The organism is Stenotrophomonas maltophilia, from assembly GCF_001676385.1.
GTDB lineage: Bacteria > Pseudomonadota > Gammaproteobacteria > Xanthomonadales > Xanthomonadaceae > Stenotrophomonas > Stenotrophomonas maltophilia_J.
Genome location: NZ_LYVJ01000001.1, coordinates 164777 through 487761, shown reverse-complemented (window position 1 = coordinate 487761; position 322985 = coordinate 164777). Strand labels below are relative to the sequence as shown.

Here is a 322985-nt window from a genome sequence, read left to right as displayed (position 1 = left end):
GCCCCACACCGCACTTCCAACCTCCGGCCCCGTGCAAGGCCCGGCGCCATCGGTCTGCTCAGCCGCCCTCGGCCTTGCGCACGAATTCCTCGAACAACGCCAGCGTCTGCTCGCTCACATGGTGCTCGATGCCCTCGGCGTCGCGTCGCGCCGTGTCCGGATCCACGCCCAGCGCCAGCAGGAAGCGCTCCACGGTCTGGTGGCGCTGGCGGCTGGCCTGGGCCAGTGCCTCGCCTTCCGGCGTCAGGAAAACGCCACGGTACGGCCGCTGGATTACCCAGCCGTCACGGGCCAGCCGCCGCAACATCTTCGCCACGGTCGGCTGGGCCACGCCCAGGCGGGTGGCGATGTCGACCTGCCGGGCCTCACCGCCGTCGGCCAACAGGTCCGAGATCAACTCGACGTAGTCCTCCACCAGCTCCATCCGGTGTGCCTCGCGCACCTGCCGGAAGCTCTCGACCTGGCGCTCGGCCTCGATCAAGGGGGTGCTCTTCAGCAATGTCGAATCGTCGGTCTTGCCCACGCCTGCGCCTGCCCTTCCGATGTGATCGGTGTTGAACCTGAATTCTGGACCAGTCACACGACAAAGACGATTGTTTCACATTGCTAATGACTATAGCAGTGGCTATATTGGAGTCCATGAACAGCCTGGCGCCCCACGACCCTTCGGCTTCCACTCCGGCCAGCCTGGGCGTGCTCAACGCTTCGGTGGCAGTGCCCGACAAGGGCCACTGGTGGTTCCGCCTGCTGGCCTTCCTCGGCCCCGGCTACCTGATCTCGGTCGGTTACATGGACCCCGGCAACTGGGCCACCGATCTCGCCGGCGGCTCGCGCTTCGGTTACCTGCTGCTGTCGGTCATCCTCATCTCGAACCTGATGGCCGTCATCCTGCAGGCGCTGTCGGCGCGGCTCGGCATTGCCACCGGAATGGACCTGGCCCAGGCCTGCCGCGCACGCTACCCGAAACCGGTGAACCTGGGGTTGTGGGCGCTGTGCGAGGCGGCGATCATCGCCTGCGACCTGGCCGAAGTCATCGGCACCGCCATCGCACTGAAGCTGCTGTTCGACCTGCCGCTGCTGTGGGGCGCCGTGATCACCGCGCTGGATACGCTGCTGGTGCTGCTGTTGATGAACCGTGGCTTCCGTGCACTGGAAGCGTTCGTGATCGCGCTGCTGCTGGTGATCTTCGCCTGCTTCCTGGTGCAGATCGCGATGGCCGCACCGCCGTTGATGGCGGTGCTGGGTGGGTTCATTCCGCGGGCGCAGGTGGTGACCGATCCGCATGCCCTGTATCTCGCCATCGGCATCCTCGGCGCCACGGTCATGCCGCATAACCTGTACCTGCATTCGTCCATCGTGCAGACCCGCGCCTACCCACGCACGGACGACGGCCGGCGCGCTGCGCTGCGCTGGGCGGTCACCGACAGCACCCTCGCGCTGACCCTTGCATTGTTCATCAACGCAAGCATCCTGATCCTGGCGGCGGCCGTGTTCCATGCCAATGGCCGTTTCGATGTCGAAGACATCGAGCAGGCGCACCAGCTGCTCGCGCCGATGCTGGGCGTGGGTGCTGCGGCGACCCTGTTCGCCGTGGCGCTGCTGGCGTCCGGCCTGAACTCGACCGTGACGGCGACACTGGCCGGACAGATCGTGATGGAAGGCTTCCTCCGCCTGCGACTGCCGCCGTGGCTGCGGCGGTTGCTGACGCGGGCACTGGCCATCATCCCGGTGGTCGTGGTGATCGTGATATTCGGTGATCAGGGCGCGGTGAAACTGCTGGTGCTGAGCCAGGTGGTGCTGTCGATGCAGCTGCCGTTCGCGATCATCCCATTGGTGCGGATCGTGACCGACAAGGTGACGATGGGCGCACTGGTCGCACCGCGCTGGCTGGGTGCCATCGCGTGGTTGATCGCATTGATGATCGTGGCATTGAACGTGAAGCTGCTGGTGGATACCTTCAGCGGCGCCTGACGCCAATTGCCGGGGGCGGTCCTGCCCCGGTAGATCCACGCCATGCGTGGATGCTCTTGTTGAGTCGAGCCATGCTCGACTCATCGCGCACCGCGCGAACGACAGCCGAGCATGGCTCGGCTCTACAAATGCAATGCGATCGCCGCCTCGATCTGCTGCGGCGACTGGAACCCAGCCAGGCGCGTGCGTTCGTCGCCGTTGCGGAACAGCGCGAGCGTCGGTGTCTGGCGCAGTCCCATTTCCCTGAAGAACGCCTCGCCCAGCACTTCCAGCTGGACCCGCAGCAGCGTCGTGCCCTGCCCTGCGCTGCCCATGGCAACGCGATGCAACGACATCTCCAGCATCCGGCAACCGGGGCACCGGTCCTTGTGAAAATCCACCAGCACCCGCGGGTGCTCGGCCAGCAGCCGCTGGAACTGCTCAGGCGAGGTGGTGTCGATGATCTGCATCGGTACTGCTCCAGTAGTGGGCCAGGACCGCATCGGTCCAAGCGCTGATCGCCTCGGCATGACGTTCGCCATGCGGCATCTGCTCGATCTCCAGCGGCGGGTAGTCACTGCGGAAATAGCGGATCAACCGGTGCACGGCGCCGCAGTAATACTCCTGCCCCCATTGCGTCTCGCCGGTCCCGAACACTGCCAGCTGCCGTGGCCGTTCGCCACGCTCGGCGATGCCGGCCACCCACGCCTTCATCTCCGCCGGCGTGCGCCCGGCGTTGTCCGTCCAGCAGCCCAGCAGCACCAGATCGGCCTCGTCGGCAGCCAGCGGCGACGCCTGCCGCAGCTCGTCGGCCTCGTGCCAGTGCACGGCATGCCCGGCGGCGCGGCAGCGCTCGGCAATCTGGCGGGCCAGCTCGCGCGTGTTGCCGCTCAGCGAGGCCACCACCACCAGGATACTGAGCGCGGCGCCCGGCTCAGAGGTCGTCGAAGCCGTTGTCGACGTTGGTCTTCTTGTAACTTGCATTGCGCATCTCGAAGAAGTCGGTCTTGGTTTCGGTGAAGTTGTCGGCGTAAGCCTTGATCCACGGCATCACGTTGTCGGTGGTGTCGCTGTACAGCCGCTCGATACCGAGCATGCCGGCCATCTTGTTGGCGCGGTACTTCACGTAGCGCACCATCTCGTCCACGTCGATGCCATCGATGCCATCCAGGACTTCCGACGACCACTGCGTCTCCAGCTCGATGGCATGCTCGAAGGCGCCGTGCACATAGGCGGTCAGCTCGTTGGTCTGCAGCTCCGGGTTTTCGCCGACGATGGCGCGGATCACCTCGCTGATGAACTTGGTGTGGGCCAGCTCGTCGCGGTTGATGAAGCTGATGATCTTGCCGGTGCCGGTCATGCGGTTCTGCCGCACCAGGTTGTAGAAATAGGCGAAGCCGGAATAGAAGTTGATGCCTTCCAGGATCGAAGACTGGACCAGCGACTTCAGCAGGGTCTCCGCAGTCTTCTCGCGCATGAAATCGTCATACGCACCCATGATCGGCGCGTTGCGCCTGATGATGGTCGGATGGGTGCGGGCCAGTTCGAACACGCGGTTCTGGTTCGGCAGGTCGGTGATCGAGGCCAGCACGTAGCTGTAGCTCTCGTTGTGGATCACTTCCTGCTGGCCGATGATCGCCGCATTGGCATGCGCAGCCGGGTCGGTAATGTACTCGGCCACGTTGTAGATGAAGCGGGTCTGCGGCGAGTCGAGCGTGGCCAGCAGGCCGATGATCGAATCGTAGGCGTTCTTCTCGCGCCCGGACAATTCCCCGTACTGGCGGGCGTCTGCCTTCATGTCCACTTCATCGGGAATCCAGAAGTTGGTCGACAGTTCCTTGTAGGCCCGGTAGAACGACGGGTACGGGATGTCGTTCCAATTGAGGATGCCGCTGGTGCGCCCGTTGATGATGCCGGTGCTGCGGTTCGGGTGGCGTGGTTCGAGGATCTTGATGCGGTCCAGGGGAGTTGCCATGGTGTTCTGCCTTCGTCGTGCGTGCGTTGCGTTTGTAGAGCCGAGCCCACGCTCGGCTGCTCTTGGTGTACGAGCCGAGCATGGGCTCGGCTCTACGGGAGCCGCAGCGGTCAGCTGGAGCACCACTCGCATTCGCTGATGTCGATGTCGTTGGAGCGCACGTAGTAGGTGGTCTTCAGCCCTTCGCGCCAGGCCGCCAGATGCAGCTCCAGCAGCGTGCTGGCGCGGATCGTGCTGGGCACGTACAGGTTGAAGCTGATCGACTGGTCGACATGCCGCTGGCGGCGCGCGTTCTGGCGCACGCTGGCGAACTGGTCGACCTTGTAGGCGCCCTTTTCGTAGTACGGCCAGGTTTCCAGCGACAGGCCCGGCGCAGCCACCGGCCGCCGGAAGTCCTTCTTCTCCTCGTAATAGAACGCGCTGTAGATCGGGTCGATGGAGGCGCTGGACCCGGCAATCTGCGCGGTGCTCATGTTCGGCGCCACGGCCAGCAGCCAGCCGTTGCGCAGGCCGTGCGTGGCGACCTCGCGCGCCAGGTTGTCCCACGCGGCGCCGCCGTAGTGGCGGTCACGGAAGTAACGCCCACTGTGCCAGTCGCTGCCGGCGAACATCGGGTAGCTGCCCTTCTCCTTCGCCAGTTGCGCGCTGGCCTGGATGGTCAGGAAATTGATGCGCTCATACAGTCGGTCGGCCAGTTGCTCGGCATCCGGCGATTCCCACTGGATCGCCTGCTGCGCCAGCAGGTGGTGCCAGCCGAACGTGCCCAGGCCGATGGCGCGGTACTTGCGGTTGGTGATCGTCGCCTGTGGCACCGGCAGCGCGTTGAGGTCGATCACATTGTCGAGCATGCGTACCTGGATCGGGATCAGCCGCTCCAGCACGTCGGTGGCCAGCAGGTCATCCGGCGCACTGATCGCGCGGCCGAGGTTGATCGAGGACAGGTTGCAGACCACGAAGTCGCCCGCGCGGCGCGTGGTGACGATCTGGTCGCCGCTGACGATCTCCTGGATCATCCGCGTTGGACTCATGTTCTGCAGGATCTCGGTGCACAGGTTGCTGGAATAGACCATGCCCGCGTGCTTGTTCGGGTTCTTCCGGTTGACCTCGTCGCGGTAGAACAGGAACGGGTTGCCGGTCTCCAGCTGGCTGAGCATGATCCGCTTGAACAGATCGATGGCCTTCACCGTACGGCGGCTGATGCGCTCATCGGCCACCAGCTCGGCGTAGCGGTCGCGGAAGCTGCCCGAGCCACGCTGCTCATCGTAGAAGTCCTGCAGGTACCAGCCCTTGGCCTGCTTCACCTCGTGCGGGTCGAACAGGTACCAGTCGGCGCGGCGCTCCACCGCTTCCATGAACAGGTCGGGCACGCACACCGAGGTGAACACATCGTGCGCGCGCAGGCGCTGATCGCCATTGTTGAGCCGCAGATCGAGGAACGCTTCGATGTCGCGGTGCCAGATGTCGAGGTACACCGCCACCGCGCCCTTGCGCTGGCCAAGCTGGTCAACCGATACCGCCGTGTTGTTGAGCTGCTTGATCCACGGCACCACGCCGCCGGAGGAATTGGGTACACCGCGGATCGGCGCACCGCTGCTGCGCACATAGCCCAGGTAGGCGCCGACGCCACCACCATGCTTGGACACACGGGCGATGTCGGTATTGGAGTCATAGATGCCCCGCAGGCTGTCGTCCACCGTATCGATGAAGCAGCTTGACAGTTGGCCGCCGACCTTGCCGGCATTGGCCAGGGTCGGCGTAGCCACGGTCATGTACAGGTTGGACAGTGCCCAGTACGCCTCGCCGACCAGCTGCATGCGCCGCTCGCGGGGGGATTCTTCCTGCATGAGGTACAGCGCGATGGTCAGCCAGCGCTCCTGCGGCAGTTCATAGACCTCGCGGCTGCGGTCGCTGGCCAGGTAGCGCGTGGCCAGCAGGTACAGGCCGTTGTAGGCGAACAATCGATCACGCTCGGGATCGATCATCTCGCCGGCCTGCTGCAGTTCTTCCTTCGAATAGCAGCGCAGGATGTCGTTGCTGTAGATGCCGCGGTCGGCCAGGCTTTCCTGCAGGCCCACGTAGGAACCGTACTTCAGGCCGGCATCGTAGAAGCGGTTGCGGCTGGCACGCTTGTACAGGCGGCGCAGGTAGATGCGCGCGGCGAACTGTTCCCACTCCGGCGCGACCAGATCCACCCGCGACTCCGCTTCGCGGATCAGCAGATCGACCAGGTCGTCGGCGCTGAGGCTGGGCTTGCGCTCGACCATCGCCTGTATCACGCGGCGGTAGTCGCTCACGTCCAACTGCGGGAACTCGGCATGCACGGCGTCGATGCTGCGCTGCAGGCGCTCTGCATCGAACGGCAGGCGACGGTTGCCCGCCTCCTTGGTGATCCACGTTGGCACGCGCTCGCCGCCAGCGCGCAAAGCGCCGCCGGCGCCGGCCGGATCGGCCGCGCGATGGGTATTGTCGGTCATGGTCCTGCATCTCCAGGCTCGCACGCACAGCGGCGTCGATGCCGTGGCGGCCCTGCACGCGATACCGGCGCACGGGGCGGTCGGGTGGGATGCCAAAGCGCGGGAACACCAGGTCGTCGGCGATGGCCTGCGCCTGCGGCCGGTATCCGGGCCGTGGGGGCGATCTGGGTCCGCACGATGGCGGCCGCGTCGACACGGCAAGCCTTCAGGGGCGGGCCGCGGGACGTTTGCTGCATGTCCGGCGGCGGCGGCTGACCGGGAGTGACGGCCACAACATAGTGGGGATATCCAGCATCGTCAACACAAGATGCGGTAATCACGACATACCGCGACGATCCGTCGCAGGATGCCGTGTTGCACCTGCGGCGCCTTGTCGACACCGTGCACGCCCCCAGCTCGGTACAACATCAAATTCTTCGGAACATCACTCATGCGCGCTGCCCAGTACCCTTCCTTCGGCGATCCGGCCGACGTCCTTGCCATTGCCGACGCTGCCCTGCCCGAGCCCGGCCCCGGTGAGGTCCGCATCCGCACCGTGCTGGCCTCGATCCACAACCACGACCTGCTGACCGTACGCGGCCTGTATGGCTACAAGCCGCCCCTGCCGGCGATTGGCGGCAGCGAAGCATTGGGCGTGGTCGATGCACTCGGCGACGGCGTCGACGGCCTGCGGATCGGCCAGCGGGTTGCCGCTGCCTCGGTGCACGGCACCTGGGCCGAAGCGTTCATCGCACCGGCCCGCATGGTGATCCCGATGCCGGACGCGATCCCGGACGAAACCGCCGCGCAGCTGATCGCGATGCCACTGAGCGCGCTGATGCTGCTGGAGTTCCTCCAGGTCAAGCCAGGCCAGTGGATCGTGCAGAACACGGCCAATGGCGCGGTCGGCAAATCGCTGGCGATGCTGGCGAAGGCGCGTGGCGTGCGCGTGGCCAACCTGGTGCGCAACGCCGCGGCGGTGGCGCAGTTGCAGTCCCTGGGCATCGATCACGTGTTCGACACCTCGGTGGAGGGCTGGAAGGACCGCGTGCGTGCAGCCACCGGTGAAGCGCAGGCCGCGGCGGCAGTGGATTCCATCGGCGGCGAGGCCAGCGCCGACCTGGTCGACCTGCTCGGCCACCACGGCACCCTGGTCTCGTTCGGCGTGATGAGCGGCGAACCTCTGCGCATTCCCGCCGGCGGCCTGATCTACAAGGAAGCCACGGTGAAGGGCTTCTGGGGCAGCAAGGTCAGCCAGGCCATGGCGGTGGAGGACAAGCGTCGGCTGGTCGGCGAACTGTTGAAACGTGCCGCTGCCGGTGAGCTGACCCTGCCGGTCGAGCAGATCTTCGCACTGGACGACGTCGCGCAGGCGGTGAAGGCCGGTGCGGGCTCCGGCCGCAACGGCAAGGTGCTGCTGCGTCCGTGATGGGCCGCTGTAGCCTTCTGTAGAGCCGAAGGCAGCGGCAGGAGCCACTGCCCATGCGACCACCCGTAGGGTGCCGGCCAGGACGGCCGGCACAGCCACGCCCGGCTGTTCTCCCGGCATCAGGGCGCCGGGCGTGGGCCCGGCTCTACAGGGGTGTGCCGCCCCATCGTCCGTACCCACCGAAGCGTTCGTGCATCAACGGCTCAGGTGCAGGAACTGCAGGTGCCGCTCGTACTGGCTGATGATGTCGTTGATGATCTGCTTGCGGCTGTAACCCACCAGGTCATAGTCCTGGCTGCCTTCGAACAGATGCACCTCGGCACGGTAGTAGCGCTGGTTGCGCAGCTGCTGCGCGGCGAACGACGGGGTCAGGTAGCCGCTGAGGATCACCCGGTACAGGAAGTCCTGCTGCTCGCCGTGATTGACCGTCAGCTCCATGTCGCCCGCCTCGAAGCGCGTGGCCACATCCCAGCCCTGCCCGCGCAGCTGCTCGGCCACCGCCTCCATCGCCGGCTTCACCGTGTCGTCCATGAAGCGGTAGACCTGGTCGCGTACCGGGAAGTGCATGGCCTGGCTCAGGCGCTGGCGCCAGCCCTGGTGGTGGCGGTCGTCGCCGATCAACGGCGATGGCCGGTACTGCAGCGCGCGCTTGCGATGCGATTCGTCACTGAAGGCGCGGGTCAGGCCCCACATCATCAGTAGCAGGATCGCCGAGAACGGCAGCGATGCCAGCACCACGGCCGATTTGAGTGCATCGATGCTGCCGGCCAGCAACAGGCCTGCGGTCAGCACCGCGATCACCGTGCCCCAGAACACGCGCAGCCAGCGCGGGCCATCGTCCTCGGGCGATCCGCCATGCGATGACAGCGTGGACAACACCACCGCCCCCGAATCAGCAGAGGTCACGAAGAAAATGAAACTGACCAGCACGGTTACCGCGATCACCGTGCGGCTCCAGGGGTAGCTGTCCAGCAGTGCGTACAGCACCGTCGGTGGATCATCCACCGCCAGTTGCGCCAGCTGCTGCTGGCCATGGTGCAGCACCTGGTCCAGCGCACTGTTGCCGAAGATCGAAAGCCACGCCAGGGTGAAACCCAGCGGGATCAGCAGCACGCCGAACACGAATTCGCGGATGGTGCGGCCACGCGAGATGCGCGCGATGAACAGGCCGACGAACGGCGCCCAGCCGATCCACCAGGCCCAGTAGAACACCGTCCAGCCGCCCAGCCATTCCGGCCGGCCACCATAGGCGTACACGTCGAAACTCTTGCCGACGACCCCGCCCAGGTAATCGCCCAGGTTCTGCATCAGCGTGCTGAACAGGTACTGGGTGGGCCCGGCGAACAGCATGAACAGCACAAGCGCGATCGCCAGCAGCATGTTGATGTTGGCCATCCAGCGCACGCCCTTCTCCACCCCGGAGACGGCCACCGCCACCGCTGCCCCCATCATGCTGGCCACCAGGATGATCTGCACCAGGTTGGAGTGCGGGACATCGAACAGGTGCGACAGGCCTGCATTGAGGTGCAGCACGCCGAAACCCATGTCGGCACCGATGCCGAACACGGTGGCGACGATGCCGAGCGCGTCGACGGTGTAGCCGATCGGGCCGTTGATGCGCTTGCCGATCAACGGATACAGCGCCGAGCGCAGCGCCAGTGGCAGGCTGTGCCGGTAGGCGAAGTAGGCCATCGCCATCGCTGCCAGCGCGAACACGCCCCAGCCATGCAGGCCCCAGTGCAGGAACAGCAGCTGCATGGCCTGGCGCGCGCCGGCCTCGCCCGCTGCCGGGTCGCCCTGCGGCGGCTGCAGGTAATGGGTCAGCGGTTCGGAAACACAGAAGAAGAACAGGGTGATGCTGATGCCGGCAGCGAACAGCATGCCAGCCCACGAGAGGTAGCTGAACTCCGGCTCGTCATGGTCGGCACCAAGCTTGATGCCACCGTACTTGGACAGTGCCACGCCGACCACGAACACCAGGTACAGGGTCATTGCCAGCAGGTAGTACCAGCCGACGTTGAGTGCGGCCCAGTCCTGGGCCTTGAGCAGAAGGCGGCCCGCACCGAGCGGGAACAGGCTGACGAACAGCGCGAACGCCACGACAACGATCGCCGCGAAGGCGAACACAGGCCGAAGGGTGCGCACCGGGGATTGTTGCGGCTCCAGTACATCCATGGGGCGGCGTTCTCCGGTAGATCAAAGGGTTAGCCGATCAATTCTGGCTGAACCGCAGTGGACGGAGCATGAAGTTGTGGCGTGCGGTCGCGAGTCATGGCCACGATTCCGTGTTATCACGCGCGCGCCGCGGCACGCGCGACCGGCAACGCGGCACGGAGCGCAGGCGATGGGGTCATGCGCAACACGGCCCGATCACGACATCGCATGCACCGCGCACAGCTTGTTGCCATCCGGGTCCCGCAGATAGGCCAGGAACAGCTGGCGGCCGCCCATCTGGCGAATGCCGGCCGGGTCTTCGACGGCCGTTCCGCCGTGGGCCACGCCCGCATCCTGCCAGCGACGCACGGCGTCGGCGCTTTCAAAGGTGAAGCCAATGGTGCCGCCGTTGGCATGGCACGCCGGTTGGCCGTCGATCGGCGCGGTGACACCGAACATTCGTCCATCCTTGAAATACATCAGCCGGCCCTTCTCGTCGAATACGCCCGGACGTGCCCCCATTGCGGTGAACAGGGCGTCGTAGAAGCGACGTGCGGCGTCCATGTCATTCGTCCCAACGGTGATGTGGCTGAACATGCGGGCACTCCCTGCGGAAAGCCGCAGTGTCAACCAGCGCGGCTCGCTTCGCAATCCAGGCAGGCAGTTGCGGCGACCGCCGCGAGGGCCGTCACTTCGCAGTGCTGAGCAGCAGGACCGCCGCGGTGACCAGCGCGATGCCGACCCAGCCGATCAGGCGCAGGCGGTTGCCGAACAGCAGGCGACCGCAGGTGGCGGTACCGATGACCCCGATCGCCCCCCACAGCGCGTAGGCGGTTGCCAGGTCCATGTAACGCACCGCCTGTCCCAGCAGGGCGAAGGCGATCCAGACCAGGATGATCGCAGCGACGCCCCAGCGCCAGCGGCGGAAGCCTTCCGACCTGGCCACCATCATGTTGGCGGCCACGTCGATCAGCGCAGAACAGATCACGAAAAACAGAGCCAGGGTATTCATCAGTGCGCCTCCCCCAGAGTGACGCAGACGATGCCGACCACCGCCAGCACCAGGCCGGCCAGCTGCTGCAGCGACAGGCTTTCGCCAAACACGGTGAGGCCGACCACGGTCAGCAGGGTCAGCCCGAGGCCTTCCCACACCGCGTAGGCCACGCCCACGGCGATGCGACGCACCGACTGCGCCAGGAAAAAGTAGGACAGCGCGAGCGCGCCGGCCATGATCAGATAGCCGGTCCAGCCGCCATCGCGGGCGGCGTGTGCCATGAACGAGGTGCCGACCACCTCGGCGACGATCGCCGCGGTCAGGCAGGCCCAGGCGACCAGCGCGCCGCGGGCAGGGACAGTACGGGACATGTGAAACTCCTTGCGCGGCGGGGATCGCACACCGCCACCAGTGGATCCACACCATGCGTGGATGATCTCGGACGCCCGCAGACAAGGGCGACGGCGGCCAGTATCATCGCCTTTTACGGTGGTAGCAAAATGGATTCCATCGACAGGAGCGATGGATAAATGCCCTACTCCCCTGAATCCCTGCAGGCCTTCGTAGAAGCCGCAGCGCTGGGCTCGTTCTCGGCGGCGGCGCGGCGCCTGCGCAAAACCCAGTCAACGGTCAGCACCGCCATCGCCCACCTGGAAGCCGATCTGGGCGTGAGCCTGTTCGACCGTAGCGGGCGCTACCCGCAGCTGACGGAGGCGGGAAGGCAGGTACTGGGCCACGCGCAGGAGATCCTCGCTGCCGATGCGCGCCTGCAGCAGTTGAGCGTGCGCCTGGCCGCGCCGGTCGAGCCGCGCCTGACCGTGGTGTTCTCCGATGTCTATCAGCTCGATCCGGAGCAGCGGATCCTGCAGCGCTTCGCCGAAGCATTCCCGGACATCGAACTGGAATGGCTGGACGCGGAAGGCGACGACGTGCTCGAACTGGTCGCCAGCGGCCGTGCCACGCTGGGCCTGCTGCCCCGGCAGGAGCGCTATCCCGACGCACTGGTCGCACGGCCGCTGGCCCATTACAGCGAGCTGTCGGTGTATGTCGCCCGCGAGCATCCGCTGGCTACCGCTGGCCGCCATGCCGCTGCGCAGCTGGCGCGGCATCGGCAGGTGCGCTTGAGCGCGCAGGTCGACCAGGCGCGCGTGGTCACTGGCCTGGCCTGGACCGCCACCGACTACCTGATGGTGATGGAGATGGCCGAGGACGGGATCGGCTGGGCCGAGCTGCCACGGGCGCTGGTGCAGCGCTATGACCGCGGACGGCTGGAGGAGCTGGTGTTGCCCGGGTGGCCGCGGCGCATCCATAGCGACCTGCTGTGGCGCCGCGATACGCTCCCGGGACCAGCGGCCCTGTGGTGGGCCGACGCGCTTGGATGACGGCCGTCCTGCAGCCGAGCCCACGCCCGGCTGCAGTTCCCGGTAGCCCTCGCACATCCCAGCCGAGCATGGGCTCGGCCCGACACGTCAACGATGGGCGAGCGCGTAGTCCAGCGCCGCGCACACTGCCGCCACCTGCGCGTCGTTGCACTGCTGCGGCGTGGCCCGCGGGCTGTCCGGGTAGACCTCGGTGGTGGTGGTGTACTTCGCGCCGGTAATGCCGGCACAGAGGCCCAGCTTCACCAGTGGGTATTCGATCACGCCATGGGCCACCACCGGCGAACCGATGATCTCGCCCTTGTCGTCGGCCGGCGCAATATGGGTGACTTTCTCTACCGCGGCGATGACCGCCTGCTGGAACGCCGACTGCGGGTTCTCGCTATCGTCCACCAAATAGAAGCCATCCGGAATCAGGCCCGGTTCGAACGGCTTTCCGTCACGTGCGGCCAGCGCCGGGCGGAACTCGCTCTCGTCACTGTCAGTGGTTTCGTGCAGGTCGATGTGCAGGACGAACTGGCCCTTGAACGGTGCAATCAGTTCGATCAGCGCGGTCGACTCGCGGGCCGGGCCATCGGCGCGGAAATTGCGGTTCGGGTCGATCGCATCGTAGTTCCAGCGGTTGATGCGCTCGAAACCCCAGGGATTCACGCACGGTGCCACCAGCAGGTTGGCCTTGCCGGCATAGTCGGCGGCGCGCTTTTCAAGGAACTCCAGCGCGCCCATCACGCCACTGGTCTCATAGCCGTGCACGCCGCCGGTGACCAGGGCGGCCGGCAGCTCCGGGTTCCAGTCACGGCTGCGCAGCGCAAACAGGGTGTAGGTTTCGCCGGCGTAGTCGAGCTGGCCATAGGCCACCTTGTCCAGGCGCGAGGCCAGCGCCTCGATGCGCGGCAGCACCTCCTCGTCGTAGCGGCGCAGGCGCTGCTGGCGGCCGCGCCACGCCTCCCGTTCCGCCGCTCCCCACGGCTGGCCAGGGGTTCCGACGGGGTAGAAGGCAGCTTGGGACATGGCGGATCTCAGCGAGTCAGGAAGCAATCCAGCACTTTACCACTGGGCCGTCGGCATGAACGGAGGGCGCATTCCAATGGCGAATGGAATCAGCAATAATTCTCATTTACCACCCTCCACGACGTACGCCGATGCCCTTCCACGCCCTGCAAGCGGCCCGCCTGCCGCTGCCCACCGCCCTCGCCCTGTGCCTGCTCCCGGCAGCTGGCGCCTTCGCCCAGGACGGCGCCACCACGCTGGACAGCATCCAGGTCTCCGGCAGCTGGCTGGGCACTGGCCTGCATGACAGTGTCCACCGCTTCGCCGGCGCACGCACGGTGGTCGACCGGCCGCGCATCGAGGCCAGCGGAGCCGCCAGCATCGGCGACGCCATGCGCCGCATCCCGGGCGTGCAGGTCACCGACAACTCCGGCACCGCCGGCAGTTCGATCTCGCTCAACATCGGCGTGCGCGGCCTGACCGGGCGCTACTCGCCGCGCTCGACCGTGCTGCTGGACGGCGTGCCGCTGGCGGTGGCGCCGTATGGCCAGCCGCAGCTGTCGTTCGCGCCGACCAGCCTGTCCAACATCGAGTCGATCGACGTGGTGCGCGGCGGCGGCGCCGTGCGCTACGGGCCGCAGAACGTGGGCGGCATCATCAACTTCAGCACCCGCGCCATTCCCACCGAAGCCGGCCTGCACGGCGAGGCCGGCGTGCGCTACACCGCCTACGATCATGGCGGCGGTGACAGCACCCAGTACAACGCCTTCCTCGGCGGCACCGGCGACAATGGCCTGGGCGCAGCCCTGCTGTACTCCGGCCAGGACGGCCGCGGCTGGCGCCAGGGCAGCGATGATCGCTTCAACGACCTTGCGCTGAAGTTCGCCTACGCCATCGACGAACGGCAGGAGCTGCGCGCCAAGCTGTCCTATTACGATGTGCGCTCGCTGACGCCGGGCGGCCTGACCCGTGCGCAATACGGGACCGATCCGTTCCAGAACACCCGCCCCACCGATTTCTGGAAGGGCCATCGCACCGGCATCGACCTGGGCTACACCCACACGCTGTCGGACAACAGCGAGTTCGAGGTGCTGGCGTATTACAACGAAAGCAGCCGCGCCAGCTCGCTGATCAATGCCGCCAACACCCAGCTGACCGTGCAGCCGCGCGATTACCGCGTGCTTGGCATCGAGCCGCGCTACACCCGGCGCCTGCACTGGGGTGCCAGCGTGCACGACATCACCGCCGGCTACCGCTTCCTTCGCGAGCGCGGCAACGACCGCAGCTATACCGTCGCCCGGCGTACCGGCGCGGCCAGCGCCACCAACCGCTTCGACAATGCCACCGACGCGCATGCGTTCTACATCGACGACCGCATTGCCATCGGCCAATGGCGGATCACCCCGGGCGTGCGCATGGAATGGATCGACATGGACCGCCGCCAGGCCGGCGGCGCCGCGACCTTCAGCGGCCGCAATGACAAGGCCCTGCCCTCGCTCAACATCGCCTACCTGCTGACGCCGCGGCTGACGATGTTCGGCAACTACACCACCTCGTTCGGGCCGGTGCAGAACATCCAGTTGAATTCGCAGACCGCCAGCAACCCGCTGAACCCGGAAGTGGCAAAGACCGCCGAACTGGGCGCGCGCTGGCAGGACGGCGCACTGCGTGCGGAAGTGACCGTGTTCAGGATGCGCTTCGACAACCAGATCCTGCAGGTGCCGGGCATCACCCCGCCGACCTTCCAGAACATCGGTGCCACCGACCACAAGGGCGTGGAGAGCGCGCTGGAGTACCACTTCGCCGACGACGGCGCGCTGGCCGGGCTGGAGCTGTACGCCAGCTACACCTGGACCAAGGCGATCCAGCAGTCCGGGGCCAACCGCGGCCTGGAGGTGCCGTTCTACTCGCGCGACACCGACAGCATCGGCGCCCGCTATGCACTGGCCGGCTGGACCTTCAACGTGTCCAGCACGCACCAGAGCGGCCAGTTCTCCGACGCCGCCAACACCTGGGAAGAAACCGCCGACGCGCGTGTGGGCCGCGTGCCCGGCGTGCGCCTGTGGAACGCGCAGGTGGCCTGGACGGTCCCGGGGCTGGGCGACAGCGAGATCGCGCTGGGCGTGAACAACCTGGCCGACAAGCGCTGGTACACGCGCAACGTGGACGGCAACGCCGGTCGCATGGTGGCCGCGCCGCGTACCTTCTACGTGCAGGGCCGCTACCGCTTCTGAAGCGGAACCGCCCGATGCAGTGACGGTGGCGATCACAGCGGCGGCGTATCATGCCGCCACCATGTCTCTGCCCGTTTCGCCACCGCGCCTGCATCTGGCCTTCCAGGGCCTGCGCCTGCGGCTGCGTGGCAGCGACCTGTGGTTCATCGCACTGGCCCTGCTGGTAGGGCTGATCGCCGGCTACCTGACCCTGCTGCAGTCCGGCATCGCACGCTGGCTGCAGAGCTCCCTGTACGGGCTGGATGAAGGCATGCGCCTCAGCTCCCTGCCCTCGCTGACCTGGACTGCGCTGCTGGTGCTGCCGTTGGGTGGCCTGCTGGTCGGGCTGGTCAGCCTGGCCGCGAGCCGGCTCAAGCGGCCCCTGCTCGATGCAGTGGAAGCCAATGCCCTGCATGGCGGCCGCATGTCGATGCGCGACAACCTGATCGTGTTGACCCAGACCCTGTTGTCCAACGGCTGCGGCGCTTCGGTCGGGCTGGAAGCCTCGTATACGCAGATGGGCGCCGGCAGCGGCTCGCAGTTGGGCCGGGTGATGCGCCTGCGCCGCAACGACGTGCGCATCCTGGTCGGTGCCGGTGCCGCGGGCGCCATTGCCGCCGCCTTCGGCGCACCATTGGCCGGGGCGTTCTACGCCTTCGAGATCGTCATCGGCGCCTACACTCCCGCCGCACTGGCACCCGTGGCGGTGGCGGCGCTGGCAGGTGCGTTCGTCGCCGACCAGGCCGGCATCGAGGCCTACCTGCTGCCCGCCGCCTCGACCATCGACGTGCGCGCCGCCGACTACGCCATCTACGGCCTGCTCGGCTGCTGCTGCGCAATGGTCGGTATCGTCATCATGCGCCTGATCGCCTCGATCGAAGGCACCGTCAAGCGCAGCCCGCTGCCGCTGTGGGGCCGTCCGGTCGTGGGTGGCCTGTTACTGATCCCGCTGGCCATGGCAAGCCCACAGGTGCTGTCGTCAGGCCACGGCGCGCTGCATCTGGACCTGACCACGCATCTGCCGCTGATCTGGATCGGCGGCCTGCTGACCCTGAAATGCCTGGCCTCGGGCATCTCGCTGGGCTTCGGCTTCCGCGGCGGCCTGTTCTTTGCCTCGCTGTTCATGGGCACCCTGGTCGGCGCGCTGTTCGCGGGCCTGCTCGGCATGGCCACTGGCGTGCCCGTGGTCGACGCCACCTCTGCGGCGCTGGCCGGCATGGCCGCATTGGCCGCTGCCGTGGTCGGTGCGCCAATGACCATGGCCATGCTGGTGCTGGAGGGCACCCACGATTTCCTGCTGACCAGCGTGGTGATGAGTGCAGTGCTGGTGTCCAGCACGCTGGTGCGGCAGTGGTTCGGCTATTCGTTCTCGACCTGGCGCATGCACCTGCGTGGCGAAACCATCAGGAGCGCGCGCGACGTCGGCTGGGTGCACAACCTCAATGCCGGCCGGATGATGCGCAAAGGGGTTTCCACGGCTCCCGCCGACCTCGACGCCGCCGCCTTCCGCCAGCGCTTCCCGTTGGGCTCGGGCAGCCGCGTGATCCTGATCGACAGCGAAGGCCACTACGCGGGCATCGTGCAGATCCCACGCGTGTACGGCGATGGCGTGAAGCCGGAGACCGCGATCGGTGAGCTTGCCGAGAACCGTGACATCTCGCTGGCCCCAGCCGCGGACGTGGTCAGCGTGATGCAATGCTTCGACCAGGCCCAGGCCGACGAACTGGCCGTGGTTGCTGCCGGCGGCCAGGTGCTGGGCGTGGTCTCCGAAGCCTTCGTGCGCAAGCGCTACGCCGAGGAGCTGGACAAGCGGCAACGCGAGATGATGGGCGAACGCGTCGAGGACATCGACTGACCCCACGAAAAGGGGACGGAGGGGATTAAGTCGTTTCCGGCGCAGTCAGGGCAATAACGACTTAATCCCCTCCGTCCCCTTTTTTCTTCTACAGCGCCTCGCCGGCGTCGGCCAGGCGCGATTCAATCAGGGCATACCACTGCTGCAGCACGTCGATCAGCATGTCCAGCTCGGCGTCGGCACGCTGCGCGCGCCCACTGCGAAGGCACGCCTGGGCTTCCTGCAACTGGACCAGGAAGCCGGCCACCGTGTCGGCCTGCAGGATCAGCCCCGGCAGGCGCCGCCCTGGAATGCGCACCACGGCGTGGTTGCCGAGCTGGCCATACACACTCAGCGTGGTTTCCGTCTTCATCGAAGGAGGCACGAATTGGGCATTCATTGCATACACCGTATGGAAACCTGAGCCGCCGGCAGGTGTGGGCGACGGGGGAGACGTTGCCACGTCCTGCCGGCGGTCAGGGGGGACTCGGGAAACCGGGCACCTCCGCGGGAACCTCAGCGCGGCTGTGCCACGCCGCTGATCTGCACGCGGCGGTTCGGCGCCAGGCAGGCAATCAGCTCAGCGCGGTTGCGCTGCCCGCACTGCACGACCGGTTCGGCGGCGCCACGCCCTTCGGCGCTGATGCTGGCCGCCGGCACCCCGCCCTGCACCAGCGCGTCGCGCACGGCTTCGGCGCGGCGCTGTGACAGCGCCTGGTTGTAGCGGGCGCTGCCGATGCGGTCGGTGTGACCGGTGACGCGGATCGACTGCACCCGGCTGGCCTCACGGACCTGTGCGAGGACGCCCTGCACCGCCTGCTGGCCTTCTGCACTGAGAACCGCGCTGTCGAACCCGAACAACGCATCGGCGGACAATCGCAGCGGCTGCTCCGGCAACGGCGCCGGCGCCGGTGGGGCCGGTGGCTGCGGCGGCTCGACCACGGCGGCGCATGACGCCGGTTTCCAGTAGCCGCCCTGGGCGATGCCCTTGTTGTCGAAGTGCACCTGGAACTGGCAGGTGAAGTACTCCGCACCCTGCGCGGTGCGGAAATTGAACAGGTAGTTCCACTCGCGCACGCCCCACATGCCTTCGTTGAAATGTGGCGTACCGAGCAGGGCGTACAACTGGCGCTTGCTCATGCCCGGCGCGAAGCGGCGCAGGTCGGCGACGTCGGGATAGACGCCCTCCTCGAGTGAAGCCCTGGATACCTCGGGGAAGTGCACGGCGGTGGCGTCTGCAGGACCCTCCGTAGCCGGCGCGTGGCTGCGGCAACCCGCCAGCAGGCCCAACCCCATGGCCAGGCCCAGCACGGCGGCGAGCTGGCCGCCGGGGGCGATGCGATCTTGTTTCATGTTGTTTCCCCTGTTGACGTGTGCACGCCGCCGGAGCGCGTGTGCGGCCCGGCAGCTGCGATCATCACCACTGGATACCGGCGCCGACGGCGACGCCCGCCTCGCCCCGGCTGTTGGTGGATCCACTGAACTTGTAGATCCAGCGGCCGCCCTCGGACACACCGGAGATGCCAACCGCCACGCCCGACTCACCGTTGTAGCTGCCGGCTGCGATCGACGCCATGCTGCGGCCGGCTTCGCTGGGCTGCGGCAGGGCCGCGGTCGCCATCGCCGAAGCGATACCCGCCGAGGCACGGTTGTCGGTCTTGCGCAGGTCGCGTTCGAAGCCCCCCATCCGCTCATCGGTGTAGGCCTTGGACCAGTCCAGGGTCTGCGCCATGCCCGACTTCAGCTGGTCGACGTTGACTGCATCGGTGCCGGCGGTGCCGGCCGCGACGTTGCGCACGGTAGTCGGGCCGCTGCTGGTGCTGCCCAGGGTCACGCTGTTGTAGTTGGTGGCACCGTTCACCGTGGTGTCGTAGCGGATCGTGCCCTGCTGCGACGCCTGCAACTGGCGCACGTTGACCGCGTCCGTTGCCTGGGTGCCATCGGCCACATTGACCACCTGGCGCTCGGCACCGCTGGCGCCGACCGACACGGTGTTGGCACGGTTCGCCACCGAACCTGCACCGAGTGCCACCGAGTTGTCGGCCTGGGCCTGCGAGCCGTTGCCCAGTGCGGTGGCGTTGGCGCCGGCCGCGGTCGAACCTGCGCCGCCGGCCGCCGAGTTGGCACCGGTGGCCGCCGGATCGGCCAGGTTGTTGGTGTTGTTGGCGCGGAAGCTGCCGGCCACGTTGGTGATGTTCTGGATCTTCTGGTCGGTGTAGGCCTTGGACTGGTCGATGGCGTAGTTCACGCCGTTCTTCAGCTGGCCGACATTGGTCGCATCGTGGTCGTCGGAACCGTCGGCAACATGGGTGATCTTGCGCTCGCCGCCGGTGCTGCCCACCGAGACTTCACCGGCCGAGTTGCTGGCACCGGCCTGCCCATAGGCCCCGGTATAGCCGCTCTGTGCACCGACGCTGGCCACCGAGCCCGCGCCCAGGGCGACGCTGTTGCCGGCACTGGCATCGGCGCCGTTGCCGACCGCCACGCTGCCTGCCCCTGCTGCACTGGCCTGCGGTCCTACCGCGACGGCCTCGGCACCGGCCGCTGTCGCCGCCGCCGCCGTCGAGTTCACCGCCAGGTAGGCGCTGCCGCTGCTTCCGCTGTTGGTGATGCGCTGGTTGAGAACCTTCAATGAACCATCCACCGCACTGAAGGCGGCGGTGACCGTGTCGTAGTCGCTGCTGCTGACGCCACCGGATGCGGTGAAGCTCGAAATGCTGAAGGCCGGTGCGGTCCACGCGTTGGTGCCTCCGTTGAACGCCGTGCTGCCTCCGAAGTAGCTGGCAATGGTGCTGTTGGTGGTGAACAGCTGATCGCCGGTGATCGCATCCGCACTGCCGGCCAGGATGCTGCCCGCGGCGACATTGGTCAGCTTGACCGCGGCGCTGCCGGTGCCGCTGAGCGACACCGAATCGATCACGTTGCCGCTGCCATCGACGTCGTACTTCACAGCGAGCCTGTCGATCTCGCCGGTCTGGCCGGCAACATTGGCCAGCGAGGTACTCACCGCATCAAACGCGGTGCCGACGTCGTCGTAGCTGCCCTGGCTGATGCTGCTGTTGGCTGCAACGTTGTTGAGGGTATAGGTGGGCGCGGTCAGCACGCCGCTGGCATCGACCGCCGCTCCTCCCCCAAGATGGGTAGCCACGGCCTGGTTGGCAGCGAACAGCTGGGCTCCGTTGATGGCTTCGCTGCTGCTGGCGCTGACCTGGCCGGGCGCAAGGTTGCGCAGCGTGGTGGCGGTACCGGGCTGTCCCAGCGTGGCGCTGGCGTAGTTGACGCTGCCATCAGCGTTGAGATCGTAGCGCAGCGCTCCCTGCTCAGATGCCTGCAGCTGGCCCAGGTTGACCGCGTCGGTGACTGCGGTGCCGGCCGCGACGTTGGTGACCTGGCGCTCGGCACCGGCCGCACCGACCGATACGCTGCTGGCACGGTCGGCCAGGCTGCCGGCACCCACCGCGATGCTGTTGTCCGCCGTGGCCCGGGCATTGGTGCCGATCGAGATGGCGTCGGCACCGCTGGCCAGCGCTTCGATACCCGTCGAGTTCACCCGCAGGTACCGGGTGCCACCGTTGCGGATATCGGTGATCTGCGTGTTGAGATTGACCAGCGAACCATCGACCGCAGCGAAGGCATCGGTGGCGTTCTCGTACATGCCTTGAGTAATGGCGCCGCCGGTGGAAATCGTGCTGATCTCGAACAGGGGAGCCGTGAATGCGCCGCTGGCCGGATCGAACGCTGCGCGCCCCCCGAAGAAGCTGGCGATGGCCGCATTGGTCGCCGCCAGCTGGCCGCCGTTGACGGCTTCCAGGCTTCCGGTAGCAACCGCGCCGGGAGCCAGGTTGCCGATCGTCGTGGTGCCGGTCCCCGCGCCCAGGGTGACGCGGCGGTAGTCCGGATTGCCTGCACCATCAAGATCGTAGGTCACCGCCGCCGCGGCCACGTTGTCGATCTGGCTGATCGCACCCTTCAGCTGGGCGACGTTGACCGCGTCGGTGTTGGCGCTGCCGGCGGCAAGATTGGTGATCTGCCGCTCTCCCCCCCCTGCGGTGCCCACCGACACTTCACCCGCCGAAATCTGTGGCGTGGTCAGGCCATAGGCGCTGTAGCTGGCCTGGGCACCCCGCAGCGCAGCCGAACGATAGCCCAGCGCGACCGAATTGGCCTGGTTGGACGTTGCCTCGGCACCGAGCAGGGTCTGCCCGTTGGCGGTGCCCACGGCACTGTCGCCGACGATCACCGAATGACCCATGCGCGCCGCATAGTCGGCGGTCGGCACACCGGTCGGGTTGGTCGGATCGTTGACGCCGTCACCCGGGAAGGCCACGTTGGCATCGACCTTCGGCAGTTCATGGCGCGCATTGGCACCGATCACCACTTCCTTCGAGCCATTGGCGAACGCGCCGTCGCCCATCAGCACCTGGTAGTCCTGCGCGGCATTGACCGCCCAGCACGAGATATCCGCCAGCGCGATGTCCAGGCACTTGGCCGCCCACTCCGGCGAGTCCTTCGGCAGCAGCAGGCCGAGCAGGCCGCCGGGGTTGCCGTTGTTGATGTTGTAGATATAGCTGTCGGAGGTCACGCCACCGATCAGGGTCAGGTGCGAGCTGCCACCGGTAACGGCGCCCCCCAGGCCATTGAGGGTGCTGCCGACCGGGGACAGATTGACCACTGGCAGGCCGAGTACGTTGACGGTCGAATAGGTCTGCATGACGTTGGCGGTGCTGAGCCTGAGATTGCCGTTGCTCAGGTAGCCGTCGCCGCCGAACAGGGAGTTGGCGGTCGGGCCGATCAGCTGGCCGACGTCACCGACAAGGCCGCCAGTGCCGATGATCAGGCCCGCATTGGGATCGGCCGGCGCGGGCGCCTTCGGGCTGGTCGGGGGAATCGCGGAAGGCTGGGTGAGGCCAAGCCCGCCCAGCGTCCCGCCGACCAGGCCCCCCACGGCGCTGCCAAGGTTTCCGACGGTGCCGTTGAGGTTGCCATTGAGCAGGTTGCCCACGGCGCTGCCGACGTTACCGAGCGTATCGCCAAGCAGGCCGCCCAGGCCGCCCGCGCCACCGCCGATCGAACCGTTGAGCGCACGCCCGACGGTGCTGGCGACCGCGCCGACCTTACCGTCCACCGCATCACCAATCGCGCCGACCGTTCCATCAAGTGCGCCCTCCACTGCTCCGTCCACGGCAGCGGTCGTGCCATCGAGCGTGCTACCCACCACGCCACCGACGGTGCCGACTGCGCCGTTCAAGGTACCACCCACGGCACTGCCGGCCGTACCAGCGACCCCTTGCAGCAGGCTTGCCGCGGCTCCGCCTGCGGAGCCGGCGAGGCCGTCGATGCCCAGCGCGCTCTGCTGCGCGGCTACGGTTGCCTGAGCGGCCAGCTTCAGGTTGCGGTCGGCCACCACCTCCTGGCCGTCCGGTGCCTGCACGCGCACATTGCCCGCAACGCCAGCGTCAAAGGCGGCAGTGATCGCACGATCATGTGTCTCACCCGGCAGTTCCTCCTTGGCGGGCAGCGCAACCGCCGCCGTCGCCCGGGCCTGCCCCCGTCCCTGGATGCCCTGCCCGGCCACCTTCAGTCGAGCCTCGGCCGTCCCGTCAACCCGGGTCTGCAGCCCGGGCACGGACGCAGCAGGCGTGCCCGCCGCGCCGGCCACTGCCCTCGCACTGGCATCGACCGACGCCACCTGGCGGCCCGCCACATCGACACCCGCCTTGACGCGCACATCCGCGGCCACACCGCGCGGCAACGTCGCCGTCGGCGCACGTTGTGCCGCCAGCAACGCGTGCGCCTGGGCAGCCTGGCTGGCCGGGCCGCCGGCGCCACCCTCGACGCTGGCGCGGACCTCGGCCGCCACGGCCGGTGCGGCCACCTGCCGGGGGGCCGCACCCACGGCCAACTTGACCTGCACGGCAGCCGGCAGTACATCGCGAGCGGCCGGCAGCGAGGCCGTGTTCAACTGCAGGCCGACGCGCGCATCGGCATTGATCGCAGGGCTGCTCTGCGCCTGGCGCGCAGCAGTGGCCAATGCGACCTCGGCGTCGATCTTTACCGGCATTGGCTGCGTGTACTTCGCAGCCAGTGCCTGCAGATCGCGCAACGATTGATTGGATTCGGATGCGCCTGCGTGGCCACTGGCCAACGCACACAGCAGGCCCAGCGCGAGGCCTGTCGGCATCAGCGGGATGCTGCGCGGGTCGCGGGCAGCACGGCCGCCGCTGTCACCCGTGGCCAGTTCCGAGGCCACAACCAGAGCGTTGAGCTGGCGATTCCATACACGCCGGTAGATGCGGTTCATGGGTACTTCCCCCGTAGGCAAACAGCTGGGTTGTCGGTGGACGTGCCGTTAGGCAGGTGACTGACATTCCAGCGGATGCAGCGGAGGTGGCGCACTTCATTCCGGCACGGCAATCGCGCATTCCGGCAAATCCACGATCGGAATCGGCAACCGCCTATGCGGAAGCGGCAACGCTATCGGCAAGCGGATATGCAATTCCGGCAGAAATCGCGAGCAAACCCTTGCAGGGCCTTGATCAGGCCTGCTGGCCGATCTGCGCCGGTGCGCGCATCAGCGTGTCGCGCGGCAGCTCGCCAAACACCTTGCGGTAGTTGTCGGCGAAGCGCGACAGGTCCCACAGGCCACAACTGAGCGCGATGGCCTTGACCGAACGGCGGCTGGAATCGGCCATCGACAGGCTGCGGCAGGCCGCGCACAGGCGCAGCATCGACAGGTAACGATTCGGTGACGTGCCGAACAGATCTTCGAAGGCATAGCGCAGGCCGCGCTCGCTGACGCCTGCGGCATCGCAGATCTCATTCATGTAGATATTGCGGCGAAGGTTGAGCCGCATGAAATTCTCTGCACGCTGCGCGATCAGATAGTGCGTCCGGCGCGCCCGGCTGCAGCCAGGGCGATCGGCAGCACCTGCACCCAGCAGCGCCTGTACGTGCTCGTGCAGCATGCGTTCGGTTTCTTCCGGCAGCAGGCTGGCGCCCTGGTCCAGCTGCAGATGAAGCTGCTGGTAATGCCGCGCCAGCGGAGCGGTTTCGCTGGCCAGATGGAACAACGAAAGCGCCTGCCCCGCAGGCGGCGTACTGCGCAGGCTCAGCTCGGCCAGCTTGCGCTGTACCCGCACGGCCGGCACCAGCATCAAGGTCAGGTGCGTCCCCGGGCTCAGGGTGAACTCACTGATGCCCTCGGGCATCACGGTCAACGCCATCCCCGGCGTGAGCGGCACGCCATGGCACCAGCTGAGGGATTCGTCAGTGGCGTGCAGGTAGCCCAGCATCGCCCAATCTGGCGGCAGCATGAAGCGGCCACGGCAGTGGAAGCCACAGCTGATGCTGCAGAACAGTGCCTCCTCGTGCACGCGCGAAGCGAAGGCCGCCCGCGGCCCGTTGCCATCGAGCAGAAGCAGTTCGACATCGCATACGCGAAGCACGCCGCTCAACGTCGCCAGGTCGATTGACCGCAGGCCGCTGTCGTCGCTGTCTCCCACTCCACCATCAACCATGACAGTGTCTTCCCCCGTTGATCCATCGTGCGACGCAGCCCCACTGCCTGACCGGGCGCGCATCATTCCAGGAAACTTTTCCGCTGCTACGCCAGGCGTGTTGCCGCCAGCACTTCCGCGCTGACGCAACAGCTTGAATGCGAGTATGCCCGATATTATCCGATGGTGAACCCGCCGTCGTACTGCTGCAGCCAATGGACCGGAATCCATCGCACTGCGCGCACTGGCGTGCATTCTCCGCATGAAACAACACGGGCCAATCACATTTTCTGCACGTCGATGAATCGTTTTGCAGCGAAATGGATTTCGGTCACAGAATTCATTACTGACTTTAAGCTTCAGAATCTTTCTGCCGAATTTGCATATAGGTTCCGGTTGCAGTCGACGGCCATTCAGGCAAAGTCGACTGCACGGTGACTGGCCATGCGGAGTGGCTTCACCCAGGGGACAACATCAGCGTGCACGCATCGCACCACGCCTCGGCCGCTGGTTGCATGCCGCGTGGCAGCCGCCATGCGGTTGTCCGACCTGGGAACAGTCACCCTGTTTGAGCGCAGCGGTCACGATCCGCTGTGCCTCCCCCGCCAGGATGGGCGGGGGTCCACGGACGATCCCGGCGGAGCCGGGCCACCGCCCAACGCAGGTGTCCTGTTGCAGACAGGTAGAGGGAGACAACCGTCATGAACGCATCGATCCGCAATTTCCTGAAGGAAGAGGACGGCGTGACCGCGCTCGAGTATGGGCTGCTGGCCGCCGTGATCGCCGGTGTCCTGATCGTCGTGGGCAGAACGCAGATCACCCAGTTCTTCACCACGCTGTTCACGCGGCTGCAGGCGATCGCGGCGGACGCGACAACCTGATCGACGCACGCCAGCGCGGATCCGGCCGCTCGTCGCACCCGCGACGAGGGCGCGGTTCCCCGCAGGGAACTGCGTGATGCTGGCGATGGGAGAGACGGAGAAGGCAATGACACTGCTGGGACTGCTGGCCATCGGCATCAGCCTGCGGATCGCGATCAGCGATCTGTACGCCCGCCGGGTACCCAACGCCTGGCTCCTGTCTGCATGCACGATCGCCAGCGTGCTGATCCTCGTTGGCCAGTTCAGCACGCCACACCTGCCGTGGCTGCCGCATGCTGCAGGGGCGGTGATCGGTCTCCTCGCGCTGCTGCCCTTCTACGCGGTGCGCTGGATGGGCGCAGGCGACGTCAAGTTCTTCGCTACGCTGGGCCTGATGCTGGGATGGCACGCCCTGCTTCCGGTCTGGGTAACGGCGAGCCTGGCCGCCGGCGTGCATGCCGTGCTGGTACTGGCCGCGCGCCGGCTGGGCCTGGTGCTCCCCATCGTGCTGCAGATGCAAGTCGCCCGGGCCAGCGAGCAGTGGCACTCACATCCTGCATTGCGCGGGATGCACGACGCCCGGCAAGGACGCCACGGCATTCCCTATGCGGCCTATCTGGCCCTGTCGGCGATCGGCTGGGTCCTTTTCCGCAGCTACGGAGGCGCGCAATGACGACCCGCAGCCGGCACCTCCAACGCGGCGCCGCCAGTATCGAGTTTGCGCTGATGCTGATGCTCGGCCTGCTCCCGCTGTTGTTGTTCACCTTCTCCGGCGTGATGATCATGGCTGCACAACAGACGCTTGCGACCGCGTCCGCCGAAGGCGCGCGCGCATCGCTGCGCTACGGCAGCATCGCCGAGCGCCGCACGGCCGCCTGCACCGCGGCGCGCACCTCGATGCAATGGCTGCTGCGGTTTTCCCGGCAGGACGTGAACTGCAGCAGCGGTGGCAGCGACGCCATCGTGGTCACTGCACCTGCACCCTGCGCGGGCCTGGCCAGCGCGCAATGCATGACCGTGACGGTCAGCTACGACTACGCAAGCCACCCGTTCCTGCCTGGTACCGCCACCCTTTACGGGTGGGTTATGCAGGCGCCCATCCGCAGCGTCGCGGTCGCCCAGCTCGACCTCGGCAGCGGCTCCTGACGATCACCGCACCGGAGACGGACCCATGCTCAAGCTGACCCGCATCGCTGCCGTTGCCCTGATCGGCCTGGCCCTGTTGCTGGCAGTGGCGGCGCTGTTGATCGGGCGCAGCACGCCCACCGCGCCCGCCAGCATCGTCCCGGCCACCACGGCGGAGCCACAGGCGATCACGATTGTCGAAGCCGTCGCTCGCCTTCCTGCCGGTGAGCCCATTACCGCCGACGGTGTACGCCTGGCGCAGCGCACTGCGCCGGTGACCGGCGCCGCCACCAGCATCGCTGCCGTGGTGGGCAAGGTTCCGTTGCAGGACATCGGCGAAGGCAGCCCGATCAGCACCTCCGCGCTGGCGCAGGGCTTCTCGCTGCAGCTGCGGGCCGGCGAGCGCGCACTGGCGGTGCCGGTGGATGAACTGGTGGGCGCGGGCAATCGCATCCTTCCCGGCGATTTCGTTGATGTTTTCCTCAACCTCCGCAGCGCCCCGCCCGGCACCGCCGGTGCCGCCGACACCGCGCAGGCACGGCTGCTGCTGTCGCGGCTGCGCGTGCTCAGCTACGGGCAGCAGGACATCAACCCGGCCACCGCCGATGCCGCCCCGCGCAATGACGACAGCGCCGGCAACGATCCCCGCGCTGCCGACATCACTGGCAGCGGCAGCCGCAGCAGCCCGGGCGGTGAGGCCAATCCGCCCGCCCGCAGCGCGGTGCTGGCGGTGCCCGTGGCCGATGCCAACCGCCTGCTGCTGGGTGCACAGCAAGGCAAGCTGTTCCTTGCCCTGCGCAACCCGGCGGATACCGGCCTGCCCGACCTGGCGCTGTTCCCGCAGGCGCGTGGCGTGATCGATCCGCTGCGCGGGCTTGATGCCGAACAACAGCTGGCGCTGCAGCGCCCGGAGAACCACGCCTTCGCCGGCATCGATGGCGACGCGCTGGCCGGCCGCAGCAGCGCCGCGCAGGCACACCGCCCGCAGGATGTGCCGGCGCGTTCGGCGGCACCGCGTCGCAACGCAGCGCGCGGCTCCGCGATCGAGATCATCCGCGGCGACAACGCCGCCCCCCGTGGTTCCCTCTGACCCGTACCGAGTGCCTCCATGATCGAACGTCGCCAGTGTCCACGCCCCTCCCTCCGCCAGCGCGGGCTGGCCCTGTTGCTGGTGCTGCTGGCGCCGGCAACGAGCGTGGCCGCCGATGACCTGGTACTGCAGGCCCGTGAGCAGCGCCCGTGGAGCCTGCCGGCCGGCCTTGAGCGGGTCGCCATCGCCGACCCCGGCGTCGCCGACATCGTGATGCTGCGCGGCCAGCGCCAGGCCCTGCTCGTCGGCAAGTCACCCGGTACCACCACGCTGCTGCTCTGGCACCGGGGGCAAGCCGAGCCGCAGCGCATGCAGGTACGGGTGCAGAGCGCGGTGCAGGGCGCGGCCGGTACCGGCGCCAGCGGCCTGGCGTTCACCCAGCAGGACGGCCAGGGGCTGCTGCAGGGCCGCACCGACAGCATGCTCTCGCACATGCAGGAACAGAAGACTGCGGCGATGGCGTTGGGGACCGACGGCCAGCTCGCCGATGCATCGGTGATCAGCAGTGGCGGCATCGTGCAGGTTGAAGTCAAGGTGGTCGAATTCAACAAGACGGCCCTGAAGCAGATCGGCATCAGCTTCCAGAACCGCAACGGCAGCTTCGCTTATGGATTCGCCCGCCCGGGCGGGCAGCTGCCCGGCAACAGTGGCGTGCTGCCGGGTGAGGGCGGCTCGGGGAACGGGTCCGACTCGCCGATCTCCTCGGCATTCCGCCTGGTGTTTGGTTCCACCAAGCACATGTGGAACGCCGATGTCGACCTGCTGCAGAGCAACGGCATGGCCCGTGTTCTCGCCGAACCGACCCTGGTCGCACTGTCAGGGCAAAGCGCCAGCTTCCTGGCGGGCGGCGAGCTGCCCATCCTGGAACCGCAGGGCCTGGGCACTACCACCATCACCTACAAGCCGTTCGGCATCGGCCTGACCGTGACCCCGACCGTGCTGGCGCCCGACCGCATCGCGCTGAAAGTGGCGCCGGAAGCCAGTGACCTGGACTACACCAACGCGATCGCCCTCAATGGCGTGCAGATCCCCTCGATCACAACGCGCCGCGCGGACACGACGGTCGAGCTCGGCGACGGCGAGAGCTTCGTGATCGGCGGCCTGGTCAGTTCCAACATCGTGTCCAACGTCAACAAGATCCCACTGCTGGGGGACCTGCCGATCATCGGCTCGTTCTTCCGCAATCTGGACTACAAGCGGCAGGACAAGGAACTGGTGATCATCGTGACCCCGAGGCTGGTGCAGCCGTTGGCACGCAATACCGAACTGCCCCTGCCCGGCGACCGCGAGGCCAGGCCGCGCCTGCCCGAATGGGGCGCGTGGCTGCTGGGGCCGATCGGCCAGGACCCGGTACCTGGCTTCTCCCGCTGACTCCATGAGACCTGCGATACCACGCCCATGCTCCACGCCACTGCCCAGCCATCGCATCCGCAGGGACCGGCCATGAACCTGGTCCTGTTCGGCATGGATCGCGAACTGCTGCCCCGGCTCGCGGCCCGGCTCCCACCGAGCGCGATCCTGCACTGGCAGGACAGCGCGTCACCGACCTCTGCGCAGGACCTGCAGCGCGGGCCGCAGAGCCTGGTGCTGCTCGACTTCCGCCCCGAACACGCCGCCGCCTCGCGCGTGCTGGCACAGCAGTTGCAGCAGTCCCAGCCGGAACTCACGCTGGTCGCGGTCGGCGCGACCAGCGCCGGCCAGGTCGAAGGCGTGGTGATTGCCCTGCACGCGGGCCTTCGCGACGTACTGGACTTGGACAGCGACAACGCAGGCATCGAGGCCGCGCTGCGCCGGGCCCTCTCGCCGCGACCGGCCGCCAGCGTGCAACCCGCGCACAAGGCACGCCTGATCGTCCTGCTGGGCGTGCGCGCCGGGGTCGGAACCAGCACCCTGGCCGCGCACCTGTCCGTGCTGGCGCAGCAGACCCGCGCCCTGGCCCAGGGCGAAGCCCTGCAACAGGATGGCCTGTTGATGGAAATGGCGCAGCCCACCGGCGACCTGGCGCTGTATCTCAACCTGGACAGCCGGTTCCACTACGAAGATGCACTGCGCAACGCCAGCCGCATCGACGCCACGCTCGCCCGCACCGCCATGGCGCGCCACGATTCGGGAATGGTGCTGCTGGACCGCGCCAGTGGCAGCGACGCGGTACCGCCGTCGGACCCTGCGGCGCTGCTGCAACGCCTTCGCAGCGTGTTCGCAAGCGTTCTGTGCGATGCAGGTGGTTGCCCGCTGCGGCAGCTTCCCCCGTTGCTGCTGGACCAGGCCGATGAGATCTGGCTGGTCACCGATGCTTCGATCGCCACCCTGGTGTCGCTCGACCAGGCGCTGAAGCATCTGGCCGGCCAGCGTGACCGCGACAAGCGCCTGCAGCTGGTGATCAACCGCTACGATGACAGCAGCGGCCTGGGGCCCGATCAGATCGCGCGGCGCTTCGAAGTACCGTTGCTCGCCACGATACCCGAGCGCCCACGCGTGCGCCTGGCCGCCAGCCAGGGCCATCTGCTGCTGCAGGATGCGCCACGGGACCCCTACCTGCGTGCCCTCGCCCCGCTCGTCCCGCGCCTGGATCCGGCCGCCTGCCCGGTCCAGCCGCGGGGGCTGCGGGAAAGACTCTCCCTTGCCATGGGTGGATCGCAATGGAAGACAAGGTGACCCCGTTCCCGCATGCCGTTGCCCGGCCGGTCCTGCCCGACAGCACGCCCCCCCACCTGCCGTTCGCCCAGACCGAGCAGTACCAGAAAGTACTGTCGGCCGCACATGAGCACCTGCTCAACAGCATCGAGGACGAGCGCATCGACATCGACTCCTGGGCGCCGGACACCATCGCCCGCTGGGTCGAGGTGCAGACCGTAGGCTTCATCCAGGAATGGCGCATTCCCATCAACGAGGAAGAAATGCAGGTTGTCGCCGAAGGCCTGGTCAAGGAACTGACCGGCTTCGGGCCTCTCGACGACCTGCTGCATGACCCGTCCATCGAAGACATCCTGATCAACGGCTTCAAGGACGTGCATGTCTCGCAGGGCGGGCAACTCAAGCGCGCCACCCAGCGCTTCACCGATGACACCCATCTACTGCGCATCCTGCGCCGCATCCTGGCGCCGCTGGGCCGCCGGCTGGACGACTCCAATCCGATGGTCGACGCGCGCCTGCCCAACGGCGGCCGCCTCAACGCCATCATCTCGCCACTGGCGGTCGACGGCCCGATGGTCTCCATCCGCAAGTTCCGCAAGGATCCGTTCACGCCTGACGAGCTGCTGGCCAAGGGCACCTTCGATGCCCCGATGCAGGCGCTGTTGAAGGCCATGGTGCTGGGGCGCTGCAACATCCTGGTCTCCGGCGGCACCAGCTCGGGCAAGACGTCACTGCTGAACGCGCTGGCCAGTTACGTGCCTCCCAACGAGCGCGTGATCACGGTGGAAGATACCGCCGAACTCTCGCTCAACCATCCGCACGTGGTCCGCCTGGAAAGCCGCATCGGCGGCGCCGAGGGCCAAGGCGCGGTCAGCATCCGCGACCTGGTACGCAACAGCCTGCGCATGCGCCCCGACCGCATCGTGGTCGGCGAAGTCCGCGGCGCGGAGGTGCTGGAAATGCTGCAGGCGATGAACACCGGCCATGACGGTTCGATGGCCACCATCCACGCCAACTCGCCGCGTGACTGCCTGTACCGCATCGAGATGCTGGCGGGCTTCGCAGGCTTCCAGGGCAGTGAGGACAGCCTGCGCCGGCAGATCGCCAGCGCGATCGACTTCATCGTGCAGATTTCGCGGTTGGGCAGTGGCCGCCGGGTGCTGGTCTCGATCACCGAGATCACCGGGGTCAGCGACAACCTGATCACCACGCAGGAGATGTTCCGCCACGAGGTGCAGATCGACGCCAGCGGCAAGGAGGTTGATCGCTGGATCGGGCTGGGCTTCCATCCGCATTCGCACAAGCTGGAGCCATTCCGGCAGCAGCTGCGCGAATCGCTCTATGGGGACTTCTGAGCATGGGCACCGGCCTGCTGCTGGGCGTGTTGAGTGCGGTATCGGTGCTGCTGGCACTGGCCCTCTGGTTGTGGGGCACTGCCAGCAGCCGCGAGCAGCGCCAGGCCTCGATGCAGCACGCCGAACAGCGGTTGGCCCGCGGCGGTGCCGACCCGGCCGCCCCCAACGTGGCAGCGGCCAGTGAGCCGGCCAGGCCCGCCAGCAATACGCGCCGCCCGTTACCCTGGAATGGCCTGCTGCAGCGGGCCGGCCTGCAGCCGGGCTGGAGGCTGCCCCTCCTGTTGCTGATGCCGGGCGTGGTGCTTTCGGTGGTGGCGATGCTGAGGCTGGGCACCGCGTGGATGTTGCCACTGACGCTGCTGCTGTACCTGCTCGGCTGCTGGCTGTGGCTGATGCGCCGCACGACCAGGCTGCGGGCGCAGCTGCTGCACCAGATGCCCGATTTCCTCGACAACCTGGTGCGCCTGACGGCACTGGGCAACAGCCTGCAGGCCGCATTCCAGGTGTCGTCGCAGCAGACCAGCGCACCGCTGCGCAACCTGCTCGACACCACGGTGCGCTACGCGCGCGGTGGCATGGAACTGGACCGCGCGCTGGGCCTGGCGGCGCAACCGTACCGGATGGACGTGCTGAAGGTCCTGGCAGTGGTGATCGGGGTCAGCGTACGCATCGGCGGCCGCTCCGACCAGATCCTGCAGCGCATGGGCGATTTCATGCGCGATCTGGAGCAGGCCCAGCAGGAGCTCGCCGCGACCACGGCGGAGACGCGCATGTCGGCCTGGGTTCTGGGCCTGTTGCCGCCAGCCAGTGCGGTACTGATGGCCATCAGCAGTCCCGACTTCTTCCAGCCCGTACTGCACGATCCGCTCGGCCACAGGATCCTGCTGATCGCCCTGAGCCTGGAACTCTGCGGCGGCTTGCTGCTCTACCGGCTGGCGCGGTCGCTATGAACGGCAAGGTTGCTGGAGGAAACCGATGAGCGCAGGCGCCTGGCTGGCCCTTTCATTGCTGGTGCTGGCGGCCGGCATCGCCCTGCTCGGAATCGCCGGCTGGGTGCGCAGTGATCGCGAACAGCGCACGGCTGCCACACTCAGCAGCGCCCTGCAGCCACGCGACCAGGCGCGGGAGGCCGAACCCGCCCGCCACGACTCGCTCGGTTGGCTGGAGCGCTTCGGGCGGGCTCTCAGCGGCGGCCGCCTGGAGGCCGCCCTGCTCGCCAATGAGGACCGCCTGCTGCTCGACCTGGCCGGCTGGAACACGCGGCGGGGGACCGCCATCTATCTCGGCCTGCGCCTGCTGCTGGCGGCCGTGGTGCTTGCACTGGCACTGGCCTTCAGTGACGCCACCGGCCTGGCGCGGATCATGGTCGTGATCGCCGCGCTCGCCGCCGGGCTGCTGTTGCCCAAGTTCGTATTGACCTCGTGGGTGAAGCGCCGCCGCCGTGCAGTCGAAAACGAGTTGCCGCTGCTGATCGACCTGCTGCGCCTGCTGCAGGGCGTGGGGTTCAGCATGGACCAGAGCCTGCAGACGCTGGGCGACAGGCTGCGCGACGCGCTGCCCGTGCTGGGTGCGGAGTTGCATGAAGCCAATGTGGCCTATACGCATGGCCGCACCCGCGCGCAGTCACTGCGCCGCTTGAGTGACGTCTATGCCGATGACGATCTGAGCAGCCTGATGCAGTTGATCCTGCAGGTACATGCGCATGGCGGCGCCGTGCAGGAGCCGTTGCGGCAGTTCAGCGTCCGCCTGCGCGAGCAGCGCCGCAATGCGCTGAAGGAAAAGGTCGGCAAGCTCTCAGTGAAGATGACCGTGGTGATGATGCTGACCCTGTTGCCAGCGCTGATGCTGGTCCTTGCCGGTCCGGCGCTGGTCGCGCTGGCCACCACCCTGTCCAAGATGGGATCTCCCTGATGCCGGCCCTGCGCACCTGCTGCCTGCTGCTTGTCCTCGCCGCCGCCACCGGCGGCTGCGCCTCGAACGCGCCGAAGTACCTGCACGCGCCCAGCCTGGCGGCGCCCGAGCCTGCACCGCAGGACAGCCGCAACGCGTACCTGGAACTGATCGGGCGCATGCAGCAGCAAGGTGCGTGGTACGCCTCGCTGGCGCACGTCGACGCGTTCCGCCAGCGCTATGGTGACCGGCCGGCGCTGCGCCTGCTGCAGGCCGATGCGTTGCGCGAGACCGGCCAGGCCGATGCGGCCATCGCCCTCTACCGCGGACTGTCCAGTGGTGCGGAAGCGGCCGCGGCTGCGCATGGGCTCGGCCTGATCGCTGCGCGTCGCGATGACGATGCCGGCAGCGAACAGGCACTGGCACGGGCAACCCAACTGCAACCCTTGAACACCGACTACCTCGGAGACCTGGGTTACGCGCGCCTGCGTGCGGGCCGGTTCGAGCAGGCGCGTGAACCCCTGGCCAAGGCACTGGAACTGTCGCCCGGCAACGCCAAGGCGACCGCGAACCTCGCGCTGTGGGCGGTGCTGCGCGGTGATACCGCCACCGCCGAGCGCCTGATCCAGCAGGCCGGCCTCAGCGAGGACAGCCAGCGAAGCATCCAGCACCAGGCCGAGCAGATCCGTGCGCGCCTGCGGCAGCGACAGGCCACGGCAGCCGACACTGCGCGCGCCGCCGGCCACACCGCCGGTGGCGAAGGCGGCGCAGCCCGGCTGGCTGCGGAGCCACGCCGCGACAGCCACGATGAACGCGATCCGCAGCGCCTGCCTCTCTCGATGCTGGAGCGCTTCAGCCCCCTCAGCCAACCGAATGGAAACACGCCATGAACGGGATGCCCCTGATGCCGCGCCTGCTGACCCTGCTGATCTGCATGCTGGGCGCTGCTGCCGTGCATGCGCAGCAGCCCCCCCTGACCGGGCAGATGCTCGGTGGCGTGCCCAGCACTGCGCAGGATTCACCGGCGTTGCGATCCGGGGCTCTGCCAGCGGTGGAAACGCCTGCGGCAACGCGCGTGGATCCTGCCGTCCCGCCGCAGGTACCCGGCGCCACGGCCGCAGGCGCGGTGCGCACTACGTCCGCCCACGACCAGGTCGGCCAGACCACGCGCAGCCTGCTCCGCCTGCAGGCCTCGGGCCAGCACGCCGGGCCCCGCCTGCCGATCCTCGGTGACCAGGCCACGCTCAGCTATGCGCGTTACCTGAAGAGTTTCGAGCACGACATTCCGGACTTCTTTGAAACCGATGTCGGCAAATCCAAGGGATCATCCTCAACCGGACGCTGAGGCAGGCCATGAAGCGCGCGCGCCAGTACAGTATCCGCCGCCCGCGCGGCGGCATGTCGGTCACCCTGATGCTGGTCATGCTGGCGCTGCTGGCCATGCTCGGCCTGGTCGAAATCGGTTACCTGTTCTGGGCCAAGCGTGATGCGCAGAAGGTTGCCGACCTCGCGGCGCTGGCGGGCGCACAGCGGCTGGAGCTGTGTACGTCTGACAACAGCGACAACAGCGCCGCGCGGCAGAGCGCACTGGCCCAGAACCGGTTCGCCGGCACGCTGCAGATCCGCTGCGGCAACTGGAGCCCCACGCGTGCCACGCCGAACCGCTTCATTACCACCGTCGACGCCGGCACGCCACGCAACGCCGTGCAGGTCATCGCCGAACGCAGCGTCGTTCCGTTCTTCGGACAGAACCCGAGCCTGCCCACGGTGTCCGTGCAGGCAGTCGCGCGCCGTGCGGAACCCTCCGCTGTGTTCGCAGTGGGTTCGCAACTGCTGCGGACCCGGGGCGATTCCCTGCTGCTGTCGACGCTGCGGCTGGTCGGCCTGGATGTCAGCGAAGCGACCGTGCTGTCGTACGACGGCCTGGCCCAGGCCAACATCACGCCATCAGGCCTGTTGAAGGCACTGAACATCCCGGTTACCGCCAACCTCAGCGTGGCGGACTTCAATCGCCTGTTGTCGGTCAACAAGGTCTCGCTGGCACAACTGGTCGACGCCACCGCGACCGTTGTCGGACGCGACACTACTGCCGGCCTGCAGCTGCGCGCCCTGTCCGACCTGGTTGCGACCCGGCTGGACATCACCCGACTCAACATCGCGCTCGGCAGCGAATCCGGTGGAGGAGGCCTGTTCGCCGAGGTCGTCTCTGCGGACGGCACCATCGGCAGCGCGCTGGAATCGAAGATCAGCGTGCTCAACCTGATCAGCACTGCGATCTCCATCGCCAACGACGGCAACGGCATCGCCGTCGAGGGGCTCAACCTGCTTGGCATTGATGTGCAGGCCGGCGTGGTCGAACCGCCATCGATCGCCATCGGCGGCGTCGGTTCACGTGCGTACAACGCACAGGTCCGGCTCAGGGTGGACGTGGACAGCGACAGGCTGTTCGCGCTGGGCCCGCTGCTGAACCTGCTGGATACACGCCTGCACCTGCCGTTGCACGTCGACGTTGCCAATGCAATGGGCACGCTGAGCAGCATCCAGTGCGGCGCCAGCCCGCCTACGGCCACCATCCGGGTGGACTCCTCGGTGCTGCGTGCCTGCATCGGAGACGTCGCTCCCGACCAGCGCTTTTCCAAACACAATGTGTGCGACGACACGCTGCAGAACGAGCAGTTGTTGAAGTTGCTGGGCAGGCCGTTGATCACCGACAGGATCACGCTGCCTGCCTTGGCCGATTCGCAGGACCTCACATTGGCCGCCGGCGAGAGCGGCTCGACGCAGATCAATCCGTTGGCGCTGGGCAACGCCGTCTCCAACCTGGTCAATGAACTGCTGCGGGTGTTGTCAGGCATGCTCAGCACACCGCAACAGGGCATGAGCAGCAACGAGACCGCCAAGGCCCTGGCCGACCGCTACCTGCAGGCGGCGTTCCCCAGTGGCGGACGCTACAACGTGGACCAGGTCATTCCGCTGCTGCGCGACGGCGATCCGGCGCGGAACCTGGCCCCCTTGGGCAACTGGACCGTGAAGAACGGCGTACCCAAGCCCTGCCTGCTGGGCCTGACCACCTGCTGGGAGGACGGCTCGGTATGGACGGGCTACCGGACCACCGTAACCGGCCAGGGCCTGGGCCTGCTCGACGGGCTGCTGGGTTCCCTGGTCGGCGGCCTGCTGATCAACCGCTGCGACAGCCTGCTCGGCAACCTGATCGACTACAACGGCTGCGTGCGCAACAATCTGGCCTCTTACATCCAGACGGCCCCGGCTGGATTCCTGGACAGCGCCGGTGGGGCTGGCGTCACCAGTCCCGGCAACAGCGTGCCCTGCAGTGGCCTGCTGTGCACCGTTCTGGCCCCGGTGCTGCCCGCCCTCAAGTCGATCCTCAACAGCGTGGGCACGCTGCTGACCAACCTGCTGGCCAGCGTGCTGGGGTTGGAACTGGGCCGTACCGACGTCAATGTGCAGTCGATCCAATGCAGCGCCGCCCAACTGGTGTACTGAGCCGTGACGGACGCCCTTGGCCGCGCGCGTGCCCATGCTAGACTCCTGGCGGGGAACTACCTTCATTTCAACCACACTTCATCCGTGGATGGTCTAGACATGCGAGAAACTTCAGGGGGCGCGGTCTTGGTCCGGCGCGCGCGCGGCGCGGCAGTGCTGGCCGTGGTCATGATGCTGGGGGCACCGCCGGCGATGGCAGCACGTGGTGATCGCGAGGCCGCCACGGCGCCGGCCGCGACGGCCGCGCCAGTGGTGCGCAACACCGTCGAAGAGTTGAAGCAGTTGATGGATGCGCGCCAGCTGACCGAGCTGCGCACCACCTACAACGGCAACTACGGCGCAAGCCTGCTGTTCAACGCCAATACCCTGACCTACTACGTCGCCCTCTTCCAGGACAAGAACTTCTGGCGGGTGATCAGGACCGACGCGGTCGACAATGCCGAGCGTGTCTATCGCACCTTCGCACAGCAGTCCGAGCAGCTGGCCCAGGTCTACATCGACACTACCCGCCTGGAAGCCGGCAAGCGCTACACCGAACGCCTGGTGGCCTATAACGAGGAACGCCTGCGCGCCCTGCAGCAGGAGATGGAACAGCAGCAGGCGCAGTCGGCGCAGGTCAGTGCCGCCCTGCAGCAGGCCCAGCAGCAGGCCGTCAGCCTCAGCACCGACGTGCAGAGCACCAACAGCCAGCTGGATGCCCTGCAGCGCCGTATCCAGATCCTGCAGGCCGAACAGGGCAACCCCGAGCTGAGCCTGCCCAAGCCGGACGGCGTGCCCGCACCAGCTACGGCCAGCGACGGTCCCTGAGCGGGCGCGTCCGGCATCCACCCCGCAACGGCGCCGCTTGGCGCCGTTGTGGTTTCCGGCCTCCCCCGATGGGCTTCAGCGGCAGGCGTCGTGCACCAGGTCGTCCAACTGGCGGCGCTGCACGAAGTCCAGTCGCCTCGCCTTCGCCAACACCCTGCCACGTTGCCGCCGTGCCCCATCACAGGCGGCGGGGTCGGCGCTGATGGTTATCAGCGCCCCCTGCGCACGCGCCGGCCTCCTTCGCGTGCGCGGCGCGGCGTGCGCCCGGCTGTCCGCGTCGATGGCCGCACCTCCCGCCGACGGCCGCGCCCGCGGCACTTCCCAGCGCCACTCTGCCCGGCCTTGGCACGGTGTCTGCTGGTAGACCGGGTGCGGCCCGTCCACGCACTTGTAGACGTTGGTCTGCGCCTGCACGGCCGACGCCAGCAGCAGGGCCAGCAGCGCGCTCCATCGTCCTTTTGGCATCCTGAGCCTCGTTTGCCAAGGGAATGCCACCATCGTCGGCAGACTCGCCACTTCGCGCCAGAGCGATAGGCGTCACCCCCGGCATCAATCCGGCACAGCCGTGCAAGCTGCCCGGCCGCCACTGCGCTCTACTGCCGGAGGCAGCGGCGACCTGCCCTGCCTTTCCTCCCTTCCGCCAAGGAACCTGCAATGAGCAACTATGTCACCGTCAACGACGGCGCCCGCATCTTCTACAAGGATTGGGGCACCGGCCAGCCGATCGTGTTCGCCCACGGTTGGCCGCTGTCGTCCGACGCCTGGGATCCGCAGATGCTGTTCATGGGCCAGAACGGCTACCGTGTGGTCGCCCACGACCGCCGCAGCCATGGCCGCTCCAGCCAGACCTGGGACGGCAACAACATGGATACCTACGCCGATGACCTGGCGGCCGTGATCGAGGCGCTGGACCTGAAGGACGCGATTCTGGTCGGCCACTCCACCGGTGGTGGCGAAGTGGCCCACTACATCGGCCGCCACGGCAGCAAGCGCGTGGCCAAGGTGGTGCTGGTCGGCGCCGTGCCGCCGCTGATGCTGAAGACCGCCAGCAACCCGGCCGGCACTCCGCTGGAGGTCTTCGACGGTATCCGCAAGGGCACCGGCGGCGACCGCTCGCAGTTCTTCAAGGACCTGACCACGCCGTTCTTCGGCGCCAACCGCGACGGTAACAACGTCACCCAGGGCATGCGTGATGCGTTCTGGCTGCAGGGCATGCTCGGTGGCGTCAAGGGACAGTACGACTGCGTGCATGAGTTCTCGGAAGTGGATTACACCGAGGACCTGAAGAAGATCGACGTGCCGGCACTGGTCGTGCACGGTGATGACGACCAGATCGTGCCGTTCGACGCCTCGGCCAAGCTGTCCTCGCAGATCATCAAGAATGCCGAGCTGAAGGTATATGCCGGTGCACCGCACGGCCTGACCCTCACCCACGCCGAGCAGTTCAACGCTGACCTGTTGGCGTTCGCACGTAAGTGACGCACCGCGGCGGCGCCGCCTGGCGCCGCCGCACAGAAAAGGGGACGGAGGGGATTAAGTCGTTTGTGCACAAACGACTTAATCCCCTCCGTCCCCTTTTTTCGTCAGATGTCGCTGTGGTGGTGTGGCACGCCGGCCGGCAGCGGATCGTGGCCGCCCACGAAGTGACGCACCACCGGTGCGCGCTCGCCCCTGTGCAGGCGGCGCAACGCTTCCTGGATTGCCTTGTCGTCGGCGGTGATGCGCTCATGCTGGCGCAGGTGCTCCAGCCACGACGGGGTCACGAAATACTCCAGATGGACTCCCGGTGTCGCCACGTCCTCGACCACGCCCCAGACCACCGCGCCATCGCGGCGACGGATCGTGCCCAGCGCGCGCATCTGCGCCTGGAACCCAGCGCGATCGGCGTCAGCGATGCGGTACTCGATCGTGACCAGCACCGGCCCGCGGTCATTCGATACCGGTACCGACAGTTCCGGTGCCGGCCAGTGCCCGGCCGGACGCAGGTTCAGATCCTCGGTGCCAGCGATGCGCACGCGCCATACCAGCAGCCCTCCAATCACCGCGCCTGCCGCAGCCACCAGCAAGGCCAGCTCAGGCGACGTGCGCTGTGCAAGCGCGCCCCAGCTGAGCCCGCCCGCCGCCATGCCGCCGGAAAACACCATGATGTACAGCGCCAGTGCCCGCGCACGCACCCACGCTGGCACCGCGGTCTGCGCAGCGATCTGCAGCGACGACAGCACCGTGATCCAGGCGAAGCCATTGACCAGCATGACCGCTGGGAGCACGTACCAGCTGCGGGTCAGCGCCAGCCCGACCAGGCTCATCGCCAGTGACAACGTCGCCAGCAGCACAAGCAGATCGCGATCCAGCTGTGCGCGCAGCTTCGGCAACAGCAACGCGCCGCCCACTGCACCGATGCCGATGCAGCCGAGCAGCATGCCGTACTGCCCGGCCCCGCCGTGCATCTGCCCACGCACCACCACCGGCAGCAAGGCGTTCATCGCCGCGGCGAAGAAGAAAAAGCCGACCGACTTGATCAATACCGCCTGCAGGCGTCCGGCGCGGCTGGCGTAACGCAGCCCCGCCTTCAGCCCGGCGCCGAAGCCCTCCGGTGGCAGGCTGGACTGCTTCGGGTCGCGCTTCCAGCCCCACACCACGGACAGCATCGCGGCGAAGGTGATCGCGTTGAAACCGAAAGCCCATACCGCACCGAGCTGGGCGACGATCACACCACCGATGGCTGGACCGATCGAGCGCGCAATGTTGATGCCGATCGAGTTCAGCGCCACCGCCGAGGCCAGCATCGGCTGCGGCACCAGCTCGGACACGATCGCGGCCTGCGCCGGCATCGCCATCGCCGCACCGCAGCCCATGCAGAAGGTGAGCAGCACCAGCAGCTGCGGCGTCAGCTGGCCCATCGCGGTCAGTGCTGCCATCGCGGCCGCGACCAGCAACATCCAGCCCTGCGTTGCCAGCAGGTATCTTCGGCGATCGACGATGTCGGCCAGCGTGCCGGCGGCCAGTGCCAACAGCACGATCGGCACCGTGGTAGCCGACTGCACCAGCGCCACCATCAGCGGCGAGCCGGTGCGCTCGGCCATCACCCACGCAGCGGCCACGTCATTGACCCAGGTACCGATGTTGCTGGCCAGGATCGCCAGCCAGATCGAGCGGAACATCCGGATCTTCAAAGGGGACCAGGCACCTGCGGCCTGTGCGGGGGGTCGCGACGCGGTTGCGTTCACCATTGCCATGCTCCAACGATCGAGGCGAACAGCGTGTCCTGGCCACCGGCCTGCTTCAGCGCAGGACCGGCGTCGACCCAGGCCAGCTGCAGCTGCCATTGCCAGTGTTCGCTGGCCTGCCAGCGGGTTTCGGATTTGTATTGGTTGCCGATGCGGCGCGCACCGCCGGTGCTGCCCGGCAGCGCCACCAGCGGCGCCGGCGTGGTGTAGACCGCATCGGCGCGACGATGCTTCCAGGCCATCTGTACGCCCAGTTCCGTAGTCACTGCGTGGTGCAGGCGCAGGGCCAGCGTCGGCTGCAGGTCCATCAGATTGGCCGGGGCCAGCAAGCTGGCCTCGCTGAAATAGGCCGACTTCGGAAACAGCGCATTGAAGGTGCCCAAGCGAGCATCGCGTCGGTTGCTGTCGCCACTGGCGATGTCGGCCTTCAGCCCGAGCCGCGGTTGCAGCCGCAGGTCGGTCCAGCGCCACCCCGTATCGGTGGCCAGCGTCCAGGCACGGATATCGAGCGCACCGGCGGTCGTTCGCAGTTCACCACCCTGCGCCACCAGCTCGGTGTTCCAGTCCAGTGCACCGGACTGGCCGAACCAGCGCGCGCCCGCAGTCCGCCGCCGCTCGGTGCCGGAACCGGACGCGAAGCGCGCGCCCTCCCGGCGGTAGTCCAGCAGGTACAGATCCCATTGCCCCGGACCGCGACCATGCGCGGTGGTCGCGTACGCGCCCCACAGGTGGGAACCGCTTTCACCGCGATCATCGAAGGCGCCCGGCCGGTTCTGTACCGGCCGCAGTGCCATCAGGTCAAGCGTGCCCAGGCGTCCCTTCCAGCCCGCACGCGCACCGTCAAACGCCAGGCGGATGTTCGGTCCATCACGCACCGACAACAGCCGCGAGCTGCCATAACCGGCTTCCTGCCGGCCCAGCTGCAGATGGAAACCGCCGCGCTGCCAGCGCCAGTACGCCTGCTGCACGTCCAGCGCGCTGCGATCGGTCCTGCCCGGGCCACCGGATTTGCCATTCTCGCCATGCAGCCCCAGCTGCAGCCTTGCCTGCCAGGCCTCTTCCACATAGGTGGCCGAAGCCAGTGCACGCAGCAGGCCGTAGCCATCTTCGCTGCCGCCGATGCCGAACCGGGCCGGGTCGTAGTACAGGCCACGCAAGCGCAGCGAGGCATCCCACTGCAGTTGGCCGTCTCCCACCTCACTGCAGTGCCCACCCTCGCAGGCCAGCGCGAGCGAGGGTACGGCCAGCAACGCCAGGCTCAGAAGGCGAAGCACGAGCACCCCATCGCACCCCAGAATGCGGTCAGGTCATCGGTGGGTGCCGCGTGCTGCGCAGCATGGCCGTGTGCGCCGTGCGTGCGGCAGGCCACGCCGTGGTGGTGATGCCGGGCGGCCGCCAGCCCGGTCGCGGCACCCCCCACGTGGTAGCCGCCAAACCGGTTGACCGGGGACCAGTCGGGCATGGCCGGCGGCAGCTGCGGCGCCAGCCCGGCATAGTCATCGTCGGCATGCACGATACGGCCACCGACCACGGTCAACACGCTGGTGATGTCGGCGATCTGCGCGTCATCGACACGGAAGAAGTCGGCCGAGAGCAGAATGAAATCGGCCAGCTGGCCTGCCTTCAGCGTGCCCTTCGCCGCTTCGTCTCCGGAGAACCAGGCACTGCCCTGGGTCCACAGTCGCAGCGCCTGCTCGCGTTCGAGCAGGTTCTCATCGCCATACAGGGCCAGACCGCCCACGGTGCGCCCGGTCACCAGCCAGGACAGCGCCACCCACGGGTTGTAGCTGGCAACGCGGGTAGCATCGGTACCGGCCCCCACCGGCACGCCCTCGGCCAGCATCCGCTTCACTGGCGGCGTGTGCCGCGCGGCCTGCACACCGTAGCGTTCGACGAAGGCCTCACCCTGATAGGCCATGCGGTGCTGCACGGCGATGCCACCGCCCAGCGCGCGGATGCGCTCGATGTTGCGCGGGGTGATGGTCTCGGCGTGGTCGATGAACCAGTGCAGGCCATCGAACGGCACCTCGCGGTTGACCTGTTCGTAGACATCGAGGATGCGGCTGATGCTCTCGTCATAGGTGGCGTGGATGCGGAACGGCCAACGCTTCTCGACCAGCAGCTTCACCACGTCGTGCAGCTCCGGTTCCAGCCCCGGCGGCAGTTCCGGACGCGGTTCGTTGAACAGTTCGAAGTCGGCCGCCGAGAACACCAGCATTTCCCCGGCACCATTGTGGCGCAGCAGGTCGTCGCCCTGGCGCGGCTGCAGGATCTCGCTCCAGCCACGGAAGTCGTCGACCTCCTTGCCCTTGTTCTGGGTGAACAGGTTGTAGGCGATGCGCACCGTCAGCTGGTCGTCGCGATGCAGCTGCTCGATCACCTGGTAGTCCTCGGGGTAGTTCTGGAAGCCACCACCGGCGTCGATCACCGAGGTGATGCCGAGCCGGTTCAGTTCACGCATGAAGTGGCGCGTCGAGTTGGCCTGGTATTCGATCGGCAGGCGCGGGCCCTTGGCCAGCGTGGCGTACAGGATCAGTGCGTTGGGCTTGGCCAGCAGCAGCCCGGTCGGGTTGCCCAGCGAATCGCGCACGATCTGCCCGCCCGGTGGATCCGGTGTGTCCTTGCTGTAGCCGCAGGCGCGCAGCGCGGCGCGGTTGAGCAGCGCGCGGTCATACAGGTGCAGCAGGAACACCGGCGTATCCGGCGCGATGTCGTTGAGTTCCTGCAGGGTCGGCAGCCGCTTCTCATTGAACTGTGCGGCGGTGAAGCCGCCCACCACGCGTACCCATTGCGGCGCAGGGGTGCGGTCAACCTGGGCCTTGAGCATCGCCATCGCATCGGCCAGCGAGCGCAGGCCATCCCAACGCAGCTCCAGGTTGTAGTTCAGGCCTCCCCGGATCAGGTGGGTGTGGCTGTCGTTGAGGCCAGGCAGCAGCCGTCGCCCCTGCGCGTCGATCAGGGTCGCTTCATTGCCCCAGCCCCGCATGATCTCCTCGTCGCTGCCGACGGCAACGATGCGCCCCTCCTGCACGGCCAGCGCCTGTGCATGCGGCTGCTGCGGGTCGAGGGTGGTGATGCGGGCGTTGCGGATGACAAGCGTACGCATGCGGCGCTCCTTGGAAGGGGAATCGAGTGCGGCACCGGCGCGGCCGGCCAGGCCGAGCGCAACGGCGGCGCTTCCGGCCAGCACGACATTGCGGCGGCCGTGGTCGAGGGAATCGTGGGTCATGCAAGGTCTCCCGGAAGGGGGGGGCCGTCCAGCGCCCAGGCGCCGGGCCCGGCCAGCGCGAGGGCCAGCAGTACCGCGGTCCACATCAACGGGTACTCGCCGCCACCGCGCATCCAGAACCAGCCCTTGGGCAGGGCCAACAGGACGGTGAAGCCGATGAAGCACGCCGCCGCAACTGCGGCGACGCGGGTCTGCCAGCCCAGCAGCACGGCCAGCCCGGACAACACCTGCAGCAGGGCCAGCAGCAACGGCAACGGCGCCGCCGCTGGCAGGCCGAAGCCGCGCAACTCGGTGGCGAAGCCGGCCAGGCCCGGGCCGCCGAACCAGCCGAACAGCTTGCCCAGCGCGTGCGGTAGCAGGAACCCGCCCGCCGCGACGCGCAGCAACAGCAGGGCCAGGTCGAGGCCATGGCCGGCCAGCATGCTCAGTGCCCGCCTTCCTGCGCGCCGAACATGCTCTTCGCATACTGGATGCCGATGCCATAGCCACCGGCGTGGTCGCGGGCGATACCGGTGGTCAGGTCGTAGGTTCCGCCACGCGCCCAGTCCCGCTGCAGTTCAAGCAGGTACTGCACGCTGGTCATCGGCACCGCGCCGGCCTGCACCATGCGGGTGATCGCGCGTTCGTGGGCTTCCTCGCTGACATCGCCACAGGCGTCGGTGATCACGTAGACCTCGAAGCCCTGCGCCAGTGCCGACAGCGCCGGACCGACGATGCAGACGCTGGTCCACAGGCCCGCAAGAACCAAGCGACGCTTGCCGATGCGGTTGATCTCATCGATCACCGGTTGGTCTTCCCAGGTGTTCATCGAGGTGCGATCGAACACCTTCTGGCCGGGGAAGATCGCTGGCAGTTCCGGGAACATTGGCCCGGAGAATGATTTCTCGGCCACCGTGGTCAGCAGCACCGGGACATTGAAGCCCTTGGCACCCTTGCCGATCAGCGAGACGTTGTTGCGCAGCGCGGAGATGTCGATCGTGTGGGTGGCAAACGCCATCTGCGACTGGAAGTCGATCAGCACCAGGGCGTGGTCGGTCGGCGACAGCAGGGCCGGGGCGGGAGTGGCGGTGGCAGGATTCATGGATGGACTCCGTTGGAAGCGTGATCGAGGGGAAGCAACAAGGCGGCATCGCCGGCGCGGTATTGGCCGGGGCTGCAGCCGGTCTCCGCACGGAAGCTGCGGACAAAATGGCTCTGGTCGAAGAACCCCAGCTGCTGGGCCAGGGAGGACATCGGCAGCCGCGCACCGGGCAGCAGCTGGCAGGCACGCTCGATGCGGCGGCGGCGCACGTAGCGCAGCGGACTTGCGCCGGTGCCGGTGCGGAACAGCCGCACCAGATGGAAGCGGCTCACACAGGCCGCCTCCGCCAGGTCGGTTACGCGCAGCGGCTGCGACAGGTGCTCATCCACGTAGCGCAAGGCGCGCTGCAGGGCCGCTGCCTGGCGCGGGGCAAGCGGCGTGGCGGGCGAAGCTGGCAGGGAATCGATGGCCATGGGAGACGCCGCAGGTGGGGCGTCCCATGGTGCGGGGGCCTTGCCTGATGCCCTACCCCCGTCCGTCGAGCCCGGCACCTACCCGAATGGGGGAGGCCGACGGCCGAGCACGCGCCGGCCAAACAGCCGCGCATCCAGTGAATACGCCCCCGGGCCCAATACCAGCAGCGCCAACGGCAACACGACAAGCGGCCAGGGCTCGGCCAGCACATGCAGGCCGGCCATGGCCAACGGTACCGCCAGCGGCGTGAACGCGCCCAGCGCCAGCAATGCCACTGCCAGCACGCACAGCGCCAGCAGCCAGCCCTCGACGGGCCCGTGTGCGGTGCACAGTGCTGCAGCCACGCACAGCCGCAGCCACAGCAGGCCAGCACCGGGGCCGCGGTCTGGAAACATCAGGAACAGGCGCTGCATGGCCGGGCTCCGCAGGAGGTGCTCCGGTGATAGCCAACACCGCCGCCGCTCGCCTACCCCGTTCGGGTCACCCCGGCCTGCCCCGCACCTGCCAGAATGACCGCCATGCTTGGTCGCCCCCACCCCGTGCTGCGTCGCCTGCCGGCGCTGCTGACGCTCCTGTTGCTGCTGACCGCCCTGCCCGCCTTTGCCGTGCAGCACCCGGTGATGGCCAGCGGACTGCAGGGGTACGAGCACACCGCATGGCGCGTTGGCCAGGGTGCGCCCGGCGATATCTGGGACATCCTGCAGGACCGTGATGGCCTGCTGTGGCTGGCGACCGGTTCCGGCCTCTACCGCTTCGACGGCCGCCGCTTCGAGCGGCAAGCCCCCCCTCCAGGCAGCAGCTTCCCTTCCACCAACATGGTGACCCTCGCGCTGGACCGCGATGATGCGCTGTGGATTGGCTACTTCCAGGCCGGCATCAGCCAGTTTGCGGGCGGACGGTTGCACAATCACGGGCGCGCGCAGGGCGTCCCGGTCGGCGTGGTACCGCGCTTCAGCCAGGATCGCGACGGACGCCTGTGGGCCGCGGTCAATGGCGGCCTGCGCTGGTTCGATGGCCGGCACTGGCAGCCGCCGCCGGCCAGTGCCGGCCTGCCTGAGCACCGTGTGCAATGGGTGCAGCATGACAGCCACGGCAGGTTCTGGGTGCTGGCTGGCCTGAAGATCTGGATGCGCGCCCCCGGCGCGGTCCGCTTCGAGGACACGGGCATCGCGGTCTCGCAGATGGCGACACTGGCCGAAGACCCGCAGGGCGAGCTATGGCTGGCCGACCGCGTCCGTGGCACCTCGCCGCTGGCCAACGCCAAAGGCCTTCTGGGCGCCAGCGAACGTGAGGCACGACGATTGCCCGACCTGGTGGCCTCGCGCCTGCAGTTCACCCCCGACGGGGCGCTGTGGGCGACGATGAGCCCGCACGGCGGGGTTGCCCGGGTAACCTTCGTGGACGGCCGGGCAGTCCGCATGGAGCGCTTCGATTCGCCGCATGGCCTGACGGCCACTTCGGCGGTTCCGATCATTGCCGACCGCGAAGGCAATCTCTGGGTGGGTACCAATCTTGGCCTCAACCGCTTCCGCGCGCGCAGCGTGCACACCCTGGTGGCCGGGCCCAGCGATCCGTACCGCTCGCTTGTACGTGCCAGCGACGGGCGGGTCTACGGCTATGGTGAAGACCTCAAGCCCTACGACCTGCGCCGACCGCTGCTGGGCGCCAGCGCCGCCCATCTGCAGGCTGCGGCCCGCCAGGCACCCACGCCCATCTGGCAGTTCGACTGGGTGAACCTTGCGCGCACGACCGGAGGACGCACCACGTTGCTGCCCTTGCCGGCACCGTTCACCGGCCAGCCGCTGCACGCCTTGTTGTTTCCCGATGACGGGCAAGCCTGGGTCTGCAGCGGCGAGCGCGGCGTACTGCACTACCGGCACGGGCAATGGCAGCGAGAAGCCCGCCTGCCCGAACAGGCCTGTTCCTCGCTGGCACTGGATGGAGAGGGTCAGCTGCTGCTGGGCTACGCCGATGGGCGCGTACGCCGCATGCGCGCGGCCTCCGTCGACACCTACGGCGCCACGCAGGGACTGGCGGTCGGCCCGATCACAGCGCTGCTGCAGCACCAGGACCTGTTGCTGGTGGCTGGCGAAGCCGGGCTGGCGGCCCGGCTGGGCCAGGGCCGGTTTGTTCCGGTGCGGACCGACATGGCCGGGGTCCTCGAAGGCATCACCGGCATGGTGGCCGATGCACACGGGCATCTGTGGCTCAACGGCAGCCGTGGCCTGGTGCGACTGGACAGTACCCTGCTGCGCCGTGCGCTGCGCGGCGGGCTCCAGGTGACGCCGCGGCTCTTCGATGCCGTCGATGGCATGCCCGGCATTGCCCTGCAGAGCGGCCCGATTCCCACCGCGGTGCTCGCCGCCGATGGACTGCTGTGGCTCGCCACCAATCAGGGCCTGGCCTGGCTGGACACCACGCGGGCCCACATCAATACCATGGCACCCAGCGTGCGCATCGGCGAGGTCCTGTATGGCAATGCGCACGAGCCGCTGCGTGAGGGCCTTCGCCTGCCCGCCGGCACCAGCCAGCTGCAGATCGACTATGTGGCCCTGTCATTGGCCCGTCCTGAGCGCAACCGGTACCGGTACCGCCTGTCCGGCGTCGACGATGGCTGGCAGGACGCGGGCAGCAGCACGCGCGCGTATTACACCAACCTCACGCCTGGGAATTACCGCTTCGAGGTGGAGGCGGCCAACGAAGACGGCATCTGGAGCCCCGCGCCGGCCAGCCGGAATTTCCGCATCGATCCCACCTTCGTCCAGACTGTATGGTTCAAGCTGTTGTGCGCGGTCGCGGTTCTGGCCTTGCTGGCGATGGCCGTGCGGATCCGCAGTGGCCAGCTGGCCGCCCTGTTCCGCGCACGCCTGCAGGAGCGCCATGGCGAACGCGAACGTATCGCCCGCGACCTGCACGACACCCTGCTGCAAGGCAGCCAGGGCCTGATCCTGCACCTGCACGCCATCAGCCAGTCCGCGCAGACCCCGGAGCCGGTGCGCGGCCAGCTGGAAGCGGCAATGCAGCTGGCCGAGCGCAATCTGGCCGAGGGCCGCGAACGGGTCAATGCCCTGCGTGACGGGGCGTTCGCCGGCCGCGACCTGGCCTCGGCACTGGCCGACGTGCACGCGGAGTACGCCGGGCACGGGACCAATCCGTTGCGCCTGACAGTGGAGGGCACCGCGCCGCCACTGCAGTCCGACGCAGCCGAAGAGGTCTTCCTGATCGGCCGCGAGGCCATCCGCAACGCGCTGCGCCATGCCGACGCCAGCGCGATCGAAGTGGAGCTCTCCTACGGCGCTCGCTGTTTCCTGCTGCACGTGCGCGACGATGGCATCGGCATCGCTGGCGAGGATGCCGGCCATGGCCATTGGGGAATGCAGGGAATGCGTGAGCGCGCGCAGCGACTCGGCGCAGGGCTGCAGCTTTGGACCCGCCCTGGCCTGGGCACCGAAGTCGCGCTGGCGGTGCCCGCGCGGCGGCTGTATCTTCGTCGCCCGCCGCGCTGGCGCTGGCCCTGGAGCAAAGCGAACCATGACTGAGTCTCCCTCTCCGATCGGCGTACTGGTGGTCGACGACCATCCGCTGCTGCGCGATGGATTGGCCGCACTGCTCGGCGCCCAGCCCGACCTGCGCCTGCTGGGTGAAGCGGCCGATGGCGAGGAAGCCATCGCCTGCTACCAGCAGCTGCAACCGGACGTGGTCCTGATGGACCTGCAGATGCCACGCCTGGACGGCGTGGAAGCCATCGTGCGGATACGCACCCTGGATCCGCGCGCGCGCATCATCGTGCTGACCACCTACCGCGGTGACGTCCGCGCCGTGCGGGCGCTGCAGGCCGGTGCCAGTGCCTACCTGCTGAAGGACATGCTGCGCCACGAACTGGTCGACACCATCCGCATGGTTGCCGGCGGGCGGCGCGCACCGATTCCCCCAGCAGTGGCCGCAAGCATCGCCGCGCACGTGGTGGAGGATCGCCTGTCGCGCCGCGAAACCGAGGTACTGCGGCATGTCGCCAGCGGCATGTCCAACAAGCGCATCGGCGAGCACATGCAGATTTCCGAGCAGACAGTGAAGGCGCACATGAAGAGCCTGATGGACAAGCTCGGCGTCGGCGACCGCACGCATGCGGTGACCCAGGCGCTGCGGCGCGGCATCATCAGCCTGGACGACAGCGGTCACGATTAGGGGTTGTCCGGCAGGGCTGCGCCCTGCACCTGCTACGGGCTGGAGCAACAGCAACAGCAACAGCAACAGCAACAGCAACAACTGAAGCAGAAGCGGTTTCCTGTGGGTAGGCGGGGTGGGTCCGGTTGCGGGGGTCGCTGCAAGTCCCCCTCCGGGGCCCGGCCCAGCCGCTGGCGGCTGGGCGTTCGGGCGCTTGCGAAGCAGTGCTTCGCAAGCAAAGCGCCCTCACCCATGTAAGCTCGGTCGCCGCATCCATGCGGCTCACGCCCCCGCAACCGGACCCACCCCGCCTTCGACAGATCTCTGCGAGCTGTCGGGCATGGCTTTCTGTAGAGCCAGGCCATGCTCGGCTCAAATCGTTCCGATTTCGAGATATTCGATTTCGATGGAGATTCGTCTACGCAAGGCGCGGATCTACCAGATCGCGAGAATCTGTCAGAGGTGGGGCGGTGTCGGAGTGCGGGGTGTCAGCCGCATGGGCCCGAGGCATGCCTCGGGCGGGTTGGGCAGGACGCCCAACCCCGGTCTTGCCGTGTGCGCAGGACTGCGCACACGTGCAAGCGGCTGCCAAGCCTACAAGGACGTACTTGCGGCGTCCCCGCACTCCGACATCGCCCCACCACCCCACGGAATCCACGCTGTTGATGTTGATGTGGCTCCGGCTTCCAGCAGGTGCAGGGCTGCAAGCCCTGCCGAACACCACCCCTACCTCAACCGCAGCAGCAGACTGCTTGCCGCACACACCACCGCCAGCCAGGCCACGCCGTGCCATCCCCACTGCGCCAGTGCGAGGCTGCCCAGCGCACCACCGGCTGCCATGCCGATGAACATGCCGGTGAACAGCAGTGCATTGAGGCGGCTGCGTGCCGGGGGCACCAGGCCATAGACCAGCGTCTGGTGCGCCACCAGTGCCGATTGGAAACCGAAGTCGAACAGCAGCGCGCTGGCCACCAGCAGCGGCAGCAGTGCGGCCGCCGGCAACCAGCTGTCGGCCAGCAGCAACGCGAAACCCGCCAACGCTACCGTGATGGCCAAGCGCGCCACGGCATGGCTGCCGAGCCGGTCAGCGAATCGCCCGGCAAACGGTGCGGCCAACGCCCCTGCCGCACCGGCGATACCGAACGCGCCCGCGGCTGCACTGCCCAGGCCAAGGCGGGCATGCAGCATCAGCGCCAGGGTTGACCAGAACGCACTGAAGCCCACCGCCAACAACGACTGGCTGGCGACTGCACGGCGCAACTGTGGCTGCTCGCGCCACAATGCCAGCAGTGAGGCCAGCAGCGCCGGGTAGCGCAGCGTGCTGGTCGGCGCGAAGCGGGGCAGCGCCCGCGCCAGGACAGCGCCCATCACCGCCACCGAAACCGCAGCCAGCCCGAACTGGCTGCGCCAGCCCCACGCCTCGGCGACCACGCCACTGACCACGCGTGACAACAGGATGCCCAGCAGCAGGCCGGTCATCACCCGGCCAACGATCTGGCCGCGCTGTGCGTCGGGCGCCAGGACCGCAGCGGCGGGCACGATGTCCTGTGCCAGCGTGGCCATCAGCCCGACCAGCAGGCTGGCCACCAGCAGCCCGGGCAGCTGCCCTGCCATCGCTGCGCCACCCAGCGCCAGTGCCAGCAGCACGGACTTCACCAGGATCAGGCTGCGCCGGTCAAAGCGATCACCCAACGGCGCCAGCAACAGGATACCCAGTGCGTATCCCAGCTGGGTCAGCGTCGGGACCAGGCCGATGCCGCGCTCACTGGCGGAGAGGTCCTGGGCGATCAGGCCCAGCATGGGTTGGCTGTAGTACAGCGAAGCCACGGAGAAACCTGCTCCGGCCGCCATGGTCAGGACCAGCGGGGTGGACGGTGCGGCCGCCGTTGTGGCGGGCATCGGTAGCGAGGGAGTCGGCATGGGAAATTCCGGCGGGAGGACGTGGATGTATCGTGCCCGTATTCGCCACTCGTCTGTAGTAGGATCCATGGCATACCTTTCATACGCCATACGCATGAGTGAGCTTGCCACCGGCGCCGATCGCCTGGATCTGCTGCGTACATTCCTGCGCATCGTCGACGCGGGCAGCCTGTCCGCTGCGGCGGCGCAGCTGGGCACCACCCAGCCCACGGTCAGCCGGCGCCTGCAGGCGCTGGAGCGGCAACTCGGCCTGCGCCTCCTGCAGCGTTCAACCCATGACCTGCAGCTGACCGAGGATGGCGTGCGATGCCAGCGCCATGCGCAGCGCGTGATCGATGAATGGGAGTCGCTGCAGGCCGAGCTCCACGGTGAACCGGAAACCCTGCGCGGCCGCCTGCGGGTGATGGTGCCGCATGCCTTCGGCCAGGCGCAGCTGTTGCCGACCATGCTGGCGTTCCTGGAGCAGCATCCCCGATTGAGCCTGGAATGGATCCTCGAGGACCGCCGGCCGGATTTCATCGCCGAAGGCATTGATTGCGCGGTACGGGTGGGCCCGGTGGACGAACCGCGCATGGTCGCGCTGCCGCTGGCCGAAGTGCCGCGCATCGTGGTGGCGGCACCTTCGCTGGTGGACGCCGCCACCGTGGACACGCCGGAGCAGGCGCAGTCGCTGCCCTGGATTTCGCTGCTCACCTACTATCGCGAGCGCCTGCTGCTGCATGACGCGCAGGGCCGGGCGCACACGCTGTCCATCAGCCCCCGCCTGCTCAGCGACAATCTGTTTGTCGTGCAGCAGGCGGCCCGCGCGGGACTGGGAGCGGCCGTGGTTTCGGCGTGGCTGGTAGCGGAGGATCTTGCCGATGGACGGTTGGTGCAGCTGCTGCCCGGCTGGCAGGCGCCGCCGCTGCCGGTACACGTGGTATTCCCCGCTGCGCGCCAGCAACCTCCCCGGCTGCGCGCCTTCATCGATGCAATGAAGGCGGCGCTGCCGCAGCTGCATGGCATGCGGCCGGCGCCGCGTTGAAATCCTGAAGGGGCCAGAGCCCGTCCCTGCGCCAGGGATCCGACCCATCAGGCAATCATTCCGCTTTCGCAGCCTCGGCATTCCACGCTGCAACCTTGGCTTTGGTCTCGGCCAGCATCCTGTCCAGCGCTCCGCGGTCATAGACGTTGCCACGCAGGATCACGCTGTCGATCCTTTCAGTGGCAGCAATGTCCTGCAGTGGATTGGCCGTCAGCAGCACCAGGTCGGCGGCCTTGCCGGCAGCCACCCCGCCATAGCGGTCCATCTGCCCGAACCAGGCGGGGCCGGAACGGGTCGCCGTCGACAGCGCCTGCGGAGCGGTCAGGCCTTCCTTCACGAACAGCTGCAATTCCTGGTGCAGGGCGATGCCCGGGAAGTTGAACGAATTGAGGAAGCCTGCATCGGTGCCGGCGATGATCGTCACTCCGGCTTCCTGCAGCATCGGCAGCACCGACGCTACCTGGTGGTACTGCGCATGGCGCGCCTCGATCTGTGCCGGCGTGGCCTTGGCCGCGCGGTCCACGCGCCACTGGTAGGTCGCGCGCAGGCCCGGGCCGATGTAGGCCAGGTAGGGGTCGTTGGCATGGTCATCCTGGTCGAGGAAATCGAGGATGCGGCCACCGTTGAGGGTGGGGGTCACGAACACACCGCGCCTGGCAAAATCGCGGTAGGCCCGCATCGCGGTCTCGCGGTCGAAGCTCGCATCGAGCCGACGGTTGGCTTCGGCGCGGTCGATGCGCCCGGCACCGAAGTCGGCGGCGATCTGCGCTTCGTCCCTGCTGCCGGCCTTGAATGCGTAGTCCAAGTGCTCGATCGAGGCCAGGCCGGCATCGACCGCCTGCTCCACCGTCAGCGCCATCGGGATGTGGCCCGAGGCCTTGAAGCCGGCCTTGCGCGCGGCACCGGCCGAGTACAGGAACAGATCCGGCGTCAGCGTGCTGTCGGTGATCTTCACGAAGTCGACCTTGTCGTGCCGCAGGCGGGCGATCGCCTTGTCGGCGTCGGCCTCGCTGCCCACTTCGATGGTGCCCTTCCAGACCGGCTTGATGCCTTCGATCTTCGCGCCGGAACTGAGCAGGCGCGGACCGAACAAGGTGCCCTTGGCAATTTCGCCGCGCCACTGCAGCACCTGCCCGGGCAGGTCGCCGGAACAATCACGCACGGTGGTGATGCCGTGCGCGATGTACAGCGGCAGCAACGCCTTGTTCTCTTCGATCAGCGCCGGGCCACCGCCGAAGTGCACATGCATGTCCCACAGGCCCGGGATCAGGTACTTGCCCTTGGCGTCGATCTGGCGTGAGGCGTTCCACTGGCTGCGCAGCTGCGCATCCGGACCTACGGCGACGATGTCCTCGCCAAGGATCACCACGCTCTGCCCAGCCAGGGTGCTGGCATGCTCGACATCGACCACGGTGGCATTGCGGATCAGCAGGTCGGCGCGCTCAGCGGCAGACGCCGACAGCGGCGCCACCGCAAGGAAAACGGCAAGGGACAACGGACAGGAACGGAACATGGGCAGCATCCTGGTGGGCACGGCCAGCGTGCGGGTCGAAGGGGTCGGAATTCAGCGCGTCGCGCCGTACTGGCGCAACAGGGTTTCAATATCGGCATAGCCGCGCTGGCGCGCGTGGGCCAGCGGCGTCACGCCATCGCCGTCGGCCAGCTCGGGATCGGCACCGGCCTCCAGCAGCAGCTGCACGACCTGCACGTGGCGCGTGCCACCATCACCGAGCAGGATCGCTTCCAGCAGCGCGGTCCAGTGCAGGCGGTTGACATGGTCCACCGCCACGCCGGCGCGCAGCAGCGTGCGCACCGTGGCGACGTGGCCGCGCTCGGCGGCCGGAATCAGTGCGGTGCCGCCGTAGCGGTTGGTACTGCGCAGGTCAGCACCGTGGGCCAGGGTCAAGGCCAGGATATCGTCCAGCCCACGGGCGCCGGCATACAGGTAGGCGCTGTCCTGCAAGGCGTCCCTGGCGTTGACGTCGGCCCCAGCTTCGATCAGCACACGTGCGGCGTCCACATGGTTGCCATGGGTGGCCAGCAGCAGCGCCGTACGGCCCTGGCCATCGCGTGACTCCAGGTTGGCACCCTCTTCAATGGCTTGGCGCACGCCACCGGCGCTGCCGCGGCTGGCAGCGTCGCGCAGGCGGGCATCGGCCTCAGCCCTGGCCGTGCCGGCGCAGGCAGGAGTGACCATCGCCAGCAGGCACAGCAGCAGTGCGCGCGCGAACGGCGCAGGTCCGCCGGGGGAACGATGGACGCGCATGATGGTGTTTCCTCCTGTCCACCGCATGGAACGACATGGGACGGTTGCAACAGCCGGACATTGCCGGCCCCTGCCCTGCATGGTAGAAGTCGCCCGGAGTATCCAGAAGTGAAATGTTTGAATGCCAGAAAGTGCCAAATCGAATAGAACCCTGTTCGAACTGGACCTGCTGCGGGCCCTGGTGATGGTGGCCGACTGCGGCAGCTTCACCACCGCCGCCACGCGCCTGCATTCGACGCAGTCCACGGTCAGCCAGAAGGTCCGCCGACTGGAGGAACTGGCCGGGCATCGCCTGCTCGAGCGCGGCCACCGCGACGTGCACCCTACCGACGCCGGCCACACCCTGCTCGGTTACGCACGGCGGATGCTCGACCTCAACGAGGAAGTGGCGCAGGCTCTGGCGGGCGCCACGGTGGAGACCGCCGTCCGCATCGGCGTACCCGAGGACTTCGTCAACGCGCAGACCACCCGCATGCTGGCAGCCTTCAGCCGCCGCCATCCACAGGTGAAGCTAGAGATCAGCAGCGGGCTCAGCCGCGACCTGGCAAGCGGCTTCGACCACGGTGAACTGGACCTGGTGCTGGTCAAGCAGCGGCGCAACAGCCGCCAGGCGGTACGTTGCCGGCGCGAGCCGATGCACTGGATCGACAGCCTGCGCAGCCGTTGCCTGCAACAGGATCCGCTGCCGCTGGTCACCTTCCCGCCACGCGGGTTGTACCGGGACGAGATGATCCACGCAGTAGAAGCGCTGGGCCTGCGCTGGCGCATCGCATTCACCAGTTCATCGTTGAGTGGCATCCAGGGCGCAGTGGCCGACGGCATCGGCATCAGCCTGCTGCCGCGCCGCGCGGTTACCCGCGGACACCGCGTCATCGATGGCGAACGCGACCTGCCGGTGATCGACAACTACGAGATCGGCCTGCTGCATCGGGCCGACGCGGACGATGCGGTGCGCGCGCTGGCCAGCGAACTGTGGCGGCAGGTACAGCGCGAAGCGGATTGACCGATCACGCGCAGCCGATCCATGCCCTGCCTGCATCGATTCCGTACCCCGCGCGCTCCACGCCCGGCGCAACGACACCGTCCGCACCGCTGAACGGGTACCATAGGCGCCTGTCTCCGCTGTGATGCCGCATGGGCCCGTCCGACCGCCACGATCGTCTCCGCCGCTGGCAGGCCGCGTCGTTGTTGGCCGCCGCCCCGATCGCCAGCCTCTCCGCCTCCGATGCAGCGGCCAGCGCGCCGCTGCAATCACCGCCGGGGCAGCAGCGGGTCGCCCCGGGGGTGCTGGTGGAACGCCTGCACCAGCGCGTGCTGGCCGGGCAAAGCGCCACCGCCACCCTGGAACACTGGTGTGCCGAGCATGGCCTGGCCGAGCAGGCGCGGGTGCGGGCGGTACGCGTGCACGGCCAGGACAAGTCGGCACCGGCCGACGTGTTGCAGGCCCTTGGCGCAACCACCAGCAGCGACCTGCGCTATCGCCGCGTGCAACTGGTCTGTGGCAGGCGTGTGTTGTCCGAGGCCGACAACTGGTACCTGCCCGGCCACCTCAGCCCGGCCATGAACCAGGTGCTGGACAGCACCGACGAGCCGTTCGGCCGCGTGGTCGGCCCGCTCGGCTTCCAGCGCCAGACCCTGGCCGACCAGGCCTTCTGGCCGCCGCGCGGTGAGGGCGACCATGGCGTGATCCTGGAAGTGCGCGCCCTGCTGCGCGACCGCCAGCAGCAGCCTTTCAGCTATGTCATCGAGTCGTACCTGCAGCAGTCGCTGCCCTAGGCGGCCGGCGCGCACCATCGCAGCGGATATCGACACGGCAGAAGGCCCGGCATTGCCGGGCCTTCTGTTTGCCAGCCGGGTCAGCGGAACCGGTAATCCAGCTGCACCCAGTACTGGCGGCCATACGGGTCGTAGTTGCCGACCGGGTAGAACGGCCAGCCGCCACCGTTCCTGTCCGCCGGCGGGCGGCTGTCACGCAGGTTGTTGACGATCACGCCCACCGACAGGTTCTCGCCGAACTGGCGGAACACGCTGGCGTTGTAGGTCATGTAGGGTGCGATGCGACCACTGCCGTCGGTCTTGGGTAACGAACCGAAGCGGTTGCCATACAGCGTGGTGGTCCAGTCGCCCTGGTTCCAGGTGACGCTGCCGTTGGCCTTGCTGCGCCACTGGTAGTCGTCCAGCGAGTTGCGGATATCCCGCTCCGGATCATCGGAGAACTGCTTGTAGGTATGCTCCAGCACCACGGTGTAGGCCAGGCGCGTGCTGAAGCGGCCGTAGCGGCCCGCATCGAAGCGCCAGTTGCCCTTCAGGTCCAGGCCACGCACCGACTCGGAGGCCGCGTTGATCGGATTGATCAGCACGCGGGTCACCTGGTCCGGCTGCACGGTGGCATTGGACGGGTTGCGGATCACCCGCGACAGCGCGTCCTGGCACAGCGGCGAACCGATATCGCGCGCTTCGCCGCCCAGCGTGCGGCCCAGGCGGCAATCGGCCTCGTCGCGCAGGATGCGGCTGGTGTCGAGGCTGGTCACCTCGTTGTCGATGCGGATGTCGTAGTAGTCGGCACTGAAGTCCAGCCCGGCCAGCGGCGACCAGACCACGCCGAAGCCATACGACTTTGCGGTTTCCGGCTGCAACTGCGCGTTGGCGCGGTTGCTGTAGTCGATCGACAGGCCGTTGTAGTCGCAGTTGTCATACGACTGGCCTGCAGTACGGCAGCGCCAGTAGTCGGTCATGCCTGGGTTGTAGCCGCGGGTCTCGGTGGCGAACACGTAGTTCATGTCCGGCGCACGGAAGCTGGTTGCGGCAGAGCCACGGATCAACAGGCTCTCGATCGGTCGGAACTCGACGCCAACGCTCCAGGTCGCCTTGCCGATATGCTCGCCGCCGGCACGGTACTGGTCGTAGCGGCCGGCCAGCGTGGCGGTCAGCGATTGCAGCACCGGCAGCTGCAGCTCCACGCCGGCCGCATAGCGGTCACGATCGCCGCCGGCACCGATACCGGCGCTGGTATTCCAGAACTCGCCAGTACCCAGTCGCGGATCCGGGCGGTTGCGGTAGCCCTGGCTGCCGGCCTCGATCACCGCCGCCAGCGCCGCATCACCGCCTGGAAGCGCGAACAGGCGACCGTTGACGCTGGCGCTGAACGTCTGCAGCCACGCCGCGTTGCGGCTTTCCTGGTAGCCGGACAGGCGGCCGTACTCCTCCGGCGTCAGCGGCTGGAACAGGCGCGACGGGTCAGGCGCATGTACCGCCACGCCATTGCGGACGCCCAGCTGCGGGCCCAGCAGGTATTCATTGATGCCGGCCAGCAGCACCGGGCGGCGCGTGCGGTTCTCATAGCGCGAACGGCTGTAGACGGCTTCATAGTCCCAGCCACTGTCGCCGAGCTGCCCGCGTGCGCCCACGTTGAACGACCACGAATTCTCCAGGAAGCGGTTGGCATTGCGCGGCAGGCCACCGATTTCTTCCGGCGCGAAGCGGCGGTACCAGCTTTCGAGGTTTCCGGTGGCCTGGTTGTAGAAATAGTTGCGCGACGACGTCCAGCTCGGGGCGCGGGTGTTGTTGTAGATGCGTGCGCTGCCCACGGCCAGGTCGGCGAACAGGTCGGTGGACTCGTTGACGTGGAAGGTCAGCAGGCCATAGCCATTGAGGTTGCGCTTCTGGGTCTGCACGGTCCAGTAGCTGGCTGCGGCCTCGTTGCTGCCGCAGTACCAGCCCTGGCGCGGGTTGTTGGCGCGGAACACGCTGCCGCCATAGATGCCCGACGCTGCGTCACAGCCGTTGACGCCCGGATCGATGTTGCGGCCGGTGGCGGCATTGCGACGGTAGGCGATCGCGGTCGCCTGTGGCGCCTTGCCGGCCGGATCATCGTCCAGTGAATCCATGAAGTCGCGCTGGCGGGCGTGGATCGCTTTGCGCACGTCGAATTCGAAGCCGAACAGCGCATCCCATCGCTCACCGGAACTGCCCCCCACCACCTGCACGCGCTGGTTGTCACCGCCGCCCCGCTGGGTGCCGCCGGCGCGCACGTTCACGTCCACACCTTCAAAGCGGTCCTTGAGGATGATGTTGACCACGCCGGCAATGGCGTCCGAACCGTACACCGCCGACGCACCGGCCGCCAGCACCTCGATGCGCTCGATCAGCGCGCTCGGAATATTGGCCAGGTTGACCACGTTCACCGAGCCTTCGTAAGCCAGCGGGTAGTCGGACTGGCGGCGGCCGTTGACCAGCACCAGCGTGCGGTTCGGGCCCAGGCCGCGCAGGTTGATGGTGTTGGCGGCCGGGGTGAAGGTGTTGCCGAAGTCCTCGCCCTGCACGTTGCCGGCGTTCTCGGTCAGCGCGCTCAGGGCATCGAAGGCATTGCGGTAACCCTGCGCATCGATCTGTTCGCGGCTGATCACCGTCACCGGCGATGGCCCTTCAACGCTGGCGCGCGGAATGCGCGAGCCGGTGACCTTCACTTCCTGCAGCGTGGTGGGCGCGCTTTCCTGCGCGAAGGCCGGCAGCGAGGCCAGCATCAGGGACGACAGCGGAGCGCCAGCGGACGCGGGCGCAGCGCCTTGTGGGAGGCGGACATGGGCTTCCTGGGGGAGTGGCGGGTGGTACGGGGCGAGCGGCCTGTATGGCGTATAACGATCCCGTAACGAAAGTGTCCTGAATGGGTGGTTTCAACAGAAATGACCAGCCCTGATGGGCTTATGCCTGAACCGAATCAGACCTGCCGCGGCGGTCCGCTGCTTTTTGCAATCATTTGAATGGCAAGGCCGCCCCGCTACCCCCATGGTGGCAGGAATGATGACCGTTGCCTCCCCTTGCCCCCTTCCCCCACTGCGCCCGGTACTGCGCCGCCATCTACTGCAGCTGCAGGCTGCGCCGATCACGCTGCGCCCGTTCCAGCGCGCCGACCTGCCGCGCTGGCGCCAGTTCGACGATCGCCGCCAGCGCGGTCGACGAAACGTCGCAGGCATCGATGAGGAAGCCCGCTTCCTGGCCTGCATGCATCGCTCACGACTGGAGCAGGACAACGACCAACTGCTGCTGGGTGTGTTCGATGATGCGCAGGGCATGGTACTGGACCAGCTGCACATCCGACTGCATTCGCTGCACTCGCGGTGCGCCGAGCTGTTCTCGTCGCAGCACTGGCATGCGCACACCGCCGCCACGTTGCAGGTACTCTGCCCGTTCCTGTTCGAGGACGTCGGCCTGCACCGCTTGTTCACCCTGTTGCCGCCGGATTGCACCAGCCCTTTCGCGTCCGCCCTGCGCACCAGCGGATTCAGGGCCGAAGGAGTATTGCGCGACCACCACCTGGACTGCACCGGCTGGCACGACCGCCAGCTGCTGGCCCTGACCGCACCCACCTGGCGCATGCACCAGGTGCCAGCCGGCTAGCGCACCCGTTCCAGCGCGTGATCGCTGCCGGTCAACACCGAACAGGCATGGTCCTGCAGTTCCTCGGCACTGGCGTCGTTGCCGCTGGCAGCATCCACGCGGGTCGCCAGCAGGAGGAAGCCCGGGCCACCCGGCACCTGCTCGCGGCCCGCCACCAGCAGGCTCCACTGCCCCACGTCATCGACGCCGCTGAGGTCGTAGGCAAGCATATTGAGCGGATTCGCGGTCAGCTCCGCACCCCGCAGCAAGCGGGCCTGGTACTGATGGCCGCGCAACGGCACCGGCAGCGGTGCCCATCGGGTACCCAGCGCGCCGGCATGGGCATCCAGTGCCTGCAACACGTCGGCACGCAGGCAATCGACGTGGATATGCAACTGATGCTGCGAGCGGCCATGGGGCGAATTCAGTGCCAGGCTGGCGACGTTGCGTGGCAGCGGTTGGCCCAGCGCCTGTTCGGTATGGCTGCGGGCCCGCCAGGCGGCCGCAAAGTAGTTCGGTGCACCCCGCAGGTACAGGCCGCGGCTCTCGATGCCGCTGACCTTGTCCAGTGGCATCAGCAGGAACTGGTAATCGCCATGCGCATCCTTGACCAGGACATCGCGACGGTCGGCCGCCGCCTCCACCTGCAGGCAGGCGCCGCGCGGGCCCTCGGCACTGCGGCAATCACGCTCGATCAACCGCCACAGCGCGTCGGAACGGGGCAGCGGCGCAGGCACACTGGCGCAAGCCGACAACAGCAGCAGGGATGGCAGCAGGAACGGGCGCAGGGACACGGCAGCGACTCACGGAACGGGCACGGCAGACAGCGCCGCGCTGCATTCTAGCCAGTGCGGCGCTGCAATCAGTAGGTGCCGAACGGCACTTCAACCACTACGGGGGCTGCGCCCTCGCCCATCTGCAGGGTGTAGCGGTCCAGCGCACCATCGTCATCGGCGTGGGGCTGGCGCTGGAAGTGCAGCGGATAACGGTTGTCGGCCATGCGAATGGCGCTGCCGTCCGCCTCCAGCGTGGCTCCCTCCGGGATCAGCAGCCCACCGAGGTCACTGTAGGCACCAGGCACGTCGGCAAAGCGGTAGTCGGCCAGCTCGTCCACCCGCTGCATCGCATAGACATGCGGCAGGTAGGGGCGCGCAGGGCTGCTGCCATTGCTCAGGTCGTTCACCCAGGCCTGTGGCAGGTGGTAGTGTCCGCGCAGTGCGGCCACGCCCAGTGAAGGACTGGCCACCTGCAGGCAGCACACCGTGCGCTTGCCTTCACGATCGAGGATGGCGAAACGATCGCCACGGGTCGCCGCCTGCGGCAACATGGCGAACGCCAGATCGCGCTGCGCTGGCTCGTAACCTGCTTCCGTCTGCAGGTTGCGCCAGGCACCGAACACCAGGGGCTCGGCAGGCAGGGGCCCGGGCCCGGGTTCTGCCGCCGGGGCGGCAACCACCACGCCCAGCAGGGACAGCGCCAGTGCCTTCATCGTCCTGCCCTTGCCGCGGATACTGCCAGCCGTCATAACCTGTCCAACTTCTGCACCGGAACGGCCCGGCTTGCCCGCTGGCGGTACCAGCCATCCCTCCCACTATGCAACGGCCACGCTGTGCCGGCAATGACCGCAATGCTGACGCCTTTCGCATGACGGGTGCTATCGTTCCTGCCATCTTCCCTGCGCAGGAGCGCTCGCATGTCCGCTTTCCGTCTGTCCCTGCTGTTGCCTGCCTCGATCCTGCTGCTGTCGGCCTGCGTCAGCACGCCTGGCCCGCAGGTGAAGGGTGATGGCCGCTGCGACGCCAGCCAGCTGGGCTGGGCGATCGGCCAACCGGCCAATGAAGCCAACATCCGCCGGTTGTCCAGCGAAAGCGGCGCCGGCCTGGTCAACCCGATCGGCCCCAACACCATCACCACCCGCGACATCCGCCAGGATCGACTGCGCGTGTTCGTGGACAAGGACAACATCATCACGTCCACCCGCTGCGAATAATTCCTGTGGAGCCGAGCCCACGCTCGGCTGCTCTTGCGTGACAGCCGAGCGTGGGCTCGGCTCCACAGCTCAGGGCCCGGTATAGCCCGCGCAATCCGGCAGCGCCTGGTCCGGGTGGAATGCTCCCTCGCTGAATCGGAACAAGCGCGTATAACTGCACGCCGGGTCCTGCTCGGTGCGCAGGTCCTTCTTCTTCAATGGCCCCTTGGCCAGCGAATCCTCCGACCGCGAGACGCCCGCCGGGAAGCGGGTGGCCACCGTCTGGTAGCGCAGCACAGGCATGCCATGGGCCGCCGCGTCGAGGGACAGTTTTGCCGAGAACCCGTACTCATCGTGGCAGGCACCCGCGCGCTGCCTGGTGTCCTGCTCGCTGAAGCAGGCCCGGATCATTGCGTTGCCCAGCCATGGCAGGGTGAGCACGTCGTCGTCCACCTGGATGTCGTCCTGCAGATGGCGCACGCGCGCCAGCTGCAGCGTGGATGCATCGGCGCCGCCGCCGGAATACATGCTGCTGGACGTTACGATGCCACCCACCAGCACGTTCTGGCGGGCGCGCTGCTGCGGATCCGTCACCGCCTCGTCGCTTCCTACGCCGGGGGCCAGCCGCACGATCCATGGCCACAGCGTCAGCTCGCTTTCCCGCGGCACATCGATGGCGACATGGTAGGTCTGCGGCTCCCCTTCGGCAGCCACCCTTTCGGAGACCTCCAGCCCGGCCGGCCGTTCCCCGTCTGCAGTCGCCGGCTGCACGCGCGCGCACCAGGCCTGATCCCGCGTGCAGTAGTACATTCCTGACGCCCCTGTCTCGCTGGTCCGAAGCACCTGCCCCAGCGGCTCCATCACGTTGCCCGCAGCATCTCGCTGCTGCGGCAGGATCGAGGTCTGGGCCAGCGCAAGCAACGGGGTGGCCAGCAATGCGGCAGACAGCGTGGCGCGGGTAACGATGGTGGGCATGGGCGGCTCCTGCGTACGGGATTCCGATGGTAACCGCTGTCCGGGTGGCGTCGAGCCCTGCTCGATGTCGCCTTTGTAGAGTCGAGCCATGCTCGACTGCTGTCTGTCGGGACGAGCAGCCGAGCATAGGCTCGGCTCTACATCATCCACGGTCGCAGCCACCCCATCCTTTCGCCTTCGAAGTCTGGCCGACGCCAGGATTGAATGTATTGGTGGGGTCCAGCCGCCGATAGAACCCGGCCAGTGCCGGCTTGGCCGGATACAGGTGGCCCACGTTGTGCTCAGCGGGGTACTCGGCACCGCGCTGGTCCAGCAGCGCCCACATCGCGTGCTCGATTGCCATCGGGTCCTCCCCCTTGCGCGCGATGTAGTCCTGGTGGAACACGTGGCACAGGAAGTGGCCGTAGTACAGCTTGTGCAACAGGCGGCCATCGATGTCGGCCGGCAGCTGCTCGAACCAGTCGGCATCGTCGCGGCGCAGTGCGATGTCCAGCGCCACGATGTCCTGCACCCGGTCGCGATGCACTTCGCGATAGCGCACCGCGGCGCCGGCCACGGCGAAGCGATGCAGGAAGGCCTTGCGCCCCTCCTCCGGCGTGCAGTGGAAATAGCCGCCTTCGTGCTCGGCGAAGAACGCACGCAGCCACGCTTCTGTCGCCTCGGCATCCTGCGCCGAGACCTTCAGCAACAGGTGATGCTCATAACGCTGGCGGAACTCGCCCATGCGCTTGGGCAGGTGCGAGGGCAGCAGGCCGGTCAGCACCTGCATCGTCCGGTCGGTCACCCCACGCAGGCCCAGTCGTTCGAACCAGCCATCGACGCGGCTCTTCAGTGCGAACGCGGCGGGTACGCGTGCGGTGCCCAGGCGGTCGATCAGCAGGAAACTGTCCTTGCCGTAGCGCTCGCCGATGTCATAGGCATCGCGGTGGATGTATTCGCCGGCAATCGGCAGGCGCTCGAATCCGGTCAGCAGCTGCCGCCGGATCGCAGTGAGGCTGGCGGTGCGGTTGCTGCCGATGTAGAAGACTTCGGCGGCCTCTTTCTCGAAGGTATCCAGGCGCACCGCGAACACCGCCAGCTTGCCGGCCGAACCGGCCGCCTCGAAGTGGCGGCTGGGGTCGGCATTGAAGCGCGCCGGGCTACCGGCATCGACCTTGCGCACGTCCTCGGCGTAGCGTGGATCGGACGCGGCGCGGCCGTCGCCATCACCTACGTCGGCAACACTGTAGTCGCCAGCCTGCAGGCGCTGCAGGATCTGCTCGGGCGTATCACCCAGCGCGATGCCCAGATGGTTGACCAGCTGCAGCTGGCCCCGCGCATCGACCTGCGCATACAGGGCCAGCTCGGTATAGGCCGGGCCTCGGCGCACCAGCGCGCCACCGGAGTTGTTGCAGATGCCGCCCAGTACCGAGGCGCCGATGCAGGACGAGCCGATCACCGAATGCGGTTCACGGCCGAGCGGTGCCAGCGTCTGCTCCAGGCGGTCCAGGGTTGCACCGGGCAGGCACAGCACCTGGCGACCTTCATTCAACAGCTGGATGCCGGCCAGGCGCAGCGTGCTGACCAGCACGATCGGCCGGTCGTAGTCGTCGCCGTCCGGCGTCGAGCCGCCGGTCAGGCCGGTATTGGCCGCCTGCAGGATGATGGCCGTCCCCCCCTGCACCGCCGCTTGCAGCACGCGCCACAGTTCCAGCAGCGTGCCCGGGCGCACGACCGCCAGCACCGGGCCATCGCCAAAGCGGTAGCCGCGGCGGAAGCGGCGGGTGGCCTTGTCACCGGTCAGCACGTGGCGCCTGCCAACTGCATCGCGCAACTGCGCCAGCACCGCATCGTGGTCGCTCATGGCAGGCTGACCAGCGAATCGCGGCCGATGGCGGCGATGCAGCGTGCACCGGTCAGCGTCATCGCCACGCGCATTTCCCGGGCGATCAGGTCCAGCAGGTTGGCCACGCCCGCCTCGCCCTGCGCGGCCAGCGCGTAGACGAAGGCACGGCCCAGCAGCACGGTGTCGGCACCCAGCGCCAGCATGCGCACCACGTCCAGGCCGGTGCGGATGCCGGAATCGGCGAGGATCTTCAGGTCACCCTGCACCGCATCGGCAATCGCCGGCAATGCACGTGCGGTGGACAGCACGCCGTCCAGCTGGCGGCCACCGTGGTTGGAGACGACGATGCCATCGGCGCCGAACTTGACCGCATCGCGTGCGTCATCCGGATCAAGGATGCCCTTGATCACCATCGGACCCTTCCAGAACTCACGGATCCACTCCAGGTCCTTCCACGAAATCGAGGGATCGAAATTGCTGCCCAGCCAGCCGATGTAGTCCTCCAGCCCGGTCGGGTTGCCGCGGTAGGTGGAGATGTTGCCCAGGTCGTGCGGGCGCCCGAACAGGCCGACGTCCCACGCCCAGTGCGGGTGGGTGATGGCCTGGCCGATACGGCGCAGCGAGGCGTTCGGGCCACTCATGCCGGAGTGTGCATCGCGGTAGCGCGCGCCCGGTACCGGCATGTCCACGGTGAACACCAAGGTGGTCACACCTGCGGCCTGCGCCCGCTCCAGCGCGTTGCGCATGAAACCCCTGTCGCGCAGCACGTACAGCTGGAACCACATCGGCCGCTGGATCGCCGGTGCCACTTCCTCGATCGGGCAGACCGAAACGGTGGACAGGGTGAACGGGATGCCGCGGCTGTCGGCCGCGCGCGCCGCCTGCACTTCACCGCGCCGGGCGTACATGCCGGTCAGGCCGACCGGTGCCAGCGCCACCGGCATCGACAGTTTTTCGCCGAACAACTCGGTTTCCAGGCTCAGGTCGGACATGTTGCGCAGGATGCGCTGGCGCAGCGCGATGTCGGACAGATCGGAAACGTTGCGCTTCAGCGTGTGCTCGGCATACGCGCCGCCATCGATGTAGTGGAACAGGAACGGCGGCAGCCGGCGTTGCGCTGCAGCACGATAATCGGTGGAGGCGGAGATGATCATGGGGTCAACCGTGGGGGGAAGGCAGACGGGAGGCCCGCGCACGCCGGGCCTCGTTGTCATCGAGGGTGCGCAGCGTGGTGTGCACGAACTCGAGGTGGGCATGCGCGGCGGCGCGCGCGCGTTCGGGGTCGCCGGCCAGCACCGCATCCATCATCTCGCGGTGCTGGTCGGAGAGCGGCGAGAAGGTCCTCCCCGAGGTATAGAGCTTTTCGCGGCTTTGCGAGATGTTGGTCTGCAGCAGCTCGAACAGTCCACGCATCACCTGCAGCAGCACCAGGTTGTGCGAGGCCTCGGCGATGGACAGGTGGAAGGCCGCGTCGGCCTCCGCCTCGCCGGTGGGGTCATCCTTGCCGTGCGCATCCATCATGGTCTGGAAGGCCTGCGCGATGCGGGTGCGATCCTCGTCGGTGGCACGCAGCGCCGCATGCCAGGCGGTGGCACCTTCCAGCGCGTGGCGGATCTCCAGCACGTCGAAGCGGTATTCCGGATCGCCCTGGAACAGCGGCAGGTACGGCGCCAGCGGTTCGTCCAGCGCCTGCCGCGCACGTGCTGCGGGTTCGGCCACGTAGGTGCCGCCACCGACGCGTGCGGTCAGCAGGCCCTGGCTGGCCAGCTGCGCGATGGCCTCGCGCAACGCCGTGCGCGAGACTCCCAGCTGCACCGCCAGGGTGCGCTCGGCCGGCAGCCGGTCGCCCGGCCGCAGCCGCTGTTCCTGCACCAGGCCCCGCAGCTGCGCGGCCACCTTGTCCGAAATACGTTGCGTGCTCATGGCGCCATTGTGGCCCGAAGCACCCAGCGCGTGGTCGACCAACCGTGCATGGCTCAGGGAATCATCCAGGTCAGCCAGTAGGCCTGGGCCAGGGTGATCAGGCCGACCATCGTGGTGAAGACCAGGCTGTGCTTGACCGTGAAACGGAACAGGTCCGATTCCTTGCCGGCCAGGCCAACCGCAGCGCAGGCAATGGCGATCGACTGCGGCGAGATCATCTTGCCGGTGACACCGCCGGTGGTGTTGGCCGCCACCAGCAGCACGTCGGACACACCGATCTGCTGTGCGGTGGTGGCCTGCAACGCCGAGAACAGCGCATTGGACGAGGTATCCGAGCCGGTCAGGAACACACCCAGCCAGCCCAGGGACGGCGAGAAGAACGGGAATGCATCACCAGTGTGCGCCAATGCCAGCGCCAGCGTCGCCGACAGGCCCGAGTAGTTGGCGATGAAGGCAAAGGCGAGCACCATGCCGATCGAGTAGATCGGCACGCGCAGCTCGCGCACAGTCTCGCCGAAGGTCTGCAGCGCCGAACGGGCCGGCATGCGCAGCGCGATGATCGCGATCACCGCCGCGAGGATGATCGAGGTGCCGGTGGCCGAAAACCCGTCGAACTTGTAGATCGCCTCGTAGCTGAGCGGCGCGTCCACGATCGGCGGCATCTTCTGCACCCTCTGGTCCAGGCCGGGCACCGGGATCTTCAATACCCAGCTTTCCAACGGGCCGCCCGCCGCGAACAGCGACTTGAACGGCTTGATGCTCCACAGCGTGACCATCGCGGTGAGGATCAGGAACGGCGACCATGCCTTGGCGATCTGGCCAGCGCTGTAGCGCGGCGCCTCCAGTGCCTGTGCGGCCACCTCGGCGCTTGTTGCGGTATCGAAGCGGAAGATCCGCGCCGGCTTCCAGCGGCGCAGGAACAGGGTCAGGCACACCAGCGACGCCAGCGACGCAGTGATGTCCGGCAGTTCCGGGCCAATGAAGTTGGAAGTGAGGTACTGCGCGATGGCGAACGAGCCGCCCGCAACCAGCACCGCCGGCCAGGTTTCCTTGATGCCGCGCCAGCCATCCATGATCGCCATGATCCAGAACAGCACGATGAGAGTAAGGAACGGCAGCTGGCGGCCGGCCATCTGGCCAATCTCGAACGCATCCAGGCCGGTGACCTGCCCGGCCACGATGATCGGAATACCCATTGCGCCGAACGCCACCGGCGCGGTGTTGACGATCAGGCACAGGCCGGCGGCATACAGCGGCTTGAAGCCCAGCCCGACCAGCAGTGCCGCAGTGATCGCCACCGGCGCACCGAAGCCGGCCGCGCCTTCCAGGAAGGCACCGAAGGCGAAGCCAACCATCAGCATCTGCAGGCGCTGGTCCTCGGTCACCGACAGGATCGAGGCTCGGATGATGTCGAACTGCCCGGTCTTGACAGAAACCTTGTAGAGGAACACCGCGCCGATGATGATCCAGGCGATCGGCCACAGGCCGTAGACGAAGCCGAAACCGGCCGCGCCCAGCGCCTGGCTCAACGGCATGCGGTAGAACAACAGGGCCACGCCAAGCGCGATGGCCACGGTGATCGTGCCGGCGATCCAGCCCTTCATGCGCAGCACGGCCAGGGCAATGAAGAAGAAGGCGATCGGCAGCAGCGCGATCAGGCTCGACAACCACAGGTTGCCGGCGGGGTCGTACACGTGTTGCCAGGGCTGCATGAGGACTCTCGACTGGGGCGGGATTGCTCCACCGCAGGCGGTGGGTCGCCATGGTCATCGACTATTGGTCGTACCAATAACCCATTCGATCAGACCACTTGGAACGGATTTAACCGCCACTCCGACGATGCGCCTATTAGACCATAGAGTTATACACAGTATTGGTACTACCACTTCACGGGTTGTATCCCCCCTTCGGGGATCTGACCGTTCCTGCCACCCCAGGGCGGATCCCGAACAGGCTCCGCCCCCCCCCCTCAACGCCTCAGATCTTCTTCTCCAATCGCCGCATCACCGCCAGCACCAGCACGCACAGCACGCTCACGCCGATGGCGATCACGTACTTGCTGATCCCCACCGCAATCCCGATGGCCGCCGCCATGATCAGCGAGCTGGCCGTGGTCAGGCCGCTGACCTGGTCCTCGCGCGACCCACGCAGGATCGTGCCGGCGGCGACGAATCCAACGCAGGCCACCACCGCCTCGATCAGGCGTACCGGGTCGACCTGCAGCAGGTCGCGATAGCGCTCCTGCTGGAAATGCTCGGCCACCGAATCACCGAGGCCTACGATCAGCGCGGCGGCGCCGGCGATCAGCATGTGCGTGCGCAGGCCGGCCGCGTGCTTGCCCATTTCGCGCTCGATGCCGAGCACGCCACCGAACAGCATGGCTGCGGCCACGCGCAGCAGGATCGAGACATCCTGGTTGAGTTCCATCGACCGGCTCCGGGTTTTCCCCGAGCGTCGCGCGGTGCCCGTGGCACAACGGTGAAGGCGGCACCACACCACTTTCACCCGTTCACCCGGTGACGCGGGCGGCGCCCGGTAATCGTCCGCGTGACTGCGCCGGGCGATGAAACCTGAACCATGATTGATATATGCAGGGCCGGCGGAAATGCGTGCAGAACGGATGCGTATGCAGTGGCGAACGATCAAGTTGGCCCTGCGGGTACATCGGTTTGGCCCGTTCCGGGTCAGAAGTGGAGGAATCGAAGCGACAATGGGAAACACATCAGGTTCCTGCCCGGAAAGAACCCGCCCGGTCCTGATGCTGCCCGCCCCGCCGTGCCGCGGGCCGATCCGGCCCGCGCATCGTGCATGGGTGGCGGCGCCACATCCCTCCCCTGCACGTGCCCAGCGATGTCCCGATATTTCACTTTTGCTGATTACCGCCGTTTCGGCGAACGCCATGGCTATGACTACCGCGTCGAGGAAGGCGAGCTGCACGAAGACCAGTGGGCCGGCCGCGGTGAAGTCCATGAGCAGTCATTCCGCGGTGGGCTGGGACTGATCGCATCGGACGTGCATAACCGATTCACCTACACGGCCACGGCGGTCCATGGCGCCGGCCTCACCATCCGCCTGATGCTGCAGGGCCAGGTCGACGTCCAGCTTCCTCGCCGCAGGGGCTTCACGCTGCGGGCCGGGACGGGCATGACCACCGGCCATCATGAGCCGGTGTCGATGGCCGGCCGTCATCCGGGCGGCAGCCATCTGCGTGGGGTCAGCCTGATTGCGCCGGCCGATCTCGACGTCGATCTGCTGCGCCTGCCGGCATTGCAGCTGGCATTGAAGCCCGCGCTGCAATGCCGGCAATGGGCCATTCCCCGCGCCATGCTGCCAGCACTGGGCCAACTGTTCGACAGTCCCTGGCAGGAAGGCATCGATGCCCTGTGGCGCGAGGGTGTCGCATTGCAGCTGCTGGCTACTGGCCTGCAGGCCAACGGCATCAAGGTCGACCCTGGCCGCGCGCTGCGCGCCGGTCAGCGCATGCGCCTGGAGCGCGTGCGCGCCTACCTCCAGGACGAGCCCGGCCACGACCATAGCCTGGTCGAGCTGGCCCAGCTGGCGTGCATGAGCCCCAGTTCGCTGCGCCGTCACTTTGCCCAGCAGTACAACTGCTCCGTCTTCGACTATCTGCATGAGCAGCGCATGATGCGCGCCGAGCGCGGACTGCGCGAAGAGGGCTGGACCGTCGAGCAGGCCGCGGCTGCCTGTGGCTACCGCCACCCCAGCAACTTCGCCGCCGCGTTCCGCAAGCGCTTCGGCCTGGTCCCCAGCCGCTGGCGCACCGGTCCATCCAAGGTGGGGTGAGGATCCCTGCTCCGGTGGGTGTCGACCCTGGTCGACACGCTTCGGCACCCTTGCGGATGCCGGCCAGCGGCCGGCACTACCGCACCCGCCAGGCATCGCGCGCGCCCAGGCGGCGCCGGGCCAGGCCCGGCGTCACCCTGCGGGCCTCAATACACCGGCAGATCGATATAGCTGGCCTGCGCCGCGCTGTGCCAGACCCGCTGCGTGGCCTTCTGGTAATCGCCCGGCTTGGCCAGGTAGATGTTCGGCACGTAGGTCTGCGGGTTGCGGTCGTACAGCGGGAACAGGCTGGACTGCACCTGCACCATCACCCGGTGGCCCTTCTGGAAGGTGTGGTTGGCGTTGGGCAGGTCGAAGCGGTACGGCAGCACCTGGTTCGCCGCCAGCGGCTTGGGATCGCTGAAGCTCTCGCGGTAACGGCCACGGAAGATCGCCAGCGATACCGGCAGCTCATAGCCGCCCATCTCCGGCGTCGACGCCTCCTGGTCCGGGTACACGTCGATCAGCTTCACCACCCAGTCGCTGTCGGTGCCACTGGTCGAGGCCTGCAGGTGCACCACCGGCGCGCCGCCGATGCGCAGCGGCGCGGCCAGCGGTTCGGTGATGAAGGTCAGCACGTCCGGGCGGCCATCGACGAAGCGCTGGTCCTTGACCAGCCAGGTGGTCCACATGTCACGGTCGCCGAAACGCATCGGGCGCGGCACGAATGGCACCGGCTTGGCCGGGTCGGACACGTACTCCTCGAAGTCCCCCTCGCCTGCCGCCGGTGCCTGGAATGCCAGCTTGCCGCCGGCACGCAGATACAGCGGCCTGCTGCTGGCGCTACAGCCCTTGTCGCAGCTGCGGGGCCAGCGCTGCAGCCGGTCCCAGTGGTTCTCGCCGGTGTTGTAGACCAGCACCGGCGGGGTATCAGCCTTTGGCGCACCCTCCACCAGGTACTGGTCGAAGAACGGCTTGAGCACGTCACGGCGGAACTGCAGCGCGGTATCGCCATCGAACTTCAGCGCGCCCAGTTCACTGCCGCTGTAGTTCACCTGGCTGTGCCGCCAGGGCCCCATCACCAGGTAGTTGCGGTCGTTGCCGCTGTCGCGCCCTTCCATCGCCTGGTAGGCATGGTTGGCACCCCACATGTCCTCCTGGTCCCACAGGCCCTGCAGCCACATGGTCGGCACCTTCAACGGTGTTTTCGCCATCACCGCGTCCAGCGCCTGGCCCTGCCAGAAGCCGTCATAGGCCGGATGCTCGACCAGCTTCTTCCACCAGGTCAGCTGGTCCACGCCGGTGAAACGCGCGTAGTCGCCGGCCGACCCGATGCGCAGGAACGTGCTGTAGTCGTCGTAGCCGAGACTGGGCAGCGGCGTACCCTTGCCACGCTTCTCGGTCTGCATCGCGAAATAGTTGAAGTTGACCTGGCGGAACGCACCGTAGTTGAGCCAGTCGTCGCCCATCCAGCCATCGACCATCGGGCTCTGTGGTGCCGCCACTTTCAGCGCAGGGTGCGGATCGGTCAGCGCCATTACCACGGTGAAGCCCTCGTACGACGAGCCGAGCATGCCGACCTTGCCATTGCTCTCCGGCACGTTCTTCATCAGCCAGTCGATGGTGTCCCAGGCGTCGGTCGAGTGATCCACCCTGGTGCTGTTCAATGGCCCGCGCAAGGGCCGGGTCATCACGTAATCACCCTCGGAGCCGTACTTGCCACGGATGTCCTGGAACACGCGGATGTAACCGCCGTCGACGAACACCTCGTCGCCCTGCGGCAGCAGGTCGCGCATGCGCGGCGAATCACTGCGGCTGGCGCGGCCAGCGGCATCGTAGGGGGTGCGGGTCAGCAGGATCGGCGCATTGCGGGCGCCCTTGGGCACCACGATCACCGTATACAGCTTGGTGCCATCACGCATCGGCACCATCACCACGCGCTTGTCGTAGTCACGGCCGACATCGGGGGCAACGAAGGGCTTGCCGCTGATGTCCGGGGTCATCGGCGGGGTTTCGGCGGCCAGCACGGTGCTGGACAGGCAAAGGGCGATGGCTACAGCAACGGCACGCACACGCATGGACAACCCCTCCCGGCAGGAAAGCCCCAAGCCTACTCCTGCCCCGTGCCGTGAAGTGTGGGCGGGCTTTGCATTCTGCGGTGGATACAGGCAGTACTGATGGCACATGTGCGGCCGATGCGGGGGCAGTGCGTCCTGTAGAGCCGAGCCCACGCTCGGCTCAGGCCGCCGCGACCTCCCCGACGAGCAGCCGAGCGTGGGCTCGGCTCCACAACATCAGGTTGCCAGCACTTCATGCAACGCCAACCAACGCCAGCGTTCCTGATCCTGGCGCAACACCGCCAGCGATTCCCGCCACGCGGGTTCGCCACCATCGATCGAATGCCCTTCGCGATAGCGCAGCACCGCCAGCGGTAACGGTGCCTCCACCGCCTGCACGGCTTCGATGGAAATCTGCAGCCCTGGACGTGCGCCATGGCCGCCCACGAACAGCCCCTGCACGGCCTTCCGGTCCAATCGGCGTCCGGCAATACCGACCATGCTGAAGTCCACGCAGAAATGCGCCATCAGATCATCCAGCGCGTCGATGCCGACGTCGGCGCGGAACCAGGCCTGCAGCTTGTCGTGCAGATGGTGGATTTCATGTTCTGCAGTGGTGTCCATCAGGCATTCTCGGATTGCGGAAAGAAAAGCGGTTGCGGCCGCCGCAGCAATGCCAACGGCAACAGGTTCAGTGCAATGATCGATTTCCTGCGCGGATGGTTGGCAGCGCACCTGTAGAGCCGAGCCCATGCTCGGCCGCTCGCCGATGAGGCCTTGACCGTTCATGGACCGCGCGTGGGCCCGGCGCTACAGAAAGCACCGCAGACAAACACGGCCCCTTGCAGGGCCGCGTCTTCAAGCATCGATAACCTGCTGGATCAGCGCAGCACCTGCTCCATCAGCTGCACGTCCACCGTCTGCAGCGGTTCGGCGGCATTGCGCGACAGCTGCACCTGGTAGGTGCCGCCGTCGATCTTCCACTGGCGCGCCTGTGCATCGTAGTGGGCCAGGGTCTTCGGCTCGGCTTCGATGCGGATGCGGCGCTGTTCGCCCGGCTGCAGGTTCACCTTGTCATAGCCGATCAGGCGGATCGGCGTGGTGCTGCCGGCCGGCAGCTTCAGGTACAGCTGGGCCACGTCGGCGCCAGCGCGCTTGCCGGTGTTGCGGATGTCGACGCTGGCGACCAGGCGCGAGCCTTCCACGCTCACCTTCAGATTTTCATAGGTGAACGAGGTGTAGGACAGGCCGTGGCCGAAGGCGAAGGTCGGGGTCAGACCCTTGGCCGCCATCCACTTGTAGCCGACATTGGCACCTTCGATATCGAAATCGAACACATCACCGAACGGCTTGGCCGGCTTGAAGCCGAGGCCGTCGATGTGCGGGCGCGGCAGCTGCGATTCGTCCGTCACCCAGGTCACCGGCAGGCGGCCCGACGGATTGACCTGGCCGGTCAGCAGCGCGGCGATGCCTTCGCCACCGCGGATACCGGGGTACCAGGCCTGCAGCATCGCCGGCACCTGCGCCAGCCACGGCGTGCGCACCGGGCCGTTGGTTTCCAGCACCAGCACGGTCTTCGGGTTGGCCTTGGCCACCGCCGAAATCAGCGCGTCCTGGTTGCCCGGCAGCTGCATGTCCGGCAGGTCCACCGATTCGGCGGCCCACTGCGTGGCGAACACGATGGCCACATCCGCCTGTGCGGCGGCCTTGGCCGCGGCAGCGGCGTTGCTGCCGTCCACATACTCGATGGTTGCATCCGGACGCGCGGCACGCAGCGATTCCAGCGGCGAGGATGGATGGAAGATCACCGGGCCCGGCCAGGTGGTCGGCATCACGCCCGGCACTGCGTTGGTGCCCTTGGCGGTCACGCCCACCATCGATGAACCGCCACCACCGATCACGCCCTTGTCGGCATGGCCGCCGATGATGACGATGCGCTTCAGGCTGTCGGCCAGCGGCAACAGGTTGCCTTCATTGCGCAGCAGCACGCTGCCCTCTTCCACCGTGCGCTGGGCCACGGCGAAGCCGGCCTCGGCATCGACCTTCTGGTGCTGCGGCGGATTGTCGAAGTTGCCATGCAGGAACATCGTGCGCAGGATGCGCGCGACCATGTCGTTCAGGCGCGCCTGCGGCACCACGCCGCCGTGCACGGCCAGGCGCAGCGGTTCGTCGAAGAACACCGCCGCATCGAACACTTCACCAGCCGACTGCTGGTCCAGGCCGGCCAGCGCCGCCTTCGAGCCACTGTGCACGCCGCCCCAGTCGGACATCACGAAACCGGGGAACTTCCATTCCTGCTTCAGCACCTGGTTCATCAGGTAGCCGTTCTCGCAGCCGTAGGTGCCGTTGATCTTGTTGTACGAGCACATCGCCACGCCCGGGCGGCCGGCTTCCAGCGCGATCTCGAACGCCAGCAGGTCCGACTCGTGCATGGCCTGCTCGCCGATGCGCACGTCGTGGAAGTTGCGGCGGGTCTCCATGTCGTTCAGCGCGAAGTGCTTCATCGAGGAGATCACGTGCTGGCTCTGCACGCCCTGGATCAGCGCGCCGACCATCGAACCGGCCAGCAGCGGATCTTCACCGGCGTACTCGAAATTGCGGCCATTGCGCGGGTCGCGCTGCAGGTTGACGCTGCCCGACAGCAGGATGTTGAAGCGCTGCTGCCAGGCTTCGCGGCCCATGGTCGCGCCACCGGCGAAGGCGACTTCGCGGTTCCAGCTGGAGGCGGTGGACGGGCCCGACGGCATCGCGGTGGCGAAGTCGCCCGGGCGGATGCCGCCCGGATTGGTCACGCCCACGCCAGCATCGGCCGACTGCTGCGACGGAATGCCCAGGCGCGGTACGCCCGGCACGAAACCGGCCGAACCGACCGCGCCTTCCGGCAGCGGGCCACCGTCCTTGCCCAGCCCGAAGTAGCTGTGCAGCATCTGGAACTTCTCGTCCTCGGTCATCGCCTTCAGCAGCAGCGCGGCACGCGCATCGGCATTGAGGGTGGTGTCCATCCACGGCCGTTCGCCGCCCTTGTCGGCGGCATAGGCCAGGGTCAGCAGCGAGGCACGCAGGCCGCTGCCTTCCACCTTGAACGGTGTGCTGCTGGCCGCCTGGAAACCGTCGCTGGAATAGCGGGCATCGGCCTCCAGCGCGATGCGCGCCGGATCGAAACCGGCGGCCCTGGCCGTATCGGCAGCGACCGTGCCGAGCAGTACCGCCGGTGCGCCCAGCCGCGAACGGGTGACCAGCGCCGGCAACTGCGCGGCACCGGCGCCAGCATCGGTATAGACCGCCACGGTGTGGCGGCCATCGTCCAGGCGCAGGTAGTTCAGGCCCGGCTGGTCCGGGCCGGACTCGGCCGCAATCGGCAGCCGGGTCAGCACGGCCTGGCCCCGCTGGGTCTGGCCATCGTCCTTGCCCGCAGCGATGAAGCGGTACTCGTAGCCCAGGCCATCGGCCAGCACCTGCAGCGGATCGACCTGGCCGATGCCGCGCTCTACCTGGCGCACGCTCACCGCGTCCACCTGCAGGGTCTTCAACTGGGCGGCCAGGGCCGGCATCTCCCCGGCATTGGGCGCCTGTTCCAGGGTCAGCACGGTGAACGCCGCAGGGTCGGCCCAGGCCGGGGCGGCCAGGGCGGCAGACAGGGCCAGGGACAGTACGAGCGGCTTTGTAAACGTTTTCATCGGCAGGCGTAATTCCGTTGCCAAGGCAATCGGTCCAGGGAAAAGTGCCGCCGAAGGGTGCAGCGTCATGCCGCGCAGGGGGTTGCCAGGCAACATCCCGCAGGCCGAAGGACGGGCCGGTCTGCGCGCGGGACCCTCCTCCCGGCGTGACAACCTGCCTGCCCGGGCCGCGCAGGGCGACCCATCATGTGAAGATTGTGCGAGGGCGTTCACGCCTGTCAACAGGACCTAAGTCACAGGGGCCACCGGGCCGCTGGCCATGAGCCCATCACCGGCCGTCATCAGCGTGCGGCACCAAGCTGCCGATAATGGACATCCCTGGTTACGAACCGAACCCATGACCGTACATCGCGACTTCAATCACCTCTGGCGTGATCGCAACGACACCTCCCGCCAGCGCGCGCCACGCGTACTGATCCGCGTGTTCGTGGCACCGGGTGAACTGGAGCGCAGCGTGGCGTTCTACGAGCAGTTGCAGGGCGTGGTGGCCGATGCGGGTTTCCCGTTCCCGGAAGCGGGGCTGCGCCTGGCCATGGTCGGTGCGTTCCTGTTGATCGAAGGCAGCGCGGCGGCGCTGGCGCCGTTCACCTCGACCACCGGCACGCTGCTGGTCGACGATGTTCGGCCCTATCACGACAAACTGGTCGCCGCCGGCGCCGAGATCATCTTCCCGTTGCAGGTGGTACCGACCGGGGCGGCGTTCAACGCGGTGCATCCCGATGGCACCGTGGTCGAGTACGTGCATCACCGGCCCGATCCGCACGGACGCTGAGGGCGCGTGGCCGGGCGGCGCCCGGCACCCGCCGTAGTGCCGGCCGCTGGCCGGCAACCTCAGCAGCAAAGGCGGCTATCCGTGGGGTGGCGGGTCTGTAGTGCCGAGCCATGCTCGGCTCAGATCTCATAGATATCGAAATATTCGATTCCGATGGAGATTCATCGCATGGGGTCAGATCCGTTTTCCTGCTGAGAATGGATCTGACCCCAGATTCATTTCGGTCCACGCAGGGTGTGGATCTACAATCCCGTGATGTTCTCCCCCGCCTTGCCCTGGAATGGCACGCTGCTGCTGGATACACACGTGGCCGTGCTGCAGGGCCACGCCGGTGGCAGTGCTGCGCATGCGCACTACGCCCATCAACTGCTGCTGAGCGCGGGGGCGCCCTGGCAGGTCGAGATCAACGGCGTGGCGCAGCAGGTCCAGCGGCTGTGGCTGCCATCCTTCCAGCAGCACGCGATCCTGTCGGCGCCGGAGGCGGGCTGCACGCTTTTCCTGGAACCTGCACATGCCGACCTCGAACAGATCCAGCGCCACCTGCCGGTGCTTCCGGGCACTGCTGCGGAACTGCTTGATTGGTTGCCACGCTTGAGCCGTCCGCAGCCGTTGGATCGCCGCGTGCAGGCGGCACTGGCCCGTATCGCCCAGCACCTGCCCGGCCCGGTGCCGGCCGCCGATATCGCCGAAGCCGCGCACCTGTCGACCAGCCAGCTGCATCGGCGATTCCAGTCCGATCTGGCCGTAACGTTACGCGGCTGGGTACTGTGGCAGCGGCTGCGCAGCGCGCTCACGCATCATCTGCATGGACACAACCTGACCGACAGCGCGCACGCCGCCGGCTTTGCCGATCTGGCCCACCTGTCACGCAGCCTGCGCCGCATGTTCGGCATCAGTGCCGCACAGCTGCAGGGCCTGCGGTTGCATGCGGCCTGACACGGCCGATCATCCGCGCCTGCGCAGGCCTTCCGGCAGATCCGGCACCTCACCGTGGGGCAGCTCGCGGAACGGCGCCAGCAGTTGCCCGGGATAATCGCGTGGATAGTCCGGCTGGCTGCCGATGCCAAGATCGCGTTGCCGTAGCCGGTAGCCCGGCGCATCGAAAGCAGTGCCCAGCAGATGATCCCAGACGGTCAGGAACAGACCGAAGTTGACGTCGCCAGCGGTGCCGTAGCGCATGTGGTGGAAACGGTGCAGCGGCGCCCATGCCATTACCCGGCCGAGCACGCCGGGACGCATGTCCACGTTGGAATGCTGCAGCAGCAACTGGATGGCAATGGCGAACGCCAGCACCGCCGCGACCGGCATCGGCAGGCCCAGCACCAGCAGCGGCAGCACGCCCCCCACTGCTTCGGCGGCCTGGTGCAGCGGATGCTTCATCAGGCCATTGAAGCCATACATGCGGGTCACGCTGTGATGCACCGCATGCAGGCGCCACAGCCAGCCGATGCGATGGCTGGCGTAGTGCACCAGGGTGATGCCGAGGTCGGCGCAGACAATGGCCAGCAGCACCTGCAGCGCGAACGGCCATTGCGTTGGCCACACCTGCCACGGGATGACTGCAGCCAGCAGTGGTACCGCCGCGATCGACAGCAGGTTCAGGCCCTCATTGACCAGTGCATGCAGGGTGTCGCGCACGCTGTCGCCCTGGTTGTGGTTGAACGCTGGATCGTACGGCCATGCGCGCTCGGCGGCGAACGAGACCGCGATCGCGACCGCCAGCAGGGCCAGCAGCCATAACGGGTCACCGTGGTGATGACCGACCCAGGCGATGGCGGTGATGACGAAAACCAGCAGGAACAGCGGCGCATACAGGCGGAGCATCCAATGCTTCATGGGCACGACCCGGGAGTGAGGGGCCTGCATGCTGCCGCGCGGCGCCGGTCACGGGCTTGAACAAACGGCGCAATCAGGCGCGCGGGGCGCTGCGGGAAGTGCAGCGGCCGCTTCGGGTGGATGCGGGCCAAGGCCCGCGCCTTCTCCCTTCCCTGCCCATTGCATGGCCTCTTCAGCAACCTGAAACCTTCCCCCATCCATTAATTAGTAATTTTACTCACAACAGGGGTAGCATGCAGGTCTCAGCCCCTGATACCCGCCTGTCGATACTCGCTCCATGCCCGCAGTTTCCGCCCGCTGCTACGCCCCACCTCTCCGATGCCTTGCCAGGGAGGGCGGCTGATGGGCGCGGTCGTCGCTCTCGACCGGCTGCTGGACGGTCGCCAGCTGTGGCGTGGCCCGGCCCGCCAAGGGCCCGCCAGCGACCATCTGGCCAGCGGCCACCCGGCGCTGGACGCGCGCCTGCCCGGCGGCGGTTGGCCGGCCAGCGGACTGTGCGAAATCCTGCAGGCAGCACCCGGCGTGGGCGAGCTGGCCCTGGTCTGGCCGGTGCTTGCGAAGCTGAGCCAGCGCGAACGACCGATCGTGCTGATTGCTCCGCCCTACCGCCCGCATGCTCCGGCCTGGGCCGCGGCCGGGCTGGACCTGGCGCGGTTGCAGATCATCCAGGCCACGCCGAAACAGGCGCTGTGGGCCGCCGAACAATGCCTGCGTTCCGCTGCCTGCGCAGCGGTGCTGTGCTGGCCACACCAGGCTGACGACCGTGCCCTGCGCCGCCTGCAGGTGGCCGCCGACAGCGGCCAGTGCCTGGGTTTTGTGTTCCGCCAGGCGCGCGCGGCACGCAACCCCTCCCCGGCCAGCCTGCGCCTGCAGCTCGACCCTGGCCAGGTGCGGGTGTTGAAGTGCCGCGGTGGCCTGCCACCGGCACAGCCGCTGCCGTTGGCCATTGCCCACTGAGGCCGCGCCATGCACTGGGCCTGCCTGTTGTTGCCACAGCTGGCGCTGGACAGCGTGCTGCGCCTGCAGCCGGATCCGCAGCGCCCACTGGTGCTGCTGCAAGGGCCGGCACAGCGCCGCGTGCTGCGCGCGGTCAGCCCGGCCGCGCGTGCGATGGGACTGCACCCCGGCATGCTGCTGTCAGCCGCACAGGTGCGGGTGCAGGACCTGCAACTGCACGACTACGACCCCGGCATGGAACAGCACACCCGCCAGCTGCTGGCCAGCTGGGCCTACGGCTACAGCTCGCAGGTCAGCCTCGATTTCCCGCATGCGCTGGTACTGGAGATCGGTGCCAGCCGTGCCTTGTTCGGCTGCTGGCTGACCATCCAGCAGCGCCTGCGCGGTGAGCTGCATGAACTCGGCTTCCGCCACCGCCTGGTGGCCGCGCCCACGCCACACGCTGCGCGCGTGCTGGCCAACGTGCACGACGGCCTCGGCATCGATGCGCAGCAGCTGCCGGCGGCACTGGCGCAGCTGCCCCTGCCACGCTGCGGCCTGCCCAGCGATGTGGTCACCGTGCTTGACCGTTCCGGCCTGCGCACGCTGGGCGCGGTACTCGACCTGCCGCGCGACAGCCTGGCCCGGCGCTTCGCGCCCGAGGTACTGCAGCAGCTGGACGCTCTGCGTGGCCTGCCCACCACGCCCCTGCGCTACTACCAGCCACCGGACCGCTTCGATGCCCGCATCGAATTCGAATACGAGATCGAATCCAGCCAGGCCCTGCTGTTCCCGCTGCGCCGCCTGCTGCTGGACCTGGCCGCATTCCTGTGTTCGCGCGATGGCGGCGTGCAGCGCTTCGACCTGCATTTCGAGCACGACCTGCTGCCGGCCAGCGTGCTGACCATCGGCCTGCTGGCACCCGAGCGTGATCCCGCACTGCTGTTCGAAATCGCGCGCAACCGCATGGAGGCCTTCGCGCTGCCGGCCGGCAGCCGCGCACTGCGCCTGCAGGCCGAACAGTTGCCGCCCTTCGTGCCTGCCGCACGCGACCTGTTCGATACCCGGCCGGCGCAGGCCATGCCGTGGAGCCAACTGCGCGAGCGCTTGCGCGCGCGGCTCGGCGATAGCGCCGTGCAGCCGCTGGCGGTACAGGCCGATCATCGCCCCGAGCGCGCCAGTGGCCCCCCGCCGGCGGCCAGGCCACCGGCCCGGTGGCCGCTGCGTCCCGGCTGGCTGCTGGATACCCCGCAACCGTTGCGTGACCCGCGCCTGCGCATCATCGCCGGGCCGGAGCGCATCGAATCGGGCTGGTGGGACCAGGCTGATGCGCGCCGCGACTACTACGTGGTGGAAACCGCACACGGCCAGCGCGGCTGGGCGTTCCGCACACGCAACGACCCGCATGCGCCGTGGATGCTGCACGGCTGGTTCGGCTGAGCCACCATGCACAGCGAACTGCCCGGCTACGCCGAACTGCACTGCCTGTCGGCCTTCAGTTTCCAGCGTGGCGCCTCGATCGCCGAAGAACTGTTCGCACGCGCCGCCGGCCAGGGCTACCGCGCGCTGGCGATCACCGATGAGTGCTCGCTGGCCGGCATCGTGCGCGCCTGGCAGGCAGCGAAGACACATGGCGTGGCACTGATCGTCGGCGCCGAATTCCAGGTCGAGGACGGGCCGAAGCTGGTCCTGCTGTGCACTGACCAGGCCGCCTACTCCGGGCTGTGCCAGTTGATCACCACCTGCCGGCGACGGGCGGCCAAGGGCGGGTACCGCTGCCTGCGCGACGATCTGCTCGGCCTGCCCGACGGCCTGTTGTGCCTGTGGCTGGACCGGCACCCGGCCGCCACCGATCTGGAACTGCTGCGTGCAAGCTTCAATGATCGCCTGTGGCTGGCGGTGGAACTGCACCACGAGCACGACGACGCGCGCCGCCTGCAGCAGCTGCAGGCTTTCGCTGAACGCCATCGGCTATCGCTGGTCGCCAGTGGTGACGTGCACATGCACGTGCGCCGTCGCCGCGCCCTGCAGGACACATTGACCGCGATCCGCCACCGCTGCAGCGTGGCCGAAGCCGGCTGGCGCCTGTTCCCCAACGGCGAGCGCCACCTGCGCCCGCGCACTGCACTGGCGCAGCTGTATCCGCCCGAGCTGCTGGCCGAGACCGTGCGCATCGCAGAACGCTGCCACTTCACCCTGGACCAGTTGAAGTACACCTACCCGCGTGAACTGGTGCCGGAGGGGCATGACCCGGACAGCTGGCTGCGCGAGCTGGTCGAAGAAAAGATTCCCTGGCGTTGGCCAGAAGGCATCAAGGACGCACAGCGCACGCAGATCGAACATGAGCTGGCGTTGATCCGGAAGAAAAACTACGCCTCCTACTTCCTTACCGTGCATGACATCGTGCGCTTCGCCCGCAGCCGGGGCATTCTCTGCCAGGGCCGCGGCTCGGCGGCCAATTCGACGGTGTGCTTCGTGCTGGGCGTGACCGAGATCGATCCTGCGCGCAGCAATCTGTTGTTTGAACGCTTCATCTCCGCCGAGCGCAATGAGCCGCCGGACATCGACATCGACTTCGAGCACGAGCGCCGCGAGGAGGTGCTGCAGTACGTATTCAACCGCTATGGACGCGAACGCGCCGCACTGACCGCGGTGGCGATCAGCTACCGTGGCCGCAGCGCGATCCGTGACGTGGCCCGTGCGCTCGGCCTGCCGATGGACCAGGTCAACGAACTGGGCGCGGCGATGGACCACTGGGGCGGCAGCATCCCGATGCCGGAAACCCTGCGCGAGCGCGGCTTCGACCCGGACACGCCGCTGATGCGGCGGCTGCTGTCACTGACCAATGAGCTGATCGACTTCCCGCGCCACCTGTCGCAGCACCCGGGTGGTTTCGTCATCTCCGAGCATCCGCTGTCGACCCTGGTACCGGTGGAGAACGCGGCGATGGCCGATCGCACCGTCATCCAGTGGGACAAGGACGACCTCGATGCCACCGGGCTGATGAAGGTCGACTGCCTGGCCCTTGGCATGCTCACCGCCATCCGCAAATGCCTGGCGATGTTGAAGCAGCACGGCCTGCACGAAGGACGCATGGATGCGATCCCGCCCAAGGATGCAAAGACCTTCGACATGATCTGCGCCGCCGATACCATCGGCGTGTTCCAGATCGAATCGCGCGCGCAGATGGCGATGCTGCCACGCATGCAGCCGCGCACGTTCTACGATCTGGTGATCGAAGTGGCAATCGTGCGCCCCGGTCCGATCCAGGGTGACATGGTGCACCCCTACCTGGAGCGGCGGCGGATCCTGCGCGAACAAGGCCCTGAGGCACTGAACGACCCGGACAATCCGCTCTACCCTCCGCAGCTGGAACGCGTGTTCGCCCGCACGCTGGGGGTCCCACTGTTCCAGGAACAGGTGATGCAACTGGCGGTCGAAGCAGCCGGTTACACGCCTGGCCAGGCCGATGCCCTGCGCCGCTCGATGGCCGCATGGAAGCGCCGTGGCGGGCTGGAACCGCACCGCGAAAAGCTGCTGGCCGGCATGCTGAAGAACGGCTTCAGTCGCGAATACGGCGAGCACCTGTTCGAGCAGATCAAGGGCTTCGGCGATTACGGCTTCCCGGAAAGCCACGCTGCCAGCTTCGCCCTGCTGACCTATAACAGCTGCTGGCTGAAATGCCACCACCCGGCCGCATTCACCGCCAGCCTCATCAACAGCCAGCCGCTGGGTTTCTACAGCCCCGACCAGCTGCTGCAGGATGCGCGCCGGCATGGCATCCGCGTGCTGCCGGTGGACGTGCGCCACAGCGACTGGGACTGCACGCTGGATTTCAGCAAGGGCGCGGCCGCGATCCGGCTCGGCCTGCGCCTGGTCGACGGCTGCAATGAAGCGGCCGTGCAGGCCATCATGCGCGAACGTGCGCGGTGCCCGTTCGAGGATGTCGGCGACCTGTGCCAGCGCACCGCCCTGGACCGCCGCCAGCAGGGCCTGCTGGCCGATGCCGGCGCGCTGCGTGGGCTCAGCGGCCATCGCCATCGGGCACGCTGGGACATCTCCGGCGTGGAGAACAGGCTGCCGCTGTTCGACCAGGCCCGCCCCACCGCCGAGGCCCGCGTACCGCTGCCCCTGCCCAGCGCCTGGGAAGACATGCAGGCCGATTACCGCAGCACCGGCACTACCCTCGGCCGCCATCCGATCTCGTTCCTGCGTGCGCAGCTGCGCAGCCGCGGCTGCCTGGATGCCATGCAGCTGGCGGGCCATGGCCATGGCCGCCGCGTGCGTATCGCCGGCCTGGTACGCATGCGCCAGCGCCCGCAGACCGCCAGCGGCGTTACCTTCCTCACCCTTGAAGACGAGACCGGCATGGTCAACGCCGTGGTCTGGCGGCACCTGGCCGATCGCCAGCATCGGGTACTGATCGATACCCAGCTGATGCAGATCGACGGCCGTCTGGAACGCGTCGATGGCGTGCAGCATGTCATCGTGCAACGCATGCATTGCCTGGATGAACTGCTGCAGGGACTGCGCAGCCACAGTCGCGACTTCCATTGACGGTACACACATAGGCCAACCACGGGTGGCCCTCGGCGTCGATTCCCGCCCCCTCAGCCACGGTGGCGCGATGCTCACCTCCTGGCAGGGCAAGCCGGAGCTGCTGTTCGTCGATGACAGCGGCCAGTCCTGCTACGTGCGCCCCCAGCGCCAACACCGCGCTCCCGCTTTTGCAGAGTTGAGCCATGCTCGGCTGCTGCTGGATAAAGCAGCCGAGCATGGCTCGGCTCTACACACCGCACACCGCCGCCAGGTCATCGGCCAGCTGCCGCAGCTGCGCCGGGCCCAACGCCGCGCAGGTGATGCGCAGGCCATGCCCCGGCGCCGCCACCGCGAACACTTCGCCCGCGCGCACATGCCATCCGCGCGCAGCCAGCGCCAGCACCTGCGCATGGCTGTCGGCCGCCAATGGCAACCACAGGTTCAATCCTTCCATCGGCCACGGTGTCGGCACCCCACGCGCACGCAGCAGTTCCTGCAGCGACTGCAGCCGTTGCTGGTAACGCTCGCCGGCCGAGACGATCCTGGCCCGCTGTGTTCCCGACTCAAGCACCGATGCCGCCGCATCCTGCAACAGGTGACTGACCCAACCGGTGCCGGGCGCCAACCGCAGCCGCAAACGCATCGCAGTCGCTTCATCGCAGGCCAGCCAGGCCAGCCGCAGGTCCGGGCCCAACGGCTTGGACAGCGAGCGCAGCAGCGCCCAGCGCCGGCCATCCGGCGGCAGCACCGAGTGGTAGGCCCGCTGCGAGAGCAGCGCGTAGTGATCGTCGATCAGCACTGCTACCTGCGGGTAGGCCGCCAGCAGCTGGCGCAACGCCCGTGCCCGCTTCGCATCCAGGCTGGCCCCGGTCGGGTTGTGAGCACGCGGGGTCAGCAGTACCACGCGTGCGCCGGCCTCCAGTGCCTGCCGCAGCGATTCCACCTGCATGCCGTGCGCATCCACCGCCACCGGCAACGGCGCGTGGCCCACCGCGTTGAGCACGTTGAGGCTGCCAAGGAAGCACGGATCCTCGACTGCGATGCGATCACCCGGCAGCAGCCACGCTGCCAGCAGGCGTTCGATGCCATCGACCGCGCCATGGGTCAGCTCCAGCGCATACCCCTCGGGGCAGTCCGCATCCAGCGAGGCCCGCGCCAGTGCCTGCAAGCGCGGATCGACCGTGCCCACGCCATACAGGCGTGGCGCAGCCGGCGCCAGGCGCAGGCTCGGCAGCAGGCGCGCATCCGGGTTGCCACCGGCCAGGTCATGCAGCGCCAGCCCCGGCGCGCTGCCCTCGCGCGCCAGCGTCGGCGGCTGGCCACGCACCACCGTGCCGCGACGGCCCGCCGTGCTGGCCAGGCCCGCAGCATCCAGCCGCTTGTAGGCCGCAGCCACGGTGTTGCGGTTCACCCCCAACTGCCCGGCCAGCTCACGTACCGGCGGCAGCACGCTGCCGGCCGGCAGGCGGCCCTTGCCGATGCCATCACGGATGCTGTCGAAGATCGACTCAGCGCTGTGCCCAGTGATTTTCATTTTGTCCTATGCCAAACTATATCTTGTCCTGTGCCAGTGTATCCCACCTGGCCGCCCTGCATTGGAGGTACCCGCATGCCCCTTGCCGCTGCCGACTGGCCCGTCGCCGAGTCCGTTGAACAGATCGCCGCCAACCTGGCCACGGTGCGCCAACGCATCGCCAGCGCCTGTGCCCGTGTTGGCCGCGACCCGGCCAGCGTGCGCCTGCTGCCGGTCAGCAAGACCGTCGATGACGCCCGCATTCGCATGGCGGTAGCCGCCGGCTGCCACGAGCTCGGCGAGAACAAGGTGCAGGAAGCGCAACGCAAAGCCGAAGCGATGGCCGACCTGGGCGTGCACTGGTCGGTGATCGGCCACCTGCAGACCAACAAGGCCCGCTACGTGGCGCGCTTCGCCAGCGAATTCCAGGCGCTGGACAGCCTGCGCGTAGCCGAAGCCCTGCAGCAGCGGCTGGAGGTGGAAGCGCGCACGCTGGATGTATTCGTGCAGGTCAACACCTCGGCCGAAGCCAGCAAGTACGGGCTGGAGCCGGATGCCGTCGAGTCCTTCATGCAGCAGCTGCCGGCATTCGACCGCCTGCGCGTGCAGGGCCTGATGACCCTGGCCCTCTTCACCCCCGAGGTCGAGCGCGTGCGTGCCTGCTTCGTGCGCCTGCGTGAGCTGCGTGACCAGTTGCGGCGCACCGCGCCTGCCGGCATCGATCTGTCACAGCTTTCGATGGGCATGTCCGGTGACTTCGAAGTGGCTATCGAGGAAGGCGCCACCGTCATCCGCGTCGGCCAGGCCATCTTCGGTGCCCGTGCGACCCCGGACAGCTTCTACTGGCCGCGCAGCGGAGCACCGGCATGAAGCACGCAGTCATCCTGCAGCACGTCGCCTTCGAAGACCTGGGCACCCTGCAACCCCTCCTGCTTGCGCAGGGCTGGCGGCTGCAGGTGCTGCACGCCGGTATCGATGCGCTCGATCCGGCCGTGGATGCAGGCCTGCTCGTGGTTCTGGGAGGCCCCATCAGCGTCAACGATGCTGCCCACTATCCCTTCCTCGGCGACAGCCTTCGCCTGCTGCAACACCGGCTTCAGCAGCAGCGGCCCACCCTGGGCATCTGCCTCGGCGCGCAGCTGATGGCCTGCGCACTCGGCGCCAGCGTCACTGCCATGGGTGGCAAGGAGATCGGCTTTGCACCGCTGCTGCTGACCGATGATGGCCAGCGCTCGCCGCTGCAGGCACTGCAGGGGATTCCGGTGCTGCATTGGCACGGCGAGGCCTTCGAGCTTCCGGCCGGTGCATGCCGCCTGGCCAGCACCCCGGCGTGCCGCCACCAGGCCTTTGCGATCGGCCATCACGCACTGGGCCTGCAGTGCCACCCGGAACTGGACGCCCACCAGTTCGAGCGCTGGCTGATCGGCCATACTCTGGAACTGGCCCTGGCCGGCATTGATCCGAACGACCTGCGCGCGCAGGCCCGCCGCTATGGTGCTCCGCTCGCTGCGGCCGCCACGGCCATGTTCGACCACTGGCTGCAGGCCCTGCCGGAGGCACAGCGATGAACTATCGGTTGCAGATCCATCGTCACGGCGCATATTGGGGCCACTTCGACTGCAGCGGTCCCGACGCCCTGCAGCGCATGGAGAGCATCGCTGCGCAGCTGCCTGGCCACCAGGGCTTCCAGCTGCAACGGCAGAAGGGCGTTGGCGAAGAGCGCATCCTTTCCAGCGACGCCGGCGGCCTGCGCGTGCTCGCCACGCAGATCCAGTACCGCGATCTCTGACCGCGGCCCGCCAGGCTCCGGCTGCTGCCGATCAGGCCTTCAGCACCTCCACATTGTACGAAACCGCATCTCCCTCGTGCTCGATGATGAGCCCATGCACGTCCGACTCGAAACCCGGGAAGCGAGCGTTCTGCGCGCGGGCGATACGCAGCGACTGGATGATCGGCTCGTCGCTGTCTCCGAAGCGCTCGCCCGGCATGATGGTCGGGATGCCCGGCGGATACGGCACCAGCATGGTGGCGGCGATGCGGCCGCTGAGCTGCTCGATGTCGACCCGCTCGATCTCGCCCTTCACCAGATGGTTGTATGCATCGGCCGGCGTCATCACCGGCGTCGGCAGATCCACATACATCTCACGCATCACCTTGGCGACCCCGAACTCCCGGTTGAACGCATGCAGCGCGTCACACAGGTCACGCAGGCCCCATCCCGCATAGGCCAGTGGGTAGTCCGCCGCCAGCGTCGGCAGCGCCTGGCTCAACGGTGCGTTGCGATCGTACAGTTCCTTGAAGGCCATCAACTCCGTGACCAGCGTGCTCCACTTGCCCTTGGTGATGCCCATCGAGAACAGGAACAGCACTGAATAGAGGTTGGTCTTCTCCACCGTGATGCCGCGGCCCCACAGGAACTTGCTCAGCACAGCCGCCGGGATGCCCAGCGTGCCCATGCTGCCGTCCATCGACAGCCCCGGCGTCAGCAGGGTCACCTTGATCGGATCGATCAACACATAGTCATCGACCAGGTTCTCGAAGCCATGCCAGTGGGCGTCCGGCTGCAGGTACCATTCTTCGCGCTTGGCCACCAGCGGCGCCGGCGTATCTCCCTTGTCCAGGCTGCGCTCGACCTGGGTCGGCTGCCATACGCTGAACCACCAGTCGTCACGCCCGAGGTCATCGCGAACATGCAGCATCGCACGACGGAAGGCGATCGCCTCGTCATGCATTTCCTGCACCAGCGAGCGCCCGGCATCACCCTCCATCATCTTCGACGCCACGTCGCAGGCCGCGATCACCCCGTAATGCGGGCTGGTCGAGGTATGCATCATGAACGACTCGTTGAAGCGCTCGGCATCCAGGTTGCGTTGCGCCGAATTGCGCACATGAATCATCGAAGCCTGCGAGAATGCAGCCAGAAGCTTGTGGGTGGAATGCGTGGTGAAGATGATCGCGTCCTGTTCGCGCGGCTTGCCCTTGGCCATGCCGTAGTGGTTCTCGTAGAACGGATGGAACGCGGCGTAGGCATACCAGGCTTCGTCGAAGTGCAGGAAATCGACCGCACTGCCGATCTCGCCGGCGATCTTCTCGGCGTTGTAGCACAGGCCGTCATAGGTCGAATTGGTGACCACTGCCATGCGCGGCTTGGAACCGGCCTTGTAGGCGTGGTTGGCCAGCGGATTGGCGGCAATGCGCTGCTGCAGCGATTCCGGCGTGAACTGATCCAGGCTGATCGGGCCGATGATGCCGTGCGCGTTGCGGCTGGGGGTGAAGTACACCGGCACCGCGCCGGTCATGATCAGCGCGTGCAGCAGCGACTTGTGGCAGTTGCGGTCGACGAACACCACATCGCCGCGGGCCACCGTGCCATGCCAGACGATCTTGTTGGCGGTGGAGGTGCCATTGGTGACGAAGAAGGTGTGGTCGGCACCGAAGTTGCGCGCCGCCTCGTTCTCGGCGTCCTTGATGGGCCCGGTATGGTCGAGCAGCGAGCCCAGTTCCGGCACCGAGATCGACAGGTCGCTGCGCAGGGTGTTCTCGCCATAGAACTGGTGGAACGCACGGCCAACCGGCGACTTGGTGAATGCCACGCCGCCGGCGTGGCCAGGCGTGTGCCAGGAATAATTGGACTCTGCGGCGTGGTGGATCAGCGCCTTGAAGAACGGCGGCAGCAGGTTCTTCATGTAGTCTTCGGCCGCGCGCATCACCTGCCGCGAAATGAAGCTCTTGGTGTCTTCGAACAGGAAGATGAATCCGTGGATGTACTTGAGCAGCTTGCTCGGCACCTTCTCGATGGTACGGCGCTCGCCATACAGGAACACCGGCAGGTTGGCCCGGCGTGCGCTCTGCTCGCGCAGGAAAGCGGTCAGCCGCTGGAACTCGCCATCGACCTCCTCGGTTCCGTCAATGGAGATCAACACCGCCGAGGCCGCCACATAGGTCCTGGCGCCGGCACGGGCGTCGTCCAGGTTCAGGCCGCACAGCACGCGCTGCCCGTTGCTGCGCAGCTCTTCCACCAGCGCACGGATCAGGATGCCGCCGATACGCGGCGACTCGTAGTCGTTGTCAATGACGATGACCGGATAGTCCAGGGACTTGAAGTACACGTTGTTTCTCCTTGTCTGGATCAGGAACGCTGGGCACCGGTGCCGATGGCCGACGCCTCACGGGCGCGCTGCCGCTGCTGGCGGCGCTCCTCGCTGAAGAAGGGATAGAACACGGTGATGAACAGCACGAACAGGAAGGCGTACTGCACGATGGTTCCCGACGAGCCGTAGATCGCCCACAGGCAGTACACGACGGTCAGGCTGGTCAGGGTCCAGAACGCACCGGTGTGGAGCATGGTGTGGGAACGCTCGACCACGAAGTAGCAGGCCACGCACGAGTAGATGTAGGGCAGCAGGGTCAGCACCACGGCCGCCGAGGTGATCACATCGAACTGCGCCGACGCGGTTTCCGAGGTGGAGGTGACCAGCACCGCCAGGGTCATCAGCACGGCCACGATCAGCACGCCCTTGACCGGCACGTCATCCTTGTTGGTCTTGCTGAAGATGCTCGGGAACAGGCCATCATCGGAGGCGGCCTTGGCGCTCTGCGCGGTCAGCAGGATCCAGCCACCGAGCGAGCCGGCGGCACCGATGAAGGCACACAGGCTGACCAGCGCACCGCCCCAGCCACCAACGGCCTTGGCTGCAGCCAGCGCGAACGGCGCGTCGGAAACCTGCAGCTCCGCGTTCGGTACCATGCCCATGATCACCGAGGAGCTGGCAATGTAGGCGATGGCGGCCAGGAACACCCCCGCCAGCGTGGCGCGGGCCACGTTCTTCTCCGGGTTTTCCACCACGCCAGCAGTCACCGAGGCCGATTCGACACCGATGAAGGCCCATAGGGTCAGTGCCGCGGCGCTGGAGATCGCGCCGAAGTTCGACTCGCCGGACACGTTGTAGGCGCCCTTGAAGATGTCGGCATCGAAGAAGAACCATCCGAAGATGGCGATGCCCAGGATCGGCACCAGCGCGAAGCTGGTGGTGACTGTCTGCACGCGGCTGACGAAGGCCGGGCCGATCACATTGGCGAAGCTCAGTGCCCACACCAGTACCAGCACCGCGATGCAACGCACCAGCGGCTCGGACAGGATCGGGAAGAAGTAGCTGAAGTAGCCCACCGCCGCAATCGGAATGGCAACGTTGCCGATCCAGTTCGCGAACCAGTAGATGGTGTTGGTCTGGAAGCCCATGTAGGGCCCGAACCAGTCCCGCGCGTAGGCGTAGGGGCCGCCCGCCTTCGGCGCCAGCTTGCCCAGCTTGGCGAATACGAAGGCCAGCAACAGTGCGCCCGCAGTGGTGACCAGCCATCCCCAGATCGAAGCGGTGCCGATCTTGGCCAGGCTCGAGGGCAGCAGGAACACTCCGGAGCCCATCATGTTGCCGGCGACGAGGAAGGTGGCTCCGACCACCCCGATTTTCTTTGCTTCTGCCATGGCACTCTCCTGTACTGGCACGAGCCCGGCACAGCCGGACGTGGAATGGCTTGCGCTGGCGAACCACCGCTGGCGCTATTTGATGAAGTTGTATTGCAGGCTGCCCTGTACCCGGACCGTGTCGCCGCGCGCTCCACCCTGCTGTTCGAGGCGGCCGTACAGCAGTTCCATGCCCATCGTCCACGAGGGCGCCGGGCTCCAGATCAAGTTGAACACGCCGTATCGGCTCTGCCGGAAGGCGTCAGCCGCCAGTGCGGCATTACGTTCAAGGGTCAGCTGGCCGAAGATCAGGTTCGAGCGCCACAGCCCGGACCAGTAATGGGTGTAACCGACGAAACCACCGTGCAGATCCAACGCATCGAGGCGCCCGTCGGCGCCAACCACCGCGTCCAGCCCGGAGCCGGTCAGGTCGGCGGTATAGCGGCTGAGGCCGCGCCCCCCCAGTGCACCGAACAGCAGCAGGTCGCGCTCGCCCACCGACGCCGAGCCACTGAGCTGCAGCCCGCCGGCCATGCGCCGGTCGCGCTCGTCCTCGCCGTCGTAGGCCAGGCTGCGCGCCACCGCACCCAGCTGCAGATGGCCCCAGTCGCGCTCCATGCGCGCGGTCAACGTCACATCGGGGAAGCGGTTCGCCGCCGCCCGCGTATCACTGGCGCCGGCAAGCTCGGTGTCGGGGTCTTCAGCGGCAAGCGTCAGCGTATTGCCTTTGCCGATCGTGAAGCTGTGGTGGATGCCGGCCACCAGCAGGTAACCGGCCCCACCCGGCCCAGCGAAATCCAGGGTATCGGGCAGGCTGTCCGGATCCATGAAACTGGAATAGCCATAACCGGCGTAAGTGTTGCCGAGCTGGCCGTAGGCATGACGCAGGCGGAATTCGTACCCGTCACTGCTGCCGAAGAAGTCGTTCTCTAGGTAGAAGCGCAGGTTGCCATGCGAGGTCGGGCGCCGCGCCTCGAAGCTGAAGCGGGTCTGCTTGGCATGGATATTGAAGTTGGACACGTCGCGATGGCTGCCGCCCACCGGAATCGACGAGGGAATGAACTGGTCCTCGTCACCGGCCGCGCGCGAGTCGGCGATCGCATCGAGCTTGGCATAGCCGCCAATGCGGATCACCGTGTCGGTGCCGGGAATGGCGAAGAAACCCTTCAGGTCGGGATCGGTCGGCCCCGCCGCATTGTCGGGACGCGACGCCGCCGTGGAAGGATCAGCCACGGATTCGCGCTGCGGCAGCACCGGCTGCGCCACGCCGGGCACCTGGGTGGGATGCAGCAGATCGGTTGGGCCGGTGACCGTTGGCATCGATGCGGGGGCCTGAGTGACTGCGGCAGCCGCCGCACCCTCACGCTGCTCGAGGCGTTCAAGGCGCTGCTGCATGCCCTCCAGCGCCTGGCGCATGGCGGCAATCTCGCGGCGCAGGGCCTGCGCATCCTCCTGGCCACTCTGCTGCGCATACGCTGGCGTGATCGCGATGGCGATCAGGCTGGCCAGACTCAGTACCGCCAAGCGCATTGCGTCCTCCCTGGCCAAACACTCGCAGCGCCCCTGCGGAACGCGCGCACGCGCCGCCCAGGTCCCACGCCGCCGTTGCTGGAAATGCCGGTACTGCGTCGATGCCCCGCTGGAGCCTGCATGCCGCAGGCAACGGGATGATGACACTGCCCTGCCCGCTTCGATGCCCATTGCATCAGGGCCGAGCGGCCAAGGCGGTGGCAACCGCCGCAGTCTGGGTAACAAGCAGGAAGTGAGATTGTCGTGAATGGCTGCGCCGGCCGCAGCCGATCACGACATGGCGAGCCCAGCACCGATGGCCGTTTGACGCTGTATTCCATGCGTCACAGGCTAATCCGCCTGTCGTTTTTGGCCTTGATCGGGATCAATGCGCGGTGCTTGATGTCAGTCACTATTCAGACGTGACGATGAACAAGTGCTGCGCAGGCCACAGCATCGCATCGGCGGCAGGAAGCAACAGGCCCGCATGCTGCCATGCGGGCCTGTTGCTCCACTGTCACGCCTGGGCAGGGATCAGCGCGGGCCCAGTACCGTCTGCAGGTCGGCGCCCTGCGGTAGACCGGCGCGACGCTGCACCTGGCCCTGTGCGTCCTGGAACAGGATGCCTGGCGTGCCCTGGAAACCCATCTCGATCATCAACACCTGGTTGGCATCGAGCTTGCCGGCGATCTCGCGGCTGATGCTCGGCAGCGCCTTGATGCCGCCCCGATCGAACTCATGTTCGTTCTGCAGCAGCGCCGCACTGGGATCGCGTGCGGCGAGAATGGCCGCCGCCTTGGCCGGGCTGTCCTCACGGATCACACCAACCATGATGTGACGCAGCTGCACCTTGCCGGCATCGACCCACGGACGGGCCGCTTCCCAGAACTTGTGGCAGTACGGGCAGTTGGCATCACTGAAGGTGTATACGACGCGCGGCGCATCGGCCCTGCCATCACGCACCCAGGCGCTGGCCTCCAGCTTGCTCCACATCTTGGCCGACATCGGCGCGGCCACCAGCTTTTCGACTGCTTCAGCGGCCACGTCGTTGCCCTCGGCGTCGAACAGGCTGCCAACCAGCACGTGCTTGCCATCAGCAGTGACATAGGCCGCCGCCGGTTGCTGGCCACCGACCACACCGGCGAAGCCACGCAGGCCACCGGGGGCGTCGAACTCGGCGACAACCTCGAAGCCGTGCTTTTCGATGCCCTTCAACACCGCAGGACGGTCGCCCTTGGCAGTGGACGCGGCAGCAGTGGCCGCCGGCGCCGCAGCCGCCTTGCCCGGCGGTGTCTGTGCCTGGCTGCAGGCGGCCAGTGCCAGCATGACCGGCAGCAACAGCACCGCAGGGGCGGTGCGCAGGGAAGTCGACAACATGGGAACTCCGTAGTGAGATGCCCGCGCAGGCTACCGCAGCTGGCGCAGTTTGTGTTCAAGACCGGCTGCGGTCAGTTCGCCCAGGTGCAGCTCGCGCAGGCGTCCTTCCGCATCGAAGAAGAGCGTCGAGGGGTAGGCCTGCACGCCCAGTGTCGTTGATGCGACAGCGTCGACGTCCAGCAACATGTTGCCGGGCATCAGCCGCTCGCGCGCAAGGAAGCGCTGGATCTCCTCCTTCGTTTCGCCCTGGTTGAGGAACACGACCTGCACATCCGGATGGGCCCGCTGCGCGGCTGCCAGGACCGGCATTTCACGGCGGCACGGCCCGCACCAGGTGGCCCACAGGTTCAAGACCAACGGCCGGCCGCGAAACGCCTGCAGCGTCACCCTGTCCCCTTGTAGATCGGCCACCTGCAGCGTCGGCAACGGCATCTGCCGTTCCTGCCATGCCGACAGCCACAGACTGCCGCCTGCCCATGAGAGGATGCCGGTCAGGGCGCCTGCCAGAACCGGGGCGCGCATGGCACGCGAATGGCGCAACCGCCACAGCCCCCATGCCATGCCTGCAACCAACACCACCCCGAGGTAATAGCCCCCATCCGCAATCTGCAGAATGCTCCATGGGGCGTCGCGATACAGCGCAATGTTCCACGCGACAAAGCTGATGCGCCCACACAGCAGCCCGACCAGCAGCATGTCCAGAACCCTGCCTGCCGGCGAAGGCAATGGCGCACCGTCCGTGCTGCGGGGCCACACCCGGGCAACCGTCATGGCCAGCAACACACATGCAAGAATCAACACCACCGGCATAGGCACCGGTCCAATGCTCGACATCAGCCCACCTGCTCATCATCCACGGGCTGCATGGTCAAAGCGTCACGTCCGGGTTGCAAGCCCGGCGAAAGGCGGGCTTCAAGCTGCGCTCCGCCCCAGCTGCATCGCTGGCGGTGACTGCAGCCCTCGCAGGCTACCCGCAACCGACGGCATCAGTGGGCGTTCACGGCGCTTGTTGCTGACATGACGGCGATAGTTGGCCGGTGTCATGCCGACGATGCGGAGAAACAGGCGTCGGAATGCGCTCTGGTCGGCATAGCCGACGCCCCAGGCCACCTCGTCGATGCCCGCCCCTTGTTGCAGCAGGGTCTGCGCCTTGGCGATGCGCAATCGCTGGCAGTACTCGATCGGCCGCAGACCGGTTGCCTTGAGAAAGCGCCGCTGTAATGTGCGGGGCTCCAGCCCTGAGATCTCACAGATCGCTGCGAGGGTGGCCCCCCGCGCAGCGGTGGTATGCAACCAGCGCTGCGCCTTCAGAACGTCTCGATCACCATGCGCGAAGTTGGCGCTGAAGCGCTCCAGATCCTGCTGGATGGTTGCCGGCACGGTGATTGCCAGCTGCTGCGCGACAGCGCTGGCGACACCTTGGCCGTGCAGCCTGTACAACAGGCGCAGGCCCAGGAAACGCCAGGCCTGCGCTCCCCCCACCGTCAGCAGGTCGCCATCATCAACCAGCGACCGTTCGCTCGGTACCCAGCTCGCCGCTTGAGCCTGCAGGCCAGGATGACGCGCCAGGTCCGGCCCGCTGACGGTGCGTCCGGCGAGCAGCCCGGCGCGTGCCAGCACGCTGACCCCATCACCGGCGGCCGCCAGCAGGCTGCCACCGTCATAATGCGCCCGCAGCCAATCCAGCAGGACCTCGTCGGCCCGCAGGCAGGCGCCGGCACTGATCTGGCCAGGTACAGCGATCACCGCCGGAATGGCGGCGTCAAGCATCTCGGCACCGGCAATACGATGTACGCCGGTCTGGCTGGCCGGCACGATCCAGCGGGTCACCAGGACCCGCTTGAAGGGCCGACGCTGCTGCTGGGCCAGGCGATTGGCGACATGGGCCATCTCGGCCAGCACCGAGGCGGCCGACGGGTCACCTCCGGGGTACTCGACCACCGCGACCTCGACGAATCCTTCGTTCCTGAATCCTTCCACAGACACCTCCACGGTTCGTTGCGGGCCACCGAATGGCCGGTTCAGGCGAAGGGTAGGAACAGCTGCAACGGCGCGGCTATGAAGAAAGTTGCAAAGTACGCTGAATAGGCAGCCTCCAAATCAGGCCTGCCGCCGACGTGCCTTCGCCACACCGGCGAGCACGACCTCCCCGCGCGCGGCGTTCCGTTGCCTGTCGATCACTCAACGGAGGATGGAACCGCAGTGCATGCATGCCGTGCTTTCGCGTCCTGCCGGCACCTCCGGCCCCGGCGTGGGCCCCATCCGATCCAGGTCCCGGGCGGCACGGGTGGACGGCAGCTTGTCCTTGCGGGCAGCCCGCAGTGCGCACCCGCTACGCATGAAGAAAAGTGCAACAAATGCTTGCCAACCCTCTGAGCCGAGGCTATTATTTCGCTCCTCAGCGACGTGGGGCCATAGCTCAGCTGGGAGAGCGCCTGCATGGCATGCAGGAGGTCAGCGGTTCGATCCCGCTTGGCTCCACCAATCTTTCGGCATTAGGCCGTCGAAAGGTCACAATAAATTTTGAGTGCGTCCCCATCGTCTAGAGGCCTAGGACATCACCCTTTCACGGTGGCGACCGGGGTTCGAATCCCCGTGGGGACGCCACTCATCACGAACAATGAGGACCCGGCCGATAACCGGGTCTTTTTTGTTCACCGCCCACCGGCGTTCTGGATGTGGCGTTGCGGCTCCCTGCCCTTGCGGCTTCGGTTGAACCGGAACGAAAAAAGCCTCGAAAAGGCTTCCACAAAGGTGAACACGCAGGTATGATAGGCGGCTCGGTAACACGGGGCCATAGCTCAGCTGGGAGAGCGCCTGCATGGCATGCAGGAGGTCAGCGGTTCGATCCCGCTTGGCTCCACCACTTTCGACATTAGGCCGTCGAAGGTTCTACAACCTGAAGTTTTCGTGCGTCCCCATCGTCTAGAGGCCTAGGACATCACCCTTTCACGGTGGCGACCGGGGTTCGAATCCCCGTGGGGACGCCAGTTTCAAACGGACTCTGCTCCCAGCAGATATCCGACGTTTCGTGGGGCCATAGCTCAGCTGGGAGAGCGCCTGCATGGCATGCAGGAGGTCAGCGGTTCGATCCCGCTTGGCTCCACCACTTTCGACATTAGGCCGTCGGAAGTTCTACAACCTGGAGTTTTCGTGCGTCCCCATCGTCTAGAGGCCTAGGACATCACCCTTTCACGGTGGCGACCGGGGTTCGAATCCCCGTGGGGACGCCAATTCTTGAAACCCCGGCTTCGGCCGGGGTTTTTCTTTGCCCACGGCATCCTGCCGGCGATCTCCCGGACGGCATCGGTGGATCACCTCCTCAGAACCGTCGATACATCCCGATCGACGCGGGTGCGGTCGGCGCGAACCCGAACTGTGCATACAGCCGGTGCGCCTCACCGTCAGCCAGCAGGCTGACATAGGCCGACGGCGGCAGATGAGCCTGCATCCACCCGCTCAGGCGGCGCATTACCTCCTTGCCCAGGCCCTGCCCCTGCAGCCGTGGCAGCACGGCAATATCGCAGACCTGCAGATGGCAGCCGCCATCACCGATGATCCGGCCCATCGCCACCAGTTCATGGCCCTGGTACGCACATACACCAAACAGGGTATTGGGCAGCGCGCGCGTCGCCGCCTCATGGCTCTTGGCGCTGAGGCCGGCCAGTACACGCAGCCGGCAGTAGTCCTCGACTGTTGGAACAGCGTCGTGGAACTGGCAGGAAGCGGAATCGTTCATGCTGTACCTCCGGGTGACTCGGGCTATCCTGCCGCATCCCCGTCGCAGCCGCTGCGATCCATGCCCGCAGGACGCCCATGTGCTACTCCGCCCTGATTCGTGCCGACTATGCCAAGCTGGTGCGCGAGTTCGGCGCGATCCTCTCGCTGGAAGAATTCGCCGAACTGTACGCGCACGATCCCGGCAAGAAGCGACCGAAGACACCGAAGGCCATGGACGACGGCTTTGCCGGAGCGCGTACCGGGCAGGGTCGCGACATCGTTGCGAAGATCCAGCAGTGGCATGCGCAGGAGCGCCAGGAACTGGAGGAAGAACTGCAACGCCAACGCGAGCGGCGCGATATCGCCCATGCCACCTTGGCCACCCGCCCGACGCAGAAGGCGCGCAACGCGCTGCGCGTAGCCTGCAATCGCATCCAGCGTGCGCAGGCGCGGCTCGAGGACCTGCATCGGGTACAGCTCCTACCGCGGGACAGCCGCATTTTCCCCGGCACCTATGCACCGGTGATGGTGAGCGAAAACGGCAGCCGCGTCATCAAGCCGATGCGCTACCAGTGCCGGCTGCCGGACAAGCCGGCGCGCAACGATGTGCTCTACCCCGGCACCTACAACGCCCGTCGCGACAGCCTCGAAGGTTATTGGCGCGGGGCTTTCGGCCTGCGCCATGGCGTGGTGGTGGTCCAGGCGTTCTACGAACACGTGCCACGCCCCGCCGTCATCAACGGCGCGCCCGATGCCGCCGGGAAGGCACGGGACGCAGTGCTGGAATTCCGCCCCGATCCTCCGCGCGACCTGCTGCTGGCCTGCCTGTGGGCAGAGTGGGATGGGCCTGAGGGCCGCCTGCTGTCGTTTGCCACCATCACCGATGCACCCGCCCGCGATGTGGCCGCCGCCGGGCATGATCGCAGCGTCGTGCCCATCCGCCGGGAACACCTCGACGCCTGGCTCAACCCCGATCCGCATGACCTGGCCCGGCAGTACCGCATCCTTGATGACCGCGAGGAGATCCGCTACCTCCATGCGGAAGTGGCTTGAGCCGACGGCCCGTCACGCCTTTACGACGGAACGGCCCGCGGCCAGTCCAAGTGCCCGGACCAGGTCTGCGGACAGGTAGGGCTTGACCAGCAGCACACCGGCGCGCATCGAATCGGGCAACTGCTCGGCCTGCATGCCGGTGGCCAGCACGAACGGCACGCCACGCGCCGCCAATGCTGCAGCCACCGCTTCGCTGGTTTCATTGCGGGCGAGCCGGTAGTCAAGCAGGGCAACGTCCGGGGAGGCCTCCTCCAGCAGGCATAGCGCCTCAGCCACGCCAGCCGCCAATCCGACCACCAGCGCGCCGGCCTGTACCAGCTGCATCTGCAGCAGGGCCGCACTCATCTCGTCGTTCTCGACCACCAGCACCCGCAGGCCCTGCAACACGGTCATCCGCTACCACTCCTGGAGGCATTCACGCCTCCGCAGTTAGCCACCGCATGGCCGAAGCCGACAGACGCCGTCCTGATCGCCTCTCCCCTCTATGAAAGGCCCGCCAACCTCGGTTACACTCGCGCACTGCCTGCCGGTGTGGCGGAATGGTATACGCAGCTGACTCAAAATCAGCCGGGGGCAACCCCATGAAGGTTCGAGTCCTTTCACCGGCACCATCGCATCAAAGGCCAGGTTCAAACCCTGGCCTTTGTCGTTCCAGGCCCCGCTCCGACCCATCATTCCGCATCTTTCCGGCCTGCCCGCCACAGCATGATGCTGGCGCCGCCGATGCAGGACAGCGTGAACCCCAACAGGACAACGGCACTGCCCTGCAGGACCGGTAGCAAAGCCTGCGCGTGCAGGTCGTCGCGCACCTCTTCCAGGCGCAGGCAGGCGGCCAGCGCCAGGCACCAGCCGACCAGGGCCGGGGCAAAGGCACGTGCCGCGATTGGATTCCAGGTATTCACGGGGATCACCAGTACGGGCGAGTGGAGGTGCGCGCAGTATCCGAACACCGCCTCTCACAGGCTGAGATCAACTCTCGGTGATGTCCGGATCGTCGCCGGGCAGTTCACCCGCCTCCCCCTGCACCTGCACGTTGTTGCGCCCCATCGCCTTGGCGCGATAGCACTGGGCATCGGCTGCGGCCACGGCCTGGTCCACGCTCATGCCGCCCAGCAGCTGCGCGATGCCGATGCTGGCGCCCACCCGCAAGCGGTCCTGGTCCCACGGAATGGACAGCGCGGTCAGGGTCTGCAGCAGCTCACCTCCGATGCGCGCCGCGCGTCGCGGCGTGCATCCGGACAGGATCACCGCGAACTCATCCCCGCCGAGCCGGGCTACCACGTCCGAATCACGTACACCGTGGCGCAGCACGCTGGCCACCGCCCACAGCACCGCGTCGCCGGCCAGGTGGCCCCAGGTATCGTTCACCGGCTTGAAGCGATCGAGGTCGATGTACATCAGCGAGGCCGCCTGGCCAGTGCGCTCGACGCGGGTGATCGCCTGCTGCAGATGCACCTCGAAACCGCGGCGATTGCTCAGTTCGGTCAACGGGTCGATCTCGGCCAGATGGCGCGCTTCACGCTGGCGGGCACGTTGCTGGGTATCGTCGCGCAGCACCCACACCGCACCCCGTACGTGACCCTCGTCATCGCGCAGCCAGGCCCGGGTCAGGTCGACGGGCACGGTGGCAGTGCCCAGCCGCAGCAGCAGGTCGGCATGGAGATCCACCGCATTGCTTTCCGGGTCCAGCAGCACGGTCACATCCAGCACGGAGCCGGGCGCGTACTCGGTGGTCAGCGCCAGCACGTCCTGCACCCTGTGCCCGGCAAGTGACAACGCGCCATCACCCGCCAGGGTGCGTACGGCGGCGGCATTGGCGTAGTCGATCCGGCCATCAAGGCTCACGCTGAGGACCAGGTCGGTCACCGCATCCAGGGTGACGCGGCTGCGCTGCTCGCTTTCGAACAGGCGTTGCTCGCTGCTGCGCTGGGCGGTGATGTCCTGGATCTGCGACACGAAATGCAGCGGCTCGCCCCGCTCGTTGCGCACCAGCGACACCGACAGCCGTGCCCAGATGATGCGCCCATCGCGGTCCAGATAACGCTTTTCCAGATGGTAGTGGCTGCAGCGGCCGGCCAGCAGGTCCTGCACCAGGGCCAGGTCGGCCTGCAGGTCATCGGGATGGGTCAGCCGCTGGAAATCGACCTGCAGCAGCTCTTCACGCGAATAGCCGAGAATCCGGCACAGCGCATCGTTGACATCCAGCCAGCGTCCTTCCAGCGACACCGTGCCATGCCGAGGGCGGCCGAAGTGAAGGCACCGGCGAACTTCTCCGCCGACAACCGTGCCTCGGCGCGGGCCTGCAGGATCTCGGTGATGTCGATGGCCATGCCGACGTAGCCGATGCGCGCACCGTCGGCACCATCCATGCGGCTGATCGACAGGCGCACCTGGCGCGGTTGCCCGTCCTTGCGCAGCAGCGTCCACTGCCGTGAATAGGTCTGGCCGTCGGCGCGCGCACTGAGCGCCTCGAACACTCCGGGCACATTGCCATCGGCGTCGGCCTGCGGCTGCAGCCAGGCCTGGAGTTCGCCCGGATGGTGGAAGGCATCGAGCCGGCGCTGGCCGACCACCTCTTCCGCGCTGTAATCCAGCAGCCGTTGTGCCCCCGTGTTGAACAGGGTGATGGTGCCGTCGGTATCGGTGGCGATGACCGCCACTTCATCGGACGCATCCACCACCGCCTGCAGGCGTTGCCGGGTTTCGGCCGCATCCTGGCGCGCCTGCTGCAGCTCGGTGACGTCTGCGTGCGCGCCGGCCATCCACAACGGTTTGCCCTGCTCGTCCCATTCGAATACGCGACCACGATCCTGGATCCAGATCCACTGGCCGTCCTTGTGGCGCATGCGCAGCAGGCAGGCGTAGTTGTCGCTGCGCCCTTCGAAGTGATCTTCCAGAGCGGCATCGGACAGCGCGATGTCATCGGGATGGACCAGCATGATGAAGGTCTTCTGGCAGACCGGTTGCAGTTCTTCCAGACGGTAGCCGACGATCTCGGCCCAGCGTGCGTTGACCCGCATTTCGCCGGTCTGCACGTTCCATTCCCAGGTGCCGGCGGCGGTGCCGTCAATGATCATCGCCAGCCGGCGCCGCTCTTCGGCCAGCGCCTGCAGGCGCCGCTCAAGCACCCCGTCGCCCTGGGTTCCCCGGCTTGCCATCAATTCGTCCCCAGGCCCACGCAGGCACGCGCCCGCCGCAACGATACGCTGCAGTCCCCAGCGAAGACGGCGGGTCGTGCTGGCGTCATGGCCCTCCCCAGCGACAGCGGGAAGGCCGGACGCCCCCCCTGCAGCGCAAGTGTGCGCAATCACGGGGAAAACCGACAAGTCCCCCGTCCCGGATCGACCGGGTCGGGAGACACGGTCCTCAGCTGCGCTTGGCGCGGGCGAAGGCCTCGGCCAGGGCATTGGCGGCCGGTGGTGCCGGCTGCCCGGAGCGGCCATGGCCCTGTCCGCGGCCCGGTCCACGGTTCTGGCCGCCCGCATCGCGGCGCGGCCCCTGCCCCTGGCTCCGCTCATCGCGCTGGCCCGGGCGGCTGGTTGCCTGCCCGGGCGCATCGTCCAGGCGCCGGGTCAGAGCGATGCGCCTGCGCGGCACATCCACCTCCAGCACCTTCACCTTGACGATGTCGCCGGCCTTGACCACGTCCCGCGGGTCCTTGACGAACGTGTCGGACAGCGCCGAGATGTGGATCAGGCCGTCCTGGTGCACACCGATATCGACGAAGGCACCAAACGCCGCCACGTTGCTGACCACGCCTTCCAGCACCATGCCCTCGCGCAGGTCCTTGATGTCCTCCACGCCCTCGGCGAAACGTGCGGCCCGGAATTCCGGGCGTGGGTCACGACCGGGCTTCTCCAGCTCCTTGAGGATGTCGCGCACGGTCGGCACGCCAAAGGTGGCGTCCGTGAACTGCTCGGCCTTGAGTCCTCGCAGGAAGCTGCCGTCGCCGATCAGCGCCTTGATCGGGCGCTGGGTCGCTGCGACGATGCGCTCGACGACGGGGTAGGCTTCCGGGTGCACCGCCGAGGCATCCAGCGGTTCGTCGCCATCGGCGATGCGCAGGAAGCCGGCGCACTGCTCGAAGGTCTTCTCGCCCAGGCGCGGCACCTTCAGCAGGTCCCTGCGGCGCCTGAACGGGCCGTTGCCGTCACGATGGCGGACGATGTTCTCGGCTACGGTGGCCGACAGGCCGGACACCCGCGACAGCAGCGCGGCCGAGGCGGTATTCACGTACACGCCGACCGCGTTCACGCAGTCCTCGACGCGGGCATCCAGCGCTCGCGCCAGACGGTACTGGTCGACGTCATGCTGGTACTGGCCGACGCCGATCGCCTTCGGTTCGATCTTGACCAGCTCGGCCAGCGGATCCTGCAGGCGACGGGCGATGGACACCGCACCACGCAGCGACACGTCCAGGTCCGGAAACTCCCTGGCCGCGGACTCGGAGGCCGAATACACCGAAGCGCCGGCCTCGCTGACCACCACCTTCTGCAGCCTGGGATTGGCGGCGGCCTTGATCGCCTCGCCGGCCAGCTTGTCGGTCTCGCGGCTTGCGGTGCCGTTGCCGATCGCGATCAGGTCCACGTTGTGCTTCGCACACAGGTGCTTGATTGTCTGCAATGACTGTTCCCACTGGCGCTTGGGCTCGTGGGGATAGATGGTGTCGGTGGCGACCAGCTTGCCTGTCGCATCGACCACCGCGATCTTGCAGCCGGTGCGGATGCCCGGGTCAAGTCCCAGCACGGTCTTCGGGCCAGCTGGCGCTGCCAGCAACAGGTCCTTCAGATTGTCACCGAACACGGCGATGGCTTCGGCTTCAGCCTTCTCGCGGGCCTGGTTGAACAGGTCCAGCAGCAGATGGGTGTGCAGCCTGGCGCGCCAGGTCAGGCGGCAGGCGTCCAACAGCCAGCGGTCGGCGGCACGGCCCTGGTCGGCGATGCCGGCGTTGCGCGCCACGCGTCCTTCGGCGTACTGATGGCCAGCCTCGGCATCGCTGCCCGGGTCCAGCTCCAGGAACAGGATCTCCTCGCGGCGGGCGCGGAACAGCGCCAGCAGCCGGTGCGACGGGATCTTCGCCAGCGCCTCGGCATGCTCGAAATAGTCACGATACTTGGCGCCTTCGGTTTCCTTGCCCTCGATCACGCGGGCGCGGATCACACCGGTCTCCCCCAACCACGTGCGTAGTTCACCAACCAGCGCGGCATCTTCACCCCAGCGCTCCATCAGGATTGCGCGTGCGCCTTCCAGCGCAGCCTTGGTGTCGGCCACGCCCTTTTCGGCATCGACGAAGCCGGCAGCAAAAGCCTGCGGGTCCCGCGTCGGGTCCGCCAGCAGGCCGTCGGCCAACGGTTCCAGGCCGGCCTCGCGGGCGATCTGCGCACGGGTGCGGCGCTTGGGCTTGTAGGGCAGGTACAGGTCTTCCAGCCGGCTCTTGGTATCGGCCGCGAGAATGTCCTTGCGCAGTTCGTCGCTCAGCTTGCCCTGTTCGCCGATGCTGGCCAGCACGGCGGCCCGGCGTTCTTCCAGTTCGCGCAGGTAGGTCAGGCGCACTTCCAGGTTGCGCAGCTGGGTATCGTCCAGGCCACCGGTCACTTCCTTGCGGTAGCGCGCGATGAACGGAACGCTGGCGCCCTCATCGAGCAGGCCGATGGCGGCGCGCACCTGGGCGGACTGGGCACCGATCTCGTCGGCGATGGTCTGGGCGATCTGCTGGGCGAGCGCGCTCTGTGCGTTCTTGGCGTCGTGCATTGCGTCAGGTCTGTGCCGCGTTACGGGAAGTCGCCATTCTGGCAATCCACGACGGAGCGGGACAAGGCATTGACAGGACGCGGGATTCAGCGGCGAGGTCGGATTGAACGCCGGCATCCTGGCGGAGAGAGGGCTCGGACTGGCCCGGGCTGGGATGCCGGCGCGGGCGCGTGATGGTGGGCGCGCCCTGCCGCGTGTTGCGAGGGTCAGCGGTAGTGGCGGGCGGCGCGCTGCATGACGATGTCGTCACGCATGCCTTCCAGGGCCATCAGGCGGACCTTGCCGACACCCTGCAGTTCCATGAACCGCTCCGTGTAGAACTCCGGCCCCAGCGCGGTGTCGGCGCGGGATTTGCTGAAGCCGTAGGGCACCACGCCCTTCTCGCCATCCTTGCTACCACCGACATAAAGAACGATTGCCATGTGATGTATTCCTCCAAATTGCTACTGCGTACTGCGCTCGATGAGCCATGTTGCCAACTCATCGAGGGAGAGCTTAGCGCGTTGTACCTGACTGGAACGTCACGGAGGCTAATGAAGATCGGTTGCATGCAGATGACGGCGGGATCGCAGCAGATTGCTTACGGATCTTTAACTTCCAGCTAACGAATCCGTGGCGATTCCCGCCAACGGCGCAGCCCCTCGTGGGTGGTTTGGTTGGTCGCGGAAAGCCGGTTTGCTGTGGGCTGGCCGGGTGGGGCTGGCGGGGACGAAGAAAAAAGAAAATCAAAAGCAAAAGCGGCTTGGCCGGCCTCTTTTGTAGAGCCGAGCCCACGCTCGGCTGCTTTCAGGCAAGTCCCTGAAGGCGAGCGCAGGCTCGGCTCTACACGAGCAAGCGCAGCGCGCGACCCGCTTCTGCTGTTCTATTTCTTCTCCGTGGCGGACGCGCACGGAAACTGTCAGGGGCCGGGCGGGGTGGGTTCGCGGGACCGTTGGCGCCATGGATGGCGCCATCGAGCCCCCATGGACGGGTTTACGGCGTGTCCCGCGAACCCATCCTGCCCGGCCCAATCGCATGAAACGCATTCCGCGACCAAGCCACGAGGGGCTGCGCCGTTGGCGGGAAACTACGGCCACCAGCCATGCCCGAACCGGGCGAAATGATCGGCTGCCCGCTCGAACGGATTGCGCGCACTCACCCCGCCGCACAGCAGGTACACCGGCAGGTACAGTGGCCCCAGCACCATGTACTGGTACACGTGCGCGCGTTCGTGGTCGTCCAGCCGGATCAGTGGTTCTACGCCCCACCCGGCCTGGTGCGCATAGGTGCGGCAGGAGATGCCCAGGTCATGGCCGGTGTGCAGGATCACATTGCCCAACGTGACCGCCCCGCCCGGCCCCCATGGCCAGTGATCGAAGACGACCGCGCAGTCGCGCCCGCTCCAGCGCAGCCTTGCCCCGCCCAGCATGCCGGCCAGCCCGCCAAGCAGGCCGAGCAGCGAGTTGGGCAGGGTCCACGCCGCGCCCAGCACCTGCAGCGCGCGCAACCAGAGTGGCCAGGGCCGGGAGGCGGTATTCAATCGGCCTCGTTTGGAATCAGCAGCCACAGGATGAGATAGACCAGGATGCCGGGAAAGGCGGCCGAGGCCAGTGAAAGCAGCACGTAGACCACCCGTAGCAGCGTGGCATTCCAGCCAAAGCGATGGGCGATGCCCCCCATCACACCGGCAATCATGCGGTCGTTCAATGAGCGCGACAGCGTCCTGGGCGTGGTGTTCATGGCGGCGCCTCCTCGGGAATCGGAAAGAGCAGTCGAGCGTGGCTCGACTCTACACCCCGCCCATGTCTACGGCGTGCGTTGGCGAAGTGCCTGCAGGCGAGCAGCGAACCACACCGCCGCGCTCTGTTCAGGCTGCCCCGGGCACTGGATGCGGTAGGGCCTGCCGCTCATGCTGCTCTGGCTGGCGGCGCGTTCGATGAACTGCTCGGCGTTGTCGACCATGCCCTTCTTCAGCAGGTAATCGTACTTGCGCTGCAGATGCGCGCGCGCATCACTGCCGTCGTACCAGCTGCCGTTGCGCTGGAAGCGGCACTGGGAACCGTCCAGGCTGGAAATCAGCTGGGCGATTTCCCGGCGCGCATCGGCGCCAGGCGCGGCCTGGGCCGCGGGCACTGCCAGCAGCAGCGCAGCAAGGATCCTTGCAACCCATTGCGACATCGTGATCCTCCCGTCCGTCATGCGTCCCGCGCTTTCAGCCAGCCGTCGATGGTGGCCGGCACTTCGCGCTGCGCGCGGCCGGACACGTAAATGCCGATGTGCCCCCCCCTGAAACTGGACTCGGTGTAGTCGGCCGTGCCCAAGCGCCCGCGCATCGCGCGCGAGGCGTCCGGTGGTACCAGATGGTCCTGCTCGGCGTAGATGTTCAGCACCGGCAACGTCACTTGTGACAGATCAACTGCCTCCTCGCCGATCCGTACCGTGCCCTTCATCAGGCCATTGCCTTGGTAGAACTGCTTGATGAAGTCACGGAACGCCTCGCCCGCCAGGTCCGGTGAGTCGAAGATCCACTTCTCCATGCGCAGGAAATCCTCCAGCGCGGCCTTGTCATCGAGGATGTCGAGCAGGCCCACGTACTTCTGCACGTTCAGGCGGAACGGCTTGAGCATCAGGTAACTGGCATTCATCAGATCGGCCGGGATGTTGCCCAGCGTGTCGACCAGCAGGTCCACGTCCACCTGCCGCGCCCAGTGCGAGAGCATGTTGTCCGGCGTCTGGAAATCGACCGGGGTGACCATGGTGATCAGCTTGCCCAGCTTCTGCCGACGCAGCGCGGCGTAGCACAGTGCGAACACGCCACCCTGGCAGATGCCGAGCAGGTCGACCGCCCCACCGCTGCGCTGGCGGAGCGCGTCCACCGCGCCATCGATGTAGCGCAGCAGGTAGTCCTCCAGGGTCTGGAAGCGCTCGGAGCGATCCGGGTAGCCCCAGTCCAGCACGTACACGTCCTGGCCCAGCGCCAGCAGCTTCTGCACCAGCGAGCGGTCGGCCTGCAGATCCACCATGTAGGGCCGGTTCACCAATGCATAGACGATCAGCAGCGGCGTGCGCCGGGTCGGCGCCTGTTCGCCGACAAACCGGTACAGCACCACCTTGCCGTCGCGCCAGACTTCTTCGCGCGCGGTCACGCCGTAATCCACGTCTTCCACCTGCGGCAGCAGCTTCAGCCCTTCCATCAGCTTGCGCTGCATGGACAGGGTTTCCTGCATCAGGTCATCGGCGTTGAAGCCCAGCGGTCCTTTCATCGGTCGCGTGCCCGTGCGGGGGGGCGGGCACCACTCTTCTTCGCAGGCGCCTTCTTCGCGGCCGTCTTCTTCACAGGCGCGGCCTTGCGCGCGGCCGGCTTGACCTTCGCCGGCGCTGGTTGCGCCACCGGGTCGACCGCGGCGGTACCGGCCAATACCGCCACCTGCGCCTGCAGGCGGCGCAGGCCGCGTTCCAGTTCGGCAATGCGGCGGTGCGCGGCATCCATCTCGGTGCGCGTCGGCAAGCCGATGCGCTCGCTCATCTGCTCCACCTCACGCTGCAGGCCCGCCCTCAGGCGCATCTGCGCATTGCCCAGCGCGGCATACACCTGCTGGAACGGCTCGGACAGGGCGACCTTGGCATAGGCCTCCTCGGCCACTTCAATCCACAGGTCGAACATTGCCCGGGCGCTGGTCAGCTGGCTGCCGGGCTGCTCATGCTCGGCCAGGCGCTGCTCGAACAACGCAAAGGCCTCGTCCAGCGCCTGCTTGATCTGATCGACGTAGGCGCGTGAGTGCTGCTGGTACTCCTCCTGCATGCGCAGCAGGGCCTGCCAGCGCGCCTGGTGCTCGCGGCCGGGGCCGAACGCCGGGCTCTGCAGCCACGGGCCGGCCTGCAGCTGGAACTGCTGCAGCCACGCGGCGAATTCGGGTACGGCGGCCCCGGCGTGGGTGCTGCCACGGGCGCCCTGCAGCATCCACTGCAGCATGCCATCACCCTGCCCCTGCACCGCTTCGCGCCAGGCCTGCGCCACTTCGGCGCTGCTGGCGTCGCGGCCGGCGAAGCGCGCAGCGACCTCCTGCATGGTGCCGTACCAGCTGCCTGCCTGCTCCCGGAAGCGACGCATCGCCTCATCCGGTGCGCCCTGGCCCTGTTCCGGCAGCAGCTGGCCCCACCAGTCGAACAGGCGCTGCCAGCCACCAGGATCATCACCCGCCGGTGCGCCCGGCGCAGCAGCGTGGCGCAGGGCATCGCCCCAGGCGCCGAAATACTGCCGGGCCAGGGTCTCGAAATCGCTGCTGCCGGCGTCGTGGGCCGAGCTGGTCATCGCAGGCCTCCACAGGACTGGCTCATGGCTTGGGAATCCGCAGGGTCTTGCTGATCATCAGCGACCCGGACAGGGCAAACAACAGCACCATCGGGTGCAGCTGCCACGGCCCTATCTGCCATTGGCCAAACCAGATGTTGCGGCCGATCGCATCGGTACCCGCCGCGATCGCCAGCACGATCACCAGCGCCAGGCTGGTCGGAATCGGCGTTCCTTCGAAGTACTTCACCTTGCCTTCGTCGCCGGCCAGCGCCTCGGCGGTGACGTTGTAGCGGGCCAGCCGGCTGACGCCGCAGCAGACGAAGTAGCTCAGGACCAGCCAGTCCCAGCCGCCCTGCATGCCGCAGGCATACGCCAGCGCCGCCGGGGCCACGCCGAAGGAGATCACGTCGGACAGCGAGTCCAGTTCGCGCCCCAGCGTGGAACTGGACCTGCGCCAGCGCGCGATGCGCCCGTCGAGGGCATCGAAGATGAAGGCCAGCGGGATCAGTGCCATGCCGAACAGCAGATAGCCCCGCTCTCCGTCCTGCAGGAAGCGCATTGCGGCGAAGACCGCTCCGGTGCCGCAGAACGCATTGGCCAGGGTGAACCAGTCGGCCAGCTGGAATTCGCGCAGCATCGAGAAGTGACGTTTCATGGTGTCTCACGGGGCATCAAGGTGGACAGGTTACCGCGACCGCCACTACCGGCAACAGCTCCGCCCGGGCGGCCTTCACTCCTCCATCACCTCCCCTCACCGGCGGCGAATTTTTCGCCACCCATCTTGACAACCTAGGGGGGTGGCGCCTGTCGGCGCTTATCCACAAAGTTGCCCACGCGTAATCCACACCCCCTGTGGACAACCAGATCTCACCGACTGCGACGATGGACATTTCCTCATCACCAGGACGCGGGTTTTTCCTACTTCCCAAGACCCTGATCTGGCGCTATGGTCACCGGCGGCCCCGCCGTCGTTCGCATCTTGCGCAGCGGTCCTCCGCCTCAAAGGCGGCTGTAGGACCAGCGCTGCATGCGGCCGTCCCTGTACGGCATCACGCCATGGAAGGGGCGGGGGTCGGCGTCGAACACCAGTGGCAGGAAGTGGCGGTCGCCCTCCCACATCGGCAGCGTATCGAGCTTGTCCAGGTCGACCCACGCCAGCGTCCCTTCGTGGTTGCCACCGTGTGGCGTACCCTCGAAGCTGTCGATGACGAACACGAAGCCGAGCCAGTCCTCGCCATGCTTGCCGAAGCCCGGCCAGCTGATGGTGCCGCGCAGGCGCATGCCGGTACAGTCGATGCCGGCTTCCTCGGCGATCTCGCGCCGCATGCTGGCGGCCACGTCTTCGTCCGCCTCGATCTTGCCGCCCAGGCCGTTGTACTTGCCCAGGTGATGGTCACCGGGGCGGGTGTTGCGGTGGATCATCAGCACCTGGCGACGATCGGGCGAAAGCACGTAGCCCAGGGTGGCGACGATCGGGGTGTACGGCATGGGGAGCATCCAGCGGCAGGTCAGCCCCGGATTATGGCCGATCAGCGCACCAGCGACAGGCGCCGTTCGGCGCGCGCGCGGCTCCCCTCGGCATCGCGGCGCAGGGTCGCCACGCCGTGGCCGCGCTCGGCCAGGTACTCCAGCCACTTGCCGAGGAAGGTGTTCATCCGCATCCGGTGGCTGATCAGCTCCGCCGGCGGCGGGTACAGGCCCATGGTGTCCTGCCAGCGCCGGCCGACGTAGCAGTGCGTCGTCTCGGCCTGGCGCGCATCGCGGTACAGGCGCACATACGCGGAGGGATCCGGCTCGCCGGTGACCGGGTCGGCCAGGTCATAGGTCAGGCGCAGTTCCACCGTATAGCGATGGCATTCGATCACGTCCAGGCGCACGTCCAGGCCATCGCCGACCGAAGAGACGTAGCTGCCGGCGACCAGTTCCGCCGGGGCGAACAGGCGCACCAGGTGGCAGTAGTTCTCCGCGTACAGGCCCATGAGCCAGCTCAGCCGGCTCAGGCGGGGAATGCGTTCGGCGCGGGGCGAGGCGTGGGCCATGGGTCGATCCTACACGTTGGCCCTGCAACGTGGGGGCGCCTTGAGCCGCAGCCAACCCGCCTGCAACGATCCTTCCTGCAGAGCCGAGCCCATGCTCGGCTGCTGTCCGGGGAGAACCCGGCGGCCCCGCCGAGCGTGGGCTGGGCTCTATGAGGCGCAGGGCGGCGCGGCGCCGGAAAGCATCAATACAACTCGCGACGCAACCCCAGCGTCGCCAGCACCTTGCTGGAGATCTCCTCGATCGAGGTATGGGTGGTACTCAGGGTCGGGATGCGCTCCATGCGGAACATGGTTTCGGCCGCAGCCACCTCGCGCCTGCAGGTATCCAGGTTGGCGTAGCGCGAATTCGGGCGGCGCTCCTGGCGGATCTGCTGCAGGCGGTCCGGGTCGATGGTCAGGCCAAACAGCTTCCGCCGGTAGTTGCGCAGGCGCGGTGGCAGGCGATCGCTTTCGAGATCTTCGTCGGTCAGCGGGTAGTTGGCCGCGCGCACTCCGTAATGCAGGGCCAGATAGATGCAGGTCGGCGTCTTGCCGGCGCGCGACACCGCCACCAGGATCACGTCGGCATCGTCGTAGTTCACCGCGATGCCGTCGTCATGCGTCAGCGCGAAGTTCATCGCATTGATGCGGCGGTGGTAGGTGTCGAAATCGACCATGCCATGGGCCTGGCCGACCCGGGCCAGGCGCGGACTGGCCAGTTCGCGTTCGAGGGGCTCGATGAACGGCGCGAACACATCCAGCATCAGCGCCCCGCTGTCGGCCAGGATCAGGCTCAGGCTCTGGTCCACGCACGAGTTCACAACGATCGGCCGGACCTGGTAGCGCTCCCCTGCCGCCTGGATCCGCGCGCAGGCTTCACGCGCCTTTTCGGGGTCGTCGACGAACGACATCCGGTCGGTAATGAAGCTGAACCCGGAGAACTGGGTCAGCAGGCTATGCCCAATGGTTTCAGCGGTGATACCGGTTCCATCGGAAACATAGAACACCGGACGGATGGTCGACATGCGCGCTTTTACCCCCTACGAAGCCTAAAAGGGCCGCCAGCACAAGCTTGTGCCGACGGTGCTCTGCCCGGCATCATATCGGCTTCTTCCTACGGACGCGGCCATTACAGCCCGCCTCGGGCGATGGCCAAACGGAGCATCGCGCTTGAACGAGAACATCCTGTGGTTGCACGAACTGCGTCTGGCCGACCTGGCCCGCGTGGGCGGCAAGAATTCGTCCCTGGGCGAGATGATCGGCAACCTAGCCGGTCTGGGCGTGTCGGTACCGGGTGGTTATGCCACCACCGCTGAAGCCTTCAAGGACTTCATCGCGCACAACGACCTGTCCAAGCGCATCTTCGACCGGCTGGCAACGCTGGACGTCGAGGACGTCAACGCGCTGACCGCGGCCGGCAAGGAAATCCGCGGCTGGGTCATCGATGCTCCACTGCAGCCGCAGCTGGACCAGGACATCCGCAGCGCCTACGCCAGGCTGAGTGCCGACAACGGCGGCGGCGACGTGGCCGTGGCCGTGCGCTCTTCGGCCACCGCCGAGGATCTGCCGGATGCCTCCTTCGCCGGCCAGCAGGAAACCTTCCTCAACGTCACCGGTGCCGACGACGTCGTGCACAAGGTCAAGGAAGTGTTTGCGTCGCTGTACAACGACCGCGCCATCGCCTACCGCGTGCACCACGGCTTCAAGCATGAGGACGTGTTCCTGTCCGCCGGCGTGCAGCTGATGGTGCGCTCCGGCGTGGGCTCCTCCGGCGTGCTGTTCACCCTGGACACCGAGTCCGGCTTCCGCGACGTGGTGTTCGTCACCTCCTCGTTCGGCCTGGGCGAAATGGTGGTACAGGGTGCGGTCAACCCGGACGAGTACTACGTCTACAAGCCCACCCTGCAGGCCGGCAAGCCGGCGATCCTGCGCCGCTCGCTCGGCAGCAAGGCGATCCGCATGGTGTATTCGGATGTTCCCGGCGAGCGCGTGAAGATCGAGGACACCCCGGCCGAACTGCGCAGAACCTTCTCGATCAGCGATGAGGACGTGCAGGAACTGGCCAAGCAGGCACTGGTCATCGAGAAGCACTACGGCCGCCCGATGGACATCGAATGGGCCAAGGACGGTGTCAGCGGCAAGCTGTTCATCGTGCAGGCACGCCCGGAGACGGTGAAGTCGCGCAGCCACGCCACCCAGATCGAACGTTTCGCGCTGACCGAACAGGGCGGCAAGGTGCTGGCCGAGGGCCGCGCCGTCGGCGCCAAGATCGGTTCGGGCGTGGCCCGCGTGGTGAAGACGCTGGACGACATGAACCGCGTGCAGCCGGGCGATGTGCTGATCGCCGACATGACCGACCCGGACTGGGAACCGGTGATGAAGCGCGCTTCGGCGATCGTCACCAACCGTGGTGGCCGCACCTGCCACGCCGCGATCATCGCGCGCGAGCTGGGCGTGCCAGCCGTGGTCGGTTCCGGCAATGCCACCCAGGTCATCGAGGATGGCCAGCTGGTCACCGTCAGCTGCGCTGAAGGCGATACCGGCTTCATCTACGAAGGCAAGCTCGGCTTCGAGCGCACCACCACCGACCTGGGCAACATGCCGCCGGCGCCGCTGAAGATCATGATGAACGTGGCCAACCCGGAACGTGCCTTCGACTTCGGCCAGCTGCCCAATGCGGGCATCGGCCTGGCCCGCCTGGAAATGATCATCGCCAGCCACATCGGCATCCACCCGAACGCGCTGCTGGAATACGACCGCCAGGACGCGGCAACCAAGAAGAAGATCGACGAGAAGATCGCCGGCTACGGTGACCCGGTCAGCTTCTACGTGGATCGCCTGGCCGAAGGCATCGCCACCCTCACCGCCTCGGTCGCGCCGAACCCGGTGATCGTGCGCCTGTCGGACTTCAAGTCCAACGAGTACGCCAACCTGATCGGCGGCAGCAATTACGAACCGCACGAAGAGAACCCGATGATCGGCTTCCGCGGCGCCAGCCGTTACGTTGATCCGAGCTTCTCGGCTGCCTTCGCGCTGGAGTGCAGGGCCGTACTGCGCGTGCGCAACGAGATGGGCCTGGACAACCTGTGGGTCATGATTCCGTTCGTGCGTACCCTTGAAGAGGGCCGCAAGGTGGTCGAGGTGCTGGCCCAGAACGGCCTGAAGCAGGGCGAGAACGGCCTGAAGATCATCATGATGTGCGAGGTGCCCTCCAATGCACTGCTCGCCGATGAGTTCCTGGAGATCTTCGATGGCTTCTCGATCGGCTCCAACGACCTGACCCAGCTCAGCCTGGGCCTGGACCGCGATTCGTCGATCGTCGCCCACCTGTTCGACGAACGTAACCCGGCGGTGAAGAAGCTGCTGTCGATGGCGATCAAGTCGGCACGCGCCAAGGGCAAGTACGTCGGCATCTGCGGCCAGGGCCCGTCCGATCATCCGGATCTGGCCGAGTGGCTGATGCAGGAAGGCATCGAGTCGGTGTCGCTGAACCCGGATACCGTGGTCGATACCTGGCTGCGCCTGGCCAAGCTGAAGGCCAACGGCTGATGCCGTGAAGGCCGCAGGCTGACGTCGTGTTCATCGGCGTCGGCCCATACTGGTGCTGCACGCAAGCCCCGCCTCTGCGGGGCTTCGTGTTTATGGCGTCCGTGCACGCCATGCGCGCTTCGCGCCCTTCCCATGGAAGCAAAGGAAATCCCACATGATTGCCGCAACAGCACCCACCCCTGCCGCGACCCCCTGGTTCCACTCGCTCGACTGGGAGCGCCTGCTGGAAACCTATGGGGTCCCGTTGCTGGCCGCGATCGTGGTGCTGCTGGTGGGCCTGTGGGTGGCACGACGCCTGTCCAATGCAATGCCGCGCGCGACAGCGCGCATGGGCGTGGATCCGATGCTGGGCAGCTTCCTGCGCAACGTGGTCTACGCGACCTCTCTGGTGATCGTAGCGCTGTTGGCCATCGACACGCTGGGGGTGAAGATCACACCGCTGCTGGCCGTGCTCGGCACCGCCGGCCTCGCCGTCGGCCTGGCACTGAAGGATTCGCTGTCCAACATCGCCTCCGGCGTGATGCTGGTGACGCTGCGACCGTTCCGCGTGGGCGATGTGGTCACCGTGGCCGGGCAGACCGGCACCGTCCGCGAAGTGCGCATCTTCCAGACCGTGCTTACCGGTGCCGACAACCAGCACACCACCATTCCGAACACGCTGATCACCGCCGCACCGATCGTCAACCTCACCGCCGAGCCGACGCGCCGCGTCGAACTGGTGATCGGCATCGGCTACGAAGACAACATCCAGCTGGCGCGTGATACCGCACTGGCACTGATGAAGGCCGATCCGCGCGTGCTGCAGGCGCCCGCCCCGGATGTCGTCGTCTATGAGCTGGGAGCACATGCGATCAACCTCGGCATCCGCTGCTACGTGAAGTCGGCCGACTGGTTCGGCACCAAGGTCACGCTGCTGGAACAGCTGAAGCTGGGCTATGACAAGGCCGGCATCAACATTCCGTATCCGCAGCAGGACATGCATCTGTACCTGCACGGCAAGGATGGCGGTGTGGTCGAGGCCGATGCGCTGGTGCGCGACAAGCCGTGATCCATGCCGGTAGTGTCGACCAACGGTCGGCACCCACCCATCGGCGATACGACATTGAAATGCCGGCCCGCGGCCGGCGCTACCCCCTCGCCCACTGGTAGTGCCGGCCGCTGGCCGGCAGCGCCCAGGATCAGGCCGCGACGCGCTCTTCCAGCGTCGGGTAATCGGTAAAACCGGCCGCGCCGCCACCGAAGAACGTGGCGCGATCCGGCGGGGCCAGCTCCACCCCGAGGCGCAACCGCTCCGGCAGATCCGGGTTGGCGATGAACGGGCGACCGAAGCCGATCAGGTCGGCCCAGCCTTCAGCCAGTGCCTGCTCGGCACGTTCGGCGGTGTACTTGCCGGCATAAATCAGCGTACCCGGGTAGACCATGCGCAGCGCCTCCTTGAACGCCACCGGCATCAACGGTGCATCATCCCAGTCGGCCTCGGCGATGTGCAGGTAACCGACGCCGAGCTCACCCAACAGGTGTGCTGCGGCCAGATAGGTCGCCTGCGGCGTATCGTCCACCGCGCCCTGCAACGTGGTCAGTGGCGCCAGGCGCACGCCGACGCGATCACCACCGGCCACCGCAACCACCGCCTGCACCACCTCGCGCAGGAACCGCAGGCGGTTCTGCAACGCGCCGCCATAGCCGTCGGTGCGCTGGTTGGCCTGCGAGTCGATGAACTGGTTGATCAGGTAGCCATTGGCACCGTGCAACTCCACGCCATCGAAGCCTGCGTCCAGCGCGTTGCGTGCCGCCTGCGCGTAGTCGGCGACGATGCCCGGAATCTCGTCTTCGCGCAGCGCGCGCGGCATCGAATGCTGGATCATTTCGCCCACACCCGCTTCCGGGCCTGCACCCGTCGGGTCGACAAATACCTTCACGCCTTCGGCCAGCAACGCCGACGACGACACCGGTGCGGCGCCACCGGGCTGCAGGGCCACGTGCGAGACCCGGCCCACGTGCCACAGCTGGGCGTAGATGCGACCGCCAGCGGCGTGCACGGCATCGGTCACCCGGCGCCACCCCTGCACCTGTTCCGGGCTGTGGATGCCCGGGGTCCAGGCATAACCCTGGCCCTGCGGGCTGATCTGGGTACCTTCGCTGACGATCAGGCCGGCGCCGGCACGCTGCGCGTAGTACGTGGCCATCTCGGCGGTCGGTACGTTGCCGGCCGCCGCACGCGAGCGGGTCATCGGTGGCATCACGATGCGGTTGGGCAACGTCATCGCGCCCAGGCGGTGGGGAGTGAACAGCATGGCGGCAACCTCTAGCAGGGGACTGCCCGCAAGGATGGGGATGCCGGCGGCCACGCAACAGGCACGCACTGGCAAAACAGTTGTTCCCCTGGGGCAAGGATGGGCTCGCCAGGGGTCTAGCGCGGGGTCAGGTCCCTTTGCACGGCAAAGGACCTGAACCCGACGCCGGTCAAAGCGTGGGCTCGATCAGCACGCCACCATGTGCCACGCGGTCATAGCAGGTGCGCACCACATCTTCCCCATACTTCAACTCCAGCCGGCGCACGATGAAGTGGCCGCGTGCCATGTCCTGGTAGTAGTCGGTGAACATGGTATTCAGTGTTGCACCGGCCGCGGCACCAACGATCGGCACCGCCTGCGCGGCGAACTTCTCGGTGACCACCACGCCGAAGCGCGCGGCTACCTTCTCAACGACCTTCGCCAGCAGCTTGCCGGCTTCCTTCGGGGCGACGCCCAGGGTCAGGTCGCGACCGGTCACCACGCGCCCGGCCAGCTCGGCCGACAGGTGCCGCATGACGTCAGTGCTGAAGCCACGGGCCAGGTAATAGCCGGTCTCGCTGGCGTCATCGCGGGGCGAGTTGCCGCCCAGCGCGAACACCTCCAGGCAGGCCTGGCGCGTACTGAACTCGGACAGGTCGAAGCCCTCGCTGCGGGCCACGTCCGCCACCGCGCGCATCATGATGGTGGTCGACACCGGCAGCTCGATGAAGAGTGCTGCGAACCCGAAGGCGCCTCCGACCGCTCCAGACGTCGCGGCGGCCACCTTGTGCCAGCGCGTCGATGCGCCCTTGCCAGGGGTGTTGTCCATGCTCCACAGCGCCGCCTGCGCGGACTTGGACAGTGCCGCCTGCACAGCACCATGGATGCGATTGGAGACCGAGCTGGGCAGCGCCTTCACCGCGAACTCCAGCGGTGTGCCGACCAGGTTGGCCATGCGCGCGGTCAGCGTGGGGGCTTCCAGCAGGGCCACCGCCCGTTGCAGGTCGGACCAGTCGCGGGCGTCGTGGGCGATGTCGCGGGGAAGCAGGATCGGCTCGTTCATGGCGCCGATCTTAGCGCCGGGAAGTTGAACGGTTCGTCGCGGGGCACGACAGAGGGGTCAGAGCCCTTTCGGCTGGAAAGGGATCCAACCCCGGCGCCTTGCCGGCCAGCGGCCGGCACAACCGATCAAGGTGTCGAAAGACCCGAGAGCGCCCCCATGAACTGGCGGTAGTGGCGCAGTTCGGCGATCGAGTCGTGCACATCGCTCAGCGCGGTGTGGTTGCTGTTCTTGCCGACGCCGGCGGCCACGGCCGGGGCCCAGCGCTTGGCCAACTCCTTCACCGTGGACACGTCCAGGTTGCGGTAGTGGAAGTATTTCTCCAGGCGCGGCATCTGGCGGTGCAGGAAGCGGCGGTCCTGGCAGATCGAATTGCCGCACATCGGCGAGAGGCCGGCCGGGATCCACTGCGCCAGGAAGTTCACCGTCTGCGCTTCGGCCTGGCCCAGCGTGGTGGTGCTGTCCACCACACGCTGCCACAGCCCCGAACGACGGTGCTGGTTGCGGTTCCACTCATCCATCGCTTCCAGCGTTTCCAGCGGATGATGGATGGCGAATTCCGGTCCTTCAGCCAGCACATTGAGCTGGGCATCGGTAACCACGGTGGCGATCTCGATGATCGAATCGTTGTCGGTATCCAACCCGGTCATCTCCAGGTCGATCCAGATCAGTCGCTCGTTGGCCGCGCCGGTGTCCGCCATTGTGTCGCCTCGTTGCTGGGCAGGCGCGCGGCCTACCGGTGAAGGAAAGGGGCGCCCATCATACCCTTTCGCCCCTCAGCCCTCGCCGGCGTGGTCTTCCAGCAGCAGCGGCGGTTTGCCGCGCTTGGCGCGGAAATAATTGGTCAGGCGCATGCTGGCTTCCTTGGCCAGCACGCCGCCATGGATCTCCACCCGGTGGTTGTGGCGGGCATCGCCCAGCAGGTCGAATACGCTGCCGCAGGCGCCGGTCTTGGGGTCGCTGGCGCCATAAACCAGACGGGCGACGCGTGCATGCACGATCGCCATCGCGCACATCGCGCACGGCTCCAGGGTCACATACAGCGTGCTGCCGAGCAGCCGGTGATTGGCCAGCTGCTTGCCACCGGCGCGCATGGCTACGATCTCGGCATGCGCGCTGGGATCGTGCGAAGCGATGTTGAGGTTCCAGCCCTCGCCCAGCAGCTGGCCATCCGCGCCCACCAGCACGGCACCCACTGGAATTTCATCGAACTCGCGCTGCGCACGCTCGGCCAAGGCCAGCGCATGGCGCATCCAGTGTTCATCGGCGTCGTGCACCGGCACGCCCAGGGCATCGGTCATGGCGGTTCTCGCGTGTCTGCAGGGCCAGGATGGCCGCCGGGGCCGCATTGTACGCCTGCCGACGTGCAGGCGGCGCCGGTACCGGTGGCGCCATTACGCGCGACCGGCGGTTCAAGCAGCGAGCGCGCTGAGGCTCAGGCGGCTGGCCTCATACTGTGCTCTTTCCGCAAGCACCTTGGTGAACCCATGACCACCCTTCGCCCCTCGCGTGCCGACGACGGCGCCGCCCTCATCGACGTCTGGCGCCGCGCCGTCGACGCCACCCACGACTTTCTGAGCGCCGAAGACCACCAGGCCATCGATGCCGAAGTGGTGGGTTTCCTGCCGCAGGCGCCGATGACGGTTGCGGTCGACGCACAGGACCGGCCTGTGGGTTTCATGCTGATCGACGGCGCGCACTTGGAGGCGTTGTTCATCGATCCGGAGGTACGCGGCACCGGTATCGGCCGGCAACTGCTGCAGCACGCACTCGCCCTGCATCCGCAGCTGAGCACCGACGTCAACGCACAGAACACGCAGGCCGTTGGCTTCTACCTGCGCATGGGCTTCGGCGAAACCGGCCGCTCACCGCTGGATTCGCAGGGGCGTCCGTATCCGCTGATCCATCTCCGGTACGATGGCTGACGTCGGCCCCGGCTGCAGGAATCAATCCGCAGGCGGGGCGTTTGCCTCGAATGCCTCCGAGTACCGCACTTCGCCCCGAGCCATCGGCGGTCTCAGGCACAGCGCCTGGAAGTACTCTGGTGGGACACCGGGCAGGACCAGGTCCGGCTCGGCACGAAACCCGAATCGAGCGTAATACGTGGGCTCGCCGAGCAGCACGCAGCCGCTTGCCCCGCGCTGTTGCAGGGTTTCCAATGCTGCACGCACCAACGCCGCACCGATGCCCTGCCCCTGCCATGCGGGCCGTACCGAGATCGGGCCCAGGCCATACCAACCGGTGCTGCCATCGGAAATCGCCACCGGAGATACGGCCACGTGGCCAAGCAGCAGGCCGTCGTCCTCGGCCACCAGCGAAACCTGCAGTTCGCCGCGCGCGCGCAGGGCATCGACGATGAACTGCTCGGTGCGGCTGCTATGACCTGCGGTGGCGAAGGCCGCGACGGTCAGCGCATGGATGCCGGCGATATCGGCGGGGGTTTCAGCGCGGATAATGGAGTTCACCAGGCACCTCGATCAATGCGATGGGCCCGGACAGCCGGCCCGCGGGAATGGGAAGAGTCGACAGGACACGCATCAGCGATTGTCCAGCTGCGGGCGCACCGCGACCAGGCCGGCACGGTTGATCCGATAGGGCCGGCCTTCATGCGAACTGATCAGCCGCTTGTTCTTCAACCTGTTGAAGACGGCCAGCGTGCAATCGCTCAGCATCAATCCTTCACGGTTGAAACATTCGACGCTGCGGACGCGGCCTGAGCCATCACGGGTGAAGGCAATGCAGCCACCTTGGGCGAGGACGTGCAGCGTCCTCTGCTCCGCTCGGGAGATATTCATTGAATGGGATCCTGCGTAATCGGAAATGCGGACGACACGGGCTGCCAACGGCACCCGGCCGGGAAAACACGCATTCGATAACCCAACCCGGCAGACACACGGGAAGGGTTATCCGATGACGACAATCTCCAACATGAAAAACCACACCCGGCAGGCGCCTGCGTGCTGCAGGCACGCGCACGTTACCCAGCAACCTGCCGCCGGTCAACCTCGACGCGACCACAATTGGGCAGTAACTTGATTTTTTCTGCAGGAGGCAACGATGGACTGGGTAGCACAGGCGCGCACATTGGCAAGCGAAGCCCATGCCGGGCAACAGGACAAGGCCGGGCATCCCTACATCGAGCACGTCGCGCGCGTGGCTGCGGCAATCGATGACGATGACCTGGCCAAGGCGGCGGCCTGGCTGCACGATGTCGTGGAGGATTGTCCGCAGTATGCCCCCCGGCTGGCGCCCTTTCCGGCGCCGATCCGCGAGATCGTCGCCCTGCTCGACCGGCACGGTGCGCCCGATGCCCACCACTACTACGAACGCATCCGCCAGCATCCACGGGCGCTGAAGGTGAAACTGGCCGACATCGCCGACAACGCCCATCCCCGCCGGCTGCTGCAGCTTGCACCGGCGATGGCCGAGCGCCTGCGTGGCAAGTACGCGGGGGCGCTGGCCGCCCTCGGCGCGCGCGGCGCGTCCACCGTCGCCAGCGACCCGGGGCCCGCGCAGCTGCTGCGGCTGATGGACGCGTCACGCACGCTGGGGCTGCTGGTGGAGGACGAAATGGCAGCCAGCGCGGCGGCGAGCGATCCACGCCCACGCCTGGCCGCACTGCTCAAAGTGCGTGACGTCGTTCTCGCCGAGCTGGAAGCGCAGATGACGCCGGAGGCGTTCGCCATCTGGAGCGACATGTACGTGCGGGCCTGACCTAGCGCCGGTGGCGGCCGTCACCATGGGCCGAACGCTGAGTCTTGGCAGCAGGCGCTGACCGTTGCTGCAGTGCAGCAGTACAATGCGGGGCTTCCCGCCCGCATCGCGCCCCCGCATGAGCCCCAACTCTTCCCTGGCTGCGCGGCTGACGCCTCGTCAGCGCACCCTGATCATCCTCGCCCTGTCACTGGGTGGCTTTGCCATCGGCACCAGCGAGTTCGCCAGCATGGGCCTGATGCTGGAAATCAGCCGCGGCCTGTCGATCAGTGAGACCCAGGTGGGCCACCTGATCAGTGCCTACGCCATCGGCGTGGTGGTCGGCGCGCCGATCCTGGCCTTCGTCGGCGCCAGCTTCCCCCGCCGCAGCTTGCTGCTGGCGCTGATGGGCTTCTATGCGATCGGCAACCTGGCCAGCGCGCTGGCCCCCAATTACGGCACCATGCTGGTGGCCCGTTTCGTGGCCGGCCTGCCGCATGGCGCCTACTTCGGCGTGGCGATGCTGGTGGCCGCCGCAATCAGTCCCGCCGGGCAGCGTGGCCAGGCGATGTCACGGGTGCTGTTGGGCCTGTCGATCGCGATCCTGGCCGGCAATCCGCTGACCACCTGGCTGGGCCAGCAGCTGAGCTGGCGAACGGCCTTTGCACTTGTCAGCGTGCTGGCCATCGCCACCGTGGCGATGATCGCGCGCTTCCTGCTGCCGGATCCCGAAGAGGTGCGCACCTCGCCGATGCGCGAACTGCGCGCCTTCAACACCACGCAGGTGTGGTTGGCGCTGGCGATTGGAGCGATCGGCTTTGCGGGCATGTTCTGCGTGTTCACCTACCTGGCCCCCACCCTGGTACAGGTGACCGGTGTGGCCGAATCATGGATGCCGCTGGCAGTGGGTGTATTCGGCATGGGTGCCATCATCGGCAACATCGCCGGCGGCTGGCTGGTGGACAGGTTCCACTTCAAGGCTGCGGCCGTGGTGCTGCTGTGGTCGGTCGTGATGCTGTTGCTGTATCCGCTCGCGGCGCGATCGGTGTGGACCATTGGTCCGATGATCATCGCCGTCGGCACCATGGGCGCGCTGGCGGCAGTACTGCAGACCCGTCTGATGGACGTCGCCGGCGAAGCCCAGACGCTGGCCGCCGCTTCCAATCACGCCGCCTTCAACACGGCCAACGCACTGGGCCCATGGCTGGGTGGCATGGCGATCGGCGCCGGGTTCAGCCCGGCCAGCACAGGCTACGTCGGGGCGGCCACGGCCATCGGCGGATTGCTGCTGTGGTATGTCGCAGTGATGGCGGACAGGAACCGCAGGAGCGCCGTCGCCAGCCATTGTTGAACGTTGCTCGCGCCCGCGGGACGCGATGGGGAACCGCGCCGTCGTACCCATGGCGGGTGCGATGCCGGCCCGCCGAAAGTTCGGAACAACTGGAAGGACCGGCCCGGGGAACAGGCCACGCCTCATCGCAAATGCTAATATTTCTCATTTGCAGACGCGCCAACCCTCTCTCCCATGACCGCCTTCCCACCCCTGCGCCGCGCCCTGTGCCTGGCGCTCACCGTCGCCCTGCCCGCCCTCACCCAGGCCTCCACGCCCGTGTCGGTGCCGCCGACAGAACTGGACCGGGTCCAAGTGCGCGGCCGCGCGCAGGCGCTTTACCGGGTGGACGATGCCGCCGTCGGCACGCGCACCGATACCCCTCTGGAGCAGGTGCCCCAGTCCATCCAGGTAGTGCCGCGTGAACTGATCGACGACCAGGCCGCGCGCCAGGTCACCGACCTGTACCGCAGCATCAGCGGTATCAGCTACTTCAGCTATGCCGGCGTGACCCTGCGCGGGTTCCGCCAGGAAAACGTGTTGTACGACGGCCTGCGCGGCGACCCCTATGCAGGCTTCTCGGTGCCACAACTTTTCAACATCGAGCGCGTGGAAGTGCTGAAGGGCCCGGCCGGTGCGCTGTATGGCGGGGGTGATGCCGGCGGTGTCATCAACTATGTCACCCGCAAGCCCAAAGCCACGGCGGAGCGCCGCGTCGAAGTGCAGATGGGCAACAACGACTTCCGCGCCGGTTCAATGGAAGCCACCGGCTCGCTGGGTGCGTCGGCCAACGTGCGCTACCGCGCCGGCCTGTATGCCGATGCCGAGCAGGGCGTGCGTTGGAACGCCGACAGTGAAAGCGTGATCGGCGATGCTTCGCTCGCTTTTGATGTCGGCGCGAGCGGCGAGCTGGTGCTTCAGTTCACCGACATCACCCAGAACCTTGGCGGCAACCGCTTGCGCGGCGTGCCGGTGAACGACGCGGGCACCTTCCTGACCGACCGCCGCTGGAACCACAACGAGGCCAGCGACTTCCTCGACATGCGAGCCAGGGTGGCGCTGGCGCAGTATCACTTCGCACCACGCGACAACCTGGACGTGGACCTCGCCGCCCGCTGGTTCAGCAACAGCGAGCACCAGATGTACCACGAGCCGATGGGCCTGATCGACCGCGATCGCGATGGCGTGGCCGAATGGATGACCCGCCAACTGCGCAACCAGATCCGTGACAACGAGGCATTCGCCGCCAACAGCAACGCGGTGTGGCGGATCGATACCGGCCGGATCGGGCACAAGGTGCTGTTCGGCGCGGATACATACCGGCTGGATGCGGATTTCACCGCGCAGACCGCCAACAGCGCCGACCTGGCCCGGGGCGCCGGCCCGGTGCGCGGGATCGATCTGTTCGATCCGGTTTATGGTGCCAGCACATGGCACGACTACAACCTGCCCGCCCTCCCCTGGCGCAGCACCTCCACCCGCAGCACGCGCCATGGCATCTATCTGCAGGACGAACTGGCGCTGGGTCCACGCTGGCACGTGCTGGCGGGGCTGCGCTGGGACGGTTTCAAGGACGACGACCGCATCACCGGCAGCCACGTGGATGGCCACGACCTGAGCTGGCGGCTGGGCAGCACCTTCACCGTACGCGAGGGCCTGAACGTATACGCCAACGTGGCCAGCGGCTTCGTGCCACAGAGTGCCTCCAACCAGAACCCCGCGGCCGGTGGACCATTCGCTGCCGAGCGCAGCCGGCAGTGGGAAGTCGGCCTGAAATCGCTGCTGGCCGACCGGGTGACCTTGAACATGGCGGCCTACCGTATCGACCGCAGCAACATCGTGCAGGCCACCGGCGAGGTGGTTGCCGGGGTGAACCAGCTGGCCGCGCTGGGCCTGGTTCGCAGCACCGGCATGGAGCTGGACCTGCTGGCCGACGTGACCGATCGTTGGGTCGTCAGCCTGGCCTACGCCTACAACGACGCACGGGTGAAGGACGCCGGGCCGAACGGCATCACCAACGCGTCCGGCGACCGCTTCGCCAATGCACCACAGAACGCGCTGGGACTATGGACGCGCTATGACCTGCCCGCGATCAACTCGGCCATCGGCTTCGGTGCGGACTACGTGGGCGAGCGCATCAGCCTGGATGGCCAGGCAGTGAAGCCCTATGCCGTGTTCGACATGAGCTGGAAGACCACGTGGAGGCAGTGGCAGTTCCAGGCCAACGTCAAGAACCTGTTCGACAGAATCTACGCCGCCAGCGGATTCATCGAACGCAATGGGCATTTCCCGGGCGAGCCGCGCCGGGTCTATGTGCAGGCGGCGTGCAGCTTCTGAGCGCAAGCCGGGCAGCCTGCCGAAACAGCATCCGGCCCGTCGACAACCAGGGAGGTCCCGGCTCACCACTTCCCACCCGACGTGCAGGCAGGAGCATCTTCACTTCCCAGCGGTGGAGCCCCGCACCACGCACCGTCCGGTCATCACCAGTCTGCGCACGGGGAGCTCGGGCGTGCGCAGGCGTTCGAGCAACAGCGACATCGCGGCCCGCCCCATCTCCTCGACCGGCTGCTCGACCACGGTGATACCCGGCTCGACCAGCTCGGTCCAGCGCTCATTGTCGAAGCCCGCCAGGGCCAGCTGTCCAGGAATCGACAGTCCCGCGCTGCGGGCCGCTTTCAGTGACCCCATCAGCAGCAGGCTGTTGCTGGTGACCAGCGCTTCGGGTCGCGAGGGGCTGGCAAGCCACTGCCCGGCCATGGCGATGGCAGCCTCGGCCGTAGGTTCCACCTCCCGGTAGTCCGGCTCCAGCCCGTGCGTGCGCATTGCGGCGAGGTAGCCGTCGCGACGCTCGGCCGCCGTGGTGCTGGTGCTGCCGAACAGGCCGCCGATGCGGCGATAGCCGCGTTCGGCCAGATGATCGACCAGCCCCGCCATCGCTGCCGGGTTGTCGAGTACCACGCTGTCGATCGTTCCGCCGTGCGCGGCGCGGTCGACCAGCACGGTCGGATAGCCCAGCGCCAGCCGTTCCAGGCGGCCGACCGTGGTCCGGGTCGGGGCGAAGATCAGCCCGCTGATCCGCTCCTCCTGCATCAGTTGCAGGTACAGCGCCTCGCGCTCGGGATCCTCGTCGGTGTTGCAGAGGGTGACGCGCAGGCCCTCGCGATAGGCAACCTCCTCCACCGCGCGGATCAGCGCGGTGAAGAACGGATTGCGGATGTCCGCCACGATCAACCCGATGATGCCGGTGTGCCGGGAACGCAGGCGCCGCGCCTGCAGATTGGGGCGATAGCCGGTCTGGCGGATAGCCGCTTCGACCCGGCTACGTACCTCCCCGCTGACCGGGCCGCCGCCGAGCACGCGCGACACCGTGGATTTGGAGACGCCAGCCACCCGCGCGACGTCGTTGATGCTGATGCTCATTGAAAACGTTCCCGGAAAATCATGCCATCTCAGGCCGCGAGGCCTTCAGGCACCATGCTAACCCCAAAGTATTAAGGAATTTTTGTGCACTGCACATTGAAAATCGGACTGGGAACGTTCCCAATACATCGCCGCATACCTTCCGCCTGGAGCCCGCCTTGTCGTCCCTGCCCTCCCCTGCCCCCGTCAGCCGGGAACTGATCCGCCTCGACGCACGGGCGCGCGACAAGGCTGATGCCATCGCCCAGGCCGCACAGATGCTGGTCGCCGCTGGCTGCGTCGCGCCCGGGTACGAGGCCAGCATGAGCCGCCGCGAACAGTTGGCGAACACCTTCCTGGGCCATGGCGTGGCCATCCCGCACGGGCTCGGCGAAGACCGCCATCTGGTGCTGCGCGACGGCATCGCGGTGCTGCAGCTGCCCGAAGGCGTGGAATGGAATCCCGGCCAGGTCACCCGGCTGGTGGTCGGCATCGCCGCCCAGTCCGATACCCACATCACCCTGCTGCGCCACCTGACCCGGTTGATCCAGGATGACGCCACGCTGCAGCGCCTGTTCACGACCACCGACGCGAGCGAGATCGTCAACGCATTGGCCGGCGATGTTGCGATCATGGCCACCGATGCCCCGGCAGCCGACCTCGCCGAGCAGTTCGACTGGACCATCGCCTATCCCAACGGCCTGCATGCGCGCCCAGCCACGCGCTGGGCCGAGACCGCACGCAGCTTTGCAGCCCGCGCCCAGGTGCGTGCAGGCCACCAGGCCGCCGATGCCAAGAGCCTTGTGGCCCTGCTGCAGCTTGGACTGCGCCATGGCGATGCGGTCAGCGTGTCCGCCGAAGGCGTCGATGCAGCGGCCCTGCTGGTCGCGCTGCGCAGCGTCATGGACGGATTGATCGCACAGGAAAAGGCCGATGCCGAGCGCGCAGCGCAGCGCAAGGCCGCGCCGGTCGCAGGCTGGAACCCGCCCGAAGCGCAGGCCGCGATCGCCGGCATCGGTGCCAGCCCCGGGCTTGCGATTGGGCCCGTGCACGTGCTCGCCAGCGCACAGGCCGAGGTTGCTGACCGCCCCACGCCGCTCGGCGAAGGTGGCGCGCGCCTGCAGGACGCGCTCGCCCGTACCCGCCAACAGCTGGCGGCCCTGCAGGACGATACCCAACGCCGGCTCGGTGCCTCCGACGCGGCGATCTTCAGGGCGCAGGCCGCGCTGCTCGACGACACCGACCTGATCACCCGCACCTGCCAGCTGATGGTCGAAGGCCATGGCGTCGCGTGGTCATGGCATCAGGCCATCGAGCAGATCGCCTCCGGCCTGGCGGCGCTGGGCAACCCGGTGCTGGCCGGCCGTGCCGCCGATCTGCGCGACGTCGGCCGGCGCGTGCTGGCGCTGCTCGATCCATCCGCAGCCGGCGGTGGCCTGGCCGACCTGCCCGCCCAGCCATGCATCCTGCTTGCAGCGGATCTGTCACCGTCGGATACCGCCAACCTCGACACCGCCCGCGTGCTCGGCCTTGCCACCGCCCAGGGCGGGCCGACCTCGCACACCGCCATCCTCTCGCGCACGCTCGGGTTGCCGGCGCTGGTCGCCGGTGGCGCGGAACTGCTGGCGATCAGCACGGGACGCGAGGCGATCATCGACGGCAGCACCGGGCGGCTCTATCTGTCTCCATCGGACGCCGATCTCGCCTCGGCACGCGCCTGGATCGCCGAACAGCAGCAGATCCGCGAGCGCGAAGCCGCGCAGCGCGCGCAACCGGCACGGACCACCGATGGCCACCGCATCGACATCGGCGCCAACGTCAATCTGCCCGAGCAGGTCCCGTTGGCACTGGAACAGGGGGCGGAAGGCGTCGGCCTGATGCGCACCGAGTTCCTGTTCCTCGAGCGCGGCAGTACTCCGAGCGAGGATGAGCAGTACGCCACCTACCTGGCGATGGCCAGGGCGCTCGACGGCCGCCCGCTCATCGTGCGCGCACTCGACATAGGTGGCGACAAGCAGGTCGCCCACCTGGAACTGCCGCGCGAGGAAAATCCGTTCCTCGGGGTGCGCGGCGCGCGCCTGCTGCTACGTCGCCCCGACCTGCTGGACCCGCAGCTGCGTGCGCTGTATCGCGCAGCGAAGGACGGTGCGCGCCTGTCGATCATGTTCCCGATGATCACCTCGGTACAGGAACTGATCGCGCTGCGTGCCATCTGCGATCGGCTGCGTGCCCAACTCGATGCGCCGGAGGTGCCGGTCGGCATCATGATCGAAGTGCCGGCTGCCGCCGCCCAGAGCGACATGCTGGCGCGCCATGCCGATTTCTTCTCGATCGGCACCAACGACCTGACCCAGTATGTGCTGGCGATCGATCGCCAGAACCCGGAGCTCGCCGCCGAGGCCGACAGCCTGCACCCGGCAGTGCTGCGCGCGATCCGCGCCACCGTCGATGGCGCACGCAGGCACGGGCGCTGGGTCGGCGTCTGCGGCGGCCTGGCCGGCGATCCATTCGGTGCGGCGTTGCTCGCCGGCCTCGGCGTGGATGAGCTGTCGATGACCCCGAACGATGTTCCAGCGGTGAAGGCACGCCTGCGCAGTACGGCCCTGGCCGACCTCCAGAAGCTGGCCAGCACGGCGCTGGACTGCGAAACCGCCGGGCAGGTGCGCGCCCTCGACGGAACCCACGCATGAACACCCGGGCCGTCACCATCACCCTGAACCCGGCGATCGACCAGACCATACGGCTGGCCCGGCTGCAGCCCGGCCATGTGCATCGCGCCCACAGTGCCCGCGATGACGCGGGCGGCAAGGGCATCAATGTGGCCGCATGCCTGGCCGACTGGGGCGTGCCCACCGCTGTACTGGGCGTGCTCGGCGAAGGCAACGACGATGTATTCCGAGCGCTGTTCTCGGCCCGTGGCATTGCCGATGGCTGCCTGCGCGTGCCGGGCCGGACCCGCACCAACGTCAAGCTGGTCGAAGAGCACAGCGGCGAGACCACCGACATCAACCTGCCCGGACTGCCGCTCGGCCGCGCCGAACTGGACGCCATCGCCGGGCAACTGGCCGCCCTGCTCGCACCCGGCCTGCCGGTGGTGCTGTCCGGCAGCCTGCCGACCGGTCTGCCAGCCGAGGCCTGGGCGCAGCTGCAGGCGCAGGCCGCAGCCGCCGGCGCGCGTGTATTGCTCGACACCAGCGGCGATGCACTTGTCGCCGCGCTGAACGGTATAGCGGACGCACTGCCTTACGCAGTGAAGCCCAACCGCCACGAACTGGAGGCCTGGACCGGCACGCCGCTACCTGATCGCGATGCCCTGCAGGCCGCCGGCCACGCGCTGATCGGGCGCGGGGTTGCGCTGGTGGTCATTTCGCTGGGCACCGACGGTGCGCTGTTCATCGACCGCAGCGGCACGCTGCTGGCGCGACCGGCGAGGCTGGCACAAGGCAGCACGGTGGGGGCCGGCGACGCCATGGTCGCCGGCATTGCCGCCGCGCTGCTGGAGCCCACGTTCGATCTGGCCTGCTGTGCACGGCTGGCGACGGCGTTCTCGATGAGCCGGCTGGAAAGCGGCGACGCGCGCCGGCTGGACCCGGCGCAGGTGCGCGCGTGGACCGATGACGTACTGATCGAACGGTTGGACTGAAACAACCACAGGGGCCGCGACAGCTCCCCTGCAAGGCAGAGCCCAGAGAATTCCAGGAGTTCCCATGCAAGCTTCCACCGTAGTCATCGCTGCCGGCGAACGCAGCATCGAGGCGGTTCTCGCCGCCGAAGCGCTGCGCCGCGCCGCCCGCCAACGCGGGCTCGAGCTGATGATCGAGATCCGCAGCGATCAGGGCGTAACCGGCGCATTGACCGCCGCGCAGGCTGCCACCGCAACGCACCTGCTGCTGGTCGGCGACGGCGAGGCCGACATCGCCCGCTTCGGCCACGCCGGGATCGCGCGCGCCAGCCTCGGCGAAGTGCTGGACGACCCGTTCGCTGCACTGGCACCGCTTGCCGCTCCGATGACAGCCACCAGCGCTGGCGCAGGCGCCGGCAGGCACATCGTAGCCGTCACCTCCTGCCCGACCGGCATCGCCCATACCTTCATGGCGGCCGAAGGCCTGCAGCAGGCGGCCAAGGCGCTGGGCCATGCGATCCGGGTCGAAACCCAGGGTTCGGTCGGGGCGCAGGACGCATTGAGCGACGAGGAGATCGCGGCCGCGGAGCTGGTACTGATCGCGGCCGACCGCGAAGTCGATCTGTCGCGCTTCGCTGGCAAACGGTTGTTCAAGAGCGGCACCAAGCCGGCGATCAACGACGGCCAGAATCTGATCCGCAAGGCGCTGGCCGAGGCCAGCGTCCACGCCGCTACATCGGTTTCCGGTGGCACATCCGAAAAGACCAGGGCCACCGGCCCGTACAAGCACCTGATGACCGGCGTGTCGTTCATGCTGCCGTTCGTGACTGCCGGTGGACTGCTGATCGCACTGGCGTTCGCGTTCGGCGGCATCTACGCCTTCGATGACGCCCACAAGGGCACACTCGCCTGGTCGCTGTTCCAGATCGGCGCCAAGGCCGGCTTCATGCTGATGGTGCCGGCGCTGGCCGGCTACATCGCCTACTCCATCGCCGACCGCCCCGGCATCGCACCGGGCATGATCGGTGGGCTGGTTGCGGTCAACATGGGCGCAGGCTTCATCGGCGGCATCCTGGCGGGCTTCATCGCCGGCTACGGCGTGCATTGGATCAATCGTGCACTGCGCCTGCCGCGCAGCCTGGAAGGCCTCAAGCCGGTGCTGATCCTGCCGGTGCTGGGCACGCTGCTGGTCGGCCTGCTGATGATGTACGTGATTGGCGCGCCCGTCGCCGAACTGCTGGCCTGGCTGACCGACTGGCTACGGGGCATGCAGGGCGGCAGCGCGATCCTGCTCGGCCTGCTGCTGGGTGGCATGATGGCCGTGGACATGGGCGGGCCGGTCAACAAGGCCTCCTATGCGTTCTCCACCGCATTGATTTCCAGCCAGGTGTATACCCCGATGGCGGCGACGATGATCGGCGGAATGACGCCGCCGCTGGGCATCGCACTGGCAACATGGTTGTTCAGCAACCGCTTCACCGCCGAGGAGCGCGGCACTGCCGGCGCCGCCGGCGTGCTCGGCCTCAGCTTCGTCACCGAAGGTGCGATCCCCTACGCCGCTCGCGATCCGCTGCGCACGATCCCGGCCTTGGTGCTCGGGTCTGCGGTAGCCGGCGCGATCGCGATGGCGGCCGGCGTCGAGTTGAAGGTCCCGCACGGTGGCGTATTCGTGCTGCCGATCCCGAACGCGGTCACCCACCTCGGCGTCTATCTGCTGGCACTGCTCGCCGGCGTCGCGGTCACCGCGATCGCGCTGCGCATCCTCAAGAAGCCGGTCGCAGCGCCGGCCTGACCCTGGTTCTCCCCGCCATTCCACCGTTCCTGCGCACGCAGGCCGCAGCGGCGCATGCCCTGCAGAAGGAGCTCCGTCCATGATTTCCCCTTCCCATTGCCACCCCCTGCTGGCCGCTGTCCTGCTGGCCGCTCCCGCGCTGGCCCTGGCCGAAGACGCGAGCGGAGTCTTCACTCCCAAGCTTGCCTACACCGGCGAAGCGGCCGCCACCCTCGATGGTGGCAAGGACAGTGGTACGGCCTATGCCGGCCAGTTGATGTTCGGCGCCGACGTGGACCTGGATGCCGCGTTCGGATGGCGGGGCGCGACGATCAAGGCCTACGGCATCAACCGCCATGGCACCAACCTCGCCGGCAGCAGTACCGGCAACAGTACCTCGGTGCAGGAAATCTACGGCGGCCAGGGCACGCGCCTGGCCAACCTGACCCTCGAACAGAGGCTGCTCGACGACCGCCTGGTCCTGGAAGCCGGGCGCAGCGTTGCCAACATCCACTTCCTCGGATCCGAGCTGTGCCAGTACTTCCAGGGCAATTCGGCCTGCGGCAATCCGACCTACGTGTTCCGCACCAGCAATTTCACCTGGTGGCCGGTGTCGAGCTGGATGGCCGATGCCACCGCCTGGGTGACGCGCGACGTCTACGTGCACGTCGGTGCCTACCAGGTCGATCCCAGCCAGGCCGAGGACGGCCAGCACGGCCTGAAATGGAGCACGAACCAGGCCACCGGCTGGATCGTGCCCTACGCGATCGGTTGGCGCAGCCCCGCTTCGGCGCGACTGAAAGGCAAGTACGAACTCGGCGGCTGGCAGGACAACTCGACCTACCGCGATCCGCTGCGCGACGCCAACGGCATGCCGGCGCTGCTCAGCGGCCAGGATCCTGCGACCCTCCACGGTCGCTCAGGCGCGTTCGCCCGCTTCGAGCAGCAGCTCACCGGTGATGGCAGCGGCCGCGGCCTGACCCTTTTTGGCGCCGCGCTCAAGGGTACTTCCGGCCGGTTGATCGAGGATCACTTCCTGCAGGCCGGCCTGGTACAGAAGGGCGTGTTCGCCAGCCGACCACAGGACAACATCGCCTTCGTCGTGACCCAGCAGAAGTACAGCAGCATCGCCCTGGAGAACCTGCGCCTTGCCCGCGCTGCGGCCGGCGGCAGCGGCACGCCGCACGGGAGCCAGGTGATGATGGAGCTGAGTTATGGCATCCAGCTCACCCCGCAGCTTCGGGTCGCACCGAACCTGCACTACATCGTGCATCCGGACCAGTTCAACGAACCTGCGCGCCTGCGCGACCTGCCGAATGCACTGATCGCGGGCATGCGGATCGACTGGAGCCTGTAGGAGGTCGCCATGCCGCTGGGCCGGGCGTGTTGCCTGCACGTCCTTGAGCCTGGACGCACCGGCGCCGGCGGACAAGAAGCACTGCCCGCTGCAGCGCTGGCACTTGAAGCGTCGAGTCCTTGAGGGCGGCCAGGAACGCATCCGGTACCTTACCGAGGGTGATCGTCCCGATGGCCGGCACAGAGGCTGGCCGCACCGGGTTCACCGGATGCGAAGCTCCGAAGCCGACGCTCGCCAGGCAAGCATTGAGCAGGCCAGCATCTGTCTTGCCCAGCTTGTCCATGCGTTGATCCTTCAACCGTGCGAAGAGCCGAACGCAGCCCGCCCCAAGCACGACTGCACGCACGTGTGCCTGGGCGAGGTCTTTGGTCTTGAGAGTCCGTTTGATGAGCCGGCAATCGAGCACGGCCAGAAGATTGACAGGGACACGCTGGACGAACGACCAGCGGCCAGTAGACGACCGGCTCGAATGATGAGGGATGCGCATGCCCGGTGTTTCCTCTGCATGCTTGCTGCTTTCCAACCCGCACAAACCGATGATTTTGGTTAAAAAATCAAAGCGTTAGGCACGATTGGCGGAGAGAGTGGGATTCGAACCCACGGAAGGTTTGACCCTTCGCCGGTTTTCAAGACCGGTGCCTTAAACCGCTCGGCCATCTCTCCGTGTCGGCCCGGCACTGCTGGCCGGGCATGCATTCTCGCACGGCCGGGCGATTTGCCCAAGACCGTTGTCGCTGCCGGGCCCGGCCCGGCGCTACCGTTGCAGCCTCAACCCGCATCGACCGCCAACGCACCCAGTGCGCTGGCCTTGATGCGCTCCTTGGCCTTTTCACAGGCACCACCGCAATCCAGGCGCGAGGCCTCCAGCTGCGGCGGCAGGTGCTCGGCCAGGAAGTCGATGAACACCCGCACCGCCGGCAACAGGCCGCGGCGCGAGGCGAACACCGCATGGCATACGCCCTGCGGCAGCGACCAGTCCGGCAGCACCACTTCCAGCTCGCCATTGCGTACCGCATCGGCGCACACCGTTTCCGGCAGCATCGTGATGCCGAAGCCGTCCTTCACCATGCTTTGCAGCAGCGGGAAGTCGAAACCGGCCACGCGCGGCTGCAGGTCCACCCGCCGTACCTCGCCTTCCGGGCCATGCAGCTCCCAGCGCTGGCGCGCTTCGTCCTCGCTGATGCTGAGGGTGACGTGCTGGGTCAGTTCTTCCGGCTCCTTCGGACGACCGGCGCGGTCCAGGTACTTCGGGCTGGCCACCAGCAGTTCCTGCACCTGGCCGAAGCTGCGCATCACCAGGCTGCCGTCGTCGTCGAGGCGCGAACGCACGCGCAGCGCCACGTCGTAGCCTTCGTTGATGATGTCCACGCGGCGGTTGCTGATGTTCAACTGCAGCCGCACCTTCGGGTACTGCTCAAGGAACTTGGGCAGCAGCTTGGGCAGCTGCATCTGCGCCAGCGAGACCGGCACGCTGGCGCGTACCACGCCACGCGGCTCGGCGCTGAGGCGGTCCACCACCTCACGCGCGGCCTGCGCTTCGGCCAGCATGGTCTGCGCATGGCGGTGCACGCTGTTGCCCACATCGGTGACGGCAAAGCGCCGCGTCGAGCGCTGCAGCAGGCGCACGCCGAGGTCGGTTTCCAGCTGGCTGATGCGGCGGCTCAGGCGCGACTTGGGAATCCCCAAGGCGCGCTCGGCGGCGGCGAAGCCGCCGTGGTCGACCACCATCGCGAAGTAGTACAGATCATTCAGGTCATGCATGCCCGAGTTCCATATCTAGAACAATACGTGGCATTCAATCACCTTTATCCCGCCTTTGCAACAACCTATCGTTCTCTCCGTCGACGGGACCTACCCGCCCTTTTCCCCAGAACATAGGTGACTGCCATGAAGCTTCTGCATCTCGACGCCAGCGTGCTTGGCGACAATTCCGTGTCCCGCCAGCTGTCGGCTGCCGTGGTCGCCCGCTTTACGGACCAGATCGCCGGCCTGCAGGTCGATTATCGCGATCTTGACGCGAATCCGGTACCGCACCTGCGCAGCAGTTCGCTGGCCAGGACCGACGCCGCCGAGGCGACCGATGCCGAACAGGTGATGCAACAGTTCCTGGAGGCCGACATCGTGGTCATCGGCGCGCCGATGTACAACTTCAGCATCCCCTCCACCCTCAAGGCCTGGATCGATCGCGTGGCAGTGGCCGGGCGCACCTTCAAGTACACCGAGAACGGCCCGGTGGGCCTGGCCGGTGGCAAGCGGGTGATCGTCGCCAGCAGCCGCGGCGGCATCTACACCGATTCGCCGGCCGACTTCCAGGAGCCGTTCCTGCGCCAGGTGTTCGCTTTCATGGGCATCAATGACATCGAGTTCGTGCGTGCCGAGGGCATCGCTTACTCGCCGCAGCACCGCGAAGACGCCATTGCCGGCGCGCTGGCGGCACTGCCGTCGCACGAAGCCGCAGAGGCGGTCGCCGCGTAACCCGTTCCAACGTCCGGCGCTCCTCTCTCCTCGTCTGGGCGCCGAACGCGGGCCGGGATCCCCTCCCCCTCCCGGCCCACCCTGGCGGCCCCGCTTCGCGGGGCCGTTTTCTGTTGACCGGCGCCTGTCCCCGGCATGGCCCGGCGGAAGCAGTACAGTGGGTCATGGATTACATCGTGACCACCGCACACCGCAGCGACTTCCCGCACCCGATCACCCTGCACCGTGGCCAGGCGCTGGTGGTGGGTCAACGTTATGAAGGCCCGGAGGGCTGGGGCGACTGGTTCCTGTGCGAGGCCGAAGGCCAGCAGCCCGGATTCGTGCCGGCACCGGTGATCGGCCACGATGCGCAGGGTGGCGCGTTTGCCACGGAGGATTACTGCGCGCGGGAGCTGGATGTGGATCCCGGGCAGGCTCTACGCGGGCTGCGCACGCTCAATGGCTGGGCGTGGTGCATGCCGGAAACCGGCGGATCGGGATGGGTGCCGCTGGAGAAGCTGCGGGCAGCAGAAACCCAGTAGCGCCCGAGCCTACGCTCGGGCGGCGGCGCGGAGCGCCGATAAACAATGCGGCCCGCGATGGGCAGGAGCAGCCGAGCATAGGCTCGGCTCTACAGGACACTGAGCGCCGGTTGTCAGGCGATGGTTTCCAGGCCGCCCATGTACGGGCGCAGCACCTCCGGCACGGTAATGCTGCCGTCGGCATTCTGGTAGTTCTCCATCACCGCGATCATGGCGCGGCCGACCGCCACACCCGAGCCGTTCAGCGTATGCGCCAGCTCCGGCTTGCCGGTGGCCGGGTTGCGCCAGCGCGCCTGCATGCGGCGGGCCTGGAAGTCACCGCAGTTCGAGCACGAGGAGATCTCGCGGTAGGTCTCCTGCGACGGCAGCCAGACCTCCAGGTCATAGGTTTTCACCGCCGAGAAGCCCATGTCACCGGTACACAGCAGCACCTTGCGATACGGCAGGCCCAGCTTTTCCAGCACCACCTCGGCGCAGCGGGTCATGCGCTGGTGCTCGGCATCGCTGTCTTCCGGGCGGCAGATCGAGACCAGCTCGACCTTCTCGAACTGATGCTGGCGGATCATGCCGCGCACGTCACGTCCGCCGCTGCCGGCCTCCGAACGGAAGCACAGCGAGTGGGCGGTCATGCGCACCGGCAGGCGGTCAGCATCGAGGATCTCGTCGCGGGCGATGTTGGTCAGCGAGATTTCCGAGGTCGAAATCAGGTAGCGCTTCTGCTCACCCAGCTGGGTGATGAACATGTCTTCTTCGAACTTGGGCAACTGGCCGGTGCCGTACAGGCTGTCCGCGTTGACGATCACCGGCACGTTGGTTTCCTGGTACTCGTGCTCACCGCTGTGCAGGTCGAGCATGAACTGGGCCAAGGCGCGGTGCAGGCGAGCCAGCGGACCGCGCAGCACGGTGAAGCGCGAGCCGGACAGCTTGGCCGCGGTCTCGCCATCAAGCCACTTGTTGCGGGCGCCCAGTTCGACGTGGTCCAGCACCTTGAAATCGAACTGGCGCGGCGTGCCCCAGCGCGACTGCTCGACGTTGTCGTTCTCATCGACGCCGGCCGGCACATCGTCGGCCGGAAGGTTCGGGATGCCCATCGAGATCGCTTCGATCCTCTCGCGCAGCGCGTCCAGCGCCACTTCCGAAGTCTTCAGCTCGTCAGCGAAGGCCGCGACCTCGGCCATGATGGCCGTGACGTCCTCGCCCTTGGCCTTGGCCTGGCCGATGGCCTTGGAACGGCTGTTGCGCAGGCTCTGCAGCTCCTGGGTCCGCACCTGGATGCGCTTGCGATCCGCCTCCAGGGACTCCAGGGCAGACACGTCGAGCTCATAGCCGCGGCTGGTGCGCAGGCGTTCGGCGAGGTCGGCGGGCTGGTGGCGGAGCAGGGCTGGATCAAGCATGGCAGGCGTCGTGGTGGGTATCAGGGATGGGATTATCGCTTGTTATACGGATTTCTGCCGCCCGGTTCATTCCCGCCATGGCAGAATCGGGTCACCCCGTACTGGTCCGGTCCATGTCTGCACCCCGCTCGTCGTCCGCCAAGTCGTTCACCGTGCATATCCCGCGCAACGCCCTGAAGATCGCCGGCATCGCCTTCGGCGTGGGCGTGCTGCTGTTCGTGCTGGTCTGGTGGACCGGCCGCGACAAGGCCTTCTTCCGCGCCGACCCGGCCGCGCAGACCCCGCAGGCGACCGCCGAGGTGGAGCCGTTGCCGGAGCCTCTGGCCGCTGCGGCCGGGTCCAGCGACATGCCGGACGCCAAGCCGGTACCGGTGGAGGAGGAAACGCCGAAGCTGGTGGAAACCGCCCCGCCGCACTCCGCGCGGGTGAATCCGGCACGGTGGTAGTGCGCGTGGAGGTGGATGCCACGGGCTACCCGAACAACGCCACGCTGGTCCAGCGCAGTGGATCCCGCGCCCTTGACCGCGCCGCGATGGAGGCGGTGCGCCGCTGGCGCTTCACACCGGCACAGAACAATGGCCAGCCCGTTCCGGGCAGCATTGAAGTTCCGTTCGACTTCAAGGCGCAGTAACTGAACGTATCCCGGCAGGCAAACTGAACCCTGCCACAGGCGTTGACGCAACGCTGACACTTCCGGCGCGTGGCGCAGGCAACACTCGGCACGTCGTCCATTGACGGAAGGAGTTTGCGATGACCGCCACCGCCCACCATGACCTTCATTCGCCACATCTGCAGCAGGACTCCCGCGAGCCGCACACGCCCGCGTCGCCCTGGATGTGGATCGCGCTGATCGTCGCGATGTTTGCCGCTGCGCTGCTGTGGCTGCGCCACTCCAACCCGGAGGACGTGGCGCCGGCGCCGATGGGCGAACGCCTGCTGCCGGCGCCCGAGCAGGCACCGCTGGCGGATGCGGCAGCGCCGGCGGCGCGCCCGACCGCGCCGGCGTCCGGCCAGCACAGGGCAGCGCCCGTGGTGCGCAATCGCGAAGCACGCCCGCTGTCCAGCAACCGCATGCCCACCTATCCCGCCGCCGCACTGCGCAGCGGCGTGCAGGGCAGCGTGATTGCCAACCTGAATGTCGACACCCGCGGCAACGTGACCCATGCAGCGATCGTTTCGCGCAGTGGCGAGCGCAGCCGCGATCTGGACCGTGCCGTGCTCAGCACCGTACAGGACTGGAAATTCCAGCCGGCAATGCATGAGGGCCGCGCCGTAGCAAGCCTGGTGCGGGTCCCGGTGGATTTCCGTACCGCGCAGCGTTGATCACGGACGAGGGGTTCGTGATGTTTCGGCGGAGGCTTCGGCCTCCGCCCTTTTATGCGGAGAAACGTGCCGACCAAGGCCGGCACCTACCGGAGAACGCGATCCGCCGGGCAGCGCCCGGCGGACGCGGGGCCGTCAGGCCAAGTTGAACCCGGCGCTGCGGGCCAGACCATCGAAGTCCGGGAACGATGTGGCAACGTTGGCGACGTCGTTGATGCGTACTTCGCCGTCACTGATCTGGCCGGCAATGGCGAACGCCATGGCAATGCGGTGATCGCCATGGCTTTCGATGGTGCCGCTGCCCAGGCGAGCACCGCCGTGCAGGGTGGCGCCGTCTGCGGTTTCGTCCACCTGCATGCCCAGCGCACGCAGGCCGGTGGCCATCGCAGCGAGACGGTCGGATTCCTTCACCCGCAGCTCGGCAGCACCGCTGACCACGGTCTGGCCTTCGGCGGCCGCAGCGGCCACGAACAGCGCCGGGAACTCGTCGATCATGTCCGGCACCAGGGCTTCGGGAATGCGTGCCCCCTTCAACGGGGCGTAGCGCACCACCAGATCGGCCACCGGTTCACCGCCCTGCTCGGCCGGATTTTCTTCGGTGATGTCCGCGCCCATCAGGCGCAGTGCGTGCAGCAGGCCGGTGCGACGCGGATTCAGGCCAACCTGCTTCAGGCGCAGCTCGGAACCGGGAATGATGCTGGCGGCAACCAGGTAGAACGCGGCCGAGGAGAAGTCCGCCGGCACCACGATGTCGGTCGCGCGCAGGCGCTGCCCACCGCGCAGGCGGGCCTTGCCCGGCGAGAACTCGATGTCCACGCCGAACGCCGACAACATGCGCTCTGTGTAGTCGCGGGTCGGATGGGGTTCGGTCACGCAGGTTTCGCCCTGCGCATACAGCCCGGCCAGCAGCACCGCCGACTTGACCTGCGCGCTGGCTACCGGCGAGGCGAAGTCGATGCCGTGCAGCGACTGGCCACCATGCACCCGCAACGGTGGCGTGCCATCGTCCTGGGTGTCGATCTTCGCGCCCATCTGCGACAGCGGGCCGGTGACCCGGCGCATCGGGCGGCCGGACAGCGATTCATCGCCGATCAGCGTGCAGTCGAACGCCTGCCCTGCCAACAGGCCCGCCAGCAGGCGCATGCCGGTACCGGCATTGCCGCAGTCCAGCGGTGCATCCGGCGCTTTCAGGCCGTCGATGCCGACGCCGTGCACGACGCGCTGCGAAGGGCTGGGCGTTTCAATGCGCACGCCGAGCTGGCTGAAGATGCGCGCGGTGGCCCGGGTGTCCTCGCCTTCCAGGAAGCCTTCGATATGCGAAGTGCCATCGGCGAGCGCGGCGAACATCACCGACCGGTGCGAGACCGACTTGTCGCCGGGAATGGTCAGGCTGCCCTGCAGCGGCTGGCCCTTGCGGGCGATCCAGTGTTGCGCGTTGCTCATCGTTCGATCATTCCGTAAACGCCGGCAGCGCCGGCGGTGCATCCAGGGAGTGGTGGCCGCGGCCACCGCGGCGACGATCAGGGCACGGCCACCGGGTAGGAGCCCAGCACCTTGATCTGCGCCGAATGCGCTTCCAGCTCGGCGAGCGCCGCCTGCATCGGCGCATCGTCGATGTGGCCGGCCAGGTCGATGAAGAAGCCGTATTCCCACTTGCCGTGGTGCGACGGCCGCGATTCGATGCGGTTCATGCTGATGCCGTGGCGGGCGAACGGGCTGAGCACGTCGAACAGCGCACCGGGCTTGTCATGGATGAACACCAGCACCGACGTGCGGTCGTGGCCGGAGGTCGGGAAGATGTTGCGGCCCACCACCAGGAAGCGCGTGGTGTTGTCGGCATCGTTCTGGATCGGCTTGGTAACCACCTTTTTCAGGCCATACACATGGCCGGCGCTCTCGCCGCCGATGGCCGCCGCGTCATCGGCATTGCGTGCACGACGCGCGCCCTCGGCATTGCTCGACACCGGAATCTTCTCGGCCTTCGGCAGGTTGGCGCGCAGCCACGCCGAGGTCTGCATGAACGACTGCGGGTGTGCGTAGATCCGCTCGATGTCCTCGATGCGGCCGCTGCGCGACATCAGGTACTGCTGCACGCGCAGTTCCACTTCGCCGCAGATCTTCAGGTTGGAGGTCAGGAACATGTCCAGGGTGATCTGGATGGTGCCCTGCCCCGAGTTTTCCACCGGCACCACGCCGAAATCGGCGTTGCCCGCTTCCACTTCCTGGAACACTTCCTCGATGCTGGCCATTGGCAGGCCCAGCGCCGAGCGGCCGAAGTGCTTGAGCACGGCCTGCTGGCTGAAGGTGCCTTCCGGGCCGAGATAGCCGATCTTCAATGGCTCCTGCTGGGCCAGGCAGGCCGACATGATCTCGCGGTAGACGTGCACCAGCAACTCATCGCTGAGCGGGCCCTCGTTGCGGTCCACCACCATGCGCAGCACCTGCGCCTCGCGCTCGGGGCGGTAATAGTCGACGGCAGCGGCGAGCTTGCCCTTGGCCTTGCCGACCTGGTGGGCGAAGCGCGCGCGCTCGGCAATCAGGCTCTGGATGTCACGGTCGATCTGGTCGATCTTCGCGCGCACATCGGCCAGCGCCAGCGGCGCCAGGGTGGGCGCCGGGGTCGACGCGGCCTTGGACGTGCTCTTGCCCTTTGCCTTGGCGGGCGCGCTGTCCTTGGCCGGATCGGCCTTCTTCGGCGCCTTCTTGCTGGATTTGCTGCTTGCCATCGGAATTCCCTGTTGCGGGGCGCGCACCCTGCGGTGCGCACCGTTCATTGCTCAACCGTGCCGCTGCTGGAAGTCGGCCATGAAGGCGACCAGCGCCTCGGCCCCGGCCAGCGGCATGGCGTTGTACAGCGAGGCCCGGATGCCCCCGACCACCTTGTGGCCCTTCAGCGCCAGCAGGCCGGCGGCCCTGGCTTCGGCGACGAAGCGCGCATCAAGATCGGCATCGGGCAGGAAGAACGGAATGTTCATCCGCGAACGCGCCGCGTGCGCGACTTCGTTGCGGTAGAAGCCGCCGGAACCATCGATGGCGCCGTACACCAGTGCGGCCTTGGCCGCATTGCGCCTGGCAAATTCGGCCACGCCACCTTCGGCCAGCATCCACTTGAACACCAGGCCGGCCAGGTACCAGTTCCAGGTCGGCGGCGTGTTGAGCATCGAATCGCGGGCGGCATGCGAGCGGTAATCGAAGATGTCCGCTCGCGGCTGGCCGCTGCGCTCGAGCAGGTCGCGGCGGATGATCATCACCGCGATGCCGACCGGGCCCAGGTTCTTCTGCGCACCGGCATAGATCACGCCATAGCGGCGCACGTCCAGTGGCTCGCTGGCGATGGACGAGCTGAAATCGGCGACCAGCGGGACGTTGCCGGTGTCAGGTACATCACGGAACTCGACGCCGTGGATGGTCTCGTTGGCGGTGATGTGCACGTAGGCGGCATCAGCTGAGAGCCGCCAATCGGCGCGCGGCGGCAGCGTGCGGTAACCATCGGCCTCGCTGCTGGCGGCGATGTTGACGTCCACGTAGACACCGGCCTGCTTGACCGCCGTCTTGCCCCAGTGGCCAGTGACCACGTAGTCGGCACGCTGGCCCGGGGCGGCGAAGTTGAGCGGGATCAGCGCCTGCTGGGTGGTGGCGCCACCGGACAGGAACAGCACCGCATAGTCGTCGGGGATGTCGAGCAGGCGACGCAGGTCGGCTTCGGCTTCGGCGGCCACGGACATGAATTCCGCGCCGCGATGGCTCATTTCCACGATCGAGGCGCCGGACCCGTGCCAGTCCAGCATTTCCGCCTGCGCCTGGCGCAGGACCGATTCCGGCAAGGTTGCAGGGCCGGCACTGAAGTTGAACGCGCGCGTCATGTCACACCTGTGGGGCAAGACCCCTAGTATGCCGCAGTGCACCAGCCTTGCGGCTTTGTCGCGCAAGGGAAATTTGGTTTCATTGGAATCCATCGACCGCCGGCATGGCCCTGGTAGTCGCCGACCTTGGTCGGCATACGCCGTCAGGCGTCATGCCCACCGAAGGAACGTGCCGCCCAAGGTCGGCACCTTCCGGGGCGGATCCAGCGGAATCAGGTCAGCGCGCGCCGAACCAGAGCAGCAGGCTGAGCAGGGCGGCCAACAGCAGGGCACTCGCCAGCAACCATGGCCAGCGCCGGACCCTGCGTGGCGCGCTCGGCAGTACCGGCGCCTGCTCGGCGTCCTGGCCGGTTTCGTCTTCGGTCGGCTGCGACCGACGGCGCGGATCATGGGGCACCTCCAGCACGAAACGGTGCTGGCCATCGAAAACCACCTGGTCGCCAGCCTGCAGCCAGCAGTGGCGCACGGCCACGCCGTTGACCCGGGTACCATCGGCACTGCCCAGGTCACGCAGCAGTACCCGTTCACCGTGCACTTCCACGCGGGCGTGCTGTTCGGCGAATGCCGGATCGTCGATGGCAATGTCGGCCTCGCTGCTGCGGCCGATCAGACGGGGCCGCGACAGGGTGAAACTGCGGCCATGGTGCAGGCCGCCGACGCCGCGCAGCAGGCGCTGCTGCTCATCGGTGCCGTCGTCCTTGATGGGTGCAGGCGCCTGCAGCAGGCTCTCGACTTCGCCCTGCAGGACCATCTCCACGCCATCGACGTAGACCGCATCGCCCGCACGCAGCAGGGCCATGCGCCGCACGGGTCGACCATTCACGTGGATGCCACGGATGCCGTTGCCGGCCTGCAGCCAGAGGCCACGATCATCCATGCAGAACTGGGCCAGCAGCAGGGCGCCATTGCCGACATCCCCGAGCCGTACGCTGCCGTTGGCCTGGCGCACGATGCGCTGCACCCCGGGCCGCAGCGGCTGGTCGGGCTGTTGTTGTTGGCTGAAGTGAACAAGCAGGTTCTGCACGCGGCGCAGCCTAGCAGGTTGGCCGCCAACGAAGAAGAACCCTCGATGAGCGCTTGGCGCGAAGGCCTTCGATGCGCACAATGCTCGCCCTCGTTGTTCATCCCCGCCCGTGCCAGGAGCCTGCATGTCCACCATCGATGTCCGCCACGCCCACGCCCTGCCCGACGCGCAGGCGCGCGCCGCGATCGAACAGGTCGCCGCCAAGTTGTCCGAGCGCTTCGGCCTGGCGTCTTCTTGGACCGCTGACGTGCTGAACTTCTCCGGCAGCGGCGTGGATGGCGCAATCGAACTGCAGCCGGGTGCGGTGCGGGTCACCGCCAAGCTGGGTTTCCTGCTGTCGGCGATGAAGGGCATGGTTGAAGGTGAGATCCAGCGCGTGCTGAAGGAAAAGCTGGGCTGAACCCCGGGCCCCACCGTCACGACGGTGCAACGCCATCGCGCGCTACTCTCGGGGCAGGCCCAACTGCCATGGGAAGTGCGATGAACCGCTACGACAATGACGACCGCCGCGACGACGAGCCCTCTTTCGGTGACCAGGCCGAGCGCTTTTCGCGCAAGCTGAGTGATTCGGCACAGCAGGTCTGGCTGGCTGGCCTGGGCGCGCTCGGCCGGGCCCAGGCCGAAGGCAGCCGCTTCTTCGACGGCCTGGTGAAGGAAGGCGAAGCCTGGGAAGCCCGCCGCCGCGAACGCAGCGCCGAACAGGGCCCCGGCTGGCGCGACAATGTGGAATCGTCGCTGGATGAAGCCCGCGAAAAGGCCTCCGGCACCTGGAACAAGGTCGAGAGAGCCTTCGACGACCAGGTGCAGGGGGTGCTCAAGCGCCTGCATGTGCCCACCGCCGACGAAGTGACTGCGCTGGAAGCCCGCATTGACGCGCTGCAGGCGCGCCTGGCCAGGCTGGAGCATCGTGCAGCCTCGGGCACCGACGCGCCGGCCCCGGGCAGCCACCAGTCGCCGGACAGCCTGCCCTGAGCGATCGATGTTGCAATGCAATAAATTTTGATTGACAATCGCGAGCAACCCGCCAATCGCTTCGGCTGCCGTTTGTTCCCTCCCCTCACGGCTTCAGGATTGGCGGGTTTTTCGTGCCCGGCGTGCGTCGATCTGCGCGCTGCATCACGCTTCCTGTCAGGAACATCCTGACCCGGTCGGGCACTGCGACCTTTACACTGTCGTCTTCCGCTTTCGCCCCTTCCGCCCTACTCCTGCATGCTTCCCTGGATCCTGGCCCTGTTGTCGGCCCTGCTTACCTGTTCCCTGGCCGTTCTCTATCTGTGGTGGATCAAGCGGCGGCAGAAGGAGATGCAACTGGGCCTGCAGGCCCTGGCCGGCATGCACTGGCGCGAATTCTCGGTGCTGATCAAGCGGATGTTGCGCGAACAGCGCGGCCTGCGGGAGTTGAACGACCCCGCGGAAGAATCCCGCGAGCCGAGCAGTGACTTCCTGCTCAGTGATGGCCCCAATACGTGGCTGGTTTCGTGCAAGCACGGCCTGGCCTACCGCATCGGCACTGCAGCGGTGAACGAACTGGGCGCGGCTGCCCGCCTGGCCGGCGCCCGCGGGGGCGTGCTGCTGACCGAAGGCCGGATCGAACGCGATGGCCGCACTGCCGCTGAAAAGCAGGCCGTGGAAGTCCTCGACGGACCGCGCCTGTGGCCGCTGCTGCAGCCCTACCTGCCGGGCGACATCGAAACCCGCGTGCGCACGGGTGCCCGTCATGAGGCGCTGCGCCGCATCGCCATCGCCGCCCTGGGATCGGCGACGCTGGGCCTGCTGGTGGGGCTGGGCCTGCAGGGCCTGCATGTGGAGGAGGCGCTGTCCGACGCACCGGTACCGGCGACAGCCGCGCCCGTTGCACAGGCGCCGGCTGCACGACCGACGCCCGGACCAGCCCCTGCCGCCACGCCACCGGCCCCGGCGCCCGCGCGCGGAACGCCCGCACTCGATCCGCGCAGCAACCCCGATCCGGATACGGCCGCACTGGAGCGCTTCCAGTCCGACCTGGCCCGGGCACTGGCCGGCAAGCCTGGCATCGCCAGCGGCGTCTGGCTGACCCGGCAGACGCTGGCGATCAACCGCACCGGTGAACTGGAGGCCGTGTGGCCGCTGGTCTGCGAGGAAGTGCTGCGCTACCCCGCCCTGCGCAACGTACGCATCCAGCTCAACGCCCGCCCCGGCATGGATGAGCCGGTGCGCTGGCGGCAGTGCGCCACGTATTGATGAGGCAGCATCCACGCATGGCGTGGCCCCTTCTGGTAGAGCCACGCCATGCGTGGATGCCGCTGTAGAGTCGAGCCACGCTCGGCTCATCGCGCATCGCGCGAACGGCAGCCGAGCATGGGCTCGGCTCTACATGGCCCTGCTCAGGCCAATCGCGCGAACCCCTTGGTAGATCCACGCCATGCGTGGATGGAGCCCCTACCGCGCCCCGGGCGCGAACCGCGCGACCAGGTCCCAGGCGTCGCCAAGGAACACCTGGCGCACGCGGGTGATGGGCTGTTCGCCGCGCCAGGTCAGTCGCTCGATCACCAGGCAGGCGGTGCCGGGCTTCACGTCCAGCAGGCTGGCGGTCGCAGTGTCCGCGCCCCAGGCGCTGATGCGGTGCTGGGCGCGGGTCCACGACACGTTCTGCAGCAGCCAGCTGCCCGGCGCGGTGGTGCTGAAATCGACCTCCAGCACCTCCGGCACGCCAGCAGGACTGATCAGGCGATGCTCCAGCGCCAGCGGGCGGCCGTCGGCCAGATGCAGGCAGCGCATGGCCAGCAGCTGCTGCTGGCCTGCCAACGCCACTTCGCCGGCATTGCCGCCGTCAGCCAGGCGCAGCTCCCGCTTCAGCAGGCGATAGGCGTACTGGTGACCGCGCGAGGCGACCTCCAGCGCGATGTCGGGGATCTCCAGCGCCACCTGCTCCAGGTGCGGCGGCTGCCGCGCCACGAACGAACCGGCGCGACGGCGGCGCTCGATCATGCCGCTCTCGGCCAGCGCCGTCAGCACCTTGTTCACCGTCATCCGCGAGCAGCCATACTGCTCCATCAGCTCGTGTTCGTACGGTATGCGGAAGCCCGGCGCCCACTCTCCGCTGAGGATGCGGCTTTCCAGATCGCTGCGGATGCGCTGGTTGAGCGTGGCGGACTTGCTGGCCTTCACGTGATCGGTCTCGGTGGCGGGAGGCGATCAGCCCAGCACGCCTTTCAGGGCGGCGGCGAAGGCGGTGGTGATCGCCTCGCGCTGCAGGTGGCGGCCTTCGGCCACGCATTGGCGGCCATGTCGCCAGACCGATCGCAGCGCGCCATTACGTGCGGCGAACACCCAGCTGTCAAGCCATGCGTCGTCCTGCCGCGCCTGCAGCGCAGGGTGCGCGGCATCCAGCTCGACCAGATCGGCACTGGCGCCGACCTGCAGGCCGGCGGCCACGCCCAGGGCCTGTGCGCCACCCTGCAGGGCACCTTCAAACAGGAAGCGGCCGGTGCTGCGGGTGGCGTCCGGCGCCAGTACATTGCGCCCGCGCAGGGCCAGGCGCTGTCCGTATTCGAGCAGGCGCAGCTCTTCGGCCGCATCGATCAGCACATTTGAATCGGAGCCGACACCGAAGCGTCCACCCTCGCGTGCGAACGCCTGCATCGGGAACAGGCCGTCGCCCAGGTTGGCTTCGGTGATCGGGCACAGGCCGGCCACGGCCTGGCTGGCCACGATGGCCGCGCGCTCGTCATCGGTGATGTGGGTGGCATGTACCAGGCACCAGCGCGCGTCCACCGGCGCATGGCTGTACAACCACTGCACCGGGCGCTGGCCGCTCCAGGCCAGGCAGGCCTCGACTTCGCGCACCTGCTCGGCGATATGGATGTGCACCGGGCCGTCGGCAAGTGGCAGCAATGCACTCAATTCCTCGCCGGTGACCGCACGCAGGCTGTGTGGTGCGATGCCGAGCACCGCGTCGGGCAGCGCGGCCAACGCCGGCTTCGCTGCGTCCAGCAGCTGCGCGAAGCCGTCCACGTCGTGGATCAGGCGGCGCTGCGCAGGATTCGGCGGCGCGCCCCCAAAATCGGCATGTGCATAGAACACCGGCAGCAGGGTCAGGCCGATGCCGGTCTGGTCGGCCGCGGCCGCGATGCGCGCACTCATTTCGGCACGGTTGGCATACGCATGGCCGTCCGCGTCGTGATGCAGGTAATGGAATTCGCCGACGCGGGTGAAGCCGCTTTCCAGCATTTCCATGTAGGCCTGGGCGGCGATGGCCTGCACCGCGTCCGGGCGCAGATGGGCCAGGAAGCGATACATCAGCTCGCGCCAGCTCCAGAAGCTGTCACCGTCGCCGCCGCCGATCTCGGTCAGGCCGGCCATGCCGCGCTGGAAGGCGTGGCTGTGCAGGTTGGGCAGGCCCGGCACCAGGATGCCTACCCGGGTATCGCCGTACTGGGTGCCCTGCCCCGTGCTGATCGCCGAGATGCGGCCGTCCTGCACCTGCAGGCGGACATCACGGGCCCACCCGTCGGCCAGCAGGGCGTGGGCGGCATGGAAACAGTGCGGGGAACGCGAATCGGACATGGCTGGACAACCCGAAATGGACGCCTATATTGTATAGACATATAAGCACAGCCGCGTTGTGGATGCCATGCACGTCGATACCCTCTGGTCCAACGTCCACCTGATCACCCTCGAAGGCGAAGGGCTGGGCGTCATCCGCGATGGCGTGCTGGCCTGCGCCGACGGCCGCATCGTGCATGTCGGCATTGCCGGCAGCGACGCACACCTGCGGCCGACCACCCGCATCGACGGTGAAGGTCGCTGGATCTCGCCCGGCCTGATCGACTGCCACACCCACCTGGTCTACGCCGGCAACCGCGCCAACGAATTCGAACAGCGCCTGCAGGGCGTCAGCTATGCCGAAATCGCCCGCGCCGGCGGCGGCATCGTCTCCACCGTGCGTGCCACCCGTGCTGCCACCCCGGAACAGCTGGCCAGCGAAAGCAGGCCGCGCCTGCTGGCGATGCGTGCCGAAGGCGTGACCACGATCGAGATCAAGTCCGGCTACGGCCTGACCCTGCAGGACGAGCGCAAGCAGTTGCAGGTGGCACGTGCATTGGGCGAGGAATGCCGGGTCAACGTGGTGACCACTTTCCTTGGCGCGCACGCGATTCCGCCAGGCCGCGAAGCGCAGGAATACACCGATGAGGTGTGCAAGGTGATGATTCCGGCCATCGCCGCCGAAGGCCTGGCCGAAGCGGTGGACGTATTCTGCGAGAACATCGCTTTCTCGCCGGCGCAGGCGCGGCAGGTCTTCGAAGCAGCGCATGCCAATGGGCTGGCAGTGAAGATCCACGCCGAGCAGCTGAGCAACCAGCACGGCGCCGAACTGGCCGCCGGCTTCGGCGCACTGTCGGCCGACCACATCGAACACCTGGATGATGCAGGCATCACCGCGATGGCCGCCGCCGGCACCGTCGCGGTACTGCTGCCCGGTGCCTTCTATTTCACCCGCGATACCACCCTGCCGCCGATCGCCGCGCTGCGTGCGGCCGGCGTGCCGCTGGCGCTGGCCACAGACAGCAACCCCGGCACTTCGCCGCTGACCAGCCCGTTGCTGGCGATGAACATGGGCGCCACCCTGTTCCGCCTGACCGTGGACGAGTGCATCGCCGGCTTCACCCGTGAAGCGGCGCGCGCACTGGGCCATGGCGGGCGCATCGGCCGCCTGGCCGCGGGCATGGATTGCGACCTGGCGATCTGGGACATCGACGCACCCGCCGACCTGGTCTACCGCATTGGATTCAACCCGCTGCACGCGCGCGTGGTGCGCGGGCAGCCCGACCTGCCTGCCTCCTGGAGCAACACATGAGCAACACCCTGGTTCTTCGCCCCGGCCATGTCACTCTCGCCCAGTGGCGGCAGGTCTATCGCGGTACGCCGCTGGCACTGGATCCGGCCGCGTTGCCGGTGGTGCGCGCCAGTGCCGCAGCCGTCGCGGCAATCGTCGCCAAGGGCGCGCCGGTGTATGGCATCAATACCGGCTTCGGCAAGCTGGCCAGCGTGCGCATCGAGCGTGAGGACCTGGCCACCCTGCAACAGAACATCGTCCTTTCGCACGCCGCCGGCGTGGGCGAGCCGATGCCGGCCAGCGTGGTGCGCCTGATGATGGCACTCAAGCTGGTCAGTCTCGCCCAGGGGGCTTCAGGCATCCGCGAGGAAACGCTGCTTTTGCTCGAAGCGATGCTGGCCAAGGGCGTGCTGCCGGTAGTGCCCGCGCAGGGCTCGGTAGGTGCCTCGGGTGACCTGGCACCGCTCTCGCACCTGGCCAGCGTGATGCTGGGCGTGGGCGAAGCCTTCATCGGCGATGAGCGCCTGCCGGCCGCAGAGGCACTCGCACGTGCCGGCCTGCAGCCGATCGAACTGGGCGCGAAGGAAGGCCTGGCCCTGCTCAACGGCACCCAGTTCTCCACTGCCTATGCGCTGGCGGGCCTGTTCGAGATCGAGACCGTGTTCCAGGCCGCGCTGGTCACCGGCGCACTGTCGGTGGAAGCGGCCAAGGGCTCCGATACGCCGTTCGACCCCCGCATCCATGCCATCCGCGGCCAGCGCGGGCAGATCGCCACCGCCGCCACGTTGCGCGCGCTGATGCAGGGCTCGGACATCCGTGAATCGCACCGCGACAACGATGTGCGCGTGCAGGACCCGTACTGCCTGCGCTGCCAGCCGCAGGTGATGGGCGCGGCGCTGGACATCCTGCGCCAGGCCGCTACCACGCTGGAAATCGAGGCCAATGGCGTGTCCGACAATCCGCTGGTATTCACCGATACCGGCGAAGCACTGTCCGGCGGCAATTTCCACGCCGAGCCGGTGGCCTTCGCCGCCGACATGCTGGCGATGGCGGTGTGCGAGATCGGCTCGATCAGCGAGCGCCGCCTGGCGATGCTGGTCGACCCGGCGCTGTCCGGCCTGCCGGCGTTCCTGACCCCGCGCCCGGGCCTGAATTCCGGCTTCATGATTCCGCAGGTGACCGCGGCTGCGCTGGTCTCGGAAAACAAGCAGCGCGCCTACCCGGCCAGCGTTGATTCGATCCCGACCTCGGCCAACCAGGAAGACCACGTGTCGATGGCCGCGCACGGCGCACGCCGGCTGATGCAGATGGCCGAGAACGCCGCCAATGTGATCGGCATCGAGCTGCTGGCCGCCGCGCAGGGCTGCGACTTCCACGCCCCGCTGCGCTCCAGCGCCGCCTTGGAAAGCGTGCGCGCCACGCTGCGTGCGCAGGTGCCGACGCTGGAAGAAGACCGCTATTTCCATCCGGACATGGTGACCGCCACGAACCTGGTGCGCAGCGGCGCGCTGGCACAGGGTTTGTCCGATCTGTTGCCGACTGTGGAACCGCAGGCATGACGATCCTTCCCGAATGGCTGACGGTGCACGAGGGTGATGCCCCGCTCATCGTCAGCTTCCCGCATACCGGCAGCGAGCTGCCGCACGACCTGATCGGCGACTACCACTCGCCATGGCTGGCCCGTCGCGACGCCGACTGGTGGGTGCACGAGCTGTACGACTTCGTGCGCGGCATGGGCGCGACCACGGTGCGCTCGGCGATCTCGCGTTCGGTGATCGATCTCAACCGTGATCCCAGTGGCGTGTCGCTGTACCCGGGCCAGAACACCACCGGCCTGTGCCCGCTGACCACGTTCGACAACCAGCCGCTGTACCACGCCGGGCGCGAACCGGACGACGCGGAGATCGCGCGTCGCCGCGACACGTATTTCCTGCCCTACCACGATGCCTTGGCTGCGCAGATCGCGCGTCTGCGTGCGCGCCATGGCACCGTGGTGGTGTACGACGCACACTCGATCCGCTCGCATATCCCGCACCTGTTCGAGGGTGAACTGCCGCAGTTCAACCTTGGCACCGCCGGTCCATCCGGTGCGCCGGACACCTCCTGCGACAACGCGCTGAGCGATGTGGTGGAGAACCTGCTCGCGCTCAGTGGCATGAGCCAAGTGCGCAACGGCCGCTTCAAGGGCGGCTGGATCACCCGCCACTACAGCAACATTGCTGGCGGCGTACACAGCCTGCAGATGGAGCTGGCCTGCCGCGGCTACATGCACGAACCCCTGCCCGACCAGGTGGACGAGCACAGCTGGCCCACCCCGCTCGACCCCGGCCACGCCGCACCGCTGCGCCACACCCTGGCGCAGGTACTCAACGCCTGCCTTGAATTTGCTACGAACCGGAGCGCCGCATGACCCGCAACGACCCGTCCCGCACCCTCGCCGCGCCGACCGGCACCACGCTCAACGCCAAGAGCTGGCTGACCGAAGCGCCGCTGCGCATGCTGATGAACAACCTGCACCCGGACGTGGCCGAGCGCCCCCAGGAACTGGTGGTGTACGGCGGCATCGGCCGCGCCGCGCGCGACTGGGAGAGCTTCGATGCCATCGTCGAAACGCTCAAGCGCCTGGACGATGACCAGACCCTGCTGGTGCAGTCGGGCAAGCCGGTGGGCGTGTTCCGCACCCATGCCGATGCACCGCGCGTGCTGATCGCCAACTCCAACCTGGTGCCGCGCTGGGCCAACTGGGACCACTTCAACGAGCTGGACAGGAAGGGCCTGGCCATGTACGGCCAGATGACCGCCGGCAGCTGGATCTACATCGGCGCTCAGGGCATCGTGCAGGGTACCTACGAGACCTTCGTGGAAATGGGCCGCCAGCATTTCGGTGGCGACCTGACCGGCAAGTGGCTGTTCACCGGCGGCCTCGGCGGCATGGGTGGCGCACAGCCGCTGGCCGCAGTGATGGCCGGCGCCTCCTGCCTCGCCGTCGAATGCCGCAAGAGCAGCATCGACATGCGCCTGCGCACCGGTTACCTGGATACCTGGACCGACAACCTCGACGAAGCACTGCGCCTGATCGACGAATCCTGCAAGGCCGGTACCCCGAAGTCGGTGGGCCTGCTCGGCAACGTGGCCGATGTGCTGGCCGAACTGCTCAAGCGCGGCGTGAAGCCCGACCTGCTGACCGACCAGACCTCGGCGCACGACCCGGTGAACGGCTACCTGCCGCAGGGCTGGACGGTCGAACAGTGGGACGAGAAGCGGGTTTCTGCCCCCAAGGAAGTGGAGAAGGCCGCGCGTGCCTCGATGGCCAACCACATCCGCGCCATGCTCGGCTTCCACGCGCTGGGCGTACCGACCGTGGACTACGGCAACAACCTGCGGCAGATGGCACTGGAGGAAGGCGTGGCCAATGCCTTCGACTTCCCGGGCTTCGTGCCGGCGTACATCCGTCCGCTGTTCTGCCGTGGCATCGGCCCGTTCCGCTGGGCGGCACTGAGCGGCGACCCGGAAGACATCGCCAGGACTGACGCCAAGGTGAAGGAACTGATTCCGGACAATCCGCACCTGCACCGCTGGCTGGACATGGCCGCCGAGAAGATCAAGTTCCAGGGCCTGCCGGCACGCATCTGCTGGGTGGGCCTGGGTGATCGTGATCGACTCGGCCTGGCGTTCAACGAGATGGTCGCCAACGGCGAACTGAAGGCGCCGGTGGTGATCGGCCGTGACCACCTGGACAGTGGCAGCGTCGCTTCGCCGAACCGCGAAACCGAAGCGATGGCCGATGGTTCCGATGCGGTTTCCGACTGGCCGCTGCTGAACGCCCTGCTCAACACTGCCAGCGGCGCAACCTGGGTGTCGCTGCACCATGGCGGTGGCGTCGGCATGGGCTTTTCGCAACACGCCGGCATGGTGATCGTCTGTGACGGCACAGAGGCGGCGGCGAAGCGCATCGGTCGCGTGCTGTGGAACGACCCGGCCACCGGCGTGATGCGCCATGCAGACGCGGGCTATGAAATCGCGATCGACTGCGCGAAGGAGAAGGGGCTGGATCTGCCGGGGATTCTTGGCTGATAGGGGGTTGCCGGCCAGCGGCCGGCACCACCGTAGGGCACCGGTAGCCGAGCCAAGCTCGGCTCTGTGCTTCGGGATGCACGACGCCTGATCCGAACGCAGCCGAGCATCGGCTCGGCTCTACAGGGACGCTGCGGACCGCCCCATACGCCCTGGATGGGTGACGCGGCGTCGCCAACCTGTTAACTTGCGCGCCAATTTATTGGTTTACAGCGTTTCCACATGTCGCTCCCGCCGTACCGCTCTGCCCCGTCGCTGCTGTCCGTGGCGGTTTCCCTCGGCCTCGCTTCCACTGCCACTGCCGCACCGCAGGCCACCACCCTCGACGCCGTGCAGGTCACCGCAGCCGATGCCAGCGCGCAGGCGCGCGAGACGCTGAAGCGCGTACCCGGCGCCAGCAACGTCATCGACGTGGCCAAGGCCGACAGCCGACTGTCCACCAGTGCGGATGTGCTGGCCTACCAGCCGGGCATCAGCGCGCAGTCGCCGGGCAACGAAGGCACCAAGATCTCGATCCGTGGCTCGGGCATCAACCGGGGCCCGGGCGCGCATGCCTCAGGCATTGCGGTGTCGATCGACGGCCTGCCGCTGACCGGCCCGGGCGGCACGCCCTACGAGCTGCTGGAACCGCTGTGGTTGTCGCGCGTGGAAGTCCTGCGCGGCGCCAACGGCTTCGAGCGCGGCGCGCTCGCGCTGGGTGGGGCCATCGACTACGCCAGCCGCAGCGGCCGTGATTCGGCCGGCGTGCAGCTGCACTACGAAGCCGGCAGCCGCGGCTACCAGAAGCGCGGCATCAGCTGGGGCGGCGTCAGTGGTGATGTCGACTACTTCCTGGCCTACACCGATACCGAATTCGACGGCTATCAGCGCCATGCGCGCGGCGACGGCAAGGGCGCGATGGCCAACATCGGCTGGCAAATCACGCCCGACCTGCAGACGCGTTTCTTCGTGCGCTATCGCGAGACCAATCATGAAACGCCCGGTCGCCTGACCCGCGATCAGATCCGCAACGATCCGCGTGCGGCCAATCCAGCCAACCTGGCCATCGATGCGCGCCGCCCGCAGCCGGGCAGCACCTGGCTGGGCAATGTCACCACGCTGCACATCGATGACGATTCCTCGTTGCAGGCCGGGCTGGTCTATCACAAGTACCCGATGGACCTGAACGAGAGCCTGTACCGCCAGCAGCTGGACTACGCCAACCTCAACGCCACGCTGGACTATCGCCGCCGCCACCGGCTGTTCGGCCTGGACAGCGAAACCACGGTCGGCCTGCGCGTCACCCACGATCTGGACGCCGATGTGCGCGAATCGCTGCGCTTTGCCAGCAACGGCTATGCCGCCGGTACGCGCACGCGTGACTTCCGCCACCACGGCACCGACGGCACGCTGCACGTCGGCAATACCCTCACCTTCAATGACCGCCTGCGCATGCAGACCGGGCTGGCACTGATCAATACCCGCCGCGATGTGCAGGTGACCTGGCCGAGCAGCGGCGGCCGGCTGCGCGACCACGACTGGGACTACGCGCCGCGACTGGGTTTCACCTGGCAGCACAGCGCGCAGACGCAGTGGTTCGGTAACCTCAGCCGCTCGGTTGAGGCGCCGCATCCGTGGTCGATGATCTGGGGCTCGAACCAGTATTTCGGGCCGGGCAATGGACCGTCCACCGGCCGACAGCGAGCGCCGGTACCCATGCAGAACCAGACTGCCACCACGCTGGAACTGGGCGCGCGCGGCGACGCGGCGCTGGGTCGCTGGGAACTGACCGGCTACTACGCACACGTGAACCACGAACTGCTGAGCGTCGAACTGCAACCGGTGCCGAACCTGTTCATCGCCGAGAACAACGCCAGCCCCACGGTTCACCGCGGCGTCGAAGCCGGGTTGGACAGCACGCTGTGGCAGGCTGCCCCGGGCCGCCTGTCGCTACGCCAAGCCTACACCTTCGGCGATTTCCGCTACCGCCACGACGCGCGTTTCGGCAGCAACCGCCTGCCCGGCCTGCCGCGCCACGCCTACCAGGCCGAGCTGCGCTTCGATCATGCATCCGGCCTGTACGCCACGCTCAATACCGAATACGCCTCACGCATTGCCGTGGACTATGCCAACAGCTACTGGGCTGACAGCCACGTGATCTTCGGCAGCCGCATCGGCTTCGACGCACCCGATGGCCGCTGGCAGGCCTGGGCCGAGGTGCGCAACCTCGGCAACCGCCATTACGCCGCCACCGTTACGCCGGGCTACGACGATGCGGGGAAAGACATTGCCCGCTCGACGCCGGGCGAAGGCCGGGGCATCTACGCGGGCGTGCGCTGGCGCTTCGATTGAGGACTGCTCATCCACCCCGCTTGTTGCTCAGCGGGGCCCGGCCTCTCCCCTGCGCCACAACGGCCAGGCAACTCCCATCAGGACCAGCGCCACGATCCATTTCGGCGAGGTGCCCAGCAGGATGTCCAGCCAGTGCGTGCCGAGCCCGCTGGCATCGGCGCGTCGCGGGTTGTAGCCGAGATAGATGATGCTGCCGGCCCACCACAGCAGCGCTATTCCGGCGATGCATGTCAGCAGTGCCGAACTGCGGCAGGTCCAGCGCAGGGAAGACGTCCCCCATTCACGTGACATCGCGAACAGCACGCCGATCAGGCCGAATGTGATCATTGCAACCAATCCGATATCAACCTTGGGACCGATGCGCTCGTAGGCGCAATCACACTCGTCCTGACCATTTCCATCACTGGCAGCGGCCAGGGCCGCCTGCTCCCGGGGCAGCGCCGCGTGGGCCATTCCCCATGCAGGCAACAGCCATGCCACCACGCAGAGCATCAGTGCGAACGCACGACACATCCGCACGCGACGCGAACTTACAGCGCAATCCATACGCAACTCCTCCTTTGCGGGCAATGTGAAATGCCCTTGATTCTGATGCAACGCCTGCCCCAGCTACTCCACCAACAACGCAACCTTGCTGTATGACGTCATCCGTTGGCCATAAAGACCCGCAAGGTCCGCGCCCGTCCTGACCGGCACGAAATGCGAGCGATCAATTGCGACAAAATTCGCTCCCGTTCGGCGATTCTGCCGTGGCACGCCCACTTCCACCGCCTTGAGCGCACTGATCCACAGCCACTCGTCCCCGTTCTTGATTGCATACCAGACCGGCATCCGGAAGATGCGCTCGAATGCCACCGCCCGCTTGACCTCGTCGTCCAGCGGCAGGGTGTAGGACAAGCTCCCGTTCCATTGCTTGGGCGTGAGATTCTTCGCATCCACCGCAATCAGCCCCAGCGCATCGAACAACAGCAGGAAGTCCGGACGCTTCACCTCTCCCGCAAACAGCTGCGAGAAGGTCTCCGGCTGCTGGCACACCGCCACGAATGAAAGCAGCTCGCGCGAGAACCACTCCGCCAGCGCGCGTTCCCCTTCGCGGCCGGCCTTCCATCGCTGCTCCAATGCGAGCCAGTCCGCCTCCGGTGAACCCCCTGCCGGCATGGCCCGGTCCAGGCCCTGGAGCGTTGAAGCATCGGCGTCGACCGGGAAATCCTCCGACATGTCCTCGCTTCCGCCGGACTCATCCTGGAAGTACCAGGCCTGCAGGTCGTCCATCGGCCGGCCGTGATAGACCGTTGTACCGATGCGGTACTGCGCGATGTGTTCGTACGCCACTTCCTGCACGAGTTCGCGCATTTCCGGCGCAATGCCTTGCGCGATCTTCAACTCGCATACATTGAACTTGGAATCGTAGAAGGCTGCGGAGACCGCGTTCCTCAAGCCCCGATCACGCAATGCGCCGACGAATCGGGACAGTTCTTCGATCTCTCGCCGGTCGCCATAGCGACTGCTCACGTGGGGATATTCGGGAACGTCTTCCATGCCTGTCCTCTCTCCGATCCATGCAGTGCCACCCTCCACGCCGCGAGCTGCACCGGGCTCGGGACGGAACGCCATCAGCGATGGCAGGAGGCCTGATACTGCATGCAGACATCCATGCCGGGCACGCGCGGGTGTAGCTGGCCGGATTCTACCGCAACGAAGCATGGCGTCCAGGCGGCCCAGGGCCGCCTGCCAGGCCGCATCCCGCGCTCCATGCCTCATCCACGCAGGGGCAGCGACTGTCTCAGCTGCGGTCGACGATCCGCACGATGCGGTCACCGGCGAAGAGGAATTCGCTACTGCCCTGCAGTTCCAGCGCAGCGCCGGCACGTGGCCCTCCCGGGACATCCTGCGCGAACACACCGCGCCAGCCGATCGTCGCCTGCGCGCGGTCCCCGTCGAATTCCAGGGTGAGCAGGCGCTGCTCGCGCTCCCGGAAAAGCGCAGCCGATTACCAGGCCAGTTCTCCGAAGGCATCCACGCCCTCGGTGACGCTGGTCAGCTGGCCACCACTGTGGTTCTCGAAGTGCACGTCGTGCGACAGCACCGCGAGCATGCCGTCGATGTCGAAGCGGTTGTAAGCCAGCAGGTAGTCCAGGATCAGCTGGCGGCGTTGCGGTTCATCCATGGTGGCGTCCAGTCGAGGCCCATCGCCAGTCTCGCGCGCCGGTAGCGGCCGATCAAGGCGGCGCCGCAGCCTTCAGCAGTTGCGCAGCCACCCGGTCGAACGGGGCGATGTCCTGCAGTGCGCGGCTCATCGCCACCGCGCCCTCCACGCTGGCAATCACCAGGCTCGCCAGCTCGCCCGCAGCTGCCGATGCATGTCCTTCCGCAACGAAAGCCGTTGTGAGGCGCTCCTGCCAGCGTGCGAACACTTCGGCGGCAGCTTCCCGCGGTTGGCTGGATGCCGCCTCCACCGGATCCTCCACCGCAGCGGCGAGTACCGGGCAACCCGCCCGGAAACCGGAGCCCAGCAGGCGCCCGCGCCACATGGCGAGGAACTGCTGCAGGCCCTGCACGGCTCCGCCCTCCAGCAGTTCGACCAGCACGGCATCGACCTTGTCGCCGGCCATATGGGTAGCGCGTGCCAGCAGTTCCTGCTTGCCACCGGGAAAGTGATGGTAGGTCGAGCCCAGCGGAGCCGCAGCCAGCTTGGTCACTTCACGGATGCTGGTGGCGTTGACGCCCACGCGCGCCAGCATCTGTGCTGCAGCCTCGATCACGCGCTGGGGGGCATCGGACGGTCGCGGGCTCACGGCGGGCTCCTTGCTAAGACAGTCGTCATAGACTAGCGTACCAGCGATCTATAACAGTCGTCATATCCATGAACCTCTGGTTCCGCCTGCTCCATCTGCTGCTGTGCAGCCTGTTCCGGCCCCGGCTCGAGGCCCCGTTCGGAGTTTCCCGCCTGCAGTTCCGGGTGCTGCCCAACGACCTGGACAGCAACCTGCACATGACCAATGGCCGTTACTGGAACATCTTCGACCTCGGCCGGCTGGACCTGATCCTGCGCATGGGCCTGGGCCGGGTGGCCCTGCGTGAGAAATGGGCACCGATCGTCGGCGCCGGCACCATCCGGTTCCGCCGCGAACTGAAGCCATTCCAGCGCTTCACCCTGGAAACGCGCCTGGTGGGTTGGGTCGGCACGCGCGGCATCATGGAGCAGCGCGTGCTGATCGGTGCCGAGCAGAAGATCGCCACCCGCGCGCTGCTGGTTACCGGCATCTATGACCGGCGTGCGCGCCAGTTCGTGGGCATGCCGAAGATGATGGAATCGATCGGCGTTGCCGCCACGCCCTCACCGCCGCTCGGTGCGGCCGCCGAAGCACTGCTCGCGGCCGATGCCGCGCTGAAGCAGGATGACGCGTGAGCCTCAGGGTGCCGCCGCCTGTGTCGGCCCCTGTCCACGCGATACCACCTGGGTGCGCGTCCCCACGTGCAGCACATACTCGAATGACTGCTGCATGCGGCTGTAAGCACCGCCATCAGGCACGCCGTAGTTGGCCCCCACGCTGAGGGTATGCCGGCCTGGCGCCAACGGCTTGAGCATCACCCAGTACCCATCGGCGGCAGCCAGCCGAGAGTGCGCGTCGTCCGCATCGATGCGGAAGCAGCCATCGCTCTTGACCCGATGCCTGCGCATGTCGCCCAGCGGCTGGCCGTCCAGCAGCACCACTGCACTGGCCAGGTAATCGTTGTTGACCGCCGCCCTTGCCTGCAGCTCCTCACAGGACACAGGCGTGTCCACCTGGAAATGAATCATGTTGATGACCGGCAGCAACAGGAACTTGCCGGCAGGAACGACGCATTCGCGACGTGGCTGGAAGCGGCCATTGGTGCCGGCGAGGTTCCAGACCGGGCCGTCCTGTCCCAGATCGCACAGGCGGCCGTCCGGATCGAGATAGGGTGCAACGCCCTGGCTGTCGGCCCAACGCCACCATCGGGCAGTCCATTCGGCCAACGACACCCCCCCGACCGGTTCACGTGTCAGCGGTGACGGTGCCACGCTGTCCGCACTGAAAGCCGGCACCGTGGCCAGCAGCAGTGCCATCGCTGCGCCCCACCGGCGCAGCCCCCCTTCCATTCCCTTCCGCATCATCAGCCCTGTCGTCCCTGGCGGCCACGCTGCATGGCCGGCTACCGCGACACTGTACCGTGGCGGCCCGCATCCTGGACATGCTCCTGCCCACGCAGTCGGCTCGCAGCGACGCGCCCGCCTGCCGTGGCTACTCCGCGATCAACGCGCGCCTGACCGCCGCCTCCGCCAGTGGCGCCATCACCGCATAGCCCTTCGCCGTGGGATGCACGCCGTCCTCGGCCAGCTGCGGATCCAGGCCACCGGCCGCGTTGGCCATCGGCGTGTAGTAGTCCAGATAGACCAGCTGCTTCGCATCGGCATAGCGCTTCAATGCGGTGTTCAATGCACGCACCTTTGGCGCAGGCGCGATCCCCGGCATCCATGGGTACTCGCTGACCGGCAGCACGGAGGCCAGCACCACGCGGATGCCATGTGCACGCGCGAGATCCACCATCGCGTGCAGGTTGTCTTCGATCATCGCCTGCGTGGACGGACCGGTGTTGCCGGCAATGTCGTTGGTACCGGCCAGGATCACCACCACCTGTGGCTCCAGTGCCAGCACGTCCTGCGGGAAACGCACCAGCATCTGCGCCGTGGTCTGGCCACTGATGCCGCGGTTGAGCCAGCCCTTGCCAGGGAAGAACGTGTCACTGCCTTCCCTGCCCCAGCCTTCGGTGATCGAATCACCGAAGAACACCACGCGCGGCTGGCCCGGCACGACGGCAGGCAGTCGCGTGTTGGCCTCGCGATAACGTTGCAGTTCCGGCCAGTCCGCCAAGCGCTGCTGCATGAAACGCACTTCGTCCGGATGCAGTTGATCGACCGGTCTGCGCAGCAACGGATTGATCGCGGGCGTATCGGCCGCTGCGGCTTCGGCGGCCAGCGTGATACCCATGAAGACTGCTGCCAGGCTGGCGGGCAAGGAACGCATGTGATCTCTCCCTGGAATGTCCGGGCCAGTCTAGCCTGCCACCCCGCCCTTATCGTGCTGCCGACCGCGCCGCCACGCCGGTCACCTTCGCCGGCATCCACATGCCTGGCGTCCAGCCGCTGGCGGCCAGGATCGCCTTCGGATTGTCCTGCTGGATCAGCGCACGCACCGCCTCGCGCTTGTCGCTGGCCTGCAGGTAATACGCCTTGGCGATGCGATAACCCACCCAGTAACCCAGGTCATAGGGCTCCTGCGAGCCCGGCGTGTAGTTGTACAACCACGGTGACAGATCGGTGCTGTCCACATCCAGTGCGAATGCACTTTCGATATGTACTTCCCGGCCGCGGGTCCACCCTGCGTGGCGCCCATTGCCGACGTTGCCGGAGATCAGTTCGGCGATGAACTCGGCGATGCCTTCGGCCAGCGAAACACGCAGGACAGTCGCGCGAGGATCACCAGGCTCGAAGTCGGTCACACCGGTCTGCTGGATGTGCACGTACTCATGCGCGATCACGTGCACGAAGCGGTCCTGCACGTTCGGATTCATGAAGTCGGCCGCGCACAACGCCTCCAGGCCGATGACCACGCCACTCCTGGAGGTCAGGCCGACCGGCCGGCCACGGCCCACCGCAATGGTCACCGGCGGAAACGTGGCCTGCGGATAAATCGCCTGCAGGTTGCCGAACACCTGCGCCAGGCGTTGCTTCACCGCCGGCAGTTCCGCCAGGCAGCTGCGGCCGTGCACATACAACTCGGGCTGGCTGGCGGTGGCGTCGGCGATGCGTTCGGCGGTAACCCGGCGCGCCTTCGCCAGATCGGCCAGGCCTGCACTGCCTTCGGCCAGGTAGCCGGCCAGCTGTGCGACGCTGGGCCTGCCGCCGCTGCTGTCGTAGAGCGCGTAGAAACGGCTGGCATCGATGGTGGAGACCTGCGGCGCCGGCGGTGTGCCGGCCGAAACCACTGCGGCTGCTCCAGCACAGGCCAGGGCCAACAGGCCGCGAAGGATCATGGACATCGCTCCATCCTTGCTGGAGGGCATGCGAAAGCGCGCAATCTATCACTCGGCCCGCCCCGCCGCAGCACGCGGATGCGGCCACTGCGGCGCTGTGCCAGACTCGCTTCGGCACCTGGCATCGATGATGGAGCACCGCACGATGATGATCGTTCCCGCGTACTGGGCCGAAGCCCGCCTGCAGGCCCGTTTCCGTGGCCGGCCGGTGGTCGTGCGCCGCTTCGGCTGGTCCGACGAGGGCCCTGCCCAGGCCCAGGAACACGCCGACCGGCGCGCCAACGAGGCCCTCAACGCCATCCTTGCCGGGCAGTCTCTGCCGCGCCGCGAAATCCGCAGCAACTACGGTGTGGAAGGCGTGCCGATCCGCGAACAGATCGTGCAGCGCGACGGCGATGTCATCATCACCCGCAACAGCTATGGTGCGCTGTGCCTCAACAGCCCCGATGTGCTGTTCGCCGACATCGACCATGCACAGCCACCGGCCGGATGCGTGATACCGGCCATCGCTGCCGCGGTAGTGCTGCTTGCCGGCGCGATCACCGGAACCCTGCTCTGGCATTGGCTGGTGGGCCTGTTACTGGGCGTGGCAGCGGTGCTGCTGCTCAACGCTGCCTTGGTGATGCGGCGCAAGCACCGCTTGGCTGCCGCCGGCGGTGCCGAGGGGCTGGCGCTGCGGCGCGTGGAAGCCTTCAGCGAACAGCACGCCGACTGGCATCTGCGCGCCTACCGCACGCCGGCCGGGCTGCGGGTGCTGGCCATGCATGCCACCTTCTCGCCCGGGGACGAGCAGCTGCAGGCGTTCTTCAAGGCGCTGGGGACCGACGCGCTGTACGCACGCATGTGCCGGTTGCAGCATTGCTTCCGTGCACGGCTGACGCCGAAACCGTGGCGCGTGGGCCTGCGTTACCGGATCCGCCCGCCAGTGGCGGCATGGTCAGCCGAGCAGGCCAGCAACCCGGACCGCCTGGCCTGGATTGCCGAGTACGAAAAGAAGAGCGCCGGCTTTGCGGCTTGTGCCTATCTGCGCAGCTTTGGCGATACGTCCCGGGTGCATGCCAGGGCCGAGCATGTGCGCGAACTGCATGACCGGATGTCGCACGCACAGGATCGCCTGCCGCTGGCGTGAGGGCAGGTGCTCGGCCAGCCCTCCTCGAATGACTGCCCAGCCAGCTGATACCCGCACCATGGCCTGCTGGCATCCGGCTTCGGGCAAGCCCTCCAGTGACGCCGCAGCGCCCTGCACCAGACCCGCCTGCGCGCTTGCCGGATGCAGCGGCGCTGGCCTTGGCAACGATAGCCGGGCGAAGGCTCAGCCCTGCGGGATCAGGCTGCAGAAGGGCCGCCCTGCGGCGGCCCTTCCGATGCTCACTTTGCGTTCTTCACGTAGGTATCGAACCAGTCAAGCATTTCCGCCACCAGCTGCTCGTTCGATTCCAGCGCGGTGTACCAGTGCGGCTCGTTCGGCAGCATCACCAAGCGGGTGATGCCGCCGTTGCCGCGGATCGCCTGGTACAGCTTGCGCGACTGGAACGGCTCGGTGCCCGGGTTGGCGTCGTCCTCGCCGTGGACCAGCAGCAGCGGCAGCTTGATCTTGTCGGCGTAGAAGAACGGCGACGCCTTCAGGTAGACATCCTGGGCCTGCCACACCGAGCGACGCTCGTTCTGGAAGCCGAACGGAGTGAACGTCTTGTTGTACGAACCGCTCGTCGCCACGCCAGCCTTGAACAGCTTGGTGTGCGCGATCAGGTTGGCGGTCATCAGGCCGCCGTGGCTGTGGCCGGTCACGCCGATGCGGTTGCGATCGACCACGCCCATGTCCACGGCCTTGTCCACCGCCGCCTTGGCGTCGGCTTCCAGCTGCTCCAGGTAGGTGTCGTAGGCGTTCTTCGGGTCACCCACGATCGGGAACGAGGCATTGTCGATGATCGCGTAGCCGGCCAGCAGCATCAGGCGATACGGCTGCAGACGGGTGAAGGTCTGCTGCGAACCGGATACCTGCCCCGCCTGCGCGGCGTTGGCGAAGTCGGCCGGATAGGCGTACAGGATCGCCGGCACGCGCTGGCCTTCCTTGTAGCCCGGCGGCGTGTACAGGGTGAACGACAGGTCCACGCCGTCGGCGCGCTTGTAGGTCACCAGCTGCTTCTTGATCTGGCGCACTTCCGGGGTCGGGTCGATCAGTTTGGTCAGCGCGGTGGCGGTGGACGCGAACTGTGCCTCACCGGTCTTCGCATCGGCCACCGCCTCACCCTGCTGGCGGATGAAGGCGTTCGGCGGATCGATCACCGACTGGTGCCAGGTCAGATAGCGGCCCGGCGTGTTGCTGAAACCGAGGAACTGTTCGTAGGCATCGGCGCTGCTGCGGAACAGGCGCTCGCTCTTCAGCGTACCCAGGTCGAGGCGGTCCAGGAACGGACGGTCGCCCTGCGGCGAGGCGCCACGGCCGCTCAGGAACACATGGTTGCCCTCCTGGCGCACGACCTGCGCGCCGTTCGGCAGGCGGGTGAATACCAGGTTGCCGGGGTTGGCGTACAGCTCATCGCTGGACATGTCCCACAGCAGGCGGCCTTCCTTCTTCGGCTGGTCCACATCGACGATGCGGGTCTGCATCCAATGGCGGTTCTCGTCGTTCTCGTACTGGAAGGCCACGGCCGGATCGGCGGTCCACGCGAAGCCTTCGAAGCGCTGTGCAGTACGGGTAATTTCGGTCGGCTTGCCGTTGAACGGGGCCTTCAGCATCAGCACGCGATCGCGATGCGGCACGTTGACCTTCCAGTCGCCCTTGTCCAGCGCTTCGGCATAGACCAGGGTGGCCGGATCGGTGGCACGCCAGTCGAAACCGCGCGGGCCCTCCGGCACGCCGTGCACCGGCACGCGGTCGGCCAGCGGCAGGCTGGCAATCGGCGTGCTGCGGCCATTACCGACGTCCAGCACCGCAACGTCGTTGGCGAAACGCTGGTAGGTCACGGCATGGGAATACGGCGGCTTGATCGACTCGGTCAGCACGTGCACGCCATCGGGCGCGGCACTGACTTCGTTGAACAGTGCCGGTTGCCCGACCGGGCGCACGCTGCCGGCGGCGGTATCGACCACGGCCAGCTGCGAGGCACCGTAGTAAGCGAACAGCTTTTCGTCATGCACGCTGGTCAGCGTATCGCGCGCCTCATAGGTGCTGCTCTCGCCGCTGCTGCCCAGCGACTCCTGCGCATCCGGGCCGGTCGGCACGCCACCGTCGGATGGGGCCGGGCCCTGGTTGGCCGGGACCAGCTTCACCAGCAGGTTCCGGCTGCCGCCCAGCCACTGCACGGTGTAGCCGAAGATCGGGTTCAGCTGGACGTTCGGCACCTGCTTCACCTGGCCGGTAGCGGCGTCGCCGACCCACAGCTGCACGCTGGTATCGACCGCGTTCTGGAACGCGAAGTGGCTGCCATCGGCCGACCACAACGCGCCGCCCGCGCAGCCCTGCGGCAGGTCGACCTGGGTCTGCTTGCCACTGCCGATCTCGACCAGGGTGAAGTCGGCCACGCAGGCCGGAATGCCGTAGCCGCCGGGGGTGTCATGGCGGCTGCGGTTCTTCGGCTCCAGGCGAACGCCGGCCAGCTTCAGGTAGGGCTGGGCAACACGGGTGATCGACGGGTAGGTCTGCGCGGTAGTCAGCAGCAGGCGCTGCCCCCCCGGTGCCACGTTCGGCGCTGGCGGCGGCGGTGCCTTCAGCACCTTCAGCAGGTGCTCCGGCGGCTTCGCGTAGTCGGCAAGCGCCGGGCCAGCGGCCAGCAGGCCGACGGTGGCAACGGCAACGGCCGCCGCCAGAGAGGTTCGACGGATCAGCATCCTTATCCCCTGGGTGTGAATGGATACCCGGAATCGGGCATGGACCCGAATCTAGCACCGCAGGGGTTGTCGTGAATGGGCCGGAAGGGCTAGTGACCGGATGGGGCAAAGTGGCAGCCCGGCAGCCGCTCCAGCTTTTCCAGGCATGGCCTGGCACTACTGCTGCGCGTGCAGGTCCCAGGTGGCCAGGTAGTCCGGGTCGACCACGATCATGCCGCTGCTGCGCATGCAGTATTCCCCCGGTTCGGCGGGGAGGTACTGGTCGAGCATCGGCGGCAGGTAGCGCTCATGGCCGTCGTTCTCATCAGCCAGCACCACGCCTTCGTCGGCACTGATGCGCAGCACGGTGCCGGCGTACTGCTCCAGCCCCTGCACCTGGCCGTCGCCGCCATAGCGGGTGACACCGACCAGCACGACCTTGCCGATCATTTCTTCGGCCTTGGCGTCGTCCAGGGGTGGCAGCATGGGAGTGAATTCGTCGCTCATCGGTGCACCTCCGTAGCCTGCAGGACATCGTGGATGAGGTTTCCGCTTCGCAGTGCGCGCATCGCTGGCAGCGGGCACATGCCCCGCATGAAGCACCCACGTGGGGAGTGCCAGCACGCCATGAACCTGAAGGTTCGTGAAGACCGATGCTGCCACCGCAGGCGGAACGGACAGGTGAAGGCCGGGATTCCACCCTCACGGATCCACGGGCTCCGCCTGCGCCCACGCTAGAATGCGCGCATGCGCACCGTACATGCCCTCCGCTATATCACGCCCTTGCGGGAAGGTGGCTCCCTGCCCGCTGTTGTCGAGACCGACGACGATGGCATGGCCGTGCTGAAATTCCGTGGCGCCGGCCAGGGCCCGAAAGCGCTGATCGCCGAGCTGATCGCCGGCGAAATGGCACGCACGCTGGGCCTGCCGATTCCGGAGATCCTGTTCGTCGAGCTGGACCGCGAGTTCGCCCGCACCGAACCAGACCCTGAGATCCAGGAACTGATCCGTGCCAGCGAAGGCTTGAACCTGGGGCTGGACTACCTGCCCGGCGCGATCAACTACGACCCGGCCGCGATGCCTGTGGATGCCGACCTGGCCTCGCGCATCGTCTGGTTCGATGCGTTCACCAGCAACGTCGACCGCACCACGCGCAACCCCAACCTGATGGTGTGGCACCGCAAGCTGTACCTGATCGACCACGGCGCGGCGATGTACTTCCACCACGACTGGGCCAACGCAGGTGATGCCTGCGAGAAGCCGTTCGTGCTGATCCGCGACCATGTGCTGCTGCCGTTCGCCCGCCGCATCGCCGAGGTGGATGCCGAGCTGGCAGCACGCCTGACCGATGCCGAGATCGAGCGCATCGTTGGCCTGGTACCGGACAGCTGGCTGGTCCATGAGCCGGCCTTTGACAGCCCGCAGGCCTATCGCCAGGGCTACATCAACTATCTCAAGCACCGATTGAAGGTACGTGCGGTGTTCGTGCAGGAGGCGATCCGTGCCCACGCTGCACACGTATGACTATGCGGTCATCCGCGTGGTACCGCGGGTGGAACGCGAGGAATTCATCAACGTCGGGGTGATTGTCTCCTGCCCTGGCGCGCGCCATCTGGAGGCGGCGATCGAAATCGATCCGGATCGCCTGCGCGCCTTCGCGCCGGCGCTGGACCAGGAGGCGCTGCAGCCATGGCTGGATGCGATCGTGGCGATCTGCCGCGGCGACGCCAGCGCCGGGCCGATCGCGCAGCTGCCGGCCCGCGCCCGCTTCCACTTCCTCACCGCCAGGCGCAGTTCGATCGTGCAGGTGTCGAGTACCCATGTCGGTCGCACCACCGATCCGGCCAGCGTGGTGGAACACCTGATGTCGAAGATGGTGCGGGTGCCTGCGCAATAAGGGCGAACGGTACCCGATCGGCACTCCCCCGCCGGCCCTATCCGCCCTCACCTGCAGCCTCCAGGTCGCTCAGGGTCCAGCGGCACCATCCGTACGGGTGTTCGCCCAGTTGCGCAGCCAGGCCGGCCCGGACGGGATTTGCCAGGATGTGGCGCGCATGGCGTCGCAACGACGCGTCACAGCCAATTACGTCGTCGTGATGGCCGGGCTGCCAGAGCCCCCCTGCCCGGCCGCGCTGGCGATTGATGAGAAAGCTGCTGCGCGCTTTGAAGCGATGCACGCAGTAGCCTGGCGAATGGCCACGTAGCTGGGCCATCCAATGAATGTGATCCGGCATGACGACCCAGGCAAGTGAGGTGGTCAGGCCTTCCCGGTCCATCGATCCGAGGAGCTGCATCGCGACGCCGGCGTTGGCGGGGGAATCAAAGATGCGATGGCCGTTCCGGCACATCATCGTGATGGCATGGACATTGCCGATGATGGGATGACGGCCGACGGCAGGCTGGACGCTGGGCATGGAACCGAGAATGCCCATCAGGGCCGGAATCCGGCATCGGTATGCCGCCCATGCCGGAATCAGGAATTGCCTTGATGCAGCCGTCGATCGGATCGGGTCGACGCGCAGGTCGACCCGGCGGGCCCTGCACCACCTTGCTGCGCCGCCCTACTTCGGCAGCGCATACGCCATCACGTAATCGCCCTTCGGTGTCTCCATGAAATGGTGGCCGCCGGCCATGATCACCACGTACTGGCGCCCCCCCTGTTCGTAGACCATCGGATTGGCCTGGCCGCCCGCAGGCAGCTTGGCATGCCACAGTTCCTTGCCGGTCTTCAGGTCGATGGCACGCAGCAGGTCATCGGTGGCGGCGGCGATGAAGATCAGTCCGCTGGCGGTGACCACCGAGCCGCCGTTGTTCGGCGTACCAATCTCGATCGGCAACCCGGAGCGGATGCCGAACGGGCCATTGCCGCGCGCGCTGCCGAAAGGACGATCCCACAGCAACTTGCCGGTGCGCAGGTCGATGGCGCGGATGCCGCCATAGGGAGGCTGCTTGCACAGCAGGCCGGTGAACGGCAGGCGCCAGCCGGCGTTGACGTCGATGGCGTACGGCGTGCCGACCTGCGGGTCGCCGGCACCCTCGGCCCCCCCCTTGTCGGCGCGCACCTGTTCGCGGGGCACCCAGCCCTTGCGGTCCGCCTCGGCACGTGGCACCAGCCGGTTGTAGTTGGGCATGTCGTTGTAGTTGGCCACGATCACGCCGCGGCGCGTGTCGATCGACACGCTGCCCCAGTCCGACCCCCCGTTGTAGCCGGGGTATTCAATGGAATGACGATCGCTGGTGGGCGGTGTATAGAAACCCTCATAGCTGGCGTTGCGGAACTGGATGCGGCAGACCAGCTGATCGATCGGGGTGATGCCCCACATGTCACGCTCGGTCAGGTCGTTGTCGCGGCGCAGCGTGTGGTAGCGCGAGAACAGCTGGGTGGCCGAGCGCTGTTCCGGCTCCACGCCGCCCTGCGGCACCCTGCGCTCTTCAGCCGGTGTCAGCAGCTGCCCGCTGCGGCGGTCCAGGATGTAGATGTCCCCCTGCTTGCTGGGCAGCAGGATGGCGGGCACCTTGCCCGAGGCGGTGGGGAAATCGATCAGGCTGGCCTGTGAACCCAGGTCGTAGTCCCATACGTCCTTGCGGACGGCCTGGAAATGCCAGGCGGGCTTGCCGGTGGTCACGTCGATCGCCACCAGCGAGGTCGAGTACCGGTTCTGGTTCTCGCTGCGCGAACCGCTCCAGTAGTCGCCGGCGGAATTGCCCATCGGCAGGTAGACCAGGCCCAGTTCCTCGTCGCCGGTGGCGGTGGTCCACATGTTCGGCGTGCCCCGCGTGTATTCCTTGCCGGGCGGTGGCAGTCCGGTCAGTTCCGGCTGGTCCATGTCCCAGGCCCAACGCAGCTTGCCCGCGACGGCATCGTAAGCCTGGATCACGCCAGAGGGTGCATCGCGACGCTGGCCATCCAGCACCTGGTGGCCGGTGACAATGACGCCACGCACGATCGCCGGCGGCGAGGTGATCGAGACATAGCCCGGCGGCACCTCGCCCATGCCCAGGGTGATATCGACCTGGCCGTTGTTGCCGAAGTTGGCGCAGGGGCGACCGCTATCCGCGTCCACCGCGATGATGCGGCCATCCAGCGTCCCTTCAATGATGCGCGCGCTGCAGGCAGGACGGCTCCCGGGCGTGCCCCGTGGCGGTATCGGCTGCGGCGCTGACGGCAGGGCGAGATCGGCCGCGATGTCGGCGAGGGAGGCATCGCCGGCCGGGGTCGTGCGGGGCTGCTCGTAATACGCCACCCCGCGGCAGGCCGCCGTGTAGGGGATGGATTCATCCCTGACCTTCGGATCAAAGCGCCACAGTTCCCTGCCGGTTCCTGCGTCAAGCGCGATCAACTGATTGCGGGCAGTGCACAGATACAGCCGGTCCCCGACCTTGAGCGGCGTGGTTTCCGCACCCCAGCGCTTGTTCGGCAGGTCGCCGGTACGGAACTGCCACGCCAGCTCCAGCGTGGCGACGTTGTCCGGAGTGATCTGCTGCAGCGGCGAGAACCGTGTGGCGGCATTGTTCCGGCCCCAGGCCGCCCAGTCGCCCTCTGCTGGGTGATCGGCCGGTTGTAGCCCGGTGGTATCGCGGGTCGGCTCGAGCCCGGCACTGACTGCGGCCTCCGGGAACGCCTGGTCGCCCTGTACCTCGCCATGCGGGGCGAATGCCAGCGCGAAGGCCGCTATGAATACCAGCATCAACACCGCGGCCACACTGCGCGACAACCGCTTCGGGACCGGGGCCTGCAAGGTCGGCGCCAGCAACGCCAGCACGATGCCCAGTGCGGTCACCAGGCCCAGGCGCGGTACCCAACGCCAGTAGTCGCTGCCCGACTCCCACCATGTCCAGAGCAGCGTGCCCACGAAGAGCAGCGCGTAGATCACGGCACCGCTCCGCAGGTTGCGCCACAGCAGCACGCCACTGGCGAGCAGCGCCAGGCCGGCAATGGCGTAGTACCACGATCCGCCCAGGGCAATCAGCCATGCCCCCAGCCCGCCAATGACAAGGCCCAGCGCAAGCAGCAACAGCGCGAGCAGCGTGACCAGTACATGGCGGCGCAGCGGCAGCGAAGCGGACTGCGGCGTGGTGGACATCGGTGCTCTCCGGTCGGGTGATAACGGCCGTTATCCCACCGCTACCGTGAAGCGGGCGCGTATTTTGCCGACCGGTGCGGCGTCCAGCGGATGAGCATGCGGCCCGGATACGACGACGCCGGCACATGGCCGGCGTCGCCCGACATCCCGACAGAGCGGCGGGATCACTCCTGCGCGGCGTCCTCGCTGCTGGCAGCGTCCGGTGTGCCGCCGGTCGTGGCCGGGGCAGCGGCAGCCACGTCGTCCTCGTCCTCGTCGATCGAGGCATCCATGCGTTCCACCGCCTGCAGCTTCTCGTCCTTGGACAGGCGGATCAGGGTCACGCCCTGGGTATTGCGGCCAACGCGGCTGATTTCCGAGCCACGGGTACGCACCAGGGTGCCGCCATCGGAGATCAGCAGGACCTCGTCGTTGGAACCCATCAGCACCGCAGCGACCAGCTTGCCGTTGCGCTCGGTGGTCTGGATGCCGATCACGCCCTGCGTGCCACGGCCCTTGCGCGGGTAGTCCGGCAGCGGCGTGCGCTTGCCGTAGCCATTCTCGGTGGCGGTGAGGATGTACTGCACACTGGCATCGTCGGCACCGTCGATCACTGCATCGCCAGGGCTCGCGGCCTCCTCGGCACCGTTGTCGTCCTCGTTCTCGTCCTCGCTGCCACCGGCACTTTCGGCCACGATCAGGCTGACTACTTCCTCGCCAGGCGGCATCTTGATGCCCCGCACGCCGGTAGCGGTACGGCCCATCGAGCGGACCTTGTCCTCGCCGAAACGCACGGTCTTGCCGTTGGAGGCGAACAGCAGGATGTCACGCTCGCCGTCGGTCAGGCCGACGCCGACCAGGGCATCGCCCTCGTCGAGGTTGATCGCGATCTTGCCGCGGGCCAGACGGAAGGCGAACTCGCCCAGCGGGGTCTTCTTGACCGTACCGTTCTTCGTGGCGAAGAACACGAACTGGCCATCGGCGTACTCACGCACAGGCAGCACGGCCTGCACGCGTTCGCCCGGTTCCAGCGGGATCCAGTTGATGATCGGACGGCCGCGGGCATTGGAACCGGCTTCGGGCAGCTGGTAGACCGGCAGCCAGAACACCTTGCCGGAACTGGTGAAGGTCAGCAGCGTGTCGTGCGTGTTGACCAGCCACAGCTGCTCGATGAAATCCTCTTCCTTGGTCGCCGCCGCACTGCGGCCACGGCCACCGCGGCGCTGCGCGCGGTACGCGCTGACCGGCTGGCGCTTGACGTAGCCGGCGTGCGACAGGGTGACCACCACGTCTTCCGGCGCGATCAGGTCGAGAATGTCCAGGTCTTCTTCGCTGTGGCGGATTTCGGTGCGGCGCTCGTCACCGTACTCGGCCTTGACGTTGACCAGCTCTTCGCGGATCACCTGCAGCAGGCGGTCGGGATCTTCCAGGATGTGGATCAGCCCGGCGATCACTTCCAGCAGCTGCTTGTACTCGTCGGTCAGGCGGTCCTGCTCCAGCCCGGTCAGGCGGTGCAGGCGCATTTCCAGGATCTGGGTGGCCTGGATCTCGGTCAGCTGGTAGCCGCCCTCGATCAGGCCCACGCCCTTGGGCAGGTCTTCCGGACGCGAGGCTTCGGCACCGGCCGCACCCAGCATCGCACCGACCAGGCCGGGCTCCCACACGCGTGCCAGCATGCGCTCGCGCGCTTCATTCGGGTTCGGCGAGGTCTTGATCAGTTCGATCATCTCGTCGATGTTGGCCAGCGCCACGGTCAGGCCTTCCAGCACGTGGGCACGGGCACGCGCCTTGCGCAGCTCGAACACGGTGCGGCGGGTGACCACTTCGCGGCGGTGGCGGACGAACGCCTCCAGCATCTGCTTGAGGTTCATCAACTGCGGGCGGCCATCGACCAGCGCCACCATGTTGATGCCGAACACCGATTCCATCTGCGTCTGCTGGTACAGGTTGTTCAGCACAACCTCGGCAGATTCACCGCGCTTGATCTCGATGTAGATGCGCATGCCGTCCTTGTCGGACTCATCGCGCAGCTCACTGATGCCTTCGATCTTCTTTTCCTTTACCAGCTCGGCGATCTTCTCGATCAGACGCGCCTTGTTCACCTGGTAGGGAATTTCAGTGACGATGATCGACTCGCGGCCGTTGTCGGCCACTTCGATATCCGCCTTGGCGCGGATGCGCACGCGGCCACGGCCGGTGCGGTAGCCGGCGACGATGCCGGCGGTGCCGTTGATGATGCCAGCGGTCGGGAAATCCGGGCCCGGGATGTATTCCATCAGGCCGTCGACGTCGATCTCCGGGTTGTCGATCAGCGCGATGCAGGCGTTGATCGATTCGCTCAGGTTGTGCGGCGGGATGTTGGTCGCCATGCCCACCGCGATGCCGGCCGAACCGTTGACCAGCAGGTTCGGGAACCGGGTCGGCATGACCGTCGGCTCCAGTTCCTTTTCATCGTAGTTGGGCTGGAAATCGACGGTTTCCTTGTCGATGTCCGCCATCAGCTCATGCGCCAGGCGCGACATGCGCGCTTCGGTATATCGCATCGCCGCAGCGGAGTCGCCGTCGATCGAACCGAAGTTACCCTGGCCGTCGACCAGCATGTAGCGCAGCGAGAACGGCTGTGCCAGGCGCACCAGCGTGTCGTAGACCGACTGATCGCCATGCGGGTGGTACTTACCGATGACGTCACCGACGATACGCGCCGACTTGAAGTAGGGCTTGTTGCTGTGCGCGTTGAGTTCGTTCATCGCGTACAGCACGCGGCGATGCACCGGCTTGAGGCCATCGCGCGCATCCGGGAGCGCGCGGCCCACGATTACGCTCATGGCGTAATCGAGGTAACTCTTGCGCATCTCGTCTTCCAGGTTGACCTGGATGATTTCCTTGGCGGTTTCTGCCATTCGGGTTCCGTTGTCTGGTAGCGGTCCAGTCCGGCGCAGCCCTCTGCGGGAGGGGGTCGTGCCGGAACCTCGATTCAACCTGTGGATACTACCACAACAGGCCGTTTTCCGCCTCCCTTTACGGGGATTTTACCGGCACAAATCAGGAACTTAGGGGCCCCACCGCTCCTGTATAAGCGAGCCCGCGCTCGGCTCGGCCGGCAATCCGCCGCAGCCGAGCATCGGCTCGGTTCTACAGACGGCAGCCGAGCATGGGCTCGGCTCTACCGACGTCCGCCGCCCTGCCCGCCTCAGGCGCCGAAGGCAGCGCGCATGTTCCCGGCAGTCGGATTCAGGATCACCCCGCGTTCGGTCACGATGGCGTCGATCAGCTCACCGGGGGTGACATCGAACACCGGGTTCCAGGCAGCGATGCCCTCGGCCACGGTGCGGGTGCCGCCCACGCCGTACAGTTCGCCCGGATCGCGCTGCTCGATCTCGATCTGGCTGCCGTCCACGGTCTCCATGTCCACGGTGGACGCCGGGGCCACGACCATGAATTTCACCCCGTGGTGGCGGGCGGCGATGGCCAGCTGGTAAGTGCCGATCTTGTTCGCGGTATCGCCGTTGGCGCAGATGCGGTCGGCGCCGACGATCACCCACTGGACCGCGCCGGTCTTCATCAGGTGCGACGCGGCCGAATCAGCAATCAGAGTGGCGTCGATGCCGTCCTGCTGCAGCTCCCACACGGTCAGGCGCGCGCCCTGCAGCCAAGGCCGGGTCTCGCCTGCGAACACACGGGCGATGCGGTGCTGGGCCATGCCCGCGCGGATCACACCGAGCGCGGTACCAAAGCCAGCAGTGGCCAGCGAGCCGGTGTTGCAGTGGGTCAGCACGCCGCTGCCGGCCTCGATCAGGCCGGCGCCCAGCGCACCCATGTGACGGTTTGCTGCGAGGTCTTCCTCGGCGATGGCCTGCGCCTCCGCTTCCAGCAGTGCCTTCCAGTCGGCGCCGGCCGCGTTCAGGCACCGGCGCATGCGTGCCAGTGCCCAGGCCAGGTTGACTGCCGTCGGGCGCGACGCGTTCAGGCGTTGCAGCGCCGGCTCCAGCTGCTGCAGCGCATGGGCTCCGTCAGCAGCCTGTACGCCACGCGCCGCCAGCACCACGCCCCAGGCGGCGGCAATGCCGATCGCCGGCGCGCCACGCACGGTCAGCGCATGGATGGCCGCAGCGACGTCGTCACTGTCATGGCAGGCCACGTGTTCGACCACGAACGGCAGCTTGCGCTGGTCCAGCAACTGCAGGGCGTCACCGGTCCACAGGATCGGGCGGATGTGGTCGTAACGGGCGTAGTCGATGTCAGAGGCAGTGTTCATGGACCCATTGTAGGGCCACGCTCCGCGTGGTTGGAGCCTGCCCGGGCTCAATTCACCGAGAATTCGGCGCGGCAGCCCCCGTCCACCCAGACCCCGTTGCGGTTCCAGCCCCAGGTGCGGCCCTCCTCGCACGGTGTATTGGACAGCTGTTCGGTCACCGCAGCGCCAACCGAGATGCTGGCACCGCAGAAGCGGCGCTTCTTCGACTTCGATTCGCAGGTCAGGCGGCGGGGTACATCGACGAATCGGCCTTCGTCGTCGGCCACTTCGAAGTCACCCTGGCAACCTCGGCTGGTCCAGATCTCATTGCGCTTGTAGCCCCAGCCCTGGCCTTCCCGGCACGGCAGCACCGACAACTGGCGCAGCAGGCGCACCGGCGCCCCGTCCAGACGCACCGGGCAGCTCTGCGGGCGCCCGTTGGACTCGCAGCGCACCACCCGGCGCACCAGGCGCTTGCCCTCATGCGCCGGCGCAGCTCCGTCCGCGCGGCGCGCGCGGAACTCGGCGCGGCACCCGAGGGTGACCCACACGCCACTGCGATCGGTCCCCCACTCGCTGCCACGGATGCAGCTGTTGCTTGACAGCTGGCGGACCAGGTCGATGCCATGGCTGACATCGATATCGCAATGCACCCAGCCCATGTCGCGCGACTCGCAGGTCACCACTTCGCCGTCATAGCCCGCCTGCCCGGCCGACGCCGGAGACGGCCAGCCACTCCACAGCGCGATGGAGCAGACCGGTGCCGCAACGACCGCAAACCACTTGACCAATGCCTTCCCCGACAGGAGTGGACCAATGCCGATGCGAGTGTCCCGCATCTGCGGTGATGAGAGCATCATCCTGCTTGCCGAAGCAAGCGAGGAAAGCTGGCAATCCGTTCAGCCTTCGATGTCCACTTGGCCGCGAAGATCAGGCACGGGCGAAGTCATAGGCCAGCACATCGGCGATGCGCGGCGTGCGGTTCATCGCCATCAGCAGGCGATCGACACCGACCGCCACGCCGGCACAGGCCGGCATCGACGGCAACGCCGCCAGCAGCGCTTCGTCCAGCGCAGGTTGCACCTGGCCCCGCTCGTGGCGGCGCTGCAGGTCACGCCGGAAGCGCATTCGCTGCTCCTGCGCGTCGTTCAGTTCGTGATAGCCGTTGGCCAGTTCCACCGCGCCCAGGTAAAGCTCGAAACGCTCGGCCAGGGGCGGTGTGCCGGGACGAATGCGGGCCAGCGCCGCCTGGCTGGCGGGCCAGTCGTGGACCACGGTCATGACCGTGTCATCGAAGTGTGGCTGGATGCGATGGGTCATCAACAGGTCCAGCCAATCATCGCGGGTCAGCCCGACCGGATCGATGCCCACATCGCCCAGCGCGGTACGCAACGCCGCCTCGTCGGCGTCGAACGGGTCCACGCCCACATGCTGCTGGTACAGCTCGCGGTAGCTCAGCACGCGCAGCGTCGCGCTGCGCCCGACCAGGCCCAGCGCCTGGCCGACCAGCTCGGCTGTCTCCTGTACCAGCCGATGGTGATCCCAACCGACGCGGTACCACTCCAGCATGGTGAATTCCGGGTTGTGGCGGCCGCCCGCCTCGCCATTACGGAACACGCGGCCCAGTTCATAGCAGTCGCCCACACCGGCGGCGAGCAGGCGCTTGAGCGGATACTCCGGCGAGGTCCGCAACCAGCGGCGGCGGCCACCGGCATCCACATGGCCGGTGAAATCAGTATGGAAACTGTCGATGTTCGGCTCGGTATTGCCCGCCACCGAGAGGATCGGTGTTTCCACTTCCAGCACATCGCGCTCGGCGAAGAAGCGCCGCACCAGGGCGTTGAGCGCAGCACGCTGCTGCAGCGCGCGCAGCAGGGCCTCGCTCACAGGATGCCCTCCGGGCGCGGATGGTCCAGCGGCAGGGTCAGCAGGTCGCGGGTGTCGTCGATGTAGCCGCTGGCCAGGTACAAGCGCCGGGCCAGTTCGTTGTGGTGATTCACTTCCAGGCGCAGGCGGCTGACACCCCGCCCGCGAGCGCGCTGCTCGCAGATGGCCAATGCCTGTTTGCCACGGCCACGCCCGCGTGCGCGGTAGCCCAGGTAGAGCTCGTCCAGCAGCATGAAGTGACCGCCCTGCTCCAGGCTGAAGCCCATCGTGATGACCGCGTAGCCCACCACTTCGCCGGCCTCGTCCAGCCACAGCAGGACTTCGCCATTACGCGGATCGGCCAGCAGCGCGTCCACCCCGCGGCGCACGCGCGCATCATCGAAGTCGATCCTGTCTTCGGCATAGAACTCGCGCATCAGCGAGATCAACAGCGTCTCATCGGCACGGGTGGCCAGGCGGAAATCCAGCGGGGCAGTCTGCATCGGTCGTCCTTCGAGTTTCATGCCGGGTGCCCGGGCACCCGGCGAGGTCATCATTCGTGTTCGGCAAGATAGGCCAGCAGGCGATCCTCGTCCCACACCGGCACACCCAGCGATTGCGCCTTGTCCAGCTTGGACCCGGCCTCGGTGCCCGCAACCACGAAGCTGGTCTTCTTCGATACGCTGCCCGAGACCTTCGCACCCAGTGCCTCCAGGCGTTCCTTGGCCACATCGCGGGTGAGCTGGGCCAAGGTCCCGGTCAGCACCACGGTCTGCCCGTCCAGCGGGCCGGCCACGATCTCGGCCAGCGCCGGCGCCCTGGCCAGGATCTGCTGCATTGCCTCCTCGGCCGCCAGCAGCATCGCGCCGTGGCCGTCGACCTCCAGCCACTCGGCCAGGCCGCGCGCGGTGTCATCCGGCAGTCCGGCGTTGACGAACTGGCCGTGCTCGGCGTCGAGCACGGCCTGCGCGCCGGGAAGCGCGGCTACCAGCTTTTCCGCGCGCAGGCGGGTGATGCCGGGGATCTCGGACTCGACCAGCAGCTGCGCCAGGTCCAGGCCTTCGCGCAGCTTGGCGCTGGGCGCATGCACATCGCTGATGCGCACCTGGCCAACCTGCAGCAGGTCATCAATGGCCTGCTGGTTGCCCTGCTGCTCGAAGAAATGGCCGAGCGAGCGGGCCACTTCGCCGCCGATATCCGGCACCCTCTTGAACAATGGCCACGGCAGGTGGCGGATCAGCTCCAGGTCACCAAACCACTGCGCCAGCGCCTTGGCGGTGCTCTCGCCGACATGTTCGATGCCGAGCGCGAACAGCAGGCGCTCGAGCGTGGCAGCACGGCTGGCATCGATTGCCGCGATCAGGTTGTCGGCCCACTTGGTGGCGATCTTCTTCGTGTTCCAGTCGAAGCTGGCCGGTTGCGCCAGCGCCTGCGCGCGCCAGGCCGGATCGTCGCCGTCCAGCCTGAGCACCGCAGTGAGCACCGCACCACTGCCCTCGGCGGGCAGGTGCGGCTTCAGCGCACTGGCCAGTGCCGAGGGATCCTCGGCATCCAGCACCAGTTTCAGGTGCAGCAGCTGGTCACGACGGAGGCGATACAGGTCGGCCACGCCCCTGACGATGCCGGCATCGACCAGGGTCTCGATGTACTTGTCGCCAAGGCCATCGATATCCATCGCGCGACGCGAAGCGAAATGGGCAATGGCTTCCTTGCGCTGCGCCGGGCAGGACAGCTCGCCTGAGCAGCGCCACGCTGCGGCGCCTTCCTCGCGCACGATCTCCGAGCCACACACCGGGCAGCGCGTCGGCATCTGCCAGGGCGTGGTGCCCTGCGGGCGGCGGTCGGGGATGACGCTGACCACTTCCGGGATCACGTCACCGGCACGACGCACGATCACGCTGTCGCCAACGCGCACGTCCAGGCGCGCGATCTGATCGGCGTTGTGCAGGGTGGCGTTGGAGACGATCACGCCGGCAACGGCCACCGGCGCCAGCCGCGCGACCGGCGTGGCCGCACCGGTTCGGCCGATCTGGATCTCGATCGCCTCCACCGTGGTGCTCTGTTCCTGCGCGGGGAACTTGTGGGCGATGGCCCAGCGCGGCGCGCGCGAGACGAAGCCCATCGCCTGCTGGCCAGCTCGGTCGTCCAACTTGTAGACCACGCCATCGATGTCGAACGGCAGGCTGTCGCGGCGCTGGCCGATCTCGCGGTAATAGCCGAGCAGGCCGTCGGTGCCTTCCACCACCGTGCACAACTCGCTGACCGGGAAGCCCCAGGCATGCAGCTGGCGCAGCGTGCCGGAGTGGGTATCGGGCAGCTCGCCGTTCCGTACCTCACCGGTGCCGTAGGCGAAGAAACTCAGCCTGCGCTGTGCGCTGAGCTTCGGGTCGAGCTGGCGCAGCGATCCGGCCGCGGCGTTGCGCGGGTTGGCCAGGACCTTGCCGCCGTGCAATCGCGCGCGTTCGTTGTAAGCCTCGAAGTCGGCGCGGGCCATGTAGACCTCGCCGCGCACTTCCAGCACATCCGGCCAGCCCCTGCCGTGCAGCTGCCTGGGGATATCGCCGATCTCGCGCAGGTTGGCGGTCACGTCCTCACCGGTGCTCCCATCGCCGCGGGTCGCGCCCAGCACGAATTGCCCGTTCTCGTAGCGCAGGCTGATGGCCAGGCCATCCATCTTCGGCTCAGCCGAAAATCGCAGGCGGCGACGGCCCAGGCGCTCGTCGATGCGGCGCACGAAATCGGCGACCTCCTCGTCGCTGAAGGCATTGGACAGCGACAGCATGGGCGCCGCATGGCGCACCTCGGCGAAGCGGCCGGAAGGGCGTGCTCCAACCTGGCGGGTCGGGCTGTCGGCACTGGCCAGTTCCGGATGTTCGCGTTCCAGCGCTTCCAGTTCGCGCACCATCCGGTCGTAGTCGACGTCGGGGATCTCCGGCGCATCCAGCTCATGGTAGGCGCGGTTGGCCTGGGCGATCTGCCGGCGGAGGTCTTCGGCGCGTTCGGCGGGGCTGGGGCTCATCGGGATCCGGTGGTTCTGGAATGGCCGGGGATTCTACCGTGCCCGGGCGTCAGGCCCTGTAACGCCCCCGCCTTTGTAGGGTCGAGCCATGCCCGACGAGCACTCCCCCGCTCCGGCCGGTGCCAACCTTGGTTGGCACACCTCCAGCCGGGCATGGCTCGACGCTACAAGAAGCAGCTTGCCGCCCACCCCTCACCGGCGCTAGCGTGCGACGGCTCCCATCGGAATCCTGCCCATGACCCTGCCTGCCTCCCGTCGACGCTTCCTGCAACTGGCCGGTGCCAGCCTCGCCGTCGCCGGCAGCGGCCTGCCGCAGCGTGGCCAGGCCCAACCCGCGATAGCCGCCGCCCCCATCGCTCACGACGGTGCCGTGCTGCTGAACTTCAACGAGTGCCCGTATGGCCCCTCTCCCGCAGCCCAGCAGGCCGCACGCGACAGCATCGCCGGTTGCGGCCGCTACCGCTTCGCGCTGGCCGGCCAGGTGCGCGACGCCTTCGTCGAGCAGGCGCGCATTCCCGCCGATCACGTGCGCCTCTATCCGGGTTCCAGCGAACCGCTGAACCGCGCCGCCGTGCTGTGGACCGGCCCGCAGGCAGGGCTGGTGGTGGCCGATCCGACCTTCGAAACGTTGGGCGAGGTCGCGGCCGCGCACGGTGCACATGTGCAGAAGGTGCCGCTGCGCGATGACGGCGCGCACGACCTGCGCGCAATGGTCGCCGCCGCGCATGCACGCCCGACCGGGCTGCTCTATGTCTGCAACCCGAACAATCCCACCGGCTCGATCAGCCCACCGGATGAGCTCGCCTGGCTGCTGGCCCACAAGCCCGCGTCCACCCGCGTGCTGGTCGACGAGGCCTACCTGCAATACAGCGAGCAGCCGAGCCTGATCGCACAGGTGGCGCAGCACGATGACCTGATCGTGCTGCGCACGTTCTCCAAGCTGTACGGCATGGCTGGCCTGCGCCTGGGCGTAGCGGCGGCCCATCCCGACCGCCTGCGCGAGCTGGCCAGCCTCGGTGACAATCCGCTACCGGTGCCTGCGCTTGCGGCGGCACTGGCCAGCCTGCGCGACCCACAGCTGATTCCGCAACGGCGCCTGCAGAACGCCAGGGTGCGCCAGGCCACCATCGCGTGGCTCGGCAAGCGCGGTTTCACCTGCCTGCCTTCGGAGGCGAACTGCTTCGTGGTCGATGTCCAGCGCGACGGCCGTGCATTTGCCAGCGCGATGGCGGAGAGCGGCGTAGTGGTCGGCCGCAGCTGGCCGATCTGGCCACAGCGCGTGCGCGTGACCGTGGGCACCGAAGAAGAGATGGCGGCATTCCGCCACGCGTTCGCCAAGGTGGCCGGCGTACCGGCGTAGACCGCACCTGGGTGGGGGCCGACCTGGCCCTCTGTAGAGTCGAGCCATGCTCGACCAGGGCCTTCCCTGCGAACCTGATCGCATTCAAGCGATACCCAGACGACTCGGAGAAGTCAAAGCGAAGGCATGCCCAGTCCAGGTCTTCTGGGCAGCGAGGCTGCTACGGCCACGCGGTGCGGAGTGACGAATCACTCAGGATCCAAGCGCTCTACATTGCCGCGAATCCCGTTCGCGCAGGGAGCGCAGCCCGATCGGGCGATTACCCGTTTGCGTGGTGCCGATGTCTTGATCGGGCACCATGGGACATGAGTCGAGCATGGCTCGACTCTACGGCCAGGGGCTTACCAGCGCGGCGTCTTGGTCAGCGGCGGGGCCTGGTGCTGGCGATCGTAGGCGCGCAGCTCGTCACGGATGTGCGCGATGCGCTGGCGGCCCAGGGCATTGCGGCTGTCGTCCAGCACCACGCCGTCAAGCAGCTCGGCCATGCGCTGCACGGTCGGCAGCATCTTTTCCCAGGCATCGAGCGCCGTCAGCGGCGCCGGCAGGGTCAGGAAGAAGGCAATGGCCGGGGTCTCCATGGCGCGGATGTTGGCCATGTCGAAGCTGCCCGGTTTCATGATGCTGGCCATCGAAAAGATCGGGCCGCGTTCCGGGTGGCCTTCCACCAGGCGGTGGAACACGTTCATGTGGCCGAACACCAGGCCGGTCTTCTCCGCCGCCACCACAATGTCCTCGCCGCGCAGCTGCTCGCCGGCCCGGGCGGCCACGAACAGCGAGACGATCTTGTCAAAATCCTGGGTAACGCGCCTGCCAAGGTCGCTGGCGGCTCCCGGGTCGGTGTCGGCCAGGCCGAGTTCGGCCTGCTGGCCTTCCCCGCCCATTCCCGGTTCAACGCGGCCATCCGCGACCGCGGTGGCACCGTCCTCGCCCAGCACCGGCTCGCGGCGCTCGCCAGCACCCGGTTCCGCGCCTTCCACGCGGCGCCCCTGGGGCTTCTTCTTCGGACGGCCAAACAGGAAGATCGCGGCGATCAACAGCAGGCCGGCGGCCAGGATGCCGATGCGCAACAGTGCCGTGTCGGACATTCGATAGGTTCTCCGGCTGGTTCATTCAGGTAACTAGGATGGCACGTCAGGCCGCGCCCGCCAATCGCGCGGCTTCTTCCAGGTCCACACTGACCAGGCGGCTGACCCCCGGCTCGCGCATGGTCACGCCCGACAACTGGTGCGCGGCCTCCATCGTCGCCTTGTTGTGGCTGACGAACAGGAACTGCACCTTCTCGCTCATTTCCTTGACCATGTTGGCCAGGCGCCCGACGTTGGCTTCATCCAGCGGCGCGTCCACCTCGTCCAGCAGGCAGAATGGCGCGGGGTTCAGCTGGAAGATGGCGAACACCAGCGCCACTGCGGTCATCGCCTTCTCGCCGCCGGACAGCAACGAAATGCTGGACACGCGCTTGCCCGGCGGGCGCGCCATGATGGTCACGCCGGTGTCGAGCAGGTCTTCGCCGGTCAGTTCCAGGTAGGCGTGGCCACCACCGAACAGGCGCGGGTACAGCGCCTGCACACCGGCGTTGACGCGATCGAAAGTATCCTTGAAGCGGCCGCGGGTCTCGCGGTCGATCTTGCGGATCGCGTCTTCCAGGGTCTCCAGCGCGGTGGTCAGGTCCGCATGCTGGGAATCCAGGTAGTCCGAACGTTGCGAGGCCTCGCCGTACTCATGGATGGCCGCAAGGTTGACCGGCTCCAGCCGGCGCATGCGTGCGTCGATCTGGTGCACGGCCTGCTCCCAGTCGCCCAGGCGGGCGTCCTCGGGTAGTGCGTTGAGCACGTCCTGCAGCACGAAGCCGGCCTTCTCCACCGCCGCCTGCAGGGTGTCGGCGCTGAGCACCAGCGCCTGCTGGTCCAGCTTGCGCTGGGAAATGCGCTCGCGCTGGGCCAGCGCCTGCTCATCGCGCTGGTGGCGGGTCTGTTCGTAATTGCGCAGCTCGGCATCGATGCCATCCAGCAGCGTGCGCGCCTCGGCCAACACGCGGTCAGCGCGCACGCGCTCTTCCAGCGCATTCTGGTGTTCGGCCTGCAGCGCGTCGATCGGCGAATCACCTTCGTCCAGCTGCGAATGCAGTTCGCCCAGTCGCGAATCCAACTGCCCGCGCTGGGTACCCATGCGCTCCAGCGCCTGGCTCAGCGACGCCACCTGTGCCCGCTGGGACTCCAGGGTCAGGGCCAGCGAATGCGAACGCTCGCGCACTGCACGTGCAGCGTCACGTGCCAGGTCGCGTGCCTCGGTCAGCCGGCGCCGCTCGTCTTCCAGCCGCTGCCGGGTCGACTCCAGGTCGCCCATGCTGCTGACCGCATTCTCCAGCCGCGAACGGGCCTCGCGCGCCTGTTCCTGGTTGGCCTCCAGCACTTCCTGCAACTGCTTCAGCTCGCCTTCGATGCGATCGATGCGGGTGCGTGCGGCTTCGACCTTGCCCTGCTGGCCCTGCAGCTGCCCCGCCAGCTCGGAGACCGCGCGATGGGCCTGGTACAGCGCACGCTGCGCATCCTCGCGTTGCTGCTCGGCCGCCTGCAACTGCTCGCGGTAACCGGACAGCTGCTCTTCCAGCTCGGCTTCGCGGTCCTGCAACTGCTCGATCTGCGCGCGTAGCTCGTTGATCTCGCGTTCGCGCAGGAGCGCGCCCTGCTGGGCCGCACCGGAGCGCGATACGCGCAGCCAGCCCTGGCCGAGGCGTTCGCCGGCCTGGGTGATGATCGAATCCCCTTCCGGCAGGCTGGCCTGCAGCGCTTTCGCCTCGGACAGGTCGCGGGCACCGTGCAGTTGGGCCAGCAGGCGGCGGATCGCCACCGGGCCCCGCACGCGTGCGGCCAGCGAAGTCGGCGCGACGTTCAATTCGGCATCATGGTTGGCGACCAGCGCAATGTGGCCATCGCCGAGCTCGCCCAACGCGTCGACGAGACGGGCGGGGTCATCGACCAGCACGCCTTCGATCAGCTGGCCGAGCGCGCTTTCCACCGCGTTTTCCCAGCCTGCATCGACATCCAGTCGTTCGCCGACACGCGCCGCTGAATCCAGCCCGCGGGCCTTGAGCCAGGCGACGGCTGCGCCCTGCTCCTGGCCCAGCGCGGCCTGCTGCAGGGCTTCCAGCGAGGCCAGGCGGCCGCGCAGGGCATTGGCCTGCTTGCGCAGCTCGGCCAGCTCGTTCTGGCCGTTGCGCTGTTGTTCCTGCACTGCGGCCACGCCCTGCTTGCGCTGCTCGACGTCCTCACTCAGTTCGTCCAGCGCGGCCTTCTGCGTGTCGTGCTGCAGGTGCAGCTGCTCGAACGCTTCTTCCAGCGCATCCACGTCGAGCCCGGCGCGCTCGGCCACCAGGGCTTCGCGACGCCGGTCGGCATCGAGAATCTGCTTGTCCAGGTAGTCCACGCGGGTGCGTTCGACATCGCCGGCCCGCGACGCTTCCGAGCTCTGCGAGGCGTGCTGTTCCCAGCGCTGCTGCCAGTCGGCCAGGTGCGCTTCGGCCTCGCGCAGGCTTTCCTGCTTGATCTCGTTCTCTTCCTGCAGCGCTTCCAGCTGCGGAGTCGCCGCGTCCACCGCCTCGCGCAGCACCCTCAACCTGGCCTCGTCGCCGCTGATGTGCTGGCCCAGTTCGGCCAGTGCCTGCCGGGTCTCGTCGCGAGCCTTGTGCAGGCGTTGCGACAGCTCCCGCTGGTGCTGGATCTGCTGTTCCAGCCGCGCCAGCGTGCTGCCGACCTGGTAGACCGCTGCCTGCGCGGTGTTGAGCGCATCGGCGGCCTCCTCGCGACGCACGCGCGAGGTCTCGATGCGGGCTTCGGCATCACGCTGGTCGGCGATCAGCTGCTGCAGTTTGGTCTCTTCCTGCGACAGCCCTTCGCGCAGCTTCGACAGGCGCCCGTCCAGGCCACGGAATTCCAGCGCCTTCCATTCGGCATCCTTGACCCGGCGTTCCTCCTGCAGCGCCTGGTACTGCTCGGCCTGCTTGGCCTGCCGCTTGAGGTGCTCCAGCTGCTTACTGATTTCGTCGCGCAGGTCGCCCAGCCGATCCAGGTTCTCGCGGGTGTGGCGGATGCGGGTTTCGGTTTCCTTGCGCCGTTCCTTGTACTTGGAGATGCCGGCCGCCTCTTCCAGGTACACGCGCAGGTCTTCCGGGCGCGCCTCGATGATCTGGCTGATCATGCCCTGCTCGATGATCGAGTAGCTGCGTGGGCCCAGGCCTGTGCCGAGGAACAGGTCGGTGATGTCACGGCGGCGGCACTTGGTGCCGTTGAGGTAGTAGTTGCTCGTGCCGTCGCGGCTGACCGTGCGCTTGACCGAGATCTCGTTGAACGAGGCGTACTCGCCCGAGATGGTGTGGTCGGAGTTGTCGAAGATCAGTTCGACGGTGGCCTGGGAAACGGGCTTGCGCGCGTTGGAGCCGGAAAAGATCACGTCGGTCAGCGAGTCACCGCGCAGGCGGCTGGCCGAGCTTTCGCCCATCACCCAGCGCACGGCGTCGATGATGTTCGACTTGCCGCAGCCATTGGGCCCCACCACGCCGGTCATGTTGGTCGGCAGGTGCAGGGTGGTCGGATCGACGAACGACTTGAAGCCGGACAGCTTGATCGTGGAAAGACGCATAGGGGTTCCGGACTGGGGCCGGCGAGCGGCCTGCTTTCCCTCCAAGTCATTGATCCTGTTGGGATCACTGACTGTGGAACAGGTGTGACGCCCTGAGTATACCGATGTCGCCGTGTTCTACGAATGGGCGTGGAACAGTGCCGGACCCGCAGGGTCGGCGGGCCGTCGAGCCTGGCTCGGCACCACGGGGCGGACGACGCCCCAAACAAAACGGGCACCCTTGCGGGCGCCCGTTCTGCGGTGATGCCAGGCCTTGCGGCGCGGGATCAGGCTTCGGCGACGACGACGACCTTGACGGTGGTCTCGACGTCGGCGTGCAGGTGGACCAGCACGTCGTACTCGCCGATGTTGCGGAAAGCGCCTTCGCCCAGGATCACTTCGCTCTTTTCCAGCGGCAGGCCGGCGGCAGTGAAGGCCTCGGCGATGTCGCGCGGGCCGACCGAGCCGTACAGCTTGCCTTCGGTCGAAGCATTGGCGGCGATGGTGACGCTGGCACCTTCCAGCTTGGCCTTGCGGCCTTCAGCCTCGGCGTGGATGGCCTGGGCCTTGGCTTCGTACTCGGCGCGCTTGGCTTCGAACTCGGCCTTGTTGCTCTCGGTGGCCGGCACGGCCTTGCCCTGCGGCACGAGGAAGTTGCGGCCGTAGCCCGGCTTGACGTCAACCAGGTCGCCCAGGTTGCCGAGATTGGTGACCTTCTGCAGGAGGATCAGCTGCATGGTATTGCTCCAGATGAGTTATTCGTTAGCGAGGCAGTGCCCCGCAACAAAGGCTGTCCGAATAGCTGGCACAGCGGGGGCGGCCCCAGGCCGCCCCGCCGGCATCAGACGTCGTGGTTGTCGGTGTACGGGATCAGGGCCAGGAAACGGGCGCGCTTGATGGCGGTCGCCAGCTGGCGCTGGTACTTAGACTTGGTACCGGTGACCCGGCTCGGCACGATCTTGCCGTTCTCGGTCAGGTACTGGCGCAGGGTGTTGAGATCCTTGTAGTCGATCTCCTTCACACCTTCAGCCGTGAACTTGCAGAACTTGCGGCGACGGAAGAACTTGGACATGGGAAGGCTCCTTAGGCGGCGGAAGCGGCGTCGTCGCCGGCTTCGTTGTCAGCGGTGGTGGTGGACTCGCCTTCCTCGTCGTCACGACGACGGCGCTCACCGCGCTCCGGCTTGTCACCCTTCTCGTCCTTGCTCTTCATGATCAGCGACTGCTCGGTGTCAGCCTCGTCACGCTTGATGACCAGGTTGCGCAGCACGGCGTCGTTGAAGCGGAAGCTCTCGGTCAGTTCGTTCAGAACGGCCTGGTCGGCTTCGATGTTCATCAGCACGTAGTGGGCCTTCACCAGGTTCTGGATCGGGTACGCCAGCTGGCGGCGGCCCCAGTCTTCCAGACGGTGGATGGTGCCGTTGCCGTTCTCGACCAGCGACTTGTAGCGCTCGATCATGGCCGGGACCTGCTCGCTCTGGTCCGGGTGGACCATGAACACGATTTCGTAATGACGACTCATGTTTTTTCTACCTTTCGGATGTGGCCTTGCGGCCGGACAGCCCCCCGCCGTTGAGACCGCGGTGGGGCAAGGGTTCCCGCCAGGAAGGCAGGAAGCCGCGCATTATGGCCCAGATGGGGCGGCAGGGCAACCGGCCCGCCAGATCGCCGTGGGCGAACCCGGGACCGATGACGTCCGGCCATGCCCGGCCTGACGGCCAAGATCGGCACCGACCGGACGGGTCGGGGGCCGGCTGGCGCTCAGGCCTTGTCGGCGTCGGTGGTGAAGCTCTCGCCACAGCCGCACTCGGCGGTGGCGTTCGGGTTGCTGAACGTGAAGGTCTCGCTCAGGCCGTGCTTGCCGAAGTCGATCACCGTGCCATCCACCAGCGCCAGGCTCTTGGCGTCGACGTAGATCTTCACGCCATCCTGCTCGAACACGGTGTCGCCCTCGCGTTCGTCGCGGGCCAGGTCGGTCACATGGCCCCAGCCGGAGCAGCCGGTCCTGGTCACGCCGAAACGCAGGCCCAGTGCGCCGGGGGTCTGGGCAACGAAGCGCTGCACGCGCTCGAAGGCAACGGGGGTCAGGCTGACAGCCATGGGACTACTCCAGAAGTACGGGGACATTATAAGGAGCCGGGACGGCGAAAAATGCCTCGCAAGCGGAACACTGCAACCGGTAAACTCCCGTGTTCACAGATCGAGTCGATCAGCAGAGGATTCAAGTCATGACGGTGGTCAGCGTTGAACATGCGCTTGCCGGGAAGATCCCGGAAGGCGGCGAAGTCACGGTACGCGGATGGGTGCGCACGGTGCGCGGTTCAGCGAATCTGGCCTTCGTCAATGTGAGCGACGGCTCCTGTTTCGCGCCGATCCAGGTCGTGGCCAGCGATACCCTGGCCAACTTCGACGAGATCAGGCGGCTGACCAGCGGCTGTTCGGTCATCGCTACCGGCAGCCTGGTGAAGTCGCAGGGCAAGGGCCAGTCGTTCGAGATCCAGGCCCACGCCCTGGAAGTGGTCGGCTGGGTCGAAGACCCGCTGACCTACCCGATCCAGCCCAAGCCGATGTCGCCGGAATTCCTGCGCGAAGTGGCGCACCTGCGCCCGCGCACCAACCTGTTCGGCGCGGTCACCCGCATCCGCAACTGCCTGGCCCAGGCCGTGCACCGTTTCTTCCACGAGAACGGCTTCAACTGGATCAGCACGCCGATCATCACCACTTCCGACGCCGAAGGCGCCGGCCAGATGTTCCGCGTGTCCACCCTGGACATGGTGAACCTGCCGCGCGATGAGAAGGGCGCGATCGATTTCAGCCGCGACTTCTTCGGCAAGGAGACCTTCCTGACCGTGTCCGGCCAGCTGAACGTGGAGGCCTACTGCCTGGCACTGAGCAAGGTCTACACCTTCGGCCCGACCTTCCGCGCCGAGAACAGCCATACCACCCGCCACCTGGCCGAATTCTGGATGATCGAGCCGGAAATCGCCTTTGCCGACCTGGCCGAGGACGCGCGCCTGGCCGAAGAGTTCCTGAAATACCTGTTCCGCGCGGTGCTGAACGAGCGCGGCGACGACCTGGCCTTCATCGCCGAGCGCGTGGACAAGAACGCGATCACCAAGCTCGAAGACTTCATCAATGCGCCGTTCGAGCGCATCGACTACACCGAGGCGGTCAGCCTGCTGCAGAAGTCCGGCAGGAAGTTCGACTTCCCGGTCGAGTGGGGCCTGGACCTGCAGACCGAGCACGAGCGCTGGCTGACCGAGGAGCATGTCGGCCGCCCGGTGGTGGTGACCAACTATCCGGAACACATCAAGGCCTTCTACATGCGCCTGAACGACGATGGCAGGACCGTCGCCGCGATGGACGTGCTGGCCCCGGGTATCGGCGAGATCATCGGCGGCAGCCAGCGCGAAGAGCGCCTGGATGTGCTGGACGCACGCATGGCCCAGTTCGGCCTGGACCGCGAACACTATGGCTGGTACCGCGATTTCCGCCGCTACGGCTCGGTGCCGCACGCCGGCTTCGGCCTGGGCTTCGAGCGCCTGGTGGTGTACGTCTGCGGCCTGTCCAACATCCGCGATGCGATCCCCTACCCGCGCGCTCCGGGCAGCGCGGACTTCTAAGCCGCCCACGACCACGGAGGTACGGCACCCATGACCCTGTTCTTCGCCCTCTGCTTCGTCGGCGTCGCGGTGGCCGGGTTCAGTGCCTTCGTCATCTTCTGGCCGCTGACCCTGGTACACGTGCGCGACCGCCATCCGGCGCTCGCCGCGCGCTTCGGCAGTGGCGCCTTCCTCAAGCCCGATGCCCTGGCCTGGCTGCTGCGCCGCGACTATCGCCAGCAGCCGGACCGCTCGCTGTCCGGGCTGGCGACGCCGGCCTGGGTATCGCTGCTGACCCTGCTGGCCGGACTGGGCATGGCTGCCCTGCTCTGGCTGGCCTCGCTCTGGTGACCTCCATGAATGACAGTACCGCCCCGCGTGACAGCTGGTGGCTGGCCAGCCTCGGCAATACCCTGATCTGGGCACGCCTGCGCGTGCGCCCGGCCGGCACCGCCGAAGTGCTCGACAGCGATGGCAACACCCTCAGCTACGACAGCGAGGACACCGCCCGTGCGCAGCTGTTCGACGCGGAATTCGTCGAGTTCGACGGCCTGGACGAGGAAGATGCCCTGGTGCGCGGCTTCAGCCTGCAAGAAGTGCAGCCGCCGCAGGCCGGCAGCGATGAGGGGCTGCGCGGCCGCATGGTGCAGTCGCTGGGCGGACGCGCCTGAGCCTGCAGCAATGTTCACTCCACGCGCCTTCGCCGAAACCGACCTGCGCTGGCTGGACCGCCTGCTTGCACGCGACCCGTTTGTCACCGTGCTTACCACCGGCAGCGATGGCCTGCCGGAGTTGACCCGGGTGCCGGTGCTGTATCAGCGTGACGGCGAACGCATCGAGTTGCTTGGCCACTGGGCCCGCGCCAACCCCCAGGCACATCACAGTGGCGCGGCCAAGGTGCTGGTCGATGGGCCGCATGGCTACATTTCGGCCAGCTGGTATCCCGACAAGGAGCCCGCCGCACGGGTCCCCACCTGGAACTACGCCACGGCCGAACTGCGCGGCCAGCTGCAGCGGATCGACGACACCGATGCACTGGCCAGGCTGGTCGGCGCGCTCAGCGACCATTTCGAGGCGAGCGTCGGCCAGGCCTGGCAGTTCGATGCCGGGCGCGCCGAGCATGGCAGGAAGCTGCACGCCATTGTCGGCTTCCACTTCAAGGTCGAGCACGTACAGCTGAAGCTGAAGCTGGGCCAGAATCATCCTGGCGCCAACCAGTTGGCAGCGATCGCCGCGCTGGACGCACTGGCCACCCCGCCGTCACTGGAACTGGCGCAGTGGATGCGCTGGCAGCACGACGAGGCTGCGGCCGGCAGCTGAGACCCATCCGATTTCCCGCGACGACGCGGCCGCTACGGCCGCGCCTTGCTCCCACCCACCGTCAGGGACATGCAATGAAAGACATCCATAAGCTGCTGCAGAACAACCGCGAATGGGCGGACCGGATCGGAAAGGAAGATCCGGACTTCTTCCACCAGTTGGCCAAGCAGCAGCACCCCGAATACCTGTGGATCGGCTGTTCCGACTCGCGCGTCCCGGCCAACCAGATCATCGGCATGGCACCGGGCGAAGTATTCGTGCACCGCAATGTGGCCAACGTGGTCGCACACAGCGACCTGAACTGCCTGAGCGTGGTGCAGTACGCGGTGGATCAGCTGAAGGTGAAGCACATCCTGATCGTTGGCCATTACGGCTGCGGCGGCGTGCACGCCTGCCTGCACAATACCCGCGTCGGGCTGGCCGACAACTGGCTCCGCCATGTCGGTGATGTGATGCAGAAGCACACGGCCATCCTCGACGCGATCGAGACCGATGAGCTGAAGCACGCCCGCCTGTGCGAGCTGAACGTGATCGAGCAGGTCGCCAACCTGTGCCGCTCCACCATCGTGCAGGACGCCTGGGCCCGCGGCCAGAAGCTGATGGTGCACGGCTGGGTCTACAGCCTGAAGGACGGCCGCGTGCGCGAGATGGGCATCGATGTCGGCTCGCAGGAGGAGCTGCAGCCGGCCTACGAAAGGGCCCTGTCCCATGTCCCGCGCAAGGGCAAGCGCGACTGAATTCCCCCGGAAGGCCACCATGCTCGCTTCACCGATCAACCTGCACGCCTGGATCGAAGAGAACCGCCACCTGCTGAAGCCGCCGGTGGGCAACAAGATGATCGACAACGGCGACTTCATCGTGATGGTGGTCGGCGGGCCGAACTCGCGCACCGACTATCACTACGATGAAGGACCGGAGTGGTTCTACCAGCTCGAAGGCGAGATGGTGCTGAAGGTGCAGGAGGACGGTGCGGTACGTGACATCCCGATCCGCGCCGGCGAGATCTTCCTGCTGCCGGGCAAGGTGCCGCACTCGCCGCGGCGCCCTCCCGGCGGTATCGGCCTGGTGGTGGAGCGCAAACGCCTGCCACATGAATTGGATGGCGTGATCTGGCACTGCGAGCGCTGCAACCACAAGCTGTACGAAGAGTTCTTCGCGCTGCAGAACATCGAAACCGACCTGCCCAAGGTGTTCGCGCACTACCACGCCAGCCTGGAACTGCGCACCTGCAGACAGTGCGGGCACGTGGATCCGCTGCCGGCGCCGGCGGCGGCTGGCTGACCATCCCCCCCTTGTAGAGCCGAGCCCGTGCTCGGCTGTGGACCCGCGTAGCCGAGCATGGGCTCGGCTCTACAGGTTCGGCGGCATCCATCCCACCACCGGCTACGCCGGGCCAAGCGCTACACTGGCAGCCCCGTTGCAGCCTGTTGCCCACCCATGTCCGACCTGCTCAGCCGCACCCACGCCATCGCCCTGGACGCCGCCGATCCGCTGCGCCCGCTGCGCAGCGAATTCCTGATTCCGCGCCACGGCGGCGGCGAACAGACCTACTTCGTTGGCAACTCGCTGGGCCTGCAGCCGCGCGGCGCGCAGGCAGCCGTGCAGGAAGTGATGAAGCAGTGGGGCGAACTGGCGGTGGAAGGCCATTTCACCGGCCCGACGCAGTGGCTGTCGTACCACCGCCTGGTAAGCGCACAACTGGCCCGCGTGGTCGGCGCGCTGCCCAGCGAAGTGGTGGCGATGAACACGCTGAGCGTGAACCTGCACCTGATGATGGTCAGCTTTTACCGGCCGAGCACGCAGCGCCCGGTGATCCTGATGGAAGCCGGCGCATTCCCGACCGACCGCCACGCGGTGGAGGCACAGATCCGCTTCCATGGCTTCGACCCGGCCGAGTGCCTGGTGGAAGTGCAACCGGACGAAGCCAACGGCACGATCTCGCTGGGCGCGATCGAGCGCGCCATCGCCGAACACGGCCCGCGCCTGGCGCTGGTGCTGTGGCCAGGCGTGCAGTACCGCACCGGCCAGGCCTTCGACCTCGATGCGATCACCCGCGCCGCCCGCCTGCAGGGCGCCCGGATCGGTTTCGACCTGGCGCACTCGGTCGGCAACCTGCCGCTGCGCCTGCATGACGTGGCGCCCGATTTCGCCGTGTGGTGCCATTACAAGTATCTCAACAGCGGCCCGGGCGCAGTCGCCGGCGCGTTCGTGCACGAACGCCACCACCGCGACACCACCCTGCCGCGATTTGCCGGCTGGTGGGGCCACGAGGAGGCCACCCGCTTCCAGATGGCACCGCAGTTCACCCCGGCCATCGGTGCCGAAGGCTGGCAGCTGAGCAATCCGCCGATCCTCGGGTTGGCGCCGCTGCGTGCTTCGCTGGAGCTGTTCGAGCGCGCCGGCATGGACGCACTGCGCAGCAAGTCGCTGGCGCTGACCGGCATGCTCGAGGCACTGGTGAACGCGCGCCTGTCCCGGGTGCTGGACATCATCACCCCGGCCGACCCGCAGCGTCGTGGCTGCCAGCTGTCGCTGCGCGTGATCGGCGGCCGCGAACGTGGCCGTGCATTGTTCGAGCACCTGCGCGGCATCGGCGTGCTCGGCGACTGGCGCGAACCCGACGTGATCCGCATCTCGCCCACTCCGCTCTACAACCGCTACCTGGACGTGCACCACTTCGTCGAGGAAGTGGAAGCCTGGGCCGGCCTTTGAGCCGGCCCCTCCCCTGCTGCTGGACAGTTCGTTGATCGCACATGCCTCCCGCTCGCTGAGCATTATCGGTGCCGGCCTCGCCGGCTCCCTGCTGGCCATCCTGCTGTCACGCCGGGGCTGGCGCATTACCCTGTATGAGCGGCGCGGGGATCCGCGCATCGCCGACTACGAAAGCGGCCGCTCGATCAACCTGGCGCTGGCCGAGCGCGGGCGCAACGCACTGCGCCAGGCTGGCGTGGAAGAGGAGGTGATGGCGCGCGCGGTGATGATGCGCGGGCGCATGGTGCATCCGCGCGAAGGCGAACCGCAGCTGCAGCGCTACGGCCGCGACGACAGCGAAGTGATCTGGTCGATCCATCGCAGGGACCTGAACACGACGCTGCTGCAGCTGGCCGAGCAGGCCGGCGCCACCGTGCACTTCCATCGCCGCCTGCATACCGTCGATTTCGATGCCGGCCATGCACGATTCATCGACGATCGCGACGACAGCCCTCACGACATCCACTTCGACACGCTGATCGGCGCCGACGGTGCAGGTTCGGCACTGCGTGCGGCGATGAACCGGCGCGCACCGCTGGGCGAGGACATCACCTTCCTGGACCACTCCTACAAGGAACTGGAAATTCCCCCGGCAGCCGATGGCAGCTTCCGCATCGAGCGCAATGCACTGCATATCTGGCCCCGCGGCCACTACATGTGCATCGCCCTGCCCAACCACGAAGGCACCTTCACGGTTACCGTGTTTCTGCCCAACCAGGGTGATCCCAGCTTTGCCACGGTCAACACCGGTTTCCAGGCCGAGGCGCTGTTCGCGCGCGAGTTCGCCGATGCTTTGCCGCTGATCCCGAACCTGCGCGCGGACTGGGAACAGCATCCGCCGGGCCTGCTCGGCACGCTCAGCCTGGAGCGCTGGCACCAGCAGGGCCGCGCCGTGCTGATCGGCGACGCTGCGCATGCGATGGTGCCATTCCACGGACAGGGCATGAACTGCGCCTTCGAGGACTGCGTTGCGCTGGCCCGCCACCTGATGGAAGCAGACGACCTGGAAGGCGCTTTCGCTGCCTTCGAGGCCGAACGCAAGCCCAACGCCCGTGCGATCCAGCAGATGGCACTGGAGAACTACCTGGAAATGCGTGACCGCGTCGCCGACCCCGCCTTCCTGCTGCAGCGCGAGCTCGAGCAGCAGCTCCAGCGCCGTTGGCCGACCCGTTTCGTGCCGCACTACACGATGGTCACGTTCCTGCACACACCGTATGCCGAGGCACTGCGCCGCACCGAGCTCCAGCGCGACATGCTGGTGGCCGCCACCGCCGGCCACGATTCACTGGACCACATCGACTGGGCCGCGCTGGAAGCACAGATCCATGCGCAGCTGCCGGTCCTGGAGGGTGCGCACTGATGGCCGACAGCTTCCTGTTCTATGACCTGGAGACCTTCGGCCAGGACCCGCGGCGGACGCGCATATCGCAATATGCCGCGATCCGGACCGACGCGGACCTCAACGTGATCGACACTCCGGCCAGCTTCTTCGTGCGGCCCGCCGACGACCTGTTGCCCTCGCCGATGGCCACCCTGGTCACCGGCATCACCCCGCAACAGGCCCTGGCCGAAGGCATCAGCGAGGCCGAAGCGTTCGACCGCATCAACGAGCAGATGTCGCGTCCCGGCACGTGCGCGCTCGGTTACAACACGCTGCGATTCGATGATGAGTTCGTCCGCTACGGCCTGTTCCGCAATTTCCATGATCCCTACGAGCGCGAATGGCGCAATGGCAATTCGCGCTGGGACCTGCTGGACATGCTGCGGCTGATGCGCGCGATGCGCCCGGACGGCATCCAGTGGCCACTGCGCGAAGACGGCGCCACCTCGTTCAAGCTCGAGCACCTGGCCGAGGCCAACCACGTGCGCGAGGGCGACGCGCACGAAGCGCTGTCCGACGTGCGCGCCACCCTCGGCATGGCGCGGCTGTTCAAGCAGTCGCAGCCGCGGCTGTGGGAGTACGCGCTGAAACTGCGCGACAAGCGCTTCGTCGGCAGCCTGCTGGACGTCACCGCCCTGAAGCCGGTCCTGCATGTCTCCATGCGCTACCCGGCCAGTCGCCTGTGTGCCGCGCCAGTGCTGCCGCTGGCCGTGCACCCGACCATCAGCAACCGGGTGATCGTGTTCGACCTGGACGGTGATATCGACGATCTGCTGGGCCTTCCGCCGGAGGTGATCGCGCAACGCCTGTACATGCGCGCCAGCGAACTGCCCGAAGGCGTGGCGCGGGTGCCGCTGAAGGAAGTGCACCTGAACAAGGTGCCGGCACTGGTCGCCTGGAACCACCTGCGCGCCGATGACCACGAGCGCCTCGGCCTGGACGTGGCGGCCATCGAGGCCAAAGTCGAACGCCTGCGCGGTTTCGCCCCGCAGCTGGCCGAGAAGGCACGCCAGGTCTACAACCAGCCCCGCGCCACCACCGTAGCCGACGTCGATGCCTCGCTGTACGACGGCTTCCTCGGCAACGGCGACAAACCGCTGCTGGCCCTCGCACGCACCACTGCGCCGGAGCAGCTGGCCGCGCTGGAGGGTCGCTTCCGCGACCCGCGCCTGCCGGAGCTGCTGTTCCGTTACCGCGCGCGCAATCATCCCGACAGCCTCGCACCGGCTGAACGCCAGCGCTGGCAGGAATACCGCCGCCAGCGCCTGCTCGGCGAGAGTGGTCTGGGCGAACTCAACCTGCCCCAGTACCAGCAACAGCTCGATGCACTGGCCGCCGAAGCGCCCGACGACACGCGGCGCCAGGCCCTGCTGCAATCGCTGCGCGACTGGGGCCAGTACCTGCAGGAGACACTGTGAGCACCTACTTCTCGGACGCCAGTTTCAAGTTCCTGCGCAGCCTCGCGCGGCACAACGAAAAGGCCTGGTTCAACGACCACCGCCAGCAGTACGAAGACCACGTACGGCAGCCGTTCCTGCGCCTGCTGGGCGACCTGCAACCGGCCCTGGCCGAGGTCAGCGAACACTTCCGCGCCGATACGCGCGGCGTCGGCGGCTCGCTGTTCCGCATCCATCGCGACGCGCGCTTCTCCAACGACAAATCGCCGTACAAGACCTGGCAGGGCGCGCGCCTGTTCCATGAGCGCCGCCGCGAAGTGGCCGCGCCCTCGTTCTACGTGCACCTGCAGCCCGGCGAAAGCTTTGTCGGCGCTGGCCTGTGGCATCCGGAACCGGAAACCCAGCGCCGCGTGCGCCACTTCATCCTCGACAACCCGGGCAGCTGGAAGGCCGCCGCCCATGGGCCGGCCCTGCGCAGGCGCTTCGACTTCGAGGAGAGCGAGAAACTGGTACGCCCGCCGCGCGGCTTCCCGGCCGACTTCGAGTTCATCGACGACCTCAAGCATCGCAACTGGGTGATGTGGCGGTCGCTGGACGACGCCACCATGACCGGCCCGCGCCTGCTGTCCACGCTGGGCAAGGATCTGGCCACGCTCGGCCCCTTCGTCGACTACCTGTGCGCGGCCCTGGACCTGGAGTTCTGATGCCGCAGGATCTCCCGCTGGCCCGCCAACGGCGTGTGCTGGGGCGTACAGGCCTGGCGGTATCGCCCGTCGGCCTGGGCTGTTCCGGCTTCTGGGGACACCGCCGCTTCTCCGAGCAGGCGGCGGCGGATGTGGTCGAGCACGCATTGGCACAGGGCGTGAACCTGCTCGACACCGGCCACAATTATTCCGGCTTTCACGCCGAACCGCGCCTGGGCCGCATCCTGCGCCCGTTGCTGAAGCAGTATCCGCGCGACTCGCTGGTCATTTCCAGCAAGGGCGGCACGCTGACCGGCCGGGCCGGCATCAGTGGCGCCGAACAGCGCAACTTCTCGCCCGCGGCCATCACCGCCAGCTGCGAGGCCTCGCTGCGCAACCTCGGCCTGGACCACCTGGACATCTACCAGCTGCATGGCGCCAGCGAACACGACATCAACGACGAGCTGCTGGCCGCGCTGCAGCGCCTGCGCGAGCGTGGGTTGATCCGGCACACCGGCATCAACACCCACTCGGCCTCGACCCTGCGCTGGATGATCGCTCATCCGGACGCCTTCGATGTGGTGCTGCTGGACTACAACGCCCTGCAGCAGGACCGCGAACCGCTGATCGACCGGTTACAGGCGGTGGGCATCGGCGTGCTGGCCGGCACCGTGCTGGCGCAGGGCCACCTGCTGCCCGCGCGTCCGCGCCCGCCACGGCTGGCCGACGCCTGGTACCTGGCGCGCGCCTGGCTCAAGCCCAGCAGCCGCCAGCTGATGCTCAGCGCCCGCCGCATGCGCCGCGCCGTGGCCGCGATCCGCAGCCAGCGCCCGGCCCAGACCGCCTTCGCCTATGTCCTGGGCCATCCCGGCGTGGCCAGCGGCATCCTCGGCACTACCCGCACCCGCAGCCTGGACGAGGTGCTGGCGACCCGCCTGGAGGCGCTGGCCCCGGCCGAACGACAGCAGCTGGTGGATGCCTTCGGTGATGGTCATGGCTCGCCCAGTCAGTGAGTCTTCACCCGGCACCGCCGCCGTTGCGGCAGTCTGTCCGGCATGAAGAAGCTCACTGCACTGCTTGTGCTGCTGGTCCTGGCCTTGGCGGCCTGGTGGTTCGGCGGCCCGTACCTGACCGTCAATGGCCTGTCCAAGGCCATCGAGCAGCGCGACACCGCCCGCCTGGAGCGCTACGTCGATTTCCCGCGCGTGCGCAGCAGCCTGCGCGCGCAGCTCAATGACTACCTGGTGCGCCAGACCGGGCCGGACGTGGCGGCCAGCCCATTCGGCGCCCTGCTCTACGGGCTGGGTGATCAGCTCGGCGGCGCCGCAGTGGAAACCATGGTGACCCCGACCGGGATCGGCGCGATGCTGCAGGGCCACGTGCTGTGGAAGCGCGGTCGCAACGAGTTGCAGGGCGGCGATGCCTTCGGCCCGACCGAACCGGCTAGGCCCCTGAAGCAGGCCGAACACCATTTCGAGTCATTCGACCGCTTCGTGGTCGATGTCGATCGCGGCCCCGGCCAGCCACCGTTGAAGGTGGTGCTGGAACCACAGGGCCTGCGCTGGAAGGTCGTGGACCTGCAGCTGGGGATGTCGGGCAACCCTTGATCGGACCCGTGGCCTGACGGCAGCGCCAACCAACGGTTGGCACCTACCGGTCGAATCCGCCTTATCCCTCGTTGGCGACGCCGTGCGGCACGTGGCCGGCCGCCACATGCTCGCGGGCGCTGTCGATGTTGTGCTGCGAATCGTCGAAGAAGATGTCGGCGCCAAAGGCCTGAAGGAACGGCCCCTTGTGGCGGCCACCGAGGAACAGCGCCTCATCCAGGCGCACGCCCCACTCGCGCAGGGTGCGGATCACCCGTTCATGCGCGGGCGCGGAGCGGGCGGTGACCAGCGCCGTCCTGATCGGCGCGCTTTCGCCGGCCGGGAATACCTCCTGCAGCGTGTGCAGCGCCGACAGGAATCCGCGGAATGGACCGCCGCTGAGCGGCTCACGGGCACGCTCGCGCTCATGGCGACCAAATGCCTCCACGCCCTGTTCGCGCGAGATGCGCTCGCTTTCGTCGCCGAAGATCACCGCGTCGCCATCAAACGCAATGCGCAGCTGACCGGCTGGACGGCCGGTATCGATCTGATCGGCCGCCGCGGCGGCGGTCTCGCCCGAGGGTTTGGGCAGGATGGTGGCTGCTGCAATGCCATGACGCAGCGCACTGCGCACCGATTCGGGGTTGGCCGACAGGAACAGGTCGGTACCGAACGGCTTCACGTAAGGCCAGGTGGGCTCGCCGGCGGTAAAGGTGGCACGGATGATACCCAGCCCGTAGTGCTGGATCGAGTTGAAGATGCGCAGGCCGGTATCAGCCGAATTGCGCGACAGCAGGATCACCTCGACCCGCGGATTCTCCGGGCTGGCGCCCTGGTTCAGGGCCAGCAGCTTGCGCACCACCGGGAAGGCCACGCCGGGGCCGAGGATGTCATCCTCATGCTGGCGCTGGTATTCCGCGTAGGCCGCCACGCCATCGCTCTCGAACAGCGCGTGGCTTTCCTCGAGGTCGAACAGCGCGCGCGAGGTCACCGCGACCGTCAGCAAGCGGGGGGAGTTGTCGCCCATCGGTGGAGTCCTTCAAGCGATCGGCAGGGCCGGCAGCCTATTGTCCTCAAAAAACGAACTGTTCGCTCAGGATCCGGTCTTCCAGGTTGTGCTCCGGATCGAACAGCAACGTCACCCGGCGGTCCTGCGACTCGCGGATGGTCACCTCGACCACGTCCCGGGTCTCGTGCGAATCAGCGGTGACGCTGACCGGGCGCTTGTACGGATCGAGCACGCGGAAGCGCACTTCGGTATCGGCCTTGAGGATGGCACCGCGCCAACGGCGCGGGCGATACGGGGCCAACGGGGTCAGCGCGATGGTATGCGACCCCAGCGGCAACACCGGGCCGTGCGCGGAATAGTTGTAGGCGGTGCTGCCGGCCGGCGTGGCCACCAGCACGCCGTCCCCGATCAGTTCGGCCACGCGCTCCTGGCCATTGAGGTCGATGCCGATATGGGCCGCCTGGCGGGTCTGCCGCAGCAGCGAGACGTCGTTGTAGGCGAGCGACCCGGTGCTGGTGCCCGATTCGGTCAGCGCCAGCATTTCCAGCGGGCGCAGGTTGGCCGGCTCGGCGCGGGCAATACGCGCATGCACGTCGTCGTCGCCACGGTACTGGTTCATCAGGAAGCCGACCGTCCCCAGCTTCATGCCGAATACCGGCTTGCCCAGGTGCCCGTGACGGTGCAGGGTCTGCAGCATGAAGCCATCGCCCCCCAGCGGGCACAGCACGTCGGCCTGCTCGGGCGTGTGATCGCCATAGCGCGAGACCATGGCCGCGCGGGCCATCTGCGCGGGCTCTGCGGTGCTGGCCAGGAAAGCGATGCGGGGGGTGTCGCTCATCGGTGGATCCGGGGGGAAGGCATGAGGGAGAGCATAACCGAGCGCCGGGGGTTGGACCGCGCGGGGCGGATGACCGGCATATCCGCCGGCACACGCCGTAAACTCATCCTGGGGGCTCGATCGCGCCATCCATGGCGCTCACGGTCCCGGCGGACATGCCGATCATCCACCTGGCAGGTTCACTGCCGGCGTCGGGGCAGGTGGTCGCAAAAGGCCAAAGGCAAAAACAGAACGGCCCCGCTTTCGCGGGGCCGCTCCGGTTCATGCATGCCAGGCATGGCCCCGGCACTATTTCACTTACGCGCCGTGGGCAGCGAGCTGGCCCAGGCGCTGGACCGCGACCGAAACGGTCGGGTAGTCCAGCGTCTTCTGCTCGGCCAGTTCGGCCAGCATCGCCAGGGTGAAGCGCAGGCTGTTGTCGTCGCGGCCCATCCATGCGGCCACCTTGGCTTCGGCACTGCCTCCCTTGGTGGCCAGCACCTGGCCGGCCAGGTTGCGGTGGTTGGCCGCCAGCTCATCACGCAGCACGCCACGTGCCACCGCATGCCAGCGGCCATTGACCTCCAGCGCGTCGACCTGCTCGAACAGCCACGGCAGCTGCAGGGCGTCGCCCAGGCGGAAGTGGACCTTGGAAACGTCCACCGGCTTCAGCTTCCGGGTGCGCGCCAGTTCGATGATGTCGAACGCCGGCTCCAGGAAGTGCAGCTCGGCCAGCTGCTGCGCCAGGGCGGACGGCAGGCCCTTTTCCTTCCATTCGGCCACCAGGGCTTCGTAGGTCGGACGCTGCGAATTCGGCAGCACGCCGGAAGCAACGCGGATGTCGTTGAACGGCCCCTGGTAGCGGTTGACCGCTTCGGTGATGCCGGGCATCGCGCCGGGGCGCGACAGCAGCCAGCGCACGAACGAGCGCTGCAGCTTCCAGATCACTTCAAGCGCGTCGATCTGCACCGACTCCGGCACCTTGCCGTCGAGGGCGTCGATCTGCGCCCACAGCGCGCGTGCATCCAGCGTTTCGCGGCTGATGGTGTACGCCTTGGCGACCTCGGCGATGGAACGGCCGGTGTCTTCCTGCATGCGCATCAGGAAGGTGGCGCCCATGCGGTTGATGGTCTGGTTGGTCACGGCCGTGGCGATGATCTCGCGCTTCAGGCGGTGGCGCTCCATCGCGTCGGCGTACTTCTTCTGCAGCGGGGTCGGGAAGTAGCGCTGCAGTTCCTTGGACAGGTACGGATCTTCCGGGATGTCCGAATCCAGCAGCTGGTTGAACGCCACCAGCTTGGAGTAGGACAGCAGCACCGACAGCTCCGGACGGGTCAGGCCCTGGCCGCGCGCCTTGCGCTGGGACAGCTCGGCGTCAGACGGCAGGAACTCGATCTGGCGATCCAGCAGGCCCTGCTGCTCCAGGGTACGGATGAAATGCTGCTTGGAGCCCAGGCGCTTGACCGCCATCCGTTCCATCAGGCTCAGCGCCTGGTTCTGGCGGTAGTTGTCGTTGAGCACCAGCTCGGCGACTTCATCAGTCATCGAGGCCAGCAGCTTGTTGCGCTGCTCGACGGTCAGCTTCTTGGCCCGCACCACGTCGTTGAGCAGGATCTTGATGTTGACTTCATGGTCGGAGGTGTCGACACCGGCCGAGTTGTCGATGAAGTCGGTGTTGAGCAGCACGCCGGCCTGGGCGGCCTCGATGCGGCCCAGCTGGGTCATGCCCAGGTTGCCACCCTCGCCCACCACCTTGCAGCGCAGCTCGCCACCATTCACGCGCAGCGCGTTGTTGGCGCGGTCGCCGACATCGCTGTGCTGCTCGCTGGCGGCCTTGACGTAGGTACCGATGCCGCCGTTCCACAGCAGGTCCACCGGTGCCTTCAGGATCGCGCTCATCAGGTCGTTCGGCGACAGTGCCTTGACGTTCTCGTCCAGGCCCAGCGCTTCACGCACCTGCGGGGTGATCTCGATCGACTTCAGGCTGCGCGGGTACACGCCACCGCCCTTGCTGATCAGCTTGCTGTCGTAGTCCGCCCAGCTCGAGCGCGGCAGGGTGAACAGCCGCTCGCGTTCGACGAACGACGTGGCGGCATCCGGGTTCGGGTCCAGGAAGATGTGGCGGTGGTCGAACGCAGCGACCAGTCGGATGTGGCGCGACAGCAGCATGCCGTTGCCGAACACGTCGCCGGACATGTCGCCGACGCCGACCGCAGTGAAGTCCTGGCTCTGGCTGTCACGGCCCAGCGCACGGAAGTGCCGCTTGACCGACTCCCACGCACCACGCGCGGTGATGCCCATGCCCTTGTGGTCGTAACCGACCGAGCCACCGGAGGCGAACGCATCGCCCATCCAGAAGCCGTGCGCGATGGCCAGGCCGTTGGCGATGTCGGAGAAGGTCGCGGTGCCCTTGTCGGCCGCCACCACCAGGTACGGATCGTCCATGTCGTGGCGCACGACATCCACCGGCGGCACGATCTTGTTGTTGACGATGTTGTCGGTGATGTCCAGCAGGCCCTGGATGAACAGCTTGTAGCAGGCCACGCCGTTGGCGAAGATCGCGTCGCGGTCGCCGTTCACCGGCGGGGTCTTGGCGAAGAAGCCACCCTTTGCGCCGACCGGCACGATGACCGTGTTCTTGACCATCTGCGCCTTGACCAGGCCCAGCACTTCGGTTCGGAAGTCTTCACGGCGGTCCGACCAGCGCAGGCCACCACGAGCGACCGCGCCGAAGCGCAGGTGGGTACCTTCCACGCGCGGGCCGTAGACGAAGATTTCGCGGTACGGGCGCGGCTTCGGCAGGTCCGGCACCCGCGCCGAATCGAACTTGAAGCTGATGACATGGCCGTGCTGGCCATTGGCATCGGTCTGGTAGTAGCTGGTACGCAGGGTCGCATCGATCACGCCCATGAAGGAACGCAGGATGCGGTCCTCGTCCAGGCTCGATACGCGGTCCATCAGCTTCAGCAGCGCATCGCGCGCGGCCTGCATCTGCGCATCGCGGTCACCCTTGCGGGCATCAACCACGGTCTTGAGCACCTTCAGGGTGGCGTCGTCGCCAGCCGCCAGCACATCGAAGTGGGCCTTCAGCTGGGCCTGGCCGGCGGCGATGTCGTCCTTGCTCTCGTGGCCGGTGGCCGGATCGAAGCGGGCTTCGAACAGCTCCACCAGCAGGCGGGCCAGCAGCGGGTAGCGGGCAAACGTGCCCTCCACGTAGGCCTGCGAGAACGGCACGCCGGTCTGCAGCAGGTACTTGCAGTAGCCGCGCAGCATGGCGACCTGGCGCCAGTGCAGGCCGGCGGCCAGCACCAGCCGGTTGAAGCCGTCGTTCTCGGCATCGCCGTGCCAGACGCGGGCAAAGGTCTCGCCGAAGGCTTCATCGACGCTGGTCGCATCGATCGCACCGGCGGTCGACTCGACCTCGAAGTCCTGCACGTAGACCGGGGCGTTGTCGACCGACAGGCGGTACGGACGCTCGGCGATCACGCGCAGGCCCATGTTTTCCATCATCGGCAGCGCATCCGACAGTGGAATGTCGTCCAGCTGGCGGTAGAGCTTCAGGCGCAGGCCATCGCCGCCCTCGCGCGGGACCGCCTGCAGGCTCAGGCGCAGGTCATCCGGGCCGGTCAGGGCATCAAGCTGGCTGACATCGTTGGCGGCAACCGCGGTGCTGTTGTCTTCGATGTAGCCGGCCGGAAGCGCCTTGCCGATGCGGGCGGCGATGCGCAGGCCTTCGGTCTCGCCGTGGCGGGCCACCAGCGCTTCGCGCAGGTCGTCCTGCCAGTTGCGCAGCACCTGGGCCAGCTTCTGCTCCAGTTCGGCGGTATCGACGTCGAGCATTTCGCCCGGCTTCGGGCGCACGATCAGGTGCACCTGGGCCAGCGGCGATTCGCCCAGCACCACCGAGCTGTCGACGTACTCGCCATGCAGCGCGTCCTTCAGCATCGCTTCGATGCGCAGGCGAACGTCGGTGTTGAAGCGTTCGCGCGGCAGGTAGACCAGTGCGGAGATGAAACGGCTGTACTTGTCGCGGCGCAGGAACAGGCGGCTGCGCACGCGTTCCTGCAGGCCCAGCACGCCCATCGCGGTGCGGAACAGCTCGTCCTCGCTGGACTGGAACAGCTCTTCGCGCGGCAGGGTTTCCAGGATGTGGCGCAGGGCCTTGCCACTGTGGCTGGCCGGCGCCAGGCCGGACTGCTTCATTACATATTCATGGCGCTGGCGCACCAGCGGGATTTCCCACGGGCGGCGGTTGTACGCGCTGGAGGTGAACAGGCCGAGGAAGCGCTGTTCGCCGATGATCCTGCCCTTGGCGTCGAACGCCAGCACGCCGATGTAGTCCATGTAGCCGGCGCGGTGCACGCGCGAACGTGCGTTGGTCTTGGTCAGGATCAGCGCATCCTTCAGCCCGGACGTGGCGTTCAGGCCCTGCGCGGCCAGGGTCTTGACCGGACGGGCGGCGGACTTGTCCTTGCCGCGCATCAGGCCCAGGCCGGTGTCGTTCAGGGGCGCCAGCACTTCTTCCTTGCCCTGCTTCTCGACGCGGTATTCGCGGTAGCCGAAGAAGGTGAAATGGTTGTCGGCGGCCCAGCGCAGGAATTCCTGCGCTTCCCTGCGCGAGGCATCGTCGACCGGCAGCTGGCGGCTGCCCAGGTCGTCGGCCAGCGCCAGCGCCTTGTCCTTCATCGGCTGCCAGTCGCGCACGATCGCACGCACTTCCTCCAGCGCCCTGCCGATCGCCTGCTCGATGGCGGCCATGGCTTCGGCCGGCTGGCGGTCGATCTCCAGCAGCATCACGGACTCGGCATCACCCTCGCCGACCTTGACCAGCTTGCCAGCCTTGTCACGGGTGAAGCGCAGCACCGGGTGACCCAGCACGTGGACGCCCACGCCCTGTTCGGCCAGGGACATGGTGACGGTATCGACGAGGAACGGCATGTCGTCGTTGACGATCTGCAGCACGGTGTGCGGCGATTCCCAACCGTTGGCCTTCGCGGTCGGATTGAACACGCGGACGTTGGCCTTGCCGGCCTTGCGGGCACGGGCGAATTCCAGCGTCTCAGCCGCGAGAGCGGCCCACTCTTCAGCGCTGTGGTGCGGGAACTCGTCCGACTCCATGCGCTTGTAGAAGTCAGTGGCGAACGCCACTGCTTCGGCCTGTGCGGCCGCGGGGTAACGCTTGCGCAAGGCCGTGTACACCGGCTCCAGGGAGAAACCAGCGGTCACTGCGACCTCCGCTTCTGCTGGTTTGGTCTTGTTTTTCACGGTCTTGGCTGCGGTTTTTTGCGGTTTCATGGCAGAGCGATGCGCTTGCTCAGTTGGGAAAATGAAATTGTAGCCCTACCGCACGAAAAGGCCTTGCTGCAGGACGGAATATGCAGATCCGGGTTTGCTGCGGTTTAGACGCCTATTCAGTTCGGGCCGGTACGGTCCCGGCGCCTGCCGCAACGCTGCCGACAGGATCGGCAAAGCGTGTTACGGAAAGACACACGCGGCGACGCCGGTTCCATTCCACAATCCTGAACTGGACGGTATAGTCCACCGCGTGAACCCGGCCTACCTCCCCGTCGCCCTCGACGCACGCGATGAGCGTGTGTTCGATGCCGTGCGCGAACTGCTGGCCCGGCAGGGCATGCAGATGAGCATGGACGCCGTGGCCCAGCAGGCTGGCTGCTCCAAGCAGACCCTGTATTCGCGCTACGGCAGCAAGCAGGAACTGCTGCGGCGGGTGATGCAGCGCCACGTCGGCCACGCCACCGGTGCCATGCTGCGTGCACTCCGCGGTGACGACCTGCGTGCCAGCCTGCTCCAGTTCGCCGTGGACTTCCTGGAGCATTTCAATCAACCGCACGTGGGCCAGGCCTGCCGCATGATCGCCGCCGAAGCGGCACAGTTCCCGGAAGAGGCCCGTACGCTGTACCGGCATGGTGCCGGCGCGCTGACGCTTCATCTTGCTGAATGGATTGAAACCGTTTGCATGCGCGGCCAGCTCAGGCATGACGACCCGCACTTCATGGCCGAGCTGCTGCTGAGCATGATCGCCGGTCAGGATTTCGACAAACAGCGTTTCCATACCCCCCATCGTGATGACGCGCTCTTGCGTCGACGCTGGGCAGAGTTCTCCGTCGACAGCTTCCTGCGCGCCTTCGCGCCACCGCCGTCGCCGGCCCCGTCTACAAACCAACCCCGGAGTTCCTCCTGATGACCGCCCCACTCCGCACCCTTGCCTTGACGTGCGCCGTTGCTGTCGCGCTGGCTGCCTGCAAGAAGCCGGAACAGCAGATGCCCCCGCCGCCGGAGGTGGGCGTGATCGAGGCCAAGCCGCAGACGCTGCCCCTGCAGCGCGAGCTGGTTGGCCGCCTGTCGCCCTACCGCAGCGCCGACGTGCGTGCGCGCGTGCCGGGCGTGCTGCTCAAGCGGGTCTACCAGGAAGGCTCCCAGGTCAAGCAGGGCCAGGCCCTGTTCCTGATCGACCCGGCGCCACTGCGCGCCTCGCTCAACGCCTCCGAAGCGCAGCTGGCCTCGGCCCGCGCGACCTACGCCAACGCCAAGGTCGCCGCCGACCGTGCGCGTTCGCTGGCCCCGCAGCAGTTCGTCTCCCGGTCCGACCTGGACAATGCCGAATCGGCCGAACGCACCGCGCTGGCTGCGGTCAAGCAGGCCGAAGCGGCGGTGACTTCCTCGCGGATCAACCTGGGCTACACCGAAGTGACCGCCCCCATCAGCGGCGTGGCCAACAAGCAGCAGGTCACCGAGGGGGCACTGGTGGGCCAGGGCGATGTGACCCTGCTGACCACGGTCGACCAGCTCGACCCGCTGTATGTGAACTTCTCGCTGAGCGTGGACGAGCTGACCCAGCTGCGCGCGCAGCAGGCCCGGGGCGCGCTGGCGCTGTCCGGCGATGGCAAGGCCACGGTGGCAGTGAAGCTGGCCGATGGCAGCACCTACAGCGAGCCCGGCACGCTGGACTTCTCCTCGACCACGGTCGACCCGGCCACCGGCGCGGTGTCGCTGCGCGCGCTGCTGCCGAACCCGCAGCAGATCCTGCTGCCGGGCGCCTTCGTGAGCTTCCAGGCCAACCTGGGCGAGCGCAACAATGCCTACCTGGTGCCGCAGCAGGCCCTGCTGCGCGACACCACCGGCGGCTACGTGATGGTGGTCGGCGCCGACGGCAAGGTCGTGCGCAAGAACGTGAAAACCGATGGCGCGCAGAACGGCAACTGGCTGGTCAGCGACGGCCTGGCTGCCGGTGACAAGGTGATCGTGGCTGGCGTGCAGAAGGTCAAGGAAGGTGCACCGGCGGTGGCCAAGCCATGGACGCCGGGCCAGGACGCCAGCGGCAAGCCGGCCGCAGGCGGTGCCGCCCCGGCTGCGGGCAAGGCACCGGCCGACGCCGCCAAGCCCGCGCAGGCCGATGCGGCCAAGCCGGCCGCCACCGATTCGAACAAGCAGTAACGGGAACCTTCCGTCATGCCTAAATTTTTCATCGAACATCCAGTCTTCGCCTGGGTGGTTGCGATCCTGATCTCGCTCAGCGGCGTGATCGCGATCCTCAACCTGGGCGTGGAGTCCTACCCCAACATCGCTCCGCCGCAGGTGACTGTCTCGGCCACCTACCCGGGCGCCAGTGCAGACACCACCGAGAAGTCGGTCACCCAGGTGATCGAGCAGCAGCTGACCGGTATCGATCACCTGCTGTACTTCAGCTCCTCGTCGTCCTCCAACGGCCGCGCGCAGATCACGCTGACCTTCGAGACCGGCACCGATCCGGACATCGCCCAGGTGCAGGTGCAGAACAAGGTCTCGCTGGCCACGCCACGCCTGCCTTCGGAGGTGACCCAGCAGGGCGTGGTGGTGGCCAAGGCCAACGCCGGCTTCCTGATGGTGGTGGCATTGCAGTCCGACACGCCGGCCATCACCCGTGACGCGCTGAACGACATCGTCGGATCGCGCGTGCTCGACCAGGTGTCGCGCATCCCCGGCGTCGGCAGCACCCAGCAGTTCGGTTCCGAGTACGCCATGAACATCTGGCTCAACCCGGAGAAAATGCAGGGTTATGGCCTGTCGGCCAGCCAGGTATTGGCGGCGGTGCGCGCGCAGAACGTGCAGTTCGCCGCCGGTGCGCTGGGCTCGGACCCGTCGCCGGAAGGCCAGCACTTCACCGCCACGGTCTCGGCCGAAGGCCGCTTCAGCTCGCCGCAGGAGTTCGAGAACATCATCCTGCGCGCCAACGCTGACGGCTCGCGGGTGCTGCTGAAGGACATCGCCCGCGTTGCCTTCGGTGCCAACAACTACGGTTTCGACACCCAGTACAACGGCAAGCCGACCGGTGCCTTCGCCATCCAGCTGCTGCCGGGCGCCAACGCCCTGAACGTGGCCGAGGCGGTGCGCGCCAAGATGGACGAACTGCAGCCGAGCTTCCCGGCCGGCGTAACCTGGTTCTCGCCGTACGACAGCACCACCTTCGTCAAGATCTCGATCCAGGAAGTGGTCAAGACCCTGTTCGAAGCCGTGTTGCTGGTGTTCCTGGTGATGCTGATCTTCCTGCAGAACTTCCGCGCCACCCTGATCCCGACCCTGGTCATCCCGGTCGCCCTGCTCGGCACCTTCCTGGGCATGTGGATGATCGGCTTCACGATCAACCAGCTGACCCTGTTCGCGATGGTGCTGGCGATCGGCATCGTGGTCGACGACGCGATCGTGGTGATCGAGAACGTCGAACGCATCATGAGCGAGGAAGGCCTGGCGCCGAAGCCGGCCACGCAGAAGGCGATGACCCAGATCACCGGCGCGGTGGTGGCGATCACGGTCGTGCTGGCGGCGGTGTTCATCCCGTCCGCCCTGCAGGGCGGTGCCGCCGGTGAGATCTACAAGCAGTTCGCGCTGACCATCGCCATCTCGATGGCGTTCTCGGCGTTCCTGGCCCTGGGCTTCACTCCGGCGCTGTGCGCGACCTTCCTCAAGCCGACGCACAACGACAACCCGAACATCATCTACCGCACCTTCAACAAGTACTACGACAAGATCAGCCACACCTATGTGGGCCACATCGGCGCCGCCGTGCGCCATGCTCCGCGCTGGATGATCCTGTTCGTGGTGCTGACCGCGCTGTGCGGGTTCCTGTTCACCCGCATGCCGGGCAGCTTCCTGCCCGAGGAAGACCAAGGCTATGCGCTGGCCATCGTGCAGCTGCCGCCGGGCTCGACCAAGGGCCAGACCAACCAGGTGTTCGCGCAGATGCGCGGCATCCTGGAGAAGCAGGATGGCTACGAAGGCATGCTGCAGGTGGCCGGCTTCAGCTTCGTCGGCTCCGGCGAAAACGTGGGCATGGGCTTCATCCGCCTGAAGCCGTGGGAGGAACGCAAGTTCACCGCGCCGGAGTTCATCCAGAACATGAACGGCGCGTTCTACGGGATCAAGGAAGCGCAGATCTTCGTGGTCAACCTGCCCACCGTGCAGGGCCTCGGCCAGTTCGGCGGCTTCGACATGTGGCTGCAGGACCGCAGCGGTGCCGGCTACGAACAGCTGACCCAGGCGCGCAACATCCTGCTCGGCCAGGCCGCGCAGAAGCCGGAAGCACTGGTCGGCGTGCGACCGAACGGCCTGGAGAACGCCCCGCAGCTGCAGCTGCACGTCGACCGCGTGCAGGCGCAGTCGATGGGCATGTCGGTGTCGGACGTGTACAGCACCATCCAGCTGATGCTGGCTCCGGTGTACGTCAACGACTTCTTCTACGAAGGCCGCATCAAGCGCGTGACCATGCAGGCCGATGGTCCGTACCGCACCGGCCAGGAGTCGCTGAAGAGCTTCTACAGTCCTTCCAGCCTGACCCAGAACGCCGATGGCACCAACGCGATGATCCCGCTCGATACGGTGGTCAAGTCCGAATGGGTGTCGGCACCACCGTCGCTGAGCCGCTACAACGGTTACTCGGCGATCAACATCGTCGGCTCGCAGGCGCCCGGCACCAGCTCGGGTGAAGCGATGCAGACCATGGAGAGCATTGTCAACGACGACCTGCCAGCCGGCTTCGGCTACGACTGGTCCGGCATGTCCTACCAGGAAATCCTGGCCGGCAACGCCGCGACGCTGCTGCTGGTGCTGTCCATCGTGGTGGTGTTCCTGTGCCTGGCCGCGCTGTATGAAAGCTGGTCGATCCCGGTGGCGGTGCTGCTGGTCGTGCCACTGGGCGTGCTCGGCGCACTCGGCCTGTCGATGCTGCGCGGCCTGCCCAACGATCTGTTCTTCAAGATCGGCCTGATCACCGTGATCGGCCTGGCGGCGAAGAATGCGATCCTGATCGTCGAGTTCGCGGTGGAGCAACGGGCAACGGGCAAGACGCTGCGCGACGCCACCATCGAAGCGGCGCGCCTGCGCTTCCGCCCGATCCTGATGACCTCCTTTGCGTTCATCATGGGCGTGATCCCGATGGCGATCTCCACCGGCGCCGGCGCCAATTCCCGTCACGCGATCGGTACCGGCGTGATCGGCGGCATGCTGTTTGCCACCCTGCTCGGCCTGCTGATGATCCCGGTGTTCTTCGTGGTCGTGCGCCGCATGCTCGGTGACAAGCTCGATGAACCCTCCAGGGAGTTCCTGGAACGCCAGCACGACGCTGAAGCCGCACACCGCCCGGATCGTTGATCCAGCGGCAAGCTGATACGAGAAAGGCCCCGGAGCAATCCGGGGCCTTTTTTTCTGCTTCCCGTAGAGCCGAGCCATGCCCGGCTGCTTCTGCCGGAGCCGAGCGTGGGCCAGGCTCTCCAGGCGGCGGGAAACGCCTCAGCGCAGCAGCGCGACCGCCACGCATACCGCCAGCAGAGCCAGCGCAGCCCACTGCATCGGCACGAAGAAGAAATGATGGGGCGCGACTTCGCCCTTCTGCCGCGGTGCGCGGTTGAGCCACAGGCCCAGCAGCACGTTCACCGCTGCGCCGATGCCTGCACCCAACAGCACTTGTTGAAGCGGGATGTTGCCCTTGGGCCCGTCATGCGGGAAGAAGTAAGCCAGCAGCAGGATCGCTGCAATCGGCGTTACCAGTGTCAGGATTCCCCAACCGCGATAGATCATCCTGCCTGTCCTGAAGAATTGCCCATCACATTAGAACATGAACGCAAAGAGCTCGCCGCGTTCACTCGGCACTGCAGGCCGTTGCGGATTATGAGCGCAGGTCTGGAAGCATCCGCATGGCGCACTGCAGCCCAAGCCCGCGTCAATTGCGACAGAAATCTGCGTATCAGAACAGAGACGTCCGCGATGGGATCGAGATCGCTGTTTCATTGAGCCCAGCCCGGTATCCAGAGCATTCCTTCAACGGACTGATCGAGGAGATTTCATGTTGCATCTTTCGAATGCGCGTCTACTCGCCGCCTGCGTGTTCCTGCCACTCGGCCTCGGCCTTCACGCAACAGCGCATGCCGGCGGCGTCGTACCCTGCAACAACTGCGCCAGTCCACGCTCGGCAGCCCTCCAATCAGGAACGGGATTGACCGTGGTGGTCGACCTGGAGCAAAAGAGGCTCAATGGCTTTGAAGTAGAGTACGACCGTGAACTGCGGAGACACCGCGCAGTCCCCGTAGCGGTCCCGGCCGAAGTGACCGCGACGTTCAATCGCATTCTCGCACTCCCACAGGCCGGCATCGGGTCAGGAACGCAGTTCGTGCCACAGTCATTCGGCCGTGGGACTGTTGTTCCGGTCCATCCTGATGACCCGCAGATGGCCAATGGCATCACCTTCCCAGCCGAACTGAAAGGGCTCAATGCCTATGATGTCGTGCAGTCGGCCACCTACCGCACCCAACTGGAACTCGGTATAGGACGCGCCTTCAGCGGCGCCAACACGTCGCAACCCGCATGGAATTCCCTGGCCACGACGATCTCTTCTGCTGTGCTGAGCTGGGTTAGCAAACTGTTTGGCGTGGACACCGTTACTTATGTGATTACCTGGCGTGATGGCTCGCGAACCAGGCTGGTGATCTCTCCAGACTCGGTCGACAGGGCAAAGTACGTTGCGGGCGAGAGCGTCGACGCAGCAGGAAACCGGATACCGGACGGCGCTGCGTCAAACAGCGATACGGGCCAAGGCTATTCGGGCTCGTATCATTTCAGCAACGACGGGGACTATCAGAGCTGGGTGGATACCGCACATCTGTATGGCGTAAGAATCGAGATCAATCCCGGATCGGCCCCGACAGGTCCCATCTGCAGGTGGGATGGCCGACAACTTCATTGCCAGGTGCCCCGCTAACGCACTCCAGGCCTGGTCAGCACCGTGCCATCCACGTATGGCACGCCCGAGCACGGCCGCGCCGCTGTCACAGCGGCGCGGCCGTTAGGGCTCAACGCAGGCCGGTCTCGTTGCGGGCGATCACCAGGCGCTGGATTTCCGACGTACCCTCGTAGATCTCGGTGATCTTGGCATCGCGGAAGTAGCGCTCCAGCGGCATTTCCTTGGAATACCCCATGCCGCCATGGATCTGCACGGCCTGGTGGGTGATCCACATCGCCGCTTCCGAAGCGGTCAGCTTGGCGATCGCCGCTTCATTGCTGAAGCGCTTGCCCTGCCCCTTCACCCATGCCGCTCGCAGGGTCAGCAGCAACGCTGCATCCAGCTTGCACTTCATGTCAGCGATCTTGGCCTGGGTCATCTGGAAGGTACCGATGGCCGCGCCGAATGCCTTGCGCTCCTTGACGTATTCAATCGTCGCTTCATAGGCGGCACGGGCGATGCCGATCGCCTGCGAGGCAATGCCGATGCGGCCGGCATCAAGCACGCTCATGGCGATCTTGAAGCCCTCGCCTTCCTGGCCCAGCACGTCTTCGGGCTGGACCACGTAGTCGTTGAACTCGATCTCGCAGGTGGCCGAGGCACGGATACCCAGCTTCGGCTCGGTCTTGCCGCGGCCGAAGCCCGGCTTGTCGGTGTCGATAAGGAACGCGGTGATGCCGCGCGCGCCCTTGTCCGGCTCGCTCATTGCGAACAGCACGATGTACTTCGCCACCGGGCCCGAGGTGATCCAGCTCTTCTTGCCACTGATGACAAAAGTGCCATCGGCCTGCTTCACTGCGCGGCAGCGCATGGCCGTAGCGTCCGACCCGGACTGCGGCTCGGTCAGCGCGAACGCGCCGATCGCCTCGCCCTCGGCGATGGCACGCACGTACTTCTGCTTCTGCTGCTCGCTGCCGTGGGTCAGGATACCGTTACAGAACAACGAGTTGTTGACCGACATGATGGTCGAATGGGCCGCATCAGCGGCGGCGACCTCCACCATCGCCAGCACGTACGCGACCGGATCCATGCCCGCGCCGCCGTACTCGGTCGGCACCTCGATACCCATCAGGCCGTTCTCGCCCAGCAGGCGGATGTTGTCCAGCGGGAACTCGCCGGTGCGGTCATGGTGCTCCGCGCTCGGGGCGATCTTCTCCTGCGCGATGCGCCGCGCCACGTCCTGCAGCATCAACTGCTCTTCGGTAAAGCTGAAATCCACAACACCCCTCCCGGGTACACAAGATGACAGGGGGCGCGCACAGCGCGCCCAGGTGCCTCGATTGTACCGGGGCCCGGGAGCTTCCGTACGCCAGCGACTTGACCGCGGCCCGCATCTTCAGCCAATATATCTCTATATCGCGATAGGTAGATATCTATGGATCTGGAAGACTGGTCAACCCGCCTGAAGGTGTTTGCCGATGCCACCCGCGTGCGCCTGCTGGCGCTGCTGGAGCAGGAGGAACTGACCGTGGCCGAATTGTCGGCGATCACCCGGCTGGCGCAGCCGCGCGTGTCGACCCACCTGGCACGCCTGAAGGAAGCCGGCCTGGTCCGCGACCGCCGTGCCGGCGTATCGGCCTACTACCGCTTCGACGAGGCCCAGCTGGACCCGGCGCAGCGCGCATTGTGGCATGCCTTGAGCAATGGAAGCGACGACCCGCTGCTGCGGCAGGACGCTGAGCGGGTGGCCGCAGTGCTGGCCCACCGCGCCGCCGACCAGAACTGGGCCGACAGCGTGGCCGGTGACATGGAGCGCCATTATTCGCCGGGCCGCACCTGGGAAGCCCTGGCGCGCACCGCGCTGCCGCTGCTTGAGACCGGCGACGTGCTCGACATCGCCTCCGGTGATGGCGTACTGGCTGAACTGGTTGCACCGCATGCCAAGCGCTACGTCTGCATCGACACCAGCGCCCGCGTGGTTGCCGCTGCCAGCGAGCGCCTGCGGCGGCTGCCCAATGTAGAAGTGCGCGAGGGAGACATGCATGCCCTGCCGTTCAAGGACCGCAGCTTCGACCTGGTGGTGCTGATGCACGCGCTCACCTATGCGAGCAAGCCGGCGCAGGCGGTAACCGAAGCCGCGCGCGTGCTGCGGCCGGGTGGACGCCTGCTGCTGTGCAGCCTGGCCCGCCATGAGCACAAGGCCGCGGTGGAGGCTTATGGCCACGTCAACCTTGGCTTCAGCGACAAGGAACTGCGCAGGTTCGTCGACAAGGCCGGCCTGCAGGTGTCCAGCCTGGAGACGGTCACCCGCGAGAAGCGCCCGCCGCACTTCGAAGTGATCTCGCTGATCGCCAACAAGCCCTGAAACCGAGACCGTCCATGCCCGACCTGCCGTGGTTGCATCCTGATCGTGCCAACGCCCTGCTCGACGCCCTGCGCAGGCGGATCCTGATCATCGATGGTGCGATGGGTACCATGATCCAGCGCCATGGCCTGCAGGAAGAGGATTACCGCGGCGAGCGTTTCGCTGGAGGCTATGACCATGCGCATGGCCCCGGCTGCAACCATGCCACGGCGGAAGGTCACGACCTGAAGGGGAACAACGATCTGTTGCTGCTGACCCGGCCGAGGATCATCGCCGACATTCACACCGCCTACCTGGAGGCCGGCGCGGATCTGATCGAGACCAACACCTTCAACGCCACCTCGGTCAGCCAGGCCGACTACCATCTTGAACACCTGGTCTACGAGTTGAACAAGGCTGGCGCGGCGGTCGCACGCGCCTGCTGCGACGCGGCGACGGCAGCCTCGCCGGGCAAGCCGCGTTTCGTGATCGGTGTGATCGGCCCGACCAGCCGCACCGCCTCGATCAGCCCGGATGTAAACGATCCCGGCTTCCGCAACACCAGCTTCGACGAGCTCCGCGACACCTATCGCGAGGCCATCGAGGGACTGATCGACGGCGGCGCAGACACCATCATGGTCGAAACCATCTTCGACACGCTCAACGCGAAGGCCGCGCTGTATGCGCTGGAAGAGGCGTTCGATGCGCGCGGCGCACGGCTGCCGGTGATGATCTCCGGCACCATCACCGATGCCTCCGGGCGCACCCTGTCTGGCCAGACCGCCGAGGCTTTCCACGCCTCGCTGGCACACGCGCGCCCGCTGTCGATCGGGTTGAACTGCGCCCTGGGCGCCGATGCGATGCGCCCGCACGTGGAGACGCTGTCCCGGGTTGCTGACTGCTACGTCAGCGCCCATCCCAACGCCGGCCTGCCCAACGCCTTCGGCGAATACGATGAAACGCCCGAGGACATGGCCGCCACGCTGCGCGGGTTTGCCGAGGATGGCCTGCTGAACCTGGTCGGCGGCTGCTGCGGCTCCACGCCCGAGCACATCCGCGCCATCGCCCAGGCCGTGGCAGGGCTGCCACCGCGGGCCCTGCCAGGCACGCAGGAGCAAGCCGCATGAATGTTGCTGCTACCACCCCGCACTGCCCGCCCTGCTGTTGAGCCACCGCCTGCCATGACACCCGCCCGCCCCACCCGCCTGTCCGGCCTGGAACCTCTGGTCATTACGCCCGACCTGCTGTTCGTCAACGTCGGCGAGCGCACCAATGTCACGGGAAGCGCGCAGTTCCGGAAGCTGATCAAGGAAGGCCGCTACGAAGAAGCGGTGGACGTCGCGCGCCAGCAGGTGGCCAACGGCGCACAGATCCTCGACGTCAACATGGACGAGGGCCTGATCGATTCGGAAGCGGCGATGACCCGCTACCTCAACCTGATCATGTCCGAGCCGGACATCGCCCGCATCCCGGTGATGGTCGACTCGTCCAAGTGGAGCGTGATCGAGGCCGGCCTGAAGTGCCTGCAAGGCAAGAGCGTGGTCAATTCGATCTCGCTGAAGGAAGGCGAGGCATTGTTCCGCGAGCATGCGCGCAAGGTGCTGCGCTATGGCGCCGCCGCCGTGGTGATGGCCTTCGACGAAGCAGGCCAGGCCGACACCTGCGCGCGAAAGGTCGAAATCTGCACCCGTGCCTACCGCATCCTGGTCGAGGAGATCGGCTTCCCGCCGCAGGACATCATCTTCGACCCCAACATCTTCGCCGTCGCCACCGGTATCGAAGAGCATGACAACTACGCGGTGGATTTCATCGAGGCCACCCGCATCATCAGGCAGACGCTGCCGCATTGCCACGTCTCCGGCGGCGTCTCCAACGTATCGTTCTCGTTCCGCGGCAATGAAACCGTGCGCCAGGCGATCCACTCGGTGTTCCTGTACCACGCCATCGCCGCCGGCATGGACATGGGCATCGTCAACGCCGGCGCCATGCCGATCTACGACGACCTGGAACCGGAGCTGCGCGAGCGCGTCGAGGACGTGATCCTCAACCGCCGCCGCGATGCAACCGAGCGCCTGCTGGAAATCGCTGAACGCTACAAGGGAAAGAAGGGCGCGGCGAAGACCGAGGACCTGGCCTGGCGCGAAAAGCCGGTCGAACAGCGCCTGGCGCACGCGCTGGTGCATGGACTGGACGCCTGGGTCGAGGAAGACACCGAGCTGGCCCGGCAAGCCTCCAGCCGCCCGCTGGACGTGATCGAAGGCCCGCTGATGGATGGCATGAACATCGTCGGCGACCTGTTCGGCGCCGGCAAGATGTTCCTGCCGCAGGTGGTGAAGTCCGCGCGGGTAATGAAGAAAGCGGTGGCCTATCTGCTGCCCTTCATCGAAGCTGAGAAGGCACGCAGCGGCGATACCGCCAAGAGCAATGGCCGTATCGTCATGGCCACGGTGAAGGGTGATGTGCATGACATCGGCAAGAACATCGTCGGCGTGGTCCTGGCGTGCAACAACTTCGAGGTGATCGATCTGGGCGTGATGGTGCCGGCACAGAAGATCCTCGATGCCGCACGCGAGCACAACGCCGACCTGATCGGCCTGTCCGGCCTGATCACCCCATCACTGGAGGAAATGAGCCACGTTGCCCGCGAAATGCAGCGCCAGGGCTTCGACCTGCCCTTGCTGATCGGCGGCGCCACCACTTCGCGCGCGCATACCGCGCTGAAGATCGACCCGTATTACCACGCGCCGACGGTCTGGGTGAAGGACGCTTCGCGTGCAGTCGGCGTGGCCCAGTCGCTGATTTCCCGTGACCTGCGCGAGGCATTCGTCGCCGCCAACGAAGCCGACTATGCCGAGATACGTGCGCGCCACCGCAACCGCGGCGACGCCAAGCGCCTGGTCACGCTGGAGCACGCCCGCGCGCAGCGTTTCCAGGGTGGATGGGACAGTTACACGCCACCGGTACCGAACCAGCCGGGCCTGCACGTATTCGGTGACTACCCGCTGGCCGAACTGGTCGACTACATCGACTGGACGCCGTTCTTCCAGGCCTGGGAGCTGGCCGGCAGGTTCCCGGCCATCCTCACCGACGAGATCGTCGGCACCCAGGCCAGCGAACTGTACCGCGACGCGCGTGCGATGCTCGAGCGCATCGTCGGCGAGAAATGGTTGACCGCCAAGGCGGTGTTCGGCCTGTGGCCGGCCAACAGCATCGGCGATGACGTGCTTGTGCAGCACCCGCAGGGCGAGGCCACCCTGCACTTCCTGCGCCAGCAGGTAGACAAGCCGGCCGAACGCCCGGACTTCTGCCTGGCCGATTTCATCGCACCGGCCGGCAGCGGCAAGCAGGACTGGATCGGCGCGTTCGCGGTCACCGCCGGCATCGGCATCGATGCGCACGTAGCGCGTTTCGAGGCAGCACATGACGACTACAACGCGATCCTGCTGAAGGCCTTGGCCGATCGCTTCGCCGAAGCGCTGGCCGAACGCCTGCACCAGCGCGTTCGCACCGAGTTCTGGGGTTACGACCACGCCGAGACGCTGGACAACGAGGCCCTGATCGACGAGCGGTACCGCGGCATCCGCCCGGCTCCCGGTTACCCGGCCTGCCCCGAACACAGCGAAAAGCGCCGCCTGTTCGACCTGCTGAAGGCCGAAGCGAATGCCGGCATGGAGCTGACCGAGAGCTTCGCGATGCTGCCCACCGCCGCCGTGTCGGGTTACTACTTCAGCCACCCGCAGAGCCAATACTTCGTGGTTGGCCGTCTCAGCCGCGAGCAGGTCAGCGACTACGCCCGCCGCAAGGGCGTTGACCGCGCCCAGGCCGAGCGCTGGCTGGCCTCCAACCTCGACTACGACCCTGAATGACACAAAAGGGGACGGAGGGGATTAAGTCGTTTGTGCCTCTAACGACTTAATCCCCTCCGTCCCCTTTTTTTGCCTCATCATTCCGCAATGACCGTTCCCGTTGCCCGCCTCTCCAGCTTCTATCTGTTCTATTACGCGGCGCTCGGCGCGTTCACTCCATACTGGAGCCTGTTCCTGACCGCGCGCGGCATGAGCGTGACCGCGATCAGCGTGATGATGGGCCTGTGGTACGCCACCCGGGTGGTCGCGCCCAGCACCTGGACCGCATTGGCCGCCGCCTCGCCGCGGCCGATCCGCCTGCTGCGCGCCGGATGCGTGCTGACCCTGATCAGCTTTGCCGCCTTCCTGCTTCCATTGCCACAGCCGTGGATGTACCCGGCGATGGTGGTGTTCTGCTTTTTCTACAACGCGGTGATGCCGCAGTTCGAATCGATCACGCTTACCCACCTGGGCAACGACAGCCATCGCTATGGACTGATCCGGGTCTGGGGTTCGCTCGGCTTCATCGCCGTCGTCCTCCTGTTCGGCTGGTTGATCGAGGGCAACGGAACCGCCAGCCGCGCCGGGCGGCTGCCATGGATGATGCTGCCGCTGTTCGCCCTGATGGTGGCGTCGGCCTTCGGCAACCACTACGCACGCGACATCGGCAAGGCCGGCGGTGATGGGCGCGGATTCTGGCAGATCGTGCGGCGGCCGGCCGTGCTGGCGTTCTTCCTGGCCGCGTTCATGGAGCAGCTCTCATTCGGCCCCTACTACACGTTCTTCTCGGTCTACATGGACCACCACGGCTACCGGACCTCCACGCTCGGCCTGTTGTGGACCGTCGGCGTGGTATTCGAGGTCGGCGTATTCTTCACCATCGGCCGCTTCTTCCGCCGCTATGACGCCAGTTGGATGCTGCTGATCGCGCTGGTCAGCTCCTGCCTGCGCTGGGCCTTCACCGCCCTGTTCCCGCAGAATCTGCCGGTGATGCTGGTGGCGCAGAGCGCGCATGCGCTGGGCTTCGCGGCGTTCTTCGCGGCGGCGATGCAGATGCTGGCCACCTATTTCCCTGGCCGACTCAATGGCCACGGCCAGGGCCTGCTGTACGGCTTTTCGTCCGGTGTCGGCGGCGTGCTGGGCGCGCTCATCGCCGGCCAGCTGTGGAAGATCGATGGCGGGCGCACCGCGTTCCTGGCCGGCAGCGGCTTCGCCCTGGTCGGCGCACTGCTGTGCTTCTTCGCCCTCAGCCTGCCGCTGATCCGCGCCCGTCACGGCGCCAACGGCAGGCGATAACGAAAACGCCGGGCAATGCCCGGCGTTCCGATCATGCTGCAGTCCTGGTTACCAGACCAGGTCGTCCGGCACCTGGTACTGCGGGTCAGCATAGGGATCTTCCTCGGCCGGGGCATCCGGATCGACCTTCAACGCCACCGATGCCGGAAACACGGCTTCGGCCTGCGCCAGTACTTCGGCCGTCACCAGCAGGTAGCGGCCATTGAGCTGGACCACGCCCAGTTCACCCGCATTGAGCGAGGTCAGCTGTTCGGCGGTCACGTAGATGCGCTTGATCTTGCCGCCGTACGGGAAGTGACGGGCAATATCGGCCGCCTCGGCATTCAGGCTCTTGTCCTTCAGCAGTTCTTCCAGCTTGGCCTTGGCCTCGCGGCGCACCCGCGCTTCTTCCTGCTTCAGGCGCTCGGCCTCGATGCGCTCTTCCTTCTCGCGCTGCGCGCGGATCGCATAGGCCTTGGCCAGGTCCATTTCTTCGGCGCTGCGCGGCTTGCGCGGGCCCTGCTGGCCCGGGCCACGCGGCTGTCCCGGCTTGCCCGGGCCGCCGTGGCCATGCCCGCGACGGTCGCCGGGCTTGTGCTCGCCCTTGCCAGCGCCCTGCGGCTTCCCATTGCCATTGCCGCCCTTGCCCTGCGGGCGGCCATCGCGGCGGGGGCCATCATTCTTGCGCTCGGGCTTGGGCGCGGGCTTGAAGCCCAGGCCCAGCAACTGGTCGCGGAGGGTATCGCTCATAGAGATCGGATCAGTAGTGCGGCGGCGGTGGTTCGCTCGCCGGATCGGAAGAATTCAGTGCATTGCGGACCTTGCCCAGGTCTTCCAGCAGCACGCGCAGCACGTCGGCGTTGCGCGTGCCCTGCATGCGGGCATCGGCCAGCGCATCGCTCAGTTCGGCCAGCGCCTGTTCCTGGAAGGAGACACGCATTTCCAGCTCGACCAGGCGCGCTTCCAGCGCCTGCTCGCGTTCGGTCGGCAGATCAGACATGCAGCGAGCGCCCCCGGCCAATACCGTAGTAGGCCAGCCCGGCGGCTTCCACGTCGGCCGGCTCGTACAGGTTGCGGCCGTCGAATACCACCGCATCCTTCAACTGCTCGCGCAGCTTCTGGAAATCGGGGCTGCGGAACTGCTTCCACTCGGTCACCACGACCAGCGCGTCGGCTCCCTGCAGTGCTTCATCGGCACTGCCGCAGAACTCCAGGTCGTCGCGCTCGCCGAAAATGCGCTGCGATTCGTGCATCGCCTCCGGGTCGTAGGCGCGCACCTTCGCGCCGCCCTCCCAGAGCTGCGCCAGCAGGCGCCGGCTGGAGGCCTCACGCATGTCGTCGGTGTTCGGCTTGAAGGCCAGGCCCCACACGGCGAAGGTCTTGCCGCGCACGCCTTCGTCCTCACCCTTGTCGTAATGACGCTGGATGAGGGTGAACAGATGGCCCTTCTGGGCGTCATTGACCGCTTCCACCGCGTTCAACAGCTTCGGCTCCAGGCCATGCTGCTGGGCAGTGCGGGCCAATGCCTGCACATCCTTGGGGAAGCACGAGCCACCATAGCCGGCGCCCGGGTAGATGAAGTGCCAGCCGATGCGGGGGTCCGAACCGATGCCCTGGCGGACCTGTTCGACGTCGGCCCCCACCCGTTCGGCGATATTGGCGATTTCGTTCATGAACGAAATCTTGGTCGCCAGCATCGCGTTCGCGGCGTACTTGGTCAGCTCGGCCGAGCGTACGTCCATCTCCACCACACGGTCGTGGTTGCGGTTGAACGGTGCATACAGGCGACGCATCACCGCCACCGACTCCCCGCTGGTCGCACCGATGATGATGCGATCCGGCCTCATGCAGTCGGCCACCGCGTCGCCTTCCTTCAGGAATTCCGGATTGGACACCACATCGAAGGCGATATCCACGCGACGCGCGGCCAGTTCTTCAGCAATGGCGGCACGCACCCTGTCGGCAGTGCCGACCGGCACCGTCGACTTGTTGACCACCACGGTCGGCACGGTCATGTGCCGGCCGATGGTGCGGGCCACGGCCAGCACGTACTGCAGGTCGGCGCTGCCATCCTCGTCCGGCGGCGTGCCGACGGCGATGAACACCACCTGGCCATGCGCGATCGCGGCGGCGGCATCGGTGGTGAACGCCAGCCGCGATGCGGCATGGTTGGCCTTCACCATCGGCTCCAGGCCCGGCTCGTAGATCGGGATGATGCCCTGGTTGAGGCCATCGACCTTGGCCTGGTCGATATCGACGCAGACCACCTGATGACCGACATCGGCCAGGCAGGTACCGGTCACCAGACCCACGTAACCGGTACCGAAAATCGCAACGCGCATGTCCGTGCAGGCTCCGTGGTTGCTTACGGCAGGACGCCCAGCAGCTCGACGTCGAACGTCAAGGTCGCGTTCGGGCCGATCGGGCCGCCCGGAGTGCCGTTCTCGCCATAGGCGAGCTCGCCCGGGATCCAGAAGCGGTACTTCGAACCGACCGGCATCAGCGCAACGCCTTCGGTCCAGCCCTTGATCACCTGATCGAGGCCGAACTCAGCCGGCTGGCGGCCGTAGGAACTGTCGAACACGGTGCCGTTGAGCAGCTTGCCTTCGTAGTTCACGCGCACCTTGCTGGTCGGCAGCGGACGCTCGCCGCTGCCCGGGCGGATCACCTGGTACTGCAGGCCCGATGCGGTGGTCACCACGCCCGGCTGGGTCTTGTTCTTGGCCAGGAACGCATTGCCTTCCTCGCGGTTGGTCTGCGCGGCGGCGGCCGCCTTGGCCTGCATTTCAGCCTGCTTGGCGCCCATGAAGGACTGGATGGTGGCGGTCGCGTCGGCTTCCGTCATCTTCGGCTGGCCCTTGCTCAGACCGGTGCTGATGGCGTCAAACAGTGAGGCGACGTCGATGTCGTCCTTCAGCTGCGCCAGCGACGGACCCACCGAATAGGAACCGATCATCTGCGACACTTTCACGCGGTCGACCTTCGGCGGCTGCGAGCCCGGTGCCATGCCCGGCACCTGCTGGCCGCTGCGGGCCATCACGACCTGGCGCAGGGCGGCGTCGGTGGCCTTCGCCTGCTCTTGGGTGATCTGCGGCTGCAGGCCTTCGAAGGAACGCTCCACGGCGGTGCGCAGGGCGGCCACATCAATTTCATCGGCGATCGGGGTGAACGACTTGGCCACGTCCAGGCCGATCGCGTAGCCGAGCTTCTGCTTGGGGGAATTCAAGGTTGCGGTCTCCTTGGCGGCTGCAGGGGCAGCCGGTTGTTGCGACAGAGCGACACCCGAAGTGCCCATTGCCAGAATCAGAACCGACGCCGCGGCGCCGCGCATTCCCATCTTCATTCGCTGCATTCCTGGAAGTGTCTGGGCGCCGACGTCGGCGCGAAAAAAGACATTGTCGCACGCATGCCGTCGATGTCGAGGCATCCGCGCCGGATCTCAATGCGTGGCAGGTGCGGCCAGCGCCCTGTCGATGGCAGCGATCAACTGCGGATCGTCCGGCGTCACCTTGCTGGCGAACTGGGCGATGACCCTGCCGTCGCGGCCGATCAGGTACTTGTGGAAGTTCCAGCCCGGCGCCACGCCGGTGGCTGCGGTCAACCGCTGATACAGCGGGGTGGCTTCGGCGCCGACCACGTGCACCTTCTCGAACATCGGGAACCTGACACCATAAGTGAGCGTGCAGAACTCCTGGATCTGCTTCTCATCGCCCGGTTCCTGCCCCTTGAAATCGTTGGACGGGAAGCCGAGCACGGTAAGACCCTGCCTGGCATAGCGCCGCTGCAGCGCCTCCAGGCCTTCGCACTGCGGGGTAAAGCCGCACTTGCTGGCAGTATTGACCACCAGCAGCACCTGGCCCCGATAACGCTGCTGCAGGTTGACCCGCTGCTTGCCAGCCAAGGGGCGGTAGTCCAGGTCGAGCAGGTCGGTGGCCCACGCCTGGGTGGCGCATGCCAGGCCGGCCACCAGCAGGGCCAGCAGGGACAGGCCGCGCAGGCGGCTCGGGATGACAGTGGGCAGGGGCATCGGCAGCAGTCCGCAGTCGCCATTCACAGGGCCCGCCCAGGTTCGGCGGGGTATCGGTCGAACTATAGCACCGGGCCCTTGCTCGACCCCATTGCGGCAGGCGCTGGCGGCTTTGCATGGCGTGGCGCCTGCCTGCGCCGGCCGCAGCAATGGGGCAGTGATGACATAGCATGGCCAATACTGAACGGAGCGCATGCCGGGATTCGCCGGAATGAAGATTTATTTTTCTTTTAAATCAACCTGATATCGGAGTATTTCAACGATTTGACCACCCCTGCCATCAGTTGGGGCCGGCAAGGGGTTGCACGGAAGCGTGCCGGTGTTATAGTTGAATACAACACCAGTCACCTGAGGCAGGGGGAAGCCATGAATACCCGGATCCGTCGCAACCTGACCGCACCCGCTGCCGTCGCTGTTTCGGCCCTGCTGGTGCTGGCCTGGTTGGCCGCGCCAACCGACCCCGCCCCGGCCTCCTCTGATGGTGCACAGGACGCGGATATCCCGCCGGCAGGGACTGCCTCCCCCTCCCCCCCGCGTCGGCTGCACAGCTCCCTGTCCATGCCGTATTTCTCGTTCGCCCAGCCGCTGACCCCACGGAGCTGAACATGAGCGACATCCAGTGGAGCGATGGCGCTCCCATCTACCGTCAGTTGAAGGAGCGCGTGATCGCCATGATGCTCGACGGAATCCTCAAGCCGGGCGATGCCCTGCCTTCGGTGCGCCAGGTGGCCGCCGACTACCAACTCAACCCCATCACCGTTTCGCGCGCCTACCAGGAACTGGCCGACGAAGGCCTGGTCGAGAAGCGCCGCGGGCTGGGCATGTTCATGACCGAGCAGGCGGCCACGCAGCTGCGCAGCAGCGAGCGCGACCGCTTCCTCAATGAAGAATGGCCGGCGGTCCTCGAGCGCATCCAGCGCCTGGGCCTGAGCCTCGACGAATTGCTGCCCCAGGGGAAAGTCTGATGAATAGCACTGCAAGTGAGTCGGTCATCACCGCCCGAGGCCTGCGCAAGGCCTACAAGACCACCGTCGCCCTCGACAACGCCAGCTTCAGCATTCCCAGCGGGCGCATCGTCGGCCTGATCGGTCCCAATGGTGCCGGCAAGACCACCGCACTGAAGGCCATCCTCGGCCTGACCGCGGTGGAAGGAGAACTGAGCGTGCTCGGCCGTGACCCGCGGCAGCATCGCGACGACCTGATGAATGACATCTGCTTCATCGCCGATGTCGCGGTGCTGCCGCGCTGGCTGAAGGTGCGCGAGGCGATCGACTTCGTCGCCGGCGTTCACCCGCGCTTCGATCGCGCCCGCTGCGAGCGCTTCCTGGCCAACACCAAGCTGCAGCCGAAGCAGCGCGTGCGCGAACTGTCCAAGGGCATGATCGTGCAGTTGCACCTGGCGCTGGTGATGGCCATCGATGCACGCATCCTGGTGCTGGACGAGCCGACCCTGGGCCTGGACATCCTGTACCGCAAGGAGTTCTACCAGCGCCTGCTGGAAGACTATTTCGACGAGCAGAAGACCATCATCGTCACCACCCACCAGGTGGAGGAGATCGAGCACATTCTCAGCGACGTGATGTTCATCCGCGATGGCCGCATCGTGCTCGACGCGGAAATGGACGACGTCGGCCAGCGTTACACCGAACTGCTGGTCAATTCAGACCAACTGGACACCGCGCGCGCCCTCAAGCCGATCGATGAGCGCAGCCTGGCGTTCGGCAAGACCGTAATGCTGTTCGACGGCGTACCGCGCACCCAGCTTTCCACCCTGGGCGAGACCCGCAGCCCGGGCCTGGCCGACCTGTTCGTCGCCATCATGAAGGGGACCTACGCATGAATGCCGCCAACCACCCCGTCAGCCCGTTGGGTACCCTGCGCTGGCTGCTCAAGCGCGAGTACTGGGAGAACCGCGGCGGCTTCCTGTATGCGCCGCTGATCGCCGGCCTGATCTCGCTGGTGATGAGCACCATCGGCATCGCCTTCGGCCTGTTCGCACTGCATCGTGCGGCGCGCGACGGCGGCCTGCATATCGATGGCGAGGACGTCAACATCAATGGCCTGGACCTGGCCCTGCTGACCCGCGACATCAGCGCCCAGGACCTGGCCGATCTGGGCAACGGCCTGGACCTGACCCTGGTGCTGAGTTCGGCGTGGCCGTTCCTGGTGCTGGCGTTCGTGGTGTTCTTCTACTGCCTGGGCGCGCTGTACGACGACCGTCGTGACCGCAGCATCCTGTTCTGGAAGTCACTGCCGCTGTCGGACGCGCAGACGGTCCTGTCCAAGCTGATCAGCGCCGTGGTCGTGGCCCCGCTGATCGCGGTGGTTGCCGGCATCATCACCATGTTCGGCTTCATGCTGGTCATCAGCATCGTTGCGCTGAGCCATGGAGGCAGCCCGATGACCCTGATCTGGGGGCCCGCCAGCCCGCTGACCCTGGCCGCCGGTCACCTCGCCTGGATCCCGGTCTATGCGCTGTGGGCCCTGCCCACGGCCGGCTGGCTGCTGCTGTGCTCGGCGTGGGCCCGGTCCAAGCCGTTCCTGTGGGCGGTGATGCTGCCACTGTTCGCCGGCGTCATCGTCAGCACCACCAAGGTCATGCCGCTGATCGGCCTGAGCACGGGCTGGTTCTGGCAGAACATCGTCGGTCGCCTGCTGCTGGGCGCGGTACCGGGCATGGACCTGCTGTACCGCCTCGGGGACAACGAAGGCTCGCGCCGCGACCTTGAATCGGTGGTCAGCCTGATGTCCCCGGCCTCGCAGCTGAAGTCGCTGGCGATGCCGGAACTGTGGATCGGTGCGGCCGCCGGCGCAGTGTTCATCTTCATCGCCATCCGCCTGCGCAAGCGCGCCGGCGAGATCTGATCTCCTCACAACCCGGAGGCATCATCCATGCGTTCCCTGCTCGCCTGTACCGCGTTGTTGCTGTTGCCGCTGTCGGCGCTGGCCGCCGATGCACCGAACTGCAGGTTCACCGCTGCACGCACCCTGAAGCTGGATGTTGCCGGTGCCAGGGCGGTGGTGCTTGAAGTCAACCAGCACGACCTGAAGGTCGTCGCCAGGGCCGGAGGCGGCCAGCTCGAGGGGCGCGCCTGTGCCTCGAGCCAGGAGTGGCTGCAACAGCTGGTGCTCGACCAGCGCAAGGTGGGCGACAAGCTGATCGTGAGCCTGCGCCGCGAGGGCCGCGACAGCGGGATCAGCCTGGGCAACAGCTACGCCTGGCTGGATATCCATGGCAGCGTGCCGGACAACCTGCCACTGCAACTCAAGGTCGGCTCCGGCGATGCCAGCGTGGACAACGCGCAGTCGCTGAGTGTCGACGTCGGTTCCGGTGACGCGGTGGCCCGTGGTACCCGTGGCGGCATCCACGCTGCCGTGGGCTCGGGCGATCTCACCATCGACGGCGGCGCCTCGCTCAACCTGCTGTCGCTGGGCTCCGGCGACGTCACCGCTCGCAACATCGCTGGCGATGCCATCACCGGCACGGTCGGCTCGGGTGACCTGACGATCACCGATGTGCGGGGCAACGCGCGGCTGGACACGGTCGGCTCGGGCGACATCGAGTTCAGGCAGGTGCAGGGCGATGTTGACGTAGGCGTGGTCGGCTCCGGTGGCGTCGACCTGTCCGCAATCGGCGGCAACGTGCATGTGCGCAGCCACGGCTCGGGCGACATCGATGTCGACGGCGTGCGCGGCAACCTGACCGTCGACCGCAGCGGCAGTGGCGATGTCAGCCATCGCAATGTAAGCGGCAAGGTCACCTTGCCGCGCAGCAAGTAGACCAAGTAAACCTTGACCAGACACGACCAGGGGACCCTCATGAACGTTTCGCGCCTGCTGCCTGCAGCCCTGCTGTGCCTGCCGCTGATCGCCTGCGGTGGCACTTCGCCCTCCTCCGGCGGTACCGCCGGCAAGAGCGTCGCGGAGGCCACCAGCAGCGTTGGCCAGACCGTCAAGGAAGCCATAGACGATGCCCGCAAGGACATCACCCAGGGCAACATCAAGATCTCTGCCGACAACCAGCCACGTGCGGAGATCACGCCGGACGGCCATCTGCTGATCGGCGGCAAGGACGTCCCGACCGATGAGGCCCAGCGCCGCAGGCTGCTGGAATACCGCGGCCATGTCGTCGCCATCGCGTTGGATGGCATGGATGTCGGCCTGGCCGGAGCCAAGCTGGGCGTCAACGCCGCCGGTGAAGCACTGAAGGGCATCTTCAGCGGTGACAGCGAAGGCATCGAGAAGCGCATCGACGCCGAGGCCGGGAAGATCGAGGCCCAGGCCAAGCGCATCTGCGACCGGATGCCGGCGATGCTGGCCAGCCAGCAGGCACTGGCACGCGAGCTGCCGGCGTTCAGGCCCTACGCCTCGATGGACCAGAGTGATGTCGACGACTGCGGCAAGGACACCGTGGTCCAGCGCTAGGCCCGCGACACATCAGCGCACCCGGCCGGCGGCGGCGTCCCGCTGCCCGCCGGCCCGCTCCGCAGGGGCTTACAATGGCCGTCCCGGAAGCTCGTACCGAACGCCATGAAGAAGTTGTTCCTGCTGCTCGCCGCCCTGCTCTGCCTCGGCCTGGCCGGCTGTGACAAGGATTACCGCAACCACCGCGCCGAGCGCGGCAAGCCCAAGATTTCCGTCAGCGAAGGCATGGTCACCGTGCGCCGTCCGCCGGCACCGAACATCATCATTCTCGGCGATGGCACGATGAAAGTGGACGAGATCCAGATCCCGCTGGACGAGGGGCAGAAGCAGATGCTGCAGACCCTGTTCGGCAAGCTGCAGGTGCTGCGCCAGAACACCCTGGTGGCCGCGCCGGCCGATCCCAACATGCAGCCGGTGAAGATCCAGCCGCCGGAAGGCATGGACGTCATCCCTGCGGATCTGGTCCAGCGCATTCCCGAGTTCAAGGACTACACTGATACCTTCGGCAACATCGTCGCCGACCGTCGCTGAAAAAGACGCCGCCCCAAGGGCGGCGTTTCTGCTTTCCGTAGAGTCGAGCCATGCTCGACTCCGCAACAACAGTCGAGCATGGCTCGACTCCACAACCGGCAGATCAACCGCCGCCGCCACCTCCGCCCGCCTGGATACCACCGGCGGTCAGCGCCGCCGGGTCCAGCAGGCGGCGCAGTTCGGCCCCGTCCAGGCCGCTGTCCTCCAGCGCCACGTCCAGCACCGGGCGCTGCTCCTTGTAGGCGCGCTTGGCGATCGCCGCCGCCCGCTCATAACCGATGATCGGGTTCAGTGCGGTGACCAGGATCGGGTTGCGCGCCAGCGCTTCGGCCACGCGGTCCTCGCGTACCTTCAGCCCGGCGATGGCGCTGTCGGCCAGCAGCCGGGATACATTGGCGATCAGACCGATGCCATCGAGCAGGTTCACCGCGATCAGCGGCAGGGTGACGTTGAGCTGGAAATTACCGGTCTGCCCGGCCACGGTGATCGCAGTGTGGTGGCCAATCACCTGCGCGCAGGCCATCACCGTGGCTTCCGGAATCACTGGATTGACCTTGCCCGGCATGATCGAGCTGCCCGGCTGCAGCGCTGGCAGCTCGATCTCGCCCAGCCCGGCCAGCGGACCGGCATTCATCCAGCGCAGGTCGTTGGCGATCTTGATCAGCGCCACCGCCAGTGCGTTGAGCTGGCCGGACAGCTCGACCGCGTCATCCTGTGCGGCCAGGCCTTCGAACTTGTTCTCCGCGCTGTCGAACTTGACGCCGGTCTGCTGCTTCAGCGCCTTGGCGACCTGTGCGCCGAAACGCGGATCGGCGTTGATGCCGGTACCGATCGCGGTGCCGCCCAGGGGCAGCCTGCGCACGCGCTTGAGGCTGTCTTCGATGCGTTCCTGCGCCGAGGCCAGCTGTGCCGACCACGCGCCGAACTCCTGCTCGAACGTCAGCGGCATCGCGTCCATCAGGTGGGTACGCCCGGTCTTGACCACCTTGCGCAGGCTGCGCCCCTTCCTGTCGATGGTCTTGCGCAGGTGTGCGAGCGCTGGCAGCAGCTGCTCATGCGCGGCCAGTACCGCCGACACGCGCAGCGCGGTCGGGATCACGTCGTTGGAGCTCTGCCCCTGGTTGACGTGGTCATTGGGATGCACCGCCGTCGTGCCTGCCTTGCCAGCACGGTTGGCCAGCGTCGCGATGACCTCATTGGCATTCATGTTCGACGACGTGCCCGAACCGGTCTGGTAGATGTCGATCGGGAAATGCGCGTCCCAGTTGCCGGCAGCGACTTCGGCCGCTGCGGCCTGGATCGCCTTGGCCACCGCCTTGGGCAGATGCCCCAGCTCGGCATTGACGCCGGCGGCAGCCCCCTTGACCAGGCCCAGGGCCCGGATGAAGCCGCGCGGCATGCGCAGGCCCGACACCGGGAAATTCTGCACGGCGCGCTGGGTCTGTGCGCCCCACAGGGCATCGGCAGGCACCTGCAGTTCGCCCATGCTGTCATGTTCGATCCGGAATCCCGGGGCGGCACCCTTGCTTGCAGCTTTGCTCATTGCATCAACTCCGCACTACTTCAGTTGGGGAAAGGGAAGCGGCGGCTGGCAGGGCGTCGCTTCCCGGGCTGGCGGCTGCGCCAACGATACTCCCTTGCCCGCAGCGCGGGATGACGAGGACGGGCCAGATCGTTCCACTCGCAGGGCCGTGTTGTAGAGCCGAGCCCATGCTCGGCTGCCCGCGCGGCGCCGGATTCTCCGAAGCAGCCGAGCGTGGGCTCGGCGCTACAGGGCACGCCTGCCCCGCACGTCGTAGAATATGGCCCCCGCCGCTCGCCCTGCCTCGCCGACATGTCCGATTCCGCCCTGCTCGCCCTGTCCCCGCTCGATGGCCGCTATGCCGGCAAGGTCGATGCCCTGCGCCCGATCTTTTCCGAGTACGGCCTGATCAAGGCCCGCGTGACGGTCGAGGTGGAATGGCTGCTGGCGCTGGCCGCCGAGCCCGGCATCGCCGAGCTGGCCCCGTTCTCCGAGGCCGCCATCGCCCGCCTGCGCGCGCTGGCCACCCGTTTCAGCCCATCCCAGGCCGCGCGCGTGAAGGAGATCGAGCGCACCACCAACCATGACGTCAAGGCGGTGGAGTACTTCATCAAGGAACAGCTGAAGGACGATGCCGAGCTGGCCCCGGCGCTGGAGTTCGTGCATTTCGCCTGCACCAGTGAGGACATCAACAACCTCAGCTACGGCCTGATGCTGGAGCAGGCCCGCCGCGAAGTGCTGCTGCCGAGCCTGGACGGCATCGCCGCCACCCTGCGCAGCCTGGCCCACGCCCAAGCCGCACAGCCGATGCTGTCGCGCACCCACGGCCAGACCGCCTCGCCAACCACCCTGGGCAAGGAGCTGGCCAACGTGGTCGCCCGCCTGGAACGCCAGCGCAGGCAGATCGCCGCGGTCGAGCTGACCGGCAAGATCAACGGCGCGGTGGGCAACTACAACGCCCACGTGGCCAGCTACCCCGACGTGGACTGGCCGGCCTTCGCCGAGCGCTTCGTGACCGGCCTGGGCCTGGTGTTCAACCCGTACACCACGCAGATCGAGCCGCACGACAACATCGCCGAGATCGGCGATGCCGCGCGCCGCGCCAACATCATCCTGATCGACCTGGCCCGCGACATCTGGGGCTACATCTCGCTGGGCTACTTCAAGCAGCGCCTGAAGGAAGGCGAAGTCGGCTCGTCGACGATGCCGCACAAGGTCAACCCGATCGATTTCGAGAATGCGGAAGGCAACTTCGGCATCGCCAACGCCCTGTTCGAGCACTTCAGCGCGAAGCTGCCGATCAGCCGCTGGCAGCGTGACCTGACCGATTCCACCGTGCTGCGTGCACTGGGCACCGCGTTCGGCCACAGCCAGGTGGCGCTGGATTCGCTGGCCAAGGGCCTGGGCAAGCTGGAAGTGAACCCGCAGCGCCTGGACGCTGATCTGGACGCGGCCTGGGAAGTGCTGGCCGAGGCCGTGCAGACGGTGATGCGTCGCCACGGCCTGCCGAACCCGTACGAGCAGCTGAAAGCGCTGACCCGTGGCCAGGGCATCACCGCCGGGTCGATGCGCGCGTTCGTGGAGGGACTGGAGCTGCCTGCGGATGCGAAGCAGCGCCTGCTGGAGATGACCCCGGGCAGCTACACCGGCCTGGCCGAGTCGCTGGCGAAGAAGATTTAAGGGGTTTGCTTGCGGCGGCGGCCGCGGGCGCTGCCTGCGGCAGGCAACGGCAACGGCAACATCAACGTCAAGAGCGGCTCTGGGTTATCGCCTCGCTTGGCGGGGCGGGTTGGGTTCGCGGGGGACGACGTGAACCCGTCCCTGGGGGCTTGGCCGCGGCATCCATGCCGCGGACACCCCCGCGAACCCAACCCGCCCCACCTCTGACAGTTTCCCGGTGACGGATCGACGAGCATTGGGTTGTCGGGGCGGAATTTGAAAGAGGGACGCGGCTTCGCCGCGTCCCTCTTTGTTTGAGGGTCTTTTGTAGAGCCGAGCCCGTGCTCGGCTGCTTTTGGGCGTGGGCAACAGCAAGCCGAGCGTGGGCTCGGCTCTACACAAGCAAGCGCAGCGCGCGACCCGCTGTTGCCTTTGCTTTTTTCTTCCATTCCGTGGCGGGCCGCGCAGGAAACTGTCAGGGGCCGGGCGGGTGGGCTGCGCGGGGGTGTCCGCCGCATGGATGCGGCGGCCAAGCTTACAGGGACGTACTTGCAGCGTCCCCCGCGCAGCCCACCCGCCCGGCCAAACCCGGCTTTTGCTTTCAGCGACCAACCCAAACCCCGCCACGAGGGGCTCCGCCGTTGGCCGGAACCCCGCGACAAACCACCGCACGTGCGCAATCCCAACGAACGGCGGACAATGGAGACCTTGGCGGCCCGCCGTGCCGTCCCTCCCGCTTTCCGCTGCAAGGATTCCCCCATGGCCGCCCGCAAGTCCTCCGCCCCGCTGATCGAAGTCACCGCCCGCCCCGGCCAGCCGCTTGGCATGGCGCCGGCTGCCTTCCTGCGCGACTTCTGGCAGAAGCGCCCGCTGCTGATCCGCAATGCCTTCCCCGATTTCCAGACCCCGGTGCAGCCGGAAGACCTGGCTGGGCTGGCCTGCGAAGAAGGCGTGCTGGCACGCCTGATCGAGCACGACAAGGCCCAGGATCGCTGGCGCGTGCGCACCGGCCCGTTCCAGGAAGACCTGTTCCCCGCCCTGCCGGACCACGACTGGACCCTGCTGGTGCAGGACGTGGACAAGTGGGACCCGGACGTGCGCGCCCTGATCGAGCATTTCCGCTTCCTGCCGCGCTGGCGCATGGATGACGTGATGATCAGCTTCGCCGCCACCGGCGGCTCGGTCGGCGCCCATGTCGACCAGTACGACGTGTTCCTGCTTCAGGCCCACGGCCACCGCCGCTGGCAGATCGATGCCAGCGAATCGATCAAGGGCAGGCAGCCGCCGCTGGGCTTCCGTCCGGACGTGGAGCTGAAGCTGCTGAAGGTATTCAAGCCGACCCATGACTGGGTGCTGGCACCGGGCGACATGCTGTACCTGCCGCCGAACGTGCCGCACCACGGCGTGGCCGAAGACCCCTGCCTGACCTTCTCGTTCGGCATGCGTGCACCGTCGTCGGCCGAGCTGATCAGCGACTACCTCGACACGCTGATTGCCGACGCCGACGAGAACATCCGCTACCGGGATCCCGACCTGAAAGTGCCGGCCGACCCGAATGAAATCGACACCGTAGCGATGTCGCGGGTGATCACCGCGCTCAATGCCATCCGCATGAACGACCCGGACGCGCTGGGCGACTGGTTCGGCCGCTTCATCACCACCTACCGTGCCGCCGGCGAAGTAATGGCCCATCAGGCCGCACCGCCCGCGGAGGAAGTGCTCGAAGCGCTGGCCGCGGGCCTACTGCTGCAGCGCCACCCGTGGGCACGACTGGCCTGGCGCCGGGCCAAGCGTGGCGCCCGCCTGTATGTCAGCGGCCAGGACTTCGCGCTGCCGGTGAAGGACGCGCAGCGCCTGGCCGGTGCCGAGCAGCTCGATGCCGCCGCCTATCGCGGCCTGTCCGACAAGGGGCGCGCGGTAGTCCAGCAGCTGCTGGTCGGTGGCGTGTTCCAGCTGATCGAGCCCAGCGAACTGTATGACGCCGGAGACGAGGACGAAGGCGAGGACACCGGGGTGCTCGGGGAGGTCGTCGAAGGCCGCGACCGCGTGGAGGCGATCGATGCCGACGCGGTGTCCGACGATGTCCACACCGTGACCGTGCACGACGACGGTATCGAGGTCATCGTCAACTTCGAAGACGACGAGGAAGACGACAGCAACACAGGCCGTGCCTGAGCCCCCGCCATGATCCGGATCCAGCAGGTCAGCCACGCCGACGCCCACGTCGCCATCCACGAGGTGCGGCAGCGGGTGTTCGTGCAGGAACAGGGCATCGCCGCCGAGCTGGAACGCGATGCGCTGGACCCGGTCAGCACCCACGTGCTGGCGCTGGATGCCGACGGCCAACCGGTCGGCACCGGCCGGCTGGCTCCGGACGGTCGCATTGGCCGCATGGCGGTGCTGGCCAGCCATCGCAGCCAGGGGGTCGGCGAGGCCCTGCTGGAGGCACTGGTCGAGGCCGGGCGCCGCCTCGGCCTGGCCGAACTGCACCTGCACGCCCAGCTGCCGGCCCGCGATTTCTACGCCCGCCAGGGCTTCCTGCCCGAGGGCGAGGTGTTCGAGGAGGCCGGCATCGGTCACCAGCAGATGCGCCGCCGGCTGGGCGCTGCCAGCGCCATCGACCGCCGCGTCGAGGCCGTGTCCATCACCACCGCCATCATCCACCGCGCCCGTCGCCAGCTGTGGCTGCACAGCCGCCAGCTGGACCCGGGCCTGCTCGATGCCGCCCCGGTCCAGGCCGCCCTGCGCCGTTTCGCGACGGCCCGCCACGACAAGCAGCTGCGGGTGATCGTGCACGACCCGGCCGCCATCGCCTCCTCCGGTGCCCCCCTGCTGGCGCTGGCGCAGCGCCTGCCCAGCGTCATCCAGTTCCGCGAGGTCACCGACCCGGTTGACCGTGCGCTGGCGTCGGCCTGCCTGCTCAACGATGCAGGCGACTTCTACTTTCGTCTGATCGGGCACCGCCTCGACGGCGAGGCCGGCATCGCGCTACCGGCACGTTCACAGCCGTTCGCGCAGCAATTGCAGCGTCTGTGGGAACGTTCACGCGACTGTACCGAGCTGCGCGCGCTCGGCATCTGATCCGGCACAACCGATCCAACCTGTCTGGAAGCGGCACCGGGGGTCCGCAGATGCCCGTGGTGGTGCCCCTTCCTGTCCGGATGGGGGTACAATTTGGCCGTTTGAACGCGCCTGCGCAGGGCTATTCATCTTCCTGCCGGGTCCTTCTTGAGCCATACCCCACAAAGCGAATCAACACCCTCCATCGTGGACAATCTACTGAAGCAGTTTGCGCAATCTTCGCAGCTCGCCGGCGGCAACGCCTCCTATGTCGAGGACCTGTACGAGCAGTACCTCGTCTCCCCGGACAGTGTCGATCCCAAATGGAAGACCTACTTCGATGGCTTCAAGGGCCGCGAAGCAGGTGACATTCCGCACTCGGCCGTCATCTCCCACATCGCGGACGCGGCCAAGGAAGCGCTGAAGGCCGGCACCGGCGAAGGTGCAGGCGACGAGCGCGAGCGCAATGTCGGTCGCTTGATCACCGCCTACCGCTCGCGCGGCCACCTGGATGCGCGCCTGGACCCGCTGGGGCTGGCCAAGCCGGTCAACACTCCGGACCTCGGACTGCCGTTCCACAACCTGTCCGATGCCGACCTCAACAGCGAGTTCAGCACCGGCGGCGTCGGTGGCCAGCCGCGTATGAAGCTGCGCGAGCTGCTGGCCCGCCTCAAGGCGACCTACACCGGCTCGATCGGTGCGGAGTTCATGCACATCTCCGAGGTCGAACAGCGCCAGTGGATCTACAGGAAGCTGGAGGCCGCCGGCGGCAACTACCAGCTGGACGCTGACACCCAACGCCGCACCCTCGAGCGCCTGACCGCAGCCGAAGGCCTGGAGCGCTACCTGCACACCAAGTATGTCGGCCAGAAGCGCTTCTCGCTGGAAGGCGGCGACTCGCTGATCCCGATGATGGACACCATCATCCGCAGCGCTGGCAAGGACGGCGTCAAGGACGTGGTGATCGGCATGGCCCACCGCGGCCGCCTGAACGTCCTGGTCAACACCCTGGGCAAGAACCCGCGCAAGCTGTTCGACGAGTTCGAAGGCAAGTTCGAGCACGACGACCATGCGTCGGCCGGCGATGTGAAGTACCACATGGGCTTCTCCGCCGACGTCGCCACCGAGGGCGGCCCGGTGCACCTGGCACTGGCATTCAACCCGTCGCACCTGGAAATCGCCGACCCGGTGGTGGCCGGCTCGGTGCGTTCGCGCCAGGAGCGCCGCAAGGACACCGCGCGCAGGCAGGTCATGCCGATCCTGATCCACGGCGACGCCGCCTTCTCCGGCCAGGGCGTGGTCATGGAGCTGTTCCAGATGTCGCAGGCCCGCGGCTTCGCCGTCGGTGGCACGGTGCACATCGTGGTCAACAACCAGGTCGGCTTCACCACCTCCAATCCGCTGGATACGCGCTCCACGCGCTACGCCACCGACGTGGCGAAGATGATCGCCGCCCCGGTGCTGCACGTGAACGGCGATGATCCGGAAGCCGTGGTGTTCGCCGCGCAGCTGGCCTTCGAGTTCCGCCAGAAGTTCGCCAAGGACGTGGTCATCGACCTGATGTGCTACCGCCGTTGGGGCCACAACGAGGCCGACGAGCCGGCAATCACCCAGCCGCTGATGTACCAGGTGATCCGCAAGCACCCGACCACCCGCGAGATGTACGCCGAGCAGCTGGAAAAGGCGGGCGTGATCGCCGCCGGCGCCGGCAAGGCGATGGTCGATGCCTACCGCGAGAAGCTGGACGCCGGCGAAGTGACCACCGAGCTGGCCAAGGTCGAGAAGACCCCGCCGACCAGCCCGCTGTTCGTTGATTGGCCGAAGCTGCTGGAAGGCAAGCTGTCCGATCCGGTCTCGACCAAGGTCGAGAAGAACAAGCTGGTCGAGCTGGCCAGGCTGATCAACACCATCCCGGACGAAGTGCAGCTGCACTCGCGCGTGGCCAAGGTCTACGACGACCGCCGCAAGATGGCCGCCGGCGAGATTCCGGGCGACTGGGGCTTTGCCGAGAACCTGGCCTACGCCACCCTGCTGGACGAAGGCCATGCGCTGCGCCTGGTCGGCCAGGACGTCGGCCGCGGCACGTTCACGCACCGCCACGCGATCCTGCACGACCAGAAGACCGACGACTACTACATGCCGCTGCGGCAGCTGGTTGATTCGCCGGAGAAGGCCACCGTCATCGATTCGCTGCTGAGCGAAGAAGCGGTGATGGCCTACGAGTACGGCTTCTCCACCACCGATCCGAACACCCTGTGCATCTGGGAAGGCCAGTTCGGCGACTTCGCCAACGGCGCCCAGGTGGTGATCGACCAGTTCATCGCCGCCGGTGAAGCCAAGTGGGGCCGCATTTCCGGTCTGACCCTGCTGCTGCCGCATGGCTATGAAGGGCAAGGCCCGGAACACAGCTCGGCGCGCCTGGAGCGCTTCCTGCAGCTGTGCGCGCTGGAGAACATGCTGGTGGTCGTGCCGTCGACCCCGGCCCAGGCCTTCCACATGCTGCGTCGCCAGCTGCACATGACCACCCGCAAGCCGCTGGTAGTGATGTCGCCGAAGTCGCTGCTGCGCCACAAGCTGGCGGTGTCGACCCTGGACGAGCTGGCCAACGGCGAGTTCCAGCACCTGATCGGCGACGCCAATGCCGACGCCCAGAAGGTCAAGCGCGTGGTGCTGTGCTCGGGCAAGGTCTACTACGACCTGCTGGAAGACCAGACCAAGCGTGGCCAGGACGACGTGGCGATCATCCGCGTGGAGCAGCTGTATCCGTTCCCGCGTGCGCTGCTGGCTGCCGAACTGAAGAAGTACGGCAAGGCCACCGACGTGGTGTGGACGCAGGAAGAACCGCAGAACCAGGGCGCGTGGTACCAGATCCGCCACCACCTGCAGTTCTGCCTGGCCGATGGCCAGAGTCTGCACTACGCCGGCCGTGCGCGCTCGGCGTCCCCGGCCGCCGGTCACATGGCTGACCACGTCCGCGAACAGCAGCAGCTGATCGCCGATGCACTGGTCAACCCGTTCAACGACCAGGTCGCTGAATAACTTTCCTCCCCTATTTAGAAGACAAACCAGGAAGCTCCCGCATGGCCACCGAAGTCAAAGCCCCGGTACTGCCCGAATCCGTCGCCGACGGCACCATCGCCACCTGGCACAAGAAGGTGGGCGACGCCGTCAAGCGCGACGAAAACCTGCTTGACCTGGAAACCGACAAGGTCGTTCTGGAAGTGCCGTCGCCGGTCGATGGCGTGATCAAGGAAATCAAGTTCAAGGAAGGCGACACCGTCACCTCCAGCCAGGTCGTGGCGATCATCGAGGAAGGCGCAGTCGCTGCGGCCCCGGCTCCGGCGGCGGAAGCCGCTCCGGCAGCGGCCGCTGCCCCTGCCGCTGCCGCTCCGGCTGCAGCCGCGGCTCCGGCCCCGGCTGCCAAGTCGGCCGCCGACGCGCTGCCGCCGGGCGCCCGTTTCACCGCCATCACCGAAGGCGTGAACCCGGCCGACGTCGACGGCACCGGCCGTCGCGGCGCGGTGACCAAGGAAGACATCGTCAACTTCGCCCGCAACGGCGGCGCCGGCAAGGCCGGCGGTGCACGTCCGGAAGAGCGCGTGCCGATGACCCGCATCCGCAAGCGCATCGCCGAGCGCCTGATGGAGTCGAAGAACTCCACCGCGATGCTGACCACCTTCAACGAAGTGAACCTGTCCAAGGTCTCGGCGGCACGCAAGGAACTGCAGGACGAGTTCCAGAAGGCCCACGGCATCAAGCTCGGCTTCATGAGCTTCTTCGTCAAGGCCGCCGCCAACGCACTGCAGCGCTTCCCGCTGGTCAACGCCTCGATCGATGGCGATGACATCATCTACCACGGCTACTCGGACATCTCGATCGCCGTCTCGACCGAGAAGGGCCTGGTCACGCCGGTGCTGCGCAACGTCGAGCGCATGTCTTTCGCCGACATCGAGAAGGGCATCGCCGAGTACGCCAAGAAGGCACGTGACGGCAAGCTGAGCCTGGAAGAGCTGCAGGGCGGTACCTTCACCGTGACCAACGGCGGCACCTTCGGTTCGCTGCTGTCGACCCCGATCGTCAACCCGCCGCAGAGCGCCATCCTGGGCATGCATGCCATCAAGGAGCGCCCGATCGCCGAGAACGGCCAGGTCGTGATCGCGCCGATGATGTACCTGGCGCTGTCGTATGACCATCGCATCATCGACGGCAAGGATTCGGTGCAGTTCCTGGTGGACATCAAGAACCAGCTGGAAAATCCCGGCCGCATGCTGTTCGGCCTGTAACAGACCTCCCGCCCCTCCGCGCCTGCGCGGAGGGGTTCTGGTAATGCAACAAGGAATAATTCAATGGCTGAACAATTCGACGTCGTCGTCATCGGTGCCGGCCCGGCCGGTTACCACGCGGCCATCCGCGCCGCACAGCTGGGCCTGAAGACGGCCTGCATCGACGCAGCGCTGGGCAAGGACGGCAAGCCGGCACTGGGTGGCACCTGCCTGCGCGTGGGCTGCATCCCGTCCAAGGCGCTGCTGGATTCCTCGCGCCAGTACTGGAACATGGGCCACATCTTTGGCGAGCACGGCATCAGCTTCAAGGATGCCAAGATCGACGTCGAGGCGATGATTGGCCGCAAGGACAAGATCGTCAAGCAGTTCACCGGCGGCATCGCCATGCTGTTCAAGGCCAACAAGGTTGCCACCTACTACGGCTTCGGCCAGCTGCAGCCGGGCAACGTGGTCAAGGTGAAGCAGCACGACGGTTCGGAAGTCGAGCTGAAGGGCACCAATGTCATCATCGCGGCCGGTTCGGATTCGATCGAGCTGCCATTCGCCAAGTTCGACGGCGAGACCATCGTCGACAACGTCGGCGGCCTGGACTTCACCGAAGTGCCGAACCGCCTGGCCGTGATCGGCGCCGGCGTGATCGGCCTGGAGCTGGGCAGTGTGTGGAAGCGCCTGGGCGCTGACGTCACCATCCTCGAAGCCATGCCGGAATTCCTGGCCGCTGCCGACGCCGAAGTGGCCAAGACCGCCGCCAAGGAGTTCAAGAAGCAGGGCCTGGACATCAAGCTCAACGCCAAGGTCTCCAAGACCGAGGTCACCGGCAAGGGCAAGAAGAAGGAAGTCATCGTCACCTACACCGACGCTGAAGGCGAAAAGACCCTGACCGTGGACAAGCTGCTGGTGGCCGTGGGCCGTCGCGCGGCGACCAAGGGACTGCTGGCCGAAGGCACCGGCGTGAAGGTGAACGACCGCGGCCAGATCGAAGTCGATGCGCACTGCCACACCGGCGTCAACGGCGTGTGGGCGGTCGGCGACTGCGTGCGCGGCCCGATGCTGGCGCACAAGGGCTTCGAGGAAGGCATCGCGGTAGCAGAGCTGATCGCCGGCCTGCCGGGCCACGTCAACTTCGACACCATTCCGTGGGTCATCTACACCGAGCCGGAACTGGCCTGGGTCGGCAAGACCGAAGCCCAGCTGAAGGCCGAAGGCATTCCGTACAAGGCCGGCAGCTTCCCGTTCGCCGCCAACGGCCGTGCCGTGGCGATGATCGAACCGGCGGGCTTCGTGAAGATCCTGGCCCACGCCGAGACCGATCGCATCCTCGGCATGCATCTGGTCGGCGCCAACGTCTCCGAGCTGGTGCACGAAGGTGTGCTGACCATGGAGTTCAGCGGCTCCGCTGATGACCTCGCCCGCATCTGCCACGCCCATCCGTCACTTTCGGAAGTGATCCACGACGCGGCAATGGCGGTCAGCAAGCGCGCCATCCACAAGGCGAACTGATCGTTCGCTGGTAGTGCCGGCCGCTGGCCGGCATGGCTGGATACAGAAAACCCCGCCTCGGCGGGGTTTTTTGATGCCTATTCCGTGTGGAGCCGAACCAACGCTCGGCTGTCCGGTTGGCGGCCCTGGAACGTAGAGCCGAGCATTGGCTCGGCTCTACACCTTTCCAGCTGGCTTCTTCGGTGGATCCTCACAGACCCTGTGCTGCACAACCGTATCGCCGACCTTCCATTCCTTCGCGACCCTGCAGCGTTCCTTGGCTTTTGGCACGGAGACCGCCGCAGCATTCGCCTCGTCAGCCGCAGCGGTCTGCTGGCGCTCCAGCCACACCGAGGGTGGTGCCGGGGGTGCGGCCAGCACCGGGCCCGACAACAGGACCAGGCCGGCCAACAGCACCGCCCTCATGCCGCCAGCGGTCCGCCGCCAAGCAACCGCGCCGGCAGCATGAACAGCGCGCGCAGGAAGGCGAACAGCGCCGAGAAGGTGACGCCGACCAGGCGGAACGGCAGGCTCAGCAGCCACACGAACGGCCAGGCGATCAGGGCGAGGACGGCCAGCGGCCAGCACAGCACGAACAGCAGGCACCACACACCGAGCGCGAACAGGGTCTTCATCACGGTCTCCTTGTGGCGGCACCTTGCCGCCTGCGGACACCTTGGCGCCCTGCCCTTGCCGCGCGCAAACGGTCTGCGACGAAACCCGGCTGGGGGCGATGAAACCGATCCGGCGCCGGTGCAACGCCGAGCCCACGCTCGGCTGCGCTTCGTGGCGACCGCATGGAACCCGCGCTGCGCGCGGACGTTGGCCGCGGCTCCTGCCGCTGCCTTGGGCTCTGCAGCGCCTGATGGAGGTTGCCGGCCAGCGGCCGGCACTACCGTTACTCGAACGAACCGACCGAATCGTGGGCCAGATTGTCGAAACGGGTGTACTCGCCAAAGAACTTCAGCTTGCACGAACCGGTCGGGCCACCACGGTGCTTGCCGATGATGATCTCGGCCAGGCCCTTGTCCGGCGAGTTTTCCTTGTTGTAGTAGTCGTCGCGGTAGATGAACACGATCATGTCCGCGTCCTGCTCGATTGCGCCCGACTCGCGCAGATCGGCCATCACCGGGCGCTTGTCGGTGCGCGTTTCCAGCGAGCGGTTGAGCTGCGACAACGCGATCACCGGGACATTCAGTTCCTTGGCCAGGCCCTTCAGCGAACGCGATATCTCCGAGATTTCGGTCGCGCGGTTCTCGCTGTTGCCCGGCACGCTCATCAGCTGCAGGTAGTCGATCACGATCAGGCCAAGATCATGCTCGCGCTTCAGGCGACGGCACTTGGAGCGCAGCACCTCCGGCGACACGCCCGGGGTGTCGTCGATGAAGATCTTGGTTTCCTTCAGCATCTTGATCGCGCTGGTGACGCGGCTCCAGTCCTCGTCTTCCAGCTGGCCGGTCCGCAGGCGCTGCGCATTGATACGGCCATTGGAGGAAATCAGGCGCATGGCCAGCTGCGATGCCGACATTTCCATCGAGAACACTGCCACGCCCTTCTTCGACTTGATCGCCGCGTACTCGGCGATGTTCAGCGCGAAGGTGGTCTTGCCCATGGCCGGGCGCGCAGCCAGGATGATCAGATCGGTCGGCTGCAGGCCGGCGGTCATCGCATCGAAATCGCTGTAGCCGGTCGGCAGGCCGGTGATGTTGCCGCCGTTCTCGAAGCGGTTGCGCAGCTCCTCGAACGCGTCCTTCAGCGCACCAGGCATGGCCACGAAGTCGGTGCGGCCACGCGCGCCCTGCTCGGCGATGGCGAAAACGCTCTTTTCCGCAGCAGCCAGCAGTTCGCTGCTGTCGCGGCCCTCGGGCTGGAAACCGTCGTTGACGATGTCCGTGCCGACCTGGATCAGCTGCCGCAATACCGCCTTGTCCCGCACGATCTCGGCGTAGGCGGCAATGTTGGCCGCCGATGGCGTGGTGCTGGCCAGCTCGATCAGGTAGGCACCGTCACCGACCAGTTCCAGCTTGCCCTGCGATTCGAACCACTCGCCCAGGGTCACTGCATCGAACGGGCGATCGCGCTCGGACAACTCGCGGATCGCGCGATAGATCATCTGGTGGTCGCGGCGATAGAAGTCGCTCTCGGTCAACTGATCGTTGACCCGGTCGAATGCCTCCGGTGCCAGCATCAGGCCCCCCAGCACCGCCTGCTCGGCCTCCACCGAATGCGGCGGCACCCGCAACTGGTCGATGCGCGACTCGTCACGATCACGATCGAAGCCATCACCGCGCTCTCTGCGGTTGGAACGGAAGCCGGGACGAGCGGACATGCTGCGGTATTTCCTGCGAAAGTGGGCCGGACCAGTGTAGGCATGCACCGACCCCGGCGACCATGGACAAGCCTGTGGATAAGCCGTGGAGAAACGGGGGATATCCGCCGGCGCCTGGCCAGACTGGCGTGGGGGCGTCGCAATGCATGCGACGGGCGCCATTGCAGCACCCGAGCAGATCATTATTGCAGATCAGGCGGCCAGTTCGGATCCGGTGCAGCACACGCGTACTGATGCGCTCAGCGGGAAGTGGGGTCGGAGCCCGCGGCTGCGCGCCAGGATCCGACCCCGGGCGTGGTCAGGGTCGGATCCCTCTGCGACGCAGAGGGCCCTGACCCCGCAGGCGTCAATCGCCCTTGGCGTGCGCCGCGATCAACGCCAGGAACCGGTCCACGTAGCCCTGCAGGAACTTCTGCGTTCCTTCGTTATGGATCGTCCCGTCTGCGTCGATCAGGCCGTCCTTGAAATGGATGAACGCCTCGGGCTGGCCGAGCACGTGCATGTCCAGGAACGCCAGGCTGTTGCGCAGATGCTGCTGGGCCACGGCGGTGCCGATCTGGCCGATCGAGGCGCCGGTCACCGCCGCTGGCTTGCCGGCAAACGCACTGTCACCGTAGGGACGCGAGCCGATATCGATGGCGTTCTTGAGCACGCCCGGCACCGAGCGGTTGTATTCGGGAGTCACGAACAGGACAGCATCGGCCGCGCGCACCTGGTCCTTCAGCCGGGTGCCCTGGGCGGGATAGTGGCCGTCGAAGTCCTGGTCATACAACGGCAGATCGCCGATCTGCACGTACTGGAAGCGTGCGCGATCACCGGCGATCTTCTCCAGCGCATGGGCCAGCTTGCGGTTGCACGAGTCCTTGCGCAGGCTGCCGACGAACACGGCGATGGTGGGGACGGACATCGGGGCATGCTCCTCAGGATTGGGACGCCCAGCCTAGCCGCCGGGACCGTGCCGCGCGGTGAAGATCAGCTGCCCCTGACACCCGCACGCACCTGCCGCCAATGCGCCTGCCAGGCCTGGAACATCAGGACGTTCCAGAGGTGCGTATGCCATTTGCGCTGCCCGCCGAGGAACTGCTGCCACAACGGTTGCACCGCCGTCGCCGACAGCACGTCCTCGCGCTGCAGCCGCGCCGGCTGCAGCAGGTCCTCGGCCCAGGGCCGCAGATCGCCCTTCAACCAGTCACTGACCGGTGCGCCGAAGCCGCGCTTGGGGCGATGCACCATCGACGGCGGTGCGTAACGGCCCAGCACACGCTTGAGCAGGACTTTGCTGGTCGATTCACTGCGCTTGAAGTCCAGCGGCAGCGACCAGGCGAACTCGGCCACCCGCCAGTCCAGCAGTGGCGCGCGCGCCTCGAGGCTGACCGCCATCGAGGTGCGATCGACCTTGCACAGCAGGTCATCGGGCAGGTAGGTCACGTAATCGGCCAGCATCATCGCGTCGGCCGGGGTACCGGCACCGTGCAGCGGGTCGGCCAGGTCGTAGAAGCTGCCGGCCAACCGTGCGCCCGGTACCGCCGCCGCCGGGTCGCGCCAGCGCGAGATGCGGTTGCGGTACACATCGCCGATGCCACGCGCACCGGCTTCAGCCAGCAGCGCGGCCAGGCCGCCGGTCCGCGAGGCCTCGCCCTGCCGCTGCGAACGCGCGCCCATCCAGCGCCGCAGCGGCCCCGGCACACGGCCCAGCATCTGCCAGTTGCGCAGCGCACGCACATAGCGGGTGTAGCCGAAGAACAGCTCGTCCCCCCCATCACCGGACAGAGCCACGGTCACGCCCTGCCGTGCCAGCCGCGCAACCAGCGCGGTCGGCACCTGCGAGGCATCGGCGAACGGCTCATCGAACATCGCCGGCAGCTGCGGCACCACCGCCAGCGCATCGGCGCCGCTGACGTAGAGTTCGGTGTGGTCACAGCCCAGGTGCTCGGCCAGCTCCCGGGCCAGCGGGGCCTCGTCGTGCCCGGAACCGGTGAAACCGATGCTGAAGCTGTGCACCGGCTGCGCGCTCTGTGCCTGCATCAATGCCGCGACCAGCGAGGAATCGGTGCCACCCGACAGGAACACGCCGACCGGAACGTCGGCCACCATGCGCAGCGCGACCGCGTCGCGGAGCAGCCCGTCCAGCTGTTCTTCGGCCTCCTCGATGCGCCCCCGGAACGGCGCGGCCAGCGCCGCCTGCATGCGCGCGCGCGCGTCCCAGTATGGCCGCTGCGCCTGCTCCGGGCGATGTGCGGGCGCACCGGCAGCGACGGCCGCCGCATCCAGGCGCAGCACCCGGCCCGGCATCAGCTTGTAGCAGCGCTGGTGGATGCTGTGCGGCGCCGGGATGTAATCCAGCCGCAGCAGCAAGGTGAGCGCATCGCGGTCGATGTCGTTGTCGAACGCCGGGTGCTGCCAGAGCGCCTTCAGTTCCGAACCGAACACCAGCGTGTCACCGGCCCAGCCGTAGTACAGCGGCTTCTTGCCGACGCGGTCGCGGGCCAGCCACAGGCAACGCTCCTGGCGGTCCCACAGCGCGATGGCGAACATGCCGTTGCAGCGCTGCAGGGTGTCTTCCACGCCCCATTGCAGGATCGCCGCCAGCAGTACTTCGGTGTCGGAATGGCCGCGGAAGGCATGCCCCAGCGGCTCCAGTTCCTCGCGCAGGGCGGCGAAGTTGTAGACCTCGCCGTTGTAGGCCAACACATAACGGCCCCCGGCCGAAGCCATCGGCTGGTGTCCCAGCGGAGACAGGTCGAGGATGCTCAGGCGGCGATGTGCCAGCGCGATGCCGGCTTCGGCATCAACCCAGCTGCCGCCATCATCGGGCCCGCGGTGGTGCAGCGCCTGGCCCATGGCCAGGGCCTGCGCCTGCAGCGCCTCGGCCGACGCCAGCGGCGCCGGCAACAACATTCCCGCCAATCCACACATGCATCAGGGTTCCTGCGCCAGGTCGAGGGCGGCGCCAATCACCGCATTGTCGCTTGGAAGCCCGAACATTGCTGCCCCCGCCAGCGGCGTGTAGGTGTCGGCACCACAGACCCGGCGCAACGGCAGATGGCCGAACCCGGCCTCGACCAGCGCAGTGACCACGCCCTCGCCCACCCCGCCACTGGCTCGGCCCTCGTCCAGCACCAGCACACGCTGCGCGCTGGCCGCCTGCGCGGTGATGAAGCCGGCGTCCAGTGGCACCAGCCAGCGCAGGTCGACCACCCGCACCTGCCAGCCCAGCCGCTGCTCGATGCTCCTCGCCGCGCGCAGCGCCATCGGCACGCCGTTGCCATAGGTATAGACCACCAGGTCCCCGGCATCCGGTGCATAGACGCGGCCTTCGCCCGGTACCAGCGCCTGGCCCTGTGCGGGATAGTCGAACAGCCACTGGCCGTCACCCGCTTCGTGCAGGTCCTTGCTCATGTACAGCGCAATCGGTTCCAGGAACACCGCCACGCGCCCATCCACCTGTGCCAGTGCCGCCAGCGTGCGCAGCATCATCACCGCGTCGTCGCCGCGCGAGGGGCAGCCGACCACCAGTCCAGGGATGTCGCGCAGCGCGGTGATCGAGTTATCGTTGTGGAAATGGCCTCCGAAGCCCTTCTGGTAGCCCAGCCCGGCTACCCGCACCAGCATCGGGTTGCGGTACTGGTCGTTGGAGAAGAACTGCAGCGAGCAGGCTTCGCCACGCAGCTGGTCGATGGCGTTGTGCAGGTAGGCCAGGTACTGGATTTCCGGAATCGGCAGCATGCCCAGGTTGGCCAGGCCCTGCGCCATGCCCAGGATCATGGTTTCATCCAGCAGCGTGTTGAACACCCGGCGGGGGCCGAAGCGGCGCAGCAGGTCCCTGGTGACGGTGTAGACGCCGCCCTTCTGTGCCACGTCCTCGCCGAACAGCAGGCTCTGCGGATACTTCGCCAGCAGTTCCTGCAGGCCATGGTTGATCTGGATCGCGAGGTGGCGCGGCGCCTGCCGTTCCGGCAGGGCCTCCGCACCGCCATACAGCGCCTCGCGCGCATCGGCAGGCACCTCTCGCCGCGCTTCGGCCTGCACCGCAGCCGGCGTATAGGGCGCAAGGGGCGCCATCACCTCCTGCAGCGACTGTAGCTTCGGCCGCTCTTCGGCATCGGCGGCAGCCGCCATGCAACGCGCGCGCATCGTCTCGTAGGCCGCCTCGATCGCTGCCGCATCCATCCAGCCCGATTCCATCGCGATCTGCGCTGAGCGCAGCAGGGGATCCTGCGCCTCGGCCGCACACAGCTCGGGCAACGGGCGCCATTCCACTTCGAAGTCGGTGCCGGCGTGGCCCATCAGGCGCGTGGTGCGCAGGTGCAGGAAGGTCGGCCGCCGCGTACGCCGGCAATGCTCCACTGCGGCCTGGACCTGGGCATGCCCTGCGGCCAGGTCCAGGCCATCGGCGTAGAAGTAGTCCAGCCCCGGCTGGCGGCCGAAACGCCCGGCGATCCAGCCGTCCGGCGTCTTCACCGAAATGCCCAGACCGTTGTCTTCGCAAACGAACAGGATCGGTGCCGGCAACTTCTGGTAGGCCGACCACATCGCTGTGTTGAACGCGGTCTGCGCCGTGGCATGGTTGGCCGAGGCATCGCCGAACGAACACAACACGATGCTGTCGGCCGGAATGGGAAGCGCGTGGCCCAGCCGCTTGCCACTCTCGATGGCCAGCGCCGTACCCAGCGCTTTCGGCAGATGCGAGGCGATGGTCGAGGTCTGCGGCAGCACCCATAGCGGCTTGCTTCCCCAGACCTTGTGGCGGCCCCCGCTGGCTGGATCATCGGCACTGGCGGCGAATGAAAGCGCGGCATCGCGCAGCGGGTCGATCCCCGGCACCTGGCGCGAGCGCTCCGCCATGAAGGCACCGGAGCGATAGTGCAGGAACGCCGGGTCGGTATGCCGGCAGGCCCGCGCCAGCAGCGCGTTGCCCTCATGGCCGGACGAACCGATGGTGTAGAAGACCTTGTTCTGCACGCGCAGCACGCGCGCCATCAGGTCCAGCTGGCGGCTGGCCAGCTGCGAATCGAACAGTTCACCGAAGGCCGCAGCAGTGAGCGTGCTGCCCGGCAGGATCGGTGCATCCGCGGCGGGACGGGCGCGCGCGGTACCCCGCCAGCCTCGCACCGCCTCGAGGAAATTGGCGTCGCACACCTCGGCGCGGTTGAGCGCGCGCATGCGCATGGGAATCGGATCCGGGACCACAGCAAACATCGAACACCCTCCGTGTCGTTGTTGCATTCCGCCGGGCGCGGCCCGGCGCTACCCTGTGCGCATCACGCGGCGTCGAAACGCGCCCGCACCTCGGTGGTCACCGCCGGCATCGGTACGAACCGCGGTTGCGCACGCACCCGCTGCAACCAGGCACGCACTTCCGGGAACGGTTCCAGGCTGATGCCGCCCTCGTCCGCCACGTCGGTGTAGGCAAACAATGCGATGTCGGCGATGCCGTATCCGCTGCCGGTGAACCACTGGGCCTGGCGCAGGTGCTGCTCCATCACCGCCAGCGCCGTCGCAGCCCGCTCCTGCAGGCGCGGCAGCTCCGCCCGGCGCGGCGAATCCGCCGCGGTCCAGCCACGGATGAAGCGTGCCACGGCCACGCACGGCTCATGCGTGTACTGTTCGAAGAACATCCAGCTCAGCGCCTGCGCGCGCTCCCAGCCGTCGCTGGGCAGGTACGGGGTACCTTCGGCGAGCCAGAACAGGATCGCATTGGATTCGGTCAGCACGCGGCCATCGTCACGGACGATCAGCGGCACCTTGGCATTGGGATTGAGCGCCAGGAACTCCGGCGTGTGGGTCTGTCCATGGGCACTGTCCACTTCCACCCAGCGATAACGGCTGCCAAGCTGCTCAAGCAGCAGGCGAACCTTGTGGCAGTTGCCCGACACCGACATGCCGTGCACCGTCAACGGGACGCGCGCTTCCACCATTGCCTGCTCCATCAATTCCGGCCGGCGGCCAGGTCCGTGCAGTCTGGCAAGCGCGCAGTCGAATGCCAAGCGCGGATGCAGCATGACGGGCATGGTGTAGAGCCGAGCCCATGCTCGGCTGCTGTTCGCCAAATGCAGCCGAGCATGGGCTCGGCTCTACAACAGCGAACGGCGCTTCCGCCACTGCTCGCGCGACTGGCCCCAGATCTGCATCGGCTTGCCGCTGTAAGGGGGCGGCAACTCGCCCATCCGCAGCAGCGTGCTGCCAAGCTTGCGCGCGACCGCCCGCGAATTCTCATTGTCTTCGGCGATGGTATGGATCACTTCGTCCCACCCCAGTGTGTCAAAGGCCCAGTCCATCGCCGCGACCGCGGCCTCCGGTGCATAGCCCCTGCCCCAGCTTGCACTGCGGATACCCCAGCCAACCTCGGTACCCGGCCAGTCCTGTGGCTGCCAGGGCCCCATCCGCCCGACCCATTCGCCGCTGGACTTCTCGATCACGCTGAACATCGAAAAGCCGAACAGCTGCCAGGCCCCAGCCAGGCTGCAGAATCCACGCCAGGCCACCGAGGGCGCCTGCACGCCGCCCAGCGTCCGCATCGTAGTTTCGTCCGTGCAGAACGCCAGGTAGGGCTCATAGTCCCCGCGTTGCATCGGACGCAGGATCAGACGCTCGGTTTCCAGCCGCAGGTCGAAGATGCTCATGCCAGCTCCATGTCACGGGAAGGGACCATGATGAGGGATGCGCGCCTCCGGAGAGAAACCATTGCCGCCCGCAGACGCGAACGGGCCGGCAACTGCCGGCCCGTTCCGTACTGTGCGGTTCGCAGCGCTTACTGCCGTGTCGCCGCGGTGTCGGCAGCGGCGGCGGTCTGCGTGACGAGCTGGCCATCCACCACCGGCAGGCGGTCGCTGGCTGGCTTGTTGTCCATGCGCACGGTCTTCTCCGCACCATCGTAACGGTAGGTCACGTTGTAACCCCTGACGACGTCATTGGTGCCCATGGCGATGCGGCTGCCCGGCTTGCTGGCCATGCGCATCGTGCCGGTGGTGCCGTCCTCGTTGCGGTAGGTCACGTTATAACCGGTGACACGGCTCGACTCGGAGGTCGCGGTCTCGGTATGGCATTGACGCTCGGTACGATTGACCACGCGGCCACCGACGTGGCGCTTGTCGATCTGGTTGCCGATGAAGCCACCGGCCACCGCGCCGGCCGCCGTGGCGGCCTTCTTGCCATTGCCGCCACCGACCTGGTTGCCGAGCAGGCCACCGACCACCGCGCCAACCACGGTGCCGCCGACGTTGCCATCACGCTCCGGCAGGCGTTCCTGGACCGTCACGTCCTCGCAGACCTCGTGCGGGGTCTGGGTGGTCGAGGTCTCGCGCACCGCATCGGTGCCGATCACGGTGGCATAGGCCTTCTGCTTCTCGGTGATCGGCTCGACCTTCAGCACGTCGGCGTACTCCAGGCCACGCGGCGCGGTCGGGTCGAGCCCGTCGCCGCGCGCACCATCATCACCGGCGCCGTCGACCAGGCGCGATTCACCGTTGGGGGTTCCGGCGCTGATCGAATCGGGCGACGCGTCGCCGCTCTTCATGAACGCGGCGGTGGCGATGCCACCGACCAGCAGCGCGCCCGCTGCGACCAGGACAGTTGTAGTTGTGCTTTTCATGACCTGCTCCTTGCGGACCATCCGCAACGTTCTCGGGCCAGATTGCAGCATGCGCTGCCTGAACGGAATCTCCACATTTCCTGCTCATTCCTGTAACCCATTCAGCATCGGGAAATGCTGGGCCCGTGGTAGCGTTTGCATATTCCCGAGGAGGACTCCGCCATGGCCAACCCGATGCTGCTTCCGGTACTGCAATGGGCACGCCGGCTGCGCTACCCCACCCTGTTCAAGCTCACCGCCGGCCTGTTCGCACTGACCCTGTTCGTACCGGACCCGATTCCGTTCATCGATGAACTGGTGCTGGGCTTCGGCACCTTGCTGCTGGCCAGCTGGAAGAGCCGCAATGCCGCCACATCGCCGCCGCTGGAGCAGCGTTGAACGTGCTGGTCGACAGCCACTGCCATCTGGACGCGGGCGAGTTCGACAGCGACCGTGCTGCCGTGGTCGAACGCGCACGGGCGGTCGGGGTGGCGCTGCAGGTGGTACCGGCGGTCACCGCCGCCAGCTGGCCGAAGCTGCGCGAGGTCTGCCGGCAGGCACCGGGGTTGCACCCGGCGTACGGCCTGCACCCGATGTTCCTGCGCGAGCACCGGTCCACGCACCTGCCACTGCTTCGCGAGTGGATCGAGCGCGAGCGCCCCTGCGCGGTCGGCGAGTGCGGGCTGGATTTCTTCGTCGAAGGGCTGGATGCCGAAGCCCAGCAGGCGTACTTCATTGGCCAGCTGGAGCTGGCCCGTGAATTCGACCTGCCGGTCATCGTGCATGCGCGGCGCGCCGTGGATGCGGTGATCACCGCCATCCGCCGCATCAGTGGCCTGCGCGGCGTCGTGCACAGCTTCTCCGGCAGCCCGGAACAGGCTGCGCAGCTGCACAAGCAGGGCTTCCTGCTTGGCATCGGCGGCCCGTTGACCTACCCGCGCGCGCAGCGCCTGCAGCGTCTGGTCCGCAGCATGCCGCTGGAACAGCTGCTGCTGGAGACCGACGCCCCGGACCAGCCCGACGCCGGTATCCGAGGCCAGCGCAACGAACCATCGCGGCTGGCCGCCATCGCCCGCCATGTGGCTGCGCTGCGCGCGATGGAGCCGGACGCCGTGGCCCAAGCCACCACGGAGAACGCACGCCGCCTGTTCGCGCTGCCGGCCCCGTGAGCGCAAGTGCCGACCTTGGTCGGCAGGATCCATCAGGCCTCGCTGGCCTCGACCACTTCGGCTCCCGCCTTCTTCGGCTGCAGCAGCATTTCCAGCGCCTTGCCCGCCGCCGCAAAGGCGAATGCGCCGGTAATGTGGGTTGCGGCGCCCAGGCCCGCGCCGCAGTCCAGCTTCAGCGCCGCATCAGCGCCCAGATCCGGCCGGATGCCGCAGACGCTGCCATCGGCCTGCGGGTACTTCACGTTCTCCAGCGAGTACACGGCCGGGACACCGAAATAGCGCTTGGCGTTCTTCGGGAAATTGAACTCGCTGCGCAGCTTCTTGCGGATCAGCGCCAGCATGGCATCGTGTTCGGTGCGCGAAACGTCGCGGATGCGGACCAGCGTCGGATCCGTGCGGCCGCCCGCAGCGCCCACGGTCAGCAGCGGCAGCTTGCGCCGGCGGCACCAGGCGATTGTCTCGACCTTGACCCGGAAGCTGTCGCAGGCGTCGACGACCAGATCGAATCCGCGGTCGAGCAGTTCGGCCATGTTCGATACAGTCAGGAATGCCGGCACCGCGTCGACCTCGATGCCCGGATTGATCGCACGGCAGCGCTCGGCCATGGCCTCCGCCTTGTTGCGGCCGTAGTTGCCTTCCATCGCCGGCAGCTGCCGGTTGGTGTTGGATACGCAGATGTCATCGGCATCGATCAGGGTCAGGTGACCGACCGCCGAACGCGCCAGCGCCTCCACCACCCACGAGCCGACGCCGCCCATGCCTACCACTGCCACCCGGCTGCCCTGCAGGCGCTCGAGCGCGCCGACGCCATACAGCCGTTCGATGCCGGCGAAGCGTTGTTTGACCTGTTCGTTCATTGGCCTATTTTAGCCTGCGGGCACCGGCCCCTACAGTGCGCCGGCATCGAACCCATCGTTGCACGCCCGGAGAGCCGCAATGAATGCCAGCCCGCGCCACCGCCTGTCGACGGCCCATCGCTACCTGTTCGTGCTGTGCCTGGGCCTGTTGATCGGCCTGGTCGCTACAGTGATGGTGGGCCGCGCCCTGCAGGCCCGTCGCGATCCGTTTCCGGGCAGCCTGATGCAGGTCATGCAGCGCCAGTCGCAGCTGCTGCAGCAGGCCCGGCAGCAGAACCGCTGCAGCCTCGCTGACAGCGTGCCGCGGCTGCAGGCACTGCGCCTGCTGTCGAACGACCTGGACCTGGCCTTTCCCGGGTTGAAGGACAGCGCGCGGTTCCAGCAGCATGCCAGCCAGCTGCGCGGCCACCTCAACGCCGCGCTGGCCACGCCGCCCAGTGACTGCAGCGCCCTGGCACAGGTGGCGGAAACACTGCAGGCCGACTGCCGCGCCTGCCACCAGGACTTCCGCTGAGCTGCATTCATCCTGCAGCCGGGCTACGCACGCGCGGTTGGCACCTTGTTCACGATCAAAAGGGGACGATTCGTCCACCCTGCTGCATGACGCAGTACCCCTAAACGCACCCGCCTTCACGGCCAGGAGACGCCCCATGAAGATCCAGCTGATTGCCGCCAGCGCTATCGCCACCCTCGCCCTGGCAGGCTGTGCCACCTCGCCCGGTTACGGTGGCGGTGGCTACAACAATGGCTACAACAGCGGCGGCTATGGCAATGACGGCGGATACAACCAGGGCCGCTGCGCCGACTGTGGCATCGTCACCCGCATCAGCGTCGTGCCGTCGGGCCGCACTGCCCCCAGCGCCACCGGCGCGATCCTCGGTGGCATCGTCGGCGCCGTGGCGGGCCACGAAATCTCCGACCACACCGGCGGCAGCCGTGGCAACAAGAACATCGCCGCCGCCGCGGGTGCGGTCGGTGGCGCCCTGGCTGGCAACCAGATCCAGAAGAACGTGACCAGCGATACCTATGACATCAGCGTTCGCATGGACGATGGCCGCACCATCGTGGTCAACCAGCGCGATCTCGGCGGCATCCGCGAGAACACCTACGTGCGTGTCGTCAATGGCAAGGTGATCCTGCGCTGACCTGCCGCCGACCGGCCGCAGGAAAAGAAGAAGGCCCGCATGCGCGGGCCTTCTTCATGTGACGACAGCAGCGCGATCAGACCGGCTGCACGGCGTCGGCCTGCAGGCCCTTCTGGCCCTGCACGACGGTGAAGGTGACCTTCTGGCCTTCCTTCAGGCTCTTGAAGCCCTGGGTCTGGATGGCACGGAAGTGCACGAACACGTCTTCGCCGTTCTCACGGCTGATGAAGCCAAACCCCTTTGCGTCGTTGAACCACTTGACGGTACCGCTCTCGCGATCAGACATCTCACTAACTCCCTGGTGACTCTCTCTTGTTGTTGGAAACGCCTGTTGGGCGGCTGACAAGCAAGGGGGAAGCGAGGTGCATCGATGCAGCGGATCGGGAAGATCTTGCTTCATCAGGCCACGATCCACGGTGACCTTGCCAAGCTCAGCGACTGCAACTTAACCCGCCAAAAACGAAAAAGCAACTGGCAAAATCCTTCACTGTCAACCCCCAAAAATGCAACCATACGGATCAGCATGGGCCTCTCATTCATCTTGTATCTGCTAGCGGTCATTTTTGTCCTCATCGGAATCGCCGGCATCTTCCTCCCGGCGTTGCCCGGCATCCCGCTGGTGTTCGTTGGGCTGCTGCTGGCAGCATGGGCCGATGGCTTCGCCCATATCGGCTGGCCGACCCTGGTGGCACTGGGCGGACTGACCCTGCTCTCGCTGGTGGTCGACATCCTGGCCACCGTGGTCGGCGCGCAGCGGGTCGGAGCCAGCCGCAAGGCGCTGTGGGGGACGTTTGCCGGCAGCATCGCCGGCCTGTTCTTCATGCCCATCGGCCTGTTCGCCGGGCCACTGCTTGGCGCCCTGGCCGGCGAATACTGGCATACGCGCGAGCTCGGCCGTTCAACCAGAGTGGGCTTCGCTACCTGGCTGGGCATCCTGCTCGGGCTGGCGCTGAAGCTGGCGCTGGTGATCGCGATGCTGGGCCTGTTCGCGTTCGCCTGGTTCTTCTGAGCCACGGCGCCTTCACGCCGCACGCACGCTATGGCCGTGCATAAACCGTGGGGCTGGCCGCGATCCGGTACAGCCGCCACACTGTGCTATTCCCGTATTCATCGAAGGGCCTGCTGCAATGACCCTCCCCATGCCGTTTCCCCGTTTGGCGCCGCTGGCGCTTGCCCTGGCCAGCGCCCCCCTGGCCGCGCAGGAGTTCGCGCCCAGCGCCGACACCTCACCCGCTGCGTGCGCGGCGATCACCACCGATGCCGCCCGCCTGGCCTGCTATGACCGCCTGTTCGGGCGCACGCCGGAGGCCACCGCGGCTGCCGATGCCGCCGCCGAAGCGGCTGCGCAGGCGCGCCGCGACGAACGTGAGAGCGCACGCTTGAGCCAGGGCGAGGAAAAGCTGCGCGAACGCGTCAGCGACCTGTTCCGCCCGGCGGCGCCGGACAGCGCGCTGGCCAACGCCGGCCGCGGCTCGCTGCTGGACAGCCGCTGGGAGCTGGCCGAGGACTCCAAGCTGGGCCCGTTCCAGCTGCGCGCGTACAAGCCGGTGTACCTGCTGCCCGCGTTCTGGACCAGCGACCGCAACGCCATGCCGCACTCGCCGAACCCGGCCAACACCGTGACTACCCCGCAGGTGCTGGACAGTGCCGAGCTGAAGTTCCAGATCAGCTTCAAGACCAAGATCGCCGAGAACCTGTTCGGCGACAACGGCGACATCTGGGCCGGTTATACCCAGAGTTCGCGCTGGCAGGCCTACAACAGCGAGGATTCGCGCCCGTTCCGCGAAACCAATTACGAACCGGAAGTGATGATGGTGTTCCGCAACGGCTATTCGATCGCTGGCTGGCGCGGACGCATGACCGGCATCAGCCTCAACCACCAGTCCAATGGCCGCGCCGACCCACTGTCGCGCAGCTGGAACCGGGTGATGCTCAACATCGGCCTGGACCGCGAGAACTGGGCACTGGTCCTGCGCCCGTGGTACCGCATTCCGGAAACCCGCAGCGATGACAACAACCCGGACATCGAGGATTACATGGGCCGTGGCGACGCGACCCTGACCTGGAACCGCAATGGCCATGAGGTCTCGCTGATGGCGCGTCACTCGCTGCGCACGGGCAGCCGCTCGCACGGTGCGCTGCAGCTGGATTACGGCTTCCCTATCAGCAACCTGCTGCGCGGCCACGTGCAGGTCTTCGATGGCTATGGCGAGAGCCTGATCGATTACAACCACAAGGCCACCTACGTCGGCGTGGGCGTATCGCTGCTGGAGTGGTTCTGATGGAGGTGACGATCTGGCACAACCCTGCCTGCAGCAATTCGCGCGGTGCGCTGCAGCTGATCCGCGACGCGGGCATCGAGCCGGTGGTGATCGACTATCTGGGCAATCCTCCGGACGTGGCAACGCTGCGCCAGGTGCTGGCCGAGTCGGGATTGAGCGCGCAGGACCTGGTGCGCAGCAAGGAAGCGCAGTTCGCCGAACTGGGCCTGGATGGCGCCGGCGAAACGGCGCTGCTGGCCGCAATGGCCGGGCACCCGCGGCTGATCAATCGCCCGGTGGTGCGCACGCCCAAGGGCACCCGCCTGTGCCGCCCGCCGGAAACCGTGCTCGAGATCCTGTAACGGAAAAGGGGACGGAGGGGATTAAGTCGTTTGTGCACAAACGACTTAATCCCCTCCGTCCCCTTTTCTGGTTACCGCCAGTCGGTGATGCCCTCGCGGCGGTACACCTCGGCGAACGCCGGGCGTGCCTTCATCGAGGTGGCATGGGCCTTGAGCACCGGCCAGGTGTCGCTGGGCCTGGGCATGTTGCGCGACCAGCGCATCAGCATCACCAGCATGTAGTCGGCCACGCAGGGCGAGGTGCCGAGCAGGTACGGGCCATGTGCCTGCAGGTGCGTGGACGCCTGCTGCCAGGCCGCTTCCAGGCGCTGCCGCGCGTACTCCCGGCTGGCCACCACATTCTCCTCACCCGCCATTTCGTGCGGATAGAACCAGGCCCGATAGGCCGGCTGCAGCGTATTGGCGCACCAGAACATCCAGCGATAGGCATCACCACGCTCGGGCGTGCCCAGCGCCGGCAGCAGGCCGGCCTCCGGATGGCGATCGGCCAGGTACAGCGCGATCGCCGCCGCTTCGGTCAGGACCAGCCCATCGATCAGCAGCGTCGGCACCACACCGGCGGGGTTCAGCGCCAGGTACTCCGCCGACTTGTGCTCGCGCGTGTCGAAATCCAGCAGCACCAGTTCATGCTCGATGCCGAGCTCGATCAGCAGCCAGTGCACCACCAGGGCGGCAGTGCTGGTCGAACCATACAGCGTGGTGCTCATGCGACGGATCCTGTGCGGGTGGACCGGCCGATTATGCGCCCACACGGGCCGTCGCTGCTCAGCCGCAGCTGCTCATGCAGGTATCGCGGCGTTCGCCACAGGACATCATCGGTGCACGCACCGTGCAGTCATGCGCCTTCAGTTCACAGGCGCGCCGCAGCTCGGGGTTGGCGACGTCCTTGCAGCGCTTGTCCGGCGCCGGCACCGCCTGCTGCTCGCAGCTGAAGCTGTTGTTGCCGGTGCTGCCCTGCGCCATGCAGCTGCGATGGCTGGCCTGGCATTGCATGCGGCACTGCGAGGATGCGGAGAAATCCGCCCCCTCATAGGAGGAGGTCGTGCTGCAGCCGACCAGGATCAGCAGGAACGCGAGCGCAAAGGTTCGATGCAGGGCCATGGACACATCCTGTGCGAGGTGGTGCCAAGCCTAGCAGAGCGATGCTGCGCGATCGTCAACCCCATTCCCTTCACGACAACGGCGCCACGCGGGCGCCGTTGCCTGTACCGGACGCTGGAGGATTACTCCACCACCACCGGAATCTTGCCGATGCGGGCCTGCCATTCGCGCGGGCCGGTCTTGTGCACCGACTCGCCAGTGGAATCCACCGCCACGGTCACGGGCATGTCCTGCACGGTGAACTCGTAGATCGCTTCCATGCCCAGATCGGCGAAGCCGACGACCTTGGCGGCCTTGATGGCCTTGGACACCAGGTAGGCCGAACCACCGACGGCCATCAGGTAGGCCGACTTGTGCTTCCTGATCGCCTCGATGGCGGCCGGGCCGCGCTCGGCCTTGCCGACCATGCCCAGCAGGCCGGTCTGCGCCAGCACCTGCTCGGTGAACTTGTCCATGCGGGTCGCGGTGGTCGGGCCGGCCGGGCCAACCACTTCGTCGCGCACCGGATCGACCGGGCCGACGTAGTAGATGAAGCGTCCCTTCAGGTCGACCGGCAGCTCCTCGCCCTTGTTGAGCATGTCGACCATGCGCTTGTGCGCGGCATCGCGGCCGGTCAGCAGCTTGCCGTTGAGCAGCAGGGTCTGGCCTGGCTTCCAGCTGGCTACCTCCTCAGGAGTGATCGTGTCCAGGTCCACGCGGGTGCCCTTGGATGCGTCGTAGGTCAGCTGCGGCCAGTCTTCCAGCGACGGCGGGTCCAGCATCACCGGACCGCTGCCATCGAGGGTGAAGTGCGCATGGCGGGTCGCCGCGCAGTTCGGGATCATCGCCACCGGCAGGTTGGCCGCATGGGTCGGGTAATCCTTGATCTTGATGTCCAGCACGGTGGTCAGGCCGCCCAGCCCCTGGGCACCGATACCGAGCGCGTTGACCTTCTCGTACAGCTCCAGGCGCAGCTCTTCGATGCGGCTGGACGGACCACGAGCCTGCAGGTCGGTGATGTCGATCGGTTCCATCAGCGCCTCCTTGGCCATCAGCATCGCCTTCTCGGCGGTGCCACCGATGCCGATGCCGAGCATGCCCGGCGGGCACCAGCCGGCCCCCATGGTCGGGACCGTCTTCAGCACCCAGTCAACGATGGAGTCGGACGGGTTGAGCATGGCGAACTTGCTCTTGGCTTCTGAACCGCCGCCCTTGGCGGCGACGATCACCTCGACCTTGTTGCCCGGTACCACCTTGACGTTGACGACGCCCGGCGTGTTGTCCTTGGTATTGATCCGCTTGCCGGCCGGATCAGCCAGCACCGAGGCGCGCAGCTTGTTGTCCGGATGCATGTAGGCGCGGCGAACGCCTTCATTGGCCATGTCTTCCACGCCCATGGTGGCGTCATCCCAACGCACGTCCATGCCGATTTCCAGGAACACGGTGACGATGCCGGTGTCCTGGCAGATCGGACGGTGGCCTTCGGCGCACATCCGCGAATTGATCAGGATCTGGGCCATCGCTTCCTTCGCGGCCGGCGACTCCTCGCGCTCGTACGCGGCGGCGAGGTTCTTGATGTAGTCGACCGGGTGGTAGTACGAGATGTACTGCAGCGCGTCGGCGATGGACTGGATGAGGTCTTCCTGCTTGATCGATGTCACGGCTTGCTCGCTTGCTCGAGGCTGGCGGGGGGTAATCCGCCCATTTTACCCCCTCCCCCGGCCGCGGGGTGGTAGTGCCGGCCGCTGGCCGGCAAGATCACAACCGAGGGATCAGATCCCTCGCCAAAGGCTCTGACCCCGCACCTTCTGTCACGCTTGCCCTCTCCCTGGCGTCCTGGTCGACATGAACACCGAAGCCACCTTCCAGACCCACCGCCCGCGCCTGATGGCCCTGGCCTATCGCCTGCTCGGCAGCCGCACCGATGCCGAAGACGTGGTCCAGGATGCTTGGCTGCGCTGGTCCGGCGCCGATCAGGCCAGCGTCCGCGACGCCGAGGCGTGGCTGGTCACCACTACCACCCGGCTCGGCCTGGACCGGCTGCGCGCGGCCAAGCGCGAGCGCGTCCACTATGTCGGCCCCTGGCTGGCTGAACCGCTGGAGATCACCCTCGAGCCCGACCCCGCTCCCGGCCCGGCCCAGCTGCATGCCCTGGCCGACGACGTTTCGGTGGCCTTCCTGACCCTGCTCGAACAGCTCGGCCCGGAAGAGCGCGCCGCGTTCCTGCTGAAGGAGGCCTTCGACCATGACTACCGCGAGATCGCCGGCCTGATCGGCCACAGCGAGGCCAGCTGCCGGCAGCTGGTGCACCGTGCCCGGCAGCGCCTGCAGGCCGGACGGCCCCGCTTCAATGCCGACGCCAGCCAGCATCGGCAACTGCTGGCACGCTTCATGGAGGCCTCGCAGCGCGGCGACAGTGAAGCGATCCAGGCACTGCTGCACGCCAACGCACGACTGGTCTCCGACGGCGGTGGCGTAGTCACTGCGGCCGTCCGCCCATTGCTGGGCGCCGAGCGCATCGGCCGCCTGTTCTGGGCCATCGCCCGCCGCGGCGCGGCGCAGCCGGCGCAGCTGGGCTACGTCAACGGCGAGCCGGCGATCCTGCGCTTCCAGGGCGACCGGCTGCACTCGGTGACCACCATCGACGTGATCGATGGCCGCATCGCCCAGGTGTACAGCGTGCTGAATCCGGAGAAGTTGCCGCAGGTTGTCACGCGCGGCGATGCAGCGGCGTCCTGGTAGTGGAAGGCGGCCACGGTGGCCGCCGTGGAGCCCACGATGTCGACCCACGCTTCTCCCCGCGTCCCCTATACCCGACTGGCCGCCGAGGCCTTCAAGGGCCTGCTGGCGACCAGCAAGGCAGTGCATGACAGCTCGATCGAGCCGATGCTGATGGAACTGGTGTTCCTGCGCGTATCGCAGCTCAATGGCTGCGGCTACTGCATGGACATGCACGCCACCACGCTGCGCAAGGGCGGCATCGAGCCGCGCAAGCTCGACACCCTGCCGGCCTGGCACGAAAGCCGCTTCTTCGATGCGCGCGAGCGCGCGGCACTGGGCTGGGCCGAGGCGCTGACCCGGCTGACCGACGGCGCGCCGTCGCAGGCGGCATTCGATGCCCTGGCACCGCATTTCGATGAAAAGGGCATCAGTGACCTGAGCATGGGCATTGCGGTGATCAATGCCTGGAACCGGCTGGGTGCGGGGCTGCTGCCGCCGCTGCCCTGAAGGAGCTTTGTTGGCTGGGCCGGCACCCGGCACCCGGCACCCGGCACCCGGCACCCGCAGCAGCAACGGCCAGGACAAGGGCAGCATCAACCGCTGGCTTTGCGCGGGATGGTCCGAGAGCCGGATCCCGATTGGCCGTGGTGGGGTCGGAGCCCTTTGCGCTGCAAAGGGATCTGACCCCATCTGCACGCCTTGCACGCGCACAATGGTGGCATGCCTGCTGCCACCGAAAAGAAGCCCAGCCTGCGCCAGCGCTTCAGGGCGATGCGCAACCTGCCGCCATTCCTGCGCATGGTCTGGCAGACCAGCCCCGCGCTCACCCTGGCCAGCCTGGGGCTGCGCCTGGTCCGAGCGCTGCTGCCGGTGGCGATGCTGTATGTGGGCAAGCTGATCATCGACAGCGCCCTGCGCCTGAGCCAGCACGATACCGGCTTCCCGCCGCTGGGCGAGGCGCTCTCCAGCGGCCTGCTCAATCCGCTGCTGGGCCTGCTGGCACTGGAGTTCGGCCTGGCCATTGCTTCGGACCTGCTGGGCCGGCTGGTCAGCTATGCCGATGCACTGCTCTCGGAGCTGTTCGCCAACGCCACCAGCATCCGGCTGATGGAACACGCCGCGACACTGGACCTGGAGGACTTCGAGGACCCGGACCTGCAGGACAAGCTGGACCGCGCGCGGCGCCAGACCATGGGCCGGATGAACCTGATGAGCCAGCTGTTCGGCCAGGTCCAGGACGCGATCACCGTGGCCAGCCTGGCCGTCGGCCTGCTGGTCTACGCGCCGTGGCTGATCCTGCTGCTGGCACTGGCACTGGTGCCGGCCTTCATCGGCGAATCGCACTTCAATGCCGCCGGCTACAGCCTCAACTTCCAGTGGACGCCCGAGCGCCGCCAGCTCGACTACCTGCGCCAGCTCGGCGCCAGCGTCGAGACGGCCAAGGAGGTGAAGATCTACAACCTGCACCGCTTCCTGGTGGAGCGCTACCGGCGCCTGTCGGTGGCGCTGTTCCTGGCCAACCGTGCGCTTGCCCGGCGCCGCGCGTTCTGGGGCACGCTGCTGGCCGCGCTGGGCACGCTGGGCTACTACACCGCCTACGCCTACATCGCCTGGCGTACCGTGCGCGGCGATTTCTCGATCGGCGACCTGACCTTCCTCGCCGGCAGCTTCCTGCGCCTGCGCCAGCTGCTGGAAGGCCTGCTGATCGGGTTCTCGCAGGTGGCCAGCCAGGCCCTGTACCTGGATGACCTGTTCTCGTTCTTCCAGATCCAGCCGGAAATCCACTCGCGCGAAGGCGCCATGCGCGTGCCGCGGCCGATCCGCCAGGGCTTTGTGTTCGAGAACGTCGGTTTCCGCTATCCCGACGCCGAGCAATGGGCGGTACGCCATCTGGATTTCCAGCTGCACGCGGGCGAAGTGCTGGCCCTGGTCGGCGAGAACGGAGCGGGCAAGACCACGCTGGTCAAGCTGCTCGCACGCCTGTACGAGCCGGACGAGGGCCGCATCCTGCTTGATGGCCGCGACCTACGCGACTACGACCTGGACGACCTGCGCGCCAACCTCGGGGTGATCTTCCAGGATTTCGTGCGCTACAACCTCAGCGCGGGCGAGAACATCGGCGTTGGCCAGGTCGAGGCGATGGACGACCGCGACCGCATTGCCGACGCCGCTCGGCGCGGCATGGCCGAGGAAGTGATCGAGGCGTTGCCCGGCGGTTACGACCAGTTGATCGGCCGCCGCTTCAGCCAGGGCGTGGACCTGTCCGGTGGCCAGTGGCAGAAGATCGCCATCGCCCGCGCGTGGATGCGCAATGCGCAGGTGATGATCCTGGACGAGCCGACGGCGGCACTGGATGCGCGCAGTGAATTCGAGGTGTTCCAGCGGTTCAGGGAACTGGCGGATAATCGCACCGCAGTGCTCATTTCGCATCGTTTCTCCTCGGTACGCATGGCCGATCGCATCCTGGTGCTGGCCGATGGCCGGATCGAGGCCAGCGGCACGCATGCGCAGCTGATGGCGCAGGGCGGCCGCTATGCCGAACTGTTCGAGCTGCAGGCGGCGGGCTATCGCTGAGAACGCCTCTCGTTCCGCCCAATGAGAACCCGTCTCATTTGAGATAGAATCACCCCCGACGACTTTTGATAGATACGCCCATGTCCTCCGCTTTCGGCGCCGAAACGGTGCTTGAGGTCCGCCACTGGACCGACGCCTACTTCAGCTTCACCACCACCCGCGACAGCGGCTTCCGCTTCGAGAACGGCCAGTTCGTGATGATCGGCCTGGAAACGGAGGCGCGGCCGCTGCTGCGCGCTTATTCCATTGCCAGCGCCAACTGGGAAGAACAGCTCGAGTTCTTCAGCATCAAGGTGCAGGACGGCCCCCTGACCTCGCGCCTGCAGCACATCAAGCCGGGCGACAAGGTGCTGGTCGGCAAGAAGCCCACCGGCACCCTGCTGGTCAGCGACCTGCACCCGGGAAAGAACCTGTACCTGCTGGGTACCGGCACCGGCCTGGCCCCCTGGCTGTCGGTGATCAAGGACCCGGAAACCTACGAGCGCTTCGAGAAGGTGATCCTCTGCCATGGCGTGCGCTACGAGAAGGACCTGGCCTACCGCGATTACTTCGAGAAGGAACTGCGAGAGCACGAGTTCCTTGGCGAGATGATCGGCGACAAGCTGCTGTACTACCCGGCCGTCACCCGCGAGCCCTTCGCCAACCAGGGCCGCCTGACCGCGCTGATGGAAAGCGGCGAGATGCAGCGCACCCTCGGCCTGCCGGAACTGAGCCCGGAAAACGATCGCGCGATGATCTGCGGCAGCCCGCAGATGCTTGCCGACCTCCGCACCGTGCTCGACGCACGAGGCTTCCAGGTCTCGCCGCGCATCGGCCAGCCCGGCCACTATGTGTTCGAGCGCGCCTTCGTCGAGAAGTAAGGCGTTGCACCTGTAGAGCCGAGCCCACGCTCGGCTCGCGCGCACCGCGCGCCTTTGATGTCGGCCGGACAAGCAGCCGAGCGTGGGCTCGGCTCTACAGCAGCGCTTCGATCGCGCCGCGCAGCTGTTCCGGCCTGGTGGTGGGCGCAAAGCGATCCACCACGTTGCCCTGGCGGTCGACCAGGAACTTGCTGAAGTTCCACTTGATGCGGGCGATGCCAAGCAGGCCGCGCTTCTCGCGTGACAGCCACGCCCACAGGGGATCGGCCCGGGTGCCATTGACCTCGATCTTTTCCGACAGCGGGAAGCTGACCGGATAATCCAGCGAACAGAACTGGCGGATCTGCGCGGCATCGCCCGGCTCCTGTCCGCCGAACTGGTTGCACGGGAAGCCGATCACCACCAGGCCGCGTTCGCGGTAGTCCTGCCACAACTGTTCCAACCCCGTGTACTGCGGGGTGAAGCCACAGCGGCTGGCGACATTGACCAGCAGCAGTGGGCGGCTGCGGTACTGGGCCAGCGCCTGTGGCTGCCCTTCGAGGTCACGGAAGCTGAAATCGTAGGCGGTGGTCATCGTGGCGAGCCTCGGGTGATACTCGCAGGATACCCGGGCCCAGCCCCGGCAACATGCCTTTTGACACAAGTGCAGATCCTGCCGGCCGGGTTACCCTCGGGCCCTTGTTTGCCTTATCGGAGTTCCGCCTTGACCACTCGCCTTGCCCTTGCCGTGGCCATGACCCTCGGCCTTGCCCTGCCTGCCTACTCAGCCACCGCCGCCACCGCGGTCGCCAGCACCACGGCCCAGCAGGCCAATCCGTTCTTCGCCGAAAGCCCGCTGCCGCTGCATTACCCGCAGTTCGACAGGATCAAGGACAGTGATTTCGCCCCGGCCTTCGACGCCGGCATGGCGCAGCAGCTGAAGGAAGTCGACGCGATCGCCAACAACAAGGCCAAGCCGACCTTCGAAAACACCATCATCGCCCTGGAAAAGAGCGGCGACGTCCTCGACCGTGCAACCACCGTGTTCTTCGCGCTGGTCGGGGCCGATACCAATGACACCCGCAAGAAGCTGCAGGCCGACTACTCGGCGAAGTTCGCTGCGCACAGCGATGCAATCGCACTGAACGGCAAGCTGTTCGCGCGCATCCAGGCGCTGTACGACACCCGCAGCCAGCTGGGCCTGGATGCCGAAGGCGTGCGCCTGGTCGAGAAGTACTACGACAACTACGTCCGCGCCGGCGCCAAGCTGTCCGAGGCCGACAAGGCCAAGCTGAAGGAAATGAACGCCGAGCTGGCCAATCTGGCAACCAGGTTCAGCCAGAACGTGCAGTCGGAAGTGAACGCTTCGGCGATCACCGTCGACGACGTCAAGGAACTGGACGGACTGTCCAGGGAGCAGATCGCCGCTGCCGCCGAAGCCGCCAAGGCCCGTGGCCTGGAAGGCAAGTACGTCATCACCCTGCTCAACACCACTGGCCAGCCGCCGCTGACCAACCTGGCCAACCGCACCCTGCGCCAGAAGATCCATGAAGCCTCGGTCAACCGTGGCAGCCGCGGTGGCGAGTTCGACAACACCGCGCTGGTCTCGCGCATCATGCAGTTGCGTGCCGACAAGGCCAAGCTGATGGGCTTTGCCAACTTCGCCGCCTACAACCTGACCAACCAGACCGCCAAGACCCCCGAAGCGGTCAACGCGATGCTGGGCAAGCTGGCGCCGGCTGCAGTGGCCAACGCCAGGCGTGAAGCCGCCGACCTGCAGGCGATGATCGACCAGGAACAGAAGGCCGCGGGCAAGCCGACCTTCACGCTGGAACCGTGGGACTGGGCCTTCTACAGCGAGAAGGTGCGCCAGGCCAAGTACAACTTCGACGAGTCGCAGCTGAAGCCGTACTTCGAACTGAAGAACGTGCTGGAAAACGGCGTGTTCTATGCCGCCAACCAGGAATTCGGCCTGACCTTCAAGCAGCGTACCGACCTGCCGGTCTACCATGACGACGTCACCGTCTACGATGTGTTCGACGCCGACGGCAGCCAGCTCGCGATCTTCATCTTCGACCCGTATGCGCGCGCCTCCAAGCGGGGCGGTGCATGGATGAACTCCTACGTTTCGCAGTCCACGCTGACCGGCTTCAAGCCGGTGGTCGCCAACCATCTCAACATCCCGAAGCCGCCGGCCGGCCAGCCGACCCTGCTGACCTGGGACGAGGTGAACACCACCTTCCACGAATTCGGCCACGCCCTGCACGGCATGTTCTCGAACGTGAAGTACCCGTACTTCTCGGGCACCTCGGTGCCGCGCGACTTCGTCGAGTTCCCCTCGCAGGTCAACGAGATGTGGTCGGACAATCCGGTCATCCTGAAGAACTATGCCAAGCACTACCAGAATGGCAGCGCGATGCCGCAGGCCCTGCTGGACAAGGTGATCGCCGCATCGAAGTTCAACCAGGGCTTCGCCACCACCGAATACCTGGGTGCGGCGATGCTGGACCAGCGCTGGCACCAGATCGGCCCGGACCAGGTGCCGGCCGCCAAGGACGTGATGGCCTTCGAGCGCGCCGCGCTGGAGAAGGACGGCATCTACTACGCGCCGGTTCCGCCGCGCTACAGGACCCCGTACTTCAGCCACATCATGGGCGGCTACTCTGCCGGCTATTACGCCTACATCTGGTCGGAAGTGCTCGACGCCAACACCCAGAAGTGGTTCAAGGACAACGGCGGCCTGAGCCGCAAGAACGGCGACCACTTCCGCGCCACCCTGCTGTCCAAGGGTGGCAGCGTCGATGCCATGCAGCTGTTCCGCGATTTCGCCGGCCACGAGCCGCAGATCGAACCGCTGCTGGAAAAGCGTGGCCTGACCGGCGCCGGCAACTGATCGCCCGCGCAGTAGCCTGAAACGAAAAACCGCCCGGGAAACCGGGCGGTTTTTTTGTTGTGGTTGGGGTCAGAGCCCTTTTCTGCGAAAAGGGATCTGACCCCGGGGTCTCCGCCCCGCGCTGGCTTCAGCGTGGCGCCACGTACCCACCCGGCACGCCCTCCGGTGACAGCACCAGCTGCCACAACTGCGCATGCCGGCAGCGGAAGGTCGCCATCGATCCGGCCAGGTAGAAGCGCCACATCCGGCGGAAATGTTCGTCGTAGCGCGCATCCAGCCGCGGCCACGCTGCTTCCACGTTGCGCCGCCAGGCCTGCAGGGTGAGGTCGTAGTCGGTGCCGAAGTTGTGCCAGTCCTCCAGCACGAAACGGCCTTCGAACGCCCGGGTGATCTGCACCGCCGACGGCAGCATCGAATTGGGGAAGATGTAGCGCGCGATCCACGGGTCGGTGCGATGCCGCGAGATGTTGGTGCCGATGGTATGCAACAGCAGCAACCCACGCGGCGACAGGCAGCGTTCTGCTACATCGAAGAAGCTGCGGTAGTTCTTGTCACCGACATGCTCGAACATTCCGATCGAGAAGATCGCATCGAACGGCTCGTCCAGCTCGCGGTAATCCTGCAGGCGGATCTCGATCGGCAGGCCGGCGCACAGTTCACGGGCAAACTCGGCCTGCTCCTGCGAGATGGTCACGCCGACGCCGCTGACACCGTAACGCTCGGCCGCGAACTTCAGGGCCTCGCCCCAGCCGCAGCCGATGTCCAGCACGCGCTGGCCCGGACGCAGCCCCAGCTTGCGGCAGACCAGGTCGAGCTTGGCTTCCTGCGCGGTGTCGAGGTCGTCGGCGTTGCGCCAGTACCCGCAGCTGTAGACCAGGCGCTGGCCGAGCATGGCCTGGTACAGGTCGTTGCCAAGGTCGTAGTGGCGGCGGCCAACCTCATAGCTGCCCTGCCCGGCCTGCAGGTTGAACAGGCGCGCCTTCAGCGCATCGGCTACTTCGCGCCAGCCGTGCACCCGCTCGTCCAGATGGGCGCGCATCAGGTGGACGAGGAATTCGTCCAGGACGTTGGCATCCCACCAGCCGTCCATGTAGCTCTCGCCCAGGCCGAGCGAGCCGTGGGCCATGACCCGCGCGAAGAAGCGCGGGTCGTGCACCTGGATGTCCTGCGGCTGGGTGCCGCCGATGCGGACCCCGGCTTCGTGAAGCAGGCCGGTGACCCGCTCCTGCAACCCTGTATCCACGCCACCTCCTCCACTGCGGTCAACCGCGTGCGAACAGCTCCACGTAGTCCTTGGCCACGTAGGGCAACAGCACCGCCGCCGGCACATCGGCGGTCTGGGTGCCATCCGAGTATGGACCGACCTGGTACGGCGGGAAAACAAAGCGCAGCGCGGTGATCTGCCCCTTGTCGTCGGTCAGCGGCTGGAACTGGCTGAAATTGTCAGCCTGTGGCCCGGTGCCCTCCGCGATCATGCGCGACGCGTTGCGCAGCGATTCCTGCATCTGTGCCGGCTCCATGTCTTCGCCACTGAGGCGGGTGGCCACGCGCTCGCGCAGCTGGTCGGCGACGAATTCGCTGATGACCTTCCAGCCCTTGGCATCCGTCACCAGCTTTTCGGCACTGAGCATCTGCTGATGCTGTGGCAGCCATACGAAACGTGCCACCAGCGGCTCGCCATGGGCGCCACCGGTGTAGCGGCTGCCGTCGGCACTGACCACCACCAGCTGCGGGGTTTCCAGCAGCTTTTCAAAGCTCAGCGACAGTTCGTACGGCATGGCCGGCTTGTCGTTGCCCAGCCCGTCCAGCGCCTGCTGCAGGTCGCTGCGCGCATGGGTGGCGTAGTCCTGCAGCGCGCGTGCCAGGCCGGGGTAACGGTCGATGCCCGCCGGGTAGCTGATGCCCACCACTTCGCGCTCGTTGTTCTCGATCACGTCACGCAGGTCCAGCGGTGCTTCCGTGGCTGGCGTTTCGCCCGCCGCGGCGGTTCCGGCAGCCGGAGCCGCGCCCGTCGGCGGTGCCGGCTCGCTCTCACGCTGGCAACCGGCCAGCAACAGCACGCCCACCACGCCGGCCAGCACGCTGCCGCGCAGTGGCCGGTTGTATCCAGTCTTCATCTCGATCCCCTGTTCATGTTTGTACATCATCGCCTGCCATGGCTGAAGCGCCGCCCGCTGGCATCAGCCAGCCAGCAGGTCGTGGTACTCCTCGTGCCGCTGCAGGAAAGCCTCAGCGTAGGAACACGCGGGCACCACCTTGTACTTCTGCTCACGGGCGAAACGCAGCGCGACGCGGGTCAGCTCTCCGGCAATGCCGCGGCCGGCGATCGGCTCGGGCACCTCGGTGTGGGTAATGACCATGCGCCGGCGCTTGATCTGATAGTCGAGCACCGCCAACTGCCCACGCACGCGCGCGGTGAAGCGGTGGTTGGCCAGATCATGTTCGACCTCGTAGGCCAGACCGGGGGGCGTGACCGAAGCCATGGGACTGTCTCCTGCGGCGACTGCGTGGATGGTGCGCAGCCGGGCGCCATGATCGCGTGAAGCCTGAACAGGGGCAACTACAGGCCATTCACGTCAGTTTTCGCCCCTCAAGCTGGAGGGCACAGGGCCGCTATCGCCTGTGTACGGGTCCGGCCAGGCTGGCACGGCCCTTGCGATCGTTGACCCTGCGCATCCCCGCGGAGAATCTCCATGCCCATCGAAACCCACCCCGATACCGACCGCGCCCTGCTGGAGGGCCTGCTGCAACTTGCGGTGGAAGGGCAGACCGAAGACCAGGATTTCCAGCGCATCGGCGAGGAAGTGTTCGCCCGCCTGCTGGATACCTACGGCCACACGACCCGGGCCTGAAACCGGGTACGCCGGGGTCGGATCCGGAGGATCCGACCCCGGATACGCTTCAGCCGCCGAGGCGGAAGGTCGGGTTGGAGAGTTCGCGCAGGAAGTGGTTGAAGATGCTCGGCTGCATGGCGACCATGAAGATCACGCCGAAGGCCGCGCCGGCCAGGTGCGCGCTGTGATTGATCCGGTCACCCCCGCGCTGGTCCATCCAGATACTGTAGCCGACATAGAACGCGGCATAGATGATCGCCGGTGCGGGAATGAAGAACACCAGGATGATCGACCACGGCTTGATCAGGATGAAGGCGAACAGCACGGCCGACACGGCCCCGGACGCACCCAGGCTGAGATAGTTCGGGTTCTTCTGGTTCTTCAGGTAGCTGGGCAGGATCGAGACCAGCAGTGCGCCGAGGTAGAACGCCGGGTAGGTCAGGTAGCTGCTGGTGAGCTCCACCATCACGCTCTCGATGAATCCGCCGAAGAAGAACAGCGTGATCATGTTGAAGATCAGGTGCGACCAGTCGGCATGGATGAAGCCGTAGGTCACCAGGCGGTCGTACTGGCGATGGCGGTCCACGGCGGGCGGCCACAGGATCATGCGGTCGGCCAGCTTGCGGTTGTTGAACGCCATCCACGAAAGGATGGCGGTGATGGCGATCAACAGCAGATTGACGGGGGTCATGTCAGGCTCAGGCGCTTCGGTAGTTGTCGACCATACGATAGCGTTTCGCGTACCCACCGAAGGCCAACGCCGCAACGAAGGCGAAACCGGCGAAGAAGAACATCAGGAATGCCGCCTCGCTCAGCCCGGTGCTGGCGATCTTGTGGGTCACCGCATCGTTGCGCACCGCCGCGTTGGACAGCAGCACCCACAGGTTGCCGATGGTGGTAGTCAAGTTCCAGAAGCTCATCACCACGCCCTTCATCGCCTGCGGCGCCTGGCTGTAGGCGAATTCCAGGCCGGTGGCCGAGACCAGTACCTCACCGAAGGTCAGCAGCGCGTACGGCAGGATCTGCCAGAAGATCGACATGGCGTTGCCACCGTCCATCACCACCTGGATGCCACCGACCACGATCCAGGCCAGGCCACTGAAGGCGATGCCGGCAGTCATGCGGCGCAGTGCGGTCGGCTCGAAGCCGAAGCGGCGCAGGGCCGGGTACAGCACCAGGTTGTTGAACGGGATCAGGATCATCACCAGCAGGGGGTTCAGGGCCTGCATCTGCGAGGCGGTGAACCAGGCCGGCATCTGCATCTGCTGGCCCTGCAGGACCCAGGTCGAGGCCTTCTGGTCGAACAGCGAGAAGAACGGCGTGGTCAGCGCGAAGATCACCAGCACGCGCAGCACCGAGCGCACGCCTTCCACGGCTTCGGCCGGATGCTGGCCACGGGCGCGGTCCAGCTGCAGCCAGGTGCCGCCGCCAATTCCGGCCAGGATGGCCACCAGCGCCAGGCACAGGCAGATCACGATCCCCAGCGAGCCGACCAGGCCGAACGATGCGGCGGCCAGCACCAGGCCAAGGACCGCGATCACCAGGCCCGGGCGGCCCTGGCCGTCCGCGCGCGCGGTCAGCGCGGTGCGCACCACGTTGGCGAACGAGTGCGGGTCCTTCGGTGGCAGCGGCACCAGCACATAGCGCCGGCGGCCCAGCCAGAACACGAACGTGGCGATGAACATCAGGATGCCCGGGATGCCGAACGCCCACTGCGGGCCCCAGTTCTTCAGCACCAGCGGAATCAGCAGCGAGGCGAACAGCGAGCCGAAGTTGATGATCCAGTAGAAGGCATCGAAGACGATCTTGGCCAGGTGCTTGTTGCTCTGGTCGAACTGGTCGCCCATGAACGACGCCACCAGCGGCTTGATGCCGCCGGCGCCGAACGCGATCAGGCCCAGGCCAAGGAAGAAGCCCCCGCGGCTGTTTTCGAACAGCGCCAGGCACAGGTGCCCGGCGCAGTAGACCAGGCTGAACCAGAGGATGGTGTGGTACTTGCCGAAGAACCTGTCGGCCAGCCAGCCGCCGAGCAGCGGGAAGAAGTACACGCCGATCATGAAGCTGTGCATGATGTCCTTGGCTTCGCCCGCCCGGCCCTCGGCCGTGATTTCCTGCAGCAGCAGCGAGGTGATCAGGAACTGCACCAGGATGTTGCGCATCCCGTAGAAGCTGAACCGTTCGCAGGCCTCATTGCCGATGATGTACGGGATCTGGCGCGGCATCCTTCCCTGGCCGGCGATGGGGGCAACTGCGTCGTGACTCATCCTGTAGGGCATTCCTGCGAAACGAAAGGCGCAAGGTTACCGGAACCGGGGCGTGCGAAGCACGCTGCAGGGCTGCATGACATCGGCGCCGATCCGTGGCAGCCAGCCACCGGCGCTGCCGGAAGTCACGGCACCTGCACGGCAAAAGCGTAAACTTATCGTTATGCGCCCCCTCGTCCACGCCCGTCTCCTGCTCAGTTGCCTGGCGCTGGTGCTGGTGTTGCCGGCGCAGGCCCGACCGCAAGCCCCCGCCTCCGCCGCCAACGGGCCCGAGGCCCAGCTGACCGTGGCCGCGCTGGAACTGCCCAGCCGCGACGACGCGCAATGGAAGCAGCGCCGCGAGCAGGTTGCACAATTGCTGACCGAACTGCAGCCAGACGTGATCTCGGTGCAGCAGGTACTGCAGCAGCAAGGCCGCAACCCGGCCTGCTGGCTGGCCAGCCGCCTGCGTTACAGCTGCGATTTCGTCACCGCCGACCCTCCCAGCCAGCCGCTGCGGCATGGCAACGCCATGCTGACCCGGCTGCCGGTCAGCGAAGACGGCGTGACCCTGCTGCACCCGCCCGGCACCTTCAGCGCGGCCGGCATGATGCGGCTGAAGCTGGGCGAGGCGCTGGTCAACATCTATGTGGCGCGGCTACGGCCGGACCCGGACGAGACCGCCGCCCGCCAGCACCAGACCAGCGACCTGATGACCTGGATCGGCGCCACCGCCGAGGGCATGCCGAGCCTGATCGCCGGGGACTTCTCGGCCACGACCGTGGAACTGGTGCGCAGCACTCCCGGCTTCCAGCCGGCGCGGCGCAATCCTGGCGGCCGCCCGGAACCGCCCGCGGCCAGCGGCGGTGGTGCCACGGGCCATGGCCTGGATGTGCTGTTCCAGGTCAAGCACTTCGGCGGGATCCGCCAGCAGCCGGTCCTGCTGCCGGCCGACGGCGACCTGCCCGGCCTGCGCCTGGGGGTGATGGCGACCCTGCGCCTGCAGGGCGTTGCGGCCACTGCCGAATAGGCCGCCTTCGGCTCCGGTGCGTGCCGACGTCCAGGAGCTGGCAAACAAGAAGGCCGGGGTCTCCCCCGGCCTTCTCAGTTCATCCAGCCACCGCGATCAGGCGATCGCTTCCTGGTAGCGGCGCTCGACTTCGTTCCAGTCGATGACGTTGAAGAATGCGCCGATGTACTCCGGGCGGCGATTCTGGTACTTCAGGTAGTACGCATGTTCCCATACGTCCAGGCCCAGGATGGGGGTGTTGCCCTCCATCAGCGGGCTGTCCTGGTTGCCGGTGCTCTCGACCACGACCTTCTTGTCCGGGGTCACGCTCAGCCACGCCCAGCCGCTGCCGAAGCGGGTCAGCGCCGCCTTGGTGAAGGCATCCTTGAACTTGTCAAAGCCGCCCAGGTCCTTGTCGATGGCCTTCGCCACGTCACCCACCGGGTTGCCGCCGGCGTTCGGGGCCATCACGGTCCAGAACAGCGAGTGGTTGGCATGGCCACCACCGTTGTTGCGCACCGGGCCCTGCAGGTTCTCCGGCAGCGACTTGAGCTTCTTCACCAGCTCTTCGACCGGCAGGTCAGCGTACTCGGTGCCTTCCAGCGCCGCGTTGACGTTGTTGATGTAGGTCTGGTGATGCTTGGTGTGATGGATTTCCATCGTCGCCGCATCGATATGCGGTTCCAGCGCGTCGTAGGCGTAGGACAGCTTGGGCAGGGTGTAGGCCATGATGCATCTCCTGATTGCGAGGGCACCCGACGGTGTCGGGCAGTGCGCAGTGAATGATGGGGACAGACCACCAGATTACCAAGGGGGATGTAAAGGAAATTGCGTCCTGCTGGTGAGTCCGACGGCAATTGTTACGCAGTGGTGACGCGACGCCGTCCTCATGCACCATGCAGCGCGCAGGCGCTACAGTGCGTGCACCACCCTCGCCCGCCCTTGCCCATGCGCAACCCCCGGCTGTTGATCACCGCCATTGCCTTGCTGCTGCTCGGCCTGGTCGCCAATCATTTCCTGCAGCGGCCCCCGGCACCGCAGTTCGCGCCCGGCCTGCAGGGCACGCCCACCGCTCGCGCGCCAGCGGCCGCCTCGCCCGGCAAGGACGGTGGCCTGCCCGCGTTCCTGCCGGCCGAAGCACGCGCGACCATCGCCCTGATCCAGCGTGGCGGCCCGTTCCCGCACCGCCAGGACGGCAGTACCTTCGGCAATCGCGAACAGCAGCTGCCGCAGCGTCCGCGTGGCTACTACCGCGAATACACCGTCGACACCCCCGGCGCGCGCACCCGCGGCACGCGCCGCATCGTCACCGGCGGCGATCCGCCGGAGGCGTGGTACTACACCGACGACCATTACGAGTCGTTCCGCAGCTTCACCGTACCGGCCCAGGGAGCGCAGTGATGAGCCACGACGATTTCGGCCTCGGCCTGCATGACCTCAACAACGCCGGTGTTTATGCCATCGACAGCGATGACATTGGCGCGCTATCCGCGGCGATGCGCGATGCCGGCCTGAAGGTGGTCCGCATCGATCTGGAAGGCGTGGCGGACAAGCGCACCCTGCTGGCACGGCTGGCCGCACAGCTGGATTTCCCTGCAGGCTTCGGTGGCAACTGGGATGCGCTGTCGGACAACCTGCGCGACCTGCAGTGGCTTCCGGCCCGGGGCTATGCGCTGTTCCTGGCCGACGTGGACGCGCTGCGCGCCGGGACGCAGAAGGACTTCGACACCCTGCTGGACGTGATGGACGAAGCCAGCCGCGATTGGGTCGGCCGCAACGTGCCGTTCTGGGTGTTCCTGTCGCAGAGCGCGTGAGGTCAGTGCCCTGGTAGAGGCCGACTTTGGTCGGCGCTTCTGCGCCAACCAAGGTTGGCACCTACCAAAGCACGAGCCGGCCAGGCGTGGCGCCCCCTTGCCTACCGGCTCCCGTTGTCTTCCTGCAGTTCTTTCTTGAACGGGATGTCCGGCGGCGGTCGCGCCACGGCCGGCTGCTCCTGCATGTTGGGGTTGGTCAGGCCGCAGCCGCCCCCGGCCTGCAGGATCGAAATGACGCAGGAAATCTTCGTGCTGGTGCCCGGCAGAGGAATCTCCATTGCCTTGATGCCCTTGCGCACCCATTCGGCCAACAGCGATTCCTGCGGCACCCAGTACTTGTCGAACGAGGTTGGCGTGTAGTCGTACGGCGGACGCTTCAGCCACGTACCGGACTGGGCGATGCGCTCCCTGCTCCAACCGTCATTGGCTCCGCCGGGCGCACCACGCTCGGCCGGCCCATCGCCCTGTTGGCCCGGCACGCGCACGCTGCCATCGGCATTGAACAGGCCATTGCCCTTGCCGGAGTTGCTGGCCTGGCGGTCGCCGCTGCTGGCACCGTCGCGATTGCGGCTCGATGCGCCCCAGTCATCCCCCTTGGCAGGCGTGGCCCAGTTGCCCGGATCCGGTGCCGGGCGCGCTCCGGCCTGCGCCGGCCTGGTGCTGGAGGCCGATGGGCGCGCGGTGCGGCTCGCCTGTGTCGCGCTGCCGTTGGCTGCTGGCGTGGGCGCTGCCACGGGTGCACTCCCACTGGAAGACGACGCGGCCGCAGCCGGTGCCGGAACCACCTCGCGCTCACGCACCTGCACATCGCGGCCACTGGGCGCACGCACGGGGGGCTCGCGCCCGGCCACGGCCGCCATCCGCACCTGCGGATCGACCACCGCCTGCACTTCACGCTCGCGCACCTGCACATCCCGCTGCGGCACGCGCACCTGCACGTCGGTGGTGCGCAGCGGCGGCGACACCACCGGTGCATCGACCGTCGTGACTTCACGCTCCTGCACCTGGACGTCACGCAACTGCGGCACCCGCACCGCGACGTCCGGCGCATGCAATGCGACCGGGGTGGCCGGTGCCTGGACGGGCTGCACGCTGCGCTCGCGCACGACCGGCGTGGTGTCACGCGGCACGACGCTGACTTCGGTTCGCGGCACGCTGAGCGGCGGCACCAGGAAATCCGTGCTGGCCTGCGCCACTTCGGTGGCCTGCACCGGCGAGGGTGGCGAGGCCGCAAGCGGGGCCGGCTCGGCTTCGGCAGGCGGTGATGGCGCGCTGGCTGCCTGTGCTGGAGCCGGCTCGGGTGCAGGCGACGGCGCAGGACGTGGCTCAAATGCAGTTGCCGCTCCTGCCTCCTGGCCGGCGGCAACCCGGCCGGCCGGTGCCGCTGCCGCCGCTTCGGCACCGGGCTGATCGCCGCCGCCCTCCTGGGTGGCGCGACCGACGAATTCCACCTGCACGCGCTCGCCTTCAGCGCCCTCTTCTTCCGGTGCCGCCGTGCGGATCACCGCCACCCACAGCAGCAGCATGAAGAACAGCAGGTGCAGCAATGCGCTGACCAGTGCCGAGGTCCAACGCATCCAGCGCTGGTCGCGCGGCGCGGCGTCCCAGTCCTGCCAGAACAAGCGGCGCAGCGCCTGCCACGGTGACAGCTGCGGTGACTGGCCTGGCGGACCGGGCAGCGGACGCGGCAGCAGCACCGCAATCACTTCGCGGGCGTGGAACGGCCGCGGCAGCGGCCCCAACGAACGCAGCCACAGCGCCCAGCCATAAGGCAGGCGCGTGCGCTTCTCGAGGATCGGAGGGTGCTGCTGGCGTGCCAGCAGCAGGTCGATGAGTTGCCCGGCCCGGGTCAGAGGCACGCGTCAGTGGTCAGGCGGCGTTGCCGCGCGGGATGTAGGGGGCGTGGCCACTGTCGTGGTCGGTCGCGTCGCGGACGGCGGTTACACCGGGCACGCGGCCCATCAGGGTCTTTTCGATCCCCTGCTTGAGGGTCACGTCCGCCATGCCGCAGCCCTGGCAACCGCCACCGAAGCGCAGCAGAACCACGCCTTCGGACGAGACTTCCTGCACCGCGACCTTGCCGCCATGCGAAGCCAGCTGCGGATTGATTTCGTTTTCCACCACCCAGTGCACGCGCTCGACCAGCGAGGCGGCATCGCCCGGGGCCTCGCCCTTGATGCGGGGCGCCTTGATGGTCAGCTGCTGCGCGCCGGCGCTGCCAGTGGCGATGTCGATCTCGGCGCCGTCAAGCCAGCCGACGCTGCTGGCATCGACATAGAGAGTGAACCCATCGCAGTCCACTGCCCATTCGTCCCCCAGCAGGTCGCCCGGCTCGGCAAATTCCAGCCGGGCGTCGGCGCGCGGGGTACCGGGATCGACCGCACTCAGGCGGACCCCCATGCCGGGCACGCCCTCACGTTCGATCAGCTTGCGGAAATGGGTCTGGGCAGTGTCGGAGATCTGGATCATCAGGCTATTCTAGCCAAGTACGCGTCAACCGCTCATTCGGTTTATACACCGTCCGGCGCATTGTTCAGTCAACACGAGGTGGAAATTCCCATGGCCGACCTGATTCCACTGGCCCAGGCCCATTGCGTACCGCGCAAAGGCAATGACCACAAGCTCGGCGAGGCCCGCCTGGCGGAGCTGCTGCCGCAGGTGCCCGGCTGGGAGCTGGCCGAGGGCGGTCAGGCGCTGCTGCGCACCTTCCGCTTCAAGGATTACTACGCCACCATGGCCTTCGTGAACGCGCTGGCCTGGATCGCCCACCGCGAGGACCACCATCCGGACCTCGGCGTGCACTACGACCGCGCGGTCGTGCGCTTCTCCACCCACGATGTGGGCGGCCTCAGCGAAAACGACTTCATCTGCGCGGCAAAGACTTCGGCCCTGACGGAGCAACTGCCATGAACGTACGCCTGCTGAGCCTGTCCCTGTTCGCCACGGCCGGCCTGGCCGGCTGCGGCTCGCCCGAACCGCCGGCACCCCCTCCGCCTCCGCCGACCGAAGTCGCCGCAGTCAAGACCCCGCCACCGCAGTACCCGCTCGAACTGGCCTGCATGGGCGTCGGAGGTACCAGCACTTTCAAGGTGACCATCGGCACCGACGGCAAACCGAGTGACGTCACCCTGTTGACCGGCGCCGGCAACCCGCAGCTGGACGAACTGGCCAGAACCGCGGTACAGGGCTGGCAGTTCAAGGCCGCCACCCGCAACGGTGCAGCGGTACCGGCCACCATCCAGGTGCCGGTCAGCTTCAACCCGCCGCAGCCGAAGCCGGACCAGTGCTTCGCCATCGAAGAACGCCTGCGCCGCGGCGGGTGACCGGCCACGCTCCGACGAGGCCAGCCGACGCCCGCCTCGCCCTCGCCGCCCCGGCCCAGCCCGGGGCGGTTGTCTGTTGAACAGGACCGCGTCGGCACATGCTGCAGATTCCCTCCGAAAACATCTGGATCGCACTGGCGGTCACCCTCGCCGCCGGCCTCGCCACCGCCATCGGCAGCCTGCTGGTGCTGTTCTCGCGACGCCCCAATCCGCGCCTGCTGGCGTTCGGCCTGGCCTTCGCCGGCGGCGCGATGGTCTACGTGTCGCTCTCGGAAATCCTCAACAAGGCCGTCGATTCATTCACGATGGCCTATGGCGAGCGCAGCGGCTTTACCTACGGCACGATCGCGTTCCTGGTCGGCGTGGCCGCGATCGTGGTGATCGATCACCTGATCCCGAATCCGCATGAGACGCTGGACAAGCAGGACCCGGCCTTCCGCGACAACAACAAGGCCTATATCAAGCGCGTGGGCCTGCTGACCGCCATCGCCATCACCGCACACAACTTCCCGGAAGGCCTGGCGACCTTCTTCGCGACGTTGGAAAGTCCCTCGGTGGGCATGCCGTTGGCGTTCGCGATTGCCATCCACAACATTCCCGAGGGCATTGCGATCGCGGTGCCCGTGTATTTCGCTACCCAGAACAAGCTGCACGCCTTCGTGGCCAGCCTGCTGTCGGGCCTGGCCGAGCCGATCGGCGCGGTGCTTGGCTACGTCCTGCTGAAAGGATCGCTATCACACGCCACGTTCGGTTGGGTGTTCGGGCTGATCGCCGGCGTGATGGTGTTCCTGGCCCTGGATGAGCTGCTGCCGGCGGCCAAGCGCTATGCCAGGGGCCACGAGACGGTCTATGGGCTGGTGGCAGGCATGGGCACGCTGGCGATCAGCCTGGTGCTGTTCAAGTGGTGAGGGGTTTGCGGCCAACGGGCTGAGCCCCCTCGCGGCTGGCGGAGCGACATTCCGGGTTGGGCCGGCCGAGGTGGGTTTGCGGGGGACGCCGTAAACCCATCCTTGGGGGCTTGGGCGCGCCATCCATGGCGCTTACACCCCCGCAAACCCACCTCGCCCGGCCTCTGACAGGCTATAGGCGTGCCAGCCGCGCGATGAAAGAATGAAAAAGCGAAGCCCGCGCTGCGCGCGTGAGTCGAGCGTGGCTCGACTCTACAAGGGCTGCGTGCGGGTATGGGTCTACGCTGCAGCTGTCAGGTCCGCCTTGTAGCGAGCCGAGCACCGCAGGTCCGGCGAGGGCGAAGAGGCGCGGGTGTCTGAGCGCAGCGAGTTCCGCGCCGCCCCTCGGCGGACCGAGGAGCGCAGGGTACCGGCGCGCAGCGCCGGCTCGCGGATGGCGGCGTGTTTCTTTGGTTACTTTCTTTGCACGAGCAAAGAAAGTGACAAGCCCACTCATCGCAGGGAAGCGACGGCGCCGACCAAACCCTCGGCGCCGCCGAACCGCCGTCAGCGCAGGCGGTCCAGCGCCTCGACCAGCTCATCGGCCAGTGGCGCGTTCAGCACATACGGGCTCTTGCCGTCGTCCAGCGCGAACTCCAGCGATGCCGCATGCAGGAACAGGCGCTTGAGCCCGATCTGCTCACGAAGCCGCTTGTTGACTGCTGGATCGCCGTATTTGTCGTCACCGGCCACCGGATGCCCCAGATGCTGGGCATGTACGCGGATCTGGTGGGTGCGGCCGGTCTCGATGCGGACCTCGCAGTAGGAATGGCCGCCGCGCCGCTCCAGCACGCGGAAGTGGCTGATCGACTCCTTGCCGATCGCATTGACCTGCACGTGCCGCTCTCCCCCCTGGCGCAGGCCCACATGCAGCGGCGCGTCGACCGTCATCACGCCGTCGGGCATCCGCCCGGCCAGCAGGGTCAGGTAGCGCTTGCGGATGCCGGCGCCGTGGTCTTCCCGCAGCAGCGCCTGCAGTTCACTCAGGGCCGAGCGCTTCTTGGCGACGACCAGCAGGCCCGAGGTGTCGCGATCCAGCCGGTGGACCAGTTCCAGGGTCTGGCCCGGGCGCAGGGCGCGCAGGGTCTCGATGGCGCCGAAGCTGATGCCGCTGCCACCGTGGCTGGCGACGCCGGAGGGCTTGTTCAGGGCCAGCAGGCGGGCATCCTCGAAGACGATGGCCCGCTCCAGCCGGCGCATGAATGCCTCCGGGGGGCCTGCTTTGTCTCCCTCCTCGCTGAGACGGACGGGCGGCACCCGCACCTCGTCCCCGGCCTCCAGCTTGCGCTCGGCCTTGGCGCGGCCGCCGTTCACCCGCACCTGGCCGCTGCGCACCAGCTTGTAGACCAGGCTGCGCGGAGCCCCTTTCAGCTGGCCGAGCAGGAAATTGTCCAGGCGCTGGCCGGCTCGGTCGGCCGGAACGGTGATCATGCGCACGCTGGGCTTGTCGCCGACGGGCTGGGTGGGGTCTTGGGCGGTCATCAGGCTGTTTATTCTGTTACACTCGGGGGGCGAGATAAGGGATTGATTTCGTTGGAAGTTACTCAGGGCCAGAAGCCCGGCTCCCGACGAATCCGGCACAGTGCGCGACCACCGCCCGCGGGGCGGCCATGTTAGCGGCTCACCGGCCTTCCCGGCCATCGCCGGATGCCTGACACGCAACCGTGCTGAACATGTCCCGCGTGGCGCTCCAGCCTGGCTGACAGCTGCCTGCGGCCCTGCAACACCCAAAAACCATAAGAGTGAAGCGCTCCCGCGGCCTGCCGTGGTGTCGTAGCGCTGGAAACCCAAGCCGCCCTCCCCGCGCTTGCGCGAATGGGCGGCGAGCCGTATCCAGAGGCGAAACCCCATGGCGTTCCGCGCGGTAGCCGCTTGCGAGGAACGCAACAATGAAGCGAATGCTGATCAACGCCACGCAGGCTGAAGAGCTGCGCGTTGCCATCGTGGATGGCCAGTCGTTGTATGACATCGACATCGAACAGCCGTCGAAGGAACAGAAGAAGTCCAACATCTACAAGGGCCGGATCTTCCGCATCGAGCCTTCGCTGGAAGCGGCCTTCGTCGAATACGGCGGAGGCCGCCATGGTTTCCTGCCGCTGAAGGAAATCTCCCGCGACTACTTCCAGGCCGGCGTCGACCACAACAAGGCCGGCATCCGCGAGCTGCTCAGGGAAGGCCAGGAAGTGGTGGTCCAGGTCGACAAGGAAGAACGAGGCAACAAGGGCGCCGCCCTGACCACGTTCATCTCCCTGGCCGGCCGCTACATGGTGCTGATGCCGAACTCGCCCAGCGCCGGTGGTGTTTCCCGTCGCATCGAGGGCGAAGACCGGGCAGCGTTGAAGGACGCCCTGGACAAGCTGAACATCCCCGACGACATGGGCGTGATCATCCGCACCGCCGGCGTCGGCCGCGATGCCGAGGAACTGCAGTGGGACCTGGACTACCTGCTGAGCGTCTGGCGCGCGATCGCCGAAGCCGCACTGAGCAAGCCTGCGCCGTTCCTGATCTACCAGGAATCGCGATTGATCGTGCGCGCCCTGCGTGACTACCTGCGCGCCGACATCGGCGAGATCCTGGTGGACACCGAAGAGATGTACGAGCATGCCAGGGACTTCATGCAGCAGGTCATGCCGCAGAGCCTGCGCAAGCTGAAGCATTACAAGGATGACATCCCGCTGTTCAACCGCTTCCAGATCGAGTCGCAGATCGAAGGCGCCTACGAGCGCAATGTGCGCCTGCCGTCTGGCGGTTCGATCGTGGTCGACCAGACCGAGGCGCTGACCGCCGTCGACGTGAACTCCTCGCGCGCGACCAAGGGCAGCGACATCGAGGACACCGCCTTCCAGACCAACCTCGAAGCCGCCGAGGAAGTGGCCCGCCAGCTGCGCCTGCGCGACCTGGGTGGCCTGGTGGTGATCGATTTCATCGACATGTCATCGAACAAGCACCAGCGCGAAGTCGAGAACCGCCTGGCCAACGCTCTGAAGTACGACCGCGCGCGCGTGCAGGTCGGCCGCATCTCGCGCTTCGGCCTGCTGGAGATGAGCCGCCAGCGCCTGCGCCCGAGCCTGGGCGAGTCCAGCCAGATCGTCTGCCCGCGCTGCGACGGCCATGGCCGCATGCGCAGCGTCGAGTCGCTGTCGCTGTCGATCATCCGTGTCGCCGAAGAGCATGCGATGAAGGAAAACACCGGGCAGGTGCTGGTGCAGGCGCCGGTGGAGATCGCCAATTACCTGCTGAACGAGAAGCGCAGCGCCCTGCGCGAGATCGAGCAGCGGCACGAGGCTCCGATCGTGATCGTGGCCGACGAGCAACTGCACACCCCGCACTACACCGTGACCCGCCTGCGCGAGAACGAGCTGGGTGAGGAAAGCAGCAAGCCCAGCTACCAGCGTGGCACTCCGCGCAAGCTGCCGGTGCACGCGCTGACCAAGGGCCAGCTGAACATCCCGCCGCCGGCGGTGACCCAGGTCAAGCACACCTCGCCTGCCCCGGTGCGCGAGGAAGTGGAACCGGTCAAGGCCGTCCCGGCCCCGGTCGCGGCTGCGCCGGTGGCAGCGGCTCCGAGCGGCGGCGTGATCGGCTGGCTCAAGCGCGTGTTCGGTGGCGAGCCCGCGCCGGCGCCGGCACCGGCGGCCCCCGCCGCCCGCCAGCCACAGGACGGCGGCCGCAAGGACCGCAACAAGGATCGCAACAAGGACCGCAAGGATCGCCGCGACGACAATCGTGGCAATGGCGGCAACGGCAACGCGCAGCAGCAGAAGGACGGCGGCAACCGCAAGGACCGCGGCGAGCAGCGCAAGGATGGCCGCAACGGCAATAGCGGCAATGCCCAGCAGCAGCCGCAGCAGGGCAAGCAGAAGGATGGCCAGCAGCCGCAGCAGCAGAACAAGCCGCGCAACGAGCAGCAGGGCCAGAACCAGAACCCGCAGCAGCCGAAGCTGAAACAGCCCAAGCAGCCGCGCCCGCCGCAGCAGGACGGTGACAAGCCGGCCGAGAAGCCGCAGCGCAGCGTCGCTGAGGCCCCAGCCGAAACCGTGCCTGCGGCAGCTGCGGTGGCGGCCACGGTGATCACCGCCAATGCGGTGACCGCGCAGGAAGCGACCGCTCCTGTGGCGCCGGTTGCTCTGGTGGCTGCCGCTCCGGCGGACGCTGCGGCACCGGTCGACACCGCTGCCAACGCAGGCAATGAGGCCGAAGCCGTTGCCGTGACCGGAGAAGAGGTGGCTGCCGACACCAATGGCGAGCAGGCCGGTGAAGGCGCGACCCGCCGTCGCCGCGGCCGTCGCGGTGGTCGTCGTCGTCGTCGCGGGGGCGCCGAGAACGCTGCCGGCGGTGACGCCCTGAGCGATGACCAGGACGACGCTGACGATGGTGATGATGCCGACGGCGCCGAGCTGAACATCGACAACGCTGCCGGATCCGCGCCGGTCGCCGCTGCGCAGCCTCCCCGGTCGCAACCGGAATTCGACTTCGATGACGATGTCGAGCCGGCCGCTGCCGACGCCGGCAAGCCTGTGCGCGCCGCCGCGGCGGTTGTCGCGGCACCGGTCGCGGTGACGAGCAGCGCCGTGGTCGAAGCCGCCGCGCCCGCCGTGGCCGGAGTGCAGGCTACGGCCGACGCTGCGGCGAAGACCGAAACGGCGTCCTCGCCGGTGCAGACCAGCATGCTCGATGCGATCGACGCCGCGACCCCGGCCCAGCCGGTGGCCGCTGCCGCGCCGGCGATCGAGTCCATTGCCCCAGTGACCGAAGCAAAGCCGGTCGCGGTTGAAGCAGCCCCGGTGGTTGAAGTCGCTCCGGTGATCGAAGCGAAGCCGGTGGCGGTCGAGGCTGAGCAGGTGGTTGAGGCCAAGCCGGAGATCGTCGAAGCCGCTCCGGTGGTCGAAGCCAAGCCGGTCGTCGAGCCCGTCGTGGTCGCCGAACAGCCGGTCGCTGCGGTGGCAGTGGAAGCCGCGCCGATCGAGGCCGCTGCCCCGGTCGCCGAAGCCGTGGTGACGCCGTCGATCGACCCGATCGCCGATGGCCATGCCGACGCCGCAGCCCAGGCTGCGGAGGCCAAGGCCGATGAAGAAGACGAAGAGGCCGCCAAGCGCACGCCGCCGGCGAACTGATCGCTCTGATCGCGTGAAAACGAAACGGCGGGGATCAATGATCCCCGCCGTTTTTGTTTGTGCATCGGGCCGTATCGTGCCAGCCAAGGTTGGCACCTGCCGGAGCGTGCTCCGTCAGGGTTTCGGTGCGAACTGCAGGCGGGTCCACACGCCATAGTGATCCGAGGCCCAGCGGCCGCTGTCGTCGGGTTGATCGAACAGGATCTGCGCTTCCCGCGCGACCATCTGGTCCTGCTGGAAGAAGATGTGGTCGATCCGCGACGGCGCCTGGTAATAGTGGCGGTTCAGCGTACTGACTCCGGCCAGGTCGGTGTTGACGTGAACGCTGCCGTAGCTGTCCCCGTAGTGGCTGCGCAGCTCGCTCAGGTCGCCGGCATCCACCAGTGCATTGAAGTCGCCGGCAATCACCACCGGCGCCCCGGCCGATGTCGCGCTGATGAAGCGCAGCAGGTCCTCGACCTGGGTGCGGCGGATGCGCTGGCCATCCTCGTCGCTGCGCTCGTTGAGGTGCGTGGCGTAGATGTTCACCGGCCTGCCGTCGACGTCGATGCGCAGGTGCGCGACGGTACGGTAGTCGCCCAGCGGCTGCAGCAGGTGGTTGCCATGGGCCAGGATCGGACGCCGGGTCAGCAGGGCATTGCCGTAACGCTTGGGCGCCCCGACTGGATCGGTGGACACGAATACGTACCGGTAGCCAAGCTGGCTGGCCAGCCAGTCCGCCTGGTTGCGCACGTTGCGGCGCTGGATCACTTCCTGCAGGGCGATGGCATCGGGTCGCAGGCGCTTGAGCTCGGCGAGGATGGTACGGCGACGGCTCGGCCAGTCCTCGCGGTCATGATGCAGGTTGAACGTCACCATGCCCATGCCCGGTGAACTGGCCGCTTCAGCCGCCGTCGTCATGGTCGCTGGCTCTGCGGCCATCAACACGCCTGGCAAGGCCAATGCCATTGCCATTGCCAGCCCCAGGGCGCGCATCGATGTGCGCGCCCTCGCCCCCTGCTGCTTCATCGTTACTGTTGTCCCTTGCGTTCGGCGCGGCGCACCGCCCCCGGCACTTCGATCTCGATGCGTGCCGGCAACTGGTGCACGTGCAGTTCCCGGTTGATCCATTCGGCAGCTTCGCCATTGATCGTCGCCTGGCCAGGATCGCCCGCGTATGGCCATGGCAGCACGACTCCGCCGACCGGCGGCACCAGGCCCGGCTGCACGTCCAGCACCAGTTGCCTGTCACTGCGCTGCAGGCGGTAATTGAGCTGCCCCTGCGGTGTGCGCAGGCCCTGCACGGCAATGCCCTCGCCCGGCAGCCACGCCGTGGGCACGCCCGCAGCCAGCACCAGCGCGTCGTCCATGTCACGGTGATACGCGAACATGTCCAGTGCCGAGCGCACGAAGTCCGAGGCCACCCAGGCATGCGGCAGGTCACCGACGAAGAACGGCTTGCGCGGCGTGCGCGAGACCACTTCGGCCCACTGGTTCCAGGCCTGCGGCGCACGGTCCCTGAAGAAGAACTCGGTGGCCTGCCAGGCCCGTTCACGCCAGCCCAGGCGCACGAACGCGGCCACGTTGCGCCACTCGTAGGGGGTGTAGTCCCTCCACTCGCGCTTGCCATCACGGCGGGCCTCGAATTCCTTCCAGTAGCGCTCGAAGGTCGCTTCCAGCGCCTGCTCCGGCAGGCGGCCCTGCTCGCCGCCCGGGGCCAGCGCGATGGTGGTCGAGGTTGCGTCGAAATCACCCAGCTCGGCCGAACCTGGCAGGTAGTCGATGCGGTGTTGCTGCATCGCCGACAGCAGCGAGGCCTGCAGGTCGTCACGGAACTGGTCGCGCGATTCAGCCATCTGCAGGGCTTCCACTTTGCCCAGCTGGGCAGCCAGTTGCGCCGCGTCCTTGTAACCGCGCAGTGCCCAGAAATTGTCCCAGTACGAGTGCATCGGCTTGGCCGAATACCCCTCGTGGCTGATCGAGGCCGGCATCATCCCGTAGAACGCCGGGTTACGCGCACGATTCTCCTCGGTACGCTCGCTGGCACGCAGCTGCTCCATGTACCGGTAGGCACCCTGCACATGCGGCCACATCAGCTCGACGAAAGTGCTGTCGCCGGTGTAGCGGCCATATTCGGCAATGCTGTAGATCAGCTCGCCATGGCTGTCGTTCTCTGGTACTGGATCGCTGCCGCGTGCATCGACGCAGCAAGGTACCTTGCCGTTCTCGAACTGGTAGGGCGCATACCAGTTGATGTAATCACGCACGGCGTCGCTGCGGCCCATCCGCAGCAGCCCTTCGGAGATCATGGCACCGTCGCGGATCCAGCTGCGTGCATAGGAACGCGTACCCGGCTGGAGGCGTGGTCCGACCCGCGAAATCAGCATGTGCGCGACCGCCGTGCGCAGCGTATCGACCAGCGCCTGGCCGGCGGCAGGCACCTGCAACGAAACCACACCCAGCTTCTGCCGCCACTGCTCGGCCACCTGCGCCTGCGCCTTGGCCACATCCAGCGCCTGCGGTGCCCAGCTCCCGGTCTGCGGCAGCACCACTGCCACTTCGCGGCTCTGGCCGGGTTCCAGCTTGATCGTATACAGCAGCGCACCGGAAGCCATGCCGGTGCGGTCCTGCACCGCCGTGCTGGCCGGGTACTTCCCGGAGGCCAGATGCATCGCGTCGAGCTTGCCATCGAACGTGCTGGCGAAGCGGGCATCGGGTACCTGCAGCGGATAGATGCGCGGCTCGCCGTTGATGCGCACCAGCTGTTCACCCACGTCCAGCGCGTCGATGCGGCTGAAGCCCCCCACCGTATTGAGGAACTGGGTCGGCGGGTTGACCTGCCACGGGCGGATCGCCAGCGCCAGGGTGTATTCGTGCGCCACCTTGTCCGGATTGCTCAGCCGGTAGCGCCCGATCAACTGCGCGCGCTCCGGCGTGCCCTGCACGAAGCCGGTCACCGCCAGCCCGACCTTCTCATGCACCCAATCGACATTGGCGATGGGCAGATAGTGGTCCTGCAACGATTGGGTGATCGCCACATCGTTCCAGTCGAGCAGCTTGCCATCGAGGCGGATGAACGGTTCGATGCTGAAGCTGCCCTTGGCCGGCTCCAGCGCACCATCCTCGCTGATCAGTGCCTGTTCCTGGCCGCCATCGAGGCCAAGCAGGGTCCAGTAGGGCTGCTCGCCCACGTAGGCGCGCGGCAGGGCGCCACGCGGCAGGTCGGCGGCCACCGAGGACAGGAACGCGTTCGGCGTGGCGGCGAAGGACAGCGGCTTGAGCGCGATGTCCCGGATGCCGTAGCGCCAGTTCGGTCCATCCTGCAGGTCGAAGCGCACGTAGCGTGCGTCGGTATCGGGCAGCGCAAGCCAGTCACGGCCGCCGCCACCGCCCACCACCTCACGCACGGTACGCCAGTCGCGGCCGTCCTCGGACGTCCGCACGATGTAGCGGCTGGCCTCGAGATCGGGCAGCCAGTCGATCACCGCACCGCCGATCTCGCGGCTCTTGTGCAGGTCCAGGCTGATGGTCTGCTGCTTGACTCCGCCACTGATCCAGAACGTATCGCTCTTGCCATCGATCATCCGGCCCTGCAGCGCAGTGGCGGTGTCGGCGATCACCGAGGGCTGCAATGCCGAATCATCCTGCGGTGGCAGTCCCTGCAGGGTCAGCCTGTCGAAGCACACGGTACCGCGGCCACCGACCTTGCTGTAGATCGTGAACTCGACCGCTGCGCTGCGCGCCATCTCCGTCTGCGGCGATGGCCCCCATGCCTTGTCGATCTGGCGTCGGCGGTACTCGACCGGCGTCCATGCCTTCGGGAACCGGTAACCCGGGCGGTTGACCCACCAGACGTTGTCGCCGCTGGCGTCGATCAGCTTGAACTGAAGATCGTTGCCCGGCGAATCGCCCCGCAGCTGGAAGCCGAAGCGGTAATTGACCGGGTACTCGATGTTCAGCGCGCGACGGATGCCAACGTAGCCGGAGACATCGTGGAAATCGTAATCCAGGCACAGTGCGCGCCCACCGCCCGCGCCACTGACCGGCCGCAGCGAACCGCTGACCTGGTCGGACAGCACCAGCGTCCAGGCACCGATGTCGTCGAAGTCGTCCAGCACCTTCGGCGCCGGCAGTGCCGGGGGTGCGGCGATCGCCAGGGAGGTCCACAACAGGCCCAGTCCAACGGCGATCACCCGCTTCATCCCTTCACGCTCCCCAGCAACAGACCCTGGATGTAGTACCGCTGCAGCACCAGGAACAGGGCCAGCACCGGAACCACGGTAACCACCGCGCCGGCCATCATCATTTCCACGTCCATGATGTGCTCGCGCGAGAGGGTGGCCAGTGCCACTGGCAGAGTGTAGTGCTCCTGATCGGTCAACACGATCAACGGCCACATGAAATCGTTCCATGCGCCCATGAAGGTGAAGATCGCCAGGGTCACCAGCACCGGCTTCAGCATGGGCAGCACGATCTGGAAGAAGATCCGCAGCTCCCCCGCCCCGTCGATGCGCGCCGCTTCCAGCAACTCGTCCGGAATCGAGCGCGCATACTGGCGCACCAGGAAGATGCCGAACACGCTGGCCAGCGCCGGCACGATCACGCCGCCGAAGCTGTTGACCAGGCCCAGCTGCTTCATCAGCAGGAACAACGGCAGCATCGCCACCTGTGCCGGAATCACCAGCGCCGCCATCAGCACCTGGAACAGGCGTTCGCGGCCAACGAAGTTGAGCTTGGCGAAGGCGTAGCCGGCCATCGTGTTGAGCAGCAGCGAACCGAGGGTGATGCCCAGCGATACCAGCAGGCTGTTGGCGAAGTTGCCGCCCATGCCGGTGCGCGCGAACAGCTCATGGTAGTTGTGCGTGGTGACCTGCGAAGGCAGCAATGGCGGCGGGAAATGGCTGGCCTCGCCCTGCGGCATGAACGAGACCGAGACCATCCACAGCAGCGGTGCCAGGCTGACCAGGGCCAGCAGCAGCAACGCGCCGTTGATCATCCACGGGTACCAGCGCGACTGGCCGATTTCACGACTCATACCAACTGCCTCCTGCGGCCAAAGCGCAACATCACGGTGGTCACCGCCAGGATGATCAGGAACAGCAGGAACGCCACCGCGGAGGCGCGTCCCAGGTTCCACCACTTGAAGCCTTCCTCGAACATGAAATACAGCACGCTGACGGTGCTCTGCAGTGGGTCGCCGCGGGTCATCACGTAGGGTTCGGCGAACAGCTGGAAGTAGCCGGACACGGTAATCACGCCGACCACCAGCAGCACCGGGCCGAGCATCGGCAGGGTAATGTGCAGGAACTGCTTCCAGCGCGAGGCGCCGTCGATGCGGGCAGCCTCGTACAGGTCATGCGGGATCGCCTGCAGGCCAGCCAGGAAGATCACCATGTTGTAGCCGAAGTTCTTCCACACCGCGAACAGCATGATGGTGGGCATCGCCCAGTTGGGGTCACCCAGCCAGTCGATCGGGCTGATGCCGATCTGCCCCAGGCCGTAGTTCACCAGGCCGTAGCTGGTATGGAACAGGTAGCGCCAGATCACCGCCACCGCCACCAGCGTGGTCACCACCGGCGCGAACAGCGCGGTGCGGAACAGCGCCTTGAAGCGCGCGGCCGGTGCATTGAGCAGCATCGCCGCGCCCAGCGACACGCCGATCGACAGCGGCACCCCGATCAGCACGAAGTACGTGGTGTTCCACAGCGACTTCCAGAACATCGGCGTCTGCAGCAGGTCGATGTAGTTGCCGAGGCCGACGAAGCGCAGGTTGCTGCTGTCGGCCAGCGAGTACAGATCGAAGTCGGTCACGCTCAGTGCCAGCGCCGAGGCCACCGGCAGGCCGAAGAACACGCCCAGCACGATCAGCGAGGGGCCAGCGAAGATCCAGCCGGCAAGTGAAGTACGTTTCATCGCACGCTCCCGGCGGCCACGGCGCTGCTTGCTTGCGGCGACGGCACGCGCTGCTGCAGGCGTTGTTGTTCATGCATCCAGCGGCGCTTGGCCAGCACCTTGTCCACGCGCTGGTCCAGTTCTTCCACGGCCTTGTCCTGCGCCAGGCCACCGCGCACCACCTTTTCGGTGACGATGCGCATTTCCTGCACGATGCGTTCCCATTCGAGCACCTTCGGCGTCGGCTTGACCCGCTCCAGCTGGTCGCGGAACGCCGCAGCCAGCGGATCGTTGGCCAGCGAGGGCGCGTTCCATGTGCTCCGGCGCGGCGGCAGGTCTCCGATGATTGCGTGGAAGCGCGCCTGGATTTCCGGACGCGACAGGAATTCGATCAGCTTCCACGAAGCTTCCTTCTGCTGCGACCTGCGGAAGATCACCAGGCTGGTGCCTCCGGCGATGCCAGCGCCCGGGCCTTCTGGACCCGGCAGCGGGGCGGTGCTCCACTGCCCTTCCAGCTCCTTCGGCTGCAGCTTCTTGAACTCGCGGATGTTCCAGGGGCCGGAAATGTAGAACACGTTGAAACCGCGGAAGAACTCGTCCCAGACGTTGGAGATCTGCGTCTCGGACATCTTCGGAGCCCAACCCTGCTCGAACATGTTGGCGTAGAAGGCCAGCGTGCGGCGGAATCCGGGGCTGGCGAAATTGCCACGGGTGTCGTCGTCGCGCAGCAGCGGGTCGGGTTGCTGCAGGGCCAACGACAACTGCTGCTCGAATTCGTTGATCGGCATCAGCACCGCATAGCGATTCGGTCCCTGCATGCGCTTGATGGCCGCCATCTGCTCGTCCCACTCCTGCCAGGTGCGCGGCGGGTGGTCATAGCCGGCCTTGGCCAGCAGGTCCCTGCGGTAGTAGATCAGGCGCGTATCGACGTACCACGGCACGCCAACCAGCTCGCCGTGGATCACGTTGGTGTCCCAGATGCCCTGGAAGTAGTCCTTCGGATCGACCACGCTGGAGCGCTGCACGAAGGGCTGCAGCGGGGTCAGCGCATCGAGTTCGGCGAACTCCGGCACCCAGGTGTTGCCGAGCTGGCATACGTCCGGCAGGCCGTCGGCCGCGAACGCGGTCAGCAGCTTCTCGTGCGCGGCCGTCCACGGGATGTTCTGCACGTCGACCTTGATACCAGGGTTCTCCGCCTCGAATTCGTGGATCAGCTCACTGACCACTTCGGCTTCGCGCCCCATTGCCCAGAAACGTACGGTGGTGGTGCCCGGTTCGGTGCGGGCGCAACCCGCCACCGCCAGCGCGGCCAGGGCGGGCAGCGCCCAGCGGCGCAGTCGGTCGGTCCAGTTGGGCATCGGGTTACTTGCCCTGGCCTGTAGTGCGGTTGGCATTGTTCTTCTGTTCCTGCGCGGCAGCCGCGCGTGATTCGGCGATACCCACCGCGCGTGCAGCCGCGGCCTTTTCGTCCTTCTGCAGTTCCAGCGGCTGGAAGGAGCCTTCCGGCGCCAGCCAGCCACCACTGAACCCGGCCCGCTCCAGGCCCTTGCGGATGTACGGGTTCTTTTTCATCACTTCCCAGACGAAGTCATCGCGGTAGTTGGCGATCATGGTCAGGATCGGGCCCTGGTCGATGGCGATGTAATCGCTGGCGACCCAGCCGCGGTCCGGCACCAGGCGACCGGTCTTGATCGGGATGTCGTAATTGAAGCTGGGGTTGAACGAATCCAGGAAGCCGTAGCTGGAATAGATGTAGTCGCCATAGCGCTTGTGCATCTCCAGCGTGGCCGGGATCACCTGCTCGGGCGCGAACACCACCGAGGCGATCGCTGCGGTCGGAGCGATGGTGCCGTCATCGAAGTTCTCGCGCAGGCCAGCGCCGCGCGAGGAGTAATGGCGGAACTGGCGCTGTTCGCCACGGTATTCCTGGGTCGTGTTCTGCGGGCCATCGCTGGCGGTCAGGCCCCACACGTTCTCGCCGTAATCCTTCCACTGCATCGGGTTGGCGATGGCGTATTCGCGCTGGGCCAGCGCGGCCGAGCGGCTGTTGAGGAAGTAGGTGCTGCCGCGCTCGCGCATGTAGGCGTCCTGGATGTCGCGGAAATCGATCCAGACGTGGCTGTACTGGTGCCCGAACAGCGGGCCGAAGGACAGGTACTCCTGGCCCTGGTAGACCCCCCAGTCGTTGTCATAGGTGCGCGTCCACACGGTCCACGCATCCGGGCTGACCGGGTGCGTGGGCGAGCCCAGGGCGAGGATGTAGACCATCATCGCCTCGTTGTAGCCCATCCAGTCATGATCGATGAAGCCACTCTCCGGGAACCAGCCCATCGAGATCAGTGGCGCCCGCTGCTGCAGCCATGGCCAGTCGACCTTCTTGTACAGCGTATCGGCGATCTGACGGATCTCCTTCTCGCGCGGATCGTCACCGTCGTAGTACGACTGCGCAAACAGCACGCCCATCATCAGCAGCGCGGTATCCACCGAGGACAGTTCGACCCAGCTGTCGTAACGGCGGCCCTCCTGCATGTCCAGGAAGTGGTAGTAGAAGCCCTTGTAACCGGCCTTGCCGGTCCGCTGCGGGCCCATCGGCACGTCGCGGAAGAACTTCAGCGTGGTCAGGGTGCGGTCGATCGCCTGGTTGCGGCTGACCCAGCCGTTCTCGATACCGATCGGATAGGCCGTCAGCGCGAAACCGACCGAGGCGATGCTGGCGAACGGCCGTGACGGGTAGCGGTCCGGCGTCAGGCCATTCACTTCATTGGTGGTGTCCCAGAAGAACTGGAAGGTGCGGCGTTCGATGTCGTCGAACAGTGGCGGCAGCTCCGGCTTCATCGGCCGTGGCGGTGCGTCGGCCTCGATCAGGATCACCGGCGGGCGCGGCTTGGCGGGCTCCTGCTGGGCCGGCTTGCAAGCGGCGATGGCCAGGGTCATCGCTGCGGCGGACAACAGGTGGCGTGCCTGCATGGCGCGGTTCCTCCGGTGGACTGATCGATGGGAAAGCATAACGTCCAATGATCTGAAATCGTTTACAAGGCGCGCTCTTAAAAAACCACGAAAAACGTGGCCTGACACCGCGATCATTGCCCGGCAGCGGTTCCCTGTGCAATGGACCGGCGGGGCCGGCCATTGCGTCTTGCATTGACCGATGCCGCCGGCGGGCCGGCGGCATCGGGGTACTGCATCAGCCCTGCCCGCTTAGAAGCGGAAGCCCACTTCGGCCTTGACCTGGCGCGGCGTGCCGACGATGTCGCCGGTCTCGTTGTAGCTCGCGGTCAGCTTGCCGTTCTTGTAGTAGTTGTAGTTCGAGAAGTTGTCGAAGTTGAACACGTTGATGATGTCGATACGCGCGTACAGCTCGGTATCGCCCGGCATCTTGAACGTCTTGGTGGCCTGCAGATCGACCGAACGGTAGCCGAAGATCTTGCCACCCACCAGGAACTTGCCGTTGCCACCCGGAACTGCCGCCATCGGGGTCGGCAGATCGTAGCCATTGGCCTGCGGTACGCCGTACCAGTCATTGATCGCGGTCGGGGTGGCCAGGGTGATCTTGCCACCGAAGGTGATGCCCCAGAAGCCCGCGTACGAACCGGTCACCACCAGGCGGTGGCGCGGCGCGCCGTTGGAGCGGATGGTCGGGTAGTCACCGATCACGCCGCGGTCAAACGCGTAGTGCTCGTTGATGTCGCGGTTGTGGCGGGCGGTGGTCCAGGTATAGGCGATCGAGGTACCCCATCCGCTTTCCTTCGTGAACGGCTTCTGCGCCGACAGCAGGACCTGGGTGGCGCGGGTCTTGATGCCCTGCTGGCCGATGATCAGGCTGCCGAAGCCCGGTACGTTGCAGCTCCAGGCCTGGCCCAGGCCCGGCTTGGTGGCGCCACACAGGCGCGGGTCATCGAAGAAGTTGCCCGTCGGGTAGCGGTTACCCAGAGTGAAGGCGAAGCCATCGTAGGTCAGGGTGCGCGAAATGGTGGCGTCGGTCAGCCACTCGCCGATCTGGTTGCTCATGCCCAGGCTGAACTGGTCGGCGTAAGGCACCTTCAGGTTGTTGTTCAGCAGATCGACCTCCAAGCCGGCATTGCTGGTCGAACCGACCAGGCTCTGCAGGTTGCCGATGCCGTTGAGCAGGTTCGGGTTCCAGTCATAACAGGCAGCGTTGCCCTGGAAGCACTGGCCTGTGGCCGGATCGCGGAAGTAGATGGTCGGCTGCGGCAGAGCGAGCTTGGTGGTTTCCAGCTGCAGATAATCAAACAGATCGCGGTCGTAGGAACGGCCGGCACCACCGTGGATCACGTGCTGCTCGTCGGCATTGATATCATACGAGAAGCCCAGGCGCGGCTGCCAGGCATCCTTGAAGGCCTTGCGGTTGTGACCGTTGCTGATGTAGTCGTTGATGTTCAGGCCACTCAGCGCCAGCGTATCGGCATAGCTCTGGCCAGCCGCGGCGCGCGGGTCCTGCGCGAACAGCGCATTGACCACTTCCGGCGGGGTCACGAAGTCCAGGTAGGCCGGATTCTTTTCGTAGTCCCAGCGCAGGCCGAGATTCAACTGCAGATGATCGTTGACCTGCCAGTCGTCCTGGATGAACAGGCCGATCTGCTTGACCTTCGAGCGCACTTCACCGGACACCCCGGACACGCCGGTGACCGGCTTCACGAACTGTGCCTTGTACGGGATGCTGTCCGGGAAGGTCGGATTGTCGACCGTGTAGTAGAACTGCGGATTGATCTGCGCCGCATCGGAGGCATACAGGTCGATCTGCTTGTACTTTGCCCCCATCTTGATGGTGTGGTCGCCAGCCCACTGGATGCCGTCCAGGGTCAGGTTGTCTTCGATCGACCAGCCCTTCTGGCCCTTTACCTGTGACGACATCGCCGAGGAGCCGCCGATCGAGACGATCGGACGTTCTTCGTTGGCGCCATCCGGCGCGGTGTAGTTGAAGCCGTTGCCCAGGCTCAGCGGCTTGGGATTGTTGAACGAATCCTCATGAGTGACCATCAACTCGTTGTAATAACGCTCACCGCTGTGGTTCCAGCGCAGCGCGTAACGACGGTCGGTGTTCTTGGTTTCCTTGCCGTGCATCGGCGCGGTCTGGTCCGAGAACTGCTGCTGGGTTTCGTCACGGTCCTGGAAGGTCAGCTCCAGGCGATCATTGTCGGTCGGCTCGAAGTCGATCTTGCCGAAGATCAGGTCCTGCTGGAACGGCTGACTGGCCGGGCCGAGGCCGGCCTGCGCATCGGCCGGCACGCGGTCGACCTTGCTGGTCACTGCGCCATGCGGAGCGATGGTGACCGGCAAATCGAAGCGCTTGGCCTCATAGGTGACGAAGAAGTGGGCCTTGTCCTGGATGATCGGGCCACCCAGCGCGAAGCCGTACTCCTTCTCGGCCGAGACCATCTTCGACTTGTTCGGCTGGCGTTCGGCCGGAGTCATGGCGCGCATGTCTTCATCGGTGTAGCGGTAGAACGCTTCACCCTTGAACTCGTTGGTACCCGACTTGGTGGCGGCAGTGACGGCGGCGCTGGACACCTGGCCGTACTCAGCCTTGTAGTTGCCAGTGATGACCTTGTACTCACCGATGGCCAGCTGCGGGAACGGGTTGCCGGCGCTGCCGGACTGGCCGGCCACGCCGCCGCCCTTGACGTAGCTCTTCTGGCCCACGCCGTCGATGTAGACGTTGGTGCCGTCGGCATTGGTGGCGCCGCCGCGCAGCGAGGTGTTGCCCTTGGCATCACGGGTGAAGATCATGCCCGGCACCGCGTCGGCGAACTCCAGGAAGTTGCGCGAGACCTGCGGGGTGGTCTGGATCTGCTGCAGGCTGACGGTCTTGCCGACTTCCGACGTACGCACTTCCTGCAACAGGGTCGGCGCAACGACGTTGACGGTGTCCAGGTTGGTGGCCGCGGTCGCACCCGGCGTGCTGCTGGCAGCACCGGCAAAGTTGAGGGTGGCGGTCGAAGCCACGGTGACGGTGACCTTCTGCGACTGGCCGTTGGCGACCACGTCGTAGGTGCCCGGGTCCAGGCCCATCAGCGAGTAGCTGCCATCGGCACGGACGGTGCCGCGGCGGACGGTGCCGGTGGCGACGTTGGTGGCGGTGACTTCGGCGCCGGCCTGGGCGCCGGACACCTGGCCGCGCAGGCTGGCATTGGCCGACTGCGCCATGACGTTCGGGGCGGCGGCCAGCATCAGGCAGCTGACCAGTGCGGTGCTCAGCAGCCGGCGCGCCGGCGTGCGGAAGGTGGTATGCATCATCAACTCAATCTCCGGGTGGCGGTAACCGCTTGCGCGGTTCCTGCGATCAGTCAAGAAAGGAAGGAACGCCTCTGGCTTCAACGGCCGGATGGCGGAGTGGTGGAATCGCGAACTATCAAGCGGGGAACCAGGGTCTGCTTGTCCCCTGCCCCATCCGTGGAGGTGCCGTCCATCAACTGCATCAGGCGCGTCATCGCGCGGTCGCCCAGTTCCGCGATGCTGACCTGCATGGTGGTTAACGACGGGTGGACAAAACGTGCAAGCGGAATGTCATCAAACCCCGCCAGTGCGACATCGGATGGAACACGGACGCCGGCCTGGGTAAAGGCATAGAGGCAACCGAGGGCCATCATGTCGTTGGCGGCGAATACGGCATCGGGCAGCGTGCCGGCTGCCAGCAACTCCTGACCGGCGCGGTGGCCGGAAGCTTCGTCGAAATCACCGGGCAGCTCGATACCTTCAACGCCATTGCCAAAAGCCGCCAGCGCGTCACGGAAGCCGCGCAGGCGCTCGCGCGCGTCAAAGTTGAGGTCCGGGCCAGAAATGAAAGCGATGCGGCGATGGCCGGCATCAAGCAGGTGGCGGGTCATCGCCATCGCACCCGCGTGGTCGTCGATGCTCAGCACCGGGTGGTCCTGCCCGGGCAGATAGGTGTTGATCAACACCGTCGGCAACGACTGCGGCAGGTTGTCGGTCAGGAAACCCGGGCTCTCGGCGTAGGGCGAGAGCACCAGCAGGCCGTCGACGCGGCCGCGCATGGCGCGCAGGGCGGCGCCCTGCTGCTCCTGGTCACCGTGGTAGCTGGACACCAGCAGATGCTGGCGGCGGCGACGGGCGACCCCGTCGATGCCACGCATCAGCTCGGAGAAGAACTCGCCGTAAAGGTCAGGCAGCACCACGCCCACCGTATTGGTACGCCGGCTGCTCAGGCTGCGGGCGGCGGCGTGCGGGGTGTAACGCAGCCGCGCGGCCACCTCCAGCACGAGCTGGCGGACCGGTTCGGCGACATTTTCATGCCCGTTGAGCGCGCGCGACACCGTGGCCACCGAGACCTTGGCTTCGCGGGCGACATCCTTGATTGTGATAGCTGCCTTGTTCACGAAGCCGCCCTCCACGGCTTGGACCTACCAGCATTGGCGCGGAATGTAAGCGTTTCCATCTGGCCTTGTAAACAGTCCGTTAGGCGAATGTCCCGAAATGGACATGAAAACCTGTCCGTGGCGAGGCCCATGAAGGACCCGCCAGGACAGTGTGGGACAAGGGCTCAGCCCTGTTCTGACGGGGTCTGCGCGCGGATGGACAGCGCGTGGATATCGGTCTCCATCATCGCCCCCAGTGCGGCGTAGACCGCGCGATGCCGGGCCAGCGGGGCCATCCCGGCGAAGCGTTCACTGACCACATGCACGTTGAAATGGCCGCGGCCATCACGCGCACCGGCATGACCGGCGTGGCGATGGCTGTCATCCTCGATCTCGAGCACGCTGGGGGCCAGTGCCTGCTGCAGCGCATCACGGATCCGCTCGATCCGTTCCGCGCTCACGGCAGGACCTTGCGGAACGGCCGCACCTGCACATGGGTGTAGACGCCGGCGGCCACATACGGGTCGGCATCGGCCCAGGCCTGGGCCTGCGGCAGCGACTCGAACTGCGCAATCACCACCGAACCACTGAAACCGGCCGGGCCCGGGTCTTCGCTGTCCACCGCCGGGCACGGCCCGGCCAGCAGCAGGCGACCCTCGTCGCGCAGCGCATGCAGGCGTGCCAGGTGTTCCGGCCGGGCCTGCAGCCGCTGCGCCAGCACATCCTGGCCGTCATACCCTTCGATCACATACCACACCGGCATTTCCTCGCTTGCGTTGTCGGGGTCCGCCGATTCTAGCCAATCCGCCGCTGGCGCCGGCCCCGGCTGGACACTGGCCGGGCAAAGGCTTACCCTAGAGACCATTGCACGTGGCTGGACGCAGCAGCCCGTCGGTTTTTGCGGCCAACGCGGCCCCCGACGACCGTCCCGCTGCTTCAAACCGGACCACCCGACCGGGCCACGTAGACGACCTCCCCGTAGTTCCGTCGCTGCCGTTCCCTGCGGCGCGTCCTGCTGTTTGATATGTGTGGAATCGCGCCGATCCCGGCGCGCCTGGTGCCCTGGGGCGCCGTGGCGTCGGCCCGGCGAACCTGGCGCCGCGACTGGTCCGTTGCAATCCTGATGTCCATTAGATGACTTCCGAACTCGCGCTCGACGCGAACCCGCCAACCCGGCCAACCGCCCCCCAGCAGCAGGAAATGCCGCTGGCCGTGGTGCATGGGCAGCCGGTCCTGCAGATCCCGCAGGACCTGTACATCCCACCGGACGCGCTGGAAGTCATCCTGGATGCCTTCGAAGGCCCACTGGACCTGCTGCTGTACCTGATCCGCCGCCAGAACCTGGACGTGCTGGACATTCCCGTGGCCGAGATCACCCGGCAGTACGTGGAATACATCACGGTGATGCGTGAGCTGCGCTTCGAGCTGGCGGCCGAGTACCTGGTGATGGCCGCGATCCTGGCCGAGGTGAAGTCGCGCATGCTGCTGCCGCGCCCGGTCAGCGAGGAAGGCGATGAAGCCGACCCGCGCGCCGAACTGGTGCGCCGGCTGCAGGAGTACGAACGTTTCAAGCAGGCCGCCGAGGACATCGATGCCCTGCCCCGCCTGGACCGCGACACCACGGTGGCGCATGCCTTCATGCCCGACCGCGCCACGGTGAAGCTACCGCCGCCGGTGGACCTGAAGGAAATGCTGCTGGCGCTGCATGACGTGCTCAAGCGCGCGGAGCTGTTCAGCGGCCACGCCATCAAGCGTGAAGCACTGAGCGTGCGGCAACGCATGGGCGAAGTGCTCGGCCGGATGGAAGATGGCAGGTTCTACCGTTTTGAAAGCCTGTTCACCGCCGAAGAAGGCAAGCTGGGCGTGCTGGTCACCTTCCTGGCGGTGCTGGAACTGGCCAAGGAACAGTTGCTGGACATCGTCCAGGAAGAACCGCTGGCGCCGATCTACGTGAAGTCGCTGGCGGCCGGCAACACCAATGCCCCGCTGCAGTTCAGCAGCGAGTTCGACGACAACGACGCCGCCAACGAGAACGAGTGAGCGCTGCCTGCCGATGGACCAATCGCTGATCAACCGCATTGTCGAAGGTGCCCTGCTGGCGTCCAGCCAGCCGCTCACCCTGGCCCAGCTGAAAGACCTGTTCCCGGAAGAGGAACCCGCGCCGCCCGGCAGCATCGAGCGCGCACTGGAACGCCTGCGCGAGGCCTGCGAAGGCCGCGGCGTGGAGCTGGTCGAGGTTGCCTCCGGTTTCCGCTATCAGGTCACCAGCGAGGTGCATGGCTGGATCAGCCGGCTGTGGACCGAACGCAAGACCCGCTACACGCGTGCCACCCTGGAAACCCTGGCGCTGATCGCCTACCGGCAGCCGATCACCCGCGGCGAGATCGAGCAGGTGCGCGGCGTGGCGGTCAGCAGCAACATCATCCAGGCGCTGGAAGAGCGTGAATGGATCCGCGTGGTCGGCCACCGCGATGTGCCCGGCAAACCGGCGTTGTTCGGCACCACCAAGGCCTTCCTGGACTATTTCGGCCTGAAGCGGCTGGACGAACTGCCGCCGTTGTCGGAGCTGAAGGACCTGGGCGAGCTGGAGCCGCAGCTGGCACTGGACCGCGATGCGCCGGCCGTCGCCGGTGCCGAGGGTCCGGACATCTCGGCCGGCGCCGATGGCGCTGCCGCGAACGATGACGCCGGCCTGGCCGGCAGTGACACCCCCGATTCCGCCGATGCAGCGCCTGCGTCGGCCTCCAATGAGCAAGCACCTTCGCCCTTCGATGACGGGCACCCCGATTCCGCGCCGGGCGAGCGCGCGGTGCCAGTGAACGAACGCGAAGACAACGCCGTCGCGATGACGACCGTGGCTGTTGACCAAGCCGATTCCGAACAAGAGGCCGACCTTGAAAGCGTCGGCCGGAGCAAAACTGATGAGTGACACCCCCCGTAACAAGCTTTCGCTCAAGCGCGAAGCCACCTCCGAACAGTTCAAGCTGGAAGAGCGCCTGCACAAGGTGCTGGCCCAGGCCGGCCTCGGCTCGCGCCGCGCGCTGGAGCAGCGCATCGCCGAGGGCCTGGTCAAGGTCAATGGCGAAGTCGCGCAGACCGGCATGTCGGTCAAGAGCGGCGACAGGATCGAGCTGGACGGCCGCGGCTTCGTCGCCACCGCCCTGGCCGAGCCGTCGCGCGTGCTGGTCTACAACAAGCCGGAAGGCGAAGTCACCACCCGCGAAGACCCCGAAGGCCGCCCGACCGTGTTCGAGTCGCTGCCGCCGCTGAAGGGCGCGCGCTGGATCGCGATCGGCCGCCTGGACATCAATACCACCGGCCTGCTGCTGGCCACCACCGACGGCGAACTGGCCAACGCCATGATGCACCCGTCGTTCGAGGTCGAGCGCGAATACGTGGTGCGCGTGCGCGCCCCCGAGGGCCAGGAAAAGGTCTCCGACGCCATCGTCGACCGCCTCGCCCGTGGCGTCGCGCTGGAAGACGGCCCGGCCAAGTTCGATGAGATCGAACGCATCGGCGGCACCGACTCGCATGACTGGTTCCGCGTCGTGGTGAAGGAAGGCCGCAACCGTGAAGTGCGCCGCCTGTGGGAATCGCAGGGCTGCCAGGTCAGCCGCCTCAAGCGCACCCGCTACGGCAAGGTCACCCTGCCGCGCGAACTGGCCCGCGGCCAGTCGGTGGAACTGGGCAGCGCCCAGGTCGAGGCGCTGCGCGCGCAGCTGAAGCTGGAAGAAGGTGCGCCCTCTGCGCTGACCCTGCAGCCGGTGATCGGCCAGCGCCGCGCCGCCAAGACCACCGTGCGCGTGCGCGAAGGTGGCCGTGGCAACGCCTACGTCAACGGTCACAACACTGCTGACGAAGGCCGCGAACTGCGTCGTTTCGACACCCTGCGCGAAGACCGTGGCCGTGGCCGCGGCGGCAAGGGAGGCGGCTTCAAGGGGGGCCTGACGGTCAGCGGCGAAGCGGCAGCCAAGCAGTCGCAGAAGCCGTTCAAGCAGCGCAAGCCCAAGAACGATCGTGCATTGCCGGAAGGCAATCCGGCCGCGTTCCGCACCTGGTACGTGCCCGAAGGCGTGAGCACCGGCCCGAGCGGCCACCGCAACGCTGGTCCTGGCGCACGTGGCCCGGGTGCCCGTGGTCCGGGTGCGGGCGGCCAGGGACGTCCATACGGCAAGCCGAAGGGGCCGGGTGCAGGCGCCGGTGCCGGCCAGGGCCGTGGCGGTTTCGGTGGTGAAGGCCGTGGTGGCGCAGGAGGCCAGGGTCGCCCGGCCGGTGCGGGCAACCGCTCGCAGGGTCAGGGCCCCAAGCACCCGTACGGTCATCCGGGCAATGCCCCGAGCTTCCCGTCCGATCACGCCACGCCAGGTTTCAACCCGTACGGCAGCCCGAAGCCGGCGCACGGCGCGCGTCCGGGCGGTCGTGGTCCGGGCGGCGGTAACCGCGGCCCGGGTGGCAATCGCGGCCCCGGCGGTCCGGGTGGCAACCGTGGGCCCGGCGGCAACCGCGGTCCCGGCGGCCCGCGCCGCAGCGGCCCGCGCGGCGGCTGATTGCTGCTGCGACTGAAACGAAAAACCCCGGCTCCGGCCGGGGTTTTTCTTTGAAAAAGGGGACGGAGGGGATTAAGTCGTTTTTGCCTGAAAAGGGCAAAAGCGGCTTAATCCCCTCCGTCCCCTTTTGCGTGGCGCTGGAAGGCGGCGGGTGTGGTGCCGGTCATGCCGCGGAAGAAGGCGATGAACGGGCTCTCGGCGGAGAAGCCGGTGTCCTGCGCCACATGCGCGACGCGGCGGCCCAGCAGCAGTAACTCCATGGCCCGCATCAAACGCCATTGCTGGCGCCAAGCCTGGTAGCCCATGCCGGTATCACGCTGCATCAGACGCCCGACGGTGCGCACGCTCAGGCCCGCGCGCGCCGCCAGCTCGCCCAGTTCGGGCGGCAGCTGCTCGGCCAGCGGCAGGCAGCGCGCGATTCGTGAATCGCGTGGCAATGGCAGGTCCATCGGCGCCACTGGCGCGGCGGCAATCTCCAGCACGCACAACGCCAATTGATGGTGCGCGCGCGGCGACTGCCAGTCATGGTCGAACGGTGCCTGCGCGATCGGCTCCAGCAATGCCTGCAGCAGCGGGCCGACGCCGATGATCGCCGGCTGCTGCGGTAGTTGTGCCGACAACGCGGCATCGAAATACAGGGAACGATAGTCCACGGCCTGGCGCATCTGTGCCCGATGGCGCAGCCCGCCGGGAATCCATGCCGCGCGCGACGGCGGCAGCAGGCAGATGCGGTCGCCGAAAGTCAGCCGCGTGCAGCCCTGCCGCGTGTACAGCAACTGCGCGCGCGCGTGCTGATGCCAACCCGAATCATGATCGGCCAGCGACGACGCGATGCCCAGCACCGGCGCGCTCCAGGCGTCGGTATCGAAGTGCGCATCCGGCTGCAGCCACGCCATGTCCGATTCCATCCATCTACTGGCAGAATCGACAGAGTGCGCCAATACGCCGGCCGCCACAATGCGCAGCCCCGTTTGCGGAGCGCCCGTATGTCGCGTCGCCTGTTGTTGCTCACCATCGCGCTGCTGATGTTCCCTCAGCTGGCACAGACCCTGTACAGCCCGGCCCTGGCCGACCTCGCCGGGCGCTTCGCACTGCCACCGGGCGCCGCCAGCCAGGCCATGAGCCTGTACCTGTTCGGTTTCGCCGCCGGCGTCCTGCTATGGGGATGGCTGGCCGACCATATCGGCCGTCGCCCTGCCCTGCTCGGCGGTCTAGCCGTGTTCGCACTGGCGGCCTGCGGTGGCCTGCTGGCCAGCACGTTCGGCCAGGTCCTGCTGGCACAGGCACTGGCCGCACTCGGTGCGGCGGCGGCCTCGGTCGTAACCCAGACCGTACTGCGCGACCACCTGAAGGGACCGGCGTTGGCGCAGGTGTTCTCGTGGATCGGCATGGCGCTGGCCTTGAGCCCGGCGATCGGGCTGGCGTTGGGGGCATTGCTGGTTGTCAATCACGGCTATGCCGGCGTGCAGACCGGCCTGCTGTTGGTTGTCATCCTGCTGATGCTCGGATGCGCATCCTGCCTGCAGGAGAGCCGCCCCGCCGAAGTCGTGCACACTCCCCTGCTGCCCTTGCTTCGGCAACTGCTGCGGGATCGCTGGATCTGGTCACAGGCGCTACTGGTGACCGCGTTCAACGTGGCCATGTACTGCTGGTACGCGCTGGGCCCGTTCGTGTTCGAGCGCCTGCACTGGCCACTGGCCTGGTTCGGTGCCAGCGGCGCGGTGCTGGCACTGGGCTCGGCACTGGGTGCCTGGGGCAATGGTCGCCTGCTCCGTGCAGGCATTGCCTCCGCCACGCGCATCCGACTCGCCGCAGGGCTGGTGCTGGCCGGCGGCCTGTTGGCTGTATTGCTGGACAACACACCGGCACTGGTCGCGGCGATGGTACCGGTGGTGGCGGGTTTCGGCCTGGCCATACCCAATGTGCTCGGCCAGGCCCTGCGCGGATATCCGCATTGCCTGGGCAGTGCCGGTGCCCTGTTCGGACTGCTCTACTACCTGTTGATCGGCGCGGCGATGGCGGCGGTCGGTGCACTGCAACTGCTGGCACCGACCGTCATCGTGTGCGGCCTGCTGGCCTTGTGGCTGCAACGGCGGCGTCCCGCTGCAGCCTAGGAATTGCTGCAAAAGCAGCGCACTGTGCTGGCCTTCCGGGAACGGCTTTGATTCCCCGGCTATCGTGCGCGCTCTCCCACACAAGGCAGACGCCCATGATCACCATCACCGCCGAACAGGCCCGCGCCAACGCCGATGCCGCCAAGCGCCCGATCGAACAGTTCTACCGCGACCTAGACAATGCCATCCAGATTGGCTCGGAAAATGGCCGTCGCTACGTCGTGTTCGGCTTCCGCCAGGTGATGGCCAGCGAGCAGCTCGTCGAAGACGTGGTCGCACAGCTGGTGAAGAATGGATTCAGTGTCGAACGGTTGTTGAGTGATTCCGAACAGCACTACATCCGCATCAGCTGGGGAACTGCCGAGCCGTCGCGCCTCAGCGCCGGCTGATGGTGAACGCGGTGCCGTCCACGCCCAGGTCCCAGCCCTCGCCGGTACCGGACAGGGCCAGCGAGATGTCGCCCTTGGTCATCACCTGCGCGTTGCTGGACTTCACCGCGCCGGCGTGCGCGCCGACCGAGGCATAGGTGCCCAGCAGTTCGTTGACGCTGACCGCACCGGTGAAGCTGCCCCGGCCGTTGGTGATCTTCGACTTGCCCACGGTCAGGCCGCCACCCTTCATCTGGATGCGCACGGGCAGGCTGGCACCATTGCGGCAGGTGATCGTGCCGTTGCCCGAGGCGGTCTTGTAGATCAGCGACCAGCCGGACAGGTTGTAGCGCAGCTGGCAATCGAGGTTGCCGGCGGCGTGCGCGGCCGGGGCCAGCGCGGCAGCGGACAGGGCCAGCAGCAGGGCGAAGGGCTTGTTCATGGCAGGACTTCCAGTTCGGTCGGACTGCCGGCAAATCTAGCAGCGCGCGCGTGCACGCTGGATGCAGGCGCGCGCGCTGCATGGCAGGCATTCAGCCGCCGTCGTGCTGTTTCAGGCCTGCTCGTCCAGATGGAAAGCATCAGCATCGAGCATCGCCGGGAAACGCGCGCGATGGGCAGCCAGTGCTTCGGCCGAAATGGTGGTGGTGACCACCTGTTCGCGCTCGCGGATCTCCACCTGCGGCTGGCCGAGGAAGTCGATCACCGCGCTGTCGCCGGCGTAGTGCAGCTGGTTGCCGTCCACGCCAACGCGGTTCACCGCCGCCACGAAGCACAGGTTCTCGATCGCCCGCGCACGCAGCAGGGTCTTCCACGCATGGGCGCGCGCCGACGGCCAGTTGGCCACGAAGATCTGCAGGTCGAAATCCAGCTGCTGCGGGCGTTCGACGTTGTAGCGGTTGCGGCAGAACACCGGGAAACGCAGGTCGTAGCAGACCTGCGGATTGATCCGCCAGCCCTTCCATTCCACGCTCAGGCGCTCACGACCAGCAGCATAGCGTTCGTGCTCGCCGCCGTAACGGAACAGGTGGCGCTTGTCGTAGTACTGCAGGTTGCCATCGGGGGTGGCGAACAGCAGGCGGTTGTAGACGCCCTCGCCGTCGCGCAGCTGCACGCTGCCGATCACCGCCGCGTCCAGCGCCTTCGCCTGTTCGCGCACCCAGGCCACGGTCGGGCCGTCCATGCCTTCGGCCTGGGCGATGGCCTCGTTGGAGAAACCACTGGTGAAGGTCTCCGGCAGGATCACCAGGTCGGTGCTGCCGGCCAACGGTGCCAGCAGCGCGCCATAGTAGGCACGGTTGCCGGCCGGATCATGCCAGCGGGTGTCACCCTGGACGAGGGAAATACGCAGGTCCTGCATGTCCACTCCTCCGCTCACAGCAGGCGCAGGCGTTCGATCGCCGCGTCCATGGTCGCTTCATTCTTGGCGAAGCACAGGCGCACCAGGCGCTGGCCGGCCGGCGGGTTCTCATAGAACGGCGACAGCGGAATGGCGGTGACACCCTTCTCGATGGTCAGCCATTTCACGAACTCATGGTCCGGCAGGTCGCTGATGGCCGAATAGTCGACCAGCTGGAAGTAACCGCCCGGTACCGGCAACGGCTTCAGGCGGGTGCTGGCCAGCTGCTCGCGGAAACGGTCGCGCTTGGCCTGGTAGAACGCGCCCAGCTCCAGGTGGTGTTCGGGCTCATCGCGGATCATCGCGGCGAAGCCATACTGCGCCGGGCCGAAACTGGTGAAGGTGTTGTACTGATGCACCTTGCGGAACTCGGCGGTCAGCGCCGGCGGAGCGATCGCATAGCCGATCTTCCAGCCGGTGCAGTGGTAGGTCTTGCCGAAGCTGGAGATGACGAAGGCGCGCTCGCGCAGTTCCGGATAGCGCAGCGCCGATTCATGGCGGCGACCGTCGTAGATGATGTGCTCGTACACCTCATCGGAGACCAGGTAGATCTGCGTGCCCCTCAGCAGCTCGGCCAGCGCCTGCATGTCCTGCGCGGACAGCATCGCGCCGGACGGATTGTGCGGCGTGTTGACGATCAGCATGCGGGTACGCGGGGTGATCGCCGCGCGCACGCGGTCCCAGTCCACGGCGAAGGTCTGCGGATCGAGCGGGACATGCACGGCCCTGGCGCCGGCCAGTTCAATCTGCGGGTCGTAGCAATCGTAGGCGGGGTCGAGCACGATCACCTCTTCGCCGACACGCACTACGGCATGGATGGCATTGAAGATGGCCTCGGTGGCGCCGCTGGTGACGGTGATTTCGGTGTCCGGATCAACGGTGGCCCCGTACAGGTCCCGCGACTTCTGCGCGATGGCCTGGCGCAACGGCGCCACGCCGGTCATCGGCGGGTACTGGTTGAGGCCGGCAGCCATCGCCTTGGCCGTTTCATCGATCAGGCGCTGCGGCGCGGAAAAGTCCGGGAAACCCTGGCCCAGGTTGACCGCGCCGTGTTCGGCAGCGAGCTGGGACATCACGGTGAAGATCGTGGTACCGACCTTGGGCAGCTTGGTGGTGGGTTGCATCGGCCTGGGGATATGGGGAGACAGACCCCTGAGTTTACGCAATCCCTGCTTCGGTAGTGCCGGCCGCTGGCCGGCAGGCGCGACCCAGCGTCGCAGGCTGGCCGAGGTCGCCGGCCAGCGGCCGGCACTACCGCAGGCATTCACCGCTACAATTGCCCTGCACTCCGGCATGAAGATCCCTGGCCCTTGAACACCCCTGCATTGCTGGCCGCCAGCGGCCTGAGCTTCTCCCGCAATGACGAGCCGGTGTTCGGCCCGCTGGACTTCCACGTGGACGCCGGCGAGGCCCTGCTGGTGCAGGGCGGCAATGGCGCCGGCAAGACCACCCTGCTGCGCGTGCTGGCAGGCCTGGCCCGGCCCGGTACAGGGCAGGTGCGGATCGACGGCAAGCCCGCCGGCAATGCCGAGCGGGCGCGCTATGTCGCCTATCTCAGCCACCTGCCGGCATTGAAGCCGGACCTGGATACGCTGGAGAACCTGCATTTCCTTTGCGGGCTGCACGGGCGCCGCGCACGCCAGATGCCGGGCAATGCACTGGCCATCGTCGGCCTGGCCGGCCACGAGGACACCCTGGTCCGGCATCTGTCGGCCGGGCAGAAGCGGCGGCTGGCGCTGGCGCGCATCTGGCTGTCGCCGGCGCCGCTGTGGCTGCTCGACGAACCCTATGCCAACCTCGACCTGGAGGGCATTACCCTGGTCAACCGGATGATCTCGGCCCACCTGCGCGCCGGTGGCGCTGCGCTGGTCACGACCCACGGCGCCTATGCCGCACCACCGGTGCGCACCCGACAGCTCGACCTCGGCGGTGCCGCATGATCGCACCAGGGACCGAACCGGGCCTGTGGCAAACCGCCGGCGCCCTGCTCAAGCGCGATCTGCGCCTGCTCTGGCGCCGCCGCGGCGACGCGCTGCAACCGCTGCTGTTCGCGGTGCTGGTGGTGGTGCTGTTCGCACTGGCCCAGGGCCGCGAACCACAGCTGTTGGCCGCCACCGCTGGTGCGGTGCTGTGGCTGGCCGTGCTGCTGGCCGGACAGCTGTCGCTGGATTCGCTGTTCCGTTCCGATGCCGAGGACGGTTCGCTGGAGCAATGGCTGCTGGCGCCGGTGCCGCTGGCCTGGCTGGTGCTGGTGCGCGTGCTGCTGCACTGGGCCACCACGGCCCTGCCGCTGATCGTGGTCAGCCCGCTGCTGGCGGAAATGCTGCATCTGCCGCATGACCAGCTGCCGATGTTGCTGGCATCGTTGCTGCTGGGAACGCCGTTGCTGAGCCTGATCGGTGGCGTGGTCGCCGCGCTGACCGTGGGTATCCGACGCTCTGGTATTCTCGTGGCGCTGCTGTCGTTGCCGCTGTACGTGCCGGTGCTGGTGTTCGGCGCGGGCAGCCTGGCGGCAGCCGGGCGCGGGCAGGATCCGGTCGGTGCGCTGCTGATGCTGGGCGCCGGCCTGCTGGTCGCACTGGTACTGGCGCCACTGGCCACCGCCGCTGCAATACGCATTTCTCTGAGTTGACCGAGCTGAGAGCCAATCCACCCCTGCTGGATAGCCGCCACGCATGAATCCGATTGCCCGCTGGTTCCACCAACTCGGTTCGCCTCCTACGTTCGACCGCTTCGCTGCCCGCTGGTCGCGGGTGTTCTACCTCGCCGCCGTGCCGGTGCTTCTGGTGGGCATGTGGCAGGCACTGCTGGTGGTGCCGCCGGAAGCCAAGCAGCTGGACAGCTTCCGCATCCTCTACATCCACGTGCCCAGCGCCTGGATGAGCCTGTTCGTGTTCGCGCTGATGGCGCTGTATGCCGCCATCGCCCTGGTCTGGCGAATCAAGGTCTGCGAGATCCTGGCCATGGCATGCGCGCCGATGGGTGCAGGCTTCACCCTGATCACCCTGCTCACCGGCAGCATCTGGGGCAAGGGCACCTGGGGCACCTGGTGGGACTGGGACCCGCGCATGACCAGCGAGCTGGTGCTGCTGTTCCTGTACCTGGGCGTGATCGGCCTGTACCACGCCATCGAAGACCGCCGCAGCGCCGCGCGCGCGGCCGGCCTGCTGGCCATCGTCGGTGTCAGCCTGCTGCCGGTGATCCGCTACTCGGTGGACTGGTGGGGCGGCCTGCACCAGCGCCAGTCGATCAGCGTGTTCGGCGAATCGGCGATCAGCAGCGCGATGATCGCGCCACTGTGGTGGATGGTGATCGGCACCAAGTTCTGGTTCGCCGGCTCGGTGCTGGCAAAGGCCCGCGCCGACAACCTCGACCGCGAGGCCGGCAAGGCCTGGGTCGGCGACCGCGTCGATGCCGCACGCCCGGCCGGGGAGGCCCGGCCATGACCCACCTGCCCTATGTGATCGGCGCCTACGCCGTATTCCTGCTGGTACTGGGCGCCGATGCCATCGGGTCGTGGCTGCGCCTGCGCGTGGCACGCCGCCTGGCACTGTCCCGGCAGCAGCGGCAGCAGGCCCGCACCGGCGCGCAGCCCCCTGCCGCATCGCTGTCGACGGAGCTGGAACGATGACCCCGGTACAGCGTCGCCGCCTGGCCTGGGTGCTGCTGGCCCTGCTCGCTTCCGGCCTGGCCACCGCACTGGTGGCGATGGCGCTGGAACGCAACATCGCCTACCTGTACACGCCATCGGAGGTGCTGCGCGGCGATGTCGATGCGCAGTCGCGCTTCCGCCTTGGCGGCATGGTGGTGAAAGGTTCCTTCAACCGACCAGCCGGCTCGCTGGAGGCACGTTTCGAAGTGACCGACGGCGATGCGCAGTTGGCGGTAACCACCTCGCGGATCCTGCCGGACATGTTCGCCGAAGGCACTGCGGTGGTCGCCAGCGGCCGCCTGCTGGATGGCGTCTTCGTCGCCGACGAAGTGCTGGCCAAGCACGACGAGAAGTACGTGCCGAAGGAAGTGGCCGACAAGATGGGCGAGGCTCATCGCAAGCATGACGTGCCGGTGACGGCGCCCGAGGTGCGCTGAGTGCTGCCCGAACTGGGTCAGATCCTGCTGGTGTGCGCATTGCTGGCTTCGCTGATGCAGGCGACCCTGCCGCTGGCCGGCGCGCATCGCAACAACCCAGCGTGGATGGCGGTGGCACGGCCGGCCGCGTTCGCACAGCTGCTGCTGTTGGCCAGCGCGTTCGCCGTGCTGACCGCCGCATTCGTGCAGCAGGACTTCTCGGTGCGCTACGTCGCCGAGAACTCCAATTCGTTGCTGCCGATGATCTACCGCTACTCCGCGGTCTGGGGGGCGCACGAGGGCTCGCTGCTGATGTGGGCGCTGGTGCTGGCGCTGTGGACCGGCGCGGTGGCGCTGTTCTCGCGGCACCTGCCGCCCCCCGTGCAGGCACGCGTGCTGGCGGTGATGGGCGTGGTCAGTGTCGGCTTCCTCGCCTTCCTGATCTTCACCTCCAACCCATTCCTGCGCCTGGCCCCGGCACCACCGGAAGGCCGCGACCTCAACCCGCTGCTGCAGGATCCAGGGCTGATCATCCACCCGCCGATGCTGTACATCGGTTACGTGGGCTTCGCGGTACCCTTTGCATTCGCGGTGGCCGCGCTGCTGGAAGGCCGCATCGACGCGCGCTGGCTGCGCTGGACGCGGCCGTGGACCAACGTCGCGTGGGGCTTCCTGACCCTGGGCATCGCGCTCGGCAGCTGGTGGGCCTACTACGAGCTGGGCTGGGGTGGCTGGTGGTTCTGGGACCCGGTGGAGAACGCCAGTTTCATGCCGTGGCTGGTCGGCGCGGCGCTGATCCACTCGCAGGCCGTCACCGAGAAGCGCGGCACTTTCGGCAGCTGGACCCTGCTGCTGGCGATCGCCGCCTTCGCGCTGTCACTGCTGGGCACCTTCCTGGTGCGCTCCGGCGTGCTGACCAGCGTGCATTCGTTCGCCGCCGACCCGTCACGGGGCCTGTTCATCCTGGTGTTCCTGTCGGTGCTGGTCGGCGGCAGCCTGCTGCTGTACGCGCTGCGTGCCCACCGGCTCAGCGTGGACGCCGATGACCCGCGCCGTGGCTTCACCGCCACCTCGCGCGAGACCCTGCTGCTGGCCAACAACCTGCTGCTGGCCACCGCCTGCGCGATGGTGCTGCTCGGCACCCTGTACCCGTTGCTTGCCGATGCGCTGTCGCTGGGCAAGATCTCGGTCGGCCCGCCTTACTTCGGCAGCCTGTTCCTGCTGCTGATGGCGCCGATGGTACTGCTGCTGCCGTTCGGGCCGCTGGTGAAGTGGCAGCGTGACCAGCCCGCGCGCGCCGTGGCACTGCTGGCACCGTGGCTGGGGCTGGCGCTGCTGCTCGGCGCACTGGCGTGGTGGCAGGCCCCGCAGAATGGTTGGAAGGCCGGGCTCGGTGTCGCCGCAGCGGCCTGGGTCGGGCTCGGCACCGCACGTTTCGTCTGGCAGCGCGTGCGTGGCAACGGGCGCTTCACCGCCGAAATGCTTGGCATGATCGTCGCCCACGCCGGCATCGCGGTATTCCTCATCGGCGCCCTGCTGGTGGAGGCGCTGAACGTGCAGCGTGAAGTGGCGCTGGCACCCGGCCAGCAGCTGGTGGTCGGCCGTCATGAAGTGCGCTTCGAGGGCGTGGACCACCGCGAAGGCCCGAATTTCGTCGCCGACCGTGGCCACCTGCGGGTGTTCCGCGACGGCCATGAGCTGGCCCTGCTGCATCCGGAGAAGCGCCAGTACGCCAGCGGCGGCCAGGTGATGACCGAGGCCGGCATCGATGCACGCTTCGACGGCGATGTCTACGTGGCATTGGGCGAGCCTCTGGGCAACAATGCATGGGCGGTCCGGGTGCATATCAAGCCGTTCGTGCGCTGGATCTGGCTGGGCGCGCTGCTGATGGCCCTGGGCGGATTCATCACCGCTGCCGACCGCCGTTTCCGCCGTCCGTAGGAGTTCCCATGTCCGAGTCCCCCGCCCCGCGCCCCTCCCGCCCGCTGCCGCCGGTAGCCATCGTGATCGGCGTGCTGTTCTTCTTCGGCCTGCTCGGGCTGATGATCTACGGGGTGATGAAATCGGGTGACCCGCAGCGCGACGTGCTGCCGTCGGCGCTGATCGACAAGCCGGCGCCGGCGTTCGCGCTGCCGGTGCTGCATGACCCGGAGATGATCGTGCGCAGCGACGAGCTGCGCGGTGCCCCCTACCTGCTGAACGTCTGGGGCAGCTGGTGCGCGGCGTGCCGCGAGGAGCACCCGGTGCTGACCCGCTTTGCCGAGAGCAAGCGCGTGCGCGTGATCGGCTACAACTGGAAGGATGACCCGACCGACGCACTGCACTGGCTGGAACAGCTGGGCAACCCGTTCATGGTGGTGCTCAGCGATGTCGAAGGCCGTACCGCCATCGACTGGGGCGTGACGGCGGCACCGGAAACCTTCCTGGTCGATGGCAGCGGCATCGTGCGCTGGAAATACAGTGGCGCGATGACCCAGCAGGTCGTCGATGAAAAACTGGTCCCGGCGCTGGAAAAGATCGAGAAGGCCCAGGGCAATGCCGGCAGCACCCTTCGCACGGCGCCCTGAGCCCATGCGCTGGCTGCTGGCGTTGCTGCTCCTGATGCTGCCGCTGGCCGCGCTGGCGCAGCAGCCGCTGCACGATCCGCAGCCGCTGCAGTTCCGCGATGAAGCCGAAGAACGCCGCTTCCACGACCTGGCCGCGCAGCTGCGCTGCGTGCAGTGCCAGAACCAGTCGTTGGCCGATTCCAACGCACAGATCGCCCAGGACCTGCGCCGCGAGGTGTTGCAGTTGATGCAGCAGGGCCACGACGACGCACAGATCAAGCAGTTCCTGGTGGCGCGCTACGGTGAGTTCGTGCTCTATCAACCCCCGCTGCAGCCGGGCACCTGGCTGCTGTGGGGCGGCCCCCTGCTGGTACTCGGCGCCGGTGCGCTGGTGGTGCTGGGCATCGTCCGACGCCGGGGGCGTGCGGTCGGCGTCGCGCCCGCCGGCAAGGCCGATGAAGGAGACGGATGGTGAGCCATTGGCTGCCGACGCTGGCCGGGCTGGTGGCTGCGTTGATGGCAGCGCTGGTGCTGTGGCCGTTGCGCCACCAGGGTCGCCGCGGATTCGCGCTGGGCGTGCTTGCACTGGGCGTGGGCGGCGTGTGCCTGTACCTGCTGGTCGGTGACCCGCGTGCCGCACAGGTGCAGCCGGCACCCTCGGTGGCAACACTGCGCGATGGCGTGCAGGCCCTGCAGGAGGCGCTGAAGCGTGACCCACAGCGGGCCGATGGCTGGGCACTGCTGGGCCGGTCGCAGGCCGAACTGGGCAACGCTGCAGCCGCAGCGGACGCTTTCGCGCGTGCCGCCGCACTCGCACCGGAAGACCCCGGCGTGCTCGTCGAAGCGGCACAGGCGCGTGCGCAGGCCGACGCCGGCAAGCAGTTTGACGACACCGCGATGGCCTGGTTGCAGCAGGCGCGCGCACAGGCGCCCGATGCTGAGCGTGCCAGCTGGCTGCTGGGCATCGCCCTGCGCCAGCGTGGGCGGAATGCCGAGGCCGCGGATGTGTGGAGCAGCCTGCTGCCGCGGCTGGAGCCGGGCGCTGCACAGGCGCTGCGAGCGCAGATCGCGATCGCCCGTGAGGGCGCCGGCCAGGTACCCGATGCTGCCCCTGCGGCGCCGCCTGCACTGTTGCAGGTCCGCGTGCAGCTGCCTGCACTGAAGAACGCCCAGTGGCCAGCCAGCGCCCAGGTATTCGTGCTGGCCCGTGCCGTCGGCGGCCCGCCGATGCCGGTGGCTGCCCGCAAGCTGCCGCTGGCAGGCTTCCCGTCCACGGTCGCGCTGGGCGACGCTGACAGTCCGATGCCAACCGCGCCGCTGTCTGCACACCGCGACGTGGAGGTACTGGCACGCATATCCCGCACCGGCAGCGCCAACCGTAGCGAGGACGACCTGCAGAGCATTCCGGTGAAGGTGAGCCTGCCACATGAGGGCGTAGTGGAACTGCGGTTTCCATGACCTGTAGAGCTACGCCTACGCTCGGCTGCGATCGGGTCCCCGGCGCCGGGCAGCCGAGCATGGGCTCGGCTCTACAGTAGAGCCACGCCATGCGTGGATACGGGCGCCGATGGAAACCAGCATGTCGCCAGCTCCACATGCGGCCCCGCTAGAATGCCTGCATGACTGAATTCATCCCGCCTGGCACCCGCTTCCACGCCCTGCCCTCGCCGTTTCCGTTCAAGCGCGGTGGCGCCCTGCACGGCGCACGCGTGGCCTACGAGACCTGGGGAACGCTGGCGGCCGACGCCGGCAATGCGATCCTGATCGTGACCGGCCTGTCGCCGGACGCGCATGCGGCGGCCAACGAGGGCAATCCGGCACCTGGCTGGTGGGAGGCGATGGTCGGTCCCGGCAAGCCGATCGATACCGGCCGCTGGTTCGTGGTGTGCGTCAATTCGCTGGGCAGCTGCAAGGGCTCGACCGGGCCGGCCTCACTCAACCCAGCCACCGGCGAACCGTACCGCCTGGACTTCCCCGAACTGTCGATCGAAGACGGCGCACGCGCCGCCGTCGAGGTGGTGCGCGCGCTGGGCATCACGCAGCTGGCTTGCGTGATCGGCAATTCGATGGGCGGGATGACGGCGTTGGCCGTGCTGTTGCTGCATCCAGGCATCGCGCGCAGCCACATCAACATCTCCGGCAGCGCACAGGCACTGCCGTTCTCGATCGCGATCCGCTCGCTGCAGCGCGAGGCCATCCGCCTCGATCCGCGCTGGAATGGTGGCCGTTACGATGACGTTGAATACCCCGAATCCGGCATGCGCATGGCGCGCAAGCTGGGCGTCATCACCTATCGCTCGGCACTGGAGTGGGACGGGCGCTTCGGCCGCGTACGGCTGGATTCGGACCAGGCCGACGACGATCCGTTCGGCCTCGAATTCCAGGTGGAAAGCTACCTGGAAGGCCATGCACGGCGCTTCGTCCGCTTCTTCGATCCGAACTGCTACCTGTACCTGAGCCGTTCGATGGACTGGTTCGACCTGGCCGAGTACGCCGACGGCGATGTCCTGGCCGGGCTGGCGAAGATCAAGGTGGGAAAAGCGCTGGCGATCGGTGCCAACACCGACATCCTGTTCCCGGTGCAGCAGCAGCAACAGGTGGCCGATGGCCTGCGCGCCGGCGGTGCCGATGCGCGCTTCATCGGCCTGGAATCGCCGCAGGGCCACGACGCGTTCCTGGTGGACTTCGAGCGGTTCGGCCCTGCCGTGCGCAGCTTCCTCGACGCGCTGTAAGTGGCGTGGCGGCGTAACCTCGCGCTGGCCGCGTTCGGCGCGCTGGCCGCACTGATGGTCAGCGGCATGCTGCCGCTGTGGCTGGGTGGCTGGTGCCTGCTGGCCAGCGCGGTATCGTTCGGCCTGTATGGCCACGACAAGCGCGCAGCGCAGCGCAGGCAGTGGCGGATTCCCGAACGTACCCTGCAGCTGCTGGCCTTTGCCGGGGGTTGGCCGGGCGCGCTGCTGGGCCAGGCACTGTTCCGCCACAAGCATCGCAAGGCCGCGTTCCAGTGGGTGTTCTGGTTGTGCGTGCTGGCCAACGTGGCCTCGATCGCGGTGCTGCTGCGCGAGTTTTCGCGATAGCCAACCTGTAGAGCCGAGCCCATGCTCGGCTGACTTGCGTCCGGAGCCGAGCACGGGCCCGGCTCTACAGTGGATCCACGCCACGCGGGGACGGCGTGGTGGGCAACGACGTCACGCTTCGCGGAGCAATACCCCATCGCGCAACCGGTACTGCGCATCGACCACGCCTTCGGGCAGCTCGTCGTGGGTGATCATCAACAGGCTGCGCCCGTCGAGCAGGCCCGCAAGGTCCTGCAGCAGCGCACGCGCGGTATCCACGTCCAGTCCCTCGGTCGGTTCGTCCAGCAGCAGGATCGGTGCGTTGCGCAGCAGCGCCCGCGCCAACGCCAGCCGTCGCGCCTGGCCGGCCGACATCGTCGCACCGTTCTCACCCACCCACGCCTGCAGGCCTCCATTGCACTCGGCCCATTCGCCCAGGCGCACGCGGCGCAGTACCGCCCACAACGCCGCGTCGCTGGCCCCGGGATCGCCCAAGCGCAGGTTCTCGGCCACGCTGCCGGCGAATACCGGCGCGTTCTGCGGCAGCCAGGCCAGCTGGCGGTGCCAGTCGGCCTGGGCGAAGTCTCGCAGATCGCGGCCGCCATAGGTCACGCGCCCCTGCTGCGGGTCCCACAGCCGCAGCAGCAGGCTCGACAGCGTGGTCTTGCCACTGCCGCTGTCACCGCGGATGGCGACGCGTTCGCCGGGCGCCAGGGTCAGCTGCAGCCCGGACAGCACCGGACGTGCCGCACCCGGCCACTGGAAGTGCACATCATCCCAGTGCACGCGCGCTGCCGCCGGGACCGGCTGCGCCACCTGTGGATCCTGCACCACCGGCGGTTGCTCGACGATGGCCTGCAGGCGGCCTGCGGCGATGCGGCCGGACTGCAGCGACTGCCAGGCCAGGCCCATGCCAGCCCAGAGCTCGATCAGCGCCACGGTGAGGAACACCAGTCCTGCCGCCATTTCCGGTGCGATGCGCTGCCGCTCGGCCGCATGCAGCGCCAGTGCCAGCATCGCGACCAGGCCGAGCCCGGCCACCACTCCGTGCAGGGTCGAGCCCGCGATCAGGCGCCAGCGACGACGCCGGTCCCGCGAGGCCAGCTGCTTGGCGGCCACCCGCACCTTCAGCTGCCAGGCGGCGTCGGCATGCAGCGCCGCCAGGTCACCCGCTCCTTCCAGTCCCTCGAACGCGGCCGTGCGCAGCGCGGCGCGATGCGCGGCGCGATCGGCTTCCTCATTGTCATGGCCCCGCACGCCCAGCCATGGAACGCCGAAGGCGATCAACAGCGCCAGTGCCGCCAGCAATACCGCTGCGGGCGGCAGGATCACCGCCGCCGAGGCAACGCCAACCACTGACAATGCACCCAGCGCCAGCAGCGGACCGATCGCCCTCACCAGCAGTCCATCGACCTCGCCGATGTCACCCAGCAGGCGTGCCAGCAGTTCGCCAGTGCGCGTGGCCCCCAAGCGTGCCGGTGCAAGCGGCAGCGCGCGGCGGAAGAACCATACGCGCAGGTCGCGGGCGATGCGCAGGGTCGCATCGTGGCCGACCAGCTTTTCGAAGTAGCGCGAGACGATGCGCGCCATGGTCAGCCCGCGGATGCCGGCCGATGGCGAGAAGAAATTGAAACCCTGCCCGAGGCCCGCGGCTCCGGCCAGCGCGGCCGCCGTGAGGAAGCCGCCGGACAGGCCCAGCAATGCAGTGCCGGCCAGCATCGTGGTCCACAGCAGCAGCACGGCCAGCAGCAGGCGCGGACGATGGCGCAGGAACACCCCGCGCAGCGAATCGGGCGAACGGCTCATGCGCGCACCACCTGTGCCGGTTCCACCAGGCGGCCTTCAGGCAACAGCAGGCAGCGATCGGCCCACGCCATCACGGCCGGGCTGTGGGTGGCGACCACCACGCTGCGGCCGCGTGCATAGGCGGCCAGGCTGCGCAGCAATGCGGACTCGGTATCGGCATCAAGGAAGGCGGTGGGCTCATCCAGCAACAGCACCTGCGGGTCGCGCAGCAGCAGGCGGGCCAGGCCGATACGGCGTGCTTCACCGCCGGACAGCCCGAAGCCACGCTCGCCGATCACGGTATCCAGGCCCTGCGGCAGGCGCTGCGCGAACTGCAGCACCTGCGCTGCCTCGGCCACGGCGCGCAGGCGTGCATCGCTGGCGCCGGGGTCGGCCAGGCGCAGGTTCTCGGCGATGCTGCCATGGAACAGATACGGGCGCTGGCTGGCGTAAGCCACCTGCACGCCGGGACGCAGCTGCAGCTTGCCGGCCCGGGGCGGCAACCAGCCGGCCAGGGCTTCCAGCAGCGTGCTCTTGCCGGATCCACTGGGACCCACCAGAGCCAAGCGCTGGCCCGGTTCCAGCAGGACGTCCAGATCCTGCAGTACATCATGCGGTGCACCCAGCGGGCGCAGCACCAGTCCCTGCGCCTGCAGCGGCGGCAGCGCGGCTTCGGCCGGTTCCACCGCCAGCGGTGCCACCTCGGTTTCGATCAGGCCCTGCTCGTCGGGCAGCGACTGCAGCAGGCGTTCCACTTCGGCGGCGGCGGCCAGTGCATTGGCGCGGTCGTGGTAATGCGCCGCCAGGCGTCGCAGCGGCGCATAGAACTCCGGCGCCAGCAGCAGGCAGAACACGCCGGCCCCCAGCGTCGGTACCGTCGCGTGCAGCGACATCATGCCCAGATAGCTCAGGCCCAGGTACAGCGCGACCATCGCCACGCTGACCGACGCAAAGAATTCCAGCACGGTGGACGACAGGAAGGCGATGCGCAGTACCTTCATCGTACGCAGCCGCACGCCCTCCGCAGCTGCCTCGACGCCGGCCAGTTCGGCCTCGCCCCGGCCATACAGCCGCAGCAGCCCCAGGCCCTTGATGCGGTCTGCGAAGTGGCCGCTCATCCGGGCCAGCTCACCCAGCTGGGCGCGGCCGGCGGCTTCAGCACCCCAGCCGACCAGCATCATGAAAAAGGGAACCAGCGGCGCCGTGAAGAGCAGGATCAGCGCCACCACCCAGTCGACCCAGGCCACTGCCGCCAGGATCAGCAGTGGCACCACCACGACCTCGGTACGCACCGGCAGGAAACCGCTGTAGTAGCTTTCGATCGCATCACCGTGGTGCAGCATCAGCTCGCCCAGTTCGCCGGTACGGCGCTGGCGCAGCCACAGCGGGCCGTTGCCGAGCAGGCGGGCGAACACGCGCTCGCGCAGTGCCAGGCGCGCGGCGTCGGCGACATCACCGGCAGCGGCCTGGGTGGCACTGCCCAGCAACGTACGCAGCACCAGGATCACCGCCAGCCCACCCAGCACCGGCAGGCCCGATGCCAGTGGCGTCCGTTCCACCAGAACCTGCTGCACCAGCCAGGCGATGGCGGCAGCCTGGCCGACCAGCAATGCGCCGGACAGGCAGATGCACAGGGCCGCCAGACGCTGGCGGCCCGGGGCCGAGCGTGCCAGGTCGGCCAGCCAGGCCGTACGTTCACGCCGCTGGCGGGTGCCTTCTTCCGGGGAAAGGCTGTCAGGGGTCGTTTCGGCAGCGCTCAAGGGGTCTTCACGGGCAACAGGGGCGACACGGCATTGTAGGCGCAGGCACGCCCCTCCCCCTGCGGCCGGCGGTCGCAGTCTTCATCAGGTTGGCATACGATCGACCAAGGCACCCATTCATACATTGATCTGGATCAAGGCTGTTTGAAGTAGTCGGTCACATCATTCACGTCGTAGACCACCCTTCCCGCCACCTGCAACGGCACTATCCAACGAGGTAGCCAGGCCATGATTGATCAGACAGTCGTAGAACTGTCGCGGCTGCAATTCGCGCTGACCGCGATGTACCACTTCCTATTCGTACCGCTCACCCTCGGCCTGTCCTTCATGGTGGCCATCATGGAAAGCGTGTACGTGATGACCGGCAAGGACATCTGGCGCAGGATGACCCTGTTCTGGGGCGTCCTGTTCGGCATCAACTTCGCCATGGGCGTTGCCACCGGCATCGTCATGGAATTCCAGTTCGGCATGAACTGGTCCTACTACAGCCACTACGTGGGTGACATCTTCGGTGCGCCGCTGGCCATCGAAGGCCTGATGGCGTTCTTCCTCGAAGCCACCTTCGTCGGCCTGTTCTTCTTCGGCTGGAACCGCCTGAGCAAGGTCAAGCACCTGACGGTCACCTGGCTGATGGCGCTGGGTACCAACCTGTCGGCGGTGTGGATCCTGGTTGCCAACGGCTGGATGCAGAACCCGACCGGCGCGGTGTTCAACCCGGACACCATGCGCATGGAGGTGGTCGACTTCATGGCCGTGGTGTTCAACCCGGTGGCGCAGGCCAAGTTCGTGCATACCGTCAGTGCCGGCTACGTGACCGGCGCAGTCTTCGTGATGTCGATCAGCGCGCTGTTCCTGCTACGCAGCAAGCACCGGGACCTGGCCCGCCGTTCGTTCGCGGTGGCGGCGGCATTCGGCCTGCTGTCCTCGCTGTCGGTGGTGGTGCTGGGTGACGAGAGCGGTTACGCCGCCAGCGAACACCAGAAGATGAAGCTGGCCGCGATCGAAGCGATGTGGGAGACCGAGCGTGCGCCGGCCGATTTCACCGCTTTCGGCATTCCGAACCAGGACACCCACCAGAACGACTATGCGGTAAAGATCCCCTACCTGATGGGGCTGATCGCCACCCGTTCGCTGGACCAGCCGATCCCCGGCATCCTGGAACTGGTCGAACGCGCTGAACACCGCGTGCGCGGTGGCCAGCTGGCCTACGGGGCACTGGAGCGCCTGCGTGCCAACCGGAACGACACCGAAGCACGCGAGATGTTCGATCGCCACTGGCAGGACCTGGGTCACGGCCTGCTGCTGAAGCGGTACCGCGAGGACATCCTCAACGCCACCCCGCAGGAAATCTCGCAGGCGGCGATGGATACCGTGCCACGCGTGATGCCGCTGTTCTGGACGTTCCGCGTGATGGCCGGCCTCGGCTTCTACCTGATTGCCTTCTTCGCACTGGCGTTCTACTTCTCGTGCCGCAACAACTTCCAGGACAAGCGCTGGTTCCTCAAGCTCGCCCTGTGGACCCTGCCGGTGCCGTGGATCGCGATCGAATGCGGCTGGTTCGTGGCCGAGTACGGCCGCCAGCCGTGGGCCGTCGACGGCGTGCTGCCGACCTTCTATGCGGCATCGGGCCTGGCCCTGCATGAAATCGTGCTGACGCTGGCCGGCTTCACCGCGATCTACACCGCGCTGATCGTGGTCGAGATCAAGCTGATGCTCAAGGCGATCCGCAAGGGCCCGGACGAACTGCTGCCGTCGCTGCAGTCGCCCCAGCCACATGCTTCCCACAATGCCTCGGCGCCCGCCGCCGGCCAGGCCTGAGGCAGGAGAACCACGATGGATTTCATTCTTCTGGACTACACCACGCTGCGCGTTATCTGGTGGCTGCTGCTCGGCATCCTGCTGATCGGCTTTGCCGTGATGGATGGTTTCGACCTCGGCGTCGGCACCCTGCTGCCCTTCGTCGCCCGCAACGATGCCGAGCGCCGGCTGGTGATCAACACCATCGGCCCGGTCTGGGAAGGCAACCAGGTGTGGCTGATCCTGGGTGGCGGTGCGATCTTCGCTGCCTGGCCGCCGTTGTACGCCGTCAGCTTCTCCGGGTTCTACCTGGCGATGTTCGTGATCCTGTTCGCCTTGATCCTGCGCCCGGTCGGCTTCAAGTTCCGCAGCAAGATGCCCAGCGAGCGCTGGCGCAGCACCTGGGACTGGGCGCTGTTCATCGGCGGGTTCATCCCGGCGCTGATCATGGGCGTGGCCGTCGGCAACGTGCTGCTCGGCGTGCCATTCCACTTCGATGACAGCATGCGCATCTTCTACACCGGCTCGTTCTTCGGCCTGCTGATGCCGTTCGCGCTGCTGGCCGGCCTGCTCAGCGTATCGATGCTGGTCGCCCATGGTGCGGCGATGCTGGTGCTGAAGACCAGCGGGCCGGTGGCCGAGCGTGCGGCCCGCTTCGGCAGCCTCGCTGCGGTGATCGCCTTCGTACTGTTCGCCGCAGGCGGCGCCTGGGTGGCCTTCGGCCTGCCGGGCTACCAGATCACCTCGCAGGTGGTGACCGATGGCGCGACCAATCCGCTACTGAAGAGCGCCGAGCTGGGCGCCGCCGGCGGCTGGATGCGCAACTACAGCGCGATGCCGGCCACGATCCTGGCCCCGCTGCTCGGCCTGGCCGGCCTGCTGGCCAGCGCGGTGCTGCTGCGGGCGCGTCGCGGCGGCCTGGCCTTCATCGCTTCGGGTGCGGCCATCGCCGGCATCATCCTGACCGTCGGTTTCGCCATCTTCCCGTTCCTGCTGCCGTCCTCGAGCCAGCCCACTTCCAGCCTGACCGTGTGGGATGCCTCGTCCAGCCACCTGACCCTGTGGATCATGTTGCTGGCCACCGTGGTGTTCCTGCCGATCATCCTCGCCTACACCACCTGGGTGTATCGCGTGCTGAAGGGCAAGACCACCAGCGAGGAAATGGGCAACAACCCGAACGCGTATTGATTGCTTGCACGTGTGCCGACCAACGGTCGGCACCTACCCGGAATGAAGGAGAAGACAACATGTGGTATTTCGCCTGGATTCTCGGCGCCGGCCTTGCCTCGACCGTGGCCATCCTCAACGGCATGTGGTTCGAAGCCCGCGAACAGAACCGCCTCGAGAAGGAAAATC

The 322985-nt window shown here is 67.1% G+C and carries 282 protein-coding genes, 8 tRNA genes and 4 pseudogenes (1 of these 294 cut by a window edge); 143 read left to right on the top strand and 151 right to left on the bottom strand.

From position 1 onward, the window contains the following. Positions 1–58: 58 nt before the first annotated feature. Positions 59–523, bottom strand: coding sequence for a manganese-binding transcriptional regulator MntR (mntR, locus tag A9K58_RS02350; protein ID WP_065197790.1), 465 nt, complete (start codon positions 521–523; stop codon positions 59–61). 116 nt (positions 524–639) lie between these two features. On the opposite strand from mntR, the gene A9K58_RS02345 reads away from it, so the two are divergent. Beyond that, complete coding sequence (locus A9K58_RS02345) at positions 640–1971, top strand: Nramp family divalent metal transporter (protein ID WP_065197789.1); 1332 nt, start codon at positions 640–642, stop codon at positions 1969–1971. 122 nt (positions 1972–2093) lie between these two features. Here the strand turns inward: A9K58_RS02345 and A9K58_RS02340 are convergent, their stop codons facing one another. The 4 genes from A9K58_RS02340 to A9K58_RS02325 form a co-directional block, all read right to left on the bottom strand. Then, the gene (locus tag A9K58_RS02340) at positions 2094–2420 is read right to left on the bottom strand and encodes a thioredoxin family protein (RefSeq protein WP_065197788.1); all 327 of its coding nucleotides are present in this window, start codon (positions 2418–2420) and stop codon (positions 2094–2096) included. After that, positions 2392–2859, bottom strand: a complete 468-nt coding sequence (locus A9K58_RS02335) for a flavodoxin (RefSeq protein WP_065197787.1) — start codon at positions 2857–2859, stop codon at positions 2392–2394. The genes A9K58_RS02340 and A9K58_RS02335 overlap by 29 nt, the downstream gene beginning before the upstream one ends. A gap of 25 nt (positions 2860–2884) precedes the next feature. After that, positions 2885–3925 carry a ribonucleotide-diphosphate reductase subunit beta gene (locus tag A9K58_RS02330; protein ID WP_065197786.1) on the bottom strand — a complete coding sequence of 347 codons (1041 nt, stop codon included), beginning with the start codon at positions 3923–3925 and terminating at the stop codon, positions 2885–2887. Positions 3926–4035: 110 nt separating this feature from the next. Beyond that, the gene (locus tag A9K58_RS02325) at positions 4036–6399 is read right to left on the bottom strand and encodes a ribonucleoside-diphosphate reductase subunit alpha (protein WP_065197785.1); all 2364 of its coding nucleotides are present in this window, start codon (positions 6397–6399) and stop codon (positions 4036–4038) included. 430 nt (positions 6400–6829) lie between these two features. Between A9K58_RS02325 and A9K58_RS02320 the strand changes: the two genes are divergently transcribed. Further along, positions 6830–7807, top strand: coding sequence for a zinc-binding dehydrogenase (locus tag A9K58_RS02320; RefSeq protein ID WP_065197784.1), 978 nt, complete (start codon positions 6830–6832; stop codon positions 7805–7807). A gap of 195 nt (positions 7808–8002) precedes the next feature. Here the strand turns inward: A9K58_RS02320 and betT are convergent, their stop codons facing one another. From betT to A9K58_RS02300, 4 genes are all read right to left on the bottom strand, one after another. Then, positions 8003–9982, bottom strand: coding sequence for a choline BCCT transporter BetT (gene betT / locus A9K58_RS02315; protein ID WP_065197783.1), 1980 nt, complete (start codon positions 9980–9982; stop codon positions 8003–8005). Between the two features lie 195 nt (positions 9983–10177). After that, positions 10178–10558, bottom strand: coding sequence for a VOC family protein (locus tag A9K58_RS02310; protein ID WP_065197782.1), 381 nt, complete (start codon positions 10556–10558; stop codon positions 10178–10180). Between the two features lie 91 nt (positions 10559–10649). Beyond that, positions 10650–10973 carry a DMT family transporter gene (locus A9K58_RS02305; RefSeq protein WP_065197781.1) on the bottom strand — a complete coding sequence of 108 codons (324 nt, stop codon included), beginning with the start codon at positions 10971–10973 and terminating at the stop codon, positions 10650–10652. Further along, positions 10973–11326, bottom strand: a complete 354-nt coding sequence (locus tag A9K58_RS02300; protein WP_065197780.1) for an SMR family transporter — start codon at positions 11324–11326, stop codon at positions 10973–10975. Before A9K58_RS02300 ends, A9K58_RS02305 begins: the two co-directional genes overlap by 1 nt. A gap of 159 nt (positions 11327–11485) precedes the next feature. Between A9K58_RS02300 and A9K58_RS02295 the strand changes: the two genes are divergently transcribed. Beyond that, on the top strand, positions 11486–12337 hold the full coding sequence (locus tag A9K58_RS02295) for a LysR family transcriptional regulator (RefSeq protein WP_065197779.1): 852 nt from the start codon (positions 11486–11488) through the stop codon (positions 12335–12337). Positions 12338–12424: 87 nt separating this feature from the next. On the opposite strand, the gene A9K58_RS02290 is transcribed toward A9K58_RS02295, so the two are convergent. Next, complete coding sequence (locus tag A9K58_RS02290; RefSeq protein ID WP_065197778.1) at positions 12425–13345, bottom strand: M14 family metallopeptidase; 921 nt, start codon at positions 13343–13345, stop codon at positions 12425–12427. A gap of 131 nt (positions 13346–13476) precedes the next feature. On the opposite strand from A9K58_RS02290, the gene A9K58_RS02285 reads away from it, so the two are divergent. Then, complete coding sequence (locus tag A9K58_RS02285) at positions 13477–15558, top strand: TonB-dependent receptor family protein (RefSeq protein ID WP_065197777.1); 2082 nt, start codon at positions 13477–13479, stop codon at positions 15556–15558. Between the two features lie 61 nt (positions 15559–15619). Next, positions 15620–17392: a chloride channel protein gene (locus tag A9K58_RS02280; protein WP_065197811.1), complete on the top strand. Its 1773-nt coding sequence runs from the start codon at positions 15620–15622 to the stop codon at positions 17390–17392. Between the two features lie 88 nt (positions 17393–17480). On the opposite strand, the gene A9K58_RS02275 is transcribed toward A9K58_RS02280, so the two are convergent. The 4 genes from A9K58_RS02275 to A9K58_RS02260 form a co-directional block, all read right to left on the bottom strand. After that, positions 17481–17771 carry a DUF6959 family protein gene (locus tag A9K58_RS02275; RefSeq protein WP_065197776.1) on the bottom strand — a complete coding sequence of 97 codons (291 nt, stop codon included), beginning with the start codon at positions 17769–17771 and terminating at the stop codon, positions 17481–17483. A gap of 116 nt (positions 17772–17887) precedes the next feature. Further along, positions 17888–18724 carry an OmpA family protein gene (locus A9K58_RS02270; protein WP_065197775.1) on the bottom strand — a complete coding sequence of 279 codons (837 nt, stop codon included), beginning with the start codon at positions 18722–18724 and terminating at the stop codon, positions 17888–17890. Positions 18725–18788: 64 nt separating this feature from the next. Next, the gene (locus A9K58_RS02265; protein ID WP_065197774.1) at positions 18789–23672 is read right to left on the bottom strand and encodes a YadA-like family protein; all 4884 of its coding nucleotides are present in this window, start codon (positions 23670–23672) and stop codon (positions 18789–18791) included. 235 nt (positions 23673–23907) lie between these two features. Further along, the gene (locus A9K58_RS02260; protein ID WP_065197773.1) at positions 23908–24888 is read right to left on the bottom strand and encodes an AraC family transcriptional regulator; all 981 of its coding nucleotides are present in this window, start codon (positions 24886–24888) and stop codon (positions 23908–23910) included. A gap of 680 nt (positions 24889–25568) precedes the next feature. Here A9K58_RS02260 and A9K58_RS02255 point away from each other — a divergent pair. From A9K58_RS02255 to A9K58_RS02195, 13 genes are all read left to right on the top strand, one after another. Next, entirely contained in the window at positions 25569–25748 is a 180-nt protein-coding gene (locus tag A9K58_RS02255) for a Flp family type IVb pilin (RefSeq protein ID WP_065197772.1), read from the top strand. Between the two features lie 106 nt (positions 25749–25854). After that, positions 25855–26400 (top strand): A24 family peptidase, encoded by a 546-nt coding sequence (locus A9K58_RS02250; RefSeq protein WP_065197771.1) that lies wholly within the window; start codon positions 25855–25857, stop codon positions 26398–26400. After that, the gene (locus tag A9K58_RS02245) at positions 26397–26873 is read left to right on the top strand and encodes a TadE/TadG family type IV pilus assembly protein (RefSeq protein WP_065197770.1); all 477 of its coding nucleotides are present in this window, start codon (positions 26397–26399) and stop codon (positions 26871–26873) included. The genes A9K58_RS02250 and A9K58_RS02245 overlap by 4 nt, the downstream gene beginning before the upstream one ends. A 25-nt stretch (positions 26874–26898) precedes the next feature. Further along, entirely contained in the window at positions 26899–27942 is a 1044-nt protein-coding gene (gene cpaB, locus A9K58_RS02240) for a Flp pilus assembly protein CpaB (RefSeq protein ID WP_065197769.1), read from the top strand. 18 nt (positions 27943–27960) lie between these two features. Continuing rightward, complete coding sequence (locus A9K58_RS02235; RefSeq protein WP_065197768.1) at positions 27961–29313, top strand: type II and III secretion system protein family protein; 1353 nt, start codon at positions 27961–27963, stop codon at positions 29311–29313. Between the two features lie 27 nt (positions 29314–29340). Next, positions 29341–30597, top strand: a complete 1257-nt coding sequence (locus tag A9K58_RS02230; RefSeq protein WP_065197767.1) for a CpaE/TadZ family protein — start codon at positions 29341–29343, stop codon at positions 30595–30597. Next, positions 30582–31931, top strand: a complete 1350-nt coding sequence (locus A9K58_RS02225; RefSeq protein WP_065197766.1) for a TadA family conjugal transfer-associated ATPase — start codon at positions 30582–30584, stop codon at positions 31929–31931. Before A9K58_RS02230 ends, A9K58_RS02225 begins: the two co-directional genes overlap by 16 nt. Before the next feature lie 2 nt (positions 31932–31933). Next, entirely contained in the window at positions 31934–32881 is a 948-nt protein-coding gene (locus A9K58_RS02220) for a type II secretion system F family protein (RefSeq protein WP_065197765.1), read from the top strand. 25 nt (positions 32882–32906) lie between these two features. Beyond that, positions 32907–33842: a type II secretion system F family protein gene (locus A9K58_RS02215; protein ID WP_065197764.1), complete on the top strand. Its 936-nt coding sequence runs from the start codon at positions 32907–32909 to the stop codon at positions 33840–33842. Next, positions 33842–34711 carry a tetratricopeptide repeat protein gene (locus A9K58_RS02210; RefSeq protein WP_065197763.1) on the top strand — a complete coding sequence of 290 codons (870 nt, stop codon included), beginning with the start codon at positions 33842–33844 and terminating at the stop codon, positions 34709–34711. Before A9K58_RS02215 ends, A9K58_RS02210 begins: the two co-directional genes overlap by 1 nt. Continuing rightward, entirely contained in the window at positions 34708–35166 is a 459-nt protein-coding gene (locus A9K58_RS02205; RefSeq protein WP_065197762.1) for a DUF3613 domain-containing protein, read from the top strand. Before A9K58_RS02210 ends, A9K58_RS02205 begins: the two co-directional genes overlap by 4 nt. An 8-nt stretch (positions 35167–35174) precedes the next feature. Then, positions 35175–37325, top strand: a complete 2151-nt coding sequence (locus A9K58_RS02200; RefSeq protein ID WP_065197761.1) for a TadG family pilus assembly protein — start codon at positions 35175–35177, stop codon at positions 37323–37325. Positions 37326–37424: 99 nt separating this feature from the next. After that, positions 37425–38132 (top strand): DUF2968 domain-containing protein, encoded by a 708-nt coding sequence (locus tag A9K58_RS02195; RefSeq protein ID WP_065197760.1) that lies wholly within the window; start codon positions 37425–37427, stop codon positions 38130–38132. A 75-nt stretch (positions 38133–38207) separates the two neighbouring features. On the opposite strand, the gene A9K58_RS02190 is transcribed toward A9K58_RS02195, so the two are convergent. Next, complete coding sequence (locus A9K58_RS02190; RefSeq protein ID WP_065197810.1) at positions 38208–38597, bottom strand: hypothetical protein; 390 nt, start codon at positions 38595–38597, stop codon at positions 38208–38210. 189 nt (positions 38598–38786) lie between these two features. Here A9K58_RS02190 and A9K58_RS02185 point away from each other — a divergent pair, with 189 nt between their 5' ends. Continuing rightward, on the top strand, positions 38787–39611 hold the full coding sequence (locus tag A9K58_RS02185) for an alpha/beta fold hydrolase (RefSeq protein ID WP_065197759.1): 825 nt from the start codon (positions 38787–38789) through the stop codon (positions 39609–39611). A gap of 104 nt (positions 39612–39715) precedes the next feature. On the opposite strand, the gene A9K58_RS02180 is transcribed toward A9K58_RS02185, so the two are convergent. The 7 genes from A9K58_RS02180 to A9K58_RS02150 all read right to left on the bottom strand — a co-directional run bounded on the left by A9K58_RS02180 (position 39716) and on the right by A9K58_RS02150 (position 46496). After that, positions 39716–41362: an MFS transporter gene (locus A9K58_RS02180; protein WP_065197758.1), complete on the bottom strand. Its 1647-nt coding sequence runs from the start codon at positions 41360–41362 to the stop codon at positions 39716–39718. After that, on the bottom strand, positions 41356–42639 hold the full coding sequence (locus A9K58_RS02175; RefSeq protein WP_065197757.1) for an alginate export family protein: 1284 nt from the start codon (positions 42637–42639) through the stop codon (positions 41356–41358). The genes A9K58_RS02180 and A9K58_RS02175 overlap by 7 nt, the downstream gene beginning before the upstream one ends. Then, on the bottom strand, positions 42618–44465 hold the full coding sequence (locus A9K58_RS02170; protein ID WP_196769145.1) for an amidohydrolase: 1848 nt from the start codon (positions 44463–44465) through the stop codon (positions 42618–42620). The genes A9K58_RS02175 and A9K58_RS02170 overlap by 22 nt, the downstream gene beginning before the upstream one ends. A gap of 119 nt (positions 44466–44584) precedes the next feature. Then, positions 44585–45010: a DoxX family protein gene (locus tag A9K58_RS02165; protein ID WP_065197755.1), complete on the bottom strand. Its 426-nt coding sequence runs from the start codon at positions 45008–45010 to the stop codon at positions 44585–44587. A gap of 2 nt (positions 45011–45012) precedes the next feature. Further along, positions 45013–45669 (bottom strand): hydrolase, encoded by a 657-nt coding sequence (locus tag A9K58_RS02160; RefSeq protein WP_065197754.1) that lies wholly within the window; start codon positions 45667–45669, stop codon positions 45013–45015. Continuing rightward, positions 45666–46082 (bottom strand): helix-turn-helix domain-containing protein, encoded by a 417-nt coding sequence (locus tag A9K58_RS02155; RefSeq protein ID WP_065197753.1) that lies wholly within the window; start codon positions 46080–46082, stop codon positions 45666–45668. Before A9K58_RS02155 ends, A9K58_RS02160 begins: the two co-directional genes overlap by 4 nt. A 78-nt stretch (positions 46083–46160) precedes the next feature. After that, complete coding sequence (locus A9K58_RS02150; protein ID WP_065197752.1) at positions 46161–46496, bottom strand: hypothetical protein; 336 nt, start codon at positions 46494–46496, stop codon at positions 46161–46163. Between the two features lie 96 nt (positions 46497–46592). On the opposite strand from A9K58_RS02150, the gene A9K58_RS02145 reads away from it, so the two are divergent. Both A9K58_RS02145 and A9K58_RS02140 read left to right on the top strand, forming a co-directional pair. Then, positions 46593–49622 carry a sensor histidine kinase gene (locus tag A9K58_RS02145; RefSeq protein WP_065197751.1) on the top strand — a complete coding sequence of 1010 codons (3030 nt, stop codon included), beginning with the start codon at positions 46593–46595 and terminating at the stop codon, positions 49620–49622. Further along, the gene (locus A9K58_RS02140) at positions 49615–50268 is read left to right on the top strand and encodes a response regulator (protein ID WP_065197750.1); all 654 of its coding nucleotides are present in this window, start codon (positions 49615–49617) and stop codon (positions 50266–50268) included. Before A9K58_RS02145 ends, A9K58_RS02140 begins: the two co-directional genes overlap by 8 nt. 705 nt (positions 50269–50973) lie before the next feature. Here the strand turns inward: A9K58_RS02140 and A9K58_RS02135 are convergent. After that, positions 50974–52167 carry an MFS transporter gene (locus A9K58_RS02135; RefSeq protein ID WP_065197749.1) on the bottom strand — a complete coding sequence of 398 codons (1194 nt, stop codon included), beginning with the start codon at positions 52165–52167 and terminating at the stop codon, positions 50974–50976. A gap of 94 nt (positions 52168–52261) precedes the next feature. On the opposite strand from A9K58_RS02135, the gene A9K58_RS02130 reads away from it, so the two are divergent. Next, entirely contained in the window at positions 52262–53191 is a 930-nt protein-coding gene (locus A9K58_RS02130; protein WP_065197748.1) for a LysR family transcriptional regulator, read from the top strand. Positions 53192–53246: 55 nt separating this feature from the next. On the opposite strand, the gene A9K58_RS02125 is transcribed toward A9K58_RS02130, so the two are convergent. Beyond that, entirely contained in the window at positions 53247–54704 is a 1458-nt protein-coding gene (locus A9K58_RS02125) for an amidohydrolase family protein (protein ID WP_065197747.1), read from the bottom strand. A gap of 51 nt (positions 54705–54755) precedes the next feature. Then, positions 54756–55457 (bottom strand): ankyrin repeat domain-containing protein, encoded by a 702-nt coding sequence (locus A9K58_RS02120; RefSeq protein ID WP_065197746.1) that lies wholly within the window; start codon positions 55455–55457, stop codon positions 54756–54758. Positions 55458–55578: 121 nt separating this feature from the next. On the opposite strand from A9K58_RS02120, the gene A9K58_RS02115 reads away from it, so the two are divergent. Together A9K58_RS02115 and A9K58_RS02110 are read left to right on the top strand one after the other, a co-directional pair. Next, complete coding sequence (locus A9K58_RS02115) at positions 55579–56460, top strand: LysR substrate-binding domain-containing protein (protein ID WP_065197745.1); 882 nt, start codon at positions 55579–55581, stop codon at positions 56458–56460. 131 nt (positions 56461–56591) lie between these two features. Then, positions 56592–57233 (top strand): hypothetical protein, encoded by a 642-nt coding sequence (locus A9K58_RS02110; RefSeq protein ID WP_065197744.1) that lies wholly within the window; start codon positions 56592–56594, stop codon positions 57231–57233. Between the two features lie 80 nt (positions 57234–57313). Here the strand turns inward: A9K58_RS02110 and A9K58_RS02105 are convergent, their stop codons facing one another. Continuing rightward, positions 57314–59980 carry a TonB-dependent receptor domain-containing protein gene (locus tag A9K58_RS02105; RefSeq protein ID WP_065197743.1) on the bottom strand — a complete coding sequence of 889 codons (2667 nt, stop codon included), beginning with the start codon at positions 59978–59980 and terminating at the stop codon, positions 57314–57316. On the opposite strand from A9K58_RS02105, the pseudogene A9K58_RS20150 reads away from it, so the two are divergent. Further along, positions 59980–60120, top strand: a pseudogene (locus tag A9K58_RS20150) (hypothetical protein); the annotation flags it as partial. The gene A9K58_RS02105 and the pseudogene A9K58_RS20150 sit on opposite strands and share 1 nt — an antisense overlap. 137 nt (positions 60121–60257) lie before the next feature. After that, positions 60258–60854, top strand: coding sequence for a GNAT family N-acetyltransferase (locus tag A9K58_RS02100; protein WP_231109235.1), 597 nt, complete (start codon positions 60258–60260; stop codon positions 60852–60854). Here A9K58_RS02100 and A9K58_RS02095 read toward each other — a convergent pair. Together A9K58_RS02095 and A9K58_RS02090 are read right to left on the bottom strand one after the other, a co-directional pair. Then, on the bottom strand, positions 60851–61627 hold the full coding sequence (locus tag A9K58_RS02095; RefSeq protein ID WP_065197741.1) for a CDP-diacylglycerol diphosphatase: 777 nt from the start codon (positions 61625–61627) through the stop codon (positions 60851–60853). The genes A9K58_RS02100 and A9K58_RS02095 overlap by 4 nt on opposite strands. Before the next feature lie 68 nt (positions 61628–61695). Further along, positions 61696–62358, bottom strand: coding sequence for a decarboxylase (locus A9K58_RS02090; protein WP_065197740.1), 663 nt, complete (start codon positions 62356–62358; stop codon positions 61696–61698). Between the two features lie 168 nt (positions 62359–62526). Between A9K58_RS02090 and A9K58_RS02085 the strand changes: the two genes are divergently transcribed. After that, entirely contained in the window at positions 62527–62823 is a 297-nt protein-coding gene (locus tag A9K58_RS02085; protein ID WP_065197739.1) for a hypothetical protein, read from the top strand. A 69-nt stretch (positions 62824–62892) separates the two neighbouring features. On the opposite strand, the gene A9K58_RS02080 is transcribed toward A9K58_RS02085, so the two are convergent. The 6 genes from A9K58_RS02080 to A9K58_RS02055 form a co-directional block, all read right to left on the bottom strand. Next, the gene (locus A9K58_RS02080) at positions 62893–63777 is read right to left on the bottom strand and encodes a hypothetical protein (RefSeq protein WP_065197738.1); all 885 of its coding nucleotides are present in this window, start codon (positions 63775–63777) and stop codon (positions 62893–62895) included. 142 nt (positions 63778–63919) lie between these two features. Continuing rightward, a complete protein-coding gene (dld, locus tag A9K58_RS02075) occupies positions 63920–65620 on the bottom strand; it encodes a D-lactate dehydrogenase (RefSeq protein WP_065197737.1) in 1701 nt (566 codons plus the stop codon). After that, the gene (gene lldD / locus A9K58_RS02070; protein ID WP_065197736.1) at positions 65617–66756 is read right to left on the bottom strand and encodes an FMN-dependent L-lactate dehydrogenase LldD; all 1140 of its coding nucleotides are present in this window, start codon (positions 66754–66756) and stop codon (positions 65617–65619) included. The genes dld and lldD overlap by 4 nt, the downstream gene beginning before the upstream one ends. A gap of 4 nt (positions 66757–66760) precedes the next feature. Continuing rightward, entirely contained in the window at positions 66761–67525 is a 765-nt protein-coding gene (lldR, locus tag A9K58_RS02065) for a transcriptional regulator LldR (protein WP_065197809.1), read from the bottom strand. A 53-nt stretch (positions 67526–67578) separates the two neighbouring features. Continuing rightward, positions 67579–69237: an L-lactate permease gene (gene lldP / locus A9K58_RS02060; RefSeq protein ID WP_065197735.1), complete on the bottom strand. Its 1659-nt coding sequence runs from the start codon at positions 69235–69237 to the stop codon at positions 67579–67581. Positions 69238–69502: 265 nt separating this feature from the next. After that, the gene (locus tag A9K58_RS02055) at positions 69503–69952 is read right to left on the bottom strand and encodes an MgtC/SapB family protein (RefSeq protein WP_065197734.1); all 450 of its coding nucleotides are present in this window, start codon (positions 69950–69952) and stop codon (positions 69503–69505) included. 423 nt (positions 69953–70375) lie between these two features. Here A9K58_RS02055 and A9K58_RS02050 point away from each other — a divergent pair, with 423 nt between their 5' ends. Next, the gene (locus A9K58_RS02050; protein WP_065197733.1) at positions 70376–71329 is read left to right on the top strand and encodes a helix-turn-helix transcriptional regulator; all 954 of its coding nucleotides are present in this window, start codon (positions 70376–70378) and stop codon (positions 71327–71329) included. A 146-nt stretch (positions 71330–71475) separates the two neighbouring features. Here A9K58_RS02050 and A9K58_RS02045 read toward each other — a convergent pair whose 3' ends face one another. From A9K58_RS02045 to A9K58_RS02035, 3 genes are all read right to left on the bottom strand, one after another. After that, the gene (locus A9K58_RS02045; protein WP_065197808.1) at positions 71476–73386 is read right to left on the bottom strand and encodes a CocE/NonD family hydrolase; all 1911 of its coding nucleotides are present in this window, start codon (positions 73384–73386) and stop codon (positions 71476–71478) included. A gap of 216 nt (positions 73387–73602) precedes the next feature. Further along, positions 73603–73989 carry a DUF4440 domain-containing protein gene (locus tag A9K58_RS02040; protein WP_065197732.1) on the bottom strand — a complete coding sequence of 129 codons (387 nt, stop codon included), beginning with the start codon at positions 73987–73989 and terminating at the stop codon, positions 73603–73605. A gap of 257 nt (positions 73990–74246) precedes the next feature. Then, complete coding sequence (locus A9K58_RS02035; protein ID WP_081283950.1) at positions 74247–77042, bottom strand: beta-glucosidase family protein; 2796 nt, start codon at positions 77040–77042, stop codon at positions 74247–74249. 337 nt (positions 77043–77379) lie between these two features. On the opposite strand from A9K58_RS02035, the gene A9K58_RS02030 reads away from it, so the two are divergent. Both A9K58_RS02030 and A9K58_RS02025 read left to right on the top strand, forming a co-directional pair. Continuing rightward, entirely contained in the window at positions 77380–77814 is a 435-nt protein-coding gene (locus tag A9K58_RS02030; protein ID WP_065197731.1) for a VOC family protein, read from the top strand. 255 nt (positions 77815–78069) lie between these two features. Continuing rightward, positions 78070–78750, top strand: a complete 681-nt coding sequence (locus tag A9K58_RS02025) for an AraC family transcriptional regulator (protein WP_065197806.1) — start codon at positions 78070–78072, stop codon at positions 78748–78750. Between the two features lie 9 nt (positions 78751–78759). Here A9K58_RS02025 and A9K58_RS02020 read toward each other — a convergent pair whose 3' ends face one another. Further along, on the bottom strand, positions 78760–79638 hold the full coding sequence (locus tag A9K58_RS02020; RefSeq protein WP_231109234.1) for a sterol desaturase family protein: 879 nt from the start codon (positions 79636–79638) through the stop codon (positions 78760–78762). Between the two features lie 354 nt (positions 79639–79992). Between A9K58_RS02020 and imuA the strand changes: the two genes are divergently transcribed. From imuA to A9K58_RS02005, 3 genes are read left to right on the top strand one after another with little or no spacing between them, the layout of a single operon-like run. Beyond that, positions 79993–80607, top strand: a complete 615-nt coding sequence (imuA, locus tag A9K58_RS02015; RefSeq protein WP_065197729.1) for a translesion DNA synthesis-associated protein ImuA — start codon at positions 79993–79995, stop codon at positions 80605–80607. 9 nt (positions 80608–80616) lie between these two features. Continuing rightward, the gene (locus A9K58_RS02010) at positions 80617–82026 is read left to right on the top strand and encodes a Y-family DNA polymerase (protein WP_065197728.1); all 1410 of its coding nucleotides are present in this window, start codon (positions 80617–80619) and stop codon (positions 82024–82026) included. 6 nt (positions 82027–82032) lie between these two features. Further along, the gene (locus A9K58_RS02005; protein ID WP_065197727.1) at positions 82033–85143 is read left to right on the top strand and encodes an error-prone DNA polymerase; all 3111 of its coding nucleotides are present in this window, start codon (positions 82033–82035) and stop codon (positions 85141–85143) included. Positions 85144–85372: 229 nt separating this feature from the next. Here the strand turns inward: A9K58_RS02005 and ptsJ are convergent, their stop codons facing one another. After that, positions 85373–86659 carry a MocR-like B6 salvage transcription factor PtsJ gene (gene ptsJ, locus A9K58_RS02000; protein WP_065197726.1) on the bottom strand — a complete coding sequence of 429 codons (1287 nt, stop codon included), beginning with the start codon at positions 86657–86659 and terminating at the stop codon, positions 85373–85375. Positions 86660–86734: 75 nt separating this feature from the next. On the opposite strand from ptsJ, the gene A9K58_RS01995 reads away from it, so the two are divergent. The 3 genes from A9K58_RS01995 to A9K58_RS01985 are packed head-to-tail and all read left to right on the top strand — an operon-like array spanning position 86735 to position 88427. Beyond that, positions 86735–87508, top strand: coding sequence for a YggS family pyridoxal phosphate-dependent enzyme (locus tag A9K58_RS01995; RefSeq protein WP_065197725.1), 774 nt, complete (start codon positions 86735–86737; stop codon positions 87506–87508). Then, a complete protein-coding gene (locus A9K58_RS01990; RefSeq protein WP_065197724.1) occupies positions 87505–88206 on the top strand; it encodes a glutamine amidotransferase in 702 nt (233 codons plus the stop codon). The genes A9K58_RS01995 and A9K58_RS01990 overlap by 4 nt, the downstream gene beginning before the upstream one ends. Continuing rightward, complete coding sequence (locus A9K58_RS01985; RefSeq protein WP_065197723.1) at positions 88203–88427, top strand: hypothetical protein; 225 nt, start codon at positions 88203–88205, stop codon at positions 88425–88427. Before A9K58_RS01990 ends, A9K58_RS01985 begins: the two co-directional genes overlap by 4 nt. A 31-nt stretch (positions 88428–88458) precedes the next feature. Here A9K58_RS01985 and A9K58_RS01980 read toward each other — a convergent pair whose 3' ends face one another. The 6 genes from A9K58_RS01980 to A9K58_RS01955 all read right to left on the bottom strand — a co-directional run bounded on the left by A9K58_RS01980 (position 88459) and on the right by A9K58_RS01955 (position 96965). After that, positions 88459–90747 carry an Orn/Lys/Arg family decarboxylase gene (locus A9K58_RS01980; RefSeq protein ID WP_065197722.1) on the bottom strand — a complete coding sequence of 763 codons (2289 nt, stop codon included), beginning with the start codon at positions 90745–90747 and terminating at the stop codon, positions 88459–88461. A 20-nt stretch (positions 90748–90767) separates the two neighbouring features. After that, positions 90768–92120 carry an arginine/agmatine antiporter gene (gene adiC / locus A9K58_RS01975; protein WP_065197721.1) on the bottom strand — a complete coding sequence of 451 codons (1353 nt, stop codon included), beginning with the start codon at positions 92118–92120 and terminating at the stop codon, positions 90768–90770. 75 nt (positions 92121–92195) lie between these two features. Next, entirely contained in the window at positions 92196–93629 is a 1434-nt protein-coding gene (locus A9K58_RS01970; protein ID WP_065197720.1) for a DcaP family trimeric outer membrane transporter, read from the bottom strand. A gap of 513 nt (positions 93630–94142) precedes the next feature. Continuing rightward, complete coding sequence (gene dsbG, locus A9K58_RS01965) at positions 94143–94985, bottom strand: thiol:disulfide interchange protein DsbG (protein ID WP_065197719.1); 843 nt, start codon at positions 94983–94985, stop codon at positions 94143–94145. Between the two features lie 30 nt (positions 94986–95015). After that, positions 95016–95819, bottom strand: coding sequence for a TlpA disulfide reductase family protein (locus tag A9K58_RS01960; protein ID WP_065197718.1), 804 nt, complete (start codon positions 95817–95819; stop codon positions 95016–95018). Between the two features lie 78 nt (positions 95820–95897). Continuing rightward, the gene (locus A9K58_RS01955) at positions 95898–96965 is read right to left on the bottom strand and encodes a GlxA family transcriptional regulator (protein ID WP_065197717.1); all 1068 of its coding nucleotides are present in this window, start codon (positions 96963–96965) and stop codon (positions 95898–95900) included. A gap of 428 nt (positions 96966–97393) precedes the next feature. Here A9K58_RS01955 and A9K58_RS01950 point away from each other — a divergent pair. The 6 genes from A9K58_RS01950 (at position 97394) to A9K58_RS01925 (ending at position 98218) form a co-directional block, all read left to right on the top strand. After that, positions 97394–97469: transfer RNA gene (locus tag A9K58_RS01950), tRNA-Ala, on the top strand. A 47-nt stretch (positions 97470–97516) separates the two neighbouring features. Then, positions 97517–97592 (top strand) — tRNA-Glu (locus tag A9K58_RS01945). 183 nt (positions 97593–97775) lie between these two features. Continuing rightward, a tRNA-Ala gene (locus A9K58_RS01940) sits at positions 97776–97851 on the top strand. A 48-nt stretch (positions 97852–97899) separates the two neighbouring features. Beyond that, positions 97900–97975 (top strand) — tRNA-Glu (locus tag A9K58_RS01935). Positions 97976–98018: 43 nt separating this feature from the next. Continuing rightward, positions 98019–98094: transfer RNA gene (locus A9K58_RS01930), tRNA-Ala, on the top strand. Between the two features lie 48 nt (positions 98095–98142). Beyond that, positions 98143–98218: transfer RNA gene (locus tag A9K58_RS01925), tRNA-Glu, on the top strand. 89 nt (positions 98219–98307) lie between these two features. Here A9K58_RS01925 and A9K58_RS01920 read toward each other — a convergent pair. Beyond that, entirely contained in the window at positions 98308–98724 is a 417-nt protein-coding gene (locus A9K58_RS01920) for a GNAT family N-acetyltransferase (RefSeq protein ID WP_065197716.1), read from the bottom strand. A 77-nt stretch (positions 98725–98801) separates the two neighbouring features. Between A9K58_RS01920 and A9K58_RS01915 the strand changes: the two genes are divergently transcribed. Next, positions 98802–99758, top strand: coding sequence for an SOS response-associated peptidase family protein (locus A9K58_RS01915; protein ID WP_065197715.1), 957 nt, complete (start codon positions 98802–98804; stop codon positions 99756–99758). Positions 99759–99770: 12 nt separating this feature from the next. Here A9K58_RS01915 and A9K58_RS01910 read toward each other — a convergent pair whose 3' ends face one another. Then, positions 99771–100151 carry a response regulator gene (locus tag A9K58_RS01910; RefSeq protein ID WP_065197714.1) on the bottom strand — a complete coding sequence of 127 codons (381 nt, stop codon included), beginning with the start codon at positions 100149–100151 and terminating at the stop codon, positions 99771–99773. Between the two features lie 132 nt (positions 100152–100283). Between A9K58_RS01910 and A9K58_RS01905 the strand changes: the two genes are divergently transcribed. Continuing rightward, positions 100284–100369, top strand: a tRNA-Leu gene (locus A9K58_RS01905). A gap of 60 nt (positions 100370–100429) precedes the next feature. Here the strand turns inward: A9K58_RS01905 and A9K58_RS01900 are convergent. From A9K58_RS01900 to ppsR, 13 genes and pseudogenes are all read right to left on the bottom strand, one after another. Further along, a complete protein-coding gene (locus tag A9K58_RS01900; protein ID WP_065197713.1) occupies positions 100430–100660 on the bottom strand; it encodes a hypothetical protein in 231 nt (76 codons plus the stop codon). 67 nt (positions 100661–100727) lie between these two features. Then, a pseudogene (locus tag A9K58_RS01895) lies at positions 100728–102916 on the bottom strand (PAS domain S-box protein). A gap of 208 nt (positions 102917–103124) precedes the next feature. Beyond that, on the bottom strand, positions 103125–105509 hold the full coding sequence (locus A9K58_RS01890; RefSeq protein WP_065197712.1) for a Tex family protein: 2385 nt from the start codon (positions 105507–105509) through the stop codon (positions 103125–103127). Positions 105510–105715: 206 nt separating this feature from the next. Then, positions 105716–105931: a hypothetical protein gene (locus A9K58_RS01885; protein WP_005417149.1), complete on the bottom strand. Its 216-nt coding sequence runs from the start codon at positions 105929–105931 to the stop codon at positions 105716–105718. A 644-nt stretch (positions 105932–106575) separates the two neighbouring features. Next, on the bottom strand, positions 106576–107028 hold the full coding sequence (locus A9K58_RS01880; RefSeq protein ID WP_065197711.1) for a hypothetical protein: 453 nt from the start codon (positions 107026–107028) through the stop codon (positions 106576–106578). Further along, complete coding sequence (locus A9K58_RS01875; RefSeq protein WP_065197710.1) at positions 107025–107228, bottom strand: PspC domain-containing protein; 204 nt, start codon at positions 107226–107228, stop codon at positions 107025–107027. Before A9K58_RS01875 ends, A9K58_RS01880 begins: the two co-directional genes overlap by 4 nt. A gap of 66 nt (positions 107229–107294) precedes the next feature. Continuing rightward, a complete protein-coding gene (locus A9K58_RS01870; protein WP_065197709.1) occupies positions 107295–107666 on the bottom strand; it encodes a YfeK family protein in 372 nt (123 codons plus the stop codon). A 17-nt stretch (positions 107667–107683) separates the two neighbouring features. Continuing rightward, positions 107684–108751: a class III poly(R)-hydroxyalkanoic acid synthase subunit PhaC gene (locus A9K58_RS01865; RefSeq protein ID WP_065197708.1), complete on the bottom strand. Its 1068-nt coding sequence runs from the start codon at positions 108749–108751 to the stop codon at positions 107684–107686. Next, complete coding sequence (phaE, locus tag A9K58_RS01860; RefSeq protein ID WP_065197707.1) at positions 108748–109800, bottom strand: class III poly(R)-hydroxyalkanoic acid synthase subunit PhaE; 1053 nt, start codon at positions 109798–109800, stop codon at positions 108748–108750. The genes A9K58_RS01865 and phaE overlap by 4 nt, the downstream gene beginning before the upstream one ends. Positions 109801–109822: 22 nt before the next feature. Next, positions 109823–110437 (bottom strand): CDP-alcohol phosphatidyltransferase family protein, encoded by a 615-nt coding sequence (locus A9K58_RS01855; RefSeq protein WP_065197706.1) that lies wholly within the window; start codon positions 110435–110437, stop codon positions 109823–109825. A 344-nt stretch (positions 110438–110781) separates the two neighbouring features. Continuing rightward, positions 110782–111270, bottom strand: a complete 489-nt coding sequence (locus A9K58_RS01850) for an NUDIX hydrolase (RefSeq protein ID WP_065197705.1) — start codon at positions 111268–111270, stop codon at positions 110782–110784. 41 nt (positions 111271–111311) lie between these two features. Next, entirely contained in the window at positions 111312–111821 is a 510-nt protein-coding gene (locus tag A9K58_RS01845) for a DUF1249 domain-containing protein (RefSeq protein ID WP_065197704.1), read from the bottom strand. Positions 111822–112003: 182 nt separating this feature from the next. Continuing rightward, a complete protein-coding gene (ppsR, locus tag A9K58_RS01840) occupies positions 112004–112825 on the bottom strand; it encodes a posphoenolpyruvate synthetase regulatory kinase/phosphorylase PpsR (RefSeq protein WP_065197703.1) in 822 nt (273 codons plus the stop codon). 145 nt (positions 112826–112970) lie between these two features. Here ppsR and ppsA point away from each other — a divergent pair, with 145 nt between their 5' ends. Together ppsA and A9K58_RS01830 are read left to right on the top strand one after the other, a co-directional pair. Further along, positions 112971–115349, top strand: coding sequence for a phosphoenolpyruvate synthase (gene ppsA / locus A9K58_RS01835; RefSeq protein WP_065197702.1), 2379 nt, complete (start codon positions 112971–112973; stop codon positions 115347–115349). 154 nt (positions 115350–115503) lie between these two features. Next, positions 115504–116397, top strand: a complete 894-nt coding sequence (locus A9K58_RS01830) for a mechanosensitive ion channel family protein (protein ID WP_065197701.1) — start codon at positions 115504–115506, stop codon at positions 116395–116397. Positions 116398–116527: 130 nt separating this feature from the next. On the opposite strand, the gene A9K58_RS01825 is transcribed toward A9K58_RS01830, so the two are convergent. The 4 genes from A9K58_RS01825 to tadA all read right to left on the bottom strand — a co-directional run bounded on the left by A9K58_RS01825 (position 116528) and on the right by tadA (position 119983). Continuing rightward, positions 116528–117643 carry an alkene reductase gene (locus tag A9K58_RS01825; RefSeq protein ID WP_065197700.1) on the bottom strand — a complete coding sequence of 372 codons (1116 nt, stop codon included), beginning with the start codon at positions 117641–117643 and terminating at the stop codon, positions 116528–116530. Positions 117644–117812: 169 nt separating this feature from the next. Beyond that, entirely contained in the window at positions 117813–118685 is an 873-nt protein-coding gene (locus tag A9K58_RS01820; RefSeq protein WP_065197699.1) for an EcsC family protein, read from the bottom strand. Positions 118686–118810: 125 nt separating this feature from the next. Beyond that, positions 118811–119383: an oligoribonuclease gene (orn, locus tag A9K58_RS01815; protein WP_065197698.1), complete on the bottom strand. Its 573-nt coding sequence runs from the start codon at positions 119381–119383 to the stop codon at positions 118811–118813. Between the two features lie 75 nt (positions 119384–119458). Continuing rightward, on the bottom strand, positions 119459–119983 hold the full coding sequence (tadA, locus tag A9K58_RS01810; RefSeq protein ID WP_065197697.1) for a tRNA adenosine(34) deaminase TadA: 525 nt from the start codon (positions 119981–119983) through the stop codon (positions 119459–119461). A gap of 186 nt (positions 119984–120169) precedes the next feature. Here tadA and A9K58_RS01805 point away from each other — a divergent pair, with 186 nt between their 5' ends. Beyond that, positions 120170–120607 (top strand): acetyltransferase, encoded by a 438-nt coding sequence (locus A9K58_RS01805; RefSeq protein WP_065197696.1) that lies wholly within the window; start codon positions 120170–120172, stop codon positions 120605–120607. A 21-nt stretch (positions 120608–120628) separates the two neighbouring features. Here A9K58_RS01805 and A9K58_RS01800 read toward each other — a convergent pair whose 3' ends face one another. Both A9K58_RS01800 and A9K58_RS01795 read right to left on the bottom strand, forming a co-directional pair. Then, a complete protein-coding gene (locus A9K58_RS01800) occupies positions 120629–121147 on the bottom strand; it encodes a GNAT family N-acetyltransferase (protein WP_065197695.1) in 519 nt (172 codons plus the stop codon). A 72-nt stretch (positions 121148–121219) separates the two neighbouring features. Next, the gene (locus tag A9K58_RS01795; RefSeq protein ID WP_065197694.1) at positions 121220–121477 is read right to left on the bottom strand and encodes a YjhX family toxin; all 258 of its coding nucleotides are present in this window, start codon (positions 121475–121477) and stop codon (positions 121220–121222) included. A gap of 262 nt (positions 121478–121739) precedes the next feature. Here A9K58_RS01795 and A9K58_RS01790 point away from each other — a divergent pair, with 262 nt between their 5' ends. The 3 genes from A9K58_RS01790 to A9K58_RS01780 all read left to right on the top strand — a co-directional run bounded on the left by A9K58_RS01790 (position 121740) and on the right by A9K58_RS01780 (position 126042). After that, positions 121740–122396: an HD domain-containing protein gene (locus A9K58_RS01790; protein ID WP_065197693.1), complete on the top strand. Its 657-nt coding sequence runs from the start codon at positions 121740–121742 to the stop codon at positions 122394–122396. A gap of 118 nt (positions 122397–122514) precedes the next feature. Beyond that, entirely contained in the window at positions 122515–123726 is a 1212-nt protein-coding gene (locus tag A9K58_RS01785; protein ID WP_065197692.1) for an MFS transporter, read from the top strand. 174 nt (positions 123727–123900) lie between these two features. After that, a complete protein-coding gene (locus tag A9K58_RS01780; RefSeq protein WP_065197691.1) occupies positions 123901–126042 on the top strand; it encodes a TonB-dependent siderophore receptor in 2142 nt (713 codons plus the stop codon). A 99-nt stretch (positions 126043–126141) separates the two neighbouring features. Here the strand turns inward: A9K58_RS01780 and A9K58_RS01775 are convergent, their stop codons facing one another. Beyond that, positions 126142–127125, bottom strand: coding sequence for a LacI family DNA-binding transcriptional regulator (locus A9K58_RS01775; RefSeq protein WP_065197690.1), 984 nt, complete (start codon positions 127123–127125; stop codon positions 126142–126144). Positions 127126–127283: 158 nt separating this feature from the next. Here A9K58_RS01775 and ptsP point away from each other — a divergent pair, with 158 nt between their 5' ends. The 4 genes from ptsP to A9K58_RS01755 all read left to right on the top strand — a co-directional run bounded on the left by ptsP (position 127284) and on the right by A9K58_RS01755 (position 133854). Continuing rightward, a complete protein-coding gene (gene ptsP, locus A9K58_RS01770) occupies positions 127284–129794 on the top strand; it encodes a phosphoenolpyruvate--protein phosphotransferase (RefSeq protein WP_065197689.1) in 2511 nt (836 codons plus the stop codon). Then, positions 129791–130747, top strand: coding sequence for a 1-phosphofructokinase family hexose kinase (locus A9K58_RS01765; protein WP_065197688.1), 957 nt, complete (start codon positions 129791–129793; stop codon positions 130745–130747). The genes ptsP and A9K58_RS01765 overlap by 4 nt, the downstream gene beginning before the upstream one ends. A 64-nt stretch (positions 130748–130811) precedes the next feature. Next, a complete protein-coding gene (locus A9K58_RS01760) occupies positions 130812–132518 on the top strand; it encodes a PTS fructose transporter subunit IIC (protein WP_065197687.1) in 1707 nt (568 codons plus the stop codon). Between the two features lie 79 nt (positions 132519–132597). After that, the gene (locus tag A9K58_RS01755) at positions 132598–133854 is read left to right on the top strand and encodes a carbohydrate porin (protein ID WP_065197686.1); all 1257 of its coding nucleotides are present in this window, start codon (positions 132598–132600) and stop codon (positions 133852–133854) included. A 106-nt stretch (positions 133855–133960) separates the two neighbouring features. On the opposite strand, the pseudogene A9K58_RS19790 reads toward A9K58_RS01755, so the two are convergent. The 3 genes and pseudogenes from A9K58_RS19790 to A9K58_RS01745 all read right to left on the bottom strand — a co-directional run. Beyond that, positions 133961–134341 (bottom strand): annotated as a pseudogene (locus A9K58_RS19790) (DUF6538 domain-containing protein); the annotation flags it as partial. Between the two features lie 86 nt (positions 134342–134427). Further along, positions 134428–134517, bottom strand: a tRNA-Ser gene (locus tag A9K58_RS01750). Positions 134518–134622: 105 nt separating this feature from the next. Further along, positions 134623–135615, bottom strand: coding sequence for a LysR family transcriptional regulator (locus A9K58_RS01745; protein WP_065197685.1), 993 nt, complete (start codon positions 135613–135615; stop codon positions 134623–134625). Between the two features lie 126 nt (positions 135616–135741). Between A9K58_RS01745 and A9K58_RS01740 the strand changes: the two genes are divergently transcribed. Further along, positions 135742–136329 (top strand): FMN-dependent NADH-azoreductase, encoded by a 588-nt coding sequence (locus tag A9K58_RS01740; protein ID WP_065197684.1) that lies wholly within the window; start codon positions 135742–135744, stop codon positions 136327–136329. A gap of 164 nt (positions 136330–136493) precedes the next feature. Then, positions 136494–136850 carry an SH3 domain-containing protein gene (locus A9K58_RS01735; protein WP_065197683.1) on the top strand — a complete coding sequence of 119 codons (357 nt, stop codon included), beginning with the start codon at positions 136494–136496 and terminating at the stop codon, positions 136848–136850. A gap of 113 nt (positions 136851–136963) precedes the next feature. Here the strand turns inward: A9K58_RS01735 and serS are convergent, their stop codons facing one another. After that, the gene (gene serS, locus A9K58_RS01730; RefSeq protein ID WP_065197682.1) at positions 136964–138244 is read right to left on the bottom strand and encodes a serine--tRNA ligase; all 1281 of its coding nucleotides are present in this window, start codon (positions 138242–138244) and stop codon (positions 136964–136966) included. Positions 138245–138357: 113 nt separating this feature from the next. Here serS and A9K58_RS01725 point away from each other — a divergent pair. Both A9K58_RS01725 and A9K58_RS01720 read left to right on the top strand, forming a co-directional pair. Beyond that, positions 138358–138875, top strand: a pseudogene (locus A9K58_RS01725) (energy transducer TonB). 119 nt (positions 138876–138994) lie between these two features. Continuing rightward, positions 138995–139567, top strand: coding sequence for an energy transducer TonB (locus A9K58_RS01720; protein ID WP_065197681.1), 573 nt, complete (start codon positions 138995–138997; stop codon positions 139565–139567). 135 nt (positions 139568–139702) lie between these two features. Here the strand turns inward: A9K58_RS01720 and aroA are convergent, their stop codons facing one another. The 4 genes from aroA to A9K58_RS01700 form a co-directional block, all read right to left on the bottom strand. Further along, positions 139703–141010, bottom strand: coding sequence for a 3-phosphoshikimate 1-carboxyvinyltransferase (aroA, locus tag A9K58_RS01715; RefSeq protein ID WP_065197680.1), 1308 nt, complete (start codon positions 141008–141010; stop codon positions 139703–139705). Between the two features lie 77 nt (positions 141011–141087). Continuing rightward, entirely contained in the window at positions 141088–142293 is a 1206-nt protein-coding gene (gene pheA, locus A9K58_RS01710) for a prephenate dehydratase (protein WP_065197679.1), read from the bottom strand. 51 nt (positions 142294–142344) lie between these two features. Then, positions 142345–143430 (bottom strand): 3-phosphoserine/phosphohydroxythreonine transaminase, encoded by a 1086-nt coding sequence (serC, locus tag A9K58_RS01705; RefSeq protein ID WP_065197678.1) that lies wholly within the window; start codon positions 143428–143430, stop codon positions 142345–142347. A gap of 217 nt (positions 143431–143647) precedes the next feature. Continuing rightward, positions 143648–144454: an FHA domain-containing protein gene (locus A9K58_RS01700; protein ID WP_065197677.1), complete on the bottom strand. Its 807-nt coding sequence runs from the start codon at positions 144452–144454 to the stop codon at positions 143648–143650. Between the two features lie 124 nt (positions 144455–144578). On the opposite strand from A9K58_RS01700, the gene A9K58_RS01695 reads away from it, so the two are divergent. The 3 genes from A9K58_RS01695 to A9K58_RS01685 all read left to right on the top strand — a co-directional run bounded on the left by A9K58_RS01695 (position 144579) and on the right by A9K58_RS01685 (position 146674). Further along, positions 144579–144854, top strand: coding sequence for a polyhydroxyalkanoic acid system family protein (locus A9K58_RS01695; RefSeq protein WP_065197676.1), 276 nt, complete (start codon positions 144579–144581; stop codon positions 144852–144854). A gap of 80 nt (positions 144855–144934) precedes the next feature. After that, positions 144935–145426 carry a phasin family protein gene (locus A9K58_RS01690; RefSeq protein ID WP_065197675.1) on the top strand — a complete coding sequence of 164 codons (492 nt, stop codon included), beginning with the start codon at positions 144935–144937 and terminating at the stop codon, positions 145424–145426. Between the two features lie 237 nt (positions 145427–145663). Further along, positions 145664–146674, top strand: coding sequence for a restriction endonuclease (locus A9K58_RS01685; RefSeq protein WP_065197674.1), 1011 nt, complete (start codon positions 145664–145666; stop codon positions 146672–146674). A gap of 198 nt (positions 146675–146872) precedes the next feature. On the opposite strand, the gene hutC is transcribed toward A9K58_RS01685, so the two are convergent. Together hutC and A9K58_RS01675 are read right to left on the bottom strand one after the other, a co-directional pair. After that, on the bottom strand, positions 146873–147601 hold the full coding sequence (hutC, locus tag A9K58_RS01680; protein ID WP_065197673.1) for a histidine utilization repressor: 729 nt from the start codon (positions 147599–147601) through the stop codon (positions 146873–146875). A gap of 27 nt (positions 147602–147628) precedes the next feature. Further along, complete coding sequence (locus A9K58_RS01675) at positions 147629–148999, bottom strand: formimidoylglutamate deiminase (protein WP_065197672.1); 1371 nt, start codon at positions 148997–148999, stop codon at positions 147629–147631. Between the two features lie 67 nt (positions 149000–149066). On the opposite strand from A9K58_RS01675, the gene hutI reads away from it, so the two are divergent. The 5 genes from hutI (at position 149067) to A9K58_RS01650 (ending at position 156674) form a co-directional block, all read left to right on the top strand. Next, entirely contained in the window at positions 149067–150290 is a 1224-nt protein-coding gene (gene hutI, locus A9K58_RS01670) for an imidazolonepropionase (protein ID WP_065197671.1), read from the top strand. Further along, positions 150287–151828, top strand: coding sequence for a histidine ammonia-lyase (gene hutH / locus A9K58_RS01665; RefSeq protein ID WP_065197670.1), 1542 nt, complete (start codon positions 150287–150289; stop codon positions 151826–151828). The genes hutI and hutH overlap by 4 nt, the downstream gene beginning before the upstream one ends. Then, positions 151825–152679 carry an N-formylglutamate deformylase gene (hutG, locus tag A9K58_RS01660; protein WP_065197669.1) on the top strand — a complete coding sequence of 285 codons (855 nt, stop codon included), beginning with the start codon at positions 151825–151827 and terminating at the stop codon, positions 152677–152679. The genes hutH and hutG overlap by 4 nt, the downstream gene beginning before the upstream one ends. Further along, positions 152676–154343 carry a urocanate hydratase gene (gene hutU, locus A9K58_RS01655; RefSeq protein WP_065197668.1) on the top strand — a complete coding sequence of 556 codons (1668 nt, stop codon included), beginning with the start codon at positions 152676–152678 and terminating at the stop codon, positions 154341–154343. The genes hutG and hutU overlap by 4 nt, the downstream gene beginning before the upstream one ends. A 222-nt stretch (positions 154344–154565) precedes the next feature. Continuing rightward, a complete protein-coding gene (locus A9K58_RS01650) occupies positions 154566–156674 on the top strand; it encodes a TonB-dependent receptor family protein (RefSeq protein WP_065197667.1) in 2109 nt (702 codons plus the stop codon). Between the two features lie 27 nt (positions 156675–156701). On the opposite strand, the gene A9K58_RS01645 is transcribed toward A9K58_RS01650, so the two are convergent. The 4 genes from A9K58_RS01645 to A9K58_RS01630 all read right to left on the bottom strand — a co-directional run bounded on the left by A9K58_RS01645 (position 156702) and on the right by A9K58_RS01630 (position 159469). Then, positions 156702–157127, bottom strand: a complete 426-nt coding sequence (locus A9K58_RS01645; protein WP_155760411.1) for a hypothetical protein — start codon at positions 157125–157127, stop codon at positions 156702–156704. Between the two features lie 156 nt (positions 157128–157283). Then, on the bottom strand, positions 157284–158213 hold the full coding sequence (locus A9K58_RS19785) for a hypothetical protein (protein WP_081283949.1): 930 nt from the start codon (positions 158211–158213) through the stop codon (positions 157284–157286). Between the two features lie 451 nt (positions 158214–158664). Then, complete coding sequence (locus A9K58_RS19780; protein WP_231109233.1) at positions 158665–158841, bottom strand: nuclear transport factor 2-like protein; 177 nt, start codon at positions 158839–158841, stop codon at positions 158665–158667. Between the two features lie 52 nt (positions 158842–158893). Beyond that, on the bottom strand, positions 158894–159469 hold the full coding sequence (locus A9K58_RS01630; protein WP_065197665.1) for a TetR/AcrR family transcriptional regulator: 576 nt from the start codon (positions 159467–159469) through the stop codon (positions 158894–158896). 68 nt (positions 159470–159537) lie between these two features. On the opposite strand from A9K58_RS01630, the gene A9K58_RS01625 reads away from it, so the two are divergent. Further along, positions 159538–160083, top strand: a complete 546-nt coding sequence (locus A9K58_RS01625; RefSeq protein WP_065197664.1) for a thioesterase family protein — start codon at positions 159538–159540, stop codon at positions 160081–160083. A gap of 3 nt (positions 160084–160086) precedes the next feature. On the opposite strand, the gene A9K58_RS01620 is transcribed toward A9K58_RS01625, so the two are convergent. From A9K58_RS01620 to A9K58_RS01610, 3 genes are all read right to left on the bottom strand, one after another. Continuing rightward, positions 160087–160812, bottom strand: coding sequence for a hypothetical protein (locus tag A9K58_RS01620; RefSeq protein ID WP_231109232.1), 726 nt, complete (start codon positions 160810–160812; stop codon positions 160087–160089). Positions 160813–160939: 127 nt separating this feature from the next. Then, complete coding sequence (locus A9K58_RS01615; RefSeq protein ID WP_065197662.1) at positions 160940–161722, bottom strand: SGNH/GDSL hydrolase family protein; 783 nt, start codon at positions 161720–161722, stop codon at positions 160940–160942. A 49-nt stretch (positions 161723–161771) separates the two neighbouring features. Further along, on the bottom strand, positions 161772–162737 hold the full coding sequence (locus A9K58_RS01610) for a DUF2268 domain-containing putative Zn-dependent protease (RefSeq protein WP_065197661.1): 966 nt from the start codon (positions 162735–162737) through the stop codon (positions 161772–161774). A gap of 139 nt (positions 162738–162876) precedes the next feature. On the opposite strand from A9K58_RS01610, the gene A9K58_RS01605 reads away from it, so the two are divergent. Beyond that, a complete protein-coding gene (locus tag A9K58_RS01605) occupies positions 162877–163860 on the top strand; it encodes a hypothetical protein (protein WP_065197804.1) in 984 nt (327 codons plus the stop codon). A 239-nt stretch (positions 163861–164099) separates the two neighbouring features. Here A9K58_RS01605 and A9K58_RS01600 read toward each other — a convergent pair whose 3' ends face one another. Together A9K58_RS01600 and A9K58_RS01595 are read right to left on the bottom strand one after the other, a co-directional pair. Continuing rightward, complete coding sequence (locus A9K58_RS01600) at positions 164100–166562, bottom strand: S9 family peptidase (RefSeq protein ID WP_065197660.1); 2463 nt, start codon at positions 166560–166562, stop codon at positions 164100–164102. 156 nt (positions 166563–166718) lie between these two features. Next, positions 166719–167048, bottom strand: coding sequence for a hypothetical protein (locus A9K58_RS01595; RefSeq protein WP_065197659.1), 330 nt, complete (start codon positions 167046–167048; stop codon positions 166719–166721). 240 nt (positions 167049–167288) lie between these two features. Here A9K58_RS01595 and A9K58_RS01590 point away from each other — a divergent pair, with 240 nt between their 5' ends. Together A9K58_RS01590 and A9K58_RS01585 are read left to right on the top strand one after the other, a co-directional pair. After that, the gene (locus A9K58_RS01590; RefSeq protein WP_065197658.1) at positions 167289–168065 is read left to right on the top strand and encodes a HipA family kinase; all 777 of its coding nucleotides are present in this window, start codon (positions 167289–167291) and stop codon (positions 168063–168065) included. Beyond that, a complete protein-coding gene (locus A9K58_RS01585) occupies positions 168043–168438 on the top strand; it encodes a DUF3037 domain-containing protein (protein ID WP_065197657.1) in 396 nt (131 codons plus the stop codon). The genes A9K58_RS01590 and A9K58_RS01585 overlap by 23 nt, the downstream gene beginning before the upstream one ends. Before the next feature lie 37 nt (positions 168439–168475). Here A9K58_RS01585 and A9K58_RS01580 read toward each other — a convergent pair whose 3' ends face one another. The 8 genes from A9K58_RS01580 to ligA all read right to left on the bottom strand — a co-directional run bounded on the left by A9K58_RS01580 (position 168476) and on the right by ligA (position 180729). Then, on the bottom strand, positions 168476–168973 hold the full coding sequence (locus tag A9K58_RS01580; RefSeq protein WP_231109231.1) for an REP-associated tyrosine transposase: 498 nt from the start codon (positions 168971–168973) through the stop codon (positions 168476–168478). A gap of 129 nt (positions 168974–169102) precedes the next feature. Continuing rightward, positions 169103–171625 carry a membrane-bound PQQ-dependent dehydrogenase, glucose/quinate/shikimate family gene (locus tag A9K58_RS01575; RefSeq protein ID WP_065197656.1) on the bottom strand — a complete coding sequence of 841 codons (2523 nt, stop codon included), beginning with the start codon at positions 171623–171625 and terminating at the stop codon, positions 169103–169105. A 164-nt stretch (positions 171626–171789) separates the two neighbouring features. Then, positions 171790–174504 carry a DNA gyrase subunit A gene (gene gyrA / locus A9K58_RS01570; protein ID WP_065197655.1) on the bottom strand — a complete coding sequence of 905 codons (2715 nt, stop codon included), beginning with the start codon at positions 174502–174504 and terminating at the stop codon, positions 171790–171792. Positions 174505–174794: 290 nt separating this feature from the next. Beyond that, positions 174795–175859, bottom strand: a complete 1065-nt coding sequence (gene mtnA, locus A9K58_RS01565) for an S-methyl-5-thioribose-1-phosphate isomerase (RefSeq protein ID WP_065197654.1) — start codon at positions 175857–175859, stop codon at positions 174795–174797. 47 nt (positions 175860–175906) lie between these two features. Beyond that, a complete protein-coding gene (locus A9K58_RS01560) occupies positions 175907–176629 on the bottom strand; it encodes a DUF3011 domain-containing protein (RefSeq protein ID WP_065197802.1) in 723 nt (240 codons plus the stop codon). Positions 176630–176768: 139 nt separating this feature from the next. Then, a complete protein-coding gene (epmA, locus tag A9K58_RS01555; protein WP_065197653.1) occupies positions 176769–177725 on the bottom strand; it encodes an EF-P lysine aminoacylase EpmA in 957 nt (318 codons plus the stop codon). After that, a complete protein-coding gene (locus A9K58_RS01550) occupies positions 177722–178207 on the bottom strand; it encodes a GNAT family N-acetyltransferase (RefSeq protein ID WP_065197652.1) in 486 nt (161 codons plus the stop codon). The genes epmA and A9K58_RS01550 overlap by 4 nt, the downstream gene beginning before the upstream one ends. A gap of 50 nt (positions 178208–178257) precedes the next feature. Further along, complete coding sequence (gene ligA, locus A9K58_RS01545) at positions 178258–180729, bottom strand: NAD-dependent DNA ligase LigA (RefSeq protein WP_196769143.1); 2472 nt, start codon at positions 180727–180729, stop codon at positions 178258–178260. Between the two features lie 229 nt (positions 180730–180958). On the opposite strand from ligA, the gene A9K58_RS01540 reads away from it, so the two are divergent. Then, positions 180959–182083, top strand: a complete 1125-nt coding sequence (locus A9K58_RS01540) for a pyridoxal phosphate-dependent aminotransferase (protein ID WP_065197650.1) — start codon at positions 180959–180961, stop codon at positions 182081–182083. 341 nt (positions 182084–182424) lie between these two features. Here the strand turns inward: A9K58_RS01540 and zipA are convergent, their stop codons facing one another. From zipA to A9K58_RS01510, 6 genes are all read right to left on the bottom strand, one after another. Then, positions 182425–183168, bottom strand: a complete 744-nt coding sequence (zipA, locus tag A9K58_RS01535; protein ID WP_065197649.1) for a cell division protein ZipA — start codon at positions 183166–183168, stop codon at positions 182425–182427. A gap of 46 nt (positions 183169–183214) precedes the next feature. After that, positions 183215–186718, bottom strand: coding sequence for a chromosome segregation protein SMC (gene smc / locus A9K58_RS01530; protein ID WP_065197648.1), 3504 nt, complete (start codon positions 186716–186718; stop codon positions 183215–183217). A gap of 266 nt (positions 186719–186984) precedes the next feature. After that, positions 186985–187434 carry a 50S ribosomal protein L9 gene (gene rplI, locus A9K58_RS01525; protein ID WP_005417398.1) on the bottom strand — a complete coding sequence of 150 codons (450 nt, stop codon included), beginning with the start codon at positions 187432–187434 and terminating at the stop codon, positions 186985–186987. Positions 187435–187538: 104 nt separating this feature from the next. Continuing rightward, positions 187539–187769: a 30S ribosomal protein S18 gene (gene rpsR, locus A9K58_RS01520; protein ID WP_065197647.1), complete on the bottom strand. Its 231-nt coding sequence runs from the start codon at positions 187767–187769 to the stop codon at positions 187539–187541. 11 nt (positions 187770–187780) lie between these two features. Continuing rightward, positions 187781–188218, bottom strand: a complete 438-nt coding sequence (rpsF, locus tag A9K58_RS01515; RefSeq protein ID WP_006452997.1) for a 30S ribosomal protein S6 — start codon at positions 188216–188218, stop codon at positions 187781–187783. Positions 188219–188457: 239 nt separating this feature from the next. Next, the gene (locus A9K58_RS01510) at positions 188458–188796 is read right to left on the bottom strand and encodes a HesB/IscA family protein (protein WP_065197646.1); all 339 of its coding nucleotides are present in this window, start codon (positions 188794–188796) and stop codon (positions 188458–188460) included. A gap of 128 nt (positions 188797–188924) precedes the next feature. Between A9K58_RS01510 and asnS the strand changes: the two genes are divergently transcribed. From asnS to A9K58_RS01450, 12 genes are all read left to right on the top strand, one after another. Next, complete coding sequence (gene asnS, locus A9K58_RS01505) at positions 188925–190319, top strand: asparagine--tRNA ligase (RefSeq protein WP_065197645.1); 1395 nt, start codon at positions 188925–188927, stop codon at positions 190317–190319. 30 nt (positions 190320–190349) lie between these two features. After that, complete coding sequence (locus tag A9K58_RS01500; RefSeq protein ID WP_005410232.1) at positions 190350–190649, top strand: hypothetical protein; 300 nt, start codon at positions 190350–190352, stop codon at positions 190647–190649. A gap of 5 nt (positions 190650–190654) precedes the next feature. After that, a complete protein-coding gene (locus tag A9K58_RS01495) occupies positions 190655–190969 on the top strand; it encodes a hypothetical protein (protein WP_065197644.1) in 315 nt (104 codons plus the stop codon). A 10-nt stretch (positions 190970–190979) separates the two neighbouring features. Continuing rightward, the gene (locus A9K58_RS01490; protein WP_065197643.1) at positions 190980–191618 is read left to right on the top strand and encodes an FMN-binding negative transcriptional regulator; all 639 of its coding nucleotides are present in this window, start codon (positions 190980–190982) and stop codon (positions 191616–191618) included. Positions 191619–191692: 74 nt separating this feature from the next. Then, positions 191693–192355: a carbonate dehydratase gene (can, locus tag A9K58_RS01485; protein ID WP_065197642.1), complete on the top strand. Its 663-nt coding sequence runs from the start codon at positions 191693–191695 to the stop codon at positions 192353–192355. Positions 192356–192374: 19 nt separating this feature from the next. Further along, a complete protein-coding gene (locus tag A9K58_RS01480) occupies positions 192375–192899 on the top strand; it encodes a 3-hydroxyanthranilate 3,4-dioxygenase (protein WP_065197641.1) in 525 nt (174 codons plus the stop codon). 156 nt (positions 192900–193055) lie between these two features. After that, positions 193056–194330 (top strand): kynureninase, encoded by a 1275-nt coding sequence (gene kynU / locus A9K58_RS01475; protein WP_065197640.1) that lies wholly within the window; start codon positions 193056–193058, stop codon positions 194328–194330. A 31-nt stretch (positions 194331–194361) separates the two neighbouring features. Further along, positions 194362–195729, top strand: a complete 1368-nt coding sequence (locus A9K58_RS01470) for an FAD-dependent oxidoreductase (protein ID WP_065197639.1) — start codon at positions 194362–194364, stop codon at positions 195727–195729. Further along, a complete protein-coding gene (sbcB, locus tag A9K58_RS01465; protein ID WP_065197638.1) occupies positions 195729–197168 on the top strand; it encodes an exodeoxyribonuclease I in 1440 nt (479 codons plus the stop codon). The genes A9K58_RS01470 and sbcB overlap by 1 nt, the downstream gene beginning before the upstream one ends. After that, the gene (locus tag A9K58_RS01460) at positions 197165–197851 is read left to right on the top strand and encodes a DUF2461 domain-containing protein (RefSeq protein ID WP_065197637.1); all 687 of its coding nucleotides are present in this window, start codon (positions 197165–197167) and stop codon (positions 197849–197851) included. Before sbcB ends, A9K58_RS01460 begins: the two co-directional genes overlap by 4 nt. Further along, positions 197851–198843: an aldo/keto reductase gene (locus tag A9K58_RS01455; protein WP_065197636.1), complete on the top strand. Its 993-nt coding sequence runs from the start codon at positions 197851–197853 to the stop codon at positions 198841–198843. The genes A9K58_RS01460 and A9K58_RS01455 overlap by 1 nt, the downstream gene beginning before the upstream one ends. A gap of 42 nt (positions 198844–198885) precedes the next feature. Further along, positions 198886–199437 carry a DUF2939 domain-containing protein gene (locus A9K58_RS01450; RefSeq protein ID WP_065197635.1) on the top strand — a complete coding sequence of 184 codons (552 nt, stop codon included), beginning with the start codon at positions 198886–198888 and terminating at the stop codon, positions 199435–199437. Between the two features lie 61 nt (positions 199438–199498). Here A9K58_RS01450 and A9K58_RS01445 read toward each other — a convergent pair whose 3' ends face one another. The 3 genes from A9K58_RS01445 to A9K58_RS01435 all read right to left on the bottom strand — a co-directional run bounded on the left by A9K58_RS01445 (position 199499) and on the right by A9K58_RS01435 (position 206537). After that, on the bottom strand, positions 199499–200443 hold the full coding sequence (locus A9K58_RS01445; RefSeq protein ID WP_065197634.1) for a 5'-nucleotidase: 945 nt from the start codon (positions 200441–200443) through the stop codon (positions 199499–199501). A gap of 46 nt (positions 200444–200489) precedes the next feature. After that, positions 200490–201263 carry an NAD kinase gene (locus tag A9K58_RS01440; RefSeq protein WP_065197633.1) on the bottom strand — a complete coding sequence of 258 codons (774 nt, stop codon included), beginning with the start codon at positions 201261–201263 and terminating at the stop codon, positions 200490–200492. A gap of 297 nt (positions 201264–201560) precedes the next feature. Further along, complete coding sequence (locus A9K58_RS01435) at positions 201561–206537, bottom strand: NAD-glutamate dehydrogenase (RefSeq protein ID WP_065197632.1); 4977 nt, start codon at positions 206535–206537, stop codon at positions 201561–201563. Between the two features lie 250 nt (positions 206538–206787). Between A9K58_RS01435 and A9K58_RS01430 the strand changes: the two genes are divergently transcribed. The 3 genes from A9K58_RS01430 to A9K58_RS01420 are packed head-to-tail and all read left to right on the top strand — an operon-like array spanning position 206788 to position 211886. Continuing rightward, a complete protein-coding gene (locus A9K58_RS01430) occupies positions 206788–207444 on the top strand; it encodes a TetR/AcrR family transcriptional regulator (protein WP_065197631.1) in 657 nt (218 codons plus the stop codon). Further along, a complete protein-coding gene (locus tag A9K58_RS01425; protein ID WP_065197630.1) occupies positions 207444–208697 on the top strand; it encodes an efflux RND transporter periplasmic adaptor subunit in 1254 nt (417 codons plus the stop codon). The genes A9K58_RS01430 and A9K58_RS01425 overlap by 1 nt, the downstream gene beginning before the upstream one ends. Positions 208698–208712: 15 nt before the next feature. Then, positions 208713–211886, top strand: a complete 3174-nt coding sequence (locus A9K58_RS01420; RefSeq protein ID WP_065197629.1) for a multidrug efflux RND transporter permease subunit — start codon at positions 208713–208715, stop codon at positions 211884–211886. 138 nt (positions 211887–212024) lie between these two features. On the opposite strand, the gene A9K58_RS01415 is transcribed toward A9K58_RS01420, so the two are convergent. Next, a complete protein-coding gene (locus A9K58_RS01415; RefSeq protein WP_065197628.1) occupies positions 212025–212312 on the bottom strand; it encodes a hypothetical protein in 288 nt (95 codons plus the stop codon). 265 nt (positions 212313–212577) lie between these two features. Between A9K58_RS01415 and A9K58_RS01410 the strand changes: the two genes are divergently transcribed. Continuing rightward, positions 212578–213489 carry a hypothetical protein gene (locus tag A9K58_RS01410; RefSeq protein WP_065197627.1) on the top strand — a complete coding sequence of 304 codons (912 nt, stop codon included), beginning with the start codon at positions 212578–212580 and terminating at the stop codon, positions 213487–213489. 91 nt (positions 213490–213580) lie between these two features. Here A9K58_RS01410 and A9K58_RS01405 read toward each other — a convergent pair whose 3' ends face one another. Further along, on the bottom strand, positions 213581–214729 hold the full coding sequence (locus tag A9K58_RS01405) for an acyl-CoA dehydrogenase family protein (protein WP_065197626.1): 1149 nt from the start codon (positions 214727–214729) through the stop codon (positions 213581–213583). A 156-nt stretch (positions 214730–214885) separates the two neighbouring features. Here A9K58_RS01405 and A9K58_RS01400 point away from each other — a divergent pair, with 156 nt between their 5' ends. From A9K58_RS01400 to A9K58_RS01385, 4 genes are all read left to right on the top strand, one after another. Next, on the top strand, positions 214886–215815 hold the full coding sequence (locus tag A9K58_RS01400) for an ArsR/SmtB family transcription factor (protein ID WP_065197625.1): 930 nt from the start codon (positions 214886–214888) through the stop codon (positions 215813–215815). Between the two features lie 14 nt (positions 215816–215829). Next, complete coding sequence (locus A9K58_RS19650) at positions 215830–216921, top strand: homocysteine S-methyltransferase family protein (protein WP_065197624.1); 1092 nt, start codon at positions 215830–215832, stop codon at positions 216919–216921. Between the two features lie 54 nt (positions 216922–216975). Next, on the top strand, positions 216976–219660 hold the full coding sequence (gene metH / locus A9K58_RS01390; protein WP_065197623.1) for a methionine synthase: 2685 nt from the start codon (positions 216976–216978) through the stop codon (positions 219658–219660). An 87-nt stretch (positions 219661–219747) separates the two neighbouring features. After that, the gene (locus tag A9K58_RS01385) at positions 219748–220935 is read left to right on the top strand and encodes an MFS transporter (RefSeq protein ID WP_065197622.1); all 1188 of its coding nucleotides are present in this window, start codon (positions 219748–219750) and stop codon (positions 220933–220935) included. Positions 220936–220983: 48 nt separating this feature from the next. Here A9K58_RS01385 and A9K58_RS01380 read toward each other — a convergent pair whose 3' ends face one another. From A9K58_RS01380 to A9K58_RS01360, 5 genes are all read right to left on the bottom strand, one after another. After that, the gene (locus A9K58_RS01380) at positions 220984–221664 is read right to left on the bottom strand and encodes a DUF2058 domain-containing protein (RefSeq protein ID WP_065197621.1); all 681 of its coding nucleotides are present in this window, start codon (positions 221662–221664) and stop codon (positions 220984–220986) included. 10 nt (positions 221665–221674) lie between these two features. Beyond that, positions 221675–221914 carry a SlyX family protein gene (locus A9K58_RS01375; RefSeq protein WP_065197620.1) on the bottom strand — a complete coding sequence of 80 codons (240 nt, stop codon included), beginning with the start codon at positions 221912–221914 and terminating at the stop codon, positions 221675–221677. Then, positions 221907–223256 (bottom strand): UDP-glucose dehydrogenase family protein, encoded by a 1350-nt coding sequence (locus tag A9K58_RS01370; RefSeq protein WP_065197619.1) that lies wholly within the window; start codon positions 223254–223256, stop codon positions 221907–221909. Before A9K58_RS01370 ends, A9K58_RS01375 begins: the two co-directional genes overlap by 8 nt. A gap of 23 nt (positions 223257–223279) precedes the next feature. Further along, complete coding sequence (locus A9K58_RS01365) at positions 223280–224257, bottom strand: FKBP-type peptidyl-prolyl cis-trans isomerase N-terminal domain-containing protein (RefSeq protein ID WP_065197618.1); 978 nt, start codon at positions 224255–224257, stop codon at positions 223280–223282. A 96-nt stretch (positions 224258–224353) separates the two neighbouring features. Continuing rightward, on the bottom strand, positions 224354–224941 hold the full coding sequence (locus tag A9K58_RS01360; protein ID WP_065197801.1) for a glutathione peroxidase: 588 nt from the start codon (positions 224939–224941) through the stop codon (positions 224354–224356). A gap of 366 nt (positions 224942–225307) precedes the next feature. Here A9K58_RS01360 and A9K58_RS18890 point away from each other — a divergent pair, with 366 nt between their 5' ends. The 7 genes from A9K58_RS18890 to A9K58_RS01330 all read left to right on the top strand — a co-directional run bounded on the left by A9K58_RS18890 (position 225308) and on the right by A9K58_RS01330 (position 229897). Then, positions 225308–225544: a hypothetical protein gene (locus A9K58_RS18890; RefSeq protein WP_081283948.1), complete on the top strand. Its 237-nt coding sequence runs from the start codon at positions 225308–225310 to the stop codon at positions 225542–225544. Between the two features lie 2 nt (positions 225545–225546). Further along, entirely contained in the window at positions 225547–225906 is a 360-nt protein-coding gene (locus A9K58_RS01355) for a GntR family transcriptional regulator (protein ID WP_006453095.1), read from the top strand. Continuing rightward, positions 225906–226781 carry an ABC transporter ATP-binding protein gene (locus A9K58_RS01350; RefSeq protein WP_065197617.1) on the top strand — a complete coding sequence of 292 codons (876 nt, stop codon included), beginning with the start codon at positions 225906–225908 and terminating at the stop codon, positions 226779–226781. The genes A9K58_RS01355 and A9K58_RS01350 overlap by 1 nt, the downstream gene beginning before the upstream one ends. Continuing rightward, a complete protein-coding gene (locus A9K58_RS01345; RefSeq protein WP_065197616.1) occupies positions 226778–227806 on the top strand; it encodes an ABC-2 transporter permease in 1029 nt (342 codons plus the stop codon). The genes A9K58_RS01350 and A9K58_RS01345 overlap by 4 nt, the downstream gene beginning before the upstream one ends. Before the next feature lie 27 nt (positions 227807–227833). Then, a complete protein-coding gene (locus tag A9K58_RS01340; RefSeq protein WP_065197615.1) occupies positions 227834–228721 on the top strand; it encodes a GIN domain-containing protein in 888 nt (295 codons plus the stop codon). 39 nt (positions 228722–228760) lie between these two features. Further along, positions 228761–229366 (top strand): YggN family protein, encoded by a 606-nt coding sequence (locus A9K58_RS01335; protein WP_065197614.1) that lies wholly within the window; start codon positions 228761–228763, stop codon positions 229364–229366. A gap of 105 nt (positions 229367–229471) precedes the next feature. Next, the gene (locus A9K58_RS01330) at positions 229472–229897 is read left to right on the top strand and encodes a hypothetical protein (RefSeq protein WP_065197613.1); all 426 of its coding nucleotides are present in this window, start codon (positions 229472–229474) and stop codon (positions 229895–229897) included. 103 nt (positions 229898–230000) lie between these two features. Here the strand turns inward: A9K58_RS01330 and A9K58_RS01325 are convergent, their stop codons facing one another. Next, positions 230001–231440 (bottom strand): class II fumarate hydratase, encoded by a 1440-nt coding sequence (locus tag A9K58_RS01325; protein WP_065197612.1) that lies wholly within the window; start codon positions 231438–231440, stop codon positions 230001–230003. A 291-nt stretch (positions 231441–231731) separates the two neighbouring features. On the opposite strand from A9K58_RS01325, the gene purB reads away from it, so the two are divergent. From purB to lpdA, 6 genes are all read left to right on the top strand, one after another. After that, entirely contained in the window at positions 231732–233099 is a 1368-nt protein-coding gene (gene purB, locus A9K58_RS01320) for an adenylosuccinate lyase (RefSeq protein WP_065197611.1), read from the top strand. A gap of 738 nt (positions 233100–233837) precedes the next feature. Next, entirely contained in the window at positions 233838–235253 is a 1416-nt protein-coding gene (locus tag A9K58_RS01315) for a cupin domain-containing protein (protein ID WP_065197610.1), read from the top strand. A gap of 9 nt (positions 235254–235262) precedes the next feature. After that, complete coding sequence (locus A9K58_RS01310) at positions 235263–236159, top strand: GNAT family N-acetyltransferase (protein ID WP_065197609.1); 897 nt, start codon at positions 235263–235265, stop codon at positions 236157–236159. A gap of 186 nt (positions 236160–236345) precedes the next feature. After that, complete coding sequence (locus A9K58_RS01305; RefSeq protein ID WP_065197608.1) at positions 236346–239177, top strand: 2-oxoglutarate dehydrogenase E1 component; 2832 nt, start codon at positions 236346–236348, stop codon at positions 239175–239177. Positions 239178–239218: 41 nt separating this feature from the next. Further along, entirely contained in the window at positions 239219–240421 is a 1203-nt protein-coding gene (gene sucB, locus A9K58_RS01300; RefSeq protein WP_065197607.1) for a dihydrolipoyllysine-residue succinyltransferase, read from the top strand. Between the two features lie 63 nt (positions 240422–240484). Continuing rightward, a complete protein-coding gene (lpdA, locus tag A9K58_RS01295) occupies positions 240485–241921 on the top strand; it encodes a dihydrolipoyl dehydrogenase (protein WP_065197606.1) in 1437 nt (478 codons plus the stop codon). A gap of 156 nt (positions 241922–242077) precedes the next feature. Here lpdA and A9K58_RS19775 read toward each other — a convergent pair whose 3' ends face one another. The 9 genes from A9K58_RS19775 to A9K58_RS01250 form a co-directional block, all read right to left on the bottom strand. After that, the gene (locus A9K58_RS19775; RefSeq protein WP_065197605.1) at positions 242078–242326 is read right to left on the bottom strand and encodes a hypothetical protein; all 249 of its coding nucleotides are present in this window, start codon (positions 242324–242326) and stop codon (positions 242078–242080) included. Further along, positions 242323–242535: a hypothetical protein gene (locus A9K58_RS01285; RefSeq protein WP_065197604.1), complete on the bottom strand. Its 213-nt coding sequence runs from the start codon at positions 242533–242535 to the stop codon at positions 242323–242325. Before A9K58_RS01285 ends, A9K58_RS19775 begins: the two co-directional genes overlap by 4 nt. Before the next feature lie 263 nt (positions 242536–242798). After that, on the bottom strand, positions 242799–244229 hold the full coding sequence (locus A9K58_RS01280; RefSeq protein ID WP_065197603.1) for a replicative DNA helicase: 1431 nt from the start codon (positions 244227–244229) through the stop codon (positions 242799–242801). Positions 244230–244575: 346 nt separating this feature from the next. Then, positions 244576–245136 (bottom strand): NADPH-dependent FMN reductase, encoded by a 561-nt coding sequence (locus A9K58_RS01275; protein WP_065197602.1) that lies wholly within the window; start codon positions 245134–245136, stop codon positions 244576–244578. Positions 245137–245201: 65 nt separating this feature from the next. After that, positions 245202–247145 carry an asparagine synthase (glutamine-hydrolyzing) gene (asnB, locus tag A9K58_RS01270; RefSeq protein WP_065197601.1) on the bottom strand — a complete coding sequence of 648 codons (1944 nt, stop codon included), beginning with the start codon at positions 247143–247145 and terminating at the stop codon, positions 245202–245204. A 3-nt stretch (positions 247146–247148) separates the two neighbouring features. Further along, entirely contained in the window at positions 247149–249428 is a 2280-nt protein-coding gene (locus A9K58_RS01265; RefSeq protein ID WP_065197600.1) for a thiamine pyrophosphate-dependent enzyme, read from the bottom strand. A gap of 62 nt (positions 249429–249490) precedes the next feature. Continuing rightward, entirely contained in the window at positions 249491–250147 is a 657-nt protein-coding gene (locus tag A9K58_RS01260) for a glutathione S-transferase family protein (RefSeq protein WP_065197599.1), read from the bottom strand. A gap of 156 nt (positions 250148–250303) precedes the next feature. After that, positions 250304–250852, bottom strand: a complete 549-nt coding sequence (locus A9K58_RS01255; protein ID WP_065197598.1) for a GNAT family N-acetyltransferase — start codon at positions 250850–250852, stop codon at positions 250304–250306. 128 nt (positions 250853–250980) lie between these two features. Beyond that, positions 250981–251820 carry a glycine zipper 2TM domain-containing protein gene (locus A9K58_RS01250; protein ID WP_065197800.1) on the bottom strand — a complete coding sequence of 280 codons (840 nt, stop codon included), beginning with the start codon at positions 251818–251820 and terminating at the stop codon, positions 250981–250983. 162 nt (positions 251821–251982) lie between these two features. Between A9K58_RS01250 and A9K58_RS01245 the strand changes: the two genes are divergently transcribed. Together A9K58_RS01245 and A9K58_RS01240 are read left to right on the top strand one after the other, a co-directional pair. Then, the gene (locus A9K58_RS01245) at positions 251983–252198 is read left to right on the top strand and encodes a DUF6116 family protein (protein ID WP_065197597.1); all 216 of its coding nucleotides are present in this window, start codon (positions 251983–251985) and stop codon (positions 252196–252198) included. Beyond that, positions 252195–252968 (top strand): TatD family hydrolase, encoded by a 774-nt coding sequence (locus A9K58_RS01240; protein ID WP_065197596.1) that lies wholly within the window; start codon positions 252195–252197, stop codon positions 252966–252968. Before A9K58_RS01245 ends, A9K58_RS01240 begins: the two co-directional genes overlap by 4 nt. A 32-nt stretch (positions 252969–253000) precedes the next feature. Here A9K58_RS01240 and A9K58_RS01235 read toward each other — a convergent pair whose 3' ends face one another. After that, complete coding sequence (locus A9K58_RS01235; protein ID WP_065197595.1) at positions 253001–253825, bottom strand: tRNA threonylcarbamoyladenosine dehydratase; 825 nt, start codon at positions 253823–253825, stop codon at positions 253001–253003. 79 nt (positions 253826–253904) lie between these two features. On the opposite strand from A9K58_RS01235, the gene A9K58_RS01230 reads away from it, so the two are divergent. Then, positions 253905–254339 carry a hypothetical protein gene (locus A9K58_RS01230; protein ID WP_065197594.1) on the top strand — a complete coding sequence of 145 codons (435 nt, stop codon included), beginning with the start codon at positions 253905–253907 and terminating at the stop codon, positions 254337–254339. Between the two features lie 136 nt (positions 254340–254475). Continuing rightward, positions 254476–254970 (top strand): glycine zipper 2TM domain-containing protein, encoded by a 495-nt coding sequence (locus A9K58_RS01225; protein ID WP_065197593.1) that lies wholly within the window; start codon positions 254476–254478, stop codon positions 254968–254970. 76 nt (positions 254971–255046) lie between these two features. On the opposite strand, the gene A9K58_RS01220 is transcribed toward A9K58_RS01225, so the two are convergent. Further along, complete coding sequence (locus A9K58_RS01220) at positions 255047–255256, bottom strand: cold-shock protein (RefSeq protein WP_065197592.1); 210 nt, start codon at positions 255254–255256, stop codon at positions 255047–255049. A 237-nt stretch (positions 255257–255493) separates the two neighbouring features. On the opposite strand from A9K58_RS01220, the gene A9K58_RS01215 reads away from it, so the two are divergent. The 3 genes from A9K58_RS01215 (at position 255494) to arsC (ending at position 257593) form a co-directional block, all read left to right on the top strand. Next, entirely contained in the window at positions 255494–255979 is a 486-nt protein-coding gene (locus A9K58_RS01215; protein ID WP_065197591.1) for a DUF456 domain-containing protein, read from the top strand. A 118-nt stretch (positions 255980–256097) separates the two neighbouring features. Further along, entirely contained in the window at positions 256098–257252 is a 1155-nt protein-coding gene (locus tag A9K58_RS01210; protein ID WP_065197590.1) for a phospholipase A, read from the top strand. Continuing rightward, positions 257252–257593 carry an arsenate reductase (glutaredoxin) gene (gene arsC, locus A9K58_RS01205; RefSeq protein WP_065197589.1) on the top strand — a complete coding sequence of 114 codons (342 nt, stop codon included), beginning with the start codon at positions 257252–257254 and terminating at the stop codon, positions 257591–257593. Before A9K58_RS01210 ends, arsC begins: the two co-directional genes overlap by 1 nt. A gap of 71 nt (positions 257594–257664) precedes the next feature. Here arsC and A9K58_RS01200 read toward each other — a convergent pair whose 3' ends face one another. The 3 genes from A9K58_RS01200 to A9K58_RS01190 all read right to left on the bottom strand — a co-directional run bounded on the left by A9K58_RS01200 (position 257665) and on the right by A9K58_RS01190 (position 260334). Beyond that, positions 257665–258300: a glutathione S-transferase family protein gene (locus tag A9K58_RS01200; RefSeq protein ID WP_065197588.1), complete on the bottom strand. Its 636-nt coding sequence runs from the start codon at positions 258298–258300 to the stop codon at positions 257665–257667. A 58-nt stretch (positions 258301–258358) separates the two neighbouring features. Continuing rightward, positions 258359–258694: a hypothetical protein gene (locus A9K58_RS01195; RefSeq protein ID WP_065197587.1), complete on the bottom strand. Its 336-nt coding sequence runs from the start codon at positions 258692–258694 to the stop codon at positions 258359–258361. Positions 258695–258816: 122 nt separating this feature from the next. After that, a complete protein-coding gene (locus A9K58_RS01190) occupies positions 258817–260334 on the bottom strand; it encodes a fumarate hydratase (protein ID WP_065197586.1) in 1518 nt (505 codons plus the stop codon). A gap of 184 nt (positions 260335–260518) precedes the next feature. On the opposite strand from A9K58_RS01190, the gene A9K58_RS01185 reads away from it, so the two are divergent. The 4 genes from A9K58_RS01185 to A9K58_RS01170 all read left to right on the top strand — a co-directional run bounded on the left by A9K58_RS01185 (position 260519) and on the right by A9K58_RS01170 (position 264828). Next, the gene (locus tag A9K58_RS01185) at positions 260519–261415 is read left to right on the top strand and encodes an RNA polymerase sigma-70 factor (RefSeq protein ID WP_065197585.1); all 897 of its coding nucleotides are present in this window, start codon (positions 260519–260521) and stop codon (positions 261413–261415) included. Between the two features lie 36 nt (positions 261416–261451). Then, positions 261452–261901, top strand: coding sequence for a carboxymuconolactone decarboxylase family protein (locus tag A9K58_RS01180; protein WP_065197584.1), 450 nt, complete (start codon positions 261452–261454; stop codon positions 261899–261901). Positions 261902–262114: 213 nt separating this feature from the next. Then, entirely contained in the window at positions 262115–263968 is a 1854-nt protein-coding gene (locus A9K58_RS01175) for an ABC transporter ATP-binding protein (RefSeq protein ID WP_065197799.1), read from the top strand. Positions 263969–264048: 80 nt separating this feature from the next. Next, the gene (locus tag A9K58_RS01170; RefSeq protein ID WP_065197583.1) at positions 264049–264828 is read left to right on the top strand and encodes a ferredoxin--NADP reductase; all 780 of its coding nucleotides are present in this window, start codon (positions 264049–264051) and stop codon (positions 264826–264828) included. Positions 264829–264922: 94 nt separating this feature from the next. On the opposite strand, the gene A9K58_RS01165 is transcribed toward A9K58_RS01170, so the two are convergent. Next, entirely contained in the window at positions 264923–265402 is a 480-nt protein-coding gene (locus A9K58_RS01165) for a glutathione peroxidase (protein WP_065197582.1), read from the bottom strand. 129 nt (positions 265403–265531) lie between these two features. Between A9K58_RS01165 and A9K58_RS01160 the strand changes: the two genes are divergently transcribed. Continuing rightward, entirely contained in the window at positions 265532–267700 is a 2169-nt protein-coding gene (locus A9K58_RS01160; protein ID WP_065197581.1) for a M3 family metallopeptidase, read from the top strand. A 127-nt stretch (positions 267701–267827) separates the two neighbouring features. Here A9K58_RS01160 and cfa read toward each other — a convergent pair whose 3' ends face one another. Genes cfa through A9K58_RS01145 form a run of 3 tightly spaced genes read right to left on the bottom strand, consistent with a single transcriptional unit; the run spans position 267828 to position 270183 of the window. Next, a complete protein-coding gene (gene cfa, locus A9K58_RS01155; RefSeq protein ID WP_065197580.1) occupies positions 267828–268943 on the bottom strand; it encodes a cyclopropane fatty acyl phospholipid synthase in 1116 nt (371 codons plus the stop codon). Between the two features lie 19 nt (positions 268944–268962). Beyond that, positions 268963–269844 carry a DUF3298 and DUF4163 domain-containing protein gene (locus A9K58_RS01150; protein ID WP_065197798.1) on the bottom strand — a complete coding sequence of 294 codons (882 nt, stop codon included), beginning with the start codon at positions 269842–269844 and terminating at the stop codon, positions 268963–268965. 36 nt (positions 269845–269880) lie between these two features. Continuing rightward, on the bottom strand, positions 269881–270183 hold the full coding sequence (locus A9K58_RS01145) for a GNAT family N-acetyltransferase (RefSeq protein ID WP_005410305.1): 303 nt from the start codon (positions 270181–270183) through the stop codon (positions 269881–269883). A gap of 210 nt (positions 270184–270393) precedes the next feature. On the opposite strand from A9K58_RS01145, the gene A9K58_RS19645 reads away from it, so the two are divergent. Continuing rightward, positions 270394–270552, top strand: a complete 159-nt coding sequence (locus tag A9K58_RS19645; protein WP_196769141.1) for a hypothetical protein — start codon at positions 270394–270396, stop codon at positions 270550–270552. Between the two features lie 49 nt (positions 270553–270601). Here the strand turns inward: A9K58_RS19645 and A9K58_RS01140 are convergent, their stop codons facing one another. Then, positions 270602–271225, bottom strand: coding sequence for a rhomboid family intramembrane serine protease (locus A9K58_RS01140; protein ID WP_065197579.1), 624 nt, complete (start codon positions 271223–271225; stop codon positions 270602–270604). 7 nt (positions 271226–271232) lie between these two features. Beyond that, complete coding sequence (locus tag A9K58_RS01135; protein WP_065197578.1) at positions 271233–272798, bottom strand: POT-type proton-dependent oligopeptide transporter; 1566 nt, start codon at positions 272796–272798, stop codon at positions 271233–271235. Positions 272799–272961: 163 nt separating this feature from the next. On the opposite strand from A9K58_RS01135, the gene A9K58_RS01130 reads away from it, so the two are divergent. Then, entirely contained in the window at positions 272962–273807 is an 846-nt protein-coding gene (locus A9K58_RS01130; RefSeq protein WP_065197577.1) for an endonuclease/exonuclease/phosphatase family protein, read from the top strand. Between the two features lie 96 nt (positions 273808–273903). On the opposite strand, the gene A9K58_RS01125 is transcribed toward A9K58_RS01130, so the two are convergent. Next, complete coding sequence (locus A9K58_RS01125; protein WP_005410310.1) at positions 273904–274515, bottom strand: superoxide dismutase; 612 nt, start codon at positions 274513–274515, stop codon at positions 273904–273906. A gap of 219 nt (positions 274516–274734) precedes the next feature. Here A9K58_RS01125 and A9K58_RS01120 point away from each other — a divergent pair, with 219 nt between their 5' ends. Then, positions 274735–275187, top strand: a complete 453-nt coding sequence (locus A9K58_RS01120; RefSeq protein WP_065197576.1) for a guanyl-specific ribonuclease — start codon at positions 274735–274737, stop codon at positions 275185–275187. Continuing rightward, positions 275187–275600: a barstar family protein gene (locus tag A9K58_RS01115; RefSeq protein WP_065197575.1), complete on the top strand. Its 414-nt coding sequence runs from the start codon at positions 275187–275189 to the stop codon at positions 275598–275600. The genes A9K58_RS01120 and A9K58_RS01115 overlap by 1 nt, the downstream gene beginning before the upstream one ends. 101 nt (positions 275601–275701) lie before the next feature. Here A9K58_RS01115 and A9K58_RS01110 read toward each other — a convergent pair whose 3' ends face one another. Continuing rightward, positions 275702–277459 (bottom strand): hypothetical protein, encoded by a 1758-nt coding sequence (locus A9K58_RS01110; protein WP_065197574.1) that lies wholly within the window; start codon positions 277457–277459, stop codon positions 275702–275704. A 10-nt stretch (positions 277460–277469) separates the two neighbouring features. After that, positions 277470–278069, bottom strand: a complete 600-nt coding sequence (locus tag A9K58_RS01105) for an NfuA family Fe-S biogenesis protein (RefSeq protein WP_065197573.1) — start codon at positions 278067–278069, stop codon at positions 277470–277472. A 90-nt stretch (positions 278070–278159) separates the two neighbouring features. On the opposite strand from A9K58_RS01105, the gene A9K58_RS01100 reads away from it, so the two are divergent. The 3 genes from A9K58_RS01100 to zupT all read left to right on the top strand — a co-directional run bounded on the left by A9K58_RS01100 (position 278160) and on the right by zupT (position 279831). After that, positions 278160–278510: a 4a-hydroxytetrahydrobiopterin dehydratase gene (locus A9K58_RS01100; RefSeq protein ID WP_065197572.1), complete on the top strand. Its 351-nt coding sequence runs from the start codon at positions 278160–278162 to the stop codon at positions 278508–278510. Beyond that, the gene (locus A9K58_RS01095; protein WP_065197571.1) at positions 278507–278923 is read left to right on the top strand and encodes an energy transducer TonB; all 417 of its coding nucleotides are present in this window, start codon (positions 278507–278509) and stop codon (positions 278921–278923) included. Before A9K58_RS01100 ends, A9K58_RS01095 begins: the two co-directional genes overlap by 4 nt. Positions 278924–279021: 98 nt before the next feature. Beyond that, on the top strand, positions 279022–279831 hold the full coding sequence (zupT, locus tag A9K58_RS01090) for a zinc transporter ZupT (protein ID WP_065197570.1): 810 nt from the start codon (positions 279022–279024) through the stop codon (positions 279829–279831). Between the two features lie 546 nt (positions 279832–280377). Here the strand turns inward: zupT and A9K58_RS01085 are convergent. Then, positions 280378–281352, bottom strand: a complete 975-nt coding sequence (locus A9K58_RS01085) for an RluA family pseudouridine synthase (RefSeq protein WP_065197569.1) — start codon at positions 281350–281352, stop codon at positions 280378–280380. A 407-nt stretch (positions 281353–281759) separates the two neighbouring features. Between A9K58_RS01085 and rne the strand changes: the two genes are divergently transcribed. After that, a complete protein-coding gene (rne, locus tag A9K58_RS01080; RefSeq protein WP_065197568.1) occupies positions 281760–284984 on the top strand; it encodes a ribonuclease E in 3225 nt (1074 codons plus the stop codon). 114 nt (positions 284985–285098) lie between these two features. Here the strand turns inward: rne and A9K58_RS01075 are convergent, their stop codons facing one another. The 10 genes from A9K58_RS01075 to A9K58_RS01030 form a co-directional block, all read right to left on the bottom strand. Beyond that, positions 285099–285992, bottom strand: a complete 894-nt coding sequence (locus tag A9K58_RS01075) for an endonuclease/exonuclease/phosphatase family protein (RefSeq protein ID WP_065197567.1) — start codon at positions 285990–285992, stop codon at positions 285099–285101. 2 nt (positions 285993–285994) lie between these two features. Beyond that, positions 285995–289165 (bottom strand): discoidin domain-containing protein, encoded by a 3171-nt coding sequence (locus tag A9K58_RS01070; RefSeq protein WP_065197566.1) that lies wholly within the window; start codon positions 289163–289165, stop codon positions 285995–285997. Next, positions 289162–289998, bottom strand: coding sequence for a carbohydrate ABC transporter permease (locus tag A9K58_RS01065; protein ID WP_065197565.1), 837 nt, complete (start codon positions 289996–289998; stop codon positions 289162–289164). The genes A9K58_RS01070 and A9K58_RS01065 overlap by 4 nt, the downstream gene beginning before the upstream one ends. After that, entirely contained in the window at positions 289995–290876 is an 882-nt protein-coding gene (locus tag A9K58_RS01060) for a carbohydrate ABC transporter permease (protein WP_065197564.1), read from the bottom strand. Before A9K58_RS01060 ends, A9K58_RS01065 begins: the two co-directional genes overlap by 4 nt. Beyond that, positions 290873–292213 carry a sugar ABC transporter substrate-binding protein gene (locus A9K58_RS01055; protein WP_065197563.1) on the bottom strand — a complete coding sequence of 447 codons (1341 nt, stop codon included), beginning with the start codon at positions 292211–292213 and terminating at the stop codon, positions 290873–290875. The genes A9K58_RS01060 and A9K58_RS01055 overlap by 4 nt, the downstream gene beginning before the upstream one ends. A 4-nt stretch (positions 292214–292217) precedes the next feature. Further along, complete coding sequence (locus A9K58_RS01050) at positions 292218–293822, bottom strand: glucoamylase family protein (protein WP_065197562.1); 1605 nt, start codon at positions 293820–293822, stop codon at positions 292218–292220. 231 nt (positions 293823–294053) lie between these two features. Then, the gene (locus A9K58_RS01045) at positions 294054–297110 is read right to left on the bottom strand and encodes a TonB-dependent receptor (protein WP_065197561.1); all 3057 of its coding nucleotides are present in this window, start codon (positions 297108–297110) and stop codon (positions 294054–294056) included. 77 nt (positions 297111–297187) lie between these two features. Further along, complete coding sequence (locus A9K58_RS01040) at positions 297188–298225, bottom strand: LacI family DNA-binding transcriptional regulator (protein WP_065197560.1); 1038 nt, start codon at positions 298223–298225, stop codon at positions 297188–297190. Positions 298226–298374: 149 nt separating this feature from the next. Next, positions 298375–298650 (bottom strand): BolA family protein, encoded by a 276-nt coding sequence (locus A9K58_RS01035; RefSeq protein WP_065197559.1) that lies wholly within the window; start codon positions 298648–298650, stop codon positions 298375–298377. Beyond that, positions 298647–298946 (bottom strand): YciI family protein, encoded by a 300-nt coding sequence (locus tag A9K58_RS01030; protein WP_064239671.1) that lies wholly within the window; start codon positions 298944–298946, stop codon positions 298647–298649. Before A9K58_RS01030 ends, A9K58_RS01035 begins: the two co-directional genes overlap by 4 nt. 377 nt (positions 298947–299323) lie before the next feature. Here A9K58_RS01030 and A9K58_RS01025 point away from each other — a divergent pair, with 377 nt between their 5' ends. From A9K58_RS01025 to A9K58_RS01015, 3 genes are read left to right on the top strand one after another with little or no spacing between them, the layout of a single operon-like run. Next, on the top strand, positions 299324–300229 hold the full coding sequence (locus tag A9K58_RS01025; protein WP_065197558.1) for a segregation and condensation protein A: 906 nt from the start codon (positions 299324–299326) through the stop codon (positions 300227–300229). A gap of 13 nt (positions 300230–300242) precedes the next feature. Continuing rightward, positions 300243–301118, top strand: coding sequence for an SMC-Scp complex subunit ScpB (scpB, locus tag A9K58_RS01020; RefSeq protein ID WP_065197557.1), 876 nt, complete (start codon positions 300243–300245; stop codon positions 301116–301118). After that, positions 301111–302736, top strand: a complete 1626-nt coding sequence (locus A9K58_RS01015; protein ID WP_065197556.1) for a pseudouridine synthase — start codon at positions 301111–301113, stop codon at positions 302734–302736. The genes scpB and A9K58_RS01015 overlap by 8 nt, the downstream gene beginning before the upstream one ends. A gap of 107 nt (positions 302737–302843) precedes the next feature. Here the strand turns inward: A9K58_RS01015 and A9K58_RS01010 are convergent, their stop codons facing one another. Further along, the gene (locus A9K58_RS01010) at positions 302844–303632 is read right to left on the bottom strand and encodes an AraC family transcriptional regulator (RefSeq protein ID WP_065197555.1); all 789 of its coding nucleotides are present in this window, start codon (positions 303630–303632) and stop codon (positions 302844–302846) included. 90 nt (positions 303633–303722) lie between these two features. Between A9K58_RS01010 and A9K58_RS01005 the strand changes: the two genes are divergently transcribed. Both A9K58_RS01005 and A9K58_RS01000 read left to right on the top strand, forming a co-directional pair. Further along, the gene (locus A9K58_RS01005; protein WP_065197554.1) at positions 303723–304850 is read left to right on the top strand and encodes an MFS transporter; all 1128 of its coding nucleotides are present in this window, start codon (positions 303723–303725) and stop codon (positions 304848–304850) included. Between the two features lie 95 nt (positions 304851–304945). Continuing rightward, the gene (locus tag A9K58_RS01000) at positions 304946–305239 is read left to right on the top strand and encodes a hypothetical protein (RefSeq protein ID WP_065197553.1); all 294 of its coding nucleotides are present in this window, start codon (positions 304946–304948) and stop codon (positions 305237–305239) included. On the opposite strand, the gene A9K58_RS00995 is transcribed toward A9K58_RS01000, so the two are convergent. The 3 genes from A9K58_RS00995 to A9K58_RS00985 form a co-directional block, all read right to left on the bottom strand. Further along, on the bottom strand, positions 305226–305660 hold the full coding sequence (locus A9K58_RS00995; RefSeq protein WP_065197552.1) for a hypothetical protein: 435 nt from the start codon (positions 305658–305660) through the stop codon (positions 305226–305228). The two genes, A9K58_RS01000 and A9K58_RS00995, sit on opposite strands and share 14 nt — an antisense overlap. Before the next feature lie 111 nt (positions 305661–305771). Then, positions 305772–306578 (bottom strand): amidohydrolase, encoded by an 807-nt coding sequence (locus tag A9K58_RS00990; protein WP_065197551.1) that lies wholly within the window; start codon positions 306576–306578, stop codon positions 305772–305774. Between the two features lie 14 nt (positions 306579–306592). Beyond that, positions 306593–307741 carry a pyridoxal phosphate-dependent aminotransferase gene (locus A9K58_RS00985; RefSeq protein WP_065197550.1) on the bottom strand — a complete coding sequence of 383 codons (1149 nt, stop codon included), beginning with the start codon at positions 307739–307741 and terminating at the stop codon, positions 306593–306595. 186 nt (positions 307742–307927) lie between these two features. Between A9K58_RS00985 and ccmA the strand changes: the two genes are divergently transcribed. The 11 genes from ccmA (at position 307928) to A9K58_RS00930 (ending at position 316308) form a co-directional block, all read left to right on the top strand. After that, a complete protein-coding gene (gene ccmA, locus A9K58_RS00980) occupies positions 307928–308557 on the top strand; it encodes a heme ABC exporter ATP-binding protein CcmA (protein ID WP_065197549.1) in 630 nt (209 codons plus the stop codon). Beyond that, positions 308554–309249 (top strand): heme exporter protein CcmB, encoded by a 696-nt coding sequence (gene ccmB / locus A9K58_RS00975; protein WP_006456616.1) that lies wholly within the window; start codon positions 308554–308556, stop codon positions 309247–309249. Before ccmA ends, ccmB begins: the two co-directional genes overlap by 4 nt. Positions 309250–309292: 43 nt before the next feature. Beyond that, positions 309293–310063 carry a heme ABC transporter permease CcmC gene (gene ccmC, locus A9K58_RS00970; RefSeq protein ID WP_065197548.1) on the top strand — a complete coding sequence of 257 codons (771 nt, stop codon included), beginning with the start codon at positions 309293–309295 and terminating at the stop codon, positions 310061–310063. After that, complete coding sequence (locus A9K58_RS00965) at positions 310060–310248, top strand: heme exporter protein CcmD (RefSeq protein ID WP_065197547.1); 189 nt, start codon at positions 310060–310062, stop codon at positions 310246–310248. The genes ccmC and A9K58_RS00965 overlap by 4 nt, the downstream gene beginning before the upstream one ends. Further along, positions 310245–310706 carry a cytochrome c maturation protein CcmE gene (gene ccmE, locus A9K58_RS00960; RefSeq protein WP_065197546.1) on the top strand — a complete coding sequence of 154 codons (462 nt, stop codon included), beginning with the start codon at positions 310245–310247 and terminating at the stop codon, positions 310704–310706. Before A9K58_RS00965 ends, ccmE begins: the two co-directional genes overlap by 4 nt. Further along, positions 310707–312626, top strand: a complete 1920-nt coding sequence (locus A9K58_RS00955) for a heme lyase CcmF/NrfE family subunit (protein WP_065197545.1) — start codon at positions 310707–310709, stop codon at positions 312624–312626. Positions 312627–312634: 8 nt separating this feature from the next. Then, positions 312635–313252 carry a DsbE family thiol:disulfide interchange protein gene (locus tag A9K58_RS00950; protein WP_065197544.1) on the top strand — a complete coding sequence of 206 codons (618 nt, stop codon included), beginning with the start codon at positions 312635–312637 and terminating at the stop codon, positions 313250–313252. A gap of 4 nt (positions 313253–313256) precedes the next feature. Then, positions 313257–313706, top strand: coding sequence for a cytochrome c-type biogenesis protein (locus tag A9K58_RS00945; RefSeq protein WP_065197543.1), 450 nt, complete (start codon positions 313257–313259; stop codon positions 313704–313706). Further along, positions 313700–314689: a tetratricopeptide repeat protein gene (locus tag A9K58_RS00940; protein WP_065197542.1), complete on the top strand. Its 990-nt coding sequence runs from the start codon at positions 313700–313702 to the stop codon at positions 314687–314689. The genes A9K58_RS00945 and A9K58_RS00940 overlap by 7 nt, the downstream gene beginning before the upstream one ends. Positions 314690–314850: 161 nt before the next feature. Beyond that, positions 314851–315963 carry a homoserine O-acetyltransferase MetX gene (gene metX, locus A9K58_RS00935; RefSeq protein WP_065197541.1) on the top strand — a complete coding sequence of 371 codons (1113 nt, stop codon included), beginning with the start codon at positions 314851–314853 and terminating at the stop codon, positions 315961–315963. Next, a complete protein-coding gene (locus tag A9K58_RS00930) occupies positions 315964–316308 on the top strand; it encodes a DUF1294 domain-containing protein (RefSeq protein ID WP_065197540.1) in 345 nt (114 codons plus the stop codon). Between the two features lie 111 nt (positions 316309–316419). Here the strand turns inward: A9K58_RS00930 and cydC are convergent, their stop codons facing one another. Together cydC and cydD are read right to left on the bottom strand one after the other, a co-directional pair. Further along, entirely contained in the window at positions 316420–318093 is a 1674-nt protein-coding gene (gene cydC / locus A9K58_RS00925; RefSeq protein WP_065197539.1) for a thiol reductant ABC exporter subunit CydC, read from the bottom strand. Further along, positions 318090–319832 (bottom strand): thiol reductant ABC exporter subunit CydD, encoded by a 1743-nt coding sequence (gene cydD / locus A9K58_RS00920; protein WP_065197538.1) that lies wholly within the window; start codon positions 319830–319832, stop codon positions 318090–318092. Before cydD ends, cydC begins: the two co-directional genes overlap by 4 nt. A gap of 228 nt (positions 319833–320060) precedes the next feature. On the opposite strand from cydD, the gene A9K58_RS00915 reads away from it, so the two are divergent. The 3 genes in view from A9K58_RS00915 to cydX are tightly spaced (at most 59 nt apart) and all read left to right on the top strand, a layout consistent with a single transcriptional unit that may run on beyond the window. Continuing rightward, positions 320061–321650 carry a cytochrome ubiquinol oxidase subunit I gene (locus tag A9K58_RS00915; RefSeq protein ID WP_065197537.1) on the top strand — a complete coding sequence of 530 codons (1590 nt, stop codon included), beginning with the start codon at positions 320061–320063 and terminating at the stop codon, positions 321648–321650. A gap of 15 nt (positions 321651–321665) precedes the next feature. After that, a complete protein-coding gene (gene cydB, locus A9K58_RS00910; RefSeq protein ID WP_065197536.1) occupies positions 321666–322817 on the top strand; it encodes a cytochrome d ubiquinol oxidase subunit II in 1152 nt (383 codons plus the stop codon). 59 nt (positions 322818–322876) lie between these two features. After that, positions 322877–322985, top strand: partial view of a cytochrome bd-I oxidase subunit CydX gene (gene cydX / locus A9K58_RS00905; protein ID WP_065197535.1) — the 5' portion only. 8 nt of this gene lie beyond the right edge of the window; the window shows 109 of its 117 coding nt (coding positions 1–109); the start codon lies at positions 322877–322879; the stop codon falls past the right edge of the window.

Excerpts from the sequence above, each read along its gene's own strand:
- A9K58_RS02345 (WP_065197789.1), top strand. The coding sequence starts at position 640 with ATGAACAGCCTGGCGCCCCACGACCCTTCGGCTTCCACTCCGGCCAGC.
- A9K58_RS02340 (WP_065197788.1), bottom strand. The coding sequence starts at position 2,420 with ATGCAGATCATCGACACCACCTCGCCTGAGCAGTTCCAGCGGCTGCTG.
- A9K58_RS02330 (WP_065197786.1), bottom strand. The coding sequence starts at position 3,925 with ATGGCAACTCCCCTGGACCGCATCAAGATCCTCGAACCACGCCACCCG.
- A9K58_RS02325 (WP_065197785.1), bottom strand. The coding sequence starts at position 6,399 with ATGACCGACAATACCCATCGCGCGGCCGATCCGGCCGGCGCCGGCGGC.
- A9K58_RS02320 (WP_065197784.1), top strand. The coding sequence starts at position 6,830 with ATGCGCGCTGCCCAGTACCCTTCCTTCGGCGATCCGGCCGACGTCCTT.
- betT (WP_065197783.1), bottom strand. The coding sequence starts at position 9,982 with ATGGATGTACTGGAGCCGCAACAATCCCCGGTGCGCACCCTTCGGCCT.
- A9K58_RS02310 (WP_065197782.1), bottom strand. The coding sequence starts at position 10,558 with ATGTTCAGCCACATCACCGTTGGGACGAATGACATGGACGCCGCACGT.
- A9K58_RS02305 (WP_065197781.1), bottom strand. The coding sequence starts at position 10,973 with ATGAATACCCTGGCTCTGTTTTTCGTGATCTGTTCTGCGCTGATCGAC.
- A9K58_RS02300 (WP_065197780.1), bottom strand. The coding sequence starts at position 11,326 with ATGTCCCGTACTGTCCCTGCCCGCGGCGCGCTGGTCGCCTGGGCCTGC.
- A9K58_RS02295 (WP_065197779.1), top strand. The coding sequence starts at position 11,486 with ATGCCCTACTCCCCTGAATCCCTGCAGGCCTTCGTAGAAGCCGCAGCG.
- A9K58_RS02290 (WP_065197778.1), bottom strand. The coding sequence starts at position 13,345 with ATGTCCCAAGCTGCCTTCTACCCCGTCGGAACCCCTGGCCAGCCGTGG.
- A9K58_RS02285 (WP_065197777.1), top strand. The coding sequence starts at position 13,477 with ATGCCCTTCCACGCCCTGCAAGCGGCCCGCCTGCCGCTGCCCACCGCC.
- A9K58_RS02280 (WP_065197811.1), top strand. The coding sequence starts at position 15,620 with ATGTCTCTGCCCGTTTCGCCACCGCGCCTGCATCTGGCCTTCCAGGGC.
- A9K58_RS02275 (WP_065197776.1), bottom strand. The coding sequence starts at position 17,771 with ATGAATGCCCAATTCGTGCCTCCTTCGATGAAGACGGAAACCACGCTG.
- A9K58_RS02270 (WP_065197775.1), bottom strand. The coding sequence starts at position 18,724 with ATGAAACAAGATCGCATCGCCCCCGGCGGCCAGCTCGCCGCCGTGCTG.
- A9K58_RS02265 (WP_065197774.1), bottom strand. The coding sequence starts at position 23,672 with ATGAACCGCATCTACCGGCGTGTATGGAATCGCCAGCTCAACGCTCTG.
- A9K58_RS02260 (WP_065197773.1), bottom strand. The coding sequence starts at position 24,888 with ATGGTTGATGGTGGAGTGGGAGACAGCGACGACAGCGGCCTGCGGTCA.
- A9K58_RS02255 (WP_065197772.1), top strand. The coding sequence starts at position 25,569 with ATGAACGCATCGATCCGCAATTTCCTGAAGGAAGAGGACGGCGTGACC.
- A9K58_RS02250 (WP_065197771.1), top strand. The coding sequence starts at position 25,855 with ATGACACTGCTGGGACTGCTGGCCATCGGCATCAGCCTGCGGATCGCG.
- A9K58_RS02245 (WP_065197770.1), top strand. The coding sequence starts at position 26,397 with ATGACGACCCGCAGCCGGCACCTCCAACGCGGCGCCGCCAGTATCGAG.
- cpaB (WP_065197769.1), top strand. The coding sequence starts at position 26,899 with ATGCTCAAGCTGACCCGCATCGCTGCCGTTGCCCTGATCGGCCTGGCC.
- A9K58_RS02235 (WP_065197768.1), top strand. The coding sequence starts at position 27,961 with ATGATCGAACGTCGCCAGTGTCCACGCCCCTCCCTCCGCCAGCGCGGG.
- A9K58_RS02230 (WP_065197767.1), top strand. The coding sequence starts at position 29,341 with ATGCTCCACGCCACTGCCCAGCCATCGCATCCGCAGGGACCGGCCATG.
- A9K58_RS02225 (WP_065197766.1), top strand. The coding sequence starts at position 30,582 with ATGGAAGACAAGGTGACCCCGTTCCCGCATGCCGTTGCCCGGCCGGTC.
- A9K58_RS02220 (WP_065197765.1), top strand. The coding sequence starts at position 31,934 with ATGGGCACCGGCCTGCTGCTGGGCGTGTTGAGTGCGGTATCGGTGCTG.
- A9K58_RS02215 (WP_065197764.1), top strand. The coding sequence starts at position 32,907 with ATGAGCGCAGGCGCCTGGCTGGCCCTTTCATTGCTGGTGCTGGCGGCC.
- A9K58_RS02210 (WP_065197763.1), top strand. The coding sequence starts at position 33,842 with ATGCCGGCCCTGCGCACCTGCTGCCTGCTGCTTGTCCTCGCCGCCGCC.
- A9K58_RS02205 (WP_065197762.1), top strand. The coding sequence starts at position 34,708 with ATGAACGGGATGCCCCTGATGCCGCGCCTGCTGACCCTGCTGATCTGC.
- A9K58_RS02200 (WP_065197761.1), top strand. The coding sequence starts at position 35,175 with ATGAAGCGCGCGCGCCAGTACAGTATCCGCCGCCCGCGCGGCGGCATG.
- A9K58_RS02195 (WP_065197760.1), top strand. The coding sequence starts at position 37,425 with ATGCGAGAAACTTCAGGGGGCGCGGTCTTGGTCCGGCGCGCGCGCGGC.
- A9K58_RS02190 (WP_065197810.1), bottom strand. The coding sequence starts at position 38,597 with ATGCCAAAAGGACGATGGAGCGCGCTGCTGGCCCTGCTGCTGGCGTCG.
- A9K58_RS02185 (WP_065197759.1), top strand. The coding sequence starts at position 38,787 with ATGAGCAACTATGTCACCGTCAACGACGGCGCCCGCATCTTCTACAAG.
- A9K58_RS02180 (WP_065197758.1), bottom strand. The coding sequence starts at position 41,362 with ATGGTGAACGCAACCGCGTCGCGACCCCCCGCACAGGCCGCAGGTGCC.
- A9K58_RS02170 (WP_196769145.1), bottom strand. The coding sequence starts at position 44,465 with ATGCGTACGCTTGTCATCCGCAACGCCCGCATCACCACCCTCGACCCG.
- A9K58_RS02165 (WP_065197755.1), bottom strand. The coding sequence starts at position 45,010 with ATGCTGGCCGGCCATGGCCTCGACCTGGCCCTGCTGTTGCTGCGCGTC.
- A9K58_RS02160 (WP_065197754.1), bottom strand. The coding sequence starts at position 45,669 with ATGAATCCTGCCACCGCCACTCCCGCCCCGGCCCTGCTGTCGCCGACC.
- A9K58_RS02155 (WP_065197753.1), bottom strand. The coding sequence starts at position 46,082 with ATGGCCATCGATTCCCTGCCAGCTTCGCCCGCCACGCCGCTTGCCCCG.
- A9K58_RS02150 (WP_065197752.1), bottom strand. The coding sequence starts at position 46,496 with ATGCAGCGCCTGTTCCTGATGTTTCCAGACCGCGGCCCCGGTGCTGGC.
- A9K58_RS02145 (WP_065197751.1), top strand. The coding sequence starts at position 46,593 with ATGACCGCCATGCTTGGTCGCCCCCACCCCGTGCTGCGTCGCCTGCCG.
- A9K58_RS02140 (WP_065197750.1), top strand. The coding sequence starts at position 49,615 with ATGACTGAGTCTCCCTCTCCGATCGGCGTACTGGTGGTCGACGACCAT.
- A9K58_RS02135 (WP_065197749.1), bottom strand. The coding sequence starts at position 52,167 with ATGCCGACTCCCTCGCTACCGATGCCCGCCACAACGGCGGCCGCACCG.
- A9K58_RS02130 (WP_065197748.1), top strand. The coding sequence starts at position 52,262 with ATGAGTGAGCTTGCCACCGGCGCCGATCGCCTGGATCTGCTGCGTACA.
- A9K58_RS02125 (WP_065197747.1), bottom strand. The coding sequence starts at position 54,704 with ATGTTCCGTTCCTGTCCGTTGTCCCTTGCCGTTTTCCTTGCGGTGGCG.
- A9K58_RS02120 (WP_065197746.1), bottom strand. The coding sequence starts at position 55,457 with ATGCGCGTCCATCGTTCCCCCGGCGGACCTGCGCCGTTCGCGCGCGCA.
- A9K58_RS02115 (WP_065197745.1), top strand. The coding sequence starts at position 55,579 with ATGCCAGAAAGTGCCAAATCGAATAGAACCCTGTTCGAACTGGACCTG.
- A9K58_RS02110 (WP_065197744.1), top strand. The coding sequence starts at position 56,592 with ATGGGCCCGTCCGACCGCCACGATCGTCTCCGCCGCTGGCAGGCCGCG.
- A9K58_RS02105 (WP_065197743.1), bottom strand. The coding sequence starts at position 59,980 with ATGCTGGCCTCGCTGCCGGCCTTCGCGCAGGAAAGCGCGCCCACCACG.
- A9K58_RS02100 (WP_231109235.1), top strand. The coding sequence starts at position 60,258 with ATGACCGTTGCCTCCCCTTGCCCCCTTCCCCCACTGCGCCCGGTACTG.
- A9K58_RS02090 (WP_065197740.1), bottom strand. The coding sequence starts at position 62,358 with ATGACGGCTGGCAGTATCCGCGGCAAGGGCAGGACGATGAAGGCACTG.
- A9K58_RS02085 (WP_065197739.1), top strand. The coding sequence starts at position 62,527 with ATGTCCGCTTTCCGTCTGTCCCTGCTGTTGCCTGCCTCGATCCTGCTG.
- A9K58_RS02080 (WP_065197738.1), bottom strand. The coding sequence starts at position 63,777 with ATGCCCACCATCGTTACCCGCGCCACGCTGTCTGCCGCATTGCTGGCC.
- dld (WP_065197737.1), bottom strand. The coding sequence starts at position 65,620 with ATGAGCGACCACGATGCGGTGCTGGCGCAGTTGCGCGATGCAGTTGGC.
- lldD (WP_065197736.1), bottom strand. The coding sequence starts at position 66,756 with ATGATCATCTCCGCCTCCACCGATTATCGTGCTGCAGCGCAACGCCGG.
- lldR (WP_065197809.1), bottom strand. The coding sequence starts at position 67,525 with ATGAGCACGCAACGTATTTCGGACAAGGTGGCCGCGCAGCTGCGGGGC.
- lldP (WP_065197735.1), bottom strand. The coding sequence starts at position 69,237 with ATGCAGCCCTGGCAACACGTGTACGACCCCGCCGGCAACCTGTGGTTG.
- A9K58_RS02055 (WP_065197734.1), bottom strand. The coding sequence starts at position 69,952 with ATGGAACTCAACCAGGATGTCTCGATCCTGCTGCGCGTGGCCGCAGCC.
- A9K58_RS02050 (WP_065197733.1), top strand. The coding sequence starts at position 70,376 with ATGTCCCGATATTTCACTTTTGCTGATTACCGCCGTTTCGGCGAACGC.
- A9K58_RS02045 (WP_065197808.1), bottom strand. The coding sequence starts at position 73,386 with ATGCGTGTGCGTGCCGTTGCTGTAGCCATCGCCCTTTGCCTGTCCAGC.
- A9K58_RS02040 (WP_065197732.1), bottom strand. The coding sequence starts at position 73,989 with ATGGACACCACTGCAGAACATGAAATCCACCATCTGCACGACAAGCTG.
- A9K58_RS02035 (WP_081283950.1), bottom strand. The coding sequence starts at position 77,042 with ATGAAAACGTTTACAAAGCCGCTCGTACTGTCCCTGGCCCTGTCTGCC.
- A9K58_RS02030 (WP_065197731.1), top strand. The coding sequence starts at position 77,380 with ATGACCGTACATCGCGACTTCAATCACCTCTGGCGTGATCGCAACGAC.
- A9K58_RS02025 (WP_065197806.1), top strand. The coding sequence starts at position 78,070 with ATGTTCTCCCCCGCCTTGCCCTGGAATGGCACGCTGCTGCTGGATACA.
- A9K58_RS02020 (WP_231109234.1), bottom strand. The coding sequence starts at position 79,638 with ATGCTCCGCCTGTATGCGCCGCTGTTCCTGCTGGTTTTCGTCATCACC.
- imuA (WP_065197729.1), top strand. The coding sequence starts at position 79,993 with ATGGGCGCGGTCGTCGCTCTCGACCGGCTGCTGGACGGTCGCCAGCTG.
- A9K58_RS02010 (WP_065197728.1), top strand. The coding sequence starts at position 80,617 with ATGCACTGGGCCTGCCTGTTGTTGCCACAGCTGGCGCTGGACAGCGTG.
- A9K58_RS02005 (WP_065197727.1), top strand. The coding sequence starts at position 82,033 with ATGCACAGCGAACTGCCCGGCTACGCCGAACTGCACTGCCTGTCGGCC.
- ptsJ (WP_065197726.1), bottom strand. The coding sequence starts at position 86,659 with ATGAAAATCACTGGGCACAGCGCTGAGTCGATCTTCGACAGCATCCGT.
- A9K58_RS01995 (WP_065197725.1), top strand. The coding sequence starts at position 86,735 with ATGCCCCTTGCCGCTGCCGACTGGCCCGTCGCCGAGTCCGTTGAACAG.
- A9K58_RS01990 (WP_065197724.1), top strand. The coding sequence starts at position 87,505 with ATGAAGCACGCAGTCATCCTGCAGCACGTCGCCTTCGAAGACCTGGGC.
- A9K58_RS01985 (WP_065197723.1), top strand. The coding sequence starts at position 88,203 with ATGAACTATCGGTTGCAGATCCATCGTCACGGCGCATATTGGGGCCAC.
- adiC (WP_065197721.1), bottom strand. The coding sequence starts at position 92,120 with ATGGCAGAAGCAAAGAAAATCGGGGTGGTCGGAGCCACCTTCCTCGTC.
- A9K58_RS01970 (WP_065197720.1), bottom strand. The coding sequence starts at position 93,629 with ATGCGCTTGGCGGTACTGAGTCTGGCCAGCCTGATCGCCATCGCGATC.
- dsbG (WP_065197719.1), bottom strand. The coding sequence starts at position 94,985 with ATGTTGTCGACTTCCCTGCGCACCGCCCCTGCGGTGCTGTTGCTGCCG.
- A9K58_RS01960 (WP_065197718.1), bottom strand. The coding sequence starts at position 95,819 with ATGTCGAGCATTGGACCGGTGCCTATGCCGGTGGTGTTGATTCTTGCA.
- A9K58_RS01920 (WP_065197716.1), bottom strand. The coding sequence starts at position 98,724 with ATGAACGATTCCGCTTCCTGCCAGTTCCACGACGCTGTTCCAACAGTC.
- A9K58_RS01915 (WP_065197715.1), top strand. The coding sequence starts at position 98,802 with ATGTGCTACTCCGCCCTGATTCGTGCCGACTATGCCAAGCTGGTGCGC.
- A9K58_RS01910 (WP_065197714.1), bottom strand. The coding sequence starts at position 100,151 with ATGACCGTGTTGCAGGGCCTGCGGGTGCTGGTGGTCGAGAACGACGAG.
- A9K58_RS01890 (WP_065197712.1), bottom strand. The coding sequence starts at position 105,509 with ATGCACGACGCCAAGAACGCACAGAGCGCGCTCGCCCAGCAGATCGCC.
- A9K58_RS01885 (WP_005417149.1), bottom strand. The coding sequence starts at position 105,931 with ATGGCAATCGTTCTTTATGTCGGTGGTAGCAAGGATGGCGAGAAGGGC.
- A9K58_RS01875 (WP_065197710.1), bottom strand. The coding sequence starts at position 107,228 with ATGAACACCACGCCCAGGACGCTGTCGCGCTCATTGAACGACCGCATG.
- A9K58_RS01870 (WP_065197709.1), bottom strand. The coding sequence starts at position 107,666 with ATGTCGCAATGGGTTGCAAGGATCCTTGCTGCGCTGCTGCTGGCAGTG.
- A9K58_RS01865 (WP_065197708.1), bottom strand. The coding sequence starts at position 108,751 with ATGAAAGGACCGCTGGGCTTCAACGCCGATGACCTGATGCAGGAAACC.
- phaE (WP_065197707.1), bottom strand. The coding sequence starts at position 109,800 with ATGACCAGCTCGGCCCACGACGCCGGCAGCAGCGATTTCGAGACCCTG.
- A9K58_RS01855 (WP_065197706.1), bottom strand. The coding sequence starts at position 110,437 with ATGAAACGTCACTTCTCGATGCTGCGCGAATTCCAGCTGGCCGACTGG.
- A9K58_RS01850 (WP_065197705.1), bottom strand. The coding sequence starts at position 111,270 with ATGCCGTACACCCCGATCGTCGCCACCCTGGGCTACGTGCTTTCGCCC.
- A9K58_RS01845 (WP_065197704.1), bottom strand. The coding sequence starts at position 111,821 with ATGGCCCACGCCTCGCCCCGCGCCGAACGCATTCCCCGCCTGAGCCGG.
- ppsR (WP_065197703.1), bottom strand. The coding sequence starts at position 112,825 with ATGTCGACCATCCGTCCGGTGTTCTATGTTTCCGATGGAACCGGTATC.
- A9K58_RS01830 (WP_065197701.1), top strand. The coding sequence starts at position 115,504 with ATGATTGCCGCAACAGCACCCACCCCTGCCGCGACCCCCTGGTTCCAC.
- A9K58_RS01825 (WP_065197700.1), bottom strand. The coding sequence starts at position 117,643 with ATGCTGTTCACTCCCCACCGCCTGGGCGCGATGACGTTGCCCAACCGC.
- A9K58_RS01820 (WP_065197699.1), bottom strand. The coding sequence starts at position 118,685 with ATGAACGAGCCGATCCTGCTTCCCCGCGACATCGCCCACGACGCCCGC.
- orn (WP_065197698.1), bottom strand. The coding sequence starts at position 119,383 with ATGGCGGACACCGGCGCGGCCAACGAGCGACTGATCTGGATCGACCTG.
- tadA (WP_065197697.1), bottom strand. The coding sequence starts at position 119,983 with ATGACCGATGCCCTGGGCGTGCCGGTGCACGACGCCGATGAACACTGG.
- A9K58_RS01805 (WP_065197696.1), top strand. The coding sequence starts at position 120,170 with ATGACCACCCTTCGCCCCTCGCGTGCCGACGACGGCGCCGCCCTCATC.
- A9K58_RS01795 (WP_065197694.1), bottom strand. The coding sequence starts at position 121,477 with ATGAATATCTCCCGAGCGGAGCAGAGGACGCTGCACGTCCTCGCCCAA.
- A9K58_RS01790 (WP_065197693.1), top strand. The coding sequence starts at position 121,740 with ATGGACTGGGTAGCACAGGCGCGCACATTGGCAAGCGAAGCCCATGCC.
- A9K58_RS01785 (WP_065197692.1), top strand. The coding sequence starts at position 122,515 with ATGAGCCCCAACTCTTCCCTGGCTGCGCGGCTGACGCCTCGTCAGCGC.
- A9K58_RS01780 (WP_065197691.1), top strand. The coding sequence starts at position 123,901 with ATGACCGCCTTCCCACCCCTGCGCCGCGCCCTGTGCCTGGCGCTCACC.
- A9K58_RS01775 (WP_065197690.1), bottom strand. The coding sequence starts at position 127,125 with ATGAGCATCAGCATCAACGACGTCGCGCGGGTGGCTGGCGTCTCCAAA.
- A9K58_RS01765 (WP_065197688.1), top strand. The coding sequence starts at position 129,791 with ATGAACACCCGGGCCGTCACCATCACCCTGAACCCGGCGATCGACCAG.
- A9K58_RS01760 (WP_065197687.1), top strand. The coding sequence starts at position 130,812 with ATGCAAGCTTCCACCGTAGTCATCGCTGCCGGCGAACGCAGCATCGAG.
- A9K58_RS01755 (WP_065197686.1), top strand. The coding sequence starts at position 132,598 with ATGATTTCCCCTTCCCATTGCCACCCCCTGCTGGCCGCTGTCCTGCTG.
- A9K58_RS01745 (WP_065197685.1), bottom strand. The coding sequence starts at position 135,615 with ATGCATGACCTGAATGATCTGTACTACTTCGCGATGGTGGTCGACCAC.
- A9K58_RS01740 (WP_065197684.1), top strand. The coding sequence starts at position 135,742 with ATGAAGCTTCTGCATCTCGACGCCAGCGTGCTTGGCGACAATTCCGTG.
- A9K58_RS01735 (WP_065197683.1), top strand. The coding sequence starts at position 136,494 with ATGGATTACATCGTGACCACCGCACACCGCAGCGACTTCCCGCACCCG.
- serS (WP_065197682.1), bottom strand. The coding sequence starts at position 138,244 with ATGCTTGATCCAGCCCTGCTCCGCCACCAGCCCGCCGACCTCGCCGAA.
- A9K58_RS01720 (WP_065197681.1), top strand. The coding sequence starts at position 138,995 with ATGACCGCCACCGCCCACCATGACCTTCATTCGCCACATCTGCAGCAG.
- aroA (WP_065197680.1), bottom strand. The coding sequence starts at position 141,010 with ATGAGCAACGCGCAACACTGGATCGCCCGCAAGGGCCAGCCGCTGCAG.
- pheA (WP_065197679.1), bottom strand. The coding sequence starts at position 142,293 with ATGGCAAGCAGCAAATCCAGCAAGAAGGCGCCGAAGAAGGCCGATCCG.
- serC (WP_065197678.1), bottom strand. The coding sequence starts at position 143,430 with ATGACGCGCGCGTTCAACTTCAGTGCCGGCCCTGCAACCTTGCCGGAA.
- A9K58_RS01695 (WP_065197676.1), top strand. The coding sequence starts at position 144,579 with ATGTCCACCATCGATGTCCGCCACGCCCACGCCCTGCCCGACGCGCAG.
- A9K58_RS01690 (WP_065197675.1), top strand. The coding sequence starts at position 144,935 with ATGAACCGCTACGACAATGACGACCGCCGCGACGACGAGCCCTCTTTC.
- A9K58_RS01685 (WP_065197674.1), top strand. The coding sequence starts at position 145,664 with ATGCTTCCCTGGATCCTGGCCCTGTTGTCGGCCCTGCTTACCTGTTCC.
- A9K58_RS01675 (WP_065197672.1), bottom strand. The coding sequence starts at position 148,999 with ATGTCCGATTCGCGTTCCCCGCACTGTTTCCATGCCGCCCACGCCCTG.
- hutI (WP_065197671.1), top strand. The coding sequence starts at position 149,067 with ATGCACGTCGATACCCTCTGGTCCAACGTCCACCTGATCACCCTCGAA.
- hutH (WP_065197670.1), top strand. The coding sequence starts at position 150,287 with ATGAGCAACACCCTGGTTCTTCGCCCCGGCCATGTCACTCTCGCCCAG.
- hutG (WP_065197669.1), top strand. The coding sequence starts at position 151,825 with ATGACGATCCTTCCCGAATGGCTGACGGTGCACGAGGGTGATGCCCCG.
- hutU (WP_065197668.1), top strand. The coding sequence starts at position 152,676 with ATGACCCGCAACGACCCGTCCCGCACCCTCGCCGCGCCGACCGGCACC.
- A9K58_RS01650 (WP_065197667.1), top strand. The coding sequence starts at position 154,566 with ATGTCGCTCCCGCCGTACCGCTCTGCCCCGTCGCTGCTGTCCGTGGCG.
- A9K58_RS01645 (WP_155760411.1), bottom strand. The coding sequence starts at position 157,127 with ATGGCCCACGCGGCGCTGCCCCGGGAGCAGGCGGCCCTGGCCGCTGCC.
- A9K58_RS19785 (WP_081283949.1), bottom strand. The coding sequence starts at position 158,213 with ATGGAAGACGTTCCCGAATATCCCCACGTGAGCAGTCGCTATGGCGAC.
- A9K58_RS19780 (WP_231109233.1), bottom strand. The coding sequence starts at position 158,841 with ATGGATGAACCGCAACGCCGCCAGCTGATCCTGGACTACCTGCTGGCT.
- A9K58_RS01625 (WP_065197664.1), top strand. The coding sequence starts at position 159,538 with ATGAACCTCTGGTTCCGCCTGCTCCATCTGCTGCTGTGCAGCCTGTTC.
- A9K58_RS01620 (WP_231109232.1), bottom strand. The coding sequence starts at position 160,812 with ATGATGCGGAAGGGAATGGAAGGGGGGCTGCGCCGGTGGGGCGCAGCG.
- A9K58_RS01615 (WP_065197662.1), bottom strand. The coding sequence starts at position 161,722 with ATGCGTTCCTTGCCCGCCAGCCTGGCAGCAGTCTTCATGGGTATCACG.
- A9K58_RS01610 (WP_065197661.1), bottom strand. The coding sequence starts at position 162,737 with ATGTCCATGATCCTTCGCGGCCTGTTGGCCCTGGCCTGTGCTGGAGCA.
- A9K58_RS01605 (WP_065197804.1), top strand. The coding sequence starts at position 162,877 with ATGATGATCGTTCCCGCGTACTGGGCCGAAGCCCGCCTGCAGGCCCGT.
- A9K58_RS01600 (WP_065197660.1), bottom strand. The coding sequence starts at position 166,562 with ATGCTGATCCGTCGAACCTCTCTGGCGGCGGCCGTTGCCGTTGCCACC.
- A9K58_RS01595 (WP_065197659.1), bottom strand. The coding sequence starts at position 167,048 with ATGAGCGACGAATTCACTCCCATGCTGCCACCCCTGGACGACGCCAAG.
- A9K58_RS01590 (WP_065197658.1), top strand. The coding sequence starts at position 167,289 with ATGCGCACCGTACATGCCCTCCGCTATATCACGCCCTTGCGGGAAGGT.
- A9K58_RS01580 (WP_231109231.1), bottom strand. The coding sequence starts at position 168,973 with ATGGGCATTCTCGGTTCCATGCCCAGCGTCCAGCCTGCCGTCGGCCGT.
- A9K58_RS01575 (WP_065197656.1), bottom strand. The coding sequence starts at position 171,625 with ATGTCCACCACGCCGCAGTCCGCTTCGCTGCCGCTGCGCCGCCATGTA.
- gyrA (WP_065197655.1), bottom strand. The coding sequence starts at position 174,504 with ATGGCAGAAACCGCCAAGGAAATCATCCAGGTCAACCTGGAAGACGAG.
- mtnA (WP_065197654.1), bottom strand. The coding sequence starts at position 175,859 with ATGAACACTGCCTCTGACATCGACTACGCCCGTTACGACCACATCCGC.
- A9K58_RS01550 (WP_065197652.1), bottom strand. The coding sequence starts at position 178,207 with ATGCAGACTGCCCCGCTGGATTTCCGCCTGGCCACCCGTGCCGATGAG.
- A9K58_RS01540 (WP_065197650.1), top strand. The coding sequence starts at position 180,959 with ATGACCCTGCCTGCCTCCCGTCGACGCTTCCTGCAACTGGCCGGTGCC.
- zipA (WP_065197649.1), bottom strand. The coding sequence starts at position 183,168 with ATGTCCGACACGGCACTGTTGCGCATCGGCATCCTGGCCGCCGGCCTG.
- smc (WP_065197648.1), bottom strand. The coding sequence starts at position 186,718 with ATGCGTCTTTCCACGATCAAGCTGTCCGGCTTCAAGTCGTTCGTCGAT.
- rplI (WP_005417398.1), bottom strand. The coding sequence starts at position 187,434 with ATGCAGCTGATCCTCCTGCAGAAGGTCACCAATCTCGGCAACCTGGGC.
- rpsR (WP_065197647.1), bottom strand. The coding sequence starts at position 187,769 with ATGTCCAAGTTCTTCCGTCGCCGCAAGTTCTGCAAGTTCACGGCTGAA.
- rpsF (WP_006452997.1), bottom strand. The coding sequence starts at position 188,218 with ATGAGTCGTCATTACGAAATCGTGTTCATGGTCCACCCGGACCAGAGC.
- A9K58_RS01510 (WP_065197646.1), bottom strand. The coding sequence starts at position 188,796 with ATGGCTGTCAGCCTGACCCCCGTTGCCTTCGAGCGCGTGCAGCGCTTC.
- asnS (WP_065197645.1), top strand. The coding sequence starts at position 188,925 with ATGACGGTGGTCAGCGTTGAACATGCGCTTGCCGGGAAGATCCCGGAA.
- A9K58_RS01500 (WP_005410232.1), top strand. The coding sequence starts at position 190,350 with ATGACCCTGTTCTTCGCCCTCTGCTTCGTCGGCGTCGCGGTGGCCGGG.
- A9K58_RS01495 (WP_065197644.1), top strand. The coding sequence starts at position 190,655 with ATGAATGACAGTACCGCCCCGCGTGACAGCTGGTGGCTGGCCAGCCTC.
- A9K58_RS01490 (WP_065197643.1), top strand. The coding sequence starts at position 190,980 with ATGTTCACTCCACGCGCCTTCGCCGAAACCGACCTGCGCTGGCTGGAC.
- can (WP_065197642.1), top strand. The coding sequence starts at position 191,693 with ATGAAAGACATCCATAAGCTGCTGCAGAACAACCGCGAATGGGCGGAC.
- A9K58_RS01480 (WP_065197641.1), top strand. The coding sequence starts at position 192,375 with ATGCTCGCTTCACCGATCAACCTGCACGCCTGGATCGAAGAGAACCGC.
- kynU (WP_065197640.1), top strand. The coding sequence starts at position 193,056 with ATGTCCGACCTGCTCAGCCGCACCCACGCCATCGCCCTGGACGCCGCC.
- sbcB (WP_065197638.1), top strand. The coding sequence starts at position 195,729 with ATGGCCGACAGCTTCCTGTTCTATGACCTGGAGACCTTCGGCCAGGAC.
- A9K58_RS01455 (WP_065197636.1), top strand. The coding sequence starts at position 197,851 with ATGCCGCAGGATCTCCCGCTGGCCCGCCAACGGCGTGTGCTGGGGCGT.
- A9K58_RS01450 (WP_065197635.1), top strand. The coding sequence starts at position 198,886 with ATGAAGAAGCTCACTGCACTGCTTGTGCTGCTGGTCCTGGCCTTGGCG.
- A9K58_RS01445 (WP_065197634.1), bottom strand. The coding sequence starts at position 200,443 with ATGGGCGACAACTCCCCCCGCTTGCTGACGGTCGCGGTGACCTCGCGC.
- A9K58_RS01440 (WP_065197633.1), bottom strand. The coding sequence starts at position 201,263 with ATGAGCGACACCCCCCGCATCGCTTTCCTGGCCAGCACCGCAGAGCCC.
- A9K58_RS01435 (WP_065197632.1), bottom strand. The coding sequence starts at position 206,537 with ATGAAACCGCAAAAAACCGCAGCCAAGACCGTGAAAAACAAGACCAAA.
- A9K58_RS01425 (WP_065197630.1), top strand. The coding sequence starts at position 207,444 with ATGACCGCCCCACTCCGCACCCTTGCCTTGACGTGCGCCGTTGCTGTC.
- A9K58_RS01420 (WP_065197629.1), top strand. The coding sequence starts at position 208,713 with ATGCCTAAATTTTTCATCGAACATCCAGTCTTCGCCTGGGTGGTTGCG.
- A9K58_RS01415 (WP_065197628.1), bottom strand. The coding sequence starts at position 212,312 with ATGATCTATCGCGGTTGGGGAATCCTGACACTGGTAACGCCGATTGCA.
- A9K58_RS01410 (WP_065197627.1), top strand. The coding sequence starts at position 212,578 with ATGTTGCATCTTTCGAATGCGCGTCTACTCGCCGCCTGCGTGTTCCTG.
- A9K58_RS01400 (WP_065197625.1), top strand. The coding sequence starts at position 214,886 with ATGGATCTGGAAGACTGGTCAACCCGCCTGAAGGTGTTTGCCGATGCC.
- A9K58_RS19650 (WP_065197624.1), top strand. The coding sequence starts at position 215,830 with ATGCCCGACCTGCCGTGGTTGCATCCTGATCGTGCCAACGCCCTGCTC.
- metH (WP_065197623.1), top strand. The coding sequence starts at position 216,976 with ATGACACCCGCCCGCCCCACCCGCCTGTCCGGCCTGGAACCTCTGGTC.
- A9K58_RS01385 (WP_065197622.1), top strand. The coding sequence starts at position 219,748 with ATGACCGTTCCCGTTGCCCGCCTCTCCAGCTTCTATCTGTTCTATTAC.
- A9K58_RS01380 (WP_065197621.1), bottom strand. The coding sequence starts at position 221,664 with ATGAGCGATACCCTCCGCGACCAGTTGCTGGGCCTGGGCTTCAAGCCC.
- A9K58_RS01375 (WP_065197620.1), bottom strand. The coding sequence starts at position 221,914 with ATGTCTGATCTGCCGACCGAACGCGAGCAGGCGCTGGAAGCGCGCCTG.
- A9K58_RS01370 (WP_065197619.1), bottom strand. The coding sequence starts at position 223,256 with ATGCGCGTTGCGATTTTCGGTACCGGTTACGTGGGTCTGGTGACCGGT.
- A9K58_RS01365 (WP_065197618.1), bottom strand. The coding sequence starts at position 224,257 with ATGAAGATGGGAATGCGCGGCGCCGCGGCGTCGGTTCTGATTCTGGCA.
- A9K58_RS01360 (WP_065197801.1), bottom strand. The coding sequence starts at position 224,941 with ATGCCCCTGCCCACTGTCATCCCGAGCCGCCTGCGCGGCCTGTCCCTG.
- A9K58_RS18890 (WP_081283948.1), top strand. The coding sequence starts at position 225,308 with ATGAATACCCGGATCCGTCGCAACCTGACCGCACCCGCTGCCGTCGCT.
- A9K58_RS01355 (WP_006453095.1), top strand. The coding sequence starts at position 225,547 with ATGAGCGACATCCAGTGGAGCGATGGCGCTCCCATCTACCGTCAGTTG.
- A9K58_RS01350 (WP_065197617.1), top strand. The coding sequence starts at position 225,906 with ATGAATAGCACTGCAAGTGAGTCGGTCATCACCGCCCGAGGCCTGCGC.
- A9K58_RS01345 (WP_065197616.1), top strand. The coding sequence starts at position 226,778 with ATGAATGCCGCCAACCACCCCGTCAGCCCGTTGGGTACCCTGCGCTGG.
- A9K58_RS01340 (WP_065197615.1), top strand. The coding sequence starts at position 227,834 with ATGCGTTCCCTGCTCGCCTGTACCGCGTTGTTGCTGTTGCCGCTGTCG.
- A9K58_RS01335 (WP_065197614.1), top strand. The coding sequence starts at position 228,761 with ATGAACGTTTCGCGCCTGCTGCCTGCAGCCCTGCTGTGCCTGCCGCTG.
- A9K58_RS01330 (WP_065197613.1), top strand. The coding sequence starts at position 229,472 with ATGAAGAAGTTGTTCCTGCTGCTCGCCGCCCTGCTCTGCCTCGGCCTG.
- A9K58_RS01325 (WP_065197612.1), bottom strand. The coding sequence starts at position 231,440 with ATGAGCAAAGCTGCAAGCAAGGGTGCCGCCCCGGGATTCCGGATCGAA.
- purB (WP_065197611.1), top strand. The coding sequence starts at position 231,732 with ATGTCCGATTCCGCCCTGCTCGCCCTGTCCCCGCTCGATGGCCGCTAT.
- A9K58_RS01315 (WP_065197610.1), top strand. The coding sequence starts at position 233,838 with ATGGCCGCCCGCAAGTCCTCCGCCCCGCTGATCGAAGTCACCGCCCGC.
- A9K58_RS01310 (WP_065197609.1), top strand. The coding sequence starts at position 235,263 with ATGATCCGGATCCAGCAGGTCAGCCACGCCGACGCCCACGTCGCCATC.
- sucB (WP_065197607.1), top strand. The coding sequence starts at position 239,219 with ATGGCCACCGAAGTCAAAGCCCCGGTACTGCCCGAATCCGTCGCCGAC.
- lpdA (WP_065197606.1), top strand. The coding sequence starts at position 240,485 with ATGGCTGAACAATTCGACGTCGTCGTCATCGGTGCCGGCCCGGCCGGT.
- A9K58_RS19775 (WP_065197605.1), bottom strand. The coding sequence starts at position 242,326 with ATGAGGGCGGTGCTGTTGGCCGGCCTGGTCCTGTTGTCGGGCCCGGTG.
- A9K58_RS01285 (WP_065197604.1), bottom strand. The coding sequence starts at position 242,535 with ATGAAGACCCTGTTCGCGCTCGGTGTGTGGTGCCTGCTGTTCGTGCTG.
- A9K58_RS01280 (WP_065197603.1), bottom strand. The coding sequence starts at position 244,229 with ATGTCCGCTCGTCCCGGCTTCCGTTCCAACCGCAGAGAGCGCGGTGAT.
- A9K58_RS01275 (WP_065197602.1), bottom strand. The coding sequence starts at position 245,136 with ATGTCCGTCCCCACCATCGCCGTGTTCGTCGGCAGCCTGCGCAAGGAC.
- asnB (WP_065197601.1), bottom strand. The coding sequence starts at position 247,145 with ATGTGTGGATTGGCGGGAATGTTGTTGCCGGCGCCGCTGGCGTCGGCC.
- A9K58_RS01265 (WP_065197600.1), bottom strand. The coding sequence starts at position 249,428 with ATGTTTGCTGTGGTCCCGGATCCGATTCCCATGCGCATGCGCGCGCTC.
- A9K58_RS01260 (WP_065197599.1), bottom strand. The coding sequence starts at position 250,147 with ATGGTGGAAGCGCGCGTCCCGTTGACGGTGCACGGCATGTCGGTGTCG.
- A9K58_RS01255 (WP_065197598.1), bottom strand. The coding sequence starts at position 250,852 with ATGAGCATCTTCGACCTGCGGCTGGAAACCGAGCGTCTGATCCTGCGT.
- A9K58_RS01250 (WP_065197800.1), bottom strand. The coding sequence starts at position 251,820 with ATGAAAAGCACAACTACAACTGTCCTGGTCGCAGCGGGCGCGCTGCTG.
- A9K58_RS01245 (WP_065197597.1), top strand. The coding sequence starts at position 251,983 with ATGGCCAACCCGATGCTGCTTCCGGTACTGCAATGGGCACGCCGGCTG.
- A9K58_RS01235 (WP_065197595.1), bottom strand. The coding sequence starts at position 253,825 with ATGAACGAACAGGTCAAACAACGCTTCGCCGGCATCGAACGGCTGTAT.
- A9K58_RS01230 (WP_065197594.1), top strand. The coding sequence starts at position 253,905 with ATGAATGCCAGCCCGCGCCACCGCCTGTCGACGGCCCATCGCTACCTG.
- A9K58_RS01225 (WP_065197593.1), top strand. The coding sequence starts at position 254,476 with ATGAAGATCCAGCTGATTGCCGCCAGCGCTATCGCCACCCTCGCCCTG.
- A9K58_RS01220 (WP_065197592.1), bottom strand. The coding sequence starts at position 255,256 with ATGTCTGATCGCGAGAGCGGTACCGTCAAGTGGTTCAACGACGCAAAG.
- A9K58_RS01215 (WP_065197591.1), top strand. The coding sequence starts at position 255,494 with ATGGGCCTCTCATTCATCTTGTATCTGCTAGCGGTCATTTTTGTCCTC.
- A9K58_RS01210 (WP_065197590.1), top strand. The coding sequence starts at position 256,098 with ATGACCCTCCCCATGCCGTTTCCCCGTTTGGCGCCGCTGGCGCTTGCC.
- arsC (WP_065197589.1), top strand. The coding sequence starts at position 257,252 with ATGGAGGTGACGATCTGGCACAACCCTGCCTGCAGCAATTCGCGCGGT.
- A9K58_RS01200 (WP_065197588.1), bottom strand. The coding sequence starts at position 258,300 with ATGAGCACCACGCTGTATGGTTCGACCAGCACTGCCGCCCTGGTGGTG.
- A9K58_RS01195 (WP_065197587.1), bottom strand. The coding sequence starts at position 258,694 with ATGGCCCTGCATCGAACCTTTGCGCTCGCGTTCCTGCTGATCCTGGTC.
- A9K58_RS01185 (WP_065197585.1), top strand. The coding sequence starts at position 260,519 with ATGAACACCGAAGCCACCTTCCAGACCCACCGCCCGCGCCTGATGGCC.
- A9K58_RS01180 (WP_065197584.1), top strand. The coding sequence starts at position 261,452 with ATGTCGACCCACGCTTCTCCCCGCGTCCCCTATACCCGACTGGCCGCC.
- A9K58_RS01175 (WP_065197799.1), top strand. The coding sequence starts at position 262,115 with ATGCCTGCTGCCACCGAAAAGAAGCCCAGCCTGCGCCAGCGCTTCAGG.
- A9K58_RS01170 (WP_065197583.1), top strand. The coding sequence starts at position 264,049 with ATGTCCTCCGCTTTCGGCGCCGAAACGGTGCTTGAGGTCCGCCACTGG.
- A9K58_RS01165 (WP_065197582.1), bottom strand. The coding sequence starts at position 265,402 with ATGACCACCGCCTACGATTTCAGCTTCCGTGACCTCGAAGGGCAGCCA.
- A9K58_RS01150 (WP_065197798.1), bottom strand. The coding sequence starts at position 269,844 with ATGTACAAACATGAACAGGGGATCGAGATGAAGACTGGATACAACCGG.
- A9K58_RS01145 (WP_005410305.1), bottom strand. The coding sequence starts at position 270,183 with ATGGCTTCGGTCACGCCCCCCGGTCTGGCCTACGAGGTCGAACATGAT.
- A9K58_RS19645 (WP_196769141.1), top strand. The coding sequence starts at position 270,394 with ATGCCCATCGAAACCCACCCCGATACCGACCGCGCCCTGCTGGAGGGC.
- A9K58_RS01140 (WP_065197579.1), bottom strand. The coding sequence starts at position 271,225 with ATGACCCCCGTCAATCTGCTGTTGATCGCCATCACCGCCATCCTTTCG.
- A9K58_RS01135 (WP_065197578.1), bottom strand. The coding sequence starts at position 272,798 with ATGAGTCACGACGCAGTTGCCCCCATCGCCGGCCAGGGAAGGATGCCG.
- A9K58_RS01130 (WP_065197577.1), top strand. The coding sequence starts at position 272,962 with ATGCGCCCCCTCGTCCACGCCCGTCTCCTGCTCAGTTGCCTGGCGCTG.
- A9K58_RS01125 (WP_005410310.1), bottom strand. The coding sequence starts at position 274,515 with ATGGCCTACACCCTGCCCAAGCTGTCCTACGCCTACGACGCGCTGGAA.
- A9K58_RS01120 (WP_065197576.1), top strand. The coding sequence starts at position 274,735 with ATGCGCAACCCCCGGCTGTTGATCACCGCCATTGCCTTGCTGCTGCTC.
- A9K58_RS01115 (WP_065197575.1), top strand. The coding sequence starts at position 275,187 with ATGAGCCACGACGATTTCGGCCTCGGCCTGCATGACCTCAACAACGCC.
- A9K58_RS01105 (WP_065197573.1), bottom strand. The coding sequence starts at position 278,069 with ATGATCCAGATCTCCGACACTGCCCAGACCCATTTCCGCAAGCTGATC.
- A9K58_RS01100 (WP_065197572.1), top strand. The coding sequence starts at position 278,160 with ATGGCCGACCTGATTCCACTGGCCCAGGCCCATTGCGTACCGCGCAAA.
- A9K58_RS01095 (WP_065197571.1), top strand. The coding sequence starts at position 278,507 with ATGAACGTACGCCTGCTGAGCCTGTCCCTGTTCGCCACGGCCGGCCTG.
- zupT (WP_065197570.1), top strand. The coding sequence starts at position 279,022 with ATGCTGCAGATTCCCTCCGAAAACATCTGGATCGCACTGGCGGTCACC.
- A9K58_RS01085 (WP_065197569.1), bottom strand. The coding sequence starts at position 281,352 with ATGACCGCCCAAGACCCCACCCAGCCCGTCGGCGACAAGCCCAGCGTG.
- rne (WP_065197568.1), top strand. The coding sequence starts at position 281,760 with ATGAAGCGAATGCTGATCAACGCCACGCAGGCTGAAGAGCTGCGCGTT.
- A9K58_RS01075 (WP_065197567.1), bottom strand. The coding sequence starts at position 285,992 with ATGAAGCAGCAGGGGGCGAGGGCGCGCACATCGATGCGCGCCCTGGGG.
- A9K58_RS01070 (WP_065197566.1), bottom strand. The coding sequence starts at position 289,165 with ATGAAGCGGGTGATCGCCGTTGGACTGGGCCTGTTGTGGACCTCCCTG.
- A9K58_RS01065 (WP_065197565.1), bottom strand. The coding sequence starts at position 289,998 with ATGAGTCGTGAAATCGGCCAGTCGCGCTGGTACCCGTGGATGATCAAC.
- A9K58_RS01060 (WP_065197564.1), bottom strand. The coding sequence starts at position 290,876 with ATGAAACGTACTTCACTTGCCGGCTGGATCTTCGCTGGCCCCTCGCTG.
- A9K58_RS01055 (WP_065197563.1), bottom strand. The coding sequence starts at position 292,213 with ATGCCCAACTGGACCGACCGACTGCGCCGCTGGGCGCTGCCCGCCCTG.
- A9K58_RS01050 (WP_065197562.1), bottom strand. The coding sequence starts at position 293,822 with ATGCAGGCACGCCACCTGTTGTCCGCCGCAGCGATGACCCTGGCCATC.
- A9K58_RS01045 (WP_065197561.1), bottom strand. The coding sequence starts at position 297,110 with ATGATGCATACCACCTTCCGCACGCCGGCGCGCCGGCTGCTGAGCACC.
- A9K58_RS01025 (WP_065197558.1), top strand. The coding sequence starts at position 299,324 with ATGACTTCCGAACTCGCGCTCGACGCGAACCCGCCAACCCGGCCAACC.
- scpB (WP_065197557.1), top strand. The coding sequence starts at position 300,243 with ATGGACCAATCGCTGATCAACCGCATTGTCGAAGGTGCCCTGCTGGCG.
- A9K58_RS01015 (WP_065197556.1), top strand. The coding sequence starts at position 301,111 with ATGAGTGACACCCCCCGTAACAAGCTTTCGCTCAAGCGCGAAGCCACC.
- A9K58_RS01010 (WP_065197555.1), bottom strand. The coding sequence starts at position 303,632 with ATGGCGTGGCTGCAGCCGGATGCGCACTTCGATACCGACGCCTGGAGC.
- A9K58_RS01005 (WP_065197554.1), top strand. The coding sequence starts at position 303,723 with ATGTCGCGTCGCCTGTTGTTGCTCACCATCGCGCTGCTGATGTTCCCT.
- A9K58_RS01000 (WP_065197553.1), top strand. The coding sequence starts at position 304,946 with ATGATCACCATCACCGCCGAACAGGCCCGCGCCAACGCCGATGCCGCC.
- A9K58_RS00995 (WP_065197552.1), bottom strand. The coding sequence starts at position 305,660 with ATGAACAAGCCCTTCGCCCTGCTGCTGGCCCTGTCCGCTGCCGCGCTG.
- A9K58_RS00990 (WP_065197551.1), bottom strand. The coding sequence starts at position 306,578 with ATGCAGGACCTGCGTATTTCCCTCGTCCAGGGTGACACCCGCTGGCAT.
- A9K58_RS00985 (WP_065197550.1), bottom strand. The coding sequence starts at position 307,741 with ATGCAACCCACCACCAAGCTGCCCAAGGTCGGTACCACGATCTTCACC.
- ccmB (WP_006456616.1), top strand. The coding sequence starts at position 308,554 with ATGATCGCACCAGGGACCGAACCGGGCCTGTGGCAAACCGCCGGCGCC.
- ccmC (WP_065197548.1), top strand. The coding sequence starts at position 309,293 with ATGAATCCGATTGCCCGCTGGTTCCACCAACTCGGTTCGCCTCCTACG.
- A9K58_RS00965 (WP_065197547.1), top strand. The coding sequence starts at position 310,060 with ATGACCCACCTGCCCTATGTGATCGGCGCCTACGCCGTATTCCTGCTG.
- ccmE (WP_065197546.1), top strand. The coding sequence starts at position 310,245 with ATGACCCCGGTACAGCGTCGCCGCCTGGCCTGGGTGCTGCTGGCCCTG.
- A9K58_RS00950 (WP_065197544.1), top strand. The coding sequence starts at position 312,635 with ATGTCCGAGTCCCCCGCCCCGCGCCCCTCCCGCCCGCTGCCGCCGGTA.
- A9K58_RS00945 (WP_065197543.1), top strand. The coding sequence starts at position 313,257 with ATGCGCTGGCTGCTGGCGTTGCTGCTCCTGATGCTGCCGCTGGCCGCG.
- A9K58_RS00940 (WP_065197542.1), top strand. The coding sequence starts at position 313,700 with ATGGTGAGCCATTGGCTGCCGACGCTGGCCGGGCTGGTGGCTGCGTTG.
- metX (WP_065197541.1), top strand. The coding sequence starts at position 314,851 with ATGACTGAATTCATCCCGCCTGGCACCCGCTTCCACGCCCTGCCCTCG.
- cydC (WP_065197539.1), bottom strand. The coding sequence starts at position 318,093 with ATGAGCCGTTCGCCCGATTCGCTGCGCGGGGTGTTCCTGCGCCATCGT.
- A9K58_RS00915 (WP_065197537.1), top strand. The coding sequence starts at position 320,061 with ATGATTGATCAGACAGTCGTAGAACTGTCGCGGCTGCAATTCGCGCTG.
- cydB (WP_065197536.1), top strand. The coding sequence starts at position 321,666 with ATGGATTTCATTCTTCTGGACTACACCACGCTGCGCGTTATCTGGTGG.